This window comes from Streptomyces sp. NBC_01390 (assembly GCF_045040105.1).
In the GTDB taxonomy this organism is placed as follows: domain Bacteria; phylum Actinomycetota; class Actinomycetes; order Streptomycetales; family Streptomycetaceae; genus Streptomyces.
In genome coordinates this window covers 57672-519044 of the sequence record NZ_CP109551.1, presented here as the reverse complement: position 1 = coordinate 519044, position 461373 = coordinate 57672, and the positions used below count along the sequence as shown (strand labels likewise).

Annotated in this window: 360 protein-coding genes and 19 pseudogenes (1 of these 379 cut by a window edge); 204 read left to right on the top strand and 175 right to left on the bottom strand. The window is 70.5% G+C overall.

Annotation, left to right across the window (positions count from 1 at the left end; genetic code table 11):
* Positions 1 to 227 precede the first annotated feature (227 nt).
* Positions 228 to 1004: a GNAT family N-acetyltransferase gene (locus tag OG241_RS02170; RefSeq protein WP_405813289.1), complete on the top strand. Its 777-nt coding sequence runs from the start codon at positions 228 to 230 to the stop codon at positions 1002 to 1004.
* Positions 1005 to 1050: 46 nt separating this feature from the next.
* Here OG241_RS02170 and OG241_RS02165 read toward each other — a convergent pair whose 3' ends face one another.
* The 4 genes from OG241_RS02165 to OG241_RS02150 all read right to left on the bottom strand — a co-directional run bounded on the left by OG241_RS02165 (position 1051) and on the right by OG241_RS02150 (position 3915).
* Positions 1051 to 1932: a GNAT family N-acetyltransferase gene (locus tag OG241_RS02165; RefSeq protein WP_405813287.1), complete on the bottom strand. Its 882-nt coding sequence runs from the start codon at positions 1930 to 1932 to the stop codon at positions 1051 to 1053.
* Positions 1933 to 2031: 99 nt separating this feature from the next.
* Entirely contained in the window at positions 2032 to 2316 is a 285-nt protein-coding gene (locus OG241_RS02160) for a GlsB/YeaQ/YmgE family stress response membrane protein (protein ID WP_405813285.1), read from the bottom strand.
* Between the two features lie 118 nt (positions 2317 to 2434).
* Entirely contained in the window at positions 2435 to 2875 is a 441-nt protein-coding gene (locus tag OG241_RS02155) for an SPW repeat protein (RefSeq protein WP_405813284.1), read from the bottom strand.
* 116 nt (positions 2876 to 2991) lie between these two features.
* Entirely contained in the window at positions 2992 to 3915 is a 924-nt protein-coding gene (locus OG241_RS02150) for a LysR family transcriptional regulator (RefSeq protein ID WP_405813283.1), read from the bottom strand.
* Positions 3916 to 4052: 137 nt separating this feature from the next.
* Between OG241_RS02150 and OG241_RS02145 the strand changes: the two genes are divergently transcribed.
* The 5 genes from OG241_RS02145 (at position 4053) to OG241_RS02125 (ending at position 8449) form a co-directional block, all read left to right on the top strand.
* Complete coding sequence (locus OG241_RS02145) at positions 4053 to 4136, top strand: putative leader peptide (RefSeq protein ID WP_351532065.1); 84 nt, start codon at positions 4053 to 4055, stop codon at positions 4134 to 4136.
* Between the two features lie 116 nt (positions 4137 to 4252).
* Entirely contained in the window at positions 4253 to 5374 is a 1122-nt protein-coding gene (sfnG, locus tag OG241_RS02140) for a dimethylsulfone monooxygenase SfnG (RefSeq protein ID WP_405813282.1), read from the top strand.
* Between the two features lie 148 nt (positions 5375 to 5522).
* Positions 5523 to 6077: an NADPH-dependent FMN reductase gene (ssuE, locus tag OG241_RS02135; protein WP_405813281.1), complete on the top strand. Its 555-nt coding sequence runs from the start codon at positions 5523 to 5525 to the stop codon at positions 6075 to 6077.
* 5 nt (positions 6078 to 6082) lie between these two features.
* Positions 6083 to 7267, top strand: a complete 1185-nt coding sequence (locus OG241_RS02130) for an SfnB family sulfur acquisition oxidoreductase (RefSeq protein ID WP_405813280.1) — start codon at positions 6083 to 6085, stop codon at positions 7265 to 7267.
* Positions 7268 to 7303: 36 nt separating this feature from the next.
* A complete protein-coding gene (locus OG241_RS02125) occupies positions 7304 to 8449 on the top strand; it encodes an LLM class flavin-dependent oxidoreductase (RefSeq protein WP_405813279.1) in 1146 nt (381 codons plus the stop codon).
* 92 nt (positions 8450 to 8541) lie between these two features.
* Here OG241_RS02125 and OG241_RS02120 read toward each other — a convergent pair whose 3' ends face one another.
* Positions 8542 to 9588, bottom strand: a complete 1047-nt coding sequence (locus tag OG241_RS02120) for an acyl-CoA dehydrogenase family protein (protein ID WP_405813277.1) — start codon at positions 9586 to 9588, stop codon at positions 8542 to 8544.
* A 250-nt stretch (positions 9589 to 9838) separates the two neighbouring features.
* Between OG241_RS02120 and OG241_RS02115 the strand changes: the two genes are divergently transcribed.
* Positions 9839 to 11164 carry an aldehyde dehydrogenase family protein gene (locus tag OG241_RS02115; RefSeq protein WP_405813276.1) on the top strand — a complete coding sequence of 442 codons (1326 nt, stop codon included), beginning with the start codon at positions 9839 to 9841 and terminating at the stop codon, positions 11162 to 11164.
* Between the two features lie 118 nt (positions 11165 to 11282).
* Here OG241_RS02115 and OG241_RS02110 read toward each other — a convergent pair whose 3' ends face one another.
* Positions 11283 to 11933: a TetR/AcrR family transcriptional regulator gene (locus tag OG241_RS02110; protein WP_405813274.1), complete on the bottom strand. Its 651-nt coding sequence runs from the start codon at positions 11931 to 11933 to the stop codon at positions 11283 to 11285.
* Positions 11934 to 12109: 176 nt separating this feature from the next.
* Here OG241_RS02110 and OG241_RS02105 point away from each other — a divergent pair, with 176 nt between their 5' ends.
* The 6 genes from OG241_RS02105 to OG241_RS02080 are packed head-to-tail and all read left to right on the top strand — an operon-like array spanning position 12110 to position 18145.
* Positions 12110 to 13387: an acyl-CoA dehydrogenase family protein gene (locus tag OG241_RS02105; RefSeq protein WP_405813273.1), complete on the top strand. Its 1278-nt coding sequence runs from the start codon at positions 12110 to 12112 to the stop codon at positions 13385 to 13387.
* Complete coding sequence (locus tag OG241_RS02100; RefSeq protein WP_405813271.1) at positions 13384 to 14400, top strand: phosphotransferase family protein; 1017 nt, start codon at positions 13384 to 13386, stop codon at positions 14398 to 14400. Before OG241_RS02105 ends, OG241_RS02100 begins: the two co-directional genes overlap by 4 nt.
* A 32-nt stretch (positions 14401 to 14432) precedes the next feature.
* Positions 14433 to 15338, top strand: coding sequence for an NADPH:quinone oxidoreductase family protein (locus OG241_RS02095; RefSeq protein ID WP_405813269.1), 906 nt, complete (start codon positions 14433 to 14435; stop codon positions 15336 to 15338).
* Positions 15328 to 16179 carry an acyl-CoA dehydrogenase family protein gene (locus OG241_RS02090; protein ID WP_405813267.1) on the top strand — a complete coding sequence of 284 codons (852 nt, stop codon included), beginning with the start codon at positions 15328 to 15330 and terminating at the stop codon, positions 16177 to 16179. The genes OG241_RS02095 and OG241_RS02090 overlap by 11 nt, the downstream gene beginning before the upstream one ends.
* Complete coding sequence (locus OG241_RS02085; protein ID WP_405813266.1) at positions 16176 to 17324, top strand: acyl-CoA dehydrogenase family protein; 1149 nt, start codon at positions 16176 to 16178, stop codon at positions 17322 to 17324. Before OG241_RS02090 ends, OG241_RS02085 begins: the two co-directional genes overlap by 4 nt.
* 29 nt (positions 17325 to 17353) lie before the next feature.
* Positions 17354 to 18145: an enoyl-CoA hydratase gene (locus OG241_RS02080; protein WP_405813265.1), complete on the top strand. Its 792-nt coding sequence runs from the start codon at positions 17354 to 17356 to the stop codon at positions 18143 to 18145.
* 81 nt (positions 18146 to 18226) lie between these two features.
* Here the strand turns inward: OG241_RS02080 and OG241_RS02075 are convergent, their stop codons facing one another.
* The 5 genes from OG241_RS02075 to OG241_RS02055 are packed head-to-tail and all read right to left on the bottom strand — an operon-like array spanning position 18227 to position 22298.
* Complete coding sequence (locus OG241_RS02075; protein WP_405813263.1) at positions 18227 to 19444, bottom strand: amidohydrolase family protein; 1218 nt, start codon at positions 19442 to 19444, stop codon at positions 18227 to 18229.
* A 6-nt stretch (positions 19445 to 19450) separates the two neighbouring features.
* Positions 19451 to 19771, bottom strand: coding sequence for a hypothetical protein (locus OG241_RS02070; protein WP_405813261.1), 321 nt, complete (start codon positions 19769 to 19771; stop codon positions 19451 to 19453).
* Positions 19758 to 21023 carry an aromatic ring-hydroxylating dioxygenase subunit alpha gene (locus tag OG241_RS02065; protein ID WP_405813259.1) on the bottom strand — a complete coding sequence of 422 codons (1266 nt, stop codon included), beginning with the start codon at positions 21021 to 21023 and terminating at the stop codon, positions 19758 to 19760. Before OG241_RS02065 ends, OG241_RS02070 begins: the two co-directional genes overlap by 14 nt.
* 34 nt (positions 21024 to 21057) lie before the next feature.
* A complete protein-coding gene (locus tag OG241_RS02060) occupies positions 21058 to 21591 on the bottom strand; it encodes a carboxymuconolactone decarboxylase family protein (protein ID WP_405813258.1) in 534 nt (177 codons plus the stop codon).
* On the bottom strand, positions 21588 to 22298 hold the full coding sequence (locus OG241_RS02055; RefSeq protein WP_405813257.1) for an SDR family NAD(P)-dependent oxidoreductase: 711 nt from the start codon (positions 22296 to 22298) through the stop codon (positions 21588 to 21590). Before OG241_RS02055 ends, OG241_RS02060 begins: the two co-directional genes overlap by 4 nt.
* A gap of 311 nt (positions 22299 to 22609) precedes the next feature.
* Here OG241_RS02055 and OG241_RS02050 point away from each other — a divergent pair, with 311 nt between their 5' ends.
* From OG241_RS02050 to OG241_RS01985, 14 genes are all read left to right on the top strand, one after another.
* A complete protein-coding gene (locus OG241_RS02050; protein ID WP_405813256.1) occupies positions 22610 to 23341 on the top strand; it encodes an SDR family oxidoreductase in 732 nt (243 codons plus the stop codon).
* Between the two features lie 73 nt (positions 23342 to 23414).
* Positions 23415 to 24851 carry an aldehyde dehydrogenase family protein gene (locus OG241_RS02045; protein WP_405813254.1) on the top strand — a complete coding sequence of 479 codons (1437 nt, stop codon included), beginning with the start codon at positions 23415 to 23417 and terminating at the stop codon, positions 24849 to 24851.
* Positions 24848 to 26056 (top strand): CaiB/BaiF CoA transferase family protein, encoded by a 1209-nt coding sequence (locus tag OG241_RS02040; protein WP_405813253.1) that lies wholly within the window; start codon positions 24848 to 24850, stop codon positions 26054 to 26056. Before OG241_RS02045 ends, OG241_RS02040 begins: the two co-directional genes overlap by 4 nt.
* A 53-nt stretch (positions 26057 to 26109) precedes the next feature.
* The gene (locus OG241_RS02035; protein WP_405813251.1) at positions 26110 to 27480 is read left to right on the top strand and encodes an ABC transporter substrate-binding protein; all 1371 of its coding nucleotides are present in this window, start codon (positions 26110 to 26112) and stop codon (positions 27478 to 27480) included.
* Positions 27481 to 27539: 59 nt separating this feature from the next.
* The gene (locus tag OG241_RS02030) at positions 27540 to 27731 is read left to right on the top strand and encodes a ferredoxin (protein ID WP_405813250.1); all 192 of its coding nucleotides are present in this window, start codon (positions 27540 to 27542) and stop codon (positions 27729 to 27731) included.
* 19 nt (positions 27732 to 27750) lie between these two features.
* Complete coding sequence (locus OG241_RS02025) at positions 27751 to 29118, top strand: cytochrome P450 (RefSeq protein ID WP_405813248.1); 1368 nt, start codon at positions 27751 to 27753, stop codon at positions 29116 to 29118.
* The gene (locus tag OG241_RS02020; protein WP_405813246.1) at positions 29115 to 30788 is read left to right on the top strand and encodes a thiolase C-terminal domain-containing protein; all 1674 of its coding nucleotides are present in this window, start codon (positions 29115 to 29117) and stop codon (positions 30786 to 30788) included. Before OG241_RS02025 ends, OG241_RS02020 begins: the two co-directional genes overlap by 4 nt.
* Positions 30785 to 31705 carry an alpha/beta hydrolase gene (locus tag OG241_RS02015; RefSeq protein WP_405813244.1) on the top strand — a complete coding sequence of 307 codons (921 nt, stop codon included), beginning with the start codon at positions 30785 to 30787 and terminating at the stop codon, positions 31703 to 31705. Before OG241_RS02020 ends, OG241_RS02015 begins: the two co-directional genes overlap by 4 nt.
* A complete protein-coding gene (locus OG241_RS02010) occupies positions 31702 to 32259 on the top strand; it encodes a DoxX family protein (RefSeq protein ID WP_405813242.1) in 558 nt (185 codons plus the stop codon). The genes OG241_RS02015 and OG241_RS02010 overlap by 4 nt, the downstream gene beginning before the upstream one ends.
* Positions 32259 to 33113, top strand: coding sequence for an NAD(P)-dependent oxidoreductase (locus tag OG241_RS02005; protein WP_405813241.1), 855 nt, complete (start codon positions 32259 to 32261; stop codon positions 33111 to 33113). Before OG241_RS02010 ends, OG241_RS02005 begins: the two co-directional genes overlap by 1 nt.
* 85 nt (positions 33114 to 33198) lie before the next feature.
* Positions 33199 to 34488, top strand: a complete 1290-nt coding sequence (locus OG241_RS02000) for a cytochrome P450 (protein ID WP_405813239.1) — start codon at positions 33199 to 33201, stop codon at positions 34486 to 34488.
* Positions 34485 to 34673, top strand: a complete 189-nt coding sequence (locus tag OG241_RS01995; protein ID WP_405813237.1) for a ferredoxin — start codon at positions 34485 to 34487, stop codon at positions 34671 to 34673. Before OG241_RS02000 ends, OG241_RS01995 begins: the two co-directional genes overlap by 4 nt.
* A gap of 36 nt (positions 34674 to 34709) precedes the next feature.
* Positions 34710 to 35021 carry a DUF1330 domain-containing protein gene (locus OG241_RS01990; protein WP_405813235.1) on the top strand — a complete coding sequence of 104 codons (312 nt, stop codon included), beginning with the start codon at positions 34710 to 34712 and terminating at the stop codon, positions 35019 to 35021.
* Between the two features lie 183 nt (positions 35022 to 35204).
* Positions 35205 to 35774 (top strand): TetR/AcrR family transcriptional regulator, encoded by a 570-nt coding sequence (locus OG241_RS01985; protein ID WP_405813233.1) that lies wholly within the window; start codon positions 35205 to 35207, stop codon positions 35772 to 35774.
* Here OG241_RS01985 and OG241_RS01980 read toward each other — a convergent pair.
* Genes OG241_RS01980 through OG241_RS01970 form a run of 3 tightly spaced genes read right to left on the bottom strand, consistent with a single transcriptional unit; the run spans position 35728 to position 38442 of the window.
* On the bottom strand, positions 35728 to 36633 hold the full coding sequence (locus tag OG241_RS01980; RefSeq protein WP_405813231.1) for an alpha/beta hydrolase fold domain-containing protein: 906 nt from the start codon (positions 36631 to 36633) through the stop codon (positions 35728 to 35730). The genes OG241_RS01985 and OG241_RS01980 overlap by 47 nt on opposite strands.
* The gene (locus OG241_RS01975; RefSeq protein ID WP_405813229.1) at positions 36626 to 37348 is read right to left on the bottom strand and encodes an enoyl-CoA hydratase/isomerase family protein; all 723 of its coding nucleotides are present in this window, start codon (positions 37346 to 37348) and stop codon (positions 36626 to 36628) included. Before OG241_RS01975 ends, OG241_RS01980 begins: the two co-directional genes overlap by 8 nt.
* Positions 37349 to 37395: 47 nt before the next feature.
* Complete coding sequence (locus tag OG241_RS01970) at positions 37396 to 38442, bottom strand: 2Fe-2S iron-sulfur cluster-binding protein (RefSeq protein WP_405813227.1); 1047 nt, start codon at positions 38440 to 38442, stop codon at positions 37396 to 37398.
* A 65-nt stretch (positions 38443 to 38507) separates the two neighbouring features.
* Here OG241_RS01970 and OG241_RS01965 point away from each other — a divergent pair, with 65 nt between their 5' ends.
* The 9 genes from OG241_RS01965 to OG241_RS01925 all read left to right on the top strand — a co-directional run bounded on the left by OG241_RS01965 (position 38508) and on the right by OG241_RS01925 (position 48115).
* Positions 38508 to 40061 (top strand): AMP-binding protein, encoded by a 1554-nt coding sequence (locus OG241_RS01965; RefSeq protein WP_405813226.1) that lies wholly within the window; start codon positions 38508 to 38510, stop codon positions 40059 to 40061.
* Positions 40062 to 40097: 36 nt separating this feature from the next.
* Positions 40098 to 41276 (top strand): amidohydrolase family protein, encoded by a 1179-nt coding sequence (locus tag OG241_RS01960; RefSeq protein WP_405813224.1) that lies wholly within the window; start codon positions 40098 to 40100, stop codon positions 41274 to 41276.
* The gene (locus OG241_RS01955; protein WP_405813223.1) at positions 41273 to 42700 is read left to right on the top strand and encodes a FadD3 family acyl-CoA ligase; all 1428 of its coding nucleotides are present in this window, start codon (positions 41273 to 41275) and stop codon (positions 42698 to 42700) included. Before OG241_RS01960 ends, OG241_RS01955 begins: the two co-directional genes overlap by 4 nt.
* Positions 42697 to 44277 (top strand): methylmalonyl-CoA mutase family protein, encoded by a 1581-nt coding sequence (locus OG241_RS01950; protein WP_405813221.1) that lies wholly within the window; start codon positions 42697 to 42699, stop codon positions 44275 to 44277. The genes OG241_RS01955 and OG241_RS01950 overlap by 4 nt, the downstream gene beginning before the upstream one ends.
* The gene (locus tag OG241_RS01945; protein WP_405813219.1) at positions 44277 to 44726 is read left to right on the top strand and encodes a cobalamin B12-binding domain-containing protein; all 450 of its coding nucleotides are present in this window, start codon (positions 44277 to 44279) and stop codon (positions 44724 to 44726) included. Before OG241_RS01950 ends, OG241_RS01945 begins: the two co-directional genes overlap by 1 nt.
* A 74-nt stretch (positions 44727 to 44800) precedes the next feature.
* Complete coding sequence (locus tag OG241_RS01940; RefSeq protein ID WP_405825996.1) at positions 44801 to 45742, top strand: TIGR03564 family F420-dependent LLM class oxidoreductase; 942 nt, start codon at positions 44801 to 44803, stop codon at positions 45740 to 45742.
* A complete protein-coding gene (locus OG241_RS01935; protein ID WP_405813217.1) occupies positions 45739 to 46833 on the top strand; it encodes a CaiB/BaiF CoA transferase family protein in 1095 nt (364 codons plus the stop codon). Before OG241_RS01940 ends, OG241_RS01935 begins: the two co-directional genes overlap by 4 nt.
* On the top strand, positions 46830 to 47285 hold the full coding sequence (locus OG241_RS01930; protein ID WP_405813216.1) for a VOC family protein: 456 nt from the start codon (positions 46830 to 46832) through the stop codon (positions 47283 to 47285). Before OG241_RS01935 ends, OG241_RS01930 begins: the two co-directional genes overlap by 4 nt.
* Entirely contained in the window at positions 47282 to 48115 is an 834-nt protein-coding gene (locus tag OG241_RS01925) for an SDR family oxidoreductase (RefSeq protein ID WP_405813215.1), read from the top strand. The genes OG241_RS01930 and OG241_RS01925 overlap by 4 nt, the downstream gene beginning before the upstream one ends.
* Positions 48116 to 48215: 100 nt before the next feature.
* Here the strand turns inward: OG241_RS01925 and OG241_RS01920 are convergent, their stop codons facing one another.
* Both OG241_RS01920 and OG241_RS01915 read right to left on the bottom strand, forming a co-directional pair.
* Positions 48216 to 48968 carry an SDR family NAD(P)-dependent oxidoreductase gene (locus OG241_RS01920; RefSeq protein ID WP_405813213.1) on the bottom strand — a complete coding sequence of 251 codons (753 nt, stop codon included), beginning with the start codon at positions 48966 to 48968 and terminating at the stop codon, positions 48216 to 48218.
* Positions 48965 to 49738 carry an SDR family NAD(P)-dependent oxidoreductase gene (locus OG241_RS01915; RefSeq protein WP_405813211.1) on the bottom strand — a complete coding sequence of 258 codons (774 nt, stop codon included), beginning with the start codon at positions 49736 to 49738 and terminating at the stop codon, positions 48965 to 48967. Before OG241_RS01915 ends, OG241_RS01920 begins: the two co-directional genes overlap by 4 nt.
* Positions 49739 to 49792: 54 nt before the next feature.
* Between OG241_RS01915 and OG241_RS01910 the strand changes: the two genes are divergently transcribed.
* Entirely contained in the window at positions 49793 to 51238 is a 1446-nt protein-coding gene (locus OG241_RS01910; protein ID WP_405813209.1) for a class I adenylate-forming enzyme family protein, read from the top strand.
* Entirely contained in the window at positions 51231 to 52376 is a 1146-nt protein-coding gene (locus OG241_RS01905) for a thiolase family protein (protein ID WP_405813207.1), read from the top strand. The genes OG241_RS01910 and OG241_RS01905 overlap by 8 nt, the downstream gene beginning before the upstream one ends.
* Positions 52377 to 52393: 17 nt before the next feature.
* Here the strand turns inward: OG241_RS01905 and OG241_RS01900 are convergent, their stop codons facing one another.
* From OG241_RS01900 to OG241_RS01880, 5 genes are all read right to left on the bottom strand, one after another.
* A complete protein-coding gene (locus tag OG241_RS01900; RefSeq protein ID WP_405813205.1) occupies positions 52394 to 53194 on the bottom strand; it encodes an acyl-CoA thioesterase in 801 nt (266 codons plus the stop codon).
* Positions 53195 to 53255: 61 nt separating this feature from the next.
* On the bottom strand, positions 53256 to 54044 hold the full coding sequence (locus OG241_RS01895) for an acyl-CoA dehydrogenase family protein (protein ID WP_405813204.1): 789 nt from the start codon (positions 54042 to 54044) through the stop codon (positions 53256 to 53258).
* Between the two features lie 13 nt (positions 54045 to 54057).
* Positions 54058 to 55158: an acyl-CoA dehydrogenase family protein gene (locus tag OG241_RS01890; RefSeq protein WP_405813202.1), complete on the bottom strand. Its 1101-nt coding sequence runs from the start codon at positions 55156 to 55158 to the stop codon at positions 54058 to 54060.
* A complete protein-coding gene (locus OG241_RS01885; RefSeq protein WP_405813201.1) occupies positions 55155 to 55574 on the bottom strand; it encodes a nuclear transport factor 2 family protein in 420 nt (139 codons plus the stop codon). Before OG241_RS01885 ends, OG241_RS01890 begins: the two co-directional genes overlap by 4 nt.
* Before the next feature lie 56 nt (positions 55575 to 55630).
* Positions 55631 to 56101 (bottom strand): pyridoxamine 5'-phosphate oxidase family protein, encoded by a 471-nt coding sequence (locus OG241_RS01880; protein ID WP_405813199.1) that lies wholly within the window; start codon positions 56099 to 56101, stop codon positions 55631 to 55633.
* Positions 56102 to 56215: 114 nt separating this feature from the next.
* Between OG241_RS01880 and OG241_RS01875 the strand changes: the two genes are divergently transcribed.
* From OG241_RS01875 to OG241_RS01850, 6 genes are read left to right on the top strand one after another with little or no spacing between them, the layout of a single operon-like run.
* Positions 56216 to 58330 carry an ABC transporter permease subunit gene (locus OG241_RS01875; protein ID WP_405813197.1) on the top strand — a complete coding sequence of 705 codons (2115 nt, stop codon included), beginning with the start codon at positions 56216 to 56218 and terminating at the stop codon, positions 58328 to 58330.
* Between the two features lie 4 nt (positions 58331 to 58334).
* The gene (locus OG241_RS01870; protein WP_405813195.1) at positions 58335 to 59021 is read left to right on the top strand and encodes an ABC transporter ATP-binding protein; all 687 of its coding nucleotides are present in this window, start codon (positions 58335 to 58337) and stop codon (positions 59019 to 59021) included.
* Positions 59018 to 59725, top strand: a complete 708-nt coding sequence (locus OG241_RS01865) for an ABC transporter ATP-binding protein (RefSeq protein ID WP_405813193.1) — start codon at positions 59018 to 59020, stop codon at positions 59723 to 59725. Before OG241_RS01870 ends, OG241_RS01865 begins: the two co-directional genes overlap by 4 nt.
* Positions 59722 to 60084 carry a hypothetical protein gene (locus OG241_RS01860; protein ID WP_405813191.1) on the top strand — a complete coding sequence of 121 codons (363 nt, stop codon included), beginning with the start codon at positions 59722 to 59724 and terminating at the stop codon, positions 60082 to 60084. Before OG241_RS01865 ends, OG241_RS01860 begins: the two co-directional genes overlap by 4 nt.
* 40 nt (positions 60085 to 60124) lie before the next feature.
* Positions 60125 to 60436: a hypothetical protein gene (locus OG241_RS01855; protein ID WP_405813189.1), complete on the top strand. Its 312-nt coding sequence runs from the start codon at positions 60125 to 60127 to the stop codon at positions 60434 to 60436.
* Between the two features lie 30 nt (positions 60437 to 60466).
* Entirely contained in the window at positions 60467 to 61198 is a 732-nt protein-coding gene (locus OG241_RS01850) for an enoyl-CoA hydratase-related protein (protein WP_405813188.1), read from the top strand.
* A 112-nt stretch (positions 61199 to 61310) separates the two neighbouring features.
* On the opposite strand, the gene OG241_RS01845 is transcribed toward OG241_RS01850, so the two are convergent.
* Positions 61311 to 62264: an enoyl-CoA hydratase/isomerase family protein gene (locus OG241_RS01845; RefSeq protein WP_405813187.1), complete on the bottom strand. Its 954-nt coding sequence runs from the start codon at positions 62262 to 62264 to the stop codon at positions 61311 to 61313.
* Positions 62265 to 62313: 49 nt separating this feature from the next.
* On the opposite strand from OG241_RS01845, the gene OG241_RS01840 reads away from it, so the two are divergent.
* A complete protein-coding gene (locus OG241_RS01840; protein ID WP_405813185.1) occupies positions 62314 to 63318 on the top strand; it encodes a CoA transferase in 1005 nt (334 codons plus the stop codon).
* Complete coding sequence (locus OG241_RS01835) at positions 63312 to 64580, top strand: amidohydrolase family protein (protein ID WP_405813183.1); 1269 nt, start codon at positions 63312 to 63314, stop codon at positions 64578 to 64580. Before OG241_RS01840 ends, OG241_RS01835 begins: the two co-directional genes overlap by 7 nt.
* A gap of 9 nt (positions 64581 to 64589) precedes the next feature.
* On the opposite strand, the gene OG241_RS01830 is transcribed toward OG241_RS01835, so the two are convergent.
* The 12 genes from OG241_RS01830 to OG241_RS01775 all read right to left on the bottom strand — a co-directional run bounded on the left by OG241_RS01830 (position 64590) and on the right by OG241_RS01775 (position 76331).
* Complete coding sequence (locus OG241_RS01830) at positions 64590 to 65282, bottom strand: SDR family NAD(P)-dependent oxidoreductase (RefSeq protein WP_405825994.1); 693 nt, start codon at positions 65280 to 65282, stop codon at positions 64590 to 64592.
* 92 nt (positions 65283 to 65374) lie between these two features.
* The gene (locus OG241_RS01825) at positions 65375 to 66523 is read right to left on the bottom strand and encodes an acyl-CoA dehydrogenase family protein (RefSeq protein WP_405813182.1); all 1149 of its coding nucleotides are present in this window, start codon (positions 66521 to 66523) and stop codon (positions 65375 to 65377) included.
* Positions 66524 to 66534: 11 nt separating this feature from the next.
* A complete protein-coding gene (locus tag OG241_RS01820; RefSeq protein ID WP_405813181.1) occupies positions 66535 to 66690 on the bottom strand; it encodes a hypothetical protein in 156 nt (51 codons plus the stop codon).
* On the bottom strand, positions 66690 to 67556 hold the full coding sequence (locus OG241_RS01815; protein WP_405813179.1) for an enoyl-CoA hydratase/isomerase family protein: 867 nt from the start codon (positions 67554 to 67556) through the stop codon (positions 66690 to 66692). The genes OG241_RS01820 and OG241_RS01815 overlap by 1 nt, the downstream gene beginning before the upstream one ends.
* The gene (locus OG241_RS01810; protein WP_405813177.1) at positions 67553 to 68773 is read right to left on the bottom strand and encodes a CaiB/BaiF CoA transferase family protein; all 1221 of its coding nucleotides are present in this window, start codon (positions 68771 to 68773) and stop codon (positions 67553 to 67555) included. The genes OG241_RS01815 and OG241_RS01810 overlap by 4 nt, the downstream gene beginning before the upstream one ends.
* 23 nt (positions 68774 to 68796) lie before the next feature.
* Positions 68797 to 70380, bottom strand: a complete 1584-nt coding sequence (locus tag OG241_RS01805; protein ID WP_405813175.1) for a FadD3 family acyl-CoA ligase — start codon at positions 70378 to 70380, stop codon at positions 68797 to 68799.
* Positions 70381 to 70397: 17 nt separating this feature from the next.
* Positions 70398 to 71543, bottom strand: coding sequence for an acyl-CoA dehydrogenase family protein (locus OG241_RS01800; protein ID WP_405813174.1), 1146 nt, complete (start codon positions 71541 to 71543; stop codon positions 70398 to 70400).
* Complete coding sequence (locus tag OG241_RS01795; protein ID WP_405813173.1) at positions 71540 to 72508, bottom strand: acyl-CoA dehydrogenase family protein; 969 nt, start codon at positions 72506 to 72508, stop codon at positions 71540 to 71542. Before OG241_RS01795 ends, OG241_RS01800 begins: the two co-directional genes overlap by 4 nt.
* Before the next feature lie 3 nt (positions 72509 to 72511).
* Positions 72512 to 73309: an enoyl-CoA hydratase/isomerase family protein gene (locus tag OG241_RS01790; RefSeq protein WP_405813171.1), complete on the bottom strand. Its 798-nt coding sequence runs from the start codon at positions 73307 to 73309 to the stop codon at positions 72512 to 72514.
* 164 nt (positions 73310 to 73473) lie between these two features.
* Complete coding sequence (locus tag OG241_RS01785) at positions 73474 to 74247, bottom strand: FadR/GntR family transcriptional regulator (protein WP_405813170.1); 774 nt, start codon at positions 74245 to 74247, stop codon at positions 73474 to 73476.
* Between the two features lie 90 nt (positions 74248 to 74337).
* Entirely contained in the window at positions 74338 to 75105 is a 768-nt protein-coding gene (locus OG241_RS01780) for an SDR family NAD(P)-dependent oxidoreductase (RefSeq protein ID WP_405813168.1), read from the bottom strand.
* Between the two features lie 59 nt (positions 75106 to 75164).
* Positions 75165 to 76331, bottom strand: coding sequence for an acyl-CoA dehydrogenase family protein (locus OG241_RS01775; protein WP_405813167.1), 1167 nt, complete (start codon positions 76329 to 76331; stop codon positions 75165 to 75167).
* A 185-nt stretch (positions 76332 to 76516) separates the two neighbouring features.
* On the opposite strand from OG241_RS01775, the gene OG241_RS01770 reads away from it, so the two are divergent.
* From OG241_RS01770 to OG241_RS01760, 3 genes and pseudogenes are all read left to right on the top strand, one after another.
* Positions 76517 to 77887: an RICIN domain-containing protein gene (locus OG241_RS01770; protein ID WP_405813165.1), complete on the top strand. Its 1371-nt coding sequence runs from the start codon at positions 76517 to 76519 to the stop codon at positions 77885 to 77887.
* Positions 77888 to 77972: 85 nt separating this feature from the next.
* Complete coding sequence (locus OG241_RS01765) at positions 77973 to 78872, top strand: aldo/keto reductase (RefSeq protein ID WP_405813164.1); 900 nt, start codon at positions 77973 to 77975, stop codon at positions 78870 to 78872.
* A gap of 207 nt (positions 78873 to 79079) precedes the next feature.
* Positions 79080 to 80027, top strand: a pseudogene (locus tag OG241_RS01760) (hydrolase); the annotation flags it as partial.
* A 171-nt stretch (positions 80028 to 80198) separates the two neighbouring features.
* Here the strand turns inward: OG241_RS01760 and OG241_RS01755 are convergent.
* Both OG241_RS01755 and OG241_RS01750 read right to left on the bottom strand, forming a co-directional pair.
* Positions 80199 to 80906: a dienelactone hydrolase family protein gene (locus OG241_RS01755; RefSeq protein WP_405813162.1), complete on the bottom strand. Its 708-nt coding sequence runs from the start codon at positions 80904 to 80906 to the stop codon at positions 80199 to 80201.
* Between the two features lie 10 nt (positions 80907 to 80916).
* A complete protein-coding gene (locus OG241_RS01750; protein WP_405813160.1) occupies positions 80917 to 81675 on the bottom strand; it encodes a phosphatase PAP2 family protein in 759 nt (252 codons plus the stop codon).
* A gap of 260 nt (positions 81676 to 81935) precedes the next feature.
* On the opposite strand from OG241_RS01750, the gene OG241_RS01745 reads away from it, so the two are divergent.
* Together OG241_RS01745 and OG241_RS01740 are read left to right on the top strand one after the other, a co-directional pair.
* On the top strand, positions 81936 to 82331 hold the full coding sequence (locus OG241_RS01745) for a VOC family protein (protein ID WP_405813158.1): 396 nt from the start codon (positions 81936 to 81938) through the stop codon (positions 82329 to 82331).
* Positions 82332 to 82406: 75 nt separating this feature from the next.
* Entirely contained in the window at positions 82407 to 83486 is a 1080-nt protein-coding gene (locus OG241_RS01740; protein WP_405813156.1) for an adenosine deaminase, read from the top strand.
* Here OG241_RS01740 and OG241_RS01735 read toward each other — a convergent pair.
* Together OG241_RS01735 and OG241_RS01730 are read right to left on the bottom strand one after the other, a co-directional pair.
* Positions 83468 to 83983, bottom strand: a complete 516-nt coding sequence (locus OG241_RS01735) for a DUF664 domain-containing protein (protein ID WP_405813154.1) — start codon at positions 83981 to 83983, stop codon at positions 83468 to 83470. The two genes, OG241_RS01740 and OG241_RS01735, sit on opposite strands and share 19 nt — an antisense overlap.
* Before the next feature lie 28 nt (positions 83984 to 84011).
* Complete coding sequence (locus OG241_RS01730) at positions 84012 to 84911, bottom strand: LysR family transcriptional regulator (protein WP_405813152.1); 900 nt, start codon at positions 84909 to 84911, stop codon at positions 84012 to 84014.
* 119 nt (positions 84912 to 85030) lie between these two features.
* Here OG241_RS01730 and mgrA point away from each other — a divergent pair, with 119 nt between their 5' ends.
* A complete protein-coding gene (gene mgrA / locus OG241_RS01725; protein WP_405813150.1) occupies positions 85031 to 86023 on the top strand; it encodes an L-glyceraldehyde 3-phosphate reductase in 993 nt (330 codons plus the stop codon).
* Positions 86024 to 86060: 37 nt separating this feature from the next.
* On the opposite strand, the gene OG241_RS01720 is transcribed toward mgrA, so the two are convergent.
* Positions 86061 to 86357: a DUF1905 domain-containing protein gene (locus OG241_RS01720; RefSeq protein ID WP_405813148.1), complete on the bottom strand. Its 297-nt coding sequence runs from the start codon at positions 86355 to 86357 to the stop codon at positions 86061 to 86063.
* 331 nt (positions 86358 to 86688) lie between these two features.
* Between OG241_RS01720 and OG241_RS01715 the strand changes: the two genes are divergently transcribed.
* Positions 86689 to 87099 (top strand): hypothetical protein, encoded by a 411-nt coding sequence (locus OG241_RS01715; protein WP_405813146.1) that lies wholly within the window; start codon positions 86689 to 86691, stop codon positions 87097 to 87099.
* A 238-nt stretch (positions 87100 to 87337) separates the two neighbouring features.
* Here the strand turns inward: OG241_RS01715 and OG241_RS01710 are convergent, their stop codons facing one another.
* Positions 87338 to 88648: a streptophobe family protein gene (locus OG241_RS01710; protein ID WP_405813144.1), complete on the bottom strand. Its 1311-nt coding sequence runs from the start codon at positions 88646 to 88648 to the stop codon at positions 87338 to 87340.
* A 162-nt stretch (positions 88649 to 88810) separates the two neighbouring features.
* Here OG241_RS01710 and OG241_RS01705 point away from each other — a divergent pair, with 162 nt between their 5' ends.
* Complete coding sequence (locus OG241_RS01705; RefSeq protein ID WP_405813142.1) at positions 88811 to 90151, top strand: DUF6777 domain-containing protein; 1341 nt, start codon at positions 88811 to 88813, stop codon at positions 90149 to 90151.
* Positions 90152 to 90254: 103 nt separating this feature from the next.
* Positions 90255 to 90707 (top strand): ATP-binding protein, encoded by a 453-nt coding sequence (locus tag OG241_RS01700; protein WP_405813140.1) that lies wholly within the window; start codon positions 90255 to 90257, stop codon positions 90705 to 90707.
* 73 nt (positions 90708 to 90780) lie between these two features.
* On the opposite strand, the gene OG241_RS01695 is transcribed toward OG241_RS01700, so the two are convergent.
* On the bottom strand, positions 90781 to 91668 hold the full coding sequence (locus OG241_RS01695) for an RNA polymerase sigma factor SigF (protein ID WP_405813138.1): 888 nt from the start codon (positions 91666 to 91668) through the stop codon (positions 90781 to 90783).
* A 288-nt stretch (positions 91669 to 91956) separates the two neighbouring features.
* Complete coding sequence (locus OG241_RS01690) at positions 91957 to 92733, bottom strand: class I SAM-dependent methyltransferase (protein WP_405813136.1); 777 nt, start codon at positions 92731 to 92733, stop codon at positions 91957 to 91959.
* Between the two features lie 96 nt (positions 92734 to 92829).
* On the opposite strand from OG241_RS01690, the gene OG241_RS01685 reads away from it, so the two are divergent.
* Positions 92830 to 93237, top strand: coding sequence for a helix-turn-helix domain-containing protein (locus OG241_RS01685; RefSeq protein ID WP_405813134.1), 408 nt, complete (start codon positions 92830 to 92832; stop codon positions 93235 to 93237).
* Positions 93238 to 93271: 34 nt separating this feature from the next.
* Here the strand turns inward: OG241_RS01685 and OG241_RS01680 are convergent, their stop codons facing one another.
* The 3 genes from OG241_RS01680 to OG241_RS01670 form a co-directional block, all read right to left on the bottom strand.
* Positions 93272 to 93874: a ClpP family protease gene (locus OG241_RS01680; protein WP_405813132.1), complete on the bottom strand. Its 603-nt coding sequence runs from the start codon at positions 93872 to 93874 to the stop codon at positions 93272 to 93274.
* Position 93875: 1 nt separating this feature from the next.
* A complete protein-coding gene (locus tag OG241_RS01675; RefSeq protein ID WP_405813130.1) occupies positions 93876 to 94532 on the bottom strand; it encodes an ATP-dependent Clp protease proteolytic subunit in 657 nt (218 codons plus the stop codon).
* A gap of 189 nt (positions 94533 to 94721) precedes the next feature.
* Positions 94722 to 97421, bottom strand: a complete 2700-nt coding sequence (locus OG241_RS01670) for a cellulosome protein (RefSeq protein WP_405813128.1) — start codon at positions 97419 to 97421, stop codon at positions 94722 to 94724.
* A gap of 203 nt (positions 97422 to 97624) precedes the next feature.
* Here OG241_RS01670 and OG241_RS01665 point away from each other — a divergent pair, with 203 nt between their 5' ends.
* On the top strand, positions 97625 to 98638 hold the full coding sequence (locus tag OG241_RS01665; RefSeq protein ID WP_405813126.1) for a LacI family DNA-binding transcriptional regulator: 1014 nt from the start codon (positions 97625 to 97627) through the stop codon (positions 98636 to 98638).
* 55 nt (positions 98639 to 98693) lie between these two features.
* Here OG241_RS01665 and OG241_RS01660 read toward each other — a convergent pair whose 3' ends face one another.
* Genes OG241_RS01660 through OG241_RS01650 form a run of 3 tightly spaced genes read right to left on the bottom strand, consistent with a single transcriptional unit; the run spans position 98694 to position 104344 of the window.
* Positions 98694 to 101666: a hypothetical protein gene (locus OG241_RS01660; protein ID WP_405813124.1), complete on the bottom strand. Its 2973-nt coding sequence runs from the start codon at positions 101664 to 101666 to the stop codon at positions 98694 to 98696.
* Between the two features lie 3 nt (positions 101667 to 101669).
* Positions 101670 to 102971, bottom strand: a complete 1302-nt coding sequence (locus OG241_RS01655; RefSeq protein WP_405813122.1) for a hypothetical protein — start codon at positions 102969 to 102971, stop codon at positions 101670 to 101672.
* The gene (locus OG241_RS01650; protein WP_405813120.1) at positions 102971 to 104344 is read right to left on the bottom strand and encodes a hypothetical protein; all 1374 of its coding nucleotides are present in this window, start codon (positions 104342 to 104344) and stop codon (positions 102971 to 102973) included. The genes OG241_RS01655 and OG241_RS01650 overlap by 1 nt, the downstream gene beginning before the upstream one ends.
* Positions 104345 to 104480: 136 nt before the next feature.
* On the opposite strand from OG241_RS01650, the gene OG241_RS01645 reads away from it, so the two are divergent.
* From OG241_RS01645 to OG241_RS01605, 9 genes are all read left to right on the top strand, one after another.
* Complete coding sequence (locus OG241_RS01645; protein ID WP_405813118.1) at positions 104481 to 104903, top strand: hypothetical protein; 423 nt, start codon at positions 104481 to 104483, stop codon at positions 104901 to 104903.
* A gap of 39 nt (positions 104904 to 104942) precedes the next feature.
* Positions 104943 to 105404 carry a hypothetical protein gene (locus tag OG241_RS01640; RefSeq protein WP_405813116.1) on the top strand — a complete coding sequence of 154 codons (462 nt, stop codon included), beginning with the start codon at positions 104943 to 104945 and terminating at the stop codon, positions 105402 to 105404.
* A 185-nt stretch (positions 105405 to 105589) separates the two neighbouring features.
* Positions 105590 to 105997, top strand: a complete 408-nt coding sequence (locus OG241_RS01635; RefSeq protein ID WP_319091876.1) for a YciI family protein — start codon at positions 105590 to 105592, stop codon at positions 105995 to 105997.
* A gap of 8 nt (positions 105998 to 106005) precedes the next feature.
* Complete coding sequence (locus OG241_RS01630) at positions 106006 to 107151, top strand: RNA polymerase sigma factor (protein ID WP_405813114.1); 1146 nt, start codon at positions 106006 to 106008, stop codon at positions 107149 to 107151.
* A gap of 143 nt (positions 107152 to 107294) precedes the next feature.
* The gene (locus OG241_RS01625; protein WP_405813112.1) at positions 107295 to 107594 is read left to right on the top strand and encodes a hypothetical protein; all 300 of its coding nucleotides are present in this window, start codon (positions 107295 to 107297) and stop codon (positions 107592 to 107594) included.
* A gap of 144 nt (positions 107595 to 107738) precedes the next feature.
* Positions 107739 to 108194, top strand: coding sequence for a DUF4383 domain-containing protein (locus tag OG241_RS01620; protein ID WP_405813110.1), 456 nt, complete (start codon positions 107739 to 107741; stop codon positions 108192 to 108194).
* Between the two features lie 211 nt (positions 108195 to 108405).
* Positions 108406 to 109593 carry a glutamate--cysteine ligase gene (locus OG241_RS01615; protein ID WP_405825992.1) on the top strand — a complete coding sequence of 396 codons (1188 nt, stop codon included), beginning with the start codon at positions 108406 to 108408 and terminating at the stop codon, positions 109591 to 109593.
* Positions 109594 to 109771: 178 nt separating this feature from the next.
* Entirely contained in the window at positions 109772 to 111556 is a 1785-nt protein-coding gene (locus OG241_RS01610; protein WP_405813108.1) for an N-acetylglutaminylglutamine amidotransferase, read from the top strand.
* Positions 111529 to 113766 carry a S9 family peptidase gene (locus OG241_RS01605; RefSeq protein ID WP_405813106.1) on the top strand — a complete coding sequence of 746 codons (2238 nt, stop codon included), beginning with the start codon at positions 111529 to 111531 and terminating at the stop codon, positions 113764 to 113766. The genes OG241_RS01610 and OG241_RS01605 overlap by 28 nt, the downstream gene beginning before the upstream one ends.
* Before the next feature lie 17 nt (positions 113767 to 113783).
* On the opposite strand, the gene OG241_RS01600 is transcribed toward OG241_RS01605, so the two are convergent.
* On the bottom strand, positions 113784 to 116543 hold the full coding sequence (locus OG241_RS01600) for a Tat pathway signal sequence domain protein (protein ID WP_405813104.1): 2760 nt from the start codon (positions 116541 to 116543) through the stop codon (positions 113784 to 113786).
* Positions 116536 to 117267 (bottom strand): DUF6250 domain-containing protein, encoded by a 732-nt coding sequence (locus OG241_RS01595; protein WP_405813103.1) that lies wholly within the window; start codon positions 117265 to 117267, stop codon positions 116536 to 116538. The genes OG241_RS01600 and OG241_RS01595 overlap by 8 nt, the downstream gene beginning before the upstream one ends.
* 253 nt (positions 117268 to 117520) lie before the next feature.
* Between OG241_RS01595 and OG241_RS01590 the strand changes: the two genes are divergently transcribed.
* Both OG241_RS01590 and OG241_RS01585 read left to right on the top strand, forming a co-directional pair.
* On the top strand, positions 117521 to 119167 hold the full coding sequence (locus OG241_RS01590; protein WP_405813101.1) for a rhamnogalacturonan lyase B N-terminal domain-containing protein: 1647 nt from the start codon (positions 117521 to 117523) through the stop codon (positions 119165 to 119167).
* 48 nt (positions 119168 to 119215) lie between these two features.
* Positions 119216 to 119689: an alcohol dehydrogenase catalytic domain-containing protein gene (locus tag OG241_RS01585; protein ID WP_405813099.1), complete on the top strand. Its 474-nt coding sequence runs from the start codon at positions 119216 to 119218 to the stop codon at positions 119687 to 119689.
* Between the two features lie 95 nt (positions 119690 to 119784).
* On the opposite strand, the gene OG241_RS01580 is transcribed toward OG241_RS01585, so the two are convergent.
* On the bottom strand, positions 119785 to 120609 hold the full coding sequence (locus OG241_RS01580; protein WP_405813097.1) for a DUF1684 domain-containing protein: 825 nt from the start codon (positions 120607 to 120609) through the stop codon (positions 119785 to 119787).
* A gap of 136 nt (positions 120610 to 120745) precedes the next feature.
* A complete protein-coding gene (locus tag OG241_RS01575; protein ID WP_405813095.1) occupies positions 120746 to 120868 on the bottom strand; it encodes a putative leader peptide in 123 nt (40 codons plus the stop codon).
* 223 nt (positions 120869 to 121091) lie between these two features.
* Here OG241_RS01575 and OG241_RS01570 point away from each other — a divergent pair, with 223 nt between their 5' ends.
* The 5 genes from OG241_RS01570 (at position 121092) to OG241_RS01550 (ending at position 125315) form a co-directional block, all read left to right on the top strand.
* The gene (locus tag OG241_RS01570; protein WP_405813093.1) at positions 121092 to 121232 is read left to right on the top strand and encodes a hypothetical protein; all 141 of its coding nucleotides are present in this window, start codon (positions 121092 to 121094) and stop codon (positions 121230 to 121232) included.
* Positions 121233 to 121477: 245 nt separating this feature from the next.
* On the top strand, positions 121478 to 122500 hold the full coding sequence (locus OG241_RS01565) for an amino acid ABC transporter permease (protein WP_405813091.1): 1023 nt from the start codon (positions 121478 to 121480) through the stop codon (positions 122498 to 122500).
* Entirely contained in the window at positions 122497 to 123282 is a 786-nt protein-coding gene (locus OG241_RS01560) for an amino acid ABC transporter ATP-binding protein (RefSeq protein ID WP_405813089.1), read from the top strand. Before OG241_RS01565 ends, OG241_RS01560 begins: the two co-directional genes overlap by 4 nt.
* 92 nt (positions 123283 to 123374) lie before the next feature.
* Entirely contained in the window at positions 123375 to 124400 is a 1026-nt protein-coding gene (locus OG241_RS01555) for an ABC transporter substrate-binding protein (RefSeq protein WP_405813087.1), read from the top strand.
* 165 nt (positions 124401 to 124565) lie between these two features.
* Positions 124566 to 125315 (top strand): GNAT family N-acetyltransferase, encoded by a 750-nt coding sequence (locus tag OG241_RS01550; RefSeq protein WP_405813085.1) that lies wholly within the window; start codon positions 124566 to 124568, stop codon positions 125313 to 125315.
* Between the two features lie 64 nt (positions 125316 to 125379).
* Here OG241_RS01550 and OG241_RS01545 read toward each other — a convergent pair whose 3' ends face one another.
* Positions 125380 to 125766: a MerR family transcriptional regulator gene (locus OG241_RS01545; protein ID WP_405813083.1), complete on the bottom strand. Its 387-nt coding sequence runs from the start codon at positions 125764 to 125766 to the stop codon at positions 125380 to 125382.
* Positions 125767 to 125818: 52 nt separating this feature from the next.
* Positions 125819 to 126856, bottom strand: a complete 1038-nt coding sequence (locus OG241_RS01540; protein WP_405813081.1) for an MDR family NADP-dependent oxidoreductase — start codon at positions 126854 to 126856, stop codon at positions 125819 to 125821.
* 526 nt (positions 126857 to 127382) lie between these two features.
* On the opposite strand from OG241_RS01540, the pseudogene OG241_RS01535 reads away from it, so the two are divergent.
* Positions 127383 to 127643: pseudogene (locus tag OG241_RS01535) on the top strand (sulfite oxidase); the annotation flags it as partial.
* 81 nt (positions 127644 to 127724) lie between these two features.
* Here the strand turns inward: OG241_RS01535 and OG241_RS01530 are convergent.
* From OG241_RS01530 to OG241_RS01520, 3 genes are all read right to left on the bottom strand, one after another.
* Positions 127725 to 129071, bottom strand: a complete 1347-nt coding sequence (locus OG241_RS01530; protein ID WP_405813079.1) for a jacalin-like lectin — start codon at positions 129069 to 129071, stop codon at positions 127725 to 127727.
* A gap of 186 nt (positions 129072 to 129257) precedes the next feature.
* The gene (locus OG241_RS01525) at positions 129258 to 131018 is read right to left on the bottom strand and encodes a cellulase family glycosylhydrolase (protein WP_405813077.1); all 1761 of its coding nucleotides are present in this window, start codon (positions 131016 to 131018) and stop codon (positions 129258 to 129260) included.
* Between the two features lie 303 nt (positions 131019 to 131321).
* Positions 131322 to 131978: a TetR/AcrR family transcriptional regulator gene (locus OG241_RS01520; protein WP_405813075.1), complete on the bottom strand. Its 657-nt coding sequence runs from the start codon at positions 131976 to 131978 to the stop codon at positions 131322 to 131324.
* Between the two features lie 140 nt (positions 131979 to 132118).
* Here OG241_RS01520 and OG241_RS01515 point away from each other — a divergent pair, with 140 nt between their 5' ends.
* The 3 genes and pseudogenes from OG241_RS01515 (at position 132119) to OG241_RS01505 (ending at position 134468) form a co-directional block, all read left to right on the top strand.
* Entirely contained in the window at positions 132119 to 133006 is an 888-nt protein-coding gene (locus OG241_RS01515; RefSeq protein WP_405813073.1) for an alpha/beta fold hydrolase, read from the top strand.
* Positions 133007 to 133237: 231 nt separating this feature from the next.
* Positions 133238 to 133639 (top strand): annotated as a pseudogene (locus OG241_RS01510) (glycosyltransferase); the annotation flags it as partial.
* A gap of 58 nt (positions 133640 to 133697) precedes the next feature.
* On the top strand, positions 133698 to 134468 hold the full coding sequence (locus tag OG241_RS01505) for a sensor histidine kinase (protein ID WP_405813071.1): 771 nt from the start codon (positions 133698 to 133700) through the stop codon (positions 134466 to 134468).
* 109 nt (positions 134469 to 134577) lie between these two features.
* Here the strand turns inward: OG241_RS01505 and OG241_RS01500 are convergent, their stop codons facing one another.
* The 4 genes from OG241_RS01500 to OG241_RS01485 form a co-directional block, all read right to left on the bottom strand.
* Positions 134578 to 135819, bottom strand: coding sequence for an MFS transporter (locus OG241_RS01500; RefSeq protein ID WP_405813069.1), 1242 nt, complete (start codon positions 135817 to 135819; stop codon positions 134578 to 134580).
* Positions 135816 to 137129: an amidohydrolase family protein gene (locus OG241_RS01495; protein ID WP_405813067.1), complete on the bottom strand. Its 1314-nt coding sequence runs from the start codon at positions 137127 to 137129 to the stop codon at positions 135816 to 135818. The genes OG241_RS01500 and OG241_RS01495 overlap by 4 nt, the downstream gene beginning before the upstream one ends.
* Positions 137126 to 138712, bottom strand: coding sequence for an FAD-dependent oxidoreductase (locus OG241_RS01490; RefSeq protein ID WP_405813065.1), 1587 nt, complete (start codon positions 138710 to 138712; stop codon positions 137126 to 137128). Before OG241_RS01490 ends, OG241_RS01495 begins: the two co-directional genes overlap by 4 nt.
* Before the next feature lie 208 nt (positions 138713 to 138920).
* Positions 138921 to 139772, bottom strand: coding sequence for an alpha/beta fold hydrolase (locus tag OG241_RS01485; RefSeq protein ID WP_405813063.1), 852 nt, complete (start codon positions 139770 to 139772; stop codon positions 138921 to 138923).
* Between the two features lie 155 nt (positions 139773 to 139927).
* Between OG241_RS01485 and OG241_RS01480 the strand changes: the two genes are divergently transcribed.
* Complete coding sequence (locus tag OG241_RS01480; RefSeq protein ID WP_405813061.1) at positions 139928 to 141079, top strand: acyl-CoA dehydrogenase family protein; 1152 nt, start codon at positions 139928 to 139930, stop codon at positions 141077 to 141079.
* A 60-nt stretch (positions 141080 to 141139) separates the two neighbouring features.
* Here the strand turns inward: OG241_RS01480 and OG241_RS01475 are convergent, their stop codons facing one another.
* The 6 genes from OG241_RS01475 to OG241_RS01450 form a co-directional block, all read right to left on the bottom strand.
* Positions 141140 to 141676, bottom strand: a complete 537-nt coding sequence (locus OG241_RS01475) for a PaaI family thioesterase (RefSeq protein WP_405813059.1) — start codon at positions 141674 to 141676, stop codon at positions 141140 to 141142.
* 16 nt (positions 141677 to 141692) lie between these two features.
* The gene (locus OG241_RS01470) at positions 141693 to 142667 is read right to left on the bottom strand and encodes an LLM class flavin-dependent oxidoreductase (RefSeq protein ID WP_405813057.1); all 975 of its coding nucleotides are present in this window, start codon (positions 142665 to 142667) and stop codon (positions 141693 to 141695) included.
* Positions 142664 to 145072 (bottom strand): GNAT family N-acetyltransferase, encoded by a 2409-nt coding sequence (locus OG241_RS01465; RefSeq protein WP_405813055.1) that lies wholly within the window; start codon positions 145070 to 145072, stop codon positions 142664 to 142666. Before OG241_RS01465 ends, OG241_RS01470 begins: the two co-directional genes overlap by 4 nt.
* 16 nt (positions 145073 to 145088) lie before the next feature.
* The gene (locus OG241_RS01460; protein ID WP_405813053.1) at positions 145089 to 146171 is read right to left on the bottom strand and encodes an amidohydrolase family protein; all 1083 of its coding nucleotides are present in this window, start codon (positions 146169 to 146171) and stop codon (positions 145089 to 145091) included.
* A gap of 85 nt (positions 146172 to 146256) precedes the next feature.
* On the bottom strand, positions 146257 to 147213 hold the full coding sequence (locus tag OG241_RS01455) for an electron transfer flavoprotein subunit alpha/FixB family protein (protein WP_405813051.1): 957 nt from the start codon (positions 147211 to 147213) through the stop codon (positions 146257 to 146259).
* Positions 147214 to 147368: 155 nt separating this feature from the next.
* A complete protein-coding gene (locus OG241_RS01450) occupies positions 147369 to 148133 on the bottom strand; it encodes an electron transfer flavoprotein subunit beta/FixA family protein (RefSeq protein WP_405825991.1) in 765 nt (254 codons plus the stop codon).
* Positions 148134 to 148295: 162 nt separating this feature from the next.
* Here OG241_RS01450 and OG241_RS01445 point away from each other — a divergent pair, with 162 nt between their 5' ends.
* The 8 genes from OG241_RS01445 to OG241_RS01410 all read left to right on the top strand — a co-directional run bounded on the left by OG241_RS01445 (position 148296) and on the right by OG241_RS01410 (position 157083).
* A complete protein-coding gene (locus OG241_RS01445) occupies positions 148296 to 149618 on the top strand; it encodes a phenylacetate--CoA ligase family protein (protein ID WP_405813049.1) in 1323 nt (440 codons plus the stop codon).
* Positions 149618 to 150337 carry a hypothetical protein gene (locus tag OG241_RS01440; RefSeq protein WP_405813047.1) on the top strand — a complete coding sequence of 240 codons (720 nt, stop codon included), beginning with the start codon at positions 149618 to 149620 and terminating at the stop codon, positions 150335 to 150337. Before OG241_RS01445 ends, OG241_RS01440 begins: the two co-directional genes overlap by 1 nt.
* Before the next feature lie 14 nt (positions 150338 to 150351).
* Positions 150352 to 151263 carry an SDR family oxidoreductase gene (locus OG241_RS01435; RefSeq protein ID WP_405813045.1) on the top strand — a complete coding sequence of 304 codons (912 nt, stop codon included), beginning with the start codon at positions 150352 to 150354 and terminating at the stop codon, positions 151261 to 151263.
* Position 151264: 1 nt separating this feature from the next.
* Positions 151265 to 151750, top strand: a complete 486-nt coding sequence (locus OG241_RS01430) for a Zn-ribbon domain-containing OB-fold protein (protein ID WP_405813043.1) — start codon at positions 151265 to 151267, stop codon at positions 151748 to 151750.
* Entirely contained in the window at positions 151747 to 152895 is a 1149-nt protein-coding gene (locus tag OG241_RS01425; RefSeq protein ID WP_405813041.1) for a thiolase family protein, read from the top strand. The genes OG241_RS01430 and OG241_RS01425 overlap by 4 nt, the downstream gene beginning before the upstream one ends.
* Positions 152896 to 152911: 16 nt before the next feature.
* Positions 152912 to 154201 (top strand): acyl-CoA dehydrogenase family protein, encoded by a 1290-nt coding sequence (locus tag OG241_RS01420; RefSeq protein ID WP_405813039.1) that lies wholly within the window; start codon positions 152912 to 152914, stop codon positions 154199 to 154201.
* Positions 154198 to 155313, top strand: a complete 1116-nt coding sequence (locus OG241_RS01415; RefSeq protein WP_405813037.1) for an acyl-CoA dehydrogenase family protein — start codon at positions 154198 to 154200, stop codon at positions 155311 to 155313. The genes OG241_RS01420 and OG241_RS01415 overlap by 4 nt, the downstream gene beginning before the upstream one ends.
* Positions 155314 to 155961: 648 nt before the next feature.
* Positions 155962 to 157083 (top strand): FAD-dependent oxidoreductase, encoded by a 1122-nt coding sequence (locus OG241_RS01410; RefSeq protein ID WP_405813035.1) that lies wholly within the window; start codon positions 155962 to 155964, stop codon positions 157081 to 157083.
* A gap of 228 nt (positions 157084 to 157311) precedes the next feature.
* On the opposite strand, the gene OG241_RS01405 is transcribed toward OG241_RS01410, so the two are convergent.
* Positions 157312 to 157680, bottom strand: a complete 369-nt coding sequence (locus OG241_RS01405; protein ID WP_405813033.1) for a hypothetical protein — start codon at positions 157678 to 157680, stop codon at positions 157312 to 157314.
* Between the two features lie 215 nt (positions 157681 to 157895).
* A complete protein-coding gene (locus OG241_RS01400; protein ID WP_405813031.1) occupies positions 157896 to 158519 on the bottom strand; it encodes a hypothetical protein in 624 nt (207 codons plus the stop codon).
* A gap of 44 nt (positions 158520 to 158563) precedes the next feature.
* Between OG241_RS01400 and OG241_RS01395 the strand changes: the two are divergent.
* A pseudogene (locus tag OG241_RS01395) lies at positions 158564 to 158938 on the top strand (DUF4291 family protein); the annotation flags it as partial.
* On the opposite strand, the pseudogene OG241_RS01390 reads toward OG241_RS01395, so the two are convergent.
* The 7 genes and pseudogenes from OG241_RS01390 to OG241_RS01360 all read right to left on the bottom strand — a co-directional run.
* Positions 158928 to 159038 (bottom strand): annotated as a pseudogene (locus tag OG241_RS01390) (IS5/IS1182 family transposase); the annotation flags it as partial. The pseudogenes OG241_RS01395 and OG241_RS01390 sit on opposite strands and share 11 nt — an antisense overlap.
* Positions 159039 to 159238: 200 nt before the next feature.
* On the bottom strand, positions 159239 to 160396 hold the full coding sequence (locus OG241_RS01385; protein ID WP_405813029.1) for an acyl-CoA dehydrogenase family protein: 1158 nt from the start codon (positions 160394 to 160396) through the stop codon (positions 159239 to 159241).
* A 30-nt stretch (positions 160397 to 160426) separates the two neighbouring features.
* Positions 160427 to 160939, bottom strand: coding sequence for a DoxX family protein (locus OG241_RS01380; protein WP_405813027.1), 513 nt, complete (start codon positions 160937 to 160939; stop codon positions 160427 to 160429).
* A complete protein-coding gene (locus OG241_RS01375) occupies positions 160936 to 161847 on the bottom strand; it encodes an SDR family NAD(P)-dependent oxidoreductase (protein ID WP_405813025.1) in 912 nt (303 codons plus the stop codon). The genes OG241_RS01380 and OG241_RS01375 overlap by 4 nt, the downstream gene beginning before the upstream one ends.
* 27 nt (positions 161848 to 161874) lie before the next feature.
* Positions 161875 to 163029 carry a CaiB/BaiF CoA transferase family protein gene (locus OG241_RS01370; RefSeq protein WP_405813023.1) on the bottom strand — a complete coding sequence of 385 codons (1155 nt, stop codon included), beginning with the start codon at positions 163027 to 163029 and terminating at the stop codon, positions 161875 to 161877.
* Between the two features lie 32 nt (positions 163030 to 163061).
* Positions 163062 to 163841 (bottom strand): enoyl-CoA hydratase/isomerase family protein, encoded by a 780-nt coding sequence (locus tag OG241_RS01365; RefSeq protein WP_405813021.1) that lies wholly within the window; start codon positions 163839 to 163841, stop codon positions 163062 to 163064.
* Position 163842: 1 nt separating this feature from the next.
* Positions 163843 to 164598 carry an SDR family NAD(P)-dependent oxidoreductase gene (locus OG241_RS01360; RefSeq protein ID WP_405813019.1) on the bottom strand — a complete coding sequence of 252 codons (756 nt, stop codon included), beginning with the start codon at positions 164596 to 164598 and terminating at the stop codon, positions 163843 to 163845.
* A 101-nt stretch (positions 164599 to 164699) separates the two neighbouring features.
* On the opposite strand from OG241_RS01360, the gene OG241_RS01355 reads away from it, so the two are divergent.
* The 6 genes from OG241_RS01355 (at position 164700) to OG241_RS01330 (ending at position 171383) form a co-directional block, all read left to right on the top strand.
* Entirely contained in the window at positions 164700 to 165842 is a 1143-nt protein-coding gene (locus tag OG241_RS01355; protein ID WP_405813017.1) for an acyl-CoA dehydrogenase family protein, read from the top strand.
* Between the two features lie 105 nt (positions 165843 to 165947).
* Positions 165948 to 167438, top strand: a complete 1491-nt coding sequence (locus OG241_RS01350) for an aldehyde dehydrogenase family protein (protein ID WP_405813015.1) — start codon at positions 165948 to 165950, stop codon at positions 167436 to 167438.
* Positions 167439 to 167475: 37 nt separating this feature from the next.
* Positions 167476 to 169050, top strand: a complete 1575-nt coding sequence (locus OG241_RS01345; protein ID WP_405813013.1) for an AMP-binding protein — start codon at positions 167476 to 167478, stop codon at positions 169048 to 169050.
* A gap of 4 nt (positions 169051 to 169054) precedes the next feature.
* The gene (locus OG241_RS01340) at positions 169055 to 170209 is read left to right on the top strand and encodes a thiolase family protein (RefSeq protein WP_405813011.1); all 1155 of its coding nucleotides are present in this window, start codon (positions 169055 to 169057) and stop codon (positions 170207 to 170209) included.
* Entirely contained in the window at positions 170206 to 170616 is a 411-nt protein-coding gene (locus OG241_RS01335) for a Zn-ribbon domain-containing OB-fold protein (protein WP_405813009.1), read from the top strand. The genes OG241_RS01340 and OG241_RS01335 overlap by 4 nt, the downstream gene beginning before the upstream one ends.
* A 17-nt stretch (positions 170617 to 170633) precedes the next feature.
* Positions 170634 to 171383 (top strand): FadR/GntR family transcriptional regulator, encoded by a 750-nt coding sequence (locus tag OG241_RS01330; protein ID WP_405813007.1) that lies wholly within the window; start codon positions 170634 to 170636, stop codon positions 171381 to 171383.
* Positions 171384 to 171409: 26 nt separating this feature from the next.
* Here the strand turns inward: OG241_RS01330 and OG241_RS01325 are convergent, their stop codons facing one another.
* From OG241_RS01325 to OG241_RS01315, 3 genes are read right to left on the bottom strand one after another with little or no spacing between them, the layout of a single operon-like run.
* Positions 171410 to 172432 (bottom strand): LLM class F420-dependent oxidoreductase, encoded by a 1023-nt coding sequence (locus OG241_RS01325; RefSeq protein ID WP_405813005.1) that lies wholly within the window; start codon positions 172430 to 172432, stop codon positions 171410 to 171412.
* Positions 172429 to 173601 (bottom strand): acyl-CoA dehydrogenase family protein, encoded by a 1173-nt coding sequence (locus OG241_RS01320; RefSeq protein WP_405813003.1) that lies wholly within the window; start codon positions 173599 to 173601, stop codon positions 172429 to 172431. Before OG241_RS01320 ends, OG241_RS01325 begins: the two co-directional genes overlap by 4 nt.
* 58 nt (positions 173602 to 173659) lie before the next feature.
* Positions 173660 to 174439 (bottom strand): enoyl-CoA hydratase/isomerase family protein, encoded by a 780-nt coding sequence (locus tag OG241_RS01315; RefSeq protein WP_405813001.1) that lies wholly within the window; start codon positions 174437 to 174439, stop codon positions 173660 to 173662.
* Between the two features lie 84 nt (positions 174440 to 174523).
* Between OG241_RS01315 and OG241_RS01310 the strand changes: the two genes are divergently transcribed.
* Both OG241_RS01310 and OG241_RS01305 read left to right on the top strand, forming a co-directional pair.
* Positions 174524 to 175390, top strand: a complete 867-nt coding sequence (locus OG241_RS01310; protein WP_405812999.1) for a crotonase/enoyl-CoA hydratase family protein — start codon at positions 174524 to 174526, stop codon at positions 175388 to 175390.
* A 130-nt stretch (positions 175391 to 175520) separates the two neighbouring features.
* A complete protein-coding gene (locus OG241_RS01305) occupies positions 175521 to 176930 on the top strand; it encodes a family 1 glycosylhydrolase (protein ID WP_405812997.1) in 1410 nt (469 codons plus the stop codon).
* Here OG241_RS01305 and OG241_RS01300 read toward each other — a convergent pair.
* Both OG241_RS01300 and OG241_RS01295 read right to left on the bottom strand, forming a co-directional pair.
* Complete coding sequence (locus OG241_RS01300) at positions 176906 to 177406, bottom strand: MaoC family dehydratase (RefSeq protein ID WP_405812995.1); 501 nt, start codon at positions 177404 to 177406, stop codon at positions 176906 to 176908. The two genes, OG241_RS01305 and OG241_RS01300, sit on opposite strands and share 25 nt — an antisense overlap.
* A gap of 26 nt (positions 177407 to 177432) precedes the next feature.
* Complete coding sequence (locus tag OG241_RS01295; protein ID WP_405812993.1) at positions 177433 to 178254, bottom strand: enoyl-CoA hydratase/isomerase family protein; 822 nt, start codon at positions 178252 to 178254, stop codon at positions 177433 to 177435.
* Between the two features lie 108 nt (positions 178255 to 178362).
* Here OG241_RS01295 and OG241_RS01290 point away from each other — a divergent pair, with 108 nt between their 5' ends.
* The 4 genes from OG241_RS01290 to OG241_RS01275 are packed head-to-tail and all read left to right on the top strand — an operon-like array spanning position 178363 to position 182008.
* Positions 178363 to 179484, top strand: a complete 1122-nt coding sequence (locus tag OG241_RS01290) for an acyl-CoA dehydrogenase family protein (protein ID WP_405812991.1) — start codon at positions 178363 to 178365, stop codon at positions 179482 to 179484.
* A gap of 60 nt (positions 179485 to 179544) precedes the next feature.
* The gene (locus tag OG241_RS01285; protein WP_405812989.1) at positions 179545 to 180726 is read left to right on the top strand and encodes an acyl-CoA dehydrogenase family protein; all 1182 of its coding nucleotides are present in this window, start codon (positions 179545 to 179547) and stop codon (positions 180724 to 180726) included.
* The gene (locus tag OG241_RS01280; protein WP_405812987.1) at positions 180723 to 181253 is read left to right on the top strand and encodes a nuclear transport factor 2 family protein; all 531 of its coding nucleotides are present in this window, start codon (positions 180723 to 180725) and stop codon (positions 181251 to 181253) included. Before OG241_RS01285 ends, OG241_RS01280 begins: the two co-directional genes overlap by 4 nt.
* Positions 181253 to 182008, top strand: a complete 756-nt coding sequence (locus OG241_RS01275) for an SDR family NAD(P)-dependent oxidoreductase (RefSeq protein WP_405812985.1) — start codon at positions 181253 to 181255, stop codon at positions 182006 to 182008. The genes OG241_RS01280 and OG241_RS01275 overlap by 1 nt, the downstream gene beginning before the upstream one ends.
* 21 nt (positions 182009 to 182029) lie before the next feature.
* On the opposite strand, the gene OG241_RS01270 is transcribed toward OG241_RS01275, so the two are convergent.
* Positions 182030 to 183226, bottom strand: a complete 1197-nt coding sequence (locus tag OG241_RS01270) for a CaiB/BaiF CoA transferase family protein (protein ID WP_405812983.1) — start codon at positions 183224 to 183226, stop codon at positions 182030 to 182032.
* A 147-nt stretch (positions 183227 to 183373) separates the two neighbouring features.
* On the opposite strand from OG241_RS01270, the gene OG241_RS01265 reads away from it, so the two are divergent.
* From OG241_RS01265 to OG241_RS01240, 6 genes are read left to right on the top strand one after another with little or no spacing between them, the layout of a single operon-like run.
* Entirely contained in the window at positions 183374 to 183937 is a 564-nt protein-coding gene (locus tag OG241_RS01265) for a PaaI family thioesterase (RefSeq protein ID WP_405812981.1), read from the top strand.
* Positions 183938 to 183941: 4 nt separating this feature from the next.
* Positions 183942 to 184796, top strand: coding sequence for an enoyl-CoA hydratase-related protein (locus OG241_RS01260; RefSeq protein ID WP_405812979.1), 855 nt, complete (start codon positions 183942 to 183944; stop codon positions 184794 to 184796).
* 10 nt (positions 184797 to 184806) lie between these two features.
* The gene (locus OG241_RS01255; protein ID WP_405812978.1) at positions 184807 to 185265 is read left to right on the top strand and encodes a MaoC family dehydratase N-terminal domain-containing protein; all 459 of its coding nucleotides are present in this window, start codon (positions 184807 to 184809) and stop codon (positions 185263 to 185265) included.
* Entirely contained in the window at positions 185262 to 185684 is a 423-nt protein-coding gene (locus tag OG241_RS01250; RefSeq protein ID WP_405812976.1) for a MaoC/PaaZ C-terminal domain-containing protein, read from the top strand. The genes OG241_RS01255 and OG241_RS01250 overlap by 4 nt, the downstream gene beginning before the upstream one ends.
* Positions 185685 to 185688: 4 nt before the next feature.
* Complete coding sequence (locus OG241_RS01245) at positions 185689 to 187200, top strand: class I adenylate-forming enzyme family protein (RefSeq protein ID WP_405812974.1); 1512 nt, start codon at positions 185689 to 185691, stop codon at positions 187198 to 187200.
* Positions 187193 to 188290: a serine hydrolase domain-containing protein gene (locus OG241_RS01240; protein WP_405812972.1), complete on the top strand. Its 1098-nt coding sequence runs from the start codon at positions 187193 to 187195 to the stop codon at positions 188288 to 188290. Before OG241_RS01245 ends, OG241_RS01240 begins: the two co-directional genes overlap by 8 nt.
* Positions 188291 to 188329: 39 nt before the next feature.
* Here the strand turns inward: OG241_RS01240 and OG241_RS01235 are convergent, their stop codons facing one another.
* Both OG241_RS01235 and OG241_RS01230 read right to left on the bottom strand, forming a co-directional pair.
* On the bottom strand, positions 188330 to 189511 hold the full coding sequence (locus OG241_RS01235) for an amidohydrolase family protein (protein ID WP_405812970.1): 1182 nt from the start codon (positions 189509 to 189511) through the stop codon (positions 188330 to 188332).
* Between the two features lie 103 nt (positions 189512 to 189614).
* A complete protein-coding gene (locus tag OG241_RS01230) occupies positions 189615 to 190418 on the bottom strand; it encodes a FadR/GntR family transcriptional regulator (RefSeq protein ID WP_405812968.1) in 804 nt (267 codons plus the stop codon).
* 168 nt (positions 190419 to 190586) lie between these two features.
* Between OG241_RS01230 and OG241_RS01225 the strand changes: the two genes are divergently transcribed.
* Together OG241_RS01225 and OG241_RS01220 are read left to right on the top strand one after the other, a co-directional pair.
* The gene (locus tag OG241_RS01225) at positions 190587 to 191441 is read left to right on the top strand and encodes an enoyl-CoA hydratase-related protein (protein WP_405812966.1); all 855 of its coding nucleotides are present in this window, start codon (positions 190587 to 190589) and stop codon (positions 191439 to 191441) included.
* Complete coding sequence (locus OG241_RS01220; protein WP_405812964.1) at positions 191438 to 192019, top strand: DUF2889 domain-containing protein; 582 nt, start codon at positions 191438 to 191440, stop codon at positions 192017 to 192019. The genes OG241_RS01225 and OG241_RS01220 overlap by 4 nt, the downstream gene beginning before the upstream one ends.
* Positions 192020 to 192641: 622 nt before the next feature.
* Here OG241_RS01220 and OG241_RS01215 read toward each other — a convergent pair.
* A complete protein-coding gene (locus OG241_RS01215; protein ID WP_405812962.1) occupies positions 192642 to 193871 on the bottom strand; it encodes an acyl-CoA dehydrogenase family protein in 1230 nt (409 codons plus the stop codon).
* 115 nt (positions 193872 to 193986) lie between these two features.
* On the opposite strand from OG241_RS01215, the gene fabG reads away from it, so the two are divergent.
* From fabG to OG241_RS01190, 5 genes are read left to right on the top strand one after another with little or no spacing between them, the layout of a single operon-like run.
* Positions 193987 to 194733 (top strand): 3-oxoacyl-ACP reductase FabG, encoded by a 747-nt coding sequence (gene fabG / locus OG241_RS01210; RefSeq protein WP_405812960.1) that lies wholly within the window; start codon positions 193987 to 193989, stop codon positions 194731 to 194733.
* Positions 194734 to 194778: 45 nt separating this feature from the next.
* A complete protein-coding gene (locus OG241_RS01205) occupies positions 194779 to 196029 on the top strand; it encodes an acetyl-CoA C-acetyltransferase (protein ID WP_405812958.1) in 1251 nt (416 codons plus the stop codon).
* 1 nt (position 196030) lies between these two features.
* Complete coding sequence (locus OG241_RS01200; protein ID WP_405812956.1) at positions 196031 to 197473, top strand: OB-fold domain-containing protein; 1443 nt, start codon at positions 196031 to 196033, stop codon at positions 197471 to 197473.
* Positions 197470 to 198678 carry an acetyl-CoA acetyltransferase gene (locus OG241_RS01195; RefSeq protein ID WP_405812954.1) on the top strand — a complete coding sequence of 403 codons (1209 nt, stop codon included), beginning with the start codon at positions 197470 to 197472 and terminating at the stop codon, positions 198676 to 198678. The genes OG241_RS01200 and OG241_RS01195 overlap by 4 nt, the downstream gene beginning before the upstream one ends.
* Before the next feature lie 16 nt (positions 198679 to 198694).
* Positions 198695 to 199489 carry an SDR family NAD(P)-dependent oxidoreductase gene (locus OG241_RS01190; protein ID WP_405812952.1) on the top strand — a complete coding sequence of 265 codons (795 nt, stop codon included), beginning with the start codon at positions 198695 to 198697 and terminating at the stop codon, positions 199487 to 199489.
* A 70-nt stretch (positions 199490 to 199559) separates the two neighbouring features.
* Here OG241_RS01190 and OG241_RS01185 read toward each other — a convergent pair whose 3' ends face one another.
* A complete protein-coding gene (locus tag OG241_RS01185) occupies positions 199560 to 202298 on the bottom strand; it encodes an ABC transporter permease subunit (RefSeq protein ID WP_405812950.1) in 2739 nt (912 codons plus the stop codon).
* A 128-nt stretch (positions 202299 to 202426) separates the two neighbouring features.
* Between OG241_RS01185 and OG241_RS01180 the strand changes: the two genes are divergently transcribed.
* From OG241_RS01180 to OG241_RS01170, 3 genes are read left to right on the top strand one after another with little or no spacing between them, the layout of a single operon-like run.
* Positions 202427 to 203665, top strand: a complete 1239-nt coding sequence (locus tag OG241_RS01180) for an ABC transporter substrate-binding protein (RefSeq protein WP_405812948.1) — start codon at positions 202427 to 202429, stop codon at positions 203663 to 203665.
* A gap of 45 nt (positions 203666 to 203710) precedes the next feature.
* Entirely contained in the window at positions 203711 to 204622 is a 912-nt protein-coding gene (locus tag OG241_RS01175) for an ABC transporter ATP-binding protein (RefSeq protein WP_405812946.1), read from the top strand.
* A complete protein-coding gene (locus tag OG241_RS01170) occupies positions 204588 to 205139 on the top strand; it encodes a hypothetical protein (RefSeq protein ID WP_405812652.1) in 552 nt (183 codons plus the stop codon). The genes OG241_RS01175 and OG241_RS01170 overlap by 35 nt, the downstream gene beginning before the upstream one ends.
* On the opposite strand, the gene OG241_RS01165 is transcribed toward OG241_RS01170, so the two are convergent.
* Positions 205096 to 205887 (bottom strand): IS5 family transposase, encoded by a 792-nt coding sequence (locus tag OG241_RS01165; RefSeq protein WP_405812650.1) that lies wholly within the window; start codon positions 205885 to 205887, stop codon positions 205096 to 205098. The genes OG241_RS01170 and OG241_RS01165 overlap by 44 nt on opposite strands.
* Positions 205888 to 206211: 324 nt before the next feature.
* Between OG241_RS01165 and OG241_RS01160 the strand changes: the two genes are divergently transcribed.
* Together OG241_RS01160 and OG241_RS01155 are read left to right on the top strand one after the other, a co-directional pair.
* A complete protein-coding gene (locus OG241_RS01160; protein WP_405812944.1) occupies positions 206212 to 207564 on the top strand; it encodes a hypothetical protein in 1353 nt (450 codons plus the stop codon).
* Positions 207561 to 208951, top strand: a pseudogene (locus OG241_RS01155) (acyl-CoA reductase). Before OG241_RS01160 ends, OG241_RS01155 begins: the two are co-directional and overlap by 4 nt.
* Positions 208952 to 209023: 72 nt before the next feature.
* Here the strand turns inward: OG241_RS01155 and OG241_RS01150 are convergent.
* Together OG241_RS01150 and OG241_RS01145 are read right to left on the bottom strand one after the other, a co-directional pair.
* Positions 209024 to 209860, bottom strand: coding sequence for an oxidoreductase (locus tag OG241_RS01150; protein WP_405812942.1), 837 nt, complete (start codon positions 209858 to 209860; stop codon positions 209024 to 209026).
* 32 nt (positions 209861 to 209892) lie between these two features.
* Positions 209893 to 211494: an aldehyde dehydrogenase family protein gene (locus OG241_RS01145; RefSeq protein ID WP_405812940.1), complete on the bottom strand. Its 1602-nt coding sequence runs from the start codon at positions 211492 to 211494 to the stop codon at positions 209893 to 209895.
* 128 nt (positions 211495 to 211622) lie between these two features.
* Here OG241_RS01145 and OG241_RS01140 point away from each other — a divergent pair, with 128 nt between their 5' ends.
* On the top strand, positions 211623 to 212306 hold the full coding sequence (locus OG241_RS01140) for a TetR family transcriptional regulator (protein ID WP_405812938.1): 684 nt from the start codon (positions 211623 to 211625) through the stop codon (positions 212304 to 212306).
* Between the two features lie 367 nt (positions 212307 to 212673).
* On the opposite strand, the gene OG241_RS01135 is transcribed toward OG241_RS01140, so the two are convergent.
* The 3 genes from OG241_RS01135 to OG241_RS01125 all read right to left on the bottom strand — a co-directional run bounded on the left by OG241_RS01135 (position 212674) and on the right by OG241_RS01125 (position 214093).
* Positions 212674 to 213069 carry a DUF2267 domain-containing protein gene (locus OG241_RS01135; RefSeq protein WP_405825989.1) on the bottom strand — a complete coding sequence of 132 codons (396 nt, stop codon included), beginning with the start codon at positions 213067 to 213069 and terminating at the stop codon, positions 212674 to 212676.
* A gap of 96 nt (positions 213070 to 213165) precedes the next feature.
* Positions 213166 to 213561 carry a DUF2267 domain-containing protein gene (locus OG241_RS01130; protein WP_405812936.1) on the bottom strand — a complete coding sequence of 132 codons (396 nt, stop codon included), beginning with the start codon at positions 213559 to 213561 and terminating at the stop codon, positions 213166 to 213168.
* A 97-nt stretch (positions 213562 to 213658) separates the two neighbouring features.
* Positions 213659 to 214093, bottom strand: a complete 435-nt coding sequence (locus tag OG241_RS01125; RefSeq protein WP_405812934.1) for an Hsp20/alpha crystallin family protein — start codon at positions 214091 to 214093, stop codon at positions 213659 to 213661.
* Positions 214094 to 214227: 134 nt separating this feature from the next.
* Between OG241_RS01125 and OG241_RS01120 the strand changes: the two genes are divergently transcribed.
* Positions 214228 to 214902, top strand: a complete 675-nt coding sequence (locus OG241_RS01120; protein WP_405825987.1) for a type III effector protein — start codon at positions 214228 to 214230, stop codon at positions 214900 to 214902.
* A gap of 124 nt (positions 214903 to 215026) precedes the next feature.
* Here the strand turns inward: OG241_RS01120 and OG241_RS01115 are convergent, their stop codons facing one another.
* The 3 genes from OG241_RS01115 to OG241_RS01105 form a co-directional block, all read right to left on the bottom strand.
* Positions 215027 to 215809: a DUF899 family protein gene (locus OG241_RS01115; protein WP_405812932.1), complete on the bottom strand. Its 783-nt coding sequence runs from the start codon at positions 215807 to 215809 to the stop codon at positions 215027 to 215029.
* Between the two features lie 189 nt (positions 215810 to 215998).
* On the bottom strand, positions 215999 to 216655 hold the full coding sequence (locus OG241_RS01110; protein ID WP_405812930.1) for a hypothetical protein: 657 nt from the start codon (positions 216653 to 216655) through the stop codon (positions 215999 to 216001).
* A gap of 371 nt (positions 216656 to 217026) precedes the next feature.
* Positions 217027 to 218757 carry a SpoIIE family protein phosphatase gene (locus OG241_RS01105; RefSeq protein ID WP_405812928.1) on the bottom strand — a complete coding sequence of 577 codons (1731 nt, stop codon included), beginning with the start codon at positions 218755 to 218757 and terminating at the stop codon, positions 217027 to 217029.
* 485 nt (positions 218758 to 219242) lie between these two features.
* Here OG241_RS01105 and OG241_RS01100 point away from each other — a divergent pair, with 485 nt between their 5' ends.
* Positions 219243 to 220244, top strand: coding sequence for a threonine/serine dehydratase (locus OG241_RS01100; RefSeq protein WP_405812926.1), 1002 nt, complete (start codon positions 219243 to 219245; stop codon positions 220242 to 220244).
* A 129-nt stretch (positions 220245 to 220373) separates the two neighbouring features.
* On the top strand, positions 220374 to 221018 hold the full coding sequence (locus tag OG241_RS01095; RefSeq protein ID WP_405812924.1) for a dihydrofolate reductase family protein: 645 nt from the start codon (positions 220374 to 220376) through the stop codon (positions 221016 to 221018).
* Positions 221019 to 221110: 92 nt separating this feature from the next.
* Here the strand turns inward: OG241_RS01095 and OG241_RS01090 are convergent.
* The 7 genes and pseudogenes from OG241_RS01090 to OG241_RS01060 all read right to left on the bottom strand — a co-directional run.
* Positions 221111 to 221479, bottom strand: a pseudogene (locus tag OG241_RS01090) (flavodoxin family protein); the annotation flags it as partial.
* Between the two features lie 68 nt (positions 221480 to 221547).
* A complete protein-coding gene (locus tag OG241_RS01085; protein ID WP_405812922.1) occupies positions 221548 to 222462 on the bottom strand; it encodes an alpha/beta hydrolase in 915 nt (304 codons plus the stop codon).
* A 1061-nt stretch (positions 222463 to 223523) separates the two neighbouring features.
* Positions 223524 to 225353 carry an amylo-alpha-1,6-glucosidase gene (locus OG241_RS01080; RefSeq protein ID WP_405812920.1) on the bottom strand — a complete coding sequence of 610 codons (1830 nt, stop codon included), beginning with the start codon at positions 225351 to 225353 and terminating at the stop codon, positions 223524 to 223526.
* A gap of 111 nt (positions 225354 to 225464) precedes the next feature.
* A complete protein-coding gene (locus tag OG241_RS01075; protein WP_405812918.1) occupies positions 225465 to 226307 on the bottom strand; it encodes a carbohydrate ABC transporter permease in 843 nt (280 codons plus the stop codon).
* A complete protein-coding gene (locus tag OG241_RS01070) occupies positions 226304 to 227287 on the bottom strand; it encodes a carbohydrate ABC transporter permease (protein ID WP_405812916.1) in 984 nt (327 codons plus the stop codon). The genes OG241_RS01075 and OG241_RS01070 overlap by 4 nt, the downstream gene beginning before the upstream one ends.
* Before the next feature lie 19 nt (positions 227288 to 227306).
* Positions 227307 to 228548: an extracellular solute-binding protein gene (locus OG241_RS01065; protein ID WP_405812914.1), complete on the bottom strand. Its 1242-nt coding sequence runs from the start codon at positions 228546 to 228548 to the stop codon at positions 227307 to 227309.
* A 180-nt stretch (positions 228549 to 228728) separates the two neighbouring features.
* Entirely contained in the window at positions 228729 to 229784 is a 1056-nt protein-coding gene (locus OG241_RS01060) for a LacI family DNA-binding transcriptional regulator (protein ID WP_405812912.1), read from the bottom strand.
* A 661-nt stretch (positions 229785 to 230445) separates the two neighbouring features.
* Between OG241_RS01060 and OG241_RS01055 the strand changes: the two genes are divergently transcribed.
* Complete coding sequence (locus OG241_RS01055) at positions 230446 to 231222, top strand: NPP1 family protein (RefSeq protein ID WP_405812910.1); 777 nt, start codon at positions 230446 to 230448, stop codon at positions 231220 to 231222.
* A gap of 385 nt (positions 231223 to 231607) precedes the next feature.
* On the opposite strand, the gene OG241_RS01050 is transcribed toward OG241_RS01055, so the two are convergent.
* Positions 231608 to 232114, bottom strand: coding sequence for an SRPBCC family protein (locus OG241_RS01050; protein WP_405812908.1), 507 nt, complete (start codon positions 232112 to 232114; stop codon positions 231608 to 231610).
* Positions 232115 to 232281: 167 nt separating this feature from the next.
* On the opposite strand from OG241_RS01050, the gene OG241_RS01045 reads away from it, so the two are divergent.
* Together OG241_RS01045 and OG241_RS01040 are read left to right on the top strand one after the other, a co-directional pair.
* Complete coding sequence (locus tag OG241_RS01045) at positions 232282 to 233121, top strand: endonuclease/exonuclease/phosphatase family protein (RefSeq protein ID WP_405812906.1); 840 nt, start codon at positions 232282 to 232284, stop codon at positions 233119 to 233121.
* 79 nt (positions 233122 to 233200) lie between these two features.
* A complete protein-coding gene (locus tag OG241_RS01040) occupies positions 233201 to 233818 on the top strand; it encodes a TOPRIM nucleotidyl transferase/hydrolase domain-containing protein (RefSeq protein WP_405812904.1) in 618 nt (205 codons plus the stop codon).
* Between the two features lie 58 nt (positions 233819 to 233876).
* On the opposite strand, the gene OG241_RS01035 is transcribed toward OG241_RS01040, so the two are convergent.
* The gene (locus OG241_RS01035) at positions 233877 to 234479 is read right to left on the bottom strand and encodes a dihydrofolate reductase family protein (protein ID WP_405812902.1); all 603 of its coding nucleotides are present in this window, start codon (positions 234477 to 234479) and stop codon (positions 233877 to 233879) included.
* The gene (locus tag OG241_RS01030; RefSeq protein WP_405812900.1) at positions 234476 to 235336 is read right to left on the bottom strand and encodes a metalloregulator ArsR/SmtB family transcription factor; all 861 of its coding nucleotides are present in this window, start codon (positions 235334 to 235336) and stop codon (positions 234476 to 234478) included. The genes OG241_RS01035 and OG241_RS01030 overlap by 4 nt, the downstream gene beginning before the upstream one ends.
* Before the next feature lie 67 nt (positions 235337 to 235403).
* Here OG241_RS01030 and OG241_RS01025 point away from each other — a divergent pair, with 67 nt between their 5' ends.
* The 8 genes and pseudogenes from OG241_RS01025 to OG241_RS00990 all read left to right on the top strand — a co-directional run bounded on the left by OG241_RS01025 (position 235404) and on the right by OG241_RS00990 (position 241565).
* On the top strand, positions 235404 to 236552 hold the full coding sequence (locus OG241_RS01025) for a hypothetical protein (protein ID WP_405812898.1): 1149 nt from the start codon (positions 235404 to 235406) through the stop codon (positions 236550 to 236552).
* 109 nt (positions 236553 to 236661) lie between these two features.
* Positions 236662 to 237213 carry an RNA polymerase sigma factor gene (locus OG241_RS01020; RefSeq protein ID WP_405812896.1) on the top strand — a complete coding sequence of 184 codons (552 nt, stop codon included), beginning with the start codon at positions 236662 to 236664 and terminating at the stop codon, positions 237211 to 237213.
* Positions 237210 to 238028: a zf-HC2 domain-containing protein gene (locus tag OG241_RS01015; RefSeq protein ID WP_405812894.1), complete on the top strand. Its 819-nt coding sequence runs from the start codon at positions 237210 to 237212 to the stop codon at positions 238026 to 238028. Before OG241_RS01020 ends, OG241_RS01015 begins: the two co-directional genes overlap by 4 nt.
* Positions 238025 to 238858 (top strand): ABC transporter ATP-binding protein, encoded by an 834-nt coding sequence (locus OG241_RS01010; protein WP_405812892.1) that lies wholly within the window; start codon positions 238025 to 238027, stop codon positions 238856 to 238858. The genes OG241_RS01015 and OG241_RS01010 overlap by 4 nt, the downstream gene beginning before the upstream one ends.
* Positions 238855 to 240249 carry a hypothetical protein gene (locus OG241_RS01005; protein WP_405812890.1) on the top strand — a complete coding sequence of 465 codons (1395 nt, stop codon included), beginning with the start codon at positions 238855 to 238857 and terminating at the stop codon, positions 240247 to 240249. Before OG241_RS01010 ends, OG241_RS01005 begins: the two co-directional genes overlap by 4 nt.
* Positions 240246 to 240869, top strand: a complete 624-nt coding sequence (locus OG241_RS01000) for a hypothetical protein (RefSeq protein WP_405812888.1) — start codon at positions 240246 to 240248, stop codon at positions 240867 to 240869. The genes OG241_RS01005 and OG241_RS01000 overlap by 4 nt, the downstream gene beginning before the upstream one ends.
* Before the next feature lie 85 nt (positions 240870 to 240954).
* On the top strand, positions 240955 to 241128 hold the full coding sequence (locus tag OG241_RS00995; protein ID WP_405812886.1) for a CsbD family protein: 174 nt from the start codon (positions 240955 to 240957) through the stop codon (positions 241126 to 241128).
* 91 nt (positions 241129 to 241219) lie between these two features.
* Positions 241220 to 241565 (top strand): annotated as a pseudogene (locus OG241_RS00990) (DUF1330 domain-containing protein).
* Positions 241566 to 241667: 102 nt separating this feature from the next.
* On the opposite strand, the gene OG241_RS00985 reads toward OG241_RS00990, so the two are convergent.
* A complete protein-coding gene (locus OG241_RS00985; protein WP_405812884.1) occupies positions 241668 to 242843 on the bottom strand; it encodes a serine hydrolase domain-containing protein in 1176 nt (391 codons plus the stop codon).
* 311 nt (positions 242844 to 243154) lie between these two features.
* On the opposite strand from OG241_RS00985, the gene OG241_RS00980 reads away from it, so the two are divergent.
* From OG241_RS00980 to OG241_RS00965, 4 genes are all read left to right on the top strand, one after another.
* Complete coding sequence (locus OG241_RS00980; protein ID WP_405812882.1) at positions 243155 to 244348, top strand: PP2C family protein-serine/threonine phosphatase; 1194 nt, start codon at positions 243155 to 243157, stop codon at positions 244346 to 244348.
* Between the two features lie 154 nt (positions 244349 to 244502).
* On the top strand, positions 244503 to 244973 hold the full coding sequence (locus OG241_RS00975) for an ATP-binding protein (protein WP_405812880.1): 471 nt from the start codon (positions 244503 to 244505) through the stop codon (positions 244971 to 244973).
* 188 nt (positions 244974 to 245161) lie between these two features.
* A complete protein-coding gene (locus OG241_RS00970) occupies positions 245162 to 245494 on the top strand; it encodes a MerR family transcriptional regulator (RefSeq protein ID WP_405812878.1) in 333 nt (110 codons plus the stop codon).
* 66 nt (positions 245495 to 245560) lie between these two features.
* Positions 245561 to 245836: a hypothetical protein gene (locus tag OG241_RS00965; RefSeq protein WP_405812876.1), complete on the top strand. Its 276-nt coding sequence runs from the start codon at positions 245561 to 245563 to the stop codon at positions 245834 to 245836.
* 17 nt (positions 245837 to 245853) lie between these two features.
* Here the strand turns inward: OG241_RS00965 and OG241_RS00960 are convergent, their stop codons facing one another.
* From OG241_RS00960 to denD, 5 genes are all read right to left on the bottom strand, one after another.
* Positions 245854 to 246777 (bottom strand): RNA polymerase sigma-70 factor, encoded by a 924-nt coding sequence (locus OG241_RS00960; protein ID WP_405812874.1) that lies wholly within the window; start codon positions 246775 to 246777, stop codon positions 245854 to 245856.
* Positions 246778 to 246880: 103 nt separating this feature from the next.
* Positions 246881 to 247354 (bottom strand): carboxymuconolactone decarboxylase family protein, encoded by a 474-nt coding sequence (locus OG241_RS00955; RefSeq protein ID WP_405812872.1) that lies wholly within the window; start codon positions 247352 to 247354, stop codon positions 246881 to 246883.
* Positions 247355 to 247697: 343 nt separating this feature from the next.
* Complete coding sequence (locus OG241_RS00950; RefSeq protein ID WP_405812870.1) at positions 247698 to 248687, bottom strand: Ig-like domain-containing protein; 990 nt, start codon at positions 248685 to 248687, stop codon at positions 247698 to 247700.
* Positions 248688 to 248943: 256 nt separating this feature from the next.
* On the bottom strand, positions 248944 to 250614 hold the full coding sequence (locus OG241_RS00945) for a purine-cytosine permease family protein (RefSeq protein ID WP_405812868.1): 1671 nt from the start codon (positions 250612 to 250614) through the stop codon (positions 248944 to 248946).
* A 407-nt stretch (positions 250615 to 251021) separates the two neighbouring features.
* Positions 251022 to 252044, bottom strand: coding sequence for a D-erythronate dehydrogenase (gene denD, locus OG241_RS00940; RefSeq protein WP_405812866.1), 1023 nt, complete (start codon positions 252042 to 252044; stop codon positions 251022 to 251024).
* Positions 252045 to 252169: 125 nt separating this feature from the next.
* Here denD and OG241_RS00935 point away from each other — a divergent pair, with 125 nt between their 5' ends.
* On the top strand, positions 252170 to 252808 hold the full coding sequence (locus tag OG241_RS00935) for a nucleotidyltransferase domain-containing protein (RefSeq protein WP_405812864.1): 639 nt from the start codon (positions 252170 to 252172) through the stop codon (positions 252806 to 252808).
* An 85-nt stretch (positions 252809 to 252893) separates the two neighbouring features.
* On the opposite strand, the gene OG241_RS00930 is transcribed toward OG241_RS00935, so the two are convergent.
* Together OG241_RS00930 and OG241_RS00925 are read right to left on the bottom strand one after the other, a co-directional pair.
* Positions 252894 to 254006: a sensor histidine kinase gene (locus OG241_RS00930; RefSeq protein WP_405812862.1), complete on the bottom strand. Its 1113-nt coding sequence runs from the start codon at positions 254004 to 254006 to the stop codon at positions 252894 to 252896.
* A gap of 10 nt (positions 254007 to 254016) precedes the next feature.
* The gene (locus tag OG241_RS00925) at positions 254017 to 254718 is read right to left on the bottom strand and encodes a response regulator transcription factor (RefSeq protein ID WP_405812860.1); all 702 of its coding nucleotides are present in this window, start codon (positions 254716 to 254718) and stop codon (positions 254017 to 254019) included.
* A gap of 86 nt (positions 254719 to 254804) precedes the next feature.
* Here OG241_RS00925 and OG241_RS00920 point away from each other — a divergent pair, with 86 nt between their 5' ends.
* Entirely contained in the window at positions 254805 to 255884 is a 1080-nt protein-coding gene (locus tag OG241_RS00920) for an endonuclease/exonuclease/phosphatase family protein (RefSeq protein ID WP_405812858.1), read from the top strand.
* A 35-nt stretch (positions 255885 to 255919) separates the two neighbouring features.
* On the opposite strand, the gene OG241_RS00915 is transcribed toward OG241_RS00920, so the two are convergent.
* Complete coding sequence (locus OG241_RS00915) at positions 255920 to 256681, bottom strand: alpha/beta fold hydrolase (protein ID WP_405812856.1); 762 nt, start codon at positions 256679 to 256681, stop codon at positions 255920 to 255922.
* Between the two features lie 64 nt (positions 256682 to 256745).
* On the opposite strand from OG241_RS00915, the gene OG241_RS00910 reads away from it, so the two are divergent.
* A complete protein-coding gene (locus OG241_RS00910; protein WP_405812854.1) occupies positions 256746 to 257177 on the top strand; it encodes a MarR family winged helix-turn-helix transcriptional regulator in 432 nt (143 codons plus the stop codon).
* Between the two features lie 51 nt (positions 257178 to 257228).
* Here the strand turns inward: OG241_RS00910 and OG241_RS00905 are convergent, their stop codons facing one another.
* Positions 257229 to 259145 (bottom strand): SMI1/KNR4 family protein, encoded by a 1917-nt coding sequence (locus tag OG241_RS00905; protein ID WP_405812852.1) that lies wholly within the window; start codon positions 259143 to 259145, stop codon positions 257229 to 257231.
* 158 nt (positions 259146 to 259303) lie between these two features.
* Here OG241_RS00905 and OG241_RS00900 point away from each other — a divergent pair, with 158 nt between their 5' ends.
* Positions 259304 to 260803 (top strand): MFS transporter, encoded by a 1500-nt coding sequence (locus tag OG241_RS00900; protein WP_405812850.1) that lies wholly within the window; start codon positions 259304 to 259306, stop codon positions 260801 to 260803.
* 26 nt (positions 260804 to 260829) lie between these two features.
* Here OG241_RS00900 and OG241_RS00895 read toward each other — a convergent pair whose 3' ends face one another.
* On the bottom strand, positions 260830 to 261591 hold the full coding sequence (locus tag OG241_RS00895) for a ZIP family metal transporter (RefSeq protein WP_405812848.1): 762 nt from the start codon (positions 261589 to 261591) through the stop codon (positions 260830 to 260832).
* 168 nt (positions 261592 to 261759) lie between these two features.
* Between OG241_RS00895 and OG241_RS00890 the strand changes: the two genes are divergently transcribed.
* The 3 genes from OG241_RS00890 (at position 261760) to OG241_RS00880 (ending at position 263832) form a co-directional block, all read left to right on the top strand.
* Positions 261760 to 262104: a hypothetical protein gene (locus OG241_RS00890; RefSeq protein ID WP_405812846.1), complete on the top strand. Its 345-nt coding sequence runs from the start codon at positions 261760 to 261762 to the stop codon at positions 262102 to 262104.
* A gap of 71 nt (positions 262105 to 262175) precedes the next feature.
* A complete protein-coding gene (locus tag OG241_RS00885) occupies positions 262176 to 263141 on the top strand; it encodes an LLM class F420-dependent oxidoreductase (protein ID WP_405812844.1) in 966 nt (321 codons plus the stop codon).
* 19 nt (positions 263142 to 263160) lie between these two features.
* Positions 263161 to 263832 carry an HAD family hydrolase gene (locus tag OG241_RS00880; RefSeq protein ID WP_405812842.1) on the top strand — a complete coding sequence of 224 codons (672 nt, stop codon included), beginning with the start codon at positions 263161 to 263163 and terminating at the stop codon, positions 263830 to 263832.
* A 38-nt stretch (positions 263833 to 263870) separates the two neighbouring features.
* Here the strand turns inward: OG241_RS00880 and OG241_RS00875 are convergent, their stop codons facing one another.
* Both OG241_RS00875 and OG241_RS00870 read right to left on the bottom strand, forming a co-directional pair.
* A complete protein-coding gene (locus OG241_RS00875; RefSeq protein ID WP_405812840.1) occupies positions 263871 to 265496 on the bottom strand; it encodes a hypothetical protein in 1626 nt (541 codons plus the stop codon).
* A gap of 226 nt (positions 265497 to 265722) precedes the next feature.
* Entirely contained in the window at positions 265723 to 267408 is a 1686-nt protein-coding gene (locus OG241_RS00870) for a ribonuclease J (RefSeq protein WP_405812838.1), read from the bottom strand.
* A gap of 283 nt (positions 267409 to 267691) precedes the next feature.
* Between OG241_RS00870 and OG241_RS00865 the strand changes: the two genes are divergently transcribed.
* Positions 267692 to 268234 (top strand): hypothetical protein, encoded by a 543-nt coding sequence (locus OG241_RS00865; protein ID WP_405812836.1) that lies wholly within the window; start codon positions 267692 to 267694, stop codon positions 268232 to 268234.
* A 255-nt stretch (positions 268235 to 268489) separates the two neighbouring features.
* Positions 268490 to 269629 (top strand): hypothetical protein, encoded by a 1140-nt coding sequence (locus OG241_RS00860; protein ID WP_405812834.1) that lies wholly within the window; start codon positions 268490 to 268492, stop codon positions 269627 to 269629.
* Positions 269630 to 269728: 99 nt separating this feature from the next.
* Here the strand turns inward: OG241_RS00860 and OG241_RS00855 are convergent, their stop codons facing one another.
* The 3 genes from OG241_RS00855 to OG241_RS00845 form a co-directional block, all read right to left on the bottom strand.
* Positions 269729 to 272497: an AAA family ATPase gene (locus OG241_RS00855; RefSeq protein ID WP_405812832.1), complete on the bottom strand. Its 2769-nt coding sequence runs from the start codon at positions 272495 to 272497 to the stop codon at positions 269729 to 269731.
* A 90-nt stretch (positions 272498 to 272587) separates the two neighbouring features.
* Complete coding sequence (locus tag OG241_RS00850; RefSeq protein WP_405812830.1) at positions 272588 to 273685, bottom strand: arylcarboxylate reductase; 1098 nt, start codon at positions 273683 to 273685, stop codon at positions 272588 to 272590.
* Entirely contained in the window at positions 273682 to 274644 is a 963-nt protein-coding gene (locus OG241_RS00845; RefSeq protein ID WP_405812828.1) for an ACP S-malonyltransferase, read from the bottom strand. The genes OG241_RS00850 and OG241_RS00845 overlap by 4 nt, the downstream gene beginning before the upstream one ends.
* A 270-nt stretch (positions 274645 to 274914) precedes the next feature.
* On the opposite strand from OG241_RS00845, the gene OG241_RS00840 reads away from it, so the two are divergent.
* The 10 genes from OG241_RS00840 to OG241_RS00795 all read left to right on the top strand — a co-directional run bounded on the left by OG241_RS00840 (position 274915) and on the right by OG241_RS00795 (position 349540).
* Positions 274915 to 283557 (top strand): type I polyketide synthase, encoded by an 8643-nt coding sequence (locus tag OG241_RS00840; protein ID WP_405812826.1) that lies wholly within the window; start codon positions 274915 to 274917, stop codon positions 283555 to 283557.
* A 110-nt stretch (positions 283558 to 283667) separates the two neighbouring features.
* On the top strand, positions 283668 to 298127 hold the full coding sequence (locus tag OG241_RS00835; protein WP_405812824.1) for a type I polyketide synthase: 14460 nt from the start codon (positions 283668 to 283670) through the stop codon (positions 298125 to 298127).
* Between the two features lie 14 nt (positions 298128 to 298141).
* Positions 298142 to 313147 (top strand): type I polyketide synthase, encoded by a 15006-nt coding sequence (locus OG241_RS00830; protein WP_405812822.1) that lies wholly within the window; start codon positions 298142 to 298144, stop codon positions 313145 to 313147.
* Between the two features lie 81 nt (positions 313148 to 313228).
* Complete coding sequence (locus tag OG241_RS00825) at positions 313229 to 325003, top strand: SDR family NAD(P)-dependent oxidoreductase (protein WP_405812820.1); 11775 nt, start codon at positions 313229 to 313231, stop codon at positions 325001 to 325003.
* Positions 325004 to 325052: 49 nt separating this feature from the next.
* Positions 325053 to 339896 carry a type I polyketide synthase gene (locus OG241_RS00820; protein WP_405812818.1) on the top strand — a complete coding sequence of 4948 codons (14844 nt, stop codon included), beginning with the start codon at positions 325053 to 325055 and terminating at the stop codon, positions 339894 to 339896.
* Between the two features lie 36 nt (positions 339897 to 339932).
* Positions 339933 to 346103 carry a type I polyketide synthase gene (locus tag OG241_RS00815; protein WP_405812816.1) on the top strand — a complete coding sequence of 2057 codons (6171 nt, stop codon included), beginning with the start codon at positions 339933 to 339935 and terminating at the stop codon, positions 346101 to 346103.
* 39 nt (positions 346104 to 346142) lie between these two features.
* The gene (locus OG241_RS00810) at positions 346143 to 347015 is read left to right on the top strand and encodes a 3-hydroxyacyl-CoA dehydrogenase family protein (RefSeq protein WP_405812814.1); all 873 of its coding nucleotides are present in this window, start codon (positions 346143 to 346145) and stop codon (positions 347013 to 347015) included.
* Positions 347016 to 347020: 5 nt separating this feature from the next.
* Positions 347021 to 347287, top strand: coding sequence for an acyl carrier protein (locus OG241_RS00805; RefSeq protein ID WP_405812812.1), 267 nt, complete (start codon positions 347021 to 347023; stop codon positions 347285 to 347287).
* A complete protein-coding gene (locus OG241_RS00800; RefSeq protein ID WP_405812810.1) occupies positions 347280 to 348395 on the top strand; it encodes an acyl-CoA dehydrogenase family protein in 1116 nt (371 codons plus the stop codon). The genes OG241_RS00805 and OG241_RS00800 overlap by 8 nt, the downstream gene beginning before the upstream one ends.
* Positions 348392 to 349540, top strand: a complete 1149-nt coding sequence (locus tag OG241_RS00795) for an HAD-IIIC family phosphatase (RefSeq protein ID WP_405812808.1) — start codon at positions 348392 to 348394, stop codon at positions 349538 to 349540. The genes OG241_RS00800 and OG241_RS00795 overlap by 4 nt, the downstream gene beginning before the upstream one ends.
* 122 nt (positions 349541 to 349662) lie before the next feature.
* On the opposite strand, the pseudogene OG241_RS00790 reads toward OG241_RS00795, so the two are convergent.
* From OG241_RS00790 to OG241_RS00760, 7 genes and pseudogenes are all read right to left on the bottom strand, one after another.
* Positions 349663 to 350984: pseudogene (locus OG241_RS00790) on the bottom strand (AMP-binding protein); the annotation flags it as partial.
* Between the two features lie 56 nt (positions 350985 to 351040).
* On the bottom strand, positions 351041 to 351355 hold the full coding sequence (locus tag OG241_RS00785) for a glycosyltransferase (RefSeq protein WP_405812806.1): 315 nt from the start codon (positions 351353 to 351355) through the stop codon (positions 351041 to 351043).
* Between the two features lie 15 nt (positions 351356 to 351370).
* Complete coding sequence (locus tag OG241_RS00780) at positions 351371 to 353383, bottom strand: carbamoyltransferase (RefSeq protein WP_405825985.1); 2013 nt, start codon at positions 353381 to 353383, stop codon at positions 351371 to 351373.
* Between the two features lie 424 nt (positions 353384 to 353807).
* Entirely contained in the window at positions 353808 to 354551 is a 744-nt protein-coding gene (locus tag OG241_RS00775; RefSeq protein ID WP_405812804.1) for an NAD-dependent epimerase/dehydratase family protein, read from the bottom strand.
* Complete coding sequence (locus tag OG241_RS00770; protein ID WP_405812803.1) at positions 354551 to 355600, bottom strand: Gfo/Idh/MocA family protein; 1050 nt, start codon at positions 355598 to 355600, stop codon at positions 354551 to 354553. The genes OG241_RS00775 and OG241_RS00770 overlap by 1 nt, the downstream gene beginning before the upstream one ends.
* Positions 355600 to 357102, bottom strand: a complete 1503-nt coding sequence (locus OG241_RS00765; protein ID WP_405812801.1) for an NDP-hexose 2,3-dehydratase family protein — start codon at positions 357100 to 357102, stop codon at positions 355600 to 355602. The genes OG241_RS00770 and OG241_RS00765 overlap by 1 nt, the downstream gene beginning before the upstream one ends.
* 355 nt (positions 357103 to 357457) lie before the next feature.
* Positions 357458 to 358711, bottom strand: coding sequence for a glycosyltransferase (locus OG241_RS00760; protein ID WP_405812800.1), 1254 nt, complete (start codon positions 358709 to 358711; stop codon positions 357458 to 357460).
* 392 nt (positions 358712 to 359103) lie between these two features.
* Here OG241_RS00760 and OG241_RS00755 point away from each other — a divergent pair, with 392 nt between their 5' ends.
* Positions 359104 to 360726 (top strand): ISAzo13 family transposase, encoded by a 1623-nt coding sequence (locus OG241_RS00755; protein WP_405825983.1) that lies wholly within the window; start codon positions 359104 to 359106, stop codon positions 360724 to 360726.
* A 75-nt stretch (positions 360727 to 360801) separates the two neighbouring features.
* Here OG241_RS00755 and OG241_RS00750 read toward each other — a convergent pair whose 3' ends face one another.
* The 5 genes from OG241_RS00750 to OG241_RS00730 form a co-directional block, all read right to left on the bottom strand.
* On the bottom strand, positions 360802 to 360990 hold the full coding sequence (locus tag OG241_RS00750) for a hypothetical protein (RefSeq protein WP_405812798.1): 189 nt from the start codon (positions 360988 to 360990) through the stop codon (positions 360802 to 360804).
* A gap of 87 nt (positions 360991 to 361077) precedes the next feature.
* Positions 361078 to 361791 carry an ISAs1 family transposase gene (locus tag OG241_RS00745; protein WP_405812796.1) on the bottom strand — a complete coding sequence of 238 codons (714 nt, stop codon included), beginning with the start codon at positions 361789 to 361791 and terminating at the stop codon, positions 361078 to 361080.
* A gap of 542 nt (positions 361792 to 362333) precedes the next feature.
* Complete coding sequence (locus OG241_RS00740; protein ID WP_405812794.1) at positions 362334 to 363002, bottom strand: O-methyltransferase; 669 nt, start codon at positions 363000 to 363002, stop codon at positions 362334 to 362336.
* Between the two features lie 149 nt (positions 363003 to 363151).
* Positions 363152 to 363475: a hypothetical protein gene (locus OG241_RS00735; RefSeq protein WP_405812793.1), complete on the bottom strand. Its 324-nt coding sequence runs from the start codon at positions 363473 to 363475 to the stop codon at positions 363152 to 363154.
* Between the two features lie 19 nt (positions 363476 to 363494).
* On the bottom strand, positions 363495 to 364280 hold the full coding sequence (locus OG241_RS00730; protein WP_405812791.1) for a thioesterase II family protein: 786 nt from the start codon (positions 364278 to 364280) through the stop codon (positions 363495 to 363497).
* A gap of 206 nt (positions 364281 to 364486) precedes the next feature.
* Here OG241_RS00730 and OG241_RS00725 point away from each other — a divergent pair, with 206 nt between their 5' ends.
* The 10 genes from OG241_RS00725 to OG241_RS00680 all read left to right on the top strand — a co-directional run bounded on the left by OG241_RS00725 (position 364487) and on the right by OG241_RS00680 (position 376101).
* Positions 364487 to 365311 (top strand): metallophosphoesterase family protein, encoded by an 825-nt coding sequence (locus OG241_RS00725; RefSeq protein ID WP_405812790.1) that lies wholly within the window; start codon positions 364487 to 364489, stop codon positions 365309 to 365311.
* Complete coding sequence (locus tag OG241_RS00720) at positions 365308 to 365988, top strand: 4'-phosphopantetheinyl transferase (RefSeq protein ID WP_405812789.1); 681 nt, start codon at positions 365308 to 365310, stop codon at positions 365986 to 365988. Before OG241_RS00725 ends, OG241_RS00720 begins: the two co-directional genes overlap by 4 nt.
* A 179-nt stretch (positions 365989 to 366167) precedes the next feature.
* Positions 366168 to 368216: a BTAD domain-containing putative transcriptional regulator gene (locus OG241_RS00715; RefSeq protein ID WP_405812787.1), complete on the top strand. Its 2049-nt coding sequence runs from the start codon at positions 366168 to 366170 to the stop codon at positions 368214 to 368216.
* 353 nt (positions 368217 to 368569) lie between these two features.
* On the top strand, positions 368570 to 369973 hold the full coding sequence (ccrA, locus tag OG241_RS00710) for a crotonyl-CoA carboxylase/reductase (RefSeq protein WP_405812786.1): 1404 nt from the start codon (positions 368570 to 368572) through the stop codon (positions 369971 to 369973).
* 70 nt (positions 369974 to 370043) lie between these two features.
* Complete coding sequence (locus tag OG241_RS00705) at positions 370044 to 370910, top strand: 3-hydroxybutyryl-CoA dehydrogenase (protein ID WP_405812784.1); 867 nt, start codon at positions 370044 to 370046, stop codon at positions 370908 to 370910.
* Between the two features lie 163 nt (positions 370911 to 371073).
* Positions 371074 to 371514, top strand: a complete 441-nt coding sequence (locus OG241_RS00700) for a VOC family protein (protein ID WP_405812782.1) — start codon at positions 371074 to 371076, stop codon at positions 371512 to 371514.
* A gap of 88 nt (positions 371515 to 371602) precedes the next feature.
* Positions 371603 to 372421 (top strand): phytanoyl-CoA dioxygenase family protein, encoded by an 819-nt coding sequence (locus tag OG241_RS00695; RefSeq protein ID WP_405812781.1) that lies wholly within the window; start codon positions 371603 to 371605, stop codon positions 372419 to 372421.
* Positions 372418 to 372741 carry a hypothetical protein gene (locus OG241_RS00690; RefSeq protein WP_405812780.1) on the top strand — a complete coding sequence of 108 codons (324 nt, stop codon included), beginning with the start codon at positions 372418 to 372420 and terminating at the stop codon, positions 372739 to 372741. Before OG241_RS00695 ends, OG241_RS00690 begins: the two co-directional genes overlap by 4 nt.
* Before the next feature lie 305 nt (positions 372742 to 373046).
* Positions 373047 to 373682 carry a class I SAM-dependent methyltransferase gene (locus OG241_RS00685; protein WP_405812778.1) on the top strand — a complete coding sequence of 212 codons (636 nt, stop codon included), beginning with the start codon at positions 373047 to 373049 and terminating at the stop codon, positions 373680 to 373682.
* A gap of 205 nt (positions 373683 to 373887) precedes the next feature.
* On the top strand, positions 373888 to 376101 hold the full coding sequence (locus OG241_RS00680; RefSeq protein WP_405812776.1) for a DUF262 domain-containing protein: 2214 nt from the start codon (positions 373888 to 373890) through the stop codon (positions 376099 to 376101).
* Positions 376102 to 376149: 48 nt separating this feature from the next.
* Here OG241_RS00680 and OG241_RS00675 read toward each other — a convergent pair whose 3' ends face one another.
* Positions 376150 to 376371, bottom strand: a complete 222-nt coding sequence (locus OG241_RS00675) for a hypothetical protein (RefSeq protein ID WP_405812774.1) — start codon at positions 376369 to 376371, stop codon at positions 376150 to 376152.
* Between the two features lie 283 nt (positions 376372 to 376654).
* Between OG241_RS00675 and OG241_RS00670 the strand changes: the two genes are divergently transcribed.
* Positions 376655 to 378457, top strand: a complete 1803-nt coding sequence (locus tag OG241_RS00670) for a S8 family serine peptidase (RefSeq protein WP_405812772.1) — start codon at positions 376655 to 376657, stop codon at positions 378455 to 378457.
* 175 nt (positions 378458 to 378632) lie between these two features.
* On the opposite strand, the gene OG241_RS00665 is transcribed toward OG241_RS00670, so the two are convergent.
* Genes OG241_RS00665 through OG241_RS00655 form a run of 3 tightly spaced genes read right to left on the bottom strand, consistent with a single transcriptional unit; the run spans position 378633 to position 383797 of the window.
* The gene (locus OG241_RS00665; protein ID WP_405812770.1) at positions 378633 to 381386 is read right to left on the bottom strand and encodes an alkaline phosphatase family protein; all 2754 of its coding nucleotides are present in this window, start codon (positions 381384 to 381386) and stop codon (positions 378633 to 378635) included.
* Between the two features lie 45 nt (positions 381387 to 381431).
* Complete coding sequence (locus tag OG241_RS00660; RefSeq protein WP_405812768.1) at positions 381432 to 382865, bottom strand: ABC transporter permease; 1434 nt, start codon at positions 382863 to 382865, stop codon at positions 381432 to 381434.
* Positions 382862 to 383797: an ABC transporter ATP-binding protein gene (locus OG241_RS00655; protein WP_405812767.1), complete on the bottom strand. Its 936-nt coding sequence runs from the start codon at positions 383795 to 383797 to the stop codon at positions 382862 to 382864. The genes OG241_RS00660 and OG241_RS00655 overlap by 4 nt, the downstream gene beginning before the upstream one ends.
* Positions 383798 to 384464: 667 nt before the next feature.
* Between OG241_RS00655 and OG241_RS00650 the strand changes: the two are divergent.
* From OG241_RS00650 to OG241_RS00635, 4 genes and pseudogenes are all read left to right on the top strand, one after another.
* A pseudogene (locus OG241_RS00650) lies at positions 384465 to 384701 on the top strand (transposase); the annotation flags it as partial.
* Between the two features lie 4 nt (positions 384702 to 384705).
* Positions 384706 to 386553 (top strand): annotated as a pseudogene (locus OG241_RS00645) (3-hydroxyacyl-CoA dehydrogenase NAD-binding domain-containing protein); the annotation flags it as partial.
* 244 nt (positions 386554 to 386797) lie between these two features.
* Positions 386798 to 387838 (top strand): annotated as a pseudogene (locus OG241_RS00640) (LLM class F420-dependent oxidoreductase).
* A gap of 692 nt (positions 387839 to 388530) precedes the next feature.
* Complete coding sequence (locus OG241_RS00635) at positions 388531 to 388689, top strand: hypothetical protein (RefSeq protein ID WP_405812766.1); 159 nt, start codon at positions 388531 to 388533, stop codon at positions 388687 to 388689.
* Positions 388690 to 388742: 53 nt separating this feature from the next.
* Here the strand turns inward: OG241_RS00635 and OG241_RS00630 are convergent, their stop codons facing one another.
* From OG241_RS00630 to OG241_RS00605, 6 genes are all read right to left on the bottom strand, one after another.
* Positions 388743 to 389627, bottom strand: coding sequence for a helix-turn-helix domain-containing protein (locus tag OG241_RS00630; protein WP_405812764.1), 885 nt, complete (start codon positions 389625 to 389627; stop codon positions 388743 to 388745).
* A gap of 44 nt (positions 389628 to 389671) precedes the next feature.
* Complete coding sequence (locus OG241_RS00625; RefSeq protein WP_405825981.1) at positions 389672 to 391333, bottom strand: CocE/NonD family hydrolase; 1662 nt, start codon at positions 391331 to 391333, stop codon at positions 389672 to 389674.
* A 30-nt stretch (positions 391334 to 391363) separates the two neighbouring features.
* Positions 391364 to 392317, bottom strand: a complete 954-nt coding sequence (locus OG241_RS00620; RefSeq protein ID WP_405812763.1) for an alpha/beta hydrolase — start codon at positions 392315 to 392317, stop codon at positions 391364 to 391366.
* Between the two features lie 52 nt (positions 392318 to 392369).
* Positions 392370 to 392831 carry a cupin domain-containing protein gene (locus OG241_RS00615; RefSeq protein WP_405825979.1) on the bottom strand — a complete coding sequence of 154 codons (462 nt, stop codon included), beginning with the start codon at positions 392829 to 392831 and terminating at the stop codon, positions 392370 to 392372.
* A 2-nt stretch (positions 392832 to 392833) separates the two neighbouring features.
* On the bottom strand, positions 392834 to 393358 hold the full coding sequence (locus OG241_RS00610; RefSeq protein WP_405812762.1) for a nitroreductase family deazaflavin-dependent oxidoreductase: 525 nt from the start codon (positions 393356 to 393358) through the stop codon (positions 392834 to 392836).
* A 491-nt stretch (positions 393359 to 393849) separates the two neighbouring features.
* The gene (locus tag OG241_RS00605; RefSeq protein WP_405812761.1) at positions 393850 to 395646 is read right to left on the bottom strand and encodes a serine/threonine protein kinase; all 1797 of its coding nucleotides are present in this window, start codon (positions 395644 to 395646) and stop codon (positions 393850 to 393852) included.
* Between the two features lie 901 nt (positions 395647 to 396547).
* Here OG241_RS00605 and OG241_RS00600 point away from each other — a divergent pair.
* The 4 genes from OG241_RS00600 (at position 396548) to OG241_RS00585 (ending at position 400210) form a co-directional block, all read left to right on the top strand.
* Positions 396548 to 397438, top strand: a complete 891-nt coding sequence (locus OG241_RS00600; protein WP_405812759.1) for a helix-turn-helix transcriptional regulator — start codon at positions 396548 to 396550, stop codon at positions 397436 to 397438.
* A gap of 64 nt (positions 397439 to 397502) precedes the next feature.
* Positions 397503 to 398683, top strand: a protein-coding gene (locus OG241_RS00595) for an IS3 family transposase (protein WP_405812709.1) whose coding sequence is annotated in 2 segments (ribosomal slippage) — positions 397503 to 397767 and positions 397767 to 398683 — 1182 coding nt in all. Because the reading frame shifts where the segments join, the coding sequence is not laid out codon by codon here.
* Between the two features lie 275 nt (positions 398684 to 398958).
* Positions 398959 to 399402, top strand: coding sequence for a hypothetical protein (locus OG241_RS00590; RefSeq protein WP_405812758.1), 444 nt, complete (start codon positions 398959 to 398961; stop codon positions 399400 to 399402).
* Positions 399403 to 399481: 79 nt separating this feature from the next.
* Positions 399482 to 400210: a hypothetical protein gene (locus OG241_RS00585; protein ID WP_405812757.1), complete on the top strand. Its 729-nt coding sequence runs from the start codon at positions 399482 to 399484 to the stop codon at positions 400208 to 400210.
* Positions 400211 to 400992: 782 nt separating this feature from the next.
* Here OG241_RS00585 and OG241_RS00580 read toward each other — a convergent pair.
* Positions 400993 to 401565, bottom strand: coding sequence for a TetR/AcrR family transcriptional regulator (locus tag OG241_RS00580; RefSeq protein ID WP_405812755.1), 573 nt, complete (start codon positions 401563 to 401565; stop codon positions 400993 to 400995).
* Positions 401566 to 401627: 62 nt separating this feature from the next.
* Here OG241_RS00580 and OG241_RS00575 point away from each other — a divergent pair, with 62 nt between their 5' ends.
* Positions 401628 to 402599: an SDR family NAD(P)-dependent oxidoreductase gene (locus OG241_RS00575; protein WP_405812753.1), complete on the top strand. Its 972-nt coding sequence runs from the start codon at positions 401628 to 401630 to the stop codon at positions 402597 to 402599.
* On the opposite strand, the gene OG241_RS00570 is transcribed toward OG241_RS00575, so the two are convergent.
* The 3 genes and pseudogenes from OG241_RS00570 to OG241_RS00560 form a co-directional block, all read right to left on the bottom strand.
* Positions 402526 to 403038, bottom strand: a complete 513-nt coding sequence (locus OG241_RS00570) for a Tn3 family transposase (RefSeq protein WP_405812752.1) — start codon at positions 403036 to 403038, stop codon at positions 402526 to 402528. The two genes, OG241_RS00575 and OG241_RS00570, sit on opposite strands and share 74 nt — an antisense overlap.
* Before the next feature lie 28 nt (positions 403039 to 403066).
* Positions 403067 to 404356, bottom strand: a complete 1290-nt coding sequence (locus tag OG241_RS00565; protein WP_405812607.1) for an IS256 family transposase — start codon at positions 404354 to 404356, stop codon at positions 403067 to 403069.
* 37 nt (positions 404357 to 404393) lie between these two features.
* Positions 404394 to 404839 (bottom strand): annotated as a pseudogene (locus OG241_RS00560) (Tn3 family transposase); the annotation flags it as partial.
* Here OG241_RS00560 and OG241_RS00555 point away from each other — a divergent pair.
* The gene (locus tag OG241_RS00555) at positions 404838 to 405371 is read left to right on the top strand and encodes a hypothetical protein (RefSeq protein WP_405826880.1); all 534 of its coding nucleotides are present in this window, start codon (positions 404838 to 404840) and stop codon (positions 405369 to 405371) included. The pseudogene OG241_RS00560 and the gene OG241_RS00555 overlap by 2 nt on opposite strands.
* A gap of 111 nt (positions 405372 to 405482) precedes the next feature.
* Here OG241_RS00555 and OG241_RS00550 read toward each other — a convergent pair.
* The 3 genes and pseudogenes from OG241_RS00550 to OG241_RS00540 all read right to left on the bottom strand — a co-directional run.
* A pseudogene (locus tag OG241_RS00550) lies at positions 405483 to 405794 on the bottom strand (ISAs1 family transposase); the annotation flags it as partial.
* 271 nt (positions 405795 to 406065) lie between these two features.
* Positions 406066 to 406755 (bottom strand): hemerythrin domain-containing protein, encoded by a 690-nt coding sequence (locus OG241_RS00545; protein ID WP_405812750.1) that lies wholly within the window; start codon positions 406753 to 406755, stop codon positions 406066 to 406068.
* A gap of 1048 nt (positions 406756 to 407803) precedes the next feature.
* The gene (locus OG241_RS00540; RefSeq protein ID WP_405812748.1) at positions 407804 to 408217 is read right to left on the bottom strand and encodes an RICIN domain-containing protein; all 414 of its coding nucleotides are present in this window, start codon (positions 408215 to 408217) and stop codon (positions 407804 to 407806) included.
* Between the two features lie 43 nt (positions 408218 to 408260).
* Between OG241_RS00540 and istA the strand changes: the two genes are divergently transcribed.
* From istA to OG241_RS00505, 7 genes and pseudogenes are all read left to right on the top strand, one after another.
* Positions 408261 to 409472: an IS21 family transposase gene (gene istA, locus OG241_RS00535; RefSeq protein ID WP_405812746.1), complete on the top strand. Its 1212-nt coding sequence runs from the start codon at positions 408261 to 408263 to the stop codon at positions 409470 to 409472.
* Positions 409360 to 410547: a tyrosine-type recombinase/integrase gene (locus OG241_RS00530; protein WP_405825977.1), complete on the top strand. Its 1188-nt coding sequence runs from the start codon at positions 409360 to 409362 to the stop codon at positions 410545 to 410547. The genes istA and OG241_RS00530 overlap by 113 nt, the downstream gene beginning before the upstream one ends.
* Positions 410544 to 412973, top strand: a complete 2430-nt coding sequence (locus OG241_RS00525; protein WP_405812744.1) for a tyrosine-type recombinase/integrase — start codon at positions 410544 to 410546, stop codon at positions 412971 to 412973. The genes OG241_RS00530 and OG241_RS00525 overlap by 4 nt, the downstream gene beginning before the upstream one ends.
* Entirely contained in the window at positions 412970 to 413506 is a 537-nt protein-coding gene (locus OG241_RS00520) for a hypothetical protein (RefSeq protein ID WP_405812743.1), read from the top strand. The genes OG241_RS00525 and OG241_RS00520 overlap by 4 nt, the downstream gene beginning before the upstream one ends.
* A gap of 303 nt (positions 413507 to 413809) precedes the next feature.
* Positions 413810 to 414211 (top strand): hypothetical protein, encoded by a 402-nt coding sequence (locus OG241_RS00515; RefSeq protein ID WP_405812742.1) that lies wholly within the window; start codon positions 413810 to 413812, stop codon positions 414209 to 414211.
* Positions 414208 to 414348, top strand: a pseudogene (locus OG241_RS00510) (AAA family ATPase); the annotation flags it as partial. The gene OG241_RS00515 and the pseudogene OG241_RS00510, both read left to right, overlap by 4 nt.
* A 436-nt stretch (positions 414349 to 414784) precedes the next feature.
* Positions 414785 to 416065, top strand: a complete 1281-nt coding sequence (locus OG241_RS00505) for an IS110 family transposase (RefSeq protein ID WP_405825976.1) — start codon at positions 414785 to 414787, stop codon at positions 416063 to 416065.
* Positions 416066 to 416076: 11 nt separating this feature from the next.
* Here the strand turns inward: OG241_RS00505 and OG241_RS00500 are convergent, their stop codons facing one another.
* From OG241_RS00500 to OG241_RS00490, 3 genes are all read right to left on the bottom strand, one after another.
* The gene (locus OG241_RS00500) at positions 416077 to 416232 is read right to left on the bottom strand and encodes a hypothetical protein (protein WP_405812741.1); all 156 of its coding nucleotides are present in this window, start codon (positions 416230 to 416232) and stop codon (positions 416077 to 416079) included.
* A gap of 88 nt (positions 416233 to 416320) precedes the next feature.
* A protein-coding gene (locus OG241_RS00495) for an IS3 family transposase (RefSeq protein ID WP_405812709.1) occupies positions 416321 to 417501 on the bottom strand; the annotation gives its coding sequence in 2 pieces (ribosomal slippage) (positions 416321 to 417237 and positions 417237 to 417501; 1182 coding nt in all).
* A gap of 64 nt (positions 417502 to 417565) precedes the next feature.
* Positions 417566 to 417898 (bottom strand): hypothetical protein, encoded by a 333-nt coding sequence (locus tag OG241_RS00490; protein ID WP_405812740.1) that lies wholly within the window; start codon positions 417896 to 417898, stop codon positions 417566 to 417568.
* 9 nt (positions 417899 to 417907) lie between these two features.
* Here OG241_RS00490 and OG241_RS00485 point away from each other — a divergent pair, with 9 nt between their 5' ends.
* On the top strand, positions 417908 to 418762 hold the full coding sequence (locus tag OG241_RS00485) for an ATP-binding protein (RefSeq protein ID WP_405825974.1): 855 nt from the start codon (positions 417908 to 417910) through the stop codon (positions 418760 to 418762).
* A 167-nt stretch (positions 418763 to 418929) separates the two neighbouring features.
* Here OG241_RS00485 and OG241_RS00480 read toward each other — a convergent pair whose 3' ends face one another.
* Genes OG241_RS00480 through OG241_RS00470 form a run of 3 tightly spaced genes read right to left on the bottom strand, consistent with a single transcriptional unit; the run spans position 418930 to position 422053 of the window.
* Positions 418930 to 419919, bottom strand: a complete 990-nt coding sequence (locus OG241_RS00480) for a tyrosine-type recombinase/integrase (RefSeq protein WP_405812739.1) — start codon at positions 419917 to 419919, stop codon at positions 418930 to 418932.
* Positions 419916 to 420848 carry a tyrosine-type recombinase/integrase gene (locus OG241_RS00475; RefSeq protein WP_405812737.1) on the bottom strand — a complete coding sequence of 311 codons (933 nt, stop codon included), beginning with the start codon at positions 420846 to 420848 and terminating at the stop codon, positions 419916 to 419918. Before OG241_RS00475 ends, OG241_RS00480 begins: the two co-directional genes overlap by 4 nt.
* The gene (locus OG241_RS00470) at positions 420845 to 422053 is read right to left on the bottom strand and encodes a site-specific integrase (protein ID WP_405812736.1); all 1209 of its coding nucleotides are present in this window, start codon (positions 422051 to 422053) and stop codon (positions 420845 to 420847) included. The genes OG241_RS00475 and OG241_RS00470 overlap by 4 nt, the downstream gene beginning before the upstream one ends.
* A gap of 170 nt (positions 422054 to 422223) precedes the next feature.
* Between OG241_RS00470 and OG241_RS00465 the strand changes: the two are divergent.
* Positions 422224 to 422502 (top strand): annotated as a pseudogene (locus tag OG241_RS00465) (ATP-binding protein); the annotation flags it as partial.
* A gap of 899 nt (positions 422503 to 423401) precedes the next feature.
* Complete coding sequence (locus OG241_RS00460; protein WP_405812735.1) at positions 423402 to 423899, top strand: NUDIX domain-containing protein; 498 nt, start codon at positions 423402 to 423404, stop codon at positions 423897 to 423899.
* Positions 423900 to 424129: 230 nt separating this feature from the next.
* Here the strand turns inward: OG241_RS00460 and OG241_RS00455 are convergent, their stop codons facing one another.
* Entirely contained in the window at positions 424130 to 425395 is a 1266-nt protein-coding gene (locus OG241_RS00455) for an RICIN domain-containing protein (RefSeq protein ID WP_405812734.1), read from the bottom strand.
* Positions 425396 to 425840: 445 nt separating this feature from the next.
* Here OG241_RS00455 and OG241_RS00450 point away from each other — a divergent pair.
* A pseudogene (locus OG241_RS00450) lies at positions 425841 to 426338 on the top strand (SDR family NAD(P)-dependent oxidoreductase); the annotation flags it as partial.
* Between the two features lies 1 nt (position 426339).
* The gene (locus tag OG241_RS00445) at positions 426340 to 426606 is read left to right on the top strand and encodes an SDR family oxidoreductase (protein WP_405825972.1); all 267 of its coding nucleotides are present in this window, start codon (positions 426340 to 426342) and stop codon (positions 426604 to 426606) included.
* 373 nt (positions 426607 to 426979) lie between these two features.
* On the opposite strand, the gene OG241_RS00440 is transcribed toward OG241_RS00445, so the two are convergent.
* Complete coding sequence (locus OG241_RS00440; RefSeq protein WP_405812732.1) at positions 426980 to 427489, bottom strand: hypothetical protein; 510 nt, start codon at positions 427487 to 427489, stop codon at positions 426980 to 426982.
* Positions 427490 to 427663: 174 nt separating this feature from the next.
* Between OG241_RS00440 and OG241_RS00435 the strand changes: the two genes are divergently transcribed.
* Entirely contained in the window at positions 427664 to 428221 is a 558-nt protein-coding gene (locus OG241_RS00435; protein ID WP_405812731.1) for a lytic transglycosylase domain-containing protein, read from the top strand.
* Between the two features lie 51 nt (positions 428222 to 428272).
* Here OG241_RS00435 and OG241_RS00430 read toward each other — a convergent pair whose 3' ends face one another.
* The gene (locus OG241_RS00430) at positions 428273 to 430756 is read right to left on the bottom strand and encodes a SpoIIE family protein phosphatase (protein ID WP_405812730.1); all 2484 of its coding nucleotides are present in this window, start codon (positions 430754 to 430756) and stop codon (positions 428273 to 428275) included.
* 757 nt (positions 430757 to 431513) lie between these two features.
* Between OG241_RS00430 and OG241_RS00425 the strand changes: the two genes are divergently transcribed.
* Positions 431514 to 432947 carry an endo-1,4-beta-xylanase gene (locus tag OG241_RS00425; RefSeq protein WP_405812728.1) on the top strand — a complete coding sequence of 478 codons (1434 nt, stop codon included), beginning with the start codon at positions 431514 to 431516 and terminating at the stop codon, positions 432945 to 432947.
* Positions 432948 to 433023: 76 nt separating this feature from the next.
* Here the strand turns inward: OG241_RS00425 and OG241_RS00420 are convergent, their stop codons facing one another.
* From OG241_RS00420 to OG241_RS00405, 4 genes are read right to left on the bottom strand one after another with little or no spacing between them, the layout of a single operon-like run.
* Positions 433024 to 433422, bottom strand: coding sequence for a TetR-like C-terminal domain-containing protein (locus OG241_RS00420; RefSeq protein ID WP_405812727.1), 399 nt, complete (start codon positions 433420 to 433422; stop codon positions 433024 to 433026).
* On the bottom strand, positions 433401 to 433667 hold the full coding sequence (locus tag OG241_RS00415; RefSeq protein WP_405812725.1) for a TetR/AcrR family transcriptional regulator: 267 nt from the start codon (positions 433665 to 433667) through the stop codon (positions 433401 to 433403). The genes OG241_RS00420 and OG241_RS00415 overlap by 22 nt, the downstream gene beginning before the upstream one ends.
* Before the next feature lie 28 nt (positions 433668 to 433695).
* A complete protein-coding gene (locus OG241_RS00410) occupies positions 433696 to 434175 on the bottom strand; it encodes a PaaI family thioesterase (protein WP_405812723.1) in 480 nt (159 codons plus the stop codon).
* Positions 434133 to 435065: an aldo/keto reductase family oxidoreductase gene (locus tag OG241_RS00405; protein WP_405812721.1), complete on the bottom strand. Its 933-nt coding sequence runs from the start codon at positions 435063 to 435065 to the stop codon at positions 434133 to 434135. The genes OG241_RS00410 and OG241_RS00405 overlap by 43 nt, the downstream gene beginning before the upstream one ends.
* 713 nt (positions 435066 to 435778) lie before the next feature.
* On the opposite strand from OG241_RS00405, the gene OG241_RS00400 reads away from it, so the two are divergent.
* Entirely contained in the window at positions 435779 to 437716 is a 1938-nt protein-coding gene (locus OG241_RS00400; RefSeq protein WP_405812719.1) for a tyrosine-type recombinase/integrase, read from the top strand.
* Between the two features lie 124 nt (positions 437717 to 437840).
* Here OG241_RS00400 and OG241_RS00395 read toward each other — a convergent pair.
* Positions 437841 to 438104, bottom strand: a pseudogene (locus tag OG241_RS00395) (transposase); the annotation flags it as partial.
* 412 nt (positions 438105 to 438516) lie between these two features.
* A complete protein-coding gene (locus tag OG241_RS00390; RefSeq protein WP_405812718.1) occupies positions 438517 to 439542 on the bottom strand; it encodes a LacI family DNA-binding transcriptional regulator in 1026 nt (341 codons plus the stop codon).
* A 752-nt stretch (positions 439543 to 440294) separates the two neighbouring features.
* On the opposite strand from OG241_RS00390, the gene OG241_RS00385 reads away from it, so the two are divergent.
* From OG241_RS00385 to OG241_RS00355, 7 genes are all read left to right on the top strand, one after another.
* On the top strand, positions 440295 to 441611 hold the full coding sequence (locus OG241_RS00385; protein ID WP_405812717.1) for an extracellular solute-binding protein: 1317 nt from the start codon (positions 440295 to 440297) through the stop codon (positions 441609 to 441611).
* Positions 441608 to 442513: a carbohydrate ABC transporter permease gene (locus OG241_RS00380; protein ID WP_405812715.1), complete on the top strand. Its 906-nt coding sequence runs from the start codon at positions 441608 to 441610 to the stop codon at positions 442511 to 442513. The genes OG241_RS00385 and OG241_RS00380 overlap by 4 nt, the downstream gene beginning before the upstream one ends.
* A 1-nt stretch (position 442514) precedes the next feature.
* Positions 442515 to 443405, top strand: coding sequence for a carbohydrate ABC transporter permease (locus OG241_RS00375; RefSeq protein ID WP_405812713.1), 891 nt, complete (start codon positions 442515 to 442517; stop codon positions 443403 to 443405).
* Between the two features lie 37 nt (positions 443406 to 443442).
* A complete protein-coding gene (locus tag OG241_RS00370; protein WP_405812711.1) occupies positions 443443 to 445824 on the top strand; it encodes a beta-glucosidase in 2382 nt (793 codons plus the stop codon).
* A 474-nt stretch (positions 445825 to 446298) separates the two neighbouring features.
* Positions 446299 to 447479, top strand: a protein-coding gene (locus tag OG241_RS00365) for an IS3 family transposase (RefSeq protein ID WP_405812709.1) whose coding sequence is annotated in 2 segments (ribosomal slippage) — positions 446299 to 446563 and positions 446563 to 447479 — 1182 coding nt in all. Because the reading frame shifts where the segments join, the coding sequence is not laid out codon by codon here.
* A gap of 103 nt (positions 447480 to 447582) precedes the next feature.
* Entirely contained in the window at positions 447583 to 448107 is a 525-nt protein-coding gene (locus OG241_RS00360) for an AAA family ATPase (RefSeq protein ID WP_405812707.1), read from the top strand.
* 177 nt (positions 448108 to 448284) lie between these two features.
* The gene (locus OG241_RS00355; protein WP_405812705.1) at positions 448285 to 449574 is read left to right on the top strand and encodes an MFS transporter; all 1290 of its coding nucleotides are present in this window, start codon (positions 448285 to 448287) and stop codon (positions 449572 to 449574) included.
* A 58-nt stretch (positions 449575 to 449632) separates the two neighbouring features.
* Here the strand turns inward: OG241_RS00355 and OG241_RS00350 are convergent, their stop codons facing one another.
* The 7 genes from OG241_RS00350 to OG241_RS00320 form a co-directional block, all read right to left on the bottom strand.
* Positions 449633 to 450811: a hypothetical protein gene (locus tag OG241_RS00350; protein WP_405812703.1), complete on the bottom strand. Its 1179-nt coding sequence runs from the start codon at positions 450809 to 450811 to the stop codon at positions 449633 to 449635.
* Positions 450812 to 451263: 452 nt separating this feature from the next.
* Positions 451264 to 451602 carry a helix-turn-helix domain-containing protein gene (locus OG241_RS00345; RefSeq protein ID WP_405812701.1) on the bottom strand — a complete coding sequence of 113 codons (339 nt, stop codon included), beginning with the start codon at positions 451600 to 451602 and terminating at the stop codon, positions 451264 to 451266.
* Positions 451599 to 452768, bottom strand: coding sequence for a tyrosine-type recombinase/integrase (locus tag OG241_RS00340; protein ID WP_405825970.1), 1170 nt, complete (start codon positions 452766 to 452768; stop codon positions 451599 to 451601). The genes OG241_RS00345 and OG241_RS00340 overlap by 4 nt, the downstream gene beginning before the upstream one ends.
* A gap of 364 nt (positions 452769 to 453132) precedes the next feature.
* Entirely contained in the window at positions 453133 to 453258 is a 126-nt protein-coding gene (locus OG241_RS00335; RefSeq protein WP_405812699.1) for a hypothetical protein, read from the bottom strand.
* 126 nt (positions 453259 to 453384) lie between these two features.
* Positions 453385 to 453618 (bottom strand): hypothetical protein, encoded by a 234-nt coding sequence (locus OG241_RS00330; protein WP_405812697.1) that lies wholly within the window; start codon positions 453616 to 453618, stop codon positions 453385 to 453387.
* Positions 453615 to 453776 carry a hypothetical protein gene (locus OG241_RS00325; RefSeq protein WP_405812695.1) on the bottom strand — a complete coding sequence of 54 codons (162 nt, stop codon included), beginning with the start codon at positions 453774 to 453776 and terminating at the stop codon, positions 453615 to 453617. The genes OG241_RS00330 and OG241_RS00325 overlap by 4 nt, the downstream gene beginning before the upstream one ends.
* Positions 453773 to 454051: a hypothetical protein gene (locus tag OG241_RS00320; RefSeq protein WP_405812694.1), complete on the bottom strand. Its 279-nt coding sequence runs from the start codon at positions 454049 to 454051 to the stop codon at positions 453773 to 453775. Before OG241_RS00320 ends, OG241_RS00325 begins: the two co-directional genes overlap by 4 nt.
* Between OG241_RS00320 and OG241_RS00315 the strand changes: the two genes are divergently transcribed.
* Complete coding sequence (locus OG241_RS00315; RefSeq protein WP_405812692.1) at positions 454017 to 454661, top strand: ricin-type beta-trefoil lectin domain protein; 645 nt, start codon at positions 454017 to 454019, stop codon at positions 454659 to 454661. The two genes, OG241_RS00320 and OG241_RS00315, sit on opposite strands and share 35 nt — an antisense overlap.
* A 259-nt stretch (positions 454662 to 454920) precedes the next feature.
* On the opposite strand, the pseudogene OG241_RS00310 reads toward OG241_RS00315, so the two are convergent.
* The 3 genes and pseudogenes from OG241_RS00310 to OG241_RS00300 form a co-directional block, all read right to left on the bottom strand.
* Positions 454921 to 455115, bottom strand: a pseudogene (locus OG241_RS00310) (hypothetical protein); the annotation flags it as partial.
* 57 nt (positions 455116 to 455172) lie between these two features.
* Entirely contained in the window at positions 455173 to 455976 is an 804-nt protein-coding gene (locus OG241_RS00305) for a hypothetical protein (RefSeq protein ID WP_405812690.1), read from the bottom strand.
* Between the two features lie 89 nt (positions 455977 to 456065).
* Positions 456066 to 456698, bottom strand: a complete 633-nt coding sequence (locus OG241_RS00300; RefSeq protein WP_405812688.1) for an RNA polymerase sigma factor — start codon at positions 456696 to 456698, stop codon at positions 456066 to 456068.
* A 739-nt stretch (positions 456699 to 457437) separates the two neighbouring features.
* Between OG241_RS00300 and OG241_RS00295 the strand changes: the two genes are divergently transcribed.
* From OG241_RS00295 to OG241_RS00280, 4 genes are all read left to right on the top strand, one after another.
* Positions 457438 to 457932 carry a DUF1877 family protein gene (locus OG241_RS00295; protein ID WP_405812686.1) on the top strand — a complete coding sequence of 165 codons (495 nt, stop codon included), beginning with the start codon at positions 457438 to 457440 and terminating at the stop codon, positions 457930 to 457932.
* 146 nt (positions 457933 to 458078) lie between these two features.
* Entirely contained in the window at positions 458079 to 458846 is a 768-nt protein-coding gene (locus OG241_RS00290; protein WP_405812684.1) for a hypothetical protein, read from the top strand.
* 14 nt (positions 458847 to 458860) lie between these two features.
* Positions 458861 to 461230: a glycosyltransferase gene (locus tag OG241_RS00285; RefSeq protein ID WP_405812682.1), complete on the top strand. Its 2370-nt coding sequence runs from the start codon at positions 458861 to 458863 to the stop codon at positions 461228 to 461230.
* 134 nt (positions 461231 to 461364) lie between these two features.
* Positions 461365 to 461373, top strand: partial view of a transglycosylase domain-containing protein gene (locus tag OG241_RS00280; protein WP_405812680.1) — the 5' end (the start) only. It continues 2169 nt past the right edge of the window; only the first 9 of its 2178 coding nucleotides appear in the window; it begins with the start codon at positions 461365 to 461367; the stop codon falls past the right edge of the window.

Below are 461373 nucleotides of genomic sequence, written 5' to 3'. Positions count from 1 at the left end.
CGGGCCCTCGACTGTCACACCGGGCGTTCGTCGCCGTCGCCAGGGCCTCGGCGGCCAGTTCCACGCAGCGGCGCAGGGTACGTCCGTACGCCCGGAGAGCGGGACGGGCGCCGGAGGGGCCCTGGTAGCACCGAACACTGCTTCGCGTATGCGAATGGCCTGAACCGTGATGTATCGCGGACGCCAATACCGTTGCGCTTGCCGCATCGGGGTGCTGGAGTAACGGCATGGATCATGCAGCGGTGCTCGCCCTTTACGACCGGGACATGCGCGAAGGGGCGCAGCCCGACGGGCCAGGCGCTCGGATCGAACGGGTGGGCGGGGTGGTGCGCCAGGTCGCCGACGCCCAGGGGTGGAACGGGGTCGTCTGGTCCGACCTCGACGATGCACGCGCCGACGAGGCGATCGCCGAGCAGATCCGCCACTACGGCAGCCTCGGACGGACGTTCGAGTGGAAGCTCTACGGCCACGACCTGCCCATCGACCTCGGGCAACGGCTGCGGGCGGCGGGGTTCACGCCCGAGCCCGAGGAGACGCTGATGATCGGTGAGGTCTCCGGGCTGACCTTCGACACCGACCCGCCCGAGGGCATCCGCCTCGTGCCGGTGACCGACCAGGCCGGCGTCGACCTCGTGGCGGACGTGCACGAGAAGGCGTTCGGCACCGACAGCTCCCGACTGCGGCGCCAGCTGCTCGCCCGGCTCACGGACGACCCGGACACGGTCACGGCCGTGGTGGCGCTGGCCGGCGACGAGCCGGTGAGCGCGGCCCGCATGGAACTCGTGCCCGGTACCCGGTTCGCCGGGCTGTGGGGCGGCGGCACCGTCGAGGCCTGGCGCGGTAAGGGCATCTACCGTGCCCTGGTCGCCCACCGCGCCCGCGACGCCGTGAAGCGCGGCTACCGCTACCTCCAGGTCGACGCCTCTCACCAGAGCAGGCCCGTCCTGGAGCGACTCGGCTTCGAGCCCCTCACCACGACGACGCCGTACGTCTACGAGGCCTGAGCCCTGACGACCGGAGCGGCGGCCGGATCGCCGGGCGGCGCCGGTCTCACAGCCCGAGCTGGTACTCCACCGCCCTGTGCGTGGGCACGTACCCCAGCTCGTCGTTGATACCGAGCATCGGCGCGTTACCGGTCGCGGTGTCGGTGAGCAGTCCCGTGAGTCCGGGGTGGAGTTCACGGGCCCGGCGGATCGACTCGGCCTTCATCCAGCGCCCGAGACCTCGGCCGCGGTGCTCGGGCAGCACCGCCGTGCCGTAGTGCTGTCCGTCGCCCTGTCCGTCGCCCGGTACCACCAGCTCGGAGAAGCCGGCGACCGAACCGTCCGCCGTGTCCAGCGCGGCCACGGTGTAGAGCAGGTCGCCGCGCCTGGCGACCGCCTCGGCCGCCGCAAGGACGCGGTCGACGTCCCAGACGACCGTGCCGTAGTCGGTGTCCTCCATCGGCATGTCGTCCATGGCGCGGCGCGAGTCGGCATAACTCCGCGCCAGTGCGGGCGGCACGGCCCCCTCCCAGGCCGTCAACCGGTAGCCGGGGTGCGGGAGTTCGGCGAGCCGGGTGATCTCCGCGAGGTCCACGTCGGCGAGCGTCAGCCGGGCGTACGTCAGTGCCAGCACCCGGTGAAAACCCCGGGCCGCCAGGAAACGGTCGCCGGGGGAGTTCTCCTCGGCCTGTGCCAGGAGCGACCGTCGACCGTCACTGCGGGCCGCGGCGACGGCGGCCTCCAGGAGCCGGGTGCCGACACCCCGCCGTCGCTCGGCAGGGTGGACGGAGATCTCCGCCTCGGCGAGATGCTCCTGGCCCTCCCTGCTGAACAGGCGCAGGTAGGCGGAGCCGAGCGGTACACCGACCTGGTCGGACACCAGCCAGGCGAGCCGCCGGCTCGACGCGCCGGGTTCGGGATCGGTGAGTGCGGTGATGCGTGGGGGCAAGGGGGCTCCGTGACATGAACGTGGGTGGTGGTCCGCCGAAACTAGTCGCGGCGGACCACCACCCACAAAGGAATTTCGGGGCCCCTCACCCTCGCCCGGTCACCGCCGCCTGCCGTGCGCGCGACGCGGTGCCTTCGCCCGGTCCAGCGCGGCCACACCGAAGGCGGCGAGCCCGATCTGGATCAGCCACTCGACCCAGTCGACGCCGTCCGTGTCGGACACGTCGAACCCGGCGGCGATCGCCGAACCGACGAGTGCGGCCACGATACCGACGACGATCGTCCACAGGATTCCGATGCGCTGGCGCCCCGGGACGACGAGCCGACCCAGGATACCGATGACGGTGCCGATGATGATGGCGCCGATGATGCTCGAGATCGTCATTTCCGCCCCCACTTCGCCGTTTTTGGCCACTCCCCTTCCTAGTGCCCGCTGTGGCCCGGGACAGTCCGCCGAACGGCGAGCGAGCCCGGTCCCTTGGCGGGGACCGGGCCGCTTCCACCTACACTCTGGGAGCACTTCTCGCTGTCGCGCCCGCACTCAACAGCCCAAGGAACAGGGCCAGGGCGCCGATGATGATGTTGTTCAGCACGACACCCGCGTCAGGGCTGGTGCCGACGATCCACGGCGAGACGATCATCCAGATACCCATCGCGCACAGGGCCCCGCTGAGGCCGTACATGCGTTCCGGGGTGTTGGTGAACCCGAGAGCCAGCAGGCCGATCGCGATGCCCATGATCAGGTTGTGGGTCACGAGCGGGGGCTGGCTTGTCGTGTAGTGGAGGATCCAGGGGGATGCCGCGCAGTACAGACCGACGAGGAACACCGGTCCGTCCACGAGCGCGACATCGCGACCGCCGAGCATGCGGGCGTACCGGGCTCGCATTTCGGATACATCAGGGTGGCTGTGGATGTCACCACTGGTGTGCGAGACATTGGCCATGACTCGTCTCCTTCGACTGTGCAGGCCTGACCGCTTCTGTGCGGTATGCGGTAAATGCCGCGTACTCACATTGTGCTCTTATTTTTCCCTTATGTGCAGGGGGTGATTCTGTGTGGTCAGCCCTGCACGGTGAGTGTCCCGCCCAGCTCCCTGGCCCGGCGCACGAACACCTCGTGCAGATCGCGCGCGGCCAGCGGCACGGACTCCGCGCGGCGGCGCTGGAGGGTCAGCAGCACCTGGGTGGTGTCGTCCTCCGCGATCGGCCGGTAGGTGAGGATGCCGCGTCGTTCCAGCGGGTCGCCGACCACGCTGAAGTCGGGCAGCACCGTCGCCCCGAGCCCCTCCGCGACCATCAGCTTGCCCATCTCGGCGCCGTCCGTGGAGTACGCGAAGGCCGCTCCGTGGCCCTCCAGCAGCCGGTGCAGATAGCGGTGCATGACGTAGCCGGAGCGCATCGCGATCAGCGGTCCGGCGAGCAGGTCGGCCACCGACACCGCCGGCCCGGCCGCGAGGGGACTGTCCGGACGTACACACACCACGGGCCGTCCGCGCAGCAGTTCGGTGCTCTCGAAGCCGGCGGGTACGTCGTCGCCCTCCAGCTGGTTCACCAGCCCGAGGTCGAAGCCGCCCTCCGTGAGCCCCCGGTGGATCTCCGCCTGCTGTACGTCCACCACCTCCACCTGCGTCAGCTCGTGTGTCGCGCGGAACTCCCGTACGGCGGGGATGAGCAGCGGCACCGTCGCCGCGTTCACCGTGCCGACGCGCACCATGCGGCTGATGCGGTGCTGCTCGCCCGCCGCGCCCCGCAGCCGGTCGACCGCGTCGAGGACGTCGATGATGTGCGGCAGCAGCTCCCGGCCCTCCGCGCTCATCGTCGCGCCCGAGCGTTTGCGCTCCAGCAGGTCGACTCCGAGCTCTCGCTCCAGATTGCGCACGGTCTCGCTCAACGCAGGCTGCGACAGGCGCAGTTCCTCGGCCGCCCGGCGCAGCGAACCGAGCCGGGTGACCGCCGCGATGTATTCCAGCTGTTCAATACGCACCGCAGCAGAATGCGGACGCGGGAGCGGCCCGTTCAAGGGTTTCCCTGTCACACCTTCGTGAAATCAGGTGGTCCGGGATGCGAGACCGGTCGGGTTTTCCTTGACTGCCGTCTTCGGTGACTGTCACGATCGACGACATGAAGATGCGACTGGACCTCACGCGGCGACGGCACGTCGACCTCGCGCGCGTCTCCAGCGCCTCCTGTTGCTCCGCGGCCTGATCCCCGACCCGATCCGCCGCGCCCGTTCCGTTTCCGTACCCGCCTGAAAATTGCCGGACTTCACTCCGGACGGAAATCGGCGTGCCCGAAAACGCGTTCCGCAACAGGAGTTCCGCATGTCCGCAGAGCCCGTGAAATTCGCCTACTGGGTCCCCAACGTCAGTGGCGGACTCGTCACCAGCCGTATCGAGCAGCGCACCGACTGGGGTTACGACTACAACCGCGAACTCGCCGTCCTCGCCGAGAACAACGGCTTCGAATACGCGCTCACCCAGGTCCGCTACATGGCCGGCTACGGCGCCGAGTTCCAGCACGAGTCGACCAGCTTCAGCCTCGCCCTGCTTCTCGCCACCCAGCGGCTGAAGGTCATCGCGGCCGTCCACCCCGGCCTCTGGCACCCCGGAGTCCTCGCCAAACTCGGCGCCACCGCCGACCACCTGTCCAACGGGCGCTTCGCCGTGAACGTCGTCAGCGGCTGGTTCAAGGGCGAGTTCACCGCCCTCGGCGAGCCCTGGCTGGAGCACGACGAGAGGTACCGCCGCTCCGCGGAGTTCATCCAGGCCCTGCGCCAGATCTGGACCGAGGACCACACCGAACTCGCCGGTGACTTCTACCGGGTGCGTGACTTCTCCCTCAAACCCAAGCCCCTCAACACACCCGAGCGTCCGCACCCCGAGATCTTCCAGGGAGGCAACTCCACCGCCGCCCGCGCCATGGCCGGCCGGGTCTCAGACTGGTACTTCTCCAACGGCAAGGACTTCGACGGGGTCGTCGAGCAGATCGCCGACGTAGCGGCCTCGGCGGCCCAGGTCGGCCGTCGCGCACCGAAGTTCGGCCTCAACGGCTTTCTGATCGCCCGGGACACCGAGGCCGAGGCCCGCGAGACACTCCGCGAGATCGTCGCGAACGCCGACCGGGAGGCCGTCGAGGGGTTCGGCGCCGCCGTCAAACAGGCCGGACAGTCCGCCGGTGACGGCAAGGGCATGTGGCAGGACTCCACCTTCGAGGACCTCGTCCAGTACAACGACGGCTTCCGTACGGGGCTCATCGGCACCCCGGAACAGATCGCCGAGCGGATCGTCGCCTACAAGCGCCTCGGCGTCGACCTGCTCCTCCTCGGCTTCCTGCACTACCACGAGGAGGTCGAGTACTTCGGCCGCCGCGTCCTGCCCCTCGTCCGTGAACTCGAAGCCCAACTCCCGGAGAGCGAGCCCCAGTCCGTAGCGGTCCACGCCTGACACCCGTCCCGCTCGCACCGCACCGCGCGAGGTTCGCCCTGAACAGCGCCTCGCCCGCCGACCGGCACTCCTGACCGTCCGCTCGCCCGGGACGCCTGCCACGCACAGGCATGTCCCGGATCCCGGCAAGCCTCCCGAAAGAGGACCCATGGCCACCATCCTGTCCGTCTCCGGCAGCCCCTCCGTCTCCTCCCGCACCGGAAAGCTCCTGCGCCACCTGGACACCCGTCTGGCCGCCCAGGGACACGAGGTGATCCCGCTCGACGTACGCACCATCCCCGCCGAGGCCCTCCTCGGGGCAGACTTCCGGCACCCGGCGATCGTCGAGGCCACCGAACTGTTCGCCCGCGCCGACGGTGTCGTCGTCGGCACCCCGGTCTACAAGGCGTCCTACTCCGGCGTCCTCAAGGCGCTCCTCGACCTGCTCCCGCAGTACGCCCTCACCGGCAAGACCGTGCTGCCGCTCGCCACCGGCGGCACCACCGCCCACGTCCTGGCCATCGACTACGCACTGCGGCCGGTCCTCAACTCCATGGGTGCCGCCCACATCGTCCAGGGCTGGTTCACCCTCGACAAGGACATCACCGCACACGAGGACGGCTCCATCGTGGTCGCCCCGGCCACCGCCGAGGCCCTCGCCCAGGTACTGGACCAGTTCTCGGCGGCGCTCGGCCGCTCCCCGCTCCTCGCCGCGGCGGTCTGACCCCCATGACCGCGAAAGTCCTCGCAGACGATGTGGAGGCCCTGACCGTGGCGGCGGCCCTGGCGGACGAGTTCCGCACCGGGGCCGCCGCACGGGACGCCGAACGACGGCTTCCACGAGCGGAGTTGGACCGCCTCTCCGCCTCGGGACTGCTCGCGGTCACCGTACCCGCCGACCACGGGGGAGCGGACGTACGCCAGGAGACCCTGGCCGAGATCTTCCGGCTGCTCGCCTCGGCCGACGCCAGCCTCGCCCAGATCCCGCAGAACCACTTCGTGTACGTCAATGTGATCCGTCGTCAGGGCACGGCAGAACAACGGGAGTTCTTCTTCGGTGAGATCCTCGCGGGACGGCGGTTCGGCAACGCCCAGTCGGAGGCGGGCACGAAACACGTCCAGGACATCCGCACCCGCCTGGCCCGGCAGCCCGACGGCTCGTTCACCCTGACCGGAGTCAAGCACTACTCCACCGGCGCCCTGTTCGCCGACTGGATCCCGGTCCTCGCCCGCACCGAGGACGACAACCTGCACGTGGCGTACGTTCCACGTGACGCGCCCGGCCTCACGGTCGTGGACGACTGGGACGGCATGGGCCAGCGTACGACGGCCAGCGGAACCGTCCGGCTGGAGGCGGTCCCCGTCCCGGCCGACCGAGTCCTCCCGCACCACCTCACCTTCCAGGGGCCGCAACTCCACGGAGCCGTAGCCCAGTTGCTGCACACCGCCATCGACGTGGGCATCGCCGGGGGAGCGCTCACCGAGGCGGCGGTGTTCGTCCGGACCAAGAGCCGGCCCTGGTTCGAGAGCGGTGCGGAGACCGCCGCCGACGACCCGCTGCTGATCCAGCGCTTCGGTGAACTCGCCGTCCAGCTACGGGCGTCCGAGGCACTGCTGCGCGAGGCGGCCCGTGCCGTGGACGCGGCCGGCGCCGACCTCACCGACGACTCGGCGGCCGAGGCGTCCATCGCGGTGGCCGTCGCCAAGGCACACGCGACAACCGCCGCCGTGGAGGTCACCGGGGCCCTCTTCGAGGTCGCCGGCACCCGCTCGGCCCTCAACTCCCTCAATCTGCACCGGCATTGGCGCGACGCCCGCACCCACACCCTGCACGACCCCGCCCGCTGGAAGATCCAGCACATCGGCCGCTACGTGCTGAACGGCACGAAACCACCCCGTCACGGCCTGCTGTAACGCGACGTACGCGACGTTCCCGATCGGAGATCTTCGGTGTCCCTCACCTTCCACTGGTTCCTCCCCACCAACGGCGACAGCCGCCACGTCGTCGGCGGCGGCCACGGCACCCCGGCCACCGCCTTCGGACAGAACCGGCCGCCGACGGTCGCCTATCTGAGCCAGATCGCCCGCGCCGCCGAGGACCTGGGCTTCGTCGGCGCGCTCACCCCCACCGGTGCCTGGTGCGAGGACGCCTGGCTGACCACCGCCATGGTCAGCCAGCACACCGAGCGCCTGAAGTTCCTGGTCGCCTTCCGCCCGGGCTTCGTCTCCCCGACCCTCGCCGCGCAGATGGCGTCTACCTTCCAGCGCCAGTCCGGCGGCCGGCTCCTCCTCAATGTGGTCACGGGTGGCGAGAGCCACGAGCAGAAGGCCTACGGCGACTTCCTCGACAAGGATGCCCGGTACCGTCGTACCGGCGAATTCCTCGAAGTCGTACGGGAGTTGTGGGAGGGCAAGACGGTCAACCTGACCGGCGAACACCTCCGCGTCGAGGACGCCAAGCTGGCCCGGGTGCCCGATCCGGTCCCCGAGGTGTACTTCGGGGGATCCTCGCCCATCGCCGGTGAGGTCGCCGCCCGGCACGTCGACGTCTACCTCACCTGGGGCGAACCGCCGGCCCAGGTCGCCGAGAAGATCGCCTGGGTCAGGGGGCTGGCCGCCAAGCAGGGGCGCACCCTGCGGTTCGGTATCCGGCTGCACGTCATCACCCGCGACACCGCCGAGGCTGCCTGGGCGGAGGCGGACCGGATCCTCGCGGGCTTCGACCCGGAAACCGTGCGGGACATCCAGGCCGGGCTCGCCCGCAGCGAGTCGGAGGGACAGCAGCGGATGCTCGCCCTGCACGGCGGCGGCAACCGGGACGGGCTGGAGATCCACCCGAACCTCTGGGCCGGAATCGGCCTGGTACGCGGTGGCGCGGGCACAGCGCTGGTCGGCAGCCACGACGAGGTCGCCGACCGTATCGCCGAGTACCACGCCCTGGGCATCGACGAGTTCGTCCTCTCCGGCTATCCGCATCTGGAGGAGGCGTACTGGTTCGGCGAGGGCGTCCTGCCGCGGCTTGCCGCGCGGGGGCTGTGGCGGCACCCGTTCGCGTCGGCCGCCGCCCCGGCGGCACAGGTGCCGTTTGGTGGGTAGGCGGTCAGGTGGTTCTTCGGCCGCGGGCCCGGTGCAGGCTTCTCGCGCAGTTCCCCGCGCCCCTGAAGGGTGCGCTTCGCGCCCCTCAGGGGTTACTCGGCCAGTGCGGCGAGGTGTGCGCCGCGTACATCTGATGTCTGACCCTGCACCAGGAGGAACAGGCCCTCGCGAGCCAGGCGTTGGGCCGGGCTGTCGAGGTCCATGGACCGGCCGCCGCCGGCGACGATCGCCGCGGTCGTGGCCGTGCGCATCAGGTCGTACGCCCGGCTCTTCAGCGCCAGCCGGTCCGCGATGTGCTCCTGCGGTCGACGGTGGTCCGCAAGGGCGTACGCATTGCGGCGTACGGCGTCCAGGCGGGTGCGCAGTGAGCGCGCGGTCGCCGTGGCGTCCGGGTGGGCGGCGAGGAGTTCGAGGGCCGCGTACGCCACTCCGAACACGGCCGGGTTCGTGTTGGTGGCCCGGGGCAGGTCGACGAGGGCGAACTTCTCGCGCGGCATACGCAGGACGACCGCCTCCTCCGGCAGGCGCAGGCCCTTCAGCTCCAGGGACACCGTCCGGGCGGCCGTGAGTGCCGCCAGCCGCATGGGCGGCGAGGCGCGCAGCCCCGACTGCTCGCGGGCGTCGACGAAGGCGAACACCACCTCGTCCGTGTCCGACAGCCCCGCGAGCAGCATGACGTCGTTCAGCCCCCAGCCCGTGTACCAGGGGACCATCCCGTCGAAGCGCCAGCCGCCGCGCTCGTACCCGACCCGCACGGGCACACGAGGGAAGGACCGCAGGTGCGCGTACGCGATACCGGACAACAGGGCGCCCGTCGACAGCGGGCCCAACAGGCGCTCCCGCACCGGGAACTGAGACTCCGTCAGCATTTTCACCGGGGTGTGGTGCTGGGTCTGCACGAACCAGGTCGAGCAGCAGGCCCCGGCCAGGATCTCGGCGATCTCTCGGGCGACCGCGGCGGGCGCGCCCGCACCCCCGTACTCCTTCGGTGCGCTCACCCCGAGCAGCCCAGCCCGCTTGATGGCCTTGATGCTGCTCGCGGGTACACCCTCCTGGTCGACCCGGCTCGCCTGCGGGGCCAGGACCTCGGCGGCGAGCCGTCGGGCGGCGGTGACGAGCGGGTGCACTGTGGCGGTCATGGGGACGATTCTCCAGGTGTCGCGTTGCGTTGTGTCTCTGTGGAGGTGCGCCCTTCGTGTAGGAGATGGGGCAGAGCGATGATGCCCAGGAGGACGCGATGTAACCATGAGTTACTGAAGTGATACTCAAAGCTATCTTCGTGTATGTGGAATATACTTTGCCTTGTGGCAGGTTGGCATGTACGTCGAGTACAGCGAGCCGGCCTTCCGGCCCGAGACCACCGCATGACTCCACCGTGAGCGAGGCACCGTGAACCACCCCACGTCCCCCGAGCAGCCCGGCGACATCGTGGCGCGCCTGCGCGCGACCTTCCGTACGGGCCGTACCAAGCCCGTCGAGTGGCGCAAGGCCCAGCTCGGCGGCCTGCGCGAACTGCTCACGGAGCACGGCAAGGATGTGGCCGCCGCGCTCCACGCGGACCTCGGAAAGAGCTCGGCCGAGGCCTACCGCACGGAGATCGACTTCACGATCCGGGAGATCGACCACACCCTCGAGCACCTCGACGGCTGGCTGCGTCCCGAGGCCGCGCCGGTCCCCGAGCGCCTCGGTGCCGACGCCACCGCCTGGACGCAGTACGACCCGCTCGGTGTCGTCCTGGTCATCGCCCCCTGGAACTATCCGGTCCAGCTGCTGCTGACCCCGGTTGTCGGCGCGTTGGCCTCAGGCAACGCGGTGGTGGTCAAGCCGAGCGAGCTGGCCCCCGCCACCTCCGAGGCCGTGGCCCGGCTGCTGCCGCAGTACCTGGACACGGACGCGGTCGCCGTTGTCGAGGGCGGGATCCCGGAGACCACCGCCCTGCTCGCCGAGCGCTTCGACCACATCTTCTACACCGGCAACGGCGCCGTCGGCCGTATCGTGTTGCGCGCCGCCGCCGAGCACCTCACCCCGGTCGCCCTCGAACTCGGCGGCAAGTCCCCGGCGTTCGTCGACACCGGCATCGATGTGGACGTCGTCGCCGACCGGCTGGTCAGGGGCAAGTTCCTCAACGCCGGCCAGACCTGTGTCGCCCCCGACTACGTCCTGACCGACCCGGAGACCGCCGCTGCGCTGGAGCCCGCGCTCGCCAAGGCCGTCGAGAACCTGTTCGGCGCGGACCCGGCCACCTCCACCGAGTACGGCCGGATCGTCAACGAGCGTCACTTCGACCGGCTCGGCGGCCTGCTCGACTCTGGCCGGGTCGTCACCGGCGGCGTCAAGGACCGTACGACGAAGTACATCGCGCCGACCGTCCTCGCCGACGTCGACCCCGCCTCGCCCGTGATGCGGGAGGAGATCTTCGGCCCGATCCTGCCGATCGTCACGGTGCCCGGGCTGGACGACGCGATCGGCTTCATCAACGACCGCGACAAGCCGCTCGCGCTGTACGTGTTCACCGAGTCCGGCACGACCCAGGAGCGCATCGCCGCCGAGACGTCCTCCGGCGCGGTCGGCTACGGCCTGCCGCTGGCCCATCTCACCGTCTCCGACCTGCCGTTCGGCGGGGTGGGGGAGAGCGGGATGGGTAACTACCACGGCCGCTACTCGATCGAGACGTTCAGCCACCGCAAGGCGGTACTGGCGAAGCCGCTGAGCTGACGCGCCATCCCTGGCCCCGGGCCGGGGCCAGGATGCTGATCGCCCGCGGTGCCGAGAACGACGTTCTCGGCACCGCGGGCGATCAGTTGTCAGGGGCGCGTGACCTACCCGGAGCGGCTCACGCGCCCGAGATGCCGCCGAGGCAGAACTGCCAGACCTCGTCGGCGGTCACCGGCTGGGCATGGCTGCCCGAGGGGACGCCGTTGGCCTGAGCGGCGAACATGACGGTCTGCATGAGAAGCGCTGCCAGCCTGCGGGGCTTGTCCGCGTGGACACTGCCCGCCTCGGCGGCCTGCTCCAGCAGCTCGGTGAAAAGGTTCAGCAGGGGCAGGTGCGCGGTCGCCACCTGCGCGGGGTGCTTGACCAGCAGTTGCAGTGCGAAGTCGCTGAACAGGGGGCGCTGGACGCCCGGGTTGGGCAGTGACTGCTCGAACAGCATCTCCACGGCGATACGCAGCCGGGGCAGCGGCTCGCCCGCGCCCGACGTGGCCTCGCGGATCTCGATCGCCGACGTGGAGAGGGCGTCCTCGAACAGGGCGAGCAGCAGCTCGTGCTTGCCGTCGAAGTGCTGGTAGAAGCTGCGCAGCGACTGCTTCGAACGGTCGACGACCTCCTGGACGGTGAAGTCCGTCGTCCCCTTCTCCGCGATGAGTTCCTGCGCGGCGTCCAGGAAGCGCTGAACGCGCTGCTCGGCGCGCTGTTTGGCGGCGCGGGTGGATCGCTCTACGGCGCGCTGGCGCCAGGCTGGCTCTTCGGGGATGGCGGTCACGCGCAGAACGATACTGCACTTGGGCGGTAATCAGGCGAAGCTCCCTACCGAATCACGCACCGCAACTTTCGAGACCCTTACTCGCGTGGAATGAGAATGGTATTCTCACCCGCATCGCGGACGTACCGGAGCAGTGCCCGCGCGGCATCGAGCTGTGGAAACGAGGGTCGTCTGACATGGCATGGGACTTTTCCACCGAGCCCGAGTTCGAGGAGAAGCTGGAGTGGATCAGAAGCTTCCGCGCCGAGCGCGTGGAACCGCTGGACCTCCTCTACCCCGACCGGGCCTACCATCCCCTCGACGACGAGACCGGCCCGATCGTCCGGGCCCTCAAGCAACAGGTGCGCGACCAGGGGCTGTGGGCGCCGCATCTCGGCCCCGAGCTGGGCGGGCGCGGGTTCGGACAGGTCGGACTCGCCCTCATCAACGAGATCCTCGGTGCGTCGAGCTGGGCCCCCGTCATCTTCGGCACGGCGGCCCCGGACACCGGCAACGCCGAGATCATCGCCCGCTACGGCACCGAGGAACAGAAGGAGCGCTACCTCCAGCCGCTGCTCGAAGGGGAGTGCTTCTCCTGCTTCTCGATGACCGAGCCGCAGGCCGGCGCCGACCCGACCATGTTCACCACTCGGGCCGAGCGCGACGGCGACAACTGGGTCATCTCCGGGCGCAAGTACTTCTCCTCCAACGCTCGCACCTCGAAGTTCGTCATCGTGATGGCAGTGACCGACCCGGACGTCAGCCCGTACAAGGGCATGTCGATGTTCCTCGTACCGAGCGACACCCCGGGCATCCGGATGGAGCGCAACATCGGGCTGCTCGGCGAGGGCCCGGAGGACGGTATGCACGCGCTGATCGCCTACGACGGGGTCCGCGTCCCCGGTGACGCGCTGCTCGGCGGGGAGGGGCAGGCGTTCGCCATCGCGCAGACGCGGCTGGGCGGCGGACGCGTCCACCACGCGATGCGCGTCGTGGGGCAGTGCCAACGGGCGCTGGACATGATGGCCGAGCGTGCCCTCTCGCGCGAGACACAGGGCGGCCGGCTCGCGGACAAGCAGCTGGTGCAGGCCGATCTCGCCGACTCCTACGCGCAGTTGACCCAGTTCCGGCTGCTGGTCCTGCACACGGCGTGGCAGATCGACCAGTACAACGACTACAAACGGGTCCGCAAGGACATCGCCACGATCAAGTTCCTTACGCCGAAGGTGCTGCACGACATCGTCTACCGCTCGATGCATCTGCACGGCGCCCTGGGCGTCTCGAACGAGATGCCCTTCGCCGACATGTGGACCGGCGCCGCCGTCATGGCCGTCGTCGACGGACCGACCGAGGTCCACAAGATCACCGCGGCCCGCGACCTGCTGCGCGGCTACCAGGCCACCCCCGGACTCTGGCCCACCCAGCATCTGCCCGCACGCCGGGAGTGGGCCCGCAAGCAGCTGGAGAACATGTGAACACCGAGTCGCTCGCCCGCTGGCTGGACGGCCGGGACATCGCCCCCGGTGAACCCCTCGAGGTCTCCCTCATCTCCGGGGGCACCTCCAACGACATCTACGAAATCCGGCGTGGAGACCGGCAGTTGGTGTTGCGCAAGCCGCCCGAGAAGGTTCCGCCGGGCCGCAACGAGACCATGCTGCGTGAGTTCCGGGTGCTGAACGCCCTGAACGGGACGGACGTTCCGCACCCGGAGGCCGTCGCGGTGTGCGAGGACACCGACGTCATCGGCTCCTGCTTCTACCTCATGGGCTATGTCGACGGCTGGTCGCCGATGAACGTCGAGGGCGGCTGGCCCGAGCCCTTCAGGAGCGACCTCTCCCTGCGCCCCGGCCTCGCGTACGAGCTGGTGAACGGCATCGCCCGGCTCGGCAACGTCGACTGGCGGGCCCAGGGCCTGGAGGGCTTCGGCCGGCCCGACGGCTTCCACGACCGTCAAGTGGACCGCTGGCAGGCGCACCTGGCGAAGTTCGCGTTCCGTGAGATTCCCGGACTGGACACCGCCGCCGCGTGGCTGCGCGCGCACCGGCCGAGCCACTGGACCCCGGGCATCATCCACGGCGACTACCAGTTCGCCAACGTGATGTTCCGGCACGGCGCCCCCGCCCGCCTCGCCGCCCTCGTCGACTTCGAGATGGCCACCGTCGGCGACCCGCTCCTCGACCTCGCCTGGGTGATCATGGGCTGGCCGAACGCCGACGAGGACCGCTCGCAGAAGGGGTACGTCAGCTACGAGGGCATGCCCGACCGAGCCGACCTGCTGGAGCACTACGCCAAGGTCGGCGGCCGGGACGTCGGCGAGATCGACTACTACGTGGTGCTGGCCCGCTTCAAGATGGCCATCGTCCTCGAAGGCGGCTACGCCCGGCACGTCAAGGGCGAGGGCGGCAACCTCAAGATGGCCTTCTACGGCGACACGGTCCTGACGATGGCCGCCCAGGCCGCCGAACTGGCCGCGACGACCCGGCTGTGAGGGCCGCCCGCTGTCACACCCTCGGCGGTCCGGTGACCGTCGAGGAGGTCCCCGAACCGCAGGGCGAGGTGCCCGTCGACGTGCACTACGCGGCGGTCAACTTCGCCGACGTACTGGTGATCGAGGGCGCCTACCAGGTGCAGGCCTCGGTCCCCTTCACTCCGGGCAGCGAGTTCGCCGGCGTGGTGGCCCGGGACGGGCACGGCTTCCGCACCGGTGACAGGGTCTTCGGCTCGGCATTCGTCGGCGCTTTCGCCGAACGTGTCGCTGTCCCCGCCACCAGCCTCCACCGCGTCCCCGCCGCCGTGTCCATGGAACGGGCGGCGGCCTTCGGTGTCTCCCACGCCACCGCCTTCAACGCCCTGCGCCTGGTCGCCGGCGTACGCGCTGGCGAGCGGGTCGCGGTGCTCGGCGCCGCCGGCGGGGTCGGTCTCGCCGCCGTCGAACTCGCCCTGCTGCTGGGCGCGGAGGTGGTCGCCGTCGCGTCGAGCGAGGAGAAACGCGCCGCCTGCGCCAAGCTCGGCGCCCACACCGTCCTGCCCTACGAGAACCTGAAACAGGCGCTCCGGGAGGCCGGCGGCGCCGATGTCGTCGTCGACCCGGTCGGCGGGCCGCACTCCGAGCAGGCGTTGCGCGGGATGCGCTGGGGCGGCCGGTTCGTCAGCGTCGGGTTCGCGAGCGGTGAGATCCCCGGTATCCCGCTGAACCTCGCGATGCTCAAGGGCGTCACGATCCACGGCTTCGACTTCGGCGGCTGGGCCCGGCACGACCGGGCGAAGCTGGTCGTCGCCCGCACCGAACTGCACCGGCTGTTCGCCGAGGGGGCCATTCACCCCCGTATCCATGCCGTCCACTCCCTCGACGAGGTGGGTGCCGCGCTGCGCGAGGGGCGCGGTGCCATCGGCAAGGTCCTTCTGGAGGTCGCCCGTGGAGTTTGAATTCGACGAGGACCAGCGGCTGCTGCAACGCGTGGTCCGCGAGACGGTGGCCAAGTCGCGAGCGCTGCCCGAGGAGCAACTTTGGTCGACGTATCTGGAGTTGGGCTGGCTGGAGGCACCTCCGGTGGAACTGGCGATCATCCTGGAGGAGTTGGGGTACGCCGCCGACCCGACGCCGTTCCTGGCCACGGCCACCTGGTTCGCGCCGCTGGCCGGACGGCTGCCGAACGGCTCGGGCACGGCGGTCTTCGACGGCCTCGGGGAGTTCGTCCTCGACGCGGACCGGGCGGATGAGGTCGCCCTCCTCACCTCGGACGGTGTGGTCGTCCGCGGCGGCGGCGAAGTGCGGGCAGAACGGGTCGCGGTCTTCGACCCCACGATCCATGTCGCGCGGGTCGATCATCCCGAACTGGTGGTCGGTATCCCGGAGTTGGCATTGATGGGACTGGCGATCTCGACCGTCGGCAGCTGTCGGCGCATCCTCGATCTGGTGGTCGCGCATGTGAAGCAGCGCCATCAGTTCGGGGTGCCCATCGGGTCCTTCCAGGCGGTCAAGCACAAGGCGGCCGACATGTACGTCGCGATCGAACGGGCCCGGGCGCTCGCCCTCTACTGCGCTCTCACCATCGCCGAGGACGACCCGGAACGGGCCAGGGCGGCGGCGATGGCCAAGGCGGCAGCGGGGGAGTGCCAACGGCTCTGCTTCCAGAGCGGTTTCCAGCTCTTCGGGGCGATGGGCTACACCTGGGAGAACGAGCTGCAGATCCATCTCAAACGGGCCAAGGCCGGTGACCTGCTGCTGGGGACAGCGGCCGTGCACAGGAAGGCGCTGCTGGTATGAGACTCGCCGCCGACCCCGAGATCGAGGAGTTCCGGGCCGAGTTCGCCGCCTTTCTCGACGCCAACCTGCCCACCGCCGAGGAGGCCGTGCCCCGTGCCAGGTCGAGCGCGGACGTGCCGCCCTGGGCTCGGGTGTGGCAGCGGAAGCTCTTCGACGCGGGCTGGCTGGTGCCGGGAAACCCGCCCGAGTACGGCGGACGCGACGCCACCCTGCCCCAACTGCTCGCCCACGCCGAGGAGATGTCCCGGCGCCGCATCTACCAGAGTTTCAACCCGCAGGGCGTCGGCATCATCGCCGCCTCGATCCTGAGCTTCGGCACCGAGGAACAGAAACGCCGGTGGGCGGCGCCCATTCTGCGCGCGGAGGTGACGGCCGCCCTCGGGATGAGCGAGCCGGGCGCCGGGTCCGACCTCGCCGGGCTGCGTACCCGCGCGGCCCTGGAGGGCGACCACTTCGTGGTGAACGGGCAGAAGGTGTGGACCTCCGGCGCCCATGACGCGGACGTGCTGCTGACATTCGTACGCACCGATCCGGAGGCGCCCAAGCACAAGGGCATCAGCGTACTGATCATCCCCACCGACACGGAAGGCGTGGTCAGGCGGCCCTTCGGGTCCATCGCCGATCCTGACGACTTCGACTTCAACGAGGTGTTCTTCACCGACGTCCGGGTGCCCAGGGAGAACCTGATCGGCCCGCTGAACGAGGGCTGGAAGGTGGCGAACGGCTCGCTCGGGCATGAACGCACCCTGCTGTGGCTGAGCTACGCCGAGCGGCTCGAGGACCTGATCCGGGACGCGCCGAGCGACGAGGAGTGGTACGCCACGCTCCAAATGGACTTCCAGGCGCTGAAGTTGCTGGGCTACCGCCAGCTCGGCACCGACCGGAACCCGGCCGAGGTGTCCGTGCTCAAGCTCTTCGGCTCGGAGGCCGTGCAGAACGCCACCCTGCGCGCACTGGAGGCACACGGCACCGGGGCGCTCCGCCACCCCGCCGCGACGGCCCCGCACTTCCACATGAACATGGAGGTGTTCTCCGCCAGCTGGTTCGAACGGTATGCGCGCAGCTTCGGCGGGACCATCGCCGGCGGCACCTCCGAGATCCAGCGCAACATCATCGCCGAGCGCATCCTCGGCCTGCCCAGATAGCCGCCGGGACCGACAGAGGGAGCACGCGGATGGACCAGATTCTGTACGAGGTCAAGGACCGGGTCGCGGTCATCACGCTCAACCGGCCCGAGGTGGCCAACGCCCAGACGATGTCGCTCCTCGACGATCTGGACGACGCGTGGAGCCGGGCGGCGGCCGACGACGACGTACGCGTGATCGTGCTGCGCGGTAACGGGCGGCACTTCTCCGCCGGGCACGACCTGAAGGACCGCTGGCCGGGTCCGAAGGAGATCACCCTGGAGTGGATCTACAACGCGGAGACCCGCCGGTACCTGGAGTACACCCTGCGCTGGCGGAACATCCCCAAACCGTCGATCGCCGCGGTGCAGGGCAAGTGCATCGCGGGCGGACTGATGCTCTGCTGGCCCTGCGATCTCATCGTGGCCGCCGAGAACGCCGAGTTCTCCGACCCCGTCGTGCACATGGGCATCGGGGGCGTCGAATACCACGGCCACACCTGGGAGTTGGGCGCCCGCAAGGCCAAGGAGATCCTCTTCACCGGGCGGGCCGTCACGGCGGCCGAGGCGGAGAGGGTCGGCATGGTCAACCAGGTCGTCCCGCTCGACGAACTCGACGCGGCGACCATGGACCTGGCCGACCGCATCGCCCTGATGCCGCCCTTCGGACTGCGCCAGGCCAAACGGGCCGTCAACCAGAGCCTGGACGTGCAGGGCTTCTACGCGGCCATCCAGTCGGTGTTCGACATCCATGAGACGGGTCACGGGAACGCGCTGAGCGTGAGCGGGTACCCGGTGCTGACCCGGCTGGAGGGCATGAAGGAGCACATCAAGGGCCAGTGACAGCGGCGACGAGCGATGAACAGGGCCGTTCGGCCGGGGACTGGACCCGGCCGGACGGCCCTGTTCATCGCTGCTGCAGTGTCACCGCGGTTCGTTGCGGAAGACCTTGCCCCCCTTCATCACGAACCGCACATCTGCCAGTACCGACATGTCATCGAGTGGGTTGCCCGGTACGGCGATCAGGTCGGCGAGCAGGCCCTCCGCGACGCGCCCTCGGTCGTCCGCGTCGATCAGCTCGGCCGCGTTGACCGTCGCCGCCCGCAGCACCTCCAGCGGTTCCATCCCCCGCTCCACCAGGGCGACCATCTCCTGGGCGCCCTTGCCGTGCGGGATCGCCGGAGCGTCGGTGCCCACCGCGATCCGGACGCCCGCCTTGGCGGCCCTGGCGACGACGGACCGGGCGTGCGGGAACACCTCTGCGGCCTTGGCGCGCAGTTCGGGGGCGGCCCGGGACACGTCCATACCGTCGATCAGCGCGGTGGTCGGGACCAGGAAGGTGCCGCGCTCCGCCATCAGCGCGATCGTCTCGTCGTCCAGGAGGAAGCCGTGCTCGATGCAGTCGATGCCCGCCTCCACCGCCGAGCGCACCGCGTCGGCGCCGTGCGTGTGCGCGGCCACCTTCAGCCCGCGCCGGTGCGCCTCGTCGACGATCGCCCGCAACTCCGCGTCGGAGTAGTGCTGCGCGCCGGGGGTGCCCGTGTGGGACATGACACCCCCGGACGCGCAGACCTTGATGAGCCTGGCCCCGTGCTTGATCTGGTACCGCACGGCCTTGCGCACCTCGTCCACCCCGTTGGCGACGCCCTCCTCCACGGAGAGCGGCATGATGCCGGGGGCCAGCGCGCCGAACATGCTCGGGTCCAGATGCCCGCCGGTCGGGGTGATCGCGTGCCCTGCGGGGACGATCCGGGGCCCCTCGATCCAGCCGGCGTCGACGGCCCTGGCCAGGGCGACGTCGAGCAGATAGCCACCGGTCTTCACGAACAGCCCGAGGTTCCTGACCGTGGTGAAGCCCGACCGGAGAGTGCGCCGGGCGTTGCCCACGGCCCGCAGCATGCGCAGCGGCGGATCGTCCTGGACCATGGACAGGACCGGGGTCTCGCCCCGGCCGCCCATGAGGAGGTTGACCTCCATGTCCATCAGGCCGGGCAGCAGGGTGACGTCCCCCAGATCCAGCACGTCGCCCCCGGCGTCGGCACCGGTCCGCGTGATGCGGTCGCGGTCGACATGGACGAGACCCGGTTCCTCGAGCTCCCCGGTCTCGACGTGCAGTACACGCGCCGCCCTGAGTGTGACCACGACCGGTCAGACCCGGGGTTCGACGACGAGGTCCATATAGGCGGCCCCACTGTCCGGCACCCGGGCCTGCTTCCACACCTCGACCGGGAACGAGACGTTCACCAGGGAGAACATCAGCAGCAGCAGATTGCGCTCGGCTTCCGGCAGTTCGTCGAGAGGGAACTTGTCGAGGTGGTCGGAGGCCTGCTCAAGGAGCGGGAACGCCGCGTCGTAGAAGGCCTGCATGTCCTCCATGGAGCTGGCCAGCCGCTTGCTGTAGCGGTCGCGTTCGGAGGCGAGGACCCAGGCGGTGAACGGTTCGAGCGCCGCGAACTCACTGGGCAGCATCGGTGTGCTCCTTGACGTGGTCGGCGACCGTCTTGTGCAGATGGCGGAGCAGCAACTCCTGGTCACAGAGCGGGAAATCGGTGACGACCCGGCTCTTGAGCATGGTCTGCGTGGCCTCCAGGGTGTTGCCGTCCTGGAGGGCGTACTCCTTGAACGTCACCGCGGCGAGCTCCTGCTTCAGCCGCTCGCGAGCTGTCTTCGCGGGCACGAAGTAGAGGTTGGCCTCGAAGACGTGCCTGTCGACCGCTGTCGGCCAGTAGTGGTAGGTCAGGTACCAGCCGGGCTTCCAGATCAGCAGCGTCATGTTGGGGAAGAACTCGAAGGAATCGTTCCCCCACGCCCGGTGCGCGCCCGGGTTCAGACCCGGGGGAAGGGGGTCGAGCCCCTCGATGTCGGGCGCCTCCCACGGGCCGAACAGGCCGCTGCGCAGCACCCGTTCGATGGGCTTGACGATGCTCAGGTCCTTGGGCGGGGACATGCCTCCCCAGGACGAGATCATCGAGTGCGGGCTGTGGATCTCGTAGTGCAGCGCTTCGTATCCGACGTTGAGGAGCTTGTCGGCCTCGTCCTTGACGGCCTGCTTCATGTGCAGGACGGGGGCGTGGTAGAACTCCGCGAACGCGTCGATGAACAGCTTCCAGTTGCTGCCGATCTCCGCCTTGTACGTGAAGACCTCGGTCATCTCGTGGAAGGGATAGCCCTCCAAGCCCTTGGCCAGGTCGCCGAGATACTCCTTCAGCGGCAGCGCGTCGGGGTCCAGGTTGACGAAGACGAAGCCTTCCCAGACCTCGCAGCGGACCTGCTTGAGCCCGTAGTCCGACTTGTCCAGGTCGAAGAACTCCTGCTCCTGCTGGACGAAGGTCAGCTCGCCGTCGAGGCTGTAGCGCCAGGCGTGGTACTTGCAGGTGAACTGGCGGCAGGTGCCCTTGACCTCCTCGTTCGGGAAGTCGTTCCACACCAGCTTGTTGCCGCGGTGCCGGCAGATGTTGTGGAAGGCGCGGATCTCCTTGTCCCTGCCCCGCACGATGATCAGCGAGGTGTCCGCGGCCGCGAGTTCCTTCGTGAAGTAGCTGCCAGTCTTCGGTACCTGTTCCACGCGGCCGACGTTCAGCCAGGTCCGCTTGAAGACGGCCTCCCGCTCGGCCTCGTAGTACGCGGGGTCGATCGAGTCCTCGTAGTTCACGGGGCTCGTGCCCAACTCGGGGTACTGCTCGGTCCAGCTTCCGGCCGCCGGCTTGGCGAAGTGTGGCATGATCACTCCCTTCTCCAGAATGAGAATAGCATTCTCATAGCTGGGTATTGAAGTTCTCGTCAGGGATCCCTGGATCCAGTTCGACCTCGAAGGTGTTCAGGGCCGTGGCCAGTGCGCCGTAGGTGCCCACGGTGAACACCAGGTCCATGAGCTGGCGGTCGTCCAGGTCCGTGCCGAGTGCCTGGTAGGTCGCGTCGGACAGCCGCGAGTCCGTCTCCAGTTCGTCCACCGCCCGGTTGAGCGGGGTGGGGGCGCCGGTCCGGACGAGGTCGATCTCCGCGTCGGTGATCCCGGCCCGCCGGGCGATCAGGGCGTGCTGCGCCCACTCGTACCGGCAGCGCCGCCGCCAGGCCACCCGCAGGACGACCAGCTCACGGGTGCGTTTCGGCAGCGTCGACTCGACCAGCAGGTACTTGTTGAACGCGAGGAACGCCTTGGCCAGTTCGGGGTGCCGGGCGAGCAGGCCGAGCGCGTTCGAGGGCGGTTTCCGTGCGTCGGGGGCCGACGTGCCGAGTGCCTTGAGGTACTCGGCGTGCGGGAGCGGGGTGATGCGAGGCGTGCCGTTCATGTGTTGCGCCCGCCGTTCACGCCCAGGATCTGCCCGGTGATGTACCCGGCCTCCTCCGAGACCAGGAACGCGCAGGCGGCGGCGATGTCCTCGGGGCGTCCGACCCGCCGTACGGGAGTGCGCTGGATGTGTTCCTCGACCGTTCCGCCGAGCAGTTCGCGCGACTCCGCCCTGCGAAGCATGGGTGTGTCGATGAAGCCCGGCGGGACCGCGTTGACGGTGATGCCGGCCGGGCCCAGTTCGAGTGCGAGTGACTTGGTCAGTCCGTTCACCGCCGACTTGGCGGCGACGTAGTGCGTCATGAACTGCTGTCCGGACTGCGCGCTGGAGGAGGAGATGTTGACGATCCGCCCCCAGCCGGTTTCCAGCATGTCGGGCAGCGCGGCCTGGACGCAGTGGAAGACGCTGCTGAGGTTGACGTCGACGACCCGCTGCCACGCGGCGAACGTCAGGTCCTGGAAGCGTTTGTAGCCCGACATTCCGGCCGCGTTGACCAGGATGGTGACCGGTCCGAGTCGCTCCCGGACGGCGGCCATTGCCTCGTCCACCTGCGCCCGGTCGGTGACGTCGGTGACGCGCGAGAACGCCGGGCCCGAACCGGCGGGGTTCAGGTCGAGGGTCGCGACGTGATAGCCGTCGGCCTTCAGCCGCTCGGCGACGGCCAGCCCGATTCCGGAGCTGCCTCCGGTGACAACTGCGGTCTTCATGCGGTCTCCCACGTCGTGCGGTCGCTGGTCCGGCGGTCGTGGCCCGGGGCTGGACTCGACACCCTCGCGTCGATCATGGAAATACTCCTTCCGTACGCGAGAATGCTATTCTCGCCACTGCCCGTCGGGAAGTGTCGCGCGGATCTCTCGTCGGGGCGGCGGAGGCGGGCGTCGGCGGGCCGGGGTCCTCGGCTATCCCTCAACTTGCTGTGATGCTGCACATTCTCGTGTTCGGATGGTTGATTTGCTGAAAGTGAGAATGTAGTTTCCGCCGCATCGGGGCAAGCCGTCCATCCGAGCAAGGAGACAGGATGCGGTTCCAGGACAAGGTGGCGATCGTCACCGGTGCGGGACAGGGAATCGGCGAGGACTACGCGCGGGCGCTGGCCGCGGAGGGCGCCCGCGTCGTCGTCGCCGAGATCAACGAGGAGCAGGGGCAGCGGGTCGCCAAGGACATCGACGGGGCGGTGTTCGTCAAGGTCGACGTCGGGGACCCGGAGTCCGCCGAGGCGATGGCCGCCGCCACGGTCGCGGAGTTCGGCCGGATCGACTACCTGGTCAACAACGCCGCGATCTACCACAGCATGAAGCGCGACGGCCTCACCACCGTCGACCTCGGCTACCTCAACCGGTTCCTGCAGGTGAACCTGATGGGCGCGGTCTACTGCACCAGGGCGGTCGTCCCGCACATGACCGAGGGCGGCGCGATCGTCAACCAGTCGTCCACCGCCGCCTACATGGCCTCCGGCTACTACGGCCTCGCCAAGGCCGGCATCAACCACCTCACCGCCTCGCTCGCCGCCGAACTCGGCGGCCGCAACATCCGGGTCAACGGCATCGCCCCGGGCCCGACGGACACCGAGGCCACCGGCACCGTGCTGCCGAAGGAGCACCAGGCCGTGATGGCTCAGCGGCTGGCGCTCGGCCGGATGGGGCAGCCGGGTGACCTCACCCCGACCGTGCTGTTCCTGCTCTCCGACGCCGCGAGCTGGCTCACCGGCCAGGTCATCCCCGTCGACGGCGGCCAGGGGGTCCGGCTGTGAGGCGGCAAGTCAACGACGTACACGGGCAGCCTGCGGCGAAGCGGCCCCGCATCGACGTACAGAGGAGTCTGCGGTGAAGCGGCTGCTCATCGACGGAGCGCTCGTCGGGACCGAGAACACCTACCCCTCGCTCAACCCCGCCACCGGCGAGGTCCTCGAACACGCCCCCGACGCCACGGTCGCCCAGACCGAGGCCGCCGTCGCCGCCGCCCGGCGCGCCTTCGACACCACGAGCTGGTCCACCGACGTCCAGTTGCGCATCCGCTGTCTCGACCAGCTCCACCAGGCGCTGACCGACCACCTGGAAGAGCTGCGCGAGCTGACGATCGCCGAGGTCGGCGCACCCCGCATGCTCACCTACGGACCCCAGTTGGAGGACCCCGTCAAACTGGTCCGCTACTACGCGGACCTGCTGCGCAAGTACCCCCTGACCGAGGACCTCGGCGAGGTGGAGATCCGGGGGCAGCGGCACCGGCGCTGGGTGGAGAAGGAGGCCGTCGGGGTCGTCTCCGCGATCACCGCGTACAACTACCCCAACCAGCTGGCCCTCGCCAAGCTCGCCCCCTCGCTCGCCGCGGGCTGCACGGTCGTCCTCAAGGGCGCCCCGGACACGCCCCTGACCACGCTGTTCCTCGGTGAACTGATCGCCGGGCACACGGACATCCCGCCCGGCGTGGTCAATGTGCTGACGTCCACCTCCGTCGAGGCCGCCGAGGTGCTCACCAGCCACGCCGACGTCGACATGGTCTCCTTCACCGGCTCCACCGCCACCGGCCGACGGATCATGGAGGTCGCGGCCCGCACGGTGAAGAAGGTGTTCCTCGAACTCGGCGGCAAGTCCGCGATGATCATCCTCGACGACGCCGACCTCGACACGGCCGCCATGTTCGCCGCCGGCATGATCTGCTCCCACTCGGGTCAGGGCTGCGCGCTCACCACCCGCCTCCTGGTGCCCCGGGCACACCACGACGAGATCGTCGAGAAGGTCGCCGCAGGCCTCGCCCGGATGCCCCTGGGTGACCCTGCCGACCCCAAGACCTTCGCCGGCCCGCTCATCAGCGCCAAACAGCGCGACAAGGTCGACGGCATGGTCCGGCGGGCCGTCGCCGCGGGTGCGAGACTGGTCACCGGCGGCGCGTTGGTCGACCCCGGCTTCTACTTCACCCCCACCCTGCTCACCGACGTCGACCCGGACAGCGAGATCGCCCAGGACGAGGTCTTCGGACCCGTGCTCGTCGTCATCCCGTACGACGACGATGACGACGCCGTACGCATCGCCAACAACTCGGTCTACGGCCTCTCCGGCGGGATCCAGAGCGCCGACGAGGACCGGGCCATCGCCCTGGCGCGCCGCATCCGTACCGGCACGTTCAGCATCAACGGCGGCAACTACTTCGCCGCGGACGTCCCGTTCGGCGGCTACAAGCAGTCCGGGATCGGTCGGGAGAGCGGCGTTCCCGGGCTGGAAGAGTTCCTCGAGTACAAGTCCTTCGCGGCGGTCGTCCGGTGAGGCCCCTGGAGGGAATCCGCGTCCTCGAAGTGGCCATGTACGGCTTCGTCCCCTCGGCCGGCGCCGTGCTCGCGGACTGGGGCGCGGACGTCATCAAGGTCGAGCACGCCGTCAACGGCGACCCGCAGCGCGGGCTCAGGCGCACCGGCACGTTCGTCGTCGAGGGAGAACCGAACCCCAACGTCGAGCACGCCAACCGGGGCAAGCGCAGCCTCGGCCTCGACATCTCCAAGCCCGAGGGCCGCGAGGTGCTGTACGAGCTGGCCGGGCGCGCGGACGTGTTCCTCACCAGCTTCCTGCCCGGACACCGCGAACGGTTCGGCATCGACGTGGACGACATCCGCGCCGTCAACCCGGACATCGTCTACGCCCGGGGGAGCGCCCTGGGACCGCGCGGCCCCGAAGCGGTCAAGGGCGGCTACGACATGACCGCCTTCTGGTGCCGGGCCGGCACCGCCGCCAGCATCACCCCGGCCGGCACCGAAGGCATGATCGGCCCGCCCGGTCCCGCCTACGGGGACACCGTCTCCGGGACGAACCTCGCCGGGGGCATCGCGGCCGCGCTGCTGCGGCGCGAACGCACCGGTGAAGCCTCCGTTGTCGACGTCTCCCTGCTCGGCAGCGGCGTCTGGGCCATGGGACACGCCACCGCGCTCTCCCTCCACCTGGGCAGGCCCTGGGCCGCGCCACCGGCGGGCGCCCACGGCTCCGTCGCCAACCCCCTGTCCGGGCTGTACGCCACCGCCGACGGTCACCACCTGGCGTTCGTGATGATGCAGCCCGGCAAGTTCTGGGCCGACGTGTGCCACCACGTCGACCGCCCCGAACTCGCCGACGATCCCCGCTTCGCCACCGCCGAACTCCTCGCCGTCAACACCGAGCAGGCCGTCAAGATCCTGCGTGAGGTGCTCGGGGGCCGCACGCTCGCCCACTGGACGAAGCGCTTCGCGACCCTCGCCGGACCCTGGGCCCCCGTACAGAACACCCTCCAGGTCGGCGAGGACACACAGGTCCGCGCCAACGAGTACCTCGTCACGGTCGGTGAGCTCGAACTCGCCGCCAGCCCCGTGCAGTTCGACGTCACCGCGGCTGTACCGCTCGGGCCCGCGCCCGAGTTCGCCGCCCAGACCGAGGAGATCCTTCTCGAACTGGGCCTGGACTGGACCCGCATCCTCGAACTGAAAGAGGCGGGCGCGGTCACCTGATCACCGCACCTGGTGATTCCCGCACTTCCAGAACCACTTCACCGGGAGGACCGATGAGACGTCTGCTCATCGCGACCGCGCTCGTACTGGCCCTGGCCGGGTGTTCCGACCGCTCCACCCCCGCCGGCAGCGCCGGCGAGCCGTCCACATCCGCGTCCGGCGCCGCAGCGAACGCGGACTTCGGCACACTCAAGAACGTCTGCCACTCCGGCAGCCCCAAGTCCGTGACCGAACAGGGCGTCACCGACAGCGAGATCAAGGTCGGTGTCTTCAGCGACGTCGGGTTCACCAAGAACCCGGAGTTCGTCAACGCCGCCAAGGTGTTCACCTCCTGGTGCAACGCCGCCGGCGGCATCAACGGCCGCAAGATCGTCCCTGTCACCCGCGACTCCAAGCTCATGGAGGTCCAGCAGCGGATGATCGAGGCCTGCCGGGACGACTTCGCCCTCGTCGGTGGCGGCGCCGCCATCGACGGCCTCGGTGTCAAGGAACGGCTGAACTGTCTGCTGCCCGACTTCCCGGCGCAGTCCAGCACGATCAACGCCCTCGGCGCCGACCTCCAGGTGCTCGCCCAGGGCGCCGGAGTCGGCTACGCCCCCTACACCGGCTACTACACCTGGCTGATCAAGGAGGCCCACCCGGACTCCGCCCAGCATGTCGGCGTCATCTCCGGCGACGTACCGGTCACCAAGGTCATCGCCGCGCAGGTCAAGGAACTGATTCCCGCGATCGGCGGCAAGGTGGCCTACGCGGACGTCTACCCGGCGGCCGGGGTCTCCGACTGGACGCCCTATGCGCAGAGCATCAAGAGCAAGAAGGTCAAGGGCCTCATCTTCAACGGTTCCTTCAACGAACTCGCCAAGCTGGAACAGGCGTTGACCAACACGGGCTACAAGCTCGACTGGATCGACACCAACAACAACGCCTACGGTCCCGCGTTCCTCCAACTGGCGGGCACCTCGCTGGCCAAGCAGAACAACTACGCCGACCTCAGCGGTGTCGTCCCCCTGGAGCAGGCCTCCAGTAACCCGGCGACCAAGCAGGTCCAGGACCTGTTCGCCAAGTACGCGCCCGACGCCCAGGTCACTCTGCCCGTACTGCGCTCCTTCGCGAACTGGCTCCTGTTCGCCACCGCGGCCGGCGAATGCGCCGACCTGACCCGCGGTTGCGTGTACGAGAACGCGACGAAGCAGACGCAGTGGACGGCGGGCGGACTCCAGGCGCCGACGGATCTGACGAAGGTCACCAACCCGCCGAAGTGCTTCAACGTGGTGCAGGCGACCGAGAAGGGCTGGACGGTCGCCGATTTCAAGCCGGATCAGGGCGCCTACCGCTGCGACATCCCGGCATACAAGTACAAGGGGACCTACGGCAAGCCGATGACGCTCGCCGATGTCGGCAAGTCGATGGCGGATCTCAAGTAACGCCAGCAGAGACGAAGTTGCCGCAGAAAGCCTGAAGTGCGGCAGGAAGGAATCAGGTCGTGAAGGTACGGGTCGACCCGGAGCGCTGTCAGGGCCACACGCTCTGCGCCATGAGAGCTCCGAAGGTGTTCGAGTTGAGCGAGATCGACGGTCACTCGTCGGCGATCGACGAGGAGGTTCCGGACGACCAGCAGGGCCAGGTCGTCGAGGCGGTCAGGTCCTGTCCGGAACGCGCGATCTTCGTTTCCTGAAGGGGAGGGACAACAACCGATGACCACGGACGATGACGACGCCGACCGTAAGAAGCACACCGTCCACTTCGACCGGCACACCCCCGAGTACCGGCACCAGTTCACCGAGACCACCCATGAGCTGCAGTCCAAGTGCCCCATCGCCTGGACCGAGACCCACGGCGGCCACTGGGTCGCCAGCGGCAACCGCGAGGTGTTCGAACTGGCCCGGGCCGCCGAGTTCATCTCCAACGACCACGACGTGAAGGGCGAACGGCGCGGATACCAGGGCATCACCATCCCACCGCCGTCCAAGGAGCGCGGTCAGGTCCAGGGCGGGTTCCTGGAGATGGATCCGCCCGAGCAGCGCCACTACCGCCAGTCGCTCAACCCCTACCTCTCCCCGGCGGCCATCAGCCGCTGGATCCCGGTCATCGACGAGGTGGTGCGGGCCGCCATCGACGAGAGGATCGAGACCGGCCGCATCGACTTCGTCGACGACCTCGCCAACATCGTCCCGGCCGTTCTCACCCTGGCGATGATGGGCATCCCGCTCAAGGACTGGACCCTCTACAGCGAGCCGGCCCACGCCTCCGTCTACACCCCGCCGGGCTCGCCCGACATGAAACGGGTCGCCGAGATGGCCCGGAACATGGGCATCGGCCTGGCCAAGTCCATCGCGGAGATCCGCGCCAGCCCCAGGCCCGGACTGGTGGACGCCCTCATCCACGCGGACATCAACGGCAGGACCCCGCCGGACAGCGAACTCCTCGGCGTACTCGCCCTGTTGATCGGCGGCGGCTTCGACACCACGACCGCGCTCACCGCGCACGCGCTGGAGTGGCTCGGGGAGAATCCCGCTGAGCGGGACCGCCTCAGCCGCGACCGGGACACCCTGCTGGACTCCGCCACGGAGGAGTTCCTGCGGTTCTTCGCACCCGCGCCGGGCGACGGACGCACCTTCTCAGCCGACTGCGAGATCGCCGGAACACGCTTCAAGGAGGGAGAACGGCTCTGGCTGTCCTGGGCGATGGCCAACCGAGACCCCTCCGTGTTCCCCGACCCCGACACCATCAACCTGGAACGCCCGGCCAACCGGCACAGCAGCTTCGGCCTCGGCATCCACCGCTGCATCGGATCCAACGTCGCCCGTACGGTCTTCAAGCGCATGGTCACCCAGGTGTTCGACCGTATGCCCGACTACCGGTGCGAACCGGAGGGCACAGTGCACTACGAGACCATCGGCATCATCCAGGGCATGCGCCACCTCCCGGCGACCTTCACCCCGGGGTCACGGCTCGGCGCGGGACTCGACGAGACCCTGGAGAAACTGCAGCGCGTCTGCGACGAGCAGCGGATCGCCGAGCCGGTGACGGTCCGCAAGGCGAAGGCGCAGATCGCGGAATGACCGACGAGACCCCCGACGCGCCGGGACGGGCCGCGCCGGAGATCACGGAGGAGAACGCCTTCTTCTGGACCTCCGGCGCGGACGGCCGGCTGCGCCTGACGGAGTGCGGGTCCTGCGCGGCCCTCATCCATCCGCCGCAGCCGGTGTGCCGCTACTGCCACGGGCACGAGACTGGAGTGCGGGCCGTCTCCGGCTTCGCGACCCTGATCGGCTTCACCGTCAACCACCGTTTCCCCGCACCCGGGTTGCCGACCCCGTTCGTCGTCGCCCAGGTCGCCGTCGAGGAGGACCCCCGGGTCCGCCTCACCACCAACATCGTCCAATGCGCCCCGGACGAGCTGAAGTTGGGCATGCGGATGGAGGTGGTCTTCGAGCGGGCCGGGGACGCGTGGCTTCCCCTGTTCCGCCCGGCGGCCGACCAGGGAACGCCGGCGCCCTTCCCCGTGGACGAGGTCGAGCCCGGCCGATTCCGGTCGCGGGTACGCCCGATGGCGACCCCGGAGAAGTTCGAGGACAAGGTCGCGATCACCGGCGTAGGCGCCTCGGAGGTCGGACGCCGTCTCCTCGTACCGCCCCTGTCCCTGACGGTGCGGGCCTGCGAACGGGCCATCGCAGACGCCGGGTTGACCCTCGCCGACATCGACGGCCTCGCCGCCTACCCGGGCGCCGGAGCGTACGGAGGGTTCGCCGAGGGTGGAGTCACCGCGCTGGAGGCCGCGTTGGGCGTCCGGCCCACCTGGTACAACGGCGGCAGCGAGACCTTCGGCCCCGGCGGCTCACTGATCGCGGCGATGCTCGCGGTCGCCGGCGGCCTCGCCCGGCATGTGCTGTGCTTCCGTACGGTCTGGGAGTCGTCGTACGGCGAACTGGTCAAGCGCGACCGGATCGCCCCGCCAGGCGGTGGTACGGCGGCGGGCTGGATGAAGCCCTTCGGCGCGAACTCCGCCTCGCACACCCTCGCCATGAACGCGCAACGCCACTTCCACCGCTACGGCACCACCCGCGAGACCCTCGGCTGGATCGCCCTCAACCAGCGGGCGAACGCCGCGCTCAACCCCACCGCGATCTACCGCGACCCGCTCACCATGGACGACTATCTCCAGGCCAGAACGGTCACCACCCCCTTCGGGCTGTACGACTGCGACGTGCCCTGCGACGGATCGGTCGCCGTGATCGTGTCCGCCGTGGACGCGGCCCGGGACCTCGCCAAACCGCCCGTCCTGGTCGAGGCGGTCGGCACCCAGATCCTCGAACGCATCGAGTGGGACCAGAGCACCCTCACCCACGAACCCCAGGTGCTCGGCCAGTCCGCCCATCTGTGGACCCGCACCTCGCTGCGGCCGGCCGACGTCGACGTCGCACAGCTCTACGACGGCTTCACCTTCAACTGCCTCTCCTGGATAGAGGCGTTGGGCTTCTGCGGGATCGGCGAGGCCAAGGACTTCCTGGACGGCGGCAAGAACATCGCCCGCGACGGGCTGCTGCCCCTCAACACCCACGGCGGGCAGCTCTCGCACGGCCGCACCCACGGCCTGGGCCTGGTCCAGGAGGCGATCAGCCAGCTGCGCGGCGAGGCCGACGCGCGCCAGGTGCGGGGCGCCCGGGTCGCCGTGGTCAGCACCGGAGGACTCACCCCCAGCGGGGCCATCCTCTTCCGGGCCGACACATGACCGCTGCCTCACGCGTCGTCGTCGACGTGGACGGCATCGCCATGTCGGCACTGGTCCGGGAGACACGTCAGCCGCGCGCCGTCGTCCTCGCGCTGCACGGCGGAGCCGCCTTCTCGGGCTACTTCGACTACCCGGACCGGCCCCGGCTGTCCCTGCTGCGCACCGGCGAGGCCCTCGGCTTCACCGTCATCGCCATCGACCGTCCCGGATACGGCAGTTCGGCCCCGTACGCCGACGAGTTCACGTCCCCGGAGCGGCGCGTCGACGTCGCCTACGGGGCCGTGGAGCGACTCCTCGCGGCCCGGCCGCGCGGGGCCGGCGTGTTCGTGCTGGCCCACTCCATCGGCAGCGAACTCGGGGTCCGTATGGCGGCCGACGAGCGGCGCGGACCGGACCTGCTCGGCCTGGAGATCGCCGGCACCGGACGCCGCCACCACGACGACGCGGCCGGAATCCTCGGCGACTGGCGGCGCCGCCCGCCGAACAGCGGGGTGCGCGACCTGCTGTGGCAGCCGTCCCGCCTGTACGCGGACGACGTGGTCGGCGGCGCCCGGATCTCCTCGCGCTCACCCGCGTACGAGGGTGTCGTGGCCCGGACCTGGATCGACACGTTCCCCCAGCTCGCCCCGCTGATCCGCGTCCCCGTCCACTACACGCTCGGCGAGCACGAGCGAGTGTGGAGCTCGGGGCCCTCGGCGCTCGCCGACATCGCCTCCCTGTTCACCGCGTCGCCCCGGGTCGCCGTCGACGAACAGACGGGCGGCGGACACAACTTGAGCATTGGGTTGACGTCTTTGGCCTATCACCTCAAGGTGCTGTCGTTCGTCGAGGAGTGCGTGCTCGCACGCGAGGAAGCGGAAGCGCCATCGGCAGCGGCGGCAGAAGTCGCCGAACGACAGCAGGGGAGGGCGAGTTGACGAACGCGGAAGCGGTCGCGGTACTGGTCGTCAGAGTGGTCCTGGGCGTCATCATGATCGCGCACGGGCTCAACCACTGGCGGGGCGGCGGAAAGATCGAGGGTACGGCCCGCTGGTTCGGCGGGCTCGGGCTGCGGCACGGCACACTGCAGGCGTGGATGAGCGTGGTCACCGAGGTCGGCGCGGGCGTGCTGCTGGTCCTCGGGCTGTTCACCCCGCTGGCCTGTGCGGCGGTGGTCTCGGTGATGCTGGTCGCGGGGCTCCTCGCCCACCGGCCCAACGGGTTCTTCGTGTTCAAGGACGGCTACGAGTACGTCCTGATACTGGCCACGGTCTCGCTGGCGCTCGGAGTACTGGGGCCCGGCAAAGTCTCCCTGGACCACGCCGCCGACATCGAGGTGACCGGCTGGGCGGGGGGCGGCATCGCTCTCGGAGTGGCCGTGGTGGCGACGGCGGGGCTGCTGGCGACGTTCTGGCGGCCCGAGCGTCCTGAGGCGGCCGCGAAGGCGGCGGACCCGGAGGTCACCGGAGTGGCAGGACAGGAGACCGGCTGATGCGGGTGGGGTTCATCGGGCTCGGGAGTCAGGGCGGACCCATGGCGCGGCGGATCGTCGATGCCGGGTTCACGACGACGCTGTGGGCGAGAAGGCCTGCCTCGCTCGCCCCGTTCGCCGGGACCTCTGCCCAACGCGCCGTCTCCGCAGCCGAGTTGGCCGCCGCAAGTGACCTCGTGAGCGTCTGCGTCGGCGACGACGCGGACGTCGAGGAGGTCATCGCCGGCAACGAGGGGGTGCTGGCCGGGCTGCGGCCCGGCGGAGTGATCGCCGTGCACAGCACCGTCCACCCCGACACCTGCCGTCGGCTCGCCGACCGGGCCCGGCCGCGCGGAGTCGCCCTGGTCGACGCGCCGGTCAGTGGAGGCGGCGGGGCGGCGGCCGAGGGACGGCTGCTGGTGATGGTCGGGGGCGAGTCCGGGACCGTCGCCTTCTGCCGACGGGTGTTCGAGACATACGGCGATCCAGTGGTCCACATGGGCCCGGTGGGCTCGGGGCAGGTCGCCAAGTTACTCAACAACGCCCTGTTCACCGCGAATCTGGCGACCTCCGCCGACGTACTCGCCCTCGGGCGCAGCCTCGACGTGGACCCGGCCGGTCTGGCCGACGTCATCGCGCACGGCAGCGGGGCGAGTTTCGCGCTGGGCCGGGTCGCCGCGGCCGGTGGCACCCTCGACCGGATCGCCGCCCATGGCGGACCGCTGCTCAGCAAGGACGCCCGGCTGCTTGCGGACCTCGCCGAAGGAGCCGGCACCTCGGCGGGCGCGACCGTCATGCGGACCGCCGACGACGCCCTCGCCGTCATGGCGCGGATCGACCGGCCGCTGATCTCCGCAAAGCGGGCCCCAGGGTGATGCCCATACTTGAAAATGTCATTCTCATTGGCGAAGAGCGCTGCTATCGTCTGCCGTCAGGGTGACGAAGGGAGCCGTACAGACCGTGAGTGACTTCGAGGCAATCGACTTCTTCCGGGACGAGGGGGCGGTCGCCGACCCCTATCCGTACTTCGAGGCCCTGCGCGGCCAGTGCCCCGTGCGGCGGGAGAACCATCACGACGTGATGATGGTGACGGGCTACGACGAGGCAGTGCAGGTCTTCAGCGACTCCGAGACGTTCTCCTCGTGCGTGTCGGTGACCGGGCCCTTCCCGGGGTTCCCGGTCCCCCTGGAGGGCGATGACGTCAGCGAGCTGATCGAGCGTCACCGGGACGAACTCCCCATGAGCGACCAGTTGCCGACGTTCGACCCGCCTCTGCACACCGCCCACCGCGGGCTGCTGATGCGGCTCATCACACCGAGGCGCCTCAAGGAGAACGAGGCGTCCATGTGGCACCTCGCCGACGCCCAGCTGGACGAGTATCTGGCCGCCGGGGAGGGCGACTTCATCGGCGGTTTCGCCGGCCCGTTCACCCTGCGGGTCATCACCGACCTGCTCGGTATCCCCGAGGCCGACCGGGACGAGTTCGCCGAGAAGCTCCAGAGTCGCCAGCACGCGGACGGGGGAGTAGGCAGCACGCAGGGAGAGATGGCCCACACGCCGCTGGAGTACCTGTACGAACGCTTCGCGGCCTATGTCGAGGACCGCCGCCGGGAACCCCGCGACGACGTGATCACCGGCCTCGCCATCGGCACCTTCCCCGACGGCTCGACCCCCGAGGTCGCGGACGTCGCCCGCGTCGCCACCAACCTCTTCGCGGCCGGCCAGGAGACCACCGTCCGGCTGCTGAGCAACGCGCTCAAGATCATCGCCGAACAGCCGGAGCTCCAGGCGCTGTTGCGAGCCGAACCGGACCGCATCCCGAACTTCGTCGAAGAGGTGCTGCGGATGGAGAGCCCCATCAAGGGCGACTTCCGGCTCTCCCGCGTACCGACCACGGTGGGCGGGGTCGACATCCCGGCCGGCACCACGCTCATGGTCCTGAACGGCGCTGCGAACCGCGACCCGCGCCACTTCGAGGACCCGCAGACCTTCGACGCAACGCGGGCCAACGCGCGTCACCACCTGGCGTTCGGCCGGGGCGTCCACACCTGCCCGGGCGCGCCCCTCGCCCGGGCGGAGGGCCGCGTGGCCATCGAGCGCATCCTCGAGCGTACGACCGACATCAGGATCTCCGAGACGGTGCACGGCCCCGCCGACGCCCGCGAGTTCCGGTATCTGCCGACGTACATCCTGCGCGGACTGACCCACCTCGGCCTGGAGTTCACGCTCTCCCAGGAACCCGCCCGATGAAGGCCGCCGTGGACGAGGACCGCTGCCGGGGGCACGGCGTGTGCTGGACCCTGTGCCCCGAGGTCTTCGACCTCACCGACGACGGGTACGCCGAGGTGCTGGTGCCGGAGATTCCCGCCGAGCACGAGAACGCCGTGCGCACCGCCGTCAGTAGTTGCCCGGAGCGGGCCATCGTGCTCAGCTAGGACCCGTTCGCGCAGTGAAATCGAGAGGACGGGTACATGCCCAAGGGGTACATCATCGTCACCGAGGTCATCAAGGACCCGGCGGGCCTGGAAGCCTACGCCCGCGCCGCCGGGCCGACACTGGCCGCGAGCGGCGCGTCGATCCTGGCCGTCGACGGCGAGCCGCAGCAGCTGGAGGGCGAATGGCACGGTGACCAGACCGTTGTCCTCGAGTTCGAGTCGGTGGAGGCGGCCCGCGCCTGGTACGAGTCCGCCGAGTACGAGAAGGCCAAGCCCCTGCGACACGCGGCGGCCGACGCCAACATGGTGATCGTCGCCGGTTTCGAGCCGCCCGCAGGGAACGGCTGACACCGGTCCGGCCTCGCGACTGTGCCTTCATGGCATGTCAACGCCCGTCTGCTCGGCGGGCGTTGACCTGTTGTGCGGGTGTCGACGGAAGTGGCGGCCGTCCGGCAGTGGCCCCGGGAGGCACTTGTGTGGTGTGGTGACCGTACCGGCACATCGGTGTGCCGGCGGCGGAGAAGGTGACGCGTGGAGACGACGGCCCGGCGTGAGGAAATCCTGGCTGCCGCCCTGGACGTGTTCGCCGAGCGCGGCTACAGACGGGCCTCGATGGACGCGGTCGCCGAGCGGGCGGGCCTGACCCGGCAGGGCGTCCTGCACTACTTCCCCAGCAAGAAGCGCCTCCTGCACGCCCTGCTCCAGCGCCGCGAGGACCTGGCCCGGGAGCATCTCGCCGCCGCTCACTCGGACAAGGACCTGCCGAGCCTGGTCGCCGAGGCCGTCGCATACGACCATCAGAACGCCGGGCTGGTCCAGATCCACAGCGTGCTGGTCGCGGAGGGGATCGTCGGTGACGATCCCAGCCACGCGTTCTTCCACGACCACTACCGGTCGATCCAGGACAACACCGTCGCCCAGCTGACCGAGATCTACGGCGACCGTCTGCCCAGCGGCCTCACCCCGCGCGCCGCGGCGAGCGCCCTGGTCGCGATGCTCGACGGGATGCAGTTGCAGTGGCTGCTGGACGACGAGCAGTCCGACTATCCCGAGATCATGCGGGACGTGATGACCCTGCTGATCGGGTCCACGCCCGGATGAACCCGGCCATGGCCGTCACCGCCCCGGCCCGCATCCGCTCGGCGTCCTCCGACACCCGCAGATCCACGACCACCCCGGAACGGGCCGCGCGGGCGGCGAACCCCAGCGAGTCGTCCAGCAGGGGATCGGTGCCCGCGACCAGCAGCTGGACCGGTGGCAGCCCGTGCAGATTGGCGTGCAGGGGGCTGAGCAGCGGGTTGGTCGGCTCGGCGCCGGCGGCGTAGAGGGAGGCGCGCAGCCGGAGTTCGTCGAGGTCGAAGGCGGGGTCGGCCGCCGCGTTGAACAACAGGCTCGGCGCGTCCAGAGTCAGATCGAGCAGCGCCGAGCCGAGCACCGCGCACTGCGGCGCCGCCGCTCCCATGTCCCGCAGCCGCACCAGCAGCGACGCCGCGAGCCCGGCGCCGAGGCGCTCACCTGCCAGCGCCACCGGACCCCGGGCCCGGCAGGAGTCGTACACGGCGTGCACGTCGTCGAGGGCGCCCGGGAACGAGGAGCGGTAGCGCGGACAGACGACCACCGCTCCCGTACGAAGCGCGAGCCGCTCGGCCGGACCGAGCAGCACCGGATCCGGGGTCCCGGAGAGTTGCCGGTCACCGTGCAGAAAGAGGACCACGAGACCGGTCGGTTCGGGCGGGGTCACGACCGGCCCGACGGGGCTCGACTCGACCAGCACGGAGCCGACTTGGTGGCTCTCGGCCTCCGTGCCGCCCGCCGAGTCGCGTCGTACGTCGGTCAAGTCGCCCTGTGCGCGGCCGGGTTCGGCCGCTCGGCCCGACCGGTCGGCCCCGGCCCGAGTCAGTGGGCCGGGGGTGCCGGGTCCGCCGCGTCGACCTGTGGTCTCAACTCGTGTGTCATCCACGGGACATCACCCTTTCCGCTGCCTGCCAGTGCTCCTCGGACACCCACAGACGGGCGAAGGCGCGGGCCGCCTCCTCCGGTGTGAGGTTTCCCGACACCACCCGCTTGATCTCCTGGGCCGGGCGGGTGGCGAGCCGGTGGGCCAGGGTGCGCCAGCCCTCCGCGAAGGCGGCCCGGGGCAGCACCCGGTCCACCAGCCCGAGACGTTCGGCCTCCGGCGCGTCGAGCACCTGGGCGGTGCCGGCGAGCAGGAGTGCCCGGCCCCTGCCGACCAGCGCGGCGAGCCGTTCGGCGCCGCCCCACGCGGGCATGATCGCCAGGGCTGTCTGGTTGAAGCCGATCCTGATGTCGTCGGCCGCGATCCGGATGTCGGCGGCCACCGCCACCTCGGCGCCACCGCCGAAGGCGTGGCCGTTGAGGGCGGCGATCACCGGGCCGGGGAAGGCGGCCAGCCGGTCGCAGACGCCGCGCATCCGCAGGGCCATCGCCAGCGCCTCGTCCTCGGTGCGGATCGCGGCGAGCTCCTTGAGGTCGCCGCCCGACACGAAGGCCCTGTCGCCCGCGCCCGTGATGACCAGGGCCCGGGCGCCCGCCACCGCGTCGAGGGCCTGGTCCAGCTCGTCCATGGTGGCCGGTGCGATGGCGTTGCGGGCGTGCGGCCGGTTGATGGTGATGACTGCCAGGCCCTCGTCCAGTTCGAGTTCCAGATCAACCATGTGTGCCTCTTCGGTCGGTGGGGCGTGGACTTTGCCGGCTCTCGGAATCAGGCCTCGTACTCGACCGTGACGTGCGTGGTCACCGGTTCGCCCTGGCAGGTCAGGACCCAGCCCTCGGCCACCTCGTCGTCGTCGAGCGCGTTGTTGACGCGCATCTTGGCCTCGCCCTCGGTGAGCCGGGCGATGCAGGTACCGCAGTTGCCCATCTCGCAGGAGAAGGGCGGCATGAGACCGGCCCGGCGGGCGCTCTCCAGCAGCGACTCGCGGGGATGCTGGTCGACCGTGCGCCGCTTTCCGGCGAGGACGACGGTGACCGTGCCGCCACCGCTCTCCCGACCGGCTGCGGCTTCGTTCTCGGGTCCGAGTTCGCGTCCGGGCTCGGCGGCGACCCCCGCGGCCTCCCCTGCTGTCGGCTCCAGCGGTGTGAAGCGCTCGGCGACGATCTGCCCGGCCCCGACGCCGTGTCCGAGCAGCGTGTCCTCGGCCAGGGCCATGAACGGGGCCGGCCCGCAGAGGTAGACGTCCGCGTTCAGGTCGCCGCCCACGAACTCCCGTATCTCCGCCTCGGTGACGAGCCCCTGGCGGTCGTCGAGATGGTGTCGGATCTCGAACCGGCCCGCGTACCGTTTCGCCAGCTCGGCCAGCGTGTCGCGGAATATCACCGAGTCCGCGTCCCGGTTCGCGGTCAGGACCCGCACCCGCCGTCCGGTCGTGGCCAGCGCGGTCTTCACGAGGGAGAGGATCGGCGTGACCCCGCTGCCACCGCAGAGCGCCACCAGCGGCGCGGTGCCCTCCCGCAGACAGAACACGCCTGCCGGGGCCGTGGTCTCGATGAGGTCGCCGGGTGCGAGGTGGTCGTGCATCCAGTTCGACACCAGACCGCCCGGAACCCGCTTCACCGTGGTGGTCAACTCGCTGTCGGTGTCCGGGGAACTCGACATCGAGTAGCTGCGCAGGGCACCGCACGCCCGCACGGTCAGGAACTGCCCGGCACGATAGGGGAAGGGCGCGTCAAGCACGTACGTGCGCGTGTCGGCTGTCTCCTGGATGATCCGCTTGATCCGGACCGGGTGGAAACCGTGGTCTCGTACCATGTCTGGAATTTACCTTCTCCCTCTGCGAGAGTGCAATTCTCTTCACAAGGGAGGGAGTTGCCGCGATGCGAACGATCCCCACGCGCACAGTCCCCGCCGAGCTGGCCAAGCGCTATGAGGCGGAGGGCTGGTGGACCCGCGACACGCTCGGTGACCTGCTGGCGCACGGATTGGCGGCCGCCCCCGACACGGAGTTCCGTGTGCACTCGGCGGTGCGGCCGTGGAAGGGAACATTCGCGGACGTCGAGCGCGTTGCACGCCGGCTCGCGGCCGGACTCAGGGAGCGCGGGGTGGGTCCCGGCGACGTGGTCGCGTTCCAACTGCCCAACTGGATGGAGGCGGCGGCGGTCTTCTGGGCGTCGGCGCTGCTCGGCGCGGTCGTCGTGCCGGTCGTCCACTTCTACGGGCGCAAGGAGGTCGGCTACATCCTGGACGCCGTCCGCCCGCGCGTCTTCGTCACCGCCGCCCGCTTCGGCCACCTCGAACATCGACCCGACCTCAGCGCGGGCGTGCCCGTGGTCGGCCTCGTGGGGCGCGACTTCGAGGACCTGCTCGCCGACGAACCCCTGCCCGGCGTCCTCGCGACGGATCCGGCGAAGCCTGCCCTGATCGCGTTCACCTCCGGAACGACACGCGATCCCAAGGGAGTTGTGCACAGCCACCAGACCCTGGGCTTCGAGACCCGGCAACTGTCCGGGCTCTACCCGCCGGACCGGGGCCGCCAGCTCACCTCGGCGCCCGTCGGCCACTTCATCGGCATGGTCAACGCCTTCCTCATCCCGGTCCTGGACGGCACGCCGGTGAACCTTGCCGACGTCTGGGACCCCGGCGCGGCCCTCGGCCTGATGGAGAGCGAGCGGCTCACGGTCGGCGGCGGCGCCGCGTACTACATGACGAGCCTCCTCGATCATCCCGGCTTCACCCCCGCCCACCTCGCGGGCATGAAGTACGCGGGCCTCGGCGGCTCCGCGGTCCCGGCCGCCGTCACCGACAGGCTGGCCCGCCTCGGGATCACCGTCTTCCGCTCGTACGGCAGCACGGAGCACCCCTCGATCACCGGCTCCCGCCACACCGCCCCCGAGGTCAAGCGGCTCTACACCGACGGCGACCGCCTGCCCGGCGTCGAGGTCAGGCTCGCGGACGACGGCGAGATCCTCAGCCGGGGACCGGATCTCTGCCTCGGCTACACCGACCCGGAGCTGACCGGCCGGGCCTTCGACCCCGACGGCTGGTACCGCACCGGCGACATCGGGGTGCTCGACGGCGACGGGTATCTCACGATCACCGACCGCAAGGCCGACATCATCATCCGGGGCGGCGAGAACATCGGCGCGCTCGAGGTCGAGGAGGTGCTGCTCGCCCTGCCGGCCGTCGCCGAGGCCGCGGTGGTGGCGGCGCCGGACGAGCGGCTCGGCGAACACGCGGCGGCCGTCCTGCGTCTGAGACCCGGTCACCGCGCGCCCACGCTCGACGAGATGTGCGCCCACCTGGACCGGGAGGGCCTCGCCCGGCAGAAGTGGCCGGAGGAACTGCATGTTGTCGACGACTTCCCGCGCACCGCGAGCGGCAAGGTCCAGAAGTTCGTTCTCCGCAAGAACGTTGCGGCCCATAAGAAGTGAGAATAAGATTCTCGCATTCTGCGAAGGAGGATCTCAATGCCGTCGCGCGAGCTGCCGTATCCGCTTTTCGACGCGGACAACCACCTGTACGAGACCGAAGAGGCGCTGACCAAGCACCTCCCCAGGCAATACGAAGGCGCCATCCAGTACGTGCAGGTGAACGGCCGTACGAAGATCGCGATCCGGGGGCAGATCAGCGAGTACATCCCCAACCCCACCTTCGAGGTGGTCGCCCGCCCCGGGGCGATGGAGGACTACTTCAAGTTCGGCAACCCGGACGGGAAGAGCCGCCGCGAGATCTTCGGCGAGCCGATGCGCTCCATCCCCGCCTTCCGCGAACCGGGGCCCCGGCTGGAGCTGCTGGACGAGCTGGGAGTGCAGAGGACGCTGATGTTCCCGACGCTCGCCAGCCTCATCGAGGAGCGGATGCGGGACGATCCCGAGCTGATCCACGCGGTGATCCACTCGCTCAACGAGTGGCTGTACGAAACGTGGGGCTTCAACTACAAGGACCGTATTCTCACCACCCCGGTCATCACTCTGCCCATCCTGGACAAGGCGATAGCGGAGCTGAACTGGGCGGTCGAGCGCGGCGCCCGGGCGATCCTGGTGCGCCCCGCCCCGGTGCCCGGCTACGGCGGCTCGCGCTCCTTCGCCGCGCCCGAGTTCGACCCGTTCTGGCAGCGCGTCGTCGAGACCGGCGTGCTGGTCGCGATGCACTCCTCGGACAGCGGGTACGCCCGGTACACCAGCGACTGGGAGGGCGGGACGAACGAGATGCTCCCGTTCAAGCCCAACGCCTTCCGTACGGTGTCCGAATGGCGGCCGATCCAGGACGCGGTGGCCGCCTGGGTGTGCCACGGCGCCCTGTTCCGCGTCCCGGGACTGAAGATCGCGCTCATCGAGAACGGCTCCTCCTGGGTGGCGCCGCTGCTCGACCAACTCCGCGACGTCTACAAGAAGATGCCGAACGAGTTCCTGGGCGACCCGGTACAGGCCGTCAAGGACAGCATCCATGTCAGCCCGTTCTACGAGGACGACCTCGGCGATCTCGTCGACCTGATGGGCGTGGACCGGGTGCTGTTCGGCTCGGACTACCCGCACCCCGAGGGCCTGGCCCAGCCGCAGAGTTACGTCGACGCCATCCAGCACCTGAGCGTCACCGACCAGGCGAAGATCATGGGCGGCAACCTCTCCAGGCTGATACCGGAATGAAGTGGGAGACCATCCCGCGGATGGTGCTGAGCGCGGCCGACCGCTTCGGTGACGCCGAGGCGGTCGTCGACGGCCAACTCAGGCTCACCTTCGCCGAGTTGGTCGAGCGGGTGCGCACGGCAGCGGGAGCGTTCGCCGTCGCCGGGATCGGGAAGGGCGACCGGGTCGCGATCTGGGCGCCCAACTCCGCCGAGTGGATCGTCGCCGCCTTCGGGCTCCTCACCGCCGGCGGGGTGCTCGTCCCGGTCAACACCCGGTTCAAGGCGGACGAGGCCCACGACATCGTCCGCCGCAGCGGGGCCAAGCTCCTCCTGGTCGAGGCGGGCTTCCTCGGCCTGGACTTCGAGGGCCCACCGGGTGTGCCGGTGATCGACCTCAAGTCGGGCTTCCTGGCGAGTGGTTCGCCGTTCGAGCGGGCGGTGAGCGGCGACGACGTCAGCGACATCGCCTTCACCTCCGGTACCACCGGGCGGCCCAAGGGCGTCCTGATGACCCACGCCCAGACGCTCCGCCTGTACGGCGAGTGGTGCGACCTGGCGACCCTGCGCGAGGGCGACCGCTATCTGATCGTCAACCCGTTCTTCCACATCTTCGGCTACAAGGCGGGCCTCGTCGCCTCCCTGATCCGGGGCGCGACCGTCCTGCCCGTGCCCGTCTTCGACGTGGACCGCGTCCTGGACCTGGTGGAGCGCGAGAAGGTGACGGTCCTGCCGGGACCGCCCACGCTCTACCACTCGCTCCTGGCAGCGGGGGACCGCCGTGACCTGTCCTCGCTGCGGGTGGCGGTGACCGGCTCCGCCGACATCCCCGTCGAGCTGATCCGCCGGATCGTCCATGACCTGCCCTTCCAGCACATCATGACCGGGTACGGCCTGACGGAGGCGGGTACAGCCACCGCCTCCCGCCCCGGTGACTCCTTCGAGGACATCGCCACCACGGTCGGCACCCCCTGCGATGGTGTCGAGGTGAGCGTCGCCGACGACGGCGAGGTCCTCATCCGCGGCTACAGCGTCATGCGCGGCTACCTCGACGATCCCGCCGCCACCGCCGAGACGATCGACGCGGACGGCTGGCTGCACACCGGAGACGTCGGCACCCTCGACGAGCGAGGACACCTGAGGATCGTGGGCCGCAAGAAGGACATGTTCATCGTGGGCGGCTTCAACGCCTACCCGGCCGAGATCGAGGGCTTCCTCCTCGAACACCCGGCCGTCGCGCAGGCCGCCGTGATCGGCGTACCGGACGAGCGGCTCGGGCAGGTCGGCAAGGCGTTCGTCGTACGCGGCGGGGACGTCTCGGCGGACGACCTGATCGCCTGGAGCCGTGAACGAATGGCCGGGTTCAAGGCGCCCCGGTTCGTGGAGTTCCTCGAAGAGCTGCCGTTGAACGCCACCGGCAAGGTGATGAAGGACCAGCTGAGATGACGCCATCGGAAGAGACTGCTTCAGGCATTCGGCTCCAGGCGGTCTACGGACCCGCCGACCGGGGCGCCGCCGATCCGCCCGAGCCGGGCAACTACCCGTTCACACGCGGCAATTACGCGACCGGGTATCGGGGACGGCTGTGGACACTCCGCCAGTACTCCGGCTTCGGTACGCCCGAGGAGTCCAACCGCCGCTACCGCTATCTGCTCGACCAGGGTGGCACCGGCCTGTCGGTCGCCCTCGACCTGCCCACCCAGTGCGGCTACGACTCCGACGACCCCGAGGTCACCGAGGAGGTCGGACGCGTCGGCGTCGCCCTGGACACCCTCGCCGACGTCGAGATCCTCTTCGAGGACATCCCCCTCGACAGGATCAGCACCAGTTTCACCATCAACGGCACCGCGGCGATCCTCCTCGCCTTCTACGTCGCCGCCGCCGAGCGCAAGGGTGTACCGCGCGCGAAACTGACCGGCACCATCCAGAACGACATCCTCAAGGAGTACGCGTCCAGGGGGACTTGGATCTGGCCCGCGCAGCCGTCCCTCCGCCTGATCGCGGACACCATCGAGTTCTGCGCCGCCGAGGTGCCCCGGTTCAACGCGATCTCGGTGGCCGGCTCGCACTTCCGCGACGCGGGCGCCAACGCCGTACAGGAGATGGCGTTCACGCTCGCCGACGGAGTGACGTATGTCGACACGGTGCTGGAGCGCGGCCGGATGACGGTCGATCAGTTCGCCCCGCAGATCTCCTTCTTCTTCTACACCCACGGCGATTTCTTCGAGGAGATCGCCAAGTACCGTGCGGGACGCAGGCGTTGGGCCACCATCGTCCGGGAGCGGTACGGCGCCACGACCGACAAGGCGTCCATGTTCCGCTTCGGCTGCGTGGCCGGCGGGGCCTCTCTCTACGCGCCCCAGGCGCAGAACAACACGGTCCGGGTGGCGTACGAGGCGATGGCCTCCGTACTCGGCGGTGTCCAGTCGATGTTCACGGCCGCCTGGGACGAACCGTTCGCCCTGCCGAGCGAGGAGTCGGCGACGCTGGCTCTGCGCACCCAGCAGATCCTCGCCCACGAGACCGGCGTGACCCGGGTCGCGGACCCGCTCGGCGGCTCGTACTTCGTCGAGGCGCTCACCGACGCGACCGAGGCACGGATCGTCGAGATCATGGACGACCTGGAGCGGTACGGCGGCATGGTCCGCGCCATCGAGGACGGCTATCTGCAGGGCCTCATCGCCGACGAGGCCTACCAACTGCACCTGGACGTCGAGGCGGGCACCCGTCCGGTCGTCGGCGTCAACCGGTTCGTCTCCGACGAGCCGCCACCGGACCTGGTGACGTACGAACTGGACGCGGAGGGCCGGGACCGGCAGCTGAAGCGCCTCGCCGACGTGAAGGCGACGCGGGACGCCGCCCTCGTACGCGAACAGCTCTTCCGGCTGGCGCGCGCGGCGGACGGGACGGAGAACCTGATGCCCGTACTGATCGACTGCGCCAACGCCTACTGCACGGTGGGCGAGATGGTCGCCGCGCTGAAGGCCGTCTGGGGCGAGTTCCAGCAGCCGGTGGTGTTCTGATGAGCGCCGCCACGCGGGCTGCCACGCGGATCCTGGTCGCCAAGCCCGGACTGGACGGTCACGACCGCGGGGCCAAGATCGTCGCGCGGACCCTGCGTGACGCCGGCTTCGAGGTCGTGTTCACCGGCATCCGTCAGCGCGTCGACACCATCGTGGCGACGGCCGTCCAGGAGGACGTGGCCGTGGTCGGGCTCAGTATCCTCTCCGGCGCGCATCTGGCCCTGACCACGAAGGTGGTCGAGGCGCTGCGGGCAGCCGGGGCCGATGACATAGCCGTCGTCGTGGGCGGCACCATCCCGCCGGCCGACGTGCCCCGGATGCGGGCGGCGGGTGCGGCGGCGGTCTTCCCGACCGGTACGCCACTCGACGTGCTCGTGGCGGAGATGCGTGCGCTGACCGGGAACGCGGGGAGCGCGGGGAGTACGGGAAGTACGGCCACGGGCTCGTAAGCCCTGCTCGAACTCTGCTTCGAACTCTGCTCGGAAACCTGTCGACAGCTGGAGGCACTGTGCGGGTCGGTGTGATGATCGGGCCGGAGCGTGGGGATTCCGCGCGCAAGGTCGCACGGATGATCGACGACGTGACGTGGGCCGAGCAGGCAGGCCTCGACACCGCCTGGGTGCCCCAGATACCCACGGACTTCGACGCGTTGACCGCCGTCGCGCTGATGGGCGCGCGGACCGAGCGGATCGAGATCGGGACGGCGGTCGTCCCTCTCCAGGCCCAGCATCCGATCGCCCTCGCCCGCCAGGCGCTGTCCGCGCAGGCGGCGACCGGGGGCCGGCTGGCCCTGGGCGTCGGGCCCTCGCACCACTGGATCGTCCGGGACATGCTCGGGCTGCCGTACGAGCGGCCGGCCGCGTTCACCCGTGACTGCCTCGACGTCCTCGACGCGGCCCTGCGCGGCCCCGGCCCGGTCGACGTCGAGAACGGCACCTTCACCGTGCACAACCCGCTCGACCTCGGACCCGTAGGCCCGCTGCCCGTCCTGATCGCCGCCCTCGGCCCGGTCATGCTGGCCCTCGCGGGCGAGCGCGCCGACGGCACCGTCCTGTGGATGGCCGACGAACGCGCGGTCGCCGACCATGTCGTCCCGCGCATCACCAAGGCGGCCGAGGGTGCGGGCCGACCCGCGCCCAGGGTCGTCGCGGGCATCCCCGTGTGTCTGTGCCGGCCGGCGGAGGTCGACGCGGCCCGTGAACGCGCCAACCGCATCCTCGGGGAGGCCGAGATCTCGCCCAACTACCAGCGCCTGCTGGACTACGGCGATGCCCGCGACATCGGCGACCTGTGCGCGGCCGGCGACGAGGCGGCAATTCTGGCCCGCTTCCGTCGCTTCGCCGACGCCGGAGTCACCGACCTGTCGGTAAGGCTGCTGCCGATCGGCGAGGGCAGAGACCAACTGATCGCCTCCAAGCGCCGTACGCGGGACATGCTGGCCGCCCTCGCGGCGGAGGTGCGATGACCCCCGGGCGGACGGCCGGGCCACTGGCGGGCATCCGCGTCCTGGAGGTCGGCCACATGCTGGCGGGCCCCTACGCCACGATGATGCTCGCCGACCTGGGCGCCGAGGTCACGAAGATCGAGCCGCCCGGCGGGGACATCTCACGGCAGGTGAGCGACGCCTACTTCGCCAGCCTCAACCGGGGCAAACGCAGCGTCTGCCTCGATCTGACAACCGACGCCGGACAGGACCGACTCGGTGAACTCGCCGCCGACGCACACGCGTTGCTCGTCAACCTCAAGCCGTCGGCGATCCAGCGACTCGGGCTGACATACGAGGCTCTGCGGAAGTGGAACGAGCGGATCGTGTGCGTCGCGCTGACCGGCTTCGGGCTGGACACGGGCGACGAACCCGCCTTCGACTACGTCGTCCAGGCGGCCACCGGAGTCGCCGCGCTCACCGGAGATCCCGACGGCCCGCCGACGCTGCCCGGCTACTCCGCCGCCGACAACTCGACGGGCCTCACAGCCGCGTTGGGCCTCCTCGCGCAGATCGTCTCGGGGCGGGGCGGCCAAGTCGACGTCTCCCTACGGGACGTGATGCTCTCGCAGCTCAACTACCGTGCCTCGGCCTACCTCAACGAGGGCACCGAGCCACGGCGCCTGCCGCTCGGCGCGCACTCCTACTACGTACCGGCGCAGCTCTTCCCCACCGCCGAGGGGCACTTGGCGCTGTTCATCACCCACGACGGCTTCTGGAAGTCCTTCGCGGCGGAGGCGGGCGTCGAGGGGTTCCCGACCATGGCCGAGCGTGCGGCACGGCGGGAAGAGGTGCTGGAAGCCGTGACGCGGGCCCTGGCGGGCGACACCGCCGCGGCCTGGGAAGCCCGGCTACGGCCCCTGGGGGTCCCGGCCGCCGCCGTACGCACGCTGCCGGAAGCGCTGGCGGCCACCCCCGAGGCAGTGGTGACGGCGGGGGAGTACCGACTCGTCCGCGGCCCGGTACGGATCGCGGGCCACGAGCCCGGCTACGGGCCGCCGCCCCGACTGGGCGAGCACAACGGCCCTGTCCAGCGCGGCTCTTCCAGCGAGAGCGAGGTGGCCGGGGCATGAGGGGCGAGGACCAGTTCCATCTCGGCATCGTCGTCCAGGACTTCGAGGGGACCCTGGCCGCGTTGTCGGCGGCGTTCGGGTACGAGTGGTGCGCGGAGATCGCCGCACCGTTGACCATGACGCTGCCCACCGGCGAGGCCGAAGTACGCCTCAGTTGCGTCTACTCGCGGACCGAACCCCGACTGGAGATCCTGCGGAGCATCCCCGGCACCCTCTGGGAGACGGGGCCCGCCGGAGGCGTCCACCACATCGGCTACTGGTCCGACGACGTCGGCGCGGACCGCGCGGAACTCGCCGGCCTCGGCTACACGGTCGAGGCGTCCCGCATCGGCCCGGCCGGATCCGACTTCGCGTTCCTGCGCGGCACGGGCGGAGTTCTCGTCGAGCTCGTGGACCGGGCGGCACAGCCGATGCTGGAGAAGTTCTGGGCCGACGGCGGGAGCAGAGCATGAACACCGTGGGTATCGCCACCGGGTCAGGACGCGGAATGGGACTGGAGTGCGCGCGGCGCCTGGCCGGCACGGTGGACACGCTGCTGCTCGTCGACCGGGACGAGGCGACCGTGACAGCGGCGGCGAAGGACTTGGCGGCTGATGGAGGGGGCGCGGCCGTCGAGCCGTTCGTCCTCGACATCACCGACCGGGACGGTCTGGCCCGGCTCGCCGCACGCACCGCCGAACTCGGCACCCTGCGCGCCGTCGCCCACGCCGCCGGCATCTCGCCCACCATGGCCGACTGGCGGACCGTCTTCACGGTGGACCTGGTGGGCACCGCGCTGCTCGCCGAGGCCCTGCGCCCACAGGCCACGGAGGGCACGGCGATGGTGTGCTTCGCCTCGATGGCCCCGCTGCTCGGCAACCTGGAGGCTTCCCCGGCTGTCGCGGCCGTCCTGGACGACCCGCTCGCCGACGGCTTCCTCGACCGGCTCCACGACGCACTCGGACCGGCCGTCGAGGACAGCGGTGTCGCCTACGCCTGGGCCAAACACGGGGTACACCGCTTCGTACGCCGGGAGGCGCTGAGGCTCGGCCCGCTCGGCGCCCGCATCTGCTCGGTCTCACCCGGCGTCATCGACACCCCGCAGGGCCGCCAGGAAGCCGCGAACCAGCCGGCCATGGACACCCTCGTACGCCGGTCCGCGACCGGCCGCCCGGGCCGCGCCGAGGAGGTCGCCGCCGGAGTCGCCTTCCTGCTCTCGGCGGAGGCGAGCTTCGTCACCGGCATCGACCTCCTCATCGACGGCGGAGCCTGCGCGGCGGCACGGGGCGGAGCTGGACGGTAGGACACCCGCCTGAGGTACCGGACGACGGGATGTGCACAGCCACCGGCTGACGCCCAACTGTGCCTCCCAGTCGCACAGTTGGGCATCTGCCAGGTGTTCCTCAGTCGAGTGACTCCGAGCGCTGTACGGTCCCCGTGATCCCGCTCGCGTCCTGCCCGGCCAGCAGTACCGCGGCCCGGCCCATCGCCTCGGGCGGCTCCACCATCTCCGGCGGGATCTCCCGGCCGCCCCCCGCCGCCTGCCACCCCTCCGTCAGGACGATCCGGGACGGGGCAAGGCAGTTGACGGCGATGTTGTCGGCCCGCAGGTCGGCGGCGAGGCCGAGATAGAGGCGCTCGACGGCCGCCTTGGACACCCAGTACGCGTTGGCGCCCCGGTCGGTCATCCCGACCCCACTCGTCGTCACGGCGACCAGTGATCCGCCGCCGCGCTCCCGGACGTAGGGGATCACGGCCTTGGTGACGAGGAAGACGCCCGTCAGATTGACGTCCAGGCACAGCTGCCAGCGTTTGAGCGGCGTCGACTCGACCGGGCCGAGCCACAGCACCCCGGCGTTGGCGACCAGGATGTCGATGCCGCCGAACTCGGCGACGGCCGCCGTCACGGCCGCCTCCACCGACTGTTCGCTGCTGACGTCGCAGGGCACCGCCAGCGCCCGCCCACCCGCCTCCGTGATCCCGTCGGCGACGGAGTGGATCGTCCCCGGCAGCCGCCCCGCCTCCTCGGACCGCGCGGCCACCACCACCGACGCCCCGGCCGCCGCCAACGCCACGGCGACCGTGCGCCCGATACCCCGGCTCGCGCCGGCGACAAAGGCGGCCTTCCCCTTCAACGAACCGCCGCCGTCGCTCACTTGGGCGGGAACCTGAGTGCTCCGTCGAGGCGTATGACCTCGCCGTTGAGATAGCCGTTCTCGCAGATGTGCTCGACGAGCGCCGCGTACTCGGGGGAGCGTCCCATCCGCCGGGGATGGGGGACCTGGGGGCCCCAGTAGGCCTCCAGCTGGTCACCGGCCTTGCCGTAGGCCGGAGTCAGGAAGGTGCCGGGAGCGATGGTGACCACCCGGATGCCGAGCGGGGACAGGTCACGAGCGGCCACCAGCGTCATACTCACGACGCCGCCCTTGGCCGCCGCGTACGGAAGTTGGCCGATCTGGCCCTCGTACGCCGCGATCGACGCGGTGTTGACGATGACCCCTCGGCCGCCGTCGTCGCCGTCGTCGGTTCGCTCCTGCCGGGCCATGGCGGCGGCGGCCAGCCGCAGCACGTTGAACACGCCGGTCAGATAGACGTCGATGGTCGTCCTGAAGCCGTCGAGGCCGATCGGTGTGCCGTCCTTGCCGATCAGCCGGCCGCCGCTCGCCGGGCCGCCGTGGCAGTCCACCGAGATCCGCAGTGGGCCGGCCGACTCCGCCTCGGCCAGCGCCGCCAGGACATCGTCCTCCGAGGTGGCGTCCGTCCGTACGTAACGCACGCCGAGCTCCTGCTCCAGCGCCTTGCCCTTCTCGTCGGCTAGGTCGGCGACGACCACCTTCGCGCCCGCCGCGTGCAACCGGCGGACGGTGGCCTCGCCCAGGCCTCCGGCCCCACCGACGACGACTGCCGAGCTGCCACTGATCTGCATCAAGGTTTTCCTCTCTTGCAAGCAGGGCTCTAGTCAGATGAGAATAGCATTCTCATGAATATAACCATGATTCTGGAGATGGCGACCTCGGCCGGGGACCGGGTGGTGGTGACGGCGGACGGCCGTTCCCTGACCGCCTCGGAGCTGCTGGACCGCGCCCGGGCCGCCGCGCACCGCTTCCGGCACCGGTCGGCCGTGCTGTACCTCGGCGCCAACCATCTCGCCCACCCCGTCGCCCTGTTCGGCGCGGCCCTTGCGGGAGTCCCCTTCATCCCCGTCAACTACCGCCTCGGCGAACAGCAGTTGACCCGACTGCTCGACCGACATCCGGGCGCGCTGGTGTTGCGCGCGGACGACCTCGACGAACTCCTGCAAGCCGAGCGGGACACGGGCGGGGGCGACGACGAACCGGCCCCGCAGGACCAGGACGCCATCGCTGTCGTGCTCTACACCAGTGGGACGACGGCGGAGCCCAAGGCGGCTCTCCTGCGCCACCGCCACCTGCTCGCCTATGTGTTCAACACCCAGGAGTTCGGGTCGGCCGAGCCGGACGCGGCGACGCTCGTGGCGGTGCCGCCGTACCACGTGGCCGGTCTGATGAACCTGCTGACAAACCTCTACTCGGGGCGTCGGATCGTGTACCAGGCCGCCTTCGACGCGCCGGATTGGCTGGCGGCGGTCCGGCGCGAACGTGTCACCCACGCGCTCGTCGTGCCGACGATGCTCGCCCGGATCGTCGCCGAGGTCCCGGACGGCGCCACCGCCCGGACACCGACACTGCGAAGCCTCGCGTACGGCGGCGCCCGCACCCCGCGGCCCGTTGTCGAACGGGCGCTGCGGACCTTCCCGGACACCGGTTTCGTGAACGCGTACGGGCTGACCGAGACCACGTCCTCGATCGCCGTCCTCGGCCCCGACGACCACCGCGAGGCGCTGGTGTCCGACGAGCCGGCGATACGCGACCGGCTCGGCTCGGTGGGCCGGGCGCTGCCCGGCGTCGAGATCCAGATCCGCGACGAGGAGGGCCGAGAGCTTGCCCAAGTGGGCGCCACAGGGCTGGTGTTCGTGCGCGGAGAGCAGATCTCCGGCGAGTACGGGGGCCGGGCCGCCGCGCTGGACGGCGACGGCTGGTTCGCCACCCGGGACCGGGGGCGGCTCGACGCCGACGGCTATCTGTTCATCGAGGGACGCGCCGACGACACCATCATCCGGGGCGGCGAGAACATCGCCCCGGCCGAGATCGAGGACGTCCTGCTCACTCATCCCGGCATCGTCGAGGCGGCGGTGATCGGGCTGCCCGACCCCGAGTGGGGGCAGCGGATCGTCGCCGTCCTCGTCGGGGCGGGCGACCCGGACGAGATCCGCGCCTGGGTCAAGGACCGCCTGCGCTCCGCCAAGACGCCCGACACCGTCGTCTTCCGCACCGAACTGCCGAAGACCGACACCGGAAAGCTGCTGCGCCGCACCCTGCTCGCCGACCTGGAGACCACCCATGCCTGAAGCAGTCATCGTGTCCGCCCTGCGCACTCCCGTCGGCACCGCCGTCAAGGGCACCTTGCGCGACACCACGGCCTTCGACCTCGCCCACCACATCGTCGCCGCGGCAGCCGCCACGGAGGGCCTGGACCCGGCCCTCATCGACGACATCGTCCTCGGCGAGGGCCTGTACGGCGGCGGTGTCATCGCCCGGCACGCCGCCGTCACCACGGGTCTCACCTGGGTGCCGGGGCTGGCCCACAACCGGCACTGCGCGGCCGGCCAGGCAGCCGTCCAGAGCGCGGCGGCGAGCATCCGCGCCGGCATGGACGAACTCGTCATCGCCGGCGGCGTCAACTCGGCGTCCACCTCGCCGCGTTCGGTGACCAAGGTCGACGGCGAGTGGGAACCCTGGATGTCGCCGACCCACCCCGCCCGGCCGGACGCACCCAACACCGACATGTCGATCACCACCGGCTGGAACACGGCCGTCCGGGCAGGCATCAGCCGTACCGAGATGGACGACTGGGCGCTGCGCTCGCACCGCAATGCCGTACGCGCCATCGATGAGGGCCGCTTCGACGCCGAACTCGTCCCGATCGACACCCCGCACGGCCTGTTCTCCGTCGACGAACACCCGCGCCGCGACACGAGCGCGGAGAAACTGGCCGCGCTCAAGCCGCTGCACCCGGAGATCGAGGGATTCAGCATCACGGCCGGCAACGCGAGCGGCGCGAACGACGGGGCGGCGGCGCTGGTCATCGCCAGCGACCGTCTCGGACTCCCCGCTCTCGGTACGGTCCGGGCGTGGGCGTCCGTGGGCGTCGACCCGGCCGACATGGGCCTCGCCCCGGTCACCGCGATCCCCAAGGCCCTGAAGCGGGCCGGCCTTTCACTCACCGACGTCGACCTCTACGAGATCAACGAGGCCTTCGCTGTCGTACCCGTGGCCGCGGTCAAGCGGCTCGGCCTGGACCCGGACCGCGTCAACGTGAACGGCAGCGGCTGCTCGCTGGGGCACCCGGTCGCCGCCACGGGTGCCCGGATGCTGGTCACCCTCGTGCACGAACTGCGCCGACGCGGCGGCGGGATCGGCGTCGCCGCCATGTGCGCCGGCGGGGGGATGGGCTCGGCCACGGTGATCGAAGTACCGGCGCCGTGACCTGATGTGATCGGGCGTCAGTTCCTGAAGCGGAGCAGGGCTTCCTGGGCGTACGAGGCGACCAGGGAGCCCTCTTCGGTGAGGACGTCACCTCGGCCGTAGCAACGGCCGTGCGCCAGCAGGGGACTGTGCTGACGCAGCAGCAGCCAGGAGTCGGTGCGGAAGGGTCGGTGGAAGCGCACGGTGTGCGCCGTCACCGCCGACGTGAACGCGGTGTTCGCATCCTGCTGGCCGACGCCTTCGACCTGGCGCAGCGCGGTGCCGATGAGGCTCAGATCGGTGGCGTACGCGGTGAGGGCCGGCGCCAGTTCGGGGTGTACGGCCGGTGTGCGCATCCAGAGTTCGTACTCGGGCGTCTCCCGCTTCGGGGTGTCGAGGCCGGTGATTGCGCGGGTGTCCCAGGGCAGCAGATCAAGGTCCACGGAGTGTTCCTCGCCGGGCAGGACGGGGACAGGGAGCGCTGTCTGGTGGTTGGGACCGCCCTCCGGGACGTGCATCGACACCGAGGCGGTGGCCATGACACCGGGCGACTGGCGGGCGACGATCGCCAACGTGGCGAAGGTGCCGCCCTGGTGATGGACCGTCACCTCGTACCGGACGGGCTCGTCGGGCCGTCCCGCGCGTGCGAAGAGGGCGTGGACGGACTTCACCGCCTTTGCCGGGCAGGCGAGCGAGGCCGCCCGGACGAACTGGCCCAGCAGCTGCCCCCCGAACAGCCGGTGATAGCCGAGGTGTTGGTTGGCGCCCTCGAAGTCCAAGTCCCCCTCGGTGGGGTTCAGTTCGAGGCACGTGAGCAGATCGCTCCAGAGGTCCGTCACAGGGGCTCCCGGATAGGAGAAACAGGTGGGAAGAGCCGAACCGGCAAGGAGAGAGGGACGGTCAGAGCTGGACCAGCCGGGGAGCGGACCGCCCTTCCCGGACGAGCGCCCCCGCCTCCCGCGTCAACTCCCGCGCGCTGCCCAGCAGCCCGTCCAGTACGAGAGCCCGTCTGACATGCCGGTGCAGATCGTGCTCGGCGGTGAAGCCGATTCCGCCCAGCACCTGCTGACAGTGCCGGGCCGCCGTCAGCGCCGCCCGTCCGGCCGCGGCCTTGGCAAGCAGTGCGCCGAGGTCGTCGTCGGCGGCCACGAGAGCCGCCTCGGCGCCTTCGAGGCCGATGAGCGTCTCCGCGAGCCGGTGCCGTACTGCCTGGAAGGAGGCGAGAGGCCGGCCGAACTGGGTGCGGTCCAGCACATGTGTCCGGGCCAGCGCGAGCATGGCCCGCCCGGTGCCCAGCAGCCACCACCCGAGCGCCCGTCGGCCGGCGCCCAGCGCGACCGGATCGCCAACCGGGCTGTTCCGCAACGGCAGTTCACTGTCGAGGCAGAGACTCGGCGTCCCGCTTCCGCCGCGCTCCCAGACCACCCACGCGCCGCCCGAGTACGGCAGGGGCAGCGTGCCCCCGATCGGCCGGCCGGCCGTGTGCAGCAGCACGTCGTTGAGGAGCGGGGCGTGCGCGCCGGTCTCGCCGAGCAGTCGGAAGGCGAGCGGAACCGCGACGTCCGGCAGTTCCCTGAGCAGGTCGGTCCAGCCCAGGTCGGCCAGCGCGGCGTCGAGGGCCGGTCCCGTCGCCGCCGTCATCGTCTTGCGGAGTGTCGCGGCCAGCAGGTCCCGATCGGTGGCGTCCATGACTACTCCCTCACTACTCCTTTCCGAGGTCCAGCAACCGGCTCGCGATGATGTTCCGCTGGATCTCGGCGGTGCCGCCGTAGATGGTCGCCGCGCGGGAGTACAGGTACTCCGAGCGCCAGGGCGTCCGGGTCAGCTCCAGCACACCGGGCAGCAAGTCCCGTACGGTGTCGAAGAGTTGCTGCTCCGCCGTGGCCAGCAGAACCTTGTCGACGGAGGTCTCCGGGCCCAGGTGCTCCCCGTCCGCCAGGCGCCGCTGCGTCGTGTGGGAGCGGCAGCGGGCGGTGTGCAGGGCGAGATAGGCGGCGCCGAGGGCGTCGTCGTCCTGGGCCGAGTCCGACGCGGGCCTCTGTTCCAGCAGGTGGTCGAGTCGCGTGAAGAGATGGGCGATGCGGTGCCAGAAGCAGGTCGAGCGCTCGTGCGGGAGCAGGTCCATCGCCAGCTGCCAGCCGTCGCCCGGGCGGCCCAGCATCCGGTCACCGGGGACGGTCACATCGTCGAGGAAGACCTCCGCGAACTCGTCCACCCCGTGCATCGTGCGCAGCGGCCGGACGGTGATCCCCGGGGTGTCCATGTCGACGAAGAACGCGGTGATGCCCGCATGGCCGGGGGCCGTGCGGGTGAGCAGAACGCAGCGGGCGGAGTACTGGGCGAGGCTTGTCCACACCTTCTGGCCGGTCACCACCCAGTCGTCGCCCCGGGGGACGGCCCTGGTGGTGAGCGAGGCCAGGTCGCTGCCGGAGCCCGGTTCCGAGAAGCCCTGGCACCACTGTTCCCGGCCGCCGAGCAGCAGCGGGACCATCTCGGCGGCCAGCTCCGGACGCGCGTACGAGATCATCGTCGGGGCGAGGACCTCGACCATCGAGTAGATCCCCGGCTCGGCCAGGCCACGGGTCGCGACCTCCTCGCCGAGCACCGCGCGCAGTACGGCGGGCCCGCCGAGCCCCGTCACCGCGGCGGGCCATCCGTACCGCATCCACCCCGCCTCGTACAGCGCGCGCCGGACCCGGGCGAGCTGTGCGACCTGCGCGTCGAGCGAGTCGTCCGTGTCGGGGGAGAGGTCGTTCGTGTCGAGCCAGCGCCGCAGGTCCGTGCGGAACCCGGTGACGTTCATGTCCCCGGGCTCCGGTAGGCGTGCGGGCGCCCCGAGTCGTGCGCGCCGCTGCGGCGGATGAACGTCATGGCGCGCGTGCGCAACCGCCAGCCGTCCGGGGTGCGCGCGTAGGTGTCGTTGTAGTAGCCGATGCGCAGGTCGTGGGTGGAGTGGTCGACGAAGCACAGGGGCTGGGTGCCGGACGCTGAGCTCTCGTCCGCGCCCGGCTCGACGACGGCCGTGCCGGTGAGGAAGAGACCCTTGGGGGCCGCCGCGACCAGCGCCGGGAACTCGTCGAGGGCGTAGGTGTCGCCGAAGGCGCTGTAGGTCCCGTCGGGGGTGAAGACCGCGAGCACGCCGTCCAGGTTCCCCTGGGTGATGTACACCGCGTAGCGGGCCAGCAGTTGCTGGATCTCCATCAGGTCTTCAATGGACATTGAGAATTCCATTCTCTTAAAGAGAGTGGAAGATTCTCATGATAGCGGTGACAGCGTCAACGGTCCTGTCGCAGCTTCGAGAAGTCCCAGCTCACTACCTTCTCCGCCGTCACCCGCAGCCATGCGTGCCGACCGTCGTACGGGAAGTCCCGGCCGTCCGCGTACTTGTCCGCGAACAGTCGTTCCGGCGCCCGGAGTTCCTCCACCGGCGCACCCTTCCGGGGAACCTCGCCGACCATCTCCGCGCGACCCCGCAGCTCCACGCCCCGAAGCCGCATGAAGTCCGAGCCCCCGTCGTCGACGATCACACTGAGCCGCCGATCGCGCTCCAGATCGGTCCAACGCTGGCTGCGGACCAGCGAGTTGAGCCACAGTGCGGTCCCGTCCCAGACGAACCACAGAGCGCTGGTGTGGGGGTGTCCGTCCGCTCCGAGGGTCGCTACCCGGCACACGGACCGGGCGCGGAGAAACGCGTCCCGTTCCGGCTCGGTCATGGCTGTCGCGATTCCCCTGCGCTGTCCGGTCATGGTTTCTCCCAGCCTTGTCCGAATGCTTGATTCTCTCTAATTGAGAAGCTAGTTTCCACTCCCAGAGAGGGGAACACTCTGTCGGCCGACCCCGGCATCGAGTGACGGCGCGTCATGGACCAATTCCTCACCTTCGGCATCGTCGGCCTCAGCACGGCCGCGATCTACGCCGTCATCGGCAGCGGTCTCGTGCTCACCTACACCACCACCGGCGTCTTCAACTTCGCGCACGGCGCCGCGGGCATGCTCTCCGCGTTCACCTACTGGCAGCTCACCGTCGGCTGGGGCTGGCCGGGCCCGGTCGCCCTGGCCGTCGTACTGCTGCTGCTCGCCCCGGCGTTCGGACTCCTCGTCGAGCGGTTCGTCCTGCGGCCCGTCCAGGCGCTCGGCGACGCGGAACGGCTGGTGATGACGGTCGCACTGCTCAGCGGACTCATCGGGGTCGCCCGCTGGATCTGGGACCCCAACGTGGCCCGGCCGCTGCCCCCCTTCTTCTCCGACCGGGCCCCCTTCCACATTGGCCCGGCCGCCGTCACCTGGCATCAGGCCATCACCATGGGCGTCGCCGTCGCGGTCGCCGCGGGACTGCGCGTCCTGCTCTACCGGACCCGGGTCGGCGCCGAGATGCGCGCCACCGTCGACGACCGCGCACTCGTCGGGCTGACGGGCGCCGATCCCGTACGGGCCAACAGGACCGCGTGGATCATGGGCACCCAACTCGCCGCGCTCGGCGGCATACTGATCGCGCCGAGCGTCACCCTCGACGCCGCCCAGCTCTCTCTCCTGATCGTCAGCGCCTACACCGCCGCCGTCTTCGGTCGGCTGCGCAGCGTGCCGCTCACCTTCATCGGGGCCGTCGTCATCGGCTGTACGGAGAGCTATCTCACCGGCTACCTGCCACAGAACGACTACCTGCCCGGCCTGCGCCTGGCCGCCCCCGCCCTCCTCCTCTTCCTTGCCCTGCTCCTGTTCCCGCACCGGCGGCTGCGCGGACGCGACCGGCGGCTGGCTCCGGTCCCGGTGCCGACCGCACGGGGCACGCTCGTCTTCGCGGCGGCGACCGTCGCGTTCGGCATCGTGCTGGCCTCGGTGCTCGGCGAGGCGGACCTCATCACGTACGGGCCGATCTTCTCGCTCGGCGTGGTGGCCCTCTCCTACGTCCCCCTCGCCGGGTACGCGGGCCAGATCTCCCTGGGCCAGCTGAGCATGGCCGGCATCGGCGCGGTCGTGTGGGCACACTTCGGCGCGCACGGGCAGCTGTGGGCGCTGGGCCTGGCGGTGCTCGTCTCGGCGGTCGCCGGGGCGCTGATCGCACTGCCCGCGCTGCGGCTGTCCGGTGTGTACCTGGCGCTGGGCACCGCCGCCTTCGCCGTCGTACTCGACCGGTGGATCTTCACCCTCCCCGCCTTCCATGTCCTCGGCGTCGAGGTCGCGCTGTTCGACCAGGGGTCGGTGGAGGTGGCCGGGCCCTCGCTGTTCGGGATCCGACTGGACAGCGGGGAGGAGCTGATGGTGCTCGCCGCCGTCTGCCTCGCCCTCGCGTCGATCGGCGTGGCGGCGGTGCGGCGGGGCAGATTCGGGCGCCGGCTGATTGCCCTGCGCGACAGCGAGGCCGCCTACGCCACGCTCGGCGGCAACCTGCTCGCAGCCAAGGTGCTGGTGTTCGCCCTGGCCTCCGGGATCGCGGGCCTCGGTGGCGCGCTCTACGGAATGCAGCAACGGGCCATCACCCCCGAACAGTTCAACCTGGTGGCCGGGCTGCCGATCTTCCTGGTCGCGGTGCTCGGCGGACTCGGAGCGGTCGGCAACGGCCTGTTCACCGGTACCGCGCTCATCGGCCCGACCAACGCCCTGGTCGCCGTGGCACCCGCCCTGCAGAATCCGGTCGCCCTGCTGCCGGCCCTCGCCGGCCTGGGCCTGGGCAAGAACCCCGACGGCATCGCGGCCCACTTCCGGCGCCAGTGGGAGCCGCTCGGCCGCGACCGTGTCGCGCTCACGGCACTTGTCGCCTGGCTGGCCACGGCCTGGCTGCTGCGCCTGGGTGATGTCATCGACGGCTGGGTCTTCCTCGGCGGAGCCGTCGTCGTGGCTGTGGCACTACGGACCTGGGCCGCCGCCCGGCAGACGCCTGCGGCCGAGCCGGAGATTCCGGTCGAGTGGTGGGGCGTACGGCGCGACTGGCGCCCGGAAGACGGGGAGGTGCTCGCACGTGGCGTCGCTGCGAGTTAGCGGAGTGACGGTTTCCTTCGGCGGCAACCGGGCCCTGGACGGGGTCGCCATGACCGCCGAACCCGGCCGTGTCACCGGACTCATCGGGCCCAACGGGGCAGGCAAGAGCACCCTGTTCGACGTCGCGTCCGGGCTGCGCAGACCCTCGTCGGGGCGCGTCTTCCTCGACGACCGGGACGTCACCCGGATGCGCCCCTCGGCCCGCGCCCACTGCGGTCTCGCCCGCACGTTCCAGCGGCTGGAGCTGTTCGGGCGGCTCAGTGTCCGTGACAACCTGCTCGTCGCCGCCGAACTCGGCCCCGAACGGCCGCACGCGGTCGCCGTGGTCGGGGAGATCCTCGACCGGCTCGGCCTGACCGGCATCGCCGACACCGCGCCCGACACCCTGCCCACCGGCGTAGGCCGACTCGTCGAGGTCGGCCGGGCGCTGGCCCTGCGCCCGAAAGTGCTGCTCCTCGACGAACCCGCCGCCGGACAGGACGGCGAGGAGACCGAGCGCTTCGCCGCCCTGCTGCGCTCCCTCGCCGACGAGGGCACGGCCGTCGTCCTCGTCGAACACGACATGAGCCTCGTCATGAGCGTGTGCGACGACGTGTACGTCCTCGACCTGGGGAAGGTCATCGCCGTCGGCCCGCCCGAGGTGATCCGCAACGACGAGACGGTCCTTGCCGCCTACCTGGGGGACACGTGAACGCGCTGATCGAGCTGCGCGGCATCCGCGCCGCCCACGAACGGATCACCGTCCTGCACGGAGTCGATCTGAGCGTCGCCGCCGGCGAGATGGTGGCGCTGCTCGGCCCCAACGGCGCAGGAAAGACGACCACGTTGAGTGTCGCTGCCGGTATCCATCCGGCAGAGTCCGGCCAACTCCTCCTCGGCGGACGGGACATGACGGGCGCCGCCCCACGCGACCTGGCCCGCGCCGGAGTCTGCCTGATCCCCGAAGGGCGCGGGGTGTTCCCCAACCTCTCGGTGCGCGACAACCTCCTGATGATGACCCACACCGGCCGCACCCGGGCCGAGGTCGAGGAGATCGCGTTCACCCGCTTCCCCGTCCTCGCCCGACGGGCCTCCCAGCCGGCCGGCACCATGTCCGGCGGCGAACAGCAGATGCTCGCCCTGGCCAGAGGGCTCGCCACCGACCCGGCCGTTCTCCTCCTCGACGAACTCTCCATGGGGCTCGCCCCGTTGGTGGTGGCCCGGCTCTACGAGCAGGTCGCCGAGATCGCCAGGCAGGGTGTGGCCGTCCTGGTCGTCGAGCAGTTCGCCGCCGCCGTACTCGACATCGCCGACCGGGCCGCCGTACTCGTACGCGGCCGGGTCCAACGGCAGGGCCACCCCGACGACGGGTTGCGCGCCGAACTGTCCGCTCTCTACCTCGGGAGTTCCGCATGACGTCCACCGAGCCACGTGCGGACCGCTTCGTCCGCGAACTGACGGAACTGAAGATCCCCGACCCGGCCGCCGCCCGCTCCCAGCTCTGGCTGCGCCTCGGCGGAGCCCTGATGGCACTGAGCGTGATTCTCGGCGCCTCCGGCTACCTGGTCACCCACAACACCCTCGACCCCCTCGTCCAGAACGACGGCATCGCCCTCGGTCTCGCCGGAATCGCCGCCGGAGTGGTGGGCGCGGCCCTCTTCCTGCGCTACTCCCTCACTGGGTTCCTGCGGTTCTGGATGGCCCGCCAGTCGTACGACGTCAGCCTCCTCGCCGAAAGCCTGCGCGACCCGGACCGGTTGCGTGACCCCGAGTGACCTCGCGACCCCGACCGTCTGCCCGAAAGGGACCCTTGCCATGACCACTTCGGCGACGACACCCCGCCCCGGCGACCAGTTGGCCAGCACCGCTTGCGGCACCCGCGTGGTCGTGATCCGGGCCCCTGCTGACGCTCACCCCCAACTCGCCTGCGGGGGTGAGCCCATGGTGCCCGCCGCCTCCGTGCCGGTGGTCAAGGATCCCGGCTCGGGGACCACCATCGGCAAGCGGTACGTGGACGCCACGGGCACCCTGGAGCTGCTCTGCACAGCTTCCGGAGCGGGGGAACTGACCTGCGACGGCGCCCCGATGACGATCAAGACGGCCAAGCCGCTGCCCGCCTCCGACTGAGACGTCCGACTGAATCGAACAGGAGCCACCATGCCCCAGGACGACCTGGTCCTGACCGAACGGGTGGGTCACGTCATCGTGGCCACGATGAACCGGCCCGAGGCGCGAAACGCGCTGAACCCGGAGCTCATCCAGGAACTGTCCGCCGTCTTGAAGGAGGCGGACGCGGACCCCACCGTCCGGGCGATCGTCCTCACCGGGGCGGGTCCGGTCTTCTGCGCCGGCATGGACCTGAAGGCCTTCGCGCGCGGCGCCCGCTTCGACGGCCTGCTCTGGTTTCTCCGGGAGAGCGTGGCCACCCCGGTCGTAGCGGCCCTCAACGGGTCCGCGGTGGCCGGAGGCTTCGAACTGGCCCTGGCTTGCGACCTGATGGTTTCTGCTGACAACGCGTCCCTCGGAATCGCCGAGGTCAAACGGGGCCTCTTCGCGGCGGGCGGCGCCACCACCCTCGCCGACCGCATCCCCCTCGCCGCCGCCCTGGAAATGGGCCTCACGGGAGAACTGATCACGGCGGCCAGAGCTCGGGAGCTCGGCCTGGTGAACCGGGTGGTCCCGGCCGACACTGTCCGTGCGGAGGCACTGTCCCTCGCCGAACAGATCGCCGAGAACGGCCCGTTGGGCGTCGCCATGACCAAGAAGCTGATGCGCGAACGCCGTTGGGCGGAACCGTCGGAGACGGAGTCGGTCTTCCGCAGCGCGGACGCGACAGAGGGCGCGAAGGCGTTCGCGGAACGAAGGACGCCGCTATGGACAGGCAAGTGACGGACAGGGATTGGCTGTTCTCCGGGTGCGCCACAGCGCCCCGACAGGGGCGCGGGGAACTGCGCGACCAGCCCCCACCGGCCGGCAGACAAAGTCCACATCCCGCAGAACGCTAGTCCCCCTCAACCACTTCATCCACCAACCCCCACCGAAGTGCCTCCTCCACACTCAACGCCTCCCCCGACAACGCCAGATAGGCCGTACGTTCCCGCCCCACCCGAAGCGGCAGACTCGCCGTACCCCCCGCCCCCGGAATCAGTCCCATCCCCACCTCCGGCAACCGGATCACCGTGTCCGGCGAAGCCAGTACCCGCCCCGCGAACGCCGTCAACTCGATGCCCGCTCCCACGCAGGCACCGTGCAAATGTGCGGTGACGCGATCACCGCACAGCTGAAGCAGCGTGGCCGGGCTGCGCCGCACCCGCACCAGATGGGCCTGCGCCGGATCCCTGGCCGTGCCGAACTCGCTGAGGTCGCCGCCGGCGCAGAAGGCCGGCCCGTTGCCGTACAGGTCGACCCGGGTGATCGACGGGTCCGCCACGGCGACTTCGAGCGCCTCGCACAGGGCGTCCCGCGTACCCGCGTCCATGGCGTTGCGGGCCTGCGGCCGGTCGAGGGTGACGGTGAGTCTGTCGCCCTCGCGGCTCAGGCGTACCGGCGCGGGGGAGGGGCGCGGCGTGCGAGCAGGCGCCAAGTCCAGCCAGGCGCGGAAGACAGCCGACGCCTGGAGCGTCGAGTAGGCCAGTGACTCGACGACGAGACGGTCGGTCGGCGCCAGAGACGGTCCCATCCGCAGCACCTGCGTCAGGGCGACGGAGGCAGCCGGACGGTCCGAGACGATCTCCGCCAGCCGGTGGGCGGTCGCGTACGGGTCGGCGCAACTCACCCAGGGGCGCGGGGGATCAGGGGCGGCGGTAAGGAGGATGTCGAAGTCGCCGTCGGCCTCGGCGGGCTTCTCCGCGAGGCCCACGAGCACGCGCCCGGCCGCTCCCGTTGCCCCCGGCCAAAGCTCGGGACTCGGTTCATGGTCGAGGTCCACGAGGACGAAGGGAGAGTCCAAGGTCACGGGCGGAGTGTAATTTGGGGCCACCTCGGAAGAGAAGGGCGTTTGACCATTGGAGAATGACGCTCTCGGCAGCTGGATGGAGTCGGTGGAGCCGTACCTGCCTCCGCTGGCCTCGGTCGCGAAGGAGTTCACCGCTCTCACCGGCGTGCCCGTCGACCTGCCCGAGACCCTCTTTCTCCGTGCCCAACTGGCGGGCCACACCCTCCCCGGCAGGACCTCCGCCGGCGGCTCCTGCCACCTCCTCGAAGCGGCCGACGGCTGGGCCGCCGTGAACCTCGCCCGCCCCGACGACCTGGCCGCCGTACCGGCTCTCCTCGCCCTCCTGTCCGGTACCGAGGGCGAGCCGCTGCACGAGGTGGCGAAGCGGGCGACGGCCGCCGAAGTGGCGGCGAGTGCGCAGCTGTTGGGGATCGCCGCCGGGGAGCACGCCTCCGCGAGCGGACCCCCGGTACGGATCGAGCGGCTCGGTGAGCAGCGCGTACGCGACCCGGCCGCCCTCCGTGTCGTCGACCTGTCGGCCCTCTGGGCGGGCCCTTTGTGCGCGCGCCTCCTGGGTCTGGCAGGCGCCCAGGTGGTGAAAGTGGAGAGCGCGAGTCGCCCGGACGGTGCCCGCGCCGGATCACCGGGCTTCTACCGGTGGCTGCACGAAGGGCACGACAGCCTGGTCCTGGACTTCGCCTCGGGTGCGCTCGCCGAAGTGGTCGCCGGGGCCGACGTCGTCATCGAGGCGTCCCGGCCTCGGGCGCTGCGCCGGCTCGGAGTCCACGCCGAGGAGTTCCTCGCCGCCCGTCCGGGCCGGGTCTGGGTGCGCATCACCGGGTACGGCCGGGCGGACGACCGCATCGCGTTCGGCGACGACGCCGCCGTCGCGGGCGGCCTGACCGGCGTCGACGCACAGGGCGACCCCGTTTTCGTGGGCGACGCGCTCGCCGACCCGGTCACCGGCATCTATGCCGCCCACGCCGCCGCTCACTCCCTGGCCGCCGGGGGCGGCGAACTGCTGGGCGTCAGCATGTCGGCCTGCGCCGCCTCCCTGGTTCCGTCGCCGTGCTGATCAGGAACGTCGAGGTCAGGGGCGCGGGGCGGGTCGACGTACGTGTGCGGGACGGGCGTATCGCCGAGATGGGGGAGCGGCTGGACGGCAAGGGCGAGCCCCGTGACGTGGACGGCCTCGGCGGCGCTCTGCTGCCCGGCCTCCACGACCACCACGTACACCTCGCGGCGCTGGCCGCCGACGCCGCGTCCGTCCGGGTCGGCCCGGCGGACGTCACCGGCCGGGACGGACTCGCCGCCGCCCTGCGTGGTGGGGAGCCGGAGGAGTGGGTGCGGGCCGTCGGCTATCACGAGAGCGTCGCGGGCGAACTGGACCGGTGGACCCTCGACACCCTCGCACCGGACCGGCCGGTCCGCGTTCAGCACCGGACCGGCGCACTGTGGGTCTGGAACAGCGCCGCACTGCGGGCGGCCCGCCTGGACACGGAAGACGGCGACGGGCTGTTCTGGCGGGAGGACGAACGGCTGCGCGGACACGTGCCGCCCGTGCGCCTGGACCTGGAGGGCGTGGGGAGCAGGGCGGCCGCGCTCGGTGTCACGGGGTTCACCAACGCCGATCCGCACCCGGCGGACGGCCTCCTCGACCTGCTGTCGGTGCTGCCGCAGCGGCTGCTCGTCATGACGGTCGACGCGCCCGTGAAACTGATGCTCGACGACGCCACCCTGCCCGCCCCGGCCGAACTCGCTGCCGGCATCACATCGCTGCGGCCACGTCCCGTCGCCGTCCACTGCGTGACCCGGGTGCAGCTGATCGTGACCCTCCTCGCCCTGGACGAGGCCGGCCCGGTCGACGGCGACCGCATCGAGCACGCGTCCGTCGTCCCGGCCGAGACGATCCCCTGGATCAGGCACCTCGGTGTGACGGTCGTGACCCAGCCCCACTTCCCCGCCGAACGCGCTCACGCCTACGCCACCGACGTGGACCCCGACGACCGCCCCCACCTCTACCGCTGCCGATCCCTGGCCGACGCGGGCATCCCGCTCGCCGCCGGCACCGACGCGCCGTACGGAACCCACGACCCGTGGGCGGTCATGCGGGCCACCGTCGAACGTACCGGGGGAGAGGCACTGGACGCGGAAGCGGCACTGAACCTCTTCACCGGCCAGCCCCAACACCCCGCCCGCACACGCAGGTTGACGGTAGGCGCGGACGCCGACCTGTGCCTGCTCCACGTACCCCTGCGGGAAGCACTGGACGTCCTGACAGCGGACACCGTACGGGCGGCGTTCGTAGCCGGCGAGCGAGTCACCGCACCCGAGTGAGGCGGCGTGTCAGACGCTGTACCCGCCGTCCACACCCAACGCCTGCCCCGTGATGAACCCCGCCCGCTCCGAGGCGAGGAACGCCACCGCCTCCGCGATGTCCTTCGCGGCCCCGAAGCGGCGCAGCGGGATGTTGCGCCGGGTGATCGCGAGCGCCGCCTCGTCGAGTTCCCCGGTGGCGATCAGGCGACCGGCGATCCCGTCGTTGAGCATGCCGGGTGCCACGCAGTTCACGCGAACCCCGTAGCGGCCCTCCTCCGCCGCGAGCGCCCGGGCCACCGCCTCGACGGCACCCTTCGTGCCTGCCGACAGCCCGTCCCGGACCGGGTAGCGACGGGTGGCCACCGTCGTCACGGCGACGATGCTGCCCCGGGTCTCCCGCAGCCTCGGCAGCGCGGGATGGACCAGGTTGAAGAATGCCACGGCGTCCGCGTCGAGTTGGGCACGGTACTCGCTCGGCGTCACCCGGCTGAGATGCCTCATCGGTACGTGGGGACCGGCCGCGTAGACGACCGTGTGCAGCCCTCCGAACGCCTCGTAGGCCTCGGTCACCGCCTCCGCCGTGGCCGACTCGTCCCCCAAGTCCAGCCGCAGGGCCAGGACTTGGCAGCCGTACACCTTCACCTCACCGGCGAGCGACTCCGCCACCGTCTCGTTGGCGCGGTAGGTGAACGCCACGTCGCTGCCCCGGCCGGCCAGCATCCGTACGATCTCCGCCCCGATGCCACCGGTGCCGCCCGCGACGAACGCGGCACCCGTCCGGCCCGCGAAATCAGCTGTCCCCGCCACCCGGCTCACAGTCCCAACGACTTGGCGATGATGACCTTCATGACCTCGCTCGTCCCGGCGTAGATACGGGTGATGCGCGCGTCCGTGTAGAGCCGGGCGATCGGGTACTCCTGCATATAGCCGTATCCGCCGAAGAGTTGAAGGCAGCGGTCGACGGTCCGGGCCTGCATCTCCGTGCAGAACAGCTTGACCTTCGCCGCGTCGGCGCCGGACAGCTCGTCGTCGACGAGTTCACGGACCGCACGGTCGAGCATCATCTGCGCCGCCTCCAACTCGGCTGCCACAGCAGCGAGTTCGAACTTCGTGTTCTGGAAGGCGGCGACCGGCTTTCCGAAGACCCTGCGCTCCTTGACGTACTCGACCGTGGTGTCGAGGGCGGCCCGTGCCTGCGCGACCGAGCCGACCGCCACCGTCATCCGCTCCTGCGGCAGATTGTGGCCGAGGTAGCCGAAGGCGGCACCCTCCTCGCCGAGCCGGTTGGCGACCGGGACACGTACGTCGTCGAAGGCCAGCTCGACCGTGTCCTGCACCCTGATGCCCATCTTCTTCAGGACCCGGCCCCGGGTGAACCCCGGCATGCCGTCCTCGACGACCAGCAGGGTAAGCCCTGCGCGGCGGTCGTCGGGATCGGTGGCCGTCCGGGCCACCACGACCACCAGATCGGCGAGCAGCCCGCCCGTGATGAACGTCTTCGCCCCGTTCAGTACGTACGAGTCGCCGTCCCGCACGGCTGTCGTCCGGATGCCCGCGAGGTCGGAGCCCGTGCCGGGTTCCGTCATGGCGACGGCCGTGAGGAGCTTGCCGGCGGCGAGGCCGGGGAACCAGCGGGCGCGCTGCTCCCGGTCGGCGTAGGCGAGGAAGTAGGGGAGGACGACGTCGAGTTGGGTGCGTACCGTGCCCAGGGTGACCAGCGCGCGGGCCGCCTCCTCCTGGAGGACCACGTTGTAGCGGAAGTCGTCCAGGCCCGCCCCGCCGAACTCCTCGGGGACGGACATGCCCAACAGGCCCAGTGAGCCGAGCTGTTCGAAGAGCTCCCGGGGCAGCCGCCCGGCCTCCTCCCAGTCGGCGTAGTGCGGGACCACCTCGTTCGCCACGAAGTCACGGACCAGGCCGCGGAACGCCTCGTGGTCGGGCGTGAAGATCTCTCGGCGCACAACTTCTCCCGTCAGGAGGCTGGTTCGACTTCGACGAGGGTGGCGTCGGCTGTGCCGCCGCCCTCGCACCTGGTCTGCGGGCCGTAGCGCAGGCCGCGGTCCCGCATGTGGTGGGTGTGCCGGGTGGCTGCTAGCGAGGCCGCCGTCGCGATCACCGCTTCACGCACTACGGCCTCCTGAACGAAGGCGCATCCGGCGCCACCGAATTGGTAGTCCCGCTGTTCGTCCGCGGGCCGCTCCCCGGCACCGCCCACCGCCCGTCGAAGGACGGTTCGCGCTTCTCCATGAACGCCAAGAACGCCTCCGACACGTCCGACGTGGCGAAGTTGACCCCCTGGGCACGCGACTCGCCCGCCAGGGCGTCCCGCAGAGTACGGTCGGCACCCTCGTTCAGCAACGCCTTCGTCTGCGCGAGCGCGACGGGCGCACCCGCCACCAGCCGCGCCCCGAGGGCGTCGACGAAGGAGTCCACCTCGTCGGCCGCCACCACCCAGGTCACCAGCCCCAGCGACTTCGCCTCCTCGGCCCCGATCGTCTCGGCGAGCAGTGCGAGCCGCTTGGCCTGCTGCAGCCCGACCAGCTTCGGCAACAGCCAGGAACCTCCCAGGTCCAAGGACAGCCCGCGGCGCGCGAAGATCTGCGAGAACCGTGCCTCCGGCGTGGCCACGACCAGATCGCAGCCCAGCGCGAGGTTCCATCCCGCGCCGACCGCGACACCGGTCACCCTGGCGATGGTCGGCACCGGCAACTCGTGCAGTTGCAGGGCGACTTCGCTCAAGGTCCGCATCCGGTACAGGGGGTGGACGCTGCTGAGTCCGCCCGAGATGTCGGCGCCTGAGCAGAACGCGCCCCCGGCCCCCGTGACCACCAGCGCCCGTACGGCACGATCGCGCCCGGCGTCCGTCAGCGCGTCGCGCAAGGCGGCCCACAACTCCGCGTCGATGGCGTTCTTGCGGCGCGGCCGGTTCAGCGTGAGGGTCCGTACGCCGTCCCGGTCGTGGCACAGCAGGACGGGCCCCTCGCCACCACTCACCGTGCCTCGCCCCCGCCAGTCGCCTCTCCACGGCCGTCGATGCCCAGCTCGGCGAGCACGGCCGCCGTGTGCTCACCGAGGGCCGGGATCGCACCCATCGGCTGCTCGTAGCCCGAGATCACCGGCGGCGGAAGCAGTGCGGAGATCGGCCCGTACGGCGTCTCGACCTCCCGCCACCGGTCCCGCGCCTTCAGATGCGGATGCGCGATCACCTCGCTCGGCCTGTTGAACCGCGAGTTGCCGATGCCGGCGGCGTCCGCGCTGCTCTGGACGTACGCGAGGTCGTGCCGGGCGCACCAGGCGCTGATCTCGGCGTCCAGAACGGCACGGTGGGCGACCCGGCCGGGAGTCGTGGCGAACCGTTCGTCGTCCGCCAGATCGGGCCGGCGCAGCAACTCCCTTGCGAGACGCTGCCATTCACGGTCGTTCGTCGTCCCGAGGACGACCGTCTGACCGTCACCCGTGACATACGCGCCGTACGGTGCCACCGCCGGCGAGCCCATACCCCAGGGCTGCTGATCGATGCCCGAGTGCTGGGTGTACGTCAGCGGATAGCCCATCAACTCCGTCATGGTGTCGAACAGGCTCACCGCGACCGACGCCGGACCGCCGCGCCGCCCGCGACCCCGCTCGTACAGCAACGCCATGATGGACAGGGCCGCGTACAGCCCGGCGCACACATCGGCCACAGGGGGCCCGGGTTTGGCCGGCGCCCCCGGCAGACCCGTCACCGCACACGCCCCGGCCTCGGCCTGGACGAGCAGATCGTAGGCGCGCTTGTGCGAGAGGGGGCCGCCCGGACCGTACCCGTCGATCTCGACCGCGATCAGCTCCGGATGCCGTACGCCCAGGTCGGCGGGGGCGATGCCCAGTTTGGCCGTGGTGCCGGGGGTGAGGTTGGAGACGAGGACGTCGGCGCGGGCGAGCAGCCGATGCAACACCGCCATTCCGGAAGGCGACTTGAGATCCAGGGCCACCGACTCCTTGCCCCGGTTGATCCACACGAAGTGTGCCGCGAGGCCGTTCACCACGTCGTCGTAGTGCCGGGCGAAGTCGCCGCCCGCCGGGTTCTCCACCTTGATCACCCGGGCGCCGAAGTCGCCGAGGGTGCGGGTGCACATGGGGGCGGAAACCGCCTGCTCCAGCGCCACCACCGTGATGCCGGCGAGCGGCCCGATGGCCCCGGCAGGGACGGCTTCGTCAGCCATGTCAGCCATGCCGGTCATGTCAGCCATGGCGGTCAGGCCTTCGCTTCGAAGCGGGCGCGCAACTCGTCCTTGAGGACCTTCTGGCCGGCGTTGCGCGGCAGTTGGTCGACGAGGCGGACATGGCGCGGCACCTTGAAGTTGGCCATGTGCTCGCGCGACCACTCGACGACGTCCTTCTCGCTGACCTCGTGTCCCTGTTTCGGGACGACGAAGGCACAGCCGACCTCACCGAGCCGCTCGTCCGGCACCCCGATCACGGCGACCTGCCCGATGGGCTCGTGGGTCAGCAACAGTTTCTCGATCTCCGCCGGGTAGGCGTTGAATCCGCCGACGATGTACATCTCCTTCTTCCGGTCGACGATCGAGAGATTCCCGGCCGCGTCGAGCCGTCCTATGTCCCCGGTGTGCAGCCAGCCCTGTGCGTCGATCGTGGCGGTGGTCGCCTCGGGGTCCTCCCAGTAACCCCGGGTGACGTTGTATCCCCGGACGAGAATTTCCCCGTCCTGTTCCGCGGCGAGTTCCCGGCTCTCCTCGTCGACGATTCTCACCTCGACGTCCGGAATGACCCGACCGGTCGTGCGTGTCACGGTCTCCTCGCTGTCCCCGATACGCGTGGTCGTCACCAGTGCCGACGCCTCGGTCAGCCCGTACGCGCTCATCACGATGTCGAAGGACAACTCCGACTTCATCGCGCGGATCAGGGCCTGAGGAATGGTGGTGCCGCCCGTCATGGAAACCCGGAGCGACGAAAGATCGTATCCGGAGCGGTCGGGATGGTTGATGAGATCGTGGAAGATCGTGGGCGGCCCGAGCAGAATACTCACCCGTTCCCTCTCGATGATCTCCAGTGCCTTTCCGGGCTGGAACACCGGCATCGGTACGACGGTCACCCCGTGCAGGAAGGAGGCCAGCCAGCCCGCCTTGTAGCCGAAGCAGTGGAAGAACGGCGGGATGACGAGAAAGCTGTCGCCGCGCCGGAACGTGTACTCCTCGGCCATCCAGCCGTAGGCCCGCAGCGACTGGCCGTGGGTGAGGACGACGCCCTTGGGGCGGCCCGTCGTGCCGGACGTGAACATCACGTCGGAGATGTCGTCCGGGGTGAGCCGCCCCATCGTCTCCTCGGCCCTGGTGGCCGGGACAGTCTCTCCGGCCCGCAGGAATTCCGTCCAGGACAGATCCGCGGCGCCCTTCGGCCCGAGAATCGACACCGTTCTGCGCAGCGCCGGAAGATCGGGGTCGTGCTTCAGCAGGTCGGCGATGAAGTCGCTGCCGAGGAAATGGGCGGCGAATACCGCCTTCGCCCCCGACCTGCGCAGAACGTAGGAGATCTCGCCCGCCTTGAAACGTGTGTTGAGCGGGACGACCACACCCCCCGCGCCCTGGATTCCGAGTGCGGCGAAGATCCATTCCGCGGAATTCGGCGCGCAGAGCCCGACCCGATCACCTTCCTCGACACCCAGGGCGACAGCGGCCCGCACCGCCTCGACCATCCGCTGCGCCAGTTGACGGAAACTCCATCGGCGGTCTCCGTCGACCAGTGCGATGTCGTCCCCGAAACGCTCGGCGGCCGTCCCGATGGCGTGGGGAATGGTCAGGAATTCTTCGTCGTGTCGCATCGAGAAGGCTCCAGGGCTCAGGACTGGCCGGACGACGGCAGATGCAGGACCCGTTTCGCGATGATGTTTCGCTGGATCTGGGAGGTACCGCCGTACACCGACGCGGCCCGTGAATAGAGGTACTCGCCGAAGATCTCCCCGCCGTCCTCGGCCAGTTGCTCCGGAAACACCTGGAGCGCCGTCTCGTACAGGCGCTGTTCGGCCCTCGTCATCAGGAGCTTGTCGATCGACGACTCGGGGCCCGCACCCTGCCCGCTCAGGCGCTCGGCGGTACGGCGCCGGGCATGCGCCACCAGAACCTCGTAGTCCACGTAGGCCTGCCCGATCTCGGAGCGCAGGCCGTCCGGGAGCGTGCCGGCCCGTTCTCGCGCGGTGGAGCGGAGGCGTTCGACGAGGAGGCCGTACTTCGACAGATGGCCGGTGTCCAGGGCGTTGCGCTCGTACGACACCGTCGTCATCGCAAGCGGCCAGCCGTCGCCCTCGGCGCCGACCCGCTCGGACTCCTCCACGCGGACGTCGTCGAGGAACAGCTCACAGAACTCGTCGTCCCCGTTGGCGGCCCGCAGCGGCCTCACGGTCACGCCGGCGCGGTCCAGGGGCAGTGCGAACGCCGTGATCGCGCGGTGCGGCGGGCCCTCGCGGTCCGTGCGGGCCAGCAGCAGACACAAGCCGGAGTACTGGGCGTAACTGGTCCAGAGCTTCTGTCCCCGGACCACGTAGTGGTCACCCCTGCGCTCCGCGAACGTGGTCATCCCGGCGAGGTCCGAGCCCGCGCCCGGCTCGCTGAAGCCCTGGCACCACACGTCGTCGCCCGCCAGCATCCTCGGGAGCATGCGCAGCCGCTGCTGTTCGGAGGCGAACTCCAGCAGGGCGTGGGCGAGATAGCCGATCCGGGGTACGCCCGGGGCCCGGCAGGCACCCAACTCATCGCTGATCACCACCTGGTGAAGAGCCGTCAGACCGCGGCCGCCGTACAGTTCAGGTACATCGAGTCCGACCCAGCCACCGGAGTACAGCAGCCGGTGCCAGCGATGCAGGAAGGCCGGGACCGGCTCGTCCAAGTGCCGTTCGGGCAGCGGATGTTCGACCAGCCAGGCCCGAAACTCCTTGCGGAGCCGGTTCAGATCCTCCGGGTCACCGAAGTCCAGCGGGGCGTCGGTCATCGCGCCGCCTCCGGTTCGGCCAGCTCCGTCAGCAACTCGGCCGTCGTGGCCAGTACCGTGGCGCCCACCCGGACCTTGCGCAGATACAGGTGCCCGATGTGCTCCCACGTCTGCGCGATCCCGCCGAACACCTGCATCCCGGCGTACACCGCCTCCAGCGCCGAACTGTTCACCTCGGCCTTCGCGACCCGTGCGGCGGCCAGCGCCCGCTGCGGAGGCTCGTGGTCCAGACACCAGGCGGCGTACCGGGTCGCGCTCGCGCAGGCCTCCACGAGCACGGTCGCGTCGGCGAGCAGATGCCGCACCGCCTGGAACGACCCGATGCGACGGCCGTACTGGACCCGCTCCCGCGCGTACCGCACGCTCTGCTCGACGAACGACCGTGCCGCGCCCACGAGTTCGGAGGCGACGACAATCAGCGCGTACGCCTGCCAGTGCTGGTGTGCGGCCGGTTCGAGCCGGCCGACCACGCGCCCCGGGGCCGTCACCGTACGGATGGCGCGCAGCAGGTCCACACTCGGCGCCGCGGACCCCAGCCCGGCCGCGGTCACCGTCCCGTCGGGGAACACGCACAGCGCGTCGTCCGCGCCCTCGCTGTCCCAGGCGACGAGCGGGGAGGAGCCCGGGCCGGGAAAGCGGAGGTCGCGGGCGAGGGCGATCGTCGGGGTCCAGCCGGGCGCCGCCGGTGCTCCCAGCAGGCGAAGCAGTTCCGGGGCGAGCAGAACCGTACCGAGGAGAGACGTGGGCAGCGGCAGGCTGCCGTGTTCCTCGGCGAGCAGCGCGCACTCCTGGGCGGTGGCGGCCGGGGGAGTGGACCGACGCAGTTCGGTGAGCCCCAGCTCGCCCAGCGCCTTCTGCGCGGTGGCAGCGGCAGCGGGCCCGACGTCGTCGGCGGAGCCCACGCGGAACCGGGTGGCGAACGAACGCAGCAGGTCGCGAAGAAGCACGAACTCCTCGGTCTCCACGGGCTATCCCTCCCCGCCCCTGGACCGGCGTCGCGCCCGCGACGCCAGTTCGTCGACGATCCGGATGTGGTCAGGGCTGGTCATCGAGGCCCGCTCCGCCATCAGCGCCGCCTCCATGCCGCCCCGGGTCGCCTGCTCCACCACCACGGCCAGCGCCGCCTTGGTGGCGCGCAGCGCCTCCGGGGGCTGCGCCGCCAGCCGGTGGGCCAGCGCCAGCGCCTCCTTGCGGAGATCGGTGGCCGCAACGACCCTGTTGGCCAGGCCGAGTTCGACCGCCGTTTCGGCGGGAACACGGTCCCCGGTGAAGAGGTACTCCTTCACCCGGAGCAGACTCGTGAGCAACGGCCACAGGGTCACACCGCCGTCGCCGGCCACCAGGCCCACCGAGATGTGCGGATCCGCGAGGTAGGCGTCGTCGGCCATCAGCACCAGATCGCAGGCCAGCGCCAGGCTGCAACCGAGCCCCACCGCCGGGCCGTTGACCGCAGCCACGACGGGCAGCGGGAAGCGGATCATCTCGGTCTGGATCGCCCGGTCGAGGCGGATCGACCGCTCCCGCAGCTCGGGATCGGTGTGATGGCGCCGCAGATGGTCGAAGTCCCCGCCCGCGCTGAACGCCCGCCCGGCGCCGGTGAGAACGACGGCCCGCGCCTGGGGATCGTCCGCCAACTCCCGCCACACCTCGGCGAGTCGCCGGTGCAGTTCCTCGGAGACTCCGTTGAGCCGGTCGGGCCTGTTCAGGGTGACGACACGGACATCGCCGTCGGCGGTCACGGTCAGGACGGAGTCGCTCTCGCCCATGCGCACCCTCTCCCTTGCCACTGATAGCGCCGGTCGGTCGGATGCTAGTAAAGGTCAGACCGAAAGTGAAGAGTCATGTTCGCACTGAGTGGAAATGTCATTCTCGCACGGGCGGGCTCGACCCGGGAGGGGGCGGGGGCGCCCCGTCCTCGGCGGAAACGAGGTCAGTCGTCCGTCGGCGGCGCGGGCAGTTCCACCCGCTGCCGCTGGTCCACCTCGGCCGCCGCGCGGGCGAACCCGCACACATGCCGGGCCATCCGCCGCATCGCCGCGGGCCCGTCCTGCGCCCGGATCGCCTCGGTGATCCGGGCGTGGGCTCGGGCGGTGACCTCGCGGATCTCCGCGTCCATGAACTGGTCGATGTCCGTGGCGGCGTAGATCGACTGGGAGAGCGCGGTCATGAAACCGATCAGCAGCTCGTTGTCGCCGGCCTTCGCCACGGCGGTGTGCCAGCGGACGTTCGCCCGCAGAAAACGCGGGACGTCGTCGCCGGCAGCCACCAACTCGGCTTGTGCGGAGTCAAGTTCGGCGAGGTCGGCAGCCGTACCCCGCTTCGCGGCCAGGGCGGCGCACGTCGGCTCGATCGCCTCGCGTGTCTCGTGCAGCGCCTCAAGCCGGATCTGCTGGCCCCGGATGACCAGCCGTACCGTGCTCGCCACCGACTCGTGGCCCGGCCGGTGCACGAAGGCACCCCCGCCGCGGCCCGGCCTGATCCGCACCAGCCGTTCGACTTCGAGGATGCGCAGCGCCTCGCGCACCGTCGCGCGGCTCAGCCCCGTCTGCTCGACCAGCTGACGTTCCGGCGGCAGCGCCATCCCCTCGGTGAACTCGCCGGAGAGGATCCGCTCACGCACCTCGGCCGCCAGCACGTCGGACGCCTTGGGCACCCTCACCACGTCGAAGCGCGGGTCACTGGCGGAATGTCCGGCGCTCTGCACGGGTTCGGGCCTCTCGTCGGTGGCGGCACTACGGCCGGACCATTCAATACGGACCCGTGCCGCCTGTCACATGACATGTCGGCCCGCCCGTCACATGACCAGGCCCCCGTCCACCGGCAGCACCTGCCCGGTGATGAAGGACGCGGCGTCGGAGGCGAGGAAGACGAAACTCCCGGCGATCTCCTCGGGCGTCGCCCAGCGGCCCAGCGGGATACGCGCGAGCATCGGGGCGGCAAACCTCTCGTCGGTGCGGATCGTCTCCGTCATCGGCGTCGCGGCCAGCGGAGCCAGCGCGTTCACCAGGATCTGCCGGCGCGCCAGTTCACGCGCCAGCGACTTCGTGAGGCCGATGATGCCCGCCTTCGCGGCGGAGTAGTTCACCTGTCCGAGCGTCCCGACGAGACCGGCCGACGAGGTGACATTGATGATCCGCCCCCTGCCGTCCTCCGGGAGGTGGGGCAGCGCCGCCTGGGAGCAGTGGAAGGTCCCCATCAGATGGATGTCGAGAATCCGCCGGAAGTCGTCCTCCGCAAGCTTGTCGAACATGGCGGGCGCGGTGACTCCCGCGTTGTTGACGACGATGTGCAGTGTCCCGCCCGCCAGCCCCGCCGCCCGGGCTGTCGCCGCCTCGGCGGAAGCCCGGTCCCGTACGTCGAGGGCGGCACTCTCCGCCGTCAGGCCGGCGGCGGAGATCTTCCCGGCGACGGCGGCGGCCGCCTCCCCGTCCACATCCGTCACGAGCACGGCGGCACCGGCGCGGGCGAGCGCCCGGGCGACGGCGGCGCCGATACCGCCCGCCGCGCCGGTGACCAGCGCCGACCGGCCGGTGAGATCGAACAGCCCGTTGTGGTCGCGCATGTCGGACCTCTCCTCGTCAAACTGCTGGCGAACGGTGGTTGATGTTCGGTAAGTGACCGTCAGTAGCTCCTGGGCAGACCCAGCACATGGGAGCCGAGATAGTTGAGGATCATTTCCTGGCTGATCGGCGCGATCCGCATCAGCCGCGCCTCACGGAAGTAGCGGGCCACGTGGTACTCCTCGGAGTAACCCATACCGCCGTGCGTCTGCAGCGCCCGGTCGGCCGCCGTGAACCCGGCGTCCGCACACAGGTACTTGGCGGTGTTGGCCTCGCGTCCGCACGGACGGCCCCGGTCGTACAGCCAGGTCGCCTTCCGCAGCACCAGCTCGGCCGCGTCCAGCCGGGCCAGCGAGTCCGCGAGCGGGAACTGCACCCCCTGGTTCATACCGATGGGCCGGTCGAACACCACCCGTTCCCTGCCGTACCGCACGGCCTTGTCGAGCGCGACCCGGCCGATGCCCAGCGCCTCGGCGGCGATCAGCATCCGCTCCGGATTGAGCCCGTCGAGGAGATACCGGAACCCCTGGCCCTCCTCGCCGACCCGGTCCTCGACCGGCACCCGCAGATCGTCGATGAACAGTTCGTTCGAGGTGACCGCGTTGCGGCCCATCTTCGCGATGGGGCGGATGTCGACGCGGGCGCGGTCGAGATCGGTGAGGAAGAGGGTCATCCCGTCGGTCTTCTTCGCGACCTCGCCGACCTTGGCCGTGCGGGTCAGCAGCAGGATCTTCTCCGACTCCATCGCCTTGGAGATCCACACCTTGCGGCCGTTCACCACGTAGTGGCCACCGTCCCGGCGCGCGTACGTCGTGATGCTCGTCGTGTCCAGACCCGCCCCCGGCTCGGTCACGCCGAAACAGACATGGAGGTCGCCGGTGGCGACACGGGGGAGGGTCCGGCGCTTGAGCTCCTCGGAGCCGTGCACCACGACAGGATGCATTCCGAAGATCGACAGGTGAATCGCGCTGGCCGCGTTCATCCCGCCGCCGGAGCGCGCCACCTCTTCCAGGAGCAGCGTGGCCTCGGTGATGCCGAGACCGTGACCGCCGTACTCCTCCGGGATGGTGAGCCCCAGCCAGCCGCCGCGCGCGACGGCGTCGTAGAACTCGGCGGGGAACTCGTGGTCCCGGTCCTTCTCCATCCAGTACCGGTCGTCGAAGTCGCGCAGGAGTCCGGCGACGGATTCGCGGATCGTTTCCTGATCCTCGGTCAGCTCGAAGTCCACGGTTCGAACGCCTCCCGCACTCTCGGTGGCGTCGAAACATATCAAAGGTCAGACCGAAGTGACAGATGGGTACTGATGGTTGCCCAGGGTTCAGGTGCGGGTGTGCTGACTTCGCGCAGAGGTTCGTGATGTCATGCCCCTGCCGATCGCGTCGTCGATCCCCCGAGTTCACGAAGGGCCCGTACATGCCGACCCCCCGCACCGCACTGCTCACCGCAACAGCCGCACTGGCGGCGGCAGTTGCCGCACCCGCACCGCCCGCCCTGGCCGCCGCCGTCCCGGCCGCCGGCGCCTACTACGTCCAGAGCGCCACCACCGGACTCAACGCCGCCGACGACGCCGGAGCCGTCGAACAACACAGACCCAAGGGCAACGAGGACCACCAGCAGTGGACGCTGCGCGCGAGCGAAACCTCCTACCTCCTGGAGAGCACCGACACCGCGGGCAGCTGTCTCGGCCGCTCCGGCGACCAGGCCAGAACCGTCGCCTGCACCAGCGCCGACGCGGCCTGGGAGATCACCCCGTCCGGCACCGACCAGTACACCCTCAAGGCGCCGGGGACCACCCGCTATCTGACGGTCGCCGCCAAGCCGTCCGACGCCAACTACCCCGACCAGCTGGCCATCGGCGGCTCCGGCGGCCTGGCCGCCTGGTACCTCACCCCGGTCGCCCCCACCGTCGCCCCGATGCCGTCCGCCGACCAACGGACCCTGGACCAGGTCACGTTCCTCACCGCCCACAACGCCTACGCCAACGGCGTCGACGGCGGCTTCGCCCCGCCCTTCGTTAACTTCGTCCCCAACCAGTCCCGCGGCATCAACCAGCAACTCACCGACGGCGTACGCGGGTTCATGCTGGACATCCACCAGACCCCCGACGGCGCGATCCTCTGCCACAACAGCTGCACCCTCGTCAGCAGCCCCGTCGCCCTCTGGGTCGACCTCCAGCGCATGGTCGACTTCCTCAAGCAGAACCCCACCCAAATGGTCACCGTCTTCCTGGAGGACTACGTCGATCCGGGCGTCCTGCGCGGTGAACTCGCCCGCGTCAGCGGTCTGTCTGACGTCCTCTACCGGCCCGACCAGACCGGTGTGCGGCAGAACGGCTGGCCGAAGGTCGCCGACCTGATCGCTGCCAACGACCGGCTGCTCATCTTCACCGATCACAGCCGCCCCGCCGACCAGACCGCCGGGCTCACCCGGGACACCTTCGGCGTGATGTACCAACGCGAGTGGACCGTGGAGAACTACTGGTCCATGGGCGGCGGCCTCGGCACCTCCGACTGGTCCTGCTACAGCCGCTGGTACGGCGCCGACTCCAACACCCCGCTCACCCGCACCGAGGGCGCGTTCAAGCCCCTCTTCGTCATGAACCACTTCCGGGACGTGGCGATCGCCAACACGGCGGCGACCGACAACACCAAACTCGCCGACCGGGCCCAGCGGTTCTGCCAGCCCGCCGCCCGCAAGAAGCCCAACTTCCTTGCCGTCGACCGCTACGACCTCGGCAACTCGGCCTCCGCGGTCGCCACCCTGAACACCTACGTCTACCCGTAAAGGACGCCAAAAGGTCGCCAAGACAACCCCAGGCGGCCGGCACCGACACCGATCCGGTGCCCGCTGCACATGCGAGACTCCGCCGATGACCTCGGAAACGATCACCGCGGACGCCGCGGGCACCTGGAAACTCGGCGATCTCACCGTCAACCGGCTCGGACTCGGAGCCATGCGGCTCACCGGCAGCGCGGCCTTCCACCTCGGCACGCCCAGCGACCGCGAACGGTCGCTGGCCGTGCTGCGGAAGGCCGTCGAACTCGGCGTCAACCACATCGACACCGCCGCCTTCTACTTCTCCGCGCTGCGCTCCGCCAACGAACTGATCAACAGCGCCCTGGCGCCCTACGCGGACGACCTCGTCATCGTCGCCAAGGTCGGCCCCTACCGCGACTACTCGGGGGAGTGGGCCACCTCGGCCCGCCCCGACCAACTGCGCGGACACGTCGAGGAGAACCTCCGCCAGCTCGGCCGCGACCACCTCGACGTGGTCAACCTGCGCCGGATGGACCAGGATTCGATCGCCGAGCACTTCGGCGCGCTCGCCGACTTGCGCGAGGCGGGCCTGATACGCCACCTCGGCATCTCCGGCATCGAGCCGAAACACCTCGCCGAGGCGCGGGCGATCGCCCCGGTGGTGTGCGTGCAGAACCGGTACGCGCTGGACCGCCCCGACCCCGAGGGCGACGAACTCCTGCGGCTGTGCGGGGAGTCGGGCATCGCCTTCGTACCCTTCTTCGCCGTCGCGGGCAGCGGCGGAGCCCGGGGCGCCACCGACACCCATGACGACACGGTGCTCACCGTCGCCCGCGAACACGGCGCGAGTCCTGCCCAGATCCGGCTCGCCTGGAGTCTCCACCAGGGGGCACATGTGCTCGCCATCCCGGGCACGGGCAATCCCGATCACGTCGTGGACAACGTGGCGGCGGCCGGACTGCGGCTGACGGAGGACGAGTTGGCCCGACTGGGCGCGTCACACCGACCGTAACCGCCCCAAACCCCCTGCCCGGCCGGTGGTTGGATGCGTGTAAGAGCTTTACGTGAAACCCCGGCCGGGCCTCCCCGCGGCGTCGATCCTGTCGGTACGGTCCTGCCTTGTGTGCACCGGGGTTCGTCAATGCCCGGTCTACGCGCGAAGATTCGTCACCCGCACCGCTTTCCCCCAGCTCTCCCCCCACCCATGGAGGAACGCCAGATGTACGCCATCACCGGGTCCCGGCACAGAATCACCTCGGCCCTGGCCGTGCTCGGCCTGATCGCCACCGGCGTCGCCGTCCAGGCCACCGCCACCGCGACAGCCGCGACCGCTGCCACCCCCCACCGCATCCTGTTCGACAACGCCCACGCCGAGACGGCCGGCAACGCCGACTGGATCATCTCCAAGAGCCAGCCCGACCCGCTCTCCGAGGACTCCGCCCCCTCCGACGAGAGCGACTGGACCGGCGCGCTCTCCTCCTGGGGCGTCGCCCTCCAGCAGACCGGCGACTACAGCCTCAAGACGCTGCCCTCGGGCTCCGCCCTCGCCTACGGCGGCTCCACGGCGACCGACCTGTCGAAGTTCGACACGCTCGTGCTCCCCGAACCCAACACGCTGTTCACCACGGCCGAGAAGACCGCCATCATGAAGTTCGTCCAGAACGGCGGCGGTCTCTTCATGATCTCCGACCACACGGGCGCCGACCGGAACAACGACGGTGAGGACGCCGTCGAGATCCTCAACGACCTGATGACCAACAACAGCGTCGACTCGACCGACCCGTTCGGCTTCTCCATCGACTCCCTGAGCATCAGTTCCGGGTATCCGGCCGCGACCAGCGCCGCCACGAACCCGGTGCTGCACGGCACCTTCGGCACGGTCACCAAGAGCCTCATCGCCAGCGGTACGACGGCCACCCTCAAGCCCGCCGACAACTCCGCCGTGAAGGGCCTGCTCTACCGCTCCGGCTACTCGGGCAACACCGGCGCCTTCTTCCTGACCAGCACCTTCGGCAGCGGCCGGATCGCGTTCTGGGGCGACAGCTCCCCGATCGACGACGGCACCGGCCAGTCCGGCAACACCCTCTACGACGGCTGGAACGACACCGGCGCCACCAACGCCCCACTCGCCCTCAACGCCACGGCATGGCTCGCGGGCGCGAGCGGCTGACCTGCGGGACGGCACCGGCGTACGGCACAGCACCGACGTACGGGATCGAACCGGCGTACGGGATCGAGCCCGCGTACGCGGCCGTAACGGTCAGGGCGGGCCCGGGGAGTCACCCCGGGCCCGCCCGCCGTCGCGTCAGTCACTCACCCGTGTTCGACTCACCGGCGGTCAGCGCACCCGCTCCTTGAGGAACGGCACCGTGCTCTCCCACGCAGAGGTCGCCGACTCGGCGTCGTACACCGGGCGGGAGTCGTTGAAGAAGGCGTGGTTGGCCGGGTAGACCCGCAGGTCCGGGGTGATGCCGGACTGCTTCTCGATGGCCTCGCGCAGCGGGTCCAGGCTCTCCACCGGGATGCTCGCGTCGAGTTCGCCGTAGTGGCCCAGCACCTCGGCCTTCAGCCCGGAGAAGTCGGGCAGCTCGCCCTGGATCACACCGTAGAACGGCACGGCGGCGCTCACGCGCGGGTCGGCGGCCGCCTGGTAGAGCACGAAGCCGCCGCCCATGCAGAAACCGACCGAGCCGACCGTCTGCGAGGTGACCTCGGGACGCGCCAGCAGGTAGTCGACCGCGCCGGAGAGAAGCTCGACGCCCTTCGGCACCGGAAGGGCCAGCATCATGCGCAGCGCCTCCTCGTCCTCGTGCGCCACATTGCCGCCGTAGAGGTCGGGGGCGAGGGCGACGAAGCCCTCCTGCGCGAGCCGGTCGGCGACGTCCGCGATGTGGTCGGTCAGACCCCACCACTCCTGGATGACGATGACGCCGGGCCCGCTGCCGGACGGAGGCAGGGCCAGATAGCCGTGCGCGGTGGCGTCAGCGCTGGGAAACGTCACGTTCTGATGGGAGGGCGATCCGGTCGGCTTCGGCAGCTCGGACATGGAACTAAACTCATGGAAGGGCAGCGCTAGGTGGGGGTGCGCAGCAATCGGACTCCGGCGCGCTCCCCACCTTGCCACGTATGAGTTCGGACTCTGATCCCGGCCCCGCTGTGCCGGGCGACCATGATCCCGCCCGCCCCGGTCCCTCGCCGCGCAGGAGCAGCTCCGCCCACGTGTCCGGTGCGAAGCGCGTCACCGCGTACGCCGTCAGGCCCAGCCACCCCATGGCGAACAGCCAGCCGCCGACGACGTCCGAGAACCAGTGGACGCCCAGATAGACCCTGGTCAATCCGATCAGCAGGCCCCAGCAGCCGATCGCGGCGACGATCACGCGCCGGCCGCGCGGGGCCCGTGCCCACACCGCCAGGACGAGCAGTCCGGCGGTGACGGCCGACGTGGTCGTGTGGCCCGAGGGGAACGACCAGTGGCCGGCGTCCGTCGCCCAGTGCGCCGTCGCGGGCCGGGGACGGGTCAGCAGCGCCATCAACGAGAACCGCACCGCCTGGGCGGCGACCAGACAGGCGAGACAGGCGGCGGCTGCCTGGATCCGCTGCCGTGGGGTCCGGCCGAGCAGGTAACCGGCGAGGGCGACCAGGGCGTACGGAACGAAGCCCGTACCGGTGTGGGTCAACAGCCGGGCGAGAGTGACCGCCAGGTCCGGGCGGTGGGCGAGCGACCAGTCCAGCAACTCCCGGTCGCCGACGAGGGTGCCGCCGCCCCGCATCGTGACCGTGACGGCGAGCAACGCCAGCAGCACGAAAGCGGCCACGCTCCCCAGCACTGGGGAGCCGGCCCTTGCGACGGCTTGCTCACGGTTCACACCTGCTCGACGATCTCACCCCGGCGATCGTTCCCGGGACCGTGGGGGCGAAGGAGTTCACACCCGAGGGCACGGAGATGACACACCCGGGGTGTTACGTATAACCTCACCCGTCAACCGCACGTCGACCGGCGTCGGCTGAACAGCCCACCGCAACCACCCCGCCGAGAGGCCGAGAGGCCGAGAGGCCGAGAGGCCGAGGAGAGCCCATGAGACGTGTCGCCCTGGTCACCCTCGTCGTCGACGACTACGACGAGGCGATCCGCTTCTACACCGACGCGCTCGGCTTCCGGCTCGTCGAGGACAGCCCGCGCCCCGACGGCTCACGCTGGGTCGTCGTCGAGCCGGGCGCCGCGGGGACAGGCACCGGCCTGGTGCTCGCCCGCGCCAAGGACGAGGACCAGCGGTCCCGGATCGGCGACCAGACCGGCGGACGGGTCGGCTTCTTCCTGCACACCGACGACTTCGCCCGCGACCACGCCCGGATGAGCGCCGCCGGCGTGATCTTCCTGGAGGAGCCGCGCCATGAGCCGTACGGCTCGGTGGCCGTCTTCCAGGACCTCTACGGCAACCGCTGGGACCTCCTCCAGCCCGCCACCGACTGACCCGCCCCACCGACCGACCTGTCCCACCGACGCCACCCACCCACCGCACCACCACCTGCCGAGGAACCACCGCACATGACCGCGTCCCCCGTCGACACCGCCACCCTTCGCCGTCTCCCCAAGGCCGTGCTGCACGACCACCTCGACGGCGGCCTGCGCCCCGCCACCCTGGTCGAGCTCGCCGCGGAGATCGGCCACACCCTGCCCACGACCGACCCGGACGAGCTCGCCGCCTGGTACTACGAGGCCGCCAGCTCCGGTGACCTGGTGCGCTACATAGCCACCTTCGAGCACACCCTCGCCGTGATGCAGACCCGCGAGGGCCTGCTGCGCACCGCCGAGGAGTACGTCCTCGACCTGGCGGCCGACGGTGTCGTGTACAGCGAGGTGCGCTACGCCCCGGAGCTGAACACCACCGGCGGCCTGACCATGGCCGAGGTCGTCGAGACCGTTCAGGAGGGCCTCGCCGCCGGTATGGCGAAGGCCGCCGCCGAGGGCACCCCGGTCCGGGTCGGGACGCTGCTGTGCGGGATGCGCATGTTCGACCGTGTCCGTGAGGCCGCCGACCTGGCTGTCGCCTTCCGGGACGCAGGCGTCGTCGGCTTCGACATCGCGGGCGCCGAGGACGGCTTCCCGCCCGCCGACCACCTCGCCGCCTTCGAACACCTGCGCAGCCAGAGCGTGCCGTTCACCATCCACGCCGGGGAGGCCCACGGTCTGCCCAGCATCCACCAGGCCCTCCAGGTCTGCGGCGCCCAGCGCATCGGCCACGGCGTCCGCATCACCGACGACATCCCCGACCTCGCGGCGGGCAAGCTCGGCCACCTCGCGGGCTGGGTGCGCGACCGCCGGATCGCCCTGGAGATGTGCCCGACCTCCAACCTCCAGACGGGCGCGGCCACTTCGATCGCCGAGCACCCGATCACGGCTCTGAAGGACCTCGGTTTCCGGGTCACCCTCAACACCGACAACCGTCTGGTGTCGGGCACCACGATGACCCGCGAGATGTCCCTGCTGGTCGAGGAGGCCGGCTGGACGGTCGAGGACCTGCGCACGGTCACCGTGAACGCCGTCAAGAGCGCGTTCATCCCGTTCGACGAGCGCACCGCCCTCATCCAGGACGTCGTCCTGCCGGGTTACGCCTCGGCGCTCTGAAGCAGTCCCCGCAGATAGGAGGCCTGGCCGACGTGCTGAAGATCGTCGGCCAGGACACTGACCAGCCGTACGCCGAGAGTGACCGGCGGGTCCCAGCGCTCGTCGACGACGCGCTCCAGGTCCCCGGCGGTCAGGGCGCGCAGGGCTTCCAGGCTCTGGGCGTGCACGGCGTCGTGGTAGCCGGTCAGCAGTCCGGGGGAGTCGACCCGCACCTCGGCGACCTGCGCGGAGGTGTGACCGTACCCGATGTCATGGGGCTTCAGGCCGAGGCCGAAGCGTTTCTCCCAGTCCTGGGTCAGCCACACCTGGTCGAGCCCGAAGGCGTCGGCCACATGGTCGTCCTGGACCCGGGTGAGATGCCACACGAGCCAGGCGACGGAGTTGGCGTCGGGGCCGGGGCGGTGGTTGAGCTCGTCGGGGCCCAGGCCCTCGACGGCGGCGTGGACCTCTTCCCGGATGCGGGTGTACCCGTCGATGAGGATGTCCTTTGCATGCATGGGGTCCACCCTCTCCCATTCCGGTCCGTCACGCGCCCGTGTTTGCCTGCTCGGTCTCCAGCAGGGTCATGAGCGCCCGCGCGGCGGGACTGGTCGCCGGGGAGGGCGGCAACAGGGCGACCGTCTCGTAGACGGTCTCGCCGGTGCCCTTGACCGGGAGCGCCGTCAGCGTCTCGCGCTTGTGCCGGAAGTGCCGGGGTACGACGGCCACGCCGAGGTTCTCGTCCACGAGGTCGAGGAGGCTGTGCACGTCGTTGACCTCCAGGGCGACCGTCCGGCGCACGCCCGCCTCGGCGAAGACCGCGTCGGTGGTGCGGCGCGGCCCCCAGTCCGGGTGGAAGTCGACGAACACCTCACCGCCGAGGTCCTCCGGGGTCACGGCCGCGCCGGCCACCGCGAGCCGGTGACTCGGATGGCACAGCACGGTCATCGACTCGCTGCTCAGCGGTACGGCACGCAACTGGTCGGTCTCCTCCTGCGTCCCACGGACCGCGAAGGCCAGGTCCAGACGCCCGGCGGCCACCTCCTCCGCCAACGCGCCCGCGCCCGCCTGCCGCAGCGAGATCTCGACGTCCGGGTGCTGCCGCCGGAACGCGGCGAGGACCCCCGCCACATGCACTCCGGCGATGCACTGCTCGGAGCCCAGTGCGAGCATCCCGCGCAGCACCCCCTGCACCGCGGCCACCGCCTCGTGGGCCGACCGCACCTGGGCGAGGATCCGCTCGGCCTCGCCGAGCAGCGCACGCCCCGCCGGGGTGAGCGTCACCCGGCGGGTGGTGCGCACGAACAGCGGGGTCTGCAGTTCCCGCTCCAGCGCGCGGATCGAGGCCGACAGGCCCGACTGGGACACCATCAGCCGCTCGGCGGCCCGGGTGAAGTGCTGGTCCTCCGCGACCGCGACGAAGTGCTGGAGATGGCGTAGTTCCATGATTGAGAAGCCTAGCCGCTTAATACCATCGGATTCTCCTGTTGGACCACTGCCCGTCCGCGGGGAAGAGTGGGACCAGTAAAGATCGCCTCACCTGTGCCAACCCTTCTGGAGTCGCGTTGTACACCGCACACACCGACCGCTACGCGGACATGCCCTACCGGCGCACCGGACGCAGCGGCCTGAAGCTCCCCGCGCTGTCGCTCGGCCTGTGGCACAACTTCGGCCCCGACCGCCCGGTCGACACCCAGCGGGCCATCCTGCGCCGCGCCTTCGACCTCGGCGTCACCCACTTCGACCTGGCCAACAACTACGGCCCGCCGCCCGGCGCCGCCGAGTCCGCGCTCGGCGAGGCCCTCAAGGCCGACTTCGCCCCGTACCGCGACGAGCTCGTGATCTCCACCAAGGCGGGCTACCTCATGTGGCCGGGTCCGTACGGCGAATGGGGCTCGCGCAAGTACCTGCTCTCCTCCCTCGACCAGAGCCTGACCCGCATGGGCCTGGACTACGTCGACATCTTCTACTCGCACCGCCCCGACCCGGAGACTCCGCTGGAGGAGACGATGGGCGCCCTGCACACGGCGGTCCAGCAGGGCAAGGCGCTCTACGTCGGCATCTCCAACTACTCGGCTGAGCAGACCCGGGAGGCCGCCCGCATCCTCGCCGAGCTGGGCACCCCGCTGCTGATCCACCAGCCCCGCTACTCGATGCTCGACCGGCGCCCGGAGGACGAGGGTCTGCTGGACGCGCTGGACGAGCTCCAGGTCGGTTCCATCGTCTTCTCCCCGCTGGAGCAGGGCCTGCTCACCGGCCGCTACCTCAACGGGATCCCGGCGGACTCGCGGGCGGCGAGCGACAGCCCCTTCCTGAACTCCGACAAGATCACCGAGGACCTCGTACAGCAGCTGCGCACCCTCGACGGCATCGCCAAGTCCCGCGGTCAGAGCCTGGCTCAGCTGGCCCTGGCCTGGGTTCTGCGCGGCGGCAGGGTAACCTCCGCGCTGGTGGGCGCCAGCAGCCCGCAGCAGCTCGAGGACAGCGTGGCGGCCATCGGCAACCTCGAGTTCTCCGACGAGGAACTGGCCCGGATCGACGCGGTCATCAAGGCCTGATCTCTCCTGATCCCTGTCCGGGCCTTCCCGTGTTCCGTTATGAACGGAACCGCTCGGCCAGCCGTACTGTCACGGTGGCGCCCTCTTCCTTTCCGATGGCTTTCCGGATCTCGGACTTCACGGGGAGTTTGTGGGTGCCGTCACCGAGCGCCATGAACGAACTGCGGAAAGGGTGTCCGTCGATCGTCCCGCTGACCTTGACCAGGCCGCGGGTGCCGAAGTATGCGACGGATTCCGGCCAGACCAGGTAGGTCCAGCCCCCCGCTGCCGGGCTTTTGCGCAGTACGGCTGTGAATTCCTCGTCGAGCTTCTCAACTTTTTCGCTGGTGGCCATGGGGCCCTCCATTTCCAGTGGTCTTCACTGACGAGACCACTGGGAAGCGAAAAACTCATCGCGAATCCCATGATCTTCGCTAAACCTCGGGGATCCGTCGGCGGGAGAAGTGGCCGTCGTGTCGGATTCCGGTCCATACCTGCCAGGAATATGCCAGGAGAATGCCTGGAAACTGGCTGGAAAGGCGTGGTGACGGAGTGTCAATAGTGAAGATACTCAACTGGTAGAACACTGCATCAAGTGGACCATCGAGTGACCAGCACCAATGCGGTACAGCGGGTGAGCCGCAGGGAGAGCGAGGCAAGGCCGGTAGGCGATCGGGGGAAAGATCGTGCACGACGAGTTCCTTTGTCATGTCACGGCGTACGGCGTCTGCGCGGGTCGGCGCATCGGCGTACCGCTGGGTACGTACCGCGCGCCGACTCTGGCGCTGGCGCTGTGGTGGTTACGGGACCGGGCGAACTGGATCGCCGAACGGCTCGATCCGCAGCCCGACGAACCGTACTTCCCCCCGAACTCGCTCGTCCCGGTCGCCGCCACCGTGCCGGACGTGCCCGGCCTGATGCGCGCCTGGGCGATGGACCCGTACCAACAGGAGCTGGTCGCCGACGAGTTGGCGGCCGGAAGGCTCGTACGGATCGCCACGTACGACGAGACCACCGAGTACGAACTGCTCGCCGAGTCCGTCGACGCGCTGCGCATGCAGCGGACCAACCCGGCCCTGGTCGTACCGGTCGCCTGACCGGCCGGGCCCCCGCACCGCTCCAGGTCGGCCAGGCGTATATAAGGACGAATCGCTGGAATCCTGGGCATGGTAGATCGTTCGGTCGCGCCGACCGCGCCCGAACTCGTGCTGGAGACGGAGACGGGCTCCACGGTGATGAGTCCGGGCCACGACTATCACGTCGGACGCGACCCGCTCAGCGAGATCGTCATCGACCAGCCGGTCTTCGACAGTCAGTGCCATGGGGAGCACGGTGTCACGCCGGCCGGAACCCTTCCTGGCGTGTTTCGACCTCACCCTGCCGGTGCACCCGTCGGGCGAGCAGTGCGCCCAGGAATCCGGTGATCAGCCCCCACAGCAGGGCGAGGCCGAGCGCGCCCCAGGGTTGCGGGCGCAGGAACAGGCTGCCGGAGAGGTTGCCGCCGAGGTCTCCGATGCCGAGTACGGACAGGCCGTAGTGGGCGGAGATCCGGCCGAGCAGGCAGATCATCAGGACGGTCAGCGCCAGCGCGACCGCCATGTGCACGGCGTGCTGCCAGGCCCGCGTTCTGGCCGGTGAGCGCGCCGCCATCAGGAACGCGGCGGCCAGCAGCAGCACGGCGTCGACGACCACCAGCCACCACACCCTGCCGTCGTAGTCCGAGAGGGTGTTCAGGTTGAGCGTGGCGGTGTCCGGGGTACGCAGCACCTCGTCGAGGACGTGCGGCATCGGCAGCCCGAAGGGGCCCTCGACGCGCCCCTCCCAGGTGGCGCCCAGGCCGGTGGTGAGGGCGAGCCAGACCAGGTTCGGCATACCCAGCAGCACCAGCGCGAGCGACTGCGCGGGCTGGCCTCGCGTCACCGCCACGACGAGACCGATCACGATCCCGAGGGCCACGAAGACGAGCAGCAGCACGACCATGGCGTACGCGGCGGGACGCACCGACTCCTGGAAGCGCAGCAGCCGCGCGGGCAGCGGGGCCCCGCGCGAGACCAGCAGGGCGAGCGCCAGTACCGCAGCCAGCCACAGCAGACCGGCGAGGAGCGTCGGCGGTACGTCCGTCGTGAAGCCGATCCGCGGCGAGGCGCCGAGGAGGTCGCCGATGTCTCCCAGCGTTCCGTCGCCCAGCGAGACCGCGAAGGTCTGGCGGGCCGCGAACGCCAGACCGGTCAGACCCAGCAGCCACAGGACGGCGACGCGCGCCGCCCAGCCGGCCAGTTCGCGAGCCCCGGCGACAGCCCGGTGCCGCAGGGGGCGCAGAAATCCCGCGCCCGTCACGAGCGCCCCGACCAGCGTCACCGACAGTGGCATCACGGTCAGACCGCCCGTTGTCTCGGCGAGGTCTCCGGCGTCGCCCGTGAGGCCGACGCTTCCGCCGACCGCCGAGACGACGGTGGCCGTGACGACCCGGGGGAACGCTCCGTCCGGCAGATCGCCCGCGCCGGCCGCCCACAGTCCCAGCCCGGAGACCAGCACCATGGAGCCCAGTGCGGTCAGCACCGCGGCCAGGGCCTGTACCCAGCCGTGCCGGGAGACGGTCCACTCCTCCCCGAGCGCCGGCACGGGAGCGGGGGTTCGGGTGCTCACCCTGCCACGCTAAGCAGCACTCGGGTGGTGCGCCCGTCGGGAGGAGAGAGGGCGTCCGCTTGCGGAGGAGGCAGGGCCGGAGTGCACAATTGGGCACATTGTGGAAGAAAGCGGCAAGTATTCGCACAAATGCCGCAGGAGCCCACGTCGGAAGAAGAGCCCGTGAGCATCGAACAGCCGTCCTCCGGCCGCCCCACAGGACCACCCTCCGGCCCTCTGCCGGGCCCCTCCCAGCCACTCGAGGGGCCCCCGACCCAGCAGTCGCCCACCGACCGCGGCGGCGGGTCGCGCGGCGGTGACGGAGGCGAGGGCGGCGGACCCGGAACCGGACCGGGACCCGAGCCGCACCCGCCCTGGTGGAGGTCGGTGCCCCGGGTCGCGGTACTCGCCACGGCGGTCGTGGCCGCCGTGGTCCTGATCGTCGGTCCCACCCGCTCCGACGGCACCTCCGACCAGGCGGCGGGCGGCGAGGTCTTCCTCCAGGCCGCGGGCAAGTCGGGCCCCGACCCCTTCACCGAGTCCACGGCCGAGGACAGCTCCGCCCCACCGGTCACGACCCCCACCGCCAAAGCCCCGGAAACGGTCACCACGAACGTCGTCCGACGCGTGGACGGCGACGCCGCAGGCCTGTACGGCGGCACCCGCAAGGTCGCCGGCTGCGACGTGGAGAAGCAGATCCGGGTACTCGGCGCCGCGCCCGCGAAGAACGGCGCGTTCGCCTCGGTCCTCGGCCTGCGGCCCGCCGGGGTCCCCGCTTATCTCCGCTCGCTCACCCCCGTACAACTGCGCATGGACACCCGCGTCACCAACCACGGCTACCAGGACGCCGCCGCCACGAACTACCAGGCAGTCCTGCAGACCGGCACGGCCGTCCTCGTCGACGACCGGGGCCGGCCGCGCGTGCGCTGCGCCTGCGGCAACCCGCTCACGGACCCGGTGCGACAGCAGAGCGTCCCGCGTCCGGCGGGTGACAGCTGGCCGGCGTACCGCTCCTCGAACGTGGTCGTCGTGGCGCCCGCCACCACGGTGATCAATGTCTTCGTCGTCTACGACCCCGACCGCGGCAGCTGGTTCCACCGCCACCACGGCGACACGGGCCGGCACGACCAGAAGACCGAGCCGCCGACCAAGCCGCCGACCGGCCCATCGACCCCGCCGACCGGCCCACCGACCCCGTCCGTCAGTTCACCGACGCCCTCGGAGCCTTCGGCGGCGTCCTCGGAGCCGACGTCCGAGGCCCCCGGTCTGCTGCCGCCGCAGTCTCCACTGCCCTGCGTGTCCGCGCCCACCGGCTCGGCCAGCCCGCCCGCGTCACCCGCGTCACCGGCAGCACCGGGCACCGCGAGCCCGTCGGCCAAGCCCTGCCCACCGTCATCGAGCCCGCCCGCCTCGGCGCCCCCGGCCGTCCAGCCACCGTCCTCGGCGCTCGGGTCGCCCCAGTCCCCGCCCGACGACGGCGGCTCCGGCACGACGCCTTCGGCCTTGGCCCCGCCGTCCTCCTGAGGCTTGGCGGGGGCCCGGGGACAGGGGGACTGCGGCGCGAGACTCGGGGTACGAGCAGTGTGCGACCGGGTCCGGCCGGACCCGGGCACCGAGAGAGCACTACATGATCGAACATCTGGGCGGTTCAGTGATACCGAGTGGTTCGGGTGTCCCCGTCGAACCGCTGCGACGGGCGACGGCCTTCACCGGTGATCCGGGCTGCATCGCCGAGGCTCGCGCCTTCGCGGAGATCTTCCTCGAAGAGCTGAGGAAGGAATGCTGCGTGCCGACGGACGAGCGCGCAGACGGTGAGCTGCTTCTGGTGGTGAGCGAGCTGGTCACCAACGCGGACCGGCACAGCTACGGCCCCTACATCCTCGAACTGGAGGGCACGGACACCTCGGTGACGGTGTCCGTGTACGACAGCAGTGCCGCGCTGCCCGTCCGCTACCCCCGGGACCCGCAGCGGATCGGCCGGCACGGTCTGGAGATCGTGCACGCACTCGCCACCGAGGTGACCGCCGGCCGGGTGCCGGTCGGCAAGTACGTCCGGGCCGTCCTGCCGCTCAGCCGGTGAGCCGAGACCCGACTCACAGGTCTCGGCTCACTTGTCGAACTGGTGCTGAACCGGTGCTGAACCGGTCGAACGGTCAGGCGTAGTCGAGTTCGCCGAGCATGCCCTCACGCAGCTGAGTGATGATGCGCTTGATCAGCCGGGAGACATGCATCTGTGAGCAGCCGAGCAGCTCACCGATCTCCGCCTGGGTGGCTTCCTCGACGAACCGCAGATGGATGATCTGCCGGTCCCGGTCGCTGAGTTCGGCGAGCAGTGGGGCCAGCGACTGGAAGTCCTCTACCAGGCGCATCCCGTGCTCCTCGACCCCGATGAAGTCGGCGAGGACCGCCTCGCCGTCATCGGGCCCGTCTCCGGTCAACGCGGCGTCGAGAGAGGAGGAGTTGTAGCCGTTGGCGGCGATCTGGCCCTCGACCACCTCGTTCTCGGGCAGGTTCATCAGTGCGGCGAGTTCGGCGACCGTCGGCTCACGGTCCAGCCTGCTCGCCAGCTCCTCGCGGGCCTTGGCCAGCTCGACACGCAGTTCCTGCAGTCGGCGCGGCACATGCACCGCCCACGTCGTGTCGCGGAAGAACCGCTTGATCTCACCGACGATGTAAGGCACCGCGAACGAGGTGAACTCCACCTCACGGGTCAGCTCGAACCGGTCGATGGCCTTGATCAGACCGATCATGCCGACCTGGACGATGTCCTCCATGTCGTCGCCACGGCTCCGGAAACGTCCGGCGGCGAACCGCACGAGCGACATGTTCATCTCGATCAGGGTGTTGCGCGCGTACTGGTATTCCTGCGTCCCCTCTTCGAGTTCGGTCAGGCGCCTGAAGAACTGGCGGGACAGCTCCCGCGCGTCACGCGGGGCCACCTTTCGCGGTTCCGCGAGTTCGGGCAGTGGGGCGTCACCCGTCCTGGCTCCGGCGGTGTCCTCGACGACCTCTGCCTTCGACCGGATCATGGCGGTGTCCATTACCTGTTACCTCTCCCACGAAAACATCGAGCTGCGGACGATGGAACGGTTCCGGACTGCGCGTACCCGGTCCAGCGCCGTACATGCCACAAATGTTGCTCCATGCAAGGGACGAGTGGACGCGAGGTGCGAAAAGCCCGCAGAACCACGGGTGTTGACCTGGCGGTAAGGGCCGCGGGAGCGGTCGTTGCACCGGCGTAGGGACCCTGGGGCGATTGCGGTGCGCCGGCCGGAGGATCGGCGTAGGGAACCCGGCCGCTGCCGGCCGCCCCGGTGTCGGGGCGCGGATCAGGAGACCCGTGTCGCCGTGATCAGCTCGTGGAGGTACCGCTTGGTGAGCCGGCCGCCGTACCGCGTCTCCACCAGGTCCCGGATGTCCGCGAGCAGACCGTCGCGCGAGGCTGCGTCGAGCGCGCGGTGGCCCGAGTAGGTGAGCAGGACGTCGAGGTACTCGTCCACGGAGTACGCGATGTCCCGGGCATGGCGCCGGACGGTGACCCCGTCGAAGTACTCGGAGGTCTCCAACTCGCGGGTGTCCGTCGCCGTGTCGGCCTCGTCCACCTGTCGCAGATCGGGCGGCGTGGCCGGGTCCCACCTCTCGTAGCACCGCTGCACCCGCTCGAAGAAGTCGACGGTGCCGCCCTTGACATGGTGCGTGGTGACGAGCGCGAGCAGCCCGCCCGGCCGCAGTGCCCGAGCCGTCCTGGGCAGCCGCATCGCCGGGTCGAGCCAGTGGAACGCGGTCGCGCAGACGACCAGGTCGAACGGTTCGGCAGGCAGCGGCCAGTGCTCGAAGTCGGCGACCGTCACCTCCGCCAGCGGGAACGTCCGCAGATTGTGCCGGGCCACGGCGGCGAGGGACGGGCCCAGCTCGACGGCCGTGACGGCGCAGCCCAACGCGGCCAGCGGGACGGTGAGTTGGCCCGTACCCGGGGCGATCTCCAGGACGCGGCTGCCCGGACCGAGGCCGGCCGCCCGGGCCAGGTCGTCCACCAGGCCCTCCGGATAGCGGGGACGGGCCCGGTCGTACAGTTCCGCCACCTCGTCGAACGTGTCACGCAGCATGCTCGCCCCTCACCCAGTCCGCCCTGCTGTGGTGATTCCACCCAGAGCAGAATGCAGACCCCTTCCCTCGGAAGCGACGGCTTTTAGGCTGAGGGGGTGAGCAATCAAGCGTCCGACCAGGCCCGAGTCATCCCGCTGCGTCCCAGGACCACACCGGCACCGGCACCGGCCCGCACGGTGCCTCCGGCGCCGCCCGCTCCCAGGGAACCGCTCTTCCGCGACCTGGTCGGCGACGTCCTGCGCCGCGAACGGCTCGCCCAGGAACGCACCCTGAAGGATGTGGCGGACGAGGCCAGGATCTCCATGCCGTATCTGTCGGAGCTGGAGCGGGGCCGCAAGGAAGCCTCCTCGGAGGTCCTCGCGGCCGCCGCCCACGCCCTCGGCCTGGGCCTGGGAGATCTGCTGTCCCTGGCGCAGAGCGAACTGACCCGGCACGCCCGAAGCCGCACCCGGGCGCGTACGACGAACTCCGCGCCGTACAACGGGCTCTGCCTGGTCGCCTAGCGGCTCGGCGCGCCCGTCGGGCGGTGCCTCCCCGTCAGACGCCGGCGAGGCGTCGGCTCACCACCTCGTCGGCCAGCCCGTACGCCACCGCCTCGGCGGCGGTGAACACCTTGTCGCGGTCCATGTCCGCGCGCAGCGTCGCCACGTCGTGCTGCGTGTGCCGGGAGAGCACCTCCTCGACCTGTGCGCGGATACGGACCATCTCCCTTGCCTGCACGGCAAGGTCGGAGACCATGCCCCGGTGTCCACTGCTCGCCGGCTGGCCGAGCAGCACCCGCGCGTGTTCGAGCACGAACCGGCGCCCCGGATCGCCCCCGGCCAGCAGCACCGCGGCCGTCGAGGCCGCCTGGCCGACGCAGAACGTCGAGATCGGCGCCTGCACGTAGGTCATCGTGTCGTAGATCGCCATGAGCGAAGTGAACGAGCCGCCGGGCGAGTTGATGTAGATCGCGATCTCCTGCTCGGGCGACGAGGACTCCAGATGCAGGAGCTGCGCGATGACGACGTTGGCGACGCCGTCGTCGATCTCGGTGCCGAGGAAGATGATCCGCTCGGACAGCAGCCGGCTGAACACGTCGTACGACCGCTCGCCCTGCGGGGTGCGCTCCACGACGTTCGGAATCGTGTACGTCCCCATGTCAGAGCCCCATCCGTCGTCGTGAGGTGGCGGGGCGCACGTCGGCCAGCGAGCCGACAACCTGGTCCACCATGCCGTACTCCAGGGCCTGTTCGGCCGTGAACCAGCGGTCGCGGTCGCCGTCGCGCGAGATCGTCTCCTCGCTCTGGCCGGTGTGCTGGGCGGTGATGCGCTCGACGGTGCGTTTCGTGAACTCGAGGTTCTCCGCCTGGATCTCGATGTCGGAGGTGGTGCCGCCGATCCCGGCCGACGGCTGGTGCATCATGATCCGCGCGTTCGGCAGCGCGTACCGCTTGCCGGGCGCGCCGACGCTGAGCAGGAACTGGCCCATACTGGCCGCGAATCCCATGGTGAGCGTGGACACGTCGTTGGGGATCAGCTGCATGGTGTCGTAGATGGCGAGGCCCGCTGTCACCGAGCCGCCGGGGCTGTTGATGTACAGGCTGATGTCGGTGCGCGGGTCCTCCGCCGACAGCAGGAGCAGCTGGACGCAGATTCGGTTCGCCGAGACCTCGTCGACCTGCGTACCGAGGAACACGATGCGCTGGGCGAGCAGTTGGGCGGCGAGATGGTCGTCGAACCGGGAGGGAGGGGTGTCGCCCTCCTCGGCCCGGGGCAGCAGCGCCGGCCAGGGACCGGCGGTGGTGAGTGGGGACATCGGGGCTCCTCGTCGAGGCATCGGCTTATCGACTCATCGGGTTGTCGATCGTGAGTCGTGGCTTTCGTGCGGCGGATCGCTCCGCACTCCCACTCTCGGTCCGACCCGACGCCGTCGGCGGATTTCTCGGCCCGCAGCAGATTCGCCGACGGCAGAGGGCCCGGGCCGCGAACGGCCCGGGCCGGCCCGTCAGGAGGGCTGTTTCTGTGCCAGGGGGGTGACGGCTACGCGGTCGATGACCGGCGCGTACGGGGATCGCTGGTCGTACTGGTTGTACGTGTCGCCGTTGAAGTCGGGCAGTTCCTCGGCGGTGAAGGTGAGCCGGTTGGTGCCCTTCCTCAGGGTGAGCGGGACGGTCAGCTCCCAGAAGTTGTTGAAGTGGAAGGTCGTCGGGAACAGCACCCGGTGGGCGGGTCCGCCGTTGACCGAGAGGTCGGCGTGCCGGGCGATCGGATCGGGGTTGTAGTGCGTGGCGGGCGCCTGCTCGGCGTTGGAGTAACGGATGGTCACGGCGTGCCGCCCGCCCCTGTCCGCGACGACGTCGACCGTGAGGGCGTTCGCCCTGCCGTCGCCGACACCGGTGACCGCCTTTCCGCCGGTGGCGAAGGGGTAGGCGTCGGTCACCCTGGCGGCGCCGGAGAGCCGGCCGTCCTCCGCCTGGTAGACCCTGGTGGACGGGGTGTCTCCGGTCCGGGCGACCCGCAGCCGGTCGAGGACCAGGGCGCGTGAGGTGCCGGTGACGGTGATCTTGTTGATGCCGCCGGACAGGAACATCCGTATCCGGTCGGTGCCCTTCCTGTCGCCCCCGACCTCGGGTACGTCGAGTTTCTCGCCGTTGAGGGACAGGCTCGCCCTGCCGCCGCCCAAGTGGTCGACGTACACGGTCGCTTCGGCGTCGGTGGGGGAGTGGACCCAGAAGGTCGCGGCGGCGCCCCTGCCCAGCGGAACCGTGCCGGGACCCGAGGCGCCGGCGCGGGTGTAGACGGGCCGCGTTCCGGAGAGCGTGGCGTACTCGGCTTCGTAGAGGGCCGGTGCGGTCGCACGGGCGTCCCGCAGTGACAGGTCGACCTTGTCGATGATGGCGTCGCCCCTGGTGACGCCCAGGTCGGGGTCCTTCGCGGCGAGGGTGATGCGGTGCCTGCCGGCGGTGAGCCTCACCGTGGTGTCGGTGTGGCCCCAGACCACCCACTTGTAACCGAGCGGCAGCCGCAGTTCCTGCGGATCGGCGCCGTCGACCCGCAGGAAGACGTTGGTGGGACCCTGCTCCTTCACCAGGTCGTACAGGTTGTAGGAGTTGGCGAACACACTCAGGTCGTACGTGCCGTCCTGCGGGACCTCCACGTCGAAGCCGAGGACCCCGTCGGAACCGGTGCGCAGACCGCCGACGTTGTACGTCCCGGAGGTGGCGAACCCGCCGACGTTGGAGGGCGTGCCCTCGGGGCCGTTCTTCGAGTAGCCGCCGCCGGTGTAGGTGGCGTTCTCCGCCTCGTACGTCCCGCGCCAGCTCACCGACGGCTCGGCCGGCACCGTGCCGTGCCCGCCGGGGGAGAGGATGACCTGGTAGGCCGACATTTCGTTCATCCCGGTCATGGGGAGGGTGACGGTGCCGTCCGCGCCGACCGTCAGCTCCTGGTCGGCCAGCCGCAGAGGCTGGGCCGAGTCGCCGACCTGGCCGGTCCAGGGGATCTCCTGCACGGTGGCGTGTACGGCCCCGCCGAACAGCTTGGGGTCGATGTTCCGGAAGACGACGTCCGCGTCACCGCTCTTGCCGCCGAAGATCGCCCGGGACTGCTTCTTGTCCTGGTCGAGGGTGGCGACTCCCTGAAGCGTGTACTGCTGGTTGGGATGCGGGGCGGTCACCTCGACCGTGTGGCCGGACATCTGGCCGTAGGCGTTGAAGAGCCACCATTGGCCGTTGCCCTTGTTGGCCTCCACGGCCGAGTCGTTGAGGTTGCCGTCGATGTTCCAGTACGCGAGGTCCGCGTCGATCTTGGAGTCCTCGATCGCGGAGATCCACTGGACGACCTGACCGGGCACGGAGAGGTGGAAGTTGTGGCCGTACTCGTTGACGTTGACGGGCAGTGGGCCGACACCGACGTCCTTCTCCATCTGCCGGTACCGAGCCACGTTCGTGCGTACCGCGGCGGGCGACGACAGCTCGTGCCAGGTCATCACGTCCGGTACGACGTCGTTGGCCTTGGCGTACTGCAGGAAGCCCTTGACCTGGTCGTAGAGGACGCTGGTGTTGGGGCCCGCGATACGGGCGTCGGGGTCGAGGCCCTTGATGAGCCGGTAGACGTCCTTCCAGGCCGCGAAGTAGGCGCCCGGGTCCTTCAGCCAGGAGACCTTGTCGTAGCTCCAGTCGCCGGTGCCGAACATGTTCCCCTCGGGCTCGTTGAAGGGAACGTAGACGACATGGTCCTTGTAGGCGCTGTCCAGGGTCCGGACCTGCTCGACCTGCTTCCTGATCTTCTCCTTGAAGTCGGCGAGCCGTGCCGGGCCGTCGGAGCCCGGCCACTGGTAGGGGAAGCCGCGGTAGATGTCGGTCATGTAGACGTAGACGTCCTTGCCGCCCGAGTCCACGAACGGCGGCAGCATCTCGAGGGCGTCCGCGCCGGGGTGCTGGGGACCGTCCTGTGCCTTGGTCGACACCGTGCGGACGTGCATGCCCTCCAGGACGTTACGGCTGGGCACGCCGTCGCCGTAGACGCCGTAGAGCGAGCCGGAGGCGCCGCCGTGGAAGGCGCCGGTGTCGGTGGAGAGGTCGATGGTGAGCTGCTCGGGCTGGGCCGCGCGGGCCGTGCCGCCGGACGCGGGTACGGCGAGCAGGGCGGCGAGGGCGGTGACGGCGGTGGCGCCGGCACTGGTTCTGCTGCGGGTGCGTCGCACTGAAGTCTCCGTGGGGTGAGCCATGATGAGTGTCGAACCGGTTCGAAGAATGCGTGCCGGAAGCTAGCACTGCCGAAAAGTGCCGGGCAATACCCGTAACGCGGATAGGGTGGCTGATAAAAGAAGATCTGCGTCGGTCATTGACACGGGCGGCTGTCGCTCCTAACTTGCCCTCACGCGAACCGGTTCGACGAAGGAGTGCCGTGAACATCGGGGAGATCGCCAAACGGGCCGGGGTCTCGCGGAGCACCGTGTCCTACGCGCTGAGCGGCAAGCGCTCGGTGTCGGAGGAGACCCGGCGCAGGATCCAGCAGGTGATCGACGAGCTGGGTTATCGGCCCAACGCGAGTGCGCGGGCCCTGGCGAACGGCCGGACCAGCACCATCGGTCTGGTCTTCCCGCCGGCGGGCAACCACTACACCGGTATGCAGTTGGACTTCATCGGCAGTGTGGTGGAGGCCGCGGCGGCGTACGACTACGACGTGCTGCTTTCCCCGAGCGGGGTGGACAGCGACCGTTCCTTCCAGCGGCTGCTGGGTGAACGACGGGTCGACGGCGCGATCCTCATGGAGATCAGGCTCCACGACGACCGGGTCGACCACCTGGGCGAGGAGAACTTCCCCGCGGTCTGCATCGGCCGCACGGCACACGCGGACCGGGACTGGTGGGTCGGCCTGGACCACACCGCGCTGGCGGCGGCCTGCGTCAACCACCTCGCCGACCTCGGACACCGCCGCATCGCCCTCGTGAACCGGCCCGAGCACCTGCTGCGGGCCGGCTACGAGTCGGCACACCGCGGCCTCGATGGCTTCACCAAGGCCGCGGCCGAACGCGGGCTCACCGTACGGACGTACTGCTGCGGCGACGACGCCCCCTCCGGCCAGGAGTGCCTGGAGCGGATCCTGCACGACGACCCGGAGACCACGGCGCTGGTCACCCTGAACGAGGCCGCGCTCGGCGGCCTCTACCGGGGCCTGGCCATGGCGGGCCGTCACATCCCGCGCGACTTCTCCCTCACCGGGGTAGTGGCCGGCCGCTGGGCCGAGACCGTGACCCCGCAACTCACCGCGGCCGACGTACCGGCCGAGCAACTGGGCCGACTCGCCGTCGAACTGCTCGTCGAGCGGCTCGACCACCCCGACGCGGTGCCCCGCCACCACCTCCTCACCCCGCCCATCTCCCTGCGCGCCAGTACCGGTCCCAGCCCGGCGCGCTGAGCGGGCAGAGCCTTCCCCTCCCTGCCTTGGCGGGCTCTGCGGCTCCCGTACGTGGTCATACGGTGATGGAGGTGAGGGCCGCCCACAGCAGGGGCGAGTGCTCGATCCGGCCGCCGGCCCGCCAGAGGCCGAGCCGCTCGCGCTGCCAGCGGCCCAACCGGTCCACGGGGTCGGGGTCTTCGTGGGCGGTGTCGACGGCGATGATCGCCTCCGTCAGCGGGCGTACGGACTCGGGAAGGCCCGCCGGCCGGTGGAAGGCGAAGCTGGTCGGCAGCACCCAGCGGGTGGCGGTGACGAGTTCGGCACCGTTGTGGATCATCGCTGTCGCGAGGCCGAACGACTCGGCGAAGCGTAGGTCGCCGCCGCTCTCGCAGCCGATGAGGGCGACACGCGGCGGCGCGGGCCAGAGCCGGGCGCCCGGCTCGCCGTCGGCACGCAGGGGCAGCGTGCCCAGCAGGAGATCCTTGGCCGACAACGGGCGGTGACCGCGCACCGGTTCGGCCAGGCCGGTTGTTTCCGGGCCGCAGCACAGATGGAGTGTGCCGTCCTCGCTCTGCCCGCCCTCGACGGACGCGCCGCTCACATGCCCGACGTACAGGAGCCTGCGAGCGCCCTCGCGGAGGACTCCGCTCAGCCAGTCCCGGTCCAGGTCGGTGCGGCGCAGCGCCTCCGCCGGGCTGGCGACGGACGGCACGACGGCGCCCTCGTCGAGACGCCTCCGCAGGAAGGACAGCAGCTCCGGGTCCGATCCGGGCGGCCCCAGGACGGAGCCGAGCGGGGAGTCGGCCCGGAACCCGGGGATCCGGGGGTCGAGGACGAGGACGACCGGGCCGGCGTCGGTATCCGGGTCGCGGTCCGGCGAGCGGCGCGCGGAGTCGGCCTGGCGTCGCAACGACATCGGTGCGGTCGTCACGACGTCCGCCAGCTCGATGAGCCGCTCGTCGGACGCGCCGTCGACGGCGAGCAGTTCCCAGGGGACCTGGGCGACCCGGGGCGAGGGCTGGATCCGCACCAGCGGTCGGCCCGCACGCTGCGACACCTGACGCACCTGCGCCGTCAGTTCCGCCGGCCACAGTGCCTCGGCCAGGACCCGCGCCAGCCGGTGCTCGGCCCCCTGCTCCGCCAGGGCTCCGGAGCCGAACGCGCGCCGCACTCCCGCCGCGCCCTCTCCCGTCCCCGGCAGCGCGGCGGCCAACTCCCGCACCGCCCGGTCGACTTCACCGGCGGGCCCCCGGCCGGTACCGAAACCCCGGGCGCCGCCGGCCCATGTCCAGGTCATGAACAGGTCGCCGGCGTCGGCCAGTCGGACCTGGACCACCGGTCGGCCGGTCAGGTCGTCGGTGAACCAGAAGGGGACCTCCTCCTCGTTCACGATCCGCCGGTGATAGCGGAACTCGGCCCCCGCGATGTACTCCTGGAGCGCGAAGCGTCCCGGCCCCTGTGCCGCCATCCGCACTCTCGGCGGCGGCGCGACGCGCAGACCGGCACTGGCGGCGGCCTCCGCCGCCACTCCGCCCAGGGTCATCGGGCCGTCGGCGCGCGCGTAGGTCTTCATGGCCGCACCCGGGAAGACGGATGGGACGGCTTCGGCGGACTCCGGCGATGTGGCGGCGTGGGGCGCCGGCGGCGGCGTACGGTCCAGGGCCAGCAGAGCGCCCGCGCTGCGGTGTTCCACCAGCTCGAACAGCAGCCCCTGATCCTGTCGGCGCACGGCGAGCCGGAACGCCAACTCCATGGCTTCGTCCGCCAGTTGCAGCCACTGATGGCGGGCGTGGGCGGTGGCGAAGTCGAAGCGGGCCGCCTGCAGGGTCAGCGCCGCGGGAAGCGCGAGGGAGAGCGCGTTGTCGATGGACCGCCTCTCGTGGTCGCCGTGGTCCGTGCGGTTCAGGTTGTCCTCAAGGGCGCGCGCGAGCATCAGGTCGACCTGTGCGCACCGCTCGTAGACCTCCCGGGCCTGGTAGATGTCACGGACCCCCTGGGCCAGCCGCTGCATCTCGGTGATGTCGCCCCGGTCGTAGGCGAGTTGGGCGCCCAGCAGCATGCTGTCGGCGGCGGCGACCGAGGCACCGAGTTCCTGGAACCGGGCCAGGCTCGCCGTCATCAGCTCGTCCGCGCCGGCGCTGTCGCCGCGCCGGCCGGCGAGGTAGGCGCGGGCCTGTTCGCAGGCGGCCAGGTCTCCAGACCACCGTTGCCGCTCGAAGAACGCTGACGCCTCGGCGAACAGCCGCTCCGCCAGGTCGAGTTCGCCCCGGTCCATCGCGACACGCGCACGGTGCGCGAGCAGCGAGTGCTGCTCGCCGACATCCCCCAGGGCGCGGTAGCGCTCCTCCGCACGCGCGAGGTGGTCCTCGGCCTCGTCGAACCGTCCCGTCGAGGAGCAGATCATGCCGAGAGCGGTGAGCAGCCGAGGCACGGTCTCCAGTTCGGTCGCCTCCAGGGTGGAGAGCAGCGAGGTCGCGTGTTCCTCGGCCGCTCCCCACTCGCCGCGTTCCATCAGCAAAAGCACCCGGTTCGAGCCGAGTTCGGCGGCGCGCAGTCCCTCAGGATCGTCGAACTCGGCCAGCCTGGCCGCCGTTTCGTCGAGACGGGCCAGCGCCTCGTCCAGCCGCCCCGTCCGGCGCCGCAGGTCAGCCATGGCGAGAAGCGTCTTCAGCAGGACTTCCAGCCACAGTTGACGGCCCCGTGGCCCCATGGGCTCGGCCGCGATGCCGTCGAGTAGGACCCGGGAGCGCTCGACGGCGTCCTCGGCCCCGGCCAGGTCCGTCGCGGTGAGCCGGACGGTCGCCAGGTCGGACAGCAGATGAGCCCGCAGGAACCGTACGTCGGGCGAGTCCTCGATGGACTCCGCGACGGTGAGCAGTTCCCCGTAGACGGCCTCGGCGCCCGTGAGGTCGGCCGCCAGTTGAAGTTCCCCGGCCAGGGCGAGGCCGCTGTCGAACGGCTCCCCGTACAGCGGCATCAGGCTCGCCCTCGCACCCTGTTCGCCCTGGTCAACCGGTTCGCTGTGTACGACCTCGTCGTCCCGCATACGTCAGTAGTCCTCGTCGGTGGCGGCGTCGGCGGCGGCCGTCTCGGCGAGGAACGGTGCCGGGAAGCCGTCGCGAGTGGTCACGTCGTTCGCCGGTGGCCGGGCCGCGGCCGTCATCCGCCGCCGGACCAGGGCACGGACGGCGTCCCGCTCGGCGCGGCCGTCCGGTTCGCCCGGTGTGCCGGGGCCAGGGTCGAAGCCGGGCAGCAGGACGCCGACCTCGACACGCGGCGCCCGCATCCCCGCCGGCAGCTGCGGGGACAGGTCCGCGTGGCCGGTCCAGAGGTCGTCGCGCCTGGTGAGGGGTATTCGGTGCGGGTCGCCGCCGTTCACCCGGACGTCCGCGACGAGGGGCGTACCGGCGGCGGGCGCGGCGGGATCGGCCAGGGCCTCGACCTCGATCAGCCGCCGCGCACCGAGCGCGCGAGCCGTCCACGACACCGCGTCCTCGGCAGCGTCGACGAAGCCGGGCGGGTAGCGGCGCCAGTCGTTGGTCCCCGAGCCCCGGGCGATCACCCGGCCACCCGCGACGACCGTTTCCCCTGCCGCGAGTGCGTAGCCGGTACGGCGGCCGAAGGGCGTGCCGGAGCCGGCCGTCGTACCGGCCGGACCGTGCCCCTCCAGAGACGAGCGGAGGCGGCGCAGGGCCGCTCCGTCGAGTCCGGCACTGTCCGCCGCGTCGTCGAGCAGCCGCAGCACAGTCTCCAGCCGGCGCGCGGTGTCCGTCGCCAGTGGTGCCTCCCGCCACCACTGGATCAACGAGTCGAGAGCGGCTCCGTGTTCCTCGATCAGTTCGGCCGCGCAGTCGTCGGGCTGGTCGTCTCCGTCGTCGAACAGTTGCTGGCAGCGGTGGGTGAGCGCGGCCGACTCCAGGCCCAGCAGGTCCGGTTGGAGCGCGGGTATCGCGTTCGGGTACGAGGCCGGCCACCACCGGGTCGCCCAGTGGCCGAGGCCGAGCCGGGCGGCGGCGCCCGCGAGCACCGCCACCTCCGCCGGCACCCACACGCCGGACTCCTCGGCCGCGCAGTCGTGGACGGCGGCGGCGACGCGCTCGCCGTAAAGCGCCCACAGCCACTGCTGGGCCCGCCCCGCGTCATGGATCTCCGCCGACGGCAGGACCGGGTCGTCGAGCACGGGCCAGCTGAGAACGGCGCCCGCGACGTCCAGGACGGCCCGGGTGAAGTCGGGCCCCACGGCGACGACATCCCCGTACACGTCGCTGTGCCGGAGACCGGGCCCGGCGGCGATCAGGACCGTGCCGTCCGCGCCGCGCGCCACCCGTACGTCGACGGGTTCCGGCGTCATCAGGCGCTCCTCGGTTCGGCCGCCGGAGCGGGCTGCGCCGACAGGGCGCGCAGGGCCGAGCGGACCCGGGCACGGTGGTCCATCATCACCGAGCGGGCGACCCCGTCGAGGACGGCCCAGGCCGACCCGAGGTCCTCCAGGGGCGCGCCACGGACGTCGCGCCCGTGCAACCGCACCCACAGGCGCCGCATGTAGGCGGCCCACGGGGTACGGAGGTCCTGGGCAAGGGCGTCCAGGACGCCGCCGTCCGGGTCGGGGCGGGTCGAGACAGTCATCCGGCGGGCGCGCAGGACCGACGCCTCCCGTCGCCAGCGGCCGTTGACGGCCCGGTGCGCGGCCGTCCGCCCCGGCGCGCCCTCCCCGGTGCCCAGCGGATCGAGGCCGGCCGCGAGCCGACCGCCGAGGAGCACGGTGACGCGCAGAGTCTCGTCGTACAGGCCGAGCGGGGCGCAACTTCGGCCGGTCTCCCGCGCGACGAGTTCCGTCACCGTCACCAACTCCTCCCGGTGGGCCGACGACTGCAGCACGGTGAACAGCCGCTCGAAGAGCGTGCGGTCCAGCGGCGCGGGCAGCGTGGCCGTCGAGGCGCCCCGCCCGACCTCCGGACGCGGCGGTGTCTGTCGTCCCGTCAGCCCCAGATGTGTCGGCAGGCCGTCGCGGCCCCAGAGCCCGCTCGCGTACGCCCACAGCGCCCGGCCGAACAGCTCGCCGAGGCCCGCTTCGACCATGGCGGTGTACGACGATGACGTGCCCGCCGGGCTCGGCGTGCCGCAGGCGTCGAGGACCTCGGCGGCCCGTGCGACGACCTCGGTCGCGGCAGCCGGGTCGGCGGGCGGGGGACGGCTCTCCCAGGCCGCGGCCAGCTCCGCGTCGAGTCGTGAGCGCCGGGCGGTGTCGGCCAGATGGTCCTTCAGCGCGTCCACGGTGCGTCCGCCGGGGGAGTGCGCCACCTCCTCGACCAACGCCCTCGCCAGCACCTCGGCGCCTGCCCGGGGCACGCCGTGCTCGACGGCCAGCTCGAAGCAGCGCTGGAAGTACAGGTCCTGTGGGTTTCCCGCCACGACGCCCAGGGCCCGGCGGGCCTTCTTGAGCAGGGTGAACCACTGTGCCGTCGCCGCCAGCCGCCCGGTGGACTCCCGGATCAGCTCGTCGAGGAGCGAGGCCTCGGCCGGGGCGAGGAAGTCCACCGCGAGTGCGGGACGCAGCGTCGGCCTGACGATCAGCGGCAGCACGATCAGCTTGACCGTCCGGGTCAGCGGCGCCCCGCCGGGACCGCTCAACGGTTCGAGCCCCGGGCCGAGTCCGCGCCAGGCGTGGTCGATGACCAGGGCACGCGGTCGGCGCTCACCGGTCGGCTGGCTGGAGGGCGGCATGTCAGGAGCGTACGCCGAGGGCAAACGCGCGTACGAACCTGGGATCGGTAGGCGTTCCGGGCCGCTTAGCGTCCACATCGTCAGCAGAGCGACACCGAGTCCGACACCGTCGGAAGGGAAGAAAGGGCAGAACGCCATGGGAATCTTCGGGCGACGCAAGAGCCGCGAGGAGCGGGCCGCCGAGATCGTGGGCAAGGTGGCGAGCGGCAAGGGTTTCTACGGCCGGACCACGCGTGCGTTCCTCGGCGAGTCGGACTTCGCCAGGGTCCAGCAGTCGATCGGCGCGTACAACTCCGGCCTCGACGTACAGCAGTTGCTCGCCGCCGGGGCGCCGACCGTGCCGGCCACCGTCGTGTCGATCGGCGACACCGGCAAGCTGGTCAACTTCGATCCGGTCGTCGACCTGGTTCTCCAGCCGCCCGGCGCCGCCGACCGGATCACTCTCCAGACCATCGTCTCCAAGCTGCGCATACCCCGCCCCGGCGACCAGGTACTGCTGATCGCCGACCCCGCCCGACCCGGTGGCTACCTCTACGCCGGGGACGGTGTGACCCCGTGACGCCGAGGGCGACGGTGGCCGACAGACCGGAAACCTGAGATGCCGGACTGCGCTGACGGCCCCGGGCCGGCGCAGGTGGACCGGGTCGGTCCGTTCGAAGCACTGATCCTGTACTCCACCGCCGTGACGCTCTGCCTGAGCGGACCGGTCCTGCTGGCCTTCACCTTCTTCGCCGATCTCGACTTCCTGCTCGGGGGCGTCTTGTGCACCGTGCTCTGCACCCCGCTGGGCCTCGCGATCTGGTTCCACGCCCAGCGCGAGAGGGAGAACAACCGGCGGCTCGACGCCGTCGGGATCGCGGTCACGGCGGAGGTCACCAGCCTCACCGACTGGGACGACGGCGAGTCGACCGGGGTCGCCGCAGGGCTGCGGATCAGTGGGCCGGGGGTGCAGACGTTCGAAACGACCTGGAGGCACTCGTCGCCCCCGGCACTTCGCGTGGGCCTCCTGCTCCCCGTCGTGGTCGACCCGGCCCGCAGCCTGTTCCGCCTGGAGTTGTGAGGGAGCGCGCACGCCACGCCGTAGCTGCGGTGGGTGGTACCGGCGGCTTGCACTGGAGGCGGCTGACCAGGCCTTACGGGGAAATCCGAAAAAAGTCCGCCGACGATGTCGAGAACCCGTGCCCGGCTCCGTCCTCGAAGTGAAAGCGACCACAATGGGCCGCACCAGCACCGAGGAGAACCATCATGGCCAAGTACCTGCTGCTCAAGCACTACCGAGGCGCCCCGGCTCCGGTCAACTGCGTCTCGATGGACAAGTGGACGCCGGAGGAGATCTCGGCGCACGTGCAGTACATGCGCGACTTCGCGGCCCGGCTGGAGGAGACCGGCGAGTTCGTGGACAGCCAGGCGCTCGCCCCCGAGGGCACGTTCGTCCAGTACGGCGGTGAGGGCCGTCCGCCGGTCACCGACGGCCCGTTCGCCGAGACCAAGGACCTCATCGCCGGCTGGATGGTGATCGACGTCGACAGCTACGAACGCGCCGTCGAACTGGCCGGCGAACTGTCGGCCGCCCCCGGAGCCGGCGGAAAGCCGATCCACGAGTGGCTCGAACTGCGCCCGTTCATGGCCGAGCATTGCGCCGTCACGGAGTGACAGCGTCTATGAACGAGGCCCTGTTGCGCAGCCTCACCCCGAGCGTGCTCGCCGTTCTCGTCCGCCGCGGAGCCGACTTCGCGGCGGCCGAGGACGCCGTACAGGACGCGCTGGTCGAGGCGGTCCGCGTCTGGCCGGACGACCCGCCACGGGACGCCAAGGGCTGGCTGGTCACCGTCGCCTGGCGCCGGTTCCTCGACGCGACCCGCGCGGACACGGCCCGGCGCAGGCGTGAGGACCGCGTCGACGAGGAGCCGACCCCCGGGCCCACGCCCGCGACGGACGACACCCTCCAGCTGTACTTCCTGTGCGCCCACCCGTCACTGACCCCCTCCTCGGCGGTCGCGCTCACACTGCGCGCCGTCGGCGGGCTGACCACCCGCCAGATCGCCCAGGCCTACCTGGTGCCCGAGGCGACCATGGCCCAGCGCATCAGCCGGGCCAAGCGGACCGTCTCCGGCATACGGTTCGACCAGCCCGGCGACGTCGCCACCGTCCTGCGCGTCCTCTACCTGGTCTTCAACGAGGGCTACTCCGGAGACATCGACCTCTCCGCCGAAGCCATCCGGCTCACCAGGCAGCTCGCGGCGCGGGTCGACCACCCCGAGGTGGCGGGGCTGCTCGCCCTGATGCTGCTCCACCACGCCCGCCGTTCGGCCCGCACCGCCCCCGACGGCAGCCTGGTGGCGCTCGCCGAGCAGGACCGCGGCCGATGGGACACCGAGTCGATCGCCGAGGGCGTCGCCGTCCTCCAGGCAGCCCTCTCCCGCGACCGGCTCGGCGAGTTCCAGGCGCAGGCCGCCGTCGCCGCCCTCCACGCCGACGCGCCCACCGCCGAGGAGACCGACTGGGTACAGATCGTCGAGTGGTACGACGAACTCGCACGCCTGACCGACAGCCCCGTCGTCCGCCTCAACCGCGCGGTGGCCGTCGGCGAGGCCGACGGACCGCGCGCAGGCCTGGCCGCGCTCGCCGCGCTGGAGGACACCCTGCCCCGCCACACCGCGGTGGCGGCCTACCTCCACGAGCGTGACGGCGACCTGACGACAGCGGCACGTCTCTACGCCGAGGCGGCCCTGAAGGCGCCCAACCTCGCCGAACGCGACCACCTGACCCGCCAGGCGGCCCGGCTCAACGCACGCCGATCCCGCTGACGAGCAGGCGCGCCTCTCAGGGCCGCACGCCGGGCGTGCGGGGCGGACCCCGGCGATGCCGCACCTCTGTGCGCTCTTCGTCGGCGGCCCCCACGGCGGGACGATGCTCCTGCACACCGGAACGGAAAGCAGGGGGCGGGAAAATGGCAGTAGTGATGACGATGAGCTGGGCCGGGGTAAGCCCTGAGCAGTACGACATGGTGCGAGACGCGGTCGACTGGGAGGAGGTCGGCCCGGCGGGCGGTGAAGTACATCTGGCCTGGTTCGACGGGCAGGGGCTGCGGGTGATCGACGTCTGGGAGTCGGAGGAGGCGTTCCAGCGGTTCCTCGCCCAGCGGCTGGCCCCGGCGATCGAGAAGGTCGGCATCGAAGGCGTCCCGGAAACGGCCTTCGCTCCGCTGCACCGGCGTTTCGTCGCCCCAGGGATCACCGGCGCCGCCTGACAGCGACAGCCGCCCCGCGCGTGCGCCGCCGCTTCAGGCACCCGGCCCGGGATCCGGACGCACGGCAGGGTTGTGTCGTGGTGCCGGGGTACTCGCCGCGCAACGGCGCCCACCGGGGCGTCCCGAGGGAAGGTCCGGGCTCCCATGACCACGCACGCGCGTACGTCGACCACCTCTCGTTCGCCCGTACGGCAGGCCTCGTTGCTGGTGGGCGTGGTGTTCCTGCTGGTGGGCGTCCTGGGATTCGTCCCGGGGATCACGACCCACTACGACACGATGACGTTCGCCTCGCACGAATCCGGCGCCGAACTGCTCGGGCTCTTCCAGGTCTCCGTCCTGCACAACCTCGTCCACCTGGCCTTCGGTGTGGCGGGGGTGGCCATGGCCCGCACCGTTTCCGGTGCGGGCACGTTCCTGCTGGCCGGCGGCGCGATCTATCTGGTGCTCTGGCTGTACGGCCTGTTCGTCGGCCACGACAGCGCCGCGAACTTCGTGCCGCTGAACACGGCCGACAACCGGCTGCACTTCGTTCTCGCCCTCGGCATGATCGCCCTGGGCGGGCTGCTGACCCGGCCCCGCACCACCGCTGGCGCAAAGTGACGGCCGACCGTGAGGGGCTGGGGTCCGTCTGTCCCGTAGAAGATGCGCTCATACGCTCATCTGGGAAGATAGCAGGCCAAAGGTGCAAATCTGAGCTTGTTCGTCGCTGTCCGGGGAACCCGGTGCTTGTCACAGCCGTCGCATCCTTCCGGTGGGTGACCGCACTCCCCGGGACGGAAGGCATCGATGCCCTCAAGGAGTGACCGTGAGCATGTGCATCGGAGTGGAAGAAGAGTTCCACGTTCTGGAGGTGGAGAGCGGACTGCTCGTCCCACGAGCCGATCCGATCCTGCGACGGCTTCCCCGGCGGACCTTCACCAGTGAGCTGCACCAGTCCATCGTGGAATCCAACAGCGGAGTGCACGCGTCCCTGGACGACCTGTACTGCGACCTGGCCCGTACGAGGCGCCGGCTCGACCGTGCCGCCGCCTCGCTCGGCCTCGCCGCGGTGGCATCGGGCACGGCGCCGCTGGCACCCGCCTCCTCCGGGCAGCCCACCGCAGACGCCCGCTATCACCACATGGTCGAGGAGTACCGCCAGGTCGCCGACGAGCAGCTCATCTGCGGCGCCCAGGTCCATGTGGACATACCGGACCGCGACACCGCGGTACGGGTGATGTGCGAGGTCTCGCCCTGGCTGCCCGTGCTCCTGGCGCTGTCCGCCAGCTCACCGTTCTGGCAGGGCTCCGACACCGGCTACGCCAGCTGGCGCACGATGCTCTGGCAGCGGTGGCCCACCGCCGGCCCGATCGGCTGCTTCCCGAGCGCGGCCGAGTACGACGCCGCGGTGCGCGACCTGGTCCGGGCCGGGATCATCACCGACGCCGGGATGATCTATTACGACATACGCCCCTCCGAGCATCTGCCGACCCTCGAACTGCGGATCTGTGACGCCTGCCCGCGCGCGGAGACCGTCGTACTCGTCGCCGGACTGTTCCGCGCCCTGGTGACCGAAGCCCTGGAACGGCTTCGGCAGGACGACGCGCCGTCCTGTCAGGGCCGGCACGAGTGGCTGCGCGGCGCCGCCTGGCGGGCCGCCCGCTCAGGTCTCGAAGGCACCCTCGTGGACCCCGAGACCCACCGGGACGCCCCGGCGCAACAGGTCGTGCGCAAGATGCTGGCCCGGCTGCGCCCCGCGCTGGAGTCCCATGGCGACTGGCCGACGGTCAGCGCGTTGACGGACGAGGCCCTCGCCGAGGGCAGCGCCGCCGAACGCATACGTCGTACGGCGCGGGAAGAGGATCTGCTGGCCTGCGTAGACCTGTTGATCGCCGAGACCCGGGGCGAACGCAGAAACCGCGGATCGGCGTCGCTCGGGCGCGTCAACCTTCCGTACTCCGACGCGAGCACGACAGGCCCCCCGTTCGGTTCGGGCGCGCCGGAGGCCATCGGCCTCTGACGAGGCGGCGAACGCCATGAGGTCGGCACAGCCCTGCGGTGTCACGGCCGCCGGGGCGCGCCCGCTCCCTCACCCACCTCCACAGGAGATGTTTCGTCATGTCCAGCGACACCACCCGGATCGTGCCCCGAAAACGCGCCCCGGCCGCCCAGGCCGTGCGGCAGGGAGGCGGTACGACATGTGCGGTCTGAGCGGGGAGATCCGCTTCGACGGCCGGCGACCCGATCTCGCCGCTGTCGAACGCATGAGCGAGTGTCTTGCCGCCCGTGGCCCTGACGGACAGGGGACGTGGACACGGGGCGCGGTCGCGCTGGGGCACCGCCGGCTGAAGATCATCGATCTGTCGGAGTTCGGCGCCCAGCCGATGACCGATGCCCGGGGCGGGATCACCGGTGTCTTCAACGGCTGCGTCTACAACCACCAGGAGCTGCGCGAAGAGCTCCAGCAGCTGGGTCACCGCTTCGAGTCGACGTCCGACACCGAGGTCGTGCTGAAGGGCTACCAGCAGTGGGGAACCGCCTGCGTCGAGCGCTTCTACGGCATGTTCGCCTTCGCCCTCGTCGAGCACCGCACCGGGCGGGTCGTGCTGGGCCGCGACCGGCTCGGGATCAAGCCCCTGTATCTGGCCCGGACACCGGGCCGGCTGCGGTTCGCCTCCACACTGCCCGCCCTGCTCGCCGCCGGGGACGTCGACACCTCCCTCGACCCGGTCGCCGTGCACCAGTACCTGAGCTGGCACGCCACAGTGGCGGCGCCCCGCACCGTCCTCAACGGCGTCCGCAAGCTCCCGCCGGCCACCGTGCGCGTCGTCGAGCCGGACGGCACCCACCACGACCACCACTACTGGCAGCCGTCGTACACCCGCCGGCCCGAGTACGCCGACATGGCCCCCGCCGAATGGCGCGACGCGGTACTGGAGGCGCTGCGCACCGCCGTAAGCCGCCGGATGGTCTCCGACGTGCCGGTCGGTGTCCTGCTCTCCGGGGGACTGGACTCCAGCCTGGTCGTGGCCCTGCTCGCCGACGAGGGCCAGCACGACCTCAAGACGTTCAGCGTGGGGTTCGAGTCGGAGGGGGGTGAGGAAGGGGACGAGTTCGTCTACTCGGACCTGGTGGCCAGGGAGTTCCGCACCGACCATCATCGGCTGCTGATTCCCTCCGGCCGGGTGTCGGCGGCCCTCGACGGGGCCGTCGCGGCGATGAGCGAGCCGATGACCAGCCATGACGCGGTCGCCTTCTACCTGCTGTCCGAGCAGGTGGCGAAGGAGGTCAAGGTCGTCCAGAGCGGACAGGGCGCGGACGAGGTGTTCGCCGGCTACCACTGGTATCCGGAGCTGGCGGAGGTCACCCGGGAGGAGGAGCCGGACAGATACGCCCAGACGTACTTCGACCGGCCGCACGCCGACCTCGCCCGGATTCTGCAGCCCCACATGCTGCCCGACGAGGACGTGTCGGACCGCTTCGTCAAGGACCACATGGCGGTCCCCGGGGCGCAGACGGCCCTGGACGCGGCCCTCCGGCTGGACACGCACGTCATGCTCGTCGACGACCCCGTGAAGCGCGTCGACAACATGACCATGGCCTGGGGCCTGGAGGCCCGGGTGCCGTTCCTCGACCACGAACTGGTGGAGCTGGCCGCCGCCTGCCCGCCGGAACTCAAACTGTCCGACGGAGGCAAGGGCGTGCTGAAGGAAGCCGGCCGCAAGCTCCTGCCCCCGGAGATCGTCGACCGGCCCAAGGGCTACTTCCCCGTCCCGGCGGTCAAGCACATGGCGGGCCCCGTCCTGGACCGGGTGCGTGCGACGCTCGGCGCACCCGAGGCGAAGAAGCGCGGCCTGTTCCAGGAGTCGTACGTGGCCGAACTCCTGGCGGCGCCCGACGAGCACCGGACCAAGCGGGGAGCGAACGCCCTGTGGCAGGTGGCCCTGCTGGAGACATGGCTGCAGACGCACGGGATCAAGTGACCGCCGAGGCGGCCGGGCGGGCGCCGCAGGCAGCGGCGCCCGCCCGGCCGCCGACCGCGGATCTCCCCGGGACGCCCGCTCCCGCGGCTCCGGCCCCACAGCCGCCGGACGCATGGCCGGCGGACACGCACGAGCCCGCCCGCGCCGCCGCGCCCGTCCCGGTACCGCTGCCCGACGCGGGAGGCCCGCGCGACGCGGTGACCCGGCTGCGCGCGCACGGCTGCTGGTACCCCTCCGCCACCGCCGACGGCACCGAGGCGGCCTTCATCTGCGACCGGGGCGGTGTCCCGCAGCTGTGGGCAGGGGCCGTCGACGGTGACGAGGTGCGGCTGCTCGACTCCTCCCCGGACCCCGTCAAGGAGGTGTCCTGGTCACCGGACGGTCGCTGGATCGCGTACACCACCGCGCCCGGCGGGGGCGAGCACTCACGCGTGCTGTGCGTACGGCCCGACGGCACCGGCCGCCGAATCCTCGCCGGAGCGGATCCGGGAAGTTCCGCCTACCTGGGGTGCTGGACGCACGACGGGTCGGCCGTCGCGGTCACCGTGGCCGTGACCGCCCACTCGCACCCGGACCGTGGGGGACACGCGTCGACGGACCGGGATCCCGTCGGCGCCCCGCTGCCACCCGACCGGCCGGACCGGGACGGCCGCGCGACGCTCCTGGGCGGGGCCCGTTACGACTCCGGACAACGGACGGCGCCGGCGCCTGTCGACCTCACGGCACCGGAGGCGCGCGCCGTCCGGCCCGGCGGCGGGCTGTCGGCCTACCTGATCGATCCCGACGGTCCGGCCTCGCCGGTACTCCTCGCCACGGAGACACACGCCGCCACCCTGCGCGTGTGCGACCTCAGCCGCGACGGCACGCTCGCGCTGCTGCGCAGGGGGCCGCGCGGCCGGCGCGAGGCGGTCGTACGGCGCACCGCCGACTCCACGACGACCTGCACGGTGCCGGTCGCCGACGGCGACCCGTGGATCGGCCGGTTCTCCCCGGACGGGCGGACCCTCTGGCTGCGCAGCAACGCCGACCGGGAGTACGCGGCGCTGTTCGCGCTCGCGCTCGACGCCGACGGCGAGCCGCGCGAGACGTCGGTCGTGGCGCAGCGCGAGGACCAGGAACTGGAACTGCTGGCGATGGCCCACGACGGCCGGACCGCCGTGCTGGTGTGGAACGCCCAGGGCGCCGGCGAACTCGAACTCGTCGAGACGTCCCGCGCCCGCCACGGCCCGGACGACACGGGACCGGCGCGACCCGTCTCCCTGCCGCACGAGGTCGTCACCCGGGTGGTGGCGGCCGGGCCGGGGCGCATGCTGCTCGCGCTCTCCGGCTCGCAACGCCGCCCGGGCGTCTGGTGGGCCCACGAGGGCGTGTCCCTGCTGCGCACCCCGTGGTCCTCCCGCGACGAGGACGCCGTACCGCCCGGCCGACCACCCGTGCGGCCCGTTCCCCTGCGCCTCGCGGCACGGGACGGGCTGCCCCTGAGCGGCTGGTACTACAGGGCGCCGGGACGCGCCCCGGGCGAGCCGGCCCCCTGTGTGATCCATCTCCACGGCGGCCCCGAGGAACAGGAACGCCCCGTCTTCAACCCGCTGTACCACGAACTGCTCGGACGCGGTCTCGACGTCTTCGCCCCCGACGTCCGCGGCTCCTCGGGACACGGCAGGTCCTTCGTCGACGCCGACCTGGGCACCGGCCGCTTCGCCGCGCTCGACGATGTCGCGGACTGCACGGCCCACGCGGTGACGGCGGGTCCCGCCGACCCGACCCGACTGGCCGTCATGGGGCGCTCCTACGGCGGCTATCTGACGTTCGCGTCCCTCGTGCGGCATCCGTACCTCTTCCGCACCGGGGTCGCCGTCTGCGGCATGTCCGACCTGCTGACCTTCTTCGCCGGTACGGAGCCGTGGATCGCCGATTCGGCGGTGCACAAGTACGGCCATCCGGAGCACGACCGGGCACTGCTGCGCGCACTCTCCCCGATGAGCCGCGTCGACGCGCTGCGTGTCCCGGTGCTCGCCGTCCACGGCGAGCACGACAACAACGTGCCGCCGGGGGAGTCCGAGCAGTTCGTACGGGCCGCCCGGGAACGTGGCATCCCCGCCGAGCTGCTCGCCCTGCGCGACGAGGGCCACGAGTTCCTGCGCGCGGACAACCGGCGGCTGTTCCGCCGAGCAGCCGCCGACTGGCTCCAACGCCACCTCGGCGGCTGACCGGCCCGACCCCTGGCTCAGTTCAGCGTGTCACCGACCAGGGCGAGGTTCTCGATGGCCGCGAGACCGTACAGCGACGTGGAGTTGGTGCTGATCCACGGGGCGTCGGTACCGGCGTTGAGCACGGTGGGGCCGTCGATCTTCGTGGTCGCCCATGAGGTGCTCGCGTCCGGATAGCCGTCGCCCGTGCCGAACTTGGTCCAGGCCCGGGTGGCCAGCGCGGACTCGCCGGTCAGACTCGCCGCGTACGCGTCCATGCGGGAGTGGCCCTGGACCAGGCTCACCTTGAAACTCGCGCCGTAGCGGGCCTTCTGCTCGGCGGAGGTGGCGTTGAAGTAGCGGCAGTAGTCCAGCCAGGCGGCCCGGAAGCCCGGGATGTCACTCTCGTCGAGAGCGCCGATCAGCTCGGCTGCCAGTTCGGGCAGCCCGAAGCTCGCGGAGAGATGCGAGACGGCGATGACGGGGGCGGTCTGGATGGCGAAGGCGCCCGTGTCGAGGTCGTACAGGCCGCTGCCCTGGACGAAACCATTGGGCTGGGCGGCGATCGTCGAGGCGCTGGACAGCAGTTTCTTCCTCGCCGTCCGCCACTTGGGGCCGCGCCGCTCCCACTCGGTCCACCAGGCCCAGCCGAGGCCGCTCCAGTCGGTGCCGAAGCCGATGGACAGGGCGTGCCGGTCGCCCGGCTTGTAGCCGTCGGTGCGGACCTTGCGGTTGGGATCGAGGGCCAGGAAGGTCTCGTCCGCGTCGACCTGGGCGTGCATCAGGTCGCCGGTGCGCTCGTCGGCGGTGAGGTAGTAGAAGAGACGGCGGTAGACGGGCGTCGAGATACGGACCTGCTTGGCGCTGTCGCCGAAGTGCTGGACCCCGTGCCGCGCGCCCAGGCCCGCCCACTTCCCGAGGTGGTAGACGTCGACCTCGCCGGTGTGGCGGGTCATGGCCTCGGCGAAACGGTAGATGTCGGCCCGTCCGGAGCGCAGATAGGCCAGCCAGAGCCACAGGTCGGTGGAGAGCTCGGAGTTGTCCCAGGCGTAGCCGCCGACGTCATAGCACCAGGTGTGGCGGGCCGGGTCGTAGGTGTGCTGGACGTCGCCGTAGTCCAGGAAGCCGTACCAGCGGCGCTGTTCGCGCTGGTCACGGTAGTAGGCGAAGAGCAGGTCGAGGCGGTCCTCGACGGTCTTCCTGGCATTGGTCGAGCGGTCCACGGGGGACCAGAGCCCGGCGAAGACACCCGCCCTGTGCAGGGTCTCGGGGGCGGCGACGAGCTGCGGCGGGGTGGTCAGCGCGTCCTTCTGCGCGACCAGCGTGTCGGCCGTCGGGGTGGCGGCGTTGGCCCACAGGTAGAGCTCGGAGGTGCGGGCGATGCCGTACGGGGTGGCGAAGCCGGGTTCGTAGTCCTCGTAGGTGATGTTGAGCCCGGCGGTCTGCTCCTCGTAGGTGTCCTGGCCGAGGCCGTCGTGGTAGAAGCGCAGGTCGAGCGGCTGGGCCTCGGGCGACCAGAGCCAGAGGGTGACGCTTGCCTCGTCGGAGTCGGCACCCCGGATGTCGAGCTGGGCGGGGTGCTTCTGCCAGAAGTCCCGCAGGCCGAAGGAGAGTCCGCCGCTGACTCCGCCGACGTAGCCGAAGCCGGGGGCGCGGGTGCCGCCGGTGGTGTGGATCCAGCCGTGGCCGGCCTTGGTGCGCTTGCGGACGGTGAAGCCGTCGGCCGACAGCTGCGCGAGGGAGTAGTCGCCCCAGGCGGGGACGTACTGGAGGGCGGAGGAGACCCGGGTGTCCCAGGTGGCGATGTCCGGCAGCCTCTCGCCCTTGACCTGCGCGGCGCGCACGGCCGGGCCCGGGTCGCGGCGCAGTCCGGTGATGCCCTGGACGGCTTCGGTGAGGAAGCCGTCGTCGGCGCCGGCGAGGCGGACGTGCCGGTTGTACAGCTCGTCGGCGAGGGGGACGCGGATACGCAGACCCAGGCCCTTGATGAAGTCGCCGCCGGACTTGCCGGCCTCCTGGGTGCCGTCGTACGTGATGGTGTGGACGACCCGGATCGCCTCGGACCCGGCGTACAGGTAGAGGCGGATGACGAAGGGCAGCCAGGAGCGGCGTCCGCGCTCGTGCTCGCCCTCGATACGGATGACGGCCCGCACCGGTCCCACCTGCTCGACGGTGACGGAGCCGACGCGGCCGGTGAAGCGTTCCCAGCGGGCGCTGGAGCCGCTGCCTTCGTAGTCGTCGTCGATCTCCGGCTGACGCAGGACGACCAGTTCCGCCTTGCCCGCGATCGTGGCGTTGCCGCGCTTGATGCTGCGTACGACGTCGTGTGCGCCGGCCTTGGCGATGCTGACCTGGATGACGCCGGTGTCGACGTCGATCGTGCCGCCCTTGGTGTCCACGGTGAGCGCGGTGTCCACGCGCGCGGGCGTGCCCGGGGCCAGGGTGTAGCTCTCGGCGGGCCCGGCGCCGGGGCCGACCGCGTGGGCGGTCCACTTCAGGGTGCCGTCGGGCCAGTGGGCGGTGGGCCAGGACTGGACGGGGACGGAGGTGCCGTCGCCGGCGGTGAGGGCGAAGGCCTGGTCGGCGCGGAGCGCGCCCTGGGGCCAGGCCACGCCGAAGGTGGTGCCGGGGGCCTCGGCGGGGGTGCCGCCCTCCAGCCAGGTGACCTCGACCGGGTCGGCGGAGGCCGCGGCCTGCGCCGCGGTGGCCGGCTCGGCGGCGAGGGCCCAGGAGAGCTGGGTCGCCGCGACGGCCGCCGCGGCCGCCTTGAGGGCGTCTCTGCGCGATATCTCAGCCACGGTGACCGTCCTGGAGGCGCCAGACACGGAAGTCGGTGATGTGGAAGTGACTCCAGGTGGTGCGGAAGGCGAACCAGCCGCTGGTGTACGGGTCCTCGTCGGTGTAGTCGAAGACCAGCTCGCCGTTGTCCCAGTACTGGACGCGCTTGCCGTCGGAGACCAGCCGGACGCGGTTGGGCTCGTTCGCGGTGAGCAGCGGCGAGGTGTAGTCGTAGATCAGCGGCCGGGAGCCCGGCACGCCGACGTAACGGCGAAGCCGGGTGGTGGTGTTGGTGTTCGCGCCGAGGCCCGCGTAGTACGTGGTGAGCTGGTCGTAGTCGGCGAGGGCGCCGCTGCGGGGGTTGGCGAACAGGTCCTCGGGGGAGCGCGGGTCCCGGGCGTTCCAGAAGGAGTTGAGGTCGCTGACCCGGTCGTTGACACCGCCCGCCGAGACCGGGGTCGCCGTGAAGTCGATCTCGTACCGGCCCGAGAACGGCCGCTTGAACCACACCGACGCCCCCGCGGGCACGTCGACGTCCAGCACGCCGTGCTTCGCCGTGACGCTGCCACCCTTCTCCAGCTGGGTCGACCACTGGCCGGTGCCGTGCCGGAAGTCGTCGCGGGCCAGCAACTGACGGTGGTGGTGCGGGCCCTGGCCGCTCGGCGCGGCGGCGGCACCGGTGGACAGGGCGGTGGTGAACGCGGCTGCGAGGCTCACCACGACGGTGGCCCAGGTGTGGCGCATCGGAAGATCCCTTTCTGTGGACGACCGGAAGCGTACGGAAACAAACCCTTCCGATCAGTGAATGCCACAGAAGTGAAAAGAAGCGTTCATGATCAAGCGAATTCACCGGCGAATCCCGCATGTTGGGACCGAATGTGACGCCCTGTTACAGCTTCATGATCATCAACCCCTCGCTCTTCGTGCGCTGCCGATCGGGCGGGCAGGCTTGGGCCCGCCTTCCCCAACACCCCCTCGCGCCACAGGAGTTCTCCGCATGCCGTACGACCGCCCGCTCTCCCGCCGAACCGTCCTCGCCTCGGCGGCCGGACTCGCCCTGGCCCTCGCCACCCCCGTCACCGCCTCGGCCGCGGGCTTCGGCTACACCGACGACGGCACCAACTACGTGGTCGACACCGGGGCAGGCCTGGTCTTCAAGGTCGACCACAGCAACGGCGACCTCTCCTCCTACGTCTACAACGGCACCCATTACCAGGGCTACGACGGCAAGAACTCCCACATCGAGAGCGGCCTCGGCGCCTCGACGGTCACCATCTCCACGCCCGCCACCGGAGTCGTCCTCATCAAGGTCGTCCACGGCACGCTGATCCACTACTACGCGGCCCGCAGCGGCGAGAACAACATCTACCTGTTCACCTACAAGCCCGACACCTCCGTCACCGCCAGCCGCTACATCGCGCGCCTGAAGCCCGGCATCTTCCCCACCACCTACCCGGACACGTGGTCCAACTCCGACACCGTCATCGAGTCCGCCGACGTCTTCGCCAAGCCCGACGGCACCACCAGGTCCAAGCACTTCGCCAACCTGCGGACCATCGACTACGACTACTTCGGCTTCAGCGCCTCCGCCGCCTCGATCTGGGTCGTACGCTCCACCAAGGAGAAGGACTCCGGCGGCCCCTTCGTCCGCCAACTCCTGCGCCACGGCAACGAGTCGGGCGCCGGGCTCTACGAGCACCTCTACTACGCCGAGGGCCAGACGGAGGCCGAGCGCTTCGGTCTGCACGGCCCGTACGTCCTCGCCTTCACCGACGGGTCCGCGCCGACCTCCGCCGTGTCCGGGCGGGACAACTCCGCCTGGGTGGACGCCCTGGGCCTCACCGGCTGGACCGGCGCGAGCGGTCGTGGCCGGATCGTCGGCAACGGGCTCGCGGGCCGGGACACTGCCTACCCCTATGTCGTGGGCGTGGCCAACTCCGAGGCCCAGTACTGGGCGAAGGTGGACGCGAGCACCGGCAAGTACTCGGTCAAGGGCATCCTGCCCGGCACATACACCCTCACCGTCTACAAGGGTGAACTCGCCGTGCACACCGAGAACGTCACGGTCACCGCGGGCGCCGCCACGACCCTGCACACCATCACGATCACCGGCGACCCTGCCGCCGACCCCGCAATCTGGCGCATCGGCGACTGGAACGGCACCCCCGCCGGCTTCAAGAACGCCTCCCTCGTCACCTACGCCCACCCCTCCGACTCCCGCGCCGCCGCCTGGACGGCCGGCACCTATGTCATCGGCTCCTCGGCGGCCTCGGCGTGGCCCGCCTACCAGTTCAAGGAGATCAACCAGGGTCTGCTGGTCTCCTTCACCCTCACCGCCGCCCAGGCCGCCGCCGACCGCACCCTGCGCATCGGCATCACCACAGCCAAGGCGGGCGGTCGCCCCCAGATCACCGTCAACACCGACTGGACCTCCGCGATCCCGGCCGCCGCGACGGAGCCCTCCACCCGGACCCTGACCGTCGGCAGCTACCGCGGCAACAACCACACGTACGAATACGTCGTCCCCGCCGCCCAGTTGCGCGCGGGCACCAACACCCTGCGCATCGACGCCGCCAGCGGCTCGGCAGGCGGCGGGGGCTACCTAAGCCCGAGCTACGGCTTCGACGCCCTCGACCTGCTCTGAGGGGATGAAAGGGGACAGCGGCGAGGAATCACCCATGCGTGCATACGGATGGAGGACGAACGGCGGACCGGAGGTCTGGCGGAGATCCTGGCGGAGATCCAGGTGCCGACACCTGTGCCAGGCCCCGGTCAGGTGCTGATCGAGGTCGCCTATGCCGGGGTGAACTTCGCCGAAGTGCAGCACCGGCGGGGCGAGTTCGGCGCGCCCGACGGCCCCGGTGGCTACGACGTGCCGGGCCTCGAGGTCTCCGGCACGGTGGCCGCCCTCGGCAGCGGCGCGAGCGGACCGGCCGTCGGCGAGCAGGTCGCCGCCTACCTTCCGGCCTTCGGCGGCTACGCCGAGTTCGCGGTGGCCGACACGGACTTCGTCCGGCCGGTGGGCGGACTCCCGTTGGCGCACGCGGCGGGGGTGCCCTGCGTGTACCCGACGGCCTACGGAGTACTCGCGGACGCGGGACGGCTGCACCAGGGCGAGACCCACATCGGCGAGCACCTGCTCGCTGTCTCACACCGTGAGCCGTAGGAAGCCGACCTGGGCTCGGCCGGAGAACACCGCACCGGCCGGGGCCCAGGCCCCGTCGAAGCCGGGCCCCGTCCCAGTGGGGCCAGGTGTTCAGGTCAGGATCCGCCGCGCTCGCGGGGGAGCTTCTCCCCGGCCTCGATCGCCACGGGCAGCCGGTTCTCGGCCGGCGGCAGCGGGCAGGTCGCCAGGTCGGTGTAGGCGCAGGGCAGGTTCGTCGCCCGGTTGAAGTCCAGGACGAGCGTGCCGTCAGCGGCGGGCGGGCCGAGGGCGAGCGCCCGGTTCGCCGCGTACGTGGTGACCCCGGAGGTCGCGTCGGTGAACAGCACCATCAGACTGCCCGGGCCGTGTCCGGGGAACGCGGTCAGCGCCAGGGGACGGCCGCCCAGCTCGAACTCCACCCGGCCCGGGGCGTCGTACACATGCTCAAGGCCCTCGACCGCCGCGCCCACGGTAGTCGGCCGCGGCTCGTCGAAGGCCGTGTAGCGGCCGGTCACCGCCCAGCGGGGATGCGGGGGGTAGGCGGGAGTGCCGGTGAACGCGGTGCGCAGAGGGTTGTCCGGGTGCCGTGGACGGACGATGTCCTGTCCGCCGCGCTTGGCCACCTCGATCACGGCGTCGCCCCAGACCGCGTTGACTCCGCCGCGCTCCGGGAGCACCCCGAAGAGGTGCTCGCCGTGGACGGGAGTGCCCTCGACGACCAGTTCCTCACCGTCGTCGAGGACCACGACGACCCCGTCAGCGCCGGTCGACCAGGCACCCGGCGCATCGGGGAAGCGCTGCGGCTCGCCGCTGAGCCAGTACAGGCCGGTGACCGCGAGGAACCCGTGCGGATCGGCGAGCCGTGCCTCCTGCCCGGTGTGCCACTCCTGCCAGTCGCGGGTGAACGCGGACACTTCCGCGGTGGTGTCCTGAACGGTCATGCGTGCTCCTTCTTGACGGACGAAGGGCTCGTCCTCGACGGGTGAAGGGCTCGTCGTCGGCACCTGCGAAATCCGTCACGCACGAGTGGGTGCGGACAGAGAGGCAGGACGAGACAGAGGGGGAAGTCGCCGCGAGTCAGCCGAGACACAGGCAGCTGCTGATGCGCTGCAAGTCGATGTGCCGGCGACGGGAAAAGCGGGAACGAGCCGCGGCGGCCGCGCTGACCGGAGACGAGACGCTGCTGTGCCGCACGCTCATCCCTCCAAGTTCCAGCCGGGCTCGATGCTGACGCTCAATACTGGTTGAAACTTTATGGATCGTCGGCGTATTCCGTCAATGTGGTCGGTTGTCGGACGGGGTGAGGCGGCCGAGCCGGTCGTCTCACCTGATGGTCACTCTCATTGACATCGCTTGTCGGGACATGCCTAACTTGCGGCGCAGACCAAGATGCCCCAGGGCCGGAGAAGTGATGGTGACAGCGATGTACGCAGCTGACGGGACGGCCGCAGTGCGGCGCCTCGGCCGCGTCCTGCTGTGCGCGAACCGCTCCGTCGACCTGCTGCGCGTCAACAGCGCGCTCTGTACGGCAACTTGCCGCACGCGCACCCTCTGTCGAGGCTGACGGTTTTTTCGGGACCCTGTCACTGAGTCCTTGTCGTTGAGTCACTGTCATTGAATCCCTGTCGCCGAATCCCGCTTTCTGAGACTGCGGCTCGTCGACGACCACCGCTCCGGCGGTGAGCCCTCTCCCCACCCAGCCCCCGTTCCGCGTGTACCCCATGCGTCGCCTCGTGCCGAGCCGCGCCCGGGAGGCGCGGTGCTGCCGCCATCCGCGGTCCTGGGTGTCCGACACCGCTGGAGCCCTCCATGAGCGAATCTCCCGGCATCGCTGTGTCCTCCGGATCAGCGCCGCCCGCCGAGGCGACACCCCGCCCCGACACCCCCGACGCCCCGGACACTCCGGCCGCACCGAAGTCCCTGACCGCCCAGCGAGTCCTGCCGATCAGGCGTCCCGGCCGCTGGATCCTCACGGCCGTCGTCCTCGTACTGGTCGCCCAGATCATCCACGGCCTGGCGACCAACCCCTTCTACCAATGGGACCGGTTCCAGTACTGGTTCCTGCGCCCCACGGTCCTCGACGGACTGCTCATCACCCTCGAAGTGACCTTCTACAGCGCGGTGTTGGGCCTGCTCGGCGGCATCCTGCTCGCCCTGGCCCGACTCTCCAGGAGCCCCGTACTGCGCGCGGTGAGCTGGATCTACATCTGGCTGTTCCGCTCGGTGCCGCTCATCGTCGTCCTGCTCTTCCTCTACAACTTCAGCGCGCTATACCAGACGTTGAGCCTGGGCGTCCCCTTCGGCCCGGCGTTCTTCACCTTCGACGAGTCGCGGCTCGCCACCGACATGGCCGTCGCCGTCGTCGGCCTCAGCCTCAACGAGGCGGCCTACGCGGCAGAGGTCGTCCGCGGCGGCATCCTCTCCGTCGACCAGGGCCAGCACGAGGCGGCCTCCGCACTCGGCCTGCCGAAGCGGTACCAGTTCGCGAAGATCGTCTTCCCGCAGGCGCTGCGCTCCATCACCCCGAACTACGTCAACCAGCTGATCGGCCTGATCAAGGGCACCTCGCTGGTCTTCTACGTCTCCCTGCTCGACCTCTTCGGCACCGTGCAGAGCATGGGCAGCACCTACCCAGGCGACATCGTGCCGCTGCTCCTGGTCGCCACCGTCTGGTACCTGATCCTCACCAGCGTCGTGTCCGTCATCCAGTTCTACGTCGAGCGGTACTACGCCCGGGGCGCCACCCGCACCCTGCCGCCGACGCCGCTGCAGAAACTGCGGACCGGGGTCACCGACCTCCGGGCCCGCATCCGCAAGGAGGCCGCCGTATGACCGCCGGGACACTCGACGACACGGCCGCCACGGTCGAGGTGCACGATGTGCACAAGTGGTACGGCGCCCACCGGGTGCTGAACGGCGTGGACCTGACCGTACGGCCCGGCGAGGTCACCGTGATCCTCGGCCCGTCCGGCTCGGGCAAGTCCACCCTGCTCAGGGTGATCAACCACCTGGAGAAGCCCGAGATCGGCCACGTCAGCGTCAATGGCGAGCTGATCGGCGTACGCAGGCACGGTGACCGTCTGAAGGAGCTCAGCGAGCGGACGATCCTCACCCAGCGGAGCCGTATCGGCTTCGTCTTCCAGAACTTCAACCTCTTCCCGCACCTGACCGTGCTGGACAACGTGGCCGCGGCCCCGGTGGCGACCGGAAAACTCGGCAAGGCACAGGCCGTCGAACTCGCCCGTGAACTCCTGGGCCGCGTCGGCCTGGCCGACAAGGTGGCCGCCTACCCACGGCAGTTGTCGGGCGGTCAGCAGCAGCGCGTCGCCATCGCCCGCGCCCTCGCCCTGCGCCCGGGCGTCATCCTCTTCGACGAGCCGACCTCCGCCCTCGACCCTGAGCTGGTCGGCGAGGTACAGGCGGTCATCAAGGACCTGGCCGGCAGCGGCACCACCCTCGTCATCGTCACCCACGAGGTCGGCTTCGCCCGTGAGATCGCCGACCGGGTGGTCTTCATGGACGGCGGCCGGATCGTCGAACAAGGCCCGCCCGCCGAGGTGTTGGACCACCCGAAGCAGGAGCGGACCAGGGACTTCCTGAGCAAGGTCCTCTGACCCCACACCGTGCTCCGCCCTAAACCCACGGTCCGCCCGGGACCGTTCCCCCCACCCTCACTCCCACCACGACAACCAGAACAAGGACACCGATGAACACCCTCAGCCTCCGCAGCAGACTCCTTCGTGGGGTCACCGCGTCCGCAGCCGTCGCCTCTCTCGCCGCAGGGCTCGCCGCGTGCGGGGGCGACAGCGACGCCGCCACCAGGACCGACAACGCGCCGGCCGGGACGGTCACCGTAGGCAGCCTCTCCAACGGCGCCGCCAAGGAGACCCAGTTGAAGGTCACCGAGGTGAAGTCGATCAGCGCCGAGCTGCCCAAGAAGGTTGCCGAGAGCGGCAAGCTGGTCATCGGGATCGGCGCGCTTCCCGCCGGGTTCCCGCCGCTGGCGTACGTGGGCGAGGACCAGAAGACCCTCACCGGTGCCGAACCAGACCTCGGCCGGCTCGTCGCAGCGGTGCTCGGGCTGAAGCCGGAGGTGAAGAACTCGACCTGGGAGAACCTGTTCGTCGGCATCGACAGCGGCAAGGTCGACGTGGCGTTCTCGAACGTCACCGACACCGAGGAGCGCAAGAAGAAGTACGAGTTCGCCTCCTACCGGCAGGACAATCTCGCCTTCGAGGTGCTGAACAAGAGCACCTGGAACTTCGACGGCAACTACGAGAACCTCGCCGGCCAGACCGTCTCGGTGGGCGCAGGCACCAACCAGGAGAAGATCCTGCTGGAGTGGAAGGCGAAGCTGGCGAAGGAAGGGAAGAAGCTCAACGTCAAGTACTTCCAGGACAACAACAGCCTCTACCTGGCACTGTCCAGCGGAAAGATCGACGCCTACTTCGGTCCCAACCCCGGTATCGCCTACCACATCACCCAGGTCGCCAAGACGCCCAACCCGACCCGCAACGCGGGCAAGTTCTCCGGTGCCGGTGCGAGTCTCCAGGGTCTGATCGCGGCCACCGCGAAGAAGGACAGCGGGCTGGCCAAGCCCATCGCGGACGCGATCAACCAGCTGATCAAGGACGGCCAGTACGCCAAGTGGCTCGCCGCCTGGAACCTGTCCAACGAGGCCGTCAGCACCTCCGAGATCAACCCGCCCGGACTGCCGCTCGACAACTCCTGACCCGTCACCTGGCCCAGGGACTCCGCCGGCCAACGGCGGAGTCCCGGCGGCGCCCGCCCGAGTGCCGACACCCGTTCAAGACACAGCCCCAAGACACAGGCTCACGCCACACGTTCACGATCCACGTTCACGATCCGCGTTCCAGATACGGAGACTCGCACCGACATGTCCACCAGCGTCCACCACGCCACGTCTCCGATGCCGACGGAACCGCACATCCTGGACAATGCCCCCTGGGCCGCGCTGACGGGCCCGCACGCCCATCTTGCCGAGCGCGTCGGCCGGGCCGCCCGCTACCCGATTGATGTATCCCCGTTCGCCGCACTGGAGGACTCCGCCGACCCCCGCGCCTGGGACGACCTAGCCGCACTGGTCGGACCCGGCGCCGTTACCCCGGTCACCGCCTTCCAGACCGTCCCCGACGGCTGGGAGATCGAGCAGATCGGCGAGGGCGTCCAGCTGATCGACACCGCGCTGTACGCCGAACCCGTCCCCGAAGCCGTCCGGCTCGGGCCCGCCGACGTACCCGAGATGCTCGACCTCGTCGCCCTCACCCAGCCGGGTCCCTTCCTGCCCCGGACCGTCGAACTCGGCACCTACCTCGGAATCCGGGACCACGGACGGCTGATCGCCCTGGCCGGCGAACGCCTGCGCCCACCGGGCTGGACCGAGATCAGCGCCGTCTGCACCCACCCGGACCACCGCGGCCGGGGCCTGGCCACCCGGCTGGTCCGCGCGGTCGCGGCGGGCGTCAGGGAACGCGGCGACACTCCCTTCCTCCACGCGGCCGCGAACAACACCAACGCGATCCGGCTCTACGAGTCGATCGGATTCACCCTGCGCCGCCGTACGCGGTTCGCGCTGGTGCGCATGCCGGGCGGAGAAGCACAGGAAGAGCAGGAACACCAGGAATAGCAGGCAGCCGGACAGCTGGAAGTAAGGGCATAGCCGTGTGATTGTGGCCGCTGAAGACGTCCCGTCACCCCTGCTCGTGTGTACGCAGTGCCAGGCCGGCGCGCAGACGGGTGAGACGGTCGATCTCGGCGTCGAGGGCGGCGATCCTGCGATCGACCACCCCGGCGCCGGGGTGGTCGGCGCCGGGAACGTCGGAGTCGGGGCGCTCGCACCGTTGTTGCGGATGGTCGACCAGCAGGCCGAGCCTGTCGGCGAAACTGCGCAGGTCCTCGACGGTGAGCCCGAGCGCCAGCAGCTCACGGATGACCCGGACGCGGGCCACCTCGCCGGGACCGTACTCGCGTTGCCCGGAGGCGCTGCGCGGCGGGGATGGCAGCAGGCCGCGCTCCTCGTAGAAGCGCAGTGCCCGTGGGGTGGTTCCCGCCGCTGCCGCCGCGTCGCCGATCCGCATCCTTGCCCCCGTACCTCAGCTTCCGTCGCCGGGACCGGGGCGCGACGACGCGTCACGCCGGCGGCAACTCCACGACGACGGTTCCGAAGTGCCGCCCCTCGAACAGTTCCTGCAACGCGCGCGGCGCCTGATCCATGCCCTGAACTCGTACATGCGGGAAGGTGATCTCGCCGGAGCGCAGCCAGTCACCGAAGCGCTTGGTCCACTCCGCCGCCACCTCGGGATGGTCCTGGCCGCTGTAGCCGTACAGCGAGACGCCTTGGTTGACGAGCCGGAAGGTGTCGATCTCGGCGGGTGCGCTGCCACCGTCCCGGTCCGGCGACAACTGGCCTGCCAGCGCGCCGACGAGAGCGAAGCGGGCCCCTCGGCGCGCGGCGCGCACAGCCGCCGTCAACTGCTCGCCGCCGACGTTGTCCAGCAGTACGTCAATGCCGTCCGGCGCCGCGGCGGCCAACTGCTCGTCGAGAGGCCGAGGCCCCGGCACCACGACAGCGTCGTAGCCCAGTTCGGCGCGCAGCCGCTCGGCCTTGGCCGCCGACCGGGTGCTCCCGATGACCCTCGCGGCGCCCAGCAGACGTGCGACCGGGCCCGCCAGCGTTCCCACGGCTCCCGCCGCGCCCGTGACGAACACGGTGTCGCCGGGGCGGACTTCGGCGAGCCGGGTCAGTGCCCCGTAGGCGGCCGACCCTGACGACAGCTGGGCCACCGGGTCGGGCAGGACATCGCCCGCCAGCGGGGTGCAGTCGGCCGCAGCCACCAGCGCGTGCTCGCGCCAGCCGAGCAGATGCGTGACCAGGTCCCCGGGACGCAACGGACCGCCGGGCGCAGCCGCGACGACCTCACCCACAGCGGGACCGAACAGCGTGTCGCCGACATGGATGCGGGGCAGCGGAACCCCGTCGGCCTGACCGCCGATGAGTGTGCGCAGTCCGGGAAACACGAGGAAGTACCTGTGCCGGACGACGACTTGTCCCGAACCGGGGACGGGTACCGGCCTTTGGGCGATCGTGAAGTGTTCAGGCTCGGGCAGCCCGGCGGGACTCTCGGCCAGTTGGATCTCGCGGGTCGTGAAGAGCGGGTCAGTGGCCATGTCGGGGCTCCTGAAATGGAGTTGAGGTGACGGCGGGCAGTGACGTGCCGGACCGTTCCGGACGTCGGCGCCCAGACGCTAACCCCTTACGCGCACGTCAAAGGCAAGAGGGGAAGGCTCCGTCGACACGCTCCGTTGACACCCTTCGCCCCACGTGTTTGCATCCCGCCATGCCGCTATCAGAGCCTCTGACCCGCCGCCGCGCCGTGGACCTCGTCCGCGTCGCCGCCGCGCTGTGTCGGACGACCGGCTGACCGCACGTACTTCGCCGTCTGTACCAACTGCCTTGCAGTGCGGGCGAGTTAAGTAAGCCGTGAATGCACGGCCCCCTCCCACGCCGTTCCGCCCCTCTCACGACGAGGACCCGCCATGCCTTCGCCCACCCCCACCCCCGCCGGCAACCGCCACGAAACCGCCTACGACCGCCGACGGCTGCGCCAGTGGCTCGTCGGTGAGGCCAGGGCCGACGGAGTCTCCCGCCGTCGGCTGCTCACCCGGCTCGCCGCCACCGCGGCCGGCACGGCCCTCGGGCGCGGGAGCCATCGCCCGGGTCGACGTCAGCACCGACGGTGGGGCGAACTGGCGGCCCGCCCGGCTGCACGACCGGCCGCGCGCCGCCACCTGGACCCGCTGGTCCCTCGGCTGGCGGCCCGACACGATCGGCGCCACCCAGCTGCTGGCCCGCGCCACGGACACGGCCGGTCGCAATCAGCCTGACGTCGCCGTGCCCAACACCCAGGGCTATCTGTTCAACGGCGTGGTCCGGCATCCGGTGAGCGTGGTGTGACGAACCATCACCCCGGCCGGAGCCGGCCCTGACGCGGCCGCCCTGCACGCGGAGCACATGTTCGGTGCAGGGCGGGGCGTGTCAGCGCTTGGTGTAGATGAAGCCGAGCTTGTCGATCTCGTCGCCCGCGCGCCCCTGGAACCCGGCGAGCTGCCAACCCGACGGCACGGTGCGCGTCACACAGTCGGACGTGGTGGTGCCGCCGGTCAGGCTCCTGCCGAGGTTCGTGGCGAACTTGGCGTAGAAGATCCGGGTGTGGCCGTCCTTCTCTGCCTGGCAGAGTTGGGCGGAGGTGACGTACTCGCCGCTGCCCAGGGTCAGGGACGAGGCCGTGCCGCCGGTGCCGCCGTGGGTGAGAGCTTTGCCGTTGTCGAGGGTCAGACCGACGCTGTCGACACGGGAACCACTGCGCAGCGAGATGCTGACCGGGCGGGCGCCCGTCGGTACGGCGTCGATGTCGTTGTAGTAGTCGCCGTGCGGTCCGCCGTACTGGTCGCTGAGCTGGAAGTCGGCGTTGCGCGACCAGGAGAAGCCGACCGAGACCGGGTCGTGGTCGGACAGCATGAGGCCGCCGTCCGTGAGGAATGTGGCGTGTTCGTTGTTGTACGAGGTGGCGTTCAGCGAGACCAGTTTGCTGCCGCGGTAGAGGACCTTGTCGACGACCTCGCAGGTGTTGGGCACGGTCGGGCCGGTCTGGTCGCAGACGAGGGCGTCGCTGCCCTTGGTCGGCGGGGTGCCACCGCGGATCAGCTGGACCCACGCGTCGGTGAGGCCGTTGGCGGCGCCGAACTCGGCGATCGTGTCGGCGGCGCGTGTGTAGCGGGTGTTGGTGTCACCCATGACCACGACCGCGTTGCCGGCGGAGTGGGTCTGGATGAACGCCGTCAGCTGGTTGAGGTTGTCGGCGCGCGAGGCCTCGTCGCCGTCGTTGGTGCCGGCGTTGGTGTGCAGGTTGTAGAAGTCGACGTAGACGCCCTCGGCGAGGCGCTCACGCATGAAGGTGAACCCCTTGGGGGTCAGGCAGTCACCGGAGTCCCATTGGCAGGAGTTCCAGTGCACCCGCTCGAAGTCGTCCTCGTCGTAGGGGAGTTTGGAGAGGGTGTTGAGCCCGCTGCCGATCGCGGCGCCGCCGCTGGTGGGTGTGCGGTAGGCGTGTGCCGAGTCCGCGGCGTAGAGGTAGGCGTGGTAGTTGAAGTCCTCCTCGACGTGCACGATGTCGTACGGCGCTATGCGCTGGCCGATCGTCGTGGTGCTGGTGTCGCGTGGCGTGGACGCGCTGGAGAGGATCGCGGGCAGGCCCGCGACGTTGTAGGTGAGGGTGCTGAAGGACCCGGAGACCGGGTCCGCTGCCGCTGCTGGGGACGCGGTGGCGACGAACCCGCCGCAGGTGACGGCCGCGGCCGTGAGACAGGTGAGAAGACGGCGCATGAAGCTGAACTCCTGTGAAGTGGAGGGGGCAGCGGGAACGTACCGCTGGTAACCCGCTTCTGTCGCCGCCTCGGGCGGGCGAGATCGAAACTTGACCAGGTGGTCTGGGCCAGCCTCCTCAGTGGTGCGAACGGCCGGACAGAACCCCGGGTACCGGGTCCGGCGCCCGGGGCGATGGAGTGTCCGTCAGCCGACGGTGCCGGTCACCGAACCTCCGGACTTCGTCACGCGGTACGTGACGGTGGCACCGCTCCAGAAATGGAAGACGAGCGTCGCCTGCGCGTTGTCCCGCAGTGAGTTGACGAACTTCGAGGTGAGCAGGAGAGCGTTGCCCGGGTAGTCGGGGGAGAAGGCTTCGTTGAACTCCTGGTAGGGCGTCCAGTCTGTCGGGCCGGCGTTGCCGCCGTCGGCGTAGGTGGCCTCCATGGTCGCCAGCAGGTCACCGCGGAACTGGGTGGGTACGGTGACGCCGTCGGTGTTGCCGGTCGCGTTCGACAGCACCGGCCTGTCGTACGTGGTCACCTGGATCTTCCAGGGCAGACCTCGGTTGAACCGGGCCTCGACGGTCGCGTTCACCCCGTAGGCCCGGTTGCCGGCCAGCCGGGTGAGTGCGGTGGCCGTGAGGGTGAGCTGGGTTCCGGAGACGGTGTAGTCCCGGCCCGGGGCGAGCATGGTGCTGCCCTGCCAAAGCCCCAGGAAGCTACCGCCGTTCGGGTTCAGAGTGAGCGTCCTGGCGGTGATGGTGCTCGACTTCGCCAGGAAGATCCGGTCCGAGGAGGCGGTTCCGGAGCGGGTGGTCCAGCTCGACTTGATCTGGTTGATGAGGGCGGGGTCGCGCCACTGCAGGGTGGTGCGGTTCATGAAGTTGAAGGCGTCCCACAGGGCCGTGGTCACTTTGGCCGTGCGCGCTTCGTAGCCGAGCTGCTCGAAGTACTTGAGCGCCTCGCCCAGTTCGACGCGGGCGGGGTGGAAGTAGTCGGGGTACGACAGCAGGCCGAACTCGCCCAGGTAGACCGGAATCCCCTTGGAGGTCAGGGTGTTGCGGATCCGGGTGAAGGTGTCGGTCATGTCCTTCTGCGAGGTGGCGTCGTACTGCGTGCCGCCCGCGATGTTCACACTGAAGGGCCAGTAGCCGTAGTAGTGCACCGTGGCGACGAGGTTGGGGTCGTTCAGCGACTTCATCTCGGCGACCAGGATGTCCAGGAAGTCCTGGGCGGCATTGGTGTGGAGGGTGGGCAGCATGAGCAGCCGGGTCGCGTTGTTGCCGCCGGACTGACGCACCAGGGTGTGGAAGGCGGTGTTGAGTTCGTTGTTGTACTGATTGCCCTGGGCGTCGGTGGTGTTGTTGAACTGCGGTTCGTTGTTGCTCTCGAAGAGCAGGGTCTGCGGGGAGTCCCGGAACCTGGCCGCGATCTGGGTCCAGGTGGCCTTGAAGCGGGCCAGGACGTTGTCGTGGTCGGTCGGCATGTCGGCGATCCACTGCCACGAGTCGTGATGGACGTTGAGCACGACGTAGAGCCCGTCGGCCTGCGCCCAGTCGACCACCTGCTTGACGCGGTTCATCCAGGTCGCGTCGATCGTGTAGGGGGCGGTGGAGGACTGGTGACCGCTCCAGGTGACGGGAATGCGGACGCTCCGGAATCCCTGTGCCTTGATGGCGTCGAACAGGGCCTTGTCGGCCGGCGGGTTGCCCCAGGACGTCTCGTCGGGGATGGCGTCGAGGGTGTTGCCCAGGTTCCAGCTGGGTTGCATCGCGGCCACCGTGTCCACCGGGGCGGCGGCGAGCGCGGACAGCGGAGGTCGTGTCGGGGACGTGTCCCGGTGGCCCGGTACGGCGAACGCGGTGGTGCCGGTCAGCCCGATCGCGGCGACCAGCGCCACCAGGAGGCCGAGCAGGCGGCCGGGGCCGCTTCCGCGGCGCCGGGTGGGGTTGTGCGTTCCCTTCATCCTTGATCCTTCTCTGTTGGCCGAGCGGAGGTTCCGCCCGTGGGGGGATGGAACTCGCGAACGAACAAGCGGGACTGGGATCAGTCGAGAAGTGTCGAAGCGCTTCACCTGGCGGGGAACGTTAATGACATGTTTCTCGCGAAACAAGGGCAGGGAAGTCAGGAGATTTTCTTCCTGTCACCTCATTGACAGCCCGCGAGGCCAGTGGCAGCGTCGAAGCGCTTCAACTCGCGAACCGGCTTGCCGCCCGAGGAAAACCTCGGGCCGGTCAGGTCTGTGGATCGTCGTCCGTGCCGCTGACGGTCAGTCGCCGTCGCGCAGTCGGCCGAGCCCGTCGAGGATCAGTTCCAGGCCGAAGCGGAACTCCTCCTCCAGCGGCACCGGAAGCCAGTCGGCCACCGCCGAGGTGGCGGGGTAGAGGGAGGGATCCGCGGCCTGGAAGGCGGCTGAGGCCTGGGCGTCGCTGTCTGGCTGGTCCGCGCCGTTGTGCCCCCGGACCTGGATCGCGAAGCCCAGTACATAGCGGGACAGGGTGGCGTAGGCGTACGCCGCCACCTGGGGCGGGAATCCGTCGGCGAGCAGTACGGCGATGTAACGCTCGCGCACGGCCATCGCGTTCGGGCCGACGGGGATCCCCTCGACGAGCAGGGGTGCCATGTTCTCGTGCCGGCACACGGCGGCGAACATGGCCTGCACCCCGGTGCGGCAGGCCTCCCGCCAGCCCAGGGCGGCGAACTCGTCGTCCTTGATCTCGATCCCGCCGAACATACGGTCCACGACGTGGGCCACGAGGGCCGCCCGGTTGTCGAAGTGCCGGTAGAGCGTGGCCGTGCCGGAGCCCAGGCGCTGGGCGAGTGTCCGCATCGAGAGGGCGTCGGCACCTTCCTCGTCGACGATCTGCACCGCCGCGGCGACGATCCGCTCGAACGGGACGGGCGGACGGCCGGGAGAGCGCCGCACCGGCGCCCCACCTCCTCGTGTCTGATCTCGTGATGTCGGCACGGGAAAAGTATGCCCGCTTGACACGGGCCAGGTAACGGTAACACTGTAGCCGTTATTATTTCCCGAGTTCCTCCGGACAAGCGAAGGAAGACGTTCCGTTGAAGTATTTCGTGATGCCGGACGAGACCCTCCAGCTCGACGCGAACGCCCGGAAATCGCTGCGCGGCGACTTCGCCCAACTGTCCGACGGGTACACGCACTACGAGTTGCGCGGTCCCGGGACCGGCGAGCTGGCCGTCCTCGTGCCCGGACTGACCATCCCCCTGTTCTACTGGGACGCCGTGGCGCCGAAGCTGCACGCGCGCGGCATTCGGACGCTGGCCTTCAGCGCGTACGGTCGCGGCTACTCCGACCGCGCGCAGGGCCGGTACGACGAGGCGATGTTCGTACGCCAGCTCCGGGAACTGCTCTCGTTCCTCGGCATCGACACTCCGGTGAACCTGGTGGGTACGTCGATGGGTGCGCTGGGCGCCATGGGCTACCTCCTGGAGCACCCCGAGACGGTCCGGACCCTCACGCTCATCGGGCCCGCGGGCCTGTCCACCGACACCGCACTGCAGCAGCGTGCGCTGCGGGCCGACCCGATCGCCTCGTTCGCCGCCCGGCGCTTCGGCCGAAAGATCCTGCTCGGCCATCTCGGGCGCAATCTCTCCGATCCCGCCCTGGTTGAGCCGCTGACCAGCATGATCGCCGACTGCTACCGGTTCGAGGGATCGATGTACTGCTTCTTCTCCACCTTGCAGAACTATCCGATCTCCGGTCGTGAGGACCTCTACCGACGGACCGGCAGCCTCGGCATTCCGACCCTGCTGGCGTGGGGAACCGACGACCAGGTCACCCCCATCAGCGGGTTCGACCGAGCGCGTGACCTGGTCCGGCCGACGCGCACCGAAATCATCGAGGACTGCGGGCACATGGCCCCGTACGAACGTCCTGCGGAGACCGCGGACCTGATGTCCTCCTTCATCACCGCCCGGCACTCGTAATCCGGCGTGTTACGTCTGCCGACGGTCTTGGCCCCGTGTCCGCAGGCACGGGGCCAGACCTTTGCGCGTTCCGGGTTCGTTCCGGGGTGCGGCGGTTCGTCGATGTCCTGACTCTCTGTCAGTTCTCGCTTTCCTCTCCCAGGTCTCCCAGCCGGGTGGGTGACAGTCGTGGCCTGTTCGCGATCAGCCCCGTGGAGCCGCAACCCGTGTCCCTTCTCGCCTGAGGAAGCCATGTCGTCCATCCCCCACAGCACGGCGCTCACCGACGCCGCCGGCCGGACCGTCGCCTTCCAGCCCCCCGGCGGACCCGCACACACCGACGCCGGCACGGCGACCGTGGAGATCGTCGTCCCCGTCTACAACGAGGAACGCGCCCTGCCCGGCTGCGTACGCACCCTGCGTGCCCGGCTGACCGAGGAGTTCCCCTTTCCCTGGCGCATCACCGTCGCCGACAACGCCAGTACGGACGCCACGCTCGACATCGCCCGTCGCCTCGCGGACGAACTGCCCGGCGTCGACGTCGTACACCTGGACCGCAAGGGCCGGGGCCTCGCCCTGCGCACGGTGTGGAGCCGCAGCGACGCCGACATCGTCACCTATATGGACGTGGACCTGTCCACCGGCCTCGACGGGCTGCTGCCGCTCGTCGCCCCGCTGGCCACCGGGCATTCGGACCTCGTCCGAGGCACGTATGCGGCGCTTCGTCGCCGACGCCGGCCACGAACTGCGTACCCCGCTCACCGCCATCCAGGGCTACGCACAGCTCGCACTGCGCCGCGAACGTCTGTCGGCCGCGGAGCAGGACGAGGCCCATCAGCTCATCGCGCAGAACGCGGAACGCATGGGTCTCCTCGTCGACGATCTCCAACTCCTCGCCCAGCTGGACCGGGAACCGTCGTACGACAGCGCCCTGGTGGACCTGCTCTCCCTGGCGGCGGACGCAGTGCGGACCGCCGCCCTGCACGGGGTGGGTCATCCGGTCGACCTGGGCCCACTGGCGGGCCCGGCGGGCAGCGGCGAGCTGGTCGTGGTCGAGGCCATCGGGGATCCCCACCGGCTGCGACAGATCGTCGAGAACCTGCTCTCCAACGCCCGTCTGCACACCCCGTCCGGCACCCGGGTCCACGTCAGAGTGGGCGAGACCCGAGTGAGCGCGGGCACCTGCGGAGCCGACCGCCCGGGACGCACCAGCGCGTCACCCCCCTTGCCGCACGGCACGCCCGTCGGCGTCCTGGAAGTAGCGGACGAAGGGCCAGGACTCGCCGCCCGGAACGCCGAGCACGTCTTCGAGCGCTTCTATCGCGCCGATCCCTCCCGCTCCCGCGCTCATGGTGGCAGCGGCCTGGGCCTCGCCATCGCCGCCGCGATCGCCGAGAGCCACGGCGGTCGCCTGGAACTCGACACCGTGCCGGGCGAGGGGTGCACCTTCCGTCTCGTTCTGCCCTCGCGTCCCTCCGGATGAACGAAGGACCAAGGACGAAGGACCAAGGACGACCAACGGAACGGTGGCACGGCCGTGTTGACGACACCGGGCGGTCCCGGCCACCACCCTGGACGGCATCCTGTGGCTCTCACTGTGCACGTCGGCCCCGGCGCACCGCCACCAGCGCGCTCACGGCCAGCAGGGCCACCACCAGGCCGAAGCCGATCCCGGCCGCCCGAAGGCCCACGACGTCGGCGGCCACCCCGACGCCCACCACGGGCGCGGAGATGGCGACGTAGAGCACGATGAAGTACGTCGAGGCGACCTCCGCCCGCTGCCCGATGGGCGCTTCGGCGTTGATCACGGTCAGGCCCGCCCGAAAACTCACCCCCTGCCCGAGCCCGGCTGTCACGGCGGCGCCCACCAACAGGGCCAGCGACTCGACGGCGAGCCCCGCGATCAGCAGGGCCATGCCCGCGATCAGCAGACCGCACCCCACCGAAAGCGCTGCTCGGCCCAGCGGACGTACGAGGGTGATCTGACCGATCGTCGAAGCGGCGAACACCGTGCAGACCACGCCACCCGACAGCGCCGGACCGGACAGGTGGAGCAGCCGCCCGAGAAACGACGGTGCGACCGCGGTGAACAGTCCCAGCACCGCGAAACTTGCGAAACCGGCGATCGACGCCCGCAGGAAGGTGGCCCGCACCCGCTCGGGCACCCTCGGACGGGTCACGCGCAGTCGCGGCCGTCCGGTGATCCGGACCGGTTCCGGCATCAGCCACACGCCGACCGTGACCAGGGCGAGCATGCCGAGGTGCACCTCGAACGGCAACCGCAGGGGAGCCGGGGCGAGTTGGGCGAGCAGCCCGGCCAGCAGCGGTCCCGCGCCCAGCCCGCCCATGTTCGCCACCGTGGCCACCAGAGTGGCGCGGTCGCTGGCCTTCTCGTCGGCCAGGTCGACCAGCGCGGCGGTCGCGGTGCCGGTGAAGATGCCTGCGGACAGGCCCGAGAGGACACGTCCGGCGATGAGCAGGGGAAGGCTGTCCGCGGCCAGGAAGACCAGCCCGCCGGCCGCGGCGCAGACGAGCCCGGGCAGCAGCGTGCGCCGTCGGCCGAAGACGTCCGAGACCCGCCCGAACAGCACCAGCGCGGTCACGACACCCACCGCGTACGCGGCGAAGACCACCGTGGTCATGAGCGTCGAGAAGCCCAGGCGGTGCTGGTACAGCGGGTACAGCGGTGTCGGCAGGGTGGTTCCCGCCATCGTCACGGCGAAGGCCAGAGCCACCAGCCAGAACGCCGTACCTCGCGCTACGGCCGGCCGGTGCGGACGCGTGTCGACAGGTGGCTGCCCGGGCGGCGCGGGCAGCCGGCTGCGCATGGTCACACCCCGTCCGTCGCGCGGAGAAGCCGTTCACCCGACTCCTGCAGCCGGCCCTTGACGGTGTCGAGGTCGCAGTCGAGGAGGGCGTGGTCGCGTTTGCGCCAGCGGCCGGCGACCATGACCGCCTCGATGTTCGCGATGTCGGCGTGCAGGGCGGCGGCGATCGGATGGTGGGCGGGCCACAGATTGAGGGCACGGGTGTCGACGGCGACGAGGTCGGCCTGCATGCCCGGTTCGACGCGGCCGACCTGGTCCGCCAGACCGAGCGCCTTCGCGCCTTCGACGGTGGCCCACGCCAGAGCCTGCTTGGCGGTGATGGACGGCGTGTCGGCGTGCGTGCCGGTGCTCTGCCGGTGGTGGGCGTGATCGAGGCCGCGTTGATGGGCGAGGGCGACACGGGCGGCGGTGAGAACCTGGCCGGGGACGACGGTGTCGACGTCGGTGCCGAGCGAGGGGGCCGGGCCGAGGGACAGCAGTGAGCCGGTGACGGGAGTGCCGTGTCCCTGGCCGAGTTCGTTCTCGGGGGTGCTGGTGAAGGTGACGCCGGCCTCGACGAGTGTCCTGATCCAGTCGGCGGGCAGGTCGGAGCCGTGCACCACGTTGGTGCGGGGACCGAACAGTCCGGCGGCGTGTACGGCGTCCCAGCCGGGCGCGAGGTCCCCGCCGCTCTGGTGGAAGGAAGCGACGAGACCGCGTTCGGCCGCGGCCCGGAAGTCGGCCACCGAGATGTCGGGGGAGGAGTACTGCGGTCCTTGGACGGCCATACCGAGCGTGAGGAGGGCGTGGTCACGGACAGGTCCCTCGAGCAGGCGGTCGATCTCGGCGAGCGGGTGAGGGAGATCGGGGTCCCGGTAGGGGGTGCCGTGCAGGAAGACGGCACGGATACCGGCCCGTACGAGCCCTTCGACGGCGGCGTCGGCGTGTTCGGGCGTCAGGCTGTTGTGGCACCAGTCGCCGAGGGTGGTGTTGCCGCAGTTGAGCTGGTTCAGCGCGCCGGCGAGATTGCTGACGTACATGTCGTCGGGCCCGTAGTGCTTGACGGCGCCCCCGTGCAGGTGGGTGAGGTACTCCATGAGCGTCCAGTCGACGCCCACGGCACGCAGCCCCGTCTGCCAGGTGTGCAGATGGGCGTTGACGAGACCGGGGATGATCACGCGTCCGGTGAGGTGGACGGGTTCTGCGTCGGGCGCGTCCAGATCCTGGCCGATCGCGGCGATGCGGGTGCCGTCCACGAGGATGTCGGCTCGCTCGGCGTCGGGCCGGCCGGGAGTCATGGTGACGATCCGCGCGCCGCGCAGCAGTGTGCGGCTCACGCGCCGTCCCCCATACCGGGAAGGGCTGTTGACCCGGTGCGGCTGCCCGCGGCGGGTGTCATCGTCCGGATGACGGTACGGGCGCTGGTGAGGAAGTCCTCGGTCGAGATGTGGCCGATGCAGCCGTCGGGGCGGACGAGCAGCAGGGTGTCCTCGGTGAGGCCGTGGACCGACCCGAGTGTTCCTGCGGAGTCACTGAGAACCTCGTCCACGCCTTCGGTGGTGGAGCCGACGGCGATCCGCTTCAACCGCGCGCCCGTCGACGGCCATTCAAGCCGGCTGAGCGCGTGGACGGCGTGGGGGCCGTGGGCGACGGCGGTGAAGTGCGGTCCACGAAAGACGTCGAACAGTCTGACGTGCTGGCCGTCCTCGCCGGTCAGTACGGCGTCCGGCATCCGGTCGCCGACGCGCAGGGTCCTGGTGCGGTCGCTGTCGTCGGGGGCGAGGGGGCCGCCGAAGTAGGTGAGGGCGAGCTGTTGTTCGTCCTTGCCGCGTTTGAGGCTCGCCGGGTCGAGCCTGGACATGCCGTCGTACTTCTTCGTGGACAGTCCGAGCACCGCGGCTGCGATCGGCATGCGTTCGGCCTCGTAGGTGTCCAGCAGCGCGGGGTCGGCGCCGGCCAGGACCTGGGCGAGCTTCCAGCCGAGGTTGTAGGCGTCCTGGATACCGGTGTTCAGTCCCTGGGCGCCGGCCGGGGTGTGCACGTGCGCGGCGTCCCCGGCGAGGAAGACGCGTCCCTGTCCGTAGCTCTCGGCGAGACGGATGTTGGGCCGGAACACCGACGTCCACCGGATGTCGCTCAGGGTGATGTGCCTGTTGCCGGTGGCCGAGCGGATCCGTTCGTTGAGGCGTGCCTCGTCGAGCACGGGTTCCTCGTCGGGCGTCAGCCGGATCATCCACTGGAACAGCTCGCTGTGGGGCAGGGGGCAGGCGCCGACGAACCTGCCCTTGAGACGGGGCCACATGTGCCAGCGGTCACGGGACAGGCCCGTGGTGACCGCGTCCACGATGAGCATGCGGTCCTCTTCGTCCGTCGACCCGGTGAAGCCGATGCCGACCTGTCTGCGGACGGCGCTCGCACCGCCGTCGGCGCCGACGACATAGCGGGCGGTGATCTCCTCGATGCCGTCGGGACCCGCCACCTTGGCGGTGACGAGGTCGGTGTCCTGCCGCAGTTCGACGAGTTCCGTCGCGAACTCGGCACGGTGACCGAGCTGTTCGAGCCGGTCGTGCAGTGCGCGGTCGGTGCTGTACTGGGGGATCAGCCAGGTGTTGGGGTACGGGACGTCCGCGCTCGGCTGCCGGTTGGGCATCATTCGCCAAGGGGCGGCCAGGGGGCCGAGATGGATCCCGAGCAGCGGATAGGGGCTGCCGCTCGCGAGGACGGAGTCGAGGGCTCCGAGGTCCTCCAGCACCTCCAGACTGCGGGGCTGGACGCCCTTGGCCCGTGAGCCGTCGAAGACATGGTCCGCCTTGTTGACGACGCGGATGTCGAGGCCGCGGCGGGCGAGGTCGATGGCCAGGGTGGTTCCGGTCGGACCGGCGCCGACGATCAGGACGTCGAGGGGCTTGTGGTGGTTCATGAGTCATGCCTTTCCGTGCGGGTCGCCATGAAGGAGGCGATCCGCTCCGCGACCTCGTGGGCCGTTCGTAGGGGGCCAGGTGGCCGAAGTCGATGACGTGACGCTCATGCGGCCTCAACAGGCAGCGCGTGGTGTCGAGTGCGTGGATGGGTGTGGCGTTGTCGTCGGCGCGCCGGCTGAAGCGTCTCGAAGAACGCGTAGAAGTACTTCACGACGGGCCTCCTCGGCGTGACCGCGCGTTGTCGGAGCGGGAACCGAGGAAGCCGGCGACGGCGTCGCCGACCCAGTGCGGATCCTCTTCGGGCAGCAGATGGCCGCCGTCGGGATGCACCAGCTCCTGGGCGCCGAGGATGTCGCGGGCGAAGTGCTGGCCGTCGATGCTCGCGCTGCGCAGAACCATCGTCGGCACCCTGATGCCCGCGATCTCCGCGCTGCGGTCGGGCTGGTCGGTGTTGACGAAGTCGACGAAGGCCGACCGGTTCCCGGGCCTGCCCATCAGCTCGTACGACCGTTCCACCATCGCCTCGTCGACGATGTCCGAGTGCGGGCCGACGGCCGACCGCAGGTTCCGCTCGATCACCCTGCGCGGCATCGCCCGGCGCAGCACGGGACGCAACAGCGGGTTGCGGGCCAGCCGCAGGCCCACCGGGAGCGACTTCTCCGGATACCCGAGGGCGTTGACGAGCACCAGAGCGCCGACCCGCTCCGGGTGGTCCGCGGCGAGGTTCCACGCGATGTTGCCGCCCAGCGAGTTGCCGGCCACCGCACAGCTGCGCACGCCCAGGACGTCCAGGAACCGGGCGACGGTCACCGCGTACGTCGGTACACGGTAGTCGCGGTCGCCGCGCGCACCGGTGAGGCCCCACCCCGGCAGGTCGGGGCGGATGACGTCGTAGGACGGCGCGAGCAGGGCCGCCACGTCCTGGAAGTGGTGCAGCGACGACGCGCTGCCGTGCAGCAGCAGGACCGTCGGCCCGTGTCCGGCGCGTTTGTAGTGGACCCGGAGGTCGTCGACGTCCGCGAACAGCGAGTCGGATTGGGGCTCAGACCAGATACTCATAACGGTTACAGTGTTGCCAATATTGGGCTGCTGTCAAGCGCGCGGACTTTGGGGGTGGTGGCGATTTCTGTGACCATGTCGCGACGCCCGGAGAGGTATCCGCTAACATAGAATAATTAGGTAGATGAATAGCCTAGTGGTGGCGAGGAGTGGCCGTGGATTTCGGGCTGACCGACGAGCAGGACCTGTTGCGCGCGACGGCACGGCAGTTCGTGGCCGATGTGTGCCCGGCCGAGAGGGCCAAGCAGTGGGACGAGGACGGCGTCGTACCGCCCGAACTCTTCGGGGGCATGGCCGACCTGGGCTGGTTCTCCCTCCCGTTCGGCGAGGACGAGGGCGGTGACGGCGGCGGCCCGCTCGAACTGGTCCTGATCGCCGAGGAACTGGGCCGGGCCAGCTTCGACGTCGCCATGTGCTACATCGGCGTACTCATCCCCGGGATCACCGTGTTCCGCTGGGGCGACGAGGCGCAGCGCGACTTCATCCGGGAGCAGGTGATGACGGGGCGGCACCGGCTCGCCGTCGGCCTCAGCGAGCCGGACAGCGGATCCGACGCGGCGGCCCTGCGCACCACCGCCGAGGACCACGGGAACCACTTCCTCGTACGCGGCCAGAAGGCGTGGTGCACGGGCGGCGGCCTGCCCGACACCACCATCGCCACCTATGTGCGCACCGGGCCCCGCGAGCCCAAGCACGGCGGCATCAGCCTCCTGCTCGTGGACCCCTCGACAGAGGGCGTCGAGGTGCGCCGGACGCCCACGCTGGCCCGGCACATCCTCGGCACCAACGAGGTCTTCTTCAACGACGCCCTGGTTCCCAAGGAGAACCTCGTCGGCCCGCGCGACGAAGGCTGGAAGATCATGCTCTCCAACATCGAACTGGAGAAGGTGATCATCAGCGGCGGCTATCTGGGAGCAGCCCAGTCCACCCTGGACGAGATGCTGGAGTACGCCCGCACCCGGCACGCCTTCGGCCGGCCGATCGGCAACTTCCAGGCGCTCGCCCACGCCATGGCCGACCTGCAGACCGAGATCGACTCCGCCCGGCTGCTCGCCTACCGCGCCGCCTGGCTGCTCGCCCAGGGCAAGCCCTGCACGAGGGAGGGCTCGATGGCGAAGCTGAAGGGGTCGGAGACCTATGTGGCGGCCGCCCGGCTCGGGATGCAGGTCCTCGCGGGACACGGCTTCTCCACGGAGAGCGTGATGAGCTTCCGGTACCGGGAGTCGATCGTGGCCACCATCTCCGGGGGCACGAGTCAGATCCAGCGCAACGGCATCGCCCGCAGCATGGGACTGCGCTCCTACTGATCCTCGGCCCACGCGCCGTGCCGGCCCCGGGAGCTACGGGATCCACTGGCTCTACCAGTTCTACTGGCCCTCGGCCTCGTCGCCCTGACCGGCCAGCCACTCCTGATGCCGGGCGAAGTGGCCCTGGTCCCGGGTCACCCAGATCCCGGAGGCCCGGGCCAGCACGGCGCGCGTCGGCAGCAGCGTCATCTCGCCCGCGATGTACCAGCGGGAGCCCTCGCGCCGCTCGACCCAGGCCCGGACCTCCAGCGGACGCTCCACCGGAACCGGCTTGACGAAGCTCACGGTCAGCTCCGCCGTCACGCTCAACACCCGGTGCAGCAGCGGAAGATGACCGAGGCAGTCGTCCAGCACGGCCGCCGTCCAGCCACCGTGCGCCACCTCGGGCCCGCCCTCCTGGTCCCGGGGGCAGGCCAGCTCGAACCACGCCACGCCGTCCTCGTCGAGCCGCTCCCGCCCAACCCCCAGCCGGCAGGACCCGGCCGCGCGGCACGCACCGCACAGAGCGACCCCGCCGGGAGTGCGGGGCGGCTCCTGGAAGTCCGACCCGGCCCACTGCCCGGACTCCTGCCCGGTCCCGGGCGTCGTCCTCGACATGCTCGAACTCCTCGTGTCAGACATCGGCAAGCAGCGGGCGCAGCTTCCCGGCGATCAGCTGGACCTGGCGGGCGACCATCTCCTCGGGCATCCCGGCCAGCGATGCCCACAGGAACACGCCTTCCACCGGCAACCCTGCCACGTACGCCCTGATGGCCTCGGCCGTGTCCTGCGGGGTGCCGTACAGGAACTGGCCGACACCGGTCGCGCTCAGCCCCGTCTCCCGCCACTTCTCGGGATCGATGGGCCGGGGGAGGGGCTGATCGGTGCCCTCGACCATGTAGCGGCGGTAGCTGTCCCACTGGTAGGCCAGATGCTTGCGCACCACCGGCCAGTCGCCCTCGGGGTCCTCGGTGACGAACGTCGTGAACGAGCCCTGCATACGGGCTGTGGAGACGTCGTACCCGCTCTCGGCGAGCCCGTCCCGGTACGGCGTCAGCAGCGCCGGGTTGAGCGAGAGCAGCCCGGTGCCGAGCCGGCCGGCCCGCCGGGCGCCCTGCGGGCCCTGGTAGCCGAGCCAGATCGGCAGCGGGTCCTGGACCGGGCCGGGGGTGACCAGGGATTCGGCCCACAGGCCGCGGATCTCCCGTACCCGCTGATCGGTCGTGGTGTAGCGCTTGGCGAGGTCCGCGCCGAACAGCTGGTACTCGGGCACGCGATAGCCGGTGCCGAGGCCGAGGTCGAGACGGCCGTCGCTGATGATGTCCACGAGCGCGGCCTGTTCCGCGAGTTCGGGGGCCGCGTGCAGCGGGGCGGCGATGACCGCCGTGCCCAGGCGCACCCGCCGGGTGCGGGCCGCCGCCGCGGCGGCCATGGTCAGCGGCTGGGGGAGGTAGCCGTCCTCGAAGCCGTGGTGTTCGGAGAACCAGACCGAGTCGAGGCCCAGCCGGTCCGCCTCCTCGCACATCTCCAGGGCGAAGCCGTAGACCCGCGACCAACTCTGCCGCCACGGCGGTGGGTTGCGCAGGTCGAAGTAGATGCCCACCTTCATGAAAGGGCTCCCTCGGTTCCATCGGCCGCGAGGCGGATCGTCGCGTGCGCGACGGCCACCCCGCCGCCGGGCGGCAGCAGCCGTACCGGCCGCAGTTCCAGTGCCTCGATCTCGGGAAGGTCCTCGACCATCGCCGAGATCCGCACGACGGTCTCCTCCAGAGCCGCGAACTCCACACCCCGGCTCTCCAGCAGGGGGGTCGCCCGCAGCGAGCGGACCATCTCGCGGGCGTCGCGGTCGGTGAGCGGGGTGACCCGGTGGGCGACGTCCGCCATGAGATCGGCGTAGTCCCCGGTCAGACCGAAGGCGACCACCGGCCCGAACACCGGGTCGGCGCGGACGGAGAGGAACGCGTCCGGGCCGGGACCCGGTTCCGTGTCCCGTACGGCGATTCCGTACGAGGCGAGGAGTTCGGCGGCCAGGTCCGCGGGAACCGGGCCCGCGGCACTTCCGGCCAGCAGCGAGCGGGCGCGGTCGGCGTCGACGCCCGGAAGGTCGGGTACGACACCCGCCGGGGTGCTGCGCCAGGCCTGGTAGGCCGCCGCGTGCCCGAGCGAGCCGGCCGCCGCCTCCGGGAACGCGTACGTCGGCACGACCAGGTCGCCCCGGTGCAGCAGGTCGGCGACGCCCGCGCCGCCCAGGAAACTGGCCACCACCGGCTTCTCCGGCCGGGCCGAGGCCGCGTCGAGGAGCGCCGACGCAACCTCGTCGGCCTTGTCCGCCAGCGGCGGCATGAACAGCACGATGGCCGCGTCGATGCCGTCGTCCGCGAGAGCCGCGTCCAGCGCCTGCCGGTAGTGGGCGGCGGTTGCCATGGGGGTCAGATCGATCGGGTTGGAGACCTCCGCCCGGGGCGCGAGCGCCGACTGCAGTGCCTGACGGGTGTGCTCGCCGAGCGCCGGTACGCGCAGACCGCTCGCCGCGCAGGCCCCGGCCGTCAGTGCCGCCGGACCGCCCGCGTTGGTGATCACGGCGACCCGGTTGCCGGGCGGGGGAGGCTGGTGGGCGAGCAGCAGAGCCACGTCGAACAGTTCCTGCAGACTGCGGGTGCGGATCACGCCGGACTGGGCGAACAGCGAACTCACCGCGGAGTCGGCGTGGCCCGGGTGGACGGCGACGATCGGCTTGCGCGGCGCGATCCGGCGGGCGACGCGGGCGAACCGGCGCGGATTGCCGAAGGTCTCGACGTGCAGCAGGATCACCGAGGTTCCCGGATCCTCCTCCCACCACTGCAGGAGGTCGTTGGTGGACACGTCCACGGCGTGGCCCACGGACACGAAGCCGGAGAAACCGAGCCGCAGGCGCCGGGCGTAGTCGAGCACGGCGAGCCCGAGCGGCCCGGACTGGCTGGACATCGCGACCCGGCCGGGCGTGGGCAGGGCGGGCGAGAAGGTCGCGGCCAGCCGCGCGACGGGCGTCGTGTTGACGACGCCCATGCAGTTCGGGCCCACCAGCCGCATTCCGGAGGCCCGGGCGAACCGGGCCAGCTCCAGCTCGGTCGCCCGCCCCTCGGCCCGGGTCTCCCCGAAGCCCGCCGAGACGACGACCACCGCTTTGACACCGGCGTCGGCGCACTCGCGTACGACCTCGGGCACGGCCTCGGCCCGTACGGCGACGAGCGCCAGCTCGGGCGGCTCGGGAAGCTCCCGGACGGAGGCGTACGCCCGCACCCCGGCGATCCGCTCGGCCTGCGGGTTGACCGGGAACACGCTGCCGCCGAAGCCGCCCCGCAGCAGATTGGCCACGATCTCGTGCCCGATGGTGAGGGGACCGCGGTTGGCGCCGATCACGGCGACCGAGCGCGGTTCCAGCAGTGGCCGCAGAGAGCGCCGTACGGCTGTGTGCTCCCGGCGCTCGGCCCGGGCGACGGCCAGAGCCTGCGGGTCGATGGCGATCTCGAAGTGCAGGATCTGGCCGGGCGGGCCGGCCTCGACGCGGAAGCCGGAGCCGAGGAAGACGTTGATCATCCGGGTGTTGTCGGCGAGGACGTCGGCCTCCAGCACCCGGATGCCCCGCGTGCGGGCGGCGGCCGCGATGTGCTCCAGGAGCAGTCGGCCGAAGCCCTCGCTCTGGTGGTCGTCGCGGATGGTGAACGTGACCTCGGCGTGCTCCGGTTCGGCCGGATCGCGGACGTAGCGGACCACGCCCGCGATGTCCTCGCCGGCCAGGGCGACGAGCGCCAGCTCGTTGAGGTAGTCCACGTGCGCGCCGCGCCGGATGACGTCGTCGCGCAGCCGGGTCACCGGGCCGAGGGAGCGATAGGCCAGGGTGGCTCGCGACAGGCTGCCGACGAAGGCGACCAGGCGGTCGGCGTCCTCGGGCCGGATGGGCCGCAGGAAGGTCGACCGCCCGGTCCTGACGAGCCCGGGCCGCTCCAGGTCCTCGGGGTAGGGAGGAGTGGTCACGGTGTTCGGCCGCCGCTCAGACCGCCGTCTCCTGGGGAGTCTGCTCGGGCAGCTTGAACAGCTCGTTGAAGGTGCCCCGGGTGACGCGCTCGCGGATGTCGTCCGGCACGCCGTCGAACAGGTCGTGCAGCGTGGACTGGGTGTGGCCGTAGGTGCCTTCCAGGTGAGGGTAGTCGTCGCCCCACATCACATTGCGGTACCCGGTCGACTCGACGATCTCCACCGAGCTCTTGTCGTGCTGGAAGGACGCGTACACCTGCTGCCGGATGATCTCGCTGGGCAGCCGGCTCAGCTTCGGCCGGACGAACATGCCGTGCTGGCGGTACGCCTCGTCCATCCGGTCGCCGATGGCCGGCATCCAGCCCGCGCCGCCCTCCGCGATGAGGATCTTCAGGTCCGGATGGCGGTCGAGGGCGCCGCCCGCGACCAGGTGGGACACCACCCGCATGCCCGGATACGTCGTCTCCATGTAGTTGACGACCGCGCCGCCGGGACCGCGGAAGACGACGTTCTCACCGCCCGTGCCGATGTGGAAGCCGAGCACGATGCCCGCCCGCTCGGCCGCGGTCCACAGGGGTTCCCAGCGGTCGAGGGCGTACTCCTCACCAGGTCGGGTCGCGCACGGCAGGAAGACCGCCTGGAAGCCCATCTCGGCGGCCCGCTCCAGCTCGGCGACCGCGTCGTCGATGTCGGCGGTCGACACGCAGGCGGTGGTGATGACCCGCTTGTTCTTGCTGAGGATCTCGTCGTACGCCCAGTCGTTCCACGCCCGTACGGTCTCCCGGGCGAGCTCTCGGTCGGTGATCGACACCAGCCAGAACCCCATGGAGGGGAAGGCCAGTTGGCCCCACACGCCCTCCTGGTCGAGGTCCTTGAGCCGGACCTTCAGATCCCAGGCGCCCGGCGGACGCATGGCGTCCATGAAGTCACCGAGCTGACGGTCGATGCGCTCACCGTCGATGTAGAGCATCTCGTACTTCTCACCGCGCTCGCTGCGCGGGGCGCGGGCGCCGAGCCGGGCCGGCAGCCTCTCGGTCCACACGTCGGCGGGCTCCATCACGTGGGAGTCCCCCGAGTTGACCCAGATCTTCGACGACATGACGCTCCTTCGAGGTCAATGGATGCAATCAGTTAGCGATTTTAGTTGTATGGGCGGTGGAAAGGAAGTCCGTGCGGGCGGGAGATCAGCTTCTGCGCCGCTCGATCTCCGCCACCAGCTGCGGCAGCACCTGGAAGAGGTCCCCGACGACGCCGTGGTCGGCGAGCTCGAAGAGGGGAGCGTCGGCGTCCTTGTTGACCACGACGACGGTCTTGGACGTCTGCATGCCCGCCCGGTGCTGGATCGCACCGGAGATGCCGGCGGCCAGGTAGAGCTGCGGCGAGACCTGGGTACCGGTCTGGCCGACCTGGTGACTGTGGGGATACCAGCCCGCGTCCACGGCGGCCCGGGAGGCTCCGACGGCCGCGCCCAGGGCGTCGGCGACCCGCTCGATCACGGCGAAGTCGCCGTTCACGCCCCGGCCGCCGGAGACCACGATGTCGGCCTCGGTCAGCTCGGGACGGTCGCCGCGCTCCCTCGGTGCGCGGGACAGGACCCGGACCGCGGCGGAGGCCGGGCCGAACTCGATGTCCTGCTTCTCCACCTCTGGGGTGACCGGGGCCGGTTCGGGTGCGGCGGCGTTCGGCTTGACCGTGATGACCGGGACGCCTTGGGTGACGTGCGCCGTGACCTGGTGGGTTGCCGCGAACACCGACTGTTCGGTCACCGGGCCGTCCGGTCCGGCGGTGATGTCGACGGCGTCGGTGATGAGCCCGGAGCCGAGTCTGAGCGCGACCCGCGCGGCGGTCTCCCCGCCGTCCGGACCGGACGGCAGCAGGATCGCCGCCGGGCCGGTGCGCGCCGCGATTTGGGTGAGGGCGTCGACCGCCGGGGTGACGAGGTACTCGTCGACCTCGGGGGCGGCCACCACGTAGACCTTGTGGGCGCCGTACCGGCCGAGGATCTCGGTCGCGGCGTCCGCACCCGCGCCCAGGAACACGGCCGAGGGCTCACCCAACCGGCGTGCCAGGGTGAGGAGTTCGAGGGTCGTTTTGCGTACGGCGCCGTCGCTGTGGTCGACGAGGACGAGGATCTCGGCCATGGTGCCGCACTCCTTTCGAGGTCGGGTCGGGGAGAGGCGAGGGGAGACGGGGGAGACGGGGAAGAGTCCGGCGAGGTGATGGGGAGGGCCGGGAATGGCTCAGTAGTGGGGCAGGGGTGGCTCTGGAGCAGGTCAGGAGCGGCCCCCGGAATGGGTCAGACGAACTTCTTCGCGGTCAGGAACGCGGCCAGTCCGACACCGCCGGCTCCTTCGTCGACGGCGATCTCGCCCTTGGTGCGCGGTGGACGCCGGGTCGCGGTGTCGACGGTCGTCCGGGCGGCGCCTCGCCCGACCTGCCCGGCGTCGAGCCCGAGGTCGGCGAGGCCGAGGGTCTCCAGCGGCTTCTTCTTCGCGGCCATGATCCCCTTGAAGGACGGGTAGCGGGCGTCCCCGGAACGGTCGGTCACCGACACCACGGCGGGCAGCGTGCCCTGGACGCGCACGGTCGCCGTGTCGCCCTCGCGGCGACCGGTCACCCTGCCGTCCTCGACGGTCAGCTCCTCGACATGGGTGATGGCGGGGACACCGAGCCGCTCGGCCAGCAGCGCCGGTACGACACCCATGGTGCCGTCCGTCGAGGCCATCCCGCAGAGCACGAGATCGAAGCCGTGCCGCTCGACGGCCCTGGCCAGGACGAGCGACGTACCGAAGGCGTCGCTGCCCTCGATGTCGTCGTCGCTCACATGGATCGCCGAGTCGCCGCCCATGGCCAGCGCCTTGCGCAGCGCGTCGCGGGCGTCGTCGGGCCCCACCGTCAGGTAGCTGATCTCGGCGTCGACGTCGTCCGACTCCGCGATCCGCAGGGCCTGTTCGACGGCGTACTCGTCGAGTTCGGACAGGAGCGAGTCGACCGACGCGCGATCGGTGGTGCCGTCCTCGGTGAAGGTGCGGTCCGCCGCGGCGTCGGGCACGTGCTTCACGCAGACAACGATCTTCACGGCACCCTCCAGCAGGTTGAATGAGTGTTAATAGTTAACTATATGGACGGGCGAAGCGCGAGGCCCCGCTGTGAATCCGTCGAATTGGTTGACTGATTGCGCTGATAGCTGGAAGATCTGGGCACTGAGCCGCGAGGAGGCGCCATGGTCGGTGACAGGGACACCGCTGAGAGGTACTTCGAGCCCCAGGTGGAGACCATGCCCCGCGAGCAGCTGCGAGCGGAGCAGGAGAAACGGGTCCTGGAGCTTGTCGAGTACGCCTACACCAACTCGGCCTTCTACCGTGAACTCTGGGACGGGCACGGGGTCCGACCGCGCGACATCCGGTCCCTTGACGACTTCCGCGAACGCGTGCCGTTCATCACCAAGGACATGGTGCGCGCCTACCGGGCCCGTACCGGCGACCCCTTCGGCGGTCTGCTGTGTGTGCCGGTCGAGGAGCTGACCTCGGTCTCCTCCAGTTCGGGCACCACCGGCGACCCGGAGTTCTTCGCCGAGATCTGGCAGGACGCCCCGCCGCTGGTGACCGCGCAGGTACGGGATCTGTGGGAGCTGGGCCTGCGGCCCGGCGACCGGGTCCTGAGTCCGCCCGGCACCTTCCGCAACCTCATGGACCCCGGCTACCAGGCGCTGGGCGCCGTGGTGATCGAGGTCGACACCTGGATGGGGAAGATGCACGAGGTCGTCGAGGCCCTGCGCACCTACCGGCCGGCCTATCTGCAGATGATGTATCCGCAGATGGTGGAGCTGGAGCACCTCGCGGAGAAGACGGACCTCAAGGAGGCGTTCTCCTCCCTCAAAGGCGCCTCCTGCGCCGGTCAGCCCCTCAGCCGGAAGATGCGCGAGCGGATCCGCGACGACTGGGGCATCGACGTCTACGAGTACACCAGCGCCGCCGACACCGGCACGGCCTGGGAGTGCCGTGAGCACGACGGCTTCCACCTCTGGGAGGACACCGTCTTCGCGGAGTGCGTGGAGATCGGCGCGGACGGCTGGCGCGACGTCCCCGAGGGCGACCTCGGCGAACTGGTCGCCACCGACCTGGACAACCGGGCCGCGCCGCTGATCCGCTACCGCAGCGAGGACCTGGTCCGGCTGTCCGGCGAGACCTGCGGCTGCGGCCGTACGCACGCCCGGATGTGGGTGGCCGGACGAAGCGGCGACGAGACGCTCGTCCAGGGGCGTTCGGTGGTGCTGCGGGACATCTGGCAGGCCGTGGAGGAACAGCCGGAGACGGTGGCCGGAGTGTTCCAGATCGTCAGGAACGGCCGCGAGGTGGACGAACTGCGGCTGCGCGTCGGCTACGACCCCGCACTCACCGGCGACGTCGACGCCCTGGCCGGCCGGCTGGGCGAGGCCGTGCGGACCCGGACCGGGGTCGAGCCGGTGCTCGACCTGCGCACCGAGGAGGACCTGTTGAAGACCATGACCAGCGTCGCCAAGTTCCCCCGGGTGGTGAAGAACTGATGGCCCGCGCCGACACCCTCGCCCGGGCCAGGACGCTCGACCGCCCGGACCTCGCCTACCTCGTACGCTTCCCCGCCGCCGACGGCGCCGGGGAGACCGAACTGACCTGGGCCGAACTCGCCCGGGACACCGACTGGGTCGCCGCACGTCTGCGCGAGCACGGCCTCACCGCCGGGCAGCGGGCGCTGCTGACCATGTCCGGCTTCGAGGGCTTCTGGGGACACGCGGCGATCGGCGCCCTGCGCTCACTGAAGGTGACGTACGGGATCGCGGAGGCGATGGGCTGGGACCACCGGCGTACCTCGGTCTTCCACCGCGAACTGCGGCCGCACGCGGTGATCGGACTGTCCGCCGAGACCCTGGAGGGCCTTTCCGGAGCCGCCGACCTCGGCGAGCTGTTCCGGCCGACGGCCGTCGTCCTGGCCAGGCCCGCCGCCGTACCGATGCTGCGCGCGGTGGGCGTGCCCGCCTGTCTGTTCTCGCCGCTCGGACCGGCGCTCGCCCTGGAGTGTCCCGAGCGCGCCGGCGCGCACGTCAACGCCGCCGAGTGGCGGATCGGCGAGCGGGACGGGGAGTTGTCCGTGGCGGCGGGGGAGCAGCGGGCCTCGCCGCTCGCCGAGACACCGCTGGGTGTCGCGGGTCGCGTCGTCGCCGGCCGGTGCGCCTGCGGCAGCGACGACCCGAGGGTCCTGTTCGGCGAGGCCGATCAGCTTTCATGAGCGAGGAGTCGAGGATGTCCGAAGGAGTGGTCGACGGCCGTGTCGTGGTCGTCACCGGTGCAGGCAACGGCATCGGCCGGGCACACGCCCTGGCCTTCGCCGCGCACGGCGCGAAGGTCGTGGTCAACGACCTCGGCGGCGGGCGGGACGGCGGGGGTGGCTCGGCCGGGCCCGCCCAGGCGGTGGTGGACGAGATCGTCGAGGCGGGCGGCGAGGCCGTCGCCAACACGGACGACATCTCCACCTGGGACGGCGCCGGCAGCCTCGTCAGCCAGGCCGTCGACACCTACGGCGGGCTGGACGTACTGGTCAACAACGCCGGCATCCTGCGCGACCGGATGATCGTGTCGATGACCGAGCGGGACTGGGACGGCGTCGTCGCCGTCCACCTCAAGGGCAGCTTCGCCACCCTGCACCACGCGGCGGCGTACTGGCGCGAGCGCGCCAAGGCCGGTCACGCCAACGACGCCCGGGTGATCAACACGACGTCCCCGTCCGGCATCTTCGGCAACCCGGGACAGTCCAACTACGGTTCCGCCAAGGCCGGGATCGCGAGCCTCACCGTCATCGCGGCGGCCGAACTCGCCCGCTACGGCGTGACGGTGAACGCCATCGCGCCCACCGCGCTCACCCGGCTGACCGAGGACATCGAGATGATGCGGCGGGCCGCACAGAACCAGGACCTCACGCCGGAGGCCATCTCACCCCTCGTGGTGTGGCTGGGCTCGGCGGCGTCACGCGAGGTCACCGGCCGGGTCTTCGGGGTCGTCGGCAACCGGATCACCGTACTGGAGGGCTGGGTCAACGGTCCCGGCGCGAGCGCGGACACCCGGTGGACACCGGAGGAACTGACCTCCGTCGTCCCGAACCTGGTGGCCAAGGCGGCACCGAACGCCGACGCCCTCGGCAACCGGAACGGGGCGTGAGATGACGAAGTCGACGACAACGGACGTCCCGACGGCCCAACGGCCCGTCGCCGAGGGGCTGTTCACCTGGCCGCCCGCCGGGGACCGGCCCACCCGACTGATCGGCTCCGAGTGCGCGGACTGCGGCCTGGTGAGCTTTCCGGCCGCCCCGGACTGCGTACGGTGCGCGAGCACGGAGTCGAAGGAACGGCTGCTCGCGGATCGCGGGACGCTGTGGACGTACACCACCCAGGACTTCCGCCCGCCGTCCCCGCCGTACGACGGCCCCGAGGCCTTCGAGCCCTACGCGGTCGGCTACGTCGAACTCCCCGGCGAATTGCTGGTGGAGGCCCGGCTCACCGAACCGGACCCGCGCAGGCTGCGCATCGGCCAGGCCATGCAGCTGACGCTGGTGCCCTACACCGTGGATGACGACGGCACCGAGGTGGTCACGTTCGCGTTCGCGCCGGCCGAGGAACCCGTCGAGTCGCAGGAGGCGACAGCATGACCGAAGCCGTCATCATCGGCGTGGGACTCCACCCCTTCGGGCGGTTCCCCGGGAAGCCGGCACTGGACATGGGCGCGGACGCGGTGCGGCTCGCACTCGCCGACGCCGGAGTGAAGTGGCCGCAGATCCAGGGCGGTTACATCGGCAGTTACGAGGTCGCCAACCCGGACGCGATCGTGGGGCGGCTCGGCCTGACCGGGATCCCGCTGCGCGGGGTCTTCAACGGCTGCGCCACCGCCGGCACGGCCGTCGCACTCGCCGCCCGGGCCATCGAGACCGGCGAGCACGACCTCACCATCGCGATCGGTCTGGACAAACACCCGCGCGGCGCCTTCGCGGCCGATCCGTCCGTGGCGGGCATCCCCGCCTGGTACGGGCAGACCGGGCTGTTCCTCACCACCCACTTCTTCGGCATGAAGATCAACCGCTATATGCACGAGCACGGCATCTCCCCCGAGACGCTCGCCCGGGTGGCCTCGAAGAACTTCGGCAACGCGGCGGCGAACGAGAAGGCCTGGCGTCGGACTCCCCTCACACCGGAGGAGGTTCTGGCATCCCCGGTCCTCAACTACCCTCTGCGGCAGTTCATGTACTGCGGGCCGAACGAAGGCGCCGCCGCCCTGGTGCTGTGCCGCGCCGACCAGGCACACAAGTACGCCGCCAAGCCCGTCCGCGTCCGCTCCACCGCCCTGCGCAGCCGCAGGCTCGGCGCCTTCGAGGTGCAGAGCCCGTCGTTCCCGGTCGGCGAGGTCGTCGAGAGCCCGACCGTGGACGCCTCGCGGGCCGCCTACGAGCTGGCCGGCATCGGACCGGAGGACGTCGACGTCGCCCAGCTCCAGGACACCGACGCCGGTTCCGAGATCATCCACATGGCGGAGAACGGGCTCTGCAAGGACGGCGAGCAGGAACGCCTCATCGCCGAGGGCGCCACGGAGATCGGCGGCCGGCTCCCGGTCAACACCGACGGCGGACTGCTCGGCAACGGAGAACCCATCGGCGCGTCCGGGCTGCGCCAGATCCACGAGATCGTCCTCCAACTGCGCGGCACGGCCGGGGCCCGGCAGATCCCCGGCACGCCCCGCGTCGGCTACACCCACCTGTACGGCGCGCCGGGCGCGTCGGCGGTGACGATCCTCTCCACCTGACAGCGGAGCCAACGCGATGCAACCCCCTGACACGCACGACACGCCCGACACGCAGGACATGCGGGACCTACAGGCCTTCGCCGCCGAAGCGCGCCGCTTCCTCGACGCGCGGGCGGTGAAGGCCCCCGACCGCGCCGCCGTCGCCTGGGGTGAGGGCGACGACTCGATGGCGTACTTCAGCAGCCTCCCGCCCGACGAGGAGGCCGAGCAGGTGCGGCTGGCGCGCGAGTGGCAGCGGACCCGCTACGAGAACGGTTTCGGCTGGATCACCGGCCCGCCCGAGTACGGCGGCCGGGGTCTGACCCCCGTCCACGACCTGCTCTACGACGCCGTCGAGTCCGAGTACGCCGTCCCCGACACCGGCGTGCTCGGCGTCGTCGGCCTCGGCATGATCGGGCCGACGATCCTTGCCCACGCCCAACCCCACATCAGGGAACGCTGGTTGCCCGCGATGTACCGCGGGGACGCCATCGCCTGCCAGCTGTTCAGCGAACCCGGCGCCGGATCCGACCTGGCGAGTGTGGCGACCCGGGCCGTCCGCGAGGGCGACACCTGGGTGCTCAACGGACAGAAGGTGTGGACGTCCGTCGCCCAGCACAGCGAGATAGGCGTCGCGCTGACCCGCACCGACCCCGACGCGCCCAAACACCGGGGGATCACCGCCTTCCTCGTCCCCATGGACGCTCCCGGCGTCGACGTGCGGCCACTGCGGCAGATGACCGGCGGCGCCGACTTCAACGAGGTCTTCCTCACCGACGTACGCATCCCCGACGACCACCGCCTCGGTGAGGTCGACGGCGGCTGGACGGTCGCCCTGACCACCCTGATGAACGAGCGCAACACCGTCGGCAGCGAGGGCGCGGGACCGGTGGCGGCCGCCCTGTCCCCGGAACGCCTCTCGGCGCTCATGCGCGCGACCTGGACCTGGGACGACCGGGCCCTGCGCGGACGCCTCGCCGAGCTCCTCGTGGACGCCATGGCCACCGGCTACCTCAACGACCGCGCCCAGCGCACCCTGCGGGCGGGAATCGCCCCCGGACCCGAGAGGTCCGTCTCCAAGCTGATGTACGGCCAGAACCTCACCCGTGCCGCGCACTTCGTCTCCGACTGCCTCGGCCCGCGGATCATCGCCGACACCGGACGGTGGGGCACCTACGCCTGGTCGGAACTCCTGCTCGCCACACCGGCGTTGCGCATCCTCGGCGGCACCGAGGAGATCATGAAGAACATCCTCGCGGAGCGCGTCCTCGGCCTGCCCAAGGAACCCGTGACCCCCCGCGCCGCTGCCAAGGAGGTGCGGTCGTGACCGCCGACGAGAGCGAGTTGCGGCAACTCCGCGCGTCCGTAAGGGAGTTCCTGGACGCCAAGTCGCCCGAGGAGGCCGTGCGCAAGCTCATGGAGAGCGATCCGCGCTTCGACCCCGACGTGTGGGCGCAGGCTGCCGACCAGCTGAGGCTGCCGGGCCTGGTGATCCCGGAGGAGTACGGCGGGGACGGCTTCGGGGCGGTCGAACTCGGCGTCGTCATGGAGGAGATGGGCCGCGCCCTGCTGTGCGCCCCCTTCTTCTCCACGGTCGTGCTCGCCGCCCAGGCCCTCCTGGCCTCGGGGGACAGTGAGGCCTGCGCACGCCATCTGCCCGGCATCGCGGCCGGGCGGACCACGGCCACCCTCGCCGTCGCCGAAGAGGACGGCTCCTGGGACCCCGCCCTGATCTCCGCGCGCGCCGTTCCGGACGGCGACGGCGGCTGGACGCTGACCGGCCGCAAGTGCTTCGTCATCGACGGCACGACAGCCGACCTGGTTCTCGTCGTCGCCCGCACCGTCGCCGGTCCCTCGTTCTTCGCGGTGGACCGGACGGCCCCGGGCGTGACGGCCATGGCGATGGAGACCCTGGACGCCACCCGGGCGATGGCCCGGCTGACCTTCGACACCGTGTCCGCCACGCCCGTCGGCGTCGAGGGCGCGGGCGGGCGCATCATGGCCAGGGTCCTGGACACGGCCTCGGTCGGCCTGGCCGCCGAACAGGCGGGCGGGGCACGCAGGTGCCTGGAGATGAGCGCCGAGTACGCCCGTACCCGCCATCAGTTCGGCCGGCCGATCGGTTCCTTCCAGGCCGTCAAGCACAAGTGCGCAGACATGCTCGTCCAGGTCGAACTGGCGGAGGCCTCCGCCAGGGAAGCGGCACGACTGGCCGCCGAGGGAGCCCCGGACTTCCCGGTCGCCGCGGCCGTGGCCCACGCGTGCTGCTCACGGGCGTACATGTTCGCGGCGATGGAGAACATCCAGGTCCACGGTGGCATCGGCTTCACCTGGGAACACCCGGCCCATCTGTACTTCCGCCGCGCCAAGTCCTCGCAACTGCTGTTCGGGGGACCGGCCGTCTACCACGAGCGACTGCTGGACCGGCTCGGGATCTGAGCTGGTCCTACCGCTTCAGGATGTCCGGCGGGAGGCGTTCGCGGTGGCGTCACCCACGACAGTGGACCTCACGCTGACGGCCGAACACCGGCGCGGGCTCGGCGGGGAATTGGGCGAATACTTTGTCGATGTCGGCAAAGTATTCAGGGTCGCGCTCAGGTTCGCAGGCGGGCTTCAGGTCGGTAGGTCGTGATTGAGGAGTGAATGTCGACAGCTGACTCGTTTGCAATTCCCCTGTGGGCCGCCAGCCTGGAATCCGGAGCATCAGCAGGACAGACAGGGGAAGCGCCGTCGGGAGTGGTTGCGTTGGGCTGTTGCCTAGTGGCGTCTGCGCGAGATGGACCAGGGCGAGCGAGTGTCATCTTTTTCCGGCAGCACTGCCGAGCCGGTCGAGGCGGTTGTCGAGGATGAACGTGGCCGGCGCGGTGCGTCGCAGCGTGAGCGGCCCCAGTCATCGCGAGGCGAATGCTGAGCTACAGTCACAAGGTCGCGAAAAACGATGTTCCGCGCGTCTACCCGCCGGACATCGCTCGTACATCGATGCAGATGGTTCTGATCGGTGAGCGTCTCCTTGCCGAGATCGGGCATCCCGTCCGCTTTTGGCGCTGACCATCGCCGACGCGTGTCGGCGCAACAGAGGAGCGCAGCATGCAGAAGACCATCGCCATTGTCGGAGCAGGACTGGGTGGGCTGACGCTCGCCCGGGTGCTTCAGGCTCACGGCGTCGCCGCGACGATCTACGAGGGTGAGGCTTCGGCGAAGACCCGTGCGCAAGGCAGTCTGCTCGACATTCTCGCAGAAACCGGACAGGTCGCGCTTCGCGCAGCCGGTCTGTACGACGAGTTCCTCACCCTGGTCCGCCCGGGCGAGGACGCCAAGCGTGTGGTCGACCGCCATGGCAAGATCCTGTTCGACATGCCTGCGGACCCCGGTTCGGCCCGTCCAGAGGTGGATCGTGGCGAACTCAGGCACCTGCTCATCGACTCGCTGACGCCTGGGACGATCAGGTGGGGTCACAAGCTCGCCTCGATCCGGCACCGTGGGGAGGGCGGCTACGACCTCGCCTTCGCGGAAGGTTCCGCCACGCGCGCCGACATCGTCATCGGCGCGGACGGTTCCTGGTCGAAGGTGCGTCCGCTGCTCACCGCCGCCAAGCCTCTCTACAGCGGAACCTGCTTCGTCGAGATCGCCCTCGCCACGGGCGGCCAGGACTGCAGGGCGAGCGTGGCCGCGATCGGCAGCGGCACGCTGATGGCGGTCGCGCCGGGCAAAGGCATCATCGCCCATCGCTACGCCGACGGGCACGTGCGCGGATACGTGGCGCTGAACAAGCCCGAGGGGTGGATGAGGTCGATCGACTTCGGCGACCCGTCCGCGGGCCTGCGTCAACTTGCCGACGAGTTCGATGGCTGGTCACCGCTGCTTACCGCCTTCGTGACACAGAGCGACGCGGACCCGTGGCTCAGACCCATATACGCCCTGCCCGTCGGGCTCACATGGGACAGGGTGCCCGGCGTGACGCTCGTCGGCGACGCCGCGCATCTGATGTCGCCCTTCGCCGGCGAGGGTGCGAACCTCGCCATGTACGACGGCGCTGACCTGGCGAGCAAGCTGGTTGCGCAACCCGACATCGAGGTTGCGCTCACCGCCTACGAAGAGCGGCTGTTCCTGCGTAGTAGCGACGCCGCCGACCGCTCGGCGAAGAACCTGGAGATCTTCTTCGGCCGGGAAGCACCGCAGAGCGTAGTCACGCTATTCGATCACTCCTGACACCTCGGTCCGGTTTCGCGATCTTGCCGCGGACCCGGCGGGGAACGGGCACGGCCATCGCCTGATCATCGGGGGTTGTGTGGACTCTGAAGATCGTGCGGTGGCCGCTGGCCATAGCGGGGACGGTCGTTTACCGGCGGCCTGGCTACGGGACCGGATGACGTGAGTAATCAAGCCGCGTTGACAGACCACTACGCATCGGCCAGGAAAGGGGAGCCGCTGCGGCTCTCAGAGGCCGGCTGGGTGGCTGGAAAGCCAGTCTGTGTGTTGGTCACGCACACGGTCACGCTCTGCAGGCGTGGCAAGGACGATGTCTGCGCCGCCGTCGTAAGGATGGTGGATGCGCTGCAGTTCCGTGTCCGCAACGAAGACTTCGACGAGTGCCTCGTCCGCGACCGCTCGCAACAGCCCGTCGAGGCACCCACGGTTCCACCGACGGCGGTCGGCGTACAGACGTTTGTGGGTGTGGAACCCCGGGTCGGAGTCGTCCGGCTCCGACTCCGTCCACCAGCGGATGCCGTCGGGGTGCAGTCTCTGTTGTGGTGTCGGGTAGCCCGCGGGCCCGGTCGGTGTGTTCGACCAGTCCATGGTCACCATTCACACGTCCGTGCCCGCGAACAACTCGTCGAGGATCGTGTTGTACCGGTCCAGCACGATCGCGTACTCGTCCTCGGACTCCGCGTAGCGCTTCGAGTCGGGAAGGCTGTGGAAGCGCACCCAGCGATGCGCGTACCTGGTGCGAAACGTGTGAGCGACGGGAGGGCCCGACGGATGGCGTTTGGTGGTAGCCGTCGGTGAGGGGCCCTGTGCCGTCAGTCGAACGCCACGACCAGGCGAACGCCGTCATCGCCGAAGCGCCCTGCCAGAGCCTTCATCACGGCGAAGACATGCGGCCAGTGAGTTTCGGGACCCAGGACGGCGCCGACGGTCAACGGTTCGTATGTGCACATCACTTCGTCGGTCGTCCAGTCCACACGTCCCGCAGCACTGTGCAGGTCCGCGGGCGGCATGCCCACCGCCGACAGGGCTTCCGACGGCCATGAATCGGATACGAGCTGTTGATGCAGTATCGATGGCAGCGATTTCGTGTGCCAGGTCAGCCGGCCGACGAAGTGGTCAGGCGGGGTCGCGGGACCCATCGCAGCAAGTTCTGCCCAGGTGACCCAACTCGCGCCGTACAGCTCGCCCGCTTCAACCCAGGCGCCCAACTGCGAGCGCATCCCGCTCGACAGATCGATGGGAAGACCGCGGTCTGGTGCAAGCGGTTGAAAGCCCGCATAGTTGCGCACGCCGAAGAGACAGCCGAAGGCCGCGTAGTCGGTCTCGTCATACAGGGGCCAAAGATCCATGGCGGTCACCCACGGCTCGCCGTCGTAGTAGTCGGTGTCGACGCCGGGATGACGAAACTCGATGCCGCCATATATGTCCGTGCTCACAGCGCCGCAGCGTAGCAGCGCTGTGAGCACGGACGCGCGCCAACATTGGCCGGTCAGCCGGTTCGACTCATAAGGTCTATGAGCGCGGCTTGACATGGATCAAGCCCTCCTTCCTCTGGATGATGTACCGCGGCGGATGGGGCTCCAAGGACGGCCAGGAAACTGTCGTCGCCATCGAGATCACCCGTGAAGGCTTCGAACGGGCCCTGGAACATGCCTGCCTGGCCCACTGTGAGCACGGGCTGCATCCTGACCGCGCGACCTGGAAACGCCAGTTGCAGCGGTCTCCGGCTCGGGTTCAGTGAGACCCGGAACGTGACCTGCACCTGCAGCCGCTTCCTCACCACTCGCTGCAGTTCTGTCTCACAGGAGAAGCCGCACACCGCTACGCGGACCAGTGGACGGCCTCCACCTCCGACGCCCTGAGCGTTCGGTGGATGCGATGCCCTTGCGGGCGTTGCGCACTCCGATCCGCTTGCCGCGCAGCCATTTCCGCAGATTCGCCCGGTCGTACGCGAACGCGTGCTGGGACCGGGGCTGCGCCACCCGGCCGTCCTGGCCCTGCTTCCAGGCGGTCGGTTCGCCGGCAGCACGGTCTCAGCCCCCGCCGAGGAGCTCGTTGAGGTCATGGCCGACGCTGCCCCACGCGCCCTCACATCCGCTGAACTGCGAAAACCAGGGGGATGACGAATCCCCGGAGCCTTTGCCTTGTGTATCACTCAGCCGCGCGCCGCCTCGCCCAGCAGCGCCTTCGCGATGATGACCTGCTGGACCTGGCTGGTGCCCTCGTAGATACGGAACAGCCGGGCGTCGCGGTAGAAGCGCTCGACGGCGACCCCGCGCATGTAGCCCGCCCCGCCGTGGACCTGGACCGCGCGGTCCGCGACCCGCCAGACCATCTCGCTGGCGAAGTACTTCGTACAGGACGGGCCGATCTTGGTGTCGGTCCCGGCATCGAAGGCGCGGGCGGCCTCCAGGACCGTGGCGCGGCCGGCGTAGTAGTCGGTCTGCGAGTCGGCGATCAGGCCCTGCACAAGCTGGAAGGAGCCGATGAGCTTCCCGGACTGCTTGCGGGTGCTCGCGTACGCGACCGACTCGTCCACCAGCCGCTCGGCCATGCCGACCATCAGCGCCGAGATGTGGACGCGTCCGTGCGCGATGCAGCCCATCGCCGTGGAGAAGCCCCGGTTGAGCCCGGCCTCACCACCGACCAACGCGGCGGCCGGGACGCGTACGTCGTCGAAGTACACGTCCGCCGTCCAGGCGCCGAACTGGCCCATCTTGTGGTCCCGGGGGGCCACGGTCAGGCCGGGAGTGCCGGCCGGGACCAGGAAGGTGGAGATGCCCCGGGTGCGCGGGGCGTCGGGGTCGGTGCGGGCGAAGACCATGAAGACATCGGCGAGCGGGGCGTTGGTGATGTACCGCTTCGCGCCGTTGATCACCCACGTGTCGCCGTCCTGGCGGGCATGTGTGGTGAGGGTCGAGGGGTCGGAGCCGGCCTCGGGTTCGGTGAGCGCGAACGACGCCAGGACGTCACCCGAGGCGATCCTCGGCAGCCACTCGGCCTTCTGCTCCTCCGTGCCGCCGACCATCAGGACATGCCCCGCGATGCCGTTGTTCGTCCCGAACATGGAGCGCAACGACGGGGTCGTGTACCCGAGTTCGAACATCAGCTGGGCCTCTTCGTACATCGACAGCCCCAGCCCGCCGTACTCCTCGGGCAGCGCGAAGCCGAACAGTCCCATCTTCTTCGCCGCCTCGCGGATGTCCGCCGGCATCTCGTCCTTCTCGTCGATCTCCGCCTCGAGCGGCACGACACGGTCCCGGACGAAACGCCGGACCTCGGACAGCACCGCGCTGAAGTCAGCCGCGTCCATGTCGACTCTCCTTTGTTGCCCTCATCGGTCTCATTGATCTGTCTCGTCCGGCTCGCGCTCCGGCCGGTAGCACAGCGCCAGCAGTGCCGCCGCGCTCGCCGTGCCGAGTCCCGCCGCCAGCAACGCGGGCCCCACGCCGGCGCGTTGGCGTCCCAGCAGCCCGTCGAGCGAGTAACGGCCGTGGCCCGTCGCTGCCAGGGCGACGGCGGCTCCGCCCACCACACCGGCGTACTCCCAGCCGCCCTTGAACACGAAGAAGCCCTTGCCGCGGTGGTCGGTCCGCGCGGCCACGGTCATCAGGCCGACGGCCGCCGCCGCGGGGAGGGGGCCCGCGGCGCCGAGCGCGATGCCGACGCCCGCCGCCATCTCGGTGCCCGCCGCCATACGGGCGTGCACCTCGGCCGGCCGGAGACCGAGCGCCTCGAACCAGCCCGTGGTGCCCTTGAGCCCGCCCGGTCCGGCGACCTTGTTCCAGCCGTGCGCGAAGAGCATCGGGCCGAGGGTCGCGCGCAGCACGAGGGCGGCGGCGTCGTGGCCCTTCACTGGCCGACCCCCGTCGCTCGGCCGGCAGGCACGGCGCCGTACAACTGCGGTACCGCGTCGACGAGTTCGTCATAGGTGAGGGCCTGCCCCGACTGGCTCGGGTGGACGGCGGCGACTGTCCAGCCCTGCAGCCGGTTCAGCCGGTTGCCCTCGATGCGCAGGACCTGGCCGGTCAGCCAGGCCGCGCTGTCGGAGGCCAGGTAGACGACAACTCCGGAGGCGTTGGCGGGATCGCGCGGGTCGAAGCCCTCGACGGCCTGGAGGGACTCGCCGACGGCCAGCCCGTCCGTCATCCGTGTCGCGGCGATCGGTGAGATGGCGTTCGCGGTGACACCGTACTTGCGCATCTCCAGGGCGGTGAGAACGGTGAGTCCGGCTATTCCGGCCTTCGCCGCCCCGTAGTTGGACTGGCCCTGGTTGCCGAACAGGCCGGTCCCGGATGTCGTGTTGATGACGCGGCCGGCGACCCGCTCACCCTGTTTCGACGCCTCACGCCAGTACGCGCACGCATGCCGGGTGAGCGCGAAAGTTCCCTTCAGGTGCACCGCGATGACGGAGTCGAACTCGGCCTCGGTCATCGAGAACAGCATGCGGTCACGCACGATGCCGGCGTTGTTGACGATGACGTCCAGCCGGCCGAACTCCGCGACCGTGTCGGCGACCATCGCCTCGGTCGCCGCCCAGTCCGTCACCGAGGAGTGGTTGGCGATCGCCCGGCCGCCGAGCTTGGTGATCTCGGCAACGACCTCGTCGGCGGGGGAGTCACCGGTCTGCTCGCCGTGTATGCCCGAGCCGAGGTCGTTCACGACCACGGTCGCGCCGGCCTCGGCCAGGGCCAGGCAGTGCGCCCGGCCGAGCCCCCTGCCACCGCCGGTCACGATGGCGACCTTGTCGTCGAGGATGCCCACGCCGTACCTCCAAGCAGATGTGTCAGGTCAGTTGAGTTCGCGGAGTACGTCGTCGGTGTGTTCGCCGAGCGTCGGCGCGCCGGTGCGTGGCTTGTCGTCCACGCCCCAGAAGCTCACCGGGGTGGCCACCGTCCGCAGCGGCGGCCCCTCGCCCATACCGGGCTGCTCGACGAACGCCCCCACGGCCTCCGCCTGTGGATCGGCGGACACTTCCGCCAGGGTCTGCACGGGCGCCCACCACACGCCCTCGGCATCGAACCGGGCCGCCCACTCGGCCAGCGGCAGCCGTCCGAACTCCTCGTCGAACACGGCGATCAGCTCGCGTACGTGGCCACGGCGGGCCCTGCCGGTCGCGAACCGCTCGTCCGCCTCCAGGTCCGGGCGGCCGAGCGCCTTGATCACGCCGGGCCAGTGCCGGTTGCCCTCCAGGCCCACCAGCCAGAACCAGCGGTCGTCGGCGGCCCGGTAGGAGTTGTAGAGCGGGGACTCGTGCTCGCTGCGGTGCCGGGTACGGCCACGCTTGCCGAAGAAGTTCTGCAGCGCGAGGTCGTTGCCGTTGGCGTACGTCCCGGACCGCAGCAGCGACACGTCCACCACGCCGCCCTCGCCGGTACGTTCGCGGCGCAGCAGCGCGGCCAGCACTCCCGCCACCAGGTTGGAGGCAGCCGTGCGGTCGCCAAGTCCCGGACGGATACCGGGCGGTGGCTCACCGGCCGGGTTGAGCATGCCGGCGATGCCTGGGCGAGCCCAGAAGGCGGAGACGTCGTACCCGGCCCGGTCACGTTCCTCTCCCGTCCAGCCGTAGCCCGTCAACGTGCCGACGACCAGGCGGGGATGGCGGACGCGCAGGTCGTCCGGGGCCAGCCCCAGCCGTTCCAGCGCGCCGGGGCGGAGGTTGGTGACGAACACGTCGGCGCGTTCCAGCAGCCGCTCCAGTACATCCTTGCCGTCCGGCGAGCGCAGGTCGAGGACGATTCCGCGCTTGCCGCGGTTGTCCGTCTCGAACGGCGGCTCGCTGTCGACGTCCTGGCCCACATGCTTGAGCGTGTACCGGTTCGGGTCGCCGGTCGGCGCCTCCACCTTGATCACGTCCGCGCCCCAGTCGGCCAGCATGGTCGCCGCGGCCGGAGCCGCCACCCACATGCCCAGCTCCACTACAAAAACGCCTTCCAAAGGCCGCACGGCCCACCTCCACAGCTGTCGGGGACGGTTCGCTACACGCCGCGGAACTCGCCCGGGCGGCGCTCCCGGAAGGCCTTGAGCCCCTCGGCCCGGTCCTCGGTCGAGAACAGCACGGTGACGGTCTCCCGCTCGTAGGCGATCGCCGTCTCCAGGTCCATGCCGAGCCCGTGGTCGATCAGCCGCTTGCCCGCGGCGAGCGCGAGCGGCGCCCCGGCGGCCAGGCCGACGGCCAGCTTCTCGGCGGCGGCGAGTGCTCCGCCGGGTTCGGCCAGTTCGTTGACCAGGCCGAGCTGCCAGGCGCGCTCCGCGTCGATCGGGTCGCCGGTCAGGATCATCTGCTTGGCGATCGCCGGTGGCAGCAGACGCGGGAGCCGCTGGGTGCCGCCCGCGCCCGGCAGGACGCCCAGCTTCATCTCGGGCAGCCCGAGGCGCGTACCGCGTTCCGCGACCCGCAGGTCGCAGGCGAGCGCCAGCTCCAGACCGCCGCCGAACGCGAACCCGTGGAGGGCGGCGACCGACGGCTTCGGGAAGTCTTCGAGGAGCGCGTACGCGTCCGTCAGGCGGCCCACGAACGCCCGGAACTGGCCGGGCGCGGTGCACGACTCGATCTCCCCGATGTCGGCGCCGGCCGAGAAGGCCCGGCCCGCTCCGGCCAGCACCACGGCGCGTACGTCGTCGTTGTCGCGGAGGTCGTGCAGGGCCCACGTGAGCCGTTCCACGGTCCCGGTGCCGAGGGCGTTCAGCCGTTCCGGCCGGTCCAGGGTCAACACGGCTATCTGGTCGCGGAGTTCGACACGCAACACGTCACTCACCTCACACCATCGTCAGGCCGCCGCTGACCGAGAGCGTCTGCCCAGTCACGTAGGCGGCGCTGTCGGAGGCGAGGAAGGCCACCATGTCGGCGATCTCGGTGGGCCGGGCGACGCGGCGCAGCGGGATGGCCCGCACGGTCGCGTCATACATCTTCTGGCTGTACTCGGCTACCTGCCCGAGCAGCGCCGTGTCGGTCGGCCCGGGGCAGACACTGTTCACGGTGATGCCGTACCGGGCGACCTCGCGGGCGAGGGCCTTGCCGAAGGCGATCACGCCGCCCTTCGTCGCGGAGTACACGACCTCGCCGGACGAGCCGACCCGGCCCGCGTCCGAGGCGATGTGGACGATCCGGCCGCCGCCGCGCTCGATCATCGCGTCGAGCACCGCCCGCGTCACCGTGATCGTCCCGCGCAGGTTGACGGCGATGATCCGGTCCCAGGTCTCCTCGTCGCTGTCGACGAACCGGCCGATGACGTCGACGGCCGCGTTGTTGACCAGCACGTCCACCGGACCGAGCTCGGTGCCCACCCGCTCCACCGCCGCGCGCACGGCAGCCCCGTCGGAGATGTCCGCGCCGACTCCGATCGCCCGCACCCCGTGCCGCTCGGCAAGCCCGGCCGCGACCTTCCCGGCGGCCTCCGCGTCCACGTCACAGACGGCGACCGAGGCTCCGGCGGCGGCCAGCGCGTCGGCGATCGCCTCGCCGATGCCCCGTCCCGCTCCGGTGACCAGCGCCACCTTGTCCCGTACGCTCACGCGTCCTCCCTCGCCCAGGTCCAGAAACAGCGCTATCGTATAACTACTTCAGCTGAATAAGCGAGATGCAGTCCCTGTGGGATGCAGGAGTGGAGCCGAGGATGCGCCGTACGATCTTCACCGAGGAGCACGACCTGTTCCGCGAGACCGCCCGCGCCTACTACCTGCGGGAATGCGTCCCGCACAGCGAGGAGTGGGAGCGCGACGGGCAGGTCGGCCGCGCCGCCTGGGCCGCCGCGGGCAAGGCCGGGCTCATCGGCTGGGAGTTCCCCGAGGAGTACGGCGGCCAGGGCATCCGGGACTTCCGCTACAACGCGATCATGGCGGAGGAGATGGCGGCCACGGGCGCGGTCGGCATCGGCCTCGGCCTGCAGAACGATGTCATTCCGCCCTATCTGATGAACCTCACCACCCCGCAGCAGAAGGCCCGTTGGCTGCCGGGCGTGATCAGCGGCGAGACGATCTGCGCGCTCGCCCTGTCCGAGCCGGCCGCCGGATCCGACCTCAAGGGCATCCGCACCACCGCCCGCCGGGACGGCGACGAGTGGGTGATCGACGGCTCCAAGACCTTCATCACCAACGGCATCCTCGCCGACCTGGTCATCGTCGCCTGCAAGACCGACCCGGACGCCGGGCACAAGGGCATCAGTCTGATCGTCGTCGAACGCGGCGCGGAGGGCTTCGAGCGCGGACGCAAGCTCGACAAGGTCGGCATGAAGGCCCAGGACACCGCCGAACTCTTCTTCCGTGAGGTCCGTGTCCCAGCCGACAACCTCATCGGGCAGGAGGGGCGCGGTTTCTACCACATGATGGGCAACCTCCCGACCGAGCGGCTCGCCATCGCCGTGGCCGCCCTCGCTTCCGCCGAGCGGGCCTTCGAATGCGCCCTGGCGTACGCCAAGGACCGCACCGCCTTCGGCCGGCCCATCGGCGGATTCCAGGCCAACCGGTTCGCCCTCGCTGACATCAAGGCCAAGCTGCAGGTCGCCCGGGTCCATCTGGACGGCTGCATCGTGGCCCTCTTCGAGGGGGAGCTGACGGCCGAGGAGGCCGCCGCGGCCAAGTACTGGACCACGGAGACCGGCTGGGAGGTCATCGACCGCTGTATGCAGCTCTTCGGCGGCTACGGCTATGTCAACGAGTACGAGATCGCCCGCATCTGGCGCGACAGCCGGGTGCAGCGGGTGTTCGGCGGCACCTCGGAGATCATGCAGGAGATCGTCGGGCGGTCGCTGGGGCTGTGAAGGGGGCTGTGAAGAGCGGTGAGTGTTCAGCATTGATTGGTTCGGCTAAATAGGTTATCTATTTAAGCTGTACGGATCCGAGAGTACCGGGCTCCAGGAGGCACCGTGGTCACGGTCGACGTCAAACTGCACCAGGATCGTGCCGAGCGTGACCTGCCGCGCCCCCGGCTCGTCGTCGGGGGCAAGGACCTCCACGACACGAGCGGCGGCAGCTACGAGCACATCAACCCCGCGACCGGACTCGTCCAGGCACATGTCCCGCTCGCGGGACCCGCCGAGGTCGACCAGGCCGTGGCCGCCGCCCGTCAGGCCTTCGAGGTGTGGGGAACCATGCGGCCCGCCGAGCGCCGCCGCCTGCTCACCCGCTTCGCCGGACTGCTGCGCGATCACATCCCCGACTTCGCGGCGATCTGCCCGCTGGAGAACGGCGTCTGCATCGGCGGCTGGGCCGAGAACGTCGGACTCCACGTCGCCGAGTGGACCGAGTACTACGCCGGCTGGGCGGACAAGATCGAGGGCATGGTCGGCGCGGCCTACAGCCCGCACGAGAACGTCGAGTACACGATCGCCGAGCCCTACGGCGTCATCGGCCACATCATCACCTGGAACTCACCCGCCCTGTCCCTGGCGATGAAGGTCCCGCCCTCGCTCGCGGCCGGCAACACCGTGGTCATCAAACCGGCCGAGTCCACGCCGTTCTCCGCCCTGCTCTTCGCCGACCTGGCCCGCGAGGCCGGTATCCCCGACGGTGTGATCAACGTGGTCACCGGACTCGGGGACGCGGGAGAGGCACTGGTGGCGCATCCCGGCGTAGACAAGATCTCCTTCACGGGTGGCCCGGCCACCGCACGCCGCATCATGGCGACCGCCGCCCAGAGCCTCAAGCCCGTCCTGTTCGAGCTGGGTGGCAAGTCCGCCAACCTCCTCTTCGCCGACACCGACCTCGACACGGTCGTGCCATACTGCGCGGCCTTCGCCATGAGCAACACCGGCCAGGGTTGCGCCCTGCCCACCCGGCTCCTGGTGGAGCGCCCGATCTACGAGGAGGTCGTCGCGCGGGTCACCGGGGTGATCGCCCACCTGCCCGTGGGTGACCCGCTCGACCCGACGACGTACATCGGACCCCTCATCAACGAAGCTGCCCGCAACCGTGTCCGGGACATGGTCGACAAGGCGGTCGAGGACGGATCCGGCCGGCTCGTGTACGGCGGCGAACGCATCGACTCCGACGGCTGGTTCGTGGCTCCGACCGTCTTCGCGGACGTCGACAACCGCAGCGACCTCGCCCAGCAGGAGGTCTTCGGCCCGGTCCTGGCCATCACCCCGTTCGACACCGAGGACCAGGCCGTCGCCCTCGCCAACGACAGCGAGTACGGCCTGTCCGCCTACGTCCAGTCCCGTGACATCGGCCGCGTCAACCGCCTGGTGCCGCGCCTGAAGGCCGGGACGGTCTATGTCAACCCCGGGCCGAATCCCATCACTTCGCCTGCCACACCGTTCGGCGGCGTCGGCATGAGCGGGTTCGGGCGGGAAGGCGGCAAGGCCGGTCTGGACGAGTTCATCCACGTCAAGGGTGTGGGTATCGGCCGCGTCTGACGGCCCCCACCTCTCCCAAGCCTCTGGAGCCAACAGCATGCATTCCGCCCGTCGCCTGACGTTCGGCGACATCATCCGTGAGCACCGAAGGTCCTTCCCTGAAGGCGTCGCCCTCGTAGACGGCGATGTCCGGCTGACCTGGCCCCAGTTGGACGAGCGCACCAACCGACTCGCAGGCGCCCTCACGGACGCGGGCGTCGGCACCGGCGACCGCATCCTGTGGCTGGGCCAGAACTCCTACCGGATCTGGGAGCTGCTCGGCGCCGCCGCGAAGATCGGCGCCATGGTCTGCCCCGGCTACTGGCGCTGGGCGGCCCCGGAGATGGCTTTCGCGGTCGAGGACTTCGACCCCAAGGTCGTCGTCTGGCAGGACGAGGAGATCGGTGACACGGTCGCCAAGGCGCGGGCCGAACTCTGCAGCGACCACCGGGCGTTGTGGCTGCGGCACGACTCCGAGGGCGCCGACTCCTACGAGTCCTTCCTGGCCTCCGGGTCACCGGAGAACCCCGTCGTCGAGGTCGACCCCGACTCCGCACTGCTGGTCATCTACACCGCGGCGATCTCCGGGCGGCAGTCCGGCTCGATGCTGTCGCACCGCAACCTGCTCTCCATGGGGGCGAGCGCCGCCTGGATGGGGGACATCGGCACCGAGACCGCCTTCCTCGGCGCCGGACCGATGTTCCACATCGGCAACTACCAGTTCTGGGGGGTTCCGGCCTTCGTCCACGGCGGCAAGAACGTCATCGTCCGCCGCGTGGTCGCCGAGGAGCTGCTCCCGCTCCTCGCGGCCGAGCGGTGCACCCACGCCTATCTGATGCCGCCGACCATCGCCCAGCTCGTCGAGCTGAACCGCGAGGCCGGCCACGACCTCTCGCACCTGCGGGCGAGCGTCGCCGCACCCCTGTGGCAGGGCACCGTGCCCACCGACACCAGCCGCTTCACCCGCAACGGCGGCGGCGAGGGCCGCGGCTACGGCCAGACCGAGGTGACCGGCTTCGCCGTGACCGGCGCCCACGGCGGCTCGGGCACCGGCAACGCGGGACGCCCCGGCCCCTTCACCGCCGTACGTATCCTGGACAGCGCCGGCGAGGAGTGCGCGACCGGGGTGGCCGGCGAGATCTGCGTCCGCGGCGACCTCGTGCACCTCGGCTACTGGAACCGGCCGGAGATCAACGAGGAACGCTTCCGCTTCGGCTGGTGGCACACCACCGACCTCGGACGGCGCGAGAGCGACGGCACGATCAGCTTCCTCGGGACGACGACCCGCATGCTCAAGTCGGCGGCCGAGAACATCTTCCCCGCCGAGGTCGAGAACTGCATCGAGGCGCACCCCGCGATCAAGGAGGCCGCCGTGATCGGCGTGCCCAACGAGCGCTGGGCTCAGGACGTCAAGGCGGTCGTCGTGCTGCGTCCCGACGCCGAGCCGGTCACCGCGGCGGACGTCATCGAGCACTGCCGGGCACGGATCGCCTCGTACAAGAAGCCGAAGACGGTGGACTTCGTCGAGGCACTGCCGCGCACCAAGGACTTCGCGAAGGACTACGAGGCGCTCGACGAGCGCTTCGGCGGGGGCGGCTACCCCGGCGGCGACACGCTCGGCGCGGGCCGGTGACACGGTGACGGACAGCCGACAGCCCGTCGTCGCGGGCGTGTACGCCACCGAGCAGGCCCTGTCGCTGCCGCACCGCGACGCCATGGACCTGGCCCTCGAAGCCGTGCGCGGAGCGATCGACGACGCCGGCCTGACCCCGGCGGACATCGACGGCGCCCAGGTCGACTGGCCCGGCCCGGGCGGCGTACCCGGCGAGGGCAGTTCCTGGGCCCGGATGCTGGGCCGGGACCTGCGCTGGACCAGTGACTCGATGCTCGACAACGCGGGCTCGCGGGGCGTGCTGAAGGCGGCGGCAGCCGTCCGGGCCGGGTTCGCGGACGCCGTGGTGGTCGGCGGCTGCAAACTGGTCGCGCGCGGGGCGGGCCCGGTCGGGGCCGGGACGCCGCTGGAGTTCGCCGACGTGTGGGGCAGCTATGTCGTCGCCCAGTTCGCGCTGGTGGCCGCACGGCACATGCACGAGTACGGGACGACCTCCCGCCAGCTCGCGGAGGTCGCCGCCACCATCCGCAACAACGGCACCACCAACCCGGAGGCGATGATGTTCGGGCGCGGCCCGTACACCGCCGAGGATGTGCTCGCCTCCCGCATGGTGGCCACGCCGTTTCATCTGCTGGACTGCTGCATCGTCGGTGAGGGCGGCGCCGCCCTCGTGGTGACCACCGCCGAACGCGCCCGCGACCTGCGGCAGCCGCCGGTCGCCGTACTCGGCGGCGGCATGGAGTACCACCAGGCCGCCTATGCCAACCCGGCGTTGCACCGGGAGGTCGGCGGGCTCGGCCGGGACGCCGCGACCCGCGCCTACGCGATGGCCGGCGTCGGCCCGCACGACGTGGACGTCTTCTCGCTCTACGACCCCAACTCCTTCGAGATCATCCGGCAGTTGGAGATCCTCGGACTGTGCGGGGAGGGAGAGGGCGGCCCGCTGGCCGCGAGCGGGGCCATCGCCGTCGGCGGCAAGCATCCCGTCAACCCGGACGGCGGCTGTCTGGCGTACGCCTGGAACGGGACCCAGCAGATGACCCTCAAAGTCGTCGAAGCCGTACGGCAGTTGCGCGGCACGGCGGTGCACCAGGTCGAGGGCGCGGAACTCGCCGTCGTAGGGAACGCCGGTTCGGGAGCCCAGCACTACGAGATGAGCGTCCTCGGGAGGATGCGATGAGCAGGCCCGTACCCGTGCCCACCGAGCTGTCCCGGCCGTTCTGGGACGCGGCCCGGCGCGGTGAGCTGGTCGTTCCGCGGTGCCCGAACTGCGGACTGCGTTTCTTCGTGCCCGAGCCCGCCTGTCCCGGCTGTATGTCGCGGGACTGGCGGTACGCGCCCAGCGCCGGCCGGGGGAGCGTCTACTCGGTGACCGTCGTGCACCGCGCGCCCGGCCCCGGCTTCGACACCCCGTTCGCGCTGGCCGTGATCGACCTGGACGACGGCGGTACCTTGCTGTCCCACGTGGATGCCGGGGACCCCGACCACGTCGTCATCGGACTGCGCGTACGCGTGGACTTCCGCGCCCTCACCGACGAGATCGCGCTGCCGTATTTCGTACCGGAGAACCCGGAGAACACTCACTGAGGGCGGAGGTGGACGCGGTGGCGAACACGCCGGTACGGGTCCCCAAGATGGCCGAGCTGGTGGCGGCACGGTTGCGCCGGATGATCGTGCGCGGCGAACTGGCCGAGGGCGACGCGCTGCCCTCCGAGACGGCGCTCATGGAGGAGTTCGCCGTCTCCCGGCCGACGCTGCGCGAGGCGTTCCGGGTACTGGAGTCGGAGTCGCTGATCAACGTGCGCCGGGGCGCCCGGGGCGGGGCCCGGGTGCAGATCCCGGAGGGCACGGTCGCCGCCCGGTACGCGGGCGTGGTGCTGGAGTACCGGGGGACGACACTCAAGGACGTGTACGACGCCCGTACGGTGATCGAGGCGCCGTGCGCCGGGCTGCTGGCCGAGCACCGCACGGACGAGGACCTGGAGCGGCTGCGGGCCGCCGTCGCCGAGGCCGAGGCGCTCATGGACGACCCGTCGGCCTTCATCCGCGCCCATATGGAGTTCCACGCCCTCGTCGTCGAACTGGCGGGCAACGAGACGCTCGCCGTCCTCAACGGCATGGTCCGGCACATCATCGACCAGGCGAACTGGTCCCACGTCGACCTCGACGCCGGCAGCCCCGAGAACATCCGGGCCAACCGCCGGGGCTTCCGCGCCCACGGCGCGCTCGTCGACCTGGTCGCCGCGCGCCGGGGCGAGGCCGCCGAGGAACTGTGGCGCGTCCACCTCCAGGAGGCGGAGGACTACCTGCTGCGGAGCAGGTCCATGACGACGGTCCTGGACCTGCTCGGCTGACTTGCCTGACTCATCCGGTCGTTCGTTCAGTTGTCGCGCAGGTCCCGCACGATCGGCTCCCACACCTCGGCGTCGATCTCGTACGCCGTGTAGAAGGAGACACGGTCGACCAGTGCCCCGTACCGGCGCCGGATCTCGTCCGCCACCCGCTCCGGCTCCGCCACCACCGCGAAGGTGTGCAGCACCTCGTCGTCGACGAGCCCGCCCATCGCCTCCCACTTGTCCTCGCGGGCCGACTTGGAGAGGGCGTTGAGCTCGTCGCCGAGTTCGCCCCAGCCGTGCAGTTCGAGGACCCCGCGATAGGCGGGCGTGCTGCCGTAGAAGGCGATCTGACGGCGGGTGCCGTCCACCGCGCGGGCCAGCTCCTCCTCGGTGCGGCCGGTCGCGGTCAGCAGGAGATGGGAGACGGCGAAGTCGTCGCGGGTGCGGCCGGTGGCGGCGAGGCCGGCCTCCACGGTCGGCAGTGTGACCTCCCGCAGATAGCGCTCGGTGGTGAACCCGTGGGCGAGGAGCCCGTCCGCGACCTCGCCCGCCACCCGGGTCATCGCCTCCCCGACAGCGGCCACGAACACCTTGGGCGGGCCGCCGGGCGCGGGCGGGGGGGAGAAGAAGGGAGCCATGAGCGTGTGCGTGTAGAAGTCGCCGCGGAAGTCGAGCTTCACGCCCTCGTTCCAGGCGGCCCAGACGGCGTGCAGCGCGCTCACGTACTCCCGCATACGGGCCGCGGGCCGGCTCCACGGCATCGAGAAGCGCCGCTCGATGTGCGGTTTGATCTGGCTGCCGAGGCCGAGTGAGAAACGCCCGCCGGAGTACGTCTGCAAGTCGTGTGCGGTGTAGGCGAGTTGCATGGGGGAGCGGGCGAAGGCGACCGCGATGGCGGTGCCGACTTCGAGGCGCTCGGTGTGCTCGGCCGCGAGCAGCAGCGGCAGGAAGGGGTCGTGTTTGGACTCGGAGGCCCACAGGCCGTCGTAACCGGCCTTCTCGTGGTGCCGTGCCTCCTCGACCACCTCGCCGGTGCTCCACACGTTGAGTTTGCCGTCGACCTTCATACCGCTCCTTTGACCGCTTCCATACCGATGTGCTGGGCGAGCAGTTCCCGGTGGTACGCCGGGTCGCCGAACAGCAGCTGTGACGTCTTGGCCCGCTTGAGATAGAGATGGGCCGGGTGCTCCCAGGTGAAGCCGATACCGCCGTGGACCTGGATGTTCTCCGTCGTCGCCCGCAGACAGGCGTCGGAGCAGAAGGCCTTGGCCAGGCTCGCCACGGCGGGCAGGTCCGGGGCGTCGTTCTCGGCGGCGAGCAGCGCGTAGTGCGCGGCGGCCCGCGCCGACTCCACCTCCAGGAGTACGTCGGCCAGCAGGTGCTTGACGGCCTGGAAGGAGCCGATCGGCCGTCCGAACTGGTGGCGCACCTTGGCGTAGTCCACGGCCATGTCGAGCGTGCGGGAGGCCACCCCGACCTGCTCGGCGGCCAGCGCCACCGCAGCCCGGTCCAGAACCTCCGCGACCAGAGTCCAGCCGTCGCCGTGGGTCCGCAGCCGGATGGCCGGCACGCCGGCGTAGTCGAGGCGCGCCTGACGGCGGGTCGGGTCCATCGTGGGCAGCGGTTCACGGGTCAGTCCGGGCGCGTCGCCGTCCACCAGGAAGACGCCGATTCCGTCACCGGTCCCGTCACCGGTCCCGTCACCGGTCCCGTCGTCGGTTCGGGCCACGGTGAGGACGACGTCGGCGGTGGCGCCGTCCAGGACGAACGTCTTGTGCCCGGTGAGCAGCCAACTCCCGTTGGATTCACGGGCGGTGAGCCGCACTCCCGACGCGTCCCAGCGGGCGGAGTCCTCGGTCAGGGCCAGTGTCGCCACGAGCTCGCCGGAGGCCAGCCCCGGCAGCAGGCGCTTACGGGCCTCCTCGTCGGCGCACCGCAGCAGCGTGGTCGTCGCGAGCACGGCCGAGGACAGGAAGGGCGCGCACAGCAGCGCGCGTCCCATCTCCTCCATGACGACGCCCACCTCGACCGGCCCGCAGCCGGCTCCGCCGTACTCCTCGGGCACGGCCAGCCCCTGCAGCCCCAGCTCCGATCCCATCCGGCGCCACAGCGCCCGGTCGAAGCCCTCCGGGGTCTCCATCAGGCGCCGCACCTCGGTCTCGGGCGAGGTGTCCGCGAGGAACGCCCGCACCGTGCGCCCGAGTTCCTCCTGCTCCTCGCTGAACGCGAAGTCCATCCGAGTACTCCTTTCCGGCTCGGCTCTCCGGCCGAACTCTTCGGCTCAGGGCGGTGGTTCAGCGTCGGGCGCGCGACGCGACGATCCGCTCGACCGCCGCGATGTGCTCCGGCGAGTGCATCGTGTCCCGCTCGGCGAGCAGGGCCGGCTCCATCACGGTGTCGAGGGCCTGTTCCAGGTGCCGGTTGACCGCGCGCTTGGTCTCGCGCAGTGCCTGCGCGGGCAGGGCGGCCAGGCGTACGGCCAGATCCATGGCCTCGTCCAGGAGCTTGTCCCTGGGCACGGCCCGGTTGGCGATGCCCAGCCGGACCGCGTCCTCGGCGCTCACCCGGTCGCCCAGGAACAGCAGTTCCTTCGCCCGGGTCAGCCCCACGAGCAGCGGCAGGACGTACGCACCGCCGTCGCCGGCGACGAGACCGACCTGGACGTGCGGGTCGGCGAGGTAGGTGTCGTCGGCGATCAGTACGAGGTCGCTCAGCAGGGCCAGGCTGCAACCGAGGCCGACGGCGGGGCCGTTGACCGCCGCGATCACGGGAAGCGGGCAGCGGACCAGTCCGGTGATGATCCGCCGGGCCTCGTCGACGTTCTGCTCCCGGAAGGCGCTCTCGCGCTGGACCCGGTTCATGATCTCGAAGTTGCCGCCGGCGCTGAACGCCCGGCCGCGCCCGGTGAGCACGATCGCCCGTGCCTCCGGGTCCGCGGCGATCTCGCCCCACACCGACGTGAGTCCGGTGTGCAGCTCCTCGCTCATCGCGTTCAGCTGCTCCGGCCGGTTCAACTCGACCAGCCGGACCGGCCCGACGGCCGTCACCACCAGATCCGTCATCTCCACCGCCATCGTCCAGGGATCAGTTATGAGAGTTGAATGCTATAACTAATTAAGCTTTCTGGGAACTGGCCCGTGGAGTGACGGAGGACGCGCGTGGCGGAGCAGGAGTACGAGACCGTGCGGGCCGAGGTGGCGGACCGGATCCTCACCGTCACCCTCGACCGGCCCGAGAAACTCAACGCCTTCAACCCCCGGATGATGCAGGACCTCCTCGACGTCCTGGACGCGGCCGACGAGGACGACGGGATACGGGTGATCGTGGTGACCGGCGCCGGACGCGGTTTCTGCGCGGGCGCCGACGTCAGCTCGGGCGGCTCGTCCTTCGACCACCGCAAGGCGGGCGCCCGGCACCGGGACACCGGCGGCCGGGTCGCGCTGCGGATCTTCTCCAGCACCAAGCCGGTCATCGCGGCGGTCAACGGCCCGGCGGCGGGCGTCGGGGCCAGCATGACCCTGCCCATGGACATCAGGCTGGCGTCGACCTCGGCGAAGTTCGGCTTCGTCTTCGCGCGCCGCGGCATCGTGCCGGAGTCGGCGGCGAGCTGGTTCCTGCCTCGCGCGGTCGGTGTGCAGCGGGCCATGGAGTGGGTCGCGACGGGCCGCGTCTTCGGCCCCGACGAGGCCCTGGCCGCCGGGCTCGTCCGCTCCGTCCACCCCCCGGAGGAGCTCCTGCCGGCGGCGTACGAACTGGCCCGGGAGATCGCCGACAACACCTCGGCGGTCTCTGTGGCCCTCGCACGCCAGATGATGTGGCGGATGCTCGGCGAGCCGCACCCCATGGCGGCGCACCGGCTCGACTCGCGGATCATGAGCGAGATCGGCGGCGGCCCCGACCCCGTGGAGGGAGTCGAGTCCTTCCTCGCCAAACGGCCCCCCGAGTTTCCGGGCCGGGTCAGCGCGGACATGCCGCCCGTCTACCCCTGGTGGCGGGACGAGGAGTTCCGTCCCCTGGGGGAGTAGCCGGGGCCGATGTTCCGCCGGCCGAGGAGATCTGGCCGAAACATTGTCGTAGTTTGCTCGAAGTGTTAGCGTCCCGACGGCGGGCATTCAGTTGAATGCGCTGAACCATTCACCGCCTGGACGGTAAACCATGAGCGATGGTTTCCTGCACGAATCCCTTCGCGGCGTCGACTGGGGGGTCGCCACCGCGGACACTCTCGCGGCCCCGCCGCCGCCCCTGCCGGAACGCGGCGGGCACTTCCGGCAGTGGACCGACGACATCGGGCAGCTGCTCGGCGTCACGCCGGACACGCACCGGATGGTCGCCGGCTGGCCGCAGCTCCAGCCCGACGGCCCCGGCAACTGGGACCTGGCGGCACTGGACCGCTGCGACCGCGCGCTCGACGCCCTGCTCGCACAGGGGACGCGCCCCGCGCTCACCCTGTTCGACCGTACGCTGCCGCCCTGGCTGGACGCGGCCGGCGGCTGGCTCGCCCGTGACACCGCCGAGCACTTCGCCGTGTACGCGGCCGAACTGGGCCGCCGGTTCGGCGACCGGGTGGAGCGCTGGATCACCTCGACCGACCTGGCCGGCCCCACCCTCGCGGACCATGTGGCCGGAATGTACTCGCCGGGCCGGGGCGCGGGCCGCGCCGGGCTGCCCGCCGTACACCACATCCTGCTCGCCAACGGGCTCGCCACCCAGGCACTCCGGGCCGTCGGCGTCCGAGGCCGGATCGGGACGACGATCACGCTGGTCGGCGGCTACGCGGCCACGGACGACCCCTACGACCGGCTCGCCCTGGAGCGACTGGAGAGCTGGACCAACCGCATCTTCCTCGACCCCCTGCTGCTCGGCGAGCACATGGTGACCGAGGAGGACGTCAGTCCGGTGGCCGCCACCGGCTGCGTGCACCCCGGTGACCTGGAGGTCATCGCCACCGCCCAGGACCTGCTGGGTCTGTCCTGGCACACCCCGTTCCGGGTCACCGCGCCGGAGAACCTGCCCCGCGTGCTGCCTGCCGCGAAGTGCGGCGGCGCCCTCAACGAGGTCAACCGTCTGTTCGTGGGCCTCGGCTTCGCGATCGTCCCCTTCGACGACGTCGAGACGACCGCCTACGGCTGGCCGATCATCCCCGAAGGGCTCGCCGACGCCGTCGCCGGCCTGTACGAGCTGTACGGCGAACTGCTGCCCCCGCTGGCCGTCGTCGACAACGGCATGGGGGACCTGGACCTGGTCGACGACACGGGCCACAGCGACGACGCCCGGCGGCGCGGGCTGCTGCGCGCCAGGCTCTCCTGGCTGGCCCGGCTCGTCGACGCCGGAGTGGAGGTCTGCGGCTACGAGTACTGGTCGGTCCTCGACAACCTGGAGGCCAAGTTCCGCTACACCCGCCTCTACGCGATGGCTGTCCCGGACCACGAGGTCGCGCCGGGGCCCGCGATGCCGGCCGACTGGCTGCACCGCGGAGCCTTCGCCGGGGCGCCCGCCGCCGGTCCGGAGTGCCGACTGAGCCTCGTACCCCGGGCTCCGGGTCAGGGCGTCGTCGGCGCCTCGTAGTCCCGGCCGCGGATCAGCCGTACCGGGCAGTAGACGAGGACGTCCTCGTCCCGCTGGTTGCGTACGGTGATCCGGCTGGTCACCACGCCCCGGCCGGGCTTGCTGGAGGGGCGGCAGCCCGTCGTCTCCACGATCGCGTGCAGGGTGTCACCGACGTACACCGGCCCCCGCACGGTCAGCTCCATGTGCAGAAAGGCGAGACCCGTGCCGTGCAGGACGTTCGTCTGGAGGACGAGTCCCTCGGCGAGGCAGTACGTCAGGCCGCCCGGGACCAGCCGGCCGGTGTATCCGCCCTCCGCCGCGTGCGTGGCGTCCCAGAAGAGCGGCTCGGTGAAGCCGCCCCAGGTGACGAAGTTGACCAGGTCGGTCTCGGTGACCGTGCGGCGGGCGGTCCGGAAGACCTGCCCGACCGGCATCTCCTCGTACGTCAACCCCTTGACCAGGGGCGGGACCTCGGTGGTGAGCTGCGGCGTCATGATCGATCGGTTCCTCTCGTGGGTGGTCAGAGATCGAGCGGGTGCTTTTCGCCCACGCCCTCGAAGTCGGGGGTGCGCTTGTCGCGGTGGGCGGCCAGCCCCTCGACGACCTCGTGTCCGCCGAAGCCGAAGAACTCCAGCCCGAGGGAGGCCTCGAAGATCGGCTGCGCGGTGCGGTACCAGTGGTTGAGGGACCGCTTGGTCCAGCTGATGGCACTGGTGGGACCGGCCGCCAGGACGGTCGCCACGCGCAGCGCCTCCGTGTGCACGTCCGCGTCGTCCACGCACTTGGACACCAGGCCGATCCGCTCGGCCTCCTCGCCGGTGAGCGCTTCGCAGGTCAGCAGGTAGTACTTGGCCTTCGCCATGCCGCACAGCAGCGGCCAGCAGATGGCCGCGTGGTCACCGGCCGCGACACCCAGACGCGTGTGCCCGTCGACGATCTTCGCCGTACGGGCGGCGACGGAGATGTCCGCGAGCATCCCGATGACCAGCCCCGCGCCGACCGCCGGACCATGGATCGCCGAGACCACCGGCTTGGAGCAGTTGATCACCCCGTAGACCATGTCCCGCGCCTCCCGCATCACCCGGGCACGCACCGCGTAGTCGCCGGTCATGGCGTCAATGGAGTCGAAGGTCCCGCCCGCCGAGAAGGCCCGGCCCGCCCCCTGGAAGAGCACCACCCGGGTCTGCTCGTCCCGGTCGATCACCGGCCAGATCTCGGCCAGTTCCCCGTGCATGCGCGGATCGACCGCGTTGAGGTTCGGGGCGTCGAGCACGACACGCAGCACCCCGGGCGAGGGCCGCTCGAAGGTCAGGCTCGTGAACGGGGCGTAGAGATCGGTCACGTCGCGCTCCTGGTGTAATCAGTGCGGATACTATAATTATCTAACTGTATCGAGCGGAGTGCGGCAAGCGATCGGCAGACGCGTCGCACCGAGAACGGGAAGGGCGGCATGGACCTCACCTTCACCCAGGAACAGGACGAACTGCGCAAAGTCGTACGGTCGTTCCTGGCCAAGTACTCCGACGAGGCGGCCGTACGCCGCCTGGCCGCCGACCCGGAGGGCCACGACGACCACGTCTGGCGCCGGATGGCCGGTGAACTCGGCCTGCAGGGACTCGCCGTGCCGGAGCAGTACGGCGGCTCCGGTTTCGGCTACGTCGACCTCGGCATCGTCTTCGAGGAGGCGGGCCGCGCGCTGCTGTGCGGGCCGTACTTCGCCACCGTCGCCCTGGCCGCCGAGGCCCTGCTGCGCTGCGACGACGAGCGGGCCCGGCAGGACCTCCTGCCGGGTATCGCGTCCGGCGAGGCGGTGGCCACGCTGGCGCTCACCGAGGACAGCGGCCGCTGGGACGAGCCCGGCATCCGTCTCACCGCCCACGACACCGCCCACGGGTGGCGCCTGGCCGGCGTGAAGACCTACGTCCCCGACGGCCACCTCGCCGACCTGCTCCTCGTCGTCGCCCGTACACCCGTCGGCGTCAGCCTCTTCGCGGTCGACGCCGCCGACGCGCCGGGCCTCACCCGCACCCCCCTCCCCACCCTGGACCAGACCCGCAAACAGGCCCGGCTGGAGTTCACGGACACCCCCGCACGGCTGCTCGGCGCCGAGGGGACGGCGTGGCCCGCACTGGAACGCACCCTCGCCACCGCCTGCGTCCTGCTCGCCGCCGAACAGGTCGGGGGAGCGACGGCGGCCCTGGACGCCGCCGTGGACTACGCCGGGATGCGGGTGCAGTACGGGCGGCCCATCGGCTCGTTCCAGGGCATCAAGCACAAGTGCGCCGACATGTTGACGGACATCGAGTCGGCCCGCTCGGCCGCGTACGGCGGACTGTGGGCGCTGGACGCCGGCGACGACACGGAGATCGCCGTCGCCGCCGCCCTGGCACAGGCCTTCTGCTCGGAAGCGTTCACCAGGGTCGCGGGCGACAACATCCAGGTCCACGGCGGCATCGGCTTCACCTGGGAGCACCCCGCGCACCTGTACTTCAAGCGGGCCAAGAGCTCCGAGGTGCTGCTCGGTTCCCCGTCCTACCACCGGGAGCTGCTCGCCACCCGGCTCGGCATCTGACGACAGGGTCTGACACCGCGCTCCGACACCACACTTCGGCACCACAGGGAGGCAGCAGACATGGAACTGGACTTCGGGCCCGCCGTACGCGACTTCCGCGACGAACTGCGGGACTGGCTGGCGGACCACCTCGTGGGCGAGTTCGCCGAGCACCGGGGCGTGGGCGGCCCCACTGACGGAGCCGCCTGGGAGGTCCGCCTCGCCTGGGACCGCGAGCTGTCCGCCGGGAACTGGCTGGGCGTCGGCTGGCCGGCGGAGTACGGCGGACGAGGCCTCGGACTGCTGGAGGAGATCGTTTTCGAGTACGAGTACGCCCGCGTGAACGCCCCCTACCGGGCCACGGTCAACGCCCTCGACCTGCTCGGCCCCATGCTCCTCAAGGTGGGCGGCGAGGAGCAGAAGAAGCGCTTCCTGCCGCCGATCCTCGCCGTCGAGGAACTGTGGGGCCAGGGTTTCAGCGAACCCGGCGCCGGCTCCGACCTGGCCTCGGTCCGCACCCGGGCCGAGCGCGACGACGGCGGAGAGTGGGTGGTGAGCGGGCAGAAGGTGTGGACGTCCTTCGGCATCCACGCCGACTGGCTCTACGTCCTCGCCCGCACCGACCCGGACTCCGTCCGCCACAAGGGCCTGACCATGCTGCTCGTGCCCACGGACCAGCCGGGCGTCGAGATCCGCCCCATCCGCAATCTCGCCGGCCAGGACGAGTTCGCCGAGGTGTTCCTCTCCGAGGCCAGGACCGGCGAGGACATGGTCGTCGGCGAGGTCGGCCAGGGCTGGCGCACCGCGATGGCCACGCTCGGCATCGAACGCGGCACGACGCTCCTGCCCCAGCAGCTCACCTTCGAGCGAGAGGCCGAGGCCCTGATCGACCTGGCCCGGGAGCGGGGCGCGCTCGACGACCCGATGCTGCGCCGGCGGATCGTCGACGCCTGGATCTCCGTACGCATCATGCGCACCACCAACCTCCGGACCATCGCCGAACTGACCGCGGGCCGCACCCCGGGCGCCCAGGCCACCACCGCGAAGCTGTACGCGTCGACCCGTCACCAGCAACTCGGCCATCTGGCGCAGGAGTTGGCCGGGCCCGCCGGTCAGATCGTCGGCGCGGACTACGGCCTCGACACCCGGCAGCGCTCCTTCCTCCTCTCCCTGGCGGAGACGATCTACGGCGGGTCCAGCGAGATCCAGCGCAACATCATCGGCGAGCAGGTGCTCGGTCTGCCCAAGGAGCCCAGGCCGTGACACCCGTGACCCCGGCGCCCTCGCTCGCGGAACGTCTCGACCGTGTCGAGTCGCACCTGGCGATCCAGCAATTGCCCGTCCGCTACGCGCTCGCCGTGGACGCCCGTGACCTCGACGCCTGGGCCGGCTGCTTCAGGCCCGACGTGGACATGGGACGCCACGGCCGGGGCCGGGAGGCGCTGCTGACGTACATCGATCCGCTCGTCCGGGGCTTTCACCGCTCCGTCCACCAGATCTGCGGACACCGCATCGAGTTCTCCGGCGGCGACACGGCCACCGGCTCCGTCTACTGCCGTGCCGAGCACGAGGTGGGGGAGCGGTGGATCGTCATGGCGATCCGCTACCTCGACGACTACGCGCGCGTGGACGGCGAGTGGTACTTCTCCCGGCGCCGTGAGCAGCACTGGTACGCGGCCGATGTGACCGAGCGCCCCCAGCAGGTCGGATTCGAGGGCTGGGAGGGTGCCGGACAGCCGGCGCTGCCCGACGCTTTCCCGTCCTGGGGACCTTTCTGGAAGGAGACGTGATGCGGCGGTTGGCGGGGAAGACGGCACTGGTCACCGGCGGCGGGCAGGGCGTGGGCCGCGGCATCGCGCTCGCTCTGGCGGCCGAGGGGGCGGCAGTGGTGATCACGGGCCGTACCGAGGCCACACTCAAGGAGACCGCCGGGGAGATCACCGGGCGCGGCGGCCGGGCCCACACCGTCATCGGGGACGTCGGCGAACGGGCCGACATCGACCGGATGGTGGCCGAGACGGTACGGGAGTTCGGCGGACTGGACGTGCTCGTGAACAACGCGCAGACGTCCGTCCAGCGCCGGCTGGAGGACACGTCGTACGACGATGTCGAACTCGCCTACCGCAGCGGCCCGTTGGCGACCTTCCACGCGATGCGCTCGGCCCTGCCCCAGCTGCGGGCCAGTCGTGGCAGCGTCGTCAACCTGGGTTCGTCGGCCGCGGTGCAGGGAGAGACGGGCTTCGCGGCCTACGCCATGGCCAAGGAGGCCATCCGCGGGCTGACGCGGGTCGCCGCGCGGGAGTGGGGCGCGTACGGGATCCGCGTGAACGTGGTCTGCCCGGCGGCGCTTAGCCCGGCGGCGGAGGCGTTCTTCGTCGCTCATCCGGAGAAGGCGCAGAGCGTGCTCGCGGGGATTCCGCTGGGCAGGATGGGCGACCCGGAGACCGACATCGGGCGGGCGGTGGCCGCGCTGGTCAGCGAGGACATGGCCTATCTGACCGGTGCGACGCTGATGCTGGAGGGCGGCCGCACCCTGATCGGGTGAGGCCCCCCTCCCGGGACGGGCCTATACGACGCCCCGGGCCCGCAGTCCCGCGAGTTGATCCTCCGTCACACCGGCGAGCCCGGTGAGGACTTCGGCGGTGTGCTCGCCCAGTGCGGGCGGCGGGGCGTACCCCTCGACCGGCGTCGCCGTGAACCGGATCGGGTTGGCGAGCAACGGCAGCGGCCCCGACACCGGGTCCTCGACCTCCACCAGCATCCCCCGATGCCGTATCTGGGGGTCGGCGAAGACTTCGGGCATCTCGTTGAACGGGCCCGCCGGGACGCCGTGTCGGTCGAGCAGCGCCAGCCAGTCGTCCCGGGTCCGGGTGAGCAGGATCGCCTCCAGGACCGGCAGGATCTCCTCGCGGTGGGCGATCCGGGCGGAGGTCGTGGTGAACCGGGGGTCCTGGAGAAGGTCGGTGCGGTCGGCGGCGGCGCAGAACGCGGCGAACTGCTTGTCGTTGCCCGCGACCAGGAACAGCGGCTTGTCCTGGCACATGAACGCCTGGGACGGGACTCCGCCGTACCCGCCGTTGCCGCGCCGCGTCGGCACCTCGCCGGAGACGAGGTAGTTCATCGCGAAGTGCGACAGGGAGGCCAGTCCGCAGTCGAGCAGGGAGAGATCGATGAACTGGCCCTCACCGGTGACGTCCCGGTGCCGTAGGGCCGCCAGTACGGCTGTCGAGGCGTACAGGCCGGTGAGGATGTCGACCATGCTGACGCCGACCTTCATCGGTTCCTCGGGATGCCCGGAGACACTCATCATCCCGGACATGGCCTGGAACACGCCGTCGTAGCCGGGGCGTTCGGCGTACGGGCCGGTCTGGCCGAAGCCCGTCACCGAGAGGTAGACCAGCCGGGGGTTGAGCTCGCGCAGGCTCTTGTGGTCGAGGCCGTACTTCGCCAGCGTTCCGGTGCGGAAGTTCTCGACCAGCACGTCCGACCGGGTGGCGAGGGCGCGGATCAACTCCTGCCCCTCGGCGGTGGCGTGGTTGAGCGTGACCGACCGCTTGTTGCGGTTGCAGGAGAGATAGAAGGCGGCGGTGTCCGTGCCGGCGGCGAACGGTGGCCCGTACGACCGTGAGTCGTCGCCCGTTCCGGGCCGTTCCACCTTGATGACCTCGGCGCCCAGGTCGGCCAGCAGCTGTGTGGCCAGGGGCGCGGCGAGGACACGGGACAGATCGAGGACGCGGATCCCGGCCAGGGCGGTCGACGGCATCGGGGTTCTCCCTCTGTTCACAGACAGCGAATGAGTTATATAAATAATACATCTGGCGTCAGGATCAAGACCCGCTTGATTGCTTCAACTATCCAATTCATGTAACTATATGGATCGGTCGACAGGCCGAGACCGGAGGGCGTGCTGATGACCGTCGCGGCGAGGACCCTCAGCGAACAGGAACAGCGCGACCGCCGGGCCTGGTTCCGGGCGCGCTGGGAGCGCGGGGTCGCCTTCAACCGCCGCTGCCGTATCCGGGTGACCCGCTGGGACGCGGAGGCCGTCGAGATCGTGCTGCCCTACGCGGAGTCCCTCTCCGCCCACGAGGGCCTCTTCCACGGCGGGGTGATCTCGGCACTCATCGACACCGCCGGCTCGGGAGCCGTGATCGCGGGGCACGACTTCACCAAGGGAAGCCGGCTCAGCACCGTGTCGATGTCGGTCCAGTACCTCGCGCCCGCCCGCGGCCACGAGGCCGTCGCCTACGCACGCTGTGTGCGCCGCGGCCACCGGCTGCACTTCGCCGACGTCGACGTGATGACCGACGGGCGCATCTGCGCCCGCGGACAGGTGGTCGTGACCATCTCCGGGGAACGGCAGGGCGTCGGCGATCCGATACCCCCGGCCGACTCCGCGGCCCCCGCCGATCTCATCGACTCGATCGACCCCATTGACTCCATTGACCCCATCGAACCGCTGACGGAGGCATGACGCGATGACTGACGAGCAGCCCGCCCAGGACGACGACCTGGTGCTGTACGAGGTCGACGAGGACGGCGTCGCCACCGTCACCCTCAACCGGCCCGAGCGCAAGAACGCCTGGAGCCTGCCCATGGAGCGCCGTTTCTTCGCGCTCCTGGACGAGGCCGCCCAGGACCCGGCGGTCCGTGCCGTGATCGTCACGGGCGCGGGCCGGGCCTTCTGCCCGGGCATGGACGTCCAGCGCCTGGAACAGAACGCCCAGCCGGGCCAGTCCCTCAACCTCCAGGCCCGCGTCCCCATGTACAGCAGACGACTGTTGCCGAAGCCGATGATCGCCGCCGTCAACGGCGCCTGCGCGGGCATCGGCCTCATCCAGGCGCTGATCTGCGACATCCGCTTCGCCGCCCGGGGGGCCCGCTTCACCACCGCCTTCACCCGGCGCGGCCTGGCCGGCGAGTACAACCTGCCGTACGTGCTGCCGCGCGTGATCGGCCTGGAGAACGCGCTCGACCTGCTGCTGTCCGGCCGGGTCTTCGACGCCGACGAGGCGAAGGACCTCGGCCTCGTCAGCCGCGTCGTCGAACCCGAGGACCTGCTGGACGCCGCCCGCGCCTACGCCCGGGACATCGCCCGCAACTGCTCCCCCCGCGCCATGGCCGTCGTACGCCACCAGGTGTACGGCGACCTCGACCGCACCTTCACCGACGCGCTCGCCCGCTCCTACTCCGCCATGGAGTTCTTCGCGGGCTCGCCGGACTTCCGTGAGGGCGTCGCGAGCTTCGTGGAGAAACGCGAGCCGAAGTTCGAGGGCCTGCCCCCGGACTTCGACCCGGACGAGGCCACCCGCGACGCGTTCCTGCCGTACTGAACCGAGAGGCATGACGATGACAGGGCAGCCGTTTCCCGTCGAGGCCGGGCACATCATGATGTTCGCCCGTGCCGTCGGCGACGAGAACCCGGCCTTCCAGGGCGCGAACGCCCTCGCGCCGCCCACCTTCACCATGGCGAGCGCCCACTACGACCCCGAGTACCACCTGCGCCCCAAGCCGGGGGAGGAGTGGTACGGATCAGGCGGCGGCCCCGGCGTGATGGCGGAGGGCGGCGGCGGACTCCACGCCGAGCAGCACTTCGAGTACCACCGCCCGGTGCGCGCCGGTGAGACGCTCTACGCGCACACCGTGCCGGGCCGCAGCTGGGAGAAGCAGGGCCGCACCGGCCGGCTCCTCTTCAGCGAGCGCATCACCGAGTACCGGGACGCCGGTGGCGAGCCGGTCGTCAGCGCCGTCACCGTGGCCGTCGTACCCGAGGGCCCCGCGACCCCGAAGGACGCCCGATGAGCCTGAGCACGGACGAGATCAAAGTGGGCGAGACACGGGAACGCGTCCTCGTCGAGGACCTGAAGCGCACCCGGATCGTGCAGTACGCGGGCGCCTCCGGCGACTTCAACCCGCTCCACACCGACGAACGCTTCGCCGTCGAGGCCGCCGGCTACCCGGGGGTGTTCGCGCACGGCATGCTGACGATGGGCATGACCGGCCGGATCCTCACCGACTGGGTCGGCACCGAGTCGCTCCTGCGCTACGGCGTCCGCTTCAAGGCACAGGTCTGGCCCGGCGACACCCTGACCTCCACGGCCACCGTCGAGTCCGTCGAGGACACCGACGCCGGACCGGTCGCCCACTTCTCGCTGCGTACCGTCAACCAGGACGGCGCCGAGGTGGTCACCGGCACGGCGGCGGCCCGCCTGGAACCGTGAGCCGGTGAACGGCGGACCGGGACCGCGGGGCGCGGGGGAGACGCGACCACCGCTGGAAACGGGGGAGTCGGGGAAGACGGGCGAGACGTGGACCGCGCAGGTGAACCGCGCCTACGACCACACCCGGCCCGCGGTCCGCTTCGGTGACCTGACCTGGACCGGACATGAACTCCTCGACCACGCGTCCGGCGCGGCCGACTGGCTCGACACCCTGGGCCTCGAACCCGGCACGCCGGTAACCGCGTTGGTCGCCACCTCCGCCGACGCCCTCGCCCTGGTGATCGGCGGCGCCGGATCCGGCCACCCGCTGGCGCCGCTCGGCGTCCGGATGACCGCGCACGAGATCGCCACCGTGGTGAAGGCGACGGACTCCCAAGTCCTGCTCGCACAGCCCGAGTTCGCCCGCCTCGGCAGCGAGGTGGCCGCACTCTCGGGCCGACGTCTCAGCGTGCTGCCCGAACTGTACGGTTCCGTACGGGAGTTGACGGCCGAGCCGGACGACCTCGCCGCCGTCCTCCACACCTCCGGCACGACGGGCCTGCCCAAACCCGTCCCCATGACCCAAGGACGCCTGGCCGCCCGCGCCCGCGTCAACGGAAGCCTGTGCGCGCTCGACCCCGACAGTTTCTACGGCGGCAGCGCACCCTTCCACCACATCGCGGGCCTCGGCAACCTGGCCGTCGCCCTCGCCGCCGGCGCGCTGATCACCGGGCTGCCCCGCTTCACCGTCGAGGGCTGGGCCCTGCTGCGGCATCTCGGCACCACGCACACCAGCATGGTCCCGGCGATGCTGGAGACCCTGCTGGCGGCCGGCGAGGCCCGGCACGAGACGCTGCGGACCCTCCAGTACGGGGGAGCGCCCGTGCGCCCCGGCACCCTGCGGCGGACGTACGAGGCGATGCCCGGCGTCCGCATGCTCAACATGTTCGGACAGACCGAGGGCTCGCCGATCAGCGTGCTCACCCCCGAGGACCACCGGGAGGCGGTCGCGGGACGCACCGAACTGCTGCGCTCCGTAGGACGGCCCGCGCCCGGGGTCGAGGTCAGGGTGGCGGGCGCCGGGCCCGACGGCGTGGGCGAGATCCATGCCCGGGCCGGCCACTTCTTCCGGATCGACGCCGAGGGCTGGCTGCACAGCGGCGACCTGGGCCGGATCGCGGACGACGGCTACCTCTACCTCCTCGGCCGACGCACCGACATGATCATCCGTGGCGGCGAGAACGTCCACCCGCTGGAGGTCGAGACGGTCCTGACCACACATCCCGGCGTGGCCGACGCGGCGGTGACGGGCGTGCCCGACGAGCGGCTCGGACAGACCGTCGTCGCCTTCGTCGTGCCGGCCGACCCCGGCGCCCCGCCGGACCCGGCGACGCTCAGAAGCCACACCCGCGCCCGGCTGTCCGGGTTCAAGGTGCCCGTCCGCTGGTGGTTCGTGGACGACCTGCCGCGCAACGCCAACGGCAAGGTCGTCCGCCGCCGGCTGCGGGAACCGCACGAAGGAGAAACCAGTGCCTGACCAGGTCGACCCGCTCCGCCTCGACACCCTCCTCGGCCGGATCCGCCAGGAGGTCGAACACGGCCCCCTGCCGTCCGCACAGGTCGCCGTCGCCCACGACGGACAGTTGGTGGCCTTCGAGACCTACGGCGACGCGCACGCCGGCACCCGGTACGTCCTCCAGTCCGTCGGACGGTCGATCGTCGCGGGCGTGGTGTGGAAGCTGATCGGCGACGGTCTCCTGGACGTGGGCGAACAAGTCGCCGCGATCATCCCGGAGTTCGCGCCGAACGGGAAGGAGACGGTGAACGTCGAGCAGGTGCTCACACACACCGCGGGCTTCCCCTTCGCACCCCTCGGGTACCCGAAGATGCTCGACCGCGAGCAGCGGCTCGCCGCCTTCGGGCGCTGGCGCCTCGACTCCCCGCCGGGGAGCCGCTTCCAGTTCCACCTCACCTCGGCGGCCTGGCTGATCGCCGAGATCGTCGAACGGCGTACGGGCCTCGCCTTCGCCGACTACCTGCGCGAACGGGTGGTGGAGCCGCTGGGGCTGGCGTCGATCGAGCTGGGAGTGCCGGTCGACCGGCAGCCGGGCAGCGTCGCCCCGATGCTCGCCACAGACCGCACCGACGACGACCAGGCCCCCGATCCGTGGGGGCCGTGGTACCTGTCCGATCCGGAGGTCCTGGCGGCCGGAGAGCCCAGCCACGCCCTGGTCGCCACCGCCGCCGACGTCGCCCTCTACTTCCAGGCACTGGTCCACTCCGGACTGTGGAAGCCGGAGGCCGTGGCGGAGGGCACCCGGATCAGGCTGACCGACCACCCGTACGGGGAGCGGATCTACGGAGGCGGCGGCAGCCGTCGTACCAGCATGGGGCTGTTCGTCACCGTGGCCGGCCCCGACGCGGGGAGCAACCTCCCGTCGACCGGCTCGACGGCGCTCTTCGGGAGCGCGGGGGCGGCCTACCAACTGGGCTTCATGGACCCGGAGTCGGGCCTGTCCTTCGCCTGTCTGAGCAACGGCTACCCGCTCGCCGGCTACGACAACTCGCCCCGTGGCACCGCACTGCTCACCGATATCGCGAACCTGGCGGCGGGCCTGGTCCGTTAGTGCGGACCAGGCCCGCCGCCAGGCGGGGTGGCACGACGCTCAGCGGCTGATCAGCTGCTGAGCGTTGTTGTACATGATGTCGTCCTGCGCCGACTCGTCGAGCTCCGTGATGAGCTTGCGGAAGTCGGCCGGTTGCGCCAGGCCCTCCGCGTGCGGGAAGTCGGAGCCCATGACGATGGACTCGTGGTAGCCGAGACGCTTGACCACACCCACGATGTCGTCCTCGGGGTAGGGCACCACGCGGATGTGCTTACGGAAGATCTGGCTCGGTCGCTCCTCCAACTGCCCGCCGATCCAGGGGCCGTTGCGGCCCATGCCCCGGCTCTTGTCCATGTGGCGGACGAAGTGCGGCACCCACTCGGAGCCGAACTCGGAGACCAGGACGTTGATGTCGGGGAAACGCCCGAAGAGGTTGTCGAAGATCAGCGCGGACAGCGTCTCCTCGATGGGACGCTGGCCGTAGGTGTTCTGCCACTGCCAGGCCGACATGCGGAAGTGGATGGGGTGGGGGTCGAAGCCCCAGGAGGGCGCCACCTGCGAGTTGTAGTAGAACTCGCTGATGTGGTAACAGACGCTTGCCTTGGCCTCGTTGACCAGCTTCCAGAACGGGTCGAAGTAGGGGTCGCCCGGGGAGCGCCCGTACACCGGTCCGGTGGGCAGCAGGATGAAGCGGGCGCCCTGCTCCAGGACGTACTCCAACTCCTTGACCGCGCTGGGCAGATCGCGCAGCGACAGCAGTGCGGGTGCGTAGATGCGGCCCTGGTGGTTGAAGCCCCAGACCTCGTTCATGTAGCGGTTGAACGAGTGGTAGTTGGCGTAGAGGGGCTCCACGCCCTTCACGTACTCCTCCGCGACCAGGGCCCAGCCGCCCGGGTAGATGATCGACTGGTCGAGGCCCTGCTCGTCCATGACCCGCAGTCGGGCGTCGCGGTTCTGGTACGACTCGTGCATCGGCTCGAACTGGTACGTCTCCTCGGGATTGCCCGAGGCCATCGCCTTGAGCATCTCCTTCAGCGAGCCGGGGCGGTAGACCTGCCCGAACTCCGGTTCCAGGCATACGACGATGCGGTCCCCGGCGAGGATCACCTCCCGCCCGTCCGGCAGTGTCACCGGTGCGACAGCCGAGCCGAGGAACTCCTTCGGGAGATAGCGGGTGAAGGAGTCCCGCTCCTCGTACATGTGCTGGTCGCAGTCGAAGATGGGTTTGCGCTGTTCGGCCATGGCCGTCGCCTCCGGACCCCGTAGCTAATCGGTACGCCTCCTATAATTATCTAACTGTTTCTCGGAGGCAAGGGGCTGACCGAAAGCGGGGTCCGGGGTGAGGTCAGTCGAGGAGTTCGAGGACCGTCTTCGGTCCGGCGGAGTTCACGACGTCGTCGGCGCTGGAGATGTGCCGCTGCCAGAGCTTCTCGGCCTCGTCCGCCTTGCCGGACTCGATCAGGCCGACCATCCGCACGTGCGCCCGGTGCCCCTTGAGGGCCTGCGTCTTCTGTGCCTCGGCGTCGGCGGCGGCCGCGGTGTACGAGGCGTTGGCCCGGTCGATGATGTTGCGGACCATGCCACACAGCAGGATCATCGTCTGGTTGCCGGTGAGTTCGACCAGCAGGGCATGGAAGGCGTCCTGCGCCTCGACCAGCGCCAGCGGGTCGTCCAGGACGGCCTTCTCGGCCGCGATCGCGTCGCGCAGCCGCTTGATGTCGTCCGCGGTGTGCTTGGTGGCGAGCTGGCGGGCGCAGGGCGGCTCGATGAGGGCCGCTGCGTGGTAGAGGTCGCCCAGGGTCGCCCCGCGGTATTCGAGGATCAGGCCGGCGAAGCGGGCGGCGACGTCCGAGTCGGGCGCGCTCACCCGGGCGCCGCCGTGGGCGCCGCGGCGGACCGTGATCAGCGACTCCGACTCCAGTACGCGGAACGCCTCGCGCAGCGTGGGGCGGGAGATGCCGAACTGCTCCATCAGGCCGGACTCCGGCGGCAGTGCGTCGTCCGGCTGAAGCTCGCCCCGCACGATCTGGCGGCGCAGGTGCGCGGCGACCAGTTCGGCGGTCTTCGGCACCCGCACCTGGCGTCCGACGCGGGTGCGGGCGGGGGCGGGCACGATCGCCGTTTCGCGTGCGCGGGCTGCCTCGGCCACGGTGGGCTCCTCATATAGCAAAATGAATCGTCTTAGTGCATGGAGGGTACCAGGTCAAGGGTTGGTTGATCATCTCTTCGTGGCACCTGATCTGGTGCCACCACCGGTCTTTGGTATATAGATGATTCATCTAGCTATAAAACCAACGGGCCCGTGGGAGTGACCTCGATGACCGAGAATCCGACCCCGGTGATCCTCACCGAACTCACCGCCGACGGGGTCATGCTCATCACCCTGAACCGGCCGGAGCGGCACAACGCCTGGACGCTGGAGATGGAGCTGCTCTACAACGAACTCTTCGACCGGGCGGAGGCGGACCCGGAGGTCCGGGCGGTGGTGCTCACCGGCGCCGGACGGAGTTTCTGCCCCGGTATGGACATGAGCGTGCTGGACGGGGCGTCGTCCGGCGCCCGCCCCTGGCCCACCGACCGGCTGCCCCCGCGCACCCGCCCCATGACGTTCCCCAAGCCCGTCGTCGCGGCCGTCAACGGCGCCTGCGCCGGCATCGGGTTCAACCAGGCCCTGATGTGCGACGTCCGCTTCGCCGTGCCGCACGCCAAGTTCGCCGCCGCCTTCAGCGCACGCGGGCTGGTGGCCGAGGACGGCGTGTCCTGGATCCTGCCCCGGCTGGTCGGCCACGGCAACGCGGCCGACCTGCTGCTGTCCTCGCGCCGTTTCACGGGGACGGAGGCCCACACAATGGGGCTGGTCAACCGCCTCGTCGAGCCGGACGAACTCCTCCCGGCGGCCCTCGCCTACGCGACCGAACTGGCCCGCACGGCCAGCCCGTACGCGATGTCGCTCATCAAGCGGCAGCTCGCCGACGACCAGGCACGGTCCTTCACGGAGAGCCGTGACAACGCGGCGGCGCTGCTGGCCGTGGCCAAGCGTGCCCCGGACTACCGGGAGGGCGTGCGCAGCTTCATCGAGCGCCGGCAGCCGGAGTTTCCAGGGCTGGGGGAGAGCGAGGCAGTCCCGGGGGACTCGGTGTCCGGGTCCGAGCTGCAGGAGGCCTCGTCATGACCCGCGCGGAACTCCCGCTGCACCGCCGTACGATCACCGTCACCGCGTACGAGGAGGCGGGCGGCGAGATCTCCGTCGAGGCGCGACTGTGCGACGAGCGCCCCTGGGAGGAGCCGCCCGGCGGGATCGTCCACCACATGGCGCTGTCCGTGCGGATCCGCCTCACCGACATGGTGATCACGGCCGCCGAGGCGGACATGCGGGGTTTCCCGCACGCGGAGTGCCCGCTGATCGCGCCGGCCTTCGACGGCCTGGCCGGACTCAGCGTGGCCGCCGGCTACAACAGGGCGATCCAGGAACGCTTCAGGGGTGTCCTGGGCTGCTCGCACCTCTACGAGCTGTCCCGCGCTCTCGGCCCCGCGGCCGTGCAGGCGGCGATGTCGGCCGCGGCGCGGCGCCGGGCCGCGGCCGGTGATCATGACCACGATCCGCGTGCCACCGCCGGCGTGCTGAACAGCTGCCACATCTGGGCACCGGACGGTGCCGGCCTGCGCAAACTGGCCGCCGGCTGGCGCCCGGGCACGGGCCCCCGCCCGGTCCCGACCCTGAGCACCTTCGAACACCCCGACCCCTCCTGACCTGCCGAGCCGCCCACTGGCTGACCGGGGCTGACCCCCGGACCGGCGGTGGTCTCGCACCTGACCGGACTTCACTCGGAAGGGCCGGCCGGATGTGCTGCTCGGCCAGGGTTCGCCCCAGATCCGGCAGAGGTGGCGAGCCTGTCCGGCCGGGCTCGCGCCTGGACGGATTCCGCTCGGAGGGGGTCCGGTGCGCTGCTTGGCTGGAGCCCGTCCCTGACACGGTCGGGGGTGCGAGTGTGTCCGGCTGGGCTTGCACCTGACCGGTCTCTGCTCGGCGGGACCGGATGCGCTGCTTGGCCGGAGCTCGCCCTGGATCCGGCCGGGGTGGCGAGGTCTGTTCGGCGGCGATCGCACCTGGCGGGACTCCGCTCGGAAGGACCGGGATGTGCTGCCTGGCCGGAGCTCACCCGGCACTCGACACCCGGCAGAGGCGTCGGGCCTGTCCGGCGGAGTGTTGTGCTTGCTCGGCTGAAGGGCGGACCGGGTCTGCCGGGGCCCGCTCAGGACCGGCCGGGGCCTCGCAGCCGGGTGGCCGGGTGGCCGGGTGTCCCACCCCCGCGGGCGGGACACGTACCTGTCCGGGGTCTGCTCGGCCGGTCGGGGCTCGCGCGCTCCGCCGCTATCCGGCGACGCTCGCCCTCGGCTCTCGCGGTAGGCCCAGTACCTTCTCCGCGAGGATGTTGCGCTGCACCTGAGAGGTGCCCGCGTAGATCGTGCCCGAGAGGGCGATCAGATACGTCGTCGACCAGGACGCCGAGGAGTTCGCGGCGCCGGGGTCGTCGGTGCGGTAGGTGCGCAAGGGAGGCCGGCCGACCGGCACCTGGCCGTGCAGGCCCATGATGTCCATCGCCAGATCGGTGACCTGGGTGTGGTACTCGCTCCAGTACAGCTTGGCGATCGACGACTCGGGGCCCGGCTCGGCGCCCTTGAGCCACCCGGTGAGAATCCGGTAGCCCAGGCAGCGCATGATCTCGACCTTGGACCAGCACCAGGCGATCCGCTGGCGGACGACCGGGTCCTGGTCCTTGCCGTACAGCCGGGCCAGTTCCACCAGCCGTTCCACCTCCGCCCGGAACAGGATCGGGTTGGTCGCCGCCTCCTCCCCGCGCTCGACGCCCAGCAGGCTCTGCGCGACCGTCCAGCCGTTGTCGACGCCGCCGACGACGAGATCGGCGCGGGTGCGGGCGCCCTCGAAGAACACCTCGTTGAAGTGCAGCTGTCCGCTCATCATGCGGAACGGCCGTACCTCGACGCCGGGTTGGTCGAGCGGGACCAGGAGGAAGGAGATGCCCCGGTGCTTGGACGCCTCCCGGTCCGTGCGGGCCAGGACGAAGATCCAGTCGCTGTGATGGGCGCCGGAGGTCCACACCTTCTGGCCGTCGATCACCCACTCCTCGCCGTCCCGCACCGCGCGGGTCTTCAGGGAGGCCAGATCGGAACCGGCGTCCGGTTCCGAGTACCCCTGGCACCAGGTGTCCTCGCCGCTCAGGATGCGGGGGAGGAAGTGGCTCTTCTGCTCCTCCGTGCCCCAGCGCAGCAGTGTGTTCGCCAGCATCTTCACGCCGAAGGTGTCCTGCGGCAGCCCGAACGGCACACCTGCCAGGGCCAGTTCCTCCATCAGGACGACCTGATGGAGCTTGGACAGGCCACGACCCCCGTACTGCTCGGGCCAGGTGAGCGACAGGTAGCCGCGCTCGACGAGCCGGCCGCGCCAGTCGCGGGCGAAGGCCCAGGCCGCGTCCTCGTCCAGCGCCCCGATGCCCTTCCAGTCCGGCGGCAGCGTCTCGGCGAGGAACGCCCTGACCTCGGTACGGAACGTCTCGGTCTCCGGGGGGTAGCTGATGTCCACCTGTGTTCGCTCCTCGTCCGACGCCCTGTCCGCACAGCTGATCGCTGTATTGATTGTTTCAGCATAATAGGTTATCTATTTAACGGGAATAGCGTCGAGTCAGGGGCGGGCGGACATGGGACTGCTGGACGGCCGGAACGCGGTGATCACCGGCGGCGCACAGGGCATCGGCTTCGAGATCGCCGGTGTCCTCGGCAACGCGGGCGCACGCGTCGTCCTCGGTGACATCAACGAGGACGCCGCCGCCGAGGCCGCCGAACGCCTCGCCAAGAACGGCGTCACCGCCACCTCGCTGCGCTGCGACGTCACCGACGAGGACGAGGTCGCCGCCCTCGTCGCCCACTGCGCCGACACCTTCGGCCCGGTCGGCGTCATGATCAACAACGCCGGGATCACCCGGGACGCGACCCTCCGCAAGATGCCCCTCGCCGACTTCCGTGCCGTCGTCGACGTCCACCTCACCGGCGCCTGGAACGGCACCCGGTACGCCGCCGAGGCGATGCGGGCGCACGGACAGGGCGGCAGCATCGTCAACATCTCCTCCATCTCCGGCAAGGTCGGCAACTTCGGCCAGACGAACTACAGCGCCGCCAAGGCCGGCCTCGTCGGCCTCACCAAGGCCTCCGCCAAGGAACTCGCCAAGGCGGGCATCCGCGTCAACGCCGTACAGCCCGGTCTGATCCGCACCGCCATGACCGAGGCGATGCCCCCAGCAGCCTGGGACGCGAAGCTCGCCGAGATCCCCCTGGGCCGCGCGGGCGAACCCGCCGAGGTCGCCCAGGTCGTCCTCTTCCTCGCCTCCGACATGGCGAGCTACCTCACCGGAGCCGTGATCGAGGTGACCGGCGGCCGGTACATGTGAGCCCCCCAAGAAAGCGATACGGCCCCCTCATGAAAGGCCCACGCGATGCCCGCCCTCCTGCGTGACGCGGTGATCTGCGAACCCGTACGTACCCCCGTCGGCGGCTACGGCGGAGTCTTCCGCGACGTGACGGCCGCCGAACTCGCCGCCACGGTGGTCCGCGCGGTGCTGGAACGGACGGGCATACCGCCCGCCGCCGTCGACGACGTCCTTCTCGGCCAGTGCTACCCCAACGGCGAGGCACCCGCCATCGGCCGCGTCGCCGCCCTGGACGCGGGACTGCCCGTCGAGGTACCGGGACTTCAGATCGACCGCCGCTGCGGCTCCGGCCTCCAAGCGATCATCAACGCGGCGATGCAGGTGCAGACCGGCGCGAGCGACCTCGTGCTCGCCGGTGGCGTCGAGTCCATGAGCCAGGCCGAGTTCTACACCACCGACGTCCGCTGGGGCGTACGAGGCCCCGGCACCACCCTGCACGACCGGCTGGCCCGTGGCCGCGTCACCTCCGGCGGCGTCAACCACCCCGTGTCCGGGGGCATGCTGGAGACCGCCGAGAACCTGCGACGCGAGTACGCCATCCCCCGCGAGGAGCAGGACCGACTCGCCCTGCGCTCGCACGAGAAGGCCGTCGCCGCCCAGCGGGAAGGCCGGTTCGACGACGAGATCGTCCCCGTCACGGTGCGTACGCGGAAAGGCGAGACGGTCGTCGACACCGACGAACACCCGCGCCCCGACTCCTCGTTGGAGAAACTCGCGAAGCTGCGTCCGGTGCTCGGCCGCCAGGACCCGGAGGCCACCGTCACGGCCGGCAACGCCAGCGGGCAGAACGACGGAGCCTCGCTCTGTGTCGTGACCCACCCGGAACGAGCCGCCGAACTCGGCCTGCGCCCCCTGGCACGCCTGGTCTCCTGGGCCGTCGTCGGCGTGCCCCCGGAGACGATGGGCATCGGACCCGTACCAGCCACGACGAAGGCACTGGAACGCGCCGGGCTGAAGCTCGCCGACATCGACCTGATCGAACTCAACGAGGCCTTCGCCGCCCAGGTGCTGGCCTGCACCCGTGCCTGGGACCTGACCGAGACCGACTTCGAGCGGTTCAACGTCAACGGTTCCGGCATCTCCCTGGGCCACCCCGTCGGCGCCACCGGCGGTCGCATACTCGCCACCCTGCTGCGCGAACTCGACCGACGCCAGGCCCGCTACGGCCTGGAGACCATGTGCCTCGGCGGCGGACAGGGCCTGGCCGCGGTCTTCGAACGGCCGACGCACACAACCCACGCCACCGGAGGACGCTGACATGGCCGGACTGATCGCATACGGCGCCCACGTGCCGTACCACCGCCTCGCCCGCGCCGATGTCGCCGCGACCCTCGGAACCCCGGCGGCCAAGGGGACCAGGGCCGTCGCGGGCTACGACGAGGACACCACGTCCATGGCCGTCGAGGCGGCCCGCAACGCACTCGCCCGCGACTGCCTGCGCCCCCGCGTCGGGCAGCTCTTCCTCGCCACCGCTGCACCCGCCTACCTCGACAAGACCAACGCGACCGCCGTCCACGCCGCGCTCCGCCTCGACGAACACGTGCTCGCCGTCGACATGGCCGGCTCCGTACGCTCCGGACTCGGCGCGCTGGTCACCGCCGCCCGCTCCGCCGTACCGACCCTGGCCGTCCTGTCGGACCTGCGCACCGGGCTGCCCGGCGGCGCCGACGAGGTCGCGGGCGGGGACGGCGCGGCGGCCTTCGTCTTCGGCGGCCACCGCAACGGCGCCCCCGTCCTGGCCGAACTCCTCGCCCACGACACGGTCAGCGACGAGATCCTCGAACGCTGGCGACTGCCCGGCGCCCCCGCGTCCCGGGTCTGGGAAGAGCGTTTCGCCGAGGAGATCTACGTCTCCCTCGCGGACAAGGCCCTCACCGCTGCCCTCGACCAGGCCGGTCTGGAGCGCGGCGCCATAGACCACCTCGTCGTCTCCGGTCTGCACGCGCGCGCGTGCGCCGCCGTCAGACGAGGGGCGGGCACCCGTCCCGAGGCGGTGACCCCGGACCTCACCGGGGTGATCGGCAACGCCGGCACCGCCCAGCCGGGCCTGCTCCTCGCCGACGTCCTCGACCGTGCCGCACCCGGCGAGACCATCGCCCTTGTCGTGCTCGGCGACGGCGCCGGAGTCCTTCTGCTGCGCACCACCGACGCGCTCCCGGCCCACCGTGCCGCCCGCCCGGTCGCCGCCCAGATCGCCGCGGGCAGCGCCCCGATGCCGTACGCCACCTATCTCACCTGGCGCGGCCTGCTCGACCGCGAGCCACCCCGCCGGCCGGACCCCGAGCCGCCCTACGCCCCGCCCGCCCACCGCCGTACCGCCTGGAAGTACGGCTTCGTCGCCTCCCGCTGCGAGAAGTGCGGCACCCGGCATCTCCCGCCGGACCGGGTGTGCTCGTCCTGCCGGAGCGTGGACGCCATGACCGACGAACCGATGGAGCGGGTGCGCGGCACGGTCGCCACGTTCACCGTCGACCGGCTGGCCCACACGCCGAGCCCGCCGATGCTCGTCGTGGTCGTCGACTACGACGGCGGCGGCCGCTTCCGCTGCCAGCTCACCGACGCGACCGAGGCCGACGCCGTCATCGGCGCCCGGGTCGAGATGACGTTCCGGCGCACGGTCACCGCCGCCGGCGTCCACAACTACTTCTGGAAGGCCCGGCCGGTACGCACCGGCGGCGAGACCGAGGAGACACACGGATGAGCTCGCACGGAATTCGGGACCGGGTCGCCATCGTCGGCATGGGCTGCACGACCTTCGGCGAACACTGGACCCGCTCGGCCGAGGATCTGCTCATCGACGCGGTGGGCGACGCCGTGACCTCGGCAGGCATCACCCTCGACGACATCGACGCGTACTGGTTCGGCACCCAGGCCTCCGGCGTGTCGGGGCTGACCCTGAGCCGCGCCCTCCACCTCCCCAACAAGCCGGTCACCCGCGTCGAGAACATGTGCGCGACCGGCTCCGAGGCCCTGCGCAACGCCTGCTACGCCGTCGCGTCCGGGGCGTACGACGTGGCGATGGCGGTCGGCGTGGAGAAGCTCAAGGACTCCGGCATGTCCGGGCTGTCCGGCACCGCCATCCCGGGCGCCGGCGACGACAGCCGCGGCGAGATCACGGCCCCGGCCAACTTCTCGCTTCTCGCGCCGGCCTACGCCGCCAAGTACGGCCTCTCCGACGAGGAGATGAAGGACGTCATCACCCGCATCGCCTGGAAGAACCACGTCAACGGTGCCCGCAACGCCCGCGCCCAGTTCCGCAAGGAGGTCCCGCTGGAGCGCATCCGGTCGGCCCCGATCATCGCGGGCATGCTCGGCGTGTTCGACTGCTCGGGAGTCTCCGACGGCTCGGCCGCCGCGATCGTCGTCCGCGCCGAGGACGCCTACAAGTACACCGACAAGCCGATCTTCGTGAAGGCGCTGTCCTTCGTCGCCGGACCGGCGGACGGGCTCCTCGATCCGGAGTACGACTTCACCACCTTCCCCGAGGTCGTCGCCTCCGCCCAGGAGGCCTACCGGCAGGCGGGCATCACCGACCCGCGCACCGAACTCGCCCTGGCCGAGGTGCACGACTGCTTCACCCCCACGGAACTGGTGCTGATGGAGGACCTCGGCTTCTCCGAACGCGGCCAGGCGTGGAAGGACGTCACCAGCGGTTCGTTCGACCTGGACGGCTCGCTGCCGGTCAATCCGGACGGTGGCCTGAAGGCCTTCGGTCACCCCATCGGCGCCTCCGGCCTGCGCATGATGTTCGAGGCATGGCTGCAACTGCGGGGCGAGGCGCCGCCCGAGCGGAAATTGACGTCCCTGGCCGAGGGACGATCGCTCGCCCTGACCCACAACCTCGGCGGTGGACCGGGCGAATGCGTCTCCTTCGTCTCCGTCGTCGGCAACGAACTCACGCACTGAGAAAGGCGATTCGGCCATGGGACGACTCGAAGGCAAGATCGCGATCGTCACCGGCGCCGCCTCCGGCATCGGCGCCGCCACCGCACGCCGGGTGGCGGCGGAGGGAGCGCACACCGTCGTCGCCGACCTGAACACGGACGGCGCCGAGGCGGTGACGAAGGAGATCCGCGCCGTCGGCGGCTCCGCCACGCCGGTCACCGTCGACCTGGGGGACGTCGACAGCGTACGAGCCATGGTGGCCGCCGCCGTCGACACGTACGGCGGGCTCGACATCCTGCACAACAACGCGGCGGCCACCCATCTGGCCGCCCGCCAGGACCTCGCCGTCGGGGAGGCCGACCCGGCGGTCTGGGACGACACCATGCGCATCAACCTGCGCGGGACCATGGTCGCCATCCAGGCGGCCGTCCCGCATCTGATCGCCCGCGGTGGTGGCTCGATTATCAACACCTCGTCCGGCTCCGGCCTCGCGGGCGATCTGCGCAACCCGGCGTACGGCGCCTCCAAGGCCGCCCTCATCAACCTGACGCAGTACGTCGCCACCCAGTACGGCAAACAGGGCGTGCGCTGCAACGCCGTCGCGCCGGGGTTCATCGTCACCCCGGCGAGCTCCGGTTCGGCCCACGGGGCGATCCGTGAGGCGATGCTGCGCCACCACCTCACCCCGCGCCTGGGCCGGCCGGAGGACGTCGCCTCGGCGGTCGTCTTCCTCGCCTCCGACGAGTCGACGTTCATCACCGGCCACACCCTGCGCGTGGACGGCGGCCTGCTCGCCCACCAGCCGTACGTCGCGGATCTGCGCGACGCCTGAAACGGCTCCCGGAACGGTTCGGAGGCGCCTCCCTCACGGGAGGCGCCTCCGAACCGTTCCACGAGCGTCGTCAGGCCACCGTCTCCGGTTCCAAGTCGCCCAGGTAGGCCGCCCGGACCGCCGGGTCCCGGCGCACCTCCTCCGGCGTGCCGGCGCAGATCCGGTGTCCGAAGTCCAGCACGACGACCTGGTCGCAGACGCTCATGACCATGTCGACGTCGTGCTCGACGAGCAGCACTCCCATGCCCCAGTCCTCGGCGAGCCGCCGTACCAGGTGGGCCAACTCCCGCGTCTCGTCGTCGGAGAGGCCCGCCGCCGGTTCGTCGAGGAGCAGCACGGACGGCGAGGCCGCCACCGAGCGGGCGATGGCCAGCAGCCGCCGCTCCCCGTACGACAGGTCGCCCACCGGCCGGTCCAGACTGTCCTGGAGCCCGAACTCCCTTACGGCGACCAGCACATGGGCAGGAAGTGGACGGCTGCCGGGACGGATCAGGTCCGTGAGCCACGCCCACCGGCCGGGTCGGTCGCAGGCCGCGTAGAGGTTGTCCAGGACCGTCATGTCCTCGAACAGTTCCAGCGACTGGAAGGACCGGCTCAGCCCGGCCGAGGCACGCCGGTGCACGGGCAGCCGGGTCACCTCCCGCTCGCCCAGGCGGACCGCGCCGGACGACGCCCGGGTGAAGCCTGTGACGGCGTCGATCGCGGAGGTCTTGCCCGCTCCGTTGGGGCCGATGAGCCCCACCACCTGGCCCGGTTCGACGTCCAGCGAAAGACCGTCGACGGCGACGACACCGCCGTAGCGCACGGTCAGGTCTCGCACATGGAGGGGGAGCGGAGTGGCACGGGGCACGTCCGAGGCGGCTGTTTCCCCCGATTCCGTAGCTCCCGTAGCTCCGGTCGGGACGGCTTCTGTCCGTGCGCTCGCGACGCGCCCGCGCTTCGGCGCCAGTCTCCGTCGGATGGCCGTGGCCGGTCTGCCGGCGTCCTTGCCGATGCCGTCCTGGTTGCCGACCAGCGTCAGTACCAGAATGATCCCGCCGATCAAGGGCATCCAGTCGCTCAGCCCGGGCAGCACCAGGTCCCCGAATCGCGCACCGACCGTGCCGGCGGCGAAGGTCGCGCCGAACAGCGTGCCGACAAGGAAGCCGACGCCGCCGATGACGGCGAGGCCGAGTGCGGTGATGGAGTCGAAGGAGGCGAAGTCGGAGAAGACGACCGAGGTCGAGCGGAAGCCGGTCAGTACTCCGGCGAGCGCGGCGATGGCCGAAGACAGGCCGAAGGCGTAGAGCTTGGCTGCTCGGACGTCGATGCCCAGGGCGGCGGCGGCCCGCTCGTTCGCCCGTACGGCGATCAGCCGACGGCCGGTGCGGCTGCGCCGTACGTTGGCCACGACGAGGGTCGCCGCGACGAACAGCACGAGCACGACGGCGGCGTACCGCTGCGGATGGTCGACGCCGGAGATGCCGATCCCGAAGAGGGTCTGCTTGCCCACCACGATGCCGTCGCTGCCCGGGGTGGTCGACAGGTCGGTGTTCTGGAAGACCATCGCCTCCAGTGTGGTGCCGAGCCCCAGCGTGATGATCGCGAGGTTGACGCCACGGGTGCGGACCGCCGGCAGCGCGAAGAGCAGGCCGATCGGAACCGTCCCCAACACCCCTGCCAGTAGGGCGAGTTCGAAGGGCCAGCCCCAGTCGGCCGCAGCGTGTCCCGCGATGAAGGCGCCCGTGCCGGCGAGGGCGTAGGCCGCGAGCGAGACCTGACCCGCGTATCCGGTCACCACGGTGATCGACAGGATGACCAGCGACAGCACCAGGGTGTTGGTGACGGCGTCGGCCCACAGCGGTGTCGACACGCTCACCAGCAGCAGCGCGACCACGACGGCCAGCGTCAGTGGCATGGGGCGCACCCTTCCGGTGCCCAGGGCCGGCAGCCGGTCCAGGAAGGTTCCGCGCAGCGGCAGCGCCCGGCCGCGTGCGACCAGCACCAGGGCGATGCAGAGGAAAGGCACTGAGGAGGCGAGGCCGGTCACGCCGGAGCCGAAGCGAGTGAGTTCGGACTGCACGATCCCGATGACCAGACCGCCGGCCAGGGTGACGGGGAACGACGAGAACCTGCCGACCAGGGCGGCGGCCAGCGCGCTCAGCAGCAGGGTGGTCAGGCCGGTCACCGACAGGCCGATGACCGGCACGATCAGGATTCCGGTCAGTCCCGCGAGCGCCGAGCCGAGGGCCCAGTTGCCGGTGGCGATGAGATCCGGGGACCAGCCGAGCGACGCGGCGGCGCCCTCGTTCTCCGCGACGGCGGTCGTGCCGAGGCCGAACAGGGTTCGCTTGTAGAGGAGATGCAGGACCACGGTGATGGCCAGGGCGATGCCGATCAGCCAGAGACGGTCCTCGGAGACCGTCGCCCCGGCGATCGTCAGCAGTCGGGTCGGCAGTTTGCCGGGCACCAACTGCAGGCTGTCGCCGTAGCGTTTGACGGCGATGGCGGTCAGTACGATGAACACCGCCAGGGTGGCGACGAGCCGGGCCAGGGTGGACGCCCGGCGTAGCGGGCGCAGTACCAGCAGATGGGTGAGCACACCCAGAAGCGCGGAGGCGAGCACCCCGCACGCGGTGGCGGGCCAGTAGGGGACGCCGTGCTCGGTGGCGAGCTCCCACTGCACATAGGCGCCCGCCATCCCTATCGCGCCGTGCGCGAGGTTGAGGACGCCGGAGCCCCGGTAGACCAGCACGATGCCGTGCGCGGTGAGCGCGTAGAGCGCTCCGAGACCCAGGCCCAGCAGGGCGAAACGCAGGATGTCGTCCATCGGGAAACCTCTCGGAAGTGAGGCCAGACAGCACATTCATTTAAATAATTGTGCCGAGAGTACTTCACTAACTCGAAAACGCACCCCATGCTGTTCGCCAACTCGACGAAGAGCTCCGCGGAGGAACCATGAACGACTCACGCAGACGCAGAAGTGCCGCAGCGACCTGTCTGGCGCTGACCGGAGCACTGCTTGCCGCAGGCTGCGGAGACAAGGCGTCCGACAGCTCGACCCAGGCCGACACGCTGACGGGCGCACCGGTCAAGGTGATGGTCTGGGACCCGGAGGACACCCAGGGCAGCGCCCAGCCCGGAGTCAGGCTCACCGCCCAGGCCTACGAGAAGTGGATCAACGCCAACGGTGGCATCAAGGGCGGCCCGCTGAAGGTCATCACCTGCAACGAGAAGAACGACCCCGACGAGGCGGAGAAGTGCGCCCAGCAGGCGGTCGCCGAGAAGGTCGTCGCGGTCGTGGGCTCGTACAGCCTCGCCGGCGACCGCTACATGCCCATCCTCCAGAAGGCCGGCATCCCCTACCTCGGCGGGACCGGCGTCTCGGCGGCCGAGTTCTCCAACCCCCTGTCGTTCCCGGTCAACGGCGGCACCCCGGCGGTGTTCGCTGCACACGGGCAGCAGCTGGTGCAGAGCGGCTGCAAGAAGATCTCCGGAGTGCGCTACGACGTGGCCGCGGCAGCCGTCGTCTCCCAGTTCCTGACCCTCGGCGCGGTCTCGGCCGGAGGATCGGCACCCAAGGACATCAAGGTGCCGCTCACCGCCACCGACCTCGCCCCACAGGTCGCCGCCGCGACCAAGGGCAGCGACTGCGTGAGCGTCATCATGGGCACCGCCTCGGGCCTGTTCGTGAAGTCGTACGTCCAGTCCGGCGCGAAGACGAAGCTCGCCAGCGTCGTCGGCAACCTCACGCCGGAGCTGGCCGCCAGCACCGGAGGCGCCGGCAGCCCGCTGGAGGGCGCCGCGATCACCGGCTACTACCCGCCGACCGCCGACGCGGTCTGGAAGGACTTCGTCCAGGCCGCCAAGGGCACGGACATCGATACGAGCAACGGCGCGAACGAGACGACCTGGGTCGCCTTCAAGGTCCTCACCGAAGCCGCCAAGCATCTGCCGACCATCACGTCCACGACCCTGGTGACGGAGCTGAACACCACCCCGGGCATCAACACCGGTGGCCTGACCCCGCCCCTGACCTGGAGCGAGTCGACCGCCCTGCCGATCAAGGGGCTGAACCGCATCCACAACACGACCGCCACCGAACTCACCATCCGGGACGGGAAGATCGAGTGGGCCAAGGAGGGCTCGACCTTCGTGGACGTCCGCAAGATGCTGACGGCGATGTCGGCCGGCTGACCCGAGGATCCCGAGGAGACCCGAAAAGACCCGAGGAGAACGGCCGTGCGCGACACCGGACCGCCCCTGATCGAAGCCCGTGCCCTGTCCGCCGGATACGGCACCCAGCCCGTCGTACGCGAACTCGACCTGGAGGTCCGTCCCGGCGAGGTGGTTGCACTGCTCGGCCCCAACGGCGCCGGCAAGACCACGACACTCCGGGCGCTCTCGGGCGACCTCACCCCTATGAGCGGCGACGTGCGCTGGCTGGGGGAGACCAGCCGCGCACCGCTGCACCGACGTGCCCGTCAGGGCCTCGCCTACGTCGGTGAGCGGGCCGTCTTCACCCGGCTCGACACCGCGGACAACCTACGGGTCGGCCGGGTGGCGACCGGGCCGGCCCTGGCACTCTTCCCCGAACTGGAGAAACGACTGAAGACCAGCGCGGGCATGCTGTCCGGCGGCGAGCAGCAGATGCTGTCGCTGGCCCGCGCGCTGGGCCGCGCCCCCAGGCTGCTCCTCGCGGACGAACTGTCCCTCGGTCTCGCCCCGCTCGTGGTCGACCGTCTCCTGCGCGCGGTGCGCGAGGCGGCCGACCGGGGCCTCGGTGCCCTGCTGGTCGAACAGCATGTGCGCAAGGTGCTGGACATCGCCGACCGCGTGTACGTCCTGCACCGGGGCCGCGTCACGATGACCGGCACTCCGAAGGAACTGCGCGGCGAACTGGCCGCGATCGAGTCGTCCTACCTCGCCGAAACGGCAGTCGCCGACAGAACCCGACTCGCCGACAGGACCGAACTGGCCGACAGGTCAGACCTCGTCGACAGGTCAGAAGCTGTTGTCTTTCCGGACTTGAGGACTGCGTTTCCGCTGGTCAGGCGTAGGGTCGGCGATCCCGTGGGAGTTGTGGCCTGTCGTGTTGTCGCTGCCCGGGAGGTCGTGGATGCCGTCGGTGGTTGGGCTGTTGGAACAGCGTGAGCTGGGTGCTCGCCGTCGTGTTGACGAGCTGCGGGAGGAAGCCGACCGTGTCCAGGCCGAGTTGGCCGTGGCCGAGCGGGAATGGAGGGAGTGGGCCATCGCCTGCTCGCGGGTCGGCGAGGTGCTGGCCCCCGTGGACGAGAGCGGGCAGGACCCCGCCCGGGCCGAGGGGACCGCGCCAGCCGCCGGGGAGCAGACCGGAAAGACGCCGCAGGTGCCGGAGGCAGCGAAGAGGAAGTCGCAGGTTCCGATGTGGCGTGAGGGGCTGGCCTGGTCGGTGCTGTCGGTGGACTATCAGCGCATCCTCACCGCGCTCGCGGACCGGGACCGGCTCCGTCAAGGTCCGCTGACCTGCCAGGAGTTGGCCGTGTTGTTCGGTCTTGACGTGGTGCCGGCCAAGGTGGAGGCGCTGCGGTCGAAGGCGAAGCGACTGGTCGCGCGGGGCTGGCTGGCCGAGGGGCAGCCGGGACGGTTCACGCTCGCTGCGGGTGTGGCCGGGCGAGGCGGCGGGTCATGAGCAGGGTCATCGACCAGTAGATCATCGCTTCGGCGCTGGTGGTGCGGCGTTCGTAGTCGCGTGCCAGGCGGCGGGTGCGCATCAGGTGGGCGAAGAGGCGCTCGACGATCCACCGTTTGGGCAGGACCACGAAGCCGCGCATGTCGTCGCTGCGTCTGACGATCGCGAGGACCAGGGCGAGCACGGTGAGGCAGCGCTCGACGAGGCTGCCGGTGTAGCCGCCGTCGGCCCAGACCAGCTCCAGCCGGTGGTGGGCGTCGGCGACCTGCCGCAGCAGGACCTGGGCGGCGGCGCGGTCGCCGGTGTCCGCGGCGGTGACCATCACGCCCAGCAGCAGGCCGAGCGTGTCGACCACGACGTGCCGCTTGCGCCCGTTGACCAGCTTTCCGCCGTCGAAGCCGCGGCTGTCCGCACCGACGACGGCGTCCGCCTTGACGGACTGCGAGTCGATCACGCCAGCCGTCGGCTCCGTGTCGCGCCCGTCCCTTTCGCGGATCCTTGCGCGCAGCCGGTCGTGGAACTCCTTGACCAGCCAGTGGTCGCGCCAGCGGCGGAAGAACGCGTAGACCCGGTCCCACGGCGGGAAGTCGGCGGGCATGGCCCGCCACTTGATGCCGTTGTCGACCAGGTAGCGGATCGCGTCGAGTATTGCCCGGTGGCAGTACGCCTCCGGCTGTCCGCCCCGGCCGCGCAGCCAGCCCGGCACGGGCAGCAGCGGCCGGGCCACGGTCCACTCCGCGTCCGTCATGTCCGAGGGATACCGCCGAACACGTTCCGGGTGATCGGCTGCGTTTCCGAACCGGTGGGCGACACAATCACACGTCGGTGCAGCCGAGTTGAACTCCACCGGCGTGTGCACGTACAACTGCGGCAACAGGGTCTCCTGGATCTCGGTTGGCTTCGCAACCCCGAGCTACCAAGAGGCCCTGCCTTCATGCCCGCAGCCGGCGCCAACCACCCGATCGAGACTCCCGTTCGACGCACACCCCTCAAGATCGGAACGACAACAGCTACTCAGACCTCATCGACAGGTCGGACCTCGCCGACCAGACAACCGTCCCGACCGATTGAGGTGGGTGCCCTGCCCAGCACACGTGAGCTGATCCGATCCCTCGTCCCGTCCGGCAACGCCTTCGACCAACCCGGCGACGACCTGAAGGAACTGCAACTCGAAGCCGCACGGGAGGCCTTCACCGCCCACCGAGAGAGCATCCCGCTGCTGCGCACCCGGGCGGAGGAGACCGGCGTGCACGAGATCACGGGACTGGACGATCTCGTCCCCCTTCTGTTCTCGCACACCAGCTACAAGTCGTACCCCGTCTCCCTCATCACCGCCGGCCGATGGGACCGGCTTCTGCGCTGGTACACGACGGTGTCGGCGGTCGAGCCGGGCGACGTCGACGTGGACGGTGTGAAGGACATCGACGAGTGGACCGACCGCATCACGGCCGCGGGACACCGCCCCTACATCACCAGCGGCACCTCCGGAAAGGTGTCCTTCCTCAACTGCGCCGAGAGCGACCTGGGTTTCCTCCACGACATCCTGGAACACCTCACCTGCTGGCCCGAACCGCTCCCGCCCGAGCCCACCCGCCGCGGCTATCTGCTCGCACCGGCGAGCGGCCCGATGCGCTCCATCGACGGCTTCCGCTGGCACGCGGACGTCTTCGCGAGGCCCGAGGAGACCCGGCTGCTCACCGAGGACCCGATGCGGGTCTCCGAGCTGATGGGCAGCGCTCTGCTGCGGCGCCGTATGGCGGAGGGCATCGCAACCCCGCAGGAGATCAGCTCCTTCGAAGCCGCGTCCGGGAGCCGCGAGGAGGAACTGGGCGCGGCTCTCGCCCGGATCGTCGACGACATCGCCGACCACCGCGACGAGCCGCTGCTGATCGCCGGCATGAACAACCAGCAGTTCACCCTGATCCAGGCCCTCCGCGCCCGAGGCGTGGCAGACGGGAGCCTGCACCCCGACTCACTGGTCCTCAGCGGCGGCGGCAACAAGGGGAGCGCGCTGCCCGATGACTACCAGGCCCAGTTCACCGCCTTCTACAACGGCGTACGGCGCGTCCGCAGCTACGGCATGACCGAACTCCAGGGCTCCTGCCCCGCTTGCGAGAAGGGCCGGTATCACATTCCACCGTGGGTGATCCCTCTCGTGCTGGACGAGCCGGGCGAGACGCTTCTGAACACGGAACACGGCGTCGTGGAAGGGCGCTTCGCCTTCCTGGACGTCTCCCTGGAAGGCCGCTGGGGCGGACTGATCAGCGGCGACCGGGTCTTCGTCGACTTCTCCCCGTGCGACTGCGGCCGATCAGGACCGACGGTCCTGCCGGACATCCGGCGCTACGGCGACCTCGGCGGCGACGACAAGATCACCTGCGCCGCGACACTCGACTCCTACGTGCGGGGGATGATCCACGGATGACGCCCACGACAACCACGGCGGACCCGGTGGCCGTCGTCCATGTGATCCGCGGCGAGGTCGACGCGGCCCCGCACACCACCCACGGCCGCGCGGGCGCCGACTTCACGGCGCCGGCCCTCGACATGGACCGCCTCGTGTGGCCCCGTACCGAACCAGGCCCCGCCTTCCACGTGCCCGTGGCGGAGATCGTCGACCTGTTGGTGGAGACGGGCGAGGCGCTCAAGGCGGACCGCGAGGGCCTGCTCGCCGAGGCCCTGGACCGTATGACACGGGTCAGTCCCCTCCCCGCGGAGGTCCTGGAACGCGCCTACGCCGCCCTGTGGCGCACGTTCCAACGCCCCGGCCTGTACGCCCAGATCGACCACGAACTCGGCGGCGCGGACGTACTCGACGGCTGGCGGGAGGTAAGGCTGCCCGGGGACAGGATCGCGGCCACCCGTGCGTTCCCGCCGCGACTGGTGCACATCATCGCGGGCAACGCCCCCGGGGTGGCCGCGATGTCCGTCGTACGGGGAGCCCTGACCAAGGCGTCAACCTTCTCAAACTGCCCTCGAACGACCTGTTCACGGCGACCGCGATCCTGCGCACCATGGCGGCCGTCGCCCCCGGCCACCCCGTGGTGCGCTCGTTCTCCGCCGCGTACTGGCGCGGCGGCGACGAGACGGTGGAGAGCGTGCTGTTCCGCCCCCAGTTCTTCGACAAGCTGGTCGCCTGGGGCGGCGAGTCCACGATCCGCGGGGCGCTGCGATACGTCGGTCCGGGGTTCGAGCTCGTGTCCTTCGACCCCAAGACGTCCGTCTCACTGATCGGCCGAGAGGCCTTCGACTCGCCCGAGTCACTGACCCGGGCGGCCGACGCCGGAGCCGCCGACGCCACGTTCTTCAACCAGCAGGCTTGCGTGGCGAGCCGCTTCCAGTTCGTCGAGGGCTCGGAGGAGGACGCCGACCGGTACGCCGCAGTGCTGTGCGAACGCCTGGGCGTCGCCCGGGAGTTCAGCTCGGCCGACGGCCCGCGGGTCGCCGCGGAACTCCGCGAGGAGATCGACGTACTGCGCTCACTGGCGCCCGACTACCGGGTGTGGGGCGGGTACGACGGCCGAGGCCTGGTCATTCGCTCGCCGGAGCCGGTGGACTTCCATCCCGACGGAAAAATCGTCAACGTCGTCCCGGTCGCCGCCCTGTCCGACGCCGTCCTGCACGCAGGGGTCGCCACCCAGACGGTCGGCGTCTACCCCGACACCCGCAAACCGGAACTGCGCGACGCCCTCGCCTGCGCCGGAGTGCAACGCGTCGTGTCCCTCGGCGGAGCGGGTGGCATGCCGCCGGGCCTCTCCCACGACGGCTTCTACCCCCTGCAACGGCTCATGCGCTGGGTGAACGACGAATGATCGGGCGGGCGCACGAGCGGTGGGAGTCTCACCAGCTCGACTGTTCCCCGCGTCGGCGGTTCATGTACCGGGTCAGGCGGTAACGCCCGCGGTTCGCGCGATGAGCGCGTCGAAGGCCCGGTCCGGCAGCATCCTTCGTACGAGGAGGAGCGGCCGGGCGCCGAAGCCGGCCGTGTACCGGGTGCGGGGGCGGCGGGCCGTGACGGCTCGGGTCACGGCGCGGGCCACGACGTCGGGGGACGAGGTCCTGGGCGCGTCCGGCCGGGACGCGTTCTCCAGTGACACGGCCATGGCCTCGGCCTGGTCGCTGTAAGGCCCGTCGCCCGAAGTGGCACGGAGCTTGCGGGCCGCGATGCCGCCCCACTCGGTGCGGATCACACCGGGCTCGATGACGACGACGTCGATCCCGAAACGGCGCAGCTCCAGGCGCAGGGCGTCGCTGAGTCCCTCGACCGCGAACTTGCTGGCGTGGTACCAGGCGCCCAAAGGTGTGGCGATTTTGCCGCCCATGGAACTGATGTTGACGATGGTGCCGCTGCGCTGGGACCGCATGGCCGGCAGCACGGCCCGGGTGAGCTGTGCGAGGCCGAGGAGATTGACCTCGATCTGGGAGCGGGCCTCGGACATCGGGACGTCTTCGAGCGCGCCGTACGAGCCGTATCCGGCGTTGTTCACCAGGACGTCGATCCGGCCGTGCGCCGCGAGGATGTCCGCGACGGCCTTCTCGGCCGAGGACTCGTCGGTGACGTCCAGGGCGATGGTGCGCAGGCCTGCGGCGGCCAACGGGGCCATCCGGTCGACGCGGCGGGCGGCGCCGTAGACGACGAAGCCGGCGTCGTGGAGGCGGCGGGCGGTGCTCGCGCCGATACCCGAGGACGCTCCGGTGACCAGGGCGATCTTGTTACTCATGAGAAGTCCCTTCTTGGCGGACGGGGTGGAAGTCAGGAACCGGTGCGACGGAAACCCGTGCGGATCGCGGCGAAGGCGAGGGAGAACAGCCGCGGCCACGTGGGGCGGACGGCGTACCGGGCGAAGCGCGTCGACAGGGCGAGCCAGCCCCGCTTGCTTGTCATGATCAGGTGGCCCGGCGAGGTGAAGCCGCTGGTCACGATCGACTTCTCGGCGTTCTCGAATCCCAGGAGGTTGCCGAAGTTGCCGCGACCGGAGACGAACTCGCGGCCCTCCTCGTTCCCGCCCCAGATCAGGTAGGGGTTCGTCCACACCACCGGGGGCATCGTGTTGACGCCGATGGTGCCGTAGCGGAGTTCTGTGAGCGTGCGGTCGACGGTGGTCGCGTGGGCCTTCTTGGTGTCCTCGTCGATGAGGATCGTCGCTGCCAGGGTGCCGAGGAGCTTGTCGTTGGCGAACTCGGCCGCGGCGGGAAGGAACGTCCCGGCGTCGGGTGCGACGTCGAGCGCGACCTCGCTCATGACCTGGCAGAACGCCTCGTTCTCAAGGGCGAAGCCCTCGGTGCCGACGTCTTCGATCACCATGACCTGCGAAGCGGGGCGACCGTCCACGGGCTGGATGAGCCGCCCGCTCGGATAGGCGTCGCGGAAGGCCGTGAAGGTCTGGTCGACCCCGGGGTAGCCGGTGCTGGAGCCGGGCGTGAGGTCCCGCAGGGCGACGGTGATCGCGTCCAGGAGTTGCCGCCGCTGCGGCCAGTGCCGGCTCGTCACCAGGGTCTGTGTCCGGCCGCAGATCGAGCCGCCGCTGATCGTGACGATGGTGGCGATCTGGAGCGCCTGATGGCGGATCTCCCGCTCGGTCCACGGGCGGTCGCCGGGAACCACGATGCACGGGTTGTTGCCGCCGCACTCGGAGACCAGCTCGGTGTCGGTGGCCTCCATGATCGCCTTGGCGGAGCCGGTCCCCCCGGTGAAGTAGATCTTCGAGAGGCGGGGGTCACGGGTCAGGGCGGGCCCTTCGTCGGCAGGGCAGAAGGCTGCCGCGTGAACGTCGACGAGGGGTTGCAGGACCTTCTCCCACACCCTGTCGGCGTCCTCGTTGAGGGGGTGGGGCTTGTGGACGACCACGTAACCGTCGACGAAGAGGGCCCGGATCATCTCGAACGACGACGCGACGTTCCCCGCCCCGAGCACGGCCACGATGCCGCCGGGCTTCGCGTAGGGGTCCACCCTGCGAGGCTCACCGACGACGCGCAGCACGTCGGTCCGGTCGCCATTGAGCAGGCGGTCCTTCCCGCGTGGGGAGACCCGGACGTCGAAACGGCCGTCCCCGGCAGGGGTGAGGGCGAGTGGCTGGAGCGGGCGGCCGCTGACCAGGCCCTCGTACAGGTCGATGGCGGCCGCGACGTTCACGGGCAGCGGCACCAGGACGCGCTGCACGCTCGTGCCCAGCTGGTGGGCGTCGGCCGGGTCCGCGGGGTCGATGCCCTTCGCACGGCAGTCCGCCGACACCAGTTCGTTGAAGTGCCGGTCGATGTTCGCCTGGACCAGGCGGAGCAGCCGCAGCCGCTCAGCCGCCGGGGTGGCCCGCCATCGGTCCGGGTCGACCCAGTCGACAGCCTCCGTGGCCTTCATGGCATGCCCCTTCTCTCGTTAGACGACGGCATGACCCGCTCACTCGCTCTTAGCGGACCGGCGGTACATTGAAAGTAATGTACCGCCGGTCCACAGTCAATGGACCGGCGGTCGGTTAACCTCGTGGGGTGACGACCTTCCATCGGGCACGGAGCGAAGAGCAGCGCGCGGTACGGCGGCAGAGCATCCTGGACACCGCGGCCGGCATGCTCGACGAGATGCCGGTCGCGGCCGTGAGCCTCAACGAACTCAGCCGCAGGGTCGGACTGTCCAAGTCCGCCATGTCGCTCTACTTCGAGTCACGCGAGGCCGTGCTGCTGGGCCTGCTCACCGAGGCGGCGGCCCGCTACCGGGACGAGGTCGCCGAGACGATCGCCGGGTGGGTCGACCGCTCCGCACCGGCGCCAGCGAGAGCGCGCCAGGTCGCGGCCCGGCTGGCCGCCACGTTCGCGGCCCACCCGATGCTGTGCGAACTGCTGAGCGTGCAACACGTGATCCTGGAGCACAACATCTCGGTCGAGGTCGCGACCGGGTACAAGAGGTCCTCGCGTGACGCCTTCCACTGGCTCGCCGCGAGGCTTGGTGACCTGCTCCCCGAGCTCGACGACGAGCGGGCGCTGCGCGCCGCGCACATGGTCATCATCCTCGTCGGCGCCCTGTGGATCCGCAGTCGTCCCGCCCCCTCACTGCTCGCCGCCTTCCAGGCCGACGCGAGCCTGGCGTTCATGCACCCGGCTTTCACAGAGGCCTTCGAGGCCGCGATCGGCACCTTCCTTCAGGGGCTCGTGGCGGAGACCGCCGAAGCGACCTGACGAGCTGCCACCGCTGCTGCGCGGGGCCGGATCCCCCCGAAGAGCGCCGACGACCCGCCCGCTCGCTGGGCAGCTGCGGTCACGGCATCGGTTGTGGCCTTCGGGGTTGGACTGTGGCCGGCCGGATCGGTGTTCTCTGACTGGCTGCCGCGTGGGGAGGCGGAACGCTGGGCGTTCGCCGGCGCGTTCGCCACCGTCGCCGCTGGAGCAGTCGGGGCGCCGTTCGGCGCCAAAATGTGGCGGAATCATCGAGGCGCGGAGGCGGAGGCAGGCGAGGTGGCCCTCGGGTGTCTTGTCGTGTCGAGTGGCAATGTCGACGTCGGTGCGGTGACCTGTGGGTCTGCCGCCCCGCCTGACCTGGCGCGCGTCAGGCCGCCTGGGTGAGTTCGGCGCGGCCGAACAACAGGGCGTAGCCGGACGGGAGTTGGGCGAGGATGCGGCTGACGAGTTCCTCGCCGGCGAGTCGGCCCACGATGCGAAAGACGGTGCCGGTGTCCCAGCGGGTGGTGGCCGTCGTACGACCCGTGCGGGACGCCAGGTCCCTGACGAAGCCCCAGCCGGTGAGGGGCTCGGTGGCGGGCAGCCCGGAGGCCAGGGCGACGGCGGCTTCGTACGGCATCCTCGCCGCGAGTTCCGCGCGCTCGTCGCCCGCGAGCTGGCGTCCAAGGGCGCCCAGTACGGCGCGTACGGACTCCTCGGCCTGTGCGCGGGTGGGGTACGCGCCTTCGTAGCGCACTCTTTCCAGCATCTGCTCGAACGTCATGGCCGCCGTGGGCCGGCACAGTTTCTGCTGGGAGATCACGATGACGCCGTTGCCTTTCTCGTTCGAATTGACAGTGAGGGTGAGGGTGGCTGAGGGCTATGCGAGCTGGGTGCGGCCGAACAGCAGGTCGTAGCCAGCCGGGAGTTGGAGCAGGATACGGCGGGTGACGTCCTCGCCCGCGGCGTCCGAGGCCACGCTGAACACAGCGCCCACGTCCCAGGCCGCGGTCCGTTCGGTGGCGCCCTCGATCCAGGCCGCCGTGGCCCTTACGAACCGCTCGGGGGAGAGGGGCTCGTGCGCCTGGAGCGGATTGAGCAGGATCAGTGCCAACTCCTCCGGCAGCCGCGCCGCCAGTTCTGCCCGGACCTCGCCCACCAGGTGAGCGCCCAGCAGTGCCAGCACCGTGCGGGCCGCCCGCTCTGCCTCCTCGGTGGTCTCGTACGCGCCACGCTCCTTGACCTGGTCCAGAAACGCGCTCCATCGCATGGCCATTGCTGCTCCCTGGCGTGTGTGGCGGTGAGCGGGGGACGGGGGCGGCCCCGGGAGGGCCGGCTCCCCGTCTCCCGCGTGGCGGCGGATCAGCGCCGGATCAGCTGCGGATCTCCTTGTGCGCGGCGCCGCCGCCGATGGCGACCTTGCGGGACTTGGCGCGCTCGGCGATCGGGATACGCAGGGTCAGCACACCTGCGTCGTAGTCCGCCCTGATGTGCTCGGTGTCCAGGGTGTCGGCCAGCACGAGCTGTCGCGAGAAGACGCCCAGAGGTCGCTCGGAGAGTTCCATCTGTACGTCGTCCGCCTTGGTGACCGGCCGCCGCTCGGCCTTCACGGTCAGCATGTTGCGCTCGACGTCGATGTCGATCGCTTCCTTGGAGACGCCGGGCAGGTCGAGGGCGATCACGTACTCCTCGCCCTCGCGGTAGGCGTCCATCGGCATCGCCGACGGCCGCGACCAGGTGCCGGTCGTGTTCAGGAGCTGCTGGGTGAGCCGATCGAGCTCACGGAACGGGTCGGTGCGCATCAACACTGTGAACACCTCCAATGTTCAGGTCAGGCAGTTGCTGCCAATGCGTTCACCCGTATTCGTTGTAACATGTCATCGAAGTGATGACAAGTAGAACGTCGTCCATGCGACGACACAGTGCTGGAGGCCCCGTGACCATGGACGATCAGCCCGCCCCCCGGGCGCCCGGTCTCACCCCCACGTCGTTCCTCGCCGCCGCCGCGGCGCTCAACACGATCCACGAAGCCGTTCGCACGGCACGGACAGCGGGGGACGAGGAACACTCCGAGCCCGGCCGGACAGGCTCCGCGGAGGCACTCGCCGCGCTGCTGCTGCTCCGTGAAGTGCGTGATCAGCTCGCCGAGTGGGAGCCGGGCCTGATCGAAGAGGCCCGGGAAGCGGGCGCCAGCTGGGCCGACCTCGCCCATCCGCTCGGCGTCTCCAGCCGTCAGGCCGCCGAACGCCGCTACCTGCGGGTGCGCCCCGGAAATCCGGGGTCCACGGGCGAACAGCGGGTACGCGCCACCCGCGACCGTCGGGCCGCCGACCGCACCGTGACGACCTGGGCTCGCGCCAATGCCGCCGACCTGCGCCGGCTCGCCGGTCAGATCACCGCGCTCACCGACCTCCCCGCCGACGCGCGCACCTCACTCGCCGAACTCACCGTCGCCCTCGCCGACAACGACACCGCCGCCCTTGTCGGTCCCCTGTCGCTGACCCACGCGTATCTGACGTCCGGCCATCCCGACCTCGCCGCACGCGTCGACGACATCGCCCGCCACACCGACCGACTCCGCCGGCACAGTGGTGACCAACGACAGAACGGAACCTGACCGCCGCACCTTTCCGGTTCACCCGCGGGGGCGCTACCTCCCTGTTCCCGGCGGGTGAACCGGGGAAGACCGGAAGACCGGAAGACCGTGAGACGGGGCAGCCCGACCGTGTGGACGAAGGCCGTCAGTGGTGGTGGCCCTGTCGGCCGAGCGTTTCGACGGGGGTCGCGCCCGGGCGGGTCCACTGCGGCACGGGGCGGCTGGTCGGTCCCCAGTCACTGTTTCCCTCCGCGTCCGAGCGCCAGGACCAGCAGGCGTGGCGTCCCTCGGGCCAGCCCTCAGGGTTGTCCTCCCATGCCTCGCCGCGGCCGTACGGAGTCATGTCGAGCAGGCTGAGAGACCCGTTGACGGCCTCGTTGCCGCGGCCCGTCGTGGAGTAGGTGAGGAACACGCGGTCGCCGTCGTGCAGGAAGCAGGTGAGGTACCCCATGTCGCCGCCGACCGGCCCGTCCACGTCACGCACCGAGTACCAGGGCTGGGCGTAACCCATGAACTCGGTGTAGGCGGCCACCTCGCCCCAACGCCCCGTGGTCAGGACGGCGAACGAGACGCCGCGAGCGTTGAGGTAGGCGGCGTCCTGCAGATGCCAGGCCGTCGTCGTGCAGCCCTCGCACTGCCCCTGATGCGGCGCGCCGTCGTACCACATGTGCTTGTAGACCACGAGCTCGTCGCGCCCCTGGAACAGCTCCAGGAACGGGACCGGCCCCTCGGGCCCGACGATCTCGACCGTCCCGTCGAGTTCCACCATCGGCAGCCGACGTCGGGCCGCCGCCAGGGCGTCGCCCGCGTGGGTGTGAGCCTTCTCGCGGATCAGCAGCTCGTCACGGGCGGCCTGCCATTCGGGCAGGCCGACGACGGGCGGGCGGCCGGGCAGCGCGGCGGTCGGATCATGGGGCGTAGTCGTCATGGGGGCCTCCGTGGTGTCTCCTGCGGGACGGCGTCGTACGACGTCCCGCGACGGTCACCGGGGCAGACTGCCGTCCCGGCCGAAACTCATCGCCGCGCAGCCTTCGGCCGAGTCGGCCGGCCACCCCTCGGCCTCAGCCCTGGCTACGCCAACTGACCGGACACACGCCGATGAACGGTTCCTCGGTGCTCAGTTCGCCTCGGGCTGCTCGTCGGCCGGGGCCGCCGCGGTCGGGGTCGGGCCCTGCGCGTCGGGAGTGGTGTAGTAGACGGAGTGGCCCTGCTTGGTGCGCTGGGCATGGCTCTTGGCGACAAGCCCTTCGACCGTCGTGCGTACGACGGTCGTCTTGATGCCACGGTCGGGGTGGGCCTCACCGAGCGCGGTGGCGATTTCCGCCGCGGAGCGGGGTTCAGTCTGATCGGCGAGGTGGCGGCGGATCAGTTCGACAAGGGTGGGCTGGGCCGCCTTCGTGGCCGCCGACTTGACTACGGCCTCGGACTTCTTGGCAACCGGCTTCCCGGACGCCTCACTGCCCCGAGCAGTGACCGTCTTCTTCGCCCGCGTCCCCTTGCCCGCACTGTGCTGCGGGGTGGCTTTCTGCCGAGGCACCGCGGATGTCGCCGCTGACTTGGGGGCAGGCTGGGCGGCGGTGTCCGTGGCGCCGAGTGCGTTTCGCATGTTCGTCAGCACGGTGTTGTCGTGCTGCAAAGCCCGCAGTTGTTCCTGCAGGGCCTCGATCTCCGCGCCGATGCGGTCCTGTTCCTTGGCGTTGCGATCAAGGTCGTTGGCCACCTGTGCCATGTATTGAGATGTCAGTTCGGTGGTGGGGGTCTTGCTGTCGGGCATGCTGCCGGCCTTTCCTCGGGGGGCGTCCGCAGAGCGGTGAAGCAACTCGCGGGGCGGGCGCCTGGGTTGAGCGGTGATGCGGCGGCGCGTGAACGGGCCATGAGTAGGTCGCACCTGGTGAGGGCTTGCCTCGGTATCGAGATACTACGGGCGGGCGGAGCTGCTTGTTCGACGGAGTTCATGTTGGGTTCAGGTTGGGTCACAAGTGCGTTGTCGGGCACGACTGTTGTCGAGTGCCGTCGAGGCTGTTCGCCTTTGCGAGTCGGTCACGGGCGTTCGTTGCCGACGGATCCCGCACTTCGGCCTCGGAGGCTCAGGACAGGTGACTGTGCGAAGCGCGAGGTCCGGTGCGGTCACCAACGGGCGGACGACTACGGCCGGTTGGGCACCCGCAGGGCGAGGAGGGCGACGTCGTCGTCGTTGGCGACGGGGCGGACCCGGCTCAGCATCTGGTCGATGAGGGAGGTCAGCGGGCGGTGGGCGAGGGCGGCGGCGTGACGGCGCAGTCGGTGCAGGCCCTCGTCCAGAGAGTGTCCGGGTTCCTCGATCAGGCCGTCGGTGTAGAGCAGGAGGGTGGATCCGGGCGGCAGCAGGACGGTGGCGTCGGAGCGGGGCCTATGGGCTCCGGTGCCCAGGAGAATGCCGTGGCCGTCGGTGAGATAGTCGGCCAGCCCGTCGTGGCTTATCAGCAGCGGCGGCGGATGGCCGGCGTTGGTCCAGGTCAGCTTCCACTGGCCGTCGTGCGTCTCTTCGACCCGGGCGAGGATCATCGTGGCCATGTCGACGTCCGTGATGTGCAGGACCGCCTCGTCCAGGCGCTCGACGATCCGACTGGGGGGCTCCTGCAGGGCCCAGGCGTAGGCGCGGAGCATGTTGCGCACCTGTGCCATGCCGGCTGCCGCCTCCAGGTCATGGCCGACCACGTCGCCGATGGCCAGCGCGGTGGCGCCGTCGGCCAGGGAGAAGGCGTCGTACCAGTCGCCGCCGACCTGTGAGGCGTCGGGCGCCGGCAGGTAGCGCACCGTCATCTCCAGACCCGGCACACGCGGCATCTGGGGGAGCAGGTGGTTCTGCATGGTCTCGGCGACCTTGCGCTGGCGCTGGTAGAGACGCGCGTTGTCCAGAGCCAGGCCCGCGCGGCGGGCGATGTCCTCGATGAGGGGGAGGTCGACGGTGGCGAAGTCACCCGGCTGCTTGGCACGGCCCAGGGTCAGCGCGCCGAGGACGGCACGGGTGCTGCGGATGGGGGCGATGGCCGCCGAGTGAATGCCCGTGGCGTCGAACAGGCGGCGCTGTTCCACCGCGATACCGGAATCCGGCGGCCCCTGGTAGGTCTGCGGGCCGGCCAGGGTCGACGCGACCCCGCGCAGAGCCCTGGACAGGGGCATCGGGGACTCCTCGGGGACCGGTGGCATCGGCCCCTGGAGTTCCTCGTGGTGCACAAGGCCGTCAGCGTCCGCCTCGGCCACGACAGTGCGCCACACCTCGTCGCGCTCGGTGATCAGATCGATGATCGCCCAGTCCGCCAGCCGGGGCACCACCAAGGTCACCAGCCGCCGTAGCGCCTCTTCGACGTCGAGAGTGGAGGTCAGTTGTGTGGTGGTCGCGGCGAGCAGAGCGAGCCGTTCGATTTCCGGCAGCAGGGTGGCCTCCGGCTGCGGCAGTGAGGGTGCCGGCCGGTGCCGAGGGTGGAAGATGACGAGCGTGTTGTGTTCATGTTCGCCGAGGTCGTGATCGCCGAGGTCGAAGGGGGTGATCAGCCACGAGATGGGCAGTAGCGAGCCGTCCCCGCGCGCGAAGTAGTCCTCCTCGGCCTGAGCGGTACGCCGGCCATGGAAGGCCTGCCGCATACGGCACTGGGTCCTGGGCAGGGGCTGGCCGTGCGCGTCCCGGTGCAGCAGGTCGTGCGCGTCATGGCCGAAAAGATCTCCGGCCGACCGGTCCAGAAGCTGCTCGGCGCGGGAGTTGACGGCGATGATCCGGCCCTGCTCGTCCACGACGTAGGCCCCGGTCCCGAAGGCTTCCAGCGTCTCGACGAGCCCGGTGGTCGGCGGCGCCACGGGCCGTTTCCCGCGGGTGTCCGTATCTTCCGGTCCTGCCATGCCCTGAACTCCCTACCTGACTTGCGGCCCGCCTCCTTGACGGTATCTGCCTTTCCGACTGCCCCGCCGTCGACCGATTCAGCCCCACGCTCGCTCGCAGTGGGCAAACCGACACCGGCTGCTTGCGTGTGTTGACCTTGGTCGGCGCTTTGGGTGTTTCGGGTGATACGAGCTCCTGCCGCCCGTGGTCGGCTCGGTCGCGACTCTGTCGCCACGGCGCGTACCGCGTACGTCTGCAGGCGCCGGGTACCCGGCCTCGGCACACACAGGATCTCCGTCACGGAAGCCGTCGGCGGTGGGGCCACCGGCCTGGCGGCGTACCGGCGTCCTGGGCGGCTTCAGGGGGTTCGAGACGGGCGCCGTCGAGAGCGCTCAGTCGTCGTTGGAGACCATGCATGAGCGAAGCCTCGCTGACATTCGCAAACAGCGAGACCGGTGGGCGTTCACCCGTGGGAGGCGAGGTGGTGGCGTTACCCTGCTGTGCCATGCGGGAGACACGCCTCGACACTGCTCGGATCAGGGCGGCTCGTCGGCTGATCGATCCGGTTTTTCTCGATACTCCGCTGTACCGGTGTGAGGCGCTGGAGCCCGACCTGGGCTGCACGGTGAGCATCAAGCTCGAAACGGCGAACCCGGTCCGTAGCTTCAAGGGCCGTGGCACCGAGCTGGTCGCGAGCCTGCTTGCCGGTGAAGGCGCACAAGCCGCGGTGTGCGCCAGCGCGGGCAACCTGGGCCAAGCCCTCGCCTGGTCCGGGCGCGGCCGGGGGCTCGACGTGACCGTCGTGGCGTCGCGCTTCGCGACCGCGGCCAAGCTTGACCGCATCCGCGCGTTGGGCGCCGCGCTGGAGCTGGTGGACGGCGATCACGAGATGGCTCGCGAGCGGGCGGCGGCCATCGCGCGGTACGACGGCATCCGCCTGGTCGAAGACAGCCTGGACATCGAGACCTGCGAGGGTGCGGCGACCATCGGTCTGGAACTGGTGGACTCCATACAGTCGTTCGACGCGGTACTGATCGCTCTCGGCGGCGGGGCGCTGGCCACCGGTGTGGGTCATGTCATGAAGGTCCTGGCACCCGAAGTCGAGGTGATCTGCGTCCAGCCTCTGGGCGCACCCGCGATGACACACTCGTGGCGCGGACGACGTGTCGTCACCACCGACTCGACCGACACCATCGCCGACGGCGTCGCCGGTCGGCGTCCCATCCCCGTTGTCCTGGACGACCTCCTCCTGGTCGCCGACGACGCCGTCCTGGTTCAGGAGACGTCGATCATCACCGGTATGCGAATGCTCCTCGAACACGCGGGCCTGGTCGTCGAACCGTCGGCCGCGCTCGGCGTCGCGGCGATCCTCGAAGACCACGAGCGCTTCGCCGGCCGACATGTGGTCACCATCGTGTGCGGCAGCAACGTCGACGTGGACAGCTATCACCGGTGGATGGGAGCGGCTGCCCGTTCACAGATCGTGACTGGCAAGGACGGCGGGTAGCCCGTAAACGGCGGGTAGCCGGTAACCCGGCTTCGGGCCGGTGGCGAATACACCGATGAGTTCTCTTGGCGCGCGCAGTCATATCACTGTGATCGACAACATCATGGTCGGCGACTTCAGGAGGAACACATGGCTCAGTCGCTGAGAGTCCACAACTTCGGCGTGTCGAGTGACGGGATCGGTGCCGGAGCCGATCAGAGTCGCGACCACCCGTTCGGGCACGTCGATCCGGAGCAGCTGTTCACCTGGGCGCGTGCCACGGCGAGCTGGCCAGGGCGTACCGAGCCCGGCGGGAGCCGCGGCCTCGACGACTACGTCGTCCGGGACTGGGCACGCAACATCGGTGCCGAGATCATGGGCCGCAACAAGTTCGGGCCCCAGCGCGGACCCTGGAACGACCACGAGTGGCGAGGCTGGTGGGGGGACGAACCCCCCTTCCACACCCCGGTGTTCGTCATGACCCACCATGAGCGTCCCTCGTTCACGCTCTCCGACACTACGTTCCACTTCGTCGACGGTGACCCCGAATCCGTACTCGAACAGGCGCGGGTGGCGGCCCAGGGCAAGGACGTACGGCTCGGCGGCGGGGTTTCCACAGTCCGGCAGTTCCTTGACGCCGACCTCGTCGACAGTCTGCATGTGGCGGTCCTGCCGGTGAAGTTCGGGTCCGGACTGCGCCTGTGGGAGTCTCCCGACGAACTGCTCGACCGCTTCCACCTGGACGTCGTGCCCAGCCCGAGCGGCGTGGTGCACCACCTGTTCTGGCGAAAGTGACACCAGGGCCTGCTCGGGAGTGGCGTGCGGAGGGCGGTCGCCTCGCGGCGAAAGGCTCCATGGGGCTTCACCCCGGGGCGCCCAGGGACGTGGTGCTGGGCGGCCATCGTGGCGAAGTAGCCCAGGGTGGACGACTTGTCGCCGTTCTTGGCCCCGGAGTTGGTGAAACCCGCGGCGAGCTTGTCCACCCAGGAGTGGGAGAACCAGCGCTTGCTGCTGGCCTCGGCGAACGCGTGGAAGGCCGCGGAGGCGGTACCCATGTATGTGGGGGCGCCGAAGACGATCGCGTCGGCGGCGTCCAGCTGTGCCCACTGCTCGTCCGTAATGGTGTCGACGGAGATCGAGACGACCTCGACGCCCGCTCCCGCCGCACCACGTGCCACGGCTTCGGCGATGACGGCCGTGTGGCCGTAGCCCGAATGAAAGGCGATGGCGACGGTGGGGTGGCCGGGATGGGACATGGTGATGGTGCTCCTCGAATGATTTCTACGGCGGGCTAGGCTCTCCGGGCGTTTGCCCTGGGAGCCTTCTACTGAAGGACGGCGAAGAACTTCACCATCTTGGTGAGCGCCTGATCCATGTACTCGGGAACGTCGTACATGGCGATGTGAGTCGCCCCGTCGACGACGAACAGTTCCTTCGGGCCCTTGGAAAGCTCGTAAGCCTGGTCGCTGAACACCTTTGTGTCCGCCTTGCTCCCCGCGATGAGGAGCAGCGGCTGGGTCAGCAGTTCCGGGATTTGATGGAACGTCGAGAACGCGTACATCTTGTCCATGCTGGTCAGCAGGAAGCGGCCCTTGGAACGGGGATGCTGACCACGTGGAGTCCTGTAGTAGTCGTATCCCTCGCGGAGGAGGTCCGGCGTGTTGTCGTCGATCTCCTCCAGCGTTTCCGGGACGAACGGGACGTAGACGGGCTCCGCTCCCCTCGCCTCCGCTGTGCGCTGCTGAGCGGCCATCTCCAGGTTCCTGATCTGCTCGGACACCGGAGACGTATGCCCCAGGAAGGCCCTGGAACCCTCGCCCATCGGAGCCGCGCTGACGGTGGCGACTGCCTTGAAACGGCGTTCGGTCTGCGCCACGCTGAGCGCGTAACCGCCACCGGCGCAGATGCCGAAGACGCCCATCCGCTCGGTGTCCACGTACGGGAGAGTGGTGAGAAAGTCCGCCGCGCAGCGGGCGTCCTCCACCCTGGTCGTCGGGTCTTCCAGAAGGCGCGGTTCGCCGCCGCTCTCTCCCTGGTAGGAGGAGTCGTAGACCACGGTCACGAATCCCTCGGAAGCCAGCCGCTTCGCGTACTGGCCGATGGTCTGTTCCTTTACACCGCCGGCCGGATGGATTCCGACAAGGGCCGGGTATTTTTTATCTTCGTCGAAGTCGTCCGGCAGGTGGAGGTGTCCCGCGATCTCTACTGCCTTGTTCCTGAATGAAACAGCCTCGACCATGGCGCCTGCCCCTTTTTCGACTGTGATCCGCCCATCGGCGGTGCGCACACCATGATTCGCCGGTGCCGAGATGATGTCCACTCGCGATGGGGGGAAGAAATCATCCCCTGGATATGAATTCCCGGGTGTCCACCTCTCCGTCTCATTCCGCGGGGGGTGTGAAGCCGGCGCGCGGTATTCCTGCCCCGTGCGCGGTGGGCCACCACGGCATCGCCGGCGTGACGGCCATGCCGTGGACGTACGCCGGACGCTGCTGGGGCGAACGCGGGATGCGCAGCTCCTGCACTGCACTGCTACCCGTTCCGCTGTGGCGGCCGCGGTTCACTGCCGGACTCGGTCGGAATGCGCGCGAGGGTTGCGTGGGAGAACGCCGTTGTTCGCTGCCGTGCCCGCCGCGAGGAGGCACCGCGGAACGTCGACTGCGGCCCCCTTCACTCGTGGCGATCATGGTGAGCTCGGTGAACCGCAGTGCTGGCGGGACCCGTGCGGCGTACAGGAATGTTGGAGGGTGGTCAGCCACTGGGCCCCGGTCCGACCTGAGGATCCAACGACATGCTCCAAGCACACGTTCTGACCTGCAGCGATTAGCTGAGCGTTTCCCAATCGATGAGTGTGCGTTCCGGAGCGATCTCCTGGCCACCCACTGACCTGCGGCGACGGAGTTTTCTGCAAGCCCCGACTGCTGGCCTACGCCCACCTGTACAAGCCGGCGATGTGGTGGCTCCGCATCAGGACGTGGGGCAACGTGCTTCTGGCTCTGACGGCGCCGCTCTTCGCGGTGTTCTCCCGCGATTCCGCGCACCAGCCGGTCGTAGGCGTCGTCGTCGAGCACCGAGGTGCCGCCCGTGTAGTAGGCGGCCGACGCCTTCACCGCGTCCTCGACCGCCTGCGCGTAGGCGGCGGCATCCACGATCACTGCAGCTGGTGTTGTCATGCCGGTCGTCTTGCCTGCCACCACTGACAATGCCCCGGCAGACGGAGCGAGGCGCCCGGACACAGTGACCGATGAGGGCCACGACCCGATGTCGTGGCCCGGTTCCTGTCATGTCGCTTACGCCCCTTCAGGGACGCGCCTGGTTGTTGCTGCGCCGGCCCCCGTGCCGGACGTCTGGGTGGGTTGTCGCTCGCGGTCGGGCGACGGTGGCGCCGACCTGGGCGTCCGCTTCGCGGAGGTGGTGGTCGCGGGCGAGCAGCAGATAGCTGCTGGCGGTCCAGGTGTAGGCGCGGTCGCGCAGTCCCTGGCCGGTGAGCGCGTCGAAGTTCTCGGCGAAGCCGTACGTCTCGCACAGGGCGCGGAAGCGGGCGCTGATCTCGTCCGCGAGGAGTTCGTGCCCGGCGCGGCGCAGGCCGTCCTCGACGAGAACGGTGGCGGGAGCCCAGATTGGGCCGCGCCAGTAGCCGTCCGGCTCGTAGTGCGGGGAGCCCGGGTGTTCGGTCGCCAGGCCGTACGCGGTGAGGTGGGCCTCGATCCGTTCGGCCAGCCGGTCGCTGACGTCGACGGGCAGGCGGTCGCCGAGCACGATCGGCATCAGGTCGAGCAGGCTGGCGCTCCTGGTGGGAGTCCCACCGCCGGCCGGGCGGCTCAGGAAGCGTTCGCCGTCCCACAGTTCGTCCAGCAGGGCCGCCTGGAGGGCGTCGGCTGTCTCGGTGCGGCGCCGGGCGTCGTCGGGAAGGCCCAGTTCGTCGGCCAGCCGGGCCAGTTCGTCGAGTTGGAGGATCAGCGTCGCGGTGAGGTCGGAGGTGACGGCGAGGCGTCCGGGGTCGAAGGTGGTGGCGTTGTCCCAGCCGCTGTCGTTGCCGTGCTGGTAGTGGGGCAGGGTCGCGCCGGGTGCGCGCCGCGCGGTGAGCCAGAAGTCCGTCCAGCGGCTCAGTCTGTCGTACGCCTCGGTCAGGCGCGCCGTGGTGAGCGGCTCGGGAAGCCGTCTGCGCAGGTGGCCGAAGGCCCAGCCGTGGATGGGCGGTTTGACGAAGTTGTAGAGGACCTCGGAGTGGGTGACGGAGTCGGGCAGCGCGCCGCTCTCGTCCTGGTGGTCGAAGGGCAGCGAGAACTGGTCCCAGGCCAGATCGGGGCAACTCGGGGCCAGGGCAAGGGCGTTGAAGCAGTGGTCCCAGCTCCACACCTTGTCCATCCAGTGCTTGGACATGAGGACGGCGGGCCGGGTGACCAGACCCGCCGGGCGCACGGTCGCGGACCACACCACATACGCGGCGAGTTCGGCGGCCGGAGCGGCGGTCGAGCGCCAAGGCGCGACCGTGTCGGCGAACTGGGCGAACGACTGCCGCGCGGACTCCATGACCTCGCCGAACCCCGCCCGCGAGCGGTAGGGCATCCGCGCACTGTCGAGCTCCTCGACCGCGACTTCCCACGATCCGTCGGCCCCGGCGGTGACCGTGAGACCACGCTCCCCGGCGCCCAGGGCCTGCGAGCCGTACACCTCGGCAACAGTGCCGGTCAGCACGGTGATCCGATAGCGGCGGCCGGTCTGGTAGGAGGTGAACGTGTGGGCGCCGTCCACCGGGTCGCGGTAGAAGTAGGTCCCGCTGAACGGGGTCAGGGCGTGAGCCGCGGCGCTGATACCGAACCCGAGACCGGTGCCTTGTACACGGACGGTGTCCGGCGACTCGTAGGCGAGGTCGACGCGTCCGCCCGTGCCGGTCCAGCTGAGCAGGCCCGGTGTCGCCTCGACGTGGGTCTCGGCGCGGTCGCCGGTCGCCGCGTCGAGGGGGATGAGGCGCAGGACGGCGTGCATGCCGTTCTGGTGCGAGACGACATGCAGGTCCTCGGCCCGCGTCTTCTCCGCCAGCACGGGTGAGATGCCGAACCAGGAGCCGTGCGTGCTGAAGGGTATGTCGTGGACGGAGAAGGGCGGGCCGGTCGGGGCGGCTGTCATGAAGCGGCACTCGTTTCTTGAGCGGAGGGGGGCGGCGTTCCGCCGTGATGGGGGCGGCGGGGCTCGCACGGCGGCACATGGAACGCCGGGCTGCGTACGGACGGTCCGGTGTCAGTCCTTGACGGCGCCCGCGGTCACGCCGGCGGCGACGTAGCGCTGGGCCAGGACGAGGATCACCGCGGCCGGCAGAGAAGCAACGACGGCGGTCGCCATGATGGCGTTCCACTGCTGGTTGTTGTTGCCGATGTAGTGGTAGATGCCGAGGGTGATCGGCTCGTGTGCGCCGCCATTGGCGAGGGTGCTGGCGAAGACGAAGTCGGACCAGGACCACAGGAACGCGAACAGGGACACGGTGACGATCGAGTTGCGGCTCATCGGTAGGACGATCGACCAGAAGGTACGCAGGGGGCCCGCGCCGTCCGTCTTGGCGGCCTGGAGCAGTTCGCCGGGGATGCCGGACATGAACGCGGTGAAGATGAGTACGGCGAAGGGAACGGCCAGAGTCGAGTCGGCGACGATCAGGCCGGGCACGGACTGGAGCAGTCCGAGGCTGAGGTAGATGGCGTAGAAGCCCATCGCCATGATGATGCCGGGGATCATCTGGGCGGCCAGCAGGACGAAGCTGAGGATTCCGCCGCCACGTGGGCGCAGTTTGGCCAGCGCGTAGCCGGCGGGTGCGGCCAGCGCCACGGTCAGGGCCACGGTGCCCAGGCCGATGACGAGGCTGGTGCCGAGGTAGGGCAACTGCTGGTCGACGACGGCCCGGTAGCCCTCCAGGGTGGCGTGGGCGGGGAACAGGCCGGGCGGGCTCTTGCGCATGTCCTGGTCGCGGGTCAGGGACACGTTGAGCATCCAGTAGACCGGGAAGAGCATGACCGCGGTGAGGAGGACGCCGATGGCCGTCTTCACCCAGGTGCGGCGGGGCCGGTTGCTGGCCGTCTGCGCGCTCGTCATGACAGCGCCTGCTTTCGCTGGACCCGGACGTAGAGGAGGCCGAAGACGAGGGCGGCGACGACGAGCAGGTTGCCGACGGCCGCTCCGGGGCCGAAGGCGGGCAGCAGGTTGCCGAAGCCGAGCTGGTAGGACCAGGTGGCGAAGGTGGTGGAGGAGTCGGCCGGGCCGCCCTTGGTCATGATCCAGATGATGTCGAAGACCTTGAGCGTGTAGACGAGGCCCAGCAGCAGGGTGATGGCCGAGACCGGGCGCAGGAGCGGGAACGTGATGCGCCAGAAGCGCTGCCACGCGTTCGCACCGTCGAGGGCGGCGGCCTCGTACAGGCTGGTGGGGATGGACTGCAGGCCGCTGTGGAGCACGACCAGGTTGAAGGGGACGCCGATCCAGATGTTCGCGATGATCACCGAGGTCAGTGACCAGGTGGGCGAGGTCAGCCAGTGCACCGGGCCGATGCCGACGGCGTGGAGGGTGGCGTTGACGATGCCGGAGTCGCTGTTGAGCATCCACGACCAGGTCGACGCCGACACGATCAGCGGCAGCAGCCACGGTACGAGGAACAGGGCGCGCAGGGTCGCGGAGAGCCGGAAGTGCTGGTTGAAGAAGACGGCGAGTGCCAGGCCGATCGCGTACTGGAAGACGAGGCACACGGCGGTGAACACCACGGTGTGCAGCAGGGCCGGGGCGAACGTCGGGTCGTCGAGGACGGTTCGGTAGTTCTTCAGGCCCGTGAACGGCGCGTCACCCTGGACGAAGGAACGGACGGTGTAATTCCGCAGGCTCAGGTCGATGTTGCGGTACAGGGGATAGGCGTAGAAGAGGGCGAGGTAGAGGGTGACCGGGGAGAGGAACGCCCAGGCGGCCCACTGCTGGGAGGCGGGACGGCGCGGGCTCGCGGTGTGGTCCGGGGGCGGGGCGGCGGTCGCCGCCCCGTTCCGGCTCCGCACCGTCCAGCGGTCCGGCGACTGAGTCGTGTGGTTCATCGGCTGGCCGGAGTCCTCGTTACTTGACGGCGGACTGCGCCGAGCCGAGCGCGTCCTTCACAGACGTCGACCCGCTGAGCGCGGACTGGATCGCCTTCCACAACTGCTCGGAGATCTTGGGGTACTTGGTGCCCAGGTCGTCACTGGTGCGTCCCTTAGCCGCCTTGACCGCGTCGACCCACGGCTTCAGCTCGGCGTTCGCGGCCACCTGCTTGTCCTGCACCTCGGTGGTGGGGGCCACATAGGACAGCGTCGTGTCGGTTTCGAGCAGGTTCTGGCTGTTGGTCAGACAGGCCACGAGCTTCTGCGAGTTGGCGTAGCGGCCGGTGTCACTCTGCACCGGCATCGTGACGAACTCACCGCCCGTCGGGGCCGCGGCGTCGCCTCCCGTGGCGGCGGGGACGGGGATGACGCCGTAGTCGAAGCCGGCCTTGTCGGCGTTGCCGAGCTGCCAGGTGCCGTTCTCGCTGAACGCGTAGTCACCGCCGGCGAACTCCTGCCAGCTGGTCGTCTGGGTGTTGTTGATCACCGAGTTGGGTGCATAGCCCTTGTCCAGCCAGTTCTTCCACAGTGACAGCGCGGACCCGGCCTGGTCGGAATCGAGCGCGGTCAGCTGGGCGCCCGAGCCCCAGAACCAGGGCAGGAACTGGAAGCTGCCCTCCTCCGTACCGATCGCGGAGAACGTGATGCCCTTCTTGCCCGCCGCCTTGACCTTCGCGAGTGCCGCGGTCAGCGATGTCCAGTCCTTGACCGAGGAGATGTCCACCCCGGCCTTCTTCAACACCGCCTTGTTGTAGTACAGGGCAAGGGTGTTCGCGCCGATCGGCGTGCCGTACGTCTTCCCGCCCGACTGGCCGGCCGCGAGGAGGTTGGGGCTGACCTTCGAGGTGTCCAGCTTGGTCTCGTCGCTCGTGGTCAGCACGCCCGCCTCCGCCAGCGTCGACACCACCGGGTTGTCGACGATCAGGACATCCGCGGAGTTGTCCTGCTGCGCCGCCAGCAGCACCTTGTTCGTCAGGTCACTGGTGTCGAACGAGGTCCGCTTGATCTTCACCCCGGCCTCGGTGCCGCAGCCGTCCAGGAGCTTCGCCCACGCCGAGGTCTTGTCGAACTGCGGGTACGGGTCCCAGATCGTGTACGTGCCGCCGCCCTCCGCGGCCTTCGCGGAAGTGTCGCCTGAGCCGGAGGAACAGGATGTGGCGGTGACGGCGACGACGGTCAGTACTCCGGCGGTGAGACGCCGTCTGGCAGATCGGTTCATGGTGGGTTCCTCACGGCTCTTGGCACAGGTGTGCCCTGGGATCGGCACAGGTGTGCCGTAGAAGGGGTGATCTGGGGCTGCCGGGACCGCCGAACTCCGGTCAGTGAGCTGCTCGGTGGCGCGTGTGGGGCGCGGTGGGCGGTGGGTGAAGGGTGAAGGGGCTCGTGCGGGGGCGGAAGATCAGGGGCGGGTCGGGCTGCCGGGGCCCGGAGCCGGGTCGGTGGGCCTGATACCGGCAGGCGCGGTGCTGGCTCGCAATGAGATCGGCGGCTCGAGCAGGTGACAGCGGGCCGGTGCGTCGGGGTGGTCGAGTTGCTGGACCAGGAGTTCGACGGCGAGTCGGCCCAGTTGCTCGGCCGGTACGTCGGCCGCGGTGAGTTGCGGGGTCACGGTCTCGGCCCAGCGGCCGGCCACGACCCCGGTGAGGGAGAAGTCGCGCGGGATGTGACGGCCCGCCATGGCCAGGCCCCGGTAGAGGCCGCCGAGCGCGGCCTCGTTCAGGGTGACCAGCGCCGTGGTCTCCGGGTCGTCGTGCAGGATCCGCTCCAGACAGGACAGCCCGGAGGCGGCGTCGTCCCCGCAGCAGTACGTCCGTACGGTGAGGCCACGTTCCGCCGCGGCCTTGGTGAAGCCATCGAGGCCGCGGTGTGCCGACTCGTAGCCGGCCCGCAGCAGTTGCTCGGGCCGGTTGACGAAGGCGACCCGCCGGTGACCCAGATCGGCGAGGTGGTGCACACAGGCCGCGGCCAGTGCTGTGTGGTCCAGGCCCACCCACCAGCTGCCCTCGGGCCGGGCGGTGCGGCCGATGGCGACGGAGGGGAAGCCCACCGCCGTGAGGTGGTCGATCCGGTCGTCCTGGAGCCTGATCTCCATGAGGATCGCGCCGTCGACCCGCCGCTCACCCAGCAGCCGCTGGAACGAACGGTCGCTGTCCACCCCGCTCGGAGAGAGCAACACGTCGTAGTCGTACGCCGCCGCGGCCTCCACCACACTGCCGATGAAGTCCAACTGCATACCGGTGTAGTGGTTGCCCGCCGGCGGGAAGACCAGACCGATGGTGCTGGTCCGGCCGTTCGCCAGGGCCCGCGCACTCGCGTTGGGCCGATAACCCAGCTCGTCGATGACCCGCTGGATCTTCTGGCGGGTGTCCTCGGACACCGGCCGTTTCCCGCTCAGGGCGTAGGACACGGTGCTCCGGGAGACACCGGCACGCTTGGCGATCTCACCGATGTTCACGAAGGCTCCTTTGCCGAGGTGGGGCGAACCGGTTCGATAATTTCGAGAGGTGAAATCGGCCAGGCTGTCGATCGTCGAACCGGTTCGCGTGAAGTGAAGGTAGGAGCAACCGGGGTGAGTGTCAACGCCTTGCGCTGCATTTCCCGAAACGGGCCGGAGACCTTGGCGTGGGTGGCTGCGGTGTCTCATATGCCTGCGTGTGTGCCTGATCGTCGTTGGATCAGGCGGGGTGTTCAGTGGGCGGTGACACCCCGCCCCCGTGAGGCGACGCGGCCCGCGGGTGATGCGTGGGGCTCCTGCCGGGGGATTGTTGACCGGTTTCTGTGGTGCTGATTTCATCGAACCGGTTCGATGAAATTTGCCCGCATACGTCTCACGGTTGTCGCCGTGGGTCGGCTGGTCGATCACCTCGGTGTGGCCAACCGTCGACGCCTGTCTCGCGGACGGCTCCTCGTCTTGGACGGCGTGGCGCGGCGCGCTTCCGTCTGGTGACACCCTTGTGTGGCGCAGGGGGTTCGCGACTCCGCCCGCGCCGTCGAGTTGGGTCAAGAGCCCCTGTGTGTTTGGTAGAAAGCCCTTCCAATGATCGCTTGGCCTGCCAGTCTCCTTCCCGACCCGGATGTCATGTCCGGGATGAACGGACCGAAGACTGGAGCACCCCTTGCCCCGAGCCGCCAGCAGCGGAAGAAGCTTCCGCGTCGCCAGAGTTGCCGCCGTCGCCGGCAGCGCTGTCGTCCTGACCGTCGCCCTGCCCTTCAGCGCCTCCGCAGGTGTCCTGCAGAACCTGCCCGAGAACGCGACCACCTTCCAGAAGTACTTCGAGCCCGTGTACGACTACGACACGGACAGCTGCTACCCGGCCGCCGCCATCGACCCGAGCGGCAACCTCAACGGCGGTCTGAAGCCGACCGGCCCGATCACCGGCGAGTGCCGCGACAGCCACCTCGGGCACGCCAACACCTACTCGCGGGCCAAGTGCAACAACGGCTGGTGCGGAATCATCTACGCCAGCTACTTCGAGAAGGACGAGGCCTCGCCGGGCATAGGGCACCGGCACGACTGGGAGTGCGTCGTCGTCTGGGCCAAACAGGGCGCGGACACGCCGTCCTACCTGTCGGCCTCCCGGCATGGCGGCTTCAGCACCCACCCGCTCGCCGACGTACCGATGAGCGGCCAGCGTGTCGAGATCGTTTACCACAAGGACGGCGCGAGCACCCACGCCTTCCGCTTCGCCGAGTGGGGCGAGACCCCGGAGAACGACACCGGCGCCTGGCACCAGGAGAACCTGCTCACCTGGGACAACCTGGCGTCCAACCTGCGCGACACCCTGAACGCCTCCGACTGGGGCGACGCGAACTTCCCACTGCAGGACTCCAAGTTCGCCGACCACCTCAACAAGGCCAAGCCGAGCGACATCACGTTCGACCCTTACGCCTGACGGGGAGGCCTGGGGGATGGATCGGGGGATGGAACGCCCTTTGAACGGAGGGGAGACCCGATCCGTCCCCCGGTTCCCGGGGGACGCGGTGCCGCCCGTTGCGCCGTGGGCGAGTGTGGTCCCGTTCTCCAGGGGTGGGTGAGAGCGCGCCGTGCGCGAATGAGGCCGGCAAGCGGCTGTCGGCGCGATGCCGCGTGGGCCGCGTTGGCGCCCGGAGCCCCGTGGAACCCGTCGCCCGGGTGAGCGGAGGAGGACGCGAGCGGCGTCAAGGAAGCGGGCGTGGATCAGGTTGGGCCGCGGGGTCGCCGTCCGTCCCTCGTCGGCCGGGAGACTGGCGGCCACCAGCCCGTTGGAGCCTGCTCGGGTCACCACTGGGTCAGGTGGGTCAGGCATGACCGCCGTCGGCGCCATGCGCTGCCGCCCTGCGCCGTGCCTGGAGGCTTGCCGGCTGTCGGTCCCGTTGCTGTGCCTCGCAGACCCGGGCCAGCCTGGCCAGCATCGCGCGGTGCCGCAGCTGGATCAGCGCGTCCACTCCGACGTTGTGGAGCAGCCCGCCCGCGCCCTGGAGAGGGTGCTCGTCCGCTATGACCAGGCAGTGCTCTCCCCAGGGACGGAGTTCGATGGCGATCCGTGCCGTGCCCAGGATGCCCGCCCGCGCCTCCAGCCCCAGCTCGGAACCCTCTACGTAATGCCGGACCACTGTCTCGTTGGTGAGCCGCAGGGGGCCTACGCGGACCTCGTACCCGATCGTCGAGCCCACCTGCGGCCACTGCCCCCGCACCGGCTCGGACTCCGACGTTCCCACCACCCACTCCGTATACCGGGAGCCGTCCGCGAGGACGGACCACACGGTCCGCGGGCTCACCTTGATCAAACGATGCCGTACCGCCACGCCACACCTCCGGGAGTCCTGCCTCGGCTCCCAGCCAAGTGCCCATTCAGACGCAGGCGAACCCGGGCAAAACGAACTCCTCGGGAGGAGCGCAAGTCGCTCACAACCTCGTCGCCTAATCTCGTGCAGGGAAGCGGCGGGTGCCGTGCATCCACATTGAGGAGACGATGATGCTCGGAAGGGGCGCGCGGTTGCTCGCGGGCGTACTGACCGTGGCCTGCGTGGTGCTCGTCGGCTCCAGGGCACCAGGTGATGACCGCCCCGGCGGGTCACTGCCCGTCGAGGCCGTCAGGGACGTGGTGCCGAACCGGGTCATGACGTGGAACCTCTGCAACCCCTGCAAGGAAAGCAACGTCGACCGGGCGGCGGAGATCGCAAGATTCGCGCCCCAGGTCATCGGTCTGCAGGAGGCGTGTGTGCGTGACGTCGAGGGGATCCGGGAGTATCTGGAGAATCTGCACGGGCTGGTCTACCACGTTGAGTACGGGTCGGTCCTCAAGAACTGGGGCCGCTGCAGGGGAGTGCCGTGGAATCCGGGAGGCTTCGGCCAGGCGATCCTCTCCGCGGCACCGATGACCGACCGCGTCAAGGTGGAGTATCCCGACGGAGGATCCGAGGACCGTGGCTACCTGGCAGTCACCACCATGGTCGGCGGCCAGCAGGTCCGGGTCTTCAACACCCACCTCGCGCAACGACGACAGGAAACGGTCCGAGCGGGCCAGACACGGGTACTTGCCGCAGCGGTCGCCCGGCACAAGCGTGCGATCGTCATCGGCGACTTCAACGCGGTGGCCGACGCGCCCGAACTCACCGGGATGTGGGCGCTGGCCGTGGACGCGGACCCCAAGTGCCATCCTTCGCCCGCCGCCGCCTGCGAACCGACCACCGACTGGAACAGCAAGTTCGACTACATCTTCCTGCGAGGCATCGCTCCGCTCAGGCAACGAGTGCAGCCCACCTCGTACTCGGACCACCATCTGGTGTACAGCGACCTCAACCTGATCTGAACCCGACCTGAAGCGCTCCAAGGCCGTCGGCCGGAATATCACGTGCGCTGCCGTCGGTGGAGGTAGCAGACTCCCCGGCATGGTCGACATGGGTGTGTTCCGGGACGAGGTCGCAGGCTGGGCGCGAGGAGGCTCGGGCGGTCCGGCGAAAGAGCTGGCGGAGCAGCTTGGGGTGCGTACGGCTGTGCTGCTGGAGGGGCTGAGCGACCTCGCGGCCGTCGAGGCGCTGGCCACGGGACGGAACCGGGCCCTGGCGGCCGAGGGGGTGTGCGTGATGTCGATGGGCGGGGCGATGAGCGTCGGACGCTACGCGGCGCTCCTCGGCCCGGCCGGTCTGGGCCTGCGGCTGGTCGGTCTGTGCGACGAGCGCGAGAAGCCCTTCTTCGACCGAGGGATCGGTTCGGCGTCGGCCCCGTACTCGAACGTCTTCGTCTGCGCGGCGGACCTGGAGGACGAACTCATCCGTGCGCTGGGCCCGGCGCGGGTGGAGGAAATCGTCCGGGCCGAGGACGAACTGCGCCCGTGGCAGACCTTCCTGCAACAGCCCGCCCAACAGGGCCGGCCGCGGCATCAGCAACTGCGGCGCTTCATCGGTACGAAGAAGGGCCGCAAGATCCGCTACGGCCGTCTCCTGGTCGAAGCCCTCGCCCCCGACCAGGTGCCCGCCCCACTGGACGACCTGTTCGCCGCCCTCTGAACCGAGCAGGCTCGTCCGCCCCACCGTCACCGTCCCAGCGCCTCACTGCCTCACCGCCTCAGCGGACTCGGTCGTAGACGAAGGCCGATGCGCCGTGCTCGCCCGCGGTCTGGCTGACCAGCGTCCACCGGCTCGCGGGCAGGCCGTCGTCGAAGAGGCGCGGCCCGCCGCCGAGAAAGACCGGAAAGATGGTGAAAGCCAGCCGGTCGACCTGGTCGGCCGCCAGCAGCGCCTTGATGACGCTCGCGCTGGCAAGTACGAGGATGTCGCCGCCCTCGGTGGCCTTGAGGTCCGTGACCACCTCGGCGGCCGGTTTGCTGACGATCGTTGTCCGCTCCCACGGCGCCTCGTCGAGGGTGGAGGAGAGGACCACCTTGTCGGTGTCGACAAGCCATTTGGCGAAGCCCTCGTCGCGGGGGTCAGCACCCTCCATACCGATGACGGTGGGCCAGAATCCCAGGAACCCCTCGGCGTTGACCCGCCCAAGCAGTGCTGTCGTCGCCGGCTCCCAGAGGCTGGTCAGGTGGTCGCGGGCGACGTCGGTCACGGCGTACGGCATCACCCAGCTCATGTCCAGCGGGTTGTCCGGTGCGGCGTAGCGGCCGTCGAGGGAGAGTGCCATGTTGGTGACGACCCGGCGGCCGGCGCTCCGCTGTGTCATTTCGTGCTCCCTGTGTCGGTGGTGCTGGTGCTTGTTTCGTGTGCGTACGTGTCGAGGGTTGCCGCGAGCTTGTCGAGGCTCTGCCCGAAGCCGGTCTCGATACCTGCGACGAAGTCCGCGGACTCGACGGTGCTGTCGGTGATCCGCCAGTGGACGTCGAGGTCCGTGCCGGTGTCGGCGGGGCCGAGGTCCATGGAGACGTGGGCGGTGAAGGCGGGGCGGCCGTCGGGCAGTAGCGGGGAGAGCCGGTAGGTGAGGTGCTCACCGGTCCGTACGTCGTCGACGACTCCCTCCGCACGCCCGGCGACCGGGTTGGTGTCGTGGACGTCTTCGGCGTCGCGGTACTCCTGGACGATCCGCCCGCCGGGACGCGCCTCGAAGACGAGCGCGGAGGCCCGGAGATCCTGGGGGGTCCACCAGGGCGCGAGCAGAGCGGCCTCGGTGAGGTGGCGCCAGACCAGCTCGGGAGGTCCTGCCAGCGACCGGTGGAAGCCGAACGCGCGGCCGTCGGCCCACCCCGGATTCTGGGCGGCGAGCCGCTCCGCCCGGACGCTGAGCCCGTAGCGGTCGTGGGTCGCGTGCGGGCCGTCGGCCTGGTCCCTGAGGTCGGCCAATTGGCCGAGCGCAGCCGCCAGTTCGCGCAGCGGAGCGGAGCGGAGGGTGTAGATACGGCGCTGACCGGTGCGCCGGGAGGTCACGACGCCGGCGCGCTCAAGGGTCTGCAGATGCTTGGTCGTCTGCGGCTGGCGTGCGTCGGTGAGCTGAGCCAGAACGCCTACCGAGCGGGACTGCTCGGCCAGCAGGCTCACGAGACGCCAGCGGGCCGGGTCGGCCAGTGCGGCGAGGAGTGCGTCCATAGCGAGAAGTATTCTCTAGAGAGAATATTCGTGTCAAGGAATTAGTTCCCCATGTGAGGATGCGGCAATGGTGTGGTCGAGGAAACGCGGCAGACGGACGGTCGGGCTCGTGGCGAGTGCGGCGTTGGCGCTGACCGCCTGCGGGCAGGGTGGTTCCGGCGCTGAAAAGCCCGAGGGCCGGGAGGCGAAGTACAAGCGCGTCATCGCAGATCCTCACCCGCGCCCCGCCGACGTCATCGAGATGGCCGGCGCACCTCTCGGTGTGAGCCGCGCGGACGACGGCTCGCTGCTTCTGATGTACGAGGCCGGCAACGTCGAGGACGACGAGGGGCCGGCCGCCACCGCCTGGCGCATCGTCGGCCCCGACGGCCGCACGGTCGCCGAACACGCGGAGCACGGGGACGCGGAGGCGGTGCCGCCCGCGTTCAAGGGAACGCACGCGGGCTTCGTGCGGGTGCCGCAACCGGACGGGGCGGACGCGGCTGAGGGGGCGTGGACTCTCGACGTACGCGGCAAGCGGCACAAGGCAGTTGTCAGCGGTACTCCGTTGCGCGCCCGCCCGGGCGACGTTCTGCTCGCCGAACCGGAGCGGATGCTCATCTACCGCCCCGCCACGCGCACCGTGGCACCCCCGGCGGGTGTACCGGACGGCGCCGTCCGCCTCGCCGTCGACGAGCGGGGTACGGTCTGGAGCCTGGTCCAGCCGCTGACCGACGCCCCGAATCGTGTCGTATGGCAGCGAGACGGGCGCACCGTCGGTTCCACGGCCGTCCCCGAGCCGTACCTGGGAGGTGCCCTTGCCGCGCGGGGTGGCATCGCGGCGCTGTCCCTCATACAGGGTGAGGGCGTGCGGGGCCTGTTGCTGACGACGGACACCGGCAGGCACTGGCGGAAGATCCTCGCAGGCGGAATCGCCTGGAGGGACCTGAGACGTGGCCCGGACGCGCTGGTCCTGGAACTGCTCGCGGACGGCCGGCTGCTCGTCGGCGAGGAAGGCGGCCGCTACTGGCTCGCCGCCGACCGCACCAACAGCGCCTTCCGTGAACTGAGGACGCCGGCGAACTTCACGTCGCTCACCGTCGACGGCAGCACCCTCTACGGCATCGCCGACGCGACGACGTCGACGTACGACCTGGTGAAGGGCGAAGGGCTGTGGATCTCTCGCGACAGCGGACGCGAGTGGCGGCGTTACGGGCAGCGCGGGCAACAGAGGTAGCGGAGGTCGCGGAGGTGAATGTCGCCCACGGGAACCTCTCCGTGTGGCGGGGATCACGTCGGGAGGAAAACCTGTCGCCCGGCTCCGGCGTCTAGCGGGCGTGAGATCAATGAGGGCAGCGCCGCACGAGTTGGACGAGGAGCGTCTCGTCCGGCTGGTGGCAAAGGGCGACCGTGCCGCGTTCGAGGAGCTGTACCGGCGTACGTCGCCGTGGATGGCGGTGCGGTTGCGCCGCCGGTGCGGGGACGAGCAGATCGTCGCGGAGGTCATGCAGGAGACGTATCTGGCGGTGTGGCGCGCGGCGGGAGCCTTCGCCGGCGCCGCCGTCGGAGGGTCGGCCACTGGTTGGCTGTGGACGATCGCGGCGCGCCGGCTGGTCGACGCGTTCCGGCGACGAGCTCATCACGCGGAGCCACCGCCGGCCGCCGCCGTTCCCGACGCGGCGCCCGCCGCCGAGGAGGAGGCGCTCGCGGCGACCGTCGGCGGTGATGTCGGGGACGCGCTGCGGTGTCTGGCGCCGGAGTTGAGACAGATATTGCAGGCCCTGGTCCTCGACGGCTTGTCCGTCCGCGAGACCGCGGTCCTGCTCGGGCTGCCCGAGGGCACGGTCAAGACCCGTGCGCGCCGGGCCCGTATCGCGATGCGGAGGGCACTGGCGTGAGTGGGGAACATGCGTCGATGCGGATCATCGAGGGTTACGCGCGCGGTGGCACGGACCTCGCCGCCGACGAGGTGTGGGCCGTGGAGGCCCATCTGGAAATGTGCCGGGTGTGCCGCGACCGGCTGTCGGCGGTCGTCGACGCCGAGGTGCCCGCGGTGGCGTCGCTGGTCGACAGCGTGTGGTCCGGCCTGGAGCACCGGTTGGCGGTCACGCCCACGATGCCGCGCGGACGGCACTGGTCGGCGCGGCTGTCGAGGTGGATGACTCCCGCCATGGTGCCGTGGCTGGCCATGGTCGTGGGCGTGACACTGCTGGCCCTGCTGCTCGACGTGGTCGGCACCGGCACCGGGGAGGTGTCGCTGGTGCTGCTGTTCGCGCCGGTTCTGCCCGTGCTCGGCGTCGCGGCGTCCTGGTCGCGCGGTCTGGACCCGGCGTACGAACTGACCGCCTCGGTGCCCAGGGCCGGGCTCTACCTGGTGCTGAGACGTACCGCCTCCGTGCTCGGTGTGGTCGTCCCCGCTCTGCTGGTGGGCGGCTGGGCGACGGGGGTGATGGTGGCTCAGTGGCTGCTGCCCTGCCTGGCCTTCACCGCGGCGACACTGGCGCTCGGCGGTGTCGTCGGGGTGACCCGCGCCGCCGTCGTACTGGGCGGAGTGTGGGCCGCCGTGGTCGTGGCGCCGACCCTCGCCACCAGCCGTACGACCTTCGCCCTGCAGGCCGGCGGTCTGCCCGCGTGGGCGCTGATTCTCGCTCTCGGCAGCGGAGTCGTGATCGCCCGCAGGGGCGCCTACTCCGTGCTGGGAGCCCATCAATGACCAACGGAAAGGAACATGACATGACGTCCGCGGTGAGCGCCGCCGACATCGCGCCGACGGCCTACGCCTGGGAGATCCAGGCCACCGGGCTGAAGGTCAGGGTCGGCGGGAAACGGATGGCCGTCGACGGCCTCGATCTGTCGCTGGGTACCGGCGTACACGGTCTCCTCGGCCCCAACGGGGCGGGCAAGACCACCCTCATCCGTGCTCTGGCCACTGTGCTGCGCCCCACCGAGGGCACCCTGGAGATGCTCGGCGAGTCCGTGGGCGGCAGGGGTGAGCACCGTGCGCTGCGGCGCCGGATCGGTTATCTGCCGCAGGAGTTCGGCTACTACAAGAGGTTCACGGTGCGCGAGTTCGTCGAGTACATGGCGTGGCTGAAGGAGGTGCCGAAGGCGGCAATTCCCGCGGCGGTGCAGCGGGCCGTCGAGCGGGTGGGTCTGGCGGACCGCGCCGACGAGAAGATGAAAGCCCTGTCGGGTGGCATGGTGCGGAGGGTCGGGATCGCCCAGGCCATCGTCAACGACCCGACGATCCTGCTGCTGGACGAGCCGACGGTCGGCCTGGACCCGGCGCAGCGGCTGCGGTTCCGCGAGCTGTTGCAGGAGTTGGGCACGGACACCTGCGTGCTCGTCTCGACGCATCTGGTCGAGGACGTCGCCGCCGCCTGCACCGACGTGGTGCTCTTCGCCGAGGGACGGCTGGTCTTCCAGGGCTCCCCGGACGAGCTGGCGGCGGCGGGCGGCCCGCAGGACGTGGGGGACAGCCCACTGGAGCGCGGTTACTCGGCGCTGCTGCAGAGCCCCGGCCGGACAGGGGGTACCTGGTGAACACCGGTGTCCTGCGCATCGAGCTGAAACGCTCCGTCGCCCCATGGGCCGGCGCCCTCGTACTGACGACGGCACTGGCGTTCCTGTACCTGGTGATCGGCTCGTGGTGGCAGGGCACCACGGCGTGGACGGCCCAGTGGACGTCCATGGCTCTGGTGACCCGCAGCATGCTGTTCTACCTGTGGCCGCTCGCCGTGGGGCTCGGAGCGCTGCAGGGCCTGCGCGACCACCGCTCGAAGATGTCCGAGCTGCTGACCAGCACGCCGAGGCCCCCCTGGCACCGTGCGGCCACGTCGGCGGGTACGACGGCGATCACGCTGTCCTCGGCCTTCGCGCTGCTCGTCCTCGTGGGCGCGGTCCAGGTCCTCCCCAGCACCGAGTACACGCACCTCGGATGGCTGCCGATCTCGCTCGTCGGGGCGCTCTTCCTCGTGGCCGGGGCCGTGCTGGGCATGGGGGCCGGGCGGGCTCTGCCCTCGGTGCTCACTCCGCCCGCGCTGGCCATGACCGCCTTCGTGTTCACGGCCCTCATGCAGATGTCGTTGGGCCGGACGGAGACGCCCATGGCGTCGGGCTTCTCCACCACGGAGCCGAACCGGGTCTCGCTGCTGTCACCGGCGGTGGAGGAGGTGCGCAATGTGTTCGTCACGCTCTCCGCGTCCGTGCACGTCGGGCAGACGATCTGGGCGCTCGGCATGGCCGGCACCGGCTTCGCGCTGCTCGTCGCCGCGACCTGGCGCGCCCGGCTGACCGCCCTGACGCCCGTACTCGCGGGCGCGGTGATCGCCCTGCTCGTCCTCCCCTCCGACCCGGACCGGATCTACGTCGTCGACAAGGCCGCCGCGAAGTTGGTGTGCGAGGGTCCGGTGTGCGTGACGAAGACGCACCAGGACCGCCTCGCCGGCCTCGCGGGCCCCGGCAAGGAGGCGCTGCGTCTGCTGCACGGCGCCCTGGGCGGCCGGGCGCCGGTCGCGGTCCGTGAGAACACCGCTCTGCTGCCGAACGGCTCAACACCGCAATGGTCCCGCGAGACCCTGCTCCTCGACTTCGACGACGACATCGTCACCGCCACGAAGGGCGACGATCTGACCCGGGCTCTGATCGCCGAAGGCATGGTGCCCGGGTGCACCCCCGTCGGCTGGAGCGGCTTCGGAGGAGACGAGTACGCACAGGCCGTCGCGGCGGGCTGGGTCCTCGGCGACTTCGAACCCCTGGCCGGCACACCGGCAGGTCTGCGCGGCGAGGTGGACACCGAGGCCCGCCCGGTGTGGAAGAAACTCACCTCGCTTCCGCGCGCGGAGCAGCTCTCGCGCATCAACGCGATGCGCGCCGCCGCACTCTCCTGCAAGGGCGACCCGTTCGAGGTGCTGTCCGGCGGTGCCTCCCGGTGAGATGGCTGACGCTGTACGCACGTTCGCGGCAGGTGCCCGCGTCGCTCGCCGTGCTGGTGATCAGCGCGGTGACGGTGTGGGCACTCGCCCGGGACGGAGGTGAGGGGCAGGTCGATCCCCGCATTCCGGTCCTTGTTCTCGCTACGGGGGTGATGGCGGCCTCGGTCGGGCTCAGCGGGCAGGACCTCGCGCTGGACCGGACGGCCTCGATCCGCTGGGTGCCGCGCAGAGCGGCGCATGTGCTGCTCGCCGGCGCGGTCGTCGCGGCGGTGCTGCTGACTGTGGGGACAGCGGACCGACCCCTGGCCACCACCGCGTTCGTCGTCCGGGACAGCGCGGGCCTGATGGGACTGGCCGCTCTGGGCGCGGTGCTCGCGGGGGGCCAGTACGCCTGGACCCTGCCCTTCGCCTGGCTCTCCTTCGCGTGCTTCGCTCCGTCCGCGACGAGCGCCCCCCTGCGGGTGGCGACCTGGATGGTGCTGCCACCCGGCTCGACGACGGGCGCCTGTACGGCGCTGGTCCTCGCGGTCACCGGCACCATGTCCTACGCCGTGGCAGGACCGGACGCCTCGGTCCGCTTCCTCCAGTCCGTTTCCTTCAGGCGCCCGGTAGGTGAGTAATTCACCTTTTGGGAAGATGGTCCGCTTGGCTGGCCCGCCCGTGGGTACAGGGCAGAGAAGCTCAGTGGTGTGGGAGGTGAAAGTGATGGCGGCAGGCAAGAAGGTCAGGAACGTGGCCAAGAAGACCAAGGGCAAGATGAAGGAAACCACCGGTGAGGCTGTCGGCAACGAACGCCTGGCGGCGAAGGGCGCCCGTGAGCAGATGGCGAGCGACGCGAATCAGACCGTTCAGAAGGCCAAGGACACGCTGAAGCACTGATTCCCAGGCGCGGGGGCCCGGCGACCTCCCCGGTTCGTCGGGTCCATGCCATGCTTCCGGCGTAGAGAGTTCGGCCTACCGAAAGGACATCGTGCCCGCCTACGCCATCGCTCACTTACAAGAGGCAGCCCCGCATCCGGAGATCGCCGAATACATCGAACGCATACCCGCCACCTTCGAGCCGTACGGCGGCCGCTTCCTCGTGCACTTCGCGGAGCACGAGGTGAAAGAGCAGCTGGCCCGGGAGCGTCGTGCTGATCGGCTTCCCCGGCATCGTCGAGGCGTGGGCCTGGTGGGACTCGCCCGCGTACCAGGAGATCGCCCCGTTGCGCTCGCGGCACATCCCGGGCGACATCATCCTTGTCGAGGGCGTACCCGAGGGCTATGACCCGGCCTCTTCCGCGAAGGCGCTGCGAGAGGCACTGGCCGGCGAGTGACCCGCTCGCGTCGTGGACGGCGACCGCTTCGGTCGGCCGTACGACGGCGACGCCCCGTCCTCGGCATGCCGCTCGCCGGGGACGGGGACGGGCCTCCTGGGGTCAGTTCCGGAGCAGCGCGCACACGAAGTTCTCCTCGATCTCGCGCAGTCTCTCCAGCAGTTGTGGCTTCGTCGCCTCGTTCACCTGGGTGGTGAGCGAGAACGTCAGCGACCGTTCTCCGTCCGGGGTCGCGGCGATCAACTGGGTGTATCCGGGTGTGTTGCCGGTGTGGCCGAGCACCACTCCGCACCTCGTGGTGTAGCGGAAGATCGCCGCCCCCGCCTTGTTCGTGCCCGGCCCCGCCGGTTCGGAGGCGCCGTCGACCCAACGCCGCTGCTCGCGCAGGGTCGCCCGGGAGATCAGCGCGCCGCCCGCGTATCCGCGGATGAACCTGGTCATGTCCCTCGGAGTGGAGATGATTCCGCCCGACGCCCACACCCCGGAGGCGCCGATCAGCTCACTGACGTCCTCCGGCGCGGCCGGCGGCTGGACGGGGACGTCGTAGCCGTGCATGTACGGTTCCGGCATCTCGAAGCCCTGCGGGAGGCTCGTGTCGCGCAGCCCGAGCGGACGGTGGACCAACCACCGCAGCAGCTCCTCGTAGCGTTTCCCGGTCGCGGCTTCGGCCATCAGGGCCACGGCGATGTTGTCGGAGTTGGAGTACTGGTACCGCGAGCCGGGAGGGAAGAGCAGCGGCTCGCCGGCCACGAAGTCGAGCAGCCGCCGGGAGTCGAAGTGATGATGCGGATCGGCCCTGAGGATGCTGAGGAACTCCTCACTCCGGCTGTAGTCGGGCAGACCGCTGGTGTGGGTCAGGAGCTGGCGCAGAGTCACCGCGTGCCAGGCCCGGGGGAGTGCGGGCAGCCGTCGGCCGATGGTGTCTTCGAGCCGGAGCGCGCCCCGGTCCACGAGCCGTAGTGCCACGGCGCCGCTGAACGCCTTCGCCGTACTGGCGATACGCATGTGGTCGGTCGGTTCTGTCGGTCTGCCGGTGTCGAGGTCGGCGACTCCGGCCCGGATGACCCGGCGTGAGTTCCCTCGCTGGAGCACGGTGATGACGCCCGGCGGGCCACCCGGAGCGTTCACCAGTTCCTCGAGCTGACTCTGCAGTGCGCGGTCCGTGGCGGGGCCGGGCGTGTCGGCCTCGGCGGGCGCGTACACCAGGGGCGCGAGACAGGCGTAGACCAGCGCGGCGCCGACCGGCAGACGCAGGCGGGGGAGAAGGGACAGCGGCACAGCAACTCCGCGGGCGGGCTGGGACGGCGGAGCACGGCACGCCCAGCATCGGCCGCACGGCACCTGACTGCCCGGGCCGCTGCTGCATACGGCCGAGCGGGGTCGTTCGCCCCGGGACGGGGTCGATGCCACGTGGGGAGGACGAGCGGGTACCCGGATTCGAACCGGATGCGACACGACGTACGTCGTGACCACCTCGTGCCGGTTGTGGCGTCTTGCCGAGACACCGCCTCTGGCCAGGCAAAATGGCCGGGTCAGGTGAGGACGCGCGGAGTTGGGGAAGAAGTTGCGGCAGCCGATGGGAGGTTGTCGTGAGGGGTGGAGATTTGGAACTGGGCGAGTTGCTGGCCGCCGCGGAAGCGGCCCCGCCCGGAGAGTCCGTCGATGTGGTGGCACACGACCTGCAGAAGCGCTTCGGTGCCGAGCAGGTGTCCTTCCTGTTCGTCGACCTGATCGGCCAGCGGCTGGTACGCCTCGCCGCGGCCGACAGTGAAGCGGCCGACAACGCCGAGCCGATCGACCTGCAGGGCAGTGTCTACGACGGTGTTCTGCAGAGCCAGCGCCAGCATGTGGAACCGGACGGCGAGGGCGGAGAGCGCGTCATCACGCCGGTCACCAACCGTGGCGACCGCATCGGCGTCCTGGAGGTGACCCTGCAGTCCGCCGACGACACCGTCCTGCGGCAGGTCCGCGACGCGGCACACGCGCTGGCGTACATCATCGTCACCGACCGCCGATTCACCGACCTGTACCACCTGGGCCGGCGGACCACCGCGACCAGCCTGGCGGCGGAGATCCAGCACCAGCTGCTTCCCTCGGCTCCCTGCTGTGAGGCGGACCAGTTCACCCTCGCCGGCGGACTGGTCCCGGCCGACGACATCGGCGGCGACACGTACGACTACACCCTCGACCACGACACCCTCCACCTGTCCATCACCGACGCCATGGGACACGACACGGACTCCGCGCTGCTGGCCACCCTGCTGGTCGGGGCGCTGCGCCAGGCGCGCCGCAGCGGATGCGACGCACTCAAGCAGGCCCGCCGCGCCCACGAGGCCCTGCTCAGCCACAACCACGGCCTGGCCACCGGGCAGTTGCTGTGCGTGGACCTCGAAACCGGCCTGTGCGAACTGGTCAACGCCGGCCATCCCCGGCCGCTGAGGCTGCGGGACGGCATCGTCGAAGAGGTCGACCTCGCCGTCAACCTGCCCTTCGGTGTGGCGGCGCCCACCGCCTACCGTCTGCAGGAACTCCAGTTGCTCCCCGGAGACCGTCTGATCCTGCTCACCGACGGAATGCAGGAGCGAGGTGCCGCTGCCGCCGACCTGGCCTCGGTCATTCGGGACACCCGTGCGCTGCACCCGCGAGAAGCTGTCCGGAGCCTGACAGCCGCGGTCCTCAAGGTCTGCAACGGGACCCTCCAGGACGACGCCACGGTCCTGATCCTGGACTGGCACGGCAACCGGCGCCGACCTGCCGAAAAGAGACCCGGCCGGCAGCGATGACCCGACGGTTGCCCTTCCTCCCGATACGGCGCGCGACGCCACCCGCACCCGCTCGTCCTGGGGGTGGGACTGCGTACTGGTGACACATGTGGTGGCATGTATGGCGCAAGTGCGGGTACCGGCGCACGTGAACGGGGGGAGTGAGGGCGAACAGGTGGAATCCCATGCCGACGGTGACGGCTGTACGACGCCGAATGTGTACCTGATGCGCGCCGGTTACGCCCTGGGCGGGGACGACGGCTGTATCGCCGACGCCCGTCACCATGCCGTCGCCTTCCTCGACCAGGCCCACACCGACCATCAGCTGTCCGTGCCCGCACGCGTGCGGGATCTCGTCCAGTTGGTGGTGAGCGAGCTGGTCACCAACGCCCGCAAGTACGCTCCCGGTCCCGTCCTCCTGGAACTGCGTGTCAGCGCGCGCGCCGTGGACGTCGTCGTGTGGGACAGCGAACCCACGGTCCCCGCCGCCCGGTCCACCGATCCCGGCAGGGTCGGCCAGCACGGCCTGGAGATCGTCAAAGCTGTCGCCGAGTCACTCTTCATCGAGCAGGAGCCGGTCGGCAAGCGCATCACGGCCCGCATCGCCCTGGGTTTCCCCGTCACGCACACAGAAAATCTATCCTGACAAGAATAGACATCAGATGGTGGCCTGGTTACGGTTTCTTCCGCCGGCCGACAGGGCAGTGGGGACTGGTAGACACGAACTGCCGGACGGCGACAGCGCAGTTGTAGCACCCGGCGGTGAAGCGGTTCCTTCGGGCTGGGCGCCTTGCGGTGCCAGGGCCCGTCCATGCGTTCGACGGAGAGGTGTCAGTGGCAGCAGAGGATTCCTACGACCGGCTCGACGACGATGATTACCCCGCCTACAGCATGGGCCGGGCCGCCGAGATGCTCGGCACGACACAGGGCTTCCTGCGCGCCATCGGCGAAGCCCGCCTCATCACCCCGCTGCGCTCCGCGGGCGGGCACCGCCGCTACTCCCGGTATCAGCTGCGGATCGCCGCCCGCGCCCGGGAACTCGTCGATCGGGGAACCCCCATCGACGCCGCCTGTCGCATCATCATCCTCGAAGACCAACTGGAGGAGGCCCAGCGCATCAACGCCGAGTTCCGCCGCGCCGCATCCCGCCACACGGCGAGTATCTGACTCCCGGTCCGCGGTGACGCGACGCCGTCGCAGTCCGCATGAGTCACGCCGCCGATACCGGGAGGGATGCCCCAGCCCGGCCGCGGCGGCACTCCCGACGCCTCGCGCATCCAGGCCGTCGACGCGCCTTCCGGCGCTCCCGGCCCGTCAACAGACGGGCGGCCGGCCGTCGGCCACCAAGGCGGTGCGGAGAGCCACGCCCACCTGCAGCAGGACGACGCGACCATCCTGTGCCCGGATCGGCGTGGCACCGCACACTCCCGGCGTGACGCCGCGACCGGAGCCGAACCCGTCGACGCCTCACGCCCGTCAAGGACGGGACGGACCACTCCCGAGCACTGACTCCGGCCGTCGAGGGGTCACCTCGTCTGCCGGCGAGCCTGCTTGATCTCACGGTCGACAGCCCAGGCGTCGGCGACCGGCCCGAGGTGGCCCAGCTTGTCCGGGTTGATCACCGAGCGGATGGTCTGGATCTGCCCGTCGAACACATCGAGGGCCAAGACGTGGAGCACCTTTCCGTCCCGGTCACGGAAGATCGCCCCGGGTCGGCCATTGACCTCGCACGGCTCGAAGGTCACGTCGACCCGGGCCATCCACGGGAGGACGGAGGCGAGCAGTTGGGCCACGTTCTCGGCACCGACGACTGCCCTGGCCAGCTGCGGGGCCTTGCCGCCGCCGTCCCCGACCATCGACACGTCGGCGGCGAGCAGGTCCCGCAGGCCGACCACATCGCCTTCGCGGAGCGCGTCGAAGAATCGGGTCGCCAGCTCCTGCCGCTCCTGACGGTCCGCCTCGAACCGCGGCCGTCCGGCCCGCATGTGCCGCCGCGCCCGTACCAGCAGTTGTCGGCACGCCGCCTCCGACCTCCCCACCGCTGCGCCGACCTCGTCGAAGCCGAAGCCGAACACCTCCCGCAGGACGAACACCGACCGCTCCAGCGGGCTGAGCCGCTCCAGGAGCAGCAGCGCCGCCATCGACACCGAGTCGGCCAGTTCCGCCGAGCGCGCCGGATCCTGATAGGGATCGGTGAGCAGCGGCTCGGGGAACCACGGCCCGACGTACTCCTCCCGCCTCACCCGCGCGGAGCGCAGCACGTCGATCGAGATCCGCGTGACGGTGGCGGACAGAAAGGCCTTGGTCGACGTGGGCCGGGTGGTCGAGCTGTCGAAACGCAGCCAGGTCTCCTGCACGGCGTCCTCAGCCTCGCCCACGCTGCCCAGAATCCGGTAGGCGACAGAGAACAGCAGTGGCCGCAGATCCTCGAACTCCTCGACCTTGTTCATGCGGGTGCCCCCTCGCAGTTGTCCTGCCCGGCCGTATTCATTGGCGCGGGTGTCTTCCGGCCCGGGCCCGGCCTCGGGCTCCGGGCCGGTTGCCGACGACGGTTCAGTGGAACTGCCCGGCCTCGTAGTCGCCGGCCGGCTGCTGGGTGATGATGTTCAGCCGGTTCACCGTGTTCATGAAGGACACCAGGAACACCAGCGCGGTGAGCTGCTCCTCGTCGTAGTGCTCGGCGGCGCGCGCCCAGACCGCGTCGCTGACCCCGCCGGCCCCGTCCGCGACGCGGGTCCCCTGCTCCGCCAGCTCCAGCGCGACACGTTCGGCCTCCGTGAAGACCGTAGCCTCCCGCCACGCCGCCACCAGGTTCAGTCGCACCGGTGTCTCCCCGGCAGCGGCGGCTTCCTTGGTGTGTACGTCGATGCAGGCGGCGCAGCCGTTGATCTGGCTCACGCGCAGCGACACCAGCTCCTGCGTCGCGGCCGGCAGCGGGGATTCCTTGAGCGACCTGCCCGCCGACATGAAGTACTTGAGGGTCTTGCCGGCCTTCGGGTCGGCGAAGTAGTTCAGTCGAGCGTCCATCGTGTGCTCCTCCGTGGTTGTCAATGGCTACAACCCTGAGACGAGACAGCCCGACGCCCTGTGACACAGCTCCGACTGCGCGCAGTCCGCTGCATGCACATTCGAAAAGCGGCTGCCGACCTTCGCGTACTCCCGGGAGGAGTGGGGAGCACTCGGGGAGGGCCGTGACTACACCACGGACCTGGTCCGCGGTGCCTTGAGCGAGTTGCTCCGGCGCTGTGCCGACGACACCCTCGTCGCCGTCTCCTGCCTGGCCCAAGGCGCAGACTGCCTGTTCGCCGAGGCCGTCCTCGCCGCCGACAACCGTGACCGGACCGGTTGTCGGCGCGGTGAACGCGGAGCGTCACAGCGTCGCGGTGGTGTCCTCTCCGGCGGCGCTGCCCGCGAGCCACTGGTCCCAGCCCAGGTTGAAGGCCGCGTAGCCGTTGTCGGCCGAGGCCTTGGCGCGGGGTGAGCCGGTGACGGTGACGGGATCGCCCTGCTTGACCTGGCCGTAGAACCACTTGGCGTCCGACATGGACAGGTGGACACAGCCGTGCGAGCCGCGGGCGCTGCCGGTGCCCGGATCGGGGTCGCCGGTCGAGTAGTGCACGTAGGTGCCGGACTGCGTCAGGTGGACGTCCCACGGCAGCGTCAGGTCGTAGTAGTCGGGGCTGCCCTTGTCGCAGCTGATCCCGACACTGCAGGAGGTCATGTGGACCTTCTCCTGCTTGTCGATGACGGCCATCGTGCCGTTCCACGTCGGATACTGGGCGCTGCCCGCGTTGATCGACAGAGTGCGCACCGGCGCGCCGTTCCGGGTCACCTTCATGGTGTGGCCGGTCACCGAGACATCCGCGCGGACGTCGTCACCGATCTTGAAGGTGTGCGTGTAGCCGTGCACGCCGAAGCGTCCGTTGCCGTTGCTGACGCCCTTCATGTCGGCGTCGATCTTCACCGTGGTGCCGGAGGGCCAGAACGTCTTCGGGCGCCAGTCGGCGCGCTGGTCCCCGAACCAGTGCCAGGCGCCGTCCACCGGCTGCGAAGCGCTCACCTTCATGTGCTTCTCCACCGTGGCCCGCGCGTCGGCCGCCACCGGGTTGGTGAAGACCACGGAGATCGGCATGGCCACACCTACCGTGGTTCCCGTCTGAGGGGTGATGGTCTCCAGCAGCATCGGAGGACCTGCGGGCTTCGTCGGTGACGGCGAGGAACTCGCACTCGGCTTTCCCGACGCCTTCGCGTCGTCGCCGCCGCTCGCCTTGTCACTGCCGCCCCCGCCGCAGGCACTCGCGCCCACCAGCACCACACCTGTGACGAGTGCGATCCCTATGCCGCCTTTGCGCCGTCGCACGAACTGCCCCGCTCTCTAGCTCTTCGGCCCTGACGGGCCCCGTACCTTGTCAGACAGTGGCGGCGAGAGTCGCGGTTGCGTATGCCGCGTAAAACGTGGTTCAAGGCTTGGACACGCACCGCTCGACCGGGGCCTTTGAGACACCGACGTTCCCGAACCGGGCCATCGGCCGCGTCCGGGCCGGCGGCGAAAAGAAGGGCTCCCGCACGGAATCTGCGTGCGGGAGCCCTTCTCCTCACCTCGGTGCCATGGGGCGTCAGTCGGCGGGCGCCGCCGACAGTACGTGATCGCCGACCTTGTCGGTGCTCAGGCAGAGGGAGCAGACGGCGGCGTCGTGCGTCTGGCAGGCGGCCACGTCGGGGCGCTCGAACTCCTGCCGGCACACATGGCACTCGTACGCGACGGCGCTGGGGTTGCCGTCCGTGTCGAGCAGTGGCTCCTCGATGCCGTCGTCGGTGCGGCGCAGGTAGTACTTGCCCTTGGTGACGACCGCCATGAGCGGGGTGAGGACAAAGGCGATGACGGCCGCGGCCACGGGGGAGTACGGCTGGAGGGTGTCGCCCAGGGCGTGGAAGTACATGGCGATGGACAGCCCGGACGCGGCGACGAAGGCCACCACTCCCACCGGGTTGACCGCGTAGAGCATGCCCCGACGGAACTCGGGCTGGAGCGGGGACAGTTTCAGCAGGTACTTGTTGACGCCGATGTCGGTGGCGACGGTGACGACCCAGGCGATGGCACAGTTCGAGTAGAAGCCGAGGATGTCGTTGAGGAAGCTGAACATGTCGGCTTCCATCAGGGTGAGCGCGAAGCCGAGGTTGACCAGGACGAAGACCATGCGGCCCGGGTAGTGCTTGGTGACGCGGGTGAAGGAGTTGGTCCAGGCGAGTGAGCCGGAGTAGGCGTTCGTCACGTTGATCTTGATCTGGCTGATCACGACGAGAGCCACGGCCAGCGGGAGGACCAGCCAGGACGGCATCATCGCGTCGAAGGCGCCCTTGAACTGCTGGATCGGCTCGGGTGCGGCGTCCGCGCCGACCTTGGCGAGGATGTAGACGGCGAGGAAGACCCCGATGGCCTGCTTCAGCGCGCCCAGGACGACCCACCCGGGTCCGGCCATGATGACGGCGGTCCACCAACTGCGCTTGTTCGCCTCGGTCTTGGGCGGCATGAAGCGCAGGTAGTCGATCTGCTCGCCGATCTGCGCGATCAGCGACAGACACACCCCCGCGCCCAGGAGCACGGACGCGGTGTTGATGCCGCCCTCGCCGCCGGTGCCGGCGTAGGAGAGGAAGCGGTCGATCGTGCCGGGGTCGGTGGAGATGAGGTAGACGAGCGGGGCGACCATCAGGACCAGCCAGACGGGGGTGGTCCACACCTGGAGCTTGCTGAGCGCCTTCATGCCGTAGATGACCAGCGGGATCACCATCAGGGTGGAGACGGCGTAGCCCAGCCAGAGCGGTAGCCCGAGGCCCAGTTTCAGGCCCTGGGCCATGATCGAGCCTTCGAGGGCGAAGAAGATGAACGTGAAGCTGGCGAAGATGACGCTGGTGAGGACCGAGCCGTAGTAGCCGAAGCCGGAACCGCGGGTGATCAGGTCCAGGTCGATGTTGTAGCGGGCGCCGTAGTAGGCGAGCGGGAATCCGGTGACGAAGATGACGACCGCGGCGACGGCGATCGCGATCAGCGCGTTGCCGGTGCCGTGGGCCAGGCCGATGCCGGCGCCGATGGAGAAGTCGGCCATGTAGGCGATACCGCCGAGCGCGGTCGTCGCCACGACCATCGGCGTCCAGCGGCGGTAACTACGGGGCGCGAAGCGGAGGGTGTAGTCCTCCAGGGTCTCCTTGACGGCCTGGTCGGCACTCGGCGCCGGCTGCTGCGCCGGTCCTGGCTCGGTGACGTCTGCCAGTTTTGGCTCGGTGCTCATACCGTGCCTCCTTGCTGCGGGTTGGGGACAGCTGTGGGGGCGCCTCATGGGGGAGGCGGAGGTGAGTGGTGGGGAGCGGGGCGGGAGAGAAAGCCGGGCGGGGCCCGTGGGGCGGGTGATTCGCTCGTTTCAGGAACAAGGCACGCGTGATCGCGCGGACCCGCGCGCGGTGGGGGCTTTGCGGGGGTTCCGGCGGGAGGCCGGGCGCGTAGAGACCCTCATGTCCATGACCGGGGACGCTAGGAGCCGGTCATTGCCCCTGATTGCTTCTCAGATGAAGGAGATGTTTCGGAAATCGCGCGGGGCGCGGCGGTGGGGCCCCGCAGGTCAAGTGGGGACGGGAGGTGCGGGCCCGCACTCAGTCGGTCTGCGGGCGACCGCTCATCTTGCCGAACGCGCGCGTCTGTTCACCCGTCAAGTCCGGTCGTTTCGACCGCGACGGCCTCAGGATGGTCCTCGATGTAGGCGCGTACGACCGACTCGAAGCTCTCGTCGGGCCGGAGACCGAGTGCCGTGGCACGTGTGTTGTCGAAGTCGGCCGGCCATGAGCCGACGATGGCCTCGACGGCGGGGTCGGGGGCGACCGTCACCAGGTCGGCGACGGCGTCGCCCGCCACCCGGCGCAGCGTGTCCAGCATGTCGGCGACCGTGACCGTGAGCGCCGGCAGATTGACCGGAAGTGCGCCCGCCAACCCGCCCGGCCCGCGCTCGGCCTCGGTCATACGGAGGATGCCCTCGACGGTACGCCGCGGCGAGGCCAGGGCAACTCGTAGATCGGGGCTGACCGGGCAGGTCGCGGGAAGGCCCGCGAGCGGTTCGCGGATGATGCCGGACAGGAAGCCGGAGGCAGCCGCGTTCGGTTTCCCCGCCCGCACCGACACGGTCACCAGGCGTGCCACGCGTCCCTCGACGAAGCCCCGGCGGGTGTACTCGGCGATCAACTGCTCGCAGATCCGCTTCTGCGTTCCGTAGCTGGACTCGGGCGTCGGCAGCGTCGACTCGCTGACCACGGGCGGCAGCGGCAGCGCGGGATCGGAACCATAGACCGCGATGCCGCTGGAGAACACCAGCCGGGGCATCGGCCCGCCGGTGGCCGACTGTGCGCGGGCGGCGTCGAGCAGCGCGCGGGTGGTGTCGAGGTTGGCGCTCATACCGAGGTCGAAGTCGGCCTCGCACTCGGCGGAGACCGCCGAAGCCAGGTGGATCAGGGTGTCCACCGGCTGTACGAAAATCTCGTCGAGGTGCTCGCTCAGGTCGCCCTGTACGACCTCCACCAACGGGTCGGCTGTCAAAGGCGACCCGGCGGGAACGATCCGGTCGGCGAGCACCAGGCGGTCGATGGGAGCACCGCACAGGGTCCGCCGCCTGAGCAGGGTGTGGGCGACCTGTTGTCCCAGGAAGCCGAAGCCACCGGTGATGACGATCCTCATACGTGTCTCCTCGGCAGTTCTTGAGTCGGCGGGCCTCTCGTTCGTACAGGCACAGGGGCTGTGTGCGCAGCCTGTTTCACCCGTTGAGCCCCGCTCGTGAACGGCTGCCGCAGTAGGTTGTGCCGGTGACCGAATCCTTGCCGGCCGGTGGTGTTGTGCTCGGTGCGGACGAACTGCATGCCCGGTGGGCGGACGCGTGGCGGCCGGAACAGGTCGCGGAGCGGTTGGAAGGGGTCGCGGCGCCCTGGTGCATCGCGGCGGGGTGGGCCCTGGACCTGTTCCGGGGGAGGCAGTCGCGACCGCACGGCGACGTGGAGATCGCGGTGCCCGCAGCGAGCTTCCCCGAGATCCAGAACCGCTTCCCCGAGGGCGTGTTCGACGCGGTGGGCTCGGGGCGCGTCTGGGCGGAGGCGGGCCCCGAGACGCTGGCAGCCACGCACCAGACGTGGTTGCGGGACCCGGCGAGCGGTCGGTTTCTGCTGGACGTCTTCCGTGAGCCGCACGAGGGCGGGACTTGGATCTGCCGACGCGACGAGGGACTGCGGCTGCCGTACGACGCGATCGTCGAGAGGACGGAGGACGGGATCCCCTATCTGGCGCCGGAATTGGTGCTCCTGTTCAAAGCGAAGGCACCGCGGTCCAAGGACCAGGCTGACTTCGACAGTGTGTTGCCGCTGCTGGGCCGGGCGCGGCGGGTCGTCCTTGCCGGGTGGCTGGAGCGCGTGCACCCCGGGCATCCGTGGCTGCCGGAGCTGGTGCGATAGCGGCGCCGGCCGTGCCCCGGGAGGACGAGAGCGGCGGTGGGCCGTCGGAGTCCGGGTCGCGGGGATCGGCGGGGAGGGTCGCCTGTCAGTGCTCTGTATCTTCGCCCGCTGCCAGTGCACGCGATGTCGCGGGCAGTTCTACGGTGATGCGAAGCCCGCCGGAAGCACGTGGGGTGAGGGTGAGTGTTCCGTTGTGCGCCTGGGCGATGGTGCTGACGATTGCCAGGCCGAGACCGACGCCCGCGTGGCCGGTGTGTACGCGATCGGAGCCGCGCTGGAACGGTTCGGTGAGTGTGGATGCGAGCTGGGGGGAGATGTTCTCGCCGGTGTTCTCGACCGTGAGTACCACGCTGTTGCGGCGGACGCCGGTGTTCACCCACACGCTGCCCTCGTCAGGCAGGTTGTGGACGATTGCGTTGTGCACGAGGTTCGTGGTCAGCTGCAGCAGCAGGGTCGGCGATCCGGACGTGGGGGTGAGCTCGCCGTCGGTCTCGATGGTGATGCCGTGCTTTTCCGCGAGCGGGAGCAGGGTTTCCGTGGCCTCTTCCGCGAGGAGGGACAGGTCGACGGGTTCCGCGGCGAAGGACCGCTGGTTGGCGCGGCTGAGCAGGAGCAGGGCCTCGGTGAGGGCGATCGCGCGGGTGTTGACGGTGTGCAGGCGGTCGATGGTCTCGCGGGTGTCGTGGTCGGGGTCGGCGCGGGCCAGCTCGAGAAGCGTCTTCGAGACGGCAAGCGGGGTGCGCAGCTCATGGGAGGCGTTGGCCGCGAACCTCCGCTGTTCGGCGACGTGCGCTTCGAGCCGCGCGAGCATCACGTCGAAGGAGTCGGCCAGCTCACGGAACTCGTCCTTGCGGCCCGGCAGCCGGATTCGGTGTGAGAGCGATCCGTGCGTGGCCATGCGGGTGGCATCCGTGATGCGGGTCAGCGGGGCGAGCATGCGGCCGGCGAGGATCCACCCTCCCAGGAGACCGAAAACAAGCAGGAACGCCAGTACCGCGGCAGCCCTCGGAGCGAAGACGCCCAGGAGGGCGGAGCGGATGGGAAAGACACCGTTCGTGGGCCTGTCATCGGGGTTGATGAGCATCGCCCGGTTGGGAACGTAACGCAGGAGGAACCACCACACCGCGGCGAGCAGCAGGACACCGGCGAACATGAGGAACCCCGCGTAGCTGAGGGTGAGTCTGACGCGAACACTCAACCCGGGTGCCCTATCCACGTTCGCCTCCCTCCTGTCCGGACTGTGGCTGTGGGTGTGTGTCGATGCGGTAGCCGACGCCTGGCACGGTGGCGATGATCCAGGGTGCGCCGAGCCGTTTGCGCAGTGCCGAGACGGTGATGCGCACGGCGTTGGTGAACGGGTCGGCGTTCTCGTCCCATGCGCGTTCCAGCAGGTCTTCGGCGCTGACGACACCGCCTTCGGCGGCGACGAGCACTTCGAGCACGGCGAACTGCTTCCTGGTCAGCGCGACGTAGCGGCCGTCCCGGTAGACCTCGCGGCGGAACGGATCCAGTCGCAGGCCCGCGATCTCCCGCACAGGTGGCCGGTTGTGCGCGCGCCTGCGGTCGAGTGCTCTGAGCCTGAGAACGAGCTCCTGCAGGTCGAACGGTTTTGTGAGGTAGTCGTCGGCGCCGAGCGCGAACCCGGAGGCCTTGTCGTCGAGCCGGTCGGCAGCGGTGAGCATGAGGATCGGCATACCGCTTCCGGAGGCCACGATGTGCTCGGCGATGTCGTCTCCGGACGGTCCGGGGATGTCGCGGTCGAGGACGGCTATGTCGTAGGCGTTGACGCTCAGCAGTTCCAGAGCGGTGTCACCGTCACTCGCGACATCGGCCGCGATCGCTGCCAGTCGCAGGCCGTCGCGGACGGCTTCTGCCAGATAGGGCTCGTCCTCGACGATCAGCACACGCATCCTCCGAGGCTACGAGCCGAGGCCTATGGTCGGTGTATCGAAAACCGGATACGCGCCTGCGACATCGGGCTGCCTTGACTGGCGGTATGACTCGAACCCCACCGTTGGCACGACCAGCGACCCGCCGCAACGAACGGGTTCCCGACTCCGGTGTCCGGGGCGCGGGCATCCGCCGGGCGATCCGCGTCGTCTCCAGGCCGGAGCCCTGGAAACGCGGGCCGGTGCTCGCGGCGCTGGCTCTGCTGCTCGGTCTGCTGATGCTGCTGCACGCGATGATCCCGAACCAGATCATGAACGTGGGCAGCCTGGTGGAGACCTTCCTGCCATGGTTCGGACTGTTCGTCCCGTTACTGCTCGTCGGGGCGCTCCTGCGCCGCTCCGCCGCCGTGGTGGCCGCGCTGCTGCTGCCGGTCACGGTGTGGCTGAACCTGTTCGGCGGCCTGCTCAGTGACAAGTCCCATCCGGGCGGCGACCTCACTGTGGCCAGCCACAACGTCGGCGCCGACAACCCGGACCCGGTCGGCACGGCCCGTGAACTCGCCGGCTCCGGTGCGGACGTGCTGGCACTGGAGGAGCTTGCCCAGCAGGCGAGGGGCAGGTACGAGAAGGAGTTGGCGAAGACGTACCGCTACCACACGATTCAGGGCACGGTCGGGCTGTGGAGCAAGCTGCCGCTGTCGGACATCGAACCGGTCGATACGGAGATGGACTACGGGCCGCTGGGGGCCACCAAACCGGCTGACGTGAAGTTGACCTACAACCGGGCGCTACGGGCCACCGTGGCCACGGACCACGGGCCGCTGGCGGTCTACGTGGCTCACCTGGGGTCCGTGCGCGTGAATCCCAGGGCGGGCTTCTGGACGGACTCGCGGGACAGGAACGCGCAGGCGCTGGGTAAGGCCGTCGCCGCGGAGCGGAACAAGCGGGTGGTGCTGCTCGGTGACCTGAACGGCACTCTGGACGACCGTGCGTTCGCCGGCATCACCTCGCAGCTGCACTCGGCCCAGGACGCGGCCGGGGACGGCTTCGGCTTCACCTGGCCGGCGAAGTTCCCGGTGGCGCGGATCGACCAGATCCTGGTGCGGGGCGTGGAGCCGGTGAGCTCCCGGGTGCTGCCTGCCACCGGAAGCGACCACCTACCGGTGGCTGCCGCCATCAGCTGGTGAACTCCGGCAGCATCGCACCGCCCTTCGGACACTCATCAGCGGCGAGCGGTCCCGGCGGCGAAGTCATCGAGCAGGGCGAAGGTGCGCGCCGGCTGTTCGAGATGGGGCAAGTGGCCTGCTTCCGCCACGACTTCGAAACGGGCGTCGGCGAACGACGCGGCGTACTCCTTGCCATAGGCCGGGGTCGCGATGCGGTCGCTCTCGCCCCACAGAACGAGGGCGGGGGCGGTGACGGCCGCGAGGCGGGTGCGGAGTGTCGGGTCGTTCATGGCCGGGCCGCCGGAGAAGACGCGCAGGGCCGCCATGTTGCCCTGGACGACGGCGAGCCGCTCGGCCGGGACGGTCGCCGGGTCGACGTAGAACCGCTCGGAGTCGTGGTAGGCGTACTCGGCGATGCCCCGTGCGTCGAGGGTGAAGAAGTCCCGGAGCGGTTCACCCTCGACCTCGATGCCGACCGAGTTCAGCAGAACGAGCCCGCTGATCAGGCCCTCCGTGTCGGCCACGGCGAGCTCTGCGCCGATCCAGCCGCCGAGGGAGGAGCCGATGACCAGAACGTCGGACAGGTGGCGCTCGCGCAGCAGACGCAGGTAGGCGTGGGCGAGGTCTGTCACGGTGGTGAAGTGGTCGGGCCTGAGGGTGCCGTTCCAGCCCGGGTGAGTGGGCAGCAGGGTATGGGCGGTCCTGGCGAGGTGTTCGGCGATCGGGGCGACGGTGGCGGGGCCGCCACCGCCGTGCAGGACGAGAACGGGGCGGCCGGCGGCGGGGCCGGACTCGGTGAGTGTCAGTTCTGAAGTCATGACCAGGACTCTAACTAAGGATATTTATATAAGCAAGTTTAGTTGCCGTGTTAGCCTGGTGGGCATGGCCGTTGAACTGCAGATCCTCGGGAGGGCCGTGAAGGCCGCCCAGTACCGCCAACACCGGACGCTCGACAGTCGCCTCGCGTCGATCGGCAGCACGCTCGCGCAGTGGGACGCGCTCCGCGCCATCAGCCGGACGCCCGGCGCCAGCGCGCGGGAACTGGCGGCGGCGACGTTCCAGAGTGAGCAGGCGTTCGGCACGCTCGCCGGACGGCTGGTGGCGCAGGGGCTGGTGGACCGGCGCCCAGGACATGGCCGGCGATTCGAGCATCACCTCACTCCCGATGGCGAGCGGGTCCTGAAAGCGGGCCACGAGGTGACGAACTCGGTGCTCGCGGAGTGCTTTGAGGCCTTGGAGGAGACGGAACGAGAGACGCTGCTGGGACTACTCCGGAAGATCGAGGAGCGGCCCGAGGGCGAAAGGGGTCGGTAGTTCTCGCTGGTTCTCATTGGTCCTTCGCTGGTCCGGCAGGCCTCGGCCCTCTCATCCCATGCGGATCACCGCATACGCCTCACCGTCCCTCGGTGGCCGGGTCCACGACCGGGTGGTGAAGGTGTGCAACCGCGCGCTCGCGATGGCTCGCCGCGGCAGCGACGCACCGAACTGCCCGGCCACCGCTTCCAGCAACGACCGTTCCGCCGAGGCTCCGTCCTCCAGGGCCTCGAAGAACCGGCTCGCATCCAGCGCCTGCGGTATCTCTCCGCTCTGCCTGATCTCTCCGCCCGCATACGTGAACGCGTACTGCTCGATGCCGTCCTGTGCCACTGACAGGTGGAAGAACGGCTCCCCGTGCCAAGCCCTCAGCCCGCTCCACACCGCCACCGCACGGGTGCCCTCGCTGGCGGCCGTGGCCGGGGAGACGAACCGCTGCCGGTCGAACGGGGCGGGCTCGCCGTCGAACGCGAAACTCCAGCCGGGACCGGCCCGGCCGACCGCCATGAGCGCCCTGTCGTCGAAGGACGAGAACTCCCTCTTGTCGTGCAGCGAACTCTGGTGCGCCTCCCACGCGGTCATGGGCTTCTCCAGCACAGTGCCGTCCCTACCTCCACCCCCGCTCCCGTCCCTGTCGGCGAGACGTCCGGGCAACTCCTCCGGCTCCACCCCCTCCACCAGGACGAACCGGTAGGACGTGCGGTTGTTGCCCGGATTCGGGTCCGCGAGCCATGCCAGGCCGCCCGGGTCCAGCCCCGCTGTCGGCGTCGGCGCCTCACCCGCCTGCCCGTCCCTCGGCGTTGACAGCAGCTCCCGTCCCCGCTCCGGGGTCAGCAGCTGCCCCAGCAGGGGGTCGGCCACCCATCCCAGCGGCGCCAAATGGTCCGGGCCCAGCGGCTCCCACAGAGGCAGAGCGTCAGTCAGTGTCCGCCAGGCCCCGTCGGTGTCTCCCCACCGCGCCAGCTGCCGCGCCCGCTCGACCGCTTCCCCGAACGGTCCGGCCGCCGAGTACCGATACGTGCCGTTCCGCACCTGATCCAACATCGCGTGAGCCAGGGACACCAGGTCGTCATCGGCGCCCCGCAGGTGGAACATCAACGTGGAGTCGTCCCGGTACGAGTGCACCGCGTGCTCGGCGACCAGCGGTGGCAGGAGTTCGGGGGCGTACCGCGGGTCCGTCAGCAGGCCGTCGAAGTACACCATGTAGGTCTGGCCGAGCAGGCGGCGTATCTGGTCGCCGAGCCCCGCGGCCCGTGGTCTGCCGTACGCCTTGGCCTCGTCAAGCGTCTTCACGGCGTGCTCCCAGCCGCCGCGCAGCGCCTCCAGCCGGGCCTCCTCCACCAGCGCGTCAAGCATTCGCGTCGTGTCGTTGGCGAACACGGCCTCCCCGTCGCTCCGGCCCGCTCGCAGGCTGTGGAACTCCCGGTGCATGTCCTGCATGAACTCAAGGAAGTTCGCGTACCGCTTGGGCGCCGAGGCCCGCCAGCTCGCCCAGGTGTACACGGCCCACTCACCGTCTTCGTCCACGTCCTCGGGATCCAGGAGTACGTAGATGGCGTCGGCCTCGACGTCGAGCTGCAGCCCGCGCCGCCAGAGGTCCACCTCCTGCCGCTCCTCGGGCCCGGCGTCCTCGTCCAGGTACTCCTCGAACATGTCCGCGAGCCCCGACTCGTCGTTGTGCCAGCGCGCGCCCTCGGTCCCGGCCAGCAGCCACACGAAGCCGCCCGCGTGCCGCCATCCGTCGCTGATCTTGAGGAATTCCCGGTAGGACGGGGGCATCCGGCGGCCGAGGCGCTCCTCCATGGCTGCGATCCGCTCCTCGGAGGCGGCCGGGAACCCCAGCCAGCCCGCCCGCCGCGCGACCTCGTCGTCCTCGCCCCGTGCCTCCCGGCGAGGCAGATTATGCGCCCACTCCCCGCTCCATCTGAGCAGGAAGGACCGCCAGTCGAACGCCGTGGTGTCAGTCATGCGCCCGATGCTGCCACCCACCACTGACATTGATGCAGGGCGAGGGTCACCAGGTGAGGCGAGACCTCCCGATCCACGCCCGGGCGTAGAACCAGAGGGCAGGGGCACACGAAGGTGGTTCGTTCACCGAGGTTCGACGAGGTTCGAGGAGGGAGCCCATGTCCAGCGCCAGCGCCAGCGCTTCGGCCGGATCCGGCCGCACCATCACCAGCTCAATCCCTGCCCGCCTCGACCGCCTCCCGTGGTCACGCTGGCACTGGACGATCGTGATCGGTCTCGGCACCGTATGGATCCTCGACGGCCTGGAGGTCACGGTCGTCGGCAACATCTCGTCCCGGCTCTCGGAGCCCGGCAGCGGCCTGCCGATCACCTCCGGGCAGGTCACCGGTCTCGCCGCCGCCCTGTACGTGGCCGGCGCCTGTGTCGGCGCCCTCTTCTGGGGCCGCATGACCGACCGATTCGGCCGCAAGAAGCTGTTCATGATCACTCTGGCGGTCTATCTGGTCGCCACCGCGCTGACCGCGGTGTCCTTCTCGACCTGGTGGTTCTTCGCGTTCCGCTTCCTCACCGGCTTCGGCATCGGCGGCGAGTACGCGGCCATCAACTCCGCGATCGACGAACTCATCCCGTCGTTCTACCGCGGCCGGGTCGACCTCATCATCAACGGCAGCTTCTGGATCGGCGCGGTCGGCGGCTCCCTGCTGTCGATCGTCGCGCTGAACACCGACCTCCTGGCCGCCGACGTGGGCTGGCGGCTGACCTTCGCCCTCGGCGTGGTTCTCGGCCTGGTCATCCTCGTCGTACGACGGCACGTCCCCGAGAGTCCACGCTGGCTGCTGATCCACGGCAGGGAACGGGAGGCGGAGGAGATCGTCTCCTCCATCGAGCGGAAGATCGAGTCCGAGAAGGGCGAACCGCTTCCCGAACCCGAGAACGAGATCACCATCCAGCAGCACAGAACGGTGGGCTTCGGCGAGATCGCCCGCACGGTCTTCGCGACCTACCGCAAGCGCAGTGTGCTCGGCTTCTCCCTCTTCATCGGCCAGGCGTTCCTCTACAACGCGATCACCTTCGGCTTCGGCGCGATCCTCACGACGTTCTTCGACGTCCCGAGCGGCAACACGGGCTACTACTTCGCCGTGATCGCGGTCGGCAACTTCTTCGGCCCGCTGCTGCTCGGCAAGCTGTTCGACACGGTGGGTCGCCGGGTGATGATCTCCTCGACGTACCTGCTCTCCGGAGTGCTGCTGTTCGGCACGGCCCGGCTGTTCGACCGGGGGGCGCTTACCGCGACCACCCTGACGGCCTGCTGGTGCGCGGTGCTGTTCTTCGCCTCGGCGGGCGCCTCCAGCGCCTACCTGACGGTCTCCGAGATCTTCCCGATGGAGACGCGGGCCATGTCCATCGCCTTCTTCTACGCCATCGGCACCGCCGCCGGTGGCATCACCGGCCCCCTGGTCTTCGCCGACCTCACCGCGTCGGGCGTGGTCGGGGACACGGTGCTCGCCTTCCGGATCGGCGCCGGTCTGATGTGCGCGGCCGGGATCGTCGCCGCGTTCCTCGCGGTGAACGCCGAACGCCGTTCGCTGGAGGACATCGCCAAACCTCTGTCGGCGGTGGCGTCCGCCTCGGCCAAGGTCAGGAGCAAGGTGACGTAGGAGCCGGTGATCCGGGGGCCGCAGAGTCAGGTGTGGGAGAGAGCGAAGGAGACGAGGAAGCCGCTGACGGTGATCAGGCCGATGGCCATATGGGCCTCGTCGAACGCTTCGGGGATCATCGTGTCGGCGATCATGGCGAGGATCGCCCCGGCCGCCACCGCGGTCACCGCGGCGATCACGGTGGGGGAGAAGGAACCGACCACCGTGTAACCGAGGACGGCCGACACCGTGCTTGCCGCGGCGATCGTCGCCCAGACACCGAAGACGTATCCCTTGGTACGGCCGGCCTTCTTCATCCCCGCGGAACTGGACAGTCCCTCGGGAACGTTGCTGATGAACACCGCCGCCACTGTCACCAGGCTGACCGTGCCTCTGTCCAGCAGGCTGACGCCGATGACCGCGGACTCCGGCACACCGTCGAGCAGCGCGCCGAGTGCGAGCGCGGTCCCGGAGCCCCCCTGCTCGGCCTCCGAAGGCTGTGCCTGTGCCCGATGGTTACCGGAGCGTTTGCGGTGGCGCGCTCCACGCCGGGCCAGCCACACGTTGCCCCCGGTGTAGGCGAAGGCGCCGATGAGGGTGCCGACGACCGCGGGCGCGAGCCCTGCCTGCTTGTACGCCTCCTCGACCAGTTCGAAGGACACCGCTGAGATCAGCACGCCGGCCCCGAAGGCCATCACGGTCGCGATCACCTTCTGCGGCACCCGTAGCCCGTACCCCAGCGCGGCACCGAGCAGCAGGGCCGAGCCCGCCACCAGCCCCCATAGTCCAGCCTGTACGCCGTCAGCCATGCCGACCCGCCTACCCGCCGCGGCCGGCGATCAACCGGTGCGGTCGGGCGAGGGCCTCGCATGCAGTAACCGCTGACCGGCCTCCGGGGAGCGAGATCGCCCGCATCGTCGCCGGCCACCGGGGTACGCGGACCTCGCACCACCCCTACCCGAAGGAGGACAACCCCGATGGCCACCGTGTCTCTCACCGGAGCGTCCAAAGAGGACTCCGCCACCGTCTTCGAGGTGCTGCGCACGGCATTTCCCACCGACCGTCCCGCCGAGGACGTGCCTCAGGGCCGGCCGGGCGATCGCTCCGCCGTGTGGACGGCGGAGTTCGAGCCCACCCAGGAGTGGATTCCGACCGGGCCCACCCCGCTGGAGGGTTCGGTCGCCGCCACGATCCAGGGCGGCTACCTGGCCGTGGACCGACTCCGCGAGGCGCTGAGCGCCGCGTTCGACGTGCAGGAGCGGGGCACGGCGTCCGGAGACCAGGAGAAGGAGGTCGACCTGCGCCTCGGTACGAAGAGGTGATGAATGACGAGTGACGAGTGACGAGCCAGGAGACCGGAATCGCGTAGTCGACCCACGAGGAGAAGAGCGGCATGGTGCAGATCGGGTACACGATGATGACCGAGCAGGCCGGCCCGCGCGAGCTCGTCGGCCATGTGGTCGGCGCCGAACGCGCCGGTTTCGACTTCTCGGTCACGTCCGACCACTACTTCCCCTGGCTGAAGTCCCAGGGACACGCCCCCTACGCGTGGACCGTGCTCGGCGCCGCCGCGCAGGCCACCGAACGCATTCCCCTGATGACCTACGTGACCTGCCCGACGACCCGATACCACCCGGCGGTCGTCGCCCAGAAGGCCGCCACCGTGCAACTCCTCTCGCAGGGGCGGTTCCGCCTGGGACTCGGCTCCGGGGAGAACCTCAACGAGCATGTGGTGGGCGGCGGTTGGCCGGCCCTGCAGGTCCGGCTGGAAAGGCTGGAAGAGGCGGTGGAGATCATCCGCTCGCTCTTCGCGGGGGAGAACGTCAACCACCACGGTGACCACTTCGACGTAGAGAACGCCACCTTGTGGGATCTGCCCGACGCGCCCCCGCCGATCGGTGTCGCCGTCTCGGGCGACCACTCGTGCGAACTCGCCGGCCGTCTCGCCGACCTGGTGATCGCCACCGAGCCCAAGCCGGACCTGATCTCCGCGTTCGACCGGCACGGCGGCGCGGGAAAGCCCAAAGTCGGCCAGCTGCCGATCTGTTACGACACCGACCGTGACGCGGCGATCGCCCGCGCCCACGACCAGTTCCGCTGGTTCGGCGGCGGCTGGCCGGTCAACTCCGAACTGCCCGGACCTACCGCGTTCGAGGGCGCCACCCAGTTCGTACGGCCTGAGGACGTGGCCCGGTCCATTCCCTGCGGGGACGACGTGGACGCCGTCGTCGAGGCCGTACGCCCCTATGTCGACGCGGGGTTCACCGAGGTCGCCCTGGTCCAGATCGGCGGCGACCACCAGGAACCGTATGTCGAGTGGGCCGAGCGGAAGTTGCTGCCGGCCCTGCGTGAACTGTGAGAGGGCGAGGTCACCCGGGATGACCACGAAACGCGCTGCGATCTTCGACGTCGACGGGACGCTGGTCGACACCAATCACCTGCACGTCGTCACCTGGTGGGAGGCGTTCCGCCAGGCGGGCCATGGCGTCCCCATGCGGGAGATCCACCGTGCCGTGGGCCTCAGCGGCGGCGATCTGCTGGCCCATGTGCTCGGCGACGACCGCGACCCCGACGAGGACGAGCAGCTCGTCGCGGCCCACCACGCCCTGTACGCCACGTACTTCGAGCGGCTGCCGGCACTGGACGGGGCGGGCGACCTGTTGCGCGCCCTGGCCGAGCGGGGCTGGGGAGTCGTCCTGGCGACCTCGGCGGGCGGGGCGGAACTCACCGCGCTGCGACGGGCCATCGGCGCGGACGACGTCATTCTCGGAGCGGCCAGTGCGGACGACGTGGCCGAGGGCAAACCCGCCCCCGACCCCGTCCGGCTGGCCAGGGAACTGGCCGGGGTGCCGAGTGAACGGGCCGTGTTCGTCGGCGACACCGTGTGGGACATGAAGTCCGCAGTACGGGACGGGGTGGCCCCCGTGGCGGTGCTGTCCGGCGGGATCCCGCGCGCCGACCTGGAGGCGGCCGGCGCGAGTGCCGTGTACCGGGATCCCGCCGATCTCCTAGGCCACCTGGACGTGGGTGTCTTCGCCGACCTGGAGTGAACTGACCCTGGGGTTGTACGAGATCAGCGAACGGCGACCTACAGCAGTCCTCCCAGCGGCAGCACACGCTCGGCCAGTTGTCCGCGCAATTTTCCTTCGGCGGTGTCGGCTTCGGTGAACCAGTCGGCGGTGACCAGCAGTTGGGCGTGTTCGGCGACCTGTTCGGGCGTCAGGGCGGTGAACACGGCGACCTGGTCCAGATTGATTCCGTCGTCCTCGGCGTCTCCGAGGCGGCCGTCGGGGCGGGTGTGGGCAGCGGCGTACAGGGCCAGCAGCCGGGTGGCGGCGCCCAGCTTCTTCTTGCGGATCTTTCGGTCACCCACGATCTTCTGGGCCCAGCCGGACAGCTTCGCGCGGGTGGTCTTGCCGAAGGTGAACGGACGGGCCTGCTCGGGCAGCAGCGAGGGGACGGTGACCGCGGCGGGGTTCTCGGACCGGGAGGCCATCACTTCGGCGACGGTGCCGGGCAGGATCATCCAGTCGGCCTCGACCAGCCGCTGAAGCACGTCTTCGGCGTCGTTCGGCAGCCAGCCGGTGAGGTCCTGGCCGGTGACGTTCCCGGTGCCGGCGCGCGCGGACCGGAGGGTGAGCATCAGCACGGCCAGGCGTGCCTCGGCCTCGGGAAGCGGGCAGTGGGTGGCCACATGGTCCAGCACGGAACGTGCGTGCACGGCCTGTTGCCGGGTCAGCAGCCGTTCCACGACCGGTTGGCCGTCGACGGGCGGGCCGCCGCGGTTGGCGTGCATCTCCCGGGTGGTCTGCGCGGCCGTCTCGGCCCGGTGCGCCTCCAGGCGCAGGGAATCGTCGCCACTCACATCGGCCCACAGAGCGAAGGCGCGGGCCTTGCGCTCGTGGAGTTCGGCGAGGACGGCGAGGTCCGGCTCGGGGCGCTGCTGGTATGCGCGGAACTCGTCCCCGAGATCGATGAGTTCCATCCGAAGGACATCGGGTTCGAGGTCCTGCGGCACGATCCGCTGCGCGATCTTCCCCCACCGCTTAGGCCGTCGGGCCGGCCCGCGCGGTGAGGCTGCGCGGGCAGGGGGCACCGACGCGGGTGTGGCGGCCGGTGCGGAGGCGGTACCGGTCGTGGGGGAGGGGGCGTGGTCGGAGAAGAGCGCCGCCACGCGGTCTTCCGTCGTGCCGCCGGCCGGCTTTGGTGCCGCCGGGTCCTGCCGCCGGGCCGGGGTGGTGCGGGTCGGGGGTGGCGCGGTGTCCAGGACACGGCAGTCGGGAGTGGTGGCCGCGCACCGGGCGCACGTTTCCGCAACCCGCCACAGCCTCCCCGCCCGGTCCGCGTACACCGTCAGGACCACCGGCCCTCCGCACCGCCCCGGTCCCGGCGTCGGCGTCGGCCGTGCCCCGCCGCGCGTGACGGCGGTGGGGTCGGGGGTGTGCCAGGCGCAGTCGGCGGCGCGGCAGGCGCACCATGCCTCGGCGCGTGGCCCGCCGCCCGCGCGGACGTGGGCCAGGTGCATGTTGATGTGTTCGACGGCGGCCTTGCGTCCCGTGGCGGCGCCGCCGGGAAGGCGTTGGTCGGCGCAGGTCTGGCGGGAGCAGGAGAGCCGGACCGCGCCGGCGGCAGGGCGGCCGTCCGGGTCCAGACGTACCGTCCACACCCGCCCCGCGACGCGCTCGTCCTGCTGAGTGCCGGCCTCCACTGCCATGTGCGTACTCCCAGAGTTCCTTGATCCGTTGCCTCAGGCAGTCCCCATCATCGGGGATAGCGGACGATCAGTCCCAGTAAAGGAAGTTTCTGACCGGAGTGCGCGTGTCGGCCGCACGGACGGCCGCACGAAACGGATGCCGATCGGTGCCGGCCCGGAGGTGTCCCTGGTGTGTCCCCGGTTCCGGCTGCGACCGGAACCGGGGATCGTTCTGACGGGTTGTGGCTCAGGCGTCGATGATGACGGGGATGATGAGGGGTTTGCGGCGGTGGGTGCGGAAGGCCCAGTTCGCCACAGCGCGGGCGATGAGCTTTTCGAGCTGGTGTGCGTCCCCGATACCTTCTTGGGCCGCGGTGGCCAGTGTCTTCTCGATGACCGGGATGACGGACTCGAAGGTGGTGTCGTCGTGGACGAACCCGCGGGCCAGGAAGTCGGGGGTTTCGGCCAGGGCGCCGGTGTCGGCGTCCACGATGGCCACGACCGTGACGACGCCCTCCTCGGCGAGGGTCAGACGGTCCTTGAGGGAGGCTTCGGTGGCGCCGCCGACTTCCATGCCGTCCACATAGACGTTGCCCGCGGGCACCTTGCCGGTGATGGAGGCACGCCCGTCGACGAGGTCGACGACGACCCCGTCCTCGGCGATGACGACCCGCTCGGGATCGACACCCGTACGGATGGCGAGGTCACCGTTGGCCCGGAGGTGGCGCCATTCGCCGTGCACGGGCATGACGTTGCGGGGTTTGACGATGTTGTAGCAGTAGACGAGTTCACCGGCGCTCGCGTGTCCGGAGACATGCACCTTGGCGTTGCCCTTGTGGACCACGTGGGCGCCCCAACGGGTGAGTCCGTTGATCACCCGGTAGATGGCGTTCTCGTTGCCGGGGATGAGGGAGCTGGCGAGCAGGACGGTGTCGCCCTTGCCGATGCGGATCATGTGGTCGCGGTTGGCCATGCGTGACAGCGCGGCCATCGGTTCGCCCTGGGAGCCGGTGCACACCAGCGTGATCTTGTGGTCCGGGAGCTTCTCCAGCTCCTTCGTGCTCACGACCAGACCGGACGGCACCTTCAGATAGCCGAGGTCACGGGCGATGCCCATGTTGCGGACCATGGAGCGGCCGACGAAGGCGACCTTGCGGCCGTGCTGGTGGGCGGCGTCCAGGACCTGCTGGATGCGGTGCACATGGCTGGCGAAGCTGGAGACGATGACCCGGCGCGGCGCGGTGCGCATCACCTGCTCGATCGCCGGGTTCAGTTCACGCTCGGAGGTGGTGAAGCCGGGTACCTCGGCGTTGGTGGAGTCGGTGAGGAACAGGTCGACGCCCTCCTCGCCGAGGCGGGCGAAGGCACGCAGGTCGGTGATGCGCTCGTCGAGCGGGAACTGGTCCATCTTGAAGTCGCCGGTGTGCAGCACCATCCCGGCGCGGGTGCGGATCGCGACCGCGAGACTGTCCGGGATGGAGTGGTTGACCGCAACGAACTCGCAGTTGAAGGGCCCGAAACCACGCCGGTCGCCCTCGCGCACGCGCACCGCGCGCTGCCGGATGCCGTGTTCCTTGAGCTTGGCCTCCAGGAACGCCAGCGTCAGCTTGGAACCGACGACGGGGATGTCGGACCGCTCACGCAGCAGGTACGGTACGCCGCCGATGTGGTCCTCGTGGCCGTGGGTGAGCACGATGGCCACGATGTCGTCCAGCCGGTCCCGGATCGAGGTGAAGTCCGGCAGGATCACGTCCACGCCGGGCTGGGTCTCCTCGGGGAACAGCACGCCACAGTCGACGATGAGCAGTTTGCCGGCGTGCTCGAAGACGGTCATGTTGCGGCCGATCTCACCCAGGCCGCCCAGGGCAATGACCCGCAGCCCTCCCTCGGGAAGGGGCGGGGCGGCTTTCAGGTCGGGATGCGGATGACTCATACCCTGACGGTACCTGGAGACGGAGACGGGTTGATCCATTGCCCGGGCGATCTCTACGAGGTGCGCGAGAACTGCCGTACAACCCTTTGAGGGGCAGGCGGGTCTCACCTTGCGTCCGAAGTGTTCCGGGGAATCCGGAGATGGCCGCTTCGTGCCACGGGGACCGCGCTGACCACGCGTGCCTTTGTTTTCGGTGTCCCCCGCTTCGGAGCACGTCTCAGCACCTGTCCTGACACCCGTCATGACACGTGGCTCAACCACGACGAGCAGGGGGAAACACCACATGCGTCACCTCAAGACCACCACTGCGGCACTGGCCTGCGCCTTCGCTCTCATCCCGGCCGCGGTCGCCACCGCCGGAACCGGCCCGGCGCCCGCACCGACCGCACGCACCACCACCACCAGCACCACTGCGGCGGCCTCCACCGCGCCGTCAGCCGACGGCAACCCGGCGAGTCCGCGGGCCAGGGCGGCCGGGGTGTGCGCGGACGCCTATCAGATCGGTTCCACCGGGTACATCACGCGCGCCGGCAAGACCGCCGCGTCCGTCAAGCAGTTCTACTCGCCGTCCTGTGCCAAGAACTACGGCTACGTCTGGGTCTGGCAGAGCTTCCGCGACGCCGTCGGAGACTACGACGTGACCGCCGCTGTCTACAGCTACTCCCAGGACGAGGTCCTCGGCAAGCACTCCTGGACGAACACCGACGGCCAGGAGTTCTGGTCCAGCGGCACCAGCACCGTGAACGAATGCACGGCAGGGTCGGGCACCGTACGTGCCGCCGGTGACCCCGCACCTGTCGGGGGCTACTCCAGCAAGCGCTGCTGATCCCACGCCCACGGCGGGGGAGGGCACCAGCAGCTCCTTCCCCGCCGCTGACGCAGGGATCGGACGGTGCGTCAACTCACTGCGAGGTGGATGTCGTTCACTGCCGACGACCCGCGTCGTGAGGTCGAGTGGCGCGCCGTGCGGCCGCCGGCACAACCGTCCGGCGGGGAGAAGGGTCTTTATGAGTGAGCAGGCATTGCCGGGGGCGGACATGCAGGGCTTCCGCAGCGCCTTCGTGGACAACGGGGAGATGGCATGAAGACGGGAACGCACCTCAAGATCGCGATCGTCGCGGCGCTCACGGCGGCCACCGTGACCGTTGCCCCGGCGGCGATCTCCGTGGCGGACGGTGCGGCTCCCGCCGTGGCGTCCGTGAATCAGGTCTCGGCTCCGGCCTGGCGCACCTCTCTGGCGGGGACGCTCTCCGACAGCTCCGTGCTCTTCGACATCGCGTCGGTCGGTCCTGACGCCGCCTGGGCGGTGGGCGTCCAGTACGTCCACGGGGTCGGCCAGGGTGTGATCCTGCGCTGGGACGGCAGAAGCTGGCAGCAGCAGTCCACCCCCGACGTGCCGGCGACCGGCGTGTGGCACGCCGTGGACGCGGTGTCCGCGCACGACGTCTGGGCGTACGGCTGGGACCAGCAGGGCGAGACCCTGGCCCACTACGACGGCAAGCAGTGGACGCGGACGCCACTGCCCGCGGAGCAGAGCTTCGGCTTCGCGAAGCTCGCCGCCGTACCCGGCAAGGTCTGGCTGGTGAGCGACACGGCGATCAACTCGTACTCCCACGGAGTCTGGCAGAGCACCCCCCTGAAGAGCGGCGTCTTCATCAAGGCCTTCGAGGCGCGGTCCTCCCACGACGCCTGGGCGGTCGGGCAGTTCGCCTACGCCGGCCAGCCCGGCCGGTCCGTGCTCATGCACTGGGACGGCCGTTCCTGGACCGAAACCGCTCCGGCCGGCAGCGCTCTCGCGGTCTCGGCCGTGTACCAGGAGTCCGCCCGCAGCGTCTGGATCACCGCTCTCACTCCGTACACCGAGGACGAACCGCAGCACACCAAGGTGCTGCACTGGAACGGCCGCACCTGGCGCGACGTCACCGGGCCGGTCGACGGGCTGTGGGCCAATGCCGTCACCGGCGACGGCAAGGGCACCGTCTGGGTCTCGGGCGACCCCTACGGCTACGAGGGCACCGCCCTCTACTGGCGCCTGCGCGGCGGCGTCTGGACCTCCGTGCAGGGCGACGCCGTCCCCGGCGGCCAGACCCAGGCATACGACATCGAGGCGCTCGCGCCCACCGGCCGCACCGGCCAGTTCTGGTCCGTCGGCAGCTACGAACTCATCACCGGAGAGTCCACCTCCGCGCAGTACGAGCTGATCCAGCGTTCGACGCGCTGAACCCCTCCGCAGGAGTGACGCCCTGATCCGCTGGTGATGTCGGCCCGGCACCGACGGCCGGGCCGACATCACTGGCCACGCGGGAACGACGGGTGTCGGTCAGGCGGATCCGACGGCCAGTGTCGGCAACTCGCTGGGCAGGTCCGCGCGGCTGGCGACGTTGAGCTTGCGGTACACGCGGGTCAGGTGCTGCTCCACCGTGCTCACGGTGATGCACAGTTGGTCCGAGATCTCACGGTTGGAGTTGCCGAGGGCGGCCAGGGAAGCGACCCGGCGCTCCGCCGCACTGAGCGGATCCTTCGGGAGAGCGGCTGCAAAGGCCGGGCCCTCCTCGCTGCTGCGGTGCAGCAGGGATCGCTGCAGCCGCTGCGCGCCGCACAGATCGGCCAGTTGCAGCGCCTGGTACAGCGCCCGCCGTGCCTGCTCGGCCTCGCCGGTCGCCCTCTGTGCGGAACTCAACGCGGCCAGCGCCCGGGCGAGTTCCAGCCTGTCCCCGGCGAGCCGCAGGATGCCGACGGCCTCCAGCAGCAGGCTTGCCCGGCGGTGCGGTTCGGCGATCTCGGCGAGCAGACACAGGGCCACACCACGGTTGCGGGACTTGGCGCTGCCGGGCCGGGCGAGTTCCGCCTCCGCGAGCCGGCGAACCTGGTCCCGCTGTCCCAGACGCAGATGGGCAGCCGCCGCGCCGCTGCGCCAGGGGAGGATCGCGGGCAGGTCCATGTCCCAGGCGCGGGCCTGATCGCCGCAGCGCAGGAAGTCCTCCAGGGCCATGTGCAGCCGGCCTGCGGCAAGGTGGTGGTGGCCCCGGGCGTACAGGTACTGCAGGCCGTACCGGGACTGGAAGATCGCGTCCGGTACGGAGTGACGCAGATGTTCCTCGGCGACGTCGTCAGCCCCCATGGCGGTCGCGGCCAGGACGAGGACGCTCAGCGGCGCCCCGACGCCGACCCCCCAGCTCCGGGGCGACAGATGTGTCATGGCCGAGCGGGCGAGAGCGTACGCCTCGTTCAAGTCGCCTTGACGCAGGGCGAGTTCGGCGCGTATCGCGGTGAGCTTCGCCTGCCACGTGGGCACCCGCCGGACCGTGGCCTCCTGGAGGAGTTTGCCCGACCACACGGAGGCCCGGTCGAGCCTCTCGGCGTAGACGAGCGCGAGCAGTGCGGACTCCAGCGAGCACAGGTTCGAGTCGTCCAGGTGGCAGGAACGCAGCAGTTGCTCCGCGCTCCGGACGCTGGACTCGTCGCCCCCGCCGCGCAGGGTCGATCCGAAGACGGTTTCGGCGAGCAGCGCGGACTTGCTGGCCGCTGGTTCCCGGATGCCGTGGGCACCGGAGCAGTCCGGAACAGGGGGCAGAAGCGTGAGCATCGCCGGATAGCGGTTCCGCAGCCATTCGCGGGATTCCGAGAGCAGACCGTGGGAGCCGGGTGTGTCCGGGCCGAGCTCGCGTATCACCCTGGCGGCCTCGCTGGGGCGACCGTGCCAGAGCAGGGACCGGAAGAGCGGGACGGCGAGCTGGACCGGCAGGATGCCGGCCAGCAGCGCGTCGGTCAGACCCGCGAGACGGGGAGCCGCCGTGGAGGGGTTGAGCAGCCATTCCACCCGGATGATCATCATCGTCATGACTGCTCGCTCGCGCATGTCCTCGCAGCCGGTCAACGCCAGTTCCAGACACTGCAGGGCGAAGGCGAGGTCGCCGCACTGGCGCGCGTGTTCGGAGGCATCCGTCAGTACCGCAACGGCCCAGCGCTGTGGCGGGTGTCCCTCCTCGACAAGGTGGCGGGCGACGGCGGGCGCCGGGGCTCCTTCGTGGTGCAGCAGCTCCGCCGAGTCGAGCCGCAGTTCCCGGAGCACGTCGGACGGGGTGTCGTCCAGGACGGCCGACCGCGCCGCCGAATGACGGAAGAGGTGGCCCTCGACGAGCCGGGCGGCCGTCAGGTGCCGCAGTGCTTCGGCCACCTCGGCCGGGCTCATCCGGAGTAACCGGCCGATTCGGGCGGGGGAGGCACACTCGTCCAGGACGGCCATCGCACGGGCCACACGGAGGACCTGCCGCTCGCCCCTGCGCACACAGGCGAGCACCGCCTGCCCGAACTGCTCTCCCATGAACGGCATCGCGGACTGGGTGCCGTCGCGATCCACCGGTCGGTCACGCCGGTCCCCCAGCAACGCGCGAATCAGCAGGGGGTTGCCGCCGCTGGCGGAGTGGTAGGCGGGGCCGAAGATCTGTGCCTCCTCGGCGCCCAGTGCCTGCTCCACCAACGCGGTCGTCCCCCTCGGCGACAGAGAAGCCAGCCGGAAGCGCCGGTAGCGGGGATGGCGGAGCAGCTCGGCGCTCAGCTGCGGAGGACAGTGGCGGGCGCTGTCCGGCCGGCTGAACACCAGCATCACGGGGGCGGACCGCGTGTGCGGAACCAGGTGCAGCAGGCAGCCCAGCGAGGCGGAATCGGCGTGCTGGATGTCGTCGACGCTGATCAGCAGACCGCCCGCGCCGGCGGCGAGCAACAGTGTCCGGCACAGGTCGTGTGCGACCCGGGCCTGCAGAGCGAGCGACACCTGGTGGGCGGCCGGGCCGACCGACAGGCTGCTCTCCAGCAGGGCCATCCGGGTGCTCAGCGGCTCGGGGAGTAAGAGGTCCCGGGAGAGTTGCCGGACGAGCCCGAGGGGGACGTCACGTTCCTCCTCGCGGCCGACGGCTCCCAGGACGAGGGAACCGGCCGTGCACGCCTCCTCGGCAAATGCGTACAGCAGTTCGGACTTGCCGTTGCCCGCCGCGCCGTGGACAAGTGCGACCTGTCCGTTGCCGCAGCGGCTTTCGGAGAGCAGGTCATGTAGTGCGGACATCTCTTCTTGACGCTCGATCAGTATCATGCGTGTATTCTCTTGCAGCGTGGGGGAACTCTATTCGCAAGCACATGACGGCATCATTGACGAGATGCCAATTAATCGTTAAGTCGTGGATTAGTAGAGGCCCTCGGGTGACGCGGAAGTTGTTTGCAGTGGAGTCACATTGGCAACTCCGTCGGATGGCCATTTTTCGCCGGTCCTGTAACGCAGGGCCTGGTCGCGTTCGAGAATATTGGGGATGAACAGGTCTTCGTGCAGGACGGTTAGCCGAACCTGTCCCACTGTGCCGTATTCGACGGTCGCTGACCAGTCTTCCTTGTTCACGACCGTCATCGTTACATGAGGATAATTCGGGATATAGGGCATCAGCTCGGCATTTTGCTCGACGGGAAGCCCCGCCGCGTTGCCGAAGGTGTTGCCGTAGCTGCGGCCGCAGATCCCGCCGCCCATCGCGGCCACGAAGTCCCGGTACATGTCCGGGCTCATCTGTGTGCCGCTCAGCCGCACACCCCGCAGCGGCGCCGCCAGTTCGGGGTACCGGCGTACCAGCGCCTGGAAGACCGCGGGTGTGGTGTTGACGTAGTCGATCCTGCCCTGGGCGAGTACGTCCGCGATCTGTTCCAGCAGGTGGGTGGTGTACTCGGCCGCGTCCGCCAGTCGCCCGCCCCGGATGAGGCGCTTGACCCAGCGCGGGTCCATGTCGACCGCGTACGCCTGTCCCGAGTGCAGCTCGGACACCTCCCACAGGCCGTTGCCGATCAGATGCGGACCGGTGGGGGTCGCCTGGAGCCAGGTCCGGCCCTCGTCGAAGCCCTCGGTGACGAAGGACCACCGGCGCCAGGCGCCCCGGTGCAGCAGCATGGCGGGCGTGTAGAAGAGCCGGCAGGGTGTGCCGGTCGTGCCGCCGGTGTCCCAGACGCGGCCGGTCAGGGGCCGTGGCACGCCCAGGGGTACCAGGTCGGCCGGGTCCTGGGTGCGCAGTATGTCCACCGGGAAGGGGCCGAACGCGCTGAGCTCCGCGTAGCGGGTGATGTCCCGCGGGTCGAAGTCGAGTTCGGCGGCCCGCCGCAGCCAGTGCGGGGTGCCCGTCTCGGGGTGGAAGTGCCGCGCGACCACCTTTCGGGTCCACTCGTCGAGGTCGGTTCCGAGCCAGCCGTCGACGAGGGCGTCGCACTGCGCGGCAGACGGCACCGCGGTCTGCGGGGCTCTCATCGGGCCTGCGCGGGCGAGAGGTCTATGCCGAACTCGTAGACACTGTTCAGCACTTGCTGGATGTGCTCGGGCTTGTCGACGTGCACCACCGGGAACGGGAACCGGAGAATCCCGTCAGGGATGGAACCGCCCATGATGAGGCCCAGACGCACACCCTGGTCCTTCATCTCGGCACAGACGTCCACCAGGCTGATCGGATCCGTGGAATTCCGGTCGAACAGATCCCGCACCTCCTCGGCCGTGGTCAGCGTCCCGCGCTCGAGACAGGAGACGAGCGGCATCTCGGGCGCCTTGAACGGCATCGCGTCGATGTAGGGCGCCATGAACTCGCGGAAGTGGCCGCGCAACGGGGAGTGGACGGCGATCGGCCGGCCCGGCAGGGGAACGACGGTGCCCGGGGGCAGGTCGGCCGCCAGCGCGTCCAGTGCCGCCCGCTCGCCCGACAGCATCAGGATCCGCATGGCTCCGTCCGCCGTCGGGCCGAAGTCCCCGGACAGATACACGCCGGGGCGGCCCTCGCCGCGGTACGCGGACGCCAGGTCGCCTTCGGCCGGCGAGAACGCCAGGGTGAGGCCCTGCTCCGGTTCCTCGGGAGGCAGCTCGGGGGTGTGCCGGGCGTGCGCGAGCATCTCGAACAGCTCCCGCCGGCCGATGGCGCCCGCGAGACAGCTCGCGGTCATCGCGCCGAGGCTCAGCCCGCCGAGCACCGCCGGACGCAGCCCTTGCTCCGCCAGTACGTCGTGGATGCCGAGGGCGAGCGCGGTCTCGCGGACCGTCCCTGCACTCTGCCTTTCCTCCTGGGGCTCCGGCAGTTCCTCCTCCAGGATCTGGCCCACCGTCATGCCGGTCCATGCCGAGACCTGCTCGTACAGATCGCGCATCACCGAATGGGTCCGATACATCTCCAGGCCGTGCACTTCGGTGCCGACGCCGCCGCCGAACAGAAAGCCCAATGCCATCATTGTCTCCCGATGTAGCTCAAGCAAAAAAGGCATGAAGCAGGCCATAGCGATCCCGGTCCGTCAACGCCATTAGAAGCCTGACGAGCCGTAGTCACGCGACTACCGTACCCGCGACCCGGGCCATCCGAAAAGAGCCAACTTCTCTCAGTCCCGCGCCCGAGTGTCGCGGCCGGCGCTATCGAAACGATATGCCGGGCTGGGAGAGTTCTTCTCGTGGCTCGGGTGTTTTCCATTAGATGGAAAGCCGGGATGCTGGAAGTGGAGAAAATGTCTTATAAGGACGGAGTCGGTCCGCGTTCGGCGATTGCGGTCATCGGTTACTCCTGCCGACTGCCCGGCGCGCCCGATCCGGAGACCTTCTGGCGGCTGCTCGCCGCGGGCCGGCACGCCATCACCGAGGCGCCGCCCGAGCGCTGGGACGCGGACGCGGTATCCGCGGCGGCCGACGCGCCGGACGCCGAACGGGTGCGCTGGGGCGGGTTCCTCGACCGGGCCGACCTGTTCGACGCCTCCTTCTTCGGCATCTCCCCGCGCGAGGCCACGGCGATGGACCCGCAACAGCGTCTCGTACTGGAACTCGGCTGGGAGGCGCTGGAACATGCCGGCACCGTCCCCGCCACCCTGGCCGGCAGCTCGACCGCCGTGTTCGTCGGAGCCACCGCCGACGACTACGCCATCCTGCGCGCCCGGCTCGGCGCCGCCGGAATCACCCGGCACACGGCGGTCGGAACGCAGCGCACCATGATCGCCAACCGGCTTTCCCACGCCCTCGCGCTGCGAGGCCCCAGCCAGACCGTCGACTGCGGCCAGTCCTCTTCCCTCGTGGCCGTCCAACTGGCCTGCGAGAGCCTGCGCGCGGGCGACTGCACCGCGGCCGTGGCCGGCGGCGTCAACCTCAACCTCGCCCTGGACGCCGCACTCGTCGCCGCAGGCTCCGGGGCCCTCTCCCCGGACGGACGGTGCCACACCTTCGACGCGCGGGCCAACGGCTACGTACGGGGAGAGGGCGGCGCACTGGTCGTACTCAAAACCCTCGACCGGGCGATAGCCGACGGCGACTCGATCAGGTGTCTGATCCTCGGCGGCGCCGTGAACAACGCCGGCAACGCCTCCGTCGGGCTCACCGTGCCCGACGAGAGCGCCCAGTGCGAGGTGATCCAGCTCGCCCACCGGCGGGCCGGGACGGAACCCGACCAGGTGCAGTACGTCGAACTGCACGGCACCGGGACGAAGGCCGGCGACCCCGTCGAGGCGGCCGCCCTCGGCGCGGCGCTCGGTACCGCGAGGACGCCCGGCCGGCCACTGGCGGTCGGCTCCGCCAAGACCAACGTCGGCCACCTCGAAGCCGCGGCCGGTGTCGTGGGCCTGCTCAAGGTCATCCTGTCCATCGAGTACCAGGCCCTTCCGCCCAGCCTCAACTTCACGGCAGCGCCTCCCTCGCTGCCCCTGGACCGGCTCAACCTCACCGTCCAGCGGGAACTCGCCCCCTGGCCGCACGACGACCTGCCCAGGACGGCCGGGGTGAGTTCCTTCGGCATGGGCGGCACCAACTGCCACCTGGTGCTGTCGGACTGGTGCGGGCGTGGCACGCCTGTCGTGGAACCCGATCCGTCCACCGCCACGCTGCCCGTCCCCGTGACCCTCTCCGGCCGCGACGAACCCGCCCTGCGCGCCCAGGCGGCCCGTTTGCTGCGCCATCTCGCCGACCGCCCCGAACTCGCGCCCGGTGAGATCGCGTACTCCTGTGTCGCGACCCGCACCCACTTCACCCGGCGCGCGGCCGTCCTCGCCGCCGACCGGGACGACCTGCTCGCATCGATGGCGGCCCTCGCCGACGGCCGCCCCGCGGCGCGCGTACTGGAAGGCAGCGCCCGCGCGGGAGGCCTCGCCTTCCTGTTCACCGGGCAGGGCAGCCAGCGGCCCGGCATGGGAGCCGTGCTCCACGCCGCGTACCCCGTGTTCGCGGACGCCTTCGACGCGGCCTGTGAGCAACTCGACCGCTTCCTCGACCGGCCACTGCGAGGTCTGATCCTCGACGGCGACAGCAGCCCCGACGCCGCCCTGCTCGACCGAACCGGCTACACCCAGCCGGCGCTCTTCGCCTTCGAGAGCGCCCTCCACCGGCTGCTGGAGCACTGGGGACTGAAGCCGGACGCGGTGCTGGGCCACTCTGTCGGCGAACTGGTCGCGGCCCACGCGGCCGGTGTGTGGGACCTGCCCGACGCCTGCGCGCTCGTCGCGGCCCGCGGACGGCTGATGCAGGGACTGCCCGAAGGCGGCGCCATGGTGTCCGTCCAGGCGTCCGAGGCGGAACTGCGCCCCGACCTGGACGGGGAGGAGCACCGGCTCGCCGTCGCCGCGGTCAACGGGCCTGCCTCGACCGTGCTCTCCGGCGACGAGGATGCCGTGCTCCGCCTCGCCCAGCGGTGGCGCGACCGTGGGCGAAAGACCAGGCGGCTGCGCGTGAGCCACGCGTTCCACTCACCGCACATGGACGGCATGCTCGACGACTTCCGCCAGGTCGCCGAGAGCCTCACCTACCGGCCGGCGCGCATCCCCGTCGTCTCCAACCTGACCGGCAGGGTGGCCACCGACGACGAACTCCGCTCGCCGGCCCACTGGGTCCGCCACGCCCGCGACGCCGTCCGCTTCCTGGACGGAGTCAGGACCCTGCACGCCCGCGGCATCACGTTCCACCTGGAGATCGGGCCGGACGCCGTGCTGTCCTCCATGGCCCGCGACTGCGCGGCCGACGGCGCCGACCAGGTCTTCGTACCCGCCGTCCGGGCGGACCGCGACGAGGTGTCCACCCTCGTCACCGCACTCGCGGAGCTGCACATCAGCGGTGTTCCCGCAGTGCTGGACCGGGTGCTCGCCTCCCCGCGCGCCCGTCGTGTCGCCCTGCCCACCTACGCCTTCCAGCGCCGGCGGTACTGGCTGGACACGGACGGCGGACGGCTCCCGCAACTGCCCGTCGGCCGGACGTCCCCCACCGCGCCCGAAACCCCGGAACTCCCGGCAGCACCCGCGACGACCGTCCGCCCGGCCGCCCCGGCATCGGCCGACCTGGTACGTACACACGTCGCCCGCGTCCTCGGCCACGACTCGGCCGACGCGGTGCCGGTCGGCGCCTCCTTCAGTGAACTCGGCTTCAGCTCCGTCATGGGCGTCGAACTGAGCGACCTCCTCAGCCGGGCCACCGGCACGCGCCTGCCCAGCACTCTGATCTACGACCACCCGACCCCCGAGGCGCTGATCCGGTACGTACGGAACTCGGCCGAGGACGAGACTCCGGGCCCTGACGCACACCAGCCGGCTGGTGTGGGGGAGGCGGTGGCGGTGGTGGGGATGGCGTGTCGGTTGCCGGGTGGGGTGGGTTCGCCGGGGGAGCTGTGGGAGTTGGTGGCGTCGGGGCGGGACGGTGTGTCGGGGTTTCCGGTGGACCGGGGCTGGGATGTGGAGGGGTTGTTCGATCCTGATCCGGATCGGGCGGGGACGTCGTATACGCGTCATGGCGGGTTTTTGCATGAGGCGGCGGAGTTCGATGCGGAGTTTTTCGGTATTTCGCCGCGTGAGGCGTTGGCGATGGATCCGCAGCAGCGGTTGTTGTTGGAGTCGGCGTGGGAGGCGGTGGAGGGGGCGGGTATTGATCCGCACTCGTTGCGCGGCAGCCGCACCGGAGTCTTCGCCGGCACCTTCACCTTCAGGGACTCCGGCACCGGCGGCACTCTCCCCGACTCCTCCGAGGGCCGGCGGCTGACGGGTGGCGCGGCGAGCGTGTTGTCGGGTCGGGTGGCGTTTTCGTTGGGGTTTGAGGGTCCGGCGGTGACGGTGGACACGGCGTGTTCGTCGTCGTTGGTGGCGGTGCATTTGGCGGCGTCGTCGTTGCGGGCGGGGGAGTGTTCGCTGGCGTTGGCGGGTGGGGTGACGGTGATGTCGTCGCCGGGGACGTTTGTGGAGTTTTCGCGGCAGCGGGGGTTGTCGGTTGATGGTCGGTGCCGGTCGTTCGCGGCGTCTGCTGGGGGGACGGGCTGGGCTGAAGGTGTCGGGCTGCTGGTTTTGGAGCGGTTGTCGGATGCCCGTCGCAATGGTCATCGGGTGTTGGCGGTGGTGCGCGGCAGCGCCGTGAATCAGGACGGCGCCAGCAACGGGTTGACGGCGCCCAGTGGGCCGGCGCAGGAGCGGGTGATCCGGGCGGCGTTGGCGTCGGCCGGAGTGACTCCTGGCGAGGTGGACGTGGTCGAGGCGCATGGGACGGGGACCCGGCTCGGGGATCCGATCGAGGCGCAGGCCTTGTTGGCGACGTACGGGCGGGAACGTTCTGGTGAACGGCCGCTCTGGCTGGGGTCGTTGAAGTCGAACATCGGGCATGCGCAGGCGGCGGCCGGGGTGGCCGGTGTCATCAAGATGGTGGAGGCGATGCGGCACGGTGAACTGCCGCGGACCTTGCACGTCGATGAGCCGACGCCGCTCGTCGACTGGGCGTCGGGCGGTGTCGAGCTGCTGACCGAGCAGCGGGAGTGGGTGGCGGTCGAGGGACGTCCGCGTCGGGCCGGGGTGTCGTCCTTCGGGATCAGCGGCACCAACGCCCACCTCATCCTCGAAGAAGCACCCCCGAACCCCGACCGCGTCCCCGTACCCGAAGCTGAACGCGCGCCTTCTCCCGGGACGGTGCTGTGGCCGCTGTCCGGCCGCACCGAGCAGGCCCTACGGGCACAGGCGCGGCGGTTGACCGCACGCCTGAGCGCGACGCCACGAGCCGCGATCGCCGACGTCGGCTTCTCGCTGGCCACCACACGAGCGGCGCTGGAACACCGGGCGGTAGTGGTCGGCGACGACCCGGACCGCATGCTCGCGGAACTGACCGCGCTGGCGGACGGCGAGTCGCCGCCCCGTGTCCCGCAGGGCGTGCCGAACGGTGGAAAGACAGCGTTCCTCTTCACCGGGCAAGGCAGTCAGCGCGTGGGCATGGGACGCGAACTCCACACACGATTCCCCGTGTTCGCCGAGGCGCTGGACGAGATCTTCGACGAGTTCGGCGACCGCCTCGGCCGCCCGCTGCGCGATGTCGTCTTCGCCGCAGAGGGCACGCCGGAAGCCGCCCTACTGGACCGCACCGTGTTCACCCAGGCCGGTCTGTTCGCCGTCGAGGTGGCCCTCTTCCGGCTCGTCGAACACCTCGGAGTACACCCGGACCGGGTAGCCGGACACTCGGTCGGCGAACTGGCGGCTGCTCACGCCGCCGGGATGCTGTCGTTGTCCGACGCGGTGACGCTGGTCTCCGCACGAGGCCGGCTGATGGACGCGTTGCCCGAAGGCGGCGCCATGGTCTCCGTCCAGGCGCCCGAGGAGGAGATCGCCGAACTGCTGCGCGGCCGGGAGGCGCGGGTTGCTCTCGCCGCCGTCAACGGCCCGCTCTCCTGCGTACTCTCCGGCGACGAGGACACGGTCATGGAGATCGCCGCCGCACTGGCGGCGCGCGGCCGCAGGACCAGGCGGCTGCGGGTCAGCCATGCCTTCCACTCGCCACGTATGGACCCCATGCTCGACGAGTTCCGCCAAGTGGCCCGGGGCATCGACCTGTCGGCGCCCGCGGTACCCCTTCTGTCGGCCATGACAGGGCGAGTCCTTGCCGGGCCGGACACCGTTCTCCCGGACGGCGCGCAGCACGCGGACCACTGGACCCGGCACGTCCGGGAGACCGTGCGGTTCGCCGACGCCGTTCGGGCCCTGCGGGCGGACGGGGTGACGACGTTCCTGGAGATCGGACCGGACGCCGTACTGACCGCCATGGGCCGTGACTGCCTCCCCGAGCATGAGCACGAGGACAGGGACAGGGACAGGGACGAACACGACGACACGCGGGCGGAGTTCGTCCCCCTACTGCGGCGTGACCACCCCGAGGACCGGACGCTCACGGAGGGACTCGCCCGGCTCCACGTACGAGGCATCGGCCCCGACTGGGCGGCCGTGTTCGCCGGTACGGGCGCCCGCCGCATCGACCTGCCCACCTACGCCTTCCAGCGCAGGCGCTACTGGCCGACCGCCGGCCCGCTCACCGCTGCGGGCGCGCCCGCGCTGGGGCTCGGTGCCGGGGGTCACCCTCTGCTCGGTGCCGCTGTGCGACCGGCGGACTCCGACACGCTCCTGCTGACCGGGCGGCTGTCCCTGGAGACTCATCCGTGGCTCGCCCACCACACCGTCCTCGGGACCGTGCTCTTCCCAGGCGCCGGGCTCGTGGAACTGGCCCTGCACGCCGCTCGCCGTACCGGCTGTGAGCTGCTGGACGAACTGACCCTGCAGGCGCCGCTGGAACTGCCGGACGAGGGCGCAGTCGAGCTTCAGGTCCAGGCGGCGGGCGCCGATGCCGACGGCCGACGGTCCGTCACCGTGCACACCCGTCCCGCAGCGGCACCGGCCCGTGGGGGCAGCGGAGAGCCGGACGGCGGTGACTGGACGCTGCACGCCACCGGGGTCCTCGCCCGGGCCGCCGAGGCCATGACCGACGCCCATGCCGACGCCCATGCCGACGCCTTGACGAACTGGCCCCCCGAGGATGCCGAGGAGGTCGACCTGACCGGCTGGTACGAGTCGCTCGCCGCCCAGGGCTTCGGCTATGGGCCCGCGTTCCGCGGACTGCGCAACGCGTGGCGACGCGGCACGGAGGTCTTCGCCGAACTGGCCCTCCCCGAGGAGCAGGCCGACCTCGCGGCCGGGTACGGACTGCACCCCGCGCTGCTCGACGCCGCCCTGCACGCCATCGAACTCGGCGCCCTGCCCGGCGGAGAGGGCACCCGCCTGCCCTTCGCGTGGAGCGCGGTGCGCCTGGACACGGCCGGGGCCACGGCGGCCCGCGTGCGACTGGCACCCGCAGGCCCCGACGCGGTCACCATCACCTTCGCCGACGCGGCCGGTCGTACGGTGGCGTCGATCGGCACGCTGTCGCGGCGGCCGGTCTCCGCGGAGCAGCTTCGGACGGCCCGGCGCGGTGGACGCGACCCGCTCTTCCGGGTGGAGTGGGTTCCGCTGTCCGACTCCGACGGTTCCTGTCCCGATGTGTTATCCGGCCGGTGGGCGGCCGTCGGGGAGCCGCACGAACTGGCCGAGCTGGCCGGCATGGTCGAACCGTCGACGGTGGCCGGTTCGTACCCGGACCTCACCGAGCTGGCCGAGTCGACCGAGGGGGGTGGCAGCGAGGCAGACGTCCCGAGCATCGTCCTGGCCGCGCTGACCGGCCCTGCCTCGGAAGGCACGGATGGGCCGGATGGTAGGGACGGCGCGAACGCGGTGCACGCCGCCGGACGTGCCCTGGCCCTGGCTCAGGGCTGGCTGGCCGACGAACGATTCGCCGCCTCGCGTCTGGTCGTCGTCACCCGGGGCGCCATCGCCACCGGGCCGGACGAGGACGTGCCCGACCTGGGACACAGCACTGTCTGGGGGCTCGTCCGCTCGGCACAGACCGAGCACCCCGACCGGATCACCCTGCTCGACCTCGACGACGCACCCGCCTCCCGGCAGACACTGACGGCAGCCCTCGCCGCTGCGGCAGCCACGGGCGAGGCCCAACTCGCCCTCCGCGCCGGACGCGTACTCGCCCCCCGGCTGACCCGCGCCTCCACGCCCGTGCCGGCCGAGGCACCGTGGCGCTCCGACGGCACCGTGCTGATCACCGGCGCGACCGGCGCACTGGGCGCCGCCGTGGCCCGTCACCTGGTCACCGAGCACGGCGTACGCGATCTGCTGCTCGTCGGCCGACGCGGCGACGCGGCCCCAGGCATCACCGAACTACGAGCGGAGCTGGCCGAGTCGGGGGCCAGGATCACCATCGCCGCCTGTGACGTCGCCGACCGTACGGCTCTGGCGGCACTGCTCGACACCGTGCCCGCCGACCGACCGCTGACGGCCGTGGTGCACGCGGCCGGTGTCCTCGACGACCGCGTGTTCGACGCCCTCACACCCGAGAGCCTCGCAGCGGTGCTCCGACCGAAGGCGAACGCCGCCCGGCACCTGCACGACCTCACCCGTGAACTCGACCTGACCGCCTTCGTCCTCTTCTCCTCCGTACAGGGCCTCCTCGGCGGCGCGGGACAGGCCAACTACGCGGCGGCCAACACCTTCCTGGACGCGCTGGCACAACACCGGCGGGCCAGTGGCCTCGCGGCCACCTCACTCGCCTGGGGCCCGTGGGCGGAGGGCGGCATGGCGGCCGGGCTCGGCGACGCCGACCGCCGCCGGTTCGCCCGCGTGGGCATCCACGCGCTCACCCCCGACCAGGGGCTGCGGCTCCTGGACGCCGCGTTGGCCTCCGGCGAGGCCTGCCCCGTACCACTGGCCCTCGACACCGCCGCACTACGGGCCGCGGGACCGGGCGTACCCACGTTGCTGCGCGGGCTCGTCCCGGTGTCCACCCGGGATACGACGCAGCAGCGCACGCCGGCCGAAGCCCCCGGGGACCGCCTTCTGGCCCGGCTCGTCGAACTCGACGCGACCGCCCAGGAGAAGCAACTGCTCGCCCTGGTGCGGACCGAGGCCGCAGCCGTCCTGAACTACGACCGAGCTGAGAACGTCGACACACGCCGGAGCTTCAAGGAACTCGGCGCCGACTCCCTCAGCGCTGTCGAACTGCGCAACCGGCTGGGCAGGGCGACCGGACTACGGCTGTCCGCGACCGTCGTGTTCGACCACCCGACGCCCACCGCACTGGCTGGACGGCTACGGGCCGAACTCTTCCCCACCACAGACACCACCACAGACACCACCGCGGACACCACAGGCCCCGGCACGGCTGCGGGCCCGGAGGACGGGGGAGCAGGAGCCCGCACTGAGGCACTGGTCGCCGAGGAGGAACTCATCGACGCCATGGACGTGGCGGAACTGGTCCGTATGGCCCGCGAAGGCATCGAGTCCTGAACAGCACCGGGAGAAGGAAGCTCATGACCCGAACGCCGTCCTCTTCGACACCTTCCTCACCTTCGGCACCTTCGTCGTCGACCTCTTCACCCGCCTCCGACGCGACCGTCGTGGCGGCCCTCAGGGACGCCCTCAAGGAGACCGCCCGGCTGCGCCACGAGAACCGTCAACTCCAGGCTGGTGTGGGGGAGGCGGTGGCGGTGGTGGGGATGGCGTGTCGGTTGCCGGGTGGGGTGGGTTCGCCGGGGGAGCTGTGGGAGTTGGTGGCGTCGGGGCGGGACGGTGTGTCGGGGTTTCCGGTGGACCGGGGCTGGGATGTGGAGGGGTTGTTCGATCCTGATCCGGATCGGGCGGGGACGTCGTATACGCGTCATGGCGGGTTTTTGCATGAGGCGGCGGAGTTCGATGCGGAGTTTTTCGGTATTTCGCCGCGTGAGGCGTTGGCGATGGATCCGCAGCAGCGGTTGTTGTTGGAGTCGGCGTGGGAGGCGGTGGAGGGGGCGGGTATTGATCCGCACTCGTTGCGCGGCAGCCGCACCGGAGTCTTCGCCGGAATCATGTACCACGACTACGGACCCGCGCTGCACATACCCGCCGGAGGCGTCGACGGTCAGCGGCTGACGGGTGGCGCGGGAAGCGTGTTGTCGGGTCGGGTGGCGTTTTCGTTGGGGTTTGAGGGTCCGGCGGTGACGGTGGACACGGCGTGTTCGTCGTCGTTGGTGGCGGTGCATTTGGCGGCGTCGTCGTTGCGGGCGGGGGAGTGTTCGCTGGCGTTGGCGGGTGGGGTGACGGTGATGTCGTCGCCGGGGACGTTTGTGGAGTTTTCGCGGCAGCGGGGGTTGTCGGTTGATGGTCGGTGCCGGTCGTTCGCGGCGTCTGCTGGGGGGACGGGCTGGGCTGAAGGTGTCGGGCTGCTGGTTTTGGAGCGGTTGTCGGATGCCCGTCGCAATGGTCATCGGGTGTTGGCGGTGGTGCGCGGCAGCGCCGTGAATCAGGACGGCGCCAGCAACGGGTTGACGGCGCCCAGTGGGCCGGCGCAGGAGCGGGTGATCCGGGCGGCGTTGGCGTCGGCCGGAGTGACTCCTGGCGAGGTGGACGTGGTCGAGGCGCATGGGACGGGGACCCGGCTCGGGGATCCGATCGAGGCGCAGGCCTTGTTGGCGACGTACGGGCGGGAACGTTCTGGTGAACGGCCGCTCTGGCTGGGGTCGTTGAAGTCGAACATCGGGCATGCGCAGGCGGCGGCCGGGGTGGCCGGTGTCATCAAGATGGTGGAGGCGATGCGGCACGGTGAACTGCCGCGGACCTTGCACGTCGATGAGCCGACGCCGCTCGTCGACTGGGCGTCGGGCGGTGTCGAGCTGCTGACCGAGCAGCGGGAGTGGGTGGCGGTCGAGGGACGTCCGCGTCGGGCCGGGGTGTCGTCCTTCGGGATCAGCGGCACCAACGCCCACCTCATCCTCGAAGAAGCACCCCCAGAGCCTGCCGCGCACTCGGCCTCATCAGCGAACCCCGTCCCCGACACCTTCCCGGTGCCGCTGGTCCTCTCCGCCCGCACCCCGGACGCCCTGCGCGACCAGGCACGCCGTCTGCTGCCGCTCCTCCAGGACCCCGCCGGGCCCACCGCCCACGACCTCGGCTTCTCCCTCCTCACCTCCCGTTCCCTGTTCGACCACCGCGCGGTGGTCGGCGGGGACCGGCAGACGAGGGAGGAGGGGCTCGCGGCGCTGGCCGTCGGGGCACCCGGCCCTGACGTCGTGGAGGGCGAGGCGTCCGCCACCGGGCCTGTCGTCTTCGTCTTCCCCGGCCAGGGTTCCCAATGGGCGGGTATGGCGCGGGAGTTGCTGGACGAGTCGGCGGTGTTCGCGGCCCGGATGGAGGAGTGCGAGCGGGCGCTCGCCCCCTTCGTGGCCTGGTCGTTGCTGGACGCCGTGCGGTCGGGCAGTGCGTGGGACCGCGTGGATGTGGTGCAGCCCGCGCTGTTCGCGGTGATGGTGTCGCTGGCCGAGGTGTGGCGGTCGTTCGGTGTCGTACCGGACGCCGTCGTCGGGCACAGCCAGGGCGAGATCGCCGCCGCTGTCGTGGCGGGCGCGCTGTCCCTCCAGGACGGGGCCAAGGTGGTCACCCTGCGCAGCCAGGCGCTGGGCGTTCTCGCCGGACGCGGCGGCATGGCCTCCGTGGCCCTCCCGTACGACCGTCTGACGGACCTCCTCGCCGACCGCCCCGGGCTGTCGATCGCCGCCGCCAACGCCCCTTCCGCCGGGGTGGTGTCCGGTGACCCCGACGCCCTGGCCGCGCTACTGACGGACTGTGCCGCAGAGGGCGTACGGGCACGGCGTATCGACGTGGACTACGCCTCGCACTCCGCCCATGTGGAGGAGATACGCGGGGCGCTTCTGGAAACCCTGGCCGGACTGCGACCCACGGCCGCCCAAGTGCCGCTGTACTCCACCGTGGAGGACGGGGGCTGGCTGGACACCGCGACCATGGACGCCGAGTACTGGTACCGCAACCTGCGGGCCACCGTGGCGTTTGCACCGGCCGTCCGCACCCTCGCGGAGTCCGGCTACACCGGATTCATCGAGGTCAGCCCGCACCCGGTGCTCACCATGGCCATCGAGGAGACCGTCCAGGAGACGGGCCACGACGCCGCCGTACTCGGGACCCTCCGGCGCGGCGAGGGCGGGCTGGGGCGCCTGCGCCACGCGCTCGGCGAGGCCTTCGTACGTGGGCTCCCCGTCGACTGGAAGCCGGCCTTCGCGGACACCGGCGCCCAACTGGTGGACCTGCCCACCTATCCGTTCCAGCGCCGCCGTTACTGGCTGGAGTCGCCACAGGCACCGGGCTCCGGCGCCCCGGCCGACGACACGCTGTGGCAGGAGATCGAGAACCAGGATTCCGCGGCCCTCGCCGACACCTTGGGCGTCGACGCGGAAGCGGCGGGCGCGGTGCTGCCCGCCCTCACCGCGTGGCGCTCCGAGCGGCTACGGGGACAGCGCGCCGACAGTTGGCGCCACCGCGTGGGCTGGCGCCCGCTGACACTCGCCGCGAGGGCGCCGCTGTCCGGGCGGTGGCTCGTCGCGCTCCCGGCGCCGGACAGCGGCGACGGAGTCGGCGCCGACGTGCTGGCCGCGCTGACGGCCGCCGGTGCCGAACCGGTCCCCCTCGTCGCCTCCGGCCTCGACCAGGACCGGGAATCGCTCGCCGCCGCTGTGCGTGCCGCGTCGGCCGACGCCCCTGTGGCGGGCGTGCTCTCGCTGCTGGCCGAGGAGGTTCGCCCGCACCCCGCCCATCCCGACGTGCCCGCCGGGCTCTCGCTGACCCTCGCCCTGGTCCAGGCGCTCGGCGACACCGGGACCGAGGCCCCGCTGTGGTGCGCCACCCGAGGCCTGGCGGCCGTGGGCGCCGGCGAGCGGCCGGGGCAGAGCGTGCAGGCCGCCGTCGCCGGACTGGGCCGTACGGTCGCGCTGGAACGGCCCGACAGCTGGGGCGGCCTCGTCGACCTGCCCGCCGTACTGGACGAGCGGGCGGGGGACCGGCTCTGCGCGGTCCTCGCCGCCGTCACCGACGAGGACCAGGTCGCCGTCCGTTCCGCCGGTGTGTACGGCCGCCGTGTGCTGCCGGTGAAGCCCAGTGGCCGTGCCGCCGCCCGAGTCGGCAGTGGCACCGTACTGATCACCGGCGGCACCGGGGGAGTGGGCGCCCAGGTCGCCCGGGAGCTGGCCGGGCAGGGGGCGACCCACCTGCTGCTGCTCAGCCGGCGCGGACCGGCGGCCCCCGGCGCGGACGACCTGTGCGCCGAACTCACCGCGCTCGGCGCGCGGGTGACTGTCGCCGCCTGCGACGCCGCCGACCGCACACAACTGGCGGCGGTCGTCGCCGCGATCCCCGAGGAGGAGCCCCTCAGTACGGTCGTCCACGCCGCCGGAGTCCTCGACGACGGCACCCTCGACGCCCTCGACCCGGCACGCCTCGCCACCCTGATGCGCGTCAAGGTCACCGCGGCCCGCGCCCTCCACGAGGTCACCGACGGACTCGGCCTCACCGACTTCGTCATGTTCTCCTCCTTCATGGGCGTCCTCGGCAGCGCGGGCCAGGGCAACTACGCCGCCGCCAACGCCGCCCTCGACGCACTGGTCGCCGAACGCCGGGCCGCCGGACTGCCCGGCACCTCCGTCGCCTGGGGTGCCTGGGCGGGCGGCGGCATGGTCGACGACGCGATCGCCGACCGGCTGCGCCGCCTCGGCATCAGCCCCATGGAACCCACGGCGGCCGTCCGCGCCATGACCGCCGCCCTCGCGGACCGCGACGAGCTCTGTGTCGTCGCCGACGTCGACTGGCAGCGCTACCGCGAAGCCGTCGGCCTGCGCTCCACGGCACTGCTGAGCAGCCTGCCCAGCGCCGTCGCACCTGGCCCGCGCACACCGGAGCGGGCCGAACCGGACGGACGGGTGGGCGGACAACTGGCCGCGCTGCCGGCCGCCGAGCGCTCCCGCCACATCACCGACCTCGTCCGCGCACACGCCGCGACGGTGCTGCGCCACAGTGCCGCCGACGCCATCGCCCCCGGCCGCGCGTTCGCCGAACTCGGCTTCGACTCCCTCACCGCGGTGGAACTGCGCAACCGGCTCGGCGCGGCCACCGGACTGCGGCTGCCCACCACCCTGCTCTTCGACCACCCGACACCGCAGGCACTCGCCGCCCACCTCCTCGCCGAACTCGCCCCGTCCGGCCCCGAAGCGCAGCCTTCCGAGGGCCGACCGGCCCTGGCCGCCGGGCCGGCCGACGACGACCCGATCGTGATCATCGGCGTCGGCTGCCGGTTCCCCGGTGCCGTCCACGGCCCGGACGCCTACTGGCAGTTGCTCTCCGAGGGACGGGACGTCATCGCCGACTGGCCACTTGACCGGGGCTGGGACACCGAGGGCCTCTACGACCCGGACCCCGACCGGCCCGGCACCACCTACAGCCGGCGCGGCGGATTCCTGCACGACGCCGGCGGGTTCGACGCCGCCTTCTTCGGGATCTCACCCCGCGAGGCGTTGGCCATGGACCCGCAGCAGCGGCTCCTCCTGGAAACCTGCTGGGAGACCGTCGAACACGCCGGAATCGACCCGACCTCGCTGCGCGGCCGCCCGGTCGGCGTGTTCGTCGGCACCAACGGCCAGGACTACCCCGCCACCCTCGACGGCGCGCCCGGTGTGTCCGAGGGACACGTCATGACGGGCAACACCGCCAGCGTGATGTCCGGGCGGATCTCCTACGAACTGGGCCTGGACGGGCCCGCCCTGACGGTGGACACCGCATGCTCCTCGTCACTGGTGACCCTGCACCTGGCCGCCCAGGCGCTGCGCCGCGGCGAGTGCGCACAGGCACTGGCCGGTGGTGTCACCCTCATGAGCACCCCCAAACTGTTCGTGGAGTTCAGCCGCCAGCGAGGGCTGGCGCCGGACGGCCGCTGCAAGGCGTTCGCCGCCTCCGCCGACGGCACCGGCTGGGCCGAGGGCGTCGGCATGCTGCTCCTGGAGCGCCTCTCGGACGCCCGCCGTCACGGCCACCAGGTGCTCGCGGTGCTCAGTGGCACCGCCGTCAACCAGGACGGCGCCAGCAACGGCCTGACCGCGCCCAGTGGACCGGCACAGCAGCGGGTCATCCGGGCCGCGCTCACCAACGCCCGGATCACGGCCGCCGAGATCGACGCCGTCGAGGCCCACGGCACCGGCACCCGGCTCGGCGACCCGATCGAGGCCCAGGCCCTCCAGGCCGTGTACGGGAACGGACGGACGGCGGACGGCCCGCTGTGGCTGGGATCGGTCAAGTCCAACATGGGCCACACCCAGGCGGCCGCCGGTGTCGCCGGCGTCATCAAGATGGTGCTCGCCATCCGGCACGCCGAACTGCCCCGGACCCTGCACGCCGACGACCCCAGCACACACATCGACTGGGACACGGCGGGCCTGCGGCTGCTCACCGAGCCCACCCCCTGGCCGGAGACCGGCCGACCGCGCCGGGCAGGCGTCTCGTCGTTCGGCATCAGCGGGACGAACGCCCATGTGATCGTCGAGCAGGCGCCTGTCGTGTCCGAGCACGATGAGCATGAGAAGACGCGGGACGCTTCCGGTACGGGCACGGCCGGCCGGCGTGCGACGGACACCGACGAGCCCGTGAACGCCGCCGACGGTCGGGCCCGCCGCCCCCGGGCCGGATCGCTGCCGCTGCTGCTCTCCGCCCGTACCCCCGCCGCGTTGCGCGCCCAGGCCGCCCGGCTGCTCGACCACCTCGACACGCACCCCGGCACCCCGCTGCCCGACGTGGCCCTGGCCCTCGCACGTGGCCGGGCCGCGCTGGAGCAGCGGGCCGCCGTACCCGGGCACGACGAGACGGTCGCCCGCCGTGCGCTGGAGGCGCTGGCCGCCGGATCACCCGCCCCGGAACTGGTCACTGGCCTCGCGGCACCCGGACGTACCGCGCTTCTCTTCCCCGGGCAGGGCAGCCAGCGCGCCGCCGCCGGAGCGGAGCTGTACCGCGACGAGCCGGCGTTCGCCGACGCCCTCGACGACGTACTGGCCCACCTCGCCCCCCACCTCGATGTCCCGTTGCGCGACATCCTGTTCGCCGCGGAGGGCACCGAGCAGGCCCTGCTGCTGAATCGCACCCGGTATACCCAGCCCGCGCTGTTCGCCGTGGAGGTGGCGCTGTTCCGGCTGCTGGGCCACCGGGGAGTCGTCCCGGACCTTCTGATCGGCCACTCGGTCGGCGAACTGGCCGCCGCGCACGTCGCCGGCGTCTGGGACCTGTCCGACGCCTGTGCGCTGGTCGCCGCGCGCGGCCGGTTGATGGACGAACTGCCCGAAGGCGGCGCCATGGTGGCCGTCGAGGCCGGCGAGGAGGACGTCCTGTGCGTCCTCGGTGACCTGCCCGACGGCGGCACGGCCTGTGTCGCCGCCGTCAACAGCCCGACGGCCACCGTGATCAGCGGTGACGAGGAAGCTGTGCTGGTCGCGGCCGAGGAGTTCCGCCGCCAGGGACGCCGGACCCGGCGGCTCCCCGTGAGCCACGCGTTCCACTCCGCCCGGACGGACGGCATGCTCGACGCCTTCCGCGAGGTGGCCGAGGGCCTGTCGTACGCGGAGCCCCGCATCCCCGTCGTCTCCGACCTGACCGGCGCGCCCGCGTCCGCCGCCGAGCTGTGCTCCCCGGACTACTGGGTGCGGCATGTGCGCGGCACGGTGCGGTTCATGGACGGCGTACGGCACTTGGTGGCCGAGGGGGCGACGACGTTCCTGGAGGCCGGGCCGGGCGGAGTGCTCTCCGCGCTGGTGCCGGCCTGTCTGCCTCAGGACAGCCCCGGCGTACCCGCCGTGGTGGCGATCCCGCTGCTGCCCAAGCGGCAGCCGGAGGCGCCCTCGGTCGTCGCGGCCCTGGCCCGGCTGCACGTCCGCGGGGTTCCCGTCGACTGGTCCGCCGGTCACGGCCAGGCGCCGGACCGGCATGTCGACCTGCCCACCTACCCCTTCCAGCACGAGCGGTTCTGGCCGCGCCCCGCCGAAGGCAGGAGCACGAGCGGCTCCGACGGCTCCGACGCCTTCTGGGACCTGGTCGGCACGGCCGACGTCCCCTCGGTCGCCTCGCTGCTGGGCCTCGACGAGACGGCGCCACTGGGTGACGTCCTGCCGGCGCTGTCCGCCTGGCGCTCGCGGCGGGACGACGAGTCGGCCGCCGCCCGGCACCGGTACCGCATCGACTGGCAGCCCCTGGGGATGCCCGCCCGCCCCCGGATGTCCGGCACCTGGCTCCTGGCGGTGCCGGACGACCCCGCCGTCACCGAGACGGCCGACGCCGTCGAGCGGGCCCTCGCGGAGCACGGTGCCGACGTGTCCGTCATCCGGGTCGGCGCCGGCACCGGGCGCGCCGAGCTGGCCGGGCGGCTCCCGGCCGAGGCAGCCGGAGTGCTCTCCCTGCTGGCCCTCACCGACCTGCCCGACCCGCACCACGAGCCGCTCGGCGCGGGGCTCGCACTCACCCTGACGCTTCTCCAGGCCCTCGGGGACGCCGGTGGCCGGGCCCGCCTGTGGTGCGTGACCTCGGGCGCGGTCCAGGCGGGACAGGACGCGGCGCCGTCACCCGCCCAGGCCCGTGTGTGGGGGCTCGGCAGGGTCGCCGCCCTGGAGCATCCCGACCGCTGGGGCGGTCTGGTGGACCTTCCCGAGCGGCTCGACCCCGCCGCCCTGCGCGGGCTGTGCGCCTGCCTGGGGAGCGCGGGCGACGCCGGCACCACGGCCGGGCCCGCGGGTGAGGACCAGATCGCCGTCCGCGCCTCCGGCCTGTTCGGCCGACGGCTGGTCCCGGCCGCTCGCGTCGCGGAGGGTACATACCCTGCCGGGGCGGACGATCCCGCCCCGGACAGCCTCGGCGCGGCCGACGACGCCCTACGGTCCGTCACCGGCCCGCGCCCCCACGGCACCGTCCTGGTCACCGGCGGCACCGGCGGAATCGGCCGTCACGTCGCCCGCTGGCTGGCCCGGGAGGGTGCCGGGCACCTGGTGCTGGCCGGGCGGCAAGGACCCGACGCTCCCGGGGCGGCGGCACTCGCCGCCGAACTGGAGCAGTCCGGCGCCCGGGTCACCCTGGCCGCCTGCGACATCGGCGACCTGGCCGAGACCGCCGCCCTTCTCGACCGGCTCCGGGCAGCCGGGGACACCCCGCGCGCGGTCTTCCACGCCGCGGGCACCGTCTCCGACACCCGCACCGAGCACAGCACACCGGAACAGCTCCGCACGGAGCTGGCGGCCAAGGCCGACGGTGCCGACCTCCTCGACGAACTCCTCGCTGACGAACCGCTCGACGCCTTCGTCCTGTTCTCCTCCATCGCCGGTACCTGGGGCAGCGGCGGCCAGGCCGCCTACGCCGCCGCCAACGCCCACCTCGACGCCCTCGCCGCCCGGCGCAGGGCACGCGGCCTCACCGCGCTCTCCGTGGCCTGGGGCCCCTGGGAGGGCACCGGCATGGCCGACGGCGACGCCGGCGCCGGACTGCGCCGCCACGGACTTGTCGGCCTGCGCCCCGAAGAGGCGCTGACCGCGCTCCGCCAGGCGCTGGACGCGCAGGACACCCATGTGGTCGTCGCCGACATCGACTGGGGACGGTTCGTCCCGGTCTTCACCTCCGGCCGCCCCAGCAGACTGCTGGAGTCGTTGCCCGAAGCCGCCGAGGCGTCCGTGTCGACGCCGTCCGAGAACACCTCAGCCGTGCCGACCGACGAGGCCGGCCAGTGGCAGGGCCGGCTCACGGCGCTGCCCGAGGCGGAAGGCAACCGGCTCCTCGTCGAACTGATCACCACCGAGGCGGCGGCGATCCTCGGCCACACCTCGGCCGAACGGGTCGACCCCGACCGCCCGCTGCGCGACATCGGCTTCGACTCCATCACGGCCGTCGAACTGCGCAACCGCCTCGTCACCGGCACCGGATTCGCCCTGCCAGTCACCGCGCTCTTCGACCACCCCACGGCGACCGACCTCGCCCGGCACATCCGCGACGGCCTCGCGGGCACCACCCGGCCCGCCGTCGGCCCGGACACCCCCGAGCCCCGGCCCACGACCGCCGACGACCCCCTCGCGGTGGTCGCGATGGCCTGCCGCTTCCCCGCGGGCGCGCGCACCCCGGAGGACCTGTGGCGGCTGGTCACCGACGAGGTGGACGCCATCGGCGCCTTCCCCGCCGACCGCGGCTGGGACCTGGACGCGCTGTACGACCCCGACCCGGGCCGGCCCGGCACCTTCTACACCTCCGGCGGCGGATTCCTCGACGGCGCGGGCGACTTCGACGCCGGGTTCTTCGGGATCTCGCCCCGTGAGGCGCTCGCCATGGACCCCCAGCAGCGGCTGCTCCTGGAAACCTCCTGGGAAGTCCTCGAACGAGCCGGGATCGACCCGCTGTCCGTCCGCGGCAGCCGGGGCGGGGTCTTCGTCGGCGTCGCCTCCCAGGGCTACGGCACCGGCCCCGGCACACCGTCCGACGGAGTCGAAGGACACCTGCTCAGCGGCAACGTCACCAGCGTGGCGTCCGGCCGGATCGCCTACACGCTCGGCATCGAGGGCCCGGCGGTCACCCTCGACACGGCGTGCTCCTCCTCGCTGGTGGCCCTGCACCTCGCAGGTCAGGCACTGCGCTCCGGCGACTGCTCCTTCGCGCTCGTCGGCGGCGCCGCCGTGATGGCCGCCCCGGACGTGTTCGTCGAGTTCAGCAAGCAGGGAGGCCTCTCGCCCGACGGCCACTGCCGCTCCTTCGCCGACGGCGCCGACGGCACCGGCTGGGGCGAGGGCGCCGGAATGATCCTGGTCGAGCGGCTCTCCGACGCCCGGCGCCTCGGCCATCCCGTCCTCGCCGTCGTCCGGGGTACGGCGGTCAACCAGGACGGCGCCAGCAACGGGCTCACCGCCCCCAACGGCCTCGCCCAGCAACGGGTGATCCGCCAGGCGCTCACCCACGCGGGCCTCACCACTGCCGACGTCGACCTGGTCGAGGCGCACGGCACCGGCACCGTCCTCGGCGACCCGATCGAGGCACAGGCCCTGCTGGCGACCTACGGCCAGGACCGCCCCGCGGACCGCCCGCTCTGGCTGGGCTCGCTGAAGTCCAACCTCGGCCACACCCAGGCCGCGGCCGGCGTGGCCGGACTGATGAAGACCGTGCTGGCCATGCGGCACGGGCTGCTGCCCAGGACCCTGCACGCCGACGACCCCACCACCCAGGTCGACTGGTCCGGCGGAGCCGTCAAACTCCTTACCCAGGCCCGCCCCTGGCAGACCCCGGGCCGCCCCCGCCGCGCCGCGGTCTCGGCATTCGGCATGAGCGGCACCAACGCTCACGTCGTCCTGGAGGAAGCCGCCCCGGAAGACACCGAAGCGGTCGGTACGCGTCCGGCCGCCATGCTGCCCGGCGCGGCGACAGAGACGGAGACGCCCGAGCCGACCGCAGCACGGATCGACGCCCCCGGGACCTCCGGGACCTCCGACGTCCCGTCCGCTGCCGACCCGAACGGCGCACCGACCTCGCCCGCCCTGCCCTGGCTCCTGTCCGCCCGCTCCGCGACGGCCCTGCGCGAGCAGGCCGCACGGCTGCACGCCCACCTCACCGAACGGCCCGAACTGGAACCGGCCGACGTCGCCCACTCCCTGGCGACCACCCGGTCCGCCTTCCCGCATCGCGCCGTAGTCGTCGGAAGCGGCCGTACGGAACTGCTGGACACCCTGGCCGACCTGGCCGGCCGGAAGGCCACGCCCGGCGCCGTCGAGGGACACGCCCGCAGCGGTGGCCGTACCGTCTTCGTCTTCCCGGGGCAGGGTTCGCAGTGGGCAGGTATGGCGGTGGGGCTGCTGGATTCCGCCCCTGTCTTCGCGGCGAGTGTCGCGGAGTGTGAGCGTGCGCTGTCGCCGTATGTGGACTGGTCGTTGACCGCTGTGCTGCATGGTGAGCCGGGGGCAGCGTCGCTGGACCGGGTGGATGTGGTGCAGCCGGTGCTGTTCTCGGTGATGGTGTCGTTGGCCGCGTTGTGGCGGTCGTGCGGTGTGGAGCCGTCGGCGGTGGTCGGGCACAGCCAGGGTGAGATCGCCGCGGCGGTGGTGGCGGGGGCGTTGTCGCTGGAGGACGGCGCCAAGGTCGTCGCCCTGCGCAGCCGGGCCCTCGTCGCGCTGGCCGGGGCCGGTGGCATGGTGTCCCTCGCCGTCTCCGAGGACCGGGCCCGCGCTCTGCTGAAGCCCCACGGCGACCGCGTGTGCGTGGCCGCGGTGAACGGCCCCGACGCGGTGGTTGTCGCCGGCGAACCGGCCGCCCTGACGGACCTGCTCACGGCCTGCGAGACCGACGGAGTACGGGCCCGGCGCATCCCGGTCGACTACGCGGCGCACTCGGCCCAGGTGGCCCGGGTCCGCGACGACCTGCTCGCCGCCCTGGCCGACGTACGGCCGCACACCGGCGGGACACAGCTGTACTCCACGGTGACCGGCGAGCCCATCGACGGAGGGCTGCTGACCGCCGACTACTGGTACCGGAACCTGCGCGAACCCGTCGAGTTCGTGCGGGCCACCACCCACCTGCTCGACGCCGGATACGACCTCTTCGTCGAGACCAGCCCGCACCCCGTCCTCACCGCCGGGGTCGAAGGCACCGCCGACGAGGCGGGCCGGACCGTCACCGCCGTCGGGACACTGCGCCGCGACGACGGCGGCCCCGCACGGTTCCTCGCCTCGCTCGCCGAGGCCTGGACAGCCGGCGCGGAGGTGACCTGGCCGGACGTCCTGGACCGGGCCGTGCCCGGCGCCCGCCGCGTCGCCCTGCCCACCTACGCCTTCCAGCGGACCCGTTTCTGGCTGCCCACGCCGGGCCGGACCGCGCGGACGGAGTCTGCCGCGGGGCGCGCGGACGCCGCGCAGGACCGCTTCTGGGCGGCCGTGGACAGCGAGGACCCGGCCGGGCTCGCCGCCGCCCTCGGCGCCGACGCCGACGGCACACCGGACGGCTTCGCCCCGGCGCTGCGCGAGGTGCTGCCCGTGCTGTCCGGCTGGCGCCGCGCCCGGCTCGACGAGGACGCCGTGCGGTCCCTCGGCTATCGCGTCCGCTGGCAGCCGGTGGCCGACCCGCCGCCCGCACCCCTGTACGGCGACTGGCTCCTCGTCGTACCCGAGCAGCACGCCGACGACCCGCTCGTCGGTGCGTGCCACGACGCGCTGCGCCTCGGTGGCGCGCGGACCCGTACCGTCACCGTGGACGCGAACGATGCCGCCCGTACGGCACAGGACATCGCCGCAGCCGCCGCGGAGGCCCCCCTCCCGCCCTCCGGTGTGCTGTCCCTGCTCGCCCTGGACGAACGTCCGGCCGCCGACGGGTCCTTGGTGCTCGCCGGAACCGCCGCCACCCTCGAACTGCTGAGGGCCCTGGACGCCCTCGGGATCGACACCCCGCTGTGGTGCGTGACCGGCGGCGCCGTCGCGGTCCACCCCGAGGAACCGCTGGTCCGCCCGGGCGGTGCCCAGCTCTGGGGGCTCGGCCGGGTACTCGGGCTGGAACAGCCGCAGCGCTGGGGCGGCATCGCCGATCTGCCCCCCGGCCCGGGCCCCGACGAGGTACGCCGCCTCGCCGCCCTTCTCGCGGGCGGCTACGAGGAGGACCAGGTCGCCGTACGGCCCACCGGAGCCCACGCACGCCGACTGGTCCACGCCCCGGCCGCGAATACGTCGGCCACGAACGGGTCGGCGCACCGTGACTGGACCCCGGCCGGGGGCACCGCCCTGATCACCGGTGACACCGGGAAACTGGGCCCGGACATCGCCCGCTGGCTGGCCCGGCGGGGCGCCCTTCGCGTCGTCCTGCACGGCGAGCCGACCGCGGACCAGGGCGCCCTGGCGGCCCTGCGCCTCGAACTCGCCGCACTGGGCGCCGAGTTGACAGTGCCCGTCGGCCGGGAAGTACTGGCCGCGTCGCTGGCCGACGCGGGCGACGACGCACCGCTCACGGCCGTCGTCCACCTCGCCCGTGCCTACGATCCCGGGGCCTCGCTCGCCGAACTCACCCCCGAGAACCTGGACGACGCCCTGCGCTCCGCCCTCGGCCCGGTGCTCGAGCTCGACACGCTGCTCGACGGCCACCCGGCCCCGGACTCCGTCGCCCTCGCCGTACTGTTCCCGCTGAGCGCCGTCTGGGGCGCCGCCCGCAAGGGCGCCGCCGGCAGCGCGTACACCGCCCTCGAAGCCCTGGTCCACAGCCGCCGCGACGAGGGACACCGCTGGGTCACCCTTGCCCTCGGCGGTCAGGAACCCGTACCCGCAGGCGCCGAGGCGGCGGAAGGCCCCCTCAGGGCGGACACGGTCACCGCGGCCCTGCAGCGGTCCCTGGACCACGACGAACCCGCCGCGATCCTCGCCGACGTCCGCTGGGACCGCATCGTGGCCGCCGTGCCCGACCCCCGCGCGCTGCGGCTGCTCAGCGAGCTGCCGGAGGCGACCGCCGCCTCGGGCGCCTCAGGAGAGGCCGCCGACGGGTCGGCCGACGCGGCCGCCGAACTCACGGGCCGGCTCGCACCGCTTGACGAACCGGCCCGGCGCCGACTGCTGCTGGACCTGGTCCGCGACCACGCCGCCGCCGTCCTCGGCCACACCGGCCGCCAGGCCGTCCCCGCCGACCAGGCCTTCTCCGCCGTCGGGTTCGACTCGATGCTCGCCGTGCGGTTCCGCAACCGGCTGCGCACGGCGACCGGCGTCGCCATCGCCGCGACCGTGGTCTTCGACCATCCCACCCCGTCCGCCCTCGCCGACCACCTGTACGACGGCCTGTACGGCCGACCAGGACCAGCCACCCCCGCACTGGCCGAACTCCAGGCGCTGGAGGCGGCTCTGACGGCCGCCGACCCCCGCGCCGGGGGCGCCGACGACATCGGCGCGCGACTGCAGAACCTCGTACGGGTCTGGGCCGGGCGCACCGCGCCGCAGGACGGACCGGCGGACGCCGACGTCATCGGCTCTGCCAGCGCCGACGAGCTGTTCGACCTTCTTGACAACAACTTCGGAATGGCCTGAGGAGCGTCGCGACGATGCCGGACGAACAGAAGCTTCTTGAGTACCTCAGGCGGGCGACCGCGGACCTCGGGCAGGCGCGTCAGCGGCTGCGCGAGGAGGAGGACGCCAGGCACGAGCCGATAGCGATCGTCTCGATGAGCTGCCGGTACCCGGGCGGCGCCGACACGCCCGAACAGCTGTGGGACATGGTCTCCTCCGGCACCGACGCCATCTCCGAGTGGCCGGCCGACCGGGGCTGGGACACGGCCACCCTCTACGACCCTGACCCGGACCGGCCCGGTACCTCCTACACCCGGCACGGCGGATTCCTGCACGAGGCCGGGGAGTTCGACGCCGCGTTCTTCGGCATGTCGCCGCGCGAGGCCCTCGCCACCGACCCGCAGCAGCGACTGCTGCTGGAGACCTCCTGGGAGACGCTGGAGCGCGCGGGCATCGACCCGGCGACCCTGAAGGGCACGGCGACAGGCGTCTTCGTCGGCGCCATGACGAACGGCTACGGCGACGGCTCCCGCGACCAGTCCGACGTCCAGGGCCTGCTCCACACCGGAACCGCGGGCAGCGTGATCTCCGGCCGGATCTCCTACACCCTGGGCCTGGAGGGCCCGGCGGTGACCGTCGACACGGCGTGCTCGTCCTCGCTGGTCGCCCTGCATCTCGCGATTCGGGCGCTGCGCTCCGGCGAGTGCGACCTCGCATTCGCCTGCGGCGTCACCGTCATGCCGCACCCCGACCCCTACGTCGCCTTCAGCCGTCAGCGCGCCCTGGCCCCCGACGGCCGCTGCAAGGCCTTCGCGGCCGGGGCCGACGGCACCTCGTGGTCCGAGGGCGTCGGAGTGCTGCTGGTGGAGCGGCTGTCGGACGCGCGCCGCAACGGCCATCGGGTGCTGGCGGTGGTGCGGGGCAGCGCGGTGAACCAGGACGGGGCGAGCAACGGTCTGACCGCGCCGAACGGGCCTTCGCAGCAGCGGGTGATCCGCGCGGCGCTGGCCGACGCCCGGCTGCTGCCCGGTGACGTGGACGCGGTGGAGGCGCACGGTACGGGCACCCGGCTCGGCGACCCGATCGAGGCGCAGGCGCTGCTGGCGACGTACGGCCAGGACCGCCCGGCGGACCGGCCGCTGCTGCTCGGCTCGTTCAAGTCGAATGTCGGGCACACCTCGGCCGCCGCCGGGGTGGGCGGCGTCATCAAGCTGGTGCAGGCGATGCAGCACGGCATGCTGCCCCGGACACTGCACGTGGACGCGCCGACCCCGCAGGTCGACTGGTCCGCGGGCGCCGTGGAACTCCTCACCGAGGAGCGGTCCTGGCCCGCCGACCCCGACCGCCCCCGCCGCGCCGCCGTGTCCGGATTCGGGGTGAGCGGCACCAACGCCCACGTCATCCTGGAGGAGGCGCCGCCCGCCGAGGACAGCGCCCCCGCCGAAGTCCGGGAGACCGGCGCCCCCTTGCCGCTGGTGCCCTGGATCCTCTCCGCGCGCGGCGAGGACGCGCTCACCGAGCGCGCCCGGCAACTGCTCTCCCTGGTCGAGGCGGAGCCCGGCCTGAGCCCCGGCGCCGTCGCACGGGCCCTCGCCACCGGCCGCTCGCCGTTGGAGCACCGCGCCGTGGTGGTCGCGGGCGACCGGGACGCCTTCCGTACCGGACTCACCGCACTGGTGACCGGGAGCGAGGCCGCCAACGTGACCCGCGGTCTCGCGGGACCCGCCGGCCGCACCGTGTTCGTCTTCCCCGGCCAGGGATCCCAGTGGACCGGCATGGCACTCGAACTCCTGGACTCCTCACCGGTCTTCGCCGCCCGCATGGCCGAATGCGAACGGGCCCTGGCCCCCCACATCGACTGGTCCCTGACCGAGGCCCTGACCTCCGCGACGGACCTGGAACGGGTGGACGTCGTCCAGCCGGTGCTCTGGGCCGTGATGGTCTCGCTGGCCGCGCTCTGGCGCTCGGCCGGGGTGGAACCGGATGCCGTCCTCGGCCACAGCCAGGGCGAGATCGCCGCCGCCGTGGTCGCCGGGGCACTGTCCCTGGAGGACGGCGCCAAGGTCGTCGCCCTGCGCAGCCGGGCCATCGTCACACTGGCCGGACGGGGCGCGATGGCCTCCGTTCCGCTGGCGCCGGGGGAGTTGGCCGACCGCCTCGCCCAGTGGGACGGCCGGCTCTCCGTCGCCGCCGCCAACGGCCCCGCCGCCACCGTGCTGTCGGGCGACACCGAGGCGATCGACGCCGTCGTGGCCCAGCTTCAGGCCGAGGACGTACGGGCCCGCCGCATCCCCGTCGACTACGCCTCCCACTCCGCGCACGTCGAGGAGATCCGGGAGCGGATCCTGGAGTGCCTCGCGGACATCGAACCGGTGACCGGCCAGGTGCCGTTCTTCTCCACCGTGGACCTGCGCTGGCAGGACGCCGACGCGCTGGACGCCGAGTACTGGTACCGCAACCTCCGCCAGACAGTGCGGTTCGAGGAGGCCACCCGCACCCTCCTCGACCAGGGCTTCCGTTACTTCGTCGAGTCCAGCGCCCATCCGGTGCTCACCGTGGGCATCAGCCAGACCGCCGAGGCCGAGGAGTCCGACGCCGTCGCCGTCGGCACCCTCCGCCGCGACCAGGGCGGCCTCGACCGCTTCCTGCTCTCCCTCGCCGAGGCCCACACCGGCGGACTCGCGCCCGACTGGGACACCCTGCTCGCCGGGCACCCGGCCGACGCCGTGGACCTGCCCACGTACCCCTTCCAGCGACGCAGGTACTGGCTGGAGCGGCCGTCCGCGGAGGCGGAGGGCGCGGTCGCCGACCCCGCGGACGCGGCCTTCTGGGAGACCGTCGGCGGGCAGGACCTCCCGGCACTCACCACCACGCTCGGCGTCCGCGCCGACGACCCGCTGACCGTCGTACTGCCCGCCCTGGCCGACTGGCGCAGGCGGCGCGACGAACGCGCGACCGTGGACTCCTGGCGCTACCGGGTCGACTGGCGGCCCCTCGCCGACGCCCCGGCGGGCCGCACCGCCACCCTGACCGGCACCTGGCTGGTCGCCGTCACCGACGCCACGGACGCGGATCCGGCACTGGAAGCCGCCCTCCGGGCGCTCCGCGAGGCCGGAGCCGTCCCCGTACCGCTCGTCCTGACCGAGGCCGACACCGACCGGACGGCCCTGACCGCACGTCTCTCCGAGGCGGCGGCGGCAGCCGGGCCGGGCCCCGTCTCCGGGATCCTCTCCCTCGTCGCCCTCGACGAACGCCCGCACCCGCGCCACGCCCACCTCCCCCTCGGCACCGCGCTCACCCTGACCCTCGTACAGGCACTGGGTGACAGCGGGATCACCGCCCCCCTCTGGTGCACCACCCGGGGCGCGGTCACGACGGGCCGCGACGACGCGGTGACCAGCCCCGGACAGCATCTGGTGTGGGGCCTGGGCCGGTGCGCCGCGCTGGAGCACCCGCAGCGCTGGGGAGGTCTCGTCGACCTGCCCGACACGCTCGACCAACGCGCCGCCGCCCGGCTGTGCGGCATCCTCGCCGGCCGGACCGACGGGGCCGGCGAGGACCAGGTCGCCCTACGCCACTCCGGCACCTACGGCAGGCGGCTGGTCCGCGCGGCCCCCGCCGCGCCTGTCGGCACCGACGCCTGGCAGCCGCGCGGCACCGTCCTGGTCACCGGCGGCACCGGCGGCGTCGGCGCCCACCTCGCGCGCCGACTGGCCGAGGGCGGCGCCGAACACCTCGTCCTGGTCGGGCGCCGGGGCGCCGACACCCCCGGCGCGGCCGAACTGGCCGCCGAGCTGACCGCACTCGGCACCAGGGTCACCGTCGCCGCCTGCGACGTCGCCGACCGGGACCGGCTCGCCGAACTGGTCGCCGGGCTCGAACAGGACGGCCCCCGGATCAGGACCGTCATCCACGCCGCCGGCACCGGCCAACTCGTCCCGCTGTCCGACACCGACCCCGACGAGTTCGCCGGCATCCTCTACGCCAAGGTCGCCGGCGCGGCCAACCTCGACGCCGTCTTCGACCGGGACGACCTGGACTCCTTCGTCCTGTTCTCCTCCATCTCCGGCGTCTGGGGCAGTGCCGACCACGGCGCCTACGCCTCCGCCAACGCCTACCTCGACGCACTCGCCGACCGGCGCCGCGCCCGGGGCCGCACCGCCACCTCCGTCGTGTGGGGCATCTGGGACCCCGAAGGCGGCGCCGGCATGGCGGCCAACCTCGTCGAGGAGCAGCTGCGCGGCCGAGGCATCCCCTTCATGGCCCCCCAGGTCGCGCTGACCGGCCTCCAGCAGGTCCTGACCGACGACGAGACCGTCGTCCTCGTCACCGCCGTCGACTGGGAGCGCTTCGCCCCCGTCTTCACCTCGGCCCGGCCCAGCCCGCTCATCGGCGACCTCCCCGAGGTCCGCCGCGCACTCGCCGAGGAGACCGCCCCCGGCGAGGTCGGCGACCAGGCCGCCTCCTCGCTGCGCGACCGGATGGCGGACCTGCCGCCGGCCGACCGCGACCGCCTGCTGACCGACCTCGTACGCGGTCACGCGGCAGGCGTCCTGGGCCACGGGTCCGCCGACGCCATCGCCCCCGAACGGGCCTTCCGGGAGCTGGGCTTCGACTCGCTGACCGCCGTGGAGATGCGCAACCGGCTGAACGCGGCCACCGGCCTGCGCCTCCCGCTCACGGTCCTGTTCGACTACGCCTCGGCCGCTGCGCTCGCCCGGCATCTGCGCGAGGAACTCCTCGGCCCCGACACCGCCGCCCCGGCCCTGCCTGCCCCCGCCCATGTGCGCGCCGACGCCGACGACCCGATCGCCATCGTCGCCATGAGCTGCCGCTACCCCGGTGACGTCCGGAGCCCGGAGGACCTCTGGCGGCTCGTCGCCGAGGGCCGGGACGTCATCTCCGGGCTGCCCGCCGACCGGGGCTGGGACCTGGACGGCCTCTACGACACCGATCCCGACCGGCCCGGCACCACCTACAGCTCCGAAGGCGGATTCCTCTACGACGCCGGGCAGTTCGACCCCGCCTTCTTCGGCATCTCGCCACGCGAGGCGCTGGCCATGGACCCGCAGCAGCGGCTGCTCCTGGAGACCTCCTGGGAGGCCCTGGAACGGGCCGGCATCGACCCCGCCGCCCTGCGCGGCGGCCAGGTCGGCGTGTTCGCCGGCGCCGCCTACCAGGGCTACGGCGACCTGAGCGACGTACCCGAGGAGGTGGAGGGCCATCTCATCGCCGGTATCTCCACCAGCATCCTGTCCGGTCGTATCGCCTACACCCTCGGCCTCGAAGGGCCGGCCGTCACCGTCGACACGGCCTGCTCGTCCTCACTGGTCGCCGTCCACCTGGCGGCCCAGGCACTGCGCTCCGGCGAGTGCACCCTGGCGTTCGCGGGCGGGGCGACGGTGATGGGCACCCCGCTGTCCTTCACCGGCTTCAGCAGGCAGCGCGGACTCGCCGCCGACGGCCGCTGCAAGTCCTTCGGCGCAGGCGCCGACGGCTTCGGCATGGCCGAGGGCATCGGACTGCTTCTGCTGGAGCGGCTGTCGGACGCCCGCCGCAACGGCCACCCCGTGCTGGCCCTCGTCCGGGGCTCGGCGGTCAACCAGGACGGCGCCAGCAACGGACTGACCGCGCCCAGCGGCCTGGCGCAGCAGCGGGTCATCCGCAGCGCGCTCGCCGGCGCGGGCGTCCCGTCGGCCGAGGTCGACGTCGTGGAGGCGCACGGTACGGGAACCCGTCTCGGGGACCCGATCGAGGCGCAGGCGCTGCTGGCGACGTACGGCCAGGACCGTCCGTCGGACCGCCCGCTGCTGCTCGGCTCGCTGAAGTCCAACATCGGGCACAGCCAGGCCGCCGCGGGCGTCGCCGGCATCATCAAGATGGTCCAGGCGATGCGCCACGAGGTACTGCCCCGCACGCTGCACGCCGAAGAACCGACCCCCAACGTCGACTGGTCGGCGGGCGCCGTGGAACTCCTGACGGAGCCCAGGCCGTGGATCCGCAACGGCCACCCGCGCCGGGCCGGTGTGTCCTCCTTCGGGCTCAGCGGCACCAACGCCCACGTGATCATCGAACAGCCCCCGGAGCAGCCGTACGACGAAGAGCCGGGCGGCGCACCCGAGGGGAGCCCGCTCGGGGCGGCCGTGCCGTGGCCGCTCTCCGCCCGGACCCCGGAGGCGCTGCGCGAGCAGGCCGCGCGGCTGCACTCCCGGCTGACGGACCGTCCGGAGCTGCGGCCCGTCGACGTCGGCCACACGCTGGCCACCACCAGGTCCGCGTTCGAACACCGTGCCGTCGTCGTCGGCATCGACCGCGACACCCTGCTGACCGGTCTGGCCGCACTCGCCGCCGGACAGAAGAACCCCGCCGTGGTGCACGGCGCAGCCACCACCCCCGGCCGTACCGCCTTCGTCTTCCCGGGTCAGGGATCGCAGTGGGTGGGGATGGCGGTGGGGCTGCTGGACTCCGCCCCCGTCTTCGCGGCGAGTGTCGCGGAGTGTGAGCGTGCGCTGTCGCCGTATGTGGACTGGTCGTTGACGGCTGTGCTGCGCGATGAGCCCGGTGCGCCGACGTTGGACCGGGTCGATGTGGTGCAGCCGGTGCTGTGGGCCGTGATGGTGTCCTTGGCGGCGCTGTGGCGGTCCTACGGTGTCGAGCCGTCGGCCGTGGTCGGGCACAGCCAGGGTGAGATCGCCGCCGCCGTGGTGGCGGGGGCGCTGTCCCTCGAGGACGGCGCCAAGGTCGTCGCCCTGCGCAGCCGGATCCTGACCGCACTGGTCGGCCGGGGCTCGATGCTCTTCGTCGCCCTCCCCGACCCGGACGTACGCGAACGCCTCGCTCCCTGGGGCGAGAAGCTGTCCGTGGCCGCCGTCAACGGGCCCTCCTCCGTGACCGTCTCCGGCGACCCGCGGGCCCTGGAGGAGTTCGGCGAGCGGCTGTCCGAGGACGGCGTGATGCGGTGGATGATCCCGGGCGTGACGTTCGCCGGGCACTCGCCCCAGGTGGACGAGTTGCGCCAGGAGCTGCTGGACGCGCTCGCCGGGATCTCACCGCGCCGTTCCCGGATCGCCTTCTACTCCACCGTGACCGGCGACGCCCTGGACACCACGGCCCTGGACGCCGAGTACTGGTACCGCAACCTCCGCGAGCCCGTGGAGTTCCACCGGACCGTCGCCGCGCTGATCGACGCCGGGCACGACACCTTCGTCGAAGCCAGCCCCCATCCGGTGCTGACCGTCTGGATCGAGCGGAGCCTGGAAGCCGCCGACGTCGCCGGACGCGTCACCGGAACCCTGCACACCGACGACGGCGGCCCCGACCGTTTCCTGGCCGCACTGGCCGGGCCGTACGTCCACGGTGTCCCGGTGGACTGGCGCGCCGTGTTCGCGGGCACCGGCGCCCGCCCCGTCGAACTGCCCACCTACGCCTTCCAGCGGCAGCGGTACTGGCTGGAGCCCACCGCCACGCACACCGAGGGAACCGGGGCCCAGGGCGGTGCGCAGCCCGCCGACACCGCCTTCTGGGACGCCGTCGAGCGCGGCGACCTCAGCACCGTCGCCACCGCGCTGAACCTGTCGGACGAGGACGAGACCGCCCGCGCCTCCCTGGACGGTGTGCTCCCCGCGCTCGCCGACTGGCAGCGCGGACGCCGAGGACGCGGCACCATCGACGGCTGGCGCTACCGCGTCACCTTCAAGGCCCTGCACCTCGCCCCCGGCACGCCTGTCCTCACCGGCACCTGGTGGGTCGTCGTACCGGCCGGCGCGGCCACCGACCCGGTGGTGACGGGCGCGCTACGCGCCCTGGAACGGCACGGCGCCTCGGCCGTACCCGTCGAGGTCGCCGCCGCCGACGCCGACCGGGCCGGACTCGCCGCCCGGCTGGGCGCCCTCACCGCCCCGGACGGCGGCGTGCTCTCCCTGCTCGCCCTCGCCGACGACCCGTACACCGACGGCTCCGCGCTGCCCACCGGACTCGCCCTCACCACCACCCTGCTGCAGGCGCTCGGCGACGCCGGGATCAACGCCCCGCTGTGGTCCGCCACCAGCGGCGCGGTGTCCGTCGGACGCTCCGACGCCCTCACCGCACCGGCCCAGGCCACCCTGTGGGGACTCGGCGCAGTGGCGGGCGTCGAGTACCCGGAACGCTGGGCCGGACTGATCGACCTGCCGGCCGACCCGGACGACCGCGCCGGCAGCAGGCTCGCGGCCGTACTGGCCGGCCTCGACGGCGAGGACCAGATCGCGATCCGGCCCTCGGGGGTCTACGGCCGCAGGCTCGTCCGGGCCCTGCCGGCCGAGGCGACGACACCGGGCGACTGGAAACCCGACGGCACCGTCCTCATCACCGGCGGCACCGGCGCCCTCGGCGCCCATGTCGCCCGCCGGCTCGCCCGCTCCGGCGCCCGGCACCTGCTGCTCACCGGCCGCCGCGGCCCCGGCACACCCGGCGCCGCCGAACTCGTCACCGAACTCGCCGGCCTCGGCGCCGAAGCCCGGGTCGCCGCCTGTGACGCCGCCGACCCGGACGCGCTCGCCGCCCTGCTCGCCGGCATCCCCGAGGACCGGCCCCTGCGCGCCGTCGTACACGCCGCCGGCGTCCTGGACGACGGCGTCCTCGACACCCTCACCCCCGAACGGGCCGCCGCCGTCCTGCGCCCCAAGATGGACGCCGCCCGCAACCTGGACACCCTCACCCGCGACCTGGACCTGACCGCGTTCGTCCTGTTCTCCTCGCTGGCCGGCACCCTCGGCGGCACCGGACAGGGCAGCTACGCCGCCGCCAACGCGTACCTCGACGCGCTCGCCGAACAGCGACGCTCACTCGGCCTGCCGGCCACCGCCGTGGCCTGGGGCCTCTGGGCGGGCGACAGCGCCGCAGACTCAGCCCGCGAACGGCTCGTACGCAACGGCCTCCCCCCGATGGACAGCGAACTGGCCGTCACCGCCCTCGAACAGGCCCTGGACCGGGCCGAGAGCAGGCTGGTGATCTGCGACTTCGCCTGGGACCGCTTCGCGCCCGCCTACACCGCGCTGCGGCCCAGCGCGATCCTGCGCGACCTGCCCGACGCTCGCGACATCCTGGCCGCCGCCGGAGCCGACCGGCAGGACAGGGAGGGCGACTCCCTCGCCGGACGCCTCGCGGCACTGCCCGCGCAGGAGCGGCAGGAGGAACTGACCCGGCTGATCCGCACCGAGGTCGCCTCCGTCCTCGGCTACGCAGACCCCTCCGACATCGACCCCGACCGGGTCTTCAAGGACCTCGGCTTCGACTCGCTCACCGCCGTCGACCTGCGCAACCGCCTCTCCGAGGTCACCGGACTGCGCCTGTCGGTGACCCTGGTCTTCGACCACCCCACGGTCACCGCCCTGGTGGACCACGTACGGTCCGAACTGGGCGGCACAGCAGTGGCACCGGCCTCCGTACCGGCGGTGTCCGGCTCCCCGGCCGCGCCGGTCGTGCCGGGCGTACTCGTCGACGAGGACGCCATCGCCGTCGTCGCGATGAGCTGCCGCTACCCCGGCGGAGTCACGACCCCGGAGGAGCTGTGGCGGCTGGTGACGTCGGGCGCCGACGCCATCACCGAGTTCCCCACCGGCCGTGGCTGGGACCTCGACGAGCTGTACGACCCCGACCCGGACAAGATCGGCCGGACGTACGCCCGCGAGGGCGGGTTCCTGCACGACGCCGACCACTTCGACCCGGCGTTCTTCGGCATCTCCCCGCGTGAGGCGCTGTCGATCGACCCGCAGCAGCGGCTGCTCCTGGAGATCTCCTGGGAGGCGTTCGAACGGGCCGGTATCGACCCGGCGTCGCTGAAGGGCAGCCGGGCCGGGGTCTTCGTGGGCTCCAGCTACCGCGACTACGGCTCCCGCGTCCAGCAGCCCACCGAGGAGACCGAGGGCTACCTCGGCATCGGCAGCGCGGGCAGCGTCGCCTCGGGCCGTATCTCCTACACCTTCGGACTGGAGGGCCCGGCGGTCACCGTCGACACGGCCTGCTCGTCCTCGCTCGTCGCCGTGCACCTCGCCGCCCAGGCGCTGCGCTCCGGCGAGTGCACCCTCGCGCTGGCCGGCGGTGTCACGGTGATGTCCACCCCCGGCGCGTTCATCGAGTTCAGCAGGCAGCGCGGACTCGCCGCCGACGGCCGCTGCAAGCCCTTCGCCGCCGCCGCCGACGGAACCGCCTGGGCCGAGGGCGCCGGCATGGTCGTACTGGAGCGGCTGTCGGACGCCCGCCGCAACGGTCACCCGGTGCTCGCCCTGGTCCGGGGCTCCGCGGTCAACCAGGACGGCGCCAGCAACGGGCTCACCGCGCCCAACGGCCCCTCCCAGCAGCGCGTCATCCGCCAGGCCCTCGCCTCGGCGGGGCTCGGCAGCGCCGACGTCGACGCGGTGGAGGCGCACGGGACCGGCACGCGGCTCGGCGACCCGATCGAGGCGCAGGCCCTGCTGGCGACGTACGGCCAGGACAGGCCCGCCGACCGGCCGCTGCTGCTGGGCTCCCTCAAGTCCAACATGGGACACGCCCAGGCCGCCGCCGGTATCGCGGGCCTGCAGAAAATGGTGCTGGCCATGCGGCACGGGGTCCTGCCCCGGACCCTGCACGTCGACGCTCCGACCCCGTTCGTCGACTGGTCGGCGGGCGCGGTGTCCCTGCTCACCGAGGACACCCCGTGGCCGGACAACGGCCGACCGCGCCGGGCCGGGATCTCCTCCTTCGGCGTCAGCGGCACCAACGCGCACACCATCCTGGAACACGTCCCGGACGAGTACATCGCGGACGGTGTGGCGGAGCCGGCGAGCGCCGACGACGCCGGGGCGGGGGACGACGGTGACGGCGAAGTCCTGCCGTGGCTGCTTTCGGCCCGCAGCCGGGCCGCCCTGAAGGCCCAGGCCCAGCGGCTGCTGGAACACGCCGACGCCCGCCCCGGCCTGCGCCCGGCGGACATCGCCCACACCCTGGCCACCGGCCGCAGCACCTTCGAGTACCGGGGCGCCGTCGTGGGCGACAGCCGCGAGGCGCTGCTCGACGGCCTGAAGGCCCTCGCCACCGCCGGCGGCGCACCCGGCGTCACCCAGGGCACGGCAGTCGCGGGCAGGACCGCGTTCCTCTTCGCCGGACAGGGCAGCCAGCGCCCCGGAATGGGTGCCGAACTGTACGCCCGCCACCCCGTCTTCGCGGACGCCTTCGACGAGATCTGCGCCGAGCTGGACCCCCTCCTGGATCGGCCGCTGCGCGAGGTCGTCTTCGCCCCGGCCGGTTCGGACGCGGCGGCCCTGCTGGACCGCACCGAGTACACCCAACCCGCCCTCTTCGCGGTCGAGGTCGCCCTCTTCCGGCTCGTCGAGCACTGGGGCGTCGTGCCGGACCTGCTGCTCGGGCACTCGATCGGCGAACTGGCGGCCGCCCATGTGGCCGGAGTGCTGTCGGCGCCCGACGCCGCCGCGCTGGTCGCGGCCCGGGGCCGGCTGATGCAGGCACTGCCCGAGGGCGGCGCCATGGTCGCCCTGACCGCGTCCGAGGCGGAGGCCGCGGAACTGCTGAGCCCCTACGAGGGGCGCGTCGCGGTGGCCGCCGTCAACGGTCCGGCCTCCGTCGTCGTCTCCGGCGACGAGGACGCCGTCCTCGACATCGCCGCACAGTGGCGCGACCGCGGCGGCAAGGCCCGACGGCTCACCGTCAGCCACGCGTTCCACTCGCCGCACATGGACGCCATGCTCGACGAGTTCCGGCGGATCGCCGAGAGCCTGGACTTCCGGGCACCGCGCATCCCGCTGGTCTCCGACGTCACCGGCGAACCGGCCACCCCCGAACAGCTGACGTCGCCCGAGTACTGGGTGCGGCACGTCCGGGAGGCGGTGCGCTTCCACGACGGCATGCGGTGCCTCGCCGCCGAAGGCGCCGTGACCTACCTCGAACTCGGCCCCGACGGCTCGCTGACCGCCATGGGACGCGACTGCCTCGCCGACGACGACCCGTCCGAGTTCAAGGACCCGGCGACCGCGGGCGAACTCGTCCCGCTGCTGCGCAAGGACCGCACCGAGACCCGATCCGTCACCGACGCCCTCGCCCACCTGTACGTCCGGGGCACGGCCGTGGACTGGCCCACGGTCCTGGAAGCCACTGCCGCCGCCACCGGTACGGCCCGGCAGGTCGAACTGCCCACCTACGCCTTCCAGCGCGAGCGCTACTGGCTGGAGGCGACGGCAGCGGCCGGCGGTATGGCCGCCGCCGGGATCCTCCCGGCCGACCACCCGCTGCTCGGCGCCGCCGTCCCGCTCGCCGACACCGACGGAGTCCTGTTCACCAGCAGGCTCTCCGTACGCACCCACCCGTGGCTGGCCGACCACGGCGTCTTCGGCACCGCCCTGCTCCCCGCCACCGCCCTGCTGGAACTGGCGGTCCGGGCGGGCGACCAGGTCGGCTGCGGGCAGGTCGAGGAACTCACCCTGGAGGCCCCGCTGGTGATCCCCGCCCGGGGCGCGGTGGCGCTGCAGCTCTCCGTCGGCGCCCCGGACACCACCGGCGCCCGCCCGGTCAGCGTCCACACCCGGCTTGGGGACACCGACAACGCGGCGTGGACGTGTCACGCCCGGGGACTGCTCGTCCCCACCAGCGAGGAGACCGAACCGGCCGAGTCCATGAGCTGGCCGCCGGCCGGAGCGGAGCCCGTGGAACTGGACGGGCTGTACGAGCGGTTCGCGGAGGGCGGCTTCGGATACGGGCCCGTCTTCCAGGGGCTGCGCGAGGTGTGGCGGCTCGGCGACGAGGTGTACGCGGAGGCGAGCCTGCCGGCCGAACAGCAGGCCGAGGCCGCGAAGTTCGGGCTGCATCCCGCGCTCCTCGACAGCGCCTTGCACTCGCTGATCTTCGGCGTCCTCGAAGGCACCACCCAAGGCTGGCTGCCGTTCTCCTGGAACGGCGTACGTCTGCACGCCTCCGGCGCCCGCGCCCTGCGCATCCAGCTGACGCCCGCGGGCAACAAGGCGGTCTCGGTGCGGGCCACCGACACCGCCGGCCAACCGGTCGCCTCCATCCGGTCCCTGGTGCTCCGCCCGGTCAACCCCGACCAGGTAACCGCCGCCCGGACCGCACTCCACGACGACCTCTACCGCCTCGAGTGGCCCACGCTGCCCAGGCCGGGCGCCGCCACCCCCGACGGATGGGCCGTCATCGGCGCCGAGGCGACCGACTGGGCAGCCCACGGCGTCACTCGCTCCGCCCCCGACCTCGCAGCACTGTCCCGCGCGGTCGCCGGGGGAGCGGAGGGAGCCGGGGGAGCCGGCGGCTTCTCCCCGCCCGCGGTCGTCCTCGCCCATGTCCCCGCCGCCCCGGCCGGACTGGGGCAGGCCGACGCCGTACGGCACGTGACCGGCCGCACGCTCACCCTCGTACGGGACTGGCTGGCCGACGAGACGTTCGCCGGCGCCAAGCTCGTCCTCGTCACCCGGGGCGGAGTAACCGTGACGGCCGACGGTGACGCGCCGGACCTGACCCACGCCGCCGTGTGGGGGCTGGTGCGGTCCGCGCAGACCGAGAACCCGGGCCGCTTCGTCCTGGCCGACCTCGACGACATCTCACAGGACGCGCTCGTCTCCGCCGTCGCCGGCGGCGAGCCCCAACTCGCGCTGCGCGAGGGCCGGGCGCACATCGCCCGACTGGCCCGCGTACCCGCCGCCGAGCAACCGGAGACGCCCGACTGGGGGCGCCCCGGCACGGTTCTGATCACCGGCGGCACCGGCGCCATCGGCTCCGTACTCGCACGTCACCTGGTAGCCGTGCACGGGGTGAAGCGCCTGCTGCTCACCAGCCGCCGGGGACCCGCCGCGGAGGGCGCCGCCGACCTGGTCGTCGACCTCGCCGCACTGGGTGCCCACGCGGAGATCGTGGCCTGCGACGCCGCCGACCGGGACGCGCTGGCCCGGCTGCTCGGCTCACTGCCCGACGAGCATCCGCTGACCGCCGTGGTGCACGCCGCGGGAACGATCGCCGACGGTGTCGTGAATGCGATGACGCCGGTCCAGCTCGACACCGCCCTGCGGCCCAAGGTCGACGCGGCCTGGAACCTCCACGAACTGACCGAGGGCATGGACCTGTCGGCGTTCGTCGTGTTCTCCTCCATCGCCGGAATCTTCGGCGGCATGGGCCAGGGCAACTACGCGGCGGCCAACTCCTTCCTGGACGCGCTGGCCCACCACCGCCGGGCACTCGGCCTGCCCGCCGCGTCGCTCGCCTGGGGCCTGTGGGCCAACAAGGGCGGTATGAGCGGAGGCCTCGACGAGGCCGACTTCCGGCGCATCGCCCGGGGCGGCATCATCGCCTTCTCCCCGGCCGAGGGCGCCGCCCTGTTCGACACGGCGAACGCCACCGGGGAACCCGTCGTGCTGCCCCTGCGGCTCGACACCACCGCCCTGGCCGCCCAGACCGGCGCCGGCGGCGTCCCCGCCCTGCTGCGCGGCCTCGTCCGCCCGCCCGCGCGCCGCAGCGCGGCAGCGGGCGAAGCGGCACCGGACGCGGCCGACACCCTCAGGCGCACCCTCGCCGGACAGCCCGAGCACCGGCGGACCCGCACCCTCCTCGACCTGGTGCGCGGGCACGCCGCCATCGTGCTCGGCTTCCCCGGCCCCGCCTCGGTCGACGCCGAACGAGGGCTGCTGGAACTCGGCTTCGACTCGCTCACCGCCGTCGAACTGCGCAACCGGATCGGCGCCGCCACCGGCCTGAGGCTGCCCGCCACCCTGCTGTTCGATCACCCCACCTCCGGCGCCATCGCCCGCCAACTGGCCCTCGAACTCGCCCCCGACGACACCGGCCCCGACCCCGCCGACACGGCAGGCCTGGCCGAACTCGGCCTGCTGGAAGGCGCCCTGGACAGCGGCACGGCCGCACCGGAGCTGATCAACCGGCTCCAGGAACTGATCGGCAGGCTGCGCCCGGGAACCGGTGACGCGGCAGAGGACCGCCTGGAGGAACGGATGGACACGGCCAGCGACGACGAGCTCTTCGAGTTCATCGACAACGAACTCGGCATGTCGTGAACCCCACGCCCACATCCGCGACCCGGCGACTCCCCACGCCCGAGCCCGCCCGCTCGAAGGCCCCGAAGGTGACGGTGCACAGTGACTGACGCCACGCTGAACGACGACAAGCTCCGCGACTATCTCAAGCGGGTCGCCGCCGACCTGCACCGCACCCGGCGGCGGCTGCAGGAAGTGGAGGCCCAGCAGCAGGAGCCGGTGGCCATCGTCGGCATGAGCTGCCGCTACCCGGGCGGAGTCGACTCCCCCGAGGACCTGTGGGAGCTCGTCGCCTCCGGCACCGACGCCGTCGCCGGTTTCCCCGCCGACCGGGGCTGGGACCTGGGCGCCCTGCACGACCCCACCCGGGAGCGCCCCGGCACGACGTACGCCGCCGAAGGCGGATTCCTCACCGGCGCCGCCGACTTCGACCCGGCGTTCTTCGGCATCTCGCCCCGCGAGGCCCTCGCCATGGACCCCCAGCAGCGGCTGCTCCTGGAGACCACCTGGGAGTCCTTCGAACGCGCGGGCCTCGACCCGGGCGGTCTGCGCGGCAGCGACACCGGTGTCTTCGTCGGCGTGATGTACCAGGACTACGCCCTGCGGCTGCGCCAGGTCCCCGACGACATCCAGGGGTACATCGGCAACGGCAACTCCGACAGCGTCGCCTCCGGCCGCCTCTCCTACACCTTCGGCCTGGAGGGCCCGGCGGTGACGGTGGACACCGCCTGCTCGTCCTCCCTCGTCGCCCTCCACCTGGCCGCCCAGGCCCTGCGCCGGGGGGAGTGCGGGCTGGCACTGGCCGGCGGCGCCATGATCATGTCGACGCCGGTGCCGTTCGTCGAGATGAGCCGGCAGGGCGGGCTCGCCGCCGACGGCCGCTGCAAGTCCTTCGCCGCCGGGGCCGACGGCACCGGCTGGGGCGAGGGCGTCGGCATGCTGCTCCTCGAACGCCTCTCCGACGCCCGTCGCAACAACCACCCCGTACTCGCCCTGGTACGCGGCACCGCCGTGAACCAGGACGGCGCGAGCAGCCGTCTGACCGCACCCAACGGGCCCGCCCAGCAACGGGTCATCCGGCGGGCGCTCGCCGACGCCGGGCTCACCGCGGCCGACGTCGACGTGGTCGAGGCACACGGCACCGGCACCCCGCTCGGCGACCCCATCGAGGCGCAGGCGCTGCTGGCCACCTACGGCCAGGACCGGCCCGCCGACCGGCCCCTTCTGCTCGGCTCGCTGAAGTCCAACATGGGCCACACTCAGGCCGCGGCGGGCGTCGGCGGCATCATCAAGATGGTCATGGCGATGCGGCACGGGACGGTGCCGCCCACTCTGCACGCCGATTCGCCCACCCCCACGGTCGACTGGTCCGCCGGCGCCGTGGAACTGGTCACCGAGGCCGTGGCCTGGCCGGAGACCGGCGCCCCGCGCCGCGCGTCCGTCTCGTCCTTCGGCATCAGCGGCACCAACGGCCACATCGTCCTCGAACAGGCCGGCACCGAGCCCGAGGCGGCTCCCCAGGGCGAGGCCGACCCGTCCGCCGACGCCGAGCCCGGCCTCCCGGCCGCCCTGCCCTGGCCCGTCTCCGCCCGCAGCCGCGAGGCCCTGCGCGCCCAGGCCGGCCGCCTCGCCGACCACCTCGCCGCCCACCCCGGACAGCGGCCCCTGGACGTCGGCCACGCCCTGGCCACGACCCGGGCCGCCCTCGAACACCGGGCCGTCGTCATCGCCGCCGACGAGGACGGGTTCCTGCGCGGCCTGCGGTCCCTGACCGAGGACACCCCCGACCCCGGAGTCCTGCGCGGCACCGGAACCCCCGGCGCCGACACCGCCTTCGTCTTCCCCGGCCAGGGATCGCAGTGGACCGGCATGGCCGCCGAACTGCTCGACTCCGCCCCGGTCTTCGCCGAGCGGATCGCCGACTGCGCACGCGCCCTGGCCCCCCACACCGACTGGTCCCTGACCGACGTACTGCGCGACGCCCCCGGCACCCCGCCACTGGACCGCGTCGACGTGGTCCAGCCCGCGCTGTGGGCCGTGATGGTGTCACTGGCCGCGCTCTGGCAGTCGTACGGCGTCGAACCGTCCGCCGTCGCAGGCCACAGCCAGGGCGAGATCGCCGCCGCCGTGGTCGCCGGGGCACTGTCCCTGGAGGACGGCGCCCAGGTCGTCGCGCTCCGCAGCCGGGCCATCGCCGCGCTCGCCGGCGCCGGGGGCATGGCGTCCGTACCGCTGCCGGTCGACGAGGTCCGCGCCCTGCTGGCCGACGGGGACGGCCGACTGTCCGTCGCGGCCGTCAACGGGCCCGCCTCCGTGGTCGTCTCCGGCGATCAGCAGGCGCTGGACGAGCTGATCGACCGGCTCACCGCCCGCGACCTCCGGGTCCGGCGCATCCCCGTCGACTACGCCTCGCACAGCGCCCACGTCGAGCGCATCCACGACGAACTCCTCACCGTGCTGGCCGGTATCCGCCCCCGCCCCTCCGACATCCCCTTCTACTCGACCGTCACCGGCGAACCGTTCGACACCACCGGCCTGGACGCCGGCTACTGGTTCCGGAACCTGCGGCAGACCGTCGAGTTCGAACAGACCACCCGCGCCCTGCTGGCCGCCGGGCACCATGTCCTCGTCGAGGTCAGCCCCCACCCGGTGCTCACCGTCCCGATCGAGGAGACCGCCCGCGCGGCCGGGGCCGAGGAAGCCGTGGTCATCGGCACGCTGCGCCGCGACGACGGCGGCCGGGACAGGTTCCTCGCCGCCGTCGGCGAGCTCTACGTGCACGGCGTACGCGTCGACTGGCGGGCCGCCTACGCCGGTTGGGGCACCCACCGGGCCGACCTGCCGACCTACGCCTTCCAGCGCCGCCGGTACTGGCTGGAGGACTCCGCCGCGCCCCAGGGCGACATGGCCTCGGCCGGCCTCACCGCCGCCGACCACCCCCTGCTCGGCGCGGTCGTCGCCCTCGCCGACGGGGACGGCCTGCTCCTCACCGGCCGCCTCTCCACCCGCACCCACCCGTGGCTCGCCGACCACGCGGTCCAGGGCGCCGTCCTGCTGCCCGGCACCGCCTTCCTGGAGCTGGCGGTCAGGGCGGGCGACCAGGTCGGCTGCGGCCAGGTCGAGGAACTCACTCTGGAGGCTCCGCTCGCCCTGCCGACGGAGGGCGGCGTCGCCGTGCAGCTCGCCGTCGGCGCCCCGGACCGGGACGGGCGGCGCCCGCTGAGCCTGCACGCCCGACCGGACGGCACGGACGACGTGCCGTGGACGTGCCATGCGCGGGGACTGCTGGTCCCGGCGGCCGGGGAGCCGGAACGGGACGAGTCGGCGGCCTGGCCGCCGGCGGGCGCCGAACCGGTGCAACTGGACGGACTGTACGAGCGGTTCGCGGAGGGCGGCTTCGCCTACGGGCCCGTGTTCCAGGGGCTGCGCGCGGCGTGGCGGCTGGGGGAGGAGGTGTACGCGGAGGCGACTCTTCCGCCGGAACAGCAGGCGGAGGCCGCGAAGTTCGGGCTGCATCCCGCGCTCCTCGACAGCGCCCTGCACGCGACCGGCCTCGGTGAGGCCGCCGAGGGCCGGATGCCGTTCGCCTGGACCGGAGTCGTCCTCCACGCACAGGGCGCGACCGGCCTGCGGCTGCGGATCACCCCCGCCGGACCGGACACGGTGTCGCTGAACGCCTCCGACCAGGCCGGTCGGCCCGTCCTGACCGTCACGGGCCTCGCGCTGCGGCCGGTCGCCGCAGGCAGCCTCACGGCCCCGGCCGCCGGCCGCCACCACGACTCCCTCTTCCGCCTCGACTGGACACCCGTCCGCGCGGTGCCCGGCCCCACCTCGGCCTCCTGGGCGATCCTGGGCCCCGCCGCCGACACCCCGGACATCAGCGCCTACGCGGACCTCACCGAGCTCCGGCAAGCCGGCGCCGAGCTGCCGGAGTTCGTGCTAGCCGACCTCGCCGCCGCCCCCGACCAGCACGCCGAGGGGCTCGCCGACTCCACCCGCACCGCCGTGCACGACGCCCTCGCGCTCCTCCAGGACTGGCTCGCCGACGACCGGTTCACCGGGGCGCGGCTCGTCCTGGTCACCCGGGGCGCGGTCGCCGCCCGGCCCGGCGAGGACGTGCCGAACCTGCCGCACAGCGCGGTATGGGGGCTGGTGCGCTCCGCGCAGACCGAACACCCGGGCCGCCTCCACCTCGTCGACCTCGACCCGGACGCCGACGTGTCCGCCGCCCTCGCCGCCGTGCTCACCGCCACCGGCGAGACCCAGTTCGCCGTGCGCGGCACCGAGGTCCTCGTACCGAGGCTGGCCAGGATCCCCGTACAGAACGACCCGGCGCCGACGCTGGACCCCGATCGCACGGTCCTGATCACCGGGGGCACCGGTCTGCTCGGCGCCCGCGTCGCCCGCCACCTCGTCACCGAACACGGCGTACGGCATCTGCTGCTCACCAGCCGCAGCGGTCCCGAGGCCCCCGGCGCGGCCGAACTGAGCGACGAACTCGCCGCGCTCGGCGCCGAGGTGAGCGTCGTCGCCTGCGACGCGGCCGACGCCGAACGGCTCGCCGAGGTCCTGGCCGGCGTACGGCCCGAGCATCCGCTGACGGCCGTGGTACACACCGCCGGAGTCCTCGACGACGGAGTGGTCTCCTCCCTCACCCCCGACCGCATCGACACCGTCCTGCGGCCCAAGACCGACGCGGCGCTCAACCTGCACCGGCTCACCGCCGACCTGGACCTCGCGGCCTTCGTGCTCTTCTCCTCCGCCGCCGGAACCTTCGGCGGCCCCGGACAGGGCAACTACGCCGCCGCCAACGCCTTCCTGGACGCCCTGGCCCAGCACCGCCGGGCACAGGGCCGGGCGGGCCGGTCCATCGCCTGGACGCTGTGGGAGCGGCGCAGCGCGATGACCGGTCACCTCGGCGACGACGAGGTCCGCCGGATCGCCCGCTCGGGCCTGCCGCCCCTGACCGACGAGCAGGGTCTCGCCCTTCTCGACGCCGCGCTCGCCGTGGACGAACCGCTCCTGGTGGCCCTCCGGCTGGACAGCGCCGCACTGCGCGCCCGGGCCGAGAGCGAACCCGTACCCCGTCTGCTGCACGGCGTGGTCCGGCTGCCGGCCCGCCGCCAGGTCGCCCTCGCCGCCGCCGACGACGACCGGAGCCCGCTGGCGGAACGGCTCGCTGCCCTGGACGCCCCGGGGCGCCGCCGTGAACTCCTCGACCTGGTGCGCGGTCAGGTCGCCGCCGTACTCGGCCATCCGACGCCCGAGGCCGTCGAGGCGGGCCGCGCCTTCAGGGACCTCGGCTTCGACTCGCTGGCCGCCGTCGATCTGCGCAACCGGCTGAGCAACGCCACGGGGCTGCGGTTGCCCGCCACCCTCGTCTTCGACCACCCCAACCCCGAGGTCCTCGCCGCCCACCTCGGCGGCGAACTGCTCGGCGCGGACACCGGCCGCCCGGCCGCCACCACCGGCCGTGCCACCACCGGAAGCGGCACGGCGGCCGACGAGGACCCGATCGTCGTCGTCGCCATGGGCTGCCGCTACCCCGGCGGCGTCCGCTCGCCCGAGGACCTGTGGGACCTGGTCGCCTCCGGCACCGACGGCATCACCGCCTTCCCCGCCGACCGGGGCTGGGACCTGGACACCCTCCACGACCCCGACACCGAGCGCCACGGCACCTCGTACGCGCGAGAGGGCGGCTTCCTGTACGACGCGGCGGAGTTCGACGCGGGCTTCTTCGGCATCTCCCCGCGTGAGGCGCTCGCGATGGACCCGCAGCAGCGGCTGCTCCTGGAGACCTCCTGGGAGACGCTGGAACGTGCCGGCATCGACCCGACGACACTGCGCGGCAGCACCACCGGCGTCTTCGTCGGCGTGATGCACCAGGACTACGCCGCCCGGCTGCTGCCCCACATCCCCGAGGAGGTCGAGGGATTCCTCGGCGCCGGCAACTCGGGCAGTGTCGTGTCGGGCCGGGTCAGCTACGTCCTGGGCCTGGAGGGCCCGGCGGTGACCGTCGACACGGCGTGCTCGTCGTCGCTGGTGGCCCTGCATCTCGCGGTGCGCGCGCTGCGCTCCGGCGAGTGCGGCCTCGCGCTGGCCGGTGGCGTCACCGTCATGTCCAGCCCCGAACTGTTCGTCGAGTTCAGCCGCCAGCGCGGCCTGGCCTCCAACGGCCGCTCCAAGCCCTTCGCCGAGGCCGCCGACGGAGTCGGCTTCGGCGAGGGCGTCGGCATGGTGCTGCTGGAGCGGCTGTCGGACGCGCGCCGTAACAGTCACCCGGTGCTGGCGGTGGTGCGGGGCAGTGCGGTGAACCAGGACGGGGCGAGCAACGGTCTGACCGCGCCGAACGGGCCTTCGCAGCAGCGGGTGATCCGGGCGGCGCTGGCCGACGCCCGGCTGTCGCCCGGTGACGTGGACGTCGTTGAGGCGCATGGCACGGGGACGCGGCTCGGGGACCCGATCGAGGCGCAGGCCGTCCTGGCGACGTACGGCCAGGACCGTCAAGAGCCGCTGTGGCTGGGCTCGTTGAAGTCGAATGTCGGGCACACCTCGGCCGCCGCCGGGGTGGGCGGGGTCATCAAGATGGTGGAGGCGATGCGGCACGGGGTGCTGCCCCGGACGCTGCATGTGGACGCGCCGAGCACGCAGGTCGACTGGTCGGCGGGCTCGGTGGAACTCCTGACCGAGGAGCGTTCCTGGCCCGCCGGTCCCGGCCGCCCGCGTCGCGCCGGAGTCTCCTCCTTCGGCATGAGCGGCACCAACGCCCACCTGGTGCTGGAGCACCTGGCGGAAGAGGAACAAGGAGCCGAGGCCACCGCCGAAGGACACCCCGTCCCCTGGGTGCTCTCCGGCCACACCCCCGAGGCGCTGCGCGCCCAGGCCGAACGGCTCGCCGACCACGCCGACGCCCGGCCGGACCACGGCGCCGCAGCCGTCGGCCGCGCCCTCGCCACCACCCGCACCCGCCACGACCACCGCGCCGTCCTGGTCGGCGACCGTGAGCAACTGACCGCCGGACTGCGGGCGCTGGCCGCCGACGCGCCCCTGGCCACCGTGGCACGGGGCACCGCGACCGCCGTCGGCCGCACCGTGTTCGTCTTCCCCGGCCAGGGCGCCCAGTGGACCGGCATGGCACTCGAACTGCTCGACTCCTCACCGGTCTTCGCCGCCCGCATGGCCGCCTGCGAACGGGCCCTGGCCCCGCACGTCGACTGGTCCCTGACCGGTGTGCTGGCCTCCGCCGCGGACCTGGAACGGGTCGACGTGGTCCAGCCCGCCCTGTGGGCCGTCATGGTCTCGCTGGCCGAGGTCTGGCGGTCGTACGGGGTCGAGCCCGATGCCGTACTCGGCCACAGCCAGGGCGAGATCGCGGCCGCCGTCGTCGCCGGCGCGCTCACCCTGGAGGACGGAGCCAAGGTCGTCGCCCTGCGCAGCAAGCTGCTGCGGGCCGTCGCCGGGAACGGAGGCATGGCCTCCGTGGCCCTGCCCGCCGACCGCGTCCGCGAACTGCTCGTCCCCCGGGGCGAGAAGATCTCCGTCGCGGCGGTGAACGGCCCGCGCTCCACCGTGGTCGCCGGCGAGACCGTGGCGCTGGCGGAACTCCTCGACGCCTGCGAGAAGGACGGAATACGCGCCCGGCGCATCGAGGTCGACTACGCGTCCCACTCCGCAGGCATGGACGTCCTCAGGGACGAACTGCTCGACGTTCTCGCCGGCATCGCCCCCACCACGTCGGGCACCCGGATGTTCTCCACCCTGGAGGCCGACTGGATCGAGGGCCCCGAACTCACCGCCGAGTACTGGTTCCGCAATCTGCGGGGCACCGTCGAGTTCGAGCCCGCCGTCCGGGCCCTGACCGGTGCCGGATTCACCACCTTCGTCGAGTCGAGCCCGCACCCCGTGCTCGCCCCCGCCGTCCAGGAGGTGCTGGAGGACACCGGGTCCACCGGAGTCGTGGTCGGCTCCCTGCGCCGCGACGACGGCGGCCGGGAGCGGCTCCTGCTCTCGCTGGGCGAGGCCCACGCCCAGGGCGTCCCCGTGGACTGGACTCCGGCCCTCGGCCGCACCGGCGGGACATCCCGGCCGGCCGTCACCGAACCCCGGCCGGTGGACCTCCCCACGTACGCCTTCCAGCGCACCCGCTACTGGCTCGACGCCCCCGTCCGCACCGGAGACGTGGCCGCCGCCGGGCTGGGCGCCACGGACCACGCGCTGCTGGGGGCCGCCGTCGATCTGGCCGACTCCGGGGAGCAGGTGCTCACCGGACGGCTGTCGACCAGGACACATCCCTGGCTCGCCGACCACGTCGTCTCCGGGACGAACCTGCTGCCCGGCACCGCCTTCCTCGAACTCGCCCTGCGCGCCGCCGACGAGGTGGACAGCGCCCTGGTCGACGAACTGACCCTCCAGGCCCCGCTGATCCTCCCCGAACGGGACGCCGTCCACATCCAGCTGCGCCTCGGACCGCCCGACGACGACGGCCGGCGCATCCTCGGCCTGCACTCCCGGTCCGAGACCGACCCCGGCGCGGACTGGACCCCGCACGCCACCGGAGTCCTGGCCCCTGGCGACCGCTCCGGCGGCCCGCCCGCGCCCGCCGCCTGGCCGCCGGCCGGCACCGAACCCGTCGACCTGGACGGCGTCTACGACCGCTTCACCGAAGCCGGATTCCGCTACGGCCCCGCCTTCCAGGGGCTGCGCGCCGCCTGGCGCGACAGCACCGACGTGTACGCGGAGGTCGCGCTCGAACGGCAGTCGGACAGCGCCGGCTACCTCCTCCACCCGGCCCTGCTGGACGGCGCCCTCCAGGCGTCCGCACTGCTCGGCGACCGGCCCGGCCCGGCCCGGCTGCCGTTCTCGTGGAACGGCGTCACAGCCCACGCCACCGGGGCGTCCGCCCTGCGGATCCGGATCGGCCCGGCCGGCCCCGACGCGGTGAGCCTGGACGCCTGGGACCCGACCGGACAGCCGGTCCTGTCCGCCGAATCCCTGGTCCTGCGCCCACCGGGCGCCAACCTGTCGGCCGCGGCTGTCGCGGGCCGGGACGGGCTGTACCGCCTGGACTGGACCCCGGCCCCCGGCAGCGCCAGGACCGCCGCCCCGCTCACCGGCTGGGTGTCCCACGACCACCCGGGCTCCGGCGCACCCACGGCGGTCGTCTGGACCTGCCCGGCCCGCACCGGCCCCGACGAGGCCGCCCGGGTCCGCGACACCGCCGCCGCCACCCTCGACGTCGTACAGCAGTGGCCGTCGGACCCCCGCTCGGGCGACGCCCCGCTCGTCATCGTCACCCGCGACGCGGTCGCCACCGGACCCGGCGGACACCCGGCCGACCCCGCGCAGGCCGCGGCCTGGGGGCTCGTCCGGGCCGCCCAGACCGAACACCCGGGCCGTTTCGTCCTGTTGGACCTGGACGGCACCGCCGAGTCCGCGGACGCCCTGCCCCGAGCACTCGGCTGGGCCCTCGGCGCGGGGGAGCCGCAGTCCGCCGTACGCGCCGGGAGCCCGTTCGTGCCCCGGCTCGCCAGGGCCGGCCGGCCCGGGACGCTCACGCCGCCGCCCGGCGAACCTGTCTGGCGGCTGGACACCACCGGCGGGGGCAGCCTCGACGGCCTGGCCCTCGTGCCCTCTCCGGAGGCGAGCGCCCCGCTCGCACCGGGCGAGGTCCGGGTGGCCGTCCGCGCCGCCGGCCTGAACTTCCGGGACATCGCGGTCAGCCTGGGCCTCGCCCCCGACCAGCGGATCCTCGGAAGCGAAGGAGCGGGCACCGTCCTGGAGACCGGCCCCGGAGTGACCGATCTGACCCCCGGCGACCGGGTGTTCGGGATCTTCGGCGGCGCCTTCGGCCCCGTCGCGGTCGCCGACCGGCGCACCCTCGCCTCCGTCCCGCCCGGCTGGTCCTACGCCCAGGCCGCTTCCGTACCGATCGCCTTCCTCACCGCCCACTACGGACTGTTCGACCTCGGCGGCCTCACGGCGGGGGAGACGGTCGTGGTGCACTCCGCGGCCGGCGGTGTCGGCATGGCCGCCGTCCAGCTCGCCCGGCACGCCGGGGCCGAGGTGTACGGCACCGCGAGCCCCGGCAAGTGGGACGTCCTGCGCGGCCTCGGCCTGGACGACGACCACATCGCCTCCTCCCGCACCCTCGACTTCGCCGACCGCTTCCTCGACGCGACCGACGGAGACGGCGCCGACGTCGTACTGGACTGTCTGGCACGGGAGTTCGTGGACGCCTCCCTGCGGCTGCTGCCGCGCGGCGGCCGGTTCCTGGAGATGGGCAAGACCGACATCCGCGACGCCGACGCCGTGGCCGCCGCCCACCCCGGAGTCCGCTACCGGGCGTACGACCTGGCGGAGGCCGGCCCGGAGCGCATCGCGGAGACGCTCGACCTGATCCTCGACCTGTTCCGGCAGGGCGCCCTCACCCCGCTGCCGCTCACCTGCTGGGACGTGCGCCGGGCCCCGGAGGCGTTCCGCCACGTCGGCCAGGCCCGGCACACCGGCAAGAACGTGCTGCTGCCGCCCACCGCCCTGAACCCCGACGCCACCGTCCTGATCACCGGTGGCACCGGCACCCTCGGCCGCCTGGTGGCCCGGCACCTCGTCACCGGGCACGGGATCCGGCATCTGCTGCTCACCAGCCGCAGCGGTCCCGAGGCTTCCGGCGCGGCCGAGCTGTGCGACGAACTGGCCGCGCTCGGCGCCGAGGTGGGTGTCGTCGCCTGCGACGCCGCCGACCGCGACCGGCTCGCCGAGGTCCTGGCCGGCGTACCCGCCGTACATCCGCTGACGGCTGTGGTGCACGCGGCCGGTGTGCTCGACGACGCGGTGGTCTCCTCCCTCACCCCCGACCAGCTGGAGCGCGTACTGCGCCCCAAGACGGACGCGGCCGTGAACCTGCACGAGCTGACCCGGGACCACGACCTGGCCGCCTTCGTCCTGTTCTCCTCCGCCGCCGCCCTGCTCGGCGGTGGCGGCCAGGCCAACTACGCCGCCGCCAACGCGGCCCTGGACGCGCTCGCCGAGCGCCGCCGCGCCGAGGGACTGCCGGGTCTGTCCATCGGCTGGGGCATGTGGGAGGAACGCAGCGGAATGACCGGCCATCTCGGCGAGGTGGACCTACGGCGCATGAACCGCAGCGGCGTCACCCCGCTGACCTCTGAAGAAGGACTGGCCCTGTTCGACGCGGCCCTCCTGTCCGAGGACGCCTATCTGCTGGCCGCGCGGCTGGACACCGCCGCCCTGCGCGCCGGCGGCGGACAGGACGTACCGGCACTGCTCAGCGGCCTGGTCCGGACCCCGCGTCGGCGGGCCACCGCGGCGAACGGCAACGGCAGCGGGGAGGCCGCCGGCCTCGCGGACCGGCTCGCCCGGCTGTCCGAGGCGGACGCCCAGCGCGCGCTGCTGGACCTGGTCCGCGGCCACGCCGCCGCCGTCCTCGGCCACCCGTCGCCCGAACTGGTCCAGCCCACCCGGGCGTTCAAGGAACTCGGCTTCGACTCCCTCACCGGCGTGGAGCTGCGCAACCGGCTGTCGTCCGCGACCGGCGTACGGCTGCCGGCGGGCATGGTCTTCGACCACCCGACCCCCGAAGTGCTCGCCCGCCACCTCGCCGCGACCACCGGCCGGGCCCGCCGGACGGCGGCTCCCGCGCCCCTCGCGGAGCTGGACCGGTTCGCAGAACTGGTCGCCGGCCTCTCGCCGGACGCCCCCGACCGCGACCGGCTCTCCCAGCGGCTGCGCGAGGTACTGGCCCGCCTCGAAGCCGCCGAACCCGACGGACAGGAGAACGGCCGGGTCACCGCGGACCGCATCGAGTCCGCCACACACGACGAGATCTTCGACCTCATCGACAACCAGCTGGGCATCTCGTGACGCCCCGGATCCACGTACGGCCGTTTCCAGGAGAAGGCGAGGATGCCCAGTGAGTGACCAGACCGAGCAGAAGCTCCGCGACTACCTCAACCGCGTGACCATCGATCTGCAGCAGACCCGGCGACGGCTGAAGGACGCCGAGGAGCGCAGCCGGGAGCCCATCGCCGTCGTCGCCATGAGCTGCCACTTCCCCGGCGGGGTGCACAGCCCCGAGGACCTGTGGGACCTGGTGGCGGACGGCCGCGACACCTACGCCGGGATCCCCGCCGACCGGGGCTGGGACGCCGCCCGGCTGGCCGGCGACGGCGTACCCGTCACCGGGGCCTTCCTGGACGACGCCGGCGGCTTCGACCCGGACTTCTTCGGCATCTCGCCCCGCGAGGCGCTGGCCATGGACCCGCAGCAGCGGCTGATGCTCCAGGCCTGCTGGGAGGCCGTCGAACGCGGCGGCATCGACCCCGTCTCGCTGCGCGGCAGCCGTACCGGCGTGTTCGCCGCCTCCATCGACCAGGGCTACATGTCCCTGGCCGACGGCGCACCCGAGGGCGTCCAGGGCTTCCTGATGACCGGCAACGCGATCAGCGTGATGTCCGGGCGCGTCTCCTACGTCATGGGGCTGGAGGGGCCCTCCGTCACCGTCGACACGGCCTGCTCCGCCTCCCTGGTCGCACTGCATCTCGCCGCGCAGTCCCTGCGCAACGAGGAGTGCTCGCTGGCCCTCGTCGGCGGCGTCAACGTGATGGCCCTGCCGGGCGCCTTCGTGGAGATCTCCCGCCAGGGCGGCCTCGCCGCCGACGGCCGCAGCAAGCCCTTCGCGGCGGCGGCCGACGGTACCGGCTGGGGCGAGGGCGTCGGGGTGCTCCTGGTGGAGCGGCTCTCCGACGCCCGGGCGAACGGCCACCCGGTGCTCGCGGTGCTGCGCGGCAGCGCCATCAACCAGGACGGCGCCAGCAACGGCCTCACCGCGCCCAACGGCCCCTCCCAGCAGCGCGTCATCCGCTCCGCCCTCGCCGACGCCCAGCTCTCACCGGCCGAGGTCGACGTCGTCGAGGCGCACGGCACCGGCACCCGGCTCGGCGACCCCATCGAGGCCGACGCCCTGCTCGCCGCCTATGGCCAGGACCGCGACGGGGACCAGCCGTTGTGGCTCGGCTCGATCAAGTCCAACATCGGCCACACCCAGGCCGCCGCAGGCCTGGCCGGTGTCATCAAGGTCGTCATGGCGATCCGGCAGGGTGTCCTGCCGCAGACCCTGCACGTCGACGCGCCGACTCCGCACGTGGACTGGAGCTCTGGCGGGGTACGGCTGCTCACCGAGCGGCTCGACTGGCCCGAGACCGGCCGGCCGCGCCGTGCGGGCGTCTCGTCGTTCGGCATGAGCGGCACCAACGCGCACGTCATCATCGAGCAGGCACCCGCAGCCGAGGAGCCCGACGCCGTCGAGCCGCAGGACGCGCCCGTCGAGACTCCCCGGGCGACCGTGCCCTGGCTGCTCTCCGGCCGCAGCCCCGAGGCGTTGCGCGACCAGGCCGCCCGCCTGGCCTCCTGGCTCGCCGACCGCCCCGGCCTCCGCCCGGCGGACGTGGGCCACTCCCTCGCGGCCTCCCGCTCGGCCTTCGAGCACCGGGCCGTCGTCGTGGCCGACCGGTCCGACGGCTTCCTGCGCGGACTCGCGGCCGTCGCCGCGGGCGGCAGCGCCGCCGAGACAGTGACCGGCCGCACCGGCGCGGGCGACGGCAAGACCGTGTTCGTCTTCCCCGGCCAGGGCTCCCAGTGGGTGGGCATGGCAGGTCGACTCCTCGACGAGTCACCGGTGTTCGCCGCCCGCATGGCCGAGTGCGAAGAGGCCCTCGCCCCGCACCTGGACTGGTCGGTGTCGGCGGTGGTGCGCGCGGAGCCGGACGCCGCGCCGCTGGACCGCATCGACGTCGTGCAGCCCGTGCTGTTCGCCGTCATGGTCTCGCTCGCCGCGGTGTGGCAGTCCTACGGTGTCGAACCCGACGCCGTCGTGGGCCACTCCCAGGGTGAGATCGCCGCCGCGTACGTCGCCGGCGCCCTCACCCTCGCCGACGCCGCCCTCATCGTCGCCGTACGCAGCCGCGCCCAGCTGGAACTGTCCGGCACCGGCGGCATGGCCTCCGTGGCGCTGCCCGCGGACACCCTGCGGGAGCGCCTGCGGGCGTGGGACGGCCGGCTGTCGGTCGCCGCCGTCAACGGCCCGGCCTCCGCGGTCGTCTCCGGTGACCCCGAGGCCCTGGACGAGTTCCTCCAGCAGTGCGAGGAACGCGAGGTACGGGTACGCCGGGTCGCAGCCGACGTGGCCGGCCACTCCGCACACATGGACCCGCTCGGCGACCGCATGCTCGACGCACTCGCCCGCGTACGGCCGGCCGCCTCCGCGATCCCGTTCTGCTCCACGGTGACCGGCGAACCGCTCGACACGACCGGCCTGGACGCCGACTACTGGTTCCGCAACATGCGGCAGACCGTCGAGTTCGACGCCGCCGTACGCGACCTCGTCGGACGCGGTCACCGCGTCTTCGTCGAGATCAGCCCGCACCCGGTGCTCGCCGTGCCGACGCAGGACATCCTCGACGACCTCGCCGACCCCGACACGGCGGTCCCGGCGCCGCCGAGCCTGGTCACCGGCACCCTGCGCCGGGACGAGGGCGGCCTGCACCGGGTCCTCACCGCCCTCGCCCAGGTACATGTGCACGGCGTACGGGTGGACTGGGCGGCCGTGTTCGCCGCGCACCGGCCCGAGCCGGTCGAGCTGCCGACGTACGCCTTCCAGAACCGGCGCTTCTGGCTGGAGCCGCAGACCCTGCCCGGCGCCGGCACGGAGGTCACCGACCCGGCGGACGCCGCCTTCTGGGCCGCCGTCGAACGCGAGGACGTCGCCGCCGTCGCCGCCACGCTCGGCGTCGAGGCCGCCAGCTGGAGCGACGTCCTGCCCGCCCTCTCCACCTGGCGCCGCAGCCGCCGCGACCGCGCCGTCCTCGACGGCTGGCGTTACCACGTCGACTGGCAGCGGCTCACCGTCCGCACCGCCGGGCCGCTGACGGGCCGCTGGCCGGTCCTCGTCCCGGACGGCCACGCCGATGACGACACGGTCACCCGTGCCGTCGAGGCGCTCCGCGAGCGCGGCGCCGACCCCGAACTCGTTGTCCTCGACCACACCCACACCGACCGGACCAGGCTCACCGACCTCCTGCGCGAGTTGCTGGCCGAAACGCCCGACACCGACACCGACAGCGCCCCCGCCGGAGTCCTCTCCCTGCTGGCCCTCGACGAGCGGCCACTCGACGGGCTGCCCGCTCTGCCCGTGGGCCTGGCGCTCACCACCGCGCTGGTCCAGGCGCTGGACGAACTTGAGGTGCGGACCACGCTCTGGTGTGTCACCACGGGCGCCGTCCCGGTGCGTCCGTCCGACCCGGTCCCTCATCCGGACCAGGCCCTCACCTGGGGCTTCGGCCGCACGGCGGCGCTGGAACACCCGGGCCTGTGGGGCGGTCTGATCGACCTGCCGGAGCAGTGCGACGCACGCGCCGGACAACTGCTCGCCGACCTCCTGGCCGGAGCCGGCGACGAGGACCAGATCGCGATCCGGTCCGCCGGCGCATACGCCCGCCGCCTCGTCCGCGCCACGCCCTCCGCCCCCGCCGCATCAGCTCCGTGGCGGCCCTCCGGCACGGTCCTCGTCACCGGCGGCACGGGCGGGCTCGGCGCACACGCCGCCCGCTGGCTCTCCCGCGGCGGCGCCGAGCACCTGGTCCTCGTCAGCCGCCGCGGCGCAGACGCCCCCGGCGCCGCCGAACTGGAGGCCGAACTCACCGCCCTGGGCACCGGAGTGACCCTGGCCGCCTGCGACATCACCGACCGCGAGGCGCTCGCCGCGCTCGTCGACCGGGTCGCCGCCGACGGCCATCCCGTCCGCGCCGTCCTGCACACCGCGGCCGCCGCCCAGCTGGTCCCCGTACGCGACGAGAGCCCGGCGAGCATGAACGCCACCCTGGCCGCGAAGGTCCAGGGCGCCGCCAACCTCGACGCCGTCCTCGCCGACACCGACCTCGACGCCTTCGTCCTGTACTCCTCCGTCTCCGGCGTGTGGGGCAGCGCCGACCACGCGGCCTACGCGGCCGGCAACGCCTACCTCGACGCCCTCGCCGCGAACCGCCGGGGCCGGGGGCTCGCCGCCACCTCCGTGGTCTGGGGCATCTGGAGTGCCGAGGGCGGCGGCCTCGCCACCAGCGACCTCGAACGCGCCCTGCTGGAACGCGGCATCCCCTTCATGGACCCGCGCCTGGCCATCACCGGACTCCAGCGCGTCCTGGACGACGACGAGACCGTCGTCGTGGTCGCCGACGTCGACTGGGCCCGCTTCGTGCCCGTGTTCACCTCCGTACGGCCCAGCCCTCTCATCGCCGGCCTCCCCGACGTCCGCGCCCTCGCCGAGGACCGGAGCGAAGCGGCCCCCGGCGACACCGACGACGCCTCCACACTGCGCCGCAGCCTGGCCGGACTGCCCCAGCCGGAGGTCCGCCGGACCCTGCTGGAGCTCGTCCGCACCAACGCCGCCGCCGTCCTGGGCCACGAGTCCGCCGACGCGGTGCTGCCCGACCGGGCCTTCCGTGAACTGGGCTTCGACTCGCTGATCGCCGTCGAGCTGCGCAACCGGCTCAACACGGTCACCGGCCTGCGGCTGCGCGCCACCGTCGTCTTCGACTACTCCTGCGCGGCCCTCCTCGCCGAGCACCTGCGCACCGAACTCCTCGGCGACACCGCCCCGGAAGCGGCCCCGGCGGCCGTCGTACCCGTCGCGGACCCCGACGAGCCCATCGCGATCGTCGCGATGAGCTGCCGCTTCCCCGGCGGCATCGACACCCCGGAGCGGCTGTGGCAGCTGCTCTCCGAGGGCGGCGAGGTGCTGACCGGCATGCCGGCCGACCGCGGCTGGCCCCTGGACCGCCTCTACCACCCCGACCCGGACCACCAGGGCACCTCGTACGTCAGGGAAGGCAGCTTCCTGCACGACGCGGGCGACTTCGACCCGGCCTTCTTCGGCATCTCGCCCCGCGAGGCCGTCGCCATGGACCCCCAGCAGCGACTCCTCCTGGAAACCTCCTGGGAAGCCGTGGAACGGGCCGGCATCGACCCGGCCTCCCTGCGCACCACCTCCACCGGTGTCTTCGCCGGCGTCAACTACCAGGACTACACCTCGCTCGCGGGCTCGTCGCCGGAGGGCGGCGAAGGACATCTGGTCGCGGGCGGCGCCGCCAGCGTGGTCTCCGGGCGGGTCGCCTACACCCTCGGTCTGGAGGGCCCGGCGGTCACCGTCGACACGGCCTGCTCCTCCTCACTGGTCGCGATGCACCTCGCCGCCCAGGCCCTGCGCGGCGGCGACTGCTCGCTCGCCCTGGCCGGCGGCGTCGCCGTCATGGCCACCCCGGGTGTGTTCGTCGGCTTCTCCCGGCAGCGGGGCCTCGCCGCAGACGGCCGCTGCAAGGCGTTCGGCGCCTCGGCGGACGGCATGGGTCTCGCCGAGGGCGTCGGCGTGGTGCTCCTCGAGCGCCTCTCGGACGCCCGGCGCAACGGCCACCCGGTGCTGGCCGTCATGCGAGGCAGCGCCGTCAACCAGGACGGCGCCAGCAACGGCCTGTCCGCCCCCAACGGCCTCGCCCAGCAACGGGTCATCCGCCACGCGCTCAGCAACGCCGGCCTGACCGGCGCCGACATCGACGTCGTCGAGGCGCACGGCACCGGCACCACCCTCGGCGACCCCATCGAGGCCGACGCCCTGCTCGCCACCTACGGACAGGACCGCCCGCACGGCCGCCCGCTGTGGCTCGGCGCGCTCAAGTCCAACATCGGCCACACCCAGGCCGCGTCCGGAGTCGCCGGAGTGATCAAGACGGTGCTCTCCCTGCGGCACGGTGTACTCCCGCGCACCCTGCACGCCGAGGAACCCTCCCCGCACGTCGACTGGGCCTCCGGTGAAGTCGAACTGCTCACCGAGGGACGCGACTGGCCCGAGACCGGAGCGCCCCGCCGGGCGGGCATCTCCTCCTTCGGCTTCAGCGGCACCAACGTGCACGCCATCCTCGAACAGGCCCCGCCCGCCCCCGAGGAAGCCGCCGCACAGCCCGCGCCCGCCGCGCCCGTGCTGCCCTGGGTGCTCTCGGCCAAGTCACCGCAGGCCCTGGCACACCAGGCCCAGCGGCTGCGCGACCACCTCGCCCGGGGCAGCGCCCCCGACCCATTGGACACCGGCTACTCCCTGGCGACCGGACGTAGCTCCTTCGAACACCGCGCGGTGCTGTTCGGCACCGGGAGCGGCGCCCCGTCGGCCGCCCTCGACGCTCTGGCCGGCGGCGAGGACGTCCCCGGGCTGATCCGCGGCGCGGCCGACACCGACGGCCGCCGCGTGTTCGTCTTCCCCGGCCAGGGCGCCCAGTGGGCCGGCATGGCGGTCGAACTGCTGGACACCTCACCGGTGTTCGCCGCCTCCGTCGCCGCCTGCGAACAGGCCCTCGAGCCGTACGTCGACTGGTCGCTCGACGCCGTGCTGCGCGGCGCCCCGGGCACCCCGCCCTTCGAACGGGTCGACGTGGTCCAGCCCGCGCTGTGGGCCGTGATGGTGTCGCTGGCCGCCCTGTGGCGCTCCTGGGGCGTCGAGCCCGACGCCGTACTGGGCCACAGCCAGGGCGAGATCGCCGCCGCCGTGGTCGCCGGAGCCCTCTCCCTGGACGACGGCGCCAAGGTCGTGGCCCTGCGCAGCCGCGCGATCCTCTCCCTCGCCGGGCACGGCGGCATGGTCTCCATGGCGGCCGGGCGCGAGCGCGCCGTCGAACTGGTCGCCCGGTGGTCCGGGCGTCTCTCCGTCGCCGCCGTCAACGGACCGACCGCGGTCGTCGTCTCCGGCGACACGGAGGCGCTGCGCGAGCTGATCGCGGCCTGCGAGGAGGACGGCGTACGGGCCCGCACCATCGCCGTGGACTACGCCTCCCACTCCGCGCACGTCGAACGCATCCACGAGGAACTGCTCGGGGCGCTGGCCGGCATCGAGCCCGTCGCCGGACAGGTGCCGCTGTTCTCCACCCTCACCGGGGACTGGCTCGACACAACCGCCATGGACGCCGGGTACTGGTACCGGAACCTGCGCGAGACCGTCGAGTTCGACGGCGCCGTACGCTCCCTCGCCGAGCAGCGCCACCAGGTCTTCGTCGAGGTCTCACCGCACCCGGTGCTCACCATGTCCGTCCAGGACACCCTGGAGGACGCCGAGGCCCCGCAGACCGTGGTGACCGGCACCCTCCGCCGCGACGAGGGCGGCCTCGGCCGCGCGCTCACCTCGGCCGCCGAACTGTGGGTGCGTGGCGTCCCGGTGCGGTGGCCGGTCCTCTTCGAGGGCACCGGCGCCCGCCGCACCGACCTGCCCACCTACCCGTTCGAGCACAAGCGCTACTGGCTCCAGGGCGCCGAACCGACCGCGCGGGCGGGCGCCGAGGACGAGGCCGACTCCGAGTTCTGGCGGATCGTCGAGCGAGGCGACACAGCCGAGGCCGCGGGCAACCTGGCCGTGGACGCCGAGACACTCGGCACGGTGCTGCCCGCCCTGAACGCCTGGCGCCGCAGGCAGCGCGAGAACGCCGCCGTCGACACCTGGCGCTACCGGGTCGACTGGCAGCCGGTCCCCGACCCGACCGCCGCCGCCCTGTCCGGCACCTGGCTCGTCGTCCTGCCCGAAGGACACGCCGACGACCAGCTCGTACGGGACGTCGTCCTGACCGTCACCGAAGCGGGCGCCGAAGCCGTCACCGTGCTCCTCGCGGACGCGGACGCCGACCGCGCCACCCTCGCGGACCGGCTCACCAGCGCCCTGGACGGCCGCACCCCGCAGGGCGTCCTGTCGCTGCTGGCGGTCGCCGGTCGCCCCCACCCCGACCATCCCGCGGTCTCCGCAGGCTCGGCGCTCACCCTCGTCCTCGTCCAGACGCTCGGCGACCTCGGCGTCGAGGCCCCCCTGTGGTGCGCCGGCCGCGGCGCCGTCTCCACCGGCGACACCGACCCGCTCACCGCCCCCGACCAGGCACTGATCTGGGGCACAGGCATGGTCGCCGGCCTGGAACACCCCACCCGCTGGGGCGGCCTCGTCGACCTGCCCCCGACCCTCGACTCCCGCTCCCGCGACCGGCTTCGCGGGGTCCTCTCCGGCGCCACCGGCGAGGACCAGCTCGCCGTCCGTGCCGCCGGACTGCTCGCCCGCCGCCTGGTCCGCGCCCCCCGCCTGCCCGGCAACCGGCCCGCCTGGAAGCCCCGCGGGACCGTCCTGGTCACCGGCGGCACCGGCGCCCTCGGACCGCACGTCGCACGCTGGCTCGCCCGGGGCGGCGCCGAGCACCTCGTCCTCCCCGGACGGCGCGGCGCCGACGTACCCGGAGCCGACGAACTGCGCGCCGAACTCGCCGAGCTGGGGACCAGGCTGTCCCTGCCCGCGTGCGACGTCTCCGACCGCGAGCAGATCGCCGCGCTCCTCGCCGGGCTCGACGAACAGGGCACGCCCGTCACCGCCGTGTTCCACGCCGCCGCGTACATCCAGCTCGCCTCCCTGGACGACACCCCGCTCGACGCCTTCGCCGAGGTCGTCGCCGCGAAGGCGGATGGAGCCCGTCACCTGGACGAACTGCTCGACCGCGAACTCGACGCCTTCGTCATGTTCTCCTCCATCGCCGGCGTCTGGGGCAGCAGCAACCACGCCGCCTACACCGCCGGGAACGCCTACCTCGACGCCCTCGCCGAACACCGCAGGGCCCGGGGCCTGAGCGCCACCACCGTCGACTGGGGTGTCTGGTCGGCCGCCAACCCGTGGGCCGTCCGCGAGACCGTCGACGAGTCCGACTTCTACCGCGTCCAGAAGCAGGGCCTGCCGCTCATCGAGCCCGACCTCGCGCTCGCCGGACTCCAGCAGGCACTCGACGACGACGAGACGGTCATCGCCCTCGCCAACGTCGACTGGGAGCAGTTCGCGGCGGTCTTCGGCTCCGTACGCCCCAGCCGACTGCTCACCGGCGTACCGGAGGCCAAGCGGCAACTGGAGGAGGCCACCGCCCCCGGCACGGACGCGACCCCGGCCGCGAACGTGCTGCGCGAGCGCCTGGACGGCCTGGCCGACGCCGAACAGCGCCGCGTCACCCTGGACCTCGTCCGCACCCACGCGGCGGCCGTCCTCGGGCACGACTCCCCGCAGGAGCTGCGGCCCGGCAAGGCGTTCCAGGAACTGGGCTTCGACTCGCTGACCGCCGTCGAACTGCGCAACCGGCTGCGCACCGCCACCGGCCTGCGGCTGCCCGCCACCCTCGTCTTCGACTACCCGTCCGCGGCCGTGCTCGCCGAACACATCCGCGCCGAGGTACTCGGCGAGCGCCGGGCACCCGCCGACCGGGCACCCGCGCCCACCGGCAGCGCGGCGGCCGACGAACCGATCGCGATCGTCGCGATGAGCTGCCGCTTCCCCGGCGGGGTGCACACCCCGGAACAACTGTGGCGGCTGCTGGAGGAAGGCGGCGACGTCGTCTCGGAGTTCCCGACCGACCGCGGCTGGCCACTGGAGTCCATGTTCGACCCCGACCCGGACCAGCCTGGCACCAGCTATGTGCGGCACGGCGGATTCCTCTACGACGCCGGTGAGTTCGACGCCGACTTCTTCGGCATCTCCCCGCGCGAGGCCGTCGCCATGGACCCGCAGCAGCGGCTGCTCCTGGAGACGTCCTGGGAGACCTTCGAACGCGCGGGCCTCGACCCGGACCTCCTGCGCGGCAGCGACACCGGCGTCTTCACCGGAGTCAACTACCAGGACTACGGCGCCTCGGTGGCCCAGACCCAGGAGAACGAGGGCCACCTGCTCACCGGCAGCGCGGCCAGCGTGATCTCCGGCCGGATCTCCTACACCCTGGGCCTGGAGGGCCCGGCGGTCACCGTCGACACCGCCTGCTCCGCCTCCCTCGTCGCCGTACACCTCGCGGCCCAGGCCCTGCGCGCCGGCGACTGCTCGCTCGCCCTCGCGGGGGGTGTCGCGGTGATGTCCAGCCCGGGCGCCATCATCAGCTTCGCCCGCCAGCGCGGGCTGGCCGCCGACGGCCGCTGCAAGGCGTTCTCCGACGCCGCCGACGGCATGGGCATGGCCGAGGGCGTCGGCGTGATCCTGCTGGAACGGCTCTCCGAGGCACAGCGGCGCGGGCACCCCGTGCTGGCCGTGCTGCGCGGCAGCGCCGTCAACCAGGACGGCGCCAGCAACGGCCTCACCGCGCCCAACGGCCCCTCCCAGCAGCGCGTCATCCGCTCCGCCCTCGCCAACGCCCGGCTCTCGGCGGCGGACGTCGACGTCGTCGAGGCGCACGGCACCGGTACGAAGCTCGGCGACCCCATCGAGGCCCAGGCCCTGCTCGCCACGTACGGCCAGGAACGCGCCGACGGCCGCCCGCTGTTGATCGGCTCCCTGAAGTCCAACATCGGCCACACCCAGGCCGCCGCGGGCGTGGCCGGCGTCATCAAGACCGTCCTGGCCCTCCAGCACGGAACCGTGCCGCCCACCCTGCACGTCGACCGGCCCTCGACCCAGGTCGACTGGACGGCAGGTGCCGTCGACGTGGTCACCGACCCGACCCCGTGGCCGCGTACCGGCCGCCCGCGCCGCGCCGGGATCTCCGCGTTCGGCATGAGCGGCACCAATGTGCACGCCATCCTCGAAGAGGCCCCGGAGGAGGCCCCGCAGCAGGCACCCGAAGGGTCGCCCGCCCTGCCCGTCGCCTGGCCGCTGTCCGCGAAGTCACCGGACGCGCTGCACGGCCAGGCCGCGCGCCTGACCACCCATCTGGCCGAGACACCGGACGACACACCCGCCGACATCGGCCGCACCCTGGCCACCCGCACGGCGTTCGAGCACCGCGCCGTACTCGTCGGCGACAGCACCCGGCTCCCGGCCGCGCTGACCGCGCTCGCCGACGGCGCCACCGCCCCCGACCTCGTACGGGGTGTCGCCGACACCCTGGGCCGTACGGTCTTCGTCTTCCCTGGCCAGGGTTCCCAATGGGCCGGTATGGCTGGGGAGTTGCTGGATGAGTCGCCGGTGTTCGCGGCGCGTATGGAGGAGTGCGAGCGGGCGCTCGCTCCGTTCGTGGACTGGTCGTTGCTGGACGCGGTGCGTTCGGGCAGCGCGTGGGACCGGGTCGATGTGGTGCAGCCCGCGTTGTTCGCGGTGATGGTGTCGCTGGCGGAGGTCTGGCGGTCGTTCGGTGTCGTACCGGACGCCGTCGTGGGGCACTCGCAGGGTGAGATCGCCGCTGCTGTGGTGGCGGGCGCGCTGTCCCTTGAGGACGCCGCCCAGGTGGTCGCCCTGCGCAGCAAGACCCTTGACGCGCTCGCCGGACGCGGCGGCATGGCCTCGCTGTCCCTCCCCGCCGACCAGGCACAGACAGCCCTCGCCCCCTGGTCGGGAGCCCTGTCGGTCGCCGCGCTGAACGGCCCCGCCACCACCGTGGTCGCGGGCGACGCCGACGCCCTCACCGCCCTGCTCGCGGACTGCGAGGCCAAGGGCGTACGCGCCCGGCGCATCGACGTCGACTACGCCTCCCACTCCGAGCACGTCGAGGAGATCCACGGCGTGCTCATGGACGCCCTCGCCGGCATCAAGCCGATGCCGGCCAAGGTGCCGCTCTACTCCACGGTCGACGACGGCGGCTGGCTGGACACCACCGCCATGCACGCCGGTTACTGGTACCGCAACCTGCGCCAGACCGTCGGCTTCGACCCCGCCGTCCGCGCCCTGGCCGCCGAAGGGTTCACCTCCTTCGTAGAGGTCAGCCCGCACCCCGTGCTCACCATGGCCGTCGAGGAGACCGCCGAGGCCGCCGGACACGAGACCGTCGTCCTCGGCACCCTGCGCCGCGACGAGGGCGGACTGCGACGCGTCCTGCTGTCGGCGGCCGAACTGTGGGTGCGCGGGGGAGTGGTCGACTGGACCGCCGCGCTCCCCGGCGAGAACACGGCCCAGCTGCCGACGTACGCCTTCCAGCGGCGCCGCTACTGGATCCAGCCGCCCGCCGCGACACCCCGTGGAGCAGGCGCCACCGGTCATCCGCTGCTCTCCGCCGCCGTCGAGGTCGCCGACACCGGGGACCTCGTGCTCACCGGCAGTCTGTCGACCCGCACCCACCCCTGGCTCGCGGACCACGCGGTCTCCGGCGTGGTCCTGCTGCCCGGCACCGGCTTCGTCGAACTGGCCGTCCGCGCCGGCGACGAGGCGGACTGCCCCCGGGTCGAGGAACTGACCCTCCAGGCACCGCTGGTGTTCGACCGGGACGCCACCGTCCAGCTCCAGGTGCGGGTCGGCGCGCCCGACGACACCGGGCGGCGCACACTCGGCGTGTTCTCCCGCGCCGAGGACGGCAACGGCACCCCGTGGACCGGCCACGCCACCGGCGTCCTCGCCCCCGCCGCGGCCGACGACCCGACGGCCCACCCGTACGGCGCGGCCTGGCCGCCCGCCGGAGCGGAACCCGTGCCCGTCGACGGCCTCTACGAGCGGTTCGCCGACGCCGGCTACGGCTACGGTCCCGCCTTCCACGGCCTGCACGCCGCCTGGCGCCTCGGCCAGGACGTCTATGTGGAGGTAAAGCTCCCCGAGGACCAGCACACCGGGGCCGCCGCCTTCGGGCTGCACCCCGCGCTGCTGGACGCCGCCCTGCACGGCCTGTGGCTCGCCACCCCGGACGGCGCCGAACAGAACGACGAGCCCGGCACCGCCCGGCTGCCCTTCTCCTGGGAAGGCGTCCGCCTGCACGCCTCCGGGGCGACCGAACTGCGCGTACGGCTCAGCTATGACGACACGGGATCGGTCGCCCTGTCCGCCGCCGACCCGGCCGGCCGGCCGGTCGCCGACGTGGCCGCGCTCGCCATCCGCCCGATCGCCGTGGACGCACTGCGCGGCGCCGCGACTCAGAGCCGCGACTCGCTGTTCCGGCTCGACTGGACCGCCCTGCCCGCCACCACCGAACCGCCCGTCGGCCGGTGGGCGGCGCTCGGCGCGGCTGAACTGCTGCCCGAGACCCACCAGGACCTCGACGCGCTCACCGCCGCCGTGGAGTCGGGCGCCACCGTGCCCGACGTGGTCGTCACGGCCTGCCCGCCCGGTGGGAACAGCGCGGACGCGGCACGTACCGCGCTCGCCGACACCCTGCGCCTGCTCCAGACCTGGCTGGCCGACGACCGCTGGGCCGACACCCGACTGGTCCTGATCACCCGGGGCGGGGTCGCCACCGCACCCGGCGAGGACATCGGTGACCTGGCCGCCGCCGCCGTGTGGGGGCTGGTGCGCTCCGCGCAGTCCGAACACCCCGACCGGTTCGTCCTCGTCGACGCCGAGGAACCGGCCGACGCCCTCAGGGCCCTGCCCGCCGCGCTCGCCGCCGCGGAACCCCAACTCGCGGTACGGGACGGGCGGACGCTCGCGCCCCGCCTGACCAGGACCCCGGCCGCGGACACCGACGGCGCCGCCGTGAAGCCGTGGGACCCCGAGGGCACGGTGCTCGTCACCGGCGCCTTCGGCGTCCTCGGCGGCCTGGTGGCCCGTCACCTGGTCGCCCGGCACGGTGTACGGCACCTGCTGCTGACCGGGCGGCGCGGCGCCGACGCCCCCGAGGCGACCGCCCTGGTCGACGAACTCACCGCCCTGGGTGCCCGGGTGGAGGCCGCGGCCTGCGACACCGCCGACCGCGACGCGGTGGCCGCACTGCTCGCCGGTGTCCCCGACGCCCACCCGCTCACCGCGGTGGTCCACTCGGCCGGCACCCTGGACGACGGAGTCATCGGTTCGCTCACCCCCGAGCGCATCGACCACGTCCTGCGCCCCAAGGCGGACGCCGCGCTCAACCTGCACGAACTGACCCGCGACCTCCCGCTCGCCGCCTTCGTGCTCTTCTCGTCCGCCTCCGGCACCGTCGGCAGCTCCGGCCAGGGCAACTACGCCGCGGCCAACGCCTTCCTGGACGCCCTGGCCCAGCACCGGCGTGCCCAGGGCCTGCCGGGACAGTCGCTCGCCTGGGGCATGTGGGCCGAGCGCTCCACCCTGACCGGCACCCTCGACGAGGTCGACCTGCGGCGCATCTCCCGCGGCGGCGTGGGGGCACTCACCTCCGACGAGGGACTCGCCCTCTTCGATACCGCCCTCGAACGGGACGACGCCGTACTGGTGCCGGTCCGGCTCGACCTGGCCAGGCTGCGCGCCAGGGCGGGCGTCGCAGCCGTACCCGCCCTCTTCCGGACCCTGATACGCGGCGCCGTACGCCGGACGGCGGCCACCGGCGGCGGCAGCGACGGCGCGGACGCGCTGCGCGGGCGGCTGGCCGGTCTGGGCGCCGACGACGCCCGCACCGTGCTCGCCGACCTGGTGTGCGCGCACGCCGCCGATGTGCTCGGCCACGCCGGGGCCTCGGCCGTCGACCCCGAACGCGCCTTCCGGCAGCTCGGCTTCGACTCCCTGACCGCCGTGGAACTGCGCAACCGCCTCAACGCGGCGACCGGCCTGCGGCTCCCCGCGACCCTGGTGTTCGACTACCCGAGCCCGGCCGCCGTCGCCGGGTACTGCGCCGAACGCCTCGCCCCCGCCGGAGCCCCGCAGGCCCCGGCGCCGGCCGTGGCCGACGACGAGATCACCCGCGCCCTGTCCACGATCCCGCTGGACAGGCTGCGTGGCTCCGGCCTGCTGGACGCCCTGCTGAAGCTGGCCGGACCGGAATCGCAGAGCGGCGCACCGGAAGCGTCCGACCGGGCGGCCGGCATCCAGGAGATGGACGTGGACGACCTCGTACGGCTGGCACTGGGGAGCGAGAGTGCCTGACCGCGCACCGGCCCGGAACGGGATGTGAGGAGAGAGATGTCCACGCACAAGGTGGTCGAGGCACTGCGCGCCTCCCTGCTCGAGAACGAGCGGCTGCGCGGGGAGAACGTGCGGCTCCGCGACGAGTCCCGGGAACCGGTCGCCATCGTCGCCATGAGCTGCCGCTACCCCGGCGGGGTCCGTACCCCGGAGGACCTGTGGCGGCTGCTGGCCGAGGAGCGCGACGCCGTCAGCGAGTTCCCCGCCGACCGGGGCTGGGACGCCGCCGACCTGTACGACCCCGACCCGGACACCCCGGGCACCTCCTACACCCGGGAGGGCGGCTTCCTGCACGACGCCTGCGGCTTCGACGCCGGCTTCTTCGGGATCTCGCCGCGTGAGGCACTGGCCATGGACCCGCAGCAGCGGCTGCTCCTGGAGACCTGCTGGGAGGCCGTCGAACGCGGCGGTATCGACCCGCTGTCCCTGCGCGGCAGCCGCACCGGCGTGTACGCGGGCGTCATGTACAACGAGTACGGCGCCCGGCTGGGCCGGGTACCGGAGGACGTCGAGGCGTTCATCGGCACCGGCACCGTCCCCAGCGTGGTCACCGGCCGGATCGCCTACACCCTCGGCCTGGAGGGTCCGGCCGTCACGATCGACACCGCGTGCTCGTCGTCACTGGTCGCCCTCCACCTGGCCTGCCAGGCGCTGCGGGCAGGGGAGATCACCCTCGCCCTGGCGGGCGGCGTCACGGTGATGTCCACCCCGAGCCTGTACGTCGGGTTCAGCCGCCAGCGAGGTCTCGCGCCCGACGGCCGCAGCAAGTCGTTCGCCGCGGCCGCCGACGGAGCCGGGTTCGGGGAGGGCGTCGGTGTCCTGCTCCTGGAACGGCTGTCGGACGCCCGGCGCAACGGCCACCCCGTGCTGGCCCTGGTCCGCGGCTCGGCCGTCAACCAGGACGGCGCCAGCAACGGCATGACCGCGCCCAACGGGCCCTCCCAACAACGGGTGATCCAGCAGGCGCTGGCCGCCGCGGGCCTTTCGCCCGCCGAGGTCGACGCGGTGGAGGCGCACGGCACGGGCACCCGCCTCGGCGACCCCATCGAGGCGCAGGCGCTGCTCGCCACCTACGGCCGAGGCCGCCCGGCGGACCGGCCGCTGCTGCTCGGCTCGCTCAAGTCCAACCTGACCCACACCCAGGCCGCCGCCGGGGTCGGCGGCATCATGAAGATGGTGCTCGCGATGCGCCACGGCCTGCTGCCCCGCACCCTGCACATCGACCGGCCCACCCCCCAGGTCGACTGGACCGAGGGCGACATCGCCCTGCTCACCACCGCCACCCCCTGGCCGGACAACGACCACCCGCGCCGCGCCGGCGTCTCCTCCTTCGGCGCCAGCGGCACCAACGCACACACGGTTCTGGAGGCACCGCCCGCCGAGACGGACACACCCCCGGACGCCGAGGACGCGAACCCCGCCCCCCTCGCCTGGCTGCTCTCGGCCAAGGGAGAGACGGCACTGCGCGCCCAGGCCGCCGCCCTGCACGACCGGCTCACCGACGACCCGCGGGCGCGTCCCCTGGACATCGGGTTCTCGCTGGCCACCGCCAGGTCCCGCTTCGCCGACCGCGCCGTCGTCGTCGGCGACGACCGCCCCGCCCTGCTGTCCGGCCTGGCCAGGCTGGCCGCCGGACGGCCGCACCCCGCGGTCGTCACCGCCCGCGCCCGGCCCGGCCGCAAGGCCGTCTTCGTCTTCCCCGGCCTCGGCTCCCAGTGGCCCGGCATGGCCGCGCAACTCCTGGACGAGTCACCGGAGTTCGCCGCCCGGATCGCGGAGTGCGAACAGGCGCTCGCCCCGTACGTCGACTGGCCGGTCACGGCGGTGCTGCGCGGCGCGCCGGACGCACCGGGCCTGGACCGGGTGGACGTCCTGCAGCCCGTCCTGTTCTCCGTGATGGTGTCGCTGGCGGCGCTCTGGCGGTCGTACGGGGTCGAGCCGGCCGCGGTCGTCGGGCACAGCCAGGGCGAGGTCGCCGCCGCCTGTGTCGCGGGCGCCCTCAGCATCGAGGACGCGGCCCGGGTGGTGGCGCTGCGCAGCCGGGCGCTGGCCGGCCTCGCCGGAGGCGGCGGCATGGCCACCGTGGTGCTTTCCCAGGCCGAACTCGCCCCCTATCTGGAACGCCGCTCCGGCAAGGTGACGGTCGCCGCCGTCAACGGCCCGCGTGTGCTGGTGGTGGCCGGGCCGGGCGACGAGGTCGGGGCCCTCGTCGACGAACTCGCCGCCGAGGGCGTCATGGCCTGGCGCATCCCCGTGGACTACGCCTCGCACTCCGACGACGTCAGCACCGTACGGGACCAACTCGGCGAGGACCTGGCCGGTCTCACCCCCGGCGCCCCCGCCGTACCCCTGATGTCCACGGTGGACGCAGACTGGATCGGCGCCGGTGACCTCACCCACGACTACTGGTACCGCAACCTCCGCGGGACCGTCCGCTTCCACGACGCGATCCGTCTGCTCCTCGACGCCGGCCACCGCACCTTCGTCGAGGTCAGCCCGCACCCGCTCCTCACCTACGGCATCGGTGACACGGCCGCCGACGCCGGCGCGGACGACGCCGTGGTGCTGGGCACCCTGCGCCGCGACGAGGGCGGGCTGCACCGGATGCTGCTGGCGCTCGGCGAGGCGCACGCGAACGGTGTGGGCGTCGACTGGCGGCGCGCGTTCGACGGCACCGGGGCGCGCCGCACCGACCTGCCGACGTACGCCTTCCAGCGCACGCACTACTGGCTCGACGTGCCCACGCACGCCGGGGATCCCGAGTCGGCGGGCCAGACGGAGACGGGGCATCCGCTCCTGACCGCCGCCGTGGACCTGCCGGACGGCGACGGTGTCCTGTTCACCGGGCGTCTCTCGCTGCGTACCCAGCCGTGGCTCGCGGACCACGCGGTGTCCGGCACGGTGCTGCTGCCCGGCGTCGCCTTCGTGGAGATGGCTGCCCACGCCGCCGCCCACGTCGGCTGTACGACGGTGGAGGAACTCACCCTGGCCGCCCCCCTGGTGCTCGCCCCCGACGAGGCCCGGCGGCTGCGGCTGACCGTGGACGCGCCCGGCCCCGACGGCCGCCGGACCGTGGCGCTGTACTCCCGCCACGACGACCCCGACTCCGCCGAACCCTGGGTACGCCATGCGGCGGGCGCCCTCGCCGACACCCCCGTACCCGCGCCCGGGGACCCCGGGCGATGGCCGCCCGGCGACGGCGCCCGGCAACTGGACCTCGACAGCCTGTACACGGACTTCGAGGCGGCGGGGGTCCACTACGGCCCCCTCTTCCAGGGCCTGCGCGCCGCCTGGCGGAGCGGCGACGAGATCCACGCCGAGGTGGCCCTGCCCAAGGCCGCGCCGGGCGTCCGTGAGAGCGGCTTCGCAGTCCACCCGGCCGTGCTCGACGCCGCGCTGCAGACGGTCGCCCTGCGCCCCGACGGCACAGAGTCCGGCCGTACGGGAGGCGTTCCGCTGCCGTTCTCGTGGCACGACGTCACCCTCGCCCCGGCGGCCGACCCGGTCCTGCGGGTCGTGCTGGGGCCGGCGGAGCAGGGCGGCGACGCCGTGTCGGTACGGGTCACCGACCGCACCGGACGCCCGGTCGTCACGGTCGGCGCCCTGACCCTGCGGGCGGCGGCGGGCGCCCCCGCCGTGGCCGAGCGGTCGCTGTTCCGCCTCGACTGGACGCCGCTGCCCGCCACCGAGCCGTCGACCGGCACCCGGGCCGTCACCCTCGGGGTGTCCGACGGCGAGCTGCTGCCGGCCGGCTTCCGGGCCGAACGGTGCCCCGACCTCGCCGATGTGCCCACCACGTCCGACGTGGTGCTGGCTCTGTGCCCGCCCGCCGCGGTCCCAGGCCCCGAGGGGGCCCGAACCGCCGTGGGCGCGGTACTGGCCCTGCTCCAACGCTGGCTGGCGGCACCCGAGTTCAGCGACACCCCGCTGGTGGTGCTCACCCGTGGCGCGGTCGACCTCGAGGGTACGGAGGCGGACCTCGCGGGCGCCGCCGTCTGGGGGCTGCTGCGCACCGCCCAACTGGAGCACCCCGGCCGCTTCGTGCTGCTCGACACCGACGGCGGCGACGGCCTCGAAGCCGCCCTCGCCACCGCCCTGGCCGAGGGGGAACCCCAACTGGCCCTGCGCGACGGCGCCCTGTACGCCCCCCGCCTGGTCCGTCCGCCGGCCGCACCCGACCGGGCCCCGGCCTTCGACCCCGACGGCACCGTCCTGATCACCGGCGGCGCGGGCACCCTCGGCGGACTGATGGCCCGGCATCTGGTCACCTCCCACGGTGTACGGCACCTGCTGCTGCTCGGCCGCCGGGGCACCGCGACCGAGGGCATCGCCGAGCTCACCGACGAACTGACCGCCTCCGGAGCCGAGGTGACCGTCGCGGCCTGTGACGTGGCCGACCGGGAGGCACTGGCCGGCGTACTCGCGGCGATCCCCCCGCAGCACCCGCTGCGGTCCGTGGTGCACACGGCCGGCGTACTGGACGACGGCACGCTGGAGGCGCTCACCCCGCAGCGCCTGGCGGCCGTGCTGCGCCCCAAGGCCGACGGCGCCTGGAACCTGCACGAGCTGACCCGGGACCACGACCTGACGGCGTTCGTCCTGTTCTCCTCCTCCGCCGGTGTCTTCGGCAGCCCCGGCCAGTCCGCCTACGCGGCCGCCAATGCCTTCACCGACGCCCTGGCCGCCGCCCGCCACCGGACGGGGCTGCCCGGAACCTCCCTCGCCTGGGGCCTGTGGGAGCGGCGCACCGCCCTCACCGCGGCCCTCAGCGAAACCGACCTGCGACGGATGGCACGCGGCGGGGTGCGCGCGCTGCCCACCGAGGAGGGCCTGGCACTGTTCGACGCGGCCCTGGCGGGCGACGACCCCGTTCTCGCACCGGTGGGTCTGGACCTGCGGGCCCAGCGCGGTGGCGGCCAGGTGCCGCACCTGCTGCGCTCACTGATCCGGACCCCCGCCGCCCGCCGCCGCGGCCCGGACCCCGACGCGTCGCTGCGGCCCCGGCTGGCCGCCGCCCCGGAGGCGGAGCAGGGCGAGATCCTGCTGCGCCTGGTGCGGACGCACGCGGCCGAGGTGCTCGGCCACGCCGACCCGGACGCGCTGTCCCCGGGCGACGCGTTCCTGGAGGCCGGCTTCGACTCGCTCACCGCCGTCGAACTGCGCAACCGCCTCGCGGCCGGGCTCGGGCTGCGGCTGCGCCCCACCGCCGTACTCGACTCCGCGACCCCCGCCCGGCTGGCCGAGTACCTACGGGCGGAACTCGCCCGGAGTGCCGCGCCCGAAGCCGGACAGCCGGCCGGTGAACCCCAGCACGACCCGGTCAGCGCCCTGTTCCGGCAGGCGTGCGAGGCGGGCCGGATCCACGCCGGTATCCAGATCCTCCAGCAGGCCGCGAAGCTCCGCCCCGACTTCGGATCCGGGGCCGACCTCCCGCGCTCTGCCGGCCGACGGCCGGAGCTGCTCCGGCTGCACGTCCGTGACGACGCGCCGGAACTGGTCTGCTTCGCCTCCGTGGTGGCGCTCGGCGGAGCCCACCAGTACAGCCGCTTCGCGTCCGCCTTCCAGGGCCGGTACGGCGTCAGCGCGCTGGACGCGCCCGGCTTCGCCCCCGACGAGCCGCTGCCCGCCGACATGTCAGCGCTGCTGGACTTCCAGACCGAGGTCCTCATGCGGCGCCTCGGCGACCGCCCGAAGGTCCTGCTCGGCTCCTCCTCGGGCGGCACGCTCGCCCACGCCGCCGCCGCCCGTCTCGAAGCCCTCGGCGCCGGCCCGGTCGCGGTCGTGCTGCTGGACACCTATCTGTCCGACGACCGGGCCATGACCCAGTTCGACGATGTGCTGGTCAGCGGCATGTTCGAACGAGAGGACCGGGCCGCCCCCATGGACGGCACCCGGCTGACCGCGATGGGCCGCTACTTCCAGCTCCTCGACGACTGGGCGCCGCCCCCCGTCAAGGCGCCCGTCCTGCTCGTCCGCGCCTCACGTCCACTTGCGGAACCGGCCCCGGACAGCGACATCGACTGGCGGGCCTCATGGCCGTCCGCGCATTCCGTCCTGGACGTACCCGGAAATCACTGGTCAATGATGGAACAGCATCTGCAGACGACGGTCGAAGCCGTCACCGGATGGCTCGAGTCGACGGTTCCCGAATTCAACCGGGGTCAGTGAAACGTCCTGCCGAACCTTTGGGAAATGAAGTGGAGTGAAATGTCTGAAAACAATTCCGGAGATGTGCGGGCAGCGTCGCGCATCACCGTCCTGGGCGCCGGCGTCATGGGTGTGGGCATCACCACCCTCGCGATCGGCCACGGCGTGCCGGTGACACTCGTCGACGTCGACCAGGTCAAACGCGAGGAGGCGGAGGCCCGGATCACCCATGAACTCCGGCTGGCGCGACTGATGGGCGCGCTGCCGGACGACGTTCCTGCCGGGGAACTCGTGATCGGCGACTCGGTGTCCGACGCGGCCGGTTCGCTCGCGGTCATCGAGGCCGTCACGGAAATCACGGAACTCAAGGAGAAAGTGATCGCGGAGGTTTCCGCCGTCGTTTCACCTGGTACTCTCCTGATATCCAACACGTCGTCCATTCCGATTGATGAACTGGCCTCGGCGGCCGTGCGTCCGACGGAACTCGTCGGCACGCATTTCATGAATCCGTCCTATCTCATCCGCACGGTCGAGGTCATTCGTGGCGCCCGCACCGGCGAAGCGGCCATGGACGCGGTGCGGGCCCTGCTCGCCACCCTCCGCCGCCAGGCCGTCGTGGTGCGGGACGCCCCCGGCTTCGTCACCAGCCGGGTCCTCCACCCGATGATCAACGACGCGGCCCGGGTGGTGCAGGAGGGCACGGCGACCGCGGAGGACGTCGACGCGCTCATGCAGGGCTGCCTGGGGCACGCCACAGGCCCGTTGCGCACCGCGGACCTCATCGGCATCGACAACCTCGTCGACTCGCTGAACGTGCTGTACGAGCGCACCGGCGACGGCGGCTGCCGTCCCTGCGACCTGCTGCTGGAGAAGGTGCGGGCAGGCGACATCGGCCGGAAGTCCGGCCGTGGTTTCTACGCATACGAAGGGTGAAGGCCATGACCATGCCATCGGAGACCGTGGAGAAGGAACTCCTCGACTTCCTCGAGGTCCGCACCAAGACCGTGTGGGAGGCCGACACGGACCTCTTCGCGTCCGGCGGACTCTCGTCCCTGTTCGCGATGGAACTCGTCGTCCATCTGGAGAAGTCGTACGACATCGGGATCCGGGGCGCCGACCTGCGGCTGGACAACTTCCGTACGGTCGAGGGCATGGCGGCCCTGGTCCGCCGGCTGCGAGCGGCCGCCGGGGACACCGGTGAGTGACCGTCTTGCCGAGGCGACGGCCTCGGTCACCGGCCTGGTCGGTGACCGGGCCGGTGACTGGGACCGCTCGGGCCTGCTCCCGGCCGAACTGCTGAGAAAGCTGGGCGCCGCCGGGCAGTTGTGCACCGGCGTGCCCGCCGACTACGGCGGCCTGGGCTGGGACAGCCGCACCGGCGGCGAGTTCACCGCCCACGTCGGCAGCCTGTGCAGTTCGCTGCGCAGTGTCATGACCTCCCAGGGCATGGCCGCCTGGACCGTCGAACGGCTGGGCACCGACGCACAGCGCCGGGAACTGCTGCCCCGTCTCACCTCGGGCGAGCTGGCCGCCGTCGGCTTCAGCGAGCCCCAGGCCGGCAGCGACCTGTCCGGCATCGACACCCGGATCACCGCGGACGGCGACAGTGTCGTGGTCGACGGTCACAAGGTGTGGATGACGGCGGCTCACTACGCCGACCTGCTCATCGTCTTCGGACGGCTGGGCGACGGCGGCGCCGCCGTGGTCGTGCCCGCCCGGGCACCCGGCGTCCACGTGCGACGGGTCGCCGATCCACTCGGCTGCCGTGCCGCCGGACACGCCGAGGTCCGCCTCGACTCGGTACGCCTCCCCGCCGACAGCGTGCTGGGAGGCGAGGGCCTGTCCCTGCCGCTGCTCGTGACCACCGCCCTTGCCTACGGGCGGATGTCGGTCGCCTGGGGGTGCGTCGGAATCCTGCGCGCCTGTCTCGCCGCCACCACCCGGCACGCCTCGTCCCGCACGCAGTTCGGACAGCCGCTCGCCCGCCACCAGCTCGTCGCCAAGCACCTGGCAGACCTGTTCGTCGGGGAACAGGTCGCCACCCGCGCCTGCGAACACGCCAGCGACCGCTGGGACAACGGCTCACCGGACATGGTGATCTCCACCATCCTCGCCAAGCACGTCAGCGCCGGCCACGCGGCTCGCGGCGCCGCGTCGGCCGTGCAGGTCATGGCCTCCGCGGGGGCACAGGACGGCCACGTGGTGGCCCGCGCCTTCCGGGACGCCAAGCTGATGGAACTCATCGAGGGCAGCAACGAGATGTGTGAACTGATGCTTGCCCAACACGCGTTGACAACTGTGGAGCAGTCATGAGCGACAAGACCGGCGCCGACGCGCCGGCCATGGTGAAGTGCCTGGTCTGGGATCTGGACAACACCCTCTGGCAGGGCACGCTGCTGGAGGACGCGGAGGTACGGCTGCCCGACGCGATACGAACGGCCGTGATCGAACTGGACTCGCGCGGCATCCTGCAGTCCGTGTGCAGCCGCAATGACCACGACCTCGCCTGGGCGCGCCTGGAGGAACTGGGCATCGCCGAGTACTTCGTCCTGCCCGAGATCGGCTGGGGCCCCAAGTCCGAGGCGGTCGGGCGCATCGCCGAAGGCCTGAACTTCGCCCACCGGACCATCGCCTTCATCGACGACCAGCCCGCCGAGCGGGCCGAAGTGTCCTACCACCTCCCGGACGTACGCTGCTACCCGGCCGAGGAGGCACTGACCCTCACCAGCCTGCCCGAGTTCAGCCCCGCCGTCAGCACGGTGGACTCCCGGCGCCGGCGGGAGATGTACCAGGCCGGCTTCCGCAGGGAGAGCGAACGGTCCGAGTTCGACGGGCCCGACCAGGAGTTCCTGCGCTCCCTCGAACTGGTGATGCGCATCGATCGGGCCACCGCGGAGGAGATCACCCGCGTCGAGGAACTCACCCTGCGCACCAGCCAGATGAACGCCACCGGAGTGCACTACTCGGACCGGGCACTGCGCGACCTGCTGGCGGATCCCAGCCACGAGGTCCTGGTCACGAGCCTCACCGACAGGTTCGGACCCCATGGAGCCGTCGGCGTCATGCTGTTGGAGAAACACCCGGCCGTATGGCATCTGAAGCTGCTCGCCACGTCCTGCCGTGTGGTCTCCTTCGGCGCCGGATCGGTCATCCTGAGCTGGCTGGTCAGCCAGGCCGCCGCGGCCGGGGTCCATCTGGTGGCCGACTTCCGCAGGACGGACCGCAACCGCATGATGGAAGTCGCCTACCGGTTCGCGGGATTCGACGAGGAGCCCTGCGCCTGCCGGGACGCCGTACCGGCGCCGCATGCGTCGACGACCGGGGGAGCGGACCAGGGAGAGGCCGAGCGGCTGCACCTCGCCGCGGCACCTCAGCCCCCCTCCACGACGATCCGGCTGATCGCACCCGATCTGACGGCGCGGCCCGCCGCCGACACCTCGGTCGTGGCCCCGGCGTGACTCCCGTGGTGTCAAACGCGACGGGAACAGGATGACGGTCGACGGTGAGCTCCCGGACCACCTGGTGCGGGAGCTCGCTGAGGACTCGTACGACGTGGCCGTTCCTCAGACCCCGGGGGGCCTCAGTCGCCCGACTGGATGTGGGCGATCAACTCCCTCTTCGGGGCCTTTCCGCTGGGGCCGAGCGGGAAGGCGTCGACGAACAGCACCACGCGTGGGTATTTGTAGGCGGCCATCCTTTCCTTCGCCCATGCCACGATCTCGGCGGCGAGCGCGTACACCTCCTCGCCGTGGACCTTGTGCGGGATGCCGATGACTGCGACCTGGTCGATCGCCGGGTGGTGGGTGAGCGTCTCCTCCACCTCGCGGGGATACACGTTGTAGCCGCCGCGCAGCACCATGTCCTTCCCGGCGGTCGCCTCCGGCCGGTTGAGACAGCCGGCCATCATGTTGTGCCCCCGGATCACGACCTCGCCCCGCTCACCGGCGGGCAACAGCTCGATCGCGTCGTCGACGTCCGCCTTGGCGATCTCGACGTCGACACCCCAGATCGGCCGGCCCACGGTGCCCGGTCTGCGCGGCCACGCCTTCTGGTCGTAGGCCACCACCGGAGAGGTCTCGGTCAGGCCGTAGCCCTCGTAGATCGGGCAGCCGAACGTCGCCTCGAACTCGTCGAGCACCTTCACCGGCAGCGCCGCGCCGCCCGAGAACGCGCGGTCGAGCTTCGTCGGCCCCGGGTCGCTCCGCGCCTCGGCGAGCAGGGCCAGATACATGGTCGGGACGCCCATGAACAGCGTGCAGTGCTCACTCGCCATGAGGTCCAGTGCCTGCCGCGCGTCGAACCTGGGCATCAGCACCAGAGTCGCCACTGCCTGGAAGCAGGTGCTCATCCCGCAGATCTGGCCGAAGGGGTGGAGGAGCGGGAGCGCGCCGAGCAGGACGTCGTCGGGTCGGAAGTCGAACGGTGACTGCAGCGTCGTGGTCACGTTCATCACGACGTTGAGACGGGTGAGCATCGCCCCCTTGGGTCGCCCGGTCGTGCCGGAGGTGTAGAGGACGACCGCGAGGTCCCCCGGGGCGCGCGGGACTTACCGCTCGATGGGCGTGGCCGACTCCGCGAGCGCGTCGAGGCGCGGCGGATCACCCCTCTCCTGCCCCTCCTCCTGGGTCACTGTGGACAAGGGCGTGTCGGTGACCGCCGCGCCCTTGCCGCCCTCGGGCAGCAGGGGCGCGGCGCAGATCAGCGCCTTCGCGCCCGAGTCGCGCACGACGTAGGCGATCTCGTCCGCCCTGAGCAGCGCGTGCACCGGTATGGCCACCGCGCCCAGCGCGAGGACGCCATCGGGAAGTGCGGTGTGTTGGGCAGAAGCAGGGCGACCTTGTCGTCGGGGCCGACGCCGTGGTCGCGCAGCACGGCCGCGTAACGCCGGGCGCCGGCCCACAGTGTTGGCGTTCAGGGAACGGACCATGCCGAGCCCCTGGTCGACCTGCCTCCGCAGCTCACCCTGCGAGTGGGACAGCTGTGCCACGGCGGCACGTATCTCGGTGCGCGCGTCTGCTCAGATCGACGGCCCACGCCGCAGGGCGGCCCGCACCATCGGATCGCGCAGCACCGACTCGGTGAAGCCGGCGGGCAGCGCTTCGAGAGCCGGAACCGGCCCGGTCGGCCAAGCCCCTGAACTCCACCCCGGCTGCCGGCACCACCTCGTGCCCGCGAGCCTTCAGCTCAACGCCGAGCATCACGAACGGCTGCACGTCACCGCGCGAACCAATGGTCAGCAGGACGATCCGTGTCGCTCTCCTCGAGTTCGTCACTCCGCCGGACGGGCGTCAGGCCGGGGTCAGAGTCAGGTACCGCTGCTGCCAGAGTTCGTACAGCTCGGCACGCACCTCGTCGGGGACGACGCCGGCCTCCTTCGCCAGCTCGCCGACGGTGCGCACGCCGTCCACGACGCTGAGCAGCGTGAACAGCTCCTCCGACATCCTGGTCACCGGGGCTCCGGCGTAGTCCAGGGAGATCTCGTGCCAGGCGGGACCTGCTGCGGTGGCCCCGGTGCCGAGTCGGCGCGCCAGCCTGGTCACCGGCCGCAACCGGGGAACGAGCGCGTCCAGGTCGGCCGATGGGTCCGCCGAACGGCGGCGTACCAGGAAGTCCTCGACCACCAGGTAATCCAGATCGGTGGTGAGGAAGCACGCCGCAACGTCGTCGATGGTCTGCACGATCGGCTCTGCGTTGTTGTTGAAGGACGTGTTGAGCAGCACCGGTGTCCCGGTGCGCTCGCCGAAGGCCGCGACGAGCCGGTGGAACCGTTCGTTCGCGACCGGGTCGACGACCTGCACTCGCGCGGTGCCGTCGATGTGGGTGACCGCGCCCAGTTCCGGCCGGCGCTCCTCGCGGACGGGAACCACGTAGGACATGAAGTCGTAGTTCGCCTCGGTGGCGGGCAGGTCGAAGTAGTCGGCGGCGGCCTCGGCGGTGACCACGGGCGCGAACGGCCGGTAGCTCTCCCGCTGCTTCACCATCGCGTTGATCCTGGTCTGGTTCTCCGCCGGCCGGGCGTCCGCGATGATGCTCCGGTTGCCCAGCGCCCGCGGGCCGAACTCCGAACGTCCTTGCGCCCAGCCCAGGACCGCGCCGTCGGCCAGTAGTCCGGCCGCGACCGGCACGATGTCCTCGTGCCGCTCGAAGTCGAGCACCGCACCCCACGCGCCCAGGCGGTCGTGGACCTCCGCCTCGGTACCCAGCGCGGGGCCCGAGCTCGCGGTGCGGGACCGGCGGACCGGCCGGGCCGCACCGCCCAGCTGGTCGGCCGCGAGGAAGGCGGCACCCTCGCTCGCGCCGGCGTCGTGCGACGCCGGGTGCACGAACACCTCGCGGAACAGCCCGGAGCGCAGGATGTTGCCGTTCAGGGTGGAATTGTGGGCCACGCCGCCGCCGAAACACAGCCGGGACAGGCCGGTCGACTCGGCCCAGTGCGTCAGCACGTGCAGCACGATCTTTTCCAGCGCCTCCTGGGTCGCGGCGGCGAAGTCCTTGTGCTGCTGGGTGAACGGCTCGCCCTTGCGGCGCGGCGTGATGCCCTTCGCGAGCATCGACGGGCCGACCAGGTCGGGCACCGTCATGTTCGGCAGCAGGTTGTAGTCGCCCTTGTCGCCCAACAGGTACAGCGAGCTGACGGCGTCGCGGAAGGTCGCCGGGTCGCCGTAGGGTGCCAGGCCCATCACCTTGTACTCGTCGCCGAAGCCGTAGCCGAGCAGCTGGGTGGCGTTGAGGTAGAGCATGCCCAGTGACTTGAAGATCGGGTAGTCAGCCAGCTTCTCCAGCTGTGCCCCGCCCGCCCGGTAGACGGTGCCGGAGTTCTCCTCGCCGCGGCCGTCCAGAACCAGCACCAGCGACTCCGGCATCCCGGACCGGGCCACCGCCGCTATCGCGTGCGCGTCGTGGTGCGGGGTGAAGACGAGCTTGTCGTCGTCGAGATCCCAGTCGAACTCCTCGGCGAACCACTGCTTGATCAGCTGGCGGCAGTACACCGTGGGCACCTTCGGGTACACGGTGTAGAAGAAGTTGAGCGTGGTGTCGACGAAGTCCTCACGGAAGTAGTACGCCACGCCGTCGAGCTGGTCGGCCGTCACCCCCGCCACATCAAGGCACGCGCGGATCGCGTTGACCGGGAACTTGGTGGTCTTCTTGATCCGGTTGAACCGTTCCTCCTCGACGGCGGCGATCACCTCGCCGTCCCGCACCAGACACGCGGCCGAGTCGTGGAACATCTGGTCCGGCATGAGGGGGACCAGATCCGAGTCCCGCGCGGAGAAGTTTCCGCTCAACCCGAGCACCAACATCGTGACCACCCCAACTCGTCCTTGAATTGACAACCCGCCTGCCGTCAGGCTGCGGCCCCTGCCGGACCACGACACTGAGTGGATGCGGGCCCTGAGAGTTCTTCTGGAGCCTAGGCAGGACGGATAGCGTATGAATATCGCCGACGGCTGGACCGGACGCGCCCGGTCAGGACGACAATCCGTTGCGCGGCAGCGGAAATTGACATCGCAGGCTCAGGGCTCCCGGTGGCGTCCGTGGCCGGCAGGGTGGCCATGAAGGCGATCCGCACGGCCCGCGCTCTTGAGGCCGCGGAGCTCGGCCTCACCGAGTTCGACAAACAGTTCGGCGCGCAATACCCCGGCTCGGTCGATAGATCGGGTGCACCACCAATGCGATCGAATCCATCGACTTCCGGCCGGCGGGAAACACCGGCTGGGGGCGAGCTCAGCCGGCGTAGTCGGCCACGTACCGGTCGAGCAGCCGATCGAGGTGGCCGGCGCCGCCCGGCAGGACGGCGGTCGGCAGCAGGGCCCGCAACCGGGCGGTGGAGACCGCCGTGCGCACCGGCGGGGCGTCGACGACCTCGAGCCGGGCCGGCAGGCCCATCCGAGCCCGCACCCCGGCGGCGATCGCGGTCACCGGAACCGGTGTGCCGGAGGCGACGTGCACCACCTCGCCGTGCACGCCGGCCGCCAGCAGACCGTCCACAGCGGACACGACATCGCGCACGTCGACCAGATCTCGGTAGGTGTCCCGGTACAGCCGGACGGTTCCCGAACGCACCTGCTCGACGAACGCGGGCAGCAGTTGGTGCGGCCGCTGTCGTGCGCCGACGACGTGCGCCAGCCGCAGCACGAGCCACTTCGCGCCCGAGTCCGCCACCTGCCGCTCCAGCCCGAGTTTGTGCAACCCGTAGGGCGAACTCGGCGAGACGGGTTCCCGTTCCTCCACGATGTGGTCGGTCGCGCCGTACATCGCGTGCGACGCGGTCGACAGCACCACCGCGGTCAGGTTCTCTCGCAGGCAGCGCTGCGTCACATCGACCATGAGCGCCCGCTCCCTGGCGAACTCCGCCGGATCGGTCACCCCCGTGCTGGACACACCGGCGGCCACCACGACAGCGTGCGGGTGCCGGTCGGCGATCGTGCTGAGGTGGCTTGCCATGAAGCCCCGGCCGATGACGAGCATCAGTGTCCTCCGGACACGGTGACGACGCGAGCGGATGCCCTGATGGCGTCGAGAAGTTCGGCGGTGCGCAGGGTGTCGGCGTTGGACGCCGCTGCCGAGTTCGGCAAGTCGGCTCGGCGGTCTCGGACCTCGGCGGTGAAGGCGGCAGCCGATCGGGCGAACTGGTCGGCGGCCGGCGTCACGATCTCCTCGGCATGGTCCTGTTCATCGATGCGCAGCACCGGCTGGTGGGTCGCGGGTGGGGTGAACGCGCGCTCCAGCAGCAGCTGGGCGGCCGAGCCCCACAGCCGGTAGCGGGAACCGTAGGCGTGCCGGAAGCCGAACTCGGCCGTCACGAGCACGGCGCCGGTCGTGAGCAGCACGCTGCCGGACACGTCGACTCCGGTGACCGGATCCACGTGCAGCGCCGCGCCGGCGACCTCGATCTCGTTGCCGAACAACAGTTGTGCCGCCCGGATCGGGTAGACACCGACGTCCAGCAGCGCCCCGCCGCCCAGTTCGGGCCGGTAACGCACGTCGGCGGCGGGAAGCGGCGGGAAGCAGAACGAGCTGGTGAAGTGCCGAGGCTCGCCGATTCGACCGGCGGTCACCAGGTTCCGTACGACGGCGTGCACCGGGTGGTGCAGGAACGTGAAGTTCTCGCGCAGTACGAGGTTGTTCACTTCTGCCAGGCGCACCAGATCAGCGGTGTCGGCGGCGCACGTCGTCAGCGGTTTCTCCGCCAGGACGTGCTTTCCGGCCGCGAGCGCGGCCGCAGTCCACTCGTGATGGAGGGAGTTCGGCAGCGGGACGTAGACGGCGTCGATGTCGGCGCGCTCCAACAGCGCCGCGTACCCTTCGACCGGCTCGCCACCGAACCGCTCGGTGAACACCGCGGCCCTGGACCGATCCCGGCTCGCGATGGCCGCGACCGACACCCCGGGCGTACCGGTCAGCGCAGGCAGCATTCGCCGCCACGCGGTGGATGCCGCCCCCAGCACACCGATCCGTACCGTCGCCGCCGGGTCGAAGTCCGCTCCGGGGGCGGGTTCCGCGAGAGGCCGGACCATCAGGCGCCCCCACCCGGCGCGACCGGACTGTCGTCATCGAGGCGAGCCACGAGGCTGTGCAGGCACGCCACCAGAGTGCGGGCCTGCACGTTCACGTAGTGGCTGTGCCGTAGCAACCCGACGATCTGGGCCATGGTCATCCACCGGTGCCGGGCCGGTCCGGCACCGTTCGCCACCACCGGGTCGACCTCGACGATTACATACCGGGTACGGGCGTGGAAGAACCGTCCGCCCTCCTCGGAGAGCTCGGTGTCGAACCGGATCCGGTCGGCCGGCGCGGCCAGCAGGTCGTCCAGGAAGGGCGGCCTGGCCTCGGCCGGCAGGTGCTCGTAGCTGTCCGGCGTGCACTGCACCGTCGGCGCCAGCTCGACGAAGTCCAGGTGTCCCGGCTCCACCTGGACGCCGACCAGTATGTGCAACACCCCGGAGAACCGGGCGACCAGGAACGCCACGACGCCGAGCCCGTGCGGGGCGATGATCGGCTGCGTCCAGCTGTCGATCTCGCGGCCCCCGCCGTCCACCGCGACCGCGCGGATGTCGAAGAAGACGCCCGTGTCGTGAGTGATCCGGTCGGGCTGCCGGCGCCAGCCGCGCACCTCGCGCAGCGGGATCGGGGTGGCCTCGACCTCGCGGCGGGACCGCAGGTCGGTGATCCAGCTCAGGATCTCGCCGTCGGTGTGCAGTGCGCCCCACTCCGTTCCGATCGACCGCACGAGGGCCGCCCGGAACCCGGACGCGCCACAGCCCAGCTCGCCCACGAGGTTCGGTCCGGAGAAGGACAGGCAGGACAGCACTGTGCGCGTGTTCATGTTGACCAGGTGGTCCTCGGTGAGCAGCGCGTGCACCTGGCCCAGTGACAGCCAGCAGAAGCCGGGAAGCACCTCGACGTCCGCGGTGGCCTCCACGACGATGTTGCGGTTGCGTTTGCGGTAGAACCACGAGCCTTGCTCGGTCTGCAGCACGTCGGCGAGCACCGACTGCGGTGGCGCGGACAGGAACATGTCCAAATAGGGCACCGGGCGCCCGCGGTGTACGGCGGTGTAGTTGCTCTGCGTGGCCTGCACGGTCGGGGACAGTTGCAACACGTTGCAGTTGCCCGGCTCCATCTTGGCCTGCATGAGGCAGTGCAGCACCCCGTCGAACTCCTTGACCAGGATGCCCAGCACGCCGGTCTCCGGCTGATTGATGATCGGCTGCGACCAGCTCGCCACTGGGCCGTGAGCGGCGGCCACCGACAGGCCCTCGATGGCGAAGAACTTTCCGCTGTCGTGCACCAGGTTGCCGGTGTCGTCAGCGAAACGCCAGCCGACCAGGTCGGCGAAGTCGATACCGGTGACCGTGGTGGTCCTGGCCACGGCCAGCCGTTCGGCGAACCAGGACCGGAAGTCCGGTGTGGCCGTCACGGTGCCCTGGGTGGACAGTGCTGATCGGACGACACGCAGCGCCGCCGACGGGTCGTGGGTCCGAAGCAGACCACCGGGGATGACCGGGGATGCGGTCATTCGGACTCCTTCGTGGATACCCCGACCTTCAGGCCGGGAAGAGAACGAACTTCTGCGGAGCAGGACAGGAAACGGGGTTCACCCGGAGGGCGAACGAACGTCGTGTGCGTTCGGTCAGCCGCTCCGGGGCGGAACCAAGCTGCGGACCGGCCTACCACCGGGCCGGCGGGGATGAAGACTGCGGAGCTCGTGCAAGACCGATGGCCGGCACTGCGGCCATCGCCGTGGAAGCGGGTCGACAACGGGCCGTGAAGCAGAAAGGGCGACTCGCGAGGGTCGGATCTCCCCGCTGAAGCCAGAAGAGCGGTCAAGGTTCCTCCAGTTGCGGCTGGGGAAGGGCTGCCACCGGAAGCCGTCAGCGCCCGGTGACGGCGTGCTTCTCGATGACGTCCGCGGCGGCGGCCACGCCTCGATCAGCGCACACCGCCTCCGCCAGCGCCGCCGCCCGAGTGGCGATCGCCGGATCGTCGACGGCGGTTCGCACGGCGGCGGTCAGCCGGTCGCCGGTCAGCTTGGAGAACGGCACCGGCGGCGGTGCGACGCCCAGCGTGGCCATCCGGCTCGCCCACACCGGCTGGTCGGCATAGCAAGGTACGACGACCTGTGGCACGCCGGCGGACACCACGGACGCGGTGGTGCCCTGGCCGCCGTGGTGCAGTACGGCGGCGGCGCGGGGCAGCAGCCAGACGAAGTCGGCGCTTTCGGTCCGGATCGCCTCGACGCCGGCGGGCAGCGGGCCGACCGGGCCGCCGACGACCACCAGCCGGTGTCCGGTCGCCGCCGCTGCCGCCACGCTCGCCGCGAGCAGGCCGGGACCGTCCACCGCCCAGGCGCTGCCGAAGGTGGCCACCAGCGGCGGATCGCCGCGTTCGACGAACTCGGTCACCTCCGCCGGATTGTCCCAACGCACGTCGTCCGACCAGTACCCGGTGATGTGACACTGCTCCGGCCAGTCCGCGGGCGGCGCGAACACGTGCGGGCTGAACTGGTACAGCAGCGGCCGGGTGACCCCGTCGTCACGGAAGGGTGAGCGGAGCCCCAGTTTCGGCAGCCCGGCGGCGGTCCGGCCGCGGTTCACGCTGGGCCGGTACACCAGCCACTCCAACGTGCCCATGGCCCGGTGGGTGAACCGGTTGTAACCGCCGCCCAGCGACAGCTCCGGCGCTCCCAGCGCGGGCCACGCGGCGGTCTCGGTCACCGGCCAGGACGCGACCGAACACCACGGCACGTCCGGCCGGCCCAGCGCGCCGATCCGGGTCAGCGTGGTGTTGACGACCATGTCCGCACCCTCGCCGGCGGCCACCATCTCGTCGATCAGGGCCTGCTGCTGAGCACCGGTCAGCTGTGGCGCCGCCCTGGCCATCCGGTAGATCGACGGCCCACGCCGCAAGGCGGCCTGCACCTTCGGATCGCGCAGCACCGAGTCGGCGTACCCGGCGGGCAGCGCCTCGAGAGCCCGGAAGCCGAGACCGGCCTTGTCGGCCAAGCTCCTGAACTCCGCTCCGGCTGCCAGCACCACCTCGTGCCCACGAGCCATCAGCTCAACGCCGAGCACCACGAACGGCTGCACGTCACCGCGCGAACCAATGGTCAGCAGGACGATCCGCATCGTTCTCCTCGAGTCCGTCACTCCGCCGGACGGGCGTCAGGCCGGGGTCAGCGTCAGGTACCGCTGCTGCCGGTGGTCCTCGCCCGTCGATGAGCTGACAGCCCGTCCGCCATCGAGCAGTCCCGGCCAGGCCGAGCCTAGGCAGGACGGATAGCGTTTGAATATCGCCGGACAGCGGAACCCGGCAACCATGACATACCGGGCATCTCGTGTTCGCCGCGAAGTGCTCACTCGTCTCGCCTTACTCGTTCCGTGTGGTCGTGCCGGTCAGTGGAATCCAGCACGCTGCCGTACTCCCGCACCCAGGGGCCTGCCGATCAATAACTCTTAGGTTTTCGTGGGCTGTTGGGTCGTAGGATGCGGGGGTGTCGGAGGGGACGAAGGCAGAGTTGGTGGATGCGTTCGGGCTGTTGCTGCCGCATCTCGATGAACGCCAGCAGCGCCTGATGCTGGGCGCCGCGGCCCGCGTTCTGGGCCACGGCGGGATCCGCATGGTGGCCGGAGCGGCCGGGGTGGCGGAGTCCACGGTGTCGCGCGGGAAGCGGGAGCTGGAGCACGCGGAGGAGCCCGCCGGCCGGGTCCGGGCGCCGGGCGCGGGGCGGAAGCCCTTGCGGGAGGCCGATCCGGGGCTGGTGCCCGCGTTGCTGGCGCTGGTCGAGCCGGACCAGCGCGGCGACCCGGAGTCTCCGCTGCTTTGGACGGTGAGGTCCACCCGGAATCTGGCGGCCGAGCTGACGCGCCAGGGGCACCGGGTCGCTTCGGACACGGTGGCCACGCTGTTGAAGGCGGAGGGCTTCTCCCTGCAGGGCACCTCGAGGACCACCGAAGGGGCCCGGCATCCGGACCGGGACGCCCAGTTCCGCTACATCAACGACCAGGTCACGGCGTACCTTGCCGACGGGCAGCCGGTGATCAGCGTGGATGCCAAGAAGAAGGAGACGCTGGGCAACTACGCGGTCATCGGACGCGAGTGGCACCGCGCCGGGAAGCCGGTGCAGGTCCGTGCGCACGACTTCCCCGAGAAGGGTGCCCAGAAAGCGGTGCCGTACGGGATCTACGACATCGGCGCGGATACCGGCTGGGTGTCGGTGGGCTGCGACGGGGACACCTCTGCCTTCGCGGTGGCCACTGTGCGCCGCTGGTGGAACGGTGAGGGGCGCCGCCGCTACCCGCACGCTTCCCGCCTGCTGGTCACCGCCGACGCCGGAGGCTCCAACGGCTACCGTGTGCGCGCCTGGAAGAAGGAACTCGCCGATTTCGCCTATGAGTCGGGCCTTGATGTGACTGTCTGTCACTTTCCGCCGGGAACATCGAAATGGAACAAAATAGAGCACCGGCTGTTCTCACAGATCAGTATCAACTGGCGCGGCAGGACCCTGACCAGCCACGAAGTCGTCGTCAGCACCATCGGAGCGACCACGACACGCAGCGGACTGTCCGTCCACGCCGAGCTCGACCCAGGCGCCTACCCCACCGGCGTCACCGTCCCCGACACCGTCATGGAACGCCTGCCCCTGACGCCGCACGAGTGGCACGGCACGTGGAACTACACCCTGCGGCCCGAACCGCTCGCTCCCGAATTGTCCCCACCCAGCGTCGAGTTCGGACGCTTTCTCACCGGCGACAAGCTCCCCGCCTGGTTGCGGCACCCCAGCCTCACCGGACTCGAACCCGCCGCCTTCGACGATCTCGCCGCCCGTTACCAAGCCTGGTGTGCCGAGCACCCGCCGATCTTCCTGCCCGGCAAACGCCCCGACGGCGGCCCCGGCGCCGGCAGCAGACGACTCTCCGTCGCTGACCAGCTTGTCGTCTTCCTCCTCACGAAGCGCTGGTCCATGGCCCAGACGCCCCTCGCCGAGGCAACCGGCCTGGCCAAGAGCCGGATCGGCGCGACCCTCCAGGAGGTCACCCCCGTGCTCACCGCGCTCGGGTACACGGTCCCGGCCGGCGCACTCACCGTGACCACGGCACAACAGCTCGCCGAGATCGCCGGACACGACCCCACCCTCCCGTAATCCCCATCAAGATCGACGAGTTATTGATCGGCAGGCCCCAGGGCCATTTGCGTGATCGAGATCTGTCCGGGTTCGTCAGGTGAGTCCGAGGGCTCGTAGGGGCCGGGTGTAGTCGCGGCTGGTGTGGCGGAGGGCGGCGGCGATGTTGGTCTTGCCGTTCTGGCGGAAGACGCTGATGGCGAGGTTGCGCAGGCTCGCCATGGTGTGGGGCAGGGCGCCGGTGCGGATCGTGGAGTCGTCTTCGCGGAAGGTGCGGTCCCGCACGTGGTGTAGGAGGTTTTCGATGCCCCAGTGGCCTCTGATCCAGGCGGCGAGCTCGATAGTCAGTTCCCCGGTGCTCAGGTCGCGGCGCTAGCGCACGACTTGGATCGCCTGGCGGGCGCCGGGACAGGCGATGTGGCGGAACGCGGCGACCTTGAGCCGACGGATCTCGTCGCGGGGGTGGGCCTTGTCGCGGGTGTGGTGGTCGAGTGGGATCTCGCCCCAGGGACCTTTCCTCAACTGGGCATATAGGCCGGGGTGGTTCTTCTTGACGAGGGCCAGATAGTGGGTGCCCCGCTTGCGGAGGTAGGCGCCGTGGCCGTGTTGGGTGTGCAGGGCGTCGCCGGTCAGCACGCTGCCGGTGAGGGCGATGGCGTCTGGTAGGGGCCGGAAGGCGGGGATCTCGTTGCTCTTGGAGGCGATCTGCTGCTGGGCCGGGACCACGCAGTGGTGGTCCGTCGCGGCCAGCAGCTGGATCGCGGTCGTGGTGCGGGTGCGGGAGCCGCGCACGGTCTTGCCGTCGACCGAGATCGTCCGCAGCGCGGGCTTCGAAGGCGGTTCGGACGGTTGCGGTGGTGTTGTTCTGGCCCGCAGGTAAGCGCCGATCGCCGCGTCGAGCGCGTCGCCGTCGAGGCGTTGGAGCAGACGGCGGATGGTGGCCGGATGCGGTACGGCCCGGATGCCGGTGAGCGGGTCGGGCGGGAAGCCGAGGTCGCCCAGGACGGACGGCGGGGCGTCGGTGGTCCATTCACCGATCGCGACAAGGGAGCGGGCGCCGGCCGGGGCGGCCGGGGCGGGCCGCACACGACAAAGGGCAGCATCGGATACCGCCGTCCTCGATGGCCGCGTGGATCAGGCACCCAGATCAGGAACCGACGCAGGTCAGCGGCGTCCTGCCGTGAAGGTTCGGGAGGGCCAGTTGTCCCAGCCCGGAGGGCATGACGTCACGTCATGTACGAGACCGGCGAACCGGACCGATCCCGAACATGCAATGGCCCTGGGGGTACATCGTCTCGGTATCGCGGGCCGCGAGACGGGGTCCGGCAGCAGCGCGCTCGATCCCGAGGACCGCGGGATCGTGACCCTGGCGCGCGGTTCCCCGCGCCACTGAAAGCGTCGGCCCCGCGCGCCACAAGTGTCGGTCCCATACCCCTGGAGGCGAAGTGGCATCGCCCCGTGATCGCGGACCGACCCGCCTCGACCGGAGCCCGGCCCCTGACCGCCCGGCTTGTCGACGGCGTCTTTGACGCGTCCGACGAGCAGACCCTCGTCCCCGGGGCGGTCACCCTCGACACAGGACCTCGCCGCTCGGGAGCGCGCGGCGAGGTCCCGACGTTCTCGAGCCGTCAGGCATCCTTGCGCCGTGCGAGCGTGATGCCGTCGGCCATGGTGAGCATGCTCAGCTCCACCCGCTCGTCCTCGCGCAGCCGGGCGTTGAGTTCACGCACGCCGGCGGTGTCGGCGTCCGTGAACTCCGGGTCGGCGACCCGGCCGAAGAAGAGCGTGTTGTCCACCACGACGAGGCCGCCGGGCCTGAGCAGCTCCAGGGACAGCTCGTAGTACCGCGGATAGTTCGCCTTGTCCGCGTCGATGAACACCAGGTCGAAGGTTCCCGGGCCCTCGTCGGCGAGCAGCCCCGCCAGGGTTTCGGCGGCGTCGCCCACCCGCAGGTCGATCGCGGAGTCCACCCCTGCCCGCTTCCAGTACTCCGCGCCGATCGACGGCCAGCGGTCGGTGATGTCGCAGGTCACCAGCCGTCCACCGAGGGGCAGGGCACGGGCCATGCACAGGGTGCTGTAGCCGGTGAAGGTGCCGATCTCCAGCACCGCGTTCGCCCCGGTGAGGCGGACCAGCAACGCCAGCAGCTGCCCCTCCTCGGCGGGCACCTGCATGGCCGTGCCGGCGGGCAGCCCGGCGGTCACCTCGCGCAACTCGCGCAGGACGTCGTCCTCGCGCAGCGAGGTCTCTTTCACGTACTCGAGAAGCCGTGGGGTCATGCCGATCTGCTCAGCCATGAGTGATCTCCGTCCCGGTGGGAGTCGGCGTGGAACGTGAGCCGCGCGGGGATTCCGTGCGGGAGCAGGCAGAGGTGCCGGGCGTCGACGCCAGGTGAAGGGCCCGTACGAGGGCACGTCCTGACCCGATCTGCGCGGCCCTGGGGGTCTCAGGCGCCGGCGGGTCCCAGACGCGGGGAGACCTGGGGGCGGTGGCCGCCGACACCCTCGTCGTCGGCGCCGTGCCACAGGCCGGAGTCGTAGGGCATGTCGGACACGTTCACGGCGGATCGTTCGCCCGTCACCGGGTGCGCGGGCGCCCCGCCGACAAGTTCACCGACGAGCGCGGCGACATTGGCGCGCAGCCGCTCCACGTCGTCGACCAGGTTGAGGAACACGGTCGGCTCGCCGAGCCGGGACGATCGCATCGAGTCGACGCAGCGGGCCAGCCGGTCGATGGTGCCGAGCAGTTCTCCGATGTCAGCTCCGGGCATGGCGCCCCTCCGTCTCGGCCTAAGCGGTGCCCGCGCCGGAGACCGGGAGCGAGCTGAGATGGTCGCGGACGGTGCCGTGCACCGCCTCCGGATGATCATTGAGGAAGAAGTGGCCGCCCTTGAAGACATGCGTGACGAACGGACCTTCGACGTACTCGCTCCAGGCCTCGACCTCCCGCACGGACGCGCGCGGATCGGCGTCACCGGTCAGTGCCACGACCGGGCAGCGCAGCGGCGGTCCCGGTACGTGCACGTACGTCTCCGCCGCGCGGTAGTCGCCGCGGATGGCGGGCATGACCATCTGCAGGATCTCCGGATCGGCCAGCGCCACGGCGGCGGATCCGCCCAGCAGTTCCAACTCCCGCAGGATTCCCCGGTCGTCGCGCTGGTGGACGTACTCGGTGCGCTCGAAGTGCGGCGCCCGGCGCCCCGAGAGGAACACGGTGACCGGGCTGTTCGCCCCGCCGGCCTGCTCCAGGCGGCGTGCCACCTCGTAGGCGAGGGTGGCGCCCATGCTGTGGCCGAACAGCGCCAGCGGCCGGTTGCCGGCCCGCGCCGTCAGGACCGGCAGCAGCCGGTCGACCAGTTCCGGCACGTTGTCGACGCACTTCTCGGCCCACCGGTCCTGCCTGCCCGGGTACTGCACGGACAGTACTTCCGCCGTCGGCGCCAGCGCACCCGACATGGCGTGGAAGGAACTCGCCGATCCGCCGGCATGGGGGAAACAGACCAGCTGTGTCCGGGCCTCGGGGGCAGCCACGAAGCACCGGAGCCACAGGTCCGGTTCGTCGGCGCTACGATCCATCGTCCGCTTGTCCTCCGTCCGAGTAGGTCATGCGCCGGTCGGCACGATACGGAGGTTAGGCAGCCCTGCCCACAAGCGGCCACCCCTAGCCAACCCCTACAGCCCCCAGAGTTCTGACGGGCCACCCCAGATCCACTGCCTCGGTGCGGGTGCCACCCGGTAGAAAGTGCCGTATGAGATCTTCCGGACAGGCACCAGGCAGGCTCATGGCAACAAGCGATCTTCATGTGGCCTATCCGGAGAACCGGCGGCTCACCGCTGGTATACGTCCTCACTCCGACGCCGACTGGCTGATCGTGGCCGGTGATGTCGGGGAGATTACCGAGGACTTCACGTGGGCGCTGAAGTTGTTGAGGGAACGTTTCGACACTGTTATCTGGGCACCTGGCAACCACGAACTGTGGACTCCCGCGAGTGACCCTGTCCAGTTGCGCGGCGAGGAACGTTACCTCCACCTCGTCGACATCTGTCGTGGGCTCGGGGTGCTCACGCCGGAGGACCCCTACCCCGTGTGGGAGGGGCCGGGCGGCCCCGTCACGATCGCCCCCCTCTTCGTTCTGTACGACTACAGCTTCCGCACCCCCACAGCCACGACCAAGGAGCAGGCGCTGGCCCAGGCGTACGAGGCCGGCGTGGTGTGCACCGACGAAATGCTCCTGCACCCCGATCCCTACCCGAGCCGCGAGGCGTGGTGCCAGGCCCGGGTGGCGGAGACGGAGCGCCGGCTCGCCGAGCGCGATCCGGATCTGCCGACCGTTCTGGTCAACCACTATCCCCTGGTACGGGACCCGACAAGGGTCCTGTTCCATCCGGAATTCGCCCAGTGGTGCGGAACCGAACAGACCGCCAAGTGGCATCTGCGGTACAACGCCAAGGCCGTGGTCTACGGGCATCTGCACATCCCCCGCACGACCTGGCACGACGGAGTCCGATTCGAGGAGGTCTCGGTCGGCTACCCCCGCGAACACCGGCAGCGCGGGATGCCCCGCGGCGTCCTGCGCCAGATACTTCCGGCGGTGACACCCTCGTGATCGAGCAACTTCTGCCTGCCACCACCGCCTCCGCCTGGGCCCGGGAGGACCTCACCGACACCAGCCTGTTCCCCGAGGAGGAAGCGGCGCTCGGGGACGCGGTGGACAAACGCCGCCGGGAGTACACCACCGTACGGGCCTGCGCCCGCCGAGCCCTGGCACAGCTCGGCCTGGATCCGGCCCCCGTCGTCCCGGGACACCGGGGGGCGCCGCAGTGGCCGGACGGTGTGGTCGGCAGCATGACGCACTGCGCCGGCTACCGTGCTGCCGCCGTCGCCCGTGCGAGAGACATCGCCGCCGTCGGGATCGACGCCGAACCCCACCAAGCCCTGCCGGACGGGGTGCTCGACGTCGTGGCCCGGCCCGAGGAACGCTCCTGGATCGCCGACGCCGGCAGTGGCACAGGAGTGTGCTGGGACCGGCTTCTGTTCGGCGCCAAGGAAGCCGTCTTCAAGGTCTGGTACCCGCTCACGGGCCGGGAACTGGACTTCGAGGAGGCCAGCGTCACCTTTGACCCCCGGGAACGCACCCCGGGGTACGTGTCGGGCGTCTTCGCCGCCCGGCTCCTGGTGCCCGGCCCTCGCCGGCTGACGGAACTCACCGGCCGCTGGATGGTGGGAGGCGGGCTGTCCCTTGCCACCGTCGTGCTGCCCGCCCCGGCGCCCGGACCGGGGTGACGGCTGCGAGAAGAAAGGTTCCGCCCGCTGTCCGGTCGTGTGGCGCATGTGCGCGCAGCATGCCACGGGGGACCGCGCGGTCGGCGGAAATCGCGTCACGTTTTCGTAGGGGTGAGCAGTTCATGGAGTTCTTGTTGCTAGGTCCTCTGGTCATCCGGTCGGGCGGGAACGAGTTGAGGGTGCCCGCCCCGAGGCAGCGGGTGATCCTCGCCGCCCTCGTGCTCAACGCGAACCGTGTGGTCCCCGTGGACAACATCGCCAGCTTCGTCTGGGACGGCGCCCCGCCGCCCAGCGCCGCCGCCACCATCCGTACGTACGTCATGAGGCTGCGTCAGGTACTGGGCAACGCAGGGCGGGCACGCATCACCACCCGCGCACCCGGCTACCTGATCGAGCTGGACGAGGACGAGACCGACCTGGGACGGTTCACCGCCCACCGAAAGGCGGCAGGCGCCCTGGCCGAGTCGGGCCGGACCGCAGAGGCTGTCGAGGAACTCAGCAGGGCGCTCGCCCTGTGGCGGCACGACCCGCTGATGGACGTACCCTCCCGCACCCTCCATGACGTCGAGGCCTCCCATCTGCAGCGACTCCACCTGCAGACCCGTATCTGGCGTGCGGACCTGGACCTCGAACTGCAGCGCCACGCCGAGATCCTGCCCGACCTGTGGCAGATGGCGCGGGAACACCCGTTCCACGAAGGACTCATCGGCCGTCTCATGCTGGCGCTCTTCCGTTCCGGTCAGCAGCCGGAAGCCCTCGACCTGTTCCAGCGGACCCGAGCCGCGCTCATCGACCAGCTGGGGACCGAGCCCGGCTCCGAACTGCGCGCCGTTCAGCGGCGCATACTGCGGGCCGAGGACGAACCGCCGCAGCACCGGGGCGACTTGCGCGAGCCCGGGGAAACACGGGGCGGCCCGGGCCGGTCCTGGCCGGGCTGGCCGACACCGGCCCAACTGCCGCAGGGGATCACGGACTTCACCGCCCGCGCCGAGGAGACCGGCGAGCTGGGACGTCTGCTGCGCGGCGAGGCGTCCCCCATCGGTCCGGCCACGACGGTCGTGGTCACCGGGGCCGGCGGGATCGGCAAGACCGCACTGGCCCTGCACGTGGCGCACGCCGTACGCGCCGACTTCGCCGACGGGCAGATCTTCGTGGACCTGGAGGGCAGCACCGGACACACCCCCCAACCCGACGAGGTCCTCACCCGGTTGCTCGTCGGACTGGGCGTACCCGACGTCGCGGTGCCGAAGACCATGGCCAACCGGATCTCCCTCTTCCGTTCCCTGATCGCCGACCGCCGGATGCTCATCGTGCTCGACGACGCCGCGAACGCCGCACAGGTCCGGCCCCTGATCCCCGGCAGCGCCGGAAGCCGGGTGATCGTCACCAGCCGCCACCGCCTGGCGGACCTCGAAGGCGCGCGCGGTGTCGCGCTCGACGCCCTCGACGAGGACTCCTCGCTGGAACTGCTGGAACGGATCACCGGCCGTCGGCGGATCGACGCCGAACGGGCGGCCGCCCGGCGGCTCGTCGTCGCCTGCGCCGGTGTGCCGCTGGCCCTGCGCATCGTCGGCTGCCGCCTCCGCGCCCGACCGCGCCGCAGCCTCGGCGCCCTCGCCCACCGCCTGGTCGGACACCCGCGGCTGCTCGACGAACTGCACGTCGGCGACCTGGCGGTGCGAACCGGCCTGGACACCGGGTACGCCACCCTGCGCGACCGGTCCGTACACGGCATCGACCTCGCGGCGGCATTCCGCACCCTCGGCGCCGGCAACACGTCCTACGTCCGCCGTGACGCGGCGGCGGAGCTGCTCAACTGCTCCGAGGAGAACGTGGAGGACGTACTCGATGTGCTGGTGGACGCACATCTGCTGCGCGAGCACGACCAGGCCCGTTACCACCTGGACGCCCTGGTGCGGGCATACGCCCGGGAACGCGCCGAGGACGAGGAGAGCCTGGACCAGCGGGTGAGAACACTGCGCTGTTTGCTCCGGTGGTACCTGCGCACCCTCGACCGGGATGCCCGCCCGTACGCATCGGGGGTTCCCGAGCGGACGTACCTGCCGCGTCGGCCGACCGCGGAGTGGACCGACGACGACCGCGCGGGACTCGTCGAGGCCCTCGCCGAGGCGGAGCGGACAGGCCTCGAAGCGGTCGGCCGACAGTTGGTCGGCGAACTGCGAGCACGCCTGCCCTCCCATGCCCTGCCGCGCACGGCCTCCGGATGATCCGCCGTCACAGACGCGCCCCGCCCCTGGAACTCGCCGGGGCGGCCGGTACGTCGCGGCACGCCGGGACGCCGGTAGGGGGCCGCCGCCAAGGGTTGGCAGCCCTCCGCGACCCACCGGCGTGCCCACCACCACGCGGTACGTGGGCAATCGGCCCCGACCGCCGAAGCCCACACCCCCGAAGCCCGTACGGCCGAAGCCCGCACCGCGGCACGGCACACCGGTGACCGCGGTTGCCGACCGCAAGGCGATCGATCCCTTACTCCCGCAGCCGTCCTCTCCCGTGCGGCCGTCCCGCGGCCCGTCCGTGCCCGCCCGCGGGCAACCAGCGATGACAATTGAGGAGCCCCTCCATGGACCCCCTGGCCGAAGCGGTGCTCGCCGGCGCATCCCCGGAACAGCTGGCGAAGGAACCCGTGCCCCGCGAGTACACCGCCGTCCATCTGAGCGTCGATGACCTGGACGTGTTCGGTGACGCCTCCGACAGGGACGTCCGCCGTACCCTGAGGGTCGGCCCGGCGCCCATGCCTGAACTGGCCGTGGACGAAGTGCTGGTCGCGGTGATGGCCAGCTCGATCAACTACAACACGGTGTGGTCGGCGACCTTCGAGCCGGTGCCGACCTTCAACTTCCTGCGCAAGCTCGGCCGCCAGGGCGGTTTCGCCGCCCGGCACGACCTACCGCAGCACGTCGTCGGTTCGGATGCCGCCGGCGTCGTCGTCCGCACCGGGGTCGGCGTACGGCGCTGGGGAGTGGGCGACCACGTCGTCGTCAGCTGCGTCCAGGTGGACGACCAGGAACCCGCCACCCACGCCGACGGCATGCTCGGCGCCGAGCAGCGGATCTGGGGCTTCGAGACCAACTTCGGCGGGCTGGCCCACTACGCGGTGGTGCGGGCCGGCCAGCTGCTGCCCAAGCCGGCCCATCTGACCTGGGAGGAAGCCGCCTCCATGATGCTGTGCGCGGCAACCTCCTACCGGATGCTCGTGAGCGACCGGGGGGCCCGCATCAAACAGGGCGACGTCGTACTGATCTGGGGTGCCACCGGCGGACTCGGCGCGTACGCCGTGCAACTCGTCAAGAACGGCGGCGGCATCGCCGTGGGCGTGGTCAGTACGGAGGAGAAGGCCCGACGGGCGCGGGAGCTCGGCTGCGACGTCGTCATCAACCGCGCCGACATCGGCCTGGACGGCGACCTCGGCGACGATCCGCACGCGAGCATCGAGGCGGGCAAACGCCTCGGCAGGATCATCCGCGCCGAGACCGGCGAGGACCCGCACGTCGTGTTCGACTACATAGGCCAGGCCACGTTCGCCATCTCGGTCTTCGTCGTCCGCCGCGGCGGGACCGTGGTCACCTGCGGCTCCAGCACCGGCTATCAACACCGCTTCGACAACCGGTACTTGTGGATGCACCTGAAACGGATCGTGGGCAGTCACGCCGCGAACCTGCAGGAGCAGTCGGAGTGCAACCGGCTGTTCCGCCTCGGTCACCTGGTTCCGGTCCTCTCCACCGTCTACCCGCTCGCCGACACGGCGGAGGCCGCCCGGCTCGTACAGACCAACCGGCACACCGGCAAGGTGGGCGTGCTGTGCCTGGCACCCCGACCTGGGCTCGGAGTGACCGACCAGATCATGCGGGACCGCATCGGCGAGCAAAAGCTGAACCCATTGCGCGACACCGGCAACCCGGCACGGACGGACTCCGCTCCGCCGACGCCCGCGGCCGCCCCGGTAGCCGCAGCAACGGCCCGATGACGCGCAAGACGTGCAAGACAGGAACCACACGGACGAGAACACGTACCGAAATACTGAAGGGGACGAGGCCATGAGCACCACCATCCAACGGGTCGGAGTCGTCGGCTGCGGCACCATGGGGTCGGGCATCGCACATGTCTGCGCCCTCGCCGGACTCGATGTCATGGTCGCGGCGGCCTCGGGCGCCTCGCTCGCCAGAGGGAGAGAGCGGCTCACCGGATCATTCGACCGAGCGCTGAGCAAGGGAAAACTCACCTCTCAGGAGCACGAGAACGCACTCGCCCGGGTGTCGTACACCAGCGACCTGGAGGACCTGGCGGACCGGCAGCTGCTCATCGAGTCGATCAGCGAGAACGAGCCGGCCAAACGCGAGCTGTTCGCACGGCTGGACCGAGTGCTCAAGGATCCCGAAGCCGTCCTCGCCTCCAACACCTCCTCCATCTCGGTCCTCGGACTGGCCCGCGCCACTGCCGACGGCGGCCGCGTGGTCGGGATGCACTTCTTCAACCCGGTGCCCGCCCTGCCGCTGGTGGAGATGGTCAGCACGCCGCTCACGGACGAGAAGACCGCCGTACGGGCCGAGGAGTTCGTGACGGGAACCCTCGGCAAGCGGATCATCAGGTCTCCCGACCGGGCCGGCTTCACAGTCAACGCCCTGCTCATCCCGTACCTCCTGTCCGCCGTCAGGATGGTCGAGTCGGGCCACGTGTCGGCGGACACCGTGGACGACGCCATGACACTCGGCTGCTCCCACCCGATGGGCCCACTGCGGCTCGCCGACCTCATCGGCCTGGACGTGGTCGCCTCCATCGCGGAAACCCTCCACGAGGAGTTCCGGGAGCCCCACTACGCCCCGCCCCCGCTCCTGCGACGCCTGGTCGAGACCGGCATGCTGGGACGCAAGACAGGCCAGGGCTTCCACCACTACGACCGGTGACGGAATCCATGGCTTTCGCAAGCGGTGCTGACGTGCGAGCCAGGTTTTTCGGAGGTCGGCGGTCCGGGGATGTCGAGAAAGGGACATCGGCTCCGTCCCAGGAACGTCAGCGGCGACCACCGGCCGCATGTGGAAGAACACGTGGGAAGAAGGAGAATCCGGCATGGCGATTCAGCGGATGGACAACGTCGGCATCGTCGTCGAGGACTTGGATGCCGCCGTCGCGTTCTTCGTGGAACTCGGAATGGAGCTGGAAGGCAGGGCGCAGGTCGAGGGCCCCGTCGCCGACCAGTGCACCGGCCTCGACGGCGTCCGCTGTGACATCGCGATGGTCCGGACCCCGGACGGTCACAGCCGGCTCGAACTGGCGAAGTACCTCAGCCCCGCGGCGATCAGCTCCGGCCCGCGCAACCAGCCGCACAACATTCTGGGTACGCACCGCGTCATGTTCGCCGTCGACGACCTCAAGGACACGGTTGCTCGCCTGCGCCCTCACGGCGCCGAACTCGTCGGCGAGATCGCCCGGTACGAGGACAGCTATCTGCTCTGCTACGTCCGGGGTCCGGAGGGCATCATTGTCGGGCTGGCCGAGGAACTGCGCTGAGAAGGCGGACGCGCACCGGTGAAAATCTACCAGTGGTGGTGAACCGGACCCACGCGCCCGACCTGGCGCGCTCCCTACCGTGGTGGACATGACGACATCGAAAGAGCACCTGCTCAGCTCTGTGCAGATGGCGCACTTCGTCGCCCATGGCTCGCTGCGCATGGACGCGGTGGTGCCCGCGGAGATGAACACCGAGGCCATGGAGGTCTTCGCTGCGGGCATCCCGTCGGTGCCGTACGGCACGCCGCTTTCCGAGGCCTGTCCCGAGGGGTCCTTCATGCGGCGGCTCGTCGAAGTGCCGCAGGTCGGGGGCGCGTTGCGCAGTCTTGTCGGCCCCGAACCGAACATCGACCATCACTTCGTGCACGTCCGTGAGCCCCACGAGGGTGCGGCCCAGCCGTTGCACGGGGACGCGGTGATCGACGTACGGCCCGATGCGTTCGACGTGCAGCTCATGTACTACCCGCAGCAGGTGACGCTGGAGATGGGCGGCACGCTCAGTGTGCCCGGCAGCCATCTGCGGCGTACGAACGAGAGCGACACCGGCCGCTACCAGAACCTGCGCGGTCAGAGCCGACTGGTCTGCCCGGCGGGCACCGTGGTGCTTCTGCACCATGGCCTCTGGCACGGCGGCCGGCGCAACGACAGCGACACCCGCCGCTTCATGTTCAAGATCCGCTTCAACCCGACGGTACGGCAGTTGCGGCTTTGGGACACCTCGGACCTGTCGGACCCGCGTGTGGCCCAGGAGTTGAACACCGTCTTCCCCTGGTACGAGCAGGCGACCGGCCGCCTGGAGCTCTTCAACCGCGTCCTGCTGTGGCGTGCGCTGACCGGCGACGAGGGCTTCGACCTCGACCACTGGGTCACCCGCGTCTCCAACCGACCGCAGGAGGTTCCCGCATGACCGCGATCACCCCCGCACCCGCCCCCACCGCCTCCGCGGTCCGCCAGCAGGTGCTGGTGCTGTACCTCGGTACGTCGGCCCTGGACTCCCCGGTCGTCGGCTGGTCGCTCTACGACGGCACCGGCCGCACGTCCCCCACCACGGGCGACAGCGACGAGCCTCCCTACGAGACAGGCCTTGCCGCCCTGTGCGACGGCTGGCGCCTGATCCAGGCGGCTCAGCTGATTCCGCCGTATCCGGGCCACGAATACGACGTCTCGTTCCTGAAGCACGAGTTCTTCTTCGAGAAGCTCGTGGATCTGGACGACACCGGGCGGTGACCGCGCGGGTGGGCGGCCTTCGGCCACCGGCGGGGCAGGGCCGGAGGGGTCCAACCGCACATGCCCGTCTACGCTGACGTCTGGGTCGACGGGAAGAGCCCTGCAAGCTGCTCTCGCAGAGCGGGGCTCCCGCTGTTCTGGCCAGGAGCGGATGGCACACGTCACCCAACGGAAATGGTGGTCTTCCTCTGATGATCTGGTCCGCGCCCTCCGTATCTTCGTAGCAGCCGTGAGGCCGACATCTACGATCAAGGAGAGCGCTGCGGCGCCGTCCGCACCCCTGCTGTCGAGGAGGACAGGCGAAAATGGCCAGACAACGCGACCGGTGGGCTGAACTGACAGGCGGACAAGCGGGGGAAGAGTATGCCGAGCGTTTCGCGCAACTCGCCGCATCGGGCCACGACATCCACGGTGAGGCCGCCTTCTGCGCCGCACTGCTGAAGCCGCCCGCCCGGGTACTCGACGCCGGCTGCGGCACCGGCCGGGTCGCGATCCGGCTGGCCGAACTGGGCTACGACTGCACCGGCGTCGACGTGGACCCCTCGATGCTGGCCGTCGCCCGTCGCGACGCCCCCTCGCAGGAATGGCTCCAATGCGACCTGGCCCGCTTGGACGCCCTCGGTCTGAAGCCGGGCTTCGACCTGGTGCTCGCCGCCGGAAACGTCATTCCCCTGCTGGCCCCCGGCACCGAACCAACCGTCGTCCGGCAACTGGCTGCCGTACTGCGCCCCGGCGGACTGCTGGTCACCGGCATGGGACTGGACGCGGCCCACCTGCCACTGTCGGACCCGTCGGTCACCCTGCCGGACTTCGATCACTGGTGCACCCAGGCCGGACTGACCCTGCGACACCGATACGCCACCTGGGGCGGCGATCCCTACGACCAGGATGACCGAGGTGGCGGCTACGCGGTCAGCGTGCATGCTCGTCCCGCCGCCTGAGCCGATGCTCATCCCGTCCGCGTCCGTTTCGCCCAGAGGCCAATCGTCAACTGCCCGGATCCAGCGCTCCCGGCTGTGCGTCGGGCGACGGCGGTGGTCCGCACGTCGCTCCTGTTCTTCGCGCGAGCCTGTGTACGCAGTCTGTACTGCGGTGGGATCAGTTGGGAGGATGAGGGAGGTGGACCGAGCAGGTGGGGGTGGTTGCATGGGTCCGGACGAGATCAGGTCCCAGGGCTTCAGCCTGAAGGAACTGTTCCGTGATGTGGCCTATGAGATCGACTACTACCAGCGTGACTACACGTGGGGCGAGGACGAGGTCCGCACCCTGTTACGGGACTTGTGCGACTCCTTCCGGACATGGTCGGCGGATCCGGTCTATCTGCGCCGTCCGCACACCGCTCCGCAGTACTTCCTCGGGCCCTTCGTCTACTACGAGCCGTCGAAGAACCAGCGCTATCTCGTCGACGGGCAGCAGCGGTTCGTCACTCTCCATCTGATCTTCCTGCAACTGCGGCTGTGGGCGCAGGAGGCCGGATACCCCAGGGTGGTCGACCGGTTGAACCGCGTGATCACGACCGACGGCGACCAGTTCTCGGTCGGCATCACCGATCACGACCCGGTCCTGCGGGCAGTCAGCGAGGGCCGCAAGTACGAGACAGGCTTGGGCGACTCGCTCTCGCGCCGCAATGTGTGGGCACGCAGCCAGCAGATCGAATCCCAGCTCGTGGAGGAACTCGACGCCGAGAAACTCCACCGGTTCACCGAGTGGCTGCTGGACCGTGTGGTCCTGGTCGGGATCCGGGCGGCCAATGCGGACCACGGCTACCGCATGTTCGAGACGATGAACGACCGTGGCGCCCGCCTCACCGCCGTCGACCTCCTCAAGAGCCACCTGCTGTCCCACGTCGGTTCGGGCGAGGACCAGCTCAACGCACAGTGGCACGAGATGCTGCGGGAGCTGACCACCGACCGGGAGGATTCCACAGCGGCCTCCCGTTTCATCAAGGCGTACTTGCTGGCCCGCTGCGCACGTGAGGGTCTTGACGACGACCGCCGGCAGATCGCGACCAACCTCAATGTGTGGGTGCGTCAGAACGCCACCCACCTCGGCTTGGTACCCGAACGCCCCGACAACTTCCTGCGGTTCGTCCAGGACATGCTGAAGTCGGCCAGGCTGTTTCGGCCCATCCTCGCCGCCGGCCGCGAACTCAAGAGGGACGGCGACCGCCTGGAAGCGGTGCTCTTCAACGAACGCAACGGCCTCAGCGTCCAGGCCGTCGCGGTTCTCGCCGCCATGGGTTCCGACGACCAGCCGTCCGACGCCAAGGACAAGGGCCGCCTCGTCGCCGCCTACCTGGACCGCTGGTACGCCCTGCGCGTTCTCCAGGACCTGCCGGTCCAGTCGGCCGATGCCGACACACTGGTCCACACCACCCTCGTCCCTCTGCTGCGCAATTGCCGTACCGTCGCCGACGTCGCCCGCGTACTGGGGGATCTCGTCCTGCACGACGCAGGCTCGATCCGGGACGCGGGCACTTTGGGGCTGCGCGGCAACAACGCCCACCAGATCCGCTACCTGCTGGCCCGCGCCACCGCCTACGTGGAAGAGGCCTGCCGACGGCCCCACGACGTGCTCGCGTACCTCGACAGGGACCAGTTCCACATCGAGCACCTGTGGGCGAAACATCACCACCGGGTGGAGGAGGAGATTCCCGACGGGGTCGTCTTCCGCAGCCTGCGCAACCAACTCGGCGGCCTGGGCCTGTTGATGGGCCGCGAGAACTCCAGCATCAACGACCTGCCGCTCCATGACAAAGCCCCCCTCTACGCCCGCAGCAACGTCCTGCTGGGCATCATCGCTCCCGGCTACGACCGCCGGAACCCGCTCCTTCGTGATCTCATCAAGACGCACCAGCTCGACAAAACCCTCCGGTCGTTCGGGCCCGGCGAAAGCATGACCACGGTCATCGCGACTCGCCAGGAGCTGTACCTGAGTCTGTTCGAACGCATCTGGAACCCTCAGCGCCTGGGTATGCCCGTCAGCCTGCCGACCGCGGAGAACGACCTCGGCGAGCCGTCCAGCCAAGCCCGGCAGACCACATCCCGGCGCAGACCGGCCACCGGGCGCCGCCGCACGGATGTCGCCAAGATGATCGATGCCCAAGTCCTCACAGTCGGCACACGGATCGTGCTCACCTATCGATCCGCCGACCACTGGGCCACCATCGACGAGAGCGGCGGCATCATCCTCACCGCGACCGGCGGCACCCCCTACGGCCGGGCCGACGAAGCAGGAGCCGTCGCCCGCGGCACGAAAACCTGCCAGGGCATGAACGAATGGCACGTCGAAGACGAAGGAGGCATGCGCACCAGCCTGCGGACCCTGCGCGATCGCGCCGTGGAGTCCGGAGTCCTCTAACCAGGCAAACGATCTTCCCCATGCTTGTCCTTGCGTTGCTTCTCCGCGTCATCCGTTGTCGATCTTCCAGAGGCGGCGCGCATCCGCCACCCGCCCGCACGCCGAACAGGCCTCGTCCCAACAACCCTTTGTTGATCGTTTGACGGGCAACCCCGGCCCAATGCCGGTCAACAGCCTCGCCGGCTGACCGCTCAACAGTTCCGCATGTGTCCTCGCCGGAGGCGCTTCCTCCTCCGCGTCGCCGGCCCCGGCCAGGACGAGCGGCAGCATGCCGCAGTCCTTACACCCGATGCCGTGGTGCGGCTGGTGTGGGCAGCACGGCCGGCTCCAGGCCGGGGATGTAGGCCGGCGCGCGGTCGGAGTCGCCCGTCTCCCGGTGGCCCCGCCCTGTTGCCGGGAGAGTGTGGTCTCTTTTCAGCCATGCCGCTGTAACGTCCCTGCACGGAAAGGTACTTCCGCACAGGAGCACGCGTCTGACATCTTGCGTCCACCACTCGTTTCGTACGGCCCGGCCGGTGCTTTCAGCGCGGCCGGGCCGTCTCCGGAGGATGCATTGATACCCCACATATCGAGCCGGTCCAGACGCACGCTGGCGCTGGCGGCCACGCTCGGCGCCGCTCTCGCGTTCGGCGCCCCCGGCGCCCTCGCGGGCACGCTCCCCGTCGGCCCCTCCACCGCGCCGGCCGCCAAGGCCAACGCTCCGGCCGCCGCGCCGGCTTCCCAGAGCGCGACCTGGGTGGCCGGCACGCGTGCCTACCTCGTGATCACCGCCCCCGGCGACAGTTCGGCGGTCCGCTCCGCGATCGAGGCCAACGGCGGCACCGTCTTCTCGAACTTCGACGCCATCGGCGTGATCGTCGCCCACTCGGCGTCCAGCGGATTCGCCGCCACCATGCGTGGCGTCGCCGGCGTGCAGCAGGTCGGCGCCACGCGCACCTCGGACGTCCCGGCCGACGCCTACACCCCGGCGCTCCCGGCCAATCCGGCCCAGGCCGCGACTCCGGCCGGAGAACCGGTCCGGGCCGACATGAGCCAGATCAAGGCCGACCAGGCCTGGGCCGTGAACCCGGGCTCCGCCTCCGTCAAGGTCGGCATCCTGGACACCGGTATGGACGACCAGCACCAGGACCTGGCGCCCAACTTCGACGCGGCCGACTCCGTCTCCTGCGCCTACGGCAAGCCCGACACCCGTGCCGGCGCCTGGCGGGACGTCGACACGCACGGCACCCACGTGGCGGGCACCATCGCCGCGGCCAAGAACGGCAAGGGCGTCGTCGGCGTGGCCCCCGGCGTGAAGATCGCCGCGGTCCGGGTCGCCGAGCCGGGCAACTCCTTCTTCTTCGCCGAGAACACCATCTGCGGTTTCGTCTGGGCCGGTGACCACGGCTTCCAGGTCACCAACAACAGCTATTACACGGACCCGTGGCAGTTCAACTGCCCGGACAACATCGACCAGGCCGCCATCATCGAGGGCGTCAAGCGCGCCCAGGAGTACGCCGAGAGCAAGGGCTCCCTCCAGATCGCCGCCGCGGGCAACGAGAACTACGACCTCGCCCACAAGACGACCGACTCCGCGAGCCCGAACGACTCGACGCCGACCACCCGCACCATCACCAACGCCTGCCTCGACATCCCGACCGAGCTGCCGGGTGTGGTCACCGTCGCCGCCAACGGCACGGGCGTCACCAAGGCCTCGTTCTCCAACTACGGGCAGGGCGTCATCGACGTCGCGGCGCCGGGCAGCAGCGTGTACTCCACCGTCCCCGGCGGCGGTTACGGCAGCAAGAGCGGCACCTCGATGGCCACCCCGCACGTGGTCGGCGTGGCGGCGCTCATCGCCAGCGCCAACCCGGGCATCACCCCGGCGCAGCTCCGCGCCAAGCTGGCCACCCAGGCCAACGACATCGCCTGCCCCTCGGACAGCCGCTGCACGGGCACGACGGCCAACAACTCGTTCTTCGGCGAAGGACAGGTCGACGCCCTCAAGGCCGTCGGGGCCACCCCGCCGCCGCCCGGCGCGTACTTCGAGAACCTCGCGGACTTCGCCATCAACGACAATGCGACCGTGGAGAGCCCGATCGCCGTCACCGGCGTGACCGGCAACGCCCCGGCCACCCTCAAGGTGGGTGTGGACATCAAGCACACCTACATCGGTGACCTGAAGGTCGACCTGGTGGCGCCGGACGGCACCGTCTACACGCTGCACAACCACACCGGCGGCAGCGCCGACAACATCGCCCAGACCTACACCGTGAACGCCTCCTCGGAGGTCGCGAACGGCACCTGGAAGCTGCGCGTCAACGACAACGCCGCCTCCGACACGGGCACGATCGACGCCTGGAACCTGACCTTCTAGCGCAGGGCCCGGCAACGCCCGGGTACAGCACGTGACACAGATGCCTCCGTGACCGCGACGAGGCAGTGGTCCGCAGCGGGCCGGGACAGCACGTCTGTCCCGGCCCCGTCTGTCTCGTCCCCCGGGTTCTGTCGCGGGGGCAGCCACCAGTTGCCCGCGATGCGGGCAGGTTGCCTCAGCCGTCGGACTCCGGGGACGGGAGGTAGGCGCCCGGTACGTCGTTCGGTGCGTAGATCTTGTTGTCGCCCGGGTACGGCTTGGTCCAGTTGTGGGTCTCGTACCACGTGAGGCGGTTCATCTGGACGGGGTTCGCGTAGTCGGGCACGGCGTTCGGTCCGGTCAGCCGCTGGTGCGACTCCCAGGTCTTCCACTCGGCCGCTACCTGCTGCCGGGCCGCCGGTACCTTCGCCGCCGTCGGCGCGGGTGCCGCGTTCGGGTCCTGCGGGGCCGGGGTGTCCGCGCCGCAGGAGGGCAGGGTGCTCAGGCCGTCGGTCAGCGAGGTGCGGTTGGGCAGCGCCGTGAACGGCGTGGTGTTCGCCTTCCCGGTGAATGCCCCGAACATCGGGGTGGCCGCGCTGTCCTTCTGGTTCATCGGGTGGATCCCGAGGATCTGCTCGACGGTGCGGATCATCGTGATCTGCGAGTAGTAGTGGTTGTCGACGGTGCCGTGCTGGGCGTAGGGGCTGATGACCTGGACCGGGGCTCTGTGGCCGTCGACGTGGTCGAGGCCGGCCTGGGAGTCGTCCTCGACGACGAAGATCGCCGAGTCCTTCCAGTACTTGCTGTGCGAGATCTGGTCCACCATCCTGCCGACGGCGAGGTCGTTGTCCGCGACCTCGGCGGCCGGGCTCGCCGGACCACCGGTGTGGTCGTTGGAGAACCAGAACATGTTCAGGTTCGCCGGGCCGTTCTTCTCGAAGTCCTGCTTCCAGATCCCGTACTTGTACACATCCGGGACATTGAGGTCGAACAATGGGAAGCCGGGCACCGACACCTTGTTGAGCGACGGGATCGCCGAGCCCGTCTGAATGGGGTACGCGGTCTGCTGCCCGGTCGCGTCCATGTTCTTGGCGTCGCAGTACAGGTTCTGCCAAGTGGCACCGGACGGCTTGCTCTCCAGCGACTGGAACTCGCCGTAGTCCTTGACGGACTTCCCGGCCGCCTGCGCGCCCGTCCAGATGAAGCCGGACTTCTGGTGGCCGAGAACGTCGTCCTCGGTGTCGTAACTGCGCGTGTACTCACCGGCGGAGGACTCGGTGTACTCCGGGTTGTCTGACTGCATCAGCCAGTTGTGGCCCTCGGCGGAGTTCGTGCCGATGTCGTAGAAGTTGTCGTACAGCCCGAACTGCTGGGCCAGCGCGTGCTGGTTCGGCGTCACGTTCGCGCCGAACTGGGTGAGCGCCGGGTCGCCGTTGCCCTGCGGCAGGTCGCCGAAGACCTGGTCGTAGGTCCGGTTCTCCTTGACGAGCAGGAACACGTGCTTGATCGTCGAGGGGTCGCCGAGCCGCGCCGGGACCGGCACCGGCTTGGCGTGGCTCCTGCCCTTGGCCGTGGTGACCGAACCGGGCGTCCAGCCGTTCTGCTTGAAGACCTTGGCGGTCTGGGCCCTGATGACGTTGTCGTCCGGGAGCGTGAACCGCGTCAGGCTCGACGTCGTGTCGTGGGTGCCGTGACCGGCGCTGTCGGGGCGACGGGCGTCGATGCCACGAGTGTTGGAGACGACCACGTTCCTGCCCACGGCGGCGATCTCCGCGGGGAAGTAGTCGGTCGGGAGCAGACCGACGTAACTGGCGGGCTCCTGCGGAGACTTGTAGCGGTAGACGGCGACCGCGTTGGCGCGGCCGAGGGTCACCAGCAGGTGACCGTTGTCGGTGAGCGTGACCGCGTCGGGCTCGTAGCCGACCGACGCCTCCGGCCACGGCTGGGTGGCAATGGTCTGTACGACCTTGTCGTGCGCGGTGTTGATGACCGACACACTGTTGTCGGCGGTGTTGGTGACGAACACCGCGCCCTTCTTGGCGTACACCGCGGTCGGGTGGAGACCGACGTCGATGCTCCCGACGGCGGCTGACGGGTTCGCCAGGTCGATGACGCTGACGGTGCCGGTGGTGCTGGCCCCGGTCTTCGGGTTGGCGGGCACCTGGGTGCCGTAGGAGTTGATCGTGGTGTCGCCGGACTTGGCCGGACGGCCGCCCTCGTTGCTGACGTAGAGCTTGGCGCCGACCATGGCTATGCCACGGGGGGCGTTGCCCACGGCCCAGCTCTGCTTGACGGTCCCGGTCGCCGCGTCGATGGCGACCACGCGGTTCTGGCCGTTGACGGCGGAGTACACGGTGGAGCTGTCGGCCGAGAACACCGCCGCACCCACCAGGGCGTGCTTGGTGCCGTCGGCCGGGATCGGGACGGCCGTCGGGCCGGCGAGGGTGCCGTCCGCGTTGACGGTGAACTTGGTGTAGCCGTCGCTCTGGCCCAGCCACAGCTGCTTGCCGTCGGGCGAGTACGTCGGGCCCTCCTGGCCGACGGCGCCGCTGCTGATACGCACGTCGTCGGCGGCGTTGGTGCCGACGCGCTGCTTCACCTGCCCGGTCTTCAGGTCCGTGATCACCAGCGAGGCGTCACCGTCGGCGACCGAGGCCGCGAGGTGGGTGCCGTCCGGACTGACCGAGGACGACATGATCTTGCCGTCGTTGATGACGGTGCGGTCGCCGTACGGCTTGATGTACTGGTTGGCGGCGACGACCTGGCCGTTGGCGGTGACCTGGCCGACCTGCTGGGTGCCGAACTGGTGCGTCGAGGCGACAGCGGTACCCGTGACGGCGAGGGCGACGGCGATGCCCGACGTCACCAGCAGCGTCCGGCGGCCGACACGTCTGCCGAGAAAGCTGAACTGGTCCTTCTCGTTGATCCGACGCTGCCGTGTTACCTGCATGGAGCTTTCCCTTCGGAGGAAGAGGGGGGGTGGCGGGGGTGGCGGTCAGTTGGGGGGAGGCGTGGTGATCAGTTCGACGTTGCCGTCGAACTGCCAGAGCGGGTTCGGCGCGTCGCCGATCGGGGTGCGCACCAGGAAGTAGCCGTTCACTTCCTTCGGTCCGTCGCCGTCGGCGACGAACCGTCCGTCCGCGGTGACGTCGAGCTGGTAGACGGCCGACCCGGCGACCGTGGTACCGGGGAGGTGCCAGGACACGACGCAGCGCCAGTCGTTGCCCGCTCCCTCGGCGGCGACCTGGCCGGCACCCTTGTTGCACGCCGCCGAGGCCCTCAGCTGTGCCTCGGTGACGGAGGGGCGGCCCAACTGCTCGGTCTGCAGCCGGTAGAGGTGGGCGAACGCCGTGGCGACCGACCGCTCCACCTTGCCCTGCTGGATTCCGGAACCCACCGACGGTGTCGCCACGGCGACCACCGCGACCGTGAGAGCCACCAGCCCGACCAACGGCAGAAGCCCGGTCACGACGGCTCGGCGACCGGAACCGTCGTACGCCGGGTTGGTGAAGTCCCGCCGCAGGAAGAGCAGACAGGCCAGCGCGGTCGCGAGCACCGCCCACACCAGGCTGACAACGATGCCGATGAGGAGCGGGCCGAGCTGCGTGGGGCTGGTGAACAGACCGTTCCAGGCGATGAATGCGTAACTGGGCAGGGCGAGACGCGCGGATACGGGCAGCGGCAGCATCTGGGCGAGCTGCATCGCGAGCGCGACAAGCGCGGGCAGCAGCAGTCCCATCGGGGACCGGCCCAGCGCCACCGACCCCAGCAGTCCGATTCCGGCGAGGGCCAGGGTCGGAGCCAGCACACACGCCCAGGCGAGGAATACCTTCACGGCGGCGTCCGACGGCGCCAGCAGGTGACCGTCGAGACCGACCAGCGGCTGGTTGCCGACCGCCAGGACGCCGCCGACCGCGCTGGAACAGGCCAGCCCTGCCACGAACGCCAGGATGACGGTGAGGCTGGCCAGCGACTTCGCCACGAAGATCCGCCGAGGCGAGCGGACCGCCACGAGAAGGTGGCGCCAGGTACCGAGCCGGTCCTCGGAGGCGAACACGTCGCCGGTGACCACCGAGGTCAGCAGCGGAAGCGCCCAGGTGCCCGCGAAACCGAGCATCACCAGCGGCCCGGCCCACCCCGTGGCATGCATCCAGCGACCGAAGAGCGTGTCACTGGGGAGCGTGCTCTGCCGGCTCACGGCGGCGACGAAGAGCGCCGGTGCGAGCCAACAGGCCAGCACCAGCAGGCGGATCCGCCACTGCGAGACGAGCTTGACCAGCTCGAAGCGGTAGACGCGTACGACGGAGACGCGGCTGGCGACAGTGGCGCGGTCATCGAGGCGACGAAGTCCCTGGGCTCCCTGGGCTTCCTGGGCTCCCTGGAGTCCCGGTTGTTCAGCGAGTTCGTTGTTGACTGGGGTCACGGTCATCTGCCGGTCTCCTGCTGCTCGGTGAGGGCGAGGAACGCGGCCTCCAGCGGCGACACCACAGGAGTGAGTTCGCGCACCGCGATGCCCGCGTGGACGAGCCCCGCCACCAGTTCGTCGAGGGCGGGCACCAGCGCGCGCACGACAAGCCCCTCGGCCCCGGCGTCGTCGACGGTGCCGACGCCGATCCCGGCGGTGTCGACAGCCAGCTCCCGGGCGGCCTGCGGGTCGGAGGTGACCAACCGGTATTCGAGTTCACGGTTTTCGGCGGCGAGCTTGTTCAGCGGCCCGGAGAAGACGGCCCGTCCGGTGGCGAGGATGGTGACCTCGGAGCACAGTGCCTCAAGATCGTCCATACGATGGCTGGAGAGCACGATGCCGGTTCCGTCCGCGGCGAGCCGGCTCAGGACACCGTGGATGTGCTTCTTGCCGGCCGGGTCGAGGCCGTTGGCGGGCTCGTCGAGCACGAGCAGCCGGGGCTTGGTCAGCAGGGCGGCGGCGAGCCCGAGTCGCTGGCGCATGCCGAGGGAGAATCCGCGGGTCCGGTCGTCGGCGACATCGATGAGTCCGACCTGATCGAGCACGTCGTCAACTCCCGCTGTCCGCGCGTCACCGCCGCGAAGTGCGGCCAGCGCGGCGAGGTTCTGCCTCGCGGTGAGCGAGGGGTACAGACCGGGCCCGTCCACGAAGCCGGCGACACCGTCAGGAGCAGCGAGCGCCCGCCCGACCGGCGTACCCAGGATCTCCAGGCGACCGCTGTCGGCGACGGCCAGGCCCAGCAGGAGGCCGAGCAGAGTCGTCTTGCCCGCGCCGTTCGGCCCGACCAGGCCGTGGATCTGTCCCTGCGTCACATCCAGATCGACGCCGTCGAGGGCGACGACGTCGCCGAAACACTTGGTGATCCCGCGAGCCCGGATTGCGAGGCGAGTATCCATGAGTCCCTTCTTCCACAACCGTGAAGGAACTTACGGACGGCATACGACGCGGGCAGGGACAGCGGGTTGAACGTGCCTGGAACGGTTCGTCAAGGCAACGGCAAGTCGGTCTGCACAAGGCAAACTGGCCTTCGGGGAACTCCCAGTTCGCGCAGGGCGCCGAGTGCGGCCGACGTCATCGCCGGCGGGCCGCAGACATACAGATCGAGTTGGGTGATGCCGGGGACCAGAGCCCGGAGACTGTCCGGCTCGAACGGCGCTCTTCCTCGCTTCTGTGGCCGGTGAGCAGGTGCAGTTGCCCGCCGCGGGTCGCGACCAGGGCGCGGACCGCGTCGACCAGCACGGCCTCGCTCTCACTGCGCACCCGGTAGACACAACCACATCGCCCGCCGGCTCCAACGCCAGTTACAGCAGCAGCTGCAGAGAGGCATGGGCCCAGCACCACCGGCACGGCGTGGGTGACGGTGGTCCACCGCAGGGTGAAACCGACTCACCGGTGCCACACCGTCAGCCGGTCCATGCCGATACGCCGGTCGAGTCACGGTAGCGGGGCCGCCACGGCTGAGGTCTGTACGCTCACCGGTGTAATTGATGATCACGGAAGAGACATCAAGTGACTGACACCGTGACCGAGTTCGTGAACGCCGATGACCAGGCGGAATCGTCGCTGGAGAGTGCGGCGGTCGAGCAGAAGCTCATCGAGCAGCTTGTCGCGCAGGCCCGGAGCAAGGGTCTGCAGCTGACCGGCGAGGGCGGGCTGCTGCAGCAGCTGACCAAGACGGTTCTGGAGTCCGCCCTGGAGGGCGAGATCACCGGCCATCTCGGCTACGACAAGCACGACCCGGCGGGCAAGGACGGCGGCAACTCCCGCAACGGCACCCGCTCCAAGACCGTGCTGACCGACATCGGTCGCCGCTGTCAACGGAGCGGCGCTGGGCGGTGGCTTGGAGATCGCCCTGGCCTGCCACCACCGCATCGCCGCCGACACTCCCGGCTCCCGCATCGGGCTGCCGGAGGTGACTCTCGGTCTGCTGCCGGGCGGCGGCGGCGTGGTCCGCACGGTCCGGCTGCTGGGCATCCAGGACGCGTTGTCCAAGGTGCTGCTCCCGGGCCGGCGGTACCGGCCGCGCGCCGCGTACGAGACCGGCCTGGTGCACGAGGTCGTCGACACTGTCGAGGAGCTGCTGCCCCGGGCCAAGGAGTGGATCAGGGCCAACCCGCAGCCGGTGCAGCCCTGGGACGTCAAGGGCTTCAGGATCCCCGGCGGCACACCGTCCAGCCCTTCCCTCGCGGCGAGTCTGCCTGCCTTCCCCGCGCACCTGCGCAAGCAGCTCAAGGGCGCGCCGTTGCCGGCCCCGCGGGCGATCATGGCGGCTGCGGTCGAAGGCGCGCAGGTGGACTTCGACACGGCCCTGCTGGTCGAGACCCGCTACTTCACCGAACTCGCCACCGCTCAGGTCGCGAAGAACATGATCCAGGCCTTCTTCTTCGACATACAGCACATAGAGTCCGGCGGTTCCCGGCCCGCCGGGCATCCGGCGTCCACCTTCACGAAGGCTGGTGTGCTCGGCGCCGGGATGATGGGCGCGGGCATCGCCTACGTATGCGCGCGGTCGGGTCTGGATGTCGTCCTGAAGGATGTCTCGCCCGAATCCGCGGAGAAGGGCAAGGCCTACTCAGCCCGCCTGCTGGCCAAGGACGTACAGCGCGGCCGCAGCACACAGGCCGAGGCCGACCGGATCCTGGCCCGGATCACACCCACGGTCCTTGCGTCGGACCTGGCCGGCTGCGACGTGGTCATCGAGGCCGTGTACGAGAGCCAGGAGCTCAAGCACAAGGTGCTCGCCGAGACCGAGAAGTTCGTGGCACCGGACGCCCTTCTCGGCTCGAACACCTCCACCCTGCCGATCACCGGCCTGGCCCAGGGCGTCAAACGGCAGCAGGACTTCATCGGCCTGCACTTCTTCTCACCGGCGGAGAAGATGCCGCTTCTGGAGATCATCCGGGGGAAGGGCACCAGTGACGCCACGCTGGCCCGGGCGATCGACCTCGCACGGCAGATCGGCAAGACGCCGATCGTGGTCAATGACAGCCGCGGCTTCTTCACCAGCCGGGTGATCGGCACCTTTCTCGAGGAGGCCCTCGCCATGGTCGGCGAAGGAGTGCACCCCGCCTCCATCGAGCAGGCAGGCGCCCAGGCCGGCTACCCCGCTCCGCCGCTGCAGCTGGCGGACGAGCTCAGCCTCGTCCTGTGGCGCAAGGTCCGTGAGGAGAATGCGGAGACACTCCGGCGTGATGGCCTGGCCGTGCCCGAGTACGCTTCGGACGCGGTCGTCGGGCGGATGATCGAGGAGTTCGGTCGCGGAGGCCGGACCGCCGGTGCCGGTTTCTACACGTACGAAGAGGGCAAGCGCCTGCGGCTGTGGCCGGGGCTGCGGGAGCACTTCACCAAGGAAGGCGCCGAGATCCCGTTCGTGGACATGCAGGAACGCATGCTCTTCGCGGAGGCGCTGGAGACAGTGCGGTGCTTCGACGAGGGCGTACTCACCTCGGTCCCCGACGCCAACATCGGATCCATCCTGGGCATCGGCTTTCCCGCCTGGACCGGCGGCGTGATCCAGTACATCGACGGCTTCCCCGATGGTGTCGCCGGATTCGTCGCCCGCGCCAACGAACTCGCCGAGTGCTACGGCGACCGCTTCCTCCCGCCGGAGTCCCTGGTGGCGACGGCGGAGCGGGGCGGTACCGTCCGATGAAGCTGTCAGAAGCTCCAACTCAACTTGCGGCACTGACAACCTTGACGCACCGTCGGGTGATCGCAAAGGTGATTGGCAGTCTTCACCTCTGATTCCGTGAATGAAGCGCCGGATCGGCCTGCCGGAGGGAGGAGCTGGCTGGGTTTTTCCTTCTTGATCATCTGATGCTCAGTCAAAGTTGACAGCACCGTGTTAAAAGATCGTTCGATGAAATCTCAGTCGGACAGAAGATGAGGGCCTTCGCATGCGTATCGGTATGACACTGGATTACAGCGTCGACTTCATCGAATCGGTCCGTGCCGTAAGGGATTTCGAGGCGGCGGGGGTCGAGATCGCCTTCGTGTCGGAGGCCTACTCGTTCGACGCCGTCAGCCGACTGGGATACCTCGCGGCTCGTACCGAACGCCTTGAGATCGCCTCCGGGATCCTCCCGGTCTTCACCCGTACGCCGTCGCTCCTGGCGATGACCGCCGCCGGTCTGGACGACCTCTCCGGCGGACGGTTCACTCTGGGCCTCGGAGCGTCGGGACCGCAGGTGATCGAGGGCTTCCACGGGGTGCCGTAGGACGCGCCACTCAGCCGCACCCGCGAGGTGGTGGAGATCTGCCGTCAGGTGTGGCGGGGCGAACCGGTGGTGCATCCGGGCCCGAAGTACCCGCTTCCGCTTCCCGCCGAGCGGGGCACCGGGCTCGGCAAGCCCCTGAAACTCGTCAACAAGCCGGTCCGCTCCCGCATCCCCATCACCCTGGCGGCGATCGGACCGAAGAACGTCGAACTGACGGCCGAACTCGCCGAGGGCTGGCTGCCCGTGTTCTTCCATCCAGGAAAGGCCACCGAGGTGTGGGGAGCGGCACTGACAGCGGGGCTGGCCTGGCGCGATGCGGCACTGGGCACGCTCGACATCACGGTGGCGGCGCCTCTGGCCATCGGCGACGACGTGGAACACCTGCTGGACCGAGTGGGGCCGCAACTGGCCCTCTACATCGGGGGAATGGGCGCGAGGAACAAGAACTTCTACGCCCGGCTCGCCGGCCGTTACGGCTACGAACGGGAGGCGGCGCACATCCAGGACCTGTACTGGGCAGGAAAGAAGCAGGAGGCCGAAGCCGCCGTTCCCGAGGGACTGTTGCGGGCCATATCCCTGGTGGGGACGAAGGAGCAGATCGCCGCACAACTCGATGCCTTTGCTGCCGCCGGAGTGACGACCTTGTGCGTGAATCCGCTGGCCGGCACGCACGGGGAACGCCTCCACGCCGTCGAGCGACTGCGCGACATGCTGGGCTGACGCCTCGCGGGTAGCACGATGCGGGCGGAGAACCCTCAGAGGCATGGTTGCTCAGGCGAAATCAGTTGGCGGGCTTTCCGAACCAGCGGGAGAGGTGGTCGTCCGGGGCCTTCCACCGCCGAGCCGCCCGGGAGGGATGCCTTGCGCTGAGCTGTTCGGGTCCTGGCTGCGGATTGTGTGATCTTGTTCTTCATCGGCAGGGTCTGCTGCCTACAGGGCTTCCCTGAGTCCTGCGGGCGGCCCGTTTGTGGTGGTTGCAGGGCGAGTTGACGGACGGGGGCCTGCAGTAGGTGGTGACAGAGGCGCAGAGGATGTGCAGCCGGGTGGGGGCCGTACAGGGGCCGGGACGAGACGCTCGTGTCCAGGTCGACGGTGTCCCTGGGCCGATTCGTTGTCCCATTTGCTCGTTGCGCGGCATTGGCTGCGCTCCGCGGCGCGGTCAGTCGTGTACCGAGCCGACAGCGGACGCAGCAGACACCTGCGGTGGGTGCAGGCGTGAGCAGGGGGGACGTCGGCTGCGGACTGTGCCGTGGAGGCCTTTCCCTCCTGAGGGAGCGCCCCGGTGATGGAGGCGGGAGAGGAAACGGCCCGAGGAGAAAATGGCCAAGACACGTTACTGGTTATGGATCTCGGTATGACCGGAGAGGTCGGCTGGTCAGCAACTGAGGAACGCGGGCGGCGAAAGCCAGGAGTTGCAGCAGCCGGAAGACGCCGTCCGGACCCTGTCGGCCCAGCACGGTTCGCACTCGGCCAGAGCCAGTCCGGGCGACCGACTGCGCGGCCGGACCACCAGGGCCGCGGTCATCGTGGTCGCGAGGGACTCCGCGCCGAACTCGCTCAGCCGGGGCTGACCGCCGGTTGTGCCCCCCCGGGCCCGGCCGGAAGGAGGACGGTGTGCCGTCCGTCAGGCCCGCTCGGGCGTCCCGGTGAGAGCTGCAGCGGGGCACCGACCGCGCAGGCTGTCCAGCTTCTCGGCGTCGTCGGTTCCGTTGTCGGCCGAGTAGGTGACGATACGGAGGTCGGAGCCGGGGACCATGAGGACGTCGAGGTCGAGGGCCAGGTCACCGACCAGGGGGTGCTCGATGGTCTTGCGGTCGCCGCCGTGGAGGCCTGCGGTCCCGTTGGACCACAGGCGGGCGAAGCGGGAGCTGGTGTGCAGCAGCCGGTCGACGAGTGCGGTGAGACGGGCGTCGTGGGGGTAGACCGCTGCCGTGACCCGCAGGTCGGCGACGAGGGACTCCTCCTCGGCCTCGTCGCCCGCCCAGGAGCGTATCGGCCAGGCGGCGATGGAATCGACCCGGTGACCGCCGCTGGAACGGAACATCCCGGCGACGAGATTGCCCTGGTCCCAGCCGTAGGTACGGGGGTCGCCGAGGGTGGTGGTCCACATCCGGTTCCAGCTGACCAGCGTCCAGTCGGCGGCGTAGACCGCGACCGGCGCATCGCTCAGCTGCTGGACGAGCCGATGCACCCTCGGCGGCACATGCAGCGGTACACCGCCGCCGGCGGGCGGCGCGAGACTGGCGCAGCGGAACAGGTGGTCGCGCTCGGATGTGTTCAGCTGCAGGGCCCTGGCCAGGGCGGTGACGACCTGGGCGGAGGGATTGTGGGCGCGGCCCTGTTCGAGCCGCACCACGTAGTCGACCGACAGACCGGCCAGCCGGGCCAGTTCCTCGCGACGCAGACCGGGAATGCGCCGGGCGGCGTCGGTCTCCAGTCGGCTCGCCAGGGGCGAAAGGCGCTCCCGCCAGCCTCGCAGGGCGACGCCGAAGTGGTTCGTCGATGCCATGCAATCAGCATCGTTGGAATTCCCTGCCCGGACAGACCTTTTTCTCACTTCTGGGTAACGCCGGGAAGGCCTGGCGGTGCCCCCGGTACGGCCCTACCGGGGCGCGGGCGTTCGTGCAGGTGCAGCGCCGAGCGGTGCGACCGGTCGTGGTGGTAGGGGTCGGTCCCGGCTCTCTGGCCGTAGAAGTGGGTCATGGGGGCCTCGGCGATCAGTGAGTCCTGGTTGGTGATCTCCGGCCGGATGCGGTCGCCCGCACGGGCGAGGAACGACAGCGGCAGCATCTCGGTGTGGAGTTCGTAGACCTTCCCGGGCTGTACCGGCTCCAGGGCGTTGTGCAGGTGGAACGGGCGCATGTCGCTGGTGAGTTCCGGGTCCTCGGCACGGTGAGAGGCTCGCAGCCAGCCCTGGCTGACCTTGATCGGCGACCCGGTTCCGGGGCCGCCGGGCACGAGGCAGAGCTTGACGATGACGTCCATGTCGGCCTGGTCCGTGGAGGCGTACAGCGTCAGCGTGGCGTGGCCGGTGAACTCACGGTCCCCGGTCATGGGCGCGGTGGTGAAGGTGTTGACGCGTGCGACGTGGTCGGGGACGCCGTTTTTGTCGAGGACCGTGACGCCTGCCATCCATTCCGGGTCCGGGTACGACCAGGTGGTGGACGCCCGGTCCGAGGCCGGCCCGGTCTCGGTGAGCGTCCCGTCGTTGAGGGAGTGGACGGCACAGCTCTGCTCGCCCGCGAGGCGGAAGGTGCTGGTCCGCACGTCCGGGAGAGGCCAGGAGGACGCCGATCGGTAGGTGTCCTCGCCGTTGACGTAGAAGCGGACGTCGGGCTTGTCCATCGCGCCGTTGTCGGCGCTCTTGAGATGGTGGTCGTACCAGGGCAGCAGTTCCGTGCGGTGGAAGTCCTCGTCGACGTAGTACCGCTGCGCGGCAGCGAAGCTGTCGGGGTGGGTAACCAGCAGTTGCTTGGTTCCCCGCACGCGTTCGAAGCCGTAGAAGTTGCCGCGCAGGTGCAGCGCGGCCTTGCCCCACACTCCGATGGAGAACACGGGTATCTCTATCTCCGGCAGTTCCCAGAACGGTGAGCGGGGACGCTGCAACTCGTCGTCCAGGGGATGGGAGAGGACGTCGTAGACGAAGTCATGCTTGTCGCCGATGTGGAAGTCGATGCCGTCGATCTGGTTCTGGACCAGCACCGAGCCGGAGAGCCAGGTGCTCAGGAAGCCCTGGACCGGTATGCCGCCTTGGTCCATCCAGTCGCGGAACATGTCGGTGGCGCCGTCGTACGCGACGATCGTCCGCAGGTGCGGCGGGCGGGTGCGGGCGGCGTTCCACTGGCTCCAGCAGTAGTCGGACATGCCGATCATGCCGATCGCGCCGGTGGACCATGCCTCGGCCGCGACGTGCTCGATCATGTCGTGGATGGCCTCGCCCTCACCGCGCGCCACCGGGTCCCAGGTGCCCTCGGAGTGGCCGGTGCCGGGCACGTCCATGGCGACGTAGGCGTAGCCGTGGTTGAGATAGAGCTGGATGGGGCCGTACTCGATGAACGGGAACACGAGGACGACGGGAACGGCCCCTCGCTGTCGGCGGGAAGGTAGACGACGGCGAGAAGGTAGACGTCGGCGCGGACGAGATCTCGGGCGCGGGTGCGGACCTCGGTCTCGAAGGGCTCCACGTTCACATCGACCATGACGGTTGTGCTCCAGACTCTTCCGAAGTGTGCAGGGCGATCGCGGTCACGGCTGGAGCGCGGCGTCCGGCGTGGCGTCGGGTGCGGTGCCGTCGGCGGCTTTCGCGGCACGGGCCCAGCGGGTCCGGGTGAAGGCGGCGGCGGAGTCCAGTGCTTCGTCGGCTTCGTCGAGCAGGGCGGCGAACGCCTGGAAGACGTGGGGGACTTGGGGCCAGACTTGGAGTGCGACGGGTACGTCGTGGTCGGCGGCGCGTCCGGCCAGTCGTACGGCGTCGTCCAGCAGGATCTCGTGCGAACCCACTTGGATGAGCAGTGGGGGCAGGCCCGCGAGGTCGGCGAAGACGGGGCTGGCCAGCGGTTCGGTGCCGGGCGTCCGAGCGAGGTAGTCGCGGGCGCGGGTACGCAGGGCCTGCGGGGTAAGCGCGGGATCCAGACGGGCCTTGCCCGTCGCACTGGCGCCGGACACTGTGAGGTCGGCCCAGGGCGAGAACACCGTGGCCGACGCAGGCTGGGGCAGGCCCGCCTCCCTGGCCGCGACCAGCGTCGCGACGGTCAGGCCGCCGCCCGCGGACTCGCCGACGACGGCGATCCGGTCGGCGGGGATCGCCTGGTCGAGCAGCGCGCGGTACGCGGCCACCGCGTCCTCGACGGCCGCGGGGAACGGGTGCTCGGGGGCCAGCCGGTAGTCGACGCAGACAGCACGGGCACCGCAGCGCCGGGACACGTCCGCGGCCAGGCCCGCCGCGTCGGCCGCGGAACCGATGGCGTACGCACCGCCGTGAAAGTACAGCAGCACGCGGGACGGATCGCTGCCGGGTGTGTCGACGGTGACGACGGGTACGCCGCCGAGGTGCCCGGGGGCGGTCGTGACATCCGGGGGCAGCGGTATCGAGGTCATCATCTCGTGGAAGACGGCGCGCGCTTCGGCCACGTCGCCTCCGACGTCGAGCGGTGCGTGGCGGAGCATCTCGTCGAGGGCGCGGCGTTGTTGCCCGGACATGGCGGTGCCTTTCGTAGGGGGATGCGCGGGTGGAGCGTGGAGGTGCCGGCGCTCAGCGCGGCGGGCCGAGGATGATCTGTCCGTACAGGTCGGCGGCCTCGGCCATCCGGTCCTTGGAGATCTCGAATCCTTCGGGCCGGGGGGCCGACAGGTCGCGTCCGGCGTGCCGGAACATGCCCTCGATACCGCCCGGAGTGCAGATCATCAACAGGTCCGCGGTGTCCGAGGTGATCCGGTAGCCGTGCGGGACGTTCCTGGGCAGGTAGACGATGCCGCCCTCCGCCAGTTCCATCTCCTGGTCGTCCGACCACAGCAGCGCGGTGCCCTTGATGAGCATGAAGATCTCGTCCTCGCGGGTGTGCATGTGGTACGGCGGCGCCTCGCCCTTGGCGACGCTGAACCGCCCGACGGTCAGCTGGCCCTCGGTGGCCGCGCTGTCCAGGAGTACGGCGAACTGTCCTCCGTCGAGCCATTCGAGTTTCTGCTGCTGATCGGGCTGAGCGAGATAGGGCATGCTCACGACGACGTCCGTCCTGTGCGATCGGCGGGCGCTGTGCCCTCGCCGGTGGGAATGAGCGCGACGACGGGGATCACTCGTCGCGTCTTGCGCTGGTAAGCGGCGAAGCCCGGGTAACGGCGGGCCTGCTCCGCGAACGCGGTGTCGCGCTCGGCGCCGCGCAACTCCTCTGCCCGTACGGCGATTTCGTCGTCACCCACCTCGATCCGGACCTCGGGATGCGCGAGGAGGTTGTAGTACCAGTCCGGATTACGGTCGGAGCCCGCCTTGGAGGCGAAGACCAGATAACGGCCCTGATCGGCCAGGTACATCATCGGATTCACCCGGGCCGCGCCTGAGCGCGCCCCTATGGTGTGCAACAACAGCACCGGGGCCCCGGCGAACCCTCCACCCAACTGTCCGTGGTTCGCGCGGAACTCCTCGATATTGCGTTCGTTGAATCCGGCTGTGTCAGCCATTGACTCTCCGGCGGGGAGGGGGTGGACGGTCTGCGAGCCGGACAGCGCGCGGTGCGCCGTGCCCATGCCCTGCCCAGGCCGGGGCTCCGGGCTCGGATCTTCATGGTCCTCTGCGGGAACCCGACGCCACCAGACGCGAGGCTGGGACCAGCAGTACCACCTGACAGTTTCCGAGCCTCGGGGCCGACGGGCCGACCAGGACGGTTCTGGCCTCGGGACTACACGGCCCGACACCGTGCCGCGGGAGGCCGCCGAGTACTTCGGTGAGACCGGACGCGGGCAGAGAGGAACCGATGAGACAGGGAATACCCGCGATACGGCGTGCCGGGCGGCCTCCCGTCGAGTGGTGCATCCGGTCAGCCGGCCGTTATCGCTCGCTGAGTGAGGGCAGGCCATCGCGCAAGTCTCCCTGGTGAACGGGCAGTTCGGCCGGAGGAGGGCGCGATGGCCTGGTCCCGTTCCGACCTGCTGCGGCTCCTGGAGTCGACACGTACGGCAGACGGTGTTGAGACGATAAGGGTGCTGTGCGAGCGCATGCTGACGCCCAGCCTGCCTGGTCATCGGAGTGTCCAGGCCTGGTTGTCCCAGCCGCTGCATTCCCACAGGACCACCACTGTGCCGCTCGTGCCGCCGAAAACGGTGACGCATTTCTGTGACTGATCGGCCACCAACTCTGTGCCGGAGAAGTGGAATCGCTGGTCGGCGTCTCCGCTGCAGCCGGTCAGCTGGATCTCGGTCCGGTCCTCGCTCGCTCCGCCGGCCACGGTCATGCATTTCCCCAACGAGCGGAAGGTGCCGCCCGATCCGGTCTGCCAGCGTTGCCCCGCGGAGCCGTCGCAGGCGACATGGACCAGCTGGATTCCCTCGGTCCCGGCGCCGCCGCTCAGGCACTTCTGCGTGGCGGGGACCACCAGGGCACGGCCGACGGCCGGGTCGACCGTTGCACCGGATCCGCTTTCCTCGGATCCGGCATTGCCTCCGGACTCCGGCTCTGAGTCCTGCTGCACGGTTGTGGACGTCGGCTTCGAAGAGGTGTGCGGCGTCGGAGACTTGGCGCCGGAACTCGCGGAGCGGGACGCCGTGGGGGAGGAGACCGTGGGTGCGGATGTGTCCGTGGACTGCTGGGTGGGGTTGTCGGCCGCGAGCGGGCCGTCGGACGCGGGGGCGCTGACGCTGCTCTTCCCCGTTGGCAGGTTGGTCAGCAGTACGGCGATCGTGATCAACAGCGCCGTGGCGACGGCCGCGGCGAGCACGACCGGCTTCTTCGAACGGCCTGGGGGCCGGTGCGCCTGTTGGTCGGTCGTATCGGGCTGTGGAGGTTCTACGGGTGGCTCGGCTGCGGAGGCATCGTCGGTTCCGCGGTCCGCGTTGAACCCCGATGGCGATGGCGATGGCGATGGCGATGGCGATGGCGATGGCGATGGCGATGGCGATGGCGATGCGGACTCGGGCACTGGGTTCGCGGCCGGAGCCGGAGCCGGAGCGTCGTCGGCCACGGCCACGGGGTGGGCGGCGGGTGGAACAACAGAGGGCCCCGCTGCGCCTGCCGGTCTTCGCAGCATGCGTTCGGCGTCCTCGGCCGACAGCCGGTCGGCCGGTTTGGCCACGAGCAGGCCCTGGATCAGCGGGGTGAGGGGCCCGGCGCGGCGCACCTCGGGGGCCGGCTCCATGGCGATGGCGTACATCGTCTGCGCCGCAGATTTCCGGAGGAACGGTGAGCGGCCCTCGACGGCCTCGAAGAGCATTGCGCCCAGCGCCCACAGGTCGGCCTCCGGCCCCGGTTCGGCGCCGACGAGGCGTTCGGGGGCCATGAAGTCGACCGACCCCACGAGTTGGCCGGTGCGGGTGAGCGCCGAGGTCTCGACGGCCTGGGCGATGCCGAAGTCGGTGAGGACCACGCGGCCGTCCTCGGCGAGCAGCACGTTGGCCGGTTTCACATCCCGGTGCAGGACCCCTGCCCGGTGCGCGGCCCGCAACGCGGCGATCACGCCCCGGCCGATCCGGGCGACCTCGTCGAGCGGGACCGTGCCGTACTCCTTGATCCGGTCGGCGAGGGTGGTGGAGCGCACGTACTCCATCACGATGGTGGGCCGGCCCTCGTCGTCCACGACGTCGTGGACGACAACGACGTTCGGGTGGCTGATCCGGGCGGCGCTGCGCGCCTCGCGCCGGGCGCGTTCGAAGAGGGTGGCGAGTTCGGCGTCGGCGAGTTGGGGCTGGGAGTGGAGCTTCTTCACGGCGACCTGGCGGCCGAGGAGTTCGTCGTGGGCGCGCCAGACGGTGGCCATGCCGCCCCGGCCGATGCGGTCGAGGATGAGGTATCGGCCGGCGATCAGCCGTCCTTCGTCGGACACCGTGGGTTCCTTTTCTCTGCTTCAGACCGATCCGGCCGACGGCGCCACGGGGTTCCTCCGGCCGACCGCACGCCCAACGGCCCTTCGCCTACGACTGGTTGAGGAGCATTTTGGCAGCGAAGGGCCCGGAAGCAGCCGCTTTCCACGGCGCGTCGGGCCCGGTTGTCGCGCGCGGGGCGACTCCAGGGCTGTTGGTCGGTTCCATGAGGAGCATGGCCCCGGCCGCGAGCGGGGCGGCGCCGCCGTCTCACGTCATGAAGATCCGACGACCGTGGTCGACGAACTCGCCGGGCCCTTCGCGTGCCGATCATCCTCTACGGGGGCGGCAGCGGCCTAGGGGGCAGGGTAGGTACAAGCAGTACCACCCACGGCGTTGCTCCAACCAACTCCAAGGGCAGGGCTAGGGCGAAGGCGAGCGTGGTCTTGCCTGCCCCGCTGGATCCGGTCAGCTTGAGCAACATCTGGCCAGGGTGACAGCCCGCAAAGGCCTTCTCGACTGGTTTGCGGGCCCCCACCGGCCCTCGGCTTTCGTCGGATTCCTACAGCCACTCGTTGATGGTGGCGACCAGTACGGTCGCTTCGTAACGGACGGCAAGCCTGTCGTATCTCGCGGCGATGCGGTGTCTTGTGAGGCGGTTGATGCCGCACTCCACCGCGTGGCGTTCCTTGTAGTCGACCGGGTCGAACTTCGGCGGACGGCCGCCGCGAGAACCGCGCTTCTTGCGGTTGGCGATCTGATCGCGCTTCTCCGGAATGGTGCCCCGACGCGTCCGGCGACGCTCTGCCGTACGGCGGGCCGTATCCCGACCCGGGCGGTCAGGACTCGACTCCGTGTAACAGATCCGTTATGCGGTAACACAAGCTTCGTGTCGTCCGTGGCATCTGGACGACGATGGTCCGCATGGCGACGATGAATCACTTTGGCATGACTCTGCGCGGCTGGCGTGAGCGTATGTCACCGCAGGACATTGGCCTGGAGGCCGGCGGGGAGCGGCGCGTCCCTGGACTGCGTCGTGAAGAACTGGCCCGTCTGGCAGGCATATCGGTCGACTACCTGGTGCTGCTGGAACAGGGCCGCGCTCGCAACCCCTCGGCCCAAGTGGTCACCGCTCTGGCCAGAGCACTGCGCCTCGACCCGTCCGAGCGTGACCATCTGTTCCGCTGCGCCCAACTCGCACCGCCCTCCGCCGGGAACGTCTCCAGAGACATACCCCCGAGCGTGCAGCGACTGGTCCATCAGTTGGGAGCGACTCCCGCCGGGATCTTCGCCGCTGACTGGACCCTCATCGGCTGGAACAAGATGTGGACGGCCACGGCCGGCGATCCCCGCGCGTACGGCTGGGAGGGACGCAATCTCGTCGCCGGGATGTTCCAGACGAGAGCCAACCGAGACCGTGACCCGATTGCGGCATATCCCGTCTGGTCATGGAGAGGCAGCGAAGCGGAAGAGGAGGACCTCGTCGCCGACCTGCGTGTGACGGCGGCCGCCCATCCCCAGGACGAACGTCTTGCCTCACTCGTCGAAGGCATGCTTCGACGGGAACCAGCGTTCACCCGACTGTGGTTCAACGGCACTGCCACCCCCTGGGCCGGCGACCGCAAGACCATCGAACATCCACGGGTGGGTGACATCACCCTCGACGTCGATGTCCTGATGCCTGCCGGCACCGACCTCCGGATCCTCACGTGTGCGGCTGCGGCCGAGACCACTGACGCAGAGAAGCTGGATGCTCTACGTGCGGCCTGTCATCTGCCGGGAAACAGCCTGACCCGCCCTGATCCAGAGGTCTGAGGGGCCCCGAAGTTTCCGGACAGGCACCCAATAGGGTTGTCCTGGACAAGGAAACGAGGAAGAAGTGGCGCCACCCAGTAAGTACTCGCCGGAGTTCCGTGAGGAAGCCGTCCAGATCGCGTTGAGGTCGAGCAAGACGATCTCCGAAGTCGCCCGGGAGCTTGAGCTGAACTCGGAGACGCTACGCGGCTGGGTGAAGAAGCATCAGAAGCAGCAGGAACCGGCTCCCGACGCGGAACTGACGGTGAACGAGCGGGCACGCCTGAGGGAACTCGAACGACGTAACCGTGAGCTGGAGATGGAAAATTCTTTCCTGAAAAAAGCCGCAGCGTACTTCGCGAAGGATCCCCGGTAGCAGGCAAGTACGAGTTCATCGACGAGATGCGGCTCGACACCGAGGAGTACGCATACAGCGTCGAGTTCATGTGCGGTCGGCTCGGCGTATCCAGATCCGGCTACTACGACTGGAGATCCCGCCCGGAATCCGCGACAGTCCAGCGGCGCGAAGAATTGAAACTGCTCATCGAGAAGGTCTTCGACATGTCCGACAGCACCTACGGGCACCGGCGCGTCCAGGCCCAGCTGGACCGCTGGGGCGTCGCCGCGGGCGTGGAGCTGGTCCGCCGCCTCATGCGTGAACTGGACCTGGTGCCTTGCCAGCCACGCCCGAAGAGGTTCAACCTCACTCAGACTGCGGCTGGCTTGGTGCCAGACCTCGTCGGCCGCGACTTCACCGCGGCTGCGCCTGGTGAAAAGCTCGTCGGCGACATTACCTATATCGCGACCGGGGAAGGCTGGCTGTACCTCGCGACAGTCATCGACTGTTGCACGAAGGAAGTGATCGGCTACGCAATGGACGACCACTACCAAACTCCGTTGATATCCAGGGCGATCCGCAACGCGGCACGGAACAGGAAGCTCTCGGCCGGCGCGATATTTCACTCCGACCGGGGCAGCAACTACATGTCATCCGAGTTCGGGAGGACGCTCGACCGGTTCGGGCTCCGCAGATCATCTGGCCGCACCGGAATCTGTTTCGACAACGCCATGGCCGAATCATTTTTCGGCGCCCTGAAGAATGAGCGCGTATCAAGGGTGACTTACCTGACCCGCGAGGCCGCCCGGCAGGACATCACTCGCTACATCGAATTCTGGTACAATCGCAAGCGCCTCCACTCGGCGGTGGGTTACCGCCCTCCGCGCGAAGTCCACGCCGAGTACGAGAAGTTGCGAATCGCCGCATGAAATAGACGGTCAGAAGCCTGTCCGGAAACCGCGAGACCCCTCAGTCTCCAGCCCTGATCGAGGACTGTGACCCGGCTACCGGCCGGCCTCACCTACCCCTGCTTGTCGCTGTGCAACTGACGATCACCGATGGGTGTGGCTCTCGGCTCATACAAGATTTTCGTAAGCTCAGTCACGGCAGCTGTAGTTCGTGAGGCGTGAGACGTCGTCGCCGGTCAGCAGGGTGGGTGGGGTGTCTGCCGGCAGAGGTACGGCCACCTGCATCGTGATCGTTTGTGACGACGAGTCAAGACTCGGTGGCCGTGCGGGCCACGTCAGCGCACGCTCTGTGGGGCGAGTTCTTCGACGGGGTCAGCGCGGTCTGCCGTCGTTGGCGCGTCGAGGAGGACTTCCAGCAGGCCAAGGGCCTGGCCCACCTCGACACCGGCCAGGTCACCTGCTGGACATCCTGGCACCGCTGGAGCCTGATGAGCATGCTCGCCCACACCCTCCTCGCCGTCGGGGCCCTCCACGAGCGGCAACGCGACCGGGCCGAACTCGCCGACGAGTTGGCCATGGTGCCCGTCAGTCCGCGTGAACTCCTCGCCCTGTTCCGGGTGTTCGCCCTGCCCCGGCCCCACCAGGACACCGACCCGGCGCATGCCCTGCGCTGGTCACACTGGCGCCGCACCGACACCAGCATCGAGCAGCCGACTGCCACCGCCGCTGGAACAACGTGACGGCAGTGGCCATCGCATGACAGGAACGTGCCGACGCACGGTAGGTGTCACCAGCGGCCGGCCAGGCAGACTGTGCGGGATGGACAACTATCGACCGGTGGACCGGGATCCCGCTCCCGAATGGTATGGACGCCTGCGCGTGCAGACCGTCGATCTCGGCCCGGCCCGCTGGCTCACCGAGCGTGTCCCAGAGCACGGCAACTTCGGAACGGTGGCGGGCGTCGCCGCGCCCGGATTCGCCGCTTACGCCCGGGTTCTGCATCCCGCTTCCCTGAGTGAGCGGCCGGTGCGGTGGACGGCGGTGGCTGCCGCCTACCAGCGCGAGGTGACACCGGGCACAGACTGGCATGAGCTGATCGGCATGGACCGCGACTACCACAACACCGCCGGGTACGGCCTGCCCGGTGTCTGGGACGAGCATCCGACGGAAGGTCCGACTCCGCCCGCTGTCGCCCAGTCCCTGATCCCCATCCTGGCTCGGCACACCCGGACTTCCGAGCGCTGCTGGTTCGGTTTGTGGAGCGGCTACGGACGGTGGGACTTCGGCCAAGTCCCTTCCTTCGAGACTCCCGGCCGGGACGAAGTGCTGCTTGCCGGGACGCTGGCCGATGCCGTCTCGCCGGTGTCTCTGGACGAGTTCGCCGAACTGCCCGACCTCTGGTGGCCACAGGACCGTGCCTGGTGCCTGGGCGGTGACGTGGACTTGGTAAGTACCTACGTCGGCGGGCACCAGGCACTGATCGCCGATCTGCTGGCCGCTCCGGAGCTGGAGACGCACCCGGTGGCGCACTGCGACGGGGTTGGCTGAACCCCGCCGCAGACGGCTGGGAGTTACCAGGTGCAGCGCTCTCTCTCACGAACTACAGCTGCCGTGTCAGTGCTGCGGTGGTCAGCAACGCGGCGCGGACGCCGGGGACGAACTGGCCGGGTATGGACGGGGCACCTTGGTGAAGCGGCCGATGCGGTAAGTGCCGGCGACCGCCCCGGAGCGTGAGCGTCAGCGTCAGCCTGGCTGAGCGTTACAACGTGGGCAGGGGCGGCGCTCGACGTCGTCCGCTTCGGACGTGGGTGCGATCTGAGGTTCCGTCATGACCCTGTGTGCTGCCACAAAAATTTCCCAGAACGCGCCTGGTTCCACTTTTGAGTGAGAACGAGTTGCGACAGTGAATCCGCGACCCGGACCGCTCCCGCCGACTGTTCTTGGTCTTGCTCCGAGAAAGGGATCATTTGTGAGAAGCCGCGTCACAGCTTCACGGTGAGTGATTGGTGCTGGCCAGAACAGACGTTGCCTCTTCGTCGTATGTCTCAGCGACGCCCCTTCGAGGCGCAGACCGCTCAGCACAAGGGCGACGTCGAGGTACCGATCGGCGCGCTGTACCAGTCGATGACGGAGAACCGCATGCTGCGTCGGCAGCTGCCTTTGAGGGCGCTGACGCGGTCCGGCACGGTGCACGCAGCCGAGGGCCACACTCACCGGACGGCCGGTGCTGTCCGGCCTCGCGTGATCTGCCGAGCCGGCTTTGATGGGCGGACCGGGGCTTGGCCCGTCGCGTCCGAGACCGCGGTCGTAGGAGGAAGCCGGGAGCGTTGTCAGCCCACCAGGAGACCGATGGCGACCTTCAGCCGTTCGAGGTAGAACTCCCGTGATGGGGCCTGATGCTTGAGGCCGATCGATGCGCTGATCATCGTCTGTGCGACAAAGGAGGCCGCCTCATGTCCTGACTCGACGGCGATCGCGTCGGTGATCAGTTCCTCGAAACGTCGCGGCGTGGTCTCGACGATCTCCCCGAGGAGGTCGGGATTGTCCTCGATAACCGCCGCGACATCGCGCGTCAGCGGGCCGATATAGCGGCCCGCCCACTGGTCGAACGCTTCGACGAGGCGCTCTGAAAGGGGGCGGCCGCTGTCGGCCAGGACCTGTTCGACCGCGGTGATGTCCCGCTCCAGGGCCTGGGTGACCGCAGCACGGAACAGGGTCTCCTTCGAGGAAAAGAGGAAGTAGAGCCCGGGCCGGGAGATGCGCGCCGCCCGCGCCACCTCCTCCATTGAGGTCTTCCGGTAACCGAATCGCGCGAACGTGGCCATGGTGGACTCCAGAACCATGCTTCGACGGTCGGCATCAGCGACTGTCGACGGCGGGTGGCCAGCGTCGGGACTGCTCATGGAACGAGCATACGAGCGAGAACCGCACTATACAAATTTAGTCTAGTGCGTATAGTCGCGCCATGAACACTCGCAAACTCATCTCCACGCCCTTCACCGCCTCCAGCGCCGCGGACGAGGTGCTGCGGGGCGCCGATCTCACCGGCGTCCGCGCGATCGTGACGGGAGCCTCCTCCGGACTCGGGATCGAGAAGGCTCGGGTGCTGACCGCTGCCGGGGCGGAAGTGACGCTCGCCGTCCGGAACACGACCGCAGGTGACGCCGTCGCCGAGGCGATCGAGAAGTCGACCGGAGGGATCCGGCCCCGAGTCGTCCGGCTGGACCTCGCCGACCGGACCACCGTCACACAGTTCGTCGACGCGTGGAGCGGCCCGCTTCACCTGCTGATCAACAACGCGGGCGTAGTCACCAGCGGCCTCGAACGAACGCGTGAGGGCTGGGAGCTGCAATTCGCGACCAACCATCTCGGCCACTTCGCTCTGGCAACCGGCCTTCACGACGCCCTGGCCCTGGGAGCGTCCGACCGCGACGGAGCACGCATCGTCTCGGTCAGTTCGACGGCGCACATGCGTTCCGGCATCGACTTCGACGACCTCCACTTCGAGCGTCGCGACTACGACCCGCAGATTGCCTACGCCCAGTCGAAGACGGCGAACTCGCTCTTCGCCGTCGAGGCGACCCGCCTCTGGGCGTCCGACGGCATCGTCGCCAATGCGGTGAACCCCGGTGGTATCGCGACGGGACTGCAGCGGAACTTCACAACAGAACAGAAGGAGTCGCTCGACGCGGCCGAGGCCGCCGGAGTCTTCACCTACAAGACGGTCGAGCAGGGAGCCGCCACCAGCATCGTCGCGGCCGTCGCCCCCGAGTTCGCTCACTCCGGAGGCCACTACCTCGACGATGCGCAAGAGGCCTACACCGTGCGGAACGACGCCGCCCTCGCGCAGCACCCGCACGGTGTCAAGGAATGGGCGCTCGATCCCGCCACTGCCAAACGCCTCTGGACCGTCTCGACCAACCTGCTCCGCGTCTGACCTCAGCTCGGAGCGCCGACCAACTCGCCCTGTGGACTGCGCGGGCCGGGCACCGTGGCCCCGGTGGCCGCGAGGTCCAGGTCAGACGGCTGTTCATACCCAGTTCGAACCGGCCATATGGGTTCACATAGGTCCAGAACAGCGGTGACAGCCCTCGCCGGTCCGCCTCGGTGAGCGTGTCCGCCCACTTCGGGTCGGCCAGAACCTGCTGGACGAGCAAGGTATTGGCATGCACGAGACTGCTCTGCAAAAGATGCAGGGCGAGCATGGAGACCTCCTGGCTCTCCTTGTCCGCACCCGTCAGGTCGCCGTCCTTACCGTAGAGCAGGTCGGAGTTCGCCGAGTTCCAGTTCTCCACCACCTGCAAGCCCCCGCCGATCTCTTTGCGCATCTGCGCATCCGACAGGTAGCAGCAGATGAACGCCGTGGGGTCTGTCAAACGAGCGGTGTAACTGGGGTTGTTGGAGTTACTGACGGGCTGCCGAGAGGCGGCCGTCGAAGGTGATGTCGAAGGCGTTGAGTGCGGTCTTCCAGCGCATGGTCCAGCGGGCTTGTCCCTTGCCGGTGGGGTCCAGGGACGTGATGGCCATGTAGACGCACTTCAATGCGGCCTGCTCGGTGGGGAAATGTCCGCGGGCTTTGACCGCCCGCCGGATCCTGGCGTTGACGGACTCGATCGCGTTGGTGGTGCAGACGATGCGCCGGATCTCGGTGTCGAAGCGGAGGAACGGGGTGAACTCCTCCCACGCGTTCTCCCAGAGCCGCACGATCGCCGGATACTTCCGGCCCCAGGCATCGGCGAACTCGGCGAACCGCTCGAGTGCGGCCTCCTCGGTCGCCGCGGTGTAGACGGGCTTGAGGACGCGGGCGATCTTGTCCCAGTCCTGGCGGGCGGCATAACGGAATGAGTTCCGCAGCAGGTGCACCACGCAGGTCTGGACCGTGGTGCGGGGCCAGACGGCCTCGACCGCGTCAGGCAGGCCCTTGAGCCCGTCGCAGACCAGCATGAGGACGTCGTTCACACCGCGATTCTTGATCTCGGTGAGGATGTGCATCCAGTGCTTGGCGCCCTCGCCGCCGTCGCCCGCCCACAGCCCGAGGATGTCCCGCCGACCCTCGACAGTGACCGCCAGGGCCACGTAAATGGGCCTGTTGGCAACCGCCCCGTCACGGATCTTCACGTGGATGGCGTCAATGAAGATCACGGGATAGACGGCGTCGAGGGGCCGGTTCTGCCATTCGGCCATCCCGTCGAGAACCTTGTCGGTGATCGTTGAGATCGTCTGCCGGGACACCTCGGCCCCATAGACTTCGGCCAGGTGGGCCTGGACCTCACCGGTCGTCAGGCCCTTCGCCGCGAGCGAGATGACCATCTCGTCCACGCCGGACAGACGCTTCTGCCGCTTCTTGACGATCTTCGGCTCGAAGCTGCCTTCCCGGTCGCGGGGCACGGCTATCTCCACCGGGCCGACATCGGTCAACACGGTCTTGGCCCGGGTGCCGTTCCGTGAGTTGCCGCCGTTCTTCCCGGCCGGATCGTGTTTGTCATAGCCGAGATGGTCGGTGATCTCACCCTCGAGAGCGGACTCCAGGAGCCGCTTGGTCAGCTGCTGGAGCAGCCCGCCCTCGCCGGTCAGCTGAAGGCCCTCGGCCTGAGCCCGGCCCACCAGCTCGTCAATCAGTCGGTTGTCCACAGACTTCGCCGGCGCCTCAGACGGCTCGACGGCCTCGGGCTCAGTCACGTTGTTGCTGGTCATCGATGCATCTTCCATGATCGGGAGTTACACCGAACGTTTTACAGTCCCACGCCGTGCGCACCATGCGCCCCAGCTCCTCGATCGCCTGGTAGGTCGGTGCTTGGGGCCGCCCTTTGTGAAGCGGCGCAGGACCTGTTCGGCCTCGGCGCTGCCCACCCTGAGCGTGGTGGTGTACTTCACGATCTGGTCGTACTGCCGGGCGATGAGGTCCCAGTCGATGGTGCGGGTGGAGAGTACCGGGGCCAGGTTCGGTCAGTTCTTGTCCTCGCCCGCGGCTGGCCGGTACAGCCTCGCCCGCCCGATGTTCTTCAGCCTCGGCATCAGCTTGAAGTCCAGCAAGTGCGCGAACGCGAACCCGACGATGGAGGCACCGTGGGTGTCGGTGTACTGCCGGTCGACCTCCATGTCGGTGCAGTGCCGCAGCACGTCCTCGATCATCGAGGCGACCTCGGAGGCCGAACAGGACTTCAGCTGGCTGTAGATGCGGCGAGACCTTGATCCATCCCTTACCGTTCTTCTTGACGATCGCCACCCCGCCCGTAGCGTCCTGCGCGAGCGCGGCCTCGAACCGGTCCAGGGCCTCGCGGTGTGTCCTCTGCAACTCCGCGATGTGGCGCTGGGCGAGGAAGCCTTCGAGGTCGTCGGCAAGCTTGAGGTAGGCATCACGGTCGGCGAGCTGGGCGTCCAGCGCGTCGAATTGGCCGCGCAGGTTGCTCTCCCGGGCCCGCAGGCCGGGCATCCTGGCCCACAGTTCATCGAGGGTGATCAGCTGTTCCTGGAACGCTTCGATCATGCGCGTGATTGTTTCCGTGGCCTTGGCCAGGGCCAGTTCGAGTCGGCTGCGCTGGCGGGTGGCGGGGTCGCTGGTGCGGGCGCGGTCCAGCCGCTTGTCGATCTCGGACCGTATCAGGTGCGGGTCGGCGATCATGCCGATGATGTGGTCCCAGACGACGCTGTCGAGGTAGTCGGCGCGGACGGGCTTGTGCCTCAAACAGCAATGGCGAACAACTGCTGAAGCAGGTGCGTCGAAGGGCCTGGAGAGGGTTCGTGAAAGGAAGGTGTGACCGTTGCGAGAGCCGTGAGGACGGTTCGGACCGGACCCGGACTACACAGGATGAGGAGCCAGCACACGGTAGCGGCCAAGGAGTGGGAGGTTGGGCAGCCCGAGGGCGGGCAGTTCCTCCGGCGTCGCACGCCGGCACCACTCCGCCGCCGCGGTGATCGAGTCGTGGTCGGACGGGGTCATCGCGCAGACCACCAGGGCCGGCAGCGAGGAGAGCCGGTACCGCACTCCGCAAGCCCCCCTCGGATCACAGACCGACTCGAACTCGGCGACCAGGCAGCGGACTTGCTCCTTGGCGGCACCCTCGCCGAGGCCTTCCAGGCAGGGCGCATGAGGCCTGGGGACAGCGACTGGGGATGATGGAGGAACGAACACGGCACCTTCGTGGATCTTGCAGCGTAGAGAACCACATGATCCACGGGCGCCGTGTTCACCTGCTTCCGGGACCCACCACCAAGATCAACACCCCAGCCGGGGCGATCTGGGCACTCGACGGGGCCCAGGGGGATCACCCGGGAGGCGATGACGGAGATCCAGTCCGGCGACGAGACGGTCGCGGAGCCCGGGTCAGGGCCGGGGCCGCAGGCCGACGGAAGCGTCAGACGGCAGTCCGCCCGCGTCGGAGAACTCGTGCTCGTCCTTCACGTCAGGCGCTCGCGCGGGGCGGGGTAGGGGTCCCGTGGACCTTTTTCGCGTGAGACCGGAAGAGGCGGCGGCTGATGACGGGCATGATGAGACGGAGGGGAAGAGGAGCGCCCATCAGGACGCCCTTCATGACCTCGGGATCGCCTTCGTAAAGCGCCAGTCCGAGGCCCAGCGGCAGGTTCTTCTTGGGTGTCTCGGCCAGGGCGTGCTCGCTGAACTCGTGCCACTCCTTGGCGGTGATGTACTTCGCCGCGAGCGGCAGGATCTTCTTCTCCTCGAGGCCCATGTGCTCGAAAAGGACCTCGTTGAGCCGTTCGCAGGTGGCGGCGACCGTTTCGCCCTCGCCCGAGGAGGCGTTGGAACGCCAGGACTTCAGCTGCGCGATCAGTTCGTCGCAAAGAGTGTGCATCCTCCCGTGGTGCTCCTCCATCAGGTGGACCACCGGAGCGATCTCCTCGCTGACGCGCTCCAGCAGCCTGGGCCACACCAGCAGGTCCTCGCCCTCGTGGTGGGTCAGCAACATCCCGAGGACGATGTCGAGATGCGCTGCCACAATTTTGGAGCGTGTGGTGTCACCGTTGCTGACACCGCGTATGAGCCCCGGGGCGAGGCCGAACTCGCGGCGGAACACGGTGTGCGCGACATACATGTCGCGCACATCGGCCATGGGAACGTCGGTTGCCGTACTCATAAGTGCCTGTCGCTTTCCTAAGGGAGGGATTATCTGAGAGGGTGCGAATGGATTGTGACGCACTGCGTGCACCCGGCGATTTTGAATGCTATCGGCACCTGTGGCAACTAACTCAAATCCTTGCGGAGTTGTGCGCGATCGTACCTTTTTGCATGCGGCTCTTCTGAAGTGAGGTAGCCGGTCAGGCCAGGGCGGTTGCAAATTCCGGGGTCGTGCGGCTGGGCGGGTTGTGAGCAGGTGGGGCGCATAGCAGAGCAGGCACGGGCTTCGTGATCATTACGGTTTCTAAGCCTCAGATTCGGTTGTACAACGGCTTCTGGCAGTCTCCGGTTCGGGGTCTGCGGCGCTGCGGGGCCAGCTACTCGCCGGATCCTTTGCGTGCCTGATCTTCCTCCAGTAGACACGGCAGCTGCCAGTCGCGGGGGTAGCAACAGCAGTACTACCCCCGGTTCTGGCCGCTGGTCGTTATCTCTGACGAAACTGTGAGAGAAATTGAGCCTGCATAATTCGGCAGACAGGTGTACCCCAAGTGGTGTCGGGTGCCTCTTCCTGGGACCGGCACAGCGATGTCCAGAACCGTGCTTCCACACCCCCGTGCTCATCCCCCACGCAGGCGCGTCCCACCTCTCCCGCCGCCTGGCCGGACCGATCGCGCCCGTGCTCGCAGCCGCGCTGCAACTCCCCGACACCGTCACTGACGCACACACGCACTGATCACACGCTGCGCCCTTCCCTCGACTCGGTACGGCCGGCTTGGTCAGGGGCGGCCTCACCGGTGCGTTCGATGGGGGACCGGAGAGGTGCCCGGGGCGGCGGGGGCGCGAAAGTGCGTGCGGGTGCGGGAACCGTTGAGTCGATTCCGGCCGCTTGTGGAGGGTGAGGGGCGTTCATGGCTTCCGGCTGCGGGTCGCAGGGATCCGGGCTGCCCTCCCCGATGTGAAGGAAGAGGATCCGCAGCTCGCAGCCGCAACCGGCCCGGGCTGCTGACCAGTGGTCAGCAGCCCGGGGGATGCTCAGCCGTCAGGCTGCGGTGCTGGTTGGGAACGGATCACGCCGGTATCAACTGCCACTGCTGGTTGGCGCCGCCGCCGGCGGTGTACTGCACGACCTTGGCGGCCTCGCTGGTGTCCCAGCCGTTGTCGTCCGCCACCAGCCCGCTGTCGTGGCTGACGATGGTGAAGTACCCCTCGCTGTTGGGCTGCAGGTACCACTGCTGGTTGGTGCCACCGGTGGATGTCCACTGCTGGAGCTGGAGCCCGACGGTCGCGGAGAAGCCGTTGACGTCGAGCACCTTGCCGGTGGGGACGTAGGTCAGTTTGTACGCAGCTCCAGGGGCTGGCTTTGTAGGTGAGTTTTGAGGCCAGTGGTGGGTGGATTTTGACTCCAGTGCTGTGGGCCGAGAGTTGATGTCGGTGAGTTTTGACTCCACTGGGGGCCTTGCGGTGGGAGTATCGGGGTGCATCAGCTAGCCCTGGGTGGCTCAAGTGCCCCTTTCGAAGGTCGAGTTGTACGCGGCGATCCGCCATGACGCTCGGGTCGAAGGGCTGTCCAGCAGGGCTTTGTCGGCGAAGTACGGGGTGGGCCGGCGGACGGTCGCGATGGCGTTGGAGTCGGTGTGGCCGGCGCCGCGCAAGCAGCTTCCGCCCCGGATCTCGCGCCTGGATGCGTTCAAGGCGACGATCGACCAGATCCTGCGGGATGACCTTGACGCGCCGCGCAAGCAGCGGCACACCGTCAAGCGGGTCTTCGACCGGCTGATCGACGAGCACGACGCCCAGGGCGTGACGTATTCGATGGTCCGCGCCTACATCGCCGTGCGGCGTCCGGAGATCCGGGTGGAGGAGGGCCGGGGGCCGCCGCAGGCGTTCGTGCCGCAGACCCACCGCCCCGGTGACGAGGCGGAGGTCGACTTCGGGGACGTGTGGATCCACCTGGACGGCGTGCCTACCAAGGTGTTCCTGTTCTCGCTGCGCCTTTCGTTCAGTGGGAAGGCCGTGCACAAGATCTTCGCTTCGTGCGGGCAAGAAGCGTTCCTGGAAGGCCACGTCCACGCGCTTCAAGTGCTGGGCGGCGTGCCGCGCGGCAAGGTCCGCTACGACAACTTGCGCGCCGCGGTCAGCCAGGTGCTGGGCCGCACCCGGGGACGGGTGGAAAGCGACCGCTGGACGGCCTTCCGGTCCCACTTCTCGATCAACAGTTTCTACTGCAATCCCGGCATCGAGGGCGCTCACGAGAAGGGCGGCGTCGAGGGGCAGATCGGCTGGTTCCGCAGAAACCACCTGGTCCCCGTCCCGAAGGTCGCCTCGCTGGCGGAGCTGAACGCGATGGTGGAGCGCTGGGATGAGGAGGACGACGCCCGCCGGATCATGCAGCGGGCGCTGACCATCGGCGAGATGTTCGCCGTCGAGCGCCCACTGCTGGTGGCGCTGCCGGAGGAGGAGTTCGAGACCGGGCTGGTGTCCTCGCTGCGGGTGGACCGCTACAGCCTTCTGTTGACTGAACTACAACCAGAGATTCCGCAGTTCAGGGGACGGATTCGTGTTCCAGGGTCTACGTTTCCTGCTCGTGATCGGAGACGAGGAAGAGCACCGAGATCTGGCTGCGTTGGTCGTTCCTGGGGTCGGGTCGTTGCTGGCGACCGGAAGCCGATGGGAGCCGTATCGTCTGCTCGACCCGAGCGGCGCTGGTGTCCAGGCGGTGACGGACTACTTCCGTGACCTGCAGGCAGCTGGCCGCACCGAGTCGACGGTGCGCTCCTACGGGATGGACCTGCTGCGTTGGTTCCGCTTCCTGTGGGCGATCGAGGTGTCGTGGGACCGCGCCTCGCGACTCGAAGCGAGGGACTTCTGCCGGTGGCTGTTGATCAACGGACAGCCCGATCGTCCGCACTGGCGCTCCGGGCTGCCATCGGAGCCGTCGCCAGGCACAGCAAAGCCGTATGCGGCCTCGGTGCGGGCGCACAACGAGACAGTGCTGCGCTGCTTCTACGCCTTTCACCTGGACACGGCCACCGGGCCCATTCTGTCCAACCCGTTCCCGCTGGACCGCTCGCGCCGCAGCGGCCGAGTGAACGCGCACCACAATCCGATGGAGCCGTACCGCAAGGAGCGGACAGGTCTCTACCGGCCCCGGGTCCCGAAGCGTATTCCGCGCAGTATCCCGGACGAGGAGTTCAACGGGATCTTCGCCAAGCTCCCCTCGCACCGGGACCGGGCGTTGGTCGCGTTCTACGTGTCCACTGGGGCGCGGGCCTCGGAACTGTTGTCGACGCTGCAAGGCGGGGTCGAACCCGGGCGGCAGCTGATCTCGGTGGTCCGCAAGGGCACGGGTGCAGTTCAGGAACTCCCGGCGTCCACCGACGCGTTCGTCTGGTTGCGGCTCTACCAGGTCCAGATGGGCGACCTCATCCCGAAGGGCCGCCGTCTGCCGCTGTGGTGGACGCTTCGACGCCCGGTCCGCCCGCTGACCTATCATGCGGTACACCGCATGTTCGAGCGGGTGAATCAGCTGGTGGGAACCTCGGCGACGCTCCACGCTCTTCGCCATACCGCGGCATTCCGGATGGCAGAGGACCCGGCGCTTCCGCTGACGGACGTTCAGCTCGTCCTGGGGCATGCTCAGCTCACCACGACCCAGCTTTACCTGACGCCCCGCAAGGAAGACGTGATCCGTCGGGTCCTGGCCCACCACGCCGAGCAGAGTCGGCAGGCGGCCGAGCGGAAGGCGCCCGCTCCGGCGCCGGGCTATCGGCCGGAGACGATGGACGTGCTGTTCGGCAAGGGGATCGCGTGATCGCCGCCGAACGCCTCGCTGCTGCACCGGTGGTCTCCCGGCCCCATCTGTCGGCCGAACAGCAGGCCGAGAAGTTCCCGCCGCGTCCCGTTCCAGCGCACTGGTCTGCCGCCGGGATGGACCGCGACGGAGTACTGCGGATGTGGGGCGAGGCGACGCCGCGGCAGGAGGATTCTCGCAACCACGACTTCCGTCGGCGCGGCCTGATGCTGGACTGGTTGCAGGAACAACCGGGCCGGACCTGGCACCAGCGCTGGCACGCCAGCGGCGCCGATGCGGCTGGTGAGCGGTGGGCCGACGGCCCGGCGAGCTGGCTGGAGCGGCACGACAAGTTCTCGCGGACCCGGCTGGAGACCATGACCAGCTCGCTGGTCGTCATGGTCGGTGCCGACGTCATCCGGCCCTCGCTGGGCTGGTTGCTCACCGGGGGCAGGAAGCGCAAACTCGCCCGGAACATGATCCGCTCCCGCGACGCCGACGGCTTCGCCCGGCTGGACAGTTTCTGCCAGGCCGATCCCGGGATCAGCGACATGGCCCGCCGCGCCGCCTTGTTCCGCACCGCGGTCATCATCGCCGCCAAGGGCGGGACGGTGGCCGACATCGTGGTCGGGGACCTGCTGGACGTTCTGGCAGTCGAGGCCCAGTTGCGTGGAAGCCGGCGCTCCGGCTCGGCGACGTTCCGGGCGCTGCGCGAGACCGGCGTCTTCGGCGCCGGCGTCCCTACGCTGCGGGAGATCCGAAGCATCGGCCAGCGTCCAGTCGAGGAGCTCGTCGACCGCTATCCGATCGCCTGCCGTCCGATCCGCGATCTGCTGGTGGAGTACCTCAAGGAACGACAGCCCGCCCTGGACTACGGCACGCTACGCGGGCACACCTACCAGCTGGCCAAGTGCTTCTGGCAGGACCTGGAACTGCACCCTCCCGGCATCGCCTCGCTGCGTCTCGCCACCGACGTCGCCGCCACCTGGAAGCAGCGCCTGCGCACACGGCGGACCACGACCACCACCGGCAGCGGCGACAGGGTCGAGGTCGCCGTCGAACGGCTCGGCTACCAGGACACCCTGGCCTGCGTCCGAGCGTTCTACCTCGATCTGGCCCAGTGGGCCCTTGAGGACCCCGGCCGCTGGGGACAGTGGGTCGCGCCCTGCCCCGTCAACCAGCAGGACCTGAGCCGACGCAAGACCACCCGGCGGCGCAAAGCCCGGATGGACGCCCGCACCCGCGAACGGCTCCCCGTGCTGCCGATCCTCGTCCGCTCCGCCGACCAGCAACGCCGGGATTCAGCAGCCCTGCTCGCCGCCGGACGACAGGCCCGCCCCGGGCAACAGTTCAGCGCCGCCGGTCAGACCCTGATTCGGATCCACCGCCCGCACGCGAACCCGGACAACGTCTGGTCCGAGGACCTGGCCACCGGACAGCGGCGACTGCTCAACCGCGAGGAAGACAACGCCTTCTGGGCCTGGGCCATCATCGAGGTCCTGCGGCACACCGGCGTCCGCGCCGAGGAGATGCTGGAACTGAGCCACCACAGCCTGGTCCAATACCGGCTCCCGACCACCGGAGAGATCGTCCCCCTGCTGCAGATCGCCCCGTCCAAGACAGACGCCGAACGGCTGCTGGTGGTCAGCCCCGAACTGGCCGACGTGCTCAGCGCGATCATCTGCCGGATCCGCGACGTTGGCGGCGCTGTCCCATTGGTCCGCGCCCGGGACTACCACGAACACGTCTGGATGCCGCCGGCCCCGCTGCTGTTCCAGCGCTGCGTCGCCGCCGAACCGCAGCGCATCGCCCGCGAGCGTGTCAGCGCATTGCTGGATGATGCCCTGTCGCGCACCGGCCTGGTCGACCAGGCCGACGGCACCCCACTGCACTACACCCCACACGACTTCCGCCGAATCTTCATCACCGACGCCATCCTCAACGGCCTGCCCCCGCACATCGCCCAGGTGATCGCCGGGCACCAGGACATAGCGGTGACGATCGGATACAAGGCGGTCTATCCGGAGGAGACCATCAGAGCCCATTTGGCCTTCCTCGCCCGCCGCAGATCCTTGCGTCCCAGCGAGGAATACCGCACCCCCACCGACTCCGAGTGGCAGGAGTTCCTCGGCCACTTCGAGCGGCGCAAGGTCGCCACCGGGCTCTGCGGCCGTGCTTTCTCGACCCCTTGTATTCATGAGCACGCTTGTCTGCGATGTTCGATGCACTGGCCAGACCCTGACCAGCGCTTTCGCATCACGGAGATCCGCGACAACCTCATCGCGCGCATCTCCGAAGCCGAACGCGAAGGCTGGCTCGGCGAGGTCGAGGGCCTGCAGGCCAGCCTGGCCGGGGCCAATGACAAGATCGCGCAGATCGACCGGAGTTCCCTTGCCGGCGCCACCGTCGACCTCGGCTTTCCTGCCGTCCGAAACGAGGAACGTTGAGCAACGACACCGATCGCGACAAACCGATCCGAGACATCAGCACCTGGACAGTCGACCGCCTCGAAGCTTTCACCGCCACACAACAGAGCCATGAGCTGGAGCGAATCAGAGTCGTCGCCCAATCCCACGCCTACCGATCCGACGAGGCACGGCACGTCCGACTGCGCTGGGCCAAGCTGTCCTTGAACGCCAATGCACGTCTGCCCGGCGACACCCCGTGGAGTCACGACCGCAAGACCCGCCAGAACTTCGCGCTACGCACCTGGATCATCGATCACCTTGGCCCGGACACCGATTCAGACTGGGATCCCGAAGTCCTCGCCGCGGACACGCTCGCAGCGCTCGTCCTTGACCCTAGCGAGGTCACAGCGCTGTCCACGAACTGGAGCGACCTCCCGATCGAGCGGATCGGCGAACTTCGCCGCTACAAGAGCAAGACGGCTCACCTGGACCGGCTGTTGGACTTCCTGCCGCCGGGACCTGACAAGGACCAGCTCATCACATGGACTGAAGTACGCGAGCACCTGCCCTGAGTCATGGCCCCGATGAGGATCGCGGCATCCGACTACGAAGTTCAGAGAACAGGTCAGCGTGCGCACCAACCACTACTCGGTGCCGGTGCGGTTGATCGGCCGGATGGTGCGAGTCGTGCTGCACGCCTCCGAGCTGGTGGTCTACGACGCGCACAAGGAAGTCGCCCGCCACGAGCGGCTGATCGCCAAGGGCGGCTCCCGCCTGGAGCTGGACCACTACCTGGAGGCACTGGTCCGCAAACCGGGGGCGCTGCCCGGGGCGACCGCGCTGGATCAGGCCCGGTCGGGGGCAAGTTCACCCCGGTGCACGACGCCTGGTGGCAAGCGGCCTGCACCGCCCACGGCGACGCGGAGGGCACCCGGGCGCTCATCTCCGTCCTGCTGCTGCACCGGCACATGGTCCACGAGCACGTGGTCGCCGGGATCGCGACCGCGCTGCGGGCCGGCGCGCTGACCGCCGACGCGGTCGCCCTGGAGGCCCGCAAGTGGGGCGAGGCCGACCAGGGCGCCGAACAGCGGGCCGACCAGGACACCCCGCGCCGCCGGGTGGACGGCGGGGCGACGGTGACCTCGCTGACCGAGCGGCGCCTGGCCGCGCTGCCGCCCGACCCCAGGCCGCTGCCGTCGGTGGCCGCCTACGACCAGCTGCTGCGATTCCGCCGGCGTCCCGCCGACGGCCAGGCATACCAGGAAGAGGCACCGTGACCGCCAAGCGCAACCGCGGACTGACCGAACAGGCCGCCGACACCGCCGTGGACCAGGCATGCCGGATGCTCCGGCTGCCCACCATCCGCACCCAGTACCCCGAACTCGCCGACGCCGCGGTCCGCGATCAGATGACCTAATTCGTAGTTAGAGCGGTCGAGTTGGACGCTCAAGCGGTGATGGCCGCGCGGGTGCCAGGTGGATGCATGCGGTTCGGCCTGGCCTTTGAGGCCTACGGACAGACTGGGCACGTCTTGGCGCCCGTGGGCCATCACCCCGACCTGCATGTTGGTGCTCGTCGGCGCTGGACGTACGCCTGCAGATGACTGGGCTGAGAAGGCCTGGCGGTAGATCGGCGCCGTTCAGCGCTGTCGGGCATCAACACCAGGCCTTGCTCGTTCGTTGGTGTTGGTGGGACGAGCCCACCTCATGGTGACCTCTTGATAGGCCTGAGCCGTCTGAGCTCCTGCATAGACCGAGGCCCGTGGGGCGAGCTGGTGCCACGAACAGCTACTGAGGTGGCGGACCGGCTGTAGAGGCTGAGTCCTGGGATTAGGTCGCTGCGTGGCCCGCATGAGCTCGTGGATAGGACAGAGCTACGGCGGAAGGAAAGCCTTGATCTACTGCGGGATTGATTGGGCCGAACGTACCCATGACGTTGCCTTGGTCGACGACAGCGGCCAACTCGTCGCCAAACGGCACATCACCGACGATGCCGCCGGCTATCGGGTGCTCCTGGATCTGCTGGCTGAGTACGGCGACACCGAGGAGAACCCGATCCCAGTTGCGATCGAAACCTCCCGTGGCCTGCTGGTCGCGGTGCTGCGGACGGGCAAGCGCAAGATATTCGCGATCAATCCGATGGCCGCAGCCCGCTATCGCGACCGGCATGCCGTCTCCCGCAAGAAGTCCGACCCCGGTGACGCCTTGGTCCTGGCGAACATCCTGCGCACCGACATGCATGCCCACCGGCCACTGCCGCAGGACAGTGAGCTGGCCCGTGCCGTCACGGTTCTCGCTCGCGCCCAGCAGGATGCTGTCTGGAACCGCCAGCAGATAGCCAACCAACTCCGCTCCCTGCTGAGGGAGTACTACCCCGCGGCTTTGATGGCCGTTGAGTCGTGGAAGAAGGGCCTGTGCCGGCCCGAGGCCCGCGAACTTCTCCGCCTCGCCCCCACTGCGACGCGAGCCGCAGAGCTGACCCGCGCACAGCTTCAGGCCGCCCTCAAGCGAGCCGGCCGCCAACGCGGCATCGCCGCGGAGGCTGACCGGCTCCGTGACATCCTCCGAGCCGACTGGGCTCACCAACCTCAGCTGGTTGAAGATGCACTCGGCAGGCAGATGCTCGCCCTCCTGCTTCAGCTGGAAGCCGCCTCCAAGGCCGCCGACGACCTCGAAGAGGCGGTGGATGAAGCGTTCCCTGAGCACCCGGATGCTGAGATCATCCTCAGCTTTCCCGGCCTCGGCATCCAGCTCGGCGCCCGGGTGCTCGCCGAGATCGGAGACGACCGCCAGCGCTTCGCAGACGCCCGCGGACTGAAGGCATACGCCGGCGCCTCACCCATCACTCGCGCCTCAGGCAAAAAGTCGAGCGTCACCCGGCGGTGGGTGAAAAACGACCGACTGAACCACGTCGGCTATCTCTGGGCCTTCTCCGCACCCAACGCCTCGCCTGGAGCCAAGATGCACTACCGCCGGCGTCGCGACGATCACGGAGACTGGCACGCATCCGCCCAGCGCAACCTCTTCAATCGCCTGCTCGGACAGCTCTACCACTGTCTCCAGCACGGCCGCCGCTTCGACGAAGCCGTGGCTTTTCCTGCCCCAGTCTCTGCGGTCGCGCGGGTGGCCTGAGCGCGGGGATCTCACAGAAGTCCGGCGGCCTGCCGAAGCTTCGCCCGGCTGTCCGGGTTGATCAGGCCTTCCGGCAGCATCGCCACCACAGTCGCGTGTTGCTCGAACACGGCCCTGCACTGCTCGCGCTCGGGGTGATCGTTGTCGTTGCCGAACCACAGCGCCATGGCCTCGTTGCCGGAATCGATCGGCTCGGAGTAGTCGGCGACAGTTGAGGGGTCTCGCGGTTTCCGGACAGGCTTCTGACCGTCTATTTCATGCGGCGATTCGCAACTTCTCGTACTCGGCGTGGACTTCGCGCGGAGGGCGGTAACCCACCGCCGAGTGGAGGCGCTTGCGATTGTACCAGAATTCGATGTAGCGAGTGATGTCCTGCCGGGCGGCCTCGCGGGTCAGGTAAGTCACCCTTGATACGCGCTCATTCTTCAGGGCGCCGAAAAATGATTCGGCCATGGCGTTGTCGAAACAGATTCCGGTGCGGCCAGATGATCTGCGGAGCCCGAACCGGTCGAGCGTCCTCCCGAACTCGGATGACATGTAGTTGCTGCCCCGGTCGGAGTGAAATATCGCGCCGGCCGAGAGCTTCCTGTTCCGTGCCGCGTTGCGGATCGCCCTGGATATCAACGGAGTTTGGTAGTGGTCGTCCATTGCGTAGCCGATCACTTCCTTCGTGCAACAGTCGATGACTGTCGCGAGGTACAGCCAGCCTTCCCCGGTCGCGATATAGGTAATGTCGCCGACGAGCTTTTCACCAGGCGCAGCCGCGGTGAAGTCGCGGCCGACGAGGTCTGGCACCAAGCCAGCCGCAGTCTGAGTGAGGTTGAACCTCTTCGGGCGTGGCTGGCAAGGCACCAGGTCCAGTTCACGCATGAGGCGGCGGACCAGCTCCACGCCCGCGGCGACGCCCCAGCGGTCCAGCTGGGCCTGGACGCGCCGGTGCCCGTAGGTGCTGTCGGACATGTCGAAGACCTTCTCGATGAGCAGTTTCAATTCTTCGCGCCGCTGGACTGTCGCGGATTCCGGGCGGGATCTCCAGTCGTAGTAGCCGGATCTGGATACGCCGAGCCGACCGCACATGAACTCGACGCTGTATGCGTACTCCTCGGTGTCGAGCCGCATCTCGTCGATGAACTCGTACTTGCCTGCTACCGGGGATCCTTCGCGAAGTACGCTGCGGCTTTTTTCAGGAAAGAATTTTCCATCTCCAGCTCACGGTTACGTCGTTCGAGTTCCCTCAGGCGTGCCCGCTCGTTCACCGTCAGTTCCGCGTCGGGAGCCGGTTCCTGCTGCTTCTGATGCTTCTTCACCCAGCCGCGTAGCGTCTCCGAGTTCAGCTCAAGCTCCCGGGCGACTTCGGAGATCGTCTTGCTCGACCTCAACGCGATCTGGACGGCTTCCTCACGGAACTCCGGCGAGTACTTACTGGGTGGCGCCACTTCTTCCTCGTTTCCTTGTCCAGGACAACCCTATTGGGTGCCTGTCCGGAAACTTCGGGGCCCCTCAAGTGACCAGACGGTCCAGTAGTCCGGACCGCTCAGGAACCTGCGGGTCGCCTGCGAGACGAAGCAGGAACGGCAGGACCACCGGCATGGCCGGATTCATCTCGGCGATGCTGAACATGGTGTTGGTGAGCACACGCTGGGCCTCGGCCGCGGCAGCCTGATCGAGCAGGCCGTACAGCAGGACTGGGATCGCGGCAGGGCACCCGGAAAACTCCGACCAGCGGACCTCCTCACACCCGTGGAGGGCAGGATGCCCACGGCCGGCATCAGCTGCCTGCGGATACTCGTGGAGAAACCGAGCGATCGCCGCCTCCTTGGCGGCCACATCCATCCTGCACACCTGTCTGTCCCCCGTCCCGCCGCCATAAGCCCCGAGCTCTGCGTCAACCGCACTCTTGCCCGACCGGCGATCCGCACGCAAGCCAAGACAGCGAGCCAACAGTGTTCGATTCCCCAGGCGCACACAGCTGCTCGGCTTGACGAGTTAAGCGCCTTAGGTGTCTACCGCGGGTTCCTGGCCGAACTGCTGCTGTCCGAATGCGACGACCGGGCACGCCGCCGCTCGGAACGCCGGATCAAGGCGGCCGGTTTCCCACGCGAGAAATCGCTCCGGCAGTTCGACTTCGACGCCAACCCGGTCATCGACGCGGCCGCCATCCACACCCTCGCCAAGTGCGACTGGGTCAAGAAGGGCCTGCCGCTGTGCCTGATCGGCGACAGCGGAACCGGCAAGTCACACCTGCTCATCGCGCTGGGCACCGAGGCGGCGATGCACGAGTACCGGGTGAAGTACGTGCTGGCCACCAAGCTCGTCAACGAGCTCGTCGAGGCCGCCGACGAGAAGCTGCTGGCCAAGACCATCGCCCGCTACGGCCGCGTCGATCTTTTGTGCATTGATCTATGCCGAGACCGCGACTATGCCGACAATCCGCTGGCGACGGTTGCATCCTCGCCTGTCTGGTCTGCGTTTGAGACGTCGAGATGGAAGGGTGATCCGTTGGCGAGTGGCGTCCATCCCTGCGCGAGGGCGGTCCGGATGGCCTGGGCGACATCAGCGGGAACGACCGGCCTGGTCGTCAGACCGAACCAGTTCTCGGGGTGGTGCGAGCCGGTCTCGACGACGAGAACGGTTCCCGGGACGGTGGCGTCCTCGACCGCGAACGTCAGCGGACCCCAGCCGTTTGACTGGCAGTAGGTCGGCTTGTGGCGGACGCGCCAGCGGTAGGTGACGCCGTCCACGACGATGCGCCGGGAACCCTTCTTGACCAGCGCCACCGTCTGCTCCTTCGACTGCCCGTATGTCGCTCCGACACTCCCAGCCCGGCCTCGGGGAAGCAAACCATTTGAGTTTCCTCGGCATAGTCACAAGCGGTCGAGGAAGGCCAAGACTTTGTCGGTGGGCCGGTAGCGGCCCGGCCGGGCGGTGACGGGCGCAGTCAGCGCGAGCGCCTTCTCCTTGATGGTCATGTCGGCGTGGACGTAGGCGTCGGTGGAGCGGACGCCGGCATGGCCGAGCCAGAGCGCGATCACCGTGGTGTCCACTCCGGCCTGCAACAACGACATCGCGCAACTGTGCCGCAGGACGTGCGGGTGGATGCTCTTGTCCAGCAGAGGCGGGCAGGTTCGCGCCGCGGTCTTGGCGTGGGTGCTCAAGCGTTGCGCGACGGCGTCGCGACTGAGGCGCCGGCCGGTGCGGGTGCAGAACAGGGGGTCGCCACTGCGGCCGGCGCGTTCGTTGAGCCAGGAGCCCAGCAGGTTCTGGACGGGACGGTCGAGCGGGACGCTGCGCTCCTTTCGTCCCTTCCCCTCGCAGCGGACGGCGGCGCCGTCGCCCAGAGTGATGTCGCCGCAGTTCAAGCTGGTGAGCTCGGAGACGCGCAGGCCGGTCTGGACAGCCAGTGCCAGCATGGCTTTGTCCCGTCGTCCTTCCCATCGTTTCGGATCCGGCGCGGTCAGCAGCGCGTCGACCTCTGGGCTGGTCAGGAACGTGACGGTCCTCTTGTCGTACCGCTTCGGCGGGATGTCCAGGACCCGCTGGATGAGCAGAGCGTGTTCGGGATGTTGGAGGGCAGCGTAGGAGAACAGGGAGCGGATCGCGGTCAGGCGGACGTTGCGCGTTCTCGTGCTGTTGCCGCGCTCGTCCTCCAGGTGATTCAGGAACGTGGAGATCACGTCCGCGTTCAGGTCGTTCCAGTCCAGCTTCGCCGGAGCAATTCCGGTCCGCTGCTGGACGAAGCCGAGCAGGAGGCGGAGTGCGTCGCGGTAGGCGGCGATGGTACGCGGGCTGGCCTGGCGCTGGCGGGCAAGCCGGTCGATGAAGAATGCCTGCAAGGTGGGTGCGATCAGAGTCATGAGCGGGCCGCCTTCCGGACGCCGTCGCGGCGGGCGGCGGCCAGAGCGAGCAGTTCCGGTGCCGCCGACAAGTACAAGTAGGTGCAGGCCGGTTCGCGGTGTCCCATATAGGTCGATAGTGACGGGATCCGTGCCTGAATGTTGTCCTCGGTGCGATACCAGTGCAGCAGGGTTCGAACGGCGAAGGTGTGTCGCAGCTCGTGCAGTCGCGGTCTGTGCGGGGCGTCGCGGCCGACGCCGACGGCGTCGACCAGGGCCCGAAAGACCGGATGAACGCAGGCGTAGATGAGCCGCTTGGCAGTGAGGGAGATGAAGAACGCGGGGTCCTTGGGCCTGGGCATCAGATCCTTGCGAAGCCTGTCGTACTCGCGCAGCGCGTTCGTGGCGCTGTCCTGCAGCGGGACCAGCCGGGACTTGCCGAACTTGGACTCGCGGATGTGCAGCACGCCCTGGGTCCAGTCAATGTCGTCGCGGTCCAGCTTGATGGCCTCGCCGATGCGCAGGCCGGACGCGGCCAGCAGCCCGATCAGCGTGTGATAAGTCGCCGCCCGCAATGGCTGAGGGATGGTGTCTTCGGTCGCGGCCATGATCGCTGCGATGTCGGCGTCGGAGTAGAGGAAGATCTGACCCCGGCGCCGGTTGTAGGGCACCAGCCCCAGTGGAGGCACCTCGGTCGCCGGGTCGGTTCCGCTCAGATAGCGGGCGAACCCGCGGACCGCGGTGATCCGTCGAGGGCTGACCGTCGTGACCACCTCGGGCTCGCGGGTCTTCATCCAGTCCAGCGCGGCGGCCACGGTCACGGTCTGTTCGCCGCGGTTGTCCATGAAGCTCACGAAGTCCGGCAGCAGATACGCCGCTTCGGCCATCTGGTGCCCCAGCGAACGGCGAAGCCGCAGGTAGTCAGCAAGCGCCTGGTGGAGATCGGTCATGCCGCCTCCGTCCCGGGCCAGGGCTGTGCGACCGCGCGCAGCGCGATGAAGTCGACCTTCGCGTAGAGCGCGGTCGTGGCCAGGTCCTGATGCCGGAGAACCTGGCCGATCGCGGTGAGACCGGCGCCGTTGCGGAGCATGTCGGCGGCCAGGGCATGGCGCAGCCGGTGCGGCCCGACCTTGGGCGAACCGGCCCGCAGACAGGCTCGTTCCACGACGTCGCCGACCAGGTCCGCCCGGATCGGACCATGCGGAGCCCTGCAGGTCAGGAACACGTGACGGGCATCCAGGCGGGGCCTTGCACTGGACAAGTACGCGACCAAGGCTTCGCCGACGTCGGCCGGAAGGGGGAGCCGGTCCTCACGGCGTCCCTTGCCGCGGACAACGATCTCGCCGCAACGCCAGTCCACGTCGTTCAGCAATAGCCGGGCTACCTCGATCGAGCGCAGCCCGAGCCTGGCGACCAGCATCAGGATCGCGTAGTCGCGGACGCCCACCGTTCCCTGGCGCGGAGTGTGGTCCAACAACCGCTGAACATCGCCGGTCGCCATCGTCGGCGGCACGGAGGCGAAGCGCCAGCCGCCCACCGGAGGCACCGCGCCGCCGAGCTTCATCGGGATGACGCCGTGCAGGTGCAGGAACCGCATCAGGGATCGCAGTTCGGCCACCCGTCCCTTCGCCGAGCCCGCCGAGACCCTGGAACACTCCCGCAGCAGGAACGCGTTCAGGTCCGCCCCGGTCAGACCGTACGGCGCGAACTCCCCGTCGGCCATCGCTTGTTCGGTCAGGAAGCGCCGGGCGGTGTTCCCGTAGCGCAGCATCGTCGACGCCGACAGGCCACGCTCGGATTCCATCCACCACCTGTACCGCTCCAGCAGATCCTCCGCCGGCGACGGTGTCACCCGCGGCACTGGCACCACTCCGGCCTCACGCAAGAACGTCAGCAGCGGGACCATGCCGCGCGGCCCAGCCACCCGGCAACGACCCGACTTCCGCAGGTCGGAAAGGTGTTGCTTCAGCCGCCCCTCGTCCAGATCAGCAGCATCGAGGACCTGCTCCGAAAGCCACAGTCCCACCTGCCCCAGATCCTTGAGCATGTTCCTGGAGGTCTGGGCCGTGTACCCGCGTTCCGCCAACCATGCCCGGTAGCCCTCGACCTGTGCGGTCAGGACACCCGCCTTCCGACGCGTACTTCCGAACGGCATCGCCACCCCCTCGCGGGAGCACCCTGCCCCCTCGCTCACGGAGGCTGCCCGGCACGGAAACTATGCAGAGCCATGCACAGCCGAAACCCCACGAAGGAGCGGAACAACGCACACGGCTCCGGCATAGTCGCGGTCTCGGCATAGGTCAATCTATGCGGATATCCGCATAGATTGACGAACTCGGCTATATGGAGCTTGACCGTCGCGGGGCGGAGCTGCTGTTCCAGGTTTTGACGGAGCGTGAGGAAAAGAATTCTGTGGCGATCGCCTCCAACGAATCCTTCGGAGGCTGGACCAAAACCTTCACGGATCCAAGGCTCTGCGCGGCAATCGTGGACCGGTTGACGTTCGGCGGCAACATCATCGAGACCGGCACCGACTCCTACCGCTTGGCCGTCACCCGCGCCCGCGCCGAACAGAAGGCCGCCGCCGCGGTCGCCACAGGCTGACGAAGACGGCACCGTCCTACAAGGTCGAGCGCGTCGGGTCCTTCTGGCCGGAGAGCCGTTGAAGGCATCGGGAAGCCACGCGTCCCACCGCTGGGGTCGTAGTCGTAGGCAGCCAGTGCGCGCATGGTCGGCTGGCCGGTGGGGTCGTCGTGCCAGATGGCGGCGGCGAGTGCGACGATTCACTGCAGGATGCGTGATTGATTCCGCGCGAGCGTTACTTCTTGCTGCTCGCCCGAACGAGGAAGAACGGTGGCAGCCCGGCCCGTTGCGGTTGTTCAGCCGCGACCTGGGCGCTGGGAGTTGGCTCTGCGGTTGCTTCGATCAAGAAGCCGTGTCCGACCAGGGTAGTGAGGTAGGTGGACAGCATTCGGTGCTGGTTGCCCGCCCGGCGTACGCCTTGAGGGTTGTCCGAACGCCAGAATCCCTCGACGTGGTAGTCGCCTACTACACGGCGGGGACGTCCTTGTGCGCCAGCCGTCCAGGTCGCATGCGGTGCTTCGAAACAGGGGTGCGGGACGGTGAAGACCAGGCGCCCACCTGGTACCAGGACACGTCGTACGGCCGTGAGGGCGGCGGAAAGATCCGGCACGTTGTTCAAGGACTGTCGACGCTCACGCAATTCCCCACTTCCGATGGTCTGAGCGTCACGTAATTCCCCACTCTCGCGGTCACGATTCCCCGTGGGGACGGCGAACGTGAGCGGTGCTGGTGTCGTTCTCGGCCTTGTGCTGTCGTGGCCGGGGCGTACAGCAGCACCGCGGACGGCCGGGGGGAAGCTACCCGCAATGCCTTCCGGCGCGGGCGTGCAAGCCCCCGACCGGATAGTTCATGCCAGGTCGATCACCCTGCGGTGGTCCACCGGAGCGTCCGCCCACGACGACGCCCGATATCGTTCCCGGATGTCCCCGGTGAACCTGCGCCACGCAGTCCGCGCGATCATCCTCGACCAAGACGACCGCGTCCTGTTGTCTCGGTTCGCCATCCCGAAGCCAGAGGGGACGATCGTCGTCTGGGCAGCCCCCGGCGGAGGCGTCGAAACCGGCGAAACTCTTCTTACGGCCCTGCGCCGGGATCTGCACGAGGAGGTGGGCCTCACCCTCGACGCTGACCCGCCCCACGTATGGCACCAAGAGGTCATCGCCCCCGGACACGCGGCCGGTTATGACGGTGTGATCAACGACTACTTCCTCATACGCACCGCATTCTTCAACCCTCGCGGCGCGCTGTCCGACGATGAACTCGCCGCCGAGAACATCACTGGGCTGAAGTGGTGGCGGCTGCAGGACATCATCGACTACCACGGCACCGGCCTGTTCTCGCCCCGCGATCTCGCCAATCCGCTGGCGACACTCATCTCCAGCGGCCTTCCCGACAGGCCAGTGTCGCTCGGCCTGTGAGCTGTGGCCACCACCCCAGCCGATCGCCTCACAGACCCCACAGCCTGGACCCGAACCAGGCCCATGCCCGGGGGAATTACGTGAACTTCTCCCTGGGGAATTGCGCGACGTTCCACAGCACGGTCAACCCTCCGCAGCAGGACCGCCAGGTGGAGTCATTTCTCACCTACAAAATCGGGTCCCCCAGGCATCGGGCGGAGTCAGAAGTGACCTACAAGTGGAGTCAACCGTCACCTACGAAGCCAAGGGGCGGAGTCGATGGTCCAGGCGCCGCCACCGGTCTGCTGGACGGCCAGCGCTCCGTCCGTAGTCGAGTTGCCGGCGATGGCGAGCGCCTTGCCGCTGTTGCGGTTGACGATGCGGTAGTTCGTGCCGACCGCGGGTTGGTTGGCGATCTCGAAGCGGTCGACGACGCCGTACTTGTCCGTCGCAGCCGCCCGCTGGGTGCCGGTGACGCGCACACGGATCGTGTGCGTGCCGGAGGTGAGCCGGGGGCTGGTCCACACCGAGACGTCGCCGGTGCGGGTGGCGGAGTACTCGTCGACCAGCGCCTCGGTTCCGCCGTCGACGGAGACGCAAACGATGCCGTGGTTGGGCCCGGTCACGCCGTGCAGGGTGACGCCAGTGCCGACGAAGCTCAGCGTCGCCGCGTCGCCCGTGGTGTTGCTGTAGGAGTTCGTGCCGGCGTACGGGCCGCTCTCGCCGGTCGAGTGACCCCAACTGCCGGTGTAGGTCACCGCGGAAGCGGCGTCGTCCACACTGGTCGCCGGGTTGCCCAGGTTGAGGTACTCGACCGAGTCGGTGAACGTGGTGTTGCCCGACTTCGTGGTCGACAGCTCCAGGTAGACGCGGCTGCCGCTGGCCGGCGTGGTGAACGAGATCGGCTGGGTGACCCGGGAGCCGAGCGGGATGGTGAGGGGTTCGCTTCCGGACGCAATGACCGTGCCGCCGGGCTGGTCGAGTCGCGCCTTCCAGTTGAGGCTGACGGAGGTACCGCTGAAATCGTCGTTGAAGACGGTGATGTTCCGGGTGACGCTCTTGTTGTAGGCGACGGTATCCACCGCACTCGGGAGCGGGAAGGTGTCGTCCGCGTCCGACTGGCCGGAGGCCGACCAGTAGGGCAGGTCGACCGCGGCGACCGGGTTGAACGCGGCCTGGATCCGCTGGATCTGCGGGTTGCTCCACGGGGCGGACAGGTTGTCCTCGCCGTAGACGGGGTGGCCGCCCTCTTCGGGGACGAAGTCGGTGCTCTTCACGCCGGGCACGAAGCCGGCCCAGCCGGACAGCAGGGTGTAGGGGCGCAGGTCGCTGGCGTCCTTGGCGCGCTTGGCGATCGTCGCGGTGGCGAACCACTCGAAGCCCTGCTTGGTGTTGGACTTGTCCCAGATGTACTCGCCCTCACCGTCGGGCCGGTCGGCCAAGGAGGTGCGTGCCTCGCCGTACTTGCCGATGCCGTCGATGTAGTGGGAGAAGACGGTGAAGTTGCCGTTCAGCATGGTGGGCCACGGGTTGGTGTTCCAGGCGGTGTCGGCGCTGATCGGCCGCTACCACGCAACCCTGTCGAGGAAGGAGTCCATGGACTGATGGCGGACCGCCTGTGGGGCGGACCGGAGCCATCCCGCGTCCTGGACCGGGCCCTGCAAGAGTGGACCTCGGCGCGACAACTGAGGCACGCGGCGGCCCTCGCCGACCTCAACCTCCTGGCCTACGCCCTCACCGCTGCCGGGGACCCGGCCCGTGCCGCCACAGTCTTCGGGGCCGTCGCCGGTGTGGCCCCCCACCCCTGGCGCCACGGCGAGCATGACCCCGTCCTGACCTTCACCCATGCCCAGCGGCGAGCCGACGCGACACGACGACCGTCCTGCCCGCACTGCGTGGACGCGACCACAGCCGCGCCCATCGCACCGACTCCCCAGCCTGCTCGACCTTTGGTGGTAATCCATGACGCGTTTTCAGGACCGAGTAGCCATCGTCACGGGAGCCGACGCCCCCGACGGCATCGGTGCCGCGGTCGCCCGCGCCCTCGACGAGGAGGGCGCCCGTGTCGTCCTGGGCGCGATGTCCGAGCGGGTGCACCAGCGAGCGGCGGAACTCGGCCCCGCCGCCGTCGGCGTCGTCGCCGACCTCACCGTCGACGGCGCCGCGAACGCCCTGGTGCAGGCCGCCCTGGAACGCTGGGACCGCATCGACGTACTCGTCAACAACGCCGGCATGACATCCGTGACGTCGGGCTGGGACGCCGCCGACGACGTCGCCCGCCTCTCCATGACCGGCTGGAACGCGGCCCTGGCCCGCAACCTGACGACCTCCTGTGCCGCCGCCGTGACGCCGGCCATGACAGCGGCCGGGTACGGACGCATCGTGTCGATCGGCTCCACCACCGGCACCGTCAACGCGATGCCGGGCCAGGCCACCTACACGGCCGCTAAGGGCGGGCTTGGTGGGGCTGTCCCGCGCTCTTGCTCTCGAGACCGTCGGCAACGGCGTCACCGTCAACGCCGTGGCCCCCGGTTATGTGACGACCGGCTCCCAGCTGGAGTTCGAGGCGACCGCGGCCGCTGCGGGTCCCTTCGGACGCAGCGGAACCCCGGACGAGATCGCGGCATGTGTCCTGTTCCTGACGCACGAGTCGGCATCATTCGTCACCGGATCGGTGTTGGTCGCCGACGGCGGGCACGGTCTTCCCGAGACCTGGCCGCACCCTTGACGACGCCGGCGTCGGCAGGGATCCGGCACGGTCCGTGCGTGGCACCCGCCCCCTGCTGTACGTGATTCGGCGCAGCATCGGCTTCGGCATGGATCAGTGCTTGATAGGCCATCAGCAGAGCGAAGATCGCCTGCTTGGGGCGGGGGAGCTGCGTATGCGCAGCACTCGCTGGTCGAGGGTCGTGGCCGGGGTCACACCGCCTACGAGGACGTCGCCATCATCCCCGCCGACCCCATCCCCGGCCACATCAAACGGGGCCAGTACGAGATCAGCGGCGTCGTCCAGACGGGCGACGACGAACGAGAACGCGGGATCGTGGACGCCGCGCCCCTGCGGATCGACGCCACCCGCGGCAACTGGGACGAGATCGAGCTCAGTGCGAGGAACGGCAGGTGTTGTGGTGGGCGATGTCGAGGACGAAGCGCTCGGGGCGGTGTAGCTGCTTCGTCGTGTAGGAGGGTTTGCTGTCGAACGCGGCCCCGAAGGTGACGACGCCCTCGAAGTCGCCGGTCAGTGCGAAGCCCTTGAGTTTCGGCAGATTCAGCTTGATCAGGCGCGGGCCCTTGTAGACGTTCCTGCCCGCGTTGTTGTGGGCTGCGGCTGGGGAGAGCTTGATCTCCAGGAAGTGCTTCCCGGCCAGCGGGACCTTCTTCCCCGAGCTGTCGTAGCGGAGTTCCTTGACACGCGTGACGGTGGTCGGCGGCACTTTGCCCTTCACATCGATGACGATGCGGTCGAAGGAGCAGTGACCGGCGATCCTGGCGTTGACCACGAGACTCGTGGACGGTGCCGGGGACGTGGCGGCGGCAGAGGCCGACGCCGCGGTGCCGGCCAGCAGGAGTGCGCTCGCGGTGATGGCCATGAGGCGATGGCGGGTATACATGACGCCCCCCTATGAGACGTCGGGGACTGGTGGGCACAGTATGAGACAAATGTGAGGGTCATACGGTTGCACGCTTTGGCCAATGATTCTCATGTACTGAAGTGCGACCGCCGACCTCGACGGTCGCCGGCATAGCCGCGGTCGGCCCCAGACCTGGGTGATCACGCCGGCGGGGTGATGCGCAGTGCCGAGGAGGTTGGTGTCTCTCCTCGACTGGTGATGGGCGTCCTGTACAACGAGGCGTACAAGCCCCACCATCCGCTGCTGAAGCGGCTTTGGCAGTGGTGGAAGCCGGAGGCGTCCTTCGGGGTGGCCAACATGCATCAGGCGGCCTTCGAGCAGGTACGACGGAGGCACGGCCTGTCCGAGCGCTGGCAGGATCTGCGGGACGACCCCGCCTTCGCCATCCGCGCGGCGGCGCTGCATCTGAAGGACCTCGACGGCAGGCTTCCGGCAGGCCATGTGCGCCGGTACACCCGCGACGAACTCCTGGCCCTGGGGTACAACGCGGGCGAACGCAACATGCGTGCCTTCGCCCGCGGCGTGCCCCCGGGCCCCATGGCGTGGTCCTACCTGCGCCGTTTCCGTGCAGGTCGGCGGCGCGCCGCCGAAGCCCTGGCAGGCTGCGTGCAGGCGTGCGCCGCCATCTCCCCGAAGGCTTCTCACGGATCCGTCGACCTGGATCATCATCTCGTCCACGGTGCCGCGCAGGTCGACCAGCGGGATGACTGAAGCCCGCCGCGGATTTGTGATCCACATGGCCGGTCCTGGCCACCACGCCCATCACTCACCCGGAGGAGGCGGCGGTGTCTCGCCGGAGGTGTGTGCGAGGGACTGCGCGCACCAGATGGTTTTGCCGTGGGGCGTGTGGCGGGTGCCCCACCCCTGGGTGAGCTGGGCGACCAGCAGCAGCCCCCGGCCGCCTTCGTCGAAGTCACGCGCCCGGCGCAGGTGCGGTGCGGTGTTGCTGGAGTCCGAGACCTCGCAGATCAGGGCGGTGTCGCGGATCAGCCGGAGACTGATGGGGGGCTCGCCGTACCTGATGGCGTTGGTGACCAGTTCGCTGACGACCAGTTCGGTGACGAACGCCGTCTCCTCCAGCCCCCAGGCCTCCACCTGGTCGACGGCGAACTGCCGGGCGCGTGACACCTCCGCGACGTCCGGCTCGATGTCCCGGTCGGCCACGTGCTGGAGATCCAGCGCACGGGTGCGCGCGAGCAGGACCGCGGCGTCGTCCGTGCGGTGTTCGGGCAGCATGGCCTCCATGACCGTCTCGCACAGGGTCTCCAGTGAGGGAGCTCTGTGGTCCAGTAGGCCCAGCAGTTCGGCGATCCCCTGGTCGACGTCGCGCTCGCGGTTCTCCACCAGCCCGTCGGTGTAGAGGGCCAGCAGGCTGCCCTCGGGCAGCTCGAGTTTGGTCGCCTCGAACGGCAGGCCACCGATCCCGAGCGGCGGCCCCGGCTGTACGGACACCGGGATCCTGGTGCCGTCCGGAGCGATGACCAGCGGGAGCGGATGACCGGCGCTCGCCAGCGTCAGGTGGCGCGAGACCGGGTCGTAGACGGTGTACAGGCAGGTCGCCCCGGTTTCGGCGGTCGTCTGGAAGTGGCTGGTGGGCTGGAGGTCGCTGGCGAAGTGGAGGACCAGGTCGTCGAGATGGGTCAGCAGCTCGTCCGGCGGCAGGTCGACGTCGGCGAGCGTACGCACCGCTGTGCGCAGTCGGCCCATGGTGGCCGAGGCGTGCAGACCGTGGCCGACGACATCGCCGATGATCAGCGCGACCCGTGCGCCGGACAGGGGGATGACGTCGAACCAGTCGCCGCCCACCTCCGCGTCGATCCCCGCGGGCAGGTAGTGCGAGGCCACCTCGACCGCTTCCTGGTTGGGCAACCGCTGTGGAAGCAGACTGCGTTGCAGGGTCAGCGCGGTGGTGCTCTGGTGGACGTACCGGCGGGCGTTGTCGATGGCGACGGCCGCCTTGGCGGCGAGTTGCTCGGCGAGGATCAGGTCGTCGGCGGTGAAGGCCTCGGGTCGGTCGAGCCGGGAGAAGGTGGCGACGCCCAGCAGCGCGCCGCGGGCCCGGAGCGGCACGGTGATGCGGCCGGTCAGTCCTTCCGCCGTGACGCCCTTGTCGACCACCGGGTTGCCGGGCGGCCAGTGGGCCGGGTCTGAGGCCAGCCCGGGGCCGAAGGCCCATTCACCGCCGACGCCGGGATCGGCGGAGAGTTCCACGGTGGATCTTCCGGTGGCCATGGAGGTGGCGGTCACGGAATGAACCGCATGCGTGACCGGCACCGGCACCGCGGGCCCGGCCGACCGATCGGCATCATCCGTGGCGCCGTGCCGGGCGGCACGGCTGAGGATGAGGGGTTCGTCGCGGCTCATCGTCGGCGGTGAGGGTGGTTCCTCCCCGCGCAGCACCTCGTCGAAGAGATCCACGGTGACCAGATCGGTGAACCCCGGTACGGAGGTCGTGGCCAGCTCCTGGGCGGTGCCGACGACGTCAAGGGTGCGCCCGATGCCGGTGGTGGCCTCGTTGAGGATAAGCAGCCGCTGCCGGGCCCAGTACTCGGCGCTCATGTCGAATCCCCAGTTGGCGACCGCGCGCACGTTGCCCTCGGCATCCCGGACGGGCCAGATACTGGTCGCCCAGGCGTTGGCGTAGTTGCTCCCGAGCGGGCGGAAGACGGTGATCAGGCGCGCGGGTACGCCCGTCCTCGCCACCTCGGCGAGCTTGTCGGTGTAGGGCTTGTCGTCCCGTTCGGGAAACAGCGAGCGGTCGAACTCGGGCAGCACCTCGCGGTACTTCTTGCCGACGACCTGTTCCTCGGAGTGTGCGATCACCCGCCCCGAGGAGGCGTTGATCCACAGGAACCGCAGCTCCGGGTCGTAGACGCCCAGTGCGAAGGGGCACTGCTCGAAGGCTCGGTCCGCGATGACCGGGCGACGATCCCAGCGCTGGACGGTGACCACCTGACCCTGCACCCGCCCCTGCGGGCCGCGCAACGGCTGAGCCGTGATCACGGAGTCCACCGTGTGACCGTCCCGGTGACGCAGGGCGACGGGCTCGGAGGCGTCCGCGTTGTGGCTCCCGGGGAAGCCGGGCGGCGCAGCCGCGGCCAGCAGGTCGGTCACCGGCCGTCCGACGGTGTCCTGCGCCGTCCAGCCGAGCAGCTGACACCCTCCCTCGCTCCAGCCGCTGACCCGGCCGTCCAGATCGACCACGACGACGGCGGTCGGGCCGTCCTGAGCATCGGCGAGCGTCACGCGTCACACCTCCGTCCGGACAGCGGTGTCCGCCGGGACTGGTCTTCACCGGCCTCCTCCAGCCTAGAGCGGCTGCCGCCGCGGGGCGTCCCGACCGGTGCGGTCGGGGCCGCTGGTGCCTGGCACGGGCGAGCCCATCCGCTAGGAGTTCCGTGTCTGCGGCTCGGTCCCGGAGAACGCTGCGGAGACGCTCCTACGGTCGCCGCGCTGGCGGGCTGCGCGCCGAGGAAAGCGGCCACCAGCAGCAGGGGCGCCAGGACGGCGAGCAGGGCGTCTGAGCGGGACCGTGGACGGGGAGCGTAACCGCATCTGAGGGCCTCCTTGGGGACGGGGCGGCGCTGGGTCGGCGAACCGTGGAGCGGTCGGGTGGGGGTCGGTTGGTTCTTCGAAACATTCGACACCGTCAGCGGATGCTTCGACGCCACAAGTTAGAAATACGGGTCCCATTGGTCAAGGTCTTTGGCTGTTCTGTCTGCAAACGGTCCATCCGAACGGGCAGCGGATGTTCGAATGTTTCGAAGCAGGATTGGAAACTTTCTCCGTGGATGTATTGACGATCCACCGTCAACGCCTCAATCATCCTTCTCCGAGGGGCGACCAGGCTTCGGGGACTTCCCGGCCGAGCTGAACCGAGCCCCTCCTCCGGTGTCCCCGTGCTGCCCGGGGCTCGGCCCGTCCCGCCTGCCGTCGCGGGGGAGCGGCCGGGGTTTCCGCCTGCACTTCAGCCAGTCCGTGACGTCCATTTGGAGGTACGCCCATGGGTTCGTACGCCCTACCCAGATCCGGTGTCGGCCGGAGGATCCGCGGTGCGCTGCTCGCACTGAGCGTCGGCCTCGGCGTAGCCACCACGCTGGTCACGCCACCGGCCGCACACGCCGCCGAAAGCACCCTCGGGGCCGCCGCGGCGCAGAGCGGCCGCTACTTCGGTACCGCCATCGCCTCGGGCAGACTGGGCGACTCGGCGTACACCTCGATCGCGAACCGTGAGTTCAACATGGTCACGCCCGAGAACGAGATGAAGATCGACGCCACCGAACCGCAGCGTGGCCAGTTCAACTTCACCGCCGGCGATCGCGTATACAACTGGGCCGTGCAGAACGGCAAGAAGGTCCGCGGCCACACCCTGGCCTGGCACTCCCAGCAGCCCGGCTGGATGCAGAGCCTCAGCGGCAGCAGCCTGCGCCAGGCGATGATCGACCACATCAACGGCGTGATGGCCCACTACAAAGGCAAGATCGCCCAGTGGGACGTCGTGAACGAGGCCTTCGCCGACGGCAACTCGGGTGCCCGGCGCGACTCCAACCTGCAGCGCACCGGCAACGACTGGATCGAGGTCGCCTTCCGCACCGCGCGCGCCGCGGACCCGGCCGCCAAGCTCTGCTACAACGACTACAACACCGACAACTGGACCTGGGCCAAGACCCAGGCCGTGTACAACATGGTCAAGGACTTCAAGCAGCGCGGAGTACCGATCGACTGCGTCGGCTTCCAGTCGCACTTCAACAACGACAGCCCGTACAACAGCAACTACCGCACTACCTTGCAGAGTTTCGCTGCTCTCGGCGTCGACGTGGCCGTCACCGAGCTGGACATCCAGGGCGCCTCGCCCACGACGTACGCCAACGTGGTGAACGACTGCCTGGCCGTCTCGCGCTGCCTCGGCGTCACCGTCTGGGGCGTGCGCGACAGCGACTCCTGGCGGGCGGAGCAGACACCGCTGCTGTTCAACGGCGACGGCAGCAAGAAGGCCGCCTACACCTCCGTCCTCAACACACTCAACGGCGGCACCACCACGCCGCCTCCGTCGGGCGGCGGCGGACAGATCAAGGGTGTCGGTTCGGGTCGCTGCGTGGACGTTCCCAACTCCAGCCAGACCGACGGCACCCAGGTCCAGCTGTGGGACTGCAACAACGCCACCAACCAGCAGTGGACGTCCACCAGCGCCGGTGAGCTCAGGGTTTACGGCAACAAGTGCCTGGACGCCGCCGGCACCGGCAGCGGCGCCAAGGTTCAGATCTACAGCTGCTGGGGCGGCGCCAACCAGCAGTGGCGCCTCAACTCCGACGGATCCATCGTCGGAGTCCAGTCCGGTCTCTGCCTCGACGCCGTCGGGAACGGTACCGCGAACGGCACTCAGATCCAGCTGTACACCTGCTCGGGCGGCAGCAACCAGCGCTGGACCCGCACCTGACTCCATCAGGAGCACAATGCAGGCCTCCCCGGGGCACCGTCATGCCGACAGTGCCCCGGGGAGGCCATCGCGTGGTTCAGTCCGGCCGCGTCACCGCGGACATCGACGGTGGGCGGGTGCGAGAGGCGGTGAGCAGCGCACCGTGGACGGCTGAGGACGCGGCGCGGGCCACGTAACGGCCGGTGTCCGAAGGCCAGGCGTCACGTTCCTGATGGATGAGGAGGGACACCGCGCCGTGTACGGCGGAACACAGCACTCTGGCCGTTTCGGTCGGGCTCTCCATCGGCACGCCGGCCTCACGGCAGGCGGTGACCTTGTCCCGGAAGTAGCGGAAACACGCGTCCTCGTTGTGACGGCTCGCCTCGGTGGCTTCGCCGTCCGTCACCAGCCGGTACTGGGCGGGGTGGCGAAGCCCGAAGGCGATGTAGGCGACGCAGGTCTCGTGGAGCGCCGTCACCAGGTCCGCGATCCCCACGACACCGCTTCCAGTTCGCCGAACAGGGTTCTCCACACGCGCAGACACGTGGCGTGGACGAGTTCCTGCTTCGAGGCGAAGTGGAGATAGACCGACGGCGGCGTGACGTCGGCGCTGGTCGCCACCGCGCGGATCGTCAGCGCGTCGGCGTCACCGTCTTCGAGCGTCCGGCCGGCGATGTCGAGCAGTTGGTCGCGGAGCAGGCCGCCCTGCTCTTTGGCGGCGCGATCCAGGGAGGTGGTCACGGAGGTGAGCCCTGGAGAGGGATCGCCATCAGGAGGCCTTCTGACCGACGGCGGTGACCACCTGCGTCACCCTGGCGCACAACTCGCCCTCGGTGTCGACATCGACCTCGACGACGGTGTTGCGCCCCACCTGCAGAGGACGCGCTGTCGCGACCACGTCCGCGCGGGCCGGGCGGAGGAAGTGCGTGGTCGACTCCACGGTGGCCGGCGCGGAAACACGCGTCCTCGTTGAGCGCGGCGCACACGGCCCCGCACACATCGGCGAGCCCCATGCTCCGCCGTGAAGACGGTCGCCCACCGTGGAGAGGGAGAGATGGTGCGCCAGCGTGGCTCGAACGCCGGCGGCGGTCATCTCGTCGAACACGACGCCCAGCGTCTTGGCGTACGGCGCGAGGGTGTAGACGTCATCGGCTGCGAGTGTGGTCGCGGATGCTCCCGGTGAGGTTAGTCCGGAAGGGGCAGAGGCTACGGCACCTTGTATCCGGCGGCGCGGAACAGTTCGTACCATTCGGGGCGGGCGAGCGGGAGATCGGAACCGAGCGCGGCGGCGGTGACGCGTTCTGGCGTGGTCGTGCCGAGGACGACCTGCATCTGCGCGGGATGGCGCGTGATCCAGGCGACCGCGATCGCCTCGGCCGGCACGCCGTATTTGTCGCTGAGCCGGTTGATCACTGCGTTCAACTCGGGGAAGCGGTCGGAACCGATGAACGGTCCGTCGAAGAATCCGGCTTGGAAAGGCGACCACGCCTGAATGGTGATGTCGTGCAGGCGGCAGTAGTCGACGATTCCGTCATCACGGACGACCGACTGATCGAGGTCCTGCATATTTGCGGCGACGCCCTGCGCGATCATCGGGGCGTGAGTGATCGACAGCTGGAGCTGGTTCGCCACGATGGGTTGCGTCACGTGCTTGCGCAGCAGGTCGAGTTGGCGGGGGGTCTGGTTGGAGACGCCGAAAGCACGTACTTTGCCCGCCGCCGCCAGCTCGTCGAAGGCCCGGGCCACCTCCTCCGGTTCCACGAGAGCGTCGGGACGGTGCAGCAGCAGGATGTCGAGATAGTCGGTGTCCAGTGCCCGGAGTGAACCGTTCACGGACTCGACGATGTGCTGATGAGAGAAGTCGAAGTAGGGCCCGTCCTTGACGATGCCGGCTTTCGACTGAATGACGAACTGCTCACGCTCCGACGAACTGAGTTTCATGGCTTCAGCGAACCGACGCTCGCAACCGTGGTCGTCCGAGCCGTAGACGTCGGCGTGATCGAGGAAGGTGATGCCGGCGTCGCGCGCAGTGTTCACGAGTGTGCGCACCGCCTCGTCGGTCATGTCCTGGATGCGCATCAGTCCAAGGACGACGTTGGGGACCACCATGTCGGTGCCGGGCAGGGTGAAGGTCTTCATGGGGCTCTTTCGCTGTGACGTGAACGGCTTCAGGCGGAGGGGCTTGCGGACTGGTCGTCAGGATTGAACCAGAGAGGGGTGCGGCTGCGAATTCTGACTCCGGTCATCATCGCGACGTCCTTGGCGAGCAACCCCCGTATTGCATCAATCGGGTCGGCGTGATCCGACCATGGAATTGGCGCGAGCCCATCGCGTCGAGCAGGTCACCGAGGACGTGATGTTGCATGAGTTCCTCTTCTCGGACGCCGGGGCGCGGTGCGTGGTGCGGTGAGGCGCTGCGGTCTCACTCTAGAAATGGTCGATCCAGAAATCCAACAACTGTTGGTTCTGAAATTGAGAACTGTGGGATGGGAATACATCCACGCCCTGCTCGAGTCGGCGGGAGGGCTGCAACAGTTGCAGGACGGTGAGCCAGGAGCCGCTCACGGAGAAGGTGGGGGAGCGCGTGCGGGGGACCCACTGGCCCGGCTGCCGGTCCCGGGTCGCTCGCCACGTCCCGGGGATCTCGCCGAGAGATCCCCGGGAGGCAGTCCCGTTCGATGGCTGGGCGGTCAGGGTGCGTCGATGAGGATCCGGCTCTGGGTCCGTGTGAGCGTGGCGATCGCGCTTGCGTAGGCGATATCTATAGCTCCTGCAGTCCGGCAGGGACATGAGTACTTGGCCCTGACCGGCTGCCTCGTGACAAGTATCCGAGAGCTGTAGGGACGTTAGGTATGTTCGTGATCATGATGGGTGGGTATCGCGCCGAGAGGGTGCTGGGGCCGGTGGATGGGTCCATTGCCTGGGTTGTTGTGGATGACGGGTTCTCACTGCACGAAGAGTCGTGTGCGTTCTTGGCGGGGCTGCGGGCGCGGGGCCGGTCGTCGAACACCGAGCGGGTGTACGCCGGCCGTGTGGCGGTGTACCTGTCGTGGTGCGAGGCGAGTGGTGTGGACTGGGCTCGCCCGCGGCTGCTTGATCTGGCTCGGTTCCTGCGTTGGCTGGTGGCCGAACCACTGTCGGCGCGTGGGCGTGACGGTGGCGGGGTGCCGCGGTTTCGTACCGAGGCGACGGCGAACGCGGTGATGACCGCGGTGTGCGAGTTCCTGCGGTTCGGGAGCCGGCAGGGCTGGGTGGCGGCCGAGGTGGCGGCGTCGTTGACGGAACCGCGGTATCTCGCGTATCTGCCGTCGGGATTCGACCCGGGGGAACAGGGCCAGTTCCGCAGCGTCCGGGCACGGATGCTGAAGTATGCCGCAGCGGTGGAAGGCCCGCTGTGGCTGTCGGATGAGCAGATCGAGCAGCTCCGAAAGGCCGCTGTTCGGGGCCGGGACCGCTTCTTGGTGTCGCTGCTGGCCTGCACTGGGATGCGGATCGGAGAGGCGTCGGGGCTGCACCGGCAGGACATGCACCTGCTGTCGAACTCCGCGATGCTGGGCTGCCAGGTGGCGGGGCCGCACGTGCATGTTCGGCGCAGGCTGAATGCCAACGGGGCGCTGGCCAAATCACGTTTCTCGCGGTGGATCCCGGTGACCGAGGACCTGGTCGACGGGTACGTCGAGTATCTGCATGAGCGGGCCGCACACTTGCCTTGTGAGGTGGAGAGCAACAGCGTGTTCGTGAACCTGTATGCGGGGCGGCGGGGCCGGCCGATGACGTACGTGGCCGCGAAGGACATGTTCGACCGGCTCGCGCGGCGGGTGGGGTTCGAGGCCCGCCCGCACATGCGTTTGGCGGTCGCCAGTGGGCAGGATCCGGCTCGTTGCGCGGTCGAGCGCGCGGGGCGCCATTGCGGCTACCCGGCCTCCTCTCGGGGGCTGTGCATTGTCCACTACGAGGGCTGGCGCAAACACTCCGGGCGGCCGACCTTCACCGGTGCGGAGTTGGCAGCCTGGGCGGCAGAGTCCGGGGTGCCTATCGAGGATCAGGTGCCTGCCTGCGCGGTGCCGGGGTGTGTCAGTGCGGCGGCGCCGCGTCGGGTTCTGTGCGCGTATCACCACCGGGCTCCGGCGGCGGCCGCCCGGCGTGGGGAGGCGGGGGCGGCGGAGGCGAGGGCGCCTCACTGCCCAACGACTACTACGACAACGAGACCCCCCTGCGCGCCAACCGCGGCGCCCTGGGCTTCGCCACCCCCGAAGCCCAGCGCATCTTCGACGGCGCCTATGTCCTCGCCCCGCAGAGCACCTCGTACTGGATGGAGGACGGCCCCCGCTTCGCCCCCCCTCATCCACGAGATCATCAGCGACGTCACCCGCCGCCACCACATCGACCGCGACCGGATCTATGTGGCCGGCTGCAGCAACGGCGGCTACATGAGCCTGAAGATGACCACGGTCTACCCCGCTCTGTTCGCCGCATCCGTACCGGTCTGCGGCGTCGTCGCGTCGTTCCCGCCCGGCGGTGCACCCCTGGTCCCCGACAGCGATCTGGCCCGGATCAGTACCCCCACTTGGCTCGTCGCCTCCCGTGACGACACGACCGTGGACCCGCCGGCCAACACCGTGCACGCGCACGACATGATCCCCGGTTCCTTGATGACGCTGTACGACCACGTCGTGTGGAACGGCCGCCAGTTCGACGGCCACTGGTCGTGGATCTACGTCGCCCGCAACGACCCCAGCGTCAACGGAACCCACGTCTGGCAGTGGATGGCAGCCCGGCAGCGTCATTGACGGGTCGGCGGGGCTCGTCGTCGCGGACAGCAACCTCCCGCGCCGTTCAGCGTCATCCACGGTGCCCGTTCCCGCGCTTCCTCCGGGGAGCGCGGTCGGCGTGCAGGGCCGGCCCCTGAGTCACCATCAGATGGTGTTTGCTGCCCGTCCTCCCGCGGTCCACCGGGCTTCGACCAGTCCTGGCGCCTCCCTTCAACGCCCGGATGTGGGAGCCGTCGACGGCTGCACGGGAGAAATCGAGGGCATTCGCGCTGCGGAGTTCGGCGAGGAGGACCCCGTGCAGGTGGGGTCATACACCTGCCTCGGTCCACTTGGTCAGGCGGCGCCAGCATGCCATTCCCGACCCGAAGCCGAGTTCCTGCGGCAGATGTTCCCAGGCGATCCCGGTACATTGGCCGTCCACCTGTGCTGGTGGATCGGCGCGATCCGCCTGGCCAAACCGGATTTCCTACTGGGCACGGCGCTTCTACGACGACGACAAGTTGCGCGAGGCGGTCCGCCGTTTCGAGTAGCCCGCCGACACGAGTTCCAGGTACGTCCGGGCTCAGGCGGCGGCTGGAAGCCGAGAGCCTGCGCTGCCCGGTGCGGAGTCGGTTCGTTCCAGAGGTCGTCATCGCCGAGATGGCCCGGCACCTTGGCACCGACCAGGTCACCATCCACAACTGCCTCAGCGTCCCAGCAACGCCGCATAGCGCCGAAAACTCTGCGCCGTGAAGAGGGGAGGGACGCACCGACAGACACCATCTCCTACCGCGGGCTGCGCAAGACCCGCCTTGGTCATGCCCTGATCCCCGACGGGCTCACCCTCCACCGCCTCGACCTGTCGGCGGCGCCGTTGAGGCACGTACCACGAGTTCGGTGGCGAGTTCGATGTGGTGGGACTCGACCTTCTCACCGTTGGCCAGTCGGAGGGCGGTGCGCAGGGCGGCACCGCCCATCTCCCGTAGCGGCTGGCGCACGGTGGTCAATGGCGGTGAGGCCATCTGAGCGAGGTGCGTGTCGTCGAAGCCGGCCACGCTCAGGTCTTCGGGGATGCGCAGGCCTCGGGTGCGGGCGGTCTCGATGACACCGAGGGCGATCTCGTCGTTGCCTGTGAAGATCGCCGTCGGCGGCTCTTCCAGGTCCAGCAGTGCCGCGGCGCCGAGCAAGCCGGTCCCGTACGTGAATTCTCCGGGCCGGACGTACGCGTCGGGTACCGGCGCTCCTTCCGCCTCCATGGCGGCGCGGTAGCCGTGCATGCGTGCCTGGTTGCACACGGCCATGGCCGGTCCGCCGAGATAGCCGATGTGGCGGTGGCCGAGGGAGAGCAGGTGCTGGGTCGCGGCCAGGCCGCCGGCGAAGTTGGTCGCCCCGACGCTGTTGACCCGGCTGTCGGGCAGGTGCAGCGGGTCCAGTACGACCAGCGGCAGCCCGGCCCGGGCCAGCTCCTTCAGGTGCGCGGTGGTATACACGCTGGTGACCGCGATGAGGGCGCGGCGCCCGGCTGAGACCAGGTCCCGGGCCCAGTGCGGGGCGCGGGACGCCTTGCTGATCGCCACTGAGGCCCCTGCTTCGGCGGCGGAGTCGATGATGCCGTCGAGGGCCTCGGCCACGTACGACTTGAGGCTGCCCTGGAACTGCACCTCGATCACCGGGCTTTCCATCGCCTCGGTGTGGCGGAACACGGGTGCCAGGTAGTCGTGCTGAAGCAGCAGTTCCTGCACCCGGGCGCGGGTCTGCGACGCCACGTCATCGCGGCCGTTGACCACCTTGGACACGGTCGCGACGGAGACGCCGGCCGCTTGGGCGATGTCCGCCAAAGTGGTGCGCCTGGCGTTCGGTGGCATTGGTTCCTCTCAGCTGTACGTCCACCGGTGTGGTGAGCCGCCGATCGTGGCCGGTAACGCGGGTGGAATCGGTCAACCGTACGACAATCCGGCAGGGGGCTCGTCCGAGGAGGTGCCGAAGAGCCCCTCGGCGCCGCGGTGTTCGACGATCCGCGAGAGATCCCGTCCGGTGAACCTGTCCCGATCGGCATGCACTCCGACCCGTACGCCCTTCAGGACCCTGTGCTACCTCTGCCGGCAGAACGCTCCCGGGTTGCGCGAGCACGCCCTCGACAGGCGCCACTTGCAAACTCTCGGCCTTCCCGTCGCCGCCTTCGGCCATGCGCCCCCAGGCAGTTGCCGACCTGGCGGCTGCCGAAGTGTGCGACCTTCCCCGCCACCGTCATCCCGGCCAGGAGGACATCGACCGGGTCCGGCCGGGGCCGTACCGGGTCCTTTCGACGCGGCATGACCTGGCCTGTCACCGGCAGTGCATCAGCCGGAGCCATCGCCTCCTCCCTCCCCCCACTGCCCTTGACCCCAAAATTCGAAATGTTTCGGTCTTCGCCAAGGCTTCTCGCGAGTCGTGCTCGCCCGATATTACGCAGATGACTGCTGCCCAACAACGTGTCTGCGCGTGCCTTGACAGGGCGTCAGCCCGAAACCTAATTTGCACGGACAAGCTCCATGCACAGGTTCGAAGAAGGCTTTTTCGAAAAGCTTTCACCACGACTCACGAGACGCCGGCTGGCTCTCGAGTGCGGAGAATGAACATGGCGATCCCCCTCTCTCGACGTACCTTCCTCGGGCTGGCCGCCGCGGTGCCGGCCTCCGCGGCGCTGTCGGCCTGCGGCTCGTCCGGTCCCAGCGAGAGTGGCGGTGGAGCCTCGTACTGGTACCTCAGCGGCCAGCCTCAGGAAGGCGTCAGGACGAACGCGCTCAAGGCGTTCAACAAGGCCCACCCCAAGGAGAAGATCAAGGGCACCACCTTCCCGAACGACGCGTACAAGACGAAGATCAAGACCGCCATCGGCGCCGGGCAGGCGCCCACCATGATCTGGGGCTGGGGCGGCGGCACGCTGCGCAGCTACGTGAAGGCCGGGCAGGTCGAGGACCTCACCTCGTGGTTCGGCGATCACCCCGAGGTCAAGAAGCGGGTGTTCCCGTCCTCGTTCGGCCCGGCGACCATCGACGGCAAGATCTACGCGATGCCGGTCGAGACCGTGCAGCCGATCGTTCTCTACTACAACAAGAAGGTCTTCGACCAGGTCGGCGTGAAGCCGCCGCAGTCCTGGGGCGACATCATGGCCCTGGTGCCCAAGTTCAAGGCAAAGGGCATTGCGCCGTTCTCTCTGGGCGGTCAGTCCCGGTGGACGAACATGATGTGGCTGGAGTTCCTTTTCGACCGCATCGGCGGTCCCGAGGTGTTCCAGGCCGTCTTCGACGGCGAGAAGGACGCCTGGTCCAACCCGGCCGCCATCGACGCGCTCGGCAAGGTGCAGGAGCTGGTCAAGGCGGGCGGGTTCGTCAAGGGTTTCTCCTCGATCACGGCGGACTCCAACGCCGACCAGGCGCTGCTGTACACCGGCAAGGCCGCGATGATGCTGCACGGCTCCTGGTCGTACGGCATCCAGAAGGCCGACGGCGGCGACTTCGTCTCCGGCGGCGGGCTCGGCTTCATGAACTTCCCGCCCGTCGAGGGCGGCAAGGGCGACCCGAGCGACACCGTCGGCAACCCGGGCCAGTACCTGTACATATCCTCCAAGGCCAGCGCCGAGCAGAAGAAGATCGCCAAGGACTACTTCACCAAGGGTGTCCTCCAGCCGGCCGAGGTGAAGGACTGGATCGGTACCGGGGCGGTCCCGCTCCTGCTCGGCACGGAGAAGCAGCTGGACGCCTCCGAGGACGCCGCGTTCCTGAAGTTCACCTACGACGTCGCCAGCAAGGCCAAGACGTTCGCTCAGTCCTGGGACCAGGCGCTCAGCCCGACGGCTGCGGAGACGCTGCTGGACAACATCGTCAAGCTGTTCCAGCTGTCCATCTCGCCGAAGAAGTTCGCCGCCAACCTCAACGAGGTCCTCGGCAAATGACCTCGCTCACACCCCACGCACCGACCGGCGGGCGACCTCGCAGCATCCTGCCGTGGCTGGCCGCGCCGGCGCTGGTGTTCTTCATCGGCTTCGCCGTCATCCCGCTCGTCGGCGTCTTCGCGCTGAGCTTCACGACGTGGGACGGGATCGGCGCCATCCACCCCTCCGGGTTTGCCAGTTGGCGCGCGGTGCTCACCGACCCCGGGCTGCCGCACGCCTTGCTGGTGACGTTCGGGGTGATGGCCGCGTCATGGGCGTTCCAGACGCCGATGAGTATCCTGCTCGGCACGTTCATGGCCGGCCGCCAGCGCTACCGGGCCATCCTCGGCGTGCTGTACTTCATCCCGCTGCTGCTCAGCTCGGCCGCGATCGCCGTCGCGTACAAGGCGCTGCTGAACCCCACCTTCGGGCTCGGCGCGGGCCTGGGCATCGACTGGCTCAGCAAGGACTGGCTGGGGCGGCCGGGACTCGCGTTCGGTGTCGTCATCTTCATCGTCTCCTGGCAGTTCGTCCCGTTCCACTCGCTGATCTACCAGGGCGGGGTGCAGCAGATTCCGGCGTCCCTGTACGAGGCCGCACAGTTGGACGGCGCCGGACGGGTGCGCCAGTTCTTCAGCATTACGCTGCCCGCGCTGAAATACACCATCATCACCTCGTCGACGCTGATGGTTGTTGGCTCGCTGACCTTCTTCGACCTGATCTACGTTCTGACCGAGGGCGGACCCGCGGACGCCACCCGGGTCCTTGCGCTCGATATGTACAAGCGGGGCTTCCAGGCCAACCTGATGGGTCCGGCCAGCGTCATTGCGACCATCCTCGTCCTGGTGGGCCTCGCCCTCGCCCTGCTGCTGCGCCGGCTCGGCGGCAAGGACGCTGCCGCCAGCCAGCTCGAGGGGGTCTGACGTGACCACGACACTGACCAAGGCGCAGCGCCAGGAGAAGATCACCCGCCGCGAGCGGCGCCCTCGCTCCGCGGTTCAACGCCGCAACTGGTTCGGCGGCCTGGCCGGCTGGCTCTGGCTCGTCGTCGTCGCGGTACCCCTGTACTGGACCGTGATCACCAGCCTCAAGGACCAGAGCAAGTACTACGCGGGCAACGCCCTTGCGCCCTCGGCCGATTCCACGCTGGACAACTACCGGCTGGTCATCGAGTCCGACTTCGGCCAGTATTTCGTGAACAGCGTCGTGGTCGCCGTCGGAGCGGTGGTGCCGGCGATCACGTTCTCCTTCATGGCCGCCTACGCGATCGTGCGCGGCGGCGGCACGCGCTTTCTGCGCGCGGTCAACGGCCTCTTCCTCATGGGCCTCGCCATCCCGCTGCAGGCGACAATCATCCCGATCTACCTGATCGTCATCAAGCTGCACCTGTACGACAGCCTGCTGGCGCTCATCCTCCCGTCGATCGCCTTCGCCATCCCACTGTCCGTGCTGGTGCTTGCCAACTTCATCCGCGACGTGCCCAAGGAGCTGTTCGACTCGATGCGGGTAGACGGCGCCACCGAGTGGACGACGCTGTGGCGCCTTGCGGCGCCGCTCACGCGGCCGGCCCTCATCACCGTGACCATCTACAGCGCGCTGACGATCTGGAACGGATTCCTGATGCCGCTGGTCCTCACCCAGAGCCCGTCCAAGCGGACCCTGCCGCTCGCCGTGTGGTCCTTGCAGGGCCAGTTCCAGGTCAACGTCCCCGCCATCCTCGCCGCCGTCGTCCTCACGACGCTGCCCATCCTGGCGCTGTACATCTTCGGCCGCCGTCAGCTGCTCAGCGGTCTGACCGCCGGATTCAGCCGGTGAGACGAGGAACAAGACGACGAGGAACAGGACGAGGAAAGTGACCGCCAACGTGGCCGCAGAGCCCACCCCCGAAATCCCCCTCTGGAACGACCCCGCTCTTCCCGTTGCCGCGAGAGTCGACGCCCTGATCGACGCGATGACGCTTCAGGAGAAGACCGCCCAGCTGTACGGAGTGTGGGTGGGCGCTTCCGACGAGGGCGGCGAAGTCGTCCCGCACCAGCACGACATGGAGGAGGCTGCCGATCTCGAGGCCCTGATGCCCAGCGGACTGGGCCAGCTGACCCGTCCCTTCGGCACCGTCCCCGTCGCCCCGGCGGTGGGTGCGCTCTTCCTGGCGCGCACGCAGGCTCGCATCGCCGCGGCGAACCGTTTCGGAATTCCCGCCGTCGCGCACGACGAGTGTCTGGCCGGCTTCGCCGCCTGGGGCGCCACTGCCTACCCCGTTCCGTTGTCCTGGGGCGCCACCTTCGCCCCGGACACGGTGCGCCGCATGGCCGCCGCCATCGGTCGCGACATGCGGTCCGTCGGCGTCCACCAAGGTCTCGCGCCCGTCCTCGACGTCGTCCGCGACGCCCGCTGGGGCCGCGTGGAGGAGACCATCGGCGAGGACCCCTACCTCGTCGGCACCATCGGCACGGCGTACGTGCAGGGCCTGCAGTCCGCCGGCATCGTCGCCACCCTCAAGCACTTCGTCGGCTACTCCGCCTCCCGTGCCGGACGCAATCTGGCCCCCGCATCCATGGGAGCCCGCGAGCGTGCCGATGTCCTGCTGCCCCCCTTCGAGATGGCCGTCCGCGAGGGCGGCGCCCACTCCGTGATGCACGCCTACACCGACACCGACGGCGTACCCGCCGCCGCCGACGAGCAACTGCTGACCGGACTGCTCCGCGACACCTGGGGTTTCGACGGCACCGTCGTCGCCGACTACTTCGGCATCGCCTTCCTCAAGACCCTGCACGGCATCGCGGCTGACTGGGCCGACGCCGCCGGCACGGCACTCGCAGCGGGCGTCGACGTCGAACTGCCCACCGTCAAGACCTTCGGCCCACCCCTCGTACAGGCCGTCGCCGAGGGCCGCATACCGGAAAGGCTCATCGACCGGGCCCTGCGCCACGTCCTGATCCAGAAGGCGATGCTCGGTCTGCTCGATCCCGACTGGAGCCCCGTACCGGCCGCGCTCGACGGCGCGGATCCCGATGACCCGGACGCCCTGCGCGGCAAGATCGACCTGGACCGGCCCGAAAACCGTCAACTGGCCCGCGAGATCGCCGAGAAGGCGGTCGTCCTGCTCACCAACGACGGAACTCTGCCGCTCACCCGGCCTCGCCGCATCGCCCTGATCGGTCCCAACGCGACCGAGCCCACCGCCGTACTGGGCTGCTACTCCTTCCCGCAGCACATCGGCGTGCGCCACCCCGGGACCCCGCTCGGCATCGAGCTGCCCACCCTTCGCGACACGCTCGCCGCCGAGTTCCCCGACGCCGAGATGACGCTCGCCCTCGGCACCGGAATCGACGACGGAGACCTCTCCGGCATCCGCGAGGCAGCCCAGGCGGCGCACGAGGCCGACGTCGCCCTGGTGGTGCTCGGCGACCGCGCCGGGCTCTTCGGGCAGGGCACCAGCGGCGAGGGCTGCGACGCCGAGGAGCTGACCCTGCCCGGTGCACAGCAGCACCTGCTCGACACCCTGCTCGACCTGGAGACACCCGTGGTCACCGTGCTGCTCGCAGGCCGGCCGTACGCCCTCGGCCGCGCCGTGGGCGAGTCCGCTGCGATCGTGCAGTCCTTCTTCCCGGGGGAGGAGGGCACTCACGCGATCGCCGGGGTGCTCAGTGGCCGTATCAATCCCTCGGGACGTCTGCCGGTCAGCGTGCCGAGTGGGCCGGGCTGCCAGCCGACCACGTACCTCGGTGCGCGGCTCGCGCACGCCAGCAAGGTGTCCAACATCGACCCGACCCCGGCGTTCGCCTTCGGCCATGGCCTGTCCTATGCGCGGTTCGACTGGACAGACCTGGCCGTCGACGCCCAAGAGGCCCCGACAGACGGCGAGTTCACCCTCGGCTTCACCGTCCGCAACACCGGCGAACGGCCCGGAACCGAGGTGGTCCAGCTCTATCTGCACGACCCGGTCGCCTCCGTCGTCCAGCCGGTGCAGCGCCTGGCCGGCTACACCCGCATCGAACTGGAGCCGGGCGAGGCCCGCCGCGTCCGTGTCACAGTCCCGGCCGACCTCGCTTCCTTCACCGGTCGCGACGGGCGGCGCGTCGTCGAAGCGGGGGAGCTGGAAGTGCGGTTGGCCGCCTCCAGCGCGGATCCGCGCCTGACGGTCAGCGTCACGCTGACAGGAGCCGAGCGCCATGTGGACCACACGCGGCGCTTCCACGCCACGTTCGAGCACGAGCCGCCGGCTCGGGCATGAGGCGGGTCTGTGGCACCGTGGGAGGGCCTGGCCCGCGGCCTTTCCCGAGCGGCGGGCCGGTTCGCTGCTCGGCGCGCGAGCGTGACCTCGACTGGCGTGTTCGGGCATGCAGTGAGGGTGTTGGTGAGCGTGGCCTGTTCGGCGGGGTCGATCGAGAGTTGCCGGCGGGTTTTTGACGGTGATCCAGTCGGTGGCGTGGGTGCATCGGTCGTCGGCTGCGGGCGGTTGCCAGATGGCCGGGTCGTGGTCGGACTTGGACCGGTTGGAAGCGCGTGAGTTCGCAGAATCCCGAAGCTGTGCCGCCAAGAACCCGCATGCTGGCTCCGTATCCGGAGAGGCTGACGTCCGGGTTCCAGCCAGAGCCTGTCCGGCGGATCTTGTGGCCAATTCGGTCTGCCTACCGCGGCTGAGGGGCCCCGAAGTTTCCGGACAGGCACCCAATAGGGTTGTCCTGGACAAGGAAACGAGGAAGAAGTGGCGCCACCCAGTAAGTACTCGCCGGAGTTCCGTGAGGAAGCCGTCCAGATCGCGTTGAGGTCGAGCAAGACGATCTCCGAAGTCGCCCGGGAGCTTGAGCTGAACTCGGAGACGCTACGCGGCTGGGTGAAGAAGCATCAGAAGCAGCAGGAACCGGCTCCCGACGCGGAACTGACGGTGAACGAGCGGGCACGCCTGAGGGAACTCGAACGACGTAACCGTGAGCTGGAGATGGAAAATTCTTTCCTGAAAAAAGCCGCAGCGTACTTCGCGAAGGATCCCCGGTAGCAGGCAAGTACGAGTTCATCGACGAGATGCGGCTCGACACCGAGGAGTACGCATACAGCGTCGAGTTCATGTGCGGTCGGCTCGGCGTATCCAGATCCGGCTACTACGACTGGAGATCCCGCCCGGAATCCGCGACAGTCCAGCGGCGCGAAGAATTGAAACTGCTCATCGAGAAGGTCTTCGACATGTCCGACAGCACCTACGGGCACCGGCGCGTCCAGGCCCAGCTGGACCGCTGGGGCGTCGCCGCGGGCGTGGAGCTGGTCCGCCGCCTCATGCGTGAACTGGACCTGGTGCCTTGCCAGCCACGCCCGAAGAGGTTCAACCTCACTCAGACTGCGGCTGGCTTGGTGCCAGACCTCGTCGGCCGCGACTTCACCGCGGCTGCGCCTGGTGAAAAGCTCGTCGGCGACATTACCTATATCGCGACCGGGGAAGGCTGGCTGTACCTCGCGACAGTCATCGACTGTTGCACGAAGGAAGTGATCGGCTACGCAATGGACGACCACTACCAAACTCCGTTGATATCCAGGGCGATCCGCAACGCGGCACGGAACAGGAAGCTCTCGGCCGGCGCGATATTTCACTCCGACCGGGGCAGCAACTACATGTCATCCGAGTTCGGGAGGACGCTCGACCGGTTCGGGCTCCGCAGATCATCTGGCCGCACCGGAATCTGTTTCGACAACGCCATGGCCGAATCATTTTTCGGCGCCCTGAAGAATGAGCGCGTATCAAGGGTGACTTACCTGACCCGCGAGGCCGCCCGGCAGGACATCACTCGCTACATCGAATTCTGGTACAATCGCAAGCGCCTCCACTCGGCGGTGGGTTACCGCCCTCCGCGCGAAGTCCACGCCGAGTACGAGAAGTTGCGAATCGCCGCATGAAATAGACGGTCAGAAGCCTGTCCGGAAACCGCGAGACCCCTCAGGCCTCGATCCGCCTTTGCCTCAGGCCGTGATCACTTGGCCGTCGTGACAAGATCCGGGCGTGACGACGTTGTTCCTGACGGTCGGCCTGCCCGGGGCCGGAAAGACCACGAGAGCGCGACAACTGGCCAAGGAGCACAGCGCGCTGCGGCTGACACCTGATGAGTGGATGCTCCCGCTGTTCGGCGATCCGCAGCCGGCCGGGAAGCGCGATGTGCTGGAAGGACGGCTGCTCTGGCTGGGGCTGGAGGCGCTGAAACTGGAAACGAACGTGATCCTGGATTTCGGATGCTGGTCTCGTGACGAGAGGTCCGCGATCCGCTGGCTGGTGAAGTCTGCGGGCGCGTCCTGCCAACTCGTATACGTACCGGTGGACCACGAGACCCAACTTGCTCGGATCACCCATCGCCAGTCGACCACCCCTGATCAGACCTTCATGATGAGCGAGACGGACCTCTCGCACTGGAGGACGCTGTTCGAGGAGCCCGATGCCACGGAACTTGACGGACACGAGGTAGGAGGTCCGCCTCCTGGATGGTCAGGATGGCTGGAGTGGGCCGCCGACCGGTGGCCATCGCTCGCGTGACTGTCCGGCCAACTTTGCTGCCGCCCAGTCACGCAGCCATGCCAGGAGCGCCGAGGCCGGAATCCGTCAGACAGACTCTAGAACCGTTCGGTTTCTGGGAGCCGCTCCTCCGAGCGGCGCGACCGCTGTGCGAAAACCACTTGAGACGTCCAGCATGCGCTGGCACGGTGGCCCGTTGTGCCTGCAACAGATGCGTCAGAGAGCCCAGATCGTGAACCGTCGGGGGACGCACTGCCAGCATCTCGTACCGGCCCCGCGCCCGGGCAGCCGCTCCGCTCACCCGCCTTTCGATGGTTCCTGGCCGGTCAGTCGATCTCCATGGCCGGCAGCGCCATGGCGCCGGTCGCCCTAGCCTTCGGCGTCCTGGAGGCCACCGGCAGTGCGGGCTGGCTGTCCGCGGTCACCACCGCGGCCCTGGTCCCGATGCTCGCGACGCTCCTCCTCGGCGGCGGTATCGCCGACCGCTACCGGCGCGACACCGTCCTGCGCCTCACCAGCCTGGGCGCCAGCCTCACCCAAGCCGGCGTCGCGCTCGTCCTCCTGACGCACCAGCACCCGGCGTACCTGCTGCCGCTGTCGGGCCTCAACGGCATCTTCCAGGGACTGACCAGGCCCGCGCTGCGCGGCATCGTCGCGAACCTGACGGCAGGACGCGGCATCCAGCGGGCCAGCTCGCTGCTGGCCTCCGTCAGGAACGCCGCGCAGATCCTCGGTCCGACAGCGGCCGGCCTGTTGACCGCCTCCGTGGGCGGAGGCTGGGCGATCGCCGCGGACGCGGTCTCCTTCCTCCTGGCGGCCGCGTGCTTCGCCCGGGTGTCGTTGCCGGACCTGCTGCCGCGTACCGAGGGCGGCCCGACGATGCTCGGTGAACTGCGGGAGGGCTGGAGCTACTTCAGCTCACAGTCGTGGATCTGGTCGGTGACGCTGGCGTTCGCTGTCTTCAACGCCCTCAACAGGGGCGTCTGGCAGATCCTGGGCCCAGTGATCGCCAACGGCACCATCGGTGCCGAGGGTTGGGGACTCGTGCTGAGCGCCCGCGGTGTCGGGGCGCTGACGGCCGGCGTGGTGATGGTGAAGGTGACGGTGCGGCGGCCGATGGGGCCGGCGCTCGCCTCGATGTCGCTGGGCGCGCTGCCGCTCATCCTGCTCGGCGTCGGCGCGAACACCCTCTGGCTGGCGGCGGCGGCCTTCGTGGCGGGCGTGGTCGCCGAGTTCTTCACCGTCGTGTGGGAGACCGTCAACAACACCCACATCCCGGAACGGCTGCTGTCCCGGGTCGGCGCCCACGACGAGTTCTGGTCCTTCGTGCCCGTCCCCGTCGGCCAGTTGTCCACTCCCTTCCTCGCTGCGGCGTTCGGAACGGCGACAGTCGCCGTCCCCGGCGGCGGGGTGGCGGCGGTGGCGATGCTCCTGCCGTTGGTGGTGGTATCGCTTCGGCGGATCGAGATCAACCGGAGCGGTGACTGAGCCGCGGCGGTGGACGGTACGGCAGCTCAGCGTGCGGGCCGAGCACTCGAAAGAGTGCTCAACGAAGTGGCCGGACACACTTCTCCGGATGAGCGGCAGCGACGTAACGCATCGCAGCGCCGATACTGATCCCGAACAGCCGCATCAGGCGGAGGGGATCCGCCGAGAGGCGGGCTTCGTCGAGGATGCGGTCCTCGCGTAGCTGCCACAGCGACATTTCCAGCGACGGGCATGCTCCCTTCAGGGTGCTGACGACAACGCTCGGGTGATCGGCATCCAGTGCGGTCTGCTGGCTGACCAATAGGTGAGGGTTGGTGGAGTGCGGCCAGTGCCGATGGCGCTCGGCGAGCCACTCGGCGGTGAGGCGGTATGTCAGATCTTCCAGGTGAAGGGTGTGGCGCTGGTGGCCGCGACGGACGTCCAGCCGCCCCCGGGCCAGGTCCAGATCGGCGGTCAGCAGCCGGGTGATCTCCAGCGGGGGCAGGGCGTGCACCGCGGCGAGGGCCAGTACCAAGTTCCCGAAGGCACCCCGCGCGTGCTCCAGCAGCCCTTGGAGGCGGTCCGCAGGGATCGGCCGCGGCAGGTTCTCAACTTCAACCAGGACCAGACCGCGGGTGGGATCGCGGAAGATGATCCGTTCCTGCTTCAGGGCGCGGAACAGGCTCCGCAAAGCGATCAGGAAAGTGCGGCCTCTGCTCCCGGGAGAGGCGGTGACGCTCTGTCTGACCTGCGGTGCGGATATCTCCCGCAGGCTGGTGATGTTCTCGGCGATCCACTGGTCCAGAACTGGCCGGAGCGCGAAGAGGTAGCGGCGGATGGCCCAATAGCTGATGGCCTCGTGTTCGCGGCGTCCTTCTCCGCGCAGGACGGATATCCAGGTCCGCAGTTCGTTGGTGATCATTGGCGGCAGGGAGGCGAGGGCCTGGTTGATCCACTTCTGATCGCGGTCCTGGTGGAGCGTGGGATCTTCGATGAGCAGGCCGCGGCTTTTGAGGAACTGGCAGACCCGCTTGGCCGCCAGATTCACGTCCGCCCGTGCGAGGTCATAGACGTCGCTCTCCAGGATGGGAGCATCGGCACCGAGCCACGACACGAGGATGGTGAGCGTGCGCCGGTTCATCCACCGTGCCATCTTGGTCCAGTGCTGTTCCCGCGTCATGCGGTCGAAGTCGCTGACCAACTGCCAAGCAGTGGGGCTCAGTTCCGGCAGGTGGCCGGAGCGCCGGTCGATGTCCACCAGCGGTGACCAGTCCCGTCGCATCCCAAACAGCAACTGCTGGCCCGGAAGGGTCGGCTGCGCGAAGAGCGAGCACGGCGCGCGCACCAGCCGGAGCGGACGGTCGGGTTCCTCCCGGCGTTCCTCGGGCCGGCCGCCGGTATGGGCGTGCGCGGTCCGCAGACCGACAGGCAGCGGGTCGGCGATCCACAGTTGAGTGAATATCTCCTGCCCGCAAACGGCGTCCTGTTGCAGGTGTAGGTGCAGGCAGCAGCCACGGCACCGCCCCCGCCGCAGCGGCAGTTCACGCCCACAGCGAGTGCACGCCCCGGGTGAGCGGGTGCGCTTGTCGTGCCAGTTCTGACACCCCCGGCAGCGGCGGGAGCTGACCACGAGCGCCCATGCGCCGCAGTCGTGGCAGGATTGAGGCGATATCGACACGGCGCAAGGCGACACGGACCTTGCCTCCGGCGTTAGTTCGGCGGCAGTGAGCGCGGCGCGTTCGTCCTGCGCTGTGGGGTCGGACGCACCGGACCGGCGGTTTCTCCTTCGCCGACTGCCCGTGGTGTCTGCTGCGGCATCCCTGACGTGGAAGCCAGCGGCTCGGCCTGCAGCAGGTCACCCACGGTGCACTGGAGAGCGGCACAGATCTTGTCCAGGTCGTCCAGGCGCACGGTGACCGGGGTGCCGCCCCACATCGCCGCGACCTTGCTCAGCGAGGGAGCGAACCCGACCTCCCGGAACGCCGCGAGTACCTCGGTGGGCCGCCACAGATCACGCTGCGCGGCCACCATCCGCAGATTCCACTTCACGACAGATTCCCCTTGTCCATCACCAGCCGCTGGGCCGCCCGGGAACTGGCAGCCAGGTTCGCGTATTCCGGATCCGCGTGGGCAGTCGCCATGTACCGCAGAGTCGTCGTGGCCCAGTCGTGGCCGAGAACCTTCTGCACTTCCCACAACGTCATGTCGCGCTCGTAGTTGTGGGTCGCGCAGGCGTGACGCAGCAGATGCGGGTAAAGGTCGGAGACCGGGCCGGCCAGGTAGTTGCCGGCGGCATCGTGCAGGTGCTGGCGGAAGGTGGAGGGCCCGATCGCCGGGGCGATCGGCAGGTTCAGCGCCGCGACCGCCCGCGGCTTGCGCTCCGAGGGCCACAGAGGAGCCCGCGGATGCTCCGGGTCGTCCCCGAACAGGCCACGGACTTCCTCGATGTACCACCACAACAGCTCGCGGCCCTCCTGAAACAGGTACGCTTCCCGCTGCCGCGGCCCCGACCCGTGCGCCCCCTTGCCGTTGACCAGGAAACGGCCCCACTGCCCATGCTCCCAGTGAACGTCGCCGACACACACCGGGCACAGCTCTGCGGCCCGCACCCCGGAGAGGTAGGCGATCTTCGTCATCACGTAGTCGCGGCACGCCACCGCGTACTTCCGTGAGCACGGAAGCTGCTCCCTCCACCGGGCGAAGAACTCCTTCATCGCCGTCTGCGACGGCGGGATCCGCAGCCCGAAATCGCCCCGGTGCCGCGGACGGTTGAACGGATCGATCGGCGACTCGACGGCCGCACCGAACCGGCGCATGACCTCGCCCGCGTACCGCTGTTCCAGGAACGCGAAGTACGAGTCGATCTTGTTGATCTTTCCCCGCAGCGTCGAATGCGCCCGCTTGCCGGGCCCTGCGAAGTACTTGTCCACCTCGCGAGGCGTCAGATGCCACGGCGCAACGCCGTAGAAATCGCACACCTCGATCACCGGCTTGATCAAGGCATCCAGTGTGGTGGGAGCCAGGCCCGCAGCATCACGGGCCCACTGATACTCCGAGAGCGTGTCGACGAAGAAGCTCTCCTCGTCATCCGCGGGCAACCGCGCCTGTCGCCGGCGCTGGAGCGTGACGACGTCCGCCAGCCCGGTCTCGACCGGCAGCACGTCTTCGTCCGTCCTCGCCGATGAGCCCGCAAGCGGACCCACCAGGGTCAGCACACGACTTTCGGAATCGGCCACGGAACCGCAAATTACGGCAACCACTCGCAGAATCTGCGAGTTACTGCTGAGAGTTCACACCAACGAGTGAAGCCAACAACCAGGCCGTCCACGTGCTGCAATCGGACGTCGTACCCTCACGAAGAACTGTGGGAACCCACGCGCACTCCACTACTGGTGGCGGAGACCGCGATCAGTGCGCGGGGGTCGTCGAAGTCGTTGGCGTAGGCCTGGCGTTCGGCGGCGGTCCAGGTGGAGGCGCCGGAGTCCCAGGATTCGGCGAGGGGGACGAGGTGGTCGATGTCGAGGGCGCGGGCCTGGGTGAAGTACGTGTCGTCGTAGGGGGAGTACCAGGACCCGCCGGTCAGCGGTGCAGGTCGTCGTTGAGGCGGCGGTGGAGCAGCAGGAGGGCTTCGACGTCGGCGACGTCGGCCAGCTGATGGAGCAGGGTCCGGATCGCGACACCGTCGCCGGCGTGCACGGCCGTCACGATGCGCTCCACCAGACGGGCGGCGTCGGCGGGTGCGGCTGCCGGCCGGGCGGGGCCCAACCATGGCCGTCCGGCCCGGCAGCAGCGTGGGGTGCAGCCCGAAAGGGGCTGGTGGCCTTCACCGGGTCAACGCTCCTGGTCGGGCGCGGTCACCCGGTGGGCGTCCAGCGCAGTCTGAGCGGTCTGCGGCTCGATGACGACGCCGAACTCGTACAGCCCGATGTCCACCACATCGTCGGCGGTCGCCACGGGAGCCCGCTTGAGGGCGAGGGCTGCGGCGCCGCGGGCGATGGTCTCCTCACGGCCGGGAGCGTCGAGGTCCTGGAGCGCGGACAGCACGGTCCGCCACAGCGTGGTCATCGGCCCGTACCGTCTTCGGCCGGCTCGGCGGGTGGCTGGTCGTCCTCGTCGTCTTCGTCGCCGGTGTCCGATCCGTACGGGCCGAACGGTCCGACCTCGCCCCGGTGGGTGCCGAGGAGGAGGGCGCCGCCCTTCATCCGGTGCGGGGCGGGGATCACGCCTCCTCCCCGGTTGCCTGGGCGGGCACCACTACGGTGTCGGCGGGCCGGAACTTGGCCAGGCACAGCCCGCACAGCAGCGGCCCCTGCTCGTAGAAGTACGGGGTGACCTGCTGACGGCGGGGGACGGGGGTGCACTCGCAGACGATCGCGAACCGCGAGCCGGAGCGTCCGCCGCGCGGCGGGGCGACGGCCTGGACGGTGGCCGAGTACCAGAGCCAGTTCAGCCTGTGGGCCCAGATGGCCTCCCCCCTGATCTCCGGCAGCAAGATCATCGGTGCGAGCCCGCAGACCCTGTCGATCCTGACGAACAAGGCGGTCATCGCCGTCGACCAGGACTCCCTCGGTAAGCAGGGCACCATGGTCTCCTCCTCGGGCGGCCTGGACGTGCTGGCCAAGCCGCTCGCCTACGGTGACGTGTCGGTCGTGCTGTTCAACGAGACCAACTCCACCGCGACCATCACCACCAGCGCTTCGGCCGTCGGCAAGACCGGCGCCTCCAGCTACACGCTCAACAACCTGTGGACCGGCGCGACGTCCACCACCACCGGCACCATCAACGCCAGTGTGCCGGCGCACGGCACGGTGATGTACCGGGTCGCGGGCGGCACCAGCACGGGCACCACCACAGGTCCGGTCCACGCCACCGGTTCGGGCAAGTGCCTGGATGTGGCGGGCATTTCGCAGACCAACGGCACCCAGACGCAGATCTGGGACTGCAACGGCGGCACCAACCAACAGTGGAACCTCAACTCCAACGGCACCATCACCGGCGTCCAGTCAGGGCTGTGCCTGGACGTGACCGGCGCGTCGACCGCCGGCGGAGCACTGGTCGAACTGTGGGACTGCAACGGCGGCAGCAACCAGCAGTGGCGCCTCGGCTGACCCCACCGCCCACCGCTGAAGGCCCTGACAGCCCCATGAGGTGTGCGGGACGGATCACGATCGGTCCCGCACACCCGCCGGCACCCTGCGGGCGATCCGTGAACGGGGCGGTACGGCCGGGCGGGCGCCTGAGGCCAAGCGGTCCTCCGGTGCGACACCGCCCCCATGATCACGCGAGGTCCCTGTGTCTGCCCGTACTCGTGCCGCGAACCGGTGTCGGGCCACGAATCCGGCCGGTCGCTCATGGACTGAACCACCCTCACCTCGACGACAGCTGTCGTGCGGCGACCGGTTGCCTGAGCCGCTCGGTGGCCGCCGTGCCGGAACGGTGCATGCGATGCCACTTCAGCCGGGTGCCGAGCGGTAGGGCGACCACGGACTGGATGACGACCACGTACATCAGCTGCCGGTGGACGAACAGCTGCAACGGCATCGACCACAGGGTCCGCAGGCGCAGCGAACAGCGAACAGCGAAAAGTCGGGCGGCCGACGGTCCCCGAGGGGTGCGGCTCTATTTGTGCTTCCCGCCGTCCTTGGCGCCGCTCGGCCGGCCGTTTCCGGCCGCGTTGTCCGTGCCGCCGGGGGCGTTGCCGGAGTTGCCCTCACCGGAGGTGCCGGTGTTCCCGGCCGTGCCATTGCCGTCGCCGACGTTCTCGCCGGGTTTGCCCGTGCCGGCCGGCCCTCTCGGCGCTGCTGTCGCCTGCGCCAGTTGCCCGGAGCAGTACGCGGCGACCTTGTCCTTCCCGCCGGCAGCCGCGACGAGCTGCTGCCAGGCCGTCGCGTCGAGCGCCTTGCCGCGGTCCTTGACCTGTTCGTAGGCGCGGCATTGGGCCTCGCTGTCCTGGGCGGAGGCCGGGCCGTCCGTCGGCGCGGGGCCGTCGGAGGACGGGGTCTCACCGCCCGGCCGGCCCGGGGCGGCCGCCGACGGGTGCGCGGTCCCCCGGCCGGGGCCGGGTCCGTCCGTGGACGAACCGACCGAACCGATGGCCGCCACCGCGACACCACCCAGGGTGAGGCTGGCGAACACCACGCCGAAGGTCGTCTTCACGGGGCGCCCGGCACGCCGCTCCGCGGGCACCCGCCAGTCGTCGCGGCGCCGGGTGCGTGCCCGGTGCGTGCCCGCGCCGCGGGCGGTCCGGTAGGCGGCGACGGCCCGCTGCTGGGCTTCGGGGTCGAGATCGCCTTCGCGTAGGGCGGCGGCCAGCACCGTTTCCAGCGTGGCGGCGTCACGTACGTCCCATGGGCCGGTCGCGGCGTCGCCAGGGTGCGCACGTCGACGGCCCGCAACTCCGTCGCCGCTCAGCCGTTCACCCATATGCGTTTCCGTTCCTGTCCGACTTGTTCGATTCATCCGGCGTGCAGGGTCTTGTTGCCGGTCCGCCGGCTCATTGCCGCTATCGGCGTTCATTTCGACTCCCCCAGCGTTCGGGAAGTCTCATCCGTCACACCCTCGTCCGTCTCGCTGTGGGCGCCCAGCTGGCGGGCGAGGCGTTTCAGGCCCCGGTGGGCGGCAGTCCGCACCGCCCCTGGGCGTTTGCCCAGGACGCGCGCGGCAGCGGGACCGTCCAGGCCGACGACGACCCGCAGGAGCACAGCCTCGGCCTGGTCCCGCGGCAGCCCGCGGACCAGTTCCAGGGCCCGCTCGGTGGAGAGGGACTCCAGGGCCTGCTCGTGGGTGCTGTGCGGGCCGGGCAGGTCCAGTACGTCCTGTTCGGTCCCTCCCGCCCGGGGTCGCACACGCTGGCGGCGCAGATGGTCCAGTGCCCGGTGCCGGGCGATGGTCGCCGTCCAGCCGCGAAACCCGGCCCCGTCCCCCTTGAACCGTCCGAGATCACGAGTGATCTCCAGCCAGGCGTCGGACGCCACGTCCTCCGCGTCGGCGCCGACAAATCCACGCAGATAGCCGAGCAGGCCCGGCTGCACGAGTCGGTAGGCGACCGCGAAAGCGCTTTCGTCACCGTCCTGGGCCCGCGCGACTGCCGCGCCCAATTCCCCGTCGTACGCCTGTACACGCGGAGGTTGCCGCACCTGGCCCAAGATTGTCCTCGTTCATACCGGTTGCATAGCGTTCATGTCGTCCGCCGTGCTCCGGTCGCATCGACGGCCCCATGGAGATCAGCGTCCGTCCTCACAGAAATGTCACAACGCGCCAGGCGCGCCCTTCACGTCGTCGCCGCGACGCCTGCCGTGCAGCAGCCGGAAGGCCGAGGGTCGAAGCGGCGGCTCGAGGGTGCCGCGTCGGGACACATGCCGGGCTGGGAGGCCAGGACCCGGGACGGCGTGGCAGCCCGCCGGCGCCCCGCGTCCGTCGGGGCTCGGACGGTGGTGCGCGACCGGAGCTGTCCGGGCCGGGTGACGTTTCGCGCCGGCCGTGCGCTACCTGGATACCGAGTCCGCGTCGGAGGCCAAGGGCGACCGCCCGGCCCGTGCCGACACCGCGATCCACCACCCCCGACTCCCTCTCCGTGGCGCTTATGACTCCCCCCGGCAGCGGCACGGAGAGGGGCGAGGGCGGCCGGAACCCCGCCCACTGCGCGGGGTTCCGGCCGCCCCTCACGCGCCTTCCCCAGGTCACCGTCCGTCGCCCACCGCGCGGGCGCGACCACGGCATGGGTCTCGTCTCCTGCTCTGCCGTCACGAGGGGGAAGCGAGCTCGGCGGCCGGCCCGGCACAGGCACCCGCGCACCTCGCGTGCACGGCGGTCCAGGAGTCCCCCGGAGGCAAGGGGTCCGTCGGGCCGCGTAGTGCTTCGGCGCCCCCGTGCGCTCCTTCGGGTATGAGTGCATACCTCCATCTACGGGCGGTGTCGCCCCCGGCGCTGCGCAACAGCGCGACCTGGCTGGAACGACTGTTCGAGGACGGCTCGGAGGCCGTCCGGCGCCGGGTCAGCCGGCACCGCGAGGAGGTGTTGGACGAGCGATATATGGATCAGGAGCGCATCTACGGCGGCGCTTCTCCGCATCGCGCCGAGGACCGGTCCCCGGCCCAGGTGGTGCTCGGTGGCCGGCCGGTGCTCCGCCCCGACCCGCACAAGCCGCCGTTCCTGGTGCTGACGGCGGCCCAGGTCCGCCGGGTGGCCGAATTCCTGGCGATGGCCGACTTCGACGCGCTGTGGTTTTTCGCCCGCGATCAACTAATGCCGCGCTACGGCGGCGTCACCGGTGAGCCCGAGGCGTGGGGTGCGTTCGCGGTGGGGCACCGGGAGCTGAGAGCGTTCTACGCAAAGACGGCCGAAAGCGGTGACGCGGTGGTGAAGCGGCTGGCGGCCTGAGATCGGCAGGATCACTCCATTCCTGTTCAGTTGGTCCCTTTCACTCCGTTCGGTCTGTTCTGCGAGGCCGAGGTGTAACACTTCCGGCCGCGTGCGCTCTTTCCCTGCGGACGACCATGTCGGTCGGCCAGGACAGGGGACGACTCGTGCAGTGGACGAATGCCGAAGGCGCTGGGTACGGCGACGATCCGTACGGCGGCGCCGGGTACACGGACGGCTACGAGTACAGCGGCAGCGCCACCACCGGCACACCCACGATGTCCTGGGACCCGGGGGGACTCGCGCAGTGGACGCACTCGGGGGACGACACCCGTTCGATGTGGACGGACCCCCACGCCACCGGGACGTATCCCTACGCGGTCGGGCCGGACCCCGCCACGACGGTGTGGGCGTCTCCGCACGGTGACATCCTCACCGTGCCGCTCCCGGAGTTCGACACCTCCGGCCATCCCGTACCGGAGCCGGACATGGCGGCGAGCGAGCCGGTGCGGCCCGTCTTCGTCGACTCCTCGGGGCGACGCCAGCGCCGCGTGCTCGGGGCCGCCCGGCTTCTGGTGATCCCTGCCGGCGGCTACGCCGCCCTGTTGATCAGCACGATGCTGGGAGGCCCCAGCATCAGTTCCCCGTTCGTCCCGCAGCCGGACTCGACGCATCCGGCCACGCACCGCGCGACCGCACCCGACTCCTCGCCCGGCACGGGCCACTCCGCGGGGAGCGCGAGCCCCACCGCGGCGCAGCAGAACTCCCGCCCCACGGCGCGGGCGACCCCCGGCCCCACCGACCGGTCAGCAGCCTCAACCGTCCCTGCGGCCACGCCCGGGCCCACCAGGACCAAGCCCTCGACCCCCACCCCCACCCCCACTTCCACCTCCAGGGGGCGCGCCCTCGGCTCGTCCCACAAGCCCGTGAAGTGATCCGAGGCCCTGACGTGACCGATCGTCGACGCCGCAAGGCTCCTGCCCGCCGCCACGTCCGCACCCGCCAGATCACACCCCGCACCCACTGGCTGCTGTTGAGCGTGCTCACGGTGACCCTGTCGACGGCCCTCCTCCTGCACGGCTACACCCACCACATGTTCGGTATCGCATCGGACGACGTGTCCGGACCCCGCGGCCGGAATGACACGGTGCCCACCCAGGTGGTCCATGGCGGCCCCGTGATCGCGAACGCCGCCACCTCTGCGCACACCGCCAAGGTGAAGGCCCGCACCGTCGCGCTCACCTTCGACGACGGCCCGGACCCCGTCTGGACACCACGGATCCTGGACGTGCTGCGCCGCAACCAGGTGCACGCGACCTTCTTCGTCGTCGGCATCCAGGCCGTCGCCCACCCGGAGCTGATCCGCCGGATCGTCGCCGAGGGCCACCAGATCGGCATCCACACCTTCACCCATCCCGACCTGGCCCGGCTCGCTCCATGGCAGCGCGCCCTGGAGCTGCGCGAGACGCAGCTGGCGGTGTCCGGCGCCGCCGGGATCACCACCGCACTGCTGAGACCGCCGTACTCCTCAGCGAACAACGCACTGGACGACGCCGACTGGTCCGTCCTCCAGCAGGCCGACGCGGCAGGCTATGTCACGGTGCTCGCCACCCGGGACGCCGAGGACTGGCAGCGTCCGGGGGTGGACCGCATCCTCGCGCATGCGACACCGCACGGCCACGCGGGACAGATCGTGCTCATGCACGACGCCGGTGGTGACCGGTCGCAGACCGTCGCCGCGCTGGGTACCCTGCTGCCGCGGCTCAAGGCACAGGGCTTCACGTTCGCGACGGTCTCCGACGCCGTCGGCATGGCCGCACCCGTCCGGCCCGCCGGGCTCGGCGACCATCTGCAGGGGATCGCTCTCATCTCGATGCTGCAGGCCGGCGACTGGGTTGTGTGGCTGCTGGGCCTGCTGATGTACGCGGCCGGGGCGATCAGCGTGCTGCGCGCGGCGGTCGTACTGCTCGCCGCCCGCCGGCACCGGCGCTTGCGGACGAGACGTCGGAGCCGGTCCTGGGGACCGCCGCTGACCGAGCCGGTCAGCGTCATCGTCCCCGCGTACAACGAGAGTGCCGGGATCGAGGCGGCCGTGCGCTCACTCCTCACTTCGGACCATCCGGTCGAGATCATCGTGGTGGACGACGGCTCGACCGACGGCACCGCCGACCTGGTGGAGGCGCTCCACCTGCCGGTACGGGTGATCCGCCGGCAGAACGCGGGCAAGCCCGCCGCACTCAACACCGGACTCGCCGCCGCCACCTACGACCTGGTGGTCATGGTCGACGGCGACACGGTCTTCGAACCCGACACCGTCCGCACGATCGCGCAGCCCTTCGCCGACCCCCGCGTGGGCGCCGTCTCGGGCAACGCCAAGGTCGTCAACCGCGGTGGCCTGCTGGGCCGTTGGCAGCACATCGAGTACGTGGTCGGGTTCAACCTCGACCGCCGCCTGTTCGACCTCGCCGAATGCATGCCGACCGTGCCCGGAGCGGTCGGAGCGTTCCGCCGCCGGGCACTGCTCGACCTCGGCGGCGTCAGTGACGCCGCCCTCGCCGAGGACACCGACCTCACCATGGCACTGTGCCGAGCCGGCTGGCGCGTGGTGTACGAGGAGGGCGCGAAGGCCTGGACCGAGGCCCCCGCGTCGCTGAACGCCCTGTGGCGTCAGCGGTACCGCTGGTGCTACGGCACCCTGCAGGCGATGTGGAAGCACCGTGGCGCGCTCGTGCAGCGGGGTGCGGCCGGGAAACTCGGCCGCCGGGGCCTGGTCTACCTGCTGCTCTTCCAAGTACTGCTGCCGCTGCTCGCACCCGTCGTGGACATCTTCGCCCTGTACGGGCTGCTCTTCCTCGACCCGCTCCGGATGATCGGGCTGTGGCTGGCCTTCCTGCTGCTGCAGTTCCTGATGGGCCTGTACGCGTTCCGCCTGGACGGAGAACGGGCCGGCCCGCTGTGGAGCCTGCCGCTGCAGCAGTTCGTCTACCGGCAGTTGATGTACCTGGTGGTGATCCAGTCCGTCTTCACCGCCGTGTCGGGCTCCCGGCTGAGGTGGCAGCGCATGGAGCGCTACGGCAGCCTGCAGGTCCCGGTGGTCCCTCCGCAGGACCCCGGCCTTCCGCAGCAGGCGCCCTACGACGGCTTTCCGGAGCCGACTCGGTACGCCGGCTTTCCGCGACCCGCACCGTACGACCCCCTCCAGCGGCCGGCATGGTACGACGGCCTGCCACAGCCTCCACCCCGTCCCGGTTTCCGACAGCAGCCCGGACCGTACGAGACACCGCAGTTGTACGACGCGAACAGTGAGCAGAGCCCATGAGCGGACACCGGCGCCGACCGCCGCAGCGTTTCAACGGCGGCAGGCGGGCCGCCGGTCACCGCGCCGCGGGCCGCCGGGCCGTACATCGTGACCAGGCCGTCCGACAGGACCTGCCAGGTCGCGCCCGGAGGGGGGTGCCACAG

Bases quoted from the DNA above. Each gene is read 5' to 3' on its own strand.
- OG241_RS02050 (WP_405813256.1), top strand. From the start codon at position 22,610: ATGCGGTTCCAGGACAAGGTGGCGATCGTCACCGGTGCGGGACAGGGA.
- OG241_RS00845 (WP_405812828.1), bottom strand. From the start codon at position 274,644: ATGGCATTGGGCTTTCTGTTCGGCGGCGGCGTCGGCACCGAAGTGCAC.
- OG241_RS01885 (WP_405813201.1), bottom strand. From the start codon at position 55,574: ATGTCCATTGAAGACCTGATGGAGATCCAGCAACTGCTGGCCCGCTAC.
- OG241_RS01650 (WP_405813120.1), bottom strand. From the start codon at position 104,344: ATGCCGCCCTCCAGCCAGCCGACCGGTGAGCGCCGACCGCGTGCCCTG.
- OG241_RS01780 (WP_405813168.1), bottom strand. From the start codon at position 75,105: ATGCGCGACCACAACGGGCTGTTCGATCTCACCGGCCGGTCGGCGCTG.
- OG241_RS02025 (WP_405813248.1), top strand. From the start codon at position 27,751: ATGACCACGGACGATGACGACGCCGACCGTAAGAAGCACACCGTCCAC.
- OG241_RS00805 (WP_405812812.1), top strand. From the start codon at position 347,021: ATGACCATGCCATCGGAGACCGTGGAGAAGGAACTCCTCGACTTCCTC.
- OG241_RS02035 (WP_405813251.1), top strand. From the start codon at position 26,110: ATGAGACGTCTGCTCATCGCGACCGCGCTCGTACTGGCCCTGGCCGGG.
- OG241_RS01030 (WP_405812900.1), bottom strand. From the start codon at position 235,336: ATGGACGCACTCCTCGCCGCACTGGCCGACCCGGCCCGCTGGCGTCTC.
- OG241_RS01905 (WP_405813207.1), top strand. From the start codon at position 51,231: ATGCCTGAAGCAGTCATCGTGTCCGCCCTGCGCACTCCCGTCGGCACC.
- OG241_RS01165 (WP_405812650.1), bottom strand. From the start codon at position 205,887: ATGACGGACGCGGAGTGGACCGTGGCCCGGCCGCTGCTGCCCGTGCCG.
- OG241_RS01975 (WP_405813229.1), bottom strand. From the start codon at position 37,348: ATGGTTGATCTGGAACTCGAACTGGACGAGGGCCTGGCAGTCATCACC.
- OG241_RS00810 (WP_405812814.1), top strand. From the start codon at position 346,143: ATGTCTGAAAACAATTCCGGAGATGTGCGGGCAGCGTCGCGCATCACC.
- OG241_RS01720 (WP_405813148.1), bottom strand. From the start codon at position 86,357: ATGGCCACCAGCGAAAAAGTTGAGAAGCTCGACGAGGAATTCACAGCC.
- OG241_RS01260 (WP_405812979.1), top strand. From the start codon at position 183,942: ATGACTGACGAGCAGCCCGCCCAGGACGACGACCTGGTGCTGTACGAG.
- OG241_RS00815 (WP_405812816.1), top strand. From the start codon at position 339,933: ATGTCCACGCACAAGGTGGTCGAGGCACTGCGCGCCTCCCTGCTCGAG.
- OG241_RS00390 (WP_405812718.1), bottom strand. From the start codon at position 439,542: ATGCCACCGAACGCCAGGCGCACCACTTTGGCGGACATCGCCCAAGCG.
- OG241_RS01655 (WP_405813122.1), bottom strand. From the start codon at position 102,971: ATGACGCCGGAACCCGTCGACGTACGGGTGGCGCGCGGCGCGGACGGC.
- OG241_RS01470 (WP_405813057.1), bottom strand. From the start codon at position 142,667: ATGAAGGTGGGCATCTACTTCGACCTGCGCAACCCACCGCCGTGGCGG.
- OG241_RS00885 (WP_405812844.1), top strand. From the start codon at position 262,176: ATGGTGCAGATCGGGTACACGATGATGACCGAGCAGGCCGGCCCGCGC.
- OG241_RS00920 (WP_405812858.1), top strand. From the start codon at position 254,805: ATGACTCGAACCCCACCGTTGGCACGACCAGCGACCCGCCGCAACGAA.
- OG241_RS01120 (WP_405825987.1), top strand. From the start codon at position 214,228: ATGGACGATCAGCCCGCCCCCCGGGCGCCCGGTCTCACCCCCACGTCG.
- OG241_RS00955 (WP_405812872.1), bottom strand. From the start codon at position 247,354: ATGGACGCTCGACTGAACTACTTCGCCGACCCGAAGGCCGGCAAGACC.
- OG241_RS01025 (WP_405812898.1), top strand. From the start codon at position 235,404: ATGGTGTGGTCGAGGAAACGCGGCAGACGGACGGTCGGGCTCGTGGCG.
- OG241_RS01275 (WP_405812985.1), top strand. From the start codon at position 181,253: ATGCGGCGGTTGGCGGGGAAGACGGCACTGGTCACCGGCGGCGGGCAG.
- OG241_RS01615 (WP_405825992.1), top strand. From the start codon at position 108,406: ATGTGCATCGGAGTGGAAGAAGAGTTCCACGTTCTGGAGGTGGAGAGC.
- OG241_RS02020 (WP_405813246.1), top strand. From the start codon at position 29,115: ATGACCGACGAGACCCCCGACGCGCCGGGACGGGCCGCGCCGGAGATC.
- OG241_RS00965 (WP_405812876.1), top strand. From the start codon at position 245,561: ATGCCCCAGCCCGGCCGCGGCGGCACTCCCGACGCCTCGCGCATCCAG.
- OG241_RS00910 (WP_405812854.1), top strand. From the start codon at position 256,746: ATGGCCGTTGAACTGCAGATCCTCGGGAGGGCCGTGAAGGCCGCCCAG.
- OG241_RS00615 (WP_405825979.1), bottom strand. From the start codon at position 392,831: ATGCCCTATCTCGCTCAGCCCGATCAGCAGCAGAAACTCGAATGGCTC.
- OG241_RS01805 (WP_405813175.1), bottom strand. From the start codon at position 70,380: ATGCGACACGACGAAGAATTCCTGACCATTCCCCACGCCATCGGGACG.
- OG241_RS02085 (WP_405813266.1), top strand. From the start codon at position 16,176: ATGAGACTCGCCGCCGACCCCGAGATCGAGGAGTTCCGGGCCGAGTTC.
- OG241_RS01290 (WP_405812991.1), top strand. From the start codon at position 178,363: ATGGACCTCACCTTCACCCAGGAACAGGACGAACTGCGCAAAGTCGTA.
- OG241_RS01695 (WP_405813138.1), bottom strand. From the start codon at position 91,668: ATGGACACCGCCATGATCCGGTCGAAGGCAGAGGTCGTCGAGGACACC.
- OG241_RS01965 (WP_405813226.1), top strand. From the start codon at position 38,508: ATGCGAACGATCCCCACGCGCACAGTCCCCGCCGAGCTGGCCAAGCGC.
- OG241_RS01205 (WP_405812958.1), top strand. From the start codon at position 194,779: ATGCCCGCCCTCCTGCGTGACGCGGTGATCTGCGAACCCGTACGTACC.
- OG241_RS00875 (WP_405812840.1), bottom strand. From the start codon at position 265,496: ATGGCAGTGGAGGCCGGCACTCAGCAGGACGAGCGCGTCGCGGGGCGG.
- OG241_RS01955 (WP_405813223.1), top strand. From the start codon at position 41,273: ATGAAGTGGGAGACCATCCCGCGGATGGTGCTGAGCGCGGCCGACCGC.
- OG241_RS01890 (WP_405813202.1), bottom strand. From the start codon at position 55,158: ATGAACGTCACCGGGTTCCGCACGGACCTGCGGCGCTGGCTCGACACG.
- OG241_RS01335 (WP_405813009.1), top strand. From the start codon at position 170,206: ATGAGCAGGCCCGTACCCGTGCCCACCGAGCTGTCCCGGCCGTTCTGG.
- OG241_RS01070 (WP_405812916.1), bottom strand. From the start codon at position 227,287: ATGAACCACACGACTCAGTCGCCGGACCGCTGGACGGTGCGGAGCCGG.
- OG241_RS01080 (WP_405812920.1), bottom strand. From the start codon at position 225,353: ATGACAGCCGCCCCGACCGGCCCGCCCTTCTCCGTCCACGACATACCC.
- OG241_RS01345 (WP_405813013.1), top strand. From the start codon at position 167,476: ATGCATTCCGCCCGTCGCCTGACGTTCGGCGACATCATCCGTGAGCAC.
- OG241_RS00630 (WP_405812764.1), bottom strand. From the start codon at position 389,627: ATGGCATCGACGAACCACTTCGGCGTCGCCCTGCGAGGCTGGCGGGAG.
- OG241_RS00620 (WP_405812763.1), bottom strand. From the start codon at position 392,317: ATGTCCGGGCAACAACGCCGCGCCCTCGACGAGATGCTCCGCCACGCA.
- OG241_RS00690 (WP_405812780.1), top strand. From the start codon at position 372,418: ATGACCGCGATCACCCCCGCACCCGCCCCCACCGCCTCCGCGGTCCGC.
- OG241_RS01100 (WP_405812926.1), top strand. From the start codon at position 219,243: ATGCGGGAGACACGCCTCGACACTGCTCGGATCAGGGCGGCTCGTCGG.
- OG241_RS01585 (WP_405813099.1), top strand. From the start codon at position 119,216: ATGGAGGACGAACGGCGGACCGGAGGTCTGGCGGAGATCCTGGCGGAG.
- OG241_RS01735 (WP_405813154.1), bottom strand. From the start codon at position 83,983: ATGCATGCAAAGGACATCCTCATCGACGGGTACACCCGCATCCGGGAA.
- OG241_RS02055 (WP_405813257.1), bottom strand. From the start codon at position 22,298: ATGAAGACCGCAGTTGTCACCGGAGGCAGCTCCGGAATCGGGCTGGCC.
- OG241_RS01085 (WP_405812922.1), bottom strand. From the start codon at position 222,462: ATGGTCGAGGCTGTTTCATTCAGGAACAAGGCAGTAGAGATCGCGGGA.
- OG241_RS00305 (WP_405812690.1), bottom strand. From the start codon at position 455,976: ATGGGTGAACGGCTGAGCGGCGACGGAGTTGCGGGCCGTCGACGTGCG.
- OG241_RS01075 (WP_405812918.1), bottom strand. From the start codon at position 226,307: ATGACGAGCGCGCAGACGGCCAGCAACCGGCCCCGCCGCACCTGGGTG.
- OG241_RS00855 (WP_405812832.1), bottom strand. From the start codon at position 272,497: ATGATACTGATCGAGCGTCAAGAAGAGATGTCCGCACTACATGACCTG.
- OG241_RS00455 (WP_405812734.1), bottom strand. From the start codon at position 425,395: ATGCTGAACGGCAACTTCACCGTCTTCTCCCACTACATCGACGGCATC.
- OG241_RS00585 (WP_405812757.1), top strand. From the start codon at position 399,482: ATGGACAACTATCGACCGGTGGACCGGGATCCCGCTCCCGAATGGTAT.
- OG241_RS01285 (WP_405812989.1), top strand. From the start codon at position 179,545: ATGGAACTGGACTTCGGGCCCGCCGTACGCGACTTCCGCGACGAACTG.
- OG241_RS00400 (WP_405812719.1), top strand. From the start codon at position 435,779: ATGTTCGTGATCATGATGGGTGGGTATCGCGCCGAGAGGGTGCTGGGG.
- OG241_RS01755 (WP_405813162.1), bottom strand. From the start codon at position 80,906: ATGTCCGAGCTGCCGAAGCCGACCGGATCGCCCTCCCATCAGAACGTG.
- OG241_RS00890 (WP_405812846.1), top strand. From the start codon at position 261,760: ATGGCCACCGTGTCTCTCACCGGAGCGTCCAAAGAGGACTCCGCCACC.
- OG241_RS01595 (WP_405813103.1), bottom strand. From the start codon at position 117,267: ATGCGCCACACCTGGGCCACCGTCGTGGTGAGCCTCGCAGCCGCGTTC.
- OG241_RS00995 (WP_405812886.1), top strand. From the start codon at position 240,955: ATGGCGGCAGGCAAGAAGGTCAGGAACGTGGCCAAGAAGACCAAGGGC.
- OG241_RS00460 (WP_405812735.1), top strand. From the start codon at position 423,402: ATGTCCCCGGTGAACCTGCGCCACGCAGTCCGCGCGATCATCCTCGAC.
- OG241_RS02105 (WP_405813273.1), top strand. From the start codon at position 12,110: ATGGCATGGGACTTTTCCACCGAGCCCGAGTTCGAGGAGAAGCTGGAG.
- OG241_RS01235 (WP_405812970.1), bottom strand. From the start codon at position 189,511: ATGGCCGAACAGCGCAAACCCATCTTCGACTGCGACCAGCACATGTAC.
- OG241_RS01445 (WP_405813049.1), top strand. From the start codon at position 148,296: ATGGTCGGTGACAGGGACACCGCTGAGAGGTACTTCGAGCCCCAGGTG.
- OG241_RS00960 (WP_405812874.1), bottom strand. From the start codon at position 246,777: ATGAACAAGGTCGAGGAGTTCGAGGATCTGCGGCCACTGCTGTTCTCT.
- OG241_RS01185 (WP_405812950.1), bottom strand. From the start codon at position 202,298: ATGGACGACATCCTGCGTTTCGCCCTGCTGGGCCTGGGTCTCGGAGCG.
- OG241_RS02080 (WP_405813265.1), top strand. From the start codon at position 17,354: ATGGACCAGATTCTGTACGAGGTCAAGGACCGGGTCGCGGTCATCACG.
- OG241_RS01035 (WP_405812902.1), bottom strand. From the start codon at position 234,479: ATGACACAGCGGAGCGCCGGCCGCCGGGTCGTCACCAACATGGCACTC.
- OG241_RS02170 (WP_405813289.1), top strand. From the start codon at position 228: ATGGATCATGCAGCGGTGCTCGCCCTTTACGACCGGGACATGCGCGAA.
- OG241_RS00555 (WP_405826880.1), top strand. From the start codon at position 404,838: ATGCGGCGAGACCTTGATCCATCCCTTACCGTTCTTCTTGACGATCGC.
- OG241_RS01570 (WP_405813093.1), top strand. From the start codon at position 121,092: ATGTACGCAGCTGACGGGACGGCCGCAGTGCGGCGCCTCGGCCGCGTC.
- OG241_RS01740 (WP_405813156.1), top strand. From the start codon at position 82,407: ATGACCGCGTCCCCCGTCGACACCGCCACCCTTCGCCGTCTCCCCAAG.
- OG241_RS01145 (WP_405812940.1), bottom strand. From the start codon at position 211,494: ATGAAGGCCACGGAGGCTGTCGACTGGGTCGACCCGGACCGATGGCGG.
- OG241_RS01930 (WP_405813216.1), top strand. From the start codon at position 46,830: ATGAGGGGCGAGGACCAGTTCCATCTCGGCATCGTCGTCCAGGACTTC.
- ccrA (WP_405812786.1), top strand. From the start codon at position 368,570: ATGGACCCCCTGGCCGAAGCGGTGCTCGCCGGCGCATCCCCGGAACAG.
- OG241_RS01765 (WP_405813164.1), top strand. From the start codon at position 77,973: ATGACCTCGGAAACGATCACCGCGGACGCCGCGGGCACCTGGAAACTC.
- OG241_RS01860 (WP_405813191.1), top strand. From the start codon at position 59,722: ATGACGTCCACCGAGCCACGTGCGGACCGCTTCGTCCGCGAACTGACG.
- OG241_RS00770 (WP_405812803.1), bottom strand. From the start codon at position 355,600: ATGGTCCGGCCTCTCGCGGAACCCGCCCCCGGAGCGGACTTCGACCCG.
- OG241_RS00575 (WP_405812753.1), top strand. From the start codon at position 401,628: ATGAACACTCGCAAACTCATCTCCACGCCCTTCACCGCCTCCAGCGCC.
- OG241_RS01565 (WP_405813091.1), top strand. From the start codon at position 121,478: ATGAGCGAATCTCCCGGCATCGCTGTGTCCTCCGGATCAGCGCCGCCC.
- OG241_RS00895 (WP_405812848.1), bottom strand. From the start codon at position 261,591: ATGGCTGACGGCGTACAGGCTGGACTATGGGGGCTGGTGGCGGGCTCG.
- OG241_RS01555 (WP_405813087.1), top strand. From the start codon at position 123,375: ATGAACACCCTCAGCCTCCGCAGCAGACTCCTTCGTGGGGTCACCGCG.
- OG241_RS00840 (WP_405812826.1), top strand. From the start codon at position 274,915: ATGTCTTATAAGGACGGAGTCGGTCCGCGTTCGGCGATTGCGGTCATC.
- OG241_RS01660 (WP_405813124.1), bottom strand. From the start codon at position 101,666: ATGCGGGACGACGAGGTCGTACACAGCGAACCGGTTGACCAGGGCGAA.
- OG241_RS01545 (WP_405813083.1), bottom strand. From the start codon at position 125,766: ATGCGGATCGGCGACGCGGCGGCAGCGGCGGGAACCACCCCACGGGCA.
- OG241_RS01270 (WP_405812983.1), bottom strand. From the start codon at position 183,226: ATGCCGTCGACCGCCCTGGCCGGGATCCGCGTCCTCGATCTGTCCCGT.
- OG241_RS01250 (WP_405812976.1), top strand. From the start codon at position 185,262: ATGAGCCTGAGCACGGACGAGATCAAAGTGGGCGAGACACGGGAACGC.
- OG241_RS00740 (WP_405812794.1), bottom strand. From the start codon at position 363,002: ATGGCTGAGCAGATCGGCATGACCCCACGGCTTCTCGAGTACGTGAAA.
- OG241_RS01485 (WP_405813063.1), bottom strand. From the start codon at position 139,772: ATGAGTATCTGGTCTGAGCCCCAATCCGACTCGCTGTTCGCGGACGTC.
- OG241_RS00490 (WP_405812740.1), bottom strand. From the start codon at position 417,898: ATGGATGTGGCCGCCAAGGAGGCGGCGATCGCTCGGTTTCTCCACGAG.
- OG241_RS00505 (WP_405825976.1), top strand. From the start codon at position 414,785: ATGAGCTCGTGGATAGGACAGAGCTACGGCGGAAGGAAAGCCTTGATC.
- OG241_RS01910 (WP_405813209.1), top strand. From the start codon at position 49,793: ATGAATATAACCATGATTCTGGAGATGGCGACCTCGGCCGGGGACCGG.
- OG241_RS00470 (WP_405812736.1), bottom strand. From the start codon at position 422,053: ATGCCGTTCGGAAGTACGCGTCGGAAGGCGGGTGTCCTGACCGCACAG.
- OG241_RS01730 (WP_405813152.1), bottom strand. From the start codon at position 84,911: ATGGAACTACGCCATCTCCAGCACTTCGTCGCGGTCGCGGAGGACCAG.
- OG241_RS00870 (WP_405812838.1), bottom strand. From the start codon at position 267,408: ATGAGTCATCCGCATCCCGACCTGAAAGCCGCCCCGCCCCTTCCCGAG.
- OG241_RS00330 (WP_405812697.1), bottom strand. From the start codon at position 453,618: ATGACCACGCTGTGGCGGACCGTGCTGTCCGCGCTCCAGGACCTCGAC.
- OG241_RS00565 (WP_405812607.1), bottom strand. From the start codon at position 404,356: ATGACCAGCAACAACGTGACTGAGCCCGAGGCCGTCGAGCCGTCTGAG.
- OG241_RS02130 (WP_405813280.1), top strand. From the start codon at position 6,083: ATGACCGCGAAAGTCCTCGCAGACGATGTGGAGGCCCTGACCGTGGCG.
- OG241_RS01135 (WP_405825989.1), bottom strand. From the start codon at position 213,069: ATGACGTTCGAGCAGATGCTGGAAAGAGTGCGCTACGAAGGCGCGTAC.
- OG241_RS00735 (WP_405812793.1), bottom strand. From the start codon at position 363,475: ATGCCCGGAGCTGACATCGGAGAACTGCTCGGCACCATCGACCGGCTG.
- OG241_RS01605 (WP_405813106.1), top strand. From the start codon at position 111,529: ATGGCTGCAGACGCACGGGATCAAGTGACCGCCGAGGCGGCCGGGCGG.
- OG241_RS01790 (WP_405813171.1), bottom strand. From the start codon at position 73,309: ATGGGCGAGAGCGACTCCGTCCTGACCGTGACCGCCGACGGCGATGTC.
- sfnG (WP_405813282.1), top strand. From the start codon at position 4,253: ATGTCCGCAGAGCCCGTGAAATTCGCCTACTGGGTCCCCAACGTCAGT.
- OG241_RS00675 (WP_405812774.1), bottom strand. From the start codon at position 376,371: ATGCTGCCGCTCGTCCTGGCCGGGGCCGGCGACGCGGAGGAGGAAGCG.
- OG241_RS00900 (WP_405812850.1), top strand. From the start codon at position 259,304: ATGTCCAGCGCCAGCGCCAGCGCTTCGGCCGGATCCGGCCGCACCATC.
- OG241_RS00665 (WP_405812770.1), bottom strand. From the start codon at position 381,386: ATGCAGGTAACACGGCAGCGTCGGATCAACGAGAAGGACCAGTTCAGC.
- OG241_RS00695 (WP_405812781.1), top strand. From the start codon at position 371,603: ATGACGACATCGAAAGAGCACCTGCTCAGCTCTGTGCAGATGGCGCAC.
- OG241_RS00700 (WP_405812782.1), top strand. From the start codon at position 371,074: ATGGCGATTCAGCGGATGGACAACGTCGGCATCGTCGTCGAGGACTTG.
- OG241_RS01385 (WP_405813029.1), bottom strand. From the start codon at position 160,396: ATGGACGCGGCTGACTTCAGCGCGGTGCTGTCCGAGGTCCGGCGTTTC.
- OG241_RS02065 (WP_405813259.1), bottom strand. From the start codon at position 21,023: ATGCCACACTTCGCCAAGCCGGCGGCCGGAAGCTGGACCGAGCAGTAC.
- OG241_RS00880 (WP_405812842.1), top strand. From the start codon at position 263,161: ATGACCACGAAACGCGCTGCGATCTTCGACGTCGACGGGACGCTGGTC.
- OG241_RS00610 (WP_405812762.1), bottom strand. From the start codon at position 393,358: ATGGGCACGGCGCACCGCGCGCTGTCCGGCTCGCAGACCGTCCACCCC.
- OG241_RS00830 (WP_405812822.1), top strand. From the start codon at position 298,142: ATGCCGGACGAACAGAAGCTTCTTGAGTACCTCAGGCGGGCGACCGCG.
- OG241_RS00925 (WP_405812860.1), bottom strand. From the start codon at position 254,718: ATGCGTGTGCTGATCGTCGAGGACGAGCCCTATCTGGCAGAAGCCGTC.
- OG241_RS01220 (WP_405812964.1), top strand. From the start codon at position 191,438: ATGACCCGCGCGGAACTCCCGCTGCACCGCCGTACGATCACCGTCACC.
- OG241_RS00480 (WP_405812739.1), bottom strand. From the start codon at position 419,919: ATGACTCTGATCGCACCCACCTTGCAGGCATTCTTCATCGACCGGCTT.
- OG241_RS00865 (WP_405812836.1), top strand. From the start codon at position 267,692: ATGCGTCACCTCAAGACCACCACTGCGGCACTGGCCTGCGCCTTCGCT.
- OG241_RS01435 (WP_405813045.1), top strand. From the start codon at position 150,352: ATGTCCGAAGGAGTGGTCGACGGCCGTGTCGTGGTCGTCACCGGTGCA.
- OG241_RS02015 (WP_405813244.1), top strand. From the start codon at position 30,785: ATGACCGCTGCCTCACGCGTCGTCGTCGACGTGGACGGCATCGCCATG.
- OG241_RS01110 (WP_405812930.1), bottom strand. From the start codon at position 216,655: ATGCCCGACAGCAAGACCCCCACCACCGAACTGACATCTCAATACATG.
- OG241_RS01405 (WP_405813033.1), bottom strand. From the start codon at position 157,680: ATGGTGACCATGGACTGGTCGAACACACCGACCGGGCCCGCGGGCTAC.
- OG241_RS00680 (WP_405812776.1), top strand. From the start codon at position 373,888: ATGGGTCCGGACGAGATCAGGTCCCAGGGCTTCAGCCTGAAGGAACTG.
- OG241_RS01530 (WP_405813079.1), bottom strand. From the start codon at position 129,071: ATGCGCCGTCTTCTCACCTGTCTCACGGCCGCGGCCGTCACCTGCGGC.
- OG241_RS01925 (WP_405813215.1), top strand. From the start codon at position 47,282: ATGAACACCGTGGGTATCGCCACCGGGTCAGGACGCGGAATGGGACTG.
- OG241_RS01475 (WP_405813059.1), bottom strand. From the start codon at position 141,676: ATGTCGAGGACGACGCCCGGGACCGGGCAGGAGTCCGGGCAGTGGGCC.
- OG241_RS00705 (WP_405812784.1), top strand. From the start codon at position 370,044: ATGAGCACCACCATCCAACGGGTCGGAGTCGTCGGCTGCGGCACCATG.
- OG241_RS00500 (WP_405812741.1), bottom strand. From the start codon at position 416,232: ATGGCGCTGTGGTTCGGCAACGACAACGATCACCCCGAGCGCGAGCAG.
- OG241_RS01770 (WP_405813165.1), top strand. From the start codon at position 76,517: ATGCCGACCCCCCGCACCGCACTGCTCACCGCAACAGCCGCACTGGCG.
- OG241_RS01645 (WP_405813118.1), top strand. From the start codon at position 104,481: ATGGGAATCTTCGGGCGACGCAAGAGCCGCGAGGAGCGGGCCGCCGAG.
- OG241_RS00475 (WP_405812737.1), bottom strand. From the start codon at position 420,848: ATGACCGATCTCCACCAGGCGCTTGCTGACTACCTGCGGCTTCGCCGT.
- OG241_RS01525 (WP_405813077.1), bottom strand. From the start codon at position 131,018: ATGAAGGGAACGCACAACCCCACCCGGCGCCGCGGAAGCGGCCCCGGC.
- OG241_RS01745 (WP_405813158.1), top strand. From the start codon at position 81,936: ATGAGACGTGTCGCCCTGGTCACCCTCGTCGTCGACGACTACGACGAG.
- OG241_RS00545 (WP_405812750.1), bottom strand. From the start codon at position 406,755: ATGAGTACGGCAACCGACGTTCCCATGGCCGATGTGCGCGACATGTAT.
- OG241_RS01575 (WP_405813095.1), bottom strand. From the start codon at position 120,868: ATGAGCGTGCGGCACAGCAGCGTCTCGTCTCCGGTCAGCGCGGCCGCC.
- OG241_RS01950 (WP_405813221.1), top strand. From the start codon at position 42,697: ATGACGCCATCGGAAGAGACTGCTTCAGGCATTCGGCTCCAGGCGGTC.
- OG241_RS00440 (WP_405812732.1), bottom strand. From the start codon at position 427,489: ATGTATACCCGCCATCGCCTCATGGCCATCACCGCGAGCGCACTCCTG.
- OG241_RS01045 (WP_405812906.1), top strand. From the start codon at position 232,282: ATGATGCTCGGAAGGGGCGCGCGGTTGCTCGCGGGCGTACTGACCGTG.
- OG241_RS00765 (WP_405812801.1), bottom strand. From the start codon at position 357,102: ATGACCGCATCCCCGGTCATCCCCGGTGGTCTGCTTCGGACCCACGAC.
- OG241_RS01680 (WP_405813132.1), bottom strand. From the start codon at position 93,874: ATGGGGACGTACACGATTCCGAACGTCGTGGAGCGCACCCCGCAGGGC.
- OG241_RS01640 (WP_405813116.1), top strand. From the start codon at position 104,943: ATGCCGGACTGCGCTGACGGCCCCGGGCCGGCGCAGGTGGACCGGGTC.
- OG241_RS01675 (WP_405813130.1), bottom strand. From the start codon at position 94,532: ATGTCCCCACTCACCACCGCCGGTCCCTGGCCGGCGCTGCTGCCCCGG.
- OG241_RS02120 (WP_405813277.1), bottom strand. From the start codon at position 9,588: ATGACCGCCACAGTGCACCCGCTCGTCACCGCCGCCCGACGGCTCGCC.
- OG241_RS00320 (WP_405812694.1), bottom strand. From the start codon at position 454,051: ATGATCTTGCTGCCGGAGATCAGGGGGGAGGCCATCTGGGCCCACAGG.
- OG241_RS01305 (WP_405812997.1), top strand. From the start codon at position 175,521: ATGAGCGATGGTTTCCTGCACGAATCCCTTCGCGGCGTCGACTGGGGG.
- OG241_RS01170 (WP_405812652.1), top strand. From the start codon at position 204,588: ATGCCGTCGGTGGTTGGGCTGTTGGAACAGCGTGAGCTGGGTGCTCGC.
- OG241_RS00660 (WP_405812768.1), bottom strand. From the start codon at position 382,865: ATGACCGTGACCCCAGTCAACAACGAACTCGCTGAACAACCGGGACTC.
- OG241_RS01560 (WP_405813089.1), top strand. From the start codon at position 122,497: ATGACCGCCGGGACACTCGACGACACGGCCGCCACGGTCGAGGTGCAC.
- OG241_RS02145 (WP_351532065.1), top strand. From the start codon at position 4,053: ATGAAGATGCGACTGGACCTCACGCGGCGACGGCACGTCGACCTCGCG.
- OG241_RS01850 (WP_405813188.1), top strand. From the start codon at position 60,467: ATGCCCCAGGACGACCTGGTCCTGACCGAACGGGTGGGTCACGTCATC.
- OG241_RS01875 (WP_405813197.1), top strand. From the start codon at position 56,216: ATGGACCAATTCCTCACCTTCGGCATCGTCGGCCTCAGCACGGCCGCG.
- OG241_RS00945 (WP_405812868.1), bottom strand. From the start codon at position 250,614: ATGAGCACCGAGCCAAAACTGGCAGACGTCACCGAGCCAGGACCGGCG.
- OG241_RS01130 (WP_405812936.1), bottom strand. From the start codon at position 213,561: ATGGCCATGCGATGGAGCGCGTTTCTGGACCAGGTCAAGGAGCGTGGC.
- OG241_RS00780 (WP_405825985.1), bottom strand. From the start codon at position 353,383: ATGTTGGTGCTCGGGTTGAGCGGAAACTTCTCCGCGCGGGACTCGGAT.
- OG241_RS01410 (WP_405813035.1), top strand. From the start codon at position 155,962: ATGCAGAAGACCATCGCCATTGTCGGAGCAGGACTGGGTGGGCTGACG.
- OG241_RS01200 (WP_405812956.1), top strand. From the start codon at position 196,031: ATGGCCGGACTGATCGCATACGGCGCCCACGTGCCGTACCACCGCCTC.
- fabG (WP_405812960.1), top strand. From the start codon at position 193,987: ATGGGACTGCTGGACGGCCGGAACGCGGTGATCACCGGCGGCGCACAG.
- OG241_RS00425 (WP_405812728.1), top strand. From the start codon at position 431,514: ATGGGTTCGTACGCCCTACCCAGATCCGGTGTCGGCCGGAGGATCCGC.
- OG241_RS01425 (WP_405813041.1), top strand. From the start codon at position 151,747: ATGACCGAAGCCGTCATCATCGGCGTGGGACTCCACCCCTTCGGGCGG.
- OG241_RS01915 (WP_405813211.1), bottom strand. From the start codon at position 49,738: ATGCAGATCAGTGGCAGCTCGGCAGTCGTCGTCGGTGGGGCCGGAGGC.
- OG241_RS01635 (WP_319091876.1), top strand. From the start codon at position 105,590: ATGGCCAAGTACCTGCTGCTCAAGCACTACCGAGGCGCCCCGGCTCCG.
- OG241_RS01440 (WP_405813047.1), top strand. From the start codon at position 149,618: ATGGCCCGCGCCGACACCCTCGCCCGGGCCAGGACGCTCGACCGCCCG.
- OG241_RS00315 (WP_405812692.1), top strand. From the start codon at position 454,017: ATGGCCTCCCCCCTGATCTCCGGCAGCAAGATCATCGGTGCGAGCCCG.
- OG241_RS02155 (WP_405813284.1), bottom strand. From the start codon at position 2,875: ATGGCCAATGTCTCGCACACCAGTGGTGACATCCACAGCCACCCTGAT.
- OG241_RS01190 (WP_405812952.1), top strand. From the start codon at position 198,695: ATGGGACGACTCGAAGGCAAGATCGCGATCGTCACCGGCGCCGCCTCC.
- OG241_RS01105 (WP_405812928.1), bottom strand. From the start codon at position 218,757: ATGGCAGGACCGGAAGATACGGACACCCGCGGGAAACGGCCCGTGGCG.
- OG241_RS01630 (WP_405813114.1), top strand. From the start codon at position 106,006: ATGAACGAGGCCCTGTTGCGCAGCCTCACCCCGAGCGTGCTCGCCGTT.
- OG241_RS01610 (WP_405813108.1), top strand. From the start codon at position 109,772: ATGTGCGGTCTGAGCGGGGAGATCCGCTTCGACGGCCGGCGACCCGAT.
- OG241_RS00725 (WP_405812790.1), top strand. From the start codon at position 364,487: ATGGCAACAAGCGATCTTCATGTGGCCTATCCGGAGAACCGGCGGCTC.
- OG241_RS00600 (WP_405812759.1), top strand. From the start codon at position 396,548: ATGGCGACGATGAATCACTTTGGCATGACTCTGCGCGGCTGGCGTGAG.
- OG241_RS01800 (WP_405813174.1), bottom strand. From the start codon at position 71,543: ATGACCGACGCCCCGCTGGACTTCGGTGACCCGGAGGATCTGAACCGG.
- OG241_RS00540 (WP_405812748.1), bottom strand. From the start codon at position 408,217: ATGCACCCCGATACTCCCACCGCAAGGCCCCCAGTGGAGTCAAAACTC.
- OG241_RS01300 (WP_405812995.1), bottom strand. From the start codon at position 177,406: ATGACGCCGCAGCTCACCACCGAGGTCCCGCCCCTGGTCAAGGGGTTG.
- OG241_RS01895 (WP_405813204.1), bottom strand. From the start codon at position 54,044: ATGGACGCCACCGATCGGGACCTGCTGGCCGCGACACTCCGCAAGACG.
- OG241_RS00915 (WP_405812856.1), bottom strand. From the start codon at position 256,681: ATGACTTCAGAACTGACACTCACCGAGTCCGGCCCCGCCGCCGGCCGC.
- OG241_RS01970 (WP_405813227.1), bottom strand. From the start codon at position 38,442: ATGGTACGAGACCACGGTTTCCACCCGGTCCGGATCAAGCGGATCATC.
- OG241_RS01855 (WP_405813189.1), top strand. From the start codon at position 60,125: ATGACCACTTCGGCGACGACACCCCGCCCCGGCGACCAGTTGGCCAGC.
- OG241_RS01455 (WP_405813051.1), bottom strand. From the start codon at position 147,213: ATGGCCGAGATCCTCGTCCTCGTCGACCACAGCGACGGCGCCGTACGC.
- ssuE (WP_405813281.1), top strand. From the start codon at position 5,523: ATGGCCACCATCCTGTCCGTCTCCGGCAGCCCCTCCGTCTCCTCCCGC.
- OG241_RS01265 (WP_405812981.1), top strand. From the start codon at position 183,374: ATGACCGTCGCGGCGAGGACCCTCAGCGAACAGGAACAGCGCGACCGC.
- OG241_RS01010 (WP_405812892.1), top strand. From the start codon at position 238,025: ATGACCAACGGAAAGGAACATGACATGACGTCCGCGGTGAGCGCCGCC.
- OG241_RS01945 (WP_405813219.1), top strand. From the start codon at position 44,277: ATGAGCGCCGCCACGCGGGCTGCCACGCGGATCCTGGTCGCCAAGCCC.
- OG241_RS01625 (WP_405813112.1), top strand. From the start codon at position 107,295: ATGGCAGTAGTGATGACGATGAGCTGGGCCGGGGTAAGCCCTGAGCAG.
- OG241_RS01195 (WP_405812954.1), top strand. From the start codon at position 197,470: ATGAGCTCGCACGGAATTCGGGACCGGGTCGCCATCGTCGGCATGGGC.
- OG241_RS02060 (WP_405813258.1), bottom strand. From the start codon at position 21,591: ATGAACGGCACGCCTCGCATCACCCCGCTCCCGCACGCCGAGTACCTC.
- OG241_RS01935 (WP_405813217.1), top strand. From the start codon at position 45,739: ATGACCCCCGGGCGGACGGCCGGGCCACTGGCGGGCATCCGCGTCCTG.
- OG241_RS01325 (WP_405813005.1), bottom strand. From the start codon at position 172,432: ATGAAGGTCGACGGCAAACTCAACGTGTGGAGCACCGGCGAGGTGGTC.
- OG241_RS01355 (WP_405813017.1), top strand. From the start codon at position 164,700: ATGCGCCGTACGATCTTCACCGAGGAGCACGACCTGTTCCGCGAGACC.
- OG241_RS01990 (WP_405813235.1), top strand. From the start codon at position 34,710: ATGCCCAAGGGGTACATCATCGTCACCGAGGTCATCAAGGACCCGGCG.
- OG241_RS01255 (WP_405812978.1), top strand. From the start codon at position 184,807: ATGACGATGACAGGGCAGCCGTTTCCCGTCGAGGCCGGGCACATCATG.
- OG241_RS01690 (WP_405813136.1), bottom strand. From the start codon at position 92,733: ATGCTGCGTGACACGTTCGACGAGGTGGCGGAACTGTACGACCGGGCC.
- OG241_RS01830 (WP_405825994.1), bottom strand. From the start codon at position 65,282: ATGCTGGCCGGCCGGGGCAGCGACGTGGCGTTCACCTACCGCGCCAAC.
- OG241_RS02005 (WP_405813241.1), top strand. From the start codon at position 32,259: ATGCGGGTGGGGTTCATCGGGCTCGGGAGTCAGGGCGGACCCATGGCG.
- OG241_RS00380 (WP_405812715.1), top strand. From the start codon at position 441,608: ATGACCTCGCTCACACCCCACGCACCGACCGGCGGGCGACCTCGCAGC.
- OG241_RS01580 (WP_405813097.1), bottom strand. From the start codon at position 120,609: ATGACCGTTCAGGACACCACCGCGGAAGTGTCCGCGTTCACCCGCGAC.
- OG241_RS02070 (WP_405813261.1), bottom strand. From the start codon at position 19,771: ATGCTGCCCAGTGAGTTCGCGGCGCTCGAACCGTTCACCGCCTGGGTC.
- OG241_RS00410 (WP_405812723.1), bottom strand. From the start codon at position 434,175: ATGGTACGAACTGTTCCGCGCCGCCGGATACAAGGTGCCGTAGCCTCT.
- OG241_RS01995 (WP_405813237.1), top strand. From the start codon at position 34,485: ATGAAGGCCGCCGTGGACGAGGACCGCTGCCGGGGGCACGGCGTGTGC.
- OG241_RS01620 (WP_405813110.1), top strand. From the start codon at position 107,739: ATGACCACGCACGCGCGTACGTCGACCACCTCTCGTTCGCCCGTACGG.
- denD (WP_405812866.1), bottom strand. From the start codon at position 252,044: ATGAGGATCGTCATCACCGGTGGCTTCGGCTTCCTGGGACAACAGGTC.
- OG241_RS01420 (WP_405813039.1), top strand. From the start codon at position 152,912: ATGCAACCCCCTGACACGCACGACACGCCCGACACGCAGGACATGCGG.
- OG241_RS01430 (WP_405813043.1), top strand. From the start codon at position 151,265: ATGACGAAGTCGACGACAACGGACGTCCCGACGGCCCAACGGCCCGTC.
- OG241_RS00405 (WP_405812721.1), bottom strand. From the start codon at position 435,065: ATGAAGACCTTCACCCTGCCCGGCACCGACATGGTGGTCCCCAACGTC.
- OG241_RS02160 (WP_405813285.1), bottom strand. From the start codon at position 2,316: ATGACGATCTCGAGCATCATCGGCGCCATCATCATCGGCACCGTCATC.
- OG241_RS01115 (WP_405812932.1), bottom strand. From the start codon at position 215,809: ATGACGACTACGCCCCATGATCCGACCGCCGCGCTGCCCGGCCGCCCG.
- OG241_RS01065 (WP_405812914.1), bottom strand. From the start codon at position 228,548: ATGAACCGATCTGCCAGACGGCGTCTCACCGCCGGAGTACTGACCGTC.
- OG241_RS01180 (WP_405812948.1), top strand. From the start codon at position 202,427: ATGAACGACTCACGCAGACGCAGAAGTGCCGCAGCGACCTGTCTGGCG.
- OG241_RS00760 (WP_405812800.1), bottom strand. From the start codon at position 358,711: ATGCGGATCGTCCTGCTGACCATTGGTTCGCGCGGTGACGTGCAGCCG.
- OG241_RS01540 (WP_405813081.1), bottom strand. From the start codon at position 126,856: ATGGCCACTGACCCGCTCTTCACGACCCGCGAGATCCAACTGGCCGAG.
- OG241_RS00685 (WP_405812778.1), top strand. From the start codon at position 373,047: ATGGCCAGACAACGCGACCGGTGGGCTGAACTGACAGGCGGACAAGCG.
- OG241_RS01505 (WP_405813071.1), top strand. From the start codon at position 133,698: ATGCGGCGCTTCGTCGCCGACGCCGGCCACGAACTGCGTACCCCGCTC.
- OG241_RS01020 (WP_405812896.1), top strand. From the start codon at position 236,662: ATGAGGGCAGCGCCGCACGAGTTGGACGAGGAGCGTCTCGTCCGGCTG.
- OG241_RS00580 (WP_405812755.1), bottom strand. From the start codon at position 401,565: ATGAGCAGTCCCGACGCTGGCCACCCGCCGTCGACAGTCGCTGATGCC.
- OG241_RS00850 (WP_405812830.1), bottom strand. From the start codon at position 273,685: ATGAGAGCCCCGCAGACCGCGGTGCCGTCTGCCGCGCAGTGCGACGCC.
- OG241_RS01810 (WP_405813177.1), bottom strand. From the start codon at position 68,773: ATGGCTGACATGGCTGACGAAGCCGTCCCTGCCGGGGCCATCGGGCCG.
- OG241_RS01315 (WP_405813001.1), bottom strand. From the start codon at position 174,439: ATGGCGGTGGAGATGACGGATCTGGTGGTGACGGCCGTCGGGCCGGTC.
- OG241_RS00295 (WP_405812686.1), top strand. From the start codon at position 457,438: ATGAGTGCATACCTCCATCTACGGGCGGTGTCGCCCCCGGCGCTGCGC.
- OG241_RS01150 (WP_405812942.1), bottom strand. From the start codon at position 209,860: ATGAGTAACAAGATCGCCCTGGTCACCGGAGCGTCCTCGGGTATCGGC.
- OG241_RS00905 (WP_405812852.1), bottom strand. From the start codon at position 259,145: ATGACTGACACCACGGCGTTCGACTGGCGGTCCTTCCTGCTCAGATGG.
- OG241_RS01880 (WP_405813199.1), bottom strand. From the start codon at position 56,101: ATGACCGGACAGCGCAGGGGAATCGCGACAGCCATGACCGAGCCGGAA.
- OG241_RS01490 (WP_405813065.1), bottom strand. From the start codon at position 138,712: ATGAACCACCACAAGCCCCTCGACGTCCTGATCGTCGGCGCCGGTCCG.
- OG241_RS01040 (WP_405812904.1), top strand. From the start codon at position 233,201: ATGGTCGACATGGGTGTGTTCCGGGACGAGGTCGCAGGCTGGGCGCGA.
- OG241_RS00385 (WP_405812717.1), top strand. From the start codon at position 440,295: ATGGCGATCCCCCTCTCTCGACGTACCTTCCTCGGGCTGGCCGCCGCG.
- OG241_RS00795 (WP_405812808.1), top strand. From the start codon at position 348,392: ATGAGCGACAAGACCGGCGCCGACGCGCCGGCCATGGTGAAGTGCCTG.
- OG241_RS01225 (WP_405812966.1), top strand. From the start codon at position 190,587: ATGACCGAGAATCCGACCCCGGTGATCCTCACCGAACTCACCGCCGAC.
- OG241_RS01700 (WP_405813140.1), top strand. From the start codon at position 90,255: ATGATCGAACATCTGGGCGGTTCAGTGATACCGAGTGGTTCGGGTGTC.
- OG241_RS01460 (WP_405813053.1), bottom strand. From the start codon at position 146,171: ATGTCGTCGAAGATCTGGGTCAACTCGGGGGACTCCCACGTGATGGAG.
- OG241_RS01320 (WP_405813003.1), bottom strand. From the start codon at position 173,601: ATGGACTTCGCGTTCAGCGAGGAGCAGGAGGAACTCGGGCGCACGGTG.
- OG241_RS01095 (WP_405812924.1), top strand. From the start codon at position 220,374: ATGGCTCAGTCGCTGAGAGTCCACAACTTCGGCGTGTCGAGTGACGGG.
- OG241_RS01590 (WP_405813101.1), top strand. From the start codon at position 117,521: ATGCCGTACGACCGCCCGCTCTCCCGCCGAACCGTCCTCGCCTCGGCG.
- OG241_RS01940 (WP_405825996.1), top strand. From the start codon at position 44,801: ATGATCGGGCCGGAGCGTGGGGATTCCGCGCGCAAGGTCGCACGGATG.
- OG241_RS01550 (WP_405813085.1), top strand. From the start codon at position 124,566: ATGTCCACCAGCGTCCACCACGCCACGTCTCCGATGCCGACGGAACCG.
- OG241_RS00860 (WP_405812834.1), top strand. From the start codon at position 268,490: ATGAAGACGGGAACGCACCTCAAGATCGCGATCGTCGCGGCGCTCACG.
- OG241_RS01960 (WP_405813224.1), top strand. From the start codon at position 40,098: ATGCCGTCGCGCGAGCTGCCGTATCCGCTTTTCGACGCGGACAACCAC.
- OG241_RS00730 (WP_405812791.1), bottom strand. From the start codon at position 364,280: ATGGATCGTAGCGCCGACGAACCGGACCTGTGGCTCCGGTGCTTCGTG.
- OG241_RS00775 (WP_405812804.1), bottom strand. From the start codon at position 354,551: ATGCTCGTCATCGGCCGGGGCTTCATGGCAAGCCACCTCAGCACGATC.
- OG241_RS00655 (WP_405812767.1), bottom strand. From the start codon at position 383,797: ATGGATACTCGCCTCGCAATCCGGGCTCGCGGGATCACCAAGTGTTTC.